Origin of the sequence: Bacillus sp. 5B6 (assembly GCF_000259405.1) — a bacterium.
GTDB classification, from domain to species: Bacteria; Bacillota; Bacilli; order Bacillales; family Bacillaceae; genus Bacillus; species Bacillus velezensis.
The window spans coordinates 2021487-2482859 of record NZ_AJST01000001.1; the positions used below are offsets into that span (position 1 = coordinate 2021487).

445 protein-coding genes, 1 tRNA gene, 1 other RNA gene, 5 pseudogenes, 3 riboswitches and 4 other annotated features (2 of these 459 running past the window's edge) are annotated in these 461373 nt (G+C 47.0%); of the genes and pseudogenes, 81 read left to right on the forward strand and 371 right to left on the reverse strand.

The features are described 5' to 3' along the window. From hepT to MY7_RS09465, 12 genes are all read right to left on the reverse strand, one after another. A protein-coding gene (hepT, locus tag MY7_RS09410) for a heptaprenyl diphosphate synthase component II (RefSeq protein WP_003153454.1) crosses the window boundary here: on the reverse strand, positions 1-179 show its 5' portion. It extends 784 nt beyond the left edge of the window; 179 of the gene's 963 nt are visible here — the first part of the coding sequence; the start codon lies at positions 177-179; the stop codon falls past the left edge of the window. Between the two features lie 28 nt (positions 180-207). Then, entirely contained in the window at positions 208-909 is a 702-nt protein-coding gene (gene menG, locus MY7_RS09415; protein ID WP_003153453.1) for a demethylmenaquinone methyltransferase, read from the reverse strand. Positions 910-914: 5 nt separating this feature from the next. Continuing rightward, entirely contained in the window at positions 915-1670 is a 756-nt protein-coding gene (gene hepS / locus MY7_RS09420; RefSeq protein ID WP_029326126.1) for a heptaprenyl diphosphate synthase component 1, read from the reverse strand. A gap of 156 nt (positions 1671-1826) precedes the next feature. Next, positions 1827-2054, reverse strand: a complete 228-nt coding sequence (gene mtrB / locus MY7_RS09425) for a trp RNA-binding attenuation protein MtrB (protein WP_003153449.1) — start codon at positions 2052-2054, stop codon at positions 1827-1829. A gap of 20 nt (positions 2055-2074) precedes the next feature. Then, positions 2075-2647, reverse strand: coding sequence for a GTP cyclohydrolase I FolE (gene folE / locus MY7_RS09430; RefSeq protein ID WP_003153448.1), 573 nt, complete (start codon positions 2645-2647; stop codon positions 2075-2077). A gap of 186 nt (positions 2648-2833) precedes the next feature. After that, entirely contained in the window at positions 2834-3112 is a 279-nt protein-coding gene (hbs, locus tag MY7_RS09435) for a non-specific DNA-binding protein Hbs (protein ID WP_003153447.1), read from the reverse strand. A gap of 374 nt (positions 3113-3486) precedes the next feature. Next, on the reverse strand, positions 3487-4965 hold the full coding sequence (spoIVA, locus tag MY7_RS09440; protein WP_007409454.1) for a stage IV sporulation protein A: 1479 nt from the start codon (positions 4963-4965) through the stop codon (positions 3487-3489). Positions 4966-5151: 186 nt separating this feature from the next. Then, positions 5152-5886: a hypothetical protein gene (locus MY7_RS09445; protein WP_007612249.1), complete on the reverse strand. Its 735-nt coding sequence runs from the start codon at positions 5884-5886 to the stop codon at positions 5152-5154. 19 nt (positions 5887-5905) lie between these two features. Beyond that, entirely contained in the window at positions 5906-6109 is a 204-nt protein-coding gene (locus MY7_RS09450; protein ID WP_003153435.1) for a DUF2768 domain-containing protein, read from the reverse strand. A 318-nt stretch (positions 6110-6427) separates the two neighbouring features. Next, complete coding sequence (locus MY7_RS09455; RefSeq protein WP_003153434.1) at positions 6428-7465, reverse strand: NAD(P)H-dependent glycerol-3-phosphate dehydrogenase; 1038 nt, start codon at positions 7463-7465, stop codon at positions 6428-6430. Positions 7466-7482: 17 nt separating this feature from the next. Further along, positions 7483-8793, reverse strand: a complete 1311-nt coding sequence (gene der / locus MY7_RS09460; protein ID WP_003153433.1) for a ribosome biogenesis GTPase Der — start codon at positions 8791-8793, stop codon at positions 7483-7485. A gap of 192 nt (positions 8794-8985) precedes the next feature. Then, entirely contained in the window at positions 8986-9588 is a 603-nt protein-coding gene (locus tag MY7_RS09465; RefSeq protein ID WP_012117870.1) for a YphA family membrane protein, read from the reverse strand. Positions 9589-9663: 75 nt separating this feature from the next. Between MY7_RS09465 and MY7_RS19205 the strand changes: the two genes are divergently transcribed. Then, positions 9664-9795: a YpzI family protein gene (locus tag MY7_RS19205; RefSeq protein WP_003153429.1), complete on the forward strand. Its 132-nt coding sequence runs from the start codon at positions 9664-9666 to the stop codon at positions 9793-9795. A 34-nt stretch (positions 9796-9829) separates the two neighbouring features. On the opposite strand, the gene fni is transcribed toward MY7_RS19205, so the two are convergent. From fni to MY7_RS09545, 17 genes are all read right to left on the reverse strand, one after another. Further along, positions 9830-10879, reverse strand: coding sequence for a type 2 isopentenyl-diphosphate Delta-isomerase (fni, locus tag MY7_RS09470; protein WP_007612251.1), 1050 nt, complete (start codon positions 10877-10879; stop codon positions 9830-9832). A 14-nt stretch (positions 10880-10893) separates the two neighbouring features. Continuing rightward, positions 10894-12042, reverse strand: a complete 1149-nt coding sequence (rpsA, locus tag MY7_RS09475; RefSeq protein ID WP_007612259.1) for a 30S ribosomal protein S1 — start codon at positions 12040-12042, stop codon at positions 10894-10896. A gap of 227 nt (positions 12043-12269) precedes the next feature. Next, positions 12270-12944 carry a (d)CMP kinase gene (cmk, locus tag MY7_RS09480; RefSeq protein WP_007612260.1) on the reverse strand — a complete coding sequence of 225 codons (675 nt, stop codon included), beginning with the start codon at positions 12942-12944 and terminating at the stop codon, positions 12270-12272. 78 nt (positions 12945-13022) lie between these two features. Next, the gene (locus MY7_RS19675) at positions 13023-13199 is read right to left on the reverse strand and encodes a YpfB family protein (RefSeq protein WP_003153420.1); all 177 of its coding nucleotides are present in this window, start codon (positions 13197-13199) and stop codon (positions 13023-13025) included. Positions 13200-13245: 46 nt separating this feature from the next. Further along, a complete protein-coding gene (locus tag MY7_RS09485; RefSeq protein WP_007612262.1) occupies positions 13246-13902 on the reverse strand; it encodes a flagellar brake protein in 657 nt (218 codons plus the stop codon). An 87-nt stretch (positions 13903-13989) separates the two neighbouring features. Then, the gene (gene ypeB, locus MY7_RS09490; protein WP_007612264.1) at positions 13990-15339 is read right to left on the reverse strand and encodes a germination protein YpeB; all 1350 of its coding nucleotides are present in this window, start codon (positions 15337-15339) and stop codon (positions 13990-13992) included. 24 nt (positions 15340-15363) lie between these two features. Next, the gene (gene sleB / locus MY7_RS09495) at positions 15364-16236 is read right to left on the reverse strand and encodes a spore cortex-lytic enzyme (protein WP_007612266.1); all 873 of its coding nucleotides are present in this window, start codon (positions 16234-16236) and stop codon (positions 15364-15366) included. 131 nt (positions 16237-16367) lie between these two features. After that, positions 16368-17024: a glutamic-type intramembrane protease PrsW gene (gene prsW / locus MY7_RS09500; RefSeq protein WP_007612268.1), complete on the reverse strand. Its 657-nt coding sequence runs from the start codon at positions 17022-17024 to the stop codon at positions 16368-16370. 96 nt (positions 17025-17120) lie between these two features. Next, positions 17121-18104: a YpdA family putative bacillithiol disulfide reductase gene (locus MY7_RS09505; RefSeq protein ID WP_007612270.1), complete on the reverse strand. Its 984-nt coding sequence runs from the start codon at positions 18102-18104 to the stop codon at positions 17121-17123. 105 nt (positions 18105-18209) lie between these two features. Further along, positions 18210-19484: an NAD-specific glutamate dehydrogenase gene (gene gudB, locus MY7_RS09510; protein ID WP_003153413.1), complete on the reverse strand. Its 1275-nt coding sequence runs from the start codon at positions 19482-19484 to the stop codon at positions 18210-18212. 160 nt (positions 19485-19644) lie between these two features. Then, on the reverse strand, positions 19645-20229 hold the full coding sequence (locus tag MY7_RS09515; RefSeq protein ID WP_007409445.1) for a genetic competence negative regulator: 585 nt from the start codon (positions 20227-20229) through the stop codon (positions 19645-19647). A 151-nt stretch (positions 20230-20380) separates the two neighbouring features. Further along, the gene (locus MY7_RS09520) at positions 20381-21169 is read right to left on the reverse strand and encodes a metallophosphoesterase (RefSeq protein ID WP_029326125.1); all 789 of its coding nucleotides are present in this window, start codon (positions 21167-21169) and stop codon (positions 20381-20383) included. An 86-nt stretch (positions 21170-21255) separates the two neighbouring features. After that, positions 21256-21714, reverse strand: a complete 459-nt coding sequence (locus MY7_RS09525) for a YpbF family protein (RefSeq protein ID WP_007409443.1) — start codon at positions 21712-21714, stop codon at positions 21256-21258. Between the two features lie 68 nt (positions 21715-21782). Next, on the reverse strand, positions 21783-22553 hold the full coding sequence (locus MY7_RS09530; protein ID WP_007612276.1) for a LysM peptidoglycan-binding domain-containing protein: 771 nt from the start codon (positions 22551-22553) through the stop codon (positions 21783-21785). Beyond that, positions 22531-23118, reverse strand: coding sequence for a CPBP family intramembrane glutamic endopeptidase (locus MY7_RS09535; RefSeq protein WP_007409441.1), 588 nt, complete (start codon positions 23116-23118; stop codon positions 22531-22533). Before MY7_RS09535 ends, MY7_RS09530 begins: the two co-directional genes overlap by 23 nt. Before the next feature lie 14 nt (positions 23119-23132). Further along, a complete protein-coding gene (locus MY7_RS09540) occupies positions 23133-24623 on the reverse strand; it encodes a RecQ family ATP-dependent DNA helicase (RefSeq protein WP_007612278.1) in 1491 nt (496 codons plus the stop codon). After that, the gene (locus tag MY7_RS09545; protein WP_007612279.1) at positions 24616-25674 is read right to left on the reverse strand and encodes a helix-turn-helix domain-containing protein; all 1059 of its coding nucleotides are present in this window, start codon (positions 25672-25674) and stop codon (positions 24616-24618) included. The genes MY7_RS09540 and MY7_RS09545 overlap by 8 nt, the downstream gene beginning before the upstream one ends. A gap of 268 nt (positions 25675-25942) precedes the next feature. Here MY7_RS09545 and MY7_RS09550 point away from each other — a divergent pair, with 268 nt between their 5' ends. Then, positions 25943-26191: a ferredoxin gene (locus MY7_RS09550; RefSeq protein ID WP_003153403.1), complete on the forward strand. Its 249-nt coding sequence runs from the start codon at positions 25943-25945 to the stop codon at positions 26189-26191. Positions 26192-26327: 136 nt separating this feature from the next. Here the strand turns inward: MY7_RS09550 and MY7_RS09555 are convergent, their stop codons facing one another. Further along, entirely contained in the window at positions 26328-26900 is a 573-nt protein-coding gene (locus MY7_RS09555) for an ECF transporter S component (protein WP_003153402.1), read from the reverse strand. 147 nt (positions 26901-27047) lie between these two features. Next, a riboswitch (FMN riboswitch) is annotated at positions 27048-27182 on the reverse strand. A gap of 206 nt (positions 27183-27388) precedes the next feature. Here MY7_RS09555 and serA point away from each other — a divergent pair. Beyond that, the gene (serA, locus tag MY7_RS09560; RefSeq protein ID WP_007409437.1) at positions 27389-28966 is read left to right on the forward strand and encodes a phosphoglycerate dehydrogenase; all 1578 of its coding nucleotides are present in this window, start codon (positions 27389-27391) and stop codon (positions 28964-28966) included. 46 nt (positions 28967-29012) lie between these two features. Here the strand turns inward: serA and MY7_RS09565 are convergent, their stop codons facing one another. The 14 genes from MY7_RS09565 to MY7_RS09630 all read right to left on the reverse strand — a co-directional run bounded on the left by MY7_RS09565 (position 29013) and on the right by MY7_RS09630 (position 41976). Beyond that, the gene (locus tag MY7_RS09565; RefSeq protein ID WP_029326124.1) at positions 29013-30077 is read right to left on the reverse strand and encodes a hypothetical protein; all 1065 of its coding nucleotides are present in this window, start codon (positions 30075-30077) and stop codon (positions 29013-29015) included. Then, positions 30052-30636 carry an RNA polymerase sigma factor SigX gene (gene sigX, locus MY7_RS09570; protein ID WP_003153399.1) on the reverse strand — a complete coding sequence of 195 codons (585 nt, stop codon included), beginning with the start codon at positions 30634-30636 and terminating at the stop codon, positions 30052-30054. The genes MY7_RS09565 and sigX overlap by 26 nt, the downstream gene beginning before the upstream one ends. Positions 30637-30826: 190 nt before the next feature. Next, on the reverse strand, positions 30827-32608 hold the full coding sequence (locus MY7_RS09575) for an ATP-binding protein (RefSeq protein WP_007409435.1): 1782 nt from the start codon (positions 32606-32608) through the stop codon (positions 30827-30829). Beyond that, the gene (gene resD, locus MY7_RS09580; protein WP_003153397.1) at positions 32605-33327 is read right to left on the reverse strand and encodes a DNA-binding response regulator ResD; all 723 of its coding nucleotides are present in this window, start codon (positions 33325-33327) and stop codon (positions 32605-32607) included. The genes MY7_RS09575 and resD overlap by 4 nt, the downstream gene beginning before the upstream one ends. An 81-nt stretch (positions 33328-33408) precedes the next feature. Then, entirely contained in the window at positions 33409-34584 is a 1176-nt protein-coding gene (ccsB, locus tag MY7_RS09585; protein WP_007409434.1) for a c-type cytochrome biogenesis protein CcsB, read from the reverse strand. Between the two features lie 18 nt (positions 34585-34602). After that, the gene (gene resB / locus MY7_RS09590; protein ID WP_007612294.1) at positions 34603-36231 is read right to left on the reverse strand and encodes a cytochrome c biogenesis protein ResB; all 1629 of its coding nucleotides are present in this window, start codon (positions 36229-36231) and stop codon (positions 34603-34605) included. Further along, entirely contained in the window at positions 36228-36767 is a 540-nt protein-coding gene (gene resA / locus MY7_RS09595; RefSeq protein WP_007612295.1) for a thiol-disulfide oxidoreductase ResA, read from the reverse strand. The genes resB and resA overlap by 4 nt, the downstream gene beginning before the upstream one ends. A gap of 84 nt (positions 36768-36851) precedes the next feature. After that, on the reverse strand, positions 36852-37586 hold the full coding sequence (gene rluB / locus MY7_RS09600; protein ID WP_007612296.1) for a 23S rRNA pseudouridine(2605) synthase RluB: 735 nt from the start codon (positions 37584-37586) through the stop codon (positions 36852-36854). 93 nt (positions 37587-37679) lie between these two features. Next, positions 37680-38216 (reverse strand): spore maturation protein SpmB, encoded by a 537-nt coding sequence (spmB, locus tag MY7_RS09605; protein WP_003153387.1) that lies wholly within the window; start codon positions 38214-38216, stop codon positions 37680-37682. Between the two features lie 4 nt (positions 38217-38220). Then, positions 38221-38811, reverse strand: coding sequence for a nucleoside recognition domain-containing protein (locus MY7_RS09610; RefSeq protein WP_003153385.1), 591 nt, complete (start codon positions 38809-38811; stop codon positions 38221-38223). Continuing rightward, entirely contained in the window at positions 38799-39950 is a 1152-nt protein-coding gene (locus MY7_RS09615; protein ID WP_007612297.1) for a D-alanyl-D-alanine carboxypeptidase family protein, read from the reverse strand. The genes MY7_RS09610 and MY7_RS09615 overlap by 13 nt, the downstream gene beginning before the upstream one ends. 112 nt (positions 39951-40062) lie before the next feature. Further along, positions 40063-40548 carry a DUF3907 family protein gene (locus tag MY7_RS09620; RefSeq protein ID WP_003153380.1) on the reverse strand — a complete coding sequence of 162 codons (486 nt, stop codon included), beginning with the start codon at positions 40546-40548 and terminating at the stop codon, positions 40063-40065. Between the two features lie 89 nt (positions 40549-40637). Next, the gene (gene scpB / locus MY7_RS09625; RefSeq protein WP_007409428.1) at positions 40638-41231 is read right to left on the reverse strand and encodes an SMC-Scp complex subunit ScpB; all 594 of its coding nucleotides are present in this window, start codon (positions 41229-41231) and stop codon (positions 40638-40640) included. After that, positions 41221-41976 carry a segregation/condensation protein A gene (locus MY7_RS09630; protein ID WP_007409427.1) on the reverse strand — a complete coding sequence of 252 codons (756 nt, stop codon included), beginning with the start codon at positions 41974-41976 and terminating at the stop codon, positions 41221-41223. Before MY7_RS09630 ends, scpB begins: the two co-directional genes overlap by 11 nt. A 207-nt stretch (positions 41977-42183) precedes the next feature. Between MY7_RS09630 and MY7_RS19210 the strand changes: the two genes are divergently transcribed. Together MY7_RS19210 and MY7_RS09635 are read left to right on the forward strand one after the other, a co-directional pair. Beyond that, positions 42184-42273, forward strand: a complete 90-nt coding sequence (locus MY7_RS19210) for a YjcZ family sporulation protein (protein WP_003153376.1) — start codon at positions 42184-42186, stop codon at positions 42271-42273. A gap of 87 nt (positions 42274-42360) precedes the next feature. Next, a complete protein-coding gene (locus tag MY7_RS09635) occupies positions 42361-42882 on the forward strand; it encodes a DUF309 domain-containing protein (protein ID WP_007612304.1) in 522 nt (173 codons plus the stop codon). A gap of 65 nt (positions 42883-42947) precedes the next feature. On the opposite strand, the gene ribT is transcribed toward MY7_RS09635, so the two are convergent. From ribT to MY7_RS09680, 9 genes are all read right to left on the reverse strand, one after another. Further along, positions 42948-43322, reverse strand: coding sequence for a GNAT family N-acetyltransferase RibT (ribT, locus tag MY7_RS09640; RefSeq protein ID WP_003153373.1), 375 nt, complete (start codon positions 43320-43322; stop codon positions 42948-42950). A 116-nt stretch (positions 43323-43438) separates the two neighbouring features. Continuing rightward, a complete protein-coding gene (ribH, locus tag MY7_RS09645; RefSeq protein ID WP_003153372.1) occupies positions 43439-43903 on the reverse strand; it encodes a 6,7-dimethyl-8-ribityllumazine synthase in 465 nt (154 codons plus the stop codon). Between the two features lie 32 nt (positions 43904-43935). Beyond that, positions 43936-45132, reverse strand: coding sequence for a bifunctional 3,4-dihydroxy-2-butanone-4-phosphate synthase/GTP cyclohydrolase II (locus tag MY7_RS09650; protein WP_007612309.1), 1197 nt, complete (start codon positions 45130-45132; stop codon positions 43936-43938). Positions 45133-45146: 14 nt separating this feature from the next. Continuing rightward, positions 45147-45794 (reverse strand): riboflavin synthase, encoded by a 648-nt coding sequence (gene ribE, locus MY7_RS09655; protein WP_007409425.1) that lies wholly within the window; start codon positions 45792-45794, stop codon positions 45147-45149. Next, positions 45775-46890: a bifunctional diaminohydroxyphosphoribosylaminopyrimidine deaminase/5-amino-6-(5-phosphoribosylamino)uracil reductase RibD gene (gene ribD, locus MY7_RS09660; RefSeq protein WP_007612315.1), complete on the reverse strand. Its 1116-nt coding sequence runs from the start codon at positions 46888-46890 to the stop codon at positions 45775-45777. The genes ribE and ribD overlap by 20 nt, the downstream gene beginning before the upstream one ends. A 131-nt stretch (positions 46891-47021) precedes the next feature. Continuing rightward, positions 47022-47168: riboswitch (FMN riboswitch) on the reverse strand. Positions 47169-47287: 119 nt separating this feature from the next. Further along, positions 47288-47632, reverse strand: coding sequence for a hypothetical protein (locus MY7_RS09665; protein WP_007409423.1), 345 nt, complete (start codon positions 47630-47632; stop codon positions 47288-47290). A 246-nt stretch (positions 47633-47878) separates the two neighbouring features. Continuing rightward, positions 47879-48454 carry a signal peptidase I gene (gene lepB, locus MY7_RS09670; protein WP_007612320.1) on the reverse strand — a complete coding sequence of 192 codons (576 nt, stop codon included), beginning with the start codon at positions 48452-48454 and terminating at the stop codon, positions 47879-47881. Between the two features lie 80 nt (positions 48455-48534). Further along, on the reverse strand, positions 48535-49026 hold the full coding sequence (locus MY7_RS09675) for a CcdC protein domain-containing protein (RefSeq protein ID WP_007612326.1): 492 nt from the start codon (positions 49024-49026) through the stop codon (positions 48535-48537). Positions 49027-49175: 149 nt separating this feature from the next. Next, entirely contained in the window at positions 49176-49607 is a 432-nt protein-coding gene (locus tag MY7_RS09680) for a peptidylprolyl isomerase (protein WP_003153363.1), read from the reverse strand. Positions 49608-49891: 284 nt separating this feature from the next. Between MY7_RS09680 and MY7_RS09685 the strand changes: the two genes are divergently transcribed. Next, positions 49892-50791 carry a DUF1002 domain-containing protein gene (locus MY7_RS09685; protein ID WP_014418285.1) on the forward strand — a complete coding sequence of 300 codons (900 nt, stop codon included), beginning with the start codon at positions 49892-49894 and terminating at the stop codon, positions 50789-50791. A 44-nt stretch (positions 50792-50835) separates the two neighbouring features. Here the strand turns inward: MY7_RS09685 and lysA are convergent, their stop codons facing one another. From lysA to MY7_RS09805, 24 genes are all read right to left on the reverse strand, one after another. Further along, complete coding sequence (gene lysA, locus MY7_RS09690; RefSeq protein ID WP_007612330.1) at positions 50836-52155, reverse strand: diaminopimelate decarboxylase; 1320 nt, start codon at positions 52153-52155, stop codon at positions 50836-50838. 124 nt (positions 52156-52279) lie between these two features. Continuing rightward, the gene (locus MY7_RS09695; protein WP_007612331.1) at positions 52280-53761 is read right to left on the reverse strand and encodes a spore germination protein; all 1482 of its coding nucleotides are present in this window, start codon (positions 53759-53761) and stop codon (positions 52280-52282) included. Continuing rightward, a complete protein-coding gene (locus tag MY7_RS09700) occupies positions 53715-54323 on the reverse strand; it encodes a stage V sporulation protein AE (protein ID WP_029326123.1) in 609 nt (202 codons plus the stop codon). The genes MY7_RS09695 and MY7_RS09700 overlap by 47 nt, the downstream gene beginning before the upstream one ends. A gap of 3 nt (positions 54324-54326) precedes the next feature. After that, a complete protein-coding gene (gene spoVAE, locus MY7_RS09705; protein ID WP_007409415.1) occupies positions 54327-54677 on the reverse strand; it encodes a stage V sporulation protein AE in 351 nt (116 codons plus the stop codon). Then, the gene (spoVAD, locus tag MY7_RS09710; RefSeq protein WP_007612333.1) at positions 54678-55694 is read right to left on the reverse strand and encodes a stage V sporulation protein AD; all 1017 of its coding nucleotides are present in this window, start codon (positions 55692-55694) and stop codon (positions 54678-54680) included. An 11-nt stretch (positions 55695-55705) separates the two neighbouring features. After that, a complete protein-coding gene (gene spoVAC / locus MY7_RS09715; protein WP_007612334.1) occupies positions 55706-56158 on the reverse strand; it encodes a stage V sporulation protein AC in 453 nt (150 codons plus the stop codon). Between the two features lie 12 nt (positions 56159-56170). Beyond that, positions 56171-56596 (reverse strand): stage V sporulation protein AB, encoded by a 426-nt coding sequence (locus MY7_RS09720; RefSeq protein ID WP_029326122.1) that lies wholly within the window; start codon positions 56594-56596, stop codon positions 56171-56173. Next, a complete protein-coding gene (locus tag MY7_RS09725; protein ID WP_003153349.1) occupies positions 56586-57206 on the reverse strand; it encodes a stage V sporulation protein AA in 621 nt (206 codons plus the stop codon). The genes MY7_RS09720 and MY7_RS09725 overlap by 11 nt, the downstream gene beginning before the upstream one ends. A gap of 126 nt (positions 57207-57332) precedes the next feature. After that, complete coding sequence (sigF, locus tag MY7_RS09730; protein ID WP_007612336.1) at positions 57333-58100, reverse strand: RNA polymerase sporulation sigma factor SigF; 768 nt, start codon at positions 58098-58100, stop codon at positions 57333-57335. An 11-nt stretch (positions 58101-58111) separates the two neighbouring features. Further along, entirely contained in the window at positions 58112-58552 is a 441-nt protein-coding gene (gene spoIIAB, locus MY7_RS09735; RefSeq protein ID WP_003153347.1) for an anti-sigma F factor, read from the reverse strand. Beyond that, positions 58549-58902: an anti-sigma F factor antagonist gene (spoIIAA, locus tag MY7_RS09740; RefSeq protein WP_007409411.1), complete on the reverse strand. Its 354-nt coding sequence runs from the start codon at positions 58900-58902 to the stop codon at positions 58549-58551. The genes spoIIAB and spoIIAA overlap by 4 nt, the downstream gene beginning before the upstream one ends. A gap of 95 nt (positions 58903-58997) precedes the next feature. Further along, on the reverse strand, positions 58998-60167 hold the full coding sequence (locus tag MY7_RS09745; protein ID WP_007612342.1) for a D-alanyl-D-alanine carboxypeptidase family protein: 1170 nt from the start codon (positions 60165-60167) through the stop codon (positions 58998-59000). A gap of 137 nt (positions 60168-60304) precedes the next feature. Further along, positions 60305-61123, reverse strand: coding sequence for a purine-nucleoside phosphorylase (locus MY7_RS09750; RefSeq protein WP_007612343.1), 819 nt, complete (start codon positions 61121-61123; stop codon positions 60305-60307). 12 nt (positions 61124-61135) lie between these two features. Beyond that, on the reverse strand, positions 61136-62320 hold the full coding sequence (gene deoB / locus MY7_RS09755) for a phosphopentomutase (protein ID WP_015417748.1): 1185 nt from the start codon (positions 62318-62320) through the stop codon (positions 61136-61138). 168 nt (positions 62321-62488) lie between these two features. Then, on the reverse strand, positions 62489-63379 hold the full coding sequence (gene xerD, locus MY7_RS09760) for a site-specific tyrosine recombinase XerD (protein ID WP_007612347.1): 891 nt from the start codon (positions 63377-63379) through the stop codon (positions 62489-62491). A 7-nt stretch (positions 63380-63386) separates the two neighbouring features. Beyond that, positions 63387-63614 carry a YqzK family protein gene (locus tag MY7_RS09765; RefSeq protein WP_003153331.1) on the reverse strand — a complete coding sequence of 76 codons (228 nt, stop codon included), beginning with the start codon at positions 63612-63614 and terminating at the stop codon, positions 63387-63389. A gap of 115 nt (positions 63615-63729) precedes the next feature. Continuing rightward, entirely contained in the window at positions 63730-64179 is a 450-nt protein-coding gene (fur, locus tag MY7_RS09770) for a ferric iron uptake transcriptional regulator (protein WP_003153330.1), read from the reverse strand. Between the two features lie 112 nt (positions 64180-64291). Continuing rightward, a complete protein-coding gene (gene spoIIM / locus MY7_RS09775; RefSeq protein WP_007409404.1) occupies positions 64292-64936 on the reverse strand; it encodes a stage II sporulation protein M in 645 nt (214 codons plus the stop codon). Between the two features lie 76 nt (positions 64937-65012). Beyond that, on the reverse strand, positions 65013-65240 hold the full coding sequence (locus tag MY7_RS09780; RefSeq protein WP_029326121.1) for a hypothetical protein: 228 nt from the start codon (positions 65238-65240) through the stop codon (positions 65013-65015). Between the two features lie 56 nt (positions 65241-65296). Continuing rightward, on the reverse strand, positions 65297-65587 hold the full coding sequence (locus tag MY7_RS09785; RefSeq protein ID WP_003153325.1) for a hypothetical protein: 291 nt from the start codon (positions 65585-65587) through the stop codon (positions 65297-65299). A gap of 113 nt (positions 65588-65700) precedes the next feature. Then, entirely contained in the window at positions 65701-67014 is a 1314-nt protein-coding gene (locus MY7_RS09790; RefSeq protein WP_007409402.1) for an NAD-dependent malic enzyme, read from the reverse strand. A 12-nt stretch (positions 67015-67026) separates the two neighbouring features. After that, the gene (nhaC, locus tag MY7_RS09795) at positions 67027-68433 is read right to left on the reverse strand and encodes a Na+/H+ antiporter NhaC (RefSeq protein WP_007612350.1); all 1407 of its coding nucleotides are present in this window, start codon (positions 68431-68433) and stop codon (positions 67027-67029) included. 141 nt (positions 68434-68574) lie between these two features. After that, positions 68575-70002 (reverse strand): aspartate ammonia-lyase, encoded by a 1428-nt coding sequence (gene aspA / locus MY7_RS09800; protein ID WP_003153322.1) that lies wholly within the window; start codon positions 70000-70002, stop codon positions 68575-68577. Between the two features lie 37 nt (positions 70003-70039). Beyond that, positions 70040-71029, reverse strand: a complete 990-nt coding sequence (locus MY7_RS09805; protein ID WP_003153321.1) for a type I asparaginase — start codon at positions 71027-71029, stop codon at positions 70040-70042. A gap of 176 nt (positions 71030-71205) precedes the next feature. Between MY7_RS09805 and MY7_RS09810 the strand changes: the two genes are divergently transcribed. Continuing rightward, the gene (locus MY7_RS09810) at positions 71206-71559 is read left to right on the forward strand and encodes a helix-turn-helix domain-containing protein (protein ID WP_003153320.1); all 354 of its coding nucleotides are present in this window, start codon (positions 71206-71208) and stop codon (positions 71557-71559) included. 11 nt (positions 71560-71570) lie between these two features. On the opposite strand, the gene MY7_RS09815 is transcribed toward MY7_RS09810, so the two are convergent. Beyond that, entirely contained in the window at positions 71571-72734 is a 1164-nt protein-coding gene (locus MY7_RS09815; protein WP_029326120.1) for a TIGR00375 family protein, read from the reverse strand. Continuing rightward, on the reverse strand, positions 72734-73288 hold the full coding sequence (locus MY7_RS09820) for an NUDIX hydrolase (RefSeq protein ID WP_003153317.1): 555 nt from the start codon (positions 73286-73288) through the stop codon (positions 72734-72736). The genes MY7_RS09815 and MY7_RS09820 overlap by 1 nt, the downstream gene beginning before the upstream one ends. A 78-nt stretch (positions 73289-73366) precedes the next feature. Here MY7_RS09820 and mciZ point away from each other — a divergent pair, with 78 nt between their 5' ends. Further along, the gene (mciZ, locus tag MY7_RS09825) at positions 73367-73489 is read left to right on the forward strand and encodes a Z-ring formation inhibitor MciZ (RefSeq protein WP_003153315.1); all 123 of its coding nucleotides are present in this window, start codon (positions 73367-73369) and stop codon (positions 73487-73489) included. A 62-nt stretch (positions 73490-73551) separates the two neighbouring features. Then, positions 73552-74472: an aldo/keto reductase gene (locus tag MY7_RS09830; RefSeq protein ID WP_007612367.1), complete on the forward strand. Its 921-nt coding sequence runs from the start codon at positions 73552-73554 to the stop codon at positions 74470-74472. 32 nt (positions 74473-74504) lie between these two features. Here MY7_RS09830 and MY7_RS09835 read toward each other — a convergent pair whose 3' ends face one another. Beyond that, positions 74505-74729, reverse strand: a complete 225-nt coding sequence (locus tag MY7_RS09835) for a YqkE family protein (protein ID WP_029326119.1) — start codon at positions 74727-74729, stop codon at positions 74505-74507. A 122-nt stretch (positions 74730-74851) separates the two neighbouring features. On the opposite strand from MY7_RS09835, the gene MY7_RS09840 reads away from it, so the two are divergent. Continuing rightward, positions 74852-75766 carry an alpha/beta hydrolase gene (locus MY7_RS09840; RefSeq protein WP_029326118.1) on the forward strand — a complete coding sequence of 305 codons (915 nt, stop codon included), beginning with the start codon at positions 74852-74854 and terminating at the stop codon, positions 75764-75766. Positions 75767-75805: 39 nt separating this feature from the next. On the opposite strand, the gene MY7_RS09845 is transcribed toward MY7_RS09840, so the two are convergent. From MY7_RS09845 to MY7_RS09865, 5 genes are all read right to left on the reverse strand, one after another. Then, complete coding sequence (locus MY7_RS09845) at positions 75806-76045, reverse strand: DUF2552 family protein (RefSeq protein WP_003153307.1); 240 nt, start codon at positions 76043-76045, stop codon at positions 75806-75808. Then, complete coding sequence (locus MY7_RS09850; protein WP_014305346.1) at positions 76020-76382, reverse strand: iron-sulfur cluster biosynthesis family protein; 363 nt, start codon at positions 76380-76382, stop codon at positions 76020-76022. Before MY7_RS09850 ends, MY7_RS09845 begins: the two co-directional genes overlap by 26 nt. Positions 76383-76453: 71 nt before the next feature. Beyond that, positions 76454-77422, reverse strand: coding sequence for a GNAT family N-acetyltransferase (locus tag MY7_RS09855; RefSeq protein WP_007612372.1), 969 nt, complete (start codon positions 77420-77422; stop codon positions 76454-76456). Next, a complete protein-coding gene (locus MY7_RS09860) occupies positions 77419-77763 on the reverse strand; it encodes an antibiotic biosynthesis monooxygenase family protein (protein WP_017418080.1) in 345 nt (114 codons plus the stop codon). Before MY7_RS09860 ends, MY7_RS09855 begins: the two co-directional genes overlap by 4 nt. A gap of 11 nt (positions 77764-77774) precedes the next feature. After that, the gene (locus tag MY7_RS09865; RefSeq protein ID WP_007612374.1) at positions 77775-78245 is read right to left on the reverse strand and encodes a GNAT family N-acetyltransferase; all 471 of its coding nucleotides are present in this window, start codon (positions 78243-78245) and stop codon (positions 77775-77777) included. 215 nt (positions 78246-78460) lie between these two features. Between MY7_RS09865 and MY7_RS09870 the strand changes: the two genes are divergently transcribed. From MY7_RS09870 to MY7_RS19585, 5 genes are all read left to right on the forward strand, one after another. Next, on the forward strand, positions 78461-79687 hold the full coding sequence (locus MY7_RS09870; RefSeq protein WP_029326117.1) for a DNA polymerase IV: 1227 nt from the start codon (positions 78461-78463) through the stop codon (positions 79685-79687). 15 nt (positions 79688-79702) lie between these two features. Next, entirely contained in the window at positions 79703-80047 is a 345-nt protein-coding gene (locus tag MY7_RS09875; protein ID WP_007409390.1) for a YolD-like family protein, read from the forward strand. 100 nt (positions 80048-80147) lie between these two features. After that, a complete protein-coding gene (locus MY7_RS09880; protein WP_003153294.1) occupies positions 80148-80354 on the forward strand; it encodes a YqzH family protein in 207 nt (68 codons plus the stop codon). A 73-nt stretch (positions 80355-80427) separates the two neighbouring features. Then, on the forward strand, positions 80428-81498 hold the full coding sequence (locus MY7_RS09885; protein ID WP_029326116.1) for an AI-2E family transporter: 1071 nt from the start codon (positions 80428-80430) through the stop codon (positions 81496-81498). 98 nt (positions 81499-81596) lie between these two features. Beyond that, positions 81597-81764 carry a DUF4083 family protein gene (locus MY7_RS19585; RefSeq protein WP_007612383.1) on the forward strand — a complete coding sequence of 56 codons (168 nt, stop codon included), beginning with the start codon at positions 81597-81599 and terminating at the stop codon, positions 81762-81764. A 1-nt stretch (position 81765) separates the two neighbouring features. On the opposite strand, the gene MY7_RS09890 is transcribed toward MY7_RS19585, so the two are convergent. The 5 genes from MY7_RS09890 to MY7_RS09910 form a co-directional block, all read right to left on the reverse strand. Beyond that, a complete protein-coding gene (locus MY7_RS09890; RefSeq protein WP_029326115.1) occupies positions 81766-82155 on the reverse strand; it encodes a VOC family protein in 390 nt (129 codons plus the stop codon). Between the two features lie 24 nt (positions 82156-82179). Then, positions 82180-83139 (reverse strand): type I pantothenate kinase, encoded by a 960-nt coding sequence (gene coaA / locus MY7_RS09895; protein ID WP_003153290.1) that lies wholly within the window; start codon positions 83137-83139, stop codon positions 82180-82182. 75 nt (positions 83140-83214) lie between these two features. Beyond that, a complete protein-coding gene (dsdA, locus tag MY7_RS09900) occupies positions 83215-84564 on the reverse strand; it encodes a D-serine ammonia-lyase (protein WP_007612385.1) in 1350 nt (449 codons plus the stop codon). A 16-nt stretch (positions 84565-84580) separates the two neighbouring features. Next, positions 84581-85357, reverse strand: a complete 777-nt coding sequence (locus MY7_RS09905) for an SDR family NAD(P)-dependent oxidoreductase (protein ID WP_017418085.1) — start codon at positions 85355-85357, stop codon at positions 84581-84583. A 5-nt stretch (positions 85358-85362) separates the two neighbouring features. Further along, positions 85363-86322 (reverse strand): MBL fold metallo-hydrolase, encoded by a 960-nt coding sequence (locus MY7_RS09910; protein ID WP_007612389.1) that lies wholly within the window; start codon positions 86320-86322, stop codon positions 85363-85365. 396 nt (positions 86323-86718) lie between these two features. On the opposite strand from MY7_RS09910, the gene proC reads away from it, so the two are divergent. Continuing rightward, entirely contained in the window at positions 86719-87558 is an 840-nt protein-coding gene (proC, locus tag MY7_RS09915) for a pyrroline-5-carboxylate reductase (RefSeq protein WP_007612391.1), read from the forward strand. A gap of 36 nt (positions 87559-87594) precedes the next feature. Here proC and MY7_RS09920 read toward each other — a convergent pair whose 3' ends face one another. The 15 genes from MY7_RS09920 to fabD form a co-directional block, all read right to left on the reverse strand. After that, positions 87595-88341, reverse strand: a complete 747-nt coding sequence (locus tag MY7_RS09920) for a polyketide synthase (protein WP_007612393.1) — start codon at positions 88339-88341, stop codon at positions 87595-87597. A gap of 59 nt (positions 88342-88400) precedes the next feature. Continuing rightward, entirely contained in the window at positions 88401-89648 is a 1248-nt protein-coding gene (locus tag MY7_RS09925) for a hydroxymethylglutaryl-CoA synthase family protein (RefSeq protein WP_007612395.1), read from the reverse strand. A 57-nt stretch (positions 89649-89705) separates the two neighbouring features. Next, positions 89706-90860, reverse strand: coding sequence for a cytochrome P450 (locus MY7_RS09930; protein WP_022537145.1), 1155 nt, complete (start codon positions 90858-90860; stop codon positions 89706-89708). Positions 90861-90941: 81 nt separating this feature from the next. Further along, on the reverse strand, positions 90942-97157 hold the full coding sequence (locus MY7_RS09935) for a beta-ketoacyl synthase N-terminal-like domain-containing protein (protein ID WP_007612398.1): 6216 nt from the start codon (positions 97155-97157) through the stop codon (positions 90942-90944). Continuing rightward, on the reverse strand, positions 97154-103306 hold the full coding sequence (locus tag MY7_RS09940; protein WP_007612402.1) for a type I polyketide synthase: 6153 nt from the start codon (positions 103304-103306) through the stop codon (positions 97154-97156). Before MY7_RS09940 ends, MY7_RS09935 begins: the two co-directional genes overlap by 4 nt. Before the next feature lie 22 nt (positions 103307-103328). Beyond that, positions 103329-111047 (reverse strand): SDR family NAD(P)-dependent oxidoreductase, encoded by a 7719-nt coding sequence (locus MY7_RS09945; protein WP_007612405.1) that lies wholly within the window; start codon positions 111045-111047, stop codon positions 103329-103331. A gap of 4 nt (positions 111048-111051) precedes the next feature. Then, complete coding sequence (locus MY7_RS09950) at positions 111052-126666, reverse strand: SDR family NAD(P)-dependent oxidoreductase (protein ID WP_033897670.1); 15615 nt, start codon at positions 126664-126666, stop codon at positions 111052-111054. A 51-nt stretch (positions 126667-126717) separates the two neighbouring features. Continuing rightward, a complete protein-coding gene (locus MY7_RS09955) occupies positions 126718-132444 on the reverse strand; it encodes a type I polyketide synthase (protein ID WP_007612409.1) in 5727 nt (1908 codons plus the stop codon). Between the two features lie 39 nt (positions 132445-132483). Continuing rightward, positions 132484-138768: a type I polyketide synthase gene (locus tag MY7_RS09960; RefSeq protein ID WP_007612415.1), complete on the reverse strand. Its 6285-nt coding sequence runs from the start codon at positions 138766-138768 to the stop codon at positions 132484-132486. Positions 138769-138786: 18 nt separating this feature from the next. Then, a complete protein-coding gene (locus MY7_RS09965; RefSeq protein WP_007612416.1) occupies positions 138787-151380 on the reverse strand; it encodes an SDR family NAD(P)-dependent oxidoreductase in 12594 nt (4197 codons plus the stop codon). 39 nt (positions 151381-151419) lie between these two features. Continuing rightward, the gene (locus MY7_RS09970; RefSeq protein ID WP_007408405.1) at positions 151420-152157 is read right to left on the reverse strand and encodes an SDR family oxidoreductase; all 738 of its coding nucleotides are present in this window, start codon (positions 152155-152157) and stop codon (positions 151420-151422) included. Between the two features lie 14 nt (positions 152158-152171). After that, positions 152172-153536 carry a long-chain fatty acid--CoA ligase gene (locus MY7_RS09975; protein ID WP_007612419.1) on the reverse strand — a complete coding sequence of 455 codons (1365 nt, stop codon included), beginning with the start codon at positions 153534-153536 and terminating at the stop codon, positions 152172-152174. Then, the gene (locus MY7_RS09980) at positions 153533-153805 is read right to left on the reverse strand and encodes an acyl carrier protein (RefSeq protein ID WP_003153264.1); all 273 of its coding nucleotides are present in this window, start codon (positions 153803-153805) and stop codon (positions 153533-153535) included. The genes MY7_RS09975 and MY7_RS09980 overlap by 4 nt, the downstream gene beginning before the upstream one ends. Before the next feature lie 24 nt (positions 153806-153829). Continuing rightward, on the reverse strand, positions 153830-154810 hold the full coding sequence (locus MY7_RS09985; protein ID WP_007612421.1) for an LnmK family bifunctional acyltransferase/decarboxylase: 981 nt from the start codon (positions 154808-154810) through the stop codon (positions 153830-153832). 40 nt (positions 154811-154850) lie between these two features. Beyond that, the gene (fabD, locus tag MY7_RS09990) at positions 154851-157109 is read right to left on the reverse strand and encodes an ACP S-malonyltransferase (protein ID WP_007612423.1); all 2259 of its coding nucleotides are present in this window, start codon (positions 157107-157109) and stop codon (positions 154851-154853) included. 734 nt (positions 157110-157843) lie between these two features. Between fabD and loaP the strand changes: the two genes are divergently transcribed. Continuing rightward, positions 157844-158374 (forward strand): antiterminator LoaP, encoded by a 531-nt coding sequence (loaP, locus tag MY7_RS09995; protein ID WP_007612427.1) that lies wholly within the window; start codon positions 157844-157846, stop codon positions 158372-158374. A gap of 343 nt (positions 158375-158717) precedes the next feature. Here loaP and MY7_RS10000 read toward each other — a convergent pair whose 3' ends face one another. Next, complete coding sequence (locus MY7_RS10000) at positions 158718-159596, reverse strand: LysR family transcriptional regulator (RefSeq protein WP_007612429.1); 879 nt, start codon at positions 159594-159596, stop codon at positions 158718-158720. 138 nt (positions 159597-159734) lie between these two features. Between MY7_RS10000 and MY7_RS10005 the strand changes: the two genes are divergently transcribed. The 3 genes from MY7_RS10005 to MY7_RS10015 all read left to right on the forward strand — a co-directional run bounded on the left by MY7_RS10005 (position 159735) and on the right by MY7_RS10015 (position 162100). After that, the gene (locus tag MY7_RS10005) at positions 159735-160058 is read left to right on the forward strand and encodes a GlpM family protein (protein ID WP_007612430.1); all 324 of its coding nucleotides are present in this window, start codon (positions 159735-159737) and stop codon (positions 160056-160058) included. Positions 160059-160196: 138 nt separating this feature from the next. Further along, positions 160197-161213 carry an NADPH dehydrogenase NamA gene (gene namA / locus MY7_RS10010; protein WP_003153250.1) on the forward strand — a complete coding sequence of 339 codons (1017 nt, stop codon included), beginning with the start codon at positions 160197-160199 and terminating at the stop codon, positions 161211-161213. Positions 161214-161326: 113 nt separating this feature from the next. Then, positions 161327-162100, forward strand: a complete 774-nt coding sequence (locus MY7_RS10015; protein ID WP_007612431.1) for an alpha/beta fold hydrolase — start codon at positions 161327-161329, stop codon at positions 162098-162100. A gap of 49 nt (positions 162101-162149) precedes the next feature. Here the strand turns inward: MY7_RS10015 and rpmG (MY7_RS10020) are convergent, their stop codons facing one another. Continuing rightward, complete coding sequence (gene rpmG, locus MY7_RS10020; RefSeq protein WP_003153246.1) at positions 162150-162299, reverse strand: 50S ribosomal protein L33; 150 nt, start codon at positions 162297-162299, stop codon at positions 162150-162152. A 77-nt stretch (positions 162300-162376) separates the two neighbouring features. Further along, a complete protein-coding gene (gene rnz / locus MY7_RS10025) occupies positions 162377-163303 on the reverse strand; it encodes a ribonuclease Z (RefSeq protein WP_007612432.1) in 927 nt (308 codons plus the stop codon). A 208-nt stretch (positions 163304-163511) separates the two neighbouring features. Between rnz and zwf the strand changes: the two genes are divergently transcribed. Beyond that, positions 163512-164981: a glucose-6-phosphate dehydrogenase gene (zwf, locus tag MY7_RS10030; protein ID WP_007612433.1), complete on the forward strand. Its 1470-nt coding sequence runs from the start codon at positions 163512-163514 to the stop codon at positions 164979-164981. 90 nt (positions 164982-165071) lie between these two features. On the opposite strand, the gene gndA is transcribed toward zwf, so the two are convergent. Together gndA and MY7_RS10040 are read right to left on the reverse strand one after the other, a co-directional pair. Next, the gene (gndA, locus tag MY7_RS10035; protein WP_007408395.1) at positions 165072-166481 is read right to left on the reverse strand and encodes an NADP-dependent phosphogluconate dehydrogenase; all 1410 of its coding nucleotides are present in this window, start codon (positions 166479-166481) and stop codon (positions 165072-165074) included. A 108-nt stretch (positions 166482-166589) separates the two neighbouring features. Then, positions 166590-167834, reverse strand: a complete 1245-nt coding sequence (locus MY7_RS10040) for a DNA polymerase IV (protein WP_029326090.1) — start codon at positions 167832-167834, stop codon at positions 166590-166592. Between the two features lie 75 nt (positions 167835-167909). On the opposite strand from MY7_RS10040, the gene MY7_RS10045 reads away from it, so the two are divergent. Together MY7_RS10045 and MY7_RS10050 are read left to right on the forward strand one after the other, a co-directional pair. Continuing rightward, positions 167910-168191, forward strand: coding sequence for a hypothetical protein (locus MY7_RS10045; protein ID WP_007612435.1), 282 nt, complete (start codon positions 167910-167912; stop codon positions 168189-168191). A gap of 32 nt (positions 168192-168223) precedes the next feature. Then, positions 168224-169060 carry a membrane protein insertase YidC gene (locus MY7_RS10050; RefSeq protein ID WP_007612436.1) on the forward strand — a complete coding sequence of 279 codons (837 nt, stop codon included), beginning with the start codon at positions 168224-168226 and terminating at the stop codon, positions 169058-169060. A 114-nt stretch (positions 169061-169174) separates the two neighbouring features. On the opposite strand, the gene MY7_RS10055 is transcribed toward MY7_RS10050, so the two are convergent. Genes MY7_RS10055 through mce form a run of 3 tightly spaced genes read right to left on the reverse strand, consistent with a single transcriptional unit; the run spans position 169175 to position 172245 of the window. Continuing rightward, complete coding sequence (locus MY7_RS10055; protein ID WP_007612437.1) at positions 169175-170290, reverse strand: M20/M25/M40 family metallo-hydrolase; 1116 nt, start codon at positions 170288-170290, stop codon at positions 169175-169177. A 16-nt stretch (positions 170291-170306) separates the two neighbouring features. After that, complete coding sequence (locus MY7_RS10060) at positions 170307-171830, reverse strand: acyl-CoA carboxylase subunit beta (RefSeq protein ID WP_007612438.1); 1524 nt, start codon at positions 171828-171830, stop codon at positions 170307-170309. Next, complete coding sequence (gene mce / locus MY7_RS10065; RefSeq protein ID WP_007612439.1) at positions 171817-172245, reverse strand: methylmalonyl-CoA epimerase; 429 nt, start codon at positions 172243-172245, stop codon at positions 171817-171819. The genes MY7_RS10060 and mce overlap by 14 nt, the downstream gene beginning before the upstream one ends. Before the next feature lie 93 nt (positions 172246-172338). Between mce and prli42 the strand changes: the two genes are divergently transcribed. Then, a complete protein-coding gene (prli42, locus tag MY7_RS19590; protein WP_007408390.1) occupies positions 172339-172434 on the forward strand; it encodes a stressosome-associated protein Prli42 in 96 nt (31 codons plus the stop codon). Positions 172435-172447: 13 nt separating this feature from the next. On the opposite strand, the gene MY7_RS10070 is transcribed toward prli42, so the two are convergent. The 6 genes from MY7_RS10070 to brxB all read right to left on the reverse strand — a co-directional run bounded on the left by MY7_RS10070 (position 172448) and on the right by brxB (position 176964). Beyond that, entirely contained in the window at positions 172448-172978 is a 531-nt protein-coding gene (locus tag MY7_RS10070; RefSeq protein WP_029326085.1) for a L,D-transpeptidase, read from the reverse strand. A gap of 69 nt (positions 172979-173047) precedes the next feature. Continuing rightward, positions 173048-174001, reverse strand: coding sequence for an aromatic acid exporter family protein (locus tag MY7_RS10075; RefSeq protein WP_029326084.1), 954 nt, complete (start codon positions 173999-174001; stop codon positions 173048-173050). Between the two features lie 76 nt (positions 174002-174077). Then, positions 174078-174800, reverse strand: coding sequence for an amino acid ABC transporter ATP-binding protein (locus MY7_RS10080; protein ID WP_003153229.1), 723 nt, complete (start codon positions 174798-174800; stop codon positions 174078-174080). Continuing rightward, positions 174793-175452 carry an amino acid ABC transporter permease gene (locus MY7_RS10085; protein ID WP_003153227.1) on the reverse strand — a complete coding sequence of 220 codons (660 nt, stop codon included), beginning with the start codon at positions 175450-175452 and terminating at the stop codon, positions 174793-174795. The genes MY7_RS10080 and MY7_RS10085 overlap by 8 nt, the downstream gene beginning before the upstream one ends. A gap of 61 nt (positions 175453-175513) precedes the next feature. Next, a complete protein-coding gene (locus MY7_RS10090) occupies positions 175514-176281 on the reverse strand; it encodes a transporter substrate-binding domain-containing protein (protein WP_003153224.1) in 768 nt (255 codons plus the stop codon). A gap of 245 nt (positions 176282-176526) precedes the next feature. Continuing rightward, entirely contained in the window at positions 176527-176964 is a 438-nt protein-coding gene (gene brxB, locus MY7_RS10095) for a bacilliredoxin BrxB (RefSeq protein WP_015417784.1), read from the reverse strand. A gap of 178 nt (positions 176965-177142) precedes the next feature. On the opposite strand from brxB, the gene MY7_RS10100 reads away from it, so the two are divergent. Next, a complete protein-coding gene (locus MY7_RS10100; protein ID WP_007612445.1) occupies positions 177143-178039 on the forward strand; it encodes a YegS/Rv2252/BmrU family lipid kinase in 897 nt (298 codons plus the stop codon). A gap of 45 nt (positions 178040-178084) precedes the next feature. Here the strand turns inward: MY7_RS10100 and MY7_RS10105 are convergent, their stop codons facing one another. The 8 genes from MY7_RS10105 to MY7_RS10140 form a co-directional block, all read right to left on the reverse strand. Continuing rightward, positions 178085-179347, reverse strand: a complete 1263-nt coding sequence (locus MY7_RS10105) for a dihydrolipoamide acetyltransferase family protein (protein WP_007612446.1) — start codon at positions 179345-179347, stop codon at positions 178085-178087. Between the two features lie 21 nt (positions 179348-179368). Next, positions 179369-180352: a 3-methyl-2-oxobutanoate dehydrogenase subunit beta gene (gene bfmBAB, locus MY7_RS10110; RefSeq protein ID WP_003153216.1), complete on the reverse strand. Its 984-nt coding sequence runs from the start codon at positions 180350-180352 to the stop codon at positions 179369-179371. Between the two features lie 12 nt (positions 180353-180364). Beyond that, positions 180365-181357, reverse strand: a complete 993-nt coding sequence (locus tag MY7_RS10115; protein ID WP_007612448.1) for a thiamine pyrophosphate-dependent dehydrogenase E1 component subunit alpha — start codon at positions 181355-181357, stop codon at positions 180365-180367. A gap of 22 nt (positions 181358-181379) precedes the next feature. Further along, positions 181380-182801, reverse strand: coding sequence for a dihydrolipoyl dehydrogenase (gene lpdA / locus MY7_RS10120; protein ID WP_007612449.1), 1422 nt, complete (start codon positions 182799-182801; stop codon positions 181380-181382). Beyond that, the gene (gene buk / locus MY7_RS10125) at positions 182791-183906 is read right to left on the reverse strand and encodes a butyrate kinase (protein WP_139325676.1); all 1116 of its coding nucleotides are present in this window, start codon (positions 183904-183906) and stop codon (positions 182791-182793) included. The genes lpdA and buk overlap by 11 nt, the downstream gene beginning before the upstream one ends. Positions 183907-183923: 17 nt before the next feature. After that, positions 183924-185018 (reverse strand): branched-chain amino acid dehydrogenase, encoded by a 1095-nt coding sequence (bcd, locus tag MY7_RS10130; protein WP_007612452.1) that lies wholly within the window; start codon positions 185016-185018, stop codon positions 183924-183926. A 13-nt stretch (positions 185019-185031) separates the two neighbouring features. Further along, positions 185032-185925, reverse strand: coding sequence for a phosphate butyryltransferase (gene yqiS, locus MY7_RS10135; protein ID WP_007612456.1), 894 nt, complete (start codon positions 185923-185925; stop codon positions 185032-185034). Positions 185926-186047: 122 nt separating this feature from the next. Then, positions 186048-188117 (reverse strand): sigma-54 interaction domain-containing protein, encoded by a 2070-nt coding sequence (locus MY7_RS10140; protein WP_007612462.1) that lies wholly within the window; start codon positions 188115-188117, stop codon positions 186048-186050. A 153-nt stretch (positions 188118-188270) separates the two neighbouring features. Between MY7_RS10140 and MY7_RS10145 the strand changes: the two genes are divergently transcribed. Beyond that, positions 188271-188513, forward strand: a complete 243-nt coding sequence (locus MY7_RS10145; RefSeq protein ID WP_007408378.1) for a DUF2627 domain-containing protein — start codon at positions 188271-188273, stop codon at positions 188511-188513. Between the two features lie 28 nt (positions 188514-188541). Here the strand turns inward: MY7_RS10145 and prpB are convergent, their stop codons facing one another. The 10 genes from prpB to ytaF all read right to left on the reverse strand — a co-directional run bounded on the left by prpB (position 188542) and on the right by ytaF (position 198116). Continuing rightward, positions 188542-189447 (reverse strand): methylisocitrate lyase, encoded by a 906-nt coding sequence (gene prpB / locus MY7_RS10150; RefSeq protein WP_007612468.1) that lies wholly within the window; start codon positions 189445-189447, stop codon positions 188542-188544. A gap of 18 nt (positions 189448-189465) precedes the next feature. Then, on the reverse strand, positions 189466-190893 hold the full coding sequence (locus MY7_RS10155; protein ID WP_029326083.1) for a bifunctional 2-methylcitrate dehydratase/aconitate hydratase: 1428 nt from the start codon (positions 190891-190893) through the stop codon (positions 189466-189468). A 25-nt stretch (positions 190894-190918) separates the two neighbouring features. Continuing rightward, positions 190919-192016 carry a citrate synthase gene (gene mmgD / locus MY7_RS10160; RefSeq protein WP_007612474.1) on the reverse strand — a complete coding sequence of 366 codons (1098 nt, stop codon included), beginning with the start codon at positions 192014-192016 and terminating at the stop codon, positions 190919-190921. 23 nt (positions 192017-192039) lie between these two features. After that, complete coding sequence (locus MY7_RS10165; protein WP_007612476.1) at positions 192040-193173, reverse strand: acyl-CoA dehydrogenase; 1134 nt, start codon at positions 193171-193173, stop codon at positions 192040-192042. A gap of 29 nt (positions 193174-193202) precedes the next feature. Continuing rightward, positions 193203-194054 carry a 3-hydroxybutyryl-CoA dehydrogenase gene (locus MY7_RS10170; RefSeq protein WP_007612479.1) on the reverse strand — a complete coding sequence of 284 codons (852 nt, stop codon included), beginning with the start codon at positions 194052-194054 and terminating at the stop codon, positions 193203-193205. Positions 194055-194073: 19 nt separating this feature from the next. Then, positions 194074-195255 (reverse strand): acetyl-CoA C-acetyltransferase, encoded by a 1182-nt coding sequence (locus MY7_RS10175; RefSeq protein WP_007612481.1) that lies wholly within the window; start codon positions 195253-195255, stop codon positions 194074-194076. Between the two features lie 140 nt (positions 195256-195395). Next, complete coding sequence (locus MY7_RS10180) at positions 195396-196133, reverse strand: glycerophosphodiester phosphodiesterase (RefSeq protein ID WP_007612482.1); 738 nt, start codon at positions 196131-196133, stop codon at positions 195396-195398. Between the two features lie 87 nt (positions 196134-196220). Beyond that, the gene (locus MY7_RS10185) at positions 196221-196847 is read right to left on the reverse strand and encodes an N-acetylmuramoyl-L-alanine amidase family protein (RefSeq protein ID WP_007612483.1); all 627 of its coding nucleotides are present in this window, start codon (positions 196845-196847) and stop codon (positions 196221-196223) included. Positions 196848-196865: 18 nt separating this feature from the next. Beyond that, positions 196866-197183: a hypothetical protein gene (locus MY7_RS10190; protein ID WP_032864640.1), complete on the reverse strand. Its 318-nt coding sequence runs from the start codon at positions 197181-197183 to the stop codon at positions 196866-196868. A 309-nt stretch (positions 197184-197492) separates the two neighbouring features. Next, entirely contained in the window at positions 197493-198116 is a 624-nt protein-coding gene (ytaF, locus tag MY7_RS10195) for a sporulation membrane protein YtaF (RefSeq protein WP_007408366.1), read from the reverse strand. A 146-nt stretch (positions 198117-198262) separates the two neighbouring features. Here ytaF and MY7_RS10200 point away from each other — a divergent pair, with 146 nt between their 5' ends. From MY7_RS10200 to alr, 6 genes are all read left to right on the forward strand, one after another. Next, positions 198263-198895, forward strand: coding sequence for a helix-turn-helix domain-containing protein (locus MY7_RS10200; protein ID WP_014418348.1), 633 nt, complete (start codon positions 198263-198265; stop codon positions 198893-198895). A 296-nt stretch (positions 198896-199191) separates the two neighbouring features. Then, on the forward strand, positions 199192-199329 hold the full coding sequence (locus MY7_RS19760; protein ID WP_014470646.1) for a hypothetical protein: 138 nt from the start codon (positions 199192-199194) through the stop codon (positions 199327-199329). A gap of 93 nt (positions 199330-199422) precedes the next feature. Continuing rightward, positions 199423-200541 (forward strand): NADH-dependent flavin oxidoreductase, encoded by a 1119-nt coding sequence (locus MY7_RS10210; protein WP_029326082.1) that lies wholly within the window; start codon positions 199423-199425, stop codon positions 200539-200541. A 126-nt stretch (positions 200542-200667) separates the two neighbouring features. After that, on the forward strand, positions 200668-200880 hold the full coding sequence (locus tag MY7_RS10215) for a spore germination protein (protein WP_007408362.1): 213 nt from the start codon (positions 200668-200670) through the stop codon (positions 200878-200880). Positions 200881-201005: 125 nt separating this feature from the next. After that, positions 201006-201218, forward strand: a complete 213-nt coding sequence (locus tag MY7_RS10220; RefSeq protein WP_007612499.1) for a spore germination protein — start codon at positions 201006-201008, stop codon at positions 201216-201218. Positions 201219-201394: 176 nt separating this feature from the next. Next, positions 201395-202576 carry an alanine racemase gene (gene alr, locus MY7_RS10225; protein ID WP_007612500.1) on the forward strand — a complete coding sequence of 394 codons (1182 nt, stop codon included), beginning with the start codon at positions 201395-201397 and terminating at the stop codon, positions 202574-202576. Positions 202577-202724: 148 nt separating this feature from the next. Here the strand turns inward: alr and spo0A are convergent, their stop codons facing one another. From spo0A to MY7_RS10355, 26 genes are all read right to left on the reverse strand, one after another. Then, complete coding sequence (spo0A, locus tag MY7_RS10230; protein ID WP_003153177.1) at positions 202725-203525, reverse strand: sporulation transcription factor Spo0A; 801 nt, start codon at positions 203523-203525, stop codon at positions 202725-202727. Between the two features lie 280 nt (positions 203526-203805). Further along, entirely contained in the window at positions 203806-205086 is a 1281-nt protein-coding gene (gene spoIVB, locus MY7_RS10235) for a SpoIVB peptidase (RefSeq protein ID WP_007408360.1), read from the reverse strand. 163 nt (positions 205087-205249) lie between these two features. Further along, the gene (recN, locus tag MY7_RS10240) at positions 205250-206980 is read right to left on the reverse strand and encodes a DNA repair protein RecN (RefSeq protein ID WP_007612501.1); all 1731 of its coding nucleotides are present in this window, start codon (positions 206978-206980) and stop codon (positions 205250-205252) included. 31 nt (positions 206981-207011) lie between these two features. Beyond that, complete coding sequence (gene ahrC, locus MY7_RS10245) at positions 207012-207461, reverse strand: transcriptional regulator AhrC/ArgR (RefSeq protein ID WP_003153173.1); 450 nt, start codon at positions 207459-207461, stop codon at positions 207012-207014. A 96-nt stretch (positions 207462-207557) separates the two neighbouring features. Then, positions 207558-208403: a TlyA family RNA methyltransferase gene (locus tag MY7_RS10250; RefSeq protein ID WP_007612503.1), complete on the reverse strand. Its 846-nt coding sequence runs from the start codon at positions 208401-208403 to the stop codon at positions 207558-207560. Continuing rightward, positions 208400-210301, reverse strand: a complete 1902-nt coding sequence (dxs, locus tag MY7_RS10255; RefSeq protein ID WP_007612504.1) for a 1-deoxy-D-xylulose-5-phosphate synthase — start codon at positions 210299-210301, stop codon at positions 208400-208402. The genes MY7_RS10250 and dxs overlap by 4 nt, the downstream gene beginning before the upstream one ends. A gap of 143 nt (positions 210302-210444) precedes the next feature. Continuing rightward, complete coding sequence (locus MY7_RS10260; protein ID WP_007408353.1) at positions 210445-211335, reverse strand: polyprenyl synthetase family protein; 891 nt, start codon at positions 211333-211335, stop codon at positions 210445-210447. After that, positions 211325-211579 (reverse strand): exodeoxyribonuclease VII small subunit, encoded by a 255-nt coding sequence (locus MY7_RS10265; protein WP_007408352.1) that lies wholly within the window; start codon positions 211577-211579, stop codon positions 211325-211327. Before MY7_RS10265 ends, MY7_RS10260 begins: the two co-directional genes overlap by 11 nt. Continuing rightward, entirely contained in the window at positions 211576-212922 is a 1347-nt protein-coding gene (gene xseA, locus MY7_RS10270; RefSeq protein ID WP_029326081.1) for an exodeoxyribonuclease VII large subunit, read from the reverse strand. The genes MY7_RS10265 and xseA overlap by 4 nt, the downstream gene beginning before the upstream one ends. A 123-nt stretch (positions 212923-213045) precedes the next feature. After that, a complete protein-coding gene (gene folD / locus MY7_RS10275) occupies positions 213046-213897 on the reverse strand; it encodes a bifunctional methylenetetrahydrofolate dehydrogenase/methenyltetrahydrofolate cyclohydrolase FolD (RefSeq protein WP_007408350.1) in 852 nt (283 codons plus the stop codon). Between the two features lie 11 nt (positions 213898-213908). Beyond that, positions 213909-214301 (reverse strand): transcription antitermination factor NusB, encoded by a 393-nt coding sequence (gene nusB, locus MY7_RS10280; RefSeq protein ID WP_007408349.1) that lies wholly within the window; start codon positions 214299-214301, stop codon positions 213909-213911. Positions 214302-214564: 263 nt separating this feature from the next. Next, a complete protein-coding gene (locus MY7_RS10285; protein ID WP_003153156.1) occupies positions 214565-214972 on the reverse strand; it encodes an Asp23/Gls24 family envelope stress response protein in 408 nt (135 codons plus the stop codon). Positions 214973-214993: 21 nt separating this feature from the next. Then, a complete protein-coding gene (accC, locus tag MY7_RS10290; RefSeq protein WP_007612508.1) occupies positions 214994-216346 on the reverse strand; it encodes an acetyl-CoA carboxylase biotin carboxylase subunit in 1353 nt (450 codons plus the stop codon). Positions 216347-216360: 14 nt separating this feature from the next. Beyond that, positions 216361-216840, reverse strand: coding sequence for an acetyl-CoA carboxylase biotin carboxyl carrier protein (gene accB / locus MY7_RS10295; RefSeq protein ID WP_007612510.1), 480 nt, complete (start codon positions 216838-216840; stop codon positions 216361-216363). Positions 216841-216993: 153 nt separating this feature from the next. Further along, entirely contained in the window at positions 216994-217644 is a 651-nt protein-coding gene (locus tag MY7_RS10300; protein ID WP_007408346.1) for a SpoIIIAH-like family protein, read from the reverse strand. Positions 217645-217647: 3 nt separating this feature from the next. Continuing rightward, positions 217648-218340 (reverse strand): stage III sporulation protein AG, encoded by a 693-nt coding sequence (spoIIIAG, locus tag MY7_RS10305; protein WP_007612512.1) that lies wholly within the window; start codon positions 218338-218340, stop codon positions 217648-217650. Continuing rightward, a complete protein-coding gene (gene spoIIIAF, locus MY7_RS10310; protein ID WP_003153146.1) occupies positions 218333-218953 on the reverse strand; it encodes a stage III sporulation protein AF in 621 nt (206 codons plus the stop codon). Before spoIIIAF ends, spoIIIAG begins: the two co-directional genes overlap by 8 nt. A 16-nt stretch (positions 218954-218969) precedes the next feature. Beyond that, positions 218970-220178: a stage III sporulation protein AE gene (gene spoIIIAE / locus MY7_RS10315; RefSeq protein WP_007612513.1), complete on the reverse strand. Its 1209-nt coding sequence runs from the start codon at positions 220176-220178 to the stop codon at positions 218970-218972. Positions 220179-220209: 31 nt separating this feature from the next. Beyond that, on the reverse strand, positions 220210-220599 hold the full coding sequence (spoIIIAD, locus tag MY7_RS10320) for a stage III sporulation protein AD (protein WP_071392571.1): 390 nt from the start codon (positions 220597-220599) through the stop codon (positions 220210-220212). Positions 220600-220611: 12 nt separating this feature from the next. Further along, entirely contained in the window at positions 220612-220818 is a 207-nt protein-coding gene (gene spoIIIAC / locus MY7_RS10325) for a stage III sporulation protein AC (RefSeq protein WP_003153142.1), read from the reverse strand. Between the two features lie 22 nt (positions 220819-220840). Continuing rightward, a complete protein-coding gene (gene spoIIIAB / locus MY7_RS10330) occupies positions 220841-221356 on the reverse strand; it encodes a stage III sporulation protein SpoIIIAB (RefSeq protein WP_007612514.1) in 516 nt (171 codons plus the stop codon). After that, on the reverse strand, positions 221350-222273 hold the full coding sequence (gene spoIIIAA / locus MY7_RS10335; RefSeq protein WP_007612515.1) for a stage III sporulation protein AA: 924 nt from the start codon (positions 222271-222273) through the stop codon (positions 221350-221352). Before spoIIIAA ends, spoIIIAB begins: the two co-directional genes overlap by 7 nt. 77 nt (positions 222274-222350) lie before the next feature. Next, on the reverse strand, positions 222351-222632 hold the full coding sequence (locus tag MY7_RS10340; RefSeq protein WP_003153124.1) for a YqhV family protein: 282 nt from the start codon (positions 222630-222632) through the stop codon (positions 222351-222353). Between the two features lie 147 nt (positions 222633-222779). Next, positions 222780-223337, reverse strand: coding sequence for an elongation factor P (gene efp, locus MY7_RS10345; protein ID WP_003153123.1), 558 nt, complete (start codon positions 223335-223337; stop codon positions 222780-222782). 24 nt (positions 223338-223361) lie between these two features. Beyond that, complete coding sequence (locus MY7_RS10350) at positions 223362-224423, reverse strand: M24 family metallopeptidase (protein WP_007612522.1); 1062 nt, start codon at positions 224421-224423, stop codon at positions 223362-223364. Between the two features lie 131 nt (positions 224424-224554). After that, the gene (locus tag MY7_RS10355; protein ID WP_029326080.1) at positions 224555-225085 is read right to left on the reverse strand and encodes a YqhR family membrane protein; all 531 of its coding nucleotides are present in this window, start codon (positions 225083-225085) and stop codon (positions 224555-224557) included. Between the two features lie 221 nt (positions 225086-225306). On the opposite strand from MY7_RS10355, the gene MY7_RS10360 reads away from it, so the two are divergent. Then, a complete protein-coding gene (locus tag MY7_RS10360) occupies positions 225307-226263 on the forward strand; it encodes a DUF1385 domain-containing protein (protein ID WP_003153120.1) in 957 nt (318 codons plus the stop codon). Between the two features lie 34 nt (positions 226264-226297). Further along, on the forward strand, positions 226298-226693 hold the full coding sequence (locus tag MY7_RS10365) for an SA1362 family protein (RefSeq protein ID WP_007408340.1): 396 nt from the start codon (positions 226298-226300) through the stop codon (positions 226691-226693). Here MY7_RS10365 and MY7_RS10370 read toward each other — a convergent pair. The 3 genes from MY7_RS10370 to MY7_RS10380 form a co-directional block, all read right to left on the reverse strand. After that, on the reverse strand, positions 226690-227565 hold the full coding sequence (locus MY7_RS10370) for a patatin-like phospholipase family protein (RefSeq protein ID WP_012117971.1): 876 nt from the start codon (positions 227563-227565) through the stop codon (positions 226690-226692). The genes MY7_RS10365 and MY7_RS10370 overlap by 4 nt on opposite strands. A gap of 114 nt (positions 227566-227679) precedes the next feature. Further along, positions 227680-228108, reverse strand: coding sequence for a transcriptional regulator MntR (mntR, locus tag MY7_RS10375; RefSeq protein WP_007408338.1), 429 nt, complete (start codon positions 228106-228108; stop codon positions 227680-227682). A 99-nt stretch (positions 228109-228207) separates the two neighbouring features. After that, on the reverse strand, positions 228208-229044 hold the full coding sequence (locus MY7_RS10380) for a lipoate--protein ligase family protein (RefSeq protein WP_003153114.1): 837 nt from the start codon (positions 229042-229044) through the stop codon (positions 228208-228210). Between the two features lie 192 nt (positions 229045-229236). On the opposite strand from MY7_RS10380, the gene MY7_RS10385 reads away from it, so the two are divergent. Continuing rightward, the gene (locus tag MY7_RS10385; RefSeq protein WP_007408335.1) at positions 229237-229617 is read left to right on the forward strand and encodes a rhodanese-like domain-containing protein; all 381 of its coding nucleotides are present in this window, start codon (positions 229237-229239) and stop codon (positions 229615-229617) included. A gap of 51 nt (positions 229618-229668) precedes the next feature. Here the strand turns inward: MY7_RS10385 and gcvPB are convergent, their stop codons facing one another. From gcvPB to gcvT, 3 genes are read right to left on the reverse strand one after another with little or no spacing between them, the layout of a single operon-like run. Continuing rightward, the gene (gene gcvPB, locus MY7_RS10390) at positions 229669-231144 is read right to left on the reverse strand and encodes an aminomethyl-transferring glycine dehydrogenase subunit GcvPB (protein WP_007612533.1); all 1476 of its coding nucleotides are present in this window, start codon (positions 231142-231144) and stop codon (positions 229669-229671) included. Beyond that, a complete protein-coding gene (gene gcvPA / locus MY7_RS10395; protein WP_007612535.1) occupies positions 231137-232483 on the reverse strand; it encodes an aminomethyl-transferring glycine dehydrogenase subunit GcvPA in 1347 nt (448 codons plus the stop codon). Before gcvPA ends, gcvPB begins: the two co-directional genes overlap by 8 nt. Before the next feature lie 14 nt (positions 232484-232497). After that, positions 232498-233598, reverse strand: coding sequence for a glycine cleavage system aminomethyltransferase GcvT (gcvT, locus tag MY7_RS10400; protein ID WP_029326079.1), 1101 nt, complete (start codon positions 233596-233598; stop codon positions 232498-232500). A gap of 178 nt (positions 233599-233776) precedes the next feature. Beyond that, a riboswitch (glycine riboswitch) is annotated at positions 233777-233877 on the reverse strand. Between the two features lie 144 nt (positions 233878-234021). Between gcvT and MY7_RS10405 the strand changes: the two genes are divergently transcribed. From MY7_RS10405 to sinR, 4 genes are all read left to right on the forward strand, one after another. Then, positions 234022-235692 carry a DEAD/DEAH box helicase gene (locus MY7_RS10405; RefSeq protein ID WP_029326078.1) on the forward strand — a complete coding sequence of 557 codons (1671 nt, stop codon included), beginning with the start codon at positions 234022-234024 and terminating at the stop codon, positions 235690-235692. Positions 235693-235713: 21 nt separating this feature from the next. After that, a complete protein-coding gene (locus tag MY7_RS10410; protein WP_007612541.1) occupies positions 235714-236508 on the forward strand; it encodes a YqhG family protein in 795 nt (264 codons plus the stop codon). 176 nt (positions 236509-236684) lie between these two features. After that, positions 236685-236858 (forward strand): anti-repressor SinI, encoded by a 174-nt coding sequence (gene sinI / locus MY7_RS10415; protein ID WP_007612543.1) that lies wholly within the window; start codon positions 236685-236687, stop codon positions 236856-236858. A gap of 33 nt (positions 236859-236891) precedes the next feature. Beyond that, positions 236892-237227 (forward strand): transcriptional regulator SinR, encoded by a 336-nt coding sequence (sinR, locus tag MY7_RS10420; protein ID WP_003153104.1) that lies wholly within the window; start codon positions 236892-236894, stop codon positions 237225-237227. 47 nt (positions 237228-237274) lie between these two features. On the opposite strand, the gene tasA is transcribed toward sinR, so the two are convergent. The 3 genes from tasA to tapA form a co-directional block, all read right to left on the reverse strand. Beyond that, positions 237275-238060, reverse strand: a complete 786-nt coding sequence (tasA, locus tag MY7_RS10425; protein ID WP_007612547.1) for a biofilm matrix protein TasA — start codon at positions 238058-238060, stop codon at positions 237275-237277. Between the two features lie 64 nt (positions 238061-238124). After that, positions 238125-238709, reverse strand: coding sequence for a signal peptidase I SipW (sipW, locus tag MY7_RS10430; RefSeq protein WP_007612550.1), 585 nt, complete (start codon positions 238707-238709; stop codon positions 238125-238127). Then, complete coding sequence (gene tapA, locus MY7_RS10435; protein WP_029326077.1) at positions 238681-239352, reverse strand: amyloid fiber anchoring/assembly protein TapA; 672 nt, start codon at positions 239350-239352, stop codon at positions 238681-238683. The genes sipW and tapA overlap by 29 nt, the downstream gene beginning before the upstream one ends. Positions 239353-239610: 258 nt before the next feature. On the opposite strand from tapA, the gene MY7_RS10440 reads away from it, so the two are divergent. Then, a complete protein-coding gene (locus tag MY7_RS10440) occupies positions 239611-239940 on the forward strand; it encodes a DUF3889 domain-containing protein (RefSeq protein WP_007612559.1) in 330 nt (109 codons plus the stop codon). 40 nt (positions 239941-239980) lie between these two features. Here the strand turns inward: MY7_RS10440 and MY7_RS10445 are convergent, their stop codons facing one another. From MY7_RS10445 to MY7_RS10485, 9 genes are all read right to left on the reverse strand, one after another. Further along, positions 239981-240160, reverse strand: coding sequence for a YqzE family protein (locus tag MY7_RS10445; RefSeq protein WP_003153093.1), 180 nt, complete (start codon positions 240158-240160; stop codon positions 239981-239983). A 56-nt stretch (positions 240161-240216) separates the two neighbouring features. Next, positions 240217-240594 (reverse strand): competence type IV pilus minor pilin ComGG, encoded by a 378-nt coding sequence (gene comGG, locus MY7_RS10450; protein ID WP_007612567.1) that lies wholly within the window; start codon positions 240592-240594, stop codon positions 240217-240219. Further along, a complete protein-coding gene (comGF, locus tag MY7_RS10455; RefSeq protein ID WP_238532234.1) occupies positions 240595-241095 on the reverse strand; it encodes a competence type IV pilus minor pilin ComGF in 501 nt (166 codons plus the stop codon). Beyond that, a complete protein-coding gene (gene comGE, locus MY7_RS10460) occupies positions 241004-241318 on the reverse strand; it encodes a competence type IV pilus minor pilin ComGE (RefSeq protein ID WP_029326075.1) in 315 nt (104 codons plus the stop codon). Before comGE ends, comGF begins: the two co-directional genes overlap by 92 nt. Next, positions 241302-241739 (reverse strand): competence type IV pilus minor pilin ComGD, encoded by a 438-nt coding sequence (gene comGD / locus MY7_RS10465; protein ID WP_007612572.1) that lies wholly within the window; start codon positions 241737-241739, stop codon positions 241302-241304. The genes comGE and comGD overlap by 17 nt, the downstream gene beginning before the upstream one ends. Then, on the reverse strand, positions 241729-242037 hold the full coding sequence (comGC, locus tag MY7_RS10470; RefSeq protein ID WP_003153087.1) for a competence type IV pilus major pilin ComGC: 309 nt from the start codon (positions 242035-242037) through the stop codon (positions 241729-241731). The genes comGD and comGC overlap by 11 nt, the downstream gene beginning before the upstream one ends. A gap of 4 nt (positions 242038-242041) precedes the next feature. Then, positions 242042-243079: a competence type IV pilus assembly protein ComGB gene (gene comGB / locus MY7_RS10475; protein WP_029326074.1), complete on the reverse strand. Its 1038-nt coding sequence runs from the start codon at positions 243077-243079 to the stop codon at positions 242042-242044. Further along, a complete protein-coding gene (gene comGA, locus MY7_RS10480) occupies positions 243066-244136 on the reverse strand; it encodes a competence type IV pilus ATPase ComGA (RefSeq protein ID WP_007612574.1) in 1071 nt (356 codons plus the stop codon). Before comGA ends, comGB begins: the two co-directional genes overlap by 14 nt. Positions 244137-244332: 196 nt before the next feature. Continuing rightward, positions 244333-245283 carry a magnesium transporter CorA family protein gene (locus tag MY7_RS10485; RefSeq protein WP_007408319.1) on the reverse strand — a complete coding sequence of 317 codons (951 nt, stop codon included), beginning with the start codon at positions 245281-245283 and terminating at the stop codon, positions 244333-244335. Positions 245284-245428: 145 nt separating this feature from the next. On the opposite strand from MY7_RS10485, the gene MY7_RS10490 reads away from it, so the two are divergent. Then, a complete protein-coding gene (locus MY7_RS10490; protein WP_007612576.1) occupies positions 245429-246730 on the forward strand; it encodes a hemolysin family protein in 1302 nt (433 codons plus the stop codon). A gap of 37 nt (positions 246731-246767) precedes the next feature. Here MY7_RS10490 and MY7_RS10495 read toward each other — a convergent pair whose 3' ends face one another. Beyond that, on the reverse strand, positions 246768-247598 hold the full coding sequence (locus MY7_RS10495; protein WP_029326073.1) for an STAS domain-containing protein: 831 nt from the start codon (positions 247596-247598) through the stop codon (positions 246768-246770). A 71-nt stretch (positions 247599-247669) separates the two neighbouring features. Here MY7_RS10495 and MY7_RS10500 point away from each other — a divergent pair. Beyond that, positions 247670-247740: transfer RNA gene (locus MY7_RS10500), tRNA-Gln, on the forward strand. A 64-nt stretch (positions 247741-247804) separates the two neighbouring features. On the opposite strand, the gene MY7_RS10505 is transcribed toward MY7_RS10500, so the two are convergent. Continuing rightward, positions 247805-248185, reverse strand: coding sequence for a Spx/MgsR family RNA polymerase-binding regulatory protein (locus MY7_RS10505; protein WP_003153079.1), 381 nt, complete (start codon positions 248183-248185; stop codon positions 247805-247807). A gap of 236 nt (positions 248186-248421) precedes the next feature. Here MY7_RS10505 and MY7_RS10510 point away from each other — a divergent pair, with 236 nt between their 5' ends. Then, positions 248422-248667 carry a DUF2626 domain-containing protein gene (locus tag MY7_RS10510; RefSeq protein WP_003153078.1) on the forward strand — a complete coding sequence of 82 codons (246 nt, stop codon included), beginning with the start codon at positions 248422-248424 and terminating at the stop codon, positions 248665-248667. A 39-nt stretch (positions 248668-248706) separates the two neighbouring features. Here MY7_RS10510 and MY7_RS10515 read toward each other — a convergent pair whose 3' ends face one another. Then, positions 248707-249345, reverse strand: a complete 639-nt coding sequence (locus tag MY7_RS10515) for an MBL fold metallo-hydrolase (RefSeq protein ID WP_029326072.1) — start codon at positions 249343-249345, stop codon at positions 248707-248709. Between the two features lie 154 nt (positions 249346-249499). Between MY7_RS10515 and MY7_RS19230 the strand changes: the two genes are divergently transcribed. After that, positions 249500-249673, forward strand: coding sequence for a DUF2759 domain-containing protein (locus tag MY7_RS19230; protein WP_003153076.1), 174 nt, complete (start codon positions 249500-249502; stop codon positions 249671-249673). A gap of 32 nt (positions 249674-249705) precedes the next feature. Here MY7_RS19230 and MY7_RS10525 read toward each other — a convergent pair whose 3' ends face one another. The 5 genes from MY7_RS10525 to MY7_RS10545 form a co-directional block, all read right to left on the reverse strand. Further along, the gene (locus MY7_RS10525) at positions 249706-250020 is read right to left on the reverse strand and encodes an MTH1187 family thiamine-binding protein (RefSeq protein ID WP_003153073.1); all 315 of its coding nucleotides are present in this window, start codon (positions 250018-250020) and stop codon (positions 249706-249708) included. 5 nt (positions 250021-250025) lie between these two features. Beyond that, entirely contained in the window at positions 250026-251063 is a 1038-nt protein-coding gene (locus MY7_RS10530; RefSeq protein ID WP_007612583.1) for a hypothetical protein, read from the reverse strand. A gap of 72 nt (positions 251064-251135) precedes the next feature. Beyond that, on the reverse strand, positions 251136-252263 hold the full coding sequence (locus MY7_RS10535) for a M14 family metallopeptidase (protein WP_007612584.1): 1128 nt from the start codon (positions 252261-252263) through the stop codon (positions 251136-251138). Positions 252264-252344: 81 nt separating this feature from the next. Next, positions 252345-253307, reverse strand: coding sequence for a glucose kinase GlcK (glcK, locus tag MY7_RS10540; RefSeq protein ID WP_007612585.1), 963 nt, complete (start codon positions 253305-253307; stop codon positions 252345-252347). A 34-nt stretch (positions 253308-253341) separates the two neighbouring features. After that, entirely contained in the window at positions 253342-253551 is a 210-nt protein-coding gene (locus tag MY7_RS10545; protein ID WP_007612586.1) for a YqgQ family protein, read from the reverse strand. A gap of 197 nt (positions 253552-253748) precedes the next feature. Here MY7_RS10545 and nhaC (MY7_RS10550) point away from each other — a divergent pair, with 197 nt between their 5' ends. Further along, a complete protein-coding gene (gene nhaC, locus MY7_RS10550; RefSeq protein WP_007612589.1) occupies positions 253749-255113 on the forward strand; it encodes a Na+/H+ antiporter NhaC in 1365 nt (454 codons plus the stop codon). A 75-nt stretch (positions 255114-255188) separates the two neighbouring features. On the opposite strand, the gene MY7_RS19595 is transcribed toward nhaC (MY7_RS10550), so the two are convergent. The 3 genes from MY7_RS19595 to rpmG (MY7_RS19235) form a co-directional block, all read right to left on the reverse strand. Further along, positions 255189-255362: a hypothetical protein gene (locus tag MY7_RS19595; RefSeq protein WP_007408311.1), complete on the reverse strand. Its 174-nt coding sequence runs from the start codon at positions 255360-255362 to the stop codon at positions 255189-255191. Positions 255363-255432: 70 nt separating this feature from the next. Further along, positions 255433-255987 carry a 5-formyltetrahydrofolate cyclo-ligase gene (locus tag MY7_RS10555; protein ID WP_029326071.1) on the reverse strand — a complete coding sequence of 185 codons (555 nt, stop codon included), beginning with the start codon at positions 255985-255987 and terminating at the stop codon, positions 255433-255435. Between the two features lie 78 nt (positions 255988-256065). Continuing rightward, complete coding sequence (gene rpmG / locus MY7_RS19235; protein WP_003153056.1) at positions 256066-256215, reverse strand: 50S ribosomal protein L33; 150 nt, start codon at positions 256213-256215, stop codon at positions 256066-256068. 346 nt (positions 256216-256561) lie between these two features. Here rpmG (MY7_RS19235) and MY7_RS10560 point away from each other — a divergent pair, with 346 nt between their 5' ends. Both MY7_RS10560 and MY7_RS10565 read left to right on the forward strand, forming a co-directional pair. Further along, positions 256562-256915 (forward strand): hypothetical protein, encoded by a 354-nt coding sequence (locus MY7_RS10560; RefSeq protein WP_003153047.1) that lies wholly within the window; start codon positions 256562-256564, stop codon positions 256913-256915. Further along, positions 256912-257376: an endolytic transglycosylase MltG gene (locus MY7_RS10565; RefSeq protein ID WP_007408308.1), complete on the forward strand. Its 465-nt coding sequence runs from the start codon at positions 256912-256914 to the stop codon at positions 257374-257376. The genes MY7_RS10560 and MY7_RS10565 overlap by 4 nt, the downstream gene beginning before the upstream one ends. A 98-nt stretch (positions 257377-257474) precedes the next feature. Here the strand turns inward: MY7_RS10565 and pstB (MY7_RS10570) are convergent, their stop codons facing one another. The 9 genes from pstB (MY7_RS10570) to MY7_RS10610 form a co-directional block, all read right to left on the reverse strand. Beyond that, a complete protein-coding gene (gene pstB, locus MY7_RS10570) occupies positions 257475-258257 on the reverse strand; it encodes a phosphate ABC transporter ATP-binding protein PstB (RefSeq protein ID WP_007612592.1) in 783 nt (260 codons plus the stop codon). Positions 258258-258268: 11 nt separating this feature from the next. Then, positions 258269-259075: a phosphate ABC transporter ATP-binding protein PstB gene (pstB, locus tag MY7_RS10575; protein WP_007612593.1), complete on the reverse strand. Its 807-nt coding sequence runs from the start codon at positions 259073-259075 to the stop codon at positions 258269-258271. Between the two features lie 18 nt (positions 259076-259093). Then, on the reverse strand, positions 259094-259978 hold the full coding sequence (gene pstA / locus MY7_RS10580) for a phosphate ABC transporter permease PstA (RefSeq protein ID WP_007612597.1): 885 nt from the start codon (positions 259976-259978) through the stop codon (positions 259094-259096). After that, positions 259978-260907 (reverse strand): phosphate ABC transporter permease subunit PstC, encoded by a 930-nt coding sequence (gene pstC / locus MY7_RS10585; RefSeq protein WP_007612605.1) that lies wholly within the window; start codon positions 260905-260907, stop codon positions 259978-259980. Before pstC ends, pstA begins: the two co-directional genes overlap by 1 nt. A gap of 48 nt (positions 260908-260955) precedes the next feature. Further along, on the reverse strand, positions 260956-261858 hold the full coding sequence (locus tag MY7_RS10590) for a phosphate ABC transporter substrate-binding protein (protein WP_007612610.1): 903 nt from the start codon (positions 261856-261858) through the stop codon (positions 260956-260958). A gap of 155 nt (positions 261859-262013) precedes the next feature. After that, positions 262014-264161 (reverse strand): penicillin-binding protein 2A, encoded by a 2148-nt coding sequence (gene pbpA, locus MY7_RS10595; protein ID WP_007612612.1) that lies wholly within the window; start codon positions 264159-264161, stop codon positions 262014-262016. Positions 264162-264262: 101 nt separating this feature from the next. Next, a complete protein-coding gene (locus MY7_RS10600) occupies positions 264263-265552 on the reverse strand; it encodes an MFS transporter (RefSeq protein WP_007612614.1) in 1290 nt (429 codons plus the stop codon). A gap of 119 nt (positions 265553-265671) precedes the next feature. Next, entirely contained in the window at positions 265672-266277 is a 606-nt protein-coding gene (sodA, locus tag MY7_RS10605; protein ID WP_003153025.1) for a superoxide dismutase SodA, read from the reverse strand. A gap of 165 nt (positions 266278-266442) precedes the next feature. Then, positions 266443-266925, reverse strand: coding sequence for a DUF456 domain-containing protein (locus MY7_RS10610; RefSeq protein ID WP_015240226.1), 483 nt, complete (start codon positions 266923-266925; stop codon positions 266443-266445). 158 nt (positions 266926-267083) lie between these two features. Here MY7_RS10610 and MY7_RS10615 point away from each other — a divergent pair, with 158 nt between their 5' ends. From MY7_RS10615 to ispG, 3 genes are all read left to right on the forward strand, one after another. Continuing rightward, on the forward strand, positions 267084-267848 hold the full coding sequence (locus MY7_RS10615) for a DUF1189 domain-containing protein (protein ID WP_007612618.1): 765 nt from the start codon (positions 267084-267086) through the stop codon (positions 267846-267848). A 91-nt stretch (positions 267849-267939) separates the two neighbouring features. Next, entirely contained in the window at positions 267940-268242 is a 303-nt protein-coding gene (locus MY7_RS10620; RefSeq protein WP_025285006.1) for a LysM peptidoglycan-binding domain-containing protein, read from the forward strand. A gap of 132 nt (positions 268243-268374) precedes the next feature. Then, positions 268375-269493, forward strand: coding sequence for a flavodoxin-dependent (E)-4-hydroxy-3-methylbut-2-enyl-diphosphate synthase (gene ispG / locus MY7_RS10625; protein ID WP_169510269.1), 1119 nt, complete (start codon positions 268375-268377; stop codon positions 269491-269493). Positions 269494-269526: 33 nt separating this feature from the next. Here ispG and MY7_RS10630 read toward each other — a convergent pair whose 3' ends face one another. After that, positions 269527-269904, reverse strand: a complete 378-nt coding sequence (locus MY7_RS10630; protein ID WP_087920773.1) for a DUF308 domain-containing protein — start codon at positions 269902-269904, stop codon at positions 269527-269529. Positions 269905-270037: 133 nt separating this feature from the next. On the opposite strand from MY7_RS10630, the gene MY7_RS10635 reads away from it, so the two are divergent. Then, positions 270038-270619 carry a hypothetical protein gene (locus tag MY7_RS10635; RefSeq protein WP_007612626.1) on the forward strand — a complete coding sequence of 194 codons (582 nt, stop codon included), beginning with the start codon at positions 270038-270040 and terminating at the stop codon, positions 270617-270619. A gap of 30 nt (positions 270620-270649) precedes the next feature. On the opposite strand, the gene MY7_RS10640 is transcribed toward MY7_RS10635, so the two are convergent. Both MY7_RS10640 and MY7_RS10645 read right to left on the reverse strand, forming a co-directional pair. Further along, on the reverse strand, positions 270650-271060 hold the full coding sequence (locus tag MY7_RS10640) for a Fur family transcriptional regulator (RefSeq protein WP_007612627.1): 411 nt from the start codon (positions 271058-271060) through the stop codon (positions 270650-270652). A 123-nt stretch (positions 271061-271183) separates the two neighbouring features. Next, positions 271184-272065, reverse strand: coding sequence for a YitT family protein (locus MY7_RS10645; protein WP_007408296.1), 882 nt, complete (start codon positions 272063-272065; stop codon positions 271184-271186). 118 nt (positions 272066-272183) lie between these two features. Here MY7_RS10645 and MY7_RS10650 point away from each other — a divergent pair, with 118 nt between their 5' ends. After that, positions 272184-272438, forward strand: coding sequence for a DUF2624 domain-containing protein (locus MY7_RS10650; protein WP_003153013.1), 255 nt, complete (start codon positions 272184-272186; stop codon positions 272436-272438). A gap of 32 nt (positions 272439-272470) precedes the next feature. On the opposite strand, the gene MY7_RS10655 is transcribed toward MY7_RS10650, so the two are convergent. Together MY7_RS10655 and MY7_RS10660 are read right to left on the reverse strand one after the other, a co-directional pair. Continuing rightward, positions 272471-273364 carry a deoxyribonuclease IV gene (locus MY7_RS10655; RefSeq protein ID WP_029326069.1) on the reverse strand — a complete coding sequence of 298 codons (894 nt, stop codon included), beginning with the start codon at positions 273362-273364 and terminating at the stop codon, positions 272471-272473. An 11-nt stretch (positions 273365-273375) separates the two neighbouring features. After that, positions 273376-274692, reverse strand: coding sequence for a DEAD/DEAH box helicase (locus MY7_RS10660; protein ID WP_015240227.1), 1317 nt, complete (start codon positions 274690-274692; stop codon positions 273376-273378). Between the two features lie 165 nt (positions 274693-274857). Here MY7_RS10660 and vrrA point away from each other — a divergent pair, with 165 nt between their 5' ends. Then, a complete protein-coding gene (gene vrrA, locus MY7_RS10665; protein WP_012118006.1) occupies positions 274858-275553 on the forward strand; it encodes a VrrA/YqfQ family protein in 696 nt (231 codons plus the stop codon). A 122-nt stretch (positions 275554-275675) separates the two neighbouring features. After that, complete coding sequence (locus MY7_RS10670; protein ID WP_029326068.1) at positions 275676-276620, forward strand: 4-hydroxy-3-methylbut-2-enyl diphosphate reductase; 945 nt, start codon at positions 275676-275678, stop codon at positions 276618-276620. 20 nt (positions 276621-276640) lie between these two features. Here the strand turns inward: MY7_RS10670 and MY7_RS10675 are convergent, their stop codons facing one another. The 25 genes and pseudogenes from MY7_RS10675 to rpsU form a co-directional block, all read right to left on the reverse strand. After that, positions 276641-277762 (reverse strand): Nif3-like dinuclear metal center hexameric protein, encoded by a 1122-nt coding sequence (locus MY7_RS10675; protein ID WP_007612634.1) that lies wholly within the window; start codon positions 277760-277762, stop codon positions 276641-276643. Continuing rightward, on the reverse strand, positions 277755-278459 hold the full coding sequence (locus MY7_RS10680; protein ID WP_032860295.1) for a tRNA (adenine(22)-N(1))-methyltransferase: 705 nt from the start codon (positions 278457-278459) through the stop codon (positions 277755-277757). The genes MY7_RS10675 and MY7_RS10680 overlap by 8 nt, the downstream gene beginning before the upstream one ends. A 125-nt stretch (positions 278460-278584) precedes the next feature. Beyond that, a complete protein-coding gene (cccA, locus tag MY7_RS10685) occupies positions 278585-278947 on the reverse strand; it encodes a cytochrome c550 (protein ID WP_003152999.1) in 363 nt (120 codons plus the stop codon). A gap of 349 nt (positions 278948-279296) precedes the next feature. Further along, complete coding sequence (gene rpoD / locus MY7_RS10690) at positions 279297-280418, reverse strand: RNA polymerase sigma factor RpoD (RefSeq protein WP_003152998.1); 1122 nt, start codon at positions 280416-280418, stop codon at positions 279297-279299. Positions 280419-280610: 192 nt separating this feature from the next. Further along, positions 280611-282422, reverse strand: a complete 1812-nt coding sequence (dnaG, locus tag MY7_RS10695; protein ID WP_007408290.1) for a DNA primase — start codon at positions 282420-282422, stop codon at positions 280611-280613. A gap of 21 nt (positions 282423-282443) precedes the next feature. Beyond that, positions 282444-282950: a YaiI/YqxD family protein gene (locus tag MY7_RS10700; protein WP_007612647.1), complete on the reverse strand. Its 507-nt coding sequence runs from the start codon at positions 282948-282950 to the stop codon at positions 282444-282446. Between the two features lie 255 nt (positions 282951-283205). Continuing rightward, complete coding sequence (locus MY7_RS10705) at positions 283206-284018, reverse strand: pyruvate, water dikinase regulatory protein (RefSeq protein WP_003152991.1); 813 nt, start codon at positions 284016-284018, stop codon at positions 283206-283208. A 25-nt stretch (positions 284019-284043) separates the two neighbouring features. After that, positions 284044-284682 carry a transcriptional regulator CcpN gene (ccpN, locus tag MY7_RS10710; protein WP_007612649.1) on the reverse strand — a complete coding sequence of 213 codons (639 nt, stop codon included), beginning with the start codon at positions 284680-284682 and terminating at the stop codon, positions 284044-284046. A gap of 100 nt (positions 284683-284782) precedes the next feature. After that, positions 284783-286822, reverse strand: coding sequence for a glycine--tRNA ligase subunit beta (gene glyS / locus MY7_RS10715; RefSeq protein WP_007612651.1), 2040 nt, complete (start codon positions 286820-286822; stop codon positions 284783-284785). Further along, positions 286815-287702 (reverse strand): glycine--tRNA ligase subunit alpha, encoded by an 888-nt coding sequence (glyQ, locus tag MY7_RS10720; RefSeq protein WP_003152984.1) that lies wholly within the window; start codon positions 287700-287702, stop codon positions 286815-286817. Before glyQ ends, glyS begins: the two co-directional genes overlap by 8 nt. A gap of 301 nt (positions 287703-288003) precedes the next feature. After that, positions 288004-288771 carry a DNA repair protein RecO gene (recO, locus tag MY7_RS10725; protein WP_007408287.1) on the reverse strand — a complete coding sequence of 256 codons (768 nt, stop codon included), beginning with the start codon at positions 288769-288771 and terminating at the stop codon, positions 288004-288006. A 36-nt stretch (positions 288772-288807) separates the two neighbouring features. Further along, positions 288808-288951, reverse strand: a complete 144-nt coding sequence (locus MY7_RS19240; RefSeq protein WP_007408286.1) for a YqzL family protein — start codon at positions 288949-288951, stop codon at positions 288808-288810. 155 nt (positions 288952-289106) lie between these two features. Further along, on the reverse strand, positions 289107-290012 hold the full coding sequence (era, locus tag MY7_RS10730) for a GTPase Era (RefSeq protein ID WP_007612653.1): 906 nt from the start codon (positions 290010-290012) through the stop codon (positions 289107-289109). Continuing rightward, positions 289993-290403, reverse strand: a complete 411-nt coding sequence (locus MY7_RS10735; protein ID WP_003152976.1) for a cytidine deaminase — start codon at positions 290401-290403, stop codon at positions 289993-289995. Before MY7_RS10735 ends, era begins: the two co-directional genes overlap by 20 nt. A 123-nt stretch (positions 290404-290526) precedes the next feature. Then, positions 290527-290901 carry a diacylglycerol kinase family protein gene (locus MY7_RS10740; RefSeq protein WP_003152974.1) on the reverse strand — a complete coding sequence of 125 codons (375 nt, stop codon included), beginning with the start codon at positions 290899-290901 and terminating at the stop codon, positions 290527-290529. Further along, positions 290882-291355 carry an rRNA maturation RNase YbeY gene (gene ybeY / locus MY7_RS10745; protein ID WP_007612655.1) on the reverse strand — a complete coding sequence of 158 codons (474 nt, stop codon included), beginning with the start codon at positions 291353-291355 and terminating at the stop codon, positions 290882-290884. Before ybeY ends, MY7_RS10740 begins: the two co-directional genes overlap by 20 nt. After that, a complete protein-coding gene (locus tag MY7_RS10750; RefSeq protein WP_007612656.1) occupies positions 291356-293488 on the reverse strand; it encodes an HD family phosphohydrolase in 2133 nt (710 codons plus the stop codon). It lies immediately after the preceding gene. An 80-nt stretch (positions 293489-293568) separates the two neighbouring features. Continuing rightward, positions 293569-294528 carry a PhoH family protein gene (locus MY7_RS10755; RefSeq protein WP_007612658.1) on the reverse strand — a complete coding sequence of 320 codons (960 nt, stop codon included), beginning with the start codon at positions 294526-294528 and terminating at the stop codon, positions 293569-293571. Next, positions 294492-295716: pseudogene (yqfD, locus tag MY7_RS10760) on the reverse strand (sporulation protein YqfD). The gene MY7_RS10755 and the pseudogene yqfD overlap by 37 nt, the downstream one beginning before the upstream one ends. Before the next feature lie 17 nt (positions 295717-295733). Further along, positions 295734-296015, reverse strand: coding sequence for a sporulation protein YqfC (gene yqfC / locus MY7_RS10765; protein ID WP_003152966.1), 282 nt, complete (start codon positions 296013-296015; stop codon positions 295734-295736). A 56-nt stretch (positions 296016-296071) separates the two neighbouring features. Then, entirely contained in the window at positions 296072-296506 is a 435-nt protein-coding gene (locus tag MY7_RS10770; RefSeq protein WP_007612661.1) for a hypothetical protein, read from the reverse strand. Between the two features lie 27 nt (positions 296507-296533). Continuing rightward, the gene (gene floA / locus MY7_RS10775) at positions 296534-297526 is read right to left on the reverse strand and encodes a flotillin-like protein FloA (RefSeq protein WP_007612662.1); all 993 of its coding nucleotides are present in this window, start codon (positions 297524-297526) and stop codon (positions 296534-296536) included. Between the two features lie 24 nt (positions 297527-297550). Then, a complete protein-coding gene (locus MY7_RS10780; protein ID WP_029326067.1) occupies positions 297551-298867 on the reverse strand; it encodes an NfeD family protein in 1317 nt (438 codons plus the stop codon). A 122-nt stretch (positions 298868-298989) separates the two neighbouring features. Then, on the reverse strand, positions 298990-299436 hold the full coding sequence (locus tag MY7_RS10785; RefSeq protein ID WP_007408278.1) for a GatB/YqeY domain-containing protein: 447 nt from the start codon (positions 299434-299436) through the stop codon (positions 298990-298992). Positions 299437-299450: 14 nt separating this feature from the next. After that, positions 299451-299624 carry a 30S ribosomal protein S21 gene (rpsU, locus tag MY7_RS10790; protein ID WP_003152957.1) on the reverse strand — a complete coding sequence of 58 codons (174 nt, stop codon included), beginning with the start codon at positions 299622-299624 and terminating at the stop codon, positions 299451-299453. 171 nt (positions 299625-299795) lie between these two features. Between rpsU and MY7_RS10795 the strand changes: the two genes are divergently transcribed. Then, a complete protein-coding gene (locus MY7_RS10795; protein WP_029326066.1) occupies positions 299796-300722 on the forward strand; it encodes a Na/Pi symporter in 927 nt (308 codons plus the stop codon). 39 nt (positions 300723-300761) lie between these two features. Here the strand turns inward: MY7_RS10795 and mtaB are convergent, their stop codons facing one another. From mtaB to gpr, 12 genes are all read right to left on the reverse strand, one after another. Then, a complete protein-coding gene (mtaB, locus tag MY7_RS10800) occupies positions 300762-302117 on the reverse strand; it encodes a tRNA (N(6)-L-threonylcarbamoyladenosine(37)-C(2))-methylthiotransferase MtaB (protein ID WP_007612666.1) in 1356 nt (451 codons plus the stop codon). Beyond that, positions 302117-302887, reverse strand: coding sequence for a 16S rRNA (uracil(1498)-N(3))-methyltransferase (locus MY7_RS10805; RefSeq protein ID WP_007612667.1), 771 nt, complete (start codon positions 302885-302887; stop codon positions 302117-302119). Before MY7_RS10805 ends, mtaB begins: the two co-directional genes overlap by 1 nt. A 22-nt stretch (positions 302888-302909) precedes the next feature. Beyond that, positions 302910-303845: a 50S ribosomal protein L11 methyltransferase gene (gene prmA, locus MY7_RS10810; protein ID WP_029326065.1), complete on the reverse strand. Its 936-nt coding sequence runs from the start codon at positions 303843-303845 to the stop codon at positions 302910-302912. Positions 303846-303868: 23 nt separating this feature from the next. Continuing rightward, complete coding sequence (gene dnaJ, locus MY7_RS10815; protein WP_003152895.1) at positions 303869-304996, reverse strand: molecular chaperone DnaJ; 1128 nt, start codon at positions 304994-304996, stop codon at positions 303869-303871. Positions 304997-305182: 186 nt separating this feature from the next. Then, complete coding sequence (gene dnaK / locus MY7_RS10820; protein WP_007408273.1) at positions 305183-307021, reverse strand: molecular chaperone DnaK; 1839 nt, start codon at positions 307019-307021, stop codon at positions 305183-305185. 24 nt (positions 307022-307045) lie between these two features. Further along, positions 307046-307621 carry a nucleotide exchange factor GrpE gene (gene grpE / locus MY7_RS10825; RefSeq protein WP_007612669.1) on the reverse strand — a complete coding sequence of 192 codons (576 nt, stop codon included), beginning with the start codon at positions 307619-307621 and terminating at the stop codon, positions 307046-307048. Positions 307622-307680: 59 nt separating this feature from the next. Further along, complete coding sequence (gene hrcA, locus MY7_RS10830) at positions 307681-308712, reverse strand: heat-inducible transcriptional repressor HrcA (RefSeq protein ID WP_003152889.1); 1032 nt, start codon at positions 308710-308712, stop codon at positions 307681-307683. A gap of 80 nt (positions 308713-308792) precedes the next feature. Continuing rightward, entirely contained in the window at positions 308793-309932 is a 1140-nt protein-coding gene (gene hemW / locus MY7_RS10835) for a radical SAM family heme chaperone HemW (RefSeq protein ID WP_007612671.1), read from the reverse strand. 59 nt (positions 309933-309991) lie between these two features. Beyond that, complete coding sequence (lepA, locus tag MY7_RS10840) at positions 309992-311827, reverse strand: translation elongation factor 4 (protein ID WP_007612672.1); 1836 nt, start codon at positions 311825-311827, stop codon at positions 309992-309994. Between the two features lie 132 nt (positions 311828-311959). After that, complete coding sequence (locus MY7_RS10845; RefSeq protein ID WP_007408270.1) at positions 311960-312298, reverse strand: YqxA family protein; 339 nt, start codon at positions 312296-312298, stop codon at positions 311960-311962. A gap of 16 nt (positions 312299-312314) precedes the next feature. After that, positions 312315-313508 (reverse strand): stage II sporulation protein P, encoded by a 1194-nt coding sequence (gene spoIIP, locus MY7_RS10850; RefSeq protein WP_007612673.1) that lies wholly within the window; start codon positions 313506-313508, stop codon positions 312315-312317. 67 nt (positions 313509-313575) lie between these two features. Beyond that, positions 313576-314682 carry a GPR endopeptidase gene (gpr, locus tag MY7_RS10855; protein WP_007408268.1) on the reverse strand — a complete coding sequence of 369 codons (1107 nt, stop codon included), beginning with the start codon at positions 314680-314682 and terminating at the stop codon, positions 313576-313578. Between the two features lie 202 nt (positions 314683-314884). Between gpr and rpsT the strand changes: the two genes are divergently transcribed. Then, positions 314885-315151 (forward strand): 30S ribosomal protein S20, encoded by a 267-nt coding sequence (gene rpsT, locus MY7_RS10860; protein WP_003152876.1) that lies wholly within the window; start codon positions 314885-314887, stop codon positions 315149-315151. A gap of 16 nt (positions 315152-315167) precedes the next feature. On the opposite strand, the pseudogene holA reads toward rpsT, so the two are convergent. Both holA and MY7_RS19600 read right to left on the reverse strand, forming a co-directional pair. Further along, positions 315168-316209 (reverse strand): annotated as a pseudogene (holA, locus tag MY7_RS10865) (DNA polymerase III subunit delta). A 39-nt stretch (positions 316210-316248) separates the two neighbouring features. Further along, positions 316249-316400, reverse strand: a pseudogene (locus MY7_RS19600) (hypothetical protein). Between the two features lie 40 nt (positions 316401-316440). Between MY7_RS19600 and MY7_RS19245 the strand changes: the two are divergent. Continuing rightward, a complete protein-coding gene (locus MY7_RS19245) occupies positions 316441-316575 on the forward strand; it encodes a YqzM family protein (RefSeq protein ID WP_029326064.1) in 135 nt (44 codons plus the stop codon). 18 nt (positions 316576-316593) lie between these two features. On the opposite strand, the gene MY7_RS10875 is transcribed toward MY7_RS19245, so the two are convergent. The 3 genes from MY7_RS10875 to MY7_RS10885 all read right to left on the reverse strand — a co-directional run bounded on the left by MY7_RS10875 (position 316594) and on the right by MY7_RS10885 (position 320196). Next, entirely contained in the window at positions 316594-318945 is a 2352-nt protein-coding gene (locus tag MY7_RS10875) for a DNA internalization-related competence protein ComEC/Rec2 (RefSeq protein WP_007612689.1), read from the reverse strand. Continuing rightward, positions 318946-319515, reverse strand: a complete 570-nt coding sequence (locus MY7_RS10880) for a ComE operon protein 2 (RefSeq protein WP_003152868.1) — start codon at positions 319513-319515, stop codon at positions 318946-318948. It abuts the gene before it with no gap. A 66-nt stretch (positions 319516-319581) separates the two neighbouring features. Then, entirely contained in the window at positions 319582-320196 is a 615-nt protein-coding gene (locus tag MY7_RS10885) for a helix-hairpin-helix domain-containing protein (protein ID WP_007612692.1), read from the reverse strand. Between the two features lie 58 nt (positions 320197-320254). On the opposite strand from MY7_RS10885, the gene comER reads away from it, so the two are divergent. After that, entirely contained in the window at positions 320255-321076 is an 822-nt protein-coding gene (gene comER, locus MY7_RS10890) for a late competence protein ComER (protein ID WP_007612693.1), read from the forward strand. 68 nt (positions 321077-321144) lie between these two features. On the opposite strand, the gene MY7_RS10895 is transcribed toward comER, so the two are convergent. The 8 genes from MY7_RS10895 to MY7_RS10930 are packed head-to-tail and all read right to left on the reverse strand — an operon-like array spanning position 321145 to position 326150. Then, complete coding sequence (locus MY7_RS10895; protein WP_007612694.1) at positions 321145-321882, reverse strand: class I SAM-dependent DNA methyltransferase; 738 nt, start codon at positions 321880-321882, stop codon at positions 321145-321147. Further along, positions 321879-322235, reverse strand: coding sequence for a ribosome silencing factor (rsfS, locus tag MY7_RS10900; RefSeq protein ID WP_007408260.1), 357 nt, complete (start codon positions 322233-322235; stop codon positions 321879-321881). The genes MY7_RS10895 and rsfS overlap by 4 nt, the downstream gene beginning before the upstream one ends. Before the next feature lie 17 nt (positions 322236-322252). Then, positions 322253-322813 carry a bis(5'-nucleosyl)-tetraphosphatase (symmetrical) YqeK gene (gene yqeK / locus MY7_RS10905; protein ID WP_014418422.1) on the reverse strand — a complete coding sequence of 187 codons (561 nt, stop codon included), beginning with the start codon at positions 322811-322813 and terminating at the stop codon, positions 322253-322255. Then, a complete protein-coding gene (locus MY7_RS10910; protein ID WP_007408258.1) occupies positions 322803-323372 on the reverse strand; it encodes a nicotinate-nucleotide adenylyltransferase in 570 nt (189 codons plus the stop codon). Before MY7_RS10910 ends, yqeK begins: the two co-directional genes overlap by 11 nt. Positions 323373-323382: 10 nt before the next feature. Continuing rightward, positions 323383-323673, reverse strand: coding sequence for a ribosome assembly RNA-binding protein YhbY (gene yhbY, locus MY7_RS10915; RefSeq protein WP_007408257.1), 291 nt, complete (start codon positions 323671-323673; stop codon positions 323383-323385). Further along, positions 323667-324509, reverse strand: coding sequence for a shikimate dehydrogenase (gene aroE / locus MY7_RS10920; protein WP_003152856.1), 843 nt, complete (start codon positions 324507-324509; stop codon positions 323667-323669). The genes yhbY and aroE overlap by 7 nt, the downstream gene beginning before the upstream one ends. A gap of 19 nt (positions 324510-324528) precedes the next feature. Beyond that, entirely contained in the window at positions 324529-325629 is a 1101-nt protein-coding gene (gene yqeH / locus MY7_RS10925) for a ribosome biogenesis GTPase YqeH (RefSeq protein ID WP_007612696.1), read from the reverse strand. A 2-nt stretch (positions 325630-325631) separates the two neighbouring features. Continuing rightward, entirely contained in the window at positions 325632-326150 is a 519-nt protein-coding gene (locus tag MY7_RS10930; RefSeq protein WP_007408254.1) for a YqeG family HAD IIIA-type phosphatase, read from the reverse strand. Positions 326151-326507: 357 nt separating this feature from the next. On the opposite strand from MY7_RS10930, the gene MY7_RS10935 reads away from it, so the two are divergent. Next, a complete protein-coding gene (locus MY7_RS10935) occupies positions 326508-326648 on the forward strand; it encodes a sporulation histidine kinase inhibitor Sda (RefSeq protein WP_003152850.1) in 141 nt (46 codons plus the stop codon). Positions 326649-326780: 132 nt separating this feature from the next. On the opposite strand, the gene MY7_RS20030 is transcribed toward MY7_RS10935, so the two are convergent. The 3 genes from MY7_RS20030 to MY7_RS10945 form a co-directional block, all read right to left on the reverse strand. Continuing rightward, positions 326781-326915 carry a hypothetical protein gene (locus MY7_RS20030; protein ID WP_254894354.1) on the reverse strand — a complete coding sequence of 45 codons (135 nt, stop codon included), beginning with the start codon at positions 326913-326915 and terminating at the stop codon, positions 326781-326783. Positions 326916-326990: 75 nt separating this feature from the next. Continuing rightward, complete coding sequence (locus tag MY7_RS10940) at positions 326991-327722, reverse strand: SGNH/GDSL hydrolase family protein (protein ID WP_007612698.1); 732 nt, start codon at positions 327720-327722, stop codon at positions 326991-326993. Between the two features lie 69 nt (positions 327723-327791). After that, complete coding sequence (locus tag MY7_RS10945) at positions 327792-328526, reverse strand: polysaccharide deacetylase family protein (protein WP_007612700.1); 735 nt, start codon at positions 328524-328526, stop codon at positions 327792-327794. A 234-nt stretch (positions 328527-328760) separates the two neighbouring features. Here MY7_RS10945 and MY7_RS10950 point away from each other — a divergent pair, with 234 nt between their 5' ends. Continuing rightward, on the forward strand, positions 328761-329387 hold the full coding sequence (locus MY7_RS10950) for a TVP38/TMEM64 family protein (protein WP_029326063.1): 627 nt from the start codon (positions 328761-328763) through the stop codon (positions 329385-329387). 38 nt (positions 329388-329425) lie between these two features. Here MY7_RS10950 and MY7_RS10955 read toward each other — a convergent pair whose 3' ends face one another. Continuing rightward, positions 329426-329803 carry a GNAT family N-acetyltransferase gene (locus tag MY7_RS10955; RefSeq protein WP_007612702.1) on the reverse strand — a complete coding sequence of 126 codons (378 nt, stop codon included), beginning with the start codon at positions 329801-329803 and terminating at the stop codon, positions 329426-329428. Continuing rightward, a complete protein-coding gene (locus MY7_RS10960) occupies positions 329769-331025 on the reverse strand; it encodes an MFS transporter (RefSeq protein ID WP_007612707.1) in 1257 nt (418 codons plus the stop codon). Before MY7_RS10960 ends, MY7_RS10955 begins: the two co-directional genes overlap by 35 nt. Positions 331026-331483: 458 nt before the next feature. Between MY7_RS10960 and sigK the strand changes: the two genes are divergently transcribed. The 4 genes from sigK to MY7_RS10980 all read left to right on the forward strand — a co-directional run bounded on the left by sigK (position 331484) and on the right by MY7_RS10980 (position 335340). Beyond that, the gene (sigK, locus tag MY7_RS10965; protein WP_029326062.1) at positions 331484-332206 is read left to right on the forward strand and encodes an RNA polymerase sporulation sigma factor SigK; all 723 of its coding nucleotides are present in this window, start codon (positions 331484-331486) and stop codon (positions 332204-332206) included. Positions 332207-332676: 470 nt separating this feature from the next. Next, the gene (locus tag MY7_RS10970; protein WP_007612711.1) at positions 332677-333519 is read left to right on the forward strand and encodes a sialate O-acetylesterase; all 843 of its coding nucleotides are present in this window, start codon (positions 332677-332679) and stop codon (positions 333517-333519) included. Further along, positions 333516-334043, forward strand: a complete 528-nt coding sequence (locus tag MY7_RS10975; RefSeq protein WP_007612713.1) for a PadR family transcriptional regulator — start codon at positions 333516-333518, stop codon at positions 334041-334043. The genes MY7_RS10970 and MY7_RS10975 overlap by 4 nt, the downstream gene beginning before the upstream one ends. Before the next feature lie 424 nt (positions 334044-334467). Next, positions 334468-335340, forward strand: coding sequence for an AraC family transcriptional regulator (locus tag MY7_RS10980; RefSeq protein WP_007612715.1), 873 nt, complete (start codon positions 334468-334470; stop codon positions 335338-335340). A gap of 450 nt (positions 335341-335790) precedes the next feature. Here the strand turns inward: MY7_RS10980 and MY7_RS10985 are convergent, their stop codons facing one another. The 9 genes and pseudogenes from MY7_RS10985 to MY7_RS11015 all read right to left on the reverse strand — a co-directional run bounded on the left by MY7_RS10985 (position 335791) and on the right by MY7_RS11015 (position 341945). After that, positions 335791-336327: an ATP-binding protein gene (locus MY7_RS10985; RefSeq protein ID WP_007612719.1), complete on the reverse strand. Its 537-nt coding sequence runs from the start codon at positions 336325-336327 to the stop codon at positions 335791-335793. 164 nt (positions 336328-336491) lie between these two features. Beyond that, a pseudogene (locus MY7_RS20080) lies at positions 336492-336711 on the reverse strand (hypothetical protein). A 98-nt stretch (positions 336712-336809) separates the two neighbouring features. Continuing rightward, positions 336810-338180 (reverse strand): annotated as a pseudogene (tet, locus tag MY7_RS10990) (Tet(L)/Tet(K)/Tet(45) family tetracycline efflux MFS transporter). Between the two features lie 33 nt (positions 338181-338213). Then, positions 338214-338276: a tetracycline resistance efflux system leader peptide gene (locus MY7_RS20155; protein WP_223198294.1), complete on the reverse strand. Its 63-nt coding sequence runs from the start codon at positions 338274-338276 to the stop codon at positions 338214-338216. 112 nt (positions 338277-338388) lie between these two features. Continuing rightward, on the reverse strand, positions 338389-338910 hold the full coding sequence (satA, locus tag MY7_RS10995; RefSeq protein ID WP_029326061.1) for a streptothricin N-acetyltransferase SatA: 522 nt from the start codon (positions 338908-338910) through the stop codon (positions 338389-338391). Positions 338911-339072: 162 nt separating this feature from the next. Further along, the gene (locus tag MY7_RS11000; protein WP_007612723.1) at positions 339073-339573 is read right to left on the reverse strand and encodes a DinB family protein; all 501 of its coding nucleotides are present in this window, start codon (positions 339571-339573) and stop codon (positions 339073-339075) included. 215 nt (positions 339574-339788) lie between these two features. Continuing rightward, positions 339789-340067 carry a DUF2651 family protein gene (locus MY7_RS11005; RefSeq protein WP_307773981.1) on the reverse strand — a complete coding sequence of 93 codons (279 nt, stop codon included), beginning with the start codon at positions 340065-340067 and terminating at the stop codon, positions 339789-339791. Positions 340068-340298: 231 nt separating this feature from the next. Then, a complete protein-coding gene (locus MY7_RS11010) occupies positions 340299-341102 on the reverse strand; it encodes an HAD-IIB family hydrolase (protein WP_007612725.1) in 804 nt (267 codons plus the stop codon). Between the two features lie 30 nt (positions 341103-341132). Next, positions 341133-341945, reverse strand: coding sequence for a Cof-type HAD-IIB family hydrolase (locus MY7_RS11015; protein ID WP_007612733.1), 813 nt, complete (start codon positions 341943-341945; stop codon positions 341133-341135). 236 nt (positions 341946-342181) lie between these two features. Between MY7_RS11015 and MY7_RS11020 the strand changes: the two genes are divergently transcribed. Further along, positions 342182-342907, forward strand: a complete 726-nt coding sequence (locus MY7_RS11020; RefSeq protein WP_007612737.1) for a MurR/RpiR family transcriptional regulator — start codon at positions 342182-342184, stop codon at positions 342905-342907. Between the two features lie 94 nt (positions 342908-343001). Here MY7_RS11020 and manA read toward each other — a convergent pair whose 3' ends face one another. The 6 genes from manA to MY7_RS11050 form a co-directional block, all read right to left on the reverse strand. After that, complete coding sequence (gene manA, locus MY7_RS11025; RefSeq protein ID WP_029326060.1) at positions 343002-343949, reverse strand: mannose-6-phosphate isomerase, class I; 948 nt, start codon at positions 343947-343949, stop codon at positions 343002-343004. 14 nt (positions 343950-343963) lie between these two features. Further along, the gene (locus tag MY7_RS11030; protein ID WP_007612740.1) at positions 343964-345922 is read right to left on the reverse strand and encodes a fructose-specific PTS transporter subunit EIIC; all 1959 of its coding nucleotides are present in this window, start codon (positions 345920-345922) and stop codon (positions 343964-343966) included. Positions 345923-346074: 152 nt separating this feature from the next. Beyond that, positions 346075-348027 (reverse strand): BglG family transcription antiterminator, encoded by a 1953-nt coding sequence (locus MY7_RS11035; protein ID WP_029326059.1) that lies wholly within the window; start codon positions 348025-348027, stop codon positions 346075-346077. A 229-nt stretch (positions 348028-348256) separates the two neighbouring features. Next, positions 348257-349174: an MBL fold metallo-hydrolase gene (locus tag MY7_RS11040; protein WP_007612745.1), complete on the reverse strand. Its 918-nt coding sequence runs from the start codon at positions 349172-349174 to the stop codon at positions 348257-348259. Positions 349175-349220: 46 nt separating this feature from the next. Beyond that, positions 349221-349703 carry a Cys-tRNA(Pro) deacylase gene (gene ybaK, locus MY7_RS11045; protein WP_007612746.1) on the reverse strand — a complete coding sequence of 161 codons (483 nt, stop codon included), beginning with the start codon at positions 349701-349703 and terminating at the stop codon, positions 349221-349223. A 49-nt stretch (positions 349704-349752) separates the two neighbouring features. Then, positions 349753-350637, reverse strand: coding sequence for a LysR family transcriptional regulator (locus MY7_RS11050; protein ID WP_029326058.1), 885 nt, complete (start codon positions 350635-350637; stop codon positions 349753-349755). Between the two features lie 124 nt (positions 350638-350761). Here MY7_RS11050 and MY7_RS11055 point away from each other — a divergent pair, with 124 nt between their 5' ends. Further along, positions 350762-351970 carry an MFS transporter gene (locus tag MY7_RS11055; protein ID WP_007612756.1) on the forward strand — a complete coding sequence of 403 codons (1209 nt, stop codon included), beginning with the start codon at positions 350762-350764 and terminating at the stop codon, positions 351968-351970. Positions 351971-352119: 149 nt separating this feature from the next. On the opposite strand, the gene MY7_RS11060 is transcribed toward MY7_RS11055, so the two are convergent. The 7 genes from MY7_RS11060 to MY7_RS11085 all read right to left on the reverse strand — a co-directional run bounded on the left by MY7_RS11060 (position 352120) and on the right by MY7_RS11085 (position 359090). Next, on the reverse strand, positions 352120-355281 hold the full coding sequence (locus MY7_RS11060; RefSeq protein WP_007612757.1) for a bifunctional cytochrome P450/NADPH--P450 reductase: 3162 nt from the start codon (positions 355279-355281) through the stop codon (positions 352120-352122). A gap of 27 nt (positions 355282-355308) precedes the next feature. Further along, entirely contained in the window at positions 355309-355875 is a 567-nt protein-coding gene (locus tag MY7_RS11065; protein WP_003152789.1) for a TetR/AcrR family transcriptional regulator, read from the reverse strand. A gap of 209 nt (positions 355876-356084) precedes the next feature. After that, on the reverse strand, positions 356085-356624 hold the full coding sequence (locus tag MY7_RS11070) for a class I SAM-dependent methyltransferase (RefSeq protein ID WP_007612761.1): 540 nt from the start codon (positions 356622-356624) through the stop codon (positions 356085-356087). Between the two features lie 172 nt (positions 356625-356796). Next, positions 356797-356952, reverse strand: coding sequence for a hypothetical protein (locus MY7_RS19765; RefSeq protein ID WP_007408227.1), 156 nt, complete (start codon positions 356950-356952; stop codon positions 356797-356799). 172 nt (positions 356953-357124) lie between these two features. After that, positions 357125-357265, reverse strand: a complete 141-nt coding sequence (locus MY7_RS19260; protein ID WP_003152787.1) for a YrzI family small protein — start codon at positions 357263-357265, stop codon at positions 357125-357127. Between the two features lie 389 nt (positions 357266-357654). After that, positions 357655-358455 (reverse strand): formate/nitrite transporter family protein, encoded by an 801-nt coding sequence (locus MY7_RS11080; protein WP_007408225.1) that lies wholly within the window; start codon positions 358453-358455, stop codon positions 357655-357657. A gap of 266 nt (positions 358456-358721) precedes the next feature. Further along, complete coding sequence (locus tag MY7_RS11085) at positions 358722-359090, reverse strand: DUF2294 domain-containing protein (protein ID WP_007408224.1); 369 nt, start codon at positions 359088-359090, stop codon at positions 358722-358724. A gap of 306 nt (positions 359091-359396) precedes the next feature. Here MY7_RS11085 and fdhF point away from each other — a divergent pair, with 306 nt between their 5' ends. Then, a complete protein-coding gene (gene fdhF / locus MY7_RS11090; RefSeq protein WP_139325677.1) occupies positions 359397-362339 on the forward strand; it encodes a formate dehydrogenase subunit alpha in 2943 nt (980 codons plus the stop codon). A gap of 17 nt (positions 362340-362356) precedes the next feature. After that, positions 362357-362848 carry a DUF1641 domain-containing protein gene (locus tag MY7_RS11095; RefSeq protein ID WP_007612765.1) on the forward strand — a complete coding sequence of 164 codons (492 nt, stop codon included), beginning with the start codon at positions 362357-362359 and terminating at the stop codon, positions 362846-362848. Between the two features lie 38 nt (positions 362849-362886). On the opposite strand, the gene MY7_RS11100 is transcribed toward MY7_RS11095, so the two are convergent. The 5 genes from MY7_RS11100 to MY7_RS11120 all read right to left on the reverse strand — a co-directional run bounded on the left by MY7_RS11100 (position 362887) and on the right by MY7_RS11120 (position 366673). After that, the gene (locus tag MY7_RS11100) at positions 362887-363117 is read right to left on the reverse strand and encodes a YrhC family protein (RefSeq protein ID WP_007408222.1); all 231 of its coding nucleotides are present in this window, start codon (positions 363115-363117) and stop codon (positions 362887-362889) included. An 83-nt stretch (positions 363118-363200) separates the two neighbouring features. Continuing rightward, positions 363201-364343: a bifunctional cystathionine gamma-lyase/homocysteine desulfhydrase gene (locus MY7_RS11105; RefSeq protein WP_007612766.1), complete on the reverse strand. Its 1143-nt coding sequence runs from the start codon at positions 364341-364343 to the stop codon at positions 363201-363203. Position 364344: 1 nt separating this feature from the next. Next, on the reverse strand, positions 364345-365268 hold the full coding sequence (locus tag MY7_RS11110) for an O-acetylserine dependent cystathionine beta-synthase (protein WP_029326056.1): 924 nt from the start codon (positions 365266-365268) through the stop codon (positions 364345-364347). A gap of 47 nt (positions 365269-365315) precedes the next feature. Further along, positions 365316-366011 (reverse strand): 5'-methylthioadenosine/S-adenosylhomocysteine nucleosidase, encoded by a 696-nt coding sequence (gene mtnN / locus MY7_RS11115; RefSeq protein WP_007612774.1) that lies wholly within the window; start codon positions 366009-366011, stop codon positions 365316-365318. A gap of 20 nt (positions 366012-366031) precedes the next feature. Then, a complete protein-coding gene (locus MY7_RS11120; RefSeq protein WP_007612780.1) occupies positions 366032-366673 on the reverse strand; it encodes a class I SAM-dependent methyltransferase in 642 nt (213 codons plus the stop codon). A 183-nt stretch (positions 366674-366856) separates the two neighbouring features. Between MY7_RS11120 and MY7_RS11125 the strand changes: the two genes are divergently transcribed. Next, positions 366857-367060, forward strand: a complete 204-nt coding sequence (locus MY7_RS11125; protein ID WP_007612782.1) for a YrzA family protein — start codon at positions 366857-366859, stop codon at positions 367058-367060. Between the two features lie 39 nt (positions 367061-367099). On the opposite strand, the gene MY7_RS11130 is transcribed toward MY7_RS11125, so the two are convergent. The 13 genes from MY7_RS11130 to MY7_RS11190 all read right to left on the reverse strand — a co-directional run bounded on the left by MY7_RS11130 (position 367100) and on the right by MY7_RS11190 (position 380385). Beyond that, the gene (locus MY7_RS11130) at positions 367100-367816 is read right to left on the reverse strand and encodes a YrrS family protein (RefSeq protein ID WP_014418462.1); all 717 of its coding nucleotides are present in this window, start codon (positions 367814-367816) and stop codon (positions 367100-367102) included. Positions 367817-367879: 63 nt separating this feature from the next. Continuing rightward, positions 367880-369634 carry a peptidoglycan D,D-transpeptidase FtsI family protein gene (locus tag MY7_RS11135; RefSeq protein WP_029326055.1) on the reverse strand — a complete coding sequence of 585 codons (1755 nt, stop codon included), beginning with the start codon at positions 369632-369634 and terminating at the stop codon, positions 367880-367882. A 53-nt stretch (positions 369635-369687) separates the two neighbouring features. Then, positions 369688-370161: a transcription elongation factor GreA gene (gene greA / locus MY7_RS11140; RefSeq protein WP_003152766.1), complete on the reverse strand. Its 474-nt coding sequence runs from the start codon at positions 370159-370161 to the stop codon at positions 369688-369690. A gap of 253 nt (positions 370162-370414) precedes the next feature. Further along, entirely contained in the window at positions 370415-371050 is a 636-nt protein-coding gene (gene udk / locus MY7_RS11145; protein WP_003152763.1) for a uridine kinase, read from the reverse strand. A gap of 6 nt (positions 371051-371056) precedes the next feature. Next, positions 371057-372325, reverse strand: coding sequence for a peptidase U32 family protein (locus tag MY7_RS11150; protein ID WP_007612788.1), 1269 nt, complete (start codon positions 372323-372325; stop codon positions 371057-371059). Between the two features lie 17 nt (positions 372326-372342). Beyond that, entirely contained in the window at positions 372343-373272 is a 930-nt protein-coding gene (locus MY7_RS11155) for a peptidase U32 family protein (protein ID WP_007612791.1), read from the reverse strand. A gap of 6 nt (positions 373273-373278) precedes the next feature. Continuing rightward, positions 373279-373932, reverse strand: coding sequence for an O-methyltransferase (locus MY7_RS11160; protein ID WP_007612793.1), 654 nt, complete (start codon positions 373930-373932; stop codon positions 373279-373281). A gap of 151 nt (positions 373933-374083) precedes the next feature. Beyond that, positions 374084-375175: an endolytic transglycosylase MltG gene (mltG, locus tag MY7_RS11165; protein WP_007612795.1), complete on the reverse strand. Its 1092-nt coding sequence runs from the start codon at positions 375173-375175 to the stop codon at positions 374084-374086. A 110-nt stretch (positions 375176-375285) separates the two neighbouring features. Beyond that, positions 375286-375567 carry a DUF1292 domain-containing protein gene (locus tag MY7_RS11170; RefSeq protein ID WP_003152751.1) on the reverse strand — a complete coding sequence of 94 codons (282 nt, stop codon included), beginning with the start codon at positions 375565-375567 and terminating at the stop codon, positions 375286-375288. Positions 375568-375579: 12 nt separating this feature from the next. Continuing rightward, positions 375580-375996, reverse strand: coding sequence for a Holliday junction resolvase RuvX (gene ruvX, locus MY7_RS11175; protein ID WP_003152750.1), 417 nt, complete (start codon positions 375994-375996; stop codon positions 375580-375582). 8 nt (positions 375997-376004) lie between these two features. After that, complete coding sequence (locus tag MY7_RS11180) at positions 376005-376271, reverse strand: IreB family regulatory phosphoprotein (RefSeq protein ID WP_012118070.1); 267 nt, start codon at positions 376269-376271, stop codon at positions 376005-376007. An 84-nt stretch (positions 376272-376355) separates the two neighbouring features. Beyond that, complete coding sequence (gene alaS / locus MY7_RS11185; protein ID WP_007612802.1) at positions 376356-378992, reverse strand: alanine--tRNA ligase; 2637 nt, start codon at positions 378990-378992, stop codon at positions 376356-376358. An 80-nt stretch (positions 378993-379072) separates the two neighbouring features. Beyond that, positions 379073-379280 (reverse strand) — a binding site (T-box leader). A 43-nt stretch (positions 379281-379323) separates the two neighbouring features. Beyond that, complete coding sequence (locus tag MY7_RS11190; RefSeq protein WP_007612803.1) at positions 379324-380385, reverse strand: AI-2E family transporter; 1062 nt, start codon at positions 380383-380385, stop codon at positions 379324-379326. Positions 380386-380605: 220 nt separating this feature from the next. Between MY7_RS11190 and MY7_RS11195 the strand changes: the two genes are divergently transcribed. From MY7_RS11195 to MY7_RS11210, 4 genes are read left to right on the forward strand one after another with little or no spacing between them, the layout of a single operon-like run. Then, on the forward strand, positions 380606-381334 hold the full coding sequence (locus MY7_RS11195; RefSeq protein ID WP_029326054.1) for an amino acid ABC transporter ATP-binding protein: 729 nt from the start codon (positions 380606-380608) through the stop codon (positions 381332-381334). A gap of 20 nt (positions 381335-381354) precedes the next feature. Beyond that, positions 381355-382182: a transporter substrate-binding domain-containing protein gene (locus tag MY7_RS11200; protein WP_007612806.1), complete on the forward strand. Its 828-nt coding sequence runs from the start codon at positions 381355-381357 to the stop codon at positions 382180-382182. A 56-nt stretch (positions 382183-382238) separates the two neighbouring features. Beyond that, the gene (locus MY7_RS11205) at positions 382239-382889 is read left to right on the forward strand and encodes an amino acid ABC transporter permease (RefSeq protein WP_007612807.1); all 651 of its coding nucleotides are present in this window, start codon (positions 382239-382241) and stop codon (positions 382887-382889) included. 18 nt (positions 382890-382907) lie between these two features. Continuing rightward, on the forward strand, positions 382908-383564 hold the full coding sequence (locus tag MY7_RS11210; RefSeq protein ID WP_007612809.1) for an amino acid ABC transporter permease: 657 nt from the start codon (positions 382908-382910) through the stop codon (positions 383562-383564). 35 nt (positions 383565-383599) lie between these two features. Here the strand turns inward: MY7_RS11210 and MY7_RS19265 are convergent, their stop codons facing one another. The 8 genes from MY7_RS19265 to cymR form a co-directional block, all read right to left on the reverse strand. Then, positions 383600-383731 carry a YrzQ family protein gene (locus tag MY7_RS19265; RefSeq protein WP_003152741.1) on the reverse strand — a complete coding sequence of 44 codons (132 nt, stop codon included), beginning with the start codon at positions 383729-383731 and terminating at the stop codon, positions 383600-383602. A 21-nt stretch (positions 383732-383752) separates the two neighbouring features. Then, positions 383753-383944, reverse strand: coding sequence for a hypothetical protein (locus MY7_RS11215; protein WP_003152738.1), 192 nt, complete (start codon positions 383942-383944; stop codon positions 383753-383755). A gap of 12 nt (positions 383945-383956) precedes the next feature. Further along, positions 383957-384415, reverse strand: coding sequence for a PRC-barrel domain-containing protein (locus MY7_RS11220; protein WP_007612811.1), 459 nt, complete (start codon positions 384413-384415; stop codon positions 383957-383959). 118 nt (positions 384416-384533) lie between these two features. Continuing rightward, positions 384534-386912: an SF1B family DNA helicase RecD2 gene (recD2, locus tag MY7_RS11225; RefSeq protein ID WP_007408204.1), complete on the reverse strand. Its 2379-nt coding sequence runs from the start codon at positions 386910-386912 to the stop codon at positions 384534-384536. A gap of 18 nt (positions 386913-386930) precedes the next feature. Then, positions 386931-387551: a tetratricopeptide repeat protein gene (locus tag MY7_RS11230; RefSeq protein WP_088461189.1), complete on the reverse strand. Its 621-nt coding sequence runs from the start codon at positions 387549-387551 to the stop codon at positions 386931-386933. Between the two features lie 87 nt (positions 387552-387638). Then, positions 387639-388754, reverse strand: a complete 1116-nt coding sequence (mnmA, locus tag MY7_RS11235) for a tRNA 2-thiouridine(34) synthase MnmA (protein ID WP_012118077.1) — start codon at positions 388752-388754, stop codon at positions 387639-387641. A 36-nt stretch (positions 388755-388790) separates the two neighbouring features. Continuing rightward, the gene (locus tag MY7_RS11240; RefSeq protein ID WP_007612815.1) at positions 388791-389930 is read right to left on the reverse strand and encodes a cysteine desulfurase family protein; all 1140 of its coding nucleotides are present in this window, start codon (positions 389928-389930) and stop codon (positions 388791-388793) included. A gap of 18 nt (positions 389931-389948) precedes the next feature. Continuing rightward, positions 389949-390365, reverse strand: coding sequence for a cysteine metabolism transcriptional regulator CymR (gene cymR, locus MY7_RS11245; protein ID WP_003152730.1), 417 nt, complete (start codon positions 390363-390365; stop codon positions 389949-389951). Positions 390366-390559: 194 nt separating this feature from the next. Between cymR and MY7_RS11250 the strand changes: the two genes are divergently transcribed. After that, positions 390560-391828: a replication-associated recombination protein A gene (locus MY7_RS11250; RefSeq protein WP_029326053.1), complete on the forward strand. Its 1269-nt coding sequence runs from the start codon at positions 390560-390562 to the stop codon at positions 391826-391828. Positions 391829-391943: 115 nt separating this feature from the next. Here the strand turns inward: MY7_RS11250 and MY7_RS11255 are convergent, their stop codons facing one another. From MY7_RS11255 to MY7_RS19680, 5 genes are all read right to left on the reverse strand, one after another. Further along, positions 391944-392708, reverse strand: a complete 765-nt coding sequence (locus MY7_RS11255) for a tRNA threonylcarbamoyladenosine dehydratase (protein WP_012118080.1) — start codon at positions 392706-392708, stop codon at positions 391944-391946. 71 nt (positions 392709-392779) lie between these two features. Further along, a non-coding RNA gene (gene ssrS, locus MY7_RS19270) (6S RNA) lies at positions 392780-392971 on the reverse strand. 62 nt (positions 392972-393033) lie between these two features. After that, positions 393034-394812, reverse strand: coding sequence for an aspartate--tRNA ligase (gene aspS, locus MY7_RS11260; protein WP_007408199.1), 1779 nt, complete (start codon positions 394810-394812; stop codon positions 393034-393036). Positions 394813-394826: 14 nt separating this feature from the next. Continuing rightward, positions 394827-396101: a histidine--tRNA ligase gene (gene hisS, locus MY7_RS11265; protein ID WP_007612829.1), complete on the reverse strand. Its 1275-nt coding sequence runs from the start codon at positions 396099-396101 to the stop codon at positions 394827-394829. Between the two features lie 63 nt (positions 396102-396164). Further along, positions 396165-396397, reverse strand: a binding site (T-box leader). A gap of 60 nt (positions 396398-396457) precedes the next feature. Continuing rightward, positions 396458-396628: a YrzK family protein gene (locus MY7_RS19680; RefSeq protein ID WP_003152722.1), complete on the reverse strand. Its 171-nt coding sequence runs from the start codon at positions 396626-396628 to the stop codon at positions 396458-396460. A 130-nt stretch (positions 396629-396758) separates the two neighbouring features. Between MY7_RS19680 and MY7_RS11270 the strand changes: the two genes are divergently transcribed. Beyond that, complete coding sequence (locus tag MY7_RS11270) at positions 396759-398321, forward strand: SH3 domain-containing protein (protein WP_007612832.1); 1563 nt, start codon at positions 396759-396761, stop codon at positions 398319-398321. Between the two features lie 26 nt (positions 398322-398347). Here MY7_RS11270 and dtd read toward each other — a convergent pair whose 3' ends face one another. The 8 genes from dtd to MY7_RS11310 form a co-directional block, all read right to left on the reverse strand. Then, positions 398348-398791 (reverse strand): D-aminoacyl-tRNA deacylase, encoded by a 444-nt coding sequence (gene dtd / locus MY7_RS11275; RefSeq protein ID WP_007408194.1) that lies wholly within the window; start codon positions 398789-398791, stop codon positions 398348-398350. A 12-nt stretch (positions 398792-398803) separates the two neighbouring features. Then, a complete protein-coding gene (gene relA, locus MY7_RS11280) occupies positions 398804-401008 on the reverse strand; it encodes a GTP diphosphokinase (RefSeq protein WP_003152716.1) in 2205 nt (734 codons plus the stop codon). A 157-nt stretch (positions 401009-401165) separates the two neighbouring features. Next, the gene (locus MY7_RS11285; protein ID WP_003152714.1) at positions 401166-401678 is read right to left on the reverse strand and encodes an adenine phosphoribosyltransferase; all 513 of its coding nucleotides are present in this window, start codon (positions 401676-401678) and stop codon (positions 401166-401168) included. Positions 401679-401683: 5 nt separating this feature from the next. Continuing rightward, positions 401684-404044 (reverse strand): single-stranded-DNA-specific exonuclease RecJ, encoded by a 2361-nt coding sequence (recJ, locus tag MY7_RS11290; RefSeq protein ID WP_007612834.1) that lies wholly within the window; start codon positions 404042-404044, stop codon positions 401684-401686. Positions 404045-404099: 55 nt separating this feature from the next. Continuing rightward, entirely contained in the window at positions 404100-404426 is a 327-nt protein-coding gene (locus tag MY7_RS11295; RefSeq protein WP_007612835.1) for a LapA family protein, read from the reverse strand. Positions 404427-404489: 63 nt separating this feature from the next. Beyond that, complete coding sequence (locus tag MY7_RS11300) at positions 404490-404987, reverse strand: cation:proton antiporter regulatory subunit (RefSeq protein ID WP_007612836.1); 498 nt, start codon at positions 404985-404987, stop codon at positions 404490-404492. Between the two features lie 131 nt (positions 404988-405118). Beyond that, entirely contained in the window at positions 405119-407338 is a 2220-nt protein-coding gene (gene secDF, locus MY7_RS11305) for a protein translocase subunit SecDF (RefSeq protein ID WP_007612838.1), read from the reverse strand. A gap of 36 nt (positions 407339-407374) precedes the next feature. Then, entirely contained in the window at positions 407375-407671 is a 297-nt protein-coding gene (locus tag MY7_RS11310) for a post-transcriptional regulator (RefSeq protein ID WP_007612839.1), read from the reverse strand. Positions 407672-407786: 115 nt separating this feature from the next. Here MY7_RS11310 and spoVB point away from each other — a divergent pair, with 115 nt between their 5' ends. Then, positions 407787-409343 (forward strand): stage V sporulation protein B, encoded by a 1557-nt coding sequence (gene spoVB, locus MY7_RS11315; protein WP_007612840.1) that lies wholly within the window; start codon positions 407787-407789, stop codon positions 409341-409343. 7 nt (positions 409344-409350) lie between these two features. Here the strand turns inward: spoVB and MY7_RS11320 are convergent, their stop codons facing one another. Then, the gene (locus MY7_RS11320; protein WP_003152699.1) at positions 409351-410007 is read right to left on the reverse strand and encodes a DUF421 domain-containing protein; all 657 of its coding nucleotides are present in this window, start codon (positions 410005-410007) and stop codon (positions 409351-409353) included. Between the two features lie 166 nt (positions 410008-410173). Here MY7_RS11320 and MY7_RS11325 point away from each other — a divergent pair, with 166 nt between their 5' ends. Beyond that, complete coding sequence (locus MY7_RS11325; RefSeq protein WP_003152697.1) at positions 410174-410560, forward strand: TIGR04086 family membrane protein; 387 nt, start codon at positions 410174-410176, stop codon at positions 410558-410560. 51 nt (positions 410561-410611) lie between these two features. Here MY7_RS11325 and yajC read toward each other — a convergent pair whose 3' ends face one another. The 13 genes from yajC to nadB all read right to left on the reverse strand — a co-directional run bounded on the left by yajC (position 410612) and on the right by nadB (position 421533). After that, positions 410612-410872 (reverse strand): preprotein translocase subunit YajC, encoded by a 261-nt coding sequence (yajC, locus tag MY7_RS11330; protein ID WP_007408187.1) that lies wholly within the window; start codon positions 410870-410872, stop codon positions 410612-410614. 30 nt (positions 410873-410902) lie between these two features. Continuing rightward, positions 410903-412048, reverse strand: a complete 1146-nt coding sequence (gene tgt / locus MY7_RS11335) for a tRNA guanosine(34) transglycosylase Tgt (RefSeq protein ID WP_007612844.1) — start codon at positions 412046-412048, stop codon at positions 410903-410905. 27 nt (positions 412049-412075) lie between these two features. Beyond that, positions 412076-413104: a tRNA preQ1(34) S-adenosylmethionine ribosyltransferase-isomerase QueA gene (gene queA, locus MY7_RS11340; RefSeq protein ID WP_029326052.1), complete on the reverse strand. Its 1029-nt coding sequence runs from the start codon at positions 413102-413104 to the stop codon at positions 412076-412078. 25 nt (positions 413105-413129) lie between these two features. Beyond that, a complete protein-coding gene (locus MY7_RS11345) occupies positions 413130-413330 on the reverse strand; it encodes a DUF2905 domain-containing protein (RefSeq protein WP_003152687.1) in 201 nt (66 codons plus the stop codon). Further along, positions 413323-414327 carry a Holliday junction branch migration DNA helicase RuvB gene (ruvB, locus tag MY7_RS11350; RefSeq protein WP_003152685.1) on the reverse strand — a complete coding sequence of 335 codons (1005 nt, stop codon included), beginning with the start codon at positions 414325-414327 and terminating at the stop codon, positions 413323-413325. The genes MY7_RS11345 and ruvB overlap by 8 nt, the downstream gene beginning before the upstream one ends. 10 nt (positions 414328-414337) lie before the next feature. Further along, positions 414338-414943, reverse strand: coding sequence for a Holliday junction branch migration protein RuvA (ruvA, locus tag MY7_RS11355; protein WP_007612848.1), 606 nt, complete (start codon positions 414941-414943; stop codon positions 414338-414340). Positions 414944-415079: 136 nt separating this feature from the next. Next, entirely contained in the window at positions 415080-415589 is a 510-nt protein-coding gene (locus MY7_RS11360) for an intercompartmental signaling factor BofC (RefSeq protein ID WP_029326051.1), read from the reverse strand. Between the two features lie 132 nt (positions 415590-415721). Then, positions 415722-415841 (reverse strand): hypothetical protein, encoded by a 120-nt coding sequence (locus tag MY7_RS20160; protein WP_007612850.1) that lies wholly within the window; start codon positions 415839-415841, stop codon positions 415722-415724. A gap of 132 nt (positions 415842-415973) precedes the next feature. After that, the gene (locus tag MY7_RS11370; protein ID WP_007612851.1) at positions 415974-416567 is read right to left on the reverse strand and encodes a YhcN/YlaJ family sporulation lipoprotein; all 594 of its coding nucleotides are present in this window, start codon (positions 416565-416567) and stop codon (positions 415974-415976) included. Between the two features lie 147 nt (positions 416568-416714). Continuing rightward, entirely contained in the window at positions 416715-417905 is a 1191-nt protein-coding gene (gene safA / locus MY7_RS11375) for a SafA/ExsA family spore coat assembly protein (RefSeq protein ID WP_007612852.1), read from the reverse strand. Positions 417906-418032: 127 nt separating this feature from the next. Continuing rightward, positions 418033-419136, reverse strand: coding sequence for a quinolinate synthase NadA (nadA, locus tag MY7_RS11380; protein WP_029326050.1), 1104 nt, complete (start codon positions 419134-419136; stop codon positions 418033-418035). 1 nt (position 419137) lies between these two features. Beyond that, positions 419138-419986: a carboxylating nicotinate-nucleotide diphosphorylase gene (nadC, locus tag MY7_RS11385; protein ID WP_007612854.1), complete on the reverse strand. Its 849-nt coding sequence runs from the start codon at positions 419984-419986 to the stop codon at positions 419138-419140. After that, a complete protein-coding gene (gene nadB / locus MY7_RS11390; RefSeq protein ID WP_007612855.1) occupies positions 419968-421533 on the reverse strand; it encodes an L-aspartate oxidase in 1566 nt (521 codons plus the stop codon). The genes nadC and nadB overlap by 19 nt, the downstream gene beginning before the upstream one ends. Before the next feature lie 104 nt (positions 421534-421637). Between nadB and MY7_RS11395 the strand changes: the two genes are divergently transcribed. Together MY7_RS11395 and MY7_RS11400 are read left to right on the forward strand one after the other, a co-directional pair. Further along, on the forward strand, positions 421638-422789 hold the full coding sequence (locus tag MY7_RS11395) for an IscS subfamily cysteine desulfurase (protein ID WP_007612856.1): 1152 nt from the start codon (positions 421638-421640) through the stop codon (positions 422787-422789). After that, a complete protein-coding gene (locus tag MY7_RS11400) occupies positions 422786-423328 on the forward strand; it encodes a transcription repressor NadR (RefSeq protein WP_029326049.1) in 543 nt (180 codons plus the stop codon). Before MY7_RS11395 ends, MY7_RS11400 begins: the two co-directional genes overlap by 4 nt. A 26-nt stretch (positions 423329-423354) precedes the next feature. Here MY7_RS11400 and pheA read toward each other — a convergent pair whose 3' ends face one another. From pheA to MY7_RS11500, 20 genes are all read right to left on the reverse strand, one after another. Further along, a complete protein-coding gene (pheA, locus tag MY7_RS11405; protein ID WP_003152668.1) occupies positions 423355-424212 on the reverse strand; it encodes a prephenate dehydratase in 858 nt (285 codons plus the stop codon). A 13-nt stretch (positions 424213-424225) separates the two neighbouring features. Then, a complete protein-coding gene (thrR, locus tag MY7_RS11410; RefSeq protein WP_007408173.1) occupies positions 424226-424669 on the reverse strand; it encodes a transcriptional regulator ThrR in 444 nt (147 codons plus the stop codon). Positions 424670-424722: 53 nt separating this feature from the next. Further along, on the reverse strand, positions 424723-426009 hold the full coding sequence (obgE, locus tag MY7_RS11415) for a GTPase ObgE (RefSeq protein ID WP_007408172.1): 1287 nt from the start codon (positions 426007-426009) through the stop codon (positions 424723-424725). A 31-nt stretch (positions 426010-426040) separates the two neighbouring features. Continuing rightward, positions 426041-426619 carry a sporulation initiation phosphotransferase B gene (locus MY7_RS11420; RefSeq protein ID WP_007612865.1) on the reverse strand — a complete coding sequence of 193 codons (579 nt, stop codon included), beginning with the start codon at positions 426617-426619 and terminating at the stop codon, positions 426041-426043. Positions 426620-426936: 317 nt separating this feature from the next. Next, positions 426937-427221: a 50S ribosomal protein L27 gene (gene rpmA / locus MY7_RS11425; protein WP_003152662.1), complete on the reverse strand. Its 285-nt coding sequence runs from the start codon at positions 427219-427221 to the stop codon at positions 426937-426939. Between the two features lie 12 nt (positions 427222-427233). Then, positions 427234-427575 (reverse strand): ribosomal-processing cysteine protease Prp, encoded by a 342-nt coding sequence (locus tag MY7_RS11430; protein ID WP_012118103.1) that lies wholly within the window; start codon positions 427573-427575, stop codon positions 427234-427236. Positions 427576-427577: 2 nt separating this feature from the next. After that, positions 427578-427886: a 50S ribosomal protein L21 gene (rplU, locus tag MY7_RS11435; RefSeq protein ID WP_003152660.1), complete on the reverse strand. Its 309-nt coding sequence runs from the start codon at positions 427884-427886 to the stop codon at positions 427578-427580. 13 nt (positions 427887-427899) lie between these two features. Next, positions 427900-427973: a sequence feature (ribosomal protein L21 leader region), on the reverse strand. 58 nt (positions 427974-428031) lie between these two features. Next, positions 428032-428898 carry a M50 family metallopeptidase gene (locus tag MY7_RS11440; RefSeq protein ID WP_007612866.1) on the reverse strand — a complete coding sequence of 289 codons (867 nt, stop codon included), beginning with the start codon at positions 428896-428898 and terminating at the stop codon, positions 428032-428034. After that, complete coding sequence (locus MY7_RS11445; RefSeq protein WP_007612867.1) at positions 428891-429694, reverse strand: M23 family metallopeptidase; 804 nt, start codon at positions 429692-429694, stop codon at positions 428891-428893. Before MY7_RS11445 ends, MY7_RS11440 begins: the two co-directional genes overlap by 8 nt. 127 nt (positions 429695-429821) lie before the next feature. Next, a complete protein-coding gene (minD, locus tag MY7_RS11450) occupies positions 429822-430625 on the reverse strand; it encodes a septum site-determining protein MinD (RefSeq protein WP_016938784.1) in 804 nt (267 codons plus the stop codon). Between the two features lie 2 nt (positions 430626-430627). After that, the gene (gene minC / locus MY7_RS11455; RefSeq protein WP_003152653.1) at positions 430628-431308 is read right to left on the reverse strand and encodes a septum site-determining protein MinC; all 681 of its coding nucleotides are present in this window, start codon (positions 431306-431308) and stop codon (positions 430628-430630) included. A gap of 53 nt (positions 431309-431361) precedes the next feature. Continuing rightward, a complete protein-coding gene (mreD, locus tag MY7_RS11460; RefSeq protein ID WP_007408167.1) occupies positions 431362-431880 on the reverse strand; it encodes a rod shape-determining protein MreD in 519 nt (172 codons plus the stop codon). Further along, a complete protein-coding gene (gene mreC, locus MY7_RS11465; protein WP_007408166.1) occupies positions 431877-432740 on the reverse strand; it encodes a rod shape-determining protein MreC in 864 nt (287 codons plus the stop codon). The genes mreD and mreC overlap by 4 nt, the downstream gene beginning before the upstream one ends. Positions 432741-432770: 30 nt before the next feature. Continuing rightward, positions 432771-433784 (reverse strand): cell shape-determining protein MreB, encoded by a 1014-nt coding sequence (gene mreB / locus MY7_RS11470; protein WP_003152647.1) that lies wholly within the window; start codon positions 433782-433784, stop codon positions 432771-432773. A 91-nt stretch (positions 433785-433875) separates the two neighbouring features. Then, positions 433876-434571, reverse strand: a complete 696-nt coding sequence (gene radC, locus MY7_RS11475) for a RadC family protein (RefSeq protein ID WP_007408165.1) — start codon at positions 434569-434571, stop codon at positions 433876-433878. Positions 434572-434602: 31 nt separating this feature from the next. Continuing rightward, on the reverse strand, positions 434603-435172 hold the full coding sequence (locus MY7_RS11480) for a Maf family protein (RefSeq protein ID WP_029326048.1): 570 nt from the start codon (positions 435170-435172) through the stop codon (positions 434603-434605). A 140-nt stretch (positions 435173-435312) separates the two neighbouring features. After that, positions 435313-436314: an SPOR domain-containing protein gene (locus MY7_RS11485; RefSeq protein WP_029326047.1), complete on the reverse strand. Its 1002-nt coding sequence runs from the start codon at positions 436312-436314 to the stop codon at positions 435313-435315. 126 nt (positions 436315-436440) lie between these two features. Then, a complete protein-coding gene (locus tag MY7_RS11490; RefSeq protein WP_012118107.1) occupies positions 436441-437193 on the reverse strand; it encodes a prepilin peptidase in 753 nt (250 codons plus the stop codon). Positions 437194-437332: 139 nt separating this feature from the next. Beyond that, on the reverse strand, positions 437333-438625 hold the full coding sequence (locus MY7_RS11495; RefSeq protein WP_007612876.1) for a bifunctional folylpolyglutamate synthase/dihydrofolate synthase: 1293 nt from the start codon (positions 438623-438625) through the stop codon (positions 437333-437335). 58 nt (positions 438626-438683) lie between these two features. Beyond that, positions 438684-441326: a valine--tRNA ligase gene (locus MY7_RS11500; protein WP_007612877.1), complete on the reverse strand. Its 2643-nt coding sequence runs from the start codon at positions 441324-441326 to the stop codon at positions 438684-438686. Positions 441327-441384: 58 nt separating this feature from the next. Further along, positions 441385-441606, reverse strand: a binding site (T-box leader). Between the two features lie 172 nt (positions 441607-441778). On the opposite strand from MY7_RS11500, the gene MY7_RS11505 reads away from it, so the two are divergent. Next, positions 441779-441970, forward strand: a complete 192-nt coding sequence (locus tag MY7_RS11505) for a hypothetical protein (protein WP_007612879.1) — start codon at positions 441779-441781, stop codon at positions 441968-441970. 14 nt (positions 441971-441984) lie between these two features. Here MY7_RS11505 and ysxE read toward each other — a convergent pair whose 3' ends face one another. From ysxE to hemA, 8 genes are all read right to left on the reverse strand, one after another. Further along, on the reverse strand, positions 441985-443007 hold the full coding sequence (gene ysxE / locus MY7_RS11510; RefSeq protein ID WP_029326046.1) for a spore coat protein YsxE: 1023 nt from the start codon (positions 443005-443007) through the stop codon (positions 441985-441987). A gap of 33 nt (positions 443008-443040) precedes the next feature. Beyond that, entirely contained in the window at positions 443041-444906 is a 1866-nt protein-coding gene (locus MY7_RS11515) for a LysM peptidoglycan-binding domain-containing protein (RefSeq protein WP_007612881.1), read from the reverse strand. Between the two features lie 132 nt (positions 444907-445038). Next, complete coding sequence (hemL, locus tag MY7_RS11520) at positions 445039-446328, reverse strand: glutamate-1-semialdehyde 2,1-aminomutase (protein ID WP_007612883.1); 1290 nt, start codon at positions 446326-446328, stop codon at positions 445039-445041. A gap of 28 nt (positions 446329-446356) precedes the next feature. Further along, positions 446357-447331, reverse strand: coding sequence for a porphobilinogen synthase (gene hemB / locus MY7_RS11525; protein ID WP_029326045.1), 975 nt, complete (start codon positions 447329-447331; stop codon positions 446357-446359). 5 nt (positions 447332-447336) lie between these two features. Then, complete coding sequence (locus MY7_RS11530) at positions 447337-448116, reverse strand: uroporphyrinogen-III synthase (protein WP_007612887.1); 780 nt, start codon at positions 448114-448116, stop codon at positions 447337-447339. Beyond that, complete coding sequence (hemC, locus tag MY7_RS11535) at positions 448106-449047, reverse strand: hydroxymethylbilane synthase (protein WP_007612889.1); 942 nt, start codon at positions 449045-449047, stop codon at positions 448106-448108. The genes MY7_RS11530 and hemC overlap by 11 nt, the downstream gene beginning before the upstream one ends. Before the next feature lie 34 nt (positions 449048-449081). Further along, a complete protein-coding gene (locus MY7_RS11540; protein WP_007408154.1) occupies positions 449082-449912 on the reverse strand; it encodes a cytochrome c biogenesis protein in 831 nt (276 codons plus the stop codon). 7 nt (positions 449913-449919) lie between these two features. After that, positions 449920-451287: a glutamyl-tRNA reductase gene (hemA, locus tag MY7_RS11545; protein WP_003152628.1), complete on the reverse strand. Its 1368-nt coding sequence runs from the start codon at positions 451285-451287 to the stop codon at positions 449920-449922. Between the two features lie 193 nt (positions 451288-451480). Between hemA and MY7_RS11550 the strand changes: the two genes are divergently transcribed. Further along, positions 451481-451972, forward strand: a complete 492-nt coding sequence (locus tag MY7_RS11550; protein WP_007612894.1) for a hypothetical protein — start codon at positions 451481-451483, stop codon at positions 451970-451972. 32 nt (positions 451973-452004) lie between these two features. On the opposite strand, the gene yihA is transcribed toward MY7_RS11550, so the two are convergent. The 7 genes from yihA to leuD all read right to left on the reverse strand — a co-directional run. Continuing rightward, the gene (yihA, locus tag MY7_RS11555) at positions 452005-452592 is read right to left on the reverse strand and encodes a ribosome biogenesis GTP-binding protein YihA/YsxC (protein WP_007612895.1); all 588 of its coding nucleotides are present in this window, start codon (positions 452590-452592) and stop codon (positions 452005-452007) included. Further along, entirely contained in the window at positions 452589-454913 is a 2325-nt protein-coding gene (gene lon, locus MY7_RS11560) for an endopeptidase La (RefSeq protein WP_007612896.1), read from the reverse strand. Before lon ends, yihA begins: the two co-directional genes overlap by 4 nt. 198 nt (positions 454914-455111) lie before the next feature. Beyond that, entirely contained in the window at positions 455112-456770 is a 1659-nt protein-coding gene (gene lonB / locus MY7_RS11565; RefSeq protein WP_007612897.1) for an ATP-dependent protease LonB, read from the reverse strand. A gap of 149 nt (positions 456771-456919) precedes the next feature. Further along, a complete protein-coding gene (gene clpX, locus MY7_RS11570; RefSeq protein ID WP_007612899.1) occupies positions 456920-458182 on the reverse strand; it encodes an ATP-dependent protease ATP-binding subunit ClpX in 1263 nt (420 codons plus the stop codon). A gap of 271 nt (positions 458183-458453) precedes the next feature. Continuing rightward, on the reverse strand, positions 458454-459728 hold the full coding sequence (tig, locus tag MY7_RS11575) for a trigger factor (protein ID WP_007612901.1): 1275 nt from the start codon (positions 459726-459728) through the stop codon (positions 458454-458456). 216 nt (positions 459729-459944) lie between these two features. After that, on the reverse strand, positions 459945-460949 hold the full coding sequence (ddcA, locus tag MY7_RS11580) for a DNA damage checkpoint antagonist DdcA (protein WP_007612903.1): 1005 nt from the start codon (positions 460947-460949) through the stop codon (positions 459945-459947). 117 nt (positions 460950-461066) lie between these two features. Next, on the reverse strand, positions 461067-461373 hold the 3' portion of the coding sequence (gene leuD, locus MY7_RS11585) for a 3-isopropylmalate dehydratase small subunit (RefSeq protein ID WP_007408146.1). The gene runs 293 nt beyond the window's last position; 307 of the gene's 600 nt are visible here — the last part of the coding sequence; its start codon lies off the right edge, out of view — the gene reads right to left on this strand; the stop codon is at positions 461067-461069.

Below are 461373 nucleotides of genomic sequence, written 5' to 3' on the forward strand. Positions count from 1 at the left end.
TCGCCGAACATGCCGGAAAGCAATACGAAAACAGGGCGGATCCGCTTGCCGCCCGCCTGGAGCAGGTGGAGCCCGGCTTCACTCAGCAAGGGATAGTCTGACCGCACCGTTTGCTCAAGCTCCCTTTCGATCACATCAATATCGTCATTTAAAAAAGAATAGGCCATTTTAAATTTCATATCATTCACCCAAACATCTGTATATTCATCATTTCCAACCGATATGCGTAGCGGCCACTCCGCCGGTAAACGAATGGTATTTGACATTCGTCAGGCCCGCTTCTTCAAACAGACGCGCAAGTTCTTTCATACCGGGAAATTCTCTTGCCGATTCTTGAAGCCAAGAATATTCTTTATAGCTCTTCGCAAACATTTTTCCGAAGAAAGGCATGATGTATTTAAAATAAAGAAAATATGCCTGTCTGAATCCGAACATTTCCGGCTGGGATGTTTCCAGACATACGACCTGCCCGCCCGGTTTGACGACCCGCCGCATTTCTTTCAGCACGGTCAGATAGTCGGGAACGTTTCGCAGCCCGAAGCCGATGGTGACAAAATCAAAAGAATCATCAGCGAAAGGAAGCTCCATCGCATTTCCGTGCAAAAGCTCAATTTGGCTGTAACCGCCCTCTTTCACTTTTTTCTCACCGATGCTCAGCATATTTTTGCTGAAATCCAGTCCTTTGATTTCGCCGCTTTTTCCGGCCGCTTCTGCGAGGGCAATCGTCCAGTCAGCCGTTCCGCAGCAGACATCAAGCGCTTTTGCGCCTTCTTTTACATTCATGATCTGCATCGTTTTATCGCGCCACTTTTTATGCTGCTGAAAACTGATAACAGAGTTCATTTGGTCATAATTTTTATAGATTTTTTCAAACACGCCGTGTACGCGCTGTTCTTTTGACTCCTGCATGTTGATTACCCTTCTTCCACTTTCTGATGATATGTTTTGTCCTGGCTGATCGCTTTAAGCCGGTTCAGCATGAGGTTTTGGATTGGTGAATTGAGCGGCAGCAGCGTTTCAATGCTTTGCTTTGCCTTTCGGAAGCCATCTTCCATTATGTCAGCCTTTGATTTCCCTGACTTTACAATATTGCCGATGACATCGAGAAATATAGCATTGCCGTTCATCAGCCGCTTATATACAAAAAAATCACTCGCCAGCTCTTTCCAGCGCGGAAGATTAAAGTGGTCTGACACTCTGTGAAACAGGGCCGCTTCCACAATCGCCATGCTTTCGATCAATTGATTCAAGTCATTGACAGACCGATCGTACAGACGGATTTTATGCTCATTGATTTCTTTAATTGCCGTAGCGAGCGTCCGAATCATATAGATATCCTTCATTTCAGATAACAGCGAATAATACAGTCCGCTGAAATAGTCGCCGGCAAGCACGGTGAGCTGCCGGTTTTTATTTTCGTCTCGCTTTAACGCTCTGGCTGTTGTCACTTCATCGTGGGTATCAAGGGCGCTTTGGACAAGCATCGCAGTTACTATGTAATTTTCTCTGTCGTTGTTCTTAATGTCCGCCTCTTCAAACAAAGCGTGAAAAAGAAGAAGCTTATCCTCATCGATTTTAGGCGCAGAAATATGTTTCGCTAAATAAGGATGAGACAGCTTTTGTTTTAATTTCGTATTTAGATTCGCTAAAGTTCCGTAGATGTCTTGCAAAAATATCACCCTTGTCCCCAAATTCACATTTATTCTAATATGTATGAGATTTACTCGTCATTATTATACGCAGGTATCATTATAGCATAAAAAAAAGAAATTGGCTGTATTCTCCCGCCGTTTGCGGGCATTTGGCAAAAGCGGGAAACAGCCGGCTTATTTTTTTTCGCTGTTCATTTCTCCGTAAGCGGTCTGGATGAGGGCGTTGCCTCTCACTTTGATGGCAGAGGTATGCTCAGTAAACTGAGCGATAATCACTTCGCCTTTGTCCAGTTTTTCGGAATGGTGAAATTTCGTATCCGTTCCTCTCGTTAAACCGATGACGTTCACGCCGTCCTCGACCGCTTTAATGACGACAAAATCACTTGAATGCTTTGAATTCATATCTGCACCCTCTATCATTATTAATCCGCACGTTTAATATGTTCTAACACTTCGGAACGCGCCGCTGCGTCATCTTTAAAAATACCTCTTACAGCTGAAGTCACTGTTTTTGCGCCCGGCTTTCTTACGCCCCTCATCGTCATGCACATATGCTCAGCTTCGACGACAACCATGACGCCGTGGGGATCTAAGGTCTCTACGATGCTTTCTGCAATCGTTGAAGTGATGCGCTCCTGCAGCTGCGGGCGTTTTGAGACGGCTTCCACCGCCCGCGCCAATTTACTCAGGCCCGTCACTTTGCCGCCGCGCGGAATGTAGGCAATATGCGCTTTTCCGTAAAAAGGAACAAGGTGATGTTCACACATGGAATGAAACGCGATATCTTTTACAAGAACAAGCTCCTCATGGTCTTCTCCGAAAACGGTTTTAAAGTGTTCTTTCGGGTCTTCATTTAATCCCGAGAATACTTCCGCGTACATTTTTGCCACGCGTTTCGGCGTATCTAAAAGCCCTTCCCGGTCCGGGTCTTCTCCAATCGCCTCTAAAATCTGGCGAACCGCCTGTTCAATCTGTTCTTTATTAACTTCTTTCATTGTCTGTGTCCTCCACCATTGAATACATTTAATTTCGATTCTAGCACATTTGCCGCGCCAAAAGCAAAACGAAAGTCCTGCCCGGTGACCGAGGCTGCTTAAATATGAAAAGCCCCTTTATCAAGGGGCTTTTCTGTGAAGAAACAAAGTGTATGTATCAGATGCATACACGATCTATATTCACAATTATTTTCCTGCAACAGCGTCTTTAAGAGCTTTACCTGGTTTGAAAGCAGGTACCTTGCTTGCAGGGATTTCGATTTCTTCACCTGTTTGCGGGTTACGTCCTTTACGTGCAGAGCGCTCGCGCACCTCAAAGTTACCGAAACCGATCAGTTGGATTTTATCACCGTTTTTAAGTGCATCTAAAATCGTATCAAAAACAGAATCAACTGCTTTTGTAGCGTCTTTTTTAGACAATTCGCTTGCTTCAGCAACCGCATTGATTAGTTCTGTCTTGTTCATGCCTTTCACCTCCTCCCAAAAGGGTATCAAATCAGCAGTTTATTATCATTTCTTCACAGTTCAGCCTGATTCTAAACCTGTCTGATAAAAAATCAAAGCAGGGAAGAACAGACAAGTAAACGGCTTTTCAAAAGAAAACAGACACTTTGAGGAATGTTTGTCCAACAAAGTGAAGATTTTCTGTATGTAGAGTAACACATATAAAAAGCCATATCAAGCATTTTAAAGCCTCAATCCCTTGCTCGTCAAGGTTTTCACGTGTTTTACCGAACAAATATTCCTTTTTTTGCTTTTTTCCTCCTAATCCTTGATTGATTTCCAGTATCTAAAAAGAATAAAAAAAGACCCCCCGTTTCAGGAAGAGGTCCTTCAGCTTACAAAATAATGGCGATCAGGCCGCCTGAGCCTTCGTTAATAATTCTCTCCAGCGTTTCTTTCAGTTTATATCTCGCATTTTCCGGCATGAGTGACAGTTTTGCGGAGATTCCTTCTCTTACGATAGAGCTCAATGATCTGCCGAAAATATCGGAGTTCCAGATAGAAAGCGGATCATCTTCAAAGTCCTGCATTAAGTAGCGGACAAGCTCTTCACTTTGTTTTTCCGTCCCGATGATCGGCGCGAATTCACTTTCCACATCCACTTTGATCATATGAATGGACGGAGCGACCGCTTTGAGCCTTACTCCGAACCTTGATCCCTGTCTGATGATTTCCGGTTCATCAAGGCTCATATCGGCTAAGGCCGGGGCGGCAATGCCGTAGCCGGTCTGTTTCACCATTTTCAGCGCATCTGATACCTGATCATATTCTTTTTTCGCGTGGGCGAAGTCCTGCATTAATTCAAGCAGGTGGTCTTTCCCGCGGATTTCAACACCGACAACTTCTTTTAAAATCTGGTCATATAAATGATCCGGCGCATACAAATCAATTTCTGCGACACCCTGGCCAAGTTCGATTCCGGCCAGACCGGCGCTTTCAATAAACTCAAATTCACTGAAGTGGCCGACAACCCGGTCGACATCGCGCAGGCGTTTAATATCTTTTACGGTTTCTTTCACTGATTCCTGGTAGCTCTCTCTGAGCCAGTGATTTTCTTTCAGCACCATGACCCAGCTCGGAAGGTTGACATTGACTTCCAGCACAGGGAACTCGTAAAGCGCTTCTCTGAGGACGCTTAACACATCTGTTTCCCGCATGCTTTCAACACTCATGGCCAGGACGGGAATATCATATTTCGCGCTTAATTCAGCTCTGAGCGCTTCTGTTTCCGGGTGGTACGGTTTTACCGAGTTGATGACCATAATAAACGGTTTGCCGACTTCCTTCAGCTCGTCGATGACTCTTTCTTCCGCTTCCACGTAATCGCCCCGCGCAATATCGCCGATTGAGCCGTCTGTCGTAATGACGACCCCGATTGTGGAGTGTTCCTGGATGACTTTTCTCGTACCGATTTCCGCTGCCTCATGAAAGGGAATCGGTTCTTCGTACCAAGGTGTATTGATCATTCTCGGGCCGTTTTCATCCTCATATCCCTTCGCCCCGGGAACCGTATATCCCACACAATCCACAAGACGGATGTTGACATCAAGTCCTTCCGCGACATGAACGGACATGGCTTGATTCGGGACAAATTTTGGTTCTGTGGTCATTATCGTTTTTCCTGCTGCGCTTTGCGGAAGCTCATCCTGCGCCCGCGCTCGATCGGCCTCATTGCTGATATTCGGGAGCACCACGAGCTCCATAAATTTTTTAATGAATGTAGATTTCCCTGTACGGACAGCGCCAACGACTCCTAAGTATATATCGCCCCCTGTTCGTTCAGCGATATCCTTGAAAATATCGACCTTTTCCAAGTGATCCCCTCCCGGACTTCCTATCCTTATCATTTTTCATTCACCATTCTCCAATCAAATACAGGACACTATATGTGTATGACGTTGTCCTATTTCAATATGACATCTTTAGAAAATTTTCAGGCAGTCTTTTCTATCAAAATCAAAAAAAACCTTTCTCCCTATTTGTATGCGCGGGAAAAAGGTTCATTCCTGTTTCGTTTGACTTTCTAAAAAAACGGGTTCCTGTTTTTCATTTACGGTGTATGTGACTGAAAAGGCCGGGACGAAAGGAGTCTCTTTCCATAAAATATCTTGAATTTCCGCGCCCGGTTTGATTTTCTTTTTGTTTTCCTTCAGGCAGCGGGCGAGATCGACGCGATAGTCGGCATAGATTTCTCCGTCAGCGCCGATTAAAAGCGGCAGAGACGTGCCTGAAACCGGACTTTTGACTGAAGGAGAGTCCTTCATGCCGAGCTTTTTTTTATTTAAAGTGAACAGCCCTTTTGAAACGGCGTCCTCATAGGGAGGATATGTATGCTTTTCCTGATACATTTTGACACGCAGCTTCATGTCGCGGATTGCTTCCGCCATTTGGAGATCGACCAGCTTGACGGTCGGCTTATGTTCCACATCAACAAGCACGTATTGGTACATTCCTCCGCTTTCATAAGCTGAGGCCGGCGGCTCCTCTATGTATCTGGGCGCGAGCCGCTTAAAATCTATCGGATATTTTTGATAGAGCGGTGTTTTCATATCTTTTGTCTGAATCGGCAGAAGTCCGCCGTTCGCCTTTTTAAATTCATCCACTGCCGCTTGCACCTGCTGAAGCTGATGTTTGTAAGATACTTTATTTTCAGTTTTTTTTGCTTCAGGGTACAGACAGCCGGACAGCAGAAGCACCGCCATTGCCGTTATGACGGCCATTTTTAACTTATGCATTCCGCGCCCCCTTTTTGCTTTATTCATTGACAGGCCCGCTGAAAACGACCATTAACACGATCAATCCCGAGATGACCATGCAGGCATAAGCGAGTGAAGAAACCGCTGCTTTTATCAGTTTGTTTTTCACTTTGTACCTGCTGACATAAATAGAGGCCACTGCAACAAACATTAATCCCATAGCACCAAGCGCAAACCACATTTTCATCAATGCCACACTCATGTTCGTGCCCCCCGTCCCATCATTGTAAGCGTTATATTTCATTTTAATATACAAATGTTGAAAAGATCAACAGGTTTTCCATCTATTGAAAAAACAAAAAAACTGAAGCAAAGAGGGGGACTTTGCTTCAGTCAAGTTGACTATATTCACCTGTACGTCTGAGATACACTCTCTTGGACTTCGATGCTATAGTATGCGTAGATGCGTACGTCTGCATCCTCTTCTGCCTAAATCAGCAAATGTTTTAAGCGATTTCAGCCGGAGAGTTCTGCGTTTTGGACTTTCGTCACTTCAGAATATGCTGACGGCATGGTATTGTCACTTCACCCGGTTTTCGAATGTGTTGACCAAGTCTTCCATCTCATGGGTTTTCACTCTGGCCATTAAGGATTCTACGGCTGTTTCTACCTTCTGCCCGTTAAATAATACTTGGTGAAGCGCCTCTGTGATCGGCATTTTCACTTGGTATTTTTGAGACAGCTGATACGCAGCTTTCGTCGTCCGCACGCCTTCAACAACCATCCCCATCTTATCCAGGACAGCTTCCAGCTTATATCCTTTGCCGAGCAGGTTGCCGGCGCGCCAGTTTCGGGAATGAACGCTTGTACACGTCACGATTAAATCGCCTACGCCGGTCAGGCCGGAAAAGGTGAGCGGATTTCCGCCCATCTTTGTGCCGAGTCTGGCAATTTCAGCAAGACCTCGGGTGATTAAGGCCGCTTTTGCATTATCTCCATATCCCAATCCGTCTGTAATCCCCGCTGCAAGAGCGATGATATTCTTTAACGCTCCCCCTATTTCAACACCGATCATATCCGGATTGGTATAGACGCGAAAATGCTGGTTCATGAATAAATCCTGAACCGCTTCTGCAGCCTTGATATTTTTTGAAGATGATGTAACAGTCGTCGGGTGTCTTAATCCGACTTCCTCAGCGTGGCTCGGCCCTGAAAGCACGACGATGTCTTTTCTGTACTCCTCAGGCAGCTCCTCTTCCATTAATTCTGAAATGCGGAGAAGCGAATCCGGCTCAATTCCCTTGCTGACATGAACAAAAATCGATTGTTTCGGGATGTACGGCAGAGCCTTTTTCAGCACTTCCCGAATGGCTTTTGTCGGGACTGCCACAATGATGAAGTCAGCTCCTTTTAAAGCCTCGCTTAAATCAGCTGTACCGATGATAGAACTTGATAGCTCCACCCCCGGCAGATAATCTTTGTTTTCATGCAGTTCGTTGATTTGATCGATCAATTCGGCACGATGTCCCCACATCATGACTTGATGTCCGTTATCAGCCAGCACTAAAGAAAGTGCAGTGCCCCAGCTTCCCGCTCCAAGCATTGCCACTTTTTTCATCTCTGTATCACACCTTTTTATTTTCTTGCTCTTGCAAATATTTTAATTGGCGTACCTTCAAATCCGAAAGCGTCCCGGATTCGGTTTTCTAAAAAGCGTTCATAAGAAAAATGCATCAGCTCCGGATCGTTGACAAAAACAACGAAGCTCGGCGGCTTAACAGCGACTTGAGTCGCATAGTAAATTTTCAGACGGGAGCCGTTGTGCGTCGGAGTCGGATTCATGGCGACCGCATCCATGATGACATCATTTAAGACATTTGTCTGCACGCGGAGAGAGTGGTTTTCACTCGCTTTAATAATCGCAGGCATGAGTGTATGAATCCGCTTTGTCGTCAGTGCCGACATAAACAGCACCGGCGCATAATCGAGAAATTGGAAATGTTCCCGAATATTCTGTTCAAATTCTTTCATCGTGCGCTCGTCTTTATCAACAGCATCCCATTTGTTTACGATAATGACGACGGCTTTCCCGGCTTCATGGGCGTATCCGGCGATCCGCTTGTCCTGCTCAAGGATGCCTTCTTCTGCATTCAGCACAACGCCGACGACGTCTGAGCGGTCAATGGCTTTTAACGCCCGCAGCACACTGTATTTTTCTGTTGTTTCATATACTTTACCCTTTTTTCTCATTCCCGCCGTGTCAACGATTACAAATTCCTGCTGATTGTAGGTGAACGCCGTATCCACTGCGTCTCTAGTCGTTCCGGCTACGTTGCTCACGATAACCCGCTCTTCGCCGAGCATCGCATTGACAAGGGATGATTTTCCGACATTCGGGCGGCCGATCAGGCAGAATTGAACGACATCATCACTGTACTTCGTCTCCGGAATGTTTTTAAAATGCTCAGCACAAGCATCGAGCAAATCTCCCAATCCTAAGCCGTGTGTGCCCGAAATCGGATACGGTTCTCCAAAGCCGAGCGCATAAAAGTCATAGATGTTCGCTCTCATTTCGGTATTATCTAATTTATTAACGGCTAATACGACCGGTTTTTTCGTCCGGTACAGTATTTTTGCCACCTCTTCATCCGCAGACGTCACACCTTCGCGGCCGTTCACCATAAAGATGATCACATCAGCCTCGTCCATGGCGATTTCAGCCTGCTGGCGGATCTGTGTCAGAAACGGTTCGTCTCCGATATCAATTCCGCCCGTATCAATCAGGTTAAAATCATAATTCAGCCATTCCGCCGAACTGTATATCCGGTCCCGCGTCACTCCGGGGGTATCTTCTACTATTGAAATTCTTTCACCCGCAATCCGGTTAAAGATTGTGGATTTTCCCACATTCGGTCTTCCGACAATGGCTACGACAGGTTTACCCATAGTACCCTTCCTTTCAATCCAGCCGCTTACATTTTCACAAAAAATTGTTCAACCGGTTATTAAAAATCATCTTCGCTATGAAAAGAACCCTTCAAACAGAAGGGCTTAACTCATTTATTATATCAGTTTTCACTGAGATCACAATGTATTCTTCAAAATGTTTCGCATTCATGTAACAGTCTCCGTCTGTTTTCAAGACATTTTTGTCGCTCCTTTGCCCTGCTTTTTGCTTTTTTGGCTGATGCGCGCCGCAAGCTGTTCATATGTAGTCAGCCCGACGAGAAGAATCACTCCCGCCGAACAGCCTGAAAGCCATTTATAATCCCCGACGGCTGCCGCACCCGCAATATTACGGATGACCGCAGCATACAATAGCTCCCCCTGGCACATGCCGAGAACAAAAAGACAAAGCCTCTCAGGGAACCGCCCCTCAACGGAAAGCGTAATAACGGTAAGCAGTATAACCGCCGCCCATTCAGGTTTTATGATAAACCAAACAGGGTCATATAATGCAAAAAGAAAAATAAAGCCGTACGCCGCAGCCGCCGTCAGATGAATCACAATATTACGGAGCCGTTTATGCATGCCGAGGCTTCCCGCATAAACAAATGCCGCAGCAAAAAACATGACATATGCCGCATTCAGCGTAAAATAAGCCGTAATCTGATGTATGCTTGCCATCATATTAGTCAAAATAAAGACTGATACGTAAAAACGGCTTTTTGTTTTAGCAAAAATAAAAGTCGCAAGTATCCATAAAAACCACATTGACCAGTAATAATAAAACGGTTCCATAATCGCTCCTCCTCTGATCAGTATGGAGCGGGAACACATTTTTTAAACCAATATACCTGAAAGGAGCGGATAAGGATGGGAAAAGACAGACAGGAGAAAAAACTGAAAGCCTCCCGCCGGGTGGAATCTGATCGCGATGATTCGATTCACCATAAAGGAGCGACAAGCCTTGAGCAAAACGGGGAATTCCGAAAAAGAAAATCGTAAAAAACAGAAAAAGGCATGCGGGTCCGCATGCCTTTTAACGTCTGCTGAAACGGGACGTGTCAATTCCCCGTTCAGAAAGCCAGTGATGTGTGTCACCTTTTATGACCAAAGGCGCCTTTTGCAATTGGGAAACCGATTGGCATCCGAGGGCGGTCATAATCATTTTCAGCTCTTGCAAAAGCGCCGTCATCTCGTCAAACAGGCCCTCTTCTCCTTTAGAGGTGAGAGCTTTCAGGAAAGTGCCCGCCATTCCCGCGCTGGAAGCGCCGAGAGCAATCGATTTGGCGACATCCAGGGCACTTTGCAGCCCGCCGGATGCGATAATTGATTGATCAGCGGAGAGCGAATGGATTTCCGCTAAGCTTGCGGCAGTGGAAATTCCCCACGTATTAAAAAATTGAAGCGCCTTCTCTCTGCGCATATTTTCAATCTTAGAGAAATTCGTACCTCCGTATCCGCCGGCATCAACTGCTGCTGCGCCAGCATCAAATAACTGCCGTGCCGATTCCCTGCTCATTCCGAAGCCGACTTCTTTGACAAAAACGGGCACTCCCGCTTCCGCCGCAATCCGCTCAATACGGCCGAGAGCGCCAGTAAAGCTTCTGTCACCCTCTGGCATGACGATCTCCTGAATCACATTTAAATGTATCTGGAGGGCATCTGCTTGAATCATATCAACTGCCCTTTTCGCCTGCTCGGCATCCGCCTCGCTGCCTAAATTGGCAAATATCAGCCCGTCCGGATTCTCTTTTCTGACGATCTCGTAAGAACACCGTTCGGAGGGATCTTTTAAAGCTGACATTTGCGAACCGACAGCCAGCGGCATGCCGGCTTTGCGCGCGGCTCTTGCCAGCGATCTGTTAATTTCGTATGTAAGCTGTCCGCCGCCGCCTGTCATCGCATTGATAAAAATCGGCGAACTGCTTGTGAGTCCGCCGATTTTCGTTGATATATCCACTTTTTCCAATGCTAGGTTCGGTAGGCTGACATGAACAAACGTAATATCATCAAGCCCCGTTTCCCGGTTTTGGCCGGTAGACAGCGCATGATTTATATGTTCTCTTTTTCGTTCTGCTCGTGTCACGTTTTATCACCAATTTATTTTAATTTATTAAGCTTGTCTCCGATTAAATCGCCAAGCTGGAAGCCGGTGCTCGGCTCTTCTTTCGCCTGGTATTGGCGGAAGTCCTCCTGATCGGCTTTCGGCGCTTCTTCAAGCTCACGCATGCTTAAGGAAATGCGCTCTTCGCTTTCGTTCACGTCAAGCACTTTCACTTTAACAGTCTGTCCTTCTTCAAGCACTTCATGCGGCGTTCCGATATGTTTATTGGAAATTTGCGAAATGTGCACAAGTCCTTCCACGCCCGGAAGAATTTCAACGAAGGCGCCGAAGCTTACAAGGCGCTGCACTTTTCCTTCAAGCACATCTCCCTGTTTTACCTTTTCGCCGACCTGGCTCCAAGGTCCCGGCAGCGTTTCTTTAATAGATAAAGAAATACGCTCGTTATCGCGGTCTACGGACAGTACTTTCACTTTTACGTCCTGACCTTCTTCCACCACGTCAGACGGTTTTTCGACGTGTGAATGAGACAGCTGCGAAATATGAACAAGCCCGTCAATTCCGCCGATGTCGACAAATGCGCCGAAATCAGTCAGACGCTGCACTTTTCCTTCAAGCACGCTTCCAACCTCAAGCGTTTGGAGAAAATCATGCTTTTTGGCTGTCTGTTCTTTTTCCACTACAGCCCGGTGTGACAGAATCACCCGGTTTTTATCACGGTCGAGTTCAACGACGATAAGAGAGAGGGTTTTCCCTTTATAGTCAGTGAAATCCTCGACGAAATGAGCTTCGACAAGTGATGCGGGAATGAAGCCGCGAACACCGATATCAACGACGAGGCCGCCTTTCACCACATCTTTCACTTCAGCTTCAAACACTTCTTTTGTGTCGAATTTTTTTTCAAGGTCTTCCCAAGCGCGGTCAGCATCAACGGCACGTTTAGATAAAATCAAAGCATCGTCTTCCACTTTTGTTACTTTCAGGTCAAGCTCGTCGTCAACTTTTACGACATCCGATGCTTTCTCTACATGAAGACTTGATAATTCACTGATTGGAATGATTCCGGACTGTTTGACATTGACAATTTCGACATCTACATGCTTGTCCTCTACCTTTGTCACAATCCCTTTTACTACATCTCCAACCTCTGGCACTTGAACATCAATTTGATTCATTTCCTCTGTCATTTGAATAACCTCCTTGGTCCAAACCTACACAGCTTAATTAATACGGTTTGAAAGCTGAACATGTGAATGTCCGCTTTTCAGCCGAATATGTATTAAAGAATCATCCAAAAAAGATTTTGAATGATCAATAAAAAGTTTTATTAGTATTAACTTCTAATAAATGGACTGGTTTGTCAAGCAATAACATCTTGTCTTTCGAAAAAAATTATAAAGCGCTCCGCCCGAAGTTAACGTGATTTCTGTTCGACGATCTCCAGAATTTTTCCTGCGACTTCGGCAATGCTGAGTGACGTCGTATCGATTTCAATCGCGTCTTCCGCTTTGCGCAGCGGGGAAACTTCCCTCTCTGAATCGAGTTTGTCGCGTCTGGCAATTTCTTCAATGAGCGTCTCGTAATTCACGTCATAGCCTTTTTTCTTATTCTCTTCATATCGGCGCTTCGCTCTTTCCTCTACGGACGCGAGCAGAAAAATTTTCACTTCGGCGTCAGGCAGCACGTGAGTACCGATATCACGGCCGTCCATGACGACACCGCCTTTTTGTCCGAGCTGCTGCTGTCTTTTGACCATTTCTTCTCTGACGCCTTTATGCTTGGCGGCGATTGATACTTGGTTGCTGACTTCGTCTTTTCGGATTTCTTCTGTCACATCTTCTCCGTTTACTAGAACGATTTGTCCTTCCGGAGCGGATACAAGCTCAATTTCCGTACGCTTCAGCAGCTCTGTAAGCACGGCTTCATCAGTTAAATCGGCATTCTGCTTGAGCGCCGTATATGTAATGGCACGATACATCGCTCCTGTATCAATGTACACATATGATTTTCTCTCAGCCACTATTTTAGCAACGGTGCTTTTTCCGGCAGCGGCCGGCCCGTCGATCGCAATTGATAATTTCTTGTCCATAATCTCTCTCCTTGCTCTTTACTCCTCTATGGATTGTATCATGAACTGCCGGAAAAGGGGCGAAAAAATTGAGCTGATTTACCGCTTTACCGTTTCAATCCATTCTTTTTTCTCCATTTTATCAACTCCCTCATATTTCACAGCTTTCGAAATATAAGGTTCAATAGGCTGATAATGAAGCAAAAACTGCACCGCGCCCAAAATGATAAGCTGAATGCAGACCAATTTGACCAGCAGACGTTCAAACGTTTTCATACACGCGCACCTCCATTAGGATTAGTATGGAAAAGTGCGCTGCTGTTTATTCCGACAGACTGTTTCTTCTCTGCTGCAGCTGCGCGCGCATGCAATATTGGAGTAAAAGCTGCTGCGCTGCGGGGCCGATTTCTGTAAATTCAAGCGTCATTTTTTGTTTATCTGCCTTTTCATCATAAAAAATCCGCTGGGTAATAGCCTCAGCAGTAATATCCGCCGTATTTTCCTTGCCGGGAAGAGAAAATGAGACATACAGCTTTTCACCTGGTTCCGCGGAAATATGCTCAGGCATCACAACAGCGATTCCGCCGGCGCTGATATTAGAGGAAACCGTTTGGAAAGCGGTTTTTTTCGCTTCCATTTTGACGGATACATCCAATACTGCGTCTGCACGAACGTATCGGCGTCTTTGAATCCGCTTCATTTCCTCCTGAGGGGGGATGTCCAATCCGATCATCGGGATGGGGTCTTTTTTCTTTCCTTTGATTATGCTTTTAAATTGATACGGCACTTGGCCATTCCCCATAAATTCCGCTGTTATTTCCAATCCTTTATGCAAAAAGACCGTCCGTCCCGAATCCAGATCGACGGGATATGAGATGTGCAGTTCGCCGTTTTCAACGCTTACTGCTTTGCTCCTCGTTTTTTTGGGTTCATTGTTCTCTATGTATTCAATCCAAATATAATCTCCGACAGCTATCATGGGCCTTCACTCTTTCATTATTTATGCTTTTATTAAAGCATGTAACGAAAAAAAGGAAAAGACTTTTAGTCCTTTCCTCCTTTATTTTTATAGGTCTTTATATATAGGTTCTGCGCTTTTTAACTTTTCTATTTTTTCCTCTTTTCCGTCGTCCGCATTAATGAACATTTGATATGTGTCTTTCCCGATCGTCCCGAGCATTTCGTAGCAAAGCACTTCCTGACCGAGCTCATTCGTGATCAGCGCCTGCCGCGTCTCCCGCACTTCAACATTTTTATTCAGCTTCGCTTTCGCTTCATCAGCTGACAAAGCGGGAGCCGGAATCGTTCTCGTGCGGTGCGCCGCCAGGTAATCACGCGCGGAAAAACCGACGACTTCACCATCATCCAGCGCCACTTTCATTCGGATGGCTTCCGGATAAATGCGGACATTTTTCTCCACGGGGATAAAAGAAAAGACGCCGATGTTATTATATTGCGCGCTTTCATCAATTTCGAGGCCTTTTGTTTCATATCCATTTTTCTTTAAAAACGCGACGGCCCGGTTAGATGCTTCATTGAGGCTGATCTTTTGTTTCTTCACGGCCCGTTTTTGAATCAAATAGACCGGATGTCCGCCTTTTTGGGTGATATCCATATAGATAAAAGACTTGTTGTCGGCGTCTTTCATGCGGATGCTGTATACGTCCCGATTCGTCTTCCTGCCGCTTTTGACCACTTTAATTGAATAATTATGATCAGGCGCAAACCGTTGCGCGATTTTGACCGCTTCTTTTTCCGTAATTTGTTTTCCTTTCAGATGCGTAAAACCTTTTCGTTCTGTATTTGCGCTTGTAAACGTAGGGCTGATGCTGTCTTCAGAAAAAGCGCCTACATTTTTTTCGACTGTTTTAAAGCTGTCAACGATCGTATTATCGCTTTGTTTTTTGTCAGAGGCGAGCGCCATCTCAACATCCATCCATCGTAAATTTTTGCTCATGACGAGATGCTGAACGCTGCGGAGCTGGTTTTGAATGTTCTCCGCCTGTTTGTACAGGCTGTTCAGTGTTGTATATTCTTTCTTATCAAGCGGTTTTTGGTCCAAATCCCGGACGGATGTTTTATAGCTGAAATCTCCTATGTTGGATAAAAACTCCTCCGTCTTATTAAAAGGCATGAGAGTCAGGGGCAGCTGGCTCACATTGTTATGAGCTTCAGATGTTATTCTCCATACATCAATGAGCGCCGGAGACAGAGATTTTTTACTGTTCATCGCAAGCGTCGTCCCGATTTTGTCGTGAAGCTGATCTACATGGTACGTCAATTCATGAAAAGCCCTCTGATAATTATTTTCCGCGTGCAGAAGGACCGCATCTTTTTCCTGATGCTCTTTATATCCCCAATATCCGGTTGCGGCGATCGCGACACCGAGAACAGCGATAATGATTCCTCTAATCATGTTAACACCTCATTTTGCGTACTTTTACTCACAGAAAATGTGTTTTCCGATTCTTTTTATCTGCGGACGTCCCCAAATCCATTTGCTTGTCGCCGTATCAGGATTGAAATAATAAATCGCGTTTTCAGAAGGGTCCCAGCCGTTGATCGCATCAAGAACCGCTTCTTTTGCTCTTTCATTCGGCTGCATGTATATTTGGCCGTCGGCAACGGCGGTAAACGCGAGCGGTTCGAAAATGACGCCGGCCACCGTATTCGGAAATAACGGGCTTTTAATACGGTTTAAAATAACCGCGGCGATGGCAACCTGTCCTTCAAACGGCTCACCGCGTGCTTCCCCGTACACAGCCTGCGCCAAAAGATTGATGTCGTTGTTTGAGAAACCGCCAGGCATATTGGCCGCTGTCGTATTTTGCTTTTGATTTGACTGACCACCTGTATTGTTTTGCGGCTTTTGAGCAGGCTTATTCGTTCCCGCAGCCGGCTTCTGCGTTCCGGCTCTCGGTTTTGTTTGGTTTTCCAATGGGACGTTGCCATAATGAGTGAACGTATTCCCTTTTTGGATCTGCTCCATTACATATTCACGGTAATATTTTGATTTAGAGATCAGCACCTGTTTGGTTTTCGCGCCGACGAGGCCGTCAACCGGCTTCATGCCGAATTTCTCCTGAAAATTCCTCACGGCCCAGTATGTGGTCCAGCCGTAAACACCATCGATTTTCCCGTTATAAAATCCGTTATATTGAAGACGGGCCTGCAATTCTATAACATCATCACCCGTCGCGCCTCTTTGAATCACTTGATTTGAAAACGCATGAACCGTTTCATGATGATCGAAGAAAGCGGCGGCGAAAGAAAATAGAATGAGACATGCCATAAAGGCTCCTTTGCACTTCATCTCTTCAAGCCTCCTACTGCAAAATTTAAAGTGTACCCGTATTGTCTGTCACGAGGTTATTTTTATGCACGTTTCCTTCTTATCCCTCGTCAAGGCATAAAAAAAGAAACCGCACGCGACGCGCGGTTTCTTCACACTTGGATCATATTGACGGAGCGTGCTTTTTTTGCCTTTCGCAGCCCGAACCACCATAAAAACAGCATAAACGGCAGCATATAATATACCCAATGATTGAGGGCGGTAAGAATAAAATCGTAAGAACCGTGCAGACATGAAGGCACAGTCAGCGAAATCACAAGCCATTTGACACGGGCTTTTTTCTGCGAAAAGCGGGCTTTTCCGAGATAAAATCCCATAATCACTCCGATCAGCGCATGGCAGGAGACCGGCAGAAGCGCCCTTATGAAAGCATGCTCAACGCCGTGGCCGAACAAATACAGAATATTTTCAAGCGTGGCAAATCCTAAAGACACACTGGCCCCGTAAACGATTCCGTCATAATGCTCATCAAAATGAGCATGCGGATACACACTGATCATCAGAACGAACCATTTCACCGATTCTTCCAGAAATCCCGAAGACAAAAACGAAACGAAAAAGCTTCCTCCCCCCACATGCTCTTTTTCAAGAACATATTGGATAAACATGGTCGGAAACACAAGGACAACCCCGAGAAAAAAAGACCTCAGCACCATATGTACGGGTTCATTGTCATACTGATCTTTTAAATAAAAATAGCTTAACAGCGCAATGCCGGGAGCAATTCCTGCAGAGATGATTGCAAACATCAGGCAACCTCTTTCCTTTATATTCCTATATCTATCGTACCATGTTGTTCATTTTTTTACATCTTTCAATTTTTTTAAAAAAGAGCATATGAATGATCATATGCTCTCTCTACCCAGCCGTTTTGATATTTCATTTGCGATCAAGCCGCCGTGAAAACGGCCGTTCTCGATAAAAATTTCGTTGGCGTTATTTCCAGCCGCAATGACTCCGGCGATAAAAACACCGTCAACATTTGTTTCCATCGTTTCTTCCCGGAAAAACGGCCGGCCTGATTCCGCATCAATCCGCACACCGATTTTTTCGAGGAAACCGTGATCGGGATGGTATCCCGTCATGGCAAATACGAAATCGTTTTTCAGCCGGACCGTCTCATTTCGGCCGGAGCGGAAAATGATTTCATCTTCCGTCACTTCTTCAAGACAAGCGCCGAATTCCATCCGGATTGTGCCGTTTCTGACGAGGGCCTCAAACTCAGGCAGAATCCACGGCTTGATGCTCGGGGAGTACTCATGTCCTCTGTAGAGCACCGTGACGCGCGCACCGGACTTCACCAGTTCCAAAGCCGCGTCCACACTTGAGTTTTTCCCGCCGATCACAGCAACATCTTTATCAAAATAAGGATGGCCTTCTTTAAAGTAATGAAATACCTTAGGAAGCTCTTCACCCGGTATGTTCATATAATTCGGATGATCATAATATCCTGTCGCAATGATACAAAACGGAGTGAGGTAGCGGTCTTTTGATGTTTCTACAAGAAAACGGCCGTCTTCCTGTTTCGTTACGCGCTCCACCGTTTCAAAGGCGTTTACGCGCAGCTCTTTTCTTCTGACAACCTCTCTGTAGTAAGAGAGAGCCTGTATTCGGACCGGTTTTCTGTTTTCCGTAATAAAGGCGACATCGCCGATCTCCAATTTTTCACTTGAACTGAAAAAAGTTTGGTGGGTCGGATAGTTATAAATGCTGTTTACGACATTCCCTTTTTCGATCACAAGCGCGTTCACGCCAATTTGCTTCAGATGTATAGCCGCCGATAATCCGCAAGGACCTCCGCCTATTATAATTGCTTTTTCTTCTGTCATGTCCTTCAACTCCTGCGATTGGCATTTCCATCATAAGTTTCCACTCATATAAAAAATCTCCTATATTATCATAGGAGATTTTTTTTGTTTATGCAAACGATTGGTTTATATCCAGCCTCTGAAACGCGAAGCCTCAGCCATTTTCCGCACGCCGACCATGTAAGCCGCAAGCCTCATGTCAATCCGGCGGTTTTGGGACATTTCATAAATATTATTAAACGATTTTATCATCATATTTTCCAGTTTTTCCTCGACTTCTTCTTCACTCCAGTAGAAGCCCTGGTTATTTTGAACCCATTCGAAATAAGAAACCGTTACACCGCCGGCGCTCGCCAGAACATCGGGAACCAGCAGCGTTCCTTTGTCTGTCAGGATTTTCGTTCCTTCCAGTGTCGTCGGTCCGTTTGCCGCTTCTACAACGATTTTCGCTTTGATGCGGTCAGCGTTTTCTTCTGTAATTTGGTTTTCAATCGCCGCCGGGACAAGTATATCACAGTCCAGCTCAAGCAGCTCCTGATTCGTAATGGTGTCATTGAAAAGTTTCGTCACCGTTCCGAAGCTGTCTCTGCGGTCAAGCAGATAATCAATATCAAGACCGTCCGGATCGTAAAGACCTCCGTACGCGTCAGAAATTCCGACAACTTTCGCGCCGGCGTCATGCATAAACTTGGCCAGATAGCTGCCCGCGTTTCCGAATCCTTGTACGACGACGCGCGCGTTCTGAATATCGAGACCTTTTTTCTTGGCCGCTTCTTTTATGCAGATGGTGACGCCTTTTGCCGTCGCTGATTCCCTGCCGTGGGATCCGCCGAGTACAAGCGGTTTTCCCGTAATAAAGCCGGGTGAGTTAAATTCATCAATTCTTGAATATTCATCCATCATCCAAGCCATAATCTGTGAGTTTGTAAATACGTCAGGTGCCGGGACGTCTTTAGTCGGTCCGACAATCTGACTGATTGCTCTGACATATCCCCTGCTTAGTCTTTCAAGCTCTCTGAATGACATATTTCTCGGATCACAAACAATTCCGCCTTTACCACCGCCATAAGGAAGATCAATAATTCCGCATTTTAAACTCATCCAGATGGAAAGTGCTTTCACCTCTTTTTCAGTTACATTCGGGTGAAAACGAATGCCGCCTTTTGTCGGACCTACGGAATCATTGTGCTGCGCACGATAGCCTGTGAATATTTTCACAGACCCGTCATCCATCCGAACAGGAATTTTAACCGTTAATAATCTGAGCGGCTCTTTCAGCAGTTCATACACTTCTTCTGGATACCCCAATTTTTCCAGAGCTTTATGTATTACGGTTTGGGTTGATTTTAATACATCATGTTTGTCTTCTTCATTATGACCGGTGAATCGATCGGCTGCCATTTGAGTTAACCTCCTAAAATCTTCTGTTTCTCTCATGCTCCCTTTCAGTGACTAGTATACACCTTCAATATCTCCGTGCATAGAAGAAAGACAATGATTTTTCCATTATTTCGCTTAAAAAAAGACGGCCGCTGAAAACAGCTGCCGTTTCAAATCTTTTTTATGAAAAATGTTTCTGGATGGTCTCCACAGCATTGCCGTCCATGATGAGTTTTCCGTACTCATGGAGCCTGTAAATCGTAATCGTCGCCGGGTGTCCGTATTCAGCCAGCACCGCGATGACGCCTTCGGCGGAACGGGAGCCGAGGTCTTCAAGGCTTACATAGTATTGGTTCTCATAGTGGTAGACGGTGCCGCCGGTAATCCCGATTCGGTGAAGGCTTCCGGCAAGCTGAATGATATCTTCAAACGAATGGAACTGATAAATAATATCCGGGCTTTCGTCAAGTTTGACCTGCATCTCGATATAATCATCGTCATATTCGTCATCTTCTGCGTCCGTGTCATGATTTTTCGTTACAATCACAACCATGCCTTGTGCCTGAAGAGAATATACTTCCACCGCGATCGGACCATTCGCTTCAAAGCCGAGCTCTGTATTTGCTTCATTCATCATATCTTTAAATAACTGGTGGACTTTAAACGAGTCCTTCCAGAGGTCTTCTTTTGTCAGTCCCCGATCAGTCAGATCGTCGAGGGTTAAAAAGATTTTAATCTTATTATAGTTCAGACGCTCAAGCCGCATAATGTTCCCTCCTGCCTCTTCTTGCACACAAATCATATAACACAGTATATGAATAAATGAGTCATAGGTTCTTAATTTGTTATCAGTTTACACCGTGTACAGCGGGAAGACAAGCAGAATGCCGTTTTTTATCACAGCGGCCGGGTTTGTTTCAGGAAGACGGCTCATCCGGTCCGCACAGCGTAATCATATGCGTCTCCGGTTTCGCCCCGAGCCTCAGCGGAACTTTTGTCGTCCCGTAGCCGTTGCTGATCAGGTAATGCGCTTTTTTTACCGTTCCCGTCCCGCCCAATTCGTACGGCCCGAACCGGCCGAAACGGATTTGGCCGCCATGCGTATGGCCGCTGAACACAGCGTCAATCCCGTCTGACTCCCTCATCTGCTCATGGATGTCGGGGTTATGGCAAAGCAGGAGGTTTACTTTGTCAGCATCCGTATATCTGATTGCAGAATCGTAATCATCCATCATCATCCTGATATCATCCACGCCGCAGATCGTAACGGTTTCCCCTTTATAAGCAAACTGAACCGATTCATTTCTCAGTGGGATCACTTTATATGCCTGTAATAGAGAGAGCAGTTTTTGCTGGCTGACCTCGTAATCGTTATTCCCCCACACATACATGACAGGCGCTAGAGCCGTCAGACGTTTGATGTTTTCTTCAATTCTGGCGTAAGGAACTCCGCCCTCCGCCAAATCACCGCCGAGCAAAACGGCATCCGGCTTATAACCTGCCGCTTCGCGGAGAAGCTTTTCATCAATTAAACGGCGGTGCACGTCAGATATAAAAAAGATGGTGAGCGGCTTCATCCCCTTCATTTTATCAAGCGTAAATGTATGTGTTTTCAGATGGCTGCCGTTTGCCGTTTTGTACATAACGGCCGCCATAACCGCAGCCGCTCCCGCCAATGAGCCGAGAATTCCCGCTGTAAGCTTCATAAACGCACTCTCCATTCTGTCATTGTCTTATATTAGACGGACAAACAAAAAAAGACGTTTCTATCCTTTCCGGAAAACGCCTCATTTTATTTGCTTTCAAAATAAAGATTGATATCATACCGATGTTTCATCAAGTGAAAAACAGATTCTCTCGCCCTCCATTTTTCAGGCTGGGGCCATAAATCCGTGCTTTTTTGGATAATTTCACATCTCAATTTATGAAATTCACCCTCAGCTTTTTCTTCCTTTTTTTTAAAATAATAAGAAGTGCAATACGCAAAAGCGGAAGCCATAATCCAGCACAAGTAAACCGTATGGCCTAATATTTCCTGCAGAATCAGCTGCGGAGAGGCTTGGGGGGCATTAAAGCTTTTAAACATCAGCAGTATGCACATCAGGGAAAAACAAACGAGGGACGCCCACTGCCATCTTCGGCATTGCGCGGCATAATTTTCGTATTTTAATTTCCGTTTCACCAGCGCCTGAAGCATTTGTTTCGTCGGTCCGTCAGCAAATCGGTCTAATTGCTTCCATAAAGAATCCATGCGCTTCACACCTTGTCCGTTTTCATTGGTACACTATATGAAAAACGCGGTGAAAACATGCATTTATTTTAATCAGACAGCGGAATGTTCAGAACCTGGCCGGTGTACACGTCGTTTCCGTTTAATCCGTTGTAGCTGCGGATTTTTTCTTCGCCCGCCCGGCTTTTATAATATTTCATTGAAATGCGGTAAAGCGTTTCTTTCGGCTGTACAGTATGCTGTACGGTCCGCACATTTTTCGGGACAGTCCCGGCTTGATCACTCGCGGCAGTCGGAGCCGCTTTTTCACGGACAGCCGGCGGAGACTGCTGTTTTGTCTCCGCGTATTCGGTGTCTGTCGGCTTTACTTGTTTTTCTGAGGGCGTTTCCGTTTTTTCAGGTGTTTTTTCACTTGGTTTTTCTTTCGTTTTTTCAGATGCAGCCGCTTCTTTCTTATCTTTGTCGTCAGACTTTTTTTTCGGTTGTTCTAAAAGAGCGGTTTCTGACGTTTCTTTCTGAGCGCCTTTCGGAATAACGGCAGGAGCACTTTCACTGTGGTCTATGAAGACATCTTCATAGTCCTTCGGGTCAAATCTGCTGCTGTTCGTCATATAAAGAAGACCGAAAAAGACACCGATTGTTACGATAATAAACAGGACGGTCAGAAAAGTGAACAGCGGCGTTTTTGTTTTGGTTTTTTCCTTCACCTGCTCTTCCTTTTTTTTACGCTCCTCTTTTACAGATTGTCTTGTCGGGAGGCTGTCTTCAAGATATTCAATTTGTTCATCCGCGGCCGCGGCAATCTGCTGCTCGGCACGCAGCTGAGCTTTTCTTCTTTCAACTCTTGACATTTCCGTCATGCAAACCCCTCCTAACATATTGAAAACGGATCTGACAGGCAAATACCGCATCAATAATAAAATGCGCTGTAACCGGAACGAATAAATTGCCGGTCCATTCATAGATAAGCCCCAGCAAAAGACTGATGCCCGCAACCATCATAAACAGAAGCCACTTCGCCAAGTATCTGAAATGAAGCACCGTAAAAATGAAGCTGGCGGCCCATAAGCCGATATGTGTCTGCAGAACGCCTCTGAACAAAATCTCTTCGCTGAACGAAATGAGAAGCGTCAAAAACAAAATGTGCAAAACCGGCCTGTTCTTAAAAAGCAATACATTAATGCCGCCGTCATCATATAAATGCGAAGGACACCATTTCATCACCGCAAGATCGGCAAAAATGACAAGGACAGCAAGAGTTACACCGTACCATATGATATTATCGTCACGTATATGCCACAGCTTTAAAAAATCGTGAATGTCGGTAAAAAAGAAAAAGCCGATAACAGCTGAAACCGCCAATATGAGCAATTGGGTGGCATACAGCTGCATCACAATCTCCCGGTCTGAGAGCTGCCGGATCAATTCGCTTTGCCGTCTCAGCTGAACTCACCCGCAGACTCTGAACCGAAAATCCGGCCTAATTCCAGCTTCCAATCTTCAAACCGTTCCATATTTTTACGTTCTCCTTTTTGCTCGTACGGAGCCAGATCAAGTCCGCAGCTGCTGCAGCATTGTCCGGTTTGACCTTCAGGCTCATACGATTCATCAAAATAAGACAGCAGCGCTTCTCTTATACATTCTTTCCGCTCTAATAACGCCGAAAAACGATTCATTTTACGCAGCTTCTTTTCCACGCGGTATGTCAGTTCTTCCTGCAGCTGCTCTTTTGTGGTTTTTCCTTGCAGATACAGATGGACAGCCGTTCTCGCCTGTGTTTCCTGGACGCCCTTATTGATCAGAACGTCCCGAAGCTTTCGTTCATCACCCGTACCGGCATCCCGTATGACGGCCAGAATGCCTTCCAGATCATAATCAGACAGGCTTTCTGTCTGAATAATCTGCTGCTGAAGCTCGGTATCGCCGGGCGCCCTCAGCAAAATACTGACACTCGGGCTGCCGTCGCGTCCCGCTCTGCCGATTTCCTGCATAAAGGCCTCAGCCGTTTGGGGAGGATAAAAGTGAATGACAAAGCGGATATCTGACTTATCCACACCCATGCCGAACGCATTGGTACAGCAGATGCAATCAAGCTGGTTATGGATAAATTGCTGCTGGATTAAGATTCTGTCCCCTGTATCCATTCCGCCGTGATAATAATCCGTCCGCTTTCCCGTTTTTTCATTCAGCTCAGCCGCAAGCTCTTCCGCCCATTTTCTGGTCGGACAATATATGATACCCGGGCCTTCAAGCTTTTCGGCAAGCTCCGTGAGCCTGCTTATTTTCTCGGCATTATCCGCCAAATGTTCTGCCGCCAGGAGAATATTCGGCCGGTTGACTGAATAAAGATGACGCACCGCATGCTCAAGTCCGAGCACATCCGTCACGTCTCTGAGCGTTTCTTTTGTCGCTGTTGCGGTCAGCGCCAATACAGGCGGCTTTCCGAGTGCCTGCCTGAAAGGCCCGAGCTTCGAGTAATCAGGCCTGAAATCATGTCCCCATTCTGATATGCAATGAGCCTCATCAATAACAAATAAACTGACCAGAACGTTTTTCAAACGGTTCAGTACATAAGGTGAAGAAAGGGCTTCGGGGGACATATAGAGAAATTTATACCTGCTGATGTTGCTGAGAATAAAATGCCGCTCTGCGGAATTCAGCATGCTGTTTAATGCAGCAACCCGCTTTTCTCCTTTCGCTTTCAGCTGCTGCACCTGATCTTCCATTAGAGAAAGGAGCGGCGAAATAATCAGCACCAGCCCGTCCATCATGTAACCCGGGAGCTGATAGCATAATGATTTTCCCCCGCCGGTCGGAAGCATGGCGATCGTATCCTTTTTTTGGAGCACGCTAGTCATAATCTCTTCCTGCCCTTTTTTAAAGGAATGCAAACCAAAATACTTGGATAAAGCTTTATGCAGCTCAGTCATGCTGATTCACCGTCTTTGCCAGCGCCAGCCTGATCTGGAAATAGCTGAAGCGCATCTGCATTCCTTCGCGAATCCGTTTAATTTTATTCGTTTGATGCTGTTTTGCAAATGCCGTTATCATACGCTGTTCCTCTTCAGAAAGATACTGTTCTATAAAAAATGCAGGCTGATGCAATGATATTTCTACGATATGATCTTCGATTGTGGCGGTTTTTAAATTTCTGACCGCGGCGATCCGTTCAATCGGAAACCCTTTTTCCAACAGCTCAAAGGTTTTTCTGGCAGACTGTGTCAGCGCACTTTCCGCCTGCAGATCGGACAACAGCTCGCGCAGAGCGGGATATGCACATTGCGGAAGCGATTGAATAACATAATGTACCGCTCCCCAAAACTGGACGGACACATACCATTCATCTTCGTTCAGCTGGAGAGCAAGCTGCTTATTCGTTTTGCCGATTCTGTTGAATGAAGTTAAAGAATAGACAAAAATAAGCGCCTGCCGTTCACTTACGCCTTGCAGAAGCTGAAACAGCGCGTCATGCATTTGGACGGAAAGCTCTTTAGCATCTCTGTTTTTCCGCATGAATCGTTTGACCCATCTCAGCGTCTGCACATCGTTGGTAACCGGGATATATTGACTGCATTGATGCTCTTTGTTTGACAGGACTTGAATGAGCAGGGAAAGCCGCCTCCACAGGGTGACAGCAGGCGTTTGATAATTCGCGCCGTGGCAGTGCTTCGGCCAAGGCCGCTCGGCAAACGCCCGTTCAAGCCTTTGAACGCCGCGCGCAGTCACTTTCCACGTTCCCTCTTCTTTTCCGGCTGTGATGTATGAGCTCTCGGTGAGTTTATGCAAAGAAGCCGCAATATCGCCGCGTTCACACTGTGAAGCCATGCCGAAATATTTAGCGATCTGAAATAAGCCGGCATCCTGAATGGTTTGAGACGACTTTTTTCCTTTTAATAAATGAAACACAGCACTCGGAGTCCGTTCGCCGTCTATTTTGTCCAGACAGTCGAGAACCACGGTATCAAAGTAGTTTATCGCCAATCTAAACACACCTACATTTCTTCTGTGACAAGTTTCGTTTTTTGGTTCTTTTTATTTTAACAGATTTTCATATAAATTTGACGTTTAAAGTCATCTTTTAGGGGGAAGTGCTAAAGAGAATCCCTTATGTGATAAGCATTCTCAATCATTTTTCTGTTGAAATTTGACACTAACATCATTACAATAAGTAAGAGGAATAGGTGTTATATTTAAAAATATATAAGGTAAACCATTTGTTCCAACACGAACAATCTGGGAGGTTTTATTCATGGCAAAGTACACAATTGTAGATAAAGATACGTGTATTGCATGCGGCGCCTGCGGAGCTGCGGCACCAGACATTTATGATTATGATGATGAAGGCATTGCGTTCGTTACGCTTGACGAAAATAAAGGCGTCGTCGAAGTTCCGGAAGTTCTGGAAGAAGATATGATTGACGCATTTGAAGGATGCCCTACTGATTCAATCAAAGTTGCGGATGAACCGTTCGAAGGCGACCCGCTGAAATACGAATAAAAAAGCCCTCCCCGTGAGAGGAGCTTTTTCGTCCTGAATAAGACTCCGGCTGTTATCGGCCGGAGTCTTATTTTTTGCCGATCAGCACAAACAAAAAAGCGTCCGGCTGTTTTCACAGAGCGGACGCTTTCAATCCTTATTGTGTTTGGATGCTGCGTTTTTGTTCAATCCAAGGTTTCAGCTTCGTAAAGATGAACGTAAAGACGATGGTGATGATAATGCCTTTTACAATGTTAAACGGCAGAATTCCTGCGACAACCGCCGTTTTTAACTGGCTGTTTGACAGTGCCGGTGAATGTAAAAACCAAGTATACGCGGGCAGGATAAGAATATAGTTCAAAATACTCATCAGCACGGTCATCGCCGCGGTTCCGGCCAGCAGGCTCACCGCAAGACCTTTTGCAGAATTAAGCTTTTTAAACATAAACGCCGTCGGCAGAATAAACAGCGTTCCCGCGATAAAATTGGCTGCCTGCCCGACAGGCACGCCGGCCATGCTTCCTTGAATGATATACTGCAGAATATTTTTAATCGCTTCAACCGCAATCCCCGCCGCAGGCCCGTAAACCAAAATGGCGATAATTGCAGGAACGTCACTGAAATCAATTTTCAAATAATCCGGCAGACCCGGAAACGGGAAATTTAACAGCATAAGCACAAAAGCAATACTGCTAAGCATACTGATGACAACTAATTTTTTTACTTTCACAATGCTCTCTCCTTTTCGATCAAATCTCTCGAAAAGAGGAAAGGTTCTTTTGCGCCCCAATAAAAAAACCGCTTTTGTTAAAAAGCGGGAGCTTACTAAGGCTTGGCAAAGAAACGTTTGATATAAGCATCAAAACGTCTGCTGAACCTCCATCTTCTCCCATCCAGACTGTACTGTCGGCTCCGGAATCTCACCGGATCCTGCCGCCGAAGCAGCTCGCGGGCTTAGAGCATGATGCTCATCACCGCCGGTAGGGAATTTCACCCTGCCCCGAAGATTGATCTTATGAATTTATTCACATTATATATGATCAAATTGCAATTGTATAGAGAACTGCTCAAATTTAAATAAAATATTGGGGAAGCCCAATTTAAGCTGATTCAGCGGTTTCCTTTTCTCCTTTACTGCGTCAATACACATTGACACTCTATTGAGAATATGATAAATTATCAGATATTTAGTCAGCTAAACTAGGAGGAAATCTAACAATGTTTCGAGTTTTGGTCTCAGATAAGATGAGCAATGACGGCTTAAAGCCGCTGATGGAATCAGACTTTATAGAAATTGTTCAAAAAAACGTCGCGGATGCAGAAGATGAATTACATACCTTTGATGCCCTATTAGTCCGCAGTGCCACGAAAGTAACCGAAGAATTGTTTAAAAAAATGACCTCTTTAAAAATCGTCGGCAGAGCCGGTGTCGGCGTAGACAACATCGACATCGATGAGGCCACAAAACATGGGGTTATCGTGATAAACGCGCCGAATGGAAACACCATTTCAACGGCAGAGCATACATTCGCGATGATTTCTTCATTAATGAGACACATTCCGCAAGCCAATATCTCAGTAAAATCTAGAGAATGGAACCGGACGGCTTTTGTCGGGGCGGAGCTCTACGGAAAGACTTTAGGCATTGTCGGTCTGGGCCGGATCGGAAGCGAGATTGCCCAGCGCGCCAGAGCGTTCGGTATGACGGTTCATGTATTCGATCCTTTCTTAACCGAAGAGAGAGCCGGCAAAATCGGCGTAAACAGCCGGACATTCGAAGAAGTGCTTGAAAGCGCGGATATCATTACCGTCCACACGCCTTTAACAAAGGAAACAAAAGGACTGCTTAACAGAGAAACCATTGCAAAAACGAAAAAAGGCGTCCGTCTTATCAACTGCGCAAGAGGCGGCATTATTGATGAAGCGGCGCTTTTGGAAGCGCTGGAAAGCGGCCATGTCGCAGGCGCTGCCCTTGACGTGTTTGAAGTGGAACCGCCAGTTGAATCAAAGCTTCCCGACCATCCGCTGGTGATCGCCACACCTCACTTAGGCGCTTCAACGAAAGAAGCACAGCTGAATGTCGCGGCACAGGTTTCTGAAGAAGTGCTGCAGTTTGCAAAAGGTCTGCCTGTCATGTCAGCGATCAATCTGCCTGCGATGACAAAAGATGAATTCAAAAAAATCCAGCCTTATCACCAAATTGCTGATAAAATCGGAAGTCTCGTATCACAATGTATGAAGGAACCCGTCAAAGATGTTGCGATTCAATATGAAGGCACCATCGCCAAACTTGAAACATCATTTATTACAAAAAGCCTGCTGTCCGGTTTCTTAAAACCGCGTGTAGACTCAACGGTCAATGAAGTGAACGCCGGCGGTGTAGCAAAAGAACGCGGAATCAGCTTCAGCGAGAAGATTTCCTCCAATGAATCAGGATATGATAACTGCATCAGCGTAAAAGTAACCGGAGACCGGAGTACATTTACGTTAACGGCTACGTATATCCCTCACTTCGGTGAACGAATCGTTGAACTGAACGGCTTTAATATTGACTTAAATCCTGCCGGCCACCTCGTTTATATTCAGCACCAGGATACGACTGGTGTAATCGGACGCGTCGGACGCATCCTCGGCGATAACGATATCAATATCGCTACCATGCAGGTAGGCCGTAAAGAAAAAGGCGGAGAAGCCATTATGATGCTTTCTTTTGATAAACATTTAGATGATAAAGTCGTCAATGAGCTGACTTCAATTCAGGATATTGTTTCCGTTAAACTGATTGACCTTCCGTAACCAACAAAAAACCCAAAACATTCATATGTTTTGGGTTTTTTTACGTTTAATGGCTTGGAAGCGGATTAGGCGCGGCAGGCACAGCGATAGGTTTTGTCACATCATAATTACCGATTTTCTTTGTATGCGCATGTGTGAACTGCACCTCAGAATAACCGAATTCCTTCGCGGTTAACAGAAGCCCTTCGATCATTAAAATCCCTTCCAGCGAATCTTCAACCTTATGTTTTTCGGACAATTGAATCCGCAGCTGATCGCCGTCTTCCCTTTCCGATACCGATGCAATCGCATCTGCTTCTATAATGCTCGCGGTCTGTGAGCCTCCGTCTGTTGTCTTCATCCCGTCAATAGCCTGATATACTGAATAATAGGTTTGTTCAGACGGGATGAGATACTCTTGTCCCAGACTGTCGCTGTAAGAAAAATACGCCCGGTTTGTCTGTTTATGTACGGACATCTCAGCGGAAATGCCGTAAGGTTTATAAAAATCCTGTCCGGCTCCGTTTTGAACCTTTTTCAATTTAATCCGCTCGTAAGGACTCCATGTCAAAGTCTCTTTCAGCATCTTTTTCAATAAGTCAGCATCGGCAACTGATTCGATAGAGAACCGTCCGTTTACCTGCACAAGCAAGTCCTTCTTATCCGCCGTTACCTGCACACCGTCCAAAAGGTTCGGCACAGACAGGAAGGATTCGGGCACTTCTAGGTTTTCCGCTTCGGATAAAGCCTCTGAAACCGATTCATCCGGCTTCTTTTTTTCAAAACTGACCGGAATGACGGCAGATGTTTCTGAATCGGCAAATGCCAAAGTAATGTAATTGTTTTTGTTTTGGTTTGAGACGACGAACGTCTTCTGATCCGGCGGCTTGACAGAAGCTGACTGACTCGCTTTTTCAGTCTGGCGGCTGTCAGCGGTAAGATCACCGGAAGATTTGTTTGTCATCAGATGAGGAGATATAATCAGAGCGATGCACAATGCGCAGATGCCGGCTGCGGCGGGGCCGATCCAGCTTCGGGCCGGTTTTTTCCTGTACGGTTTACCTGTTTCAATATTCCGGTAAATGGCCTCGGGTGAACGATGATCTCTAACCGCCGGAAGTTGTCTTAACAACTCCTCTACTCTTTCTTCGTTCCAATATGACTTCATCATCCATTAGCTCCTCCCTCAAAAGCTCCATCTGTTTCCGAAGTATTTTGAGCCCTCTGTGTTGGGTCGTTTTGACTTTGCTTTCCGAGAAGCGGAGAGCGGCGGCTGTTTCCTGAATGGAATATCCCTGAATAAATCTCAAGATAATAACAGCTCTTTGATCAATGGTGCAATGATCAAGCGCGGTATAAATTTCCCGGACGTTTTCATGCTGTACGGCGAGTTCGTCCGGAAGCAAATGCTGATCTCTGACATCTTGTGTATCCCAATCAAACGTACCCATAATACGCTGTCTGATCGTCTGCTGCTTGCGGAACCAGTCAATCGCCACATGGCGTGCGATGGATAACAGCCATGTTTTTTCACTGCTTCTTCCTTCAAATGTATGATAGGAATTCAAGACGCGGATATACACTTCCTGCGTCAAATCTTCAGCCTGCGACTTATCTTTTACCATATAAAATAAAAATTGATATAAATCTTGATGGTATGCATCATATAATATCTGAAAGGTTTCTTCCATGGGAAACCCCTCCGTTCACTTTTTTGTCGTAAAAATGCGTTGAAAAGTTACATTACAACTATATTACGAGAAACTGGAATTTGGAAGGGAATTTATATTAACATATTCTTAAATTTTTAAAGGAGAAACAAATAAAAAACACCCGCAGAACATGCGGGTGTTTCGTATGGAACAAGATTGTTCGTCAATTTCAGACGTCATCCTGCACTTTTGTCGGAATATAAAATGTAAACGTCGTCCCTTTGTCGATGCTGCTATGAACCGCAATTGAGCCGCCGTGGGCTTCCACGATATTTTTTACGATGGCGAGTCCGAGTCCGGTTCCCGCCCTGCCTCTTGTTCTTGCTTTGTCCGCTTTATAAAAACGTTCAAAAATAAAAGGCAGGTCCTCTTCCGGTATTCCCGAGCCGGAATCTTTGATATCGATTTTCAGTCCGTCTTTTACGGTCTGAGCCGCGATATGAACGCTTCCGCCTGACTCCGTGTGGCGCAGCGCATTATCTATAAGGTTGGTAAACACCTGTTCCATTTTATCTTCGTCAAAGACACACTCCGGCTGAGACACCGAGATGTCTTCTGTGAGCGAAACGCCTTTTTCCTTCGCTACCCCGGAAAATTTGCGGGAGATCTTCTCCAGAAATTCATGCAGGTTTACCGTTTCATAGTGCAGGCCCGTATGTCCGGATTCCATTCTGGCCAAATCCAGCAAATCATTGACGAGCCGGCCCATGCGAAGAGATTCATCATAAATGATCTGTGCGATTTCTTTTTTCTCCTCTTCGGTGCTTGCAATGTCGTCCACTATTGCTTCACTGTATCCCTGCAGCATAGAAATCGGAGTTCTGAGCTCATGACTGACATTGGCAATGAAGTCTTCACGCAATTTATCGAGCCTGCGCTCTTCGGTCATATCACGGAGCACGGCCACGGCGCCGCGGACGTGTGATTCCGCATAAAGAGGCGACATCAATAAAACCCATGACCTTCCTTGAAGCGTCATTTCAATCATTTGCTCTTTTTCTGTGTTCACTGCATTTTGAAATAGCTCTTTTGCTTCAGGGGGAAGGTTATCTCCTTCTTTAATGTTCATGTTCTGCTCATAATACCATGCCTGCAGAAAACGTTCGGCCGGCGGGTTGGTCACCAAAATGGTGCCGTCGATATTAATGGTGATGACCCCGTCTGCCATACTGCTTAAAATATTGGACAGCTGTTCTTTTTCCTGATTCAGCGCGTTAATATGGAAATTGAGCTGCCGTCCCATCTGATTAAAGGCAATGGCCAGTTCCCCGATTTCATCTTGGGTCAGAATCGGAATTTTTGTATCAAACTTTCCTTTCGCCAAGTCTTGGGCGCCTTCCCGCATTTTCCGAAGGGGATATGTCACCCTGCTGGATAAAAAGAACGCGAAAAACGTTGTCAAGACGATGGCAATGCCCGCCGCAAGAAAAATATAGCGTGTTGTATGTTTCGTCGTATCTTTGACGGCAAGCAGCGATTGGGATAAAAAGACCATGCCTTTTTTGCCGTCTTTTTCATACGGCACTCCGACGATCAGCCGTTCGTTATCCGAACCGGCATTGTTGGGGACCGCACGTTTGCTTACTTTTTTGCGGTCTGTCAGCGCCTTGTGCAGATCCCGGTCATGTTTGATCTGCTCTAATGTAATAGAGGATAAATGATTATCGTCATTGGGCGAATACCAGACATGCTTATCATCCTGAATGATCGCGATGCTCGTTAAATTGTCCGCCAGTTCCCACGTGATGGATCTGGCAAGCGGCTGGTCTTCATGATTTTCTATTATGACCGCAATTTTATCGGCAAGCTGCGTTAAATCTTTTTCCGCTTCTTCAACGTGGTAATTTTCTATAAATTCCAGAAGCAGCACCGTTAAAATAAATAAAACAATTAACACGAGTGAAAGAATGGTAAACCAAAGCTTTCCTACTACGCTTTTCCAAAACTTCATTCAGCGCCTACCTCAAATTTGTATCCGACTCCCCATACGGTGACGATTTTTTTCGCCGCTCCCGGGGACACTTTATTTAATTTTTCACGGAGCCGTTTGACATGGGTGTCCACCGTTCTGAGGTCTCCGAAAAATTCATACTGCCACACTTCTTTTAAAAGCTTTTCCCTGTCGTACACTTTGTCCGGTGTTTTCGCGAGGAAGTACAGCAGTTCATATTCCTTCGGCGTCAGGCTCACCTCCGTGCCGTCCGCAGTCACCCTGTGAGCATCGTGATCAATGGATAGATGCGAAAAGACGAGCACATTTTTTGTCGGGGTATTGGCTGTGAGATAAGATGTTTGGGAAGCCCTTCTTAAAAGCGCCTTTACCCGAAGCACCACTTCCCTCGGGCTGAAAGGCTTGACGATATAATCGTCCGTACCCGCTTCAAACCCCTGGACGCGGTTGGCTTCTTCCCCTTTTGCCGTCAGCATGATAATCGGCGTCGCTTTTTTTTCTCTGAGCTGCCGGCATACTTCGATTCCGTCCGTTCCCGGCATCATTAAATCCAAGAGCACCAGATCATAATCTGATGCCAGCCCCATTTTAATGGCCTCGTCGCCGTTTTCCGCTTCTTCAATTACATAGTTTTCCCGTTCAAGGTACATTCTTAAAAGGCGTCGAATTCTGGCTTCATCATCTACTACTAATATTTTAGTTTCATTTGTTTGATCCATCGTTTTCCCCCTGCTTTCCTTCTGTTACTTTCATTTTAACAAACTGTGCGGCAGCTTGAGAACTGTATCGGCTTTTTGCATCTATGCGTACGAATGAAGTCCGGCAAGCACGAGATTCACAAAAATTAAGTTAAACATAATAATGGCGAAGCCGATGACGGCAAGCCACGCGGACTTTTCGCCATGCCAGCCTCTTGACAGCCGCAAGTGCAAATACGCTGCGTAAAATAAAAAGGTGATCAGCGCCCATACTTCCTTCGGGTCCCAGCCCCAAAAACGCGTCCATGCAAGCTGCGCCCAAATCATCGCAAACACAAGCGCGCCGAGTGTGAATACCGGAAAACCGATGGAAACAGCGCGGTAGCCGACTTCATCGACCAAGTCCAGATTCACATTTTTGACGAGCGGGCTGATAAGAGCGCTGATTCTCTTTCTGAATATCAGCCTGAGCGCACCGTATAAAACGAGACCTGCGCCAAACGACCAGATCACCGTATTGACCTTTCTGCCTGAAAAAATGGCCGGAAGCTCAATAAGCGGCTTCATTGCGCCTTCCGTAAGCAGTTCTCCCTCATGCGGGCCGACAAGCGCAGGCATATCATATATCATGACGCTTTTGGCTTCTTTTTTATCCACCCAATTAAATTCAGCTTTGTAGTCCGCCAGCCGGAATGCCGACGTGACGGCGATAAATGCCACGGTCGTCACGAGTATAAACATGATGACTTCAAGCCAGAACGTTTTTTTGCCCGGTCTGGATTGGTCGACATGCTTTAACAGGAAAATGACGCCGGCTACAAAACTGATCGCAAGAATCGCCTGCCCGAGCGCCGCCGTCGTGACGTGAATGTACAGCCAATTGCTCTGCAGTGACGGAATAAGCGGTGTAATGTCTGTCGGAAACATGCTTGCATATGCGATAAGCAAAAGCGCGATAGACAATGTGAACATGCCTAATGAAGGCAGTCTGTAAATAAAGTAAATAATAATAAAAGCGAGAACAAGCATCATGCCGAATGACGTCGTAAATTCAAACATATTGCTGACAGGCGCATGTCCGCTTGCCGACCATCTCGCAATGAAGTAGCCGAGATGACAAAGAAATCCGAAAATGGTTAACGTGATTCCGATAGCCGACCAGCGGCCCTTACCGTCCTTAGCACCTTTTGTTCCCCGGATGGCGCCGCCGAAAACCGGGACGGCAATTAAATAAATCAAAAAGGCAGCATAAAGAAAATTTGCGCTCAGCTCCGCCATGACACCACTCCTTTTTCACTAGGCCTGATTTTTGGCCAATTCTTTTTGATCGGCCGGCTCTTGAATCCCGGTCCCGCTAAGAACAAATTCGATATCTTTTTTCAGACCGAACCAGTTTTTGTTCGTATGTCCCGCCACAAGCACTTCATGATCACCTGTTTTGATCCAGATCCTTCTGTGCTGCCAGTACATTCCTTGAATGACGCCGATCATAAAGATCGCGCCGCCGACGGCAAGCACCCATAAGGTTAAGTCTTTTCTGACGGTGAGTCCTGTAATGTTTTTCGTTTCCACATGGTCGAATTTTAATTTGTACTTGTTACTTTCGGAACCTTCAACAGTCTGCTGAATCGCAACAAAACTTTTCTCCCCTTTCGGCTTGTCAGGAGCCGTGATTTTAAAGACAAAAGCCGGATTGTTAGGAACCTTCGTTTTCGTGCTCGGTTCTCCGTCCTTGTTAAAATAAAAATCAGGAAGATAACTGGCGATCTGCACTTTGTAACCGTTACCAAGATCATAGTCCGTGTCGGGATCAAGAAGATTGATCTTCAGTTTGCCGAATGACTGTTTTGTTTTTTGGTCGATCAGCTGAAATACCATCTGATCGAGCTGGTTTTCTTTATAGTCCACCTGATACACAGAATAGGAGTCAAAACGCAGCGGTTCATTGACGCGGATATTGTTTTCTTTGACTCTTTTAAGCTTCGGCTTTTCGCCGAATACAATGTCGCCTTCCCTCTTGTACAAAACCGCGTCCGTTATGAAGGATTTGGCGACTTTGCCGTTTCCGGCTCTGTCAATGGCGTCGGCGAATACTTTTTTCTCAGTGTCTTTGTTATATGTCTGCATCGTGAACCGGTTGTTTTTTAAGTAATACTTGCCGTCAGTGCCGGGGATCTGAGCGGTTTCGCCTTCACGGACCCAGAGCGTTTCATCGACATACATACCGGGTACAAATCTCAGCATGGCTCCGATCAGAAAAATGATCAGACCGATATGATTGACGTAGGGCCCCCACCTTGAAAAACGGCCTTTTTCCGCCAGAATGCTTCCCTCTTGTTCTCGCACTCTATAATGCTTTTTTTTCAATCGTGTTCTGAGGCTATCAGCCGCATCCCCGCTCAGCTCGGTTTCTGTCCGGCTGTATAGACGCTGCCTCTTCAAAAAGATCGGATTCCGCCGAACTCCTTGATTTTTAAGCGCTCTGTACAAAGGAATCACCCGATCCAGGCTGCAGATGACCAGTGATATGCCAATGGATGCGATCAGGATCATATACCACCATGAGCCGTACAGGTGATGAAATCCCAGCAGATAGTACAGTTGACCGATTATGCCATACTGCTGTTCATAATATGTATCCGGCTGGGCGCCCGGCGGCAGATAAGCTTCCTGCGGAAAAACCGTGCCGAAAGCAGACGCCGCCAGAGTAATGACGATCAGCCATATTCCGACTTTTACGGAAGAAAAGAAGTTCCATACCTTATCTACGATTGTTTTGTTATATGTTTGCGAACGCCTTGCGCTGCCGTCGTACCGCATATCCGCAAGCAGCGATTTTTGATCATCAAGCGGCTTCCCGCACGACTCGCACAAAACCGTCCCGGCTGGATTCACGTGCCCGCATTCACATTTGACCTTTTTCATGAAGACGCCTCCGGCTTAATTAAATTCATATAGTCATGAACCATGCGTTCTGTCATCGTGCCGGTCACCACTTTCAAGACTTTTCCGTCGGGATTGATCAAAAATGTCGTCGGAATAGGTGATACGCCGTACGCGTCCAGCACTTGCCGGTCAGTATCGAGCGCAACCGGGAAATTGACGCCGTATGTTTTCATAAAGTTATGTACTGCAATTTTTGATTCGCCGACATTTACCGCAACCACCTCGACACCGAGGTCTTTAAAATGCTTGTATTGATTCTCCATGTAGGGAAATTCCTGCTTGCACGGCTCGCACCACGTTCCCCAGAAATTCAGAAAAACGCCTTTTCCTTTTAACTGACTCAGTTCTATGAGTCTGCCCTCTGTATCTTTCAGCGCGAAATTCGGGGCTTTGGACCCCTCAGATATACGCTCGCCGTTTGTGTAAACAGCATTATAGATGGTATATCCGAGCGCGCAGAGTAAGATGAGAAGGATGCCGGTCCGAATGAATAAACGCCGCCGTTTTTTGTTCATTGTACACTGCTCCCCTCCCCTGCCTGCAAATCCATTCAATTATATCATCAACACGTTTTGTAATTTTTGAAGGTTATGTGAAAATTAGAAAGCGTTTTTACCGTGTTCAGCTAAAGCCCGCAGCCTTTTCACCTCATGCGGCGACAATTCTCTTGCATCTCCTGTTCGCAGGCCTCTTAAATCTAAAAATGCGTATTCTTCACGTTTTAGTTTCAGCACGTCATGACCGATCGCCTCGAACATGCGGCGGACCTGTCTGTTCCGTCCTTCATGAATCGTCAGCTGAATGATGCTCGTCTGCTTTCTTTTGTCCAAGGAAAGCATTTTCGCTCTGGCCGGCGCCGTCTTTCCTTCTTCAAGCTGAATGCCGCGCTCAAGCTTTCTCAGAAGTTCCTTGGAAGGAATCCCCTTCACTTTGGCGACGTACGTCTTATCAATTTCGTATTTCGGATGCATGAGTTTGTTGGCAAACTCGCCGTCATTTGTCAGCAATAAAAGACCGCTCGTATCATAATCAAGCCTGCCGATCGGATAAATGCGCTGCGGCACTTCTTTGAAAAAGTCGGTCACCACTTTCCGCCCTTTGTCGTCATCAGCTGCTGAGATCACTCCTCTCGGTTTATAAAGCAGAAAGTACACGGGTTCTTCCCGCTCCACCTTTAATCCGTTTACTTCAATCTGATCAGAACCGGTCACTTTTACGCCGAGCTCTGTTATTACTTTTCCATTCACCTTTACTTTTCCTTCTTTTATCAGCTCTTCCGCCTTTCTGCGTGATGCCACGCCGGCATGAGCAATAACTTTTTGCAGTCTTTCCATGTCGTTCACCTCAAGTATAATCTTACTTTTTTCCCCTTGAACAAACAAGCTTTTTCAAGGAGAGTTATTTTGATATATAAAAAGCGCCTGATTTCAGGCGCTTCCAAATAATAACGTAACTATGATGATTGATGCAACCACCCCGATCAAATCAGCAAGAAGACCAACCTTTAAAGCATCCCCCATTTTTTTGATGCCGACCGCCCCGAAATACACCGTCAGGACATACAGCGTCGTGTCAGTCGATCCCTGCATGACCGAAGCCAGCCTGCCGATAAATGAATCAGGCCCGTACACGGCGATCAGATCTGTCGTCATGCCGAGCGCCGCCGTCCCCGAAATCGGGCGGATCAGAGCAAGCGGCACGACTTCTGCGGGAATGCCGAGCGCTGTAAAGAAAGGCTTGCACAGCCCCATGACAAAATCCAGCGCGCCCGAGGCCCGGAATACGGTAATCGCCACCAGCATCCCGACCAAATAGGGAATGATGGAAAACGCAATCTCAATTCCTTCTTTTCCGCCTTCAACGAATGATTCATACGTCGGCACTTTTTTGATCGTGCCGTATATCAATATACCGGCGATAATAATCGGAATCATGGCTAAAGACAGCCAATTCACCATTTCCATTCGCTTACCTCCCTTTTCTTTTGCGGCGGTACCAGAAGTAGCGGTCAATGAAAATCGCGCCGATTCCCGAAATTAAAGTCGCTAAGATGGTCGGCCCGACGATATCGGTCGGTGATTTCGCCGAGTAAGCCATGCGCACGGCAATGACGGTTGTCGGTATCAATGTAATACTCGAAGTATTTACCGCCAAAAAGGTAATCATGGAACGGCTGGCCTCAGACTTACCTCCATTCAGCTTTTTCATCTGCTCCATGGCTTTAATGCCGAGCGGTGTCGCCGCATTTCCCAGTCCGAAAAAGTTTGCCATGAGATTTGATAAGATGTATCCCATCGCCGGATGATCAGGGGGAATATCGGGAAACAGCTTAGAAATAAACGGGCGGCACATTCTGCTGAATATATCCAAAAGGCCGGACTGCTCGGCTATTTTCATCAGGCCGAGCCAGAACACGAGAACGCTCATTAATCCGAACGAGATCGTAACCGCTTCTTTCGCTCCTTTAAAAACGGCTTCATTCACATCCTGCAAGGTACCGTTAAACATCGCAAAGACAAGTCCGATTACCGTCAGACATACCCAGATTAAATTGACCATGACGAACCGCCCGCCGCGCTCATAAACAGGCTCGTAAACGTCTCAATGAAATGCTTTTTCGGTTTTTTATGGCGCTCGTTTTCATAATAGACGGGGATCCTGGCGATCACTTTCCCATCATGCATAACAGTCATTCGGCCGACGACATCAGGAATGAGAGAGGCGTCCTTTTTCCAGGCTTTTTTCGGTTTTATTAAGGTTGTGCGGATTTTTACATCGTCGATTTCATCCTCTTTTAACAAATATTTTACATCCCGGGCAATAAAAGCGCGCTTTCCGTAAAACGTCTTTTTCAGCTTCGGAATGCCGCCTTTTTTGGCGACGACATAGGTTTTATAGTGATCAAAGACATAATTAAACATATTCATATGATCATCCCAATCATCCGGATCATTTATGGTGACCGCGATGAGATCCGTACCGTCTTTTGAGGCCGTCGAGACGAGCGTCCGTTTCGCGATTTTTGTGTAACCTGTTTTTCCGCCTGTGCTGTAACGGTAGAGCCCTGTGAGAAGCTTGTTTTTATTTTTCCATACCCGGTCCATCGTTTCCGCCTTATACACTTTTGTGCCTGAAACGGTCCGGTATTCCTTGATTTTCATCGCGTATTTAGTCAAAAGCGCCATGTCATACGCCGTTGAATATAAATTTTCATGGTCGTCCAGTCCGTGCGGATTTTGAAATTTTGTATTTTCCATCCCGATTTGCTCGGCTTTTTTGTTCATCATAAATACAAAACCGTCAAGGCTTCCGCCGACATATTCAGCTATTGCTGCAGCGGCGTCATTTCCTGATCTCAGCATAAGCCCGTATACGAGATCTTTCAGCTTCACTTTTTGTCCCGGCTGAAGATAAATGGCTGAGCCTTCCGTTTTTACGGCATTCGGGGAAACCGTCACGGTCTCTTCCATCTTCCCTGATTCAATCGCCAGCACCGCCGTCATGATTTTCGTAATGCTTGCAATCCGCCGCTTATGATGTTCATCCTTGGCGAATAACACCCTGCCAGATGCTCCGTCGATTATAATCGCGCTTTTTGCGCTGACATGTATTTGGGCATGTGCCGTATTGCCGTCTGTAATGGAAAAAAGAATAACAAAAGTCAAAAGAAATACGGCAGCTTTTTTGAGAAAGCGCATGAATGCTCACGTCCTTGTTGTGGGTTTGTACAAGTTTATGCGCATGTCCATGACTTATGAATACCAATTGCGTCACTTTCACATAAAAAAACTCTCCCAAAAGGAAGAGTTTTTATCTGACTGATGCCATATTTGAGCCTGATGCTTCATATTGCGCTAATTCTTCCCGCATGCGCAGAAATTCACTGCTGAGCGAAAGCAGAAGGCTCCGCAGCGAGTCCGGCACTTGCTGGTAGAATTCAATCGCGCTTTGGCCTGTATAAGCGGCGCGGCTGTTTTCGTACCATGTATCCTTTTTCGGCATGAAAAACTCTTCCACGCACTGATGATACACTTTATACAGCGTTTTTTCCGCTCTCACCTCATGAAACGGCTCCTGCATTAAAAGCCGCCTGCAGGCTTCCTGGGCGCCTTCGCAAAAGACGGTCATCCTCCTCAGCACACTGAGCACGTCGCGGCAGTATGCCTCATCCGCCTCTCCTTGAGCCCGCATCTCCGGCAATGTTGTATGATTTAAATAGCTGCTGACCATCGTGACAACCTCGGCTAAAAATTCACCAGTTTCTTCAGTATGGGCCCTCACAATCGAATTTCCCATTTCCGTCCGTTTCCTTCCTCTCTTGTACGTCGTCATTTGCGTCATTCATCAATGGCCTTTCCCTACTATCGTATGATGAAAAACGATTATTATTTAATATCCTCAAAAGTTTGATTGAAGTTTTCAAAGAATAAATCGGCTTCCTCCTGGAGAACGTCTTCCTCCGCATTTTCAGGAAGCGGCGGGAGCTCCTCCAATGTTTTTAAGCCGAATTGTTCAAGAAATACCGGTGTCGTGCCGTATAAAATCGCCCGGCCGGGACCGTCGGCGCGGCCCACCTCACACAGCAGCGCTTTTGACACGAGGCTGTGCAGAATCCGTTCAGACTTCACGCCCCGGATATCTTCAATTTCCGCCCGTGTGATCGGCTGCTTGTACGAAACGATCGCCAGCACTTCCAAAGAAGCCTGTGACAGCCCTTTTGACGGCACTTCGATTAGTTTTTTCAAATAAGGCACGAATTCTTTTTTCGTTCCAAGCATATACGTATCCGCATATTCGGTAAGCTCGATGCCTCTGTCGTCTTCCTTGTACTGAGCGGCCACTTCTTCCATGATTCCGGCCAGTTCCGCTTCTTCTATTTCAAGCACCGTCACCAATTGCTTTTTGGTCAGCCCTTCATCACCCGCCGCATACAGCAAGGCTTCCACAATCGCTTTCCAATTCACGATATCAAGCGCCATGAATGGATTCACTCCCCGTAATGTATATATCTGAAAAGTTTTCTTCCTGTTCAATGATAATCTGCTGATTTTTCATCAGTTCCAGGACTGCTAAAAACGTCACGACGAGATGGTCCTTTTGCCGAGAAGGAAAAAGCTCCGTGAAGTTTATTCTTCTCCCCGCCGTTTTTAAGCTTTTTACGATTTCGTTCATTCTGTCTTCAATCGGTATTTCCTGTCTTGTAATGGTCGTTTCTTTCGGCCGCGTGATTTTTTTACGCTGAAGCACCTTTTGAAACGCGCCGATCATGTCATAAACGGTCACCGACAGTTTCTGCTCGGTCTGTTTGATTTCTTTTGCATACTCACTTAAATCACTCGGCGGCTTTGTAAATGACTTTTGTCTTTCTTCTTCCCGCTCTTTTAAATCCTTCGCAGCGGTTTTATACTTTCTATACTCAATCAGCTTTTCAATCAGCTCGTCCCGAGGGTCTTCTTCTTCAAGCATTTCGTCTTCAAACAGCTCTTCCTCTTGTTTCGGAAGCAGCATTCTGCTTTTAATGCTGAGAAGCGTCGCCGCCATGACCAGATATTCACTGGCGACATCAAGTTCAAGCTCTTGCATTGTATGTACATATAATAAATATTGTTCAGTAATGGTTGCCACGGGTATGTCGTATATGTCGATTTCAAGACGGTTAATCAGATGAAGCAGCAGGTCCAATGGGCCTTCAAACGTATCAATTTTCACTTGATATTCTACCATTATCTCACCATTTTCAATATCACTCTCATTGCCGGAAAAACTGGCTACCCTTTAGTATAATCCACCGAAATGCTCTCGTCCAATACTTTTATACACGTCCTCCGTTATTTAGAAAATACTGAAAAAGAAGATATACGCCTATACCTTTAAAGGCGGATGCACATATGATAGCCGTGTAAACTTGAAACAAAGGGAGGCTGATTTCACATGAGCGGAGCTTGTTTCGGCGGAGGTTTTGCATTAATTGTCGTTCTGTTTATTTTGCTCGTTGTCGTAGGAGCATCTTACATCTGCTAGTTCCTCAGGCTTCAGGCACCAAGCCGCTCTTTTTTCCTTTTCATAGCGCTGTGGTACACTGGTTTTAGCATAAAAGGAGGAAGCGGCTTGTATCCTAAAGCTTATATCGGCTTTTTGGCCGAATTTCACGCATCAAGAGATTATTTTGAGTGTCATGAACTGTTAGAGGAATATTGGAAAGAAAGCCCTGCTGAAAAGCGGAGCATTCATTGGGTCGGCCTGATTCAGCTTGCCGTCGCTCTGTATCACCAGCGCAGGGGAAATGAAGCCGGGGCGAAACGGCTGATTGCCAACAGCTTACGTATTCTCCGGTCTGAAAAGCAGGCGGTCTGTTCTCTCGGTCTCAGCCATCCGAAGCTGATTGAGCTGATAGAAACGCTGGCAGACGATATAGAAGCGGGCCTGCCTTATAAAAGTGTTATGCTGCCGATTACAGATGAAGCCCTGAAAGAAGCATGTCTTGCCGAATGCCGCCGAAAGGGCTATACATGGGGGCAAGACGGCGTATCAGATACCTTTCTTATTCATAAACACCGCCTGCGGGACAGGACGGATGTCATTAAGGAACGCGAACGGGAAATTGAGAGAAGAAAAAAAAGCAGAGGCTGACGGTCAGCCCTGCTTTTTCTATATCAAAACAGCTCCCGAAACCGTGAAGATTCCGGGAGCTTTTGTCAGTTATTATATGAGATATCCTGATCTTTTTGATGTTGACAGCGTTCAAAAAAGCTTTGCGTTAATTCATTCGGAACGAGTGCCTCCGTTTTGAACAGACGTTTTAAGGCGTCCATCATCTGCTTTCCGATTCCTTGATGGCGGTGAGAAGGATTCACGCTGATATGCCGGATTTCAACTTCTGAGTCCTTTTTTTCGACTCCGATCGCTCCGACGATATCTTCATCCTCTTTCCAAAGAAAGAGCTGGCGGCCAGTATCCGTTTCATAGTCCTTTATTGTCTGCTGAAGCTGCTTGAGATCTTTTTCATTCGGCATAAATGACAGAAGACCCATCGCAATCTTTTCAAACGATTTTTTATAACGAATTAACATAAAAACCCCTCTATATCCAAAATGTCCATTCATGTCCTATCAAACGGATACATAAAGGCGATCCGTTTCCTCACATTATATCATTTTCGCCGCTGTTTTAAACGCTTTTCAACAAATTATTCAAATGAACGGTTTAAGTTTGCCATTTCAATGGCAGATACCGCGCAATCCGCTCCCTTATTTCCTGCTTTTGTTCCGGCTCGTTCGATGGCCTGCTCAATGGTTTCAGTCGTCACGATGCCGAAGATAACCGGGACGCCCGTCGCCGTTCCCGCCTGGGCAATGCCTTTTGCCGCTTCATTGCAGACATAGTCATAATGCGTTGTCGCTCCTCTGATAACCGTGCCGAGCGTAATGACGGCATCGTATTTTTTCGTTTCCGCCATTTTCTTTGCCGCAAACGGGATTTCAAACGCTCCCGGCACCCAAGCGACGTCAATGTCGTTTGATTCTACACCGTGGCGAAGCAACGTGTCTTCCGCTCCGCTTAACAGCTTGCTCGTTATAAATTCATTAAATCTGCCGACGACGATTCCGATTTTAAGACCTGTTCCTACTAGGTTTCCTTGTATGATATTCATATGTTATCCATCCTTTTTTGTGAGATTTGTTTTTAGAAATGAAGCAGATGTCCAAGTTTTTTCATTTTGGTCTGTAAATATTGCTTGTTATGCTCACTCGCTTCCATTTGAAGCGGCACCCGTTCTGAAATGCTGAGACCGTATCCTTCGAGGCCGGCGATTTTCCGGGGGTTATTGGTTAAAAGTTTCATATGCTGAACCCCTAAGTCGCGGAGAATCTGGGCGCCGATGCCGTAGTTGCGCAGATCAGGCAGAAAGCCGAGCGCTTCGTTCGCTTCAACCGTGTCATACCCTTGTTCCTGCAATCGGTACGCCTTCAGCTTATTGATTAAACCGATCCCTCTGCCTTCCTGGCGCAAATACAATAGAACGCCGCGGCCTTCTTCAGCAATTTGCGCAAGCGCGGCATGAAGCTGAGGTCCGCAATCACAGCGATGGGATGCAAACACATCGCCCGTCAGGCATTCTGAGTGCACTCTGACAAGAACGGGTTCGCTGTTAAACGGGACATCCCCCATGACAAAGGCGAGATGTTCTTTTCCGTCAACCTCGTTTGTATATCCGTAAACTCTAAACGTGCCGAAGTCAGTCGGCAGCGTAATATCAACTTCTCTGTTCACAAGTGCCGTAATATTGTAACGGTACTCTATTAAGTCTTTTATCGTAATCATTTTCAGCTGGTGGCGTTCGGCGATTTCGGCTAACTCCGGCACTCTGGCCATTGTGCCGTCTTCATTCATAATTTCACAAATGACGCCCGCTCCCTGAGATCCGCAGGCTTTTGCAAGATCAACGGCTGCTTCCGTATGGCCGGCCCGCTTCAGGACGCCTCCTTTTTTTGCGATTAAGGGGAAAATGTGGCCCGGACGCTGAAAATCGTCAGACACAGATTCTTCGTTCAACAGCGCCTGAATGGTAAAGGATCGTTCCTGCGCGCTGATGCCCGTTTTTGTCAGCCTGTGGTCAATACTGACCGTAAACGCGGTCTCATGTGAGTCCGTATTATGATCAACCATCGGGTGAAGATCCAGCCGGCCGGCGATGTCTTCAGACAGCGGCGTGCAGATCAGGCCTCTCCCATGGGTCGCCATAAAATTAACCACTTCCGGCGTGGCATGCTCAGCCAGCGCTACGAAATCTCCTTCGTTTTCTCTGTCTTCATCATCGACAACAATGATGACTTCACCTTTTTTCAGCGCCTCTAACGCCTCTTCTATCGGATGAAACATATCGATCTTCCTTTCTAAAAGCCGTTCTCGCTTAAAAAGGCTTCCGTGATAGTTTGATTGCTTTTCGTTTGTTCTGTTTTGTGCAAAAAGCGGTATAAGTATTTGCCGATCATGTCACACTCAATATTTACGGTCGATCCGACTGTTTTCGTCTGAAAAATCGTTTCTGAGATGGTATGCGGAATGATGGATACCGTTACGCTTTCGTCTGATAAGCCGAAAATCGTCAGGCTCACGCCGTCTACCGTAATTGAACCTTTCAATACGAGCGTTTTTGTCAATTCCGGCGAAAGTTTTAAATCGTAATAGACCGCGTTGCTTTTTTTCTCGATCCGCGTAATTTCCGCCGTTCCGTCCACATGCCCTGATACAAAGTGGCCGCCGAACCGTCCGTTGGCGGACATCGCTCTTTCCAGGTTTACTTTACTGCCTTTTGACAAGCCGTTCAGCGAAGTGGCTTTCACTGTTTCCGGCATGACATCAACCGTAAATTGATTGTCAGAAAATCCGGTTACGGTCAGGCAGATGCCGTTTACCGCAATGCTGTCGCCAAGTTTCACATCACTTGTCACTTTTGAAGCGGCGATGGTTAATGCCATGGAAAGGCCTGTCTTTTTGATTGCTTGGATCGTGCCTGTTTCTTCAACGATTCCTGTAAACATCGTCACCATCCTTTCCATCTTTAGGTATGGCCGTCAGTTTTATATCCGGCCCGATTTGGGTGATTTGTGTGAATTGTAAATGGGGGACATCTTTCATTGATTGAAAACCTTCACCGGAGATCAAGCTGGGAGCAAGCGTTCCTCCGATTAATTTAGGGGCGAAATAGAAATGAAGCTCTTGGAAACAGCCTTCCTTGACAAAACTTCCGTGTACGGATGCTCCGCCTTCCACATAAACGGACATTATGCCGTTTTCAGCAAGAATGCTGAGCACCTCAGGGACGTGAATGCGGTCTGTTTCCAGCGGAATAACTTTTATTCCGAGTGCGGTCAGCCGGTCTTTCTTTTGCACGTCTGCACCTTTGGCCGTAAATATCCATGTCGGCGCAGCGCCGTCAGTGAGCACATTTGCCGTTTCAGGAATGGTCAGCTTTGTATCGAGAATCACTCTGACCGGCTGCTTCACCGCATCAGGAAGCCTGCAGGTCAGGCTCGGATTATCGGCTTTGACTGTGCCTGCTCCGACAAGAATGCTTTGATGCGATTTCCTGTATTGCTGGGCATCAAGCCTTGCCGCCTCTGATGTAATCCATTTGCTGTCACCGGTTTCAGTCGCTGTTTTCCCGTCAAGGCTCGCGGCCGCTTTCAAGGTGACATACGGAAGTCCGGTCCGCATGAAGTGAAGAAACATTTTATTCAGCTCTTCTGCCTGCTGCCTGAGAAGTCCGGTTTTCACTTCGATGCCCGCTGCTTCCAGCATTCCGATGCCTTTTCCGGCTACAAGCGGATTCGGATCTTTCACCGCGATGAACACCCTTTTTATCCCCGACTTTATTATCAGTTCGGCGCATGGCGGTGTTTTTCCATAATGGCTGCAAGGCTCCAGCGTCACATACAAATCGGCGCCTTTTGCGTGTCTGCCGGCCATATTAATCGCGTGAACCTCGGCATGCGCTTCTCCGTATTGCAAATGGGCGCCCATTCCGACGATCTGTCCGTTTTTGACGACGACAGCGCCGACAAGAGGATTGGACTGTGTCTGTCCTTCACCGCGTCTGGCAAGTTCTATTGCCGTATTCATATAATATTCTTCCATCGTTATCCCTCCCTTCTTCCACGCAATTTGGCGTCAAAAAAGCCCCGAATGTTTACACAGTTCGGGGCTTCGCCAGTTTTAATCCATAGGAAATAAGACTATACAGTAAGTTTATTTTTTGCATAGCTTCTCTCATCCTTCTCCCATCCAGACTTTCACTGTCGGCTTCAGCTTTTCACTGAATCCACCGTATACAGATGCATACGGGTCACGGGCTGTAAAGCGCAAAACGCCTTATTACCGCCGGTCGGGATTTTCACCCAGCCCCGAAGGATACAATCAATATTTTTTTGTCCTTATCCGCTATTATAACATCCTTTGCGGCTGGCGCAATGAATTTGCACCTAATTATTCAGAAAAATAAAAAGCGCCCTTTTCTCATAAAAGGCGCCTTTATTTATTCGTTCACTTTGACGACCTTCAATAAGCCGTCAATCCGGTTTGATTTGCTGAAATACGCTTTAATCTTATCTCCCTTTTTCACATCGGAGAGATCCTGCTTCAGCTTGTCGCCGTTAAAAATAATTTTTGTGCCGTTTTCTGCCGTACCGTGGTACTCAGTTCCTTCGATTTTCGTAATTTTATATGTTTTGACTGTATATTCTTCTTTTTCCTGGGACAGGGTTTGTCCGATTGCAGTCGGCACGTCTTTCAGTTCAATATCGTTTATGACCATATAACCGCCCGCTAATAACAGCAGCAGTACAAGTAAAATGGCTGCTTTTGTTTTAATTCTTCCCATTTTTCTACCTCCAGCCCGTATCAATCTATTCATTACTATGTCATATTCCTTTTGTTCATGAATAGAAAACCGTTCTTCCCTGCGTGAGTTATTCATATAACGTTTCATAAAGGGAAGATGTTTCATGTATCTGTAAAACTTTCTATCTATTAAATAGATATACGAATTTATGTTCTGTTTTTGAGGGTGGAAAGATAAATTTATATAAAAAAAGCAGTTTTCTTATAAGAAAACTGCCTGTACGGTTTATTTCGTCTTGCGAATTTCGTTAAACGGGAAGAAGACGAATTTTGATGTTCCCGCTATTTGTTTTTTCGTAAAAAGACCGAGGCCGTTGCGGCTGTCCATAGATTCTCTGCGATTATCACCCATGACGAAATATTTGTCGTCCGGCACCTTCACCGGGCCGAAGTCTTCTGTCAGCCGGTCATAGCCGCCTTGCTTCGCCTTGTGCTTGTTTGCCGCTAAATACGGTTCGGACACTTTTTTGCCGTTGATGTACAGCTGATCGTTTTTCATTTGCACCGTGTCGCCGGGGAGTCCGATAATCCGTTTGACATAGTGCTCGTTTTCTCCGTTCAGAACGACGATTTGGCCGCGTTTGAAGTCGCTTATGTATTTGACCGTCATATTGACAAAGATTCTCTCGCGGTCATGCAGCGTCGGATCCATTGATCTTCCATCAACGAGATAAGGGGCAAATAAAAAGTTTCGGATGAGCAGTGCCAGAACGACAGCGATGATAATGGCTTTCGCCCAATCAAGTACGGCGCTTTTTTTAGAAGTTTTTTCTTTTTCTGATTTCAAGTGATTTCCTCCCATTAGCCATGGTCGTTTTTATTTTACCATGAATCCCTGCATAGAGGGCAAATAAGCCCCGCACCTCATCCATTTTTTTCATTTTATAAGCCGGATCTGCTGATTTTACGGTATTTCACGAAGCTTCCGATCCGCCAAATGCACAAATACACAAAAGCAAGTTCCATCGTTAAAACGGCGAATTCCGCCGCGTCAATGTTTTTGAAATATTGGCTGAGCGCGATACGGATCGCAATAATCGCGATAATGACATATTTAAAGTTTTTATTCCGCTTGGAGTAGACAAAGCCGTCTTCCCGGATTTCATAGGCGGTTTGCGACAGCATGATGACGCCGAATACCGCGCCTAACAGTCCGGCGATGGCGAGCTCCCAAAGAGCGGGAAAATGAAACGGCTTTCCCGGGATATTCATGAGCTGGCTGATGCTGAATGTGAAAATGACGGCGATAATCAAAAGCGGGAGAATGATGCCGAAGCCGCCGCCTTTAATCGGCCTGTTTCCCTTTTTCACCCTGAACCAAATAATAAGTGCGAGAATAATAATGACAAATAAAACGGTTGCCAATTGAACCAACGTTTCTACCTCTTTTCATTGTTGTAATCGGTCTTTATCACTATACCAGAGGAACTGCTATCGTTCATATATGTATTTTTTCATGATTTACACATGAGAATTTTCATATACATAAAAAAACCCGCCTGAAAAAGGCGGGTTTTCCGTCATTATCCTTCTACACGGATTTCTTTCATTTTGTCCCCGTTAGACATGTTTTTCGCATGCTCTAAACCGCTTGTCACTTTTCCGAATACAGTATGAACGCCGTTTAAATGCGGCTGCGGCTCATGTACGATGAAGAATTGGCTTGAACCCGTGTCTTTACCGGCATGCGCCATCGATAAAGAACCGGCTTCGTGCTTATGCGGATTGCCTTCTGTTTCACATTTGATCGTTTTTCCGCTTCCGCCCATGCCTGTCCCAGTCGGATCTCCGCCTTGGCTGACAAAGCCCGGAATCACGCGGTGGAAAATAACGCCGTCATAAAAGCCCGTATTCGCCAGGTTTTCAAAGTTAGCGACTGTATTAGGCGCTTCATTCGGATAAAGTTCAAATTCGATTCTGCTGCCGTTTTCCATTTCGATGTAACCAGTTTTCATTCTCATTCCTACTTCCGTATTGTTTTTTGTCAAAGCCTTCTTCAATATGAATTTCAATTGTAAGCCGGCTTTCTTTTTGATATTCTTTTGAAGGAAGAGGCCTCTGCTCTTCTTTTCGCGGCTATTATACCACACCTTCAGCCGGAAAACGAATCTCCCCGCTTCCGCAGAAAGAAAATGAAACCAGAACAGCTTCACAGCCGTCTATGTATCGGAACTGCTTCACGCAGGCCCTCACAAACCGCTTCAAAACGGCATTTGTGAAAAGAAGGAGGTTAACCGCTTTGAAAAAAATGTGGATTGGATTGCTGGCGGCGGCCGTTGTATTGTGCACAATACCGAAAATCAGCCTGGCCGATGCCGCAGTCGGAGATGTCATCGTCACACTGGGGGCGGATCTGTCAAACGAAAACCGTCAGAAAGTGCTTGACGAATTAAATGTCCCTGATAACGCGACAAAAGTGACGGTCACGAATAAAGAAGAACATGAATATCTGGGAAAATATATATCGAATGCCCAAATCGGCACAAGAGCCATCTCTTCATCATCCATCACGGTGGCAAAGAAAGGGTCCGGGCTTGACGTTAAGACCCATAATATCGATTCCATCACGGATGAAATGTACTTAAACGCCCTGATGACAGCAGGCGTGAAAGATGCGAAAGTATACGTGACGGCGCCGTTTGAGGTATCAGGCACCGCAGCATTAACGGGAATCATCAAGGCATATGAAGTCTCATCAGACAAAGCGATTTCAGAAGATGTAAAACAGGTCGCCAACCAAGAGCTTGTCACCACTTCAAATCTCGGGGATAAAATCGGGGATAAAAACGCCTCCGCGCTCATCGCAAACATTAAAGATGATTTCGCGAAAAACGGTGTGCCCGATACAAAAGAAGGAATCGAGAAAAAGGTCGATGATGCGGCTTCAAACCTTAACATTACACTGACTGACGCTCAAAAAGACCAGCTCGTTTCATTGTTTAATAAAATGAAAAACGCCAAGATTGATTGGGGCCAAGTCGGCAGCCAGCTTGACAAGGCAAAAGACAAAATCACGAAGTTCATTCAATCCGATGAAGGCAAAAGCTTTGTTCAAAAAGTCATTGATTTCTTCGCTTCGATTTGGAATGCGATCGTGTCTGTATTTACAGGAGACAGCGGATCAAGTTCTAACAGCTGAGTGCAAAAAGAGACCGGACGCCATTGTTCCGGTCTCTTTTTCATTTATTGTTTGACCCCCGTCTTAAACGGCAGATCCAGTTTTACAATGTCTTCATAAGTTTCCCTTCTAATGACAAGATGCGCTTCGCCGTCTTCCACAAAAACGACGGCGGGACGCGGAATGCGGTTGTAGTTGTTAGCCATGCTGTATCCGTACGCTCCCGTGCAGAAAACGGCGAGAAGATCGCCTTCTTTCACTTCCGGAAGATCTATATCCCAAATGAGCATATCACCGCTTTCACAGCACTTACCCGCGATGGATACCGTTTTGTCGTGGTGTTCTCCGATTCTGTTTGCCGATACGGCTTCATATTTCGCCTGATACAGCGCAGGACGGATATTATCGCTCATGCCCCCGTCAACCGCTGCATATTTACGGGTGCCGGGCACTTCTTTTTGCGAACCGATGGTATAAAGCGTCGTTCCGGCGTCACCGACGAGCGAGCGTCCCGGTTCAATCCAGATCTCCGGAATATTAAAAGCGTGCAGCGCTGCGTTTTCTTTTACCGCTTCAATAATTTTTTCCACATAAACGGCGGGATGAAGAGGTTCATCCTCCTCCGTGTAGCGGATGCCGAAGCCGCCCCCTAAATTCAGCACTTCAGAGACAAAGCCGAATGATTCTCTCCATTCATTCAGTTTTGCGAAGATTTTTTCTGCGGCCAGCACAAAGCCCGCCGTATCAAAAATTTGTGATCCGATGTGGCAGTGAACGCCGAGAAGGCGGATATGGTCTGACTGTAATACTTGTTCAATCGCCTTTTCTATTTGCCCGTTATGCAGATCAAAACCGAATTTGGAATCTTCCTGTCCCGTCGTAATATAATCATGCGTATGCGCCTCTACCCCCGGAGTGATCCGCAGAAGCACATCCATTGTGCGCCCTGATTTGCGGCACAGTTCCGCAAGTAAGGATATTTCATGAAAATTATCAACGACGATGCAGCCGATTTGATGATCAAGCGCCATTTTCAGCTCTTCTTTGCTTTTGTTATTGCCGTGAAAATGAATCCGGTCAGCCGGAAAACCAGCCGCAACCGCCGTAAACAGCTCTCCGCCTGATACAACGTCCAATGAGAGCCCCTCCTGCTCAGCGAGCTGTATCATCGCAACGGAAGAAAACGCCTTGCTCGCGTACGCGACCTGCGCCTTTAATTCCGCATCAATGAATGCCTGTTTAAAGCTTTTAGCGCGCTCACGTATTAAAGCCACATCGTAAACATAAAGAGGCGTGCCGTAATGCTCCGCTAAATACAGCGCGTCCACACCTCCGATTTCCAAATGACCTAGTTTGTTTTGTCTGCTTGTGCCATGTAAGAACAATGCTCATTCCCTCTTTCTGATCCGCATATGGGTGAAAAGGACAGCTTCTTTTGAGCTGTCCTTATACAAGTCCCGTATAAGTTAAGACATACAATATCATAATCTTCTGTCGGTTTCAATGCGATTATGAACCGCTTGGCTGTCTTTGACGGTCTTTCGGGTGAACAATGCTCGGTCTGACTTTCGCTCCCGGCACTGTCGTCCGGACGAGCACCTGCCACAGCGCCTTGCCGTTAAACGGTAAAAACGGCCATAAATACGGCGTATGAAACGAGCGGATATTCGCCATTATGATCAGCAGCAATGTAAAACCTATCACAAAGCCTTTCACTTGGAAAATGGCCACGAGCACCATTAAGATGAGGCGTATCATTTTATTGGCGAGGCTGAGCTCATAGCTCGGCGTGGTAAATGATCCGATGGCGGCGATCGATACGTACAGAATCACTTCTGCTGAAAACAGCCCCACCGCTATGGCGATTTGACCGATCAGCACCGCCGCAATCAGACCCATGGCGGTGGATAAAGCGGTCGGCGTATGGATCGCGGCCATCCTGAGAAACTCAATCCCCAAATCAGCCAAAAAGATTTGCAGAATGATCGGGATATGCGTATTTTTATTTAAACCGATAAAATCCAATCTTTCAGGCAGAAGAGACGGTTCAAGAACAAAGAGGAACCAGATCGGAAGCAGGACCGTTGAAGCGATAATACCGAAGAACCTGATCCATCTTAAAAATGTTCCCACTGAAGGCGCCTGCCTGTATTCTTCCGCATGCTGAACATGGTGAAAAATCGTTGTCGGCGTTATGATCACGCTCGGTGACGTATCAACGACGATGATGACGTGCCCTTCCAAAATGTGATTGGCGGCCACATCCGGCCGCTCCGTGTATCTGACCATCGGAAACGGATTGTAGCCCTGTTTGACGATGAATTCTTCCACCGTTTTATCAGCCATCGTCAATCCGTCAATGTCAATCGCATTCACTTCGTTTTCGACGATGCTGACAAGATCCGGATCCGCGATGTCCTCTATATACACAATGGCAAGATCGGTCTTAGAGCGCTCGCCGACTTTCGTAATTTTGACGCGGAGCCTTTCGTCCCTGATTCGTCTTCTGATCAATGCTGTATTAATGACGATATTTTCGATAAAACCGTCTCTTGCTCCGCGGACGACCTTTTCCGTATCCGGTTCTTCAGGTGTGCGTCCGGGGTAACTTCTGACGTCAACGATAAAGGCGAAGCCCGCGTCTTCAACGATAACGGCGACAAGTCCGGAAAGCACCTGATCCGTTACTTCGTCGAGCGTTTTGACTTTTTGGACCTGCTGATTGACAAGCCTGTTTTCAACAACGTCAATCGCTTCATCCGCATTCTCGTCATAATTATTGATGTCGACGAGCTGTTCCATTAAATGAACGATAAACAAAGTATCGGTTAATCCGTTGACAAAGTAAATCTGAACTTCCCGGTCTAATACTCGAACTTTGCGGACGCCGACATCATAGCTCGTTCCCATACCGACGCGGTCTTTAAAAAATTGTTCATTTTTTCTAGGATCCCGGTACACCTTGATCATGTTTTCCGGTTTTTCCGGCATGGCTTTCGCTCCTTTCTAAAATGAATTCGACCGCCTTCATCGTGATCGGCGAGCCTTTGGATATGTCATCTTTTCTCCCCATCTTTCCTATGTCGCCGATGCCCACAATGAGGGGAACGTCCAATTTATCCAGACAATACACCGTATCTCCGTTCATTCTGTGCTCGTCCATTTCTCTCATTCCGGTTTTATCGACGCCAAACTCCGTCACTTCTCCATCACGGTCAATGGAGACATCTACTTTCGTCCATTCAGCCTGATGGGTCTTAGAAGCGACCGCAATCACCCCCAGCACTTCAACGTCCTGATGTGAGGCGACATATTTCAGTGCCGTTTCGCCCGGACCTTCCCCTTGCAGGCCTGAATCGTCAAACATGACAAACACCGGGTCATTCGGCGCGGCTTTAATCAGCTGAACAAGTTCGGGCCCGCTTCTCGTTGACGGATTGCCCTTTGATTGGGAAATACACCGACCGCCTGCTTTTTCCGCGGCATATTCAATTGTTTTGGCGGCGTATACGTCCCCGTCTGTCACAAGAATGACCTTCCGTTTCGTCATCAGGCATTATCCTTTCGGTTTAAAAATAACGGCTACAAGAAATGCGAATAAAATCGCTGAAGATATACCGGCGGAAGTAAGTTCAAAAATCCCCATGGCGATCCCGATAAATCCATGCTCGTGAGCTTGATGCATGGCGCCGTGCAATAAGCTGTGACCGAAGCTGACGATGGGAACCGTCGCGCCCGCACCTGCGAATTCGATAAATTTATCATATATTCCGAACCCATCTAACAAGGCGCCGATGACGACAAAAGTTGTCATCACATGGGCGGGTGTCAGTTTAAAAATGTCAAGCAGCAGCTGACCGATAATGCAGATGATTCCCCCGCAAACAAAAGCCAACAGATATTCCATTTATGATGCACCTCCCGCCCGCTCAAATACCACACCGTGCGCGATGGTCGGAATGGTTTCCTTCTGCTGGATCATTGTCGGACTTAAAAGCGCTCCTGTCGCGACAACGAGTACCCTGTTTAGAGTCCCTGCTTTTAATTGATTAAAAATATGTGTGTACGTAACAAGCGCAGAGCAGGCGCAGCCGCTTCCGCCCGCAAACACCTGCTGGTCCGGCGTATAGATGAGAAGACCGCAGTCATCGTGTTTCGTTCCCACAGGATAGCCTTCTTCTTTGAGCAAATCTTTCACGATCGGCGAGCCGACACCTGAAAGGTCACCCGTTAAAATCAGATCATAATCATCCGCCGTGCGGTTTAAGTCCTGCAGGTGCTGTTTGATTGTGTCGGCGGCAGCGGGCGCCATGGCGGATCCCATATCAAACGGATCTGTTATTCCGAGATCGCTTACTTTTCCCACTGTTGCGCTTGTAATCTTGATATCAGAAGGGTTTTGGCTGATGATGACCGCCCCGCCCCCCGTGACCGTTGAAGTGGCGGTATCCGGTTTTTGCCCGCCATACTCCGTCGGATTGCGGAATTGCCGTTCTGCCGTCGCGTTATGGCTGCTCGTGGCTGCGATCGCCCGGTTCGCAAAACCGCCGTCAATGAGCGCGGATGCGACGGCAATCGTTTCCATTGAAGTCGAACAGGCGCCGAACAGACAGAGGAACGGAATTTTCAGATGTCTGGCGACGTAGTTGGCGGTCACATTTTGATTTAAAAGATCCCCCGCGAGTAACAAATCAATATCGCTCTTTTTCAAATTCTGTTTTTGCAAAGCGGAGTTGATGGCATCTTCCATTAACTGACGTTCCGCCATTTCCCAGTTTTTCTGATTGCAGTGCATTTCATCGTATGTCTTATCAAACAGCGAACCGAGCGGGCCGTCTTTTTCTTTCGGTCCGGCTGCCGTCCCCGTCGAATTTACAAATAACGGGTTTTCAAATACCCAGGTTTGCTTTCCGGTCAATTTCATTTTTTCTCCTCCTACGAAAACAGTTTTTCACAAGCAAACCGTATCAGACCTACGATATAGGCTGCCACGACGCCGAATACAATGACGTTTCCCGCCAATTTAAACATGTTTGTCGCTACCCCGAGCACGAGTCCTTCACTTCTGTGTTCCAGAGCGGCGCTTGTCATACTGTTTGCAAAACCTGTCACCGGCACGGCTGAACCCGCTCCGGCAAACTGCCCGAGTCTGTCATAAATACCGAATCCGGTCAAAAGGGCGGAAATTAAAATAAGAGTGGCGGACGTCGGGTTGCCCGCTGTTTTTTCATTAAAATTAAAAAAGTGGATGTAAAAGTCTTGAAGAGCCTGCCCGATCAGACAGATCAAACCGCCAATCAGAAAGGCTTTGACGCAATTCCAAACATATGGCGGTTTCGGCTGATAGTCTTTCACTTTTGTTTTGTAATTTTCTTTTAAGTTTGTCACGTCGGTTCCTCCTTATGAATGATGGATAAAATACAGCCAATGAAATAAAGAGCCGGCTATTTTGCCGAACACAATGGCCATCAGCAATATGATGATTTTGCTGCCGAAGCCGATCCGTTTGGCAAGAATGGGAAGCACATTCAGCACTTCTGTAAGCGCGGCGGCCAGCATGCCGACAAACATGCCGGCCAAAAGCCCGACCGGAACGGCCAGCCATTCAGATAAAAAAAAATGATTCATATTTAAGGTTTCCCAGCCGCCGAACACAGCTCCTGAAATAACAGCTCCTTCGTAGGCCTGTACAAAGCGCATTGTTTTTGTCAGCTGCATAAGGCGGGGGACGATTCCCATAACGGTTAAAAAAGCCACAAAGCCCGCACCCACGGTCAGCCCTCCGCCAAGCCCGACAAATATAACGAAAAGAATGCTAACGATCATGCAGATCTTTCATCGTCTCTTCATTTTCGTGCATTGCGACATAGTGATCGAGATCAAGCTGATAATTAAACATCTCGACTTCCAGCGGGCTTGGCTCTTCATTCAGGCGTTTTTTGAAGATGTGATTAAAAAAGACGATCATACCGAGACCGAGGCCGATGCTGTATGGAATCTGAAGCAGATACGGATATTCATTCCGTTCGCCCGTTATGATTTCATATAAGGCGATATGAACTTCTCTCATACTGACATCTTCATGAAAATTCATAATGGCAAGACATGAACCGATAAAAAGCAGGAGCCAGACACCGACGAATAAAACGGCTGACAGCTGCTTTTTTTGGTAATGGATTTCCACTATCGTTTCAGCGCCGCCGACGGTCTGTACATCAAGCGCGGGAAAAGCGGTATGAATGGTTTTCAGCACTTTTATGATGTCCAGCACGACGATATTTTTGTCTTTTTTCGTGACCTTATACAGCGGTAGTGCCGACAGTTTTTTTTTCAGCTTTTGCTGTCCCGCGATCTGTGCGGCGTCGCCGACTGTGATGATATCTCCGGTATGAGCCTTCACGCGGTGGCGAAGTCTGAGAAATATTCGTCTTTCCATCTTGCATCACCATCTTTCGGGTGGTTATATATGTAGTATGTGGTTCACTTTTGTTCTCATTCATCAGCGGCAAAAGACCATAAATTACCACCGATGCACAAATAAAAAAAGCCGGCCCGTAAAAGGTCAGCTTTCCGTATGATCCATCTGCACTTTAATCTGCTTTAATATTTTTTTCTCCAGCCTCGATACCTGGACTTGGGAAATCCCGAGCCGTTCGGCTACTTCCGACTGTGTCTGATCTTTATAATATCTCAGATAGACAATGAGTTTTTCCCGTTCTTCCAAATCATTGATCGCTTCCTTGAGGGCGATTTTGTCAAACCACTTCTCTTCTGAATGATCGGCGATCTGATCAAGCAGGGTGATCGGGTCTCCGTCATTTTCATACACGGTCTCATGAATGGATGAAGGCGCCCGCACCGCTTCCTGCGCAAGCACCACATCCTCCGCATCAATTTCTAAATGATCCGCGATTTCCTGGACGGTCGGCACTCTTCCGTATGTTTTTGACAGTTCATCTTTCGCCCGGCGTATTTTATTGCCGAGCTCTTTTAAAGATCTTGATACTTTGACGGTTCCGTCATCGCGGATGAAGCGCTGGATTTCTCCGATAATCATCGGCACGGCATAAGTTGAAAAACGGACATCATAGGACAAATCGAATTTATCAACGGATTTTAACAATCCGATACAGCCGATCTGAAACAGATCGTCCGGCTCATAGCCTCTGTTTAAGAACCTTTGAACGACGGACCACACAAGACGCATGTTTTTTTCTATGAGGAGGTCTCTTGCCTGCTGGTCGCCCTCTTGGCTCTTTTTGATTAATTCTTTGACTTCATGGTCCTTGAGCTGCGCGTTTTTGCTGTTTTTCTTAACCTCCACATCCATAACAAATCTCCTTAATTACAAAGCGCTTTGCTTTTTGATAGGTGTTTTGTTAAGCGTATCGTCGTTCCCATCTCCGGCGAGGAATCAATCGTGACATCATCCATGAAGTTTTCCATAATGGTAAAGCCCATTCCGGAGCGCTCAAGCTCGGGTTTTGTCGTAAAGAGCGGCTGGCGCGCTTCCTCAAGATCCGTGATCCCGAGGCCTTCATCACGTATGGTCAGATAGACGACATGATCCTCTAGCGTAACGGAGATGTACACCTTTCCGTCGCAGTTTTCTTCATAGCCGTGGATGATTGCGTTTGTTACCGCTTCTGATACGACGGTCTTGATTTCCGTCAGCTCATCCATCGTCGGGTCGAGCTGTGCGATAAAAGAAGCAACTGTTACGCGCGCAAACGATTCGTTCTGACTGAGGGCTGAAAATTCAAGATGCATCTCGTTTTTCATGATGCCACCCCCAACGTTAAAAGCGCTTTTTGTTCTGATTGTTCGAACCTGATGATTTTAAACAGGCCGGACATGTCAAACAGACGTCTCACCGCGGGCGAAATCGCGCACACGACCATTTCTCCGCCGAGCTGTTTAATTTGTTTATAACGCCCTAAAATCACGCCGAGGCCGGAGCTGTCCATGAAGGTAAGATCTTCAAGGTTCAGCACGATGTGACGGATGCCGTCAGCCTCCAGCGATTCAGTAACCTTTTGTTTTAATGATTCTGCCGTATGATGGTCGAGTTCACCTGTTAATCGAATACAAAGCACGGATTCTTTGACATGAAAGTCAATTCCAAGGCTCATGCTCATTCCTCCTTGATATGATCGGATAATGAGTGTTTCGATTTTCGGGAAAGCAATTCCTTCACTATGACAAAACTAGTGCCCGTTCGCCACGATTATTTAAATTTTGTCCAATCTCCCATCGTCCGCTTCAGAAAAGTGAGAAAACCCGCTTTTTCCATGTCGTCTTTTGCCGTGACCGGGCTTTCAACGAGCACCTTTCCGTCTTTTTTCAGAACGAGGCTGCCGAGCACCTCTCCTTTTTTAACCGGAGCCGTTACATTGCCGTTGATTTTCACTTCTTTTTTTACTTTGTCCATGTTCTCTCCCTTTTTGGCCAGAAGAGAAATCGGCTCAGATGTGGTCAGCTTGATCAGTTTCTTTTTTCCTTTTTTCACTTTTACCGTTCCGACGATTTGATCCCGTTTGTACAGCGGGTGTGTTTTGAACTGGCTGAAGGCGTAATCAAGCATTTTGGTCACTTGGGCATTTCTTTCTTTCGGAGTGCTGGCTCCGAAAACGACAGCAATGACCCTCATATTTCCTTTTTTAGCGGTGGCGGTTAAACAATACTTTGCTTCGCCTGTAAAGCCCGTCTTCACGCCGTCTACACCCGGATAAAATTTGATCAGCCGGTTTGTATTGACGAGCCAGAACTTTTTGTCTGTATTTTCTCTTAAATAATCCTCATACGTTCCCGTAAATTGAGTGATTTTATCATACTTTAATAATTCCTTCGCCATTTTCGCCATATCATAAGCAGAGCTGTAATGGTCTTTTTCGGGCAGTCCCGTCGGGTTTTTGAAGGAGGTATCTTTCAATCCCAATTCTTTTGCTTTTTTGTTCATCCGGCTGACGAAATCCTCTTCCGAACCGGCGATATACTCCGCCATTGCGACGGATGCGTCATTTCCGGAAGCTATCGCAATTCCTTTGAGCATTTCTTTTACCGTCATTTCTTCTCCGGGTTCAAGGAAAATCTGTGATCCGCCCATGGACGCAGCATGTTCACTCGTCCTGACTTTATCGCTCATCTTTATTTTCCCTTTGTCAAGCGCTTCCATGATTAAAAGCATGGTCATGATTTTTGTCATGCTTGCCGGCGCCAGACGCTCCCGGCTGTTCTTGTTATAAAGAATGCTTCCCGTATCGCGTTCAATCAGCACGGCGCTTTTGGCTTCATGAGCGAGCTCCGATGTATGTTTTCCGTCCGGCTTTGCAAAAGCGGACGGTGCTGATGCCGTTAATAAAATGCCAATCAACAAAGTGGATATAAGACGTTTCATCTCCAAAGCCCTCCATTTCATAATCCTTTTTATTTTTTCCAAATCCGGTGGTTTTATACGCCTTATCTGGAAAATATTCCGTGTTGAGGGCACAAAAAAAACAGCTGCTTCCGAAGAAACAGCTGACTGATGCTGACTTATTTTTGAGAACGTGCGACTACGGCTTTTACAAGCTTCAAAAAGCCGCCTTTTACTTTTTCCGTCATTTCCATTACTTCTTCATGGGATAACGGCTGGTCAAGAATACCTGCCGCCGCGTTGGAAATGCATGAGATGCCGAGCACGCGCATCCCCGCGTGGTTGGCGACGATGACTTCCGGCACGGTCGACATGCCGACAGCGTCAGAACCCATCGTTCTTAAAAACCGAACCTCAGCAGGCGTTTCGTAAGACGGCCCCGTAACAGCTGTATACACCCCTTTTTGAACAGGAATGCCCAGCTCATCGGCCGTTTTTTCAGCCAAGCTTGACAGCTCTTTGTCATAGGCTTCTGACATGTCCGGGAATCTCGGTCCGAATTCAGCTTCGTTCGGCCCGATTAACGGGTTGGTGCCCGTAAAGTTGATGTGGTCTGTAATAATCATCAGATCGCCGGCGCGGAATTCAGTGTTGATACCGCCGGCTGCATTCGTCACGACGAGAGATTCAACGCCGAGCGCCTTCATCACGCGGACGGGAAATGTGACCTGATCCATTGAGTAGCCTTCATAGTAATGAAAGCGGCCTTGCATCGCGATGACCTGCACTCCTTCAAGCGTTCCCATCACAAGCTGGCCGGCATGGCCTTCTACCGTTGAGACCGGAAAATCAGGAATCGTTTCATATGTAAGCTTGACAGCTCCTTCAATTTCATCGGCCAATACGCCGAGCCCTGATCCTAAAATCAGACCGATCTTTGGTGTTTCTTTCACGTGTTCTTTAATAAATGCAGCAGCACGTTCGATCTTTTGTTTCAAAAAAAGTCCCCCCTACTGTAATCTTGATAAAAAGCTTTTTCCGTATTCCGGCTTTTCTGTTTTGAAATTATCCGCAATGGTTGCGCCGATATCGGCAAATGTATCCGCAAGCGGCAGCTGTTCAGTGTGTTTGTGCTTTTTGCTGTACACAAGAAGCGGCACATACTCCCTCGTGTGATCCGTGCCGTGATGGACAGGATCATTGCCGTGATCCGCAGTGATGATAAGCAGATCGTCTTCTTTCATTTTTTCAAACACTTCCGGAAGCCTCGCGTCGAATTCCTCGAGCGCTTTTCCGTACCCTTCCGGATCGCGGCGGTGTCCGTACAGCGCGTCAAAATCAACGAGATTGGCAAAGCTCAGGCCCGTGAACTCTTCACCGAGCGTTTCAATCACTTTGTCCATGCCATCCATATTAGATACCGTGCGGCGGGAAGATGTAATGCCTTCTCCGTCATAAATATCAGAAATTTTGCCGATGGAAATGACGTCTAATCCGCTGTCTTTCATTCCGTTCATTACCGTGCGGCCGAACGGTTTGAGCGCATAATCATGACGGTTCGGCGTGCGTTTGAAGCTGCCCGGTTCTCCGACGAACGGTCTTGCGATAATCCGGCCGACCATGTATTTCGGATCAAGCGTCAGTTCTCTGGCCGTTTCACAGATGCTGTACAGTTCGTCAAGCGGAACGACATCTTCGTGAGCCGCAATCTGCAGGACGGAATCTGCTGATGTATAAACGATCAGCGCGCCCGTTTCCATATGTTCTTTTCCGAGCTCGTCCAGAATCGCCGTGCCTGAAGCCGGCTTATTGCCGATGATTTTCCGTCCTGAACGCCGCTCAAGTTCCTGAAGAAGTTCATCCGGAAATCCTTCCGGGAACACTTTAAACGGTTTTTCAATGTAGAGGCCCATAATCTCCCAGTGTCCCGTCATCGTATCTTTCCCGTTTGACGCCTCCTGCATTTTTCCGTAGTACGCAAGAGGGTGCTCCGTTTTTTCCACGCCCTTAATGTCTCCGATCAGTCCGAGACCGAGCTGCGCCATATGGGGCATATGTAAGCCGTTCATGTGCTCTGCGATGTGTCCGAGCGTATTTGCGCCTATATCATTAAAATCGGCGGCGTCCGGCGCTTCACCGATTCCGACAGAATCCATTACGATCAAAAATACCCGGTTATATTTGTATTCAGACATCATAAAAACCTCCTTTTCTTCCATCTGTCCATTGTAGCTTACAGAGGTCAGACAACTCAAGTATAAACCGTTTACATTCTTGTTGACAATGCCGATTCAAATAATTAGAACCTTCTCTGTATTCCGCCAATCCGGCAAAAAAAGCCGCGGCCCCTCTGGCAGCGGCTCCTAAGCGCGCGGATGATACTGTTTGTACACGTCCTTCAGCCTTGTTTTCGTCACATGCGTATAAATTTGCGTCGTGGAAATATCGGCATGTCCGAGCATCTCCTGCACGGCGCGCAAATCCGCCCCGTTTTCGAGCAGGTGCGTTGCAAAAGAGTGCCTAAGCGTGTGCGGTGTCAGCTCTTTTTTAATCCCCGCTTCAAGTGCGATTTTTTTCAGGTTTTTCCAAAAACCTTGACGGCTGATCTGCCTGCCGTGATGATTCAGAAAAAGCGCTTCGGTTACGTTTTTCTTTAATAATTTCCCTCTGGCTTTTTCAATGTATGCTTCTATCGCATGAGAAGCAGCTTCACCAATCGGCACAATCCGCTCTTTCCGCCCTTTTCCGAAGCAGCGGACGAATCCCATCGTCAAATGGACGTCGGATAATTTCAGCTCGATCATCTCGCTGACCCTGATGCCGGTTGCGTACAGCAGTTCAAGCATGGCTTTATCCCTGAGACCGAACGGGCTGTCAAGCTTAGGCGTGTCCAATAACCGCTCAACTTCGTGAAGCGCCAATACTTTCGGAAGCGTCCGCTCTGTTTTTTGTGTTTCAATATGTACCGAAGGATCTTTATCCGCGGCTTTTTCCCTTAACAGAAATTGATGAAAAGACCGGATCGACGCCAAGTGCCTCGCAGACGTCTTGCCGGATTTCCCGGAGTCCTTTATATGCTTTAAATATTGAATAATATGAAGACGGGTCACATCATTCCATGAAGTGATCTGAAGGCTTTCAGTTAAGAAGAGAGAATAACTTTTCAGATCACGCTCATAGGACATCATCGTATTTTGGGACAGCCCTCTTTCAACCCTCACATAATGGATGAAATCCTTAATTTGATCCTTCACTCTTGATCTACTCCCCGTTTTGGTAAAAAAAGATCAATCGGCCGAACCAGCCGTCTTTCTCCTCATGTTCCGTTTTGGCCACTTTGACGGCGGAGCCTTCCGGTTTATCGTACCGATGATAGTTTTCATACTCTGAATTCACCCATATCATAGCATAATAGAACAGCGCGGTAAAACCTGTGAACAGAATAAACACTTTGATCGTATCCGCGGCTGTTTTTAGGAATCTGCCCATCTTTCGATCGACCCTTTCTGTTGGCGGCTGTTAGTACACCTTATGCCAATTTCAAAGGCTTTTATACATAAAAACAGCAAAAAACCCTTTCCTGGCAGAAAAGGTTCGTAGGCTTTTACTCTGTTTCATCCCCGCGGCAGCGGTGGCAGATTCCGTGAAAAGTCAATCTATGATCTTTAATTTTAAATTTCCAATCACGTTCAATCACTTCTTCAACGTCTTCAAGCAGATCTTCTTCAATTTCATCGACGGCTCCGCACTCCATGCACACCAAATGGTGATGAAAGTGAGCCGCGCCTTCTTTGCGAAGGTCGTAGCGGGATACGCCGTCCCCGAAGTTAATTTTATCAACGACTTTTAGCTCTGTTAATAATTCTAATGTACGGTATACTGTAGCGAGACCAATTTCAGGAGATTTCTCTTTTACGAGGAGGTATACATCTTCTGCGCTTAAATGGTCTTCTTCGTTTTCAAGCAGCACTCTTACCGTTGCTTCCCGCTGTGGCGTAAGCTTGTAGCTTGACGAGTGCAGCTGCTTTTTAATTCGATCAATACGGTTTTCCATGTCTTTCCCTCCTACGCCGCATTCCATGACTCATTATAACAAAATACGCGCAGAGTTCCAACTATAATTATTATAAACTGATAAATAAAAGTATTATTTTGTGATAATCATTCTAAAATATGCGTGATGACAGCTTTTCCATAAACAGCGGAGACACGTACGCCTCGAGCAGCGAGGCGATGACCGAGAAGAAAACGATGAGAATCAGCACGAAGGCGTAGCGTCCGAACCATTGGATCGGCGCGTCATGAAGGCTGCGTTTGACAAACAGCTGCCGGATCAGTTTCAGTGAAAAAGCGATGGAGCATGTCCCCATGATAAGATATGCCGGAATGAGAACGATGTTTTGCGGCAGAACCGAAATAAATGACAGGAAAAACCCGTTCATCCCCATCTGATTCACTAAAAAACCGACAGTGAAGCCGACGACGATTCCTTTCAAAAACACCATAATGAAAATAACCGGAAGACCGATCACGGAAATACCGAGGATCCACATCAGCCCCAAATATTTCACATCATGAAAGACGGCCTGCCAAAACATTTCTGAAGCGCCGGCATGTTTTCCGTCAGACAGCTGTCCGAAAAACTTGCTTAAATAGTAATACAAATCTTCTTTCTGCGTGATGGTCATGCTGTTGACGATGATCGCCCCGAAAATGACCCCCATCAAAAACAAGACGAACACAAATATATAAAGTGACAGATGATCCTTTACATGGCGAAAAAACAGTTCTTTGTACGATTGTTTTCTCATACCGCTTTCCTCCCGCTAATCTATTGACTTGATTTAGTAGATTGTATGAAAGAAAAGAGAAAACATGACAGAGAAATCATAGAAAGGCGCGAGATTCGGGCATAAAAAAAGAACCCCCGTCATCACTCCGGTGATCATAGGGGTTCCTTTTTTTATGCTTTATTCTTTCAAGCCTGTCTTTTTTGGTTTTCGTCACTCTTTCATGGGTGCTGAAAGACGGCGACGTCCCCCTTGACAGGACTGCGTCACGCATCCCGTTTCTTTTGAGATGCTCCCGCATTTTTTTCGTTTTGCTCTTCGCCATGTGCCAATCGCTCCTTTTTCCCTTTTCTTTATCATAACAAAAAAATCCAGATGTGTTCATGAATACGGCTCATGTTTCGACCGGTAAGCGCGCAGAGACGTTTTGGCAGATGAATAGCTCCCCATTGCGGCGTATCCGTAAAAAAACCCCATAAAAATCCCCGCATACACGTGTTCATGATGACCGAAAACGATAGACACAACATTTCCGGCAGCAAGGGCAATCGTGGGAACGAATATGCCTGGAACCCGGCAGAACACTTTGATCAGCTGTGTGACGCATAAGACGACCGGCACCCCGATCACAGCATCCCAAATATTTGTATGGATCAGCGGAAAATAATCCACATCGACACCTCTTTATTCCGTCTTTTGCTATCTGTTAGCCTGCCTAAGAATTCCGCTTCCTATTCATGATAAAAAAAACAGCACCGGCACATGTCCGGTACTGTAAGAGTTGTTTATTTTCCTGCCGCGGCCCGTTCTACGGCTGCTGATACGGCTTGATGCACGTCCGCATCCAAAGGCTGAGGCACGAGATCGCCGTGTTTTGTGCAAGAGGCGATGGCTTCTGCGGCCGCCACAAGCATTTCATGGTCGATTTTCTTGCTTTTGGCGTTCAGCGCGCCGCGGAAAATCCCCGGGAAGCCGAGAACATTATTGACCGAACGGCCGTCAGCTGCATAAGCGGCTCCGGCTTGTAATGCCTCTTCCGGTTCAATCTCCGGCTTCGGATTAGATAAAGCCAGAATGACGTGTCCTTTTCTGACATCCTCTTTTTTAATGAGACCCGGAACTCCTGTGGTGCTGATCACAATGTCACACGTGTCCATTAATTCTTTGATGCTTCCAAGCGGCTGACCTCCGTACTGAGCGAGGCGGTTCATTGCGTCTTCTGATTTGTCCGTTCCGCAGACCGCTTTGACTCCGTATGCCATAAACATGCGGCAGATGGCGACGCCTGCCGCGCCGAGACCGATCTGACCGACCTTCGCTTCTTTTAAATCAAGACCGGCGCTTTTACAAGCGGAAATGGCGGCGGCGAGCGTGACGACCGCCGTGCCGTGCTGGTCATCGTGCATAACCGGAATGTCCAGTTCTTCTTTCAGGCGGTCTTCAATGTCAAAGCAGTGAGGCGAACCGATATCTTCAAGCAGAATTCCGCTGAACCCCGGAGAAATATGTTTTACCGTGCGAATGATTTCTTCCGGATCAGAGGTATCGAGCAAAATCGGAATTCCGCTGATACCCGCCAGCTGGTCAAAAAGCGCGGCTTTCCCTTCCATTACGGGCATTCCGGCGACAGAGCCGATATTGCCGAGGCCGAGAATCGCCGTGCCGTCGGTGACAATGGCGACAGAATTGCTGATTGTCGTATAGATGGACGCTTTTTCAGGCTCGTTTTCAATCAGTCTGCACACATCGGCGACGCCCGGCGTATAAACACGGCCAAGCTCAGCCAATGTCCGGATCGGCATTTTGCTTTTCATCTGAATTTTGCCGCCTTCATGAGCAGAGAGCACTTCATCTGAGACTGTATGAAGACGGATGCCTTCACCGAGAGCTTCAATGGCTTGAATGATTTCCTGCAGCTGCTCTTCGTTTTCAGCCTGCACCGTAATGTTGCGCATTGTGTAGTTCGGGCCGACTTTAACGGTTTCAACTTCCCCGATATCTCCGCCCATCACTCCGATGGCGGTTGCCACTTTTCCGAGATTTCCGGGAACAGTCGGCGTTTCAATCATTAACGTCCGAATCATATGCTTTGTAATCATGAAATGAACCTCCTAACCCAATTTTTGAGATTGCAAGGATTTTTCTTTCGTGTACCAAATGAATTTCCCCGTGTATCCGTACAATATTGCCAGTCCGATAGATACAAAACTGAGCCACATGAACGGCAGATAAGAAAATGTGGATACGCCGAGAATGCCGGCCATATAGATGCCGTTATCAGACCACGGCACCATCCCTGAAGTAAGCGTGCCGCCCACCTCTGCGTTCCGGGATAAAACTCTTCTGTCAAGTTTCAGTTTATCATAACTGTTCTCCATGATTTTCGGCGTCAGAATCAATGACACGTACATCGCACAGCCGAAAATGTTTCCTAAAAGGGCGACGATCAATGTCGAAAGCGTTACATTTCCCGGTGTGGTCAGCTTTTTCTCAAAAGTTGAGACAATCACTTTTAATACGCCGAGCTTCTCAAGAATTCCTCCAAAACCAAGACCGAACAGGATAACGACTAACGTATCCAGCATACCGGTAATGCCTCCGCGGTTTAACAGGCCGTTTAAAAATTCGACGTCCGTTTTAATAGAAAAACCATTATAAGCAGTCGCGATGGCACTGGCAAAATTCATGCCCTGAAAGACGGAAGCCCAGATTGCGCCAAGCAAAGCACCGATGATAATAACGGGCATAGACGGCTTTTTCAAAATCAGAAGGACAACGACGACAACAGCCGGAATGAGCATCCATATATGAATGTCAAACGTTTTCTGCAATGAAGATTTTAAAAATTCCACTTTGTCGAGATCAATATTTTTTCCGCCGTATATAAATCCCGTTACGGTAAATAGAATGGCCGTAATAATATAGGACGGAATTGACAGATACATCATCGCTCTGACGTGTGACAGCACATCCACCTTAGAAAGCGTGGAGGCAAGCACCGTACTGTCAGACAGCGGTGAAAGCTTGTCTCCGAAGTAAGCGCCGGACAAAACGGCTCCCGCTACGATCGGAAGCGGTATACCCATTCCCTCTCCGATGGCAATCATGGCGATTCCCGCGGTTCCCACGGTTCCCCACGACGTTCCGGTCGCAACGGACATAACGGAACAAATAACCAGTGTAGCCAGAAGGAAAACATGAGGATTAATAAACTCTAAACCATAATAAATTAACGTCGGCACAACGCCGCCGGCAATCCATGTCCCGATGAGCGCACCGACCGAAACAAGAATCAACACCGCTTCAAGACCGTTTGATATCCCGGTGACAATCGAATCCTGCAAGTCTTTATATGAATATCCCAGCCTGACTCCGAGAATAATAGCGAAAAACCAGGATATTAATAGAGCTAGCTGGATCGGCAGGTCTAAAAACACTGTGAACGATAAGACAAGTGCTAAAAACCCGAATAATAAGATAATAATTTCCAATAAATTCGGCAATCTGACCTCTTTCATAAGAAAATCCCCCTAGAAGAAAAAAGCTAAAACGCTTTCATCAAATGATATAACAAATTATACTATACTGCCTCATCCCTTTGTATGGCAACCGCCTATTCACTAAAAAACGTGAAAAGGCGGCTGTTGTTGCTTTAAAATTTATTTTTCTAATAGATCTTTTCCGGCAATCCCCGGTTTTGTCATTTCATACGGATTCAAAATGATATCCAATTCTTCTTCTGTCAGTACATCATTTTGAAGGCAAAGATCTCTTACAGATTGCCCCGTCATGATTGCTTCACGGGCAATTCGCGCAGCCGCTTCATACCCGAGGTGCGGATTGACCGCTGTAATGACGCCGACGCTTTTTTCCACGTATTGCTTCAGACGTTTTTCGTTGGCTTCAATTCCCGCCAGACAATGATCGGTAAATGAACGGAACCCATTATTCATGATGCTGATGGATTGAAGCAGGTTAAATACGAGTACCGGCTCCATTACGTTAAGCTCCAGCTGGCCCGCTTCTGAAGCGAGGCAGATCGTATTGTCATTCCCGATGACCTGGAAGGCGATTTGGTTGATCAGCTCTGCCATTACAGGGTTGACTTTCCCAGGCATAATGGATGATCCCGGCTGACGGGCGGGCAGTGAAATTTCCGCAAGTCCCGCGCGCGGACCTGAAGCCATTAAGCGCAGATCGTTGGCGATTTTAGACATGTTCATCATGCATACTTTCAACGCGGCTGAAACTTCCGTATACGCATCAGTGTTTTGTGTGGCGTCAACCAAATGGCCGGCGCCGACAAGCGGCAGTCCGCTGATGTCAGCCAGGTGCTTCACAACCTGTTCTATGTAGCGCGGATCGGCGTTAAGTCCCGTACCTACGGCCGTTGCCCCCATGTTTACTTCATACAGATGCTGGCGGGATTGTTTAATTCGCTTTATGTCACGCTCAAGCACGCGGCTGTATGCTTCAAATTCCTGTCCGAGACGGATCGGCACAGCGTCCTGAAGGTGTGTGCGCCCCATTTTAATGACAGAATCAAATTGTTTCGCTTTATCTTTAAAGACACTGAGCATATGCGCCATCGTATCAAGGAGCTTATCCAAAAGTTTCAAGGTTGAAATATGGATTGCCGTCGGGAACACGTCGTTCGTCGATTGTGACATGTTGACGTGTGTGTTCGGGCTGAGGTGAATGTATTCACCTTTTTTATGGCCCATGATTTCAAGAGCTCTGTTGCCGATTACTTCGTTGGCATTCATGTTCATGGACGTTCCGGCTCCCCCTTGGATCGGATCGACGATAAATTGGTCATGCCATTTCCCCTCAAGAATTTCATCTGCGGCCTGTACAATCGCATTTCCGATTCCTTCATACAGCCGTTTTACATCCATGTTGGCAAGCGCCGCCGCTTTTTTGACGATGGCGAGCGCATTAATCATTTCTTCGTGGATGCGGTAGCCGGTAATCGGAAAGTTTTCTTTCGCGCGCAGCGTTTGTATTCCGTAATACACATCAGCTTCAATTTGTTTTTCTCCGAGGAAATCTTTTTCCTGACGATATTCTTTTTGCGCGTTTGTCATGCTAAAACCCTACTTTCTCTTTGTGGTAGTCATGTTTTTACAGTACAACGTCGTCTGCGATCGGTGTCTCCATAATGTTTTTGACTTCAGCCAAGTTGTGAGACTGGCCGAGCGCCCACATTAATTTCGGCACGATGGCTTCCGTGTTCATATTTCTGGAGCGGATAATGAGATCTTGATTGACTCTTCGGCCGACTTCATAGACGCTCATGTCCTCTCCTTCTTCAAGACATTGTGTCGTAATGACGACGACAATGCCGCTTTCAATCATTTCATTGACTTTGGCGAGAATGTCTCTTCCTTCAAACGGCACGCCGCCGCTGCCGTAGCTTTCAATGACGATTCCTTTGTACATGCCCTTTAATGCGTCAAACATTTCCGGTTTCAGCCCCGGGTGGAGCTTGAGCAGGCACACGTCCGTGCAAAGTGAAGTATTGACCGTAAAAGCATCGTCTTTTGGCATGTGCACTTGTTTGTTGTATTCAATTCCGTTTTCGGTAATAAACGCGATATACGGATAGTTAATGCTCTCAAATGCATCATAGCTTTTCGTTCTCAATTTAATGGCGCGTGTGCCTTGAATGACTCTGCCGTCAAATACGACGTATACGCCGCCCACCCCTTCACATGCGAAGCGGATCGCGTCCGTGATATTTTTTTTGGCATCGGTTTTTTGAAATGTAATCGGGATTTGCGAACCCGTAATGACGATCGGTTTATCAGCATGCTGAAGCATATAAGACAGTGCCGCTGATGTATAAGCCATTGTGTCTGTTCCGTGCGTAATGACGAACCCGTCATAAGCGTCGTATTTTTCTTTGACAGCATTTGCGATTTCGGCCCAGTATTCAGGCTGCATATTTGTGCTGTCGATGTTCATTAACGAATGGGTTTCCATCGTGTAATCGTTATCAAGTTTTGATACGTAGGTTAACAATTCGTCTGCTTTCACCCCGGGTGCAAGCCCGTTTTCTCCTTCGACTGAGGCGATTGTTCCTCCGGTTGTTAACAGCAATAATTTTTTCATACCCTGCACCTCTTCATCCATTTCTCAAGATGTGTTAAGCATTCGCTTTTCGCATACTTTTAATCAAATTATAGACAGACGAATGAAATTAATCAAGTGATTATTATTCAATTCGCGTACACTTTTGCATATCGATATGATATAATTTGCTCAAGTGAAAAGGAGCGGTTTTGAATATGAATTTAGATCGTTTAACTGAACTGAGAAAAAAGAAAAATTGGTCTCTTCAATATACGGCTGACCGTCTCGGCATCGCCAAAAGCACGTACGCCGGGTATGAATCAGGATACCGGCGTCCGTCATTCGAGGCGCTGGGCACGCTTGCCGATCTGTTTGACACGACGTGCGACGATTTACTGGGGCGCACTGAAAAAAAGGCGGAGCCGTTTACCCAGACCATCGAATTAACAAACGCCGCACAAGGCCGCGGCACACTGACCGTTGACGGACAGCCGCTGAATCAGGATGAAATCATCGAATTGATTGCGTTTGTCCGCACGAAAAAGAAGGTGCAGGAGGAGCTCCGCTAAAAAACCGGCTTTTACGGCTTGATTCTGCCGTACGTCCCTCCGCCCCCGGCCTCAAGGACAAGCTGCCCGGTGCGCGCTTTATGAATGACAGCCGCTATTTTAGGCTGGACGACACGCGCCAATTCCTCTTCTTGCGCCTGATGAAGAATCGCCATCTCCGTTCCGAAAGCCCGCTTCAGTTTTTCTAACGTTTTCGGCCCGACCCCGGGAATGAACTGCAGCGGGATTTGATGAATATACGGCGGCCGCGGCACGCGGCTTTTTTTCGGTCCGCTCAGTTCCTCCAGCCGTTCACTGACCCCTTTTGTCATTGTTTTCCCCCCGCACTCCGGACAGGCGGAAGCTCCTTTTTCAACCGGGCTGCCGCATCGGTCGCAAGCCGTCCGGTAATACTTCCCGAGCTTCGGATTCAGCCCGTAATTCGCCGTGATTTTTCTTCCGTCCTTCCCTTTTAAAGCCAGCGAAAATTCCGTGAAATTCGCTTCTTTAAGAAGCATTTCATTATATTCTCTGCCGATTTTTCCTAAGGAATGCGCATCAGAATTTGTTAAAAATGTATACGGATCAAGTTCTGTTACCCGCGAAGCCATGTCGGTGTCGCAGCTTAATCCGAGTTCCGCCGCATCAATGAGCGCCGGGTCGAAAACTTCTGTCAAAGAAGATATGACCCCTTTTCCGTACAGGCTTTTATGCGGGGTGAACATATGGGCGGGAATAAACAGGCCGCCCAATTCCTTTGTTTTCCTTTGAAGATTCAAACCGGTTTCATAAATGCGCTGGGAACTGAGATGGATATTTTTAAGCCTTTTTGCGAGCCACTCAGAAAACATCTTCATTTCGGCAAGAGACGGCATAAAGACGAGAACGTGAATCGGCCCGCGGCATGTGTGATCATAGATTTCAAGCTCACTGCCCAACAGAAGCGTCGTATTCCGATACCGGATGCCGCCTTCTTTCAGCTCACGGTATCCGCCTTCATCAATTCCGCGCTCGATTTCTTCTATGACTTCCGGGGAATGGCAGTCGATGATGCCCAATAGTTCAATTCCCTTCCCCTCACTGGCTTCTTCTAAAATCCGGTGCAGCGTCAACGTTTTGGCCCCGGTGATTTTGACCGGTTTTCCCGTATAGGTGCGGCCGATATGAATATGCAGATCCGCATAGATGGTTTTCATCATTTTTCCTTCAGCGCTTCTTTCAGCTGGAGATACTGAATCGCGTACGCCGTTTTTGCGTCATACACCCTGCGGGATTCAATCAGCTTCACGGCCTCTTCAAGCGTGACCTGCATGACTTCGACAAATTCATCCTCATCCAGCTCTCGTTTTTCTTCCAGCGGCGAAAGCCCTTCCGCAAGAAAGAGATGCACGATTTCATCAGCAAACCCGGGTGATGTATAAAAAGCGGTGATTTTCGTCAAGGTTTCCGCCGTATATCCCGTTTCTTCCTCGAGCTCTCTTAACGCCGTATGTTCCGGCTCTTCCCCCTTTTCAAGCTTCCCGGCCGGAATTTCAACGATTGTCCGTTCCAGCGGCTTTCTGAACTGGTTCACCAAAATGATTTTTCCTTCCTCAGTCACCGCAAGTACGGCCACCGCTCCCGGATGTTTGACGATTTCCCGCTTGCTTGTTTTTCCGTTCGGGAGCTCTACATCCTCTAAGTAAAGATCTATGACTTTCCCGTCATACAGCTTTTTTTTCGCAAGTGTTTTTTCTTCTAAATGTTTCATCATGTCATCTCCCATTCTGTCTCTCTATTATGCCTCATATATTTTATCATACATGCATGAGAGGGAGGTGCTTTTCGATTGAAGGTGTACCGGAAGGATAAGAGTATCGTATTGGTCGGAAAGGCGTGGGAAGTGCGGGCTAAACTGAAAGAATACGGACGGACATTCCGCTATGTCGGAGATTGGATCACCGGGCCTTAACAGTTGAAAACTTCGCGCCTTTATATTACGGTCAATAAAAGACTATAAAAAGGAGCGAAACGATGAGAAAACGCACACTGGGACATTCTGATTTAGAAATAAGCGAAATCGGGCTCGGCTGTATGTCGCTGGGCACGGATAAAGCTAAAGCGCTGTCTATTTTGGATGAAGCGATCGAGCTTGGAATCAATTATTTAGATACCGCTGATCTTTATGATTTCGGCAGAAATGAGGAAATTGTCGGGGAGGCCGTCAAAAACCGCAGGCACGACATCATTTTAGCCACGAAAGCCGGAAACCGCTGGAATGATGATAAAGACGGCTGGCATTGGGACGCTTCCAAAGGATACATAAAAGAAGCGGTCAAAAACAGCCTGCGCCGGCTGAAAACGGACTATATCGACCTTTATCAGCTGCATGGCGGCACGATGGAAGATCATATTGACGAAACGATCGAAGCTTTTGAGGACTTAAAACAGGAAGGTGTCATCCGGTATTACGGCATTTCCTCGATTCGTCCGAATGTTATTAAAGAATATGTGAAAAAATCAAATATCACTAGCGTTATGATGCAATACAGCCTGCTGGACCGGCGTCCCGAGGAGTGGCTCCCCCTTTTAGAGGAGAACGGAATCAGCGTAGTCGCAAGAGGGCCTGTCGCTAAAGGGCTTCTTACGGAAAAACCGCTTGATCAAGCGGCCGCAAGCGTAAAAGAGAACGGCTATTTAACATATTCTTTTGCAGAACTGGCAGAAACCAAAAAAGCGATCAGCGCTGCCGCACCTGACTTGAGCATGACGGAGCTTTCTCTTCAATACTTGCTGTCACAGCCGGCCGTCGCTTCTGTCATCACCGGAGCCAGCTCACTTGAGCAGCTGAGAGAAAACTGTTCGGCTGCAGAGGCCCGTCGTTTAAGCAGCCAGGAAATCAAAGCCCTGCAATACCATACAAAACGGGACATATACGAAGCCCATCGTTCTTAAACAATAAAACCGGCACCTTTTCAGATGCCGGTTTATTTATATTTATGCCAATCGAGACTGCTTTCATTCAGCAGCTCTTCAAAGCTTTTATGTTTTTCTTCTTCTTTTCGTTTTCTGATTTGTTCCGCCTTTTGCTGCGCCTGTTTTTTCTCGTCTTCTTCCTTCAGCTCACTTTTCATTTGCAAAAGCCTGGCCTTCAGATCTTCCTCCAGATCGTCTTTTAAGCTGTGTTTTTCTTTAGGCAGCTGCTTTTTCATCATTACGCCCCCCGTATCTGAATATGGTGAAGCAAGTGTACCACGGAGCGCCGGAGGCCGGCAACGTTCACGGTCCTGAAAAGCCGGAGGAAGGATTTTTCATATTAAAGGAGGGTGCCTGTGTGAAAAAATGGCTGGCGGTGTTCGGTTCGGCTTGCGCAGTCTTTTTGGCTGCCGGATTCGCTTTTACGAATCTGATTATGTTTATGAAGAAAAAGACGGATGAAGATATCATGAAAAAAGAAACGGCGGACGGGCATGACAGATTTGATTCCTTCCAGGCCATGGAAAAAGAAGAGGCCGTCATCCTGTCACGCCACGGGTATGAGATCAAAGGCTTTTACGTCGCCCCGCATCATACGGCAAACTCCATGATTATTTGTCACGGCGTTACCGTAAATTCGTTCAATTCATTGAAATACATGGATTTATTTTTAGATTTAGGCTGGAATGTGCTCGTATATGACCACCGCGGGCACGGAAAAAGCGGCGGCAGAACGACGAGCTACGGCTATTTTGAAAAAGATGATTTGGAAGAAGCCGTGAATTGGGTGAGACACAAAACCGGAGACGTCGGTCAAATCGGCATACACGGCGAATCGATGGGAGCGGTGAGGGCCTTATTATACGCGGGCGGGCATCAGGATGAAAACGGCGCTGATTTTTATATTGCGGACTGTCCGTTCGCAAGCTTTCGCGATCAGCTCGCCTACAGACTGAAGCGGGAGTTCCGGCTGCCTCCGTGGCCGCTTCTGCCTTTGGCTGATTTCTTTTTGCGGATGAGAGAAGGATACCGTATCCGTGATGTATCGCCTCTATCGGTTATCAGCCGAATCCGGCAGCCCGTGCTGTTTATTCACAGTAAGGAAGATGATTATATACCTTCCGCTTCTTCCGAATTGCTGCACCGCAGAAAACGCGGCCCTAAGATGTTCTATCTGGCCGAATCGGGCGGGCATGCCATGTCGTACACCAAAAATCCGGAGAGCTACCGTAAAGCCGTTCAAACCTTTTTAGATACCATGACGCAAACGTAAAAAAGCGAAAGAACGTATGCTGGTTCTTTCGCTTTCCCGTCATAAAACGTCGGTAATCCCGTCCATATTTTCTCCGATCCAGTCAATGGCGAGGTCGATTGTCGTAAACTCCTGCGCTTTGAAGGTCATCTCATCCTGAAGCAGCCAGACATCCTTCTGAACGGATTCTGCGCCTCCAATAGACCAGTGCAGCAGACTGTACGGGTGGTTGTTGTTCAGAAAGGATACCCACGTTTTATGCTGTGCCGTCTGTTTAATGGCTTTCAGCTTTTGATTCACTTTCCGTTTCTCCCTGCTTTACTAATATGCTCATTCTCGGGCTCAGCATCTCTGCCGGGCTTTTTAAGACGAGCGTTTTTGCCTTTTCATTGTAATCGATTGTCATTTCCTCGTCAAAAAACACTTTTTGTGAGGTCTGGATGTAAAGCGGAAGTCCGTTGGTTTCAATGGCTTCGCATTGTCCCGTTAATTCGTCCGCCAGCCAGATGGTCGGCACGCCGCTCACCGCGCACCCGCAACCTTCTGCGTCATAGCGGAGCTGCGCTTTTTTCCCCGGGTTGGCGTCCATCGCCTGCTGAAGTGTGTGTTTCGCCGCATCCGTCACATGTATTTGCATAGATGATCCTCCGTTTTTCATTTTCGCCATTGTAGCATACCGAGCCGCTGTATGCATTGTTTCTGCTTTCTTTACAACAGCCCGCTCTCCCAGTCCTTTGCCTCTTGTTCTGCCGCCTTGATCCAGTCATTTTTCCCTTCACTATACTTTGCCATATCGTATGGGTATGTCTCAGCGAGGTGCTGTTTCAGTTCCATGTATTGAGCCGCTTTTTCAGGCTTTGCGGTGAGGTAATCCCGGAACAGCAGATGACGCTTCACGTCCGGATGGCCTGTTTCGTATATGTGGACGTGGTGTGTGCGCTTGCTGCCGCCTTTTTGAAAGAAACGCCGGCCCTCTATCCCATTTTCCCCTTTCGCCTCATAGCCGAGTGCTTCCAGCTGCGGACTGAATCGGTCAGCGTCCGAAATATCTTTGACCTCCGCCAGTATATCGATGACGGGTTTGGCGGCCATCTGCGGGATGGAGGTGCTGCCGATGTGGCTGACAGAATGAAGTGCTGGGCCGAAGATTCGGATCAAGTCCGTCTTCTCTCTTTCAAACATTTCTTTCCATTCCGGCTTGTACGGAACAACTTCCGCTTTCCTCTTCGGATAAAGATGAAAAAACGAGAGGGTCAGCCCTTCCGGCGTCTCTATCTGTCCGGCTTCCGTGAACCCGGTTTTTAAATAGAGAGAGACTGCCGGAACGTTTTGGCTGGCGGTAGCCGCCTCTATTTTTTGGGCGTCCCGGTTCTCGTCTATCACAAATTGAAGAAGCGCCCGTCCGATTCCTTTCCGAAAGCCTGAAGGATGCACCGTCAGCCTGCATATGACAAGGTCATATCCCTTTTTTTCATACGAAATGACGCCTGCAAGCTGATCTTTTTCCTTGAAACCGGCAAACGTCTCCCGTGACCGCTGTATATCATCAGGTGTTTCATGCAGGGCGGGAATGCCGAAAAAGCCGATCAGCTCTGCTTCTTTTTGATAAGAGCAGCGCTGAACCGCCGCAATTTCCCGCGCGGTCTGTTCTTGTGTATGCTGTAAAAATGTAATCAATCTTCCGCCCCTTTTGACGCAAACATCCGCTGTGACTCCGTCTTCGTAATGCGGACCGCGTACGCTTCATACCAGGCGCTTTTTCCTTTTTGTTTTGCCGCCTGGTGATCAGTATGATCTTTCCACCTTTTAATCGCCTCCAGGCTGTCCCAGTAGGAAACCGTGATGCCGCAGCCGTTTTCCTCCCGAACGCTTTCCGCGCCTAAAAAGCCCGGCTGTCCGCCTGCCAAATTCATCATGCGCTCTGCCGTATGTTCATATTCCTTATCATATTTTCCCTTTATTGATGAAAAAATGACCGCATAATAGGGCGGTTTGGGCGTGTCAGCTAAAAAACCCATATTCATCCCCCTCATATGTATTTCACAAACAGAATCCGGTCTTCTCCCGGACCGTCATAATTCGCAAAAACAGGGATTCCGTTTACGGTTTTGGTTCCTTTTTCAACTTCAAAGCCTAATTTTGTATGATAAGCGATTGATACTTTATTGACAGGTGCCGTCACGCAATTGACTTTTGTGCAGCCCCTTTTCTTCACCGTCTCCATAAATCGGTCGTAGAGCTGTTTTCCAATTTGCATTTTTCTGAAATCCGGATGCACACCCGAAAAATGAATGTAGGCTGTCTCAGGGTCTGATTGTGACTGAAAACCGATTAAAAAACCGGTCATTCCCTCCGGCCCGTACGTGATAAAGCTTGTGTCCTGAAAATGTTCAAAAAACAAGCGCGGCAGTTTGTCTTTCATCTGCCTGCCGCCCCACCATTCATTCAAAACAGACGTAACCATTTCATAGTCTTCAGAGGTAATTGTTCGAATATCCATTATCGATTGACTCTCCTTTTCGTCCGGCAAAATGAATGTCAGCTCTTCTCATTGGAATATAAAAAATTATATGTGGGTTGTTTGCAATTGTAAATGATTTCTTTTCAAGCAAACGAATCAGCACGTCTTCCAGCCGGGGAATGATTTACCAGTATAAACGTGATCATTGTTCGGGTACAATGAAAAACAGAACAAACGTTCCCGGAGGTTTTTTTATGGCTGATATTCTTCTTGTTGATATGCAATCGTTTTATGCGTCTGTGGAAAAAGCGGAAGCGCCTCATCTCAAAAGCCGGCCCGTGATTGTCTCGGGAGATCCCGAAAGACGCAGCGGCGTCGTGCTTGCGGCTTGTCCGCTCGCCAAACGATACGGCGTAAAAAATGCCGAACGGCTGTGGGAAGCGCAGGCCAAATGTCCCGACGCCGTTATTGTCCGTCCGCGGATGCAGCGGTATATTGATGTATCCGTCATGATTACCGAACTGTTTGAACGGTATACCGATCTTGTAGAACCCTACTCCATCGATGAGCAGTTTCTCGACGTGACCGGAAGCAGGCGGCTGTTCGGTGATCCTTTTACAATTGCCAGAAGCATTCAACAAGCGATTATGCGTGAATTCGGAATTTATGCCCGTGTCGGCATCGGGCCGAATAAGGCGCTCGCGAAAATGGCTTGCGACCATTTTGCCAAAAAAAACGCATCCGGCATTCACAGATTGGATATGTCAAATATCAGGCAGGATCTGTGGCCGCTGCCGGTCGGAAAATTATTCGGCATCGGAAAACGGATGGAGCATCATTTAAGACGGATGGGCATCAGCACAATCGGCGGGCTTGCCGGGCACCCAGCCGAACTGCTGAAAAAACGCTGGGGCATTAACGGCGAATTGCTTCAGCGGACAGCCCGCGGCATCGATCCCTCTCCGGTCACCGTCAACACGCACAGCCGGCAAAAAGCGATCGGCCATAACATGACCCTCCCGAAAGACTACAGCCGCTTTGAGGATATCAAAGTCGTGCTGCTGGAGTTAAGCGAAGAAGTGGCCCGCCGCGCCCGTTTCAAACAATACATCGGCCATACGGTTTCGGTCAGCATCAGAGGCGCTGATTTTGAATTCCCTTCAGGTTTTCACAGACAGAGAAAGCTGATCTCTCCGACTAATTTCGGAATGGATATTTTTAAAGCGGCGGTCAAGCTCTTCAAAGAGCATTGGAACGGTGAGCCCGTCCGCAGCGCCGGCGTCTCCCTTTCCCAGCTGGAGCCTTGTGATTATGTTCAGCTGAGCCTGTTCGATGCTCAGGAAAAAAAGATCAGTCTCGGCAAAGTATTGGATGATATTCATGAGCGGTACGGCCCTGCGTCGCTCCTCCATGCCGCTTCACTGACAGAGGCCGGCCAAGCCTTTCACCGGGCTGAAAAAATCGGCGGGCACTACAAATAATTTGAGGTGATATACATGAATCCGAACAAATTAACACCCGGGTATAATGTCATGTGGGAATCAAGCCGGATGATGCTGCCCGAACATCGGGAGCAGCTGCTTGCAAAAAAACGAAAAGAACGGGAATTCCGGCCTCCGGAACTGAGCGAAGAGCAACTGAACGACATGAACCGCATCATTGCGGCGTCAATTGAAGAAGACAGGGCCATCTCGGTCACCTATGCTTCAGCACACGGCCCCCGCCGCTTTTGGGGATGGGTAAAACAAGTGAGGCATGACGAAAAACGTTTAAAAATCATAAACGATGAAGATGCGTTAACGCTGCCGTTTCATCGTATTCTCTCAGCTGAATTGGAATAAAAATCCTGCCCCGGCCTGACAGAAAATATGATAGAAGAGTGGGAGGATCACATGATATTTAGTAGAATAAAGATGAATGACAAGAATAGGAGAATATACGATGGATCAATTTATAGAAAAAATGCTGGGACAAGCCCTCCGCCAGTATGGACGGAATGTGTCGACAGATCCGCTGAGCCCCTATGAAAAACAGAGTTTAAAAAAAGCTTTAGAAGAAAGAAGGAATGAAGAACCCGATGAGGATCTCCATGCCCATGTAGAAGATATTATCTACGATTACGTCACCAATCAGGGGCAGTTTTCCTGACACGGACGTTTATGCACCGGGCGATAAGGGAAACGTCCGAGAGTAAACCCTTAAAGATTGCGTGGTGCAGGATATGCCTGTCGGGCCTTATTTCAGGATCGGCTATGCCGTTCTTCTGTTATTTCTCATCATTTATCTCGGAACATTAATAGACTTTTTGTTCCAGCCTGTTGTGATTACGGTTAAAACCTTGTTTCCGCCTATTGTATTATCGGGCGTCCTTTACTATTTGTGCCGCCCGCTCGTCAGACTGCTGCATGCGAAATTAAAGCTGCCCGAAGGAATCGCGATTTTAGCGATTTATGCGGGAACAGCCGGCCTTTTTGTCCTCTTCCTTTATACGGCGGGCCCCGCCGTTCAAAAACAGTTTACAGCCTTCACAGATCATATTCCGGAGCTTTCCGCAAAAGCTGAAAATTGGATCGGGCATCTTCAGGACAGCAAATGGTTTTCCCGGCTTCAGCATGGGGATTCCTTTAAAAAATTAGCGGACAAAGCCGCAAATTATTCCGGTTCAATCGCTGATTCTCTCAGCAGCCTGGCCGGTACGGCTGCCAATGCCGCCATCACCGCCGCCATTATTCCGTTTGCGCTGTATTACATGTTAAAAGAAGGAAACAAAGCCCCCCGGCGACTGCTGCGGCTTCTTCCGGAAAAACATCAAAAAGAAGGAAAACGAATCCTTCGGGACATGGATGAAGCTCTCAGTTCATACATACAAGGACAGCTGCTCGTCAGTTTTTGTGTCGGCGTACTCGTCACAATCGGCTATTTTATAATCGGGCTCGATTATCCGCTCGTTCTGGGCGCGTTCGCCATGGTGACAAACCTGATTCCGTTTATCGGGCCTTGGATCGGCACATTTCCCGGAGTCATTGTCGGATTGTTCGATTCACCGACCGAGGCGGTGCTGGTGATTACGGTCGTCGTCATTGTCCAGCAGCTTGAAAGCCAGCTGATTTCCCCGCAAATTATGGGACGGAAGCTGGACATTCACCCGCTGACCATTATTTTTCTTCTGCTTGCCGCCGGCAAATTCTCAGGAATTGCCGGGATGCTGCTGGCCATTCCGGGATATGCGGCCGCAAAAGTGGTCATAAGCCACATGCAGAAACTATTCATTCTCAGAAAAAAACAAAGCTAAGAGAGAAATGAAAAATGATTCATCCCCCATGTCTTCACATCGGTCAAAATGAAAAAACGGCGGGCTGAAGAAGCCCGCCGCACACGGAGGTAAAAAAGATGAACATCGGTGATGTCATTTTTCAATTGATTTCATTTATTGCGGCCGCGGTTTTCCTGTTTGCCGTGATATACGTATTCAGAAGCTTGAAGCAGCGCCGCATACAATTGGACAGAATCGAAAAGAAACTCGACGCGCTGCGCGAAGAAAAAAACGAAAAGTTATAGTTCATTCAGAAGCAGAAGCAACGAGCTCCACTTTTATCCGATCCGGGTCCTCCGTGTATACGGCGTAATGCGTGCTTCCGCCTGCATATGGATGGCGGTCCCTGTAAAGCACGGGGCATCCTCTGGCAAGCAGCTTTTCTGTCATCTCGTCAACCTGCTCTCTTGATGCAGCATGAAAAGCCAGATGGTTCAGCCCGACCCGGCATCTGTGGTACTCCGGTGTTAAAAAACGCTCCTCTGTCTGTACAAGCACAACATAAAATCCTGCGTTTTTCCAGCTGATGCCGGAGTCCCAATTTTGAAATTCCCTATAACCGAGCTCACCTAAAAACCATCCCCAAAACCGGGCGGAGGCTTTCAAGTCAGATACATACAATTCAATATGATGCATCATAATATTCGCTTCCTCCTCACATCACACCCGCCTTACCAGCACCTCTTCAACTTTATGGCCGTCACCTTTTCTCAAAATCAAATCGGATCTGAATTTTGTCGGCAGGATATTTTCATACAGATTCGGACGGTTGACGCTCTCCCAAATGGAGGCGGCCATGGTATCCGCTTCTGCATCAGACAAATCCTTAAATTTATGAAAATAAGAAGCCGGATCCTGAAAAGCGGTTTCTCTTAAGAGGCGGAAACGCTCCAAATACCACGTGAAAATCCGGCTTTCTTCGGCATCCACATAGATCGAAAAATCAAAGAAATCCGATACAAAAATCCGCGGATCTTCCCTGTCGTCCTCTAAGGTCGGCGACTGCAGGACATTGATTCCTTCGATAATAACGATATCCGCACCTTCGACAACCTCGACGGCGCCCTCTTCCCTGTCATAGGTAAGATGGGAATATACGGGCGCCTCCACTCTCTCTTTCCCTGACTTTATATCGTTCAGAAATTCAAGCAGCGCTTTCACGTCGTAGCTTTCCGGGAATCCCTTTCTGGACAGAAGGTTTTTCCTTTTTAATTCCGCTGTCGGATACAAAAAACCGTCGGTTGTCACCAGGCTCACCTTCGGCCTGTCCGGCAGACGGGAAAGAAGCTTTTGCAAAATTCTCGCCGTCGTGCTTTTGCCGACGGCGACGCTGCCCGCGATTCCGATGATAAACGGGATTTTCGCTGAATGCGGATGCTTCAGAAATACATTGACATGCTGATTCCGTCTTGCGGCAGACGTGACATGAAGATGGAGCAGGCGCACAAGCGGAATGTAAATCGTTTCTACTTCTTCCACCGACAGGTAGTCATTCAGCCCTTCTACGGCCTTGGCTTCTTCCTCTGAAACGGCAATGGAAAGATGGCCGCCGAATCCGGCCCACGACTCGCGGCTGTGCTGCGTATACAATGTATGTAAGTTCAATTCTTTACTTTTCACAATTCACACCAATCTCTCTGTATGGCTTTCCGATAAAAAAACAAACGCTTACAAAGATTGTAACGGAAAACCGCTTCACTGTCTGCCCATTTTTTTCAAAAATGAGGAACCGATCCGGCTGTACTCTTCCATTTCCTCCTCCGGAACCATGCTTCCGCCGGTGCTCCACACAAGGTGCACGGCATTTTCCATCTCAAGCCCCCGCTCTTTTATATAACGGTTTCCGGCTTCGGTCTGAACGACCTTGACGGCTCCGGCCAGTCCGGCGAGTGCAGAGGGTTCAAGGCTCTTATTCTCGGCCGCTCTTAATTGATAAAGCAGCGAAAAAAGCGTGCCGTCATCGGCGGTATAACAGCCGCTGAGTATAGGTTCCATCAGAGGGCCGGCCAGTCCGGACGGCCTTCCCACCGCGAGTCCGTCGGCGGCCGTTTGATTATCAAGACCGATATCCTGCACGCTGATTCCGTCATGCAAGCCGGAAAACAGTCCTAACAGCATACACGGTGAATGCGTCGGCTCACCGAAAAAAATATGGACATGCTCGCCATAGATCAGCTTTAGCGCAAGCGCGACGCCGCCCGGGCCTCCTCCGACCCCGCACGGCAAATAAACGAAAAGCGGTTCATCTGCATCAGGCTTTATGTTCATTTGATCGAGCTGCTTTTTCACACGGCTTCCCGCTACGGCATACCCCAAAAACAGATCCCGGGAATGCTCATCATCAATAAAATAACAATAAGGGTCCTGCTTCGCCTGCATGCGCCCCTCTTTGACAGCCAGACTGTAGTCTGCTTCATATTCGATGACGCGAACCCCCTTTTCCCGAAGCAGCTCCTTTTTCCACTGCTTTGCGTCACTGGACATATGAACGGTCACACAAAAGCCGAGCTTCGCGCCGATTATGCCGATACTCAGACCTAAATTGCCCGTAGAGCCGACAGCTATAGAGTATTTTGAGAAAAAAGCGGTAAACCGTTCTTCAGTCAATATACTGTAATCGTCGTCTGCTGAGAGCATTCCCGCTTTTACCGCGAGATCTTCGGCATGCTTCAGCACTTCGTAAATCCCGCCGCGCGCTTTAATAGAACCGGAAATCGGAAGTTCGTCGTCGCATTTCAAAAGCAAACGCCCAGGGAAAGCCTGAGCAGCGCTGTGTTCCAGATGCTTCTTCATTTCATTAATCAAGACAAGCGGAGATTCAATGAGGCCTTCCTCCGCTCCCGTCTCCGGAAAAGCCGACGCGATATAAGGCGCAAACCGGCGCAGCCTTTCTTCCGCTTCGGCAATCTCCTTTTTCCATTCAGCGCCATGTTTTACTGGATCATCGGTTTTATGCGGATTAATCCAAAATACTTCACGCGCCTCCGCCATTTGCCTGACTAAAGGCTCTGCCATCAATGCCTTGTGTATATCCCGGTCGGACATTCCTTTTTCCCCCTTGTTACTTTTTCTTTAATGCGCGGCCGGCCAGTTTTTCTGTAAACGATGGGAAAAGCTGATACAGCTTCGTCCCGAGGCTCATCCATCGCGGAAGATTCATTTCCCGTTTATCCGTCAGAATCACGGATGTAATGCGCTCTGCCACATGGTCGGCATCAAGCATCCATCTGCCGACGCTTTTCACATAACCGCCCTCTTTATCTGCAATTGTAAAGAAGTCTGTTTTGATCGGACCAGGATTAACCGTTGTCACGGCTACACCCGTACCGGCCAGCTCAAGCCGCAGCGCGTTGGAATACCCTAACACGGCGTGCTTCGTTGCGGAATAAAGGCTTGATTTCGGCGTCGCCAATTTTCCGGCCTGTGAGGCGATATTGATAATATGGCCGCTTTTCGCATGAAGCATCACAGGAAGACAGGCCTTCGTACAGGCGATTAATCCGAAGACGTTGACTTCAAACATTGCCTTCATATCATCCAAAGATGAATCAGCGGCCGTTTCAAAAATGCCGAAGCCGGCGTTGTTGATTAATACGTCAACATGACCGATCAAACGCCTTACGTTTTCAGCCTCTTCTGCATGCCGGACGTCAAACGGGATGACATCACACTGTCCGCCGCGCGCGGTAATCGTCTTTTTCACTTCCTGCAAGCGGTCCTCCCGCCTGGCGGATAAAAAAACATGAGCCCCTTCTGCCGCGCAGGAATATGCAAGCCGTTCTCCGAGTCCGCCGGATGCTCCGGTGATCCAAATCCGCTTATCCGTTAATCTGCCCATTTCCTTCACCCCTTCACAGCTTTAAACTTCAGAGTGTTCCCCGACTGAAAGGATACAGCCTTCCCTTCGGCGGCCAGCACGTCAAGATGGCCGATCGTTTCTGACATCGTTAAAAACAATTCATTTTCATACACAGCCGGAAACAGCCGCCGGCATACCTGGAAAGCCGTCAGCGTTTCCTCTGACAACAGGCGCAGCACATATTCCGACCGGTTTCTCTGTTTTTCAAGCCGCCTGTCAAAAGCAGGCTTTACGTCTGTCAGCAGATCGCCGTGTCCCGGATATAAAAAGGACGGGTTTACGTCATACAGCCGCTTCATTGAGTTCAAGTAGTCGAGCATCGGGGCCGCGCGCACGCCCCCCTTTTCCGGAGCTTCCAGAATCGGATTGGTGGAGCTGTTGGACAAAAGCAAATCACCGCTGAACATTTCACCGCTTTTTTCATGGTAGAGCGCAATGTGAGAAGCGGCATGACCCGGGATTTCGAGCACCGTCCAGCCGTTAAGCCCATCAATTTTCCCGCCTTCCCTCACTGTTTTCGTTAACGGACGGTTTGCAGAAAATAAGTATGATAGCTTAACTGTTTTATGTATGTCTTCAGGCGTCAGGGGAACGTCCATTTCGGTCATAAGCGACAGAAAAAAGTCCTCCTGCCGGGCGATATACGACTGATCCTGAGTAATGTACCTGTCATTCAGCGGATGCCCGATCACTTCCGTATCCTCAGAAAAAAGGTGCAGCAGACCTGAATGATCTGCGTGATGATGAGTGAGTACCACCTGTTCTATATCCGCCGCAGAAACCCCGTGTTCCTTAAGCTGCAATGAGAGCGATTCAGCCGCTTCCTTTGTATTCGGGCCGCAATCAATAAGGGTTAAGGCTTCATCTTTTACTAAATAAACGATAACGTCGCCGACTGCAAACGGAGTCGGCACACGTATCGGAATGATCTTTCTCGCTGCCATGTTTACGCTCCTTCGTTCTTTTCATTCCTGAATAATCATATTTTAGCGTTTTCTTTTCACTGTGTCATTATTGCCGCATATCGGAAAAAAAGATTGACATCCCGCTCTTGCGCATAGCATAATGAACAACAAACTAGAAAACACGGAACGCGATGACGAGGAACTAGTATATAAACAACGGCAGCAGAGAGCAATGTCCCCGGCTGAAAGACATTGCGGCCCTCTTGTTTACAGAACCTGCCCTCAGAGCGGTTAGGAAAACCTAAACGTATCCCCTCGTTACGGGATTTGAGCTGAGCACGGCTGATTCGTGCTAATGTAAGGTGGTACCGCGAAACCTTTTCGTCCTTTTTGACGGGAAGGTTTTTTTGTGTTTTGAGAAGAAGGAGGATTTATATGAAGAAAATCGGTTTTATCGGGGCCGGATCAATGGCGGAAGCAATGGTGAACGGACTGCTGCAAAGCGGAATGACAGCCCCCGGACATATATATATGACAAACCGGTCAAATGACAGCCGGCTTGAAGAGCTCCAAAAAACGTACGGAGTGAAACCGTGCCGGGATAAAGAAGAGTTTTTCAGCAATACCGACATTATCGTTCTCGCCTTTAAACCGAAAGATGCGGCAGAAAGCATTGAGAACATTCGCGAATACGTGAAAGATCAGCTTGTGATTTCTGTCATCGCAGGGCTGACGATTCACACGATTCAGCAATATTTCGGCAGAAAGCTCACCATCATCCGGGCGATGCCGAATACATCCGCGGCCATTCAGCAATCGGCGACCGGTTTTTCCGCAAGCTCCGAGGCGAGTGAGGCTGAAATCCGGACGGCAAAAGAGCTTCTGGAAACAATCGGAGAAGCGACGCGCTTTGAAGAAAAACACCTTGATGCCGTCACAGCCATTGCCGGAAGCGGTCCCGCCTATGTGTACCGGTATGTCGAAGCAATGGAAAAGGCCGCCCTTCAAGCCGGCCTGCCGGAAGAAACGGCAAAAGAGCTGATTTTACAAACCATGGCCGGGGCGACGGAAATGCTCAGAACAAGCAGCAAACGGCCTGAACGCCTGCGCAAGGAAATCACAAGCCCGGGCGGCACGACTGAAGCAGGCCTTCGCGCATTAGACGAGCGCCGCTTTGAAGAAGCGATCATGCACTGCATCGCAGAAACCGCAGCCCGGAGCGCCGAAATTAAAGAACAATTCGCAAGCTCCGTTCTGCAAAAGACGGACCAGTGATAAAGCATGGGGCTTCCCATGCTTTTTTCATTCTGTTTAACTGCCGTATAAGCGGCTGATTCTCTCTTTTACTTCAGGAAGATGGAACGTGGCTTCATGCATGTTCACCTCTTCCTCAACCGCTTTTGTCAGCTCTCTTTTGATCCGTGCGGTCACATTGGTTTTCAGCGCAACCAGTGAGGCTCTCGGTTTATCCGCCAGCAGCCGGGCTAATTCGCGGCCTCTTTGAAGGGCGTCTTTTTTCGGCAGCACTTCAAACGGAACTCCCCGTTTTTCCAGAGCGGCGCCGCTGAAGTTCGCGGCCGTAAACAGCATTTCTTCCCCGAGGACAATTCCCAGTTTTTCAGGCACAATATACGTCGCGCCCATTCCCGGTGTAAATCCGTACTTCATATAATTACAAGAATAAAAACTCTCTCTGCTTAAAATCACAAAATCCGAGCTCAGACCGATCGTAAAGCCGGCTCCGATCGCATGCCCCTGCATGACGGAAATCACGGGAATCCTGCAATCCAATAAAATACTGTGAAGCTTTAAATCTGTAAATTGGAGCTTTCCGCTCTGAATGGTCAAAAGCCCCTCCTGCGTTCCTCCCGTGCAGAAATAATTTCCGTAACCCGTCAGAAGGACGGCTTTATAGGACGGATGGGCATTGATGTCTTGGAATACCCGGTGCAGCTCTCTGACAAACTCTTCTGACAGCCCGTTTTTCCCGGCCGTATCCTGCATTGTGACCTGCACAATGCCCGGTTCTGTTTCCTGTACATCAATCATTGGATTCATGTTTATTCTCCGTTTCTTTAAAAATACTCAAGCCTTTCCGGCTCTGAATGTTTCTGATATTAAGTCGTCCATTCATACTTTCTGTGAAACTCTTTTATTTCAGTCAGCACCAATCGTGTTTTTCCTTGATACGCATTCGGGATGTCTGCTGCGGGCGCGGCATTTCTTGTGCCGAATTTTACGATGCCGCTGTCTTGGAGCAGCCGGTCATAATCAGCCATCGATAAACGGACGCGTTCATCCAAATGCCGGCTGATCTGAAATTGATTCTGCCGCGTACGGCTTTGCGGCATAACGACACCGCTGTAAAATTCAGAGCAGCAGCCCGAACCGTATGAAAAACAGCCGACACGTTTCGGCGTTTCAAAAGAGCCGTTATCAATCGTGCTGGCAAGAGATAAAAATACGGTGGCCCCCATGATGTTGCCGACGCGCTGACAGTATTGAATCCCAGGCAGCACGCGTTGCTGAAAATCCGCTTCAATGTCTTGCGGCTTAGCCTTTGCCAATTTTCTCATCATCGTCCGATGCGCTCCTTTTACCATTCCGCCAAACGGAGTATGAAAAGAAAGGTATTGAAATGTATTCTTATAATCCGCCCCGCTCACACGCTTTCCGTATTCCTGAAATGATTTTTCACAGCAGTCCAAATAAGACATGAGCGACAGATCAGCATCCCCCGCTTCACTATCCGGAATCGGGCGGCAGGTATCCATGACTTCATACCCGTAATACCCGCTTGCGCCTTGATCAAGCAAAAAGACATGAGGGGTGCTGCTGACTAAAAGCGCCACAGCTCCCGCTCCCGCACTCGGTTCGGCATAGGACCATTCCTCCGTCAACGCGTCACCGCCTTCAGCCACTAAAAAGCGGGAAATATCCGTTCCGATGATAAGCGCTTTCGCTCCCGGCGATGTTTGCGATAAGATGAAATTCACGCCCATTTGAAACCCGGCCGTTAAAGAATAGCAAGCCTGTTTCACCTCAAATAACCGGCAATTCCGCTTCAGCTGCAAATAATCATGGACGTATGTACTGATGGATTTGCCAAAATCAATCCCGGATTCCGTACAGGTGATGACCATTTCAATCTGATTCCGTTCCTCTTCTGACAGAGAGTCGATAATCGGTTTTGCGGCATTTACGGCGAACGTAATCGGATCTTCAAATGGAAGCGCCACCACTTTTTCTTTCATCAGCAGGTTCTCAAACCTTTTTTTATCCAAGTTCCGATGTTCCGCAAGCTCCATGACGTCTACATACGCGGTTCCGCCAAACACGTTCATTGCTTCGATTCCTACATTCATTTCTCCAAGCCCCCAGAGTAAAGAGGCTTCCTGTGGAAGCCTCTTTTATTTTTCCGTTCAAAATTCAACAAGCAGCCTGTCAACGCCGTGAAATACAGGGCTCGGAACCAGATTCGGCTCTTGATCCTCAGTAAAACGCCATGCGGGCATCTGTTCAAAAAAGTGGGAAAGCGCGATTTTCGCTTCAAGCCGGGCCAGCGGCGCTCCTAAACAATAATGGCTGCCCTGACCGAATGACAGATGCTGATTCGGCTTTCGTCCCAAGTCAATCTGATCGGCATTTTCAAACTTCTTTTCATCTCTGTTCGCCGATCCAATCCACGCATACACTTTTTCTCCGGCCGGAATCGTTTTTCCGCCAATCTCGCTCTCAACCGCGGTGTAGCGGGTTACCCGCTGAATGGAAGGTCTGAGGCGGATGACTTCCTCAATAAAGTCAGGAAGGAGCGCCTTATTTTCAAGCAGCCGGGGCAGAATGTGCGGGAACTCCTTGAGACTGAGAAATGAATTTCCGATCACATTTTCCGTCGTTACGTGCCCCGCGACAATCAACAAGCCGCAAAAACCGATTAATTGCTTGTCTGACAGCGGCTCTCCGTCTAAATCAGCTGAAATTAAATGGCTGATTAAATCATTTTGCGGCTGTTTTCTCCGCTGTAAAATAAACTGCATGAAGTATCCGATCATCTGCTTTTGCACTTCATTCATTTTCTTTTCATCTTTTACATTCTGGCTTTGGTCGACCCAGCTTTTAAAGATATCTCTGTCTTTCGGAGGAAATCCTAGAAGCTCTGCGATCACGATAATCGGAAGCGGAAATGCGTAATCTTCAATAATGTCCATCCTGCCTTTTGAACGGACGGCCTGAAGCAGGTCATCAGCGATAGCGGCTATACGCGGTGCAAGAGTCTCAACCGATTTCGGCATGAATGGCTGATTGACCAATTTTCTGAAGACGGTGTGTTCAGGCGGGTCCATTTTCAAAAGGCTGTCTTTGTTAATATGCCGAATCATTTTTTCCTGTTTGTCCGCGCTTAAGTATTTATGATCGGAAGAAAAATGACTGTAGTCAGAAATCACCCGCTTCACTTCATCATAGGTGAAGATTTCCCAGCAATCTTCCTTTTCATTGTAATGAACGGGAGAGGTTTCTCTCATCGTTTGGTACCACTTGTACGGCTGCTGCTGTCTGATTTTTGTTAAACTGGTCATTTTCATTCCTCCAAGATGTGATCAAGATTTGAAATGACCCGCCGAAGCTTACGAGTAAACCCGGCGGGCGGATATGTGAATTTACGGTCTTGTTTTGGCGGGCTGCTTCAGCATCTCACCATGCACGTTCAGTATCTTTTCCTGCAGCTGCAGGAAGCTGTGTTCTGTCATTCCGTCTGCCGAATATAAAACGCCGCAAAATTCAGAAATCGTTTCGGCTGCGCTGTCTTCAGCCAATAACGTCATATGGTTGGATACCGCCACATCCATGATGGCAATGTTTGTCATATGCTCTTCCCACTGGCTCCAGTAGTTGACGAAATCAGCAGATAAAATATCGGCCCTGATCGTAAAATACGGATCAAGCTCACCCAAGAAAATACCGTTTTTATTTCGGAAATAATAGCATGTCACCCCGTTCGGATCCGGAAGCGGCAGGAGTTCGTAATCAGTGATTTCGTAAGCGTCCTGAACATTTATATTCTGCCTGATCAGATTTTTCACCAACGCGTCCGTCTTCGTTAACCCCCGCTGTTTGGCTTTTGCTATTAATTGCTCTAAAAATATGTCTTCATGAAGATCGGCATTCAGTTCATCACGATGAATCAAGGTTTCAGATATGCGTTCCGGATGTTGATAGATCGGTGCAAATAAAGCCATGTTCACCGTCTGCAGCATCATATTTTTATCAAATAATTCATCAGGAATGTTTATTTCCCTCGCACCCGCTGAGTCAAAGGAGTCGAGCATGACGATTGACTCAACGGTTTCTCCAGCCAGCTGCAATTGCCGTGTGACTTCATAAGCGAGCATGCCCCCTAATGAATAGCCGCCTACATCGTAAGGACCCCGGGGCTGCACGGTACGTATGAGCTTAACGTAATACTCGGCCATGTTTTTAATGCCGCGGATCGGTTCCCGTTCTGTCATCCATCCTCTTGCCTGAATTCCGTAAAAAGGACGCCCGGTCCGTTCGGCAACAGGCTGGTACAGCTCCACTGCCCCCAGCGCGGAATGAAACCAGAAAATCGGTCTCCCCTTTCCCCCCGGGTTAAGACAGATCAGCTCGGGCGGTTCTTGATCATCTGTCTCTTCTGATATATCGTTTTGTTTCGTATGTTCCCCATGTACTTCCTCAGTGTCTTTTTGGACAGAACCGGTCAGATACCCGGCTAATTTTGCGATTGTCGGATATTCATAGACCAGATTTGCCGTAATAGACGCTTGATAGGCTTTATTAATGGACTGAACCCATTCCACACCGATAATAGAATCCAGCCCCATATCAATGAATGCCTCATGCTCATCAATATCTTCCGGCTTCAGAAACAGGATGTCCGCAAGGCTTTCTTTGAGCTCTTTGCGCAAAGTGCCATCAGAGATGCCGGCAAGGGGAGTTTCTGCTTCCGGGATTTGCGGACGTACCGCTGTTTCCTCCGCTTCAGCATACTCGGGTTTCTTTATTTGCCCCGCTATATATTCCGCAAGCTCCTTAAGCGTCGGGTGTTCATACACCTTATTGGCAGTAATCTCAGTGTGGTGCGTTTTATTTACTGTTTGTATCCATTCAACCCCGATAATGGAGTCAAGCCCCATGTCGATGAAAGGCTCATCAGCATCAATATCTTCCGGTGACAAAAATAAAATATCTGCCAGGCTTATCCTCAATTCTTCAAGCAATGTTCTATTGTCTTCGAAAACGGCTTTTTCTGGCTGCTGGACAGAAACAGTACCATCCAAAGGCTGTAACACGATCGGTTTTTGCAATATCTCCGGTTCAAACGCTCTCATTTCGATCTCAGTTAAAGGAGTCAGAGAAATCAGCCCTTCATGTTCAGGCTGCGGCGAAGACGGGAGAACGGTTTGCGTTTCAGACTTTTTCATGGCTTGACCTGGTAAAGAACTGTTTACATCAGCCGCCCAATACCTTTCTTTTAAAAACGGGTAGGCAGGCAGCGGCGTTTTATAATATTGCCCTCCGTCAAAAAGCCGTGTAAAAGGAAGATTATACCCTCTGCAAAAAAGGTCAGCGATATGTGCCAGGCTTTCTCTGTACTGTGCGGGCGAAGCCGCCGAGCGGCACTGTTCAATGCATTCCATTCCGAATGTTTTCATTCCGGCTTCTTCTGCCGGCTTCTGATCCTTCAAATTGGACACAAACACACCCGGAAGCTCTCTTTTTACAAGCCACTCCGATAATACCCGCTTCAGTTCGCCCGCACTGCTTACGATACAGGCAAACCGGTGATGTAAATGCTTTCTGCCGAGCAGGAGCGTATAACTTATATTTCCCAGATCGCTGTCTTTGTTCTTGCTGAGTGAATCCAGCAGGCGTTCTGCCTGAATTTCCAGCTGACGCTCCGTCCGCGCAGATAAAGGAATGAGGCAGGCCGGTTTTGCCGGTGACCGGCGCACGGTTTGCGGCGCCTCTTCAATCACAAGATGGGCATTTGTTCCGCTGAATCCGAATGAACTGATGGCGGCTCTGCGCGGTGCATTCGGATTCCGTTCCCACGGTATCAGCTTTTCATTCACAAAAAACGGGCTGTCCGCAAATTGAATATGCTGATTGGCTTGATGAAAATGCAGGGAAGCCGGAATCTGCCGATGCTTCAGCGACAGCAGGATTTTAAACAGGCCGGCCATCCCCGCGGCCGCAGCGGCATGTCCGAGATTGGTTTTTACAGAGCCGATGGCGCAATATCCTTTTTTATCCGTATAGCGGCGGAAAGCGCGCGTTAAGGCGCCGAATTCGATCGGGTCGCCCAGTGCAGTGCCCGTTCCGTGAGCTTCCACCATTTGAATGGTTTCCGGATCAATGTGAAAGGTGTCATAGACATGCCGTTCCAATCGTTCTTGAGAAAGCGCGCTTGGAGCGGTGATTCCGTTTGTAGCGCCGTCCTGATTCATTGCAGAGCCTTTTATGACGCCGTACACATGATCTCCGTCACTAACGGCGTCGCTAAGACGTTTCAGCATCACCGCTCCCACGCCTTCCCCCGGCACGAACCCGTCCGCGCTTTGATCAAACGTATGGCAGCGCCCGGTCGGTGACAGCATATTCGCCTTATTTGACGACTGATAAAAAGCGGGAGTGGATTGAATGAAAACCCCGCCCGCCACCGCCATTTCCGTTTCTTTCGTCCAAAGCCCCTGACATGCCAAATGAATGGCTGTCAGCGAACTGGAACATGCCGTATCAACAGTGATCGCCGGACCTTGTAAATTAAGGTGATAGGCGATCCTAGCCGGAGTGACGGAATTATGATTGCCCCAAAAAGCCTGCGCGGGCCCCTGCTGTTTAAAAATGGCCTGGTAATCTCCGCCGCAGGAGCCGGCATACACGCCGCATTCCCGGCCTCTTACCGAGTCTCCCGCATATCCCGCATCTTCAAGCGCTTTCCATGATTCTTCCAAAAACAGCCTCTGCTGCGGGTCCATATAGGTCGCTTCACGTCCCGATATATGAAAGAAAACGGGGTCAAAACATTCAATGTCCTCTATAAAACTGCCATACTGGCATTGGCTGTCAGAGACATCCCATCTGTCTGCTTTTTTAATCAGATCCCGTCCGGCGGCTAAGTGTTCCCAAAACTCTTGGAGATTCTCCGATTCAGCAAACCGCCCGCTCATCCCGATAATCGCGATCGGTTCTTTTTCAGGTAACACAGCTGCTGATTTTACTGTATCGGCCGGATCCTTTTGTTCGGGGCGGTACGTCATTTGATACGGCTCAGAAACGCTGATGACGATTTTCCCGATATTTCCGCGGTCATCCAGACAGTGATACGCTTCTTTTATGTCTTCAAAGGAAAAGATTTTTGAGATGACAGGCTGAATGACTCCCTCTTCCGCCAGCCGCTGCAGTTCCAATTGATAATCCTTGACCTGATCCGGATTTTGAAGGGACAGCTTCCGCAAATCCACGCTGTGAAACGATTGATTGTTATGAAGGACGGACAAGTCGACTGATTTAGCGGATTTCAGCGCAGTCATGGCAATTTCGATATATCTTCCGCCCGGGGCCAGGCAATTCATTCCTTTTTGCATGGCATCACCGGCCAGGGTATTAATGACAACATCCACCCCCCGGCCGCCGGTCATTCGCATGATTTCCGTTTCAAAATCTTCTTCTAAATAGCAAATGGTATTGTGGACCCCGAGCGAATGCAAATACTCAATTTTTTTCTGTGATCCGGCCGTGGCATATATTTCCGCGCCGATATGCCGGGCCATTTGCACCGCGATCAGCCCCGTTCCTCCCGTCGCGGTCTGAATTAATATTTTTTCGCCTTTTTTAAGTCCGGCTTTCCGGAAGGCGTCTATCATTGTCACCGCCACGGTGGGAAGAGCGCATGCTTCTTCAAAGGTCAGCCGGGCCGGTTTATGATAGACTTGATGTTCTTTACATGTGATGAGATTCGCTTGAGATCCAAATTCCTCTCCCATGCCGACAATCACTTCATCACCTGGAATGACAGATGTTACATGCCTCCCTGTCTTGATCACGACGCCGCTTGCTTCAAATCCCGGAGTGAACGGATAAGGCGGCATCGTCGGGTACAGCCCTCTGACACAAAGCAAGTCTCCGAAGTTTAAAGAAAAGGCGCGGACGGCTATTTGAACCTCGTCATCTTTTGTCTCGGGCACTTCACTGCGGGCAATCGTCAGATCTTCAATGCCGCCCGGACGGTCAATCACAACCCGGAACATTCCCGAGTCATCGGACTTTGCGAAAGAAGGCGGCATACGTTCTTGTTTCGGTTTCTGATAACCGTTTTCCTTTCTTTCCGTCTGCAGAGGTTTTTCAGCAGGCCGTTCTTCCTGAAGCGCCGGGCGGATTTTCGCTCTTTCGGTCTCCAGAGATGAGGCTATGATGGTTTCATATTCTTCCGAGATATAACCGGTCAGCAGTTTCACATGATAGTAATCAAATAAAATCGTTGTCTGCAGTGTAAGATTCAAACGCTTATTAATCTCATTAATCACATTGACGGCCAAAATGGAATCAATGCCGTATTCAGAGAAATTCAGTTCTTCCTGAATATCCTCTTCTTTCATTTTTAATACATCGGCAATACTTGTTTTGATGACTGAGCGGACATGGGAAGCGACCGATTCCCCATCAGCCTTAACAGCTTGATGCTCCTCTGGCCCGCGGCTGCGGGAAACAGGCTGTGCGGGCTTTCGGAAAACTTCGGCCGGGGCGGCGTATGGCTTTCTGCCGTCTCTGATCCCTTGCATCCGGACGAGTCCGTTACTCTCAGCTGCGATAATCTGCTGACCTAAATCATGAGCCGTTTCAGCAGGGAAACAAACCGCTCTGTATCCTTCCGAATGCAGCACACGCTCCCACGATTTTGGATATAAGCCGGGACTTCCCGGAATCCGAAGCTCAGCATCCTCATAGGACCACCAGCCGTCAAGCAGCCCGAAGGTTAAATGGGTAAAAACAGAACGATCGCTGATTTCGTTTATCAGAATCATCCCGTTGTATTTCAGGAGCGCTTTCAGCCGGCGCAGTGTCAAACCGATATTTTTTGTGGCGTGAAGCACATTGGCGGCGATGACAATATCGTAAACACCCGTTTTGATATTTTGTGATTCGCAAGGCTCCTCCGCATTAAACAAGGCCGTTGTCAAATACGGCACATCAGGTCCGTATTCCTGTTCGGCATGCATTAAAAAAGCTTTAGAAACGTCCGTATAACAATATTCCGCAATCTGTTTTGCGAATGGTTGCAGTTTTGTAAACAGCATGGCGCTCGTTCCGCCCGTCCCGGCCCCTACTTCTATCAGCCTGATGCGGGCATCGGGGTGTTCTGTAAGATAGGCTTTCAGGTAAGCGGCCGCGGAATCTGCTAACACTTCATTAAAATAATCCGCGACAGGATTATGTTTATAAACACCTTCAACGAGCCGCATTGATGAATCGGGAAATACGATATCCGTAGCCGGACGTTCCCCTTTTAAAATGGAAGGCATCGCTTTTATCGTCTCCTCAGCCAATTCAGCTTGCGCAAGCTCCCCATTGGGAAGCAGGCGTTTATGGGCATTCCACTCATTCCAGACTGTGCGGCCGTCCGGATGCTGATCCGTGAGGAGGGTGATCGTGTATCCGTCATACGCGATATATCCGTTTTCTTTTAATAGATTCAGGCTTTCTTCCAGCCATCTGCCGTATGTGCCGATCATGCCGGCGTTCCGCATGGATGCTGCAGGTGTAGTGACAGGCTCGCTGAAAAACCCGATTGACTGTAATTGGTAAAAGAGCAGTTTGCAAAGAAGGCTGTTCATATGCGCAACTCCATTTCTCGTTTTAAAGTCTCAAGCCGTTCATTCCGATCCGGATTTTGCCGCTTGACGCTTTCCATAAATGAAGGCTTCGGTCCGGATACAACCGATATTGCATCTTGATCCGTCAGTGCGGCTAAGCCGTGCGGAGCAGCTTTAATGAATGCCGCTTGGCTGAACGGCTCTGATAGTAAGACTTCCAGCGCCTCCATTGCTTCATCGGGTTCAATAGAACCGATCCCTGACGCCTCCATCCGTTTTCTGTAAGACGGGTCTGATACAACGCCCAGACTGCCCCAATATCCCCAATTCATGACTTTCACTTCACAATCAAGCAAGGAAGCGATATGGCGGGCAAAGGCGTCTTGAAATGTACACCCTGCCGCATAGTTGCTTTGCCCGGCATTTTTTGTGAAAGAATTAACGGATGAGAAAAACAGTACAAAATCAAGCGGTTCTCCCTTAAAAGCTTCGATCATTCGGACGCTCGTATTCACCTTAGCTGAAAAAGCGTTTCTGAAAGAAGCTTCATCCATATTCGCCATACTTTTGTCGGCAAGCGTTATCGCGGAATGGATGACTCCCGTTATATTGCCGTATTGCTCTCTTACGGAACGGACGGCAGCCTTAAGCGCTGCGGCATCTTGAGCATCAGCCTGTATATAATGCGGCGCGGGGCCTGATAGCGCCAGCCTGTCTATTTTGCTCTGAATCTCCTGATCCTTCGGCCGCCTGCCGATCCATATCATCCGTGCCTTATAACGGGTGATCATGTATTTGCTCCATGCTTCCCCGATGCCGCCCGCTCCGCCGATGACAGCATAAACGCCGCCTTCTCTGTACGACATACGCGGAGCGGAACTTGTCAGCACCCGGACTGTTTTTTGCTTGTGCCAAGCTCCGTTACGGTACGCGGCAGCATTTCCGTCCGGATCTGGAGGGAGGCGCCAGATGTCTTTCATTTCAGACGAATCACTGTCTTCTTCTGCATCAATCAGCCTGATGTCCCAGTTCGGATATTCTTTTGCCAATGAACCGATCAAACCGTGTACGCCTGCATGCTCAGGCTGCGGCAGATCACCCGGATACACGCACTGTGTCTGCCGGGTGACCGCCGTAAAGCTGATGTTTCGGTTTCCATATCCGAGTGACAGCAGCGCTTTGATGAAACGGAAACATTGAATCACCCCATTCTCCTGCTCATCAAGCATTTCCTGACTGACGGATGCGGGTGCGAAACGATCCGGCGCAATCCATAAGAAATGGCGGATATCTTGATACCCGGCTGTCAATTCACGTAATGTTTGCTCGCTTGAATGATCCGGCGTCTCCGCCAGATGGGCGCGGGGCCACATTTTTGCCGCAGCCTTTATGGTATTTCCCGGCTTTCCGATGATCAGCAATTGTTCCTGATCAACCGCTCGATTTTCTTCCAGGGAAAAGAAAGTTTTGTCCCAAACAGGGGCAAGCATCGCCGTCTGTACTTCCTGCCGTTTGCTTTCGGTTTGGTTTGTCTGCCGGACCGCCCGGCAGGAAAATCCTGTTAATCTCATACAAACAGCGCCGTTTTCATCACATAAATCAATATCCAGCGTCAGCGCTCCGTTATCTGACCGATCGCTCTGTTTGCGGACAAGCGCCCACATCGTTTTCTGAGTCGGCTGAAATATTTCTGCCTGCCTCAGGGAAAACGGCAGCATCGGAGTATCTCCGGCAGTATCTGAACCGGCACCCAATGACGCCTGAAACGCGGCATCTAAAAGACTCGGGTGGATGACAAACTGATCGGCGGTACTGTCTGCCGATTCCGGCAGCGACAGCCGGGCTGCAGCGCCCCTCTCTCCGATCATCAGCTGATCAATTCCTTGATGGCTCGGCCCGTATATCATACCCGCATGCCGGAAAGCCTGATAAACCTCATCAGACGTCATAACCGATTGGCTGCAGCCGGACAGCCAGCCCTCTAAGTGAACTGACGGAACCGCTGCTATCTCTCCTGATACCGCGGTGCCTTTACTGTATAAAATCCGTTCTCCCCCGGGTTCTTCCGATAGGCTGTAAATCGTAAATTCAATGTCTTCATTTTCCTTAAGGATAAGGCTGATATGGACTTCTACATCCGTCCCCTTATGAACGACAGGCCTCATCCATATGAGATCTTTCAAATACATTCCTTTACGTCCGTCCGGCACATCGTATGCGGCACGCTCAACGGCCGCCCTGGCCATTTCGATCACGGCGGCTCCCGGGAGCACCTTCTCCCCATTAACTGTGTGGTCAGTGAAAAAGAATTCCCGTCCTGTAAAAACAGAGGTGAATTTCAGCTCCCACAGATCGGATGTGTTTTCATGAAGCAGCGGATGGATCACCGTTTTGCCGTCATCCCTTTTTGAAACCGCCTCGGCTTCATCTTGAATCCAGCATCTGACCTTTGCAAACGGATAGGCGGGAAGGCTGATTCTCCGGGGTTTTTGTCCCGAATATAACAAGTTCCAGTCCACATCGACTCCCTGCACCCACATGTTCAGCAAATGACCGTACTTTCTCTTTTTCAGCCATTTGACCATGGCTTCCTGCAAATCTTCATCAGATTCAAACACAGCAACTGTCTCATGATTTCGCTTCGCCCGCCCCCTGTAAAGATGCGGTGCGTTTTCATTTTCCAAGTACGATCTGAGCTTGTCCTCCAGCTCCTTAAGGGAGTCCGCAATGAGAGCCAGCCGCTCATCCATCGCTTCCCGCCCCGCTTGTAAAGTGTATGCGACATCAAATAAGTCCGGCTTATCCGTATGCTTCTTTTGAAGAAAAGCAAGAAGGCGCTCCGCATATTCTGTCAGACGCTCCCCATTTTTCGCAGACAGCAGAATGACAGCCGGCTCTTGGCTGCTGATTGCTTGTTTTACCGGAGCCTCATATTCTTCAATAATGATATGCGCGTTAGAACCGCCCGCACCAAAGCTGCTGATCCCCGCCCTGAGCGGCTGTTCTTCTCCGTCTGCAGCAATCCGTTTCCAATCTGTTAATTCCCGGCAGACGGAAAACGGCCCTTCGTCAAATTGGATATTCGGATTTAAAACATCCGCATGCAAAGATGGGGCGATTTGTTTGTGCTTCATCTGCAGCAGCACTTTTGTGACAGCGGCGATGCCTGCTGCCGATTCCCCATGTCCGATATTTGATTTGACAGACCCGATGAGACATGTTTCAGGAACATCACCGAATGCATCGGTTAAAGCCCGGATTTCAATCGGATCGCCTAATTTTGTCCCTGTCCCGTGCGCTTCCACATAGCTGATCTGGCCCGGAGATACCCCCGCTTCCTGTAAAGCTTGAGAAATGACTTCGCTTTGCGCCTTGGGGTTCGGTACGGTGTAACCGCTCGCTCTTCCGCCGTGATTAATGGCAGCTCCTTTAATGACGCCGTAAATCCGATCTCCGTCTTGTACGGCGTCTTCTAAACGTTTAAGAAGCAGCACCCCGACTCCTTCTGCCGGAATATAGCCGTCACCCCCGGCGCCGAAACTCCCGCAGTGTCCTTTAGATGAGATGAACTGCCCCTGGCTCAGCATGAAGTACTTGTTAGGATGAACGGTGAGATTTACTCCGCCGGCAAGCGCCGCGCGAATTCGATGATCCCGCAGATCCCGGCACGCCATGTACAATGAAGTCAGAGAACCCGAACACATCGTATCGACCGAAATGCTCGGCCCTTGAAAATCACAAAAATAGGAGACACGGTTAGCAATGGATGAAATCCCGCCGGGGAGCCCGATATGCCGTCCTTTCACTCCCGCTTCAGCCGCGAATAGCGGGTATTCCTGATACATGACACCGGCATACACACCTACCTGACGACCCAGTTCAGGTGATGTCCTCGTATATCCCGCATCCTCCATCGCCATCCACGCATGCATTAAAAACAGCCGTTCCTGAGGATCAAGGTGTTCCGCTTCACGGGGGGAAATCTTAAAGAACTCAGGATCAAAATCGGCGATCCCATCAATGAATCCGCCCCATTTGCTGTAGATCGCTCCCGGCGCCGTCCGGTCCTCGGAAAAGTAATGTTCCCATTTCCAGCGGTCTTTCGGAATTTCGGTAATACAATCCTTTCCTTGTTTGAGATTTTCCCAAAACACATTGATATCTTCGGCCTGCGGATACTTGCCGGAAATTCCGACAATGGCAATATCCAGCGGGTTTCCTTTCGTTTGACGGCTTTGATTCCCGGACGGGGCAAAAGACGCATTTTCAAGCCGATTTGGCTGAAGCACTTCTTTCACAGTTGCGTTTTTCAATTCCGCCAGCTGTTCTCCGGTATGGCTGAGGACTGCGGCGTCAAATGAGAGAAATCCGTCTTTTTTATGTCTGATTGTATTCACCACATAGACGGTATCAGACATGACAGGTCCGTAAAGCGTCAGCCTCTCAATCATGAGCGGAATGTGAATCCGCTTTTTCAGCTGCAACTCTTCTTCACCGAGCGACATATAACAAGAATTCAATATAAGCGGGTCAAATGCAAAGTGATGCAGATCGCCTTTTTCTTTTTTTCCTGATAAGTCCAGCTGCAATAAAAAGGAGCTCTCACTCATTTTGTATCCCGCCGTTACCGTTTTCAGCATCGGGCCTATCGTGAAGCCGGCAACCGAATCGTACAGACGGGAAATGACATCCGGCGCCACCTTTTGTGCATGCGCCTTCATTTGTTCAACGTCATATGATTTTTTCACGGGTGCCTCTATACCTCTGCTTATTTCTCCTTCGGCACACGTCTTCCGGCTTTCTTTACCTGAAACAGAGCAGCTTGCGGTAAAGCGTTCGGCACTCTTCTCTGCTGCAAATGAAATGTCAATATGTGCGGCCTCTCCCGGCTCCAGCGTGACGGGCCCGCCCGTAAAACGTATATCTTTCAGCTCGGCGGGATACGTGACGGAATGAGACGTTCCGGATGCTTCAAGCACCAGACACGGATACACTACACCCATCAGTGCCGGTTTGCCGAAAACCAGATGATCCTGAAGGAATGCTTCATGTTCATAGAAAGTAAATGTCTGACTGCCTGATTGCGTTTCAGAAACCGGTGCTGCATTCGCAACAAGGCCGGAAGATTCATCTGTTCCTTTTGTTTTTATGTCTTCAAGCAGCTCGGATATACTGCTGCATTCAAATAAAAGAGTCGGATTCAGCCGCAGATCAAACGCCTCTTCGATGTCTTTAATAATGGCCAGAAGCTGTGACGATTCAAGACCTAATTCAAAAAACACGGTGTGCGCATCATTTCTTGTGACAGGACGGCCTACGTATGTTGAGAAAATGCGGTATAAGGTTTCCTCCATCTGCTGAATGCCTGGTATCAGCTGCCGATCTGTCCGCACCTTTTTGGCTGTCAGGCCGAGCAGTGAAGCAATATGCGCACCGCTGGGGTTGTAAAAGTCAATATCCATTTTCACCATTTCAGACGGCGTGCCGGACTTTTTTGAAATCACCGCGTAACAGCGCTCCGTAACGGTTTCAGCGGCAATAAACGAATCATAATAAATCGGTAAAAACAAACCGGCGCCTGCAGCTGTCTGCAATACGCCGGAGGCCATGGCGGCACCGTCCATCAGCGCGGGGTGAAAGAGAGCGCCGGGGAGATTTTCCTGGCATGAATCAGACTGCCGAATATCAAGGAAACATTCCTCTTCATTTGCATAGATCTCTCCCTCCGGCTTCATCAGCCCGTCATGCGACAGTCCGCGGCTTCTCGCGTCTTCGTAAACCGTATGCAAAGAGACTGATGGAAGTGCGGCTTGTTGTTTTTTCTCCCCTGCGTCAAGGCGCCTATCTGATGAGAAAACCCCTTCATGCACCTCCGCTGATAAGAAAACCGTCCCGGAATCCGCCCCGCAAATCGAGGCAGTCCAGAACTCCTTTTCTTTACTGAATATGACACTCACATCAAGCCGCTCTGACCGTTTCACTGATAAAGGATGATAAATGGTCACCCGTTTCAGACAGGTGGAACGGAATGAAAGATCAAGGCTTTGCTTTGCCAGCTGATACAGCATATCAATATAGGCCAGACCAGGCATGACAGATTCGCCGTGAACAAGATGGTTTTTCATAATGGGATGTTCTGCCGTCAGGCGCAGATTCACTGTTTTTTTCATGGTTAGTCCCCTTTTAAAAACGTCACGTTGTCACCTGCCAAAACGAGTCTGCAGGTGCAGTGCTTGTCTCTGCTTTTTTCTCATATTTCTTTAAAAGATCCGCAATGTCTGTTTTTTCATTACTTGTTTTTTCCGCTTCATTCTCCGTGCTGTTCCAGCCGCCCAAAAGGGGGTAGTGTTTTTTTCTGAATTCCGGCGGCTGAGGCGCCCGGTGATGTTCCCGCTGCCTTTCACCTCTGTATTCTTCAACGAGGATATGAGCATTTGTCCCGCCGTCAGGAAATGAACTCTGAGCTGCGACGCGGGGTTTCTTCTCTGAATGCCAATCAACGGGTTCACGATTAAAATGAATACGCGACGCTTCAAAGTCATAATGTTCAAATGGCTCACGCGCTGATAAGAAAGGCGGAATCCGCTTATGATAGACGCTCAGCACACATCGGATGAAGCCCGCAAGACCTGAAGACAGAAGCAGATGCCCTACATTCGGTTTCACCGATCCGATCCGGCAGGGCAGAAGCGTTTTCCGGTTCAGCTGATAGACATCTGAGAGCGCCTTGATTTCCACCGAATCAACGATTGGAGAACCGCCTCCGTTCACTTCTATATATCCAATGTCTTCGGGCGACTTTTCCGCCATGTCAAGCGCAGTTTGAATGGCGTCTCTCTGCGCTCTTATATTCGGTGAACCGGGACCGAGCGTCCGGCCGTCATTGTTTACCGAGACGGCTTTTATGACGCCGTAAATACGGTCTCCGTCCCGCACCGCATCGCTCAATCGTTTGATAAAAACCGCCCCCGCTCCTTCTCCGAGCACTTCTCCCGCTGATTCACGGTCGAATATATGAAACACGCCGTTCTCATTTAAAATATGGCGTGCTCCGAATAACCGGTGCGCGGACGGAGATAAGAGCAGACTCACCGAACCGACTAAGGCCGCGTCAATCCTTCCGGCCAAAAGGGCGTCTTTTGCAAAGGACAGCCCGATCAGCCCTGAGGAACATGCTGTATCCACGACAAGGCTCGGTCCTGTGACATTTAAAAATCGTGAAATGTTGGCCGCCAAATAGTTTTGCCCCGCCCCCAAAATCGGGTTAGGCGCCTGCAGGATATGTTCCATACCGGCTGAAGGCTGCGCCCTGCCGCCGATGTACACGCCGACTTTCCGGCCCGATAAATCCTTTTGGCCGTACCCGGCATCATAAACGGAATGAACCGCTTCTTCTAATATGATCCGCGCCTGCGGGTCCATAATTGCCGCGTCTTTTTCAGAGATGCCGAAAAATCCCGCATCAAACATGTCGATATCATCAATCCACCCCGCATAATCCTTTGCATTTGCTGTTGCATGCCAGCGCGATGCGGGGACAGGCCGAATGGCAGTGTTTCCTTTCATCAGCAGCTCCCAAAAAGCATCCGTTCCGCCCGCCCCCGGAAAACGGCAGGACATGCCGACGACGGCAATATCGTCTTCGGTATCCGCTTTCGGCTTCATGAATGTTCTCTCTTCAGCGGCGGCGGTTAAATCAGGCTGGACGTCCCTGTCTTGAACGAAACCATTTTCTTTTGTCACAAAATCGGCTTCATGATGCGCTGCGAAATAGTCAACCATTTCTGTAATCGTTTGATATTGAAGCATTAAGGACGGTGTTAACTTTATGCTGATCCGTTTTTGCAATGATTGAACCAATTCCGCAAAGAGTATTGAGTCAATCCCATATTCATCAAACGGCATATCATCTTTTATCTGCTCATCCGTCATTTTCAGTTCTTCACTGAAGACGGTGCGCACCCATTGACGAATCATATCCTTCACCTTTTGGTCACCGGCAGTGCTTTTTTTCACGGGAGCTTCAGATTTCTTCACCTTCAGAAGATCACCAAAATCAGCCTCACTGTCTTCTGGAACACAAGGAATTCCGCAGCTTTGTCCGTTTAAAATGATGTAATCTAAAAACTTCAGTCCGTCTTTGGCAGACAGCCTGGAAAGTCCTGATTTTTGATAAGCAGGTGTTTCCGGCAGGCCTTCAGCCATGCCGGTTTCTTTCCAGACGGGCCATTGAACGGCTTTAACAAACACGTTCCCTTTACCTGCTTGATGATTTGCAAAAGAGTCCATAAACGAATTAGCCATCGCGTAGTCACTTTGCCCCGCAGCAAGCGAAGGGATCAGACCCGAAACGGATGAGAACAAAATAAAAAACGACAGCGGCTCATTCTGAACAGCTTCATAGAGACAGCTAAGCCCTGTTACTTTCGGCGTGCAAACGCTTTTGATTTCAGTTTCGGTTTTGTTATAAAAAGCGGGGTGTTCTCCCATTGCACCCGCGCAATGAAAAACGCCGGTAATCGATCCCATCGTGCCGCGGATGCTGTCCATCATGTTCCGGAGCCCCTTTTGATCCGTAAGAGAAACGCTGTAATAGCGGATCTCCGCGCCCCGCTCGGCTAACCTCTGCATCCGCTCGGCTTTTTCCGGGAGAATGCCGTCCTTTTTCATGTCTGCCCACTCTGAGGAATCGGGAAGCGGCTCCCGCCCCATGATGACCAGTTTCCTGCATCCGCGTGAAACGGCATGCTCCGCCGCAATTGCGCCGATCCCGCGCGATCCGCCCGTTATTAACAGCACATCATCAGACGAATAGGAAAGCTCAGGCGCCGCCGAAACATTCACACCCTGCTTCAGAAACGGCACATAACGGCGATTCAGCCTGTAGCAGCATTCACTGACGCTTTTGGCCCGCGGCTGTAAAAATTCAGTCTCAATCTGTCTGCTTAATTCTTCTGTATGCTCAATCTCACAATCGCTATCTATCGTAACAGAATGAATGTTAGCATACTCAGCGCCCAGCATCCGGTACAGCCCCGCCGTTTTCGCCCCTTGCATCAGAGGTTTACTTTCCTTGAAAGGCTGAAGGCGGTGTGTCACTTGGCTGAACACAGCGCCGCTATGACGGAATGATTCAAGAGCCTGCTGTAAAAAGGCAAGCTTTCCGTGTTCTATCTCTTCCTGCCGTTCATATTCCGCGTCATATGCGGTTATGTCGACGACCCCGAGTATCTGTTTGTTTTGAAGAGACTCCCGCACTCTGCCGTAAAGGTTTCGCCCCGATGCGGCGGCGTAATAATCGGCGCCGTCTTTTGCCTGATGGATGAAGCAGATCGTTTCAATATGGCCGTTTCCTTTAAAAAGAGCATCGGCCAATCGGCTTGTCTTATCAGTTGCAAGTATCATTACTGTTCCTGGTAATGCTTCAGATTCCGCCGGATCTTGCTGCTTCCAGTCTTTTTGAAGAATGATCTTTTGGTTTTCCGCCGGTTCGTCTGTCTGTTTCCGGATATCCGCGGGCACAGGCACCCAATACCGCTCCTTCGCGAACGGATATACAGGAAGGCTGACCCGTTTCGGCTTCTCTCCTTCGTATAACAGGCTCCAGTCAACGGCGGCTCCTTTTGCCCACTCAGTGAGCAATCTGGAATATTGCTTGTTTTTCAGCAGCCCGGCCATTCCACTTGATGAAATATCATCTTGAGCACGTCCGCGGAAACATCCTTCAATTTCTGTTTTCCGTTCAAGCACATCCTTCAGTTTCGCTTGCAGGCCGCAAACGGATGTAACGATCAATGCCAGCCGTTCAGGCATCGCTTCTCTGCCAGCTTGAAGCGTGTAGGCTAGGTCTTTAAGGTTGACTTCTTTTTCCCGTAAAAAGCGGTCATACCGTTTGACATATTCTAATAGGCGTTCTTCATTTTTTGCCGAAAGCAGAAACAGAACCGGCTCGTCTTCCCGTATATTTACCGATTTCTTTTCAGCCTGCGGCGGCAGATATTCTTCTATGACAAAATGGGCATTGCTCCCGCTGGCGCCAAAAGAACTTAAACCCGCTCTTCTCGGCTGGTCAGAATGTGACGGCCGTTCCCATTCTTCCAGCCGGTCCGCCACATAAAACGGCGTGTCCGGAAACGGAATATGGGGATTCAGCGTGTCCGTGTGCAATGACGGAAAGATTTCTCCATGCTTCAGCTGCAAAAGCACCTTTGTTAATCCGGCGATCCCGGCGGCTCCTTCTAAATGGCCGATATTTGATTTGGCAGAGCCGATGGCGCAAAACCGCTTCTTGTTTGTCCATTTGCGGAATGCGCGGCTCAGCCCTTCAATTTCAATCGGATCACCCAGAGACGTGCCTGTTCCGTGGGCTTCAATATAGCTCAGTGTCTCCGGATCAATGCCGGCACTCTGAAAAGAATCTGTAATGACTTCCGCCTGTGATGCCGGATCAGGCACGGTCAAACCGGATGTTTTTCCGACATGGTTTAAAGCGGAGCCTTTTATGACGCCATATATCGGACAGCCCATTCTTTCCGCTCCTTGAACGGTTGTCAGTAACACCGCGCCGACGCCTTCTCCCGGCACATAACCGTCACCGCCCTCGGCGAAACTTTTGCAGACGCCTTCTGAAGACAGAAATCCGGCATTCGCCAAAAACGCATATTTATGCGGGTGTGTGACCGCATTCACACCGCCGGCAAGGGCAAATTCGCACTCCCCCCTTTTTATGCTTTCACATGCCAAATGTATGGATGTGAGCGAAGAAGAGCACATCGTATCAACAGCCATTGACGGCCCTGTAAAGTTCAGGCAGTGAGACACGATATTCGGAACAGAAGCAGGCGTCACGCCCATAGACAGCGGTGTGCCCCGCTGTGTAATTTCAGCGCCGAACAGCTCATAATGGCTCCAAAACACACCTGCGAATACCCCGACGCGTTTTCTCTTTTGTGAAGATGGCCCGCGCGCCGTTCTGTCCTGATAAAAACCGGCATCTTCACAAGCTTCCCAAGCCGTCTCTAAAAACAGCCGCGCCTGCGGGTCCATCATTTCAGCCTGGCGCGGAGTCAGATTGAAAAACAGCGGATCAAAGCTGTCTATGCGATCTAAAAATCCTCCGTAACGGTAGAACTGATCTGCTTCATATGAGAAAGGATAACCTTTCCATCTGTCCTTCGGCATTGTTGTGATGCAGTCTTTACCTGAGCGCAGATTTTGGTAAAATTCGTTGATGCTTCCCGCCTGCGGATATCTTCCCGCCAATCCGATTACCGCAATATCGTGCTCTTCTATGTGTCTCCCTTGTTTTCGGCTCCTTCTCTTGACAGCTGCATGGGATAATGAAGAGCGGTTTTTGTCTGCCATCGGAACCAATCGGGACATGCTTTCAGTTACAGCCGGCTCCTTCCCGTATAAAATAACGGATTGCAGCTTGCCGAGTCGCAGCATATATTCAAGTGAAGCCATCCCTTCCCCGGCCGGAAGCGGGCTGGTGCCGGTTGCATCATTCATGATCTCTTTCATCAAGCTGTCAACCTGCATGCCGCCATCTTCCCAAAGCGGCCAGTTGATCGTCATAGAAGCCCCGGTCCGTTCGCCTTTTTCCGCTTTGCAATCGCGATATTTCATATATTCATCCATAAAAGCGTTCGCTGCGGCATAATCTGTCTGGCCCGCATTTCCGGCCAACGCCGAGAATGAAGAAAATACGGCGAAAAATTCAAGCGGTTCATGCCGTGAAGCTTCGTCCGTATGAATCAGGCCGCTGATTTTCGGCAGGAACACCTGCTTCAAGTCAGAACTGTCTTTTTGGATGATAAATTGATCTTTTAAAACACCGGCGCAATGAAAAATGCCCGTCAGCCGGCCGAAGGTTTCTGTAATCTGAGCAAATGCCCGCTCTGTTTCGGCTTTATTGCCGATGTCCGCTTGAACGTAAAGAACTTCTGCGCCCAATGCTTTCAGTCTGCTGATCTTCTCAGACTGTTCCGGCGAACGGCCGATGAGTGCGAGCTTCACTTTTTCTTTTTCTGCAAGGTGACAAGCAAGCAGAAATCCAAGACCGCCGAGGCCTCCTGTAATGACATATACGCCGTTTTGTTTCCAAGGAGACTGTGTCTGCCCGTCCAGTTTCTCAATACGTTCGAACAATCTGATCTGCCGCATATTGTCTTTATACCGAATGTCTGTGCAGCCTGCATAAGAGCAGTCTGCTTCTGTTCTAATGATTGCGGCCGTCTCACTTGGCAATCTCTCATTCTTGTCACAGAAGGTGATCACCTGAGTGCGAAGATCCGGATTTTCCAGATGTGCCGTTTTCAGCATAGCCCCGAGAGCGGAAGACAATGCCGCTCCATTCTCAACGGCGCATACAAGCTGAATCAATGTATGTTCTTTCGGATGGTCTGTCAGTTCCCGTTTGAGCATACGAAATATGCGCTCGGCATCTGCTTCAAACTGCTCATCTGCATCCTCATGCTCCCTTTTCAGTTCTATCACTTCCGCTTCCGGGCAATATGTGCCGAGTTCACCGGTGAGACGGGGTCCTGCATCGGCAGCGATAATGAGATGACGGGTGTGTTTTTGCCCGTTCTGCACCGCCGTTTCCAGCGGCTGATCTTTCCAGGCGGGTTCAAAAAACAGAACCTCATCAGCGATGTCAGCATCTGATGTATGCCGTTCTTCGGCCGAATCTTTCAGCACACAGCCCGCTTCATTGATAAGGTAATCCGCAAGGCGGCGGACAGATGAATATTCAAAAAGCAGTGTCGGATAAAACTGCTGCTGAAAAGTCTGCTCTAATATCTTTACAAGCTTCAGCAAATGCGCCGAGTCAAGCCCCATATCATAAAAGCCTTTCCGCACATCAATATCCTGTGCCGGACGATTGATCAGCCTGGCGATTTCCGACTTTATGTAAGTCACCATGTTTTGTTCCGGCGTTTGCTGTTCAGGCACGTCTTCTGCGGCCACAGGACTTTCGGGCTCTCCACGGCCGCTTCTGTTCTGCTGAGGCGGCTTCTCTTTGTCTATCAGATGGGTAATCATATTCGCTTGTCTGACCCTTTTTACTGTCAGTTTCTCACATTCGGCCAATACGTTCCCTGCCCTGTCGTAAATCGTGAAGTCGGCCGAATAAACATCAGGTTCGCTGTCTGATACGCCGCTTCCAGTGCGGCTGTTTTTCGCAGAATAAGTGTAAATCGTTTTCGGAAACGGCTGATACATGCAAAAACGATTGATCATAAAAGGAATATAAGGTGTGTCATTTTGCTTTTGGGCCGACAATGCAAAGGAAGAGCCGGCAAGGGTGGACGCATCTAAAAAAGCCGGATGCGCCTTAAATTTCTCCCGGAACCCTTCAGCCAAATCACTCAGAGTGAGCTCCATTAATTCTTCTTTATCCTGAAGCTGATAAACGGCCCCTTCATTTTTCATAAACTCGCCATGTTCAATATGGCTTCTTCTTGCAATTCCGTAAATGTCATGCATGTCCCATTTTCGGCTTGCGTTTTTCATGAACGCTTCAATATTCAGTTCTTTTGCCCGGGGCGTGTCTTCTTGCAAATAAAGCTGGCATTCCATATTCTCATCCCGGTTTCCGCCAAGCGGTGTGCCGTTTTTTGCTTTTTCGCTCGTGATCTCAACTTTCCAGCTGTCACGCGCCGGCGTAAAGGTGACATACAGGTGTTTATCAAACTCTTCAGATGTTACAACAGGCTGCTTAAAAATAATCTGTCTTAATTCTATAGGCCGTTCACCGAGGTACCCGGCGGCGAGCCGATACAGCATATCTATTAAAGTCACGCCCGGGAGGACGCGGATTTGATGAACGCGATGATCCCGGACGATATAATTCGTATGGCTGATTTTCTGCAGGAACGTTTTGACTTGATCGGTGGCAACTGCCAATCTATCACACCTCGCTTATTTCAAACATTGCTTCTGTGCCCGCCTCATTTTCTTCCGCTTCGGGCAACTGTGCTTTTTCAGGCCAATACCGCTGTTTTCGGTATACTGTCTGGACGCCTTTCGGTTCCATGGTCGCTTTTCGCTCTTTCGGAATTCCTTCGTTGCTGACAATGATATGGGCGTTATTCCCGCCCAAACCGAACGCGCTGACCCCGGCCCTGAGTATCTCTTTTTTTCCGTCCCACCGCTTCAGCTCAAGCACAGGATAAAGCGGCGAATCATTAAATTGAAAGCGGGGGTTCGGTTTATGGCAATGCAAAGTCGGCGGCAATTCTTCATTGGCAATCGCCAGCAAAACTTTGATGATTCCCGCCGCGCCCGCCGCACTCAGCAAGTGGCCGATATTGCTTTTGACGCTTCCTACACCGCAAAATTGTTTTTCATCGGAATAAGCAGACAAGACATTGGTTAATCCCTTTAATTCAATCGGGTCGCCGATCAATGTACCGGTTCCGTGCGTCTCTACGTATGTCATGGTGTCCGGCTCGATTTCCGCTGATTGAACCGCCTGCTCAATCAAGTCCTGTTGCGCCCGGGGATTCGGCGTCGTCACGCCCATTGTGCTGCCGTCATTATTTATCGCAGAGCCGTCAATAACGCCGTATATTTTATCTTCGTCTTCTATCGCTTTTTCGAGCGGCTTCAGCATCAGCACACCGCAGCCCTCTCCGATTCCTGTTCCGTCCGCATCGGCATCGAAAGATTTTGAACGGCCGTTTGGCGATAAGATTCTCGCCGCGCTCATTGTGAGAAAAGGTTTTTCATCAAGCAAAATGTCAACCCCGCCCGCAAAGGCCGCTTCCGCTTCTCCATTTTGAATAGCCTGCACGGCCAAATGAATTGCCGTTAGCGAACTGGAGCAGGCCGTATCTACGACCAGGTTGGGCCCTGTAAAGTTATAAATGTGCGCCATATGTGCGGTAATAAAATTTTGTCCCGCGCCAATAATCGCGTCTTTTTGCAAATATTGAAATTTCTGATGAAACGCACCTGCCCTTGCACCGGCAAAAACGCCGATACGGCGGCCCCACAGATCCTCTTTTTGATAACCGGCATCGGCCAAAGCTTCCGCGCTCACTTCGAGCCACTGCCTTTGCAGCGGGTCTATCATCGGTGCCAGCGTTTCTGAAATATTAAAATACTCCGGGTCAAATTGATCAATATCGTGAATAAAACCGCCCCATTTACTGATGCTTTTTCCCTCTTGATATTCACCCGGCTGATAGTGTTCCCCGGCGTTCCATCTGTCCGGCGGAACTTCAGTGACGGCATCCGTTCCGCTGCGGAGATTCTTCCAAAATTCTTTTATATCCCCCGCTTTCGGAAAATGACAGGCCATGCCGATGATCGCAACCTTTCCCCGTTTCTCAGGCTTATCTGCCGTTTTTTTGCTCCGTTTCGGCGTCTTCTGCAAAGGGAACTTCTCCGCGGGAACCGCTGCATCTGCCGAAAAAGCTTCCGGACAATGTGCGGCTAAATAATCCGCGAGCTGTTCTATGGTAGGGTGTTCCAGAAGGACAGTCGGATCAATTGAAACGGACGGCAGTTTTTGATCAATCTTTGTCAGCACTTGTGCCAGAAAGATAGAATCCATTCCGTATTCCTGAAAAGGCACATCGATATCCATATGCGTTTCATCGATACTCAGCTCTTTTGCCAAAAGCGACCTCAGCCAAGATTGAATATCAATCCGGTTATGGTCCCGTTTTTTTGTTTCAGGAGGTTTGGAAGCTGTTCTCATTTCTTTATGGGCGGCTGGCTTGGCGTTTTCCAGCGCTTTGATGTCCCAATCATGTTTCACTTGTGCCGGCAGCACGACAGCTCCGGGTCTTTCTCTTAAAATGTAATCAAGCATCTTGAGACCTTCCGCGTCAGAATGCCGCAGCAATCCCGTTTGCTGATATATCCCGCTTTTTGTATCCCTGCTCATGCCCGTCTCATCCCATGCCGGCCATTGTATGCTGATGATGCCGCTCTCATTGTTTTCTGCAAAATAGTCCATATAAGAATTTGCCATCGCATAATCGCTCTGACCCGCCGCAAGAATCGGGACGGCTGCCGAGACAGATGAAAACAGGACGAAAAATGCCGGCGCATCATCCTTTACACTCTCATACAGACTGTGAAGGCCGTCTGCTTTCGGGGCGAGCACCCGGGCAATACTGTCTTTGGATTTGCGGAGAAAAGCAGGATTTTCACGGTCCGCAATTCCCGCGCAATGCAGAATGCCTCCGACAGGTCCGAGCGTTGAGGTTACCTCTTTTATAAGCCGTCCGACTGCCTGCTTATCCGTCAGATCAACTGCTGAGACGCACACTTCTACGCCTTGTGATTCCAGCTGCCGGATAAGCTGTATTTTTTCCGAAACGACAGGGTCTGTCTGCTCAAGATCCCACTCGGTTTTCGGCGGCAGCTCCTTTCTGCCTGTCAAAAGCAGTTTCTTCACACCGTATGCGGAAACGAAGTGCTTGGCGCATAAAGCGCCGAGTCCGCGCGTTCCTCCGGTTATCATCAGGACGGCGTCTTTTGGAAACACAGTCCGGTCTGTTTGCACGGCTTCTGGTTCAATCTGATCAGTCTGCCGAAGAACATAGCTGAAGCGCATGCCGTCCCTGCAGCAAACAGCAGATTCCGTTAAGTCTGATTCAATTTCTTGTTTAATAAAAGCGGCTGTCTGCTCCAGCGGCTCTTCAGGATCAATATCGGCGTGACAGGTGAGAATATGGCTGTATTCATGCCGCAGCATGCGATAAAGCCCCGCTTTTTCAATACCATGCATAGCGGCCGCCTTATTTTTGAAGGATTCAAGCCCTTTTGTAAGATAAAGCATTTTCATGTTTTCTTGTCCGCGGCCGTATTCAATCAGCTGCTGCAGCGATGCCACCCAGCTGATGTCCTGCCGCTTTTGTCGGGAGCCGCAGCCGGTGAAGTCAATAAACCCCGAATAGATGGCCGCATTCGGATCCTGTAAGAAAGAGATGAGCTGATTTTCCTGCACAATGTCAGCATCATTCAGCTGTTTTTTCACCTCGGCGGCAAGGTCTTTTGTATCCTCGGAGACGATGAGCGCTATTTTGCTGTTGAACGGCTCGGATGAAGACACTGCCTCGCACGGTTTCCATGTTTTTTGCAATAATAATGTTTTTTGATTCGAAAGCGGCAGCTGCTCCCGTTTCGGCACCCAATAGCGGTCTGCTCTGAACGGATAGGAGGGCAGGCTGATGCGGCGCGGCTTACTGTCCGTATACAGCTGCTCCCAATCCGTGTCAAATCCGTTTGCCCAGAGCCGCAGCACTTTCCTGTATTTCTTTTTCTCAAGCCAGGCGCTGACGAGGTCAGCAGCGTCTTCATCGTCTGAGAACATGGAGATCGTGTTATTCTCGCGTTTTTTACGGCCGCTGATGATATCTTCGCTGTTTTTTCCCAACAGAAACGCGTTCAGTTTTTCAGTCAGTTCCTCTGCGGAGCCTGCGATGATTCCCAGCCTCGCTTCCATCGCATCCCGTCCGGTCTGCAGTGTGTATGCGGCATCTGCAAGATCGATATGGCGGGATGATCCGTTTTGGATAAAATCGCGAAGGAGACGCGCTCTTTCTTTCAGCCGCTCTTCATTTTTAGCCGACAAAACAAAAAGAGATGACGCTTTCTCAGGGGTTTCCTGCTGTTCCGTCTCACTTTTGCCCATGTATTCTTCAATAACGATATGCGCATTGACACCTCCGAAACCGAATGAGCTTACACCCGCCCGGCGGGGCAGGACCCGGCCGTTTTCATCACGCAGCGCTTCCCACTCCTTTGTTTCTGTCACAATGTAAAACGGGCTGTCCTTCAATTTGATATGGGGATTGATGTTCTCGCAATACAGACTTTTGGCGAGCGTCCGATGTTTCAGCTGCATCAATACTTTGATAACGCCCGCAATACCTGCTGCGAGCTCCAAATGTCCGATATTTGTCTTCACTGAGCCTATCCCGCAATATCCGCCCGGAGCCCCGTCTGTTTGGAAAGCTTTTTTCAATGCATTGATTTCAATCGGATCGCCGAGTGCCGTCCCTGTTCCGTGCGCTTCTATATAAGTGATGGTTGACGGGTGAATACCGGCTTTTTGATAAGCGCTTTTCAGCACATCCGTCTGAGCCTGCGGATTCGGCGCGGTAAGTGACGCTGAGCGTCCGCCGTGATTTTCCGCTGTACCGCGGATGAGGCCGTAGATGTGATCCCTGTCACGCTCAGCCTCTGAAAGCTTTTTCAAGACAATCATGCCGGCACCTTCTCCTCTGACATAACCGTCAGCCTGATCGGAAAATGTTTTGCAGCGCCCGTCTTCACTGAGCATGCCTGCTTTTTGAAAACCGATATGCCCTTCAGGCGTGACGATCGTGTTGACGCCCCCTGCGACCGCCATATCACAATCTCCCGTTTCAATGGCTTTTACCGCGCGGTGAATGGCGACTAAAGAGCTTGAACAAGCGGTTTCTACCGGCTCGCTCGGCCCGTGGATATCAAGAAAATAACTCATCCGGTTCGGCCCGACGGACGGCACGATTCCGGTCATCGTATACCCCTCGACAGGAAGACCCGCCTTATTGATTAAGGTTTGATATCCGCTTCCCAATGTGCCGGTGAAAATGCCGGTTTTTGTTCCGGCAATCCGTTTTGCTGAGTACCCCGCGTCTTCAATGGCTTTCCACACATACATCATTAATAGACGCTGCTGAGGATCCATCATTTCAGCTTCTTTCGGAGATATCCCGAAAAACAGCGGGTCAAACCCGGCGATTCCATCTATAAAACCGCCCCATTTAATTGACGTTTTATTTGCATCCGCTGCCGGATCGCCGTAATATTCGCGCCAATCCCAGCGATCTCGGGGAATTTCTGTGATGCAATGCTCCCCTTTTTGTAAACGTGTCCAGAATTCATCTATGTCTTTCGCCTGCGGAAAAATACCGCTGATTCCGATAATGGCTATCGGTTCGGTTTTTTCTTCTGATTTTCCTTTTACGGATACGGGCGTTTCCCGCTTGACATGAACGGCCGCCGGAGTTTCAGCTTTTCTTTTCCCGGCTTTTGGAGCGGTTTTTAAACTCTCTCTTTCTAAGCCGCTGAATGCTTCTTTCCATTCAGATATCAAATGGCCGCTCAGTTTGCGCAATGTCGGAAATTCAAAGAAGATAGTCGGGCTGAGCTCAAGCTGATAAGACCGATTTAATAGATTTGTAAATTCAGTGAAAATGATCGAATCAAATCCGTATTCCGTCAGTTCGCTGTCAGCCTCAATATCTTTCATGCTTACCTTTAAAAGATCTGATACATGCCGCTTTAGTTTCTCTTGAACCCGATCTTTCAGATCTCTTGCATCTGTCTCTGCAGGAGCTTTTCCGGCGGCGCTTTGTTCTTCGCCCAGATCGAAAATATGGCTGCGGATCCGTTTTTCGTCGCCTTCTGCCACCATGACCTGGTGTTCTCCGGAGGCAAAAGCGGCGTACAGCGCCTGGATGCCTGAGGCCGATCGCATGGCTTTCATTCCGGTCTGTTCATACATCAGTCGTTCGGTCTCTTTGTCCACACGCATACCGCCCTCTTCCCAAAGCGGCCAGTTGACGGACAGGGTCTGCCCGCTCCGCTCGTTGTCCCGCACGAGACGGTTCCGGCGGGCTGCATAAACATCCAAAAATGCGTTGGCTGCCGCATAACCGGCCTGCCCCGGATTTCCCATGCCTCCCGCCAAGGAAGAAAACAGAATGAAAAAGTCCAGCCGCACATCTTTCGCTGCTTCATCAAGATTGATAAGCCCTTTCACTTTCGGCGCCATGACGGCCTTCCGTTCGTTTTCTGTCTGGTTCAGAATGTAGTTGTCAGCGATCACGCCTGCGCCGTGAATGATCCCGTCGAGTGTTCCGTGCTCCTCCTGTATGCCGCGGACGAGGGCGATGACCGCCGCCCTGTCTGTCACGTCAACCGGTTGATAAAATACGCGGGCACCCGACGCTTCCAAGCGCCGTAAGCGGGCGGAGCGCTCTTCATCAAGCACTTCTGCCCTCCCCGTTAAAACGAGGACGGCGTTTTTGACGCGGGAGGCTATTTCTTCAGCGAAAATCAGGCCGATGCCGCCCGCTCCCCCGGTGAGGAGGTAGACCCCTTCGTCTTTCCACGGAACGGCGCCGCTTTGAGGCGCCGGCAGATGACGCCAGTTTCTGACGAGACGTTTGCCGTCTTCATAACGGATTTCCGCTTGTTCAGGATGCGCCCGGTTTTCTTTCAGCTTGGCAAGAAGCGCTGATGCTGACTCGTCCGGATCGGCTTGGATGACTTGGCCGTACAGCTTCGGATGTTCAAGGTGAGCCGTTTTCAGAAAAGCGGCCAGCCCCGCCAATACATTGTCTTCCCCCCTGTCGGGGACAAGAAGCTGGATCAGCGTTTTTTTCTTCTGTTTTTCTTTGATAAGACGCGTGACGATCGCTGACAGCGCCGCCGCGCAGGCGTCATAACGGTCTTCAATCGGACCTTCGCCGTCAGCCGCACATACGGCGCCGCTTATGTCCTCAGCGTTCATTCCGCCATACAGCGTCACGTATCTGAAAGACTCTTCTTGTCCGCCGCCTTCACCCGGCGGTGATTCCTGCCACTTTGGCTGAAGCAAGAGCGGTTTTCCCTCCGTTTCCTCTTCCAGAAAACGGGCGGTGAGCCCCGTCAATCGGACACATACCGCACCGTTTTCATCACACAGCTCAATATGATAGGCGCCGTCCGCTGAGGAAAGCACCGCCCACATCGTCTCACGGCACGCAGAAAACACCTGCATATCCTGGAGGGCAAACGGCAGAAACGGCCGTCCGGACGCGGAACCGTCTGAGAGCACGAGGCCGATAGAAGCCTGAAGGGCGGCGTCCAGCATGCTCGGATGCAGGATGAACGGCTCCTTTTCCTCGCGGGCGGACGGCGGGAGAATGAGCTTTGCGAGCACTTCTCCGCTTCCGGCATAGACGGCGTCAAGCGCCTGATGAGACGGTCCGTAGGTGATGCCGAGGCTGTCGAACGCTTCATAGCACTCAGCCTTTGACATGCGCCGACCGCCGCAGCGCGCCTGAACCGCTTCCACATCGAGTACAGGAGCACGCTCCGTCTCTTCGAGCACGGCCTTTCCCTGGAAAAAGACAAGCGGCTCTTCCCCTTCGGCATACGCTTCAAAAGCGATGTCTCCGTTTTCTTCCGGCTGAAGCTTTACATGAAGCGCCACTCCTTCAGAAAGCGCCGTCACCGGCCGGAGCCAAACGATCTGTTTGAGCCGGACACCCGTTTTCCCGCCGGGCAAGTCTTCAGCAGCCAGCGTAACGGCGGCCCGGGCCATTTCTAAAGCAGCCGCGCCCGGAAGCACCGGTTTTCCATTGACGATATGATCCGCAAAAAACGGTTCATGCCCTGAAAAAACAGAAGTAAAACGCTGGGCGGTAAAGGTCGATGTATTCGCGTGGAGCAGCGGGTGAAGCTTTTCACGTTCAGCTGAATTCCGGCTTCCAAGCTCTCTCTGAAGACGATCGGATGCCCAATACGTCTGCCTGGCAAACGGGTAGCCCGGCAGATTGCCGATTCGCGGCAAAGGTCCGCCATAAAGCAAGTCCCCTTCGATTTCATAACCTTGACAATAAAAATCTGCCAGCACGCATAACAGCTCCTGATACTTTCTATGGTCAGAATATGAGGCGCTGCACTTGCCGAGCACTTCTATTATGTGCTCCTGAATATGCTGACGGCCTGCAAAGTGCTGCGGTACTTTTCCCGAAAACACATAAGGATGATGTTCATTAAGCTTTGCCTGCTTCCATACATACACTGCGTCATCAGCATCTTGCACTACGATGGCGGCGCGATGGTTAAAGTGATGCCGTCCTTTTAACAACGTATAGCTGAGCTGGGCCAGATCATTTTCTTTCAGCCCGCCATTTTCCGCCCAAGTGATCATATCTTCGATTTTTTCCTGAAGGGCCTCCTTTGTTTTTGCTGATAAAGTCAATAAATATGCAGGGGCATCCGGATGAGGTGAAGCGCTGCGCTTATAGCTTTCCATAACGACATGGGCATTTGTTCCGCTCATCCCGAATGCGCTGACTGCCCCCATTCGGTTTTTACCCGGCAGAGAAGGCCACGCTTTACCCGTTTTATTCACATAAAAAGGACTCTTCTCCCAGTTGATATAGCGGTTTTCCCCGCTGCAATGCAGACTGGCGGGAATCATTTCACGGGAGAACGCCTGTAAAAGACTGATCAGACTGACAATGCCTGATGCGGCAAACGTGTGGCCGATATTGGTTTTAATTGATGTGAGCGCGCAAAATGCTTCTTCGTTTGTATAGGCAGAAAATGCATCATAAAGCGCGTTAATTTCCACCGGATCACCGAGTTTTGTACCTGTGCCGTGTGTGACGATATATTCGATATCTTCAGGGTTGATACGGCCCCGGCCATAAACGGAAGTAAGCAGCCGGGTCTGCGCGACGCCGCTCGGAGCGGTAATTCCGTTTGTTTTCCCATCATAATTGATGCCGCTCGCCCGAATCACCCCGTAAATCGGATCACCATCCGCTTCCGCCTCTCTCAGCGGCTTCAGAACAACCGCCGCGGCCGCTTCCCCCGGAACCATGCCGTCAGCCCTTTTATCAAACGCGAAGCATTTCCCGTTTTCCGACAGCATTCCCGCTTTATCTATCGTTTCAAAAAAGTCCGGGGTATTCATGATATTCACCCCGGCCGCAACAGCTGTTGTGCACTCTTTATTCTGCAGGCTTAATACCGCCTGATGGACAGAAACGAGTCCCGAAGAACATGCTGTATTTATCGCCATCACAGGACCTGATAAATTCAAGTGATAAGCCAGCCGCGCCGCCAAAATACCGTTATGATGAGACGTGACATTGCCTTTGTCCCGTGTTAAAAGGTGATAATCTCCTTCTTCCGCCCCCACAAACATACCGATCGTCTGCTGCCTGATGTGACCGGCGCCGTAGCCGGCGTCCTCAAGGGCCCTCCACGCTTCCTGAAGAAGCAGCCGCTGTTTCGGATCCATCGTTTCAGCTTCCCTCGGCGATATTTCAAAAAATAAAGGGTCGAATTCGTCCGCCCCCGGTAAAGCGCCGAGTTTCCATTTTGAACTTGTGAAGCCTTTTTTTGCGACCGGTGCGACAACGTCCTTTTCCTGAAACAGAATGTCCCACAGCTCGTCCGCCGTGCGCGCCTGAGGAAATCGGCCGCTCATGCCAATAATGGCAATGGAATCAGCTGCCTGACTGCCCTCGGTTCCGGCGTTCAGCTTATTTCTTCCCCTCTGCTTCTTTCGCTTTTCCGTTCCTGCCTTTTCAAAGACAGATTGATCTGCGGATTCAAGTTTCTTTTCTTCATAGACATGCTCCATGACGGACTTGTGTTCCGTCAGAAAATAGCGGACGACCTTCTCCAGTGTGGAATGTCCGAAAAACAGGGCCGGTGTCACTTCAATTCCGTAATGAGCGGACAAAGAAGAGGCGAATTCCGCCAAACTGATAGAATCAAAGCCGAAATCAGCCAGATTGTCAGCGTCCGTCAGTCTGTTCTTGTCTATTTTCAAAAGCCCCGCCGCCAGTTCTTTCACATCCCAGCTTACGCATTCTTCCAGTGTAAAGCCTTTCATTTCACTCCGCCTTCCTGAAAACGGGACGTTCCTGTTTACAGAACCCGAAATCGGCCGTTCGCCTTGATCTATCTGCAGGAAGCGTTTGGCCCTCGACGGAAAACCGGCCAGGACGAGATACTGGCTGGACGGCTGGACTAATAATGTCTCAAAAGCTTCGAGTCCTTCCTCTGTGTATAAATAACGCTGTCCGCTTGATTTTAAATACATATCGGTGCTTTCTGCCGTGCCGACATGCATCCCCCCTTCTTTCCAAAGCGGCCAATTGATTGCAAGTGACTTGCCGCTTCTGAGTCCGAGGCTCACAAGTTTATCCCGGTGACGGACAAAAGCCATTTGGAAGCGGTTCCCCATCGCATAGTCACAAGAACCGAAGTCTCCTAAAATCGCTGAAGAAGAAGAGAAACAACAGAAGAAGTCAAGCGGCTCCCGTGACAGAACCTGATCTAACACTGCGGTGCCGTCCGCTTTTGGCGATAAGACTTGCTGAAAGGTTTGCAGATCTTTCTCCAGAATGCTTTCAGTGCCTTGAAGACCTGCAGCGTGAATGACACCGTGAATCGGCCCGCATCCTTTCTCTTTCGCTTCTTGCAAACCTTTCTCCATCTGAGCCTGATCTGCGGCATCCGCCTGCACGTAAAACACCTTGGCGCCTGATTCTTCCAATCTCTTTATCTTGTTCAGCACCGGGCCGCCTGCCGCTGATCTCCCCGTCAAAATGAGCGTAACCGGTCCTTTTCCAGCGAAATATCCGGCAAATAACAAGCCTAATCCTCCGCATCCGCCGGTAATCAAGTACGTTTTCCCGCTTTTTATCACACGCTTCTCAACAGGGGCAATATCCGTCTGCTTCATTTCCATGACGTGACGAATTTCCCCACTGTACATGACACTGCGGAACGACTCGCTGTGAAGTTCTTCACATACGTTATGAATCAGTTTTTCTAACGGTCCTTTTTGTCCAAAATAAACCGCGGCCGTATCCGTCTCCGGCAAGATCAGTTTCAGCGACCGTTCCAGCCCGATCCATGACTCGGCGTAACTGATATCGGTATCGGTCCCGCACTGAGCGGAAAGAAGGATTCGCCTCGGTTTAAAATGCAAAGAAGCAGCTGCGCGGATCACATGATACAGAATGGAATAGTCTTTCACGACCTTTTTATCTTCAAGCGGCCATCCATATAAAACGGCATCCGCTTTGCCTGCAGCCGTTTCAATATGCCGAAACGTTTCTTGATATGCTTGTCCGTCAGTGATTTTAATTTGATAATGCGTGTTTGAAAGCTTTTGAGTTTCCTCACCCTGTGAAATAAAAAACACGCCGGCTCCCGGATAAAGGGATTGTAAAGACTGATAAGCATGCTTTCTGGCAGCTTCTCCCGTAAGAAAACAGATGACCGTTTTCAGCTCTTCATGAATGGATTTCTTCAGAGGCTGCTGCGTCCACATTTCTTCAAATATCATCATCTCGGATTGTTCCTCTTGCCCGTGATCCTGCTGAGACCGCTGTCTCATTCTTATCCCTTTGATTTCTGCGCAGACAATGCCGGTTTCGTCACAAAATTGAATGTCACAGCCGGTTTGATTCTTTTTATTAATATACATCCACATGCCGGATGAGCACGGACGCATGACGCGCAGTTCTTCAACCGCTTCAGGCACGATATGGACTGACGGCTCCGTTTTTGCCAGGACATGAAAAGCTGCGTCAACAAATTTCGGCGGCAGATGATATCCCGGATTACAGCCGCTTTCATCTATAAGAGCAAGCTTCGCCCAAACCGCATTTTCTCCCGCATAAAGCTTTTCAACGGTGCGGAACTCCTTACTGATCGTTACACCTGACGTGCCTGGTGTTTCATAATCGAATGACAGCGGGCGGCAGTCTTTTTGTAAGGAGGCAATATCCAGCACGCGGGATGGCTGTATGTTCCCTTGTCCGATGATTCCATAATGATGCAGCTTCTCTTCGTCACTGTATATTTCATAATGGATGCCTTCCTCGTCTTCAGACAGAAGGGAGAGATTGACGCCCGCACCGTGATGTCCGCTGGTAATCGGGTTAGTCCATGCCGCCGTTCGGATCCATATCTCTTTTTCTTCAGAGCTGTCTGCCGCATGATGATAAGCCGCAAGCGCCATTTCTAAATAAACGGCTGCCGACAGAACCCGCTCCCCTCTCACATTCTGGAAAACGTGTTCCCGGCCTGTAAAAGATGTATGATAGCTTTGCTCCGCCAAGGTTGATGTATTTTCATGCAGGAAAGGATGCACATATTCAGTTGTTCCTGTTTTTGGTTCTTCCCGCTTCATCCAGTAGCTTTCTTTTGCAAATGGATAAGACGGCAGACTGATACGATGCGGCAGCGCCCCTTTATATAAAGATGGCCAATCGACGGGCATCCCGTGAACCCAGGCATTCAAAAGACTGTCAAATTGACGTTTTTCCGTCCAATCACTGACTGTGCCTTCCGTCTCCGTGACAGCACTATCACCCCGGCCTGTAAACACCCCGCTTACAGAACGAGCATTATTCAGAAAAGCAGTCAGCTTCTGTTCCAATTCAGAAACAGAGTCCGCTGCCATCGCCAGCCGTTCTTCCATCGGGACCCTGCCGACTTGAAGGGTAAATGCCGCGTCAAGCAGGTTCGCATCTGTAATTGTTCCGTTTCCGGCGGCATCCGCCAGCAACAGAGCCCGCTCGCGCAAGCGGTCTTTATCTTTTGCCGATAAAACAAAAAGCGCCGGACGGCCGGTGTCTGCCGAACTCATTTCAGCCGGTTCATACTCTTCTATCAGCAGGTGGGCATTTGCACCGCCCGCTCCGAAAGAAGATGTACCCGCGATTCTCGGATATTCCCGTGTTACTCCTTCAGATTCTATGACCGGCCGTCTCCATTCCGCCGTTTTCTGCTGCACGATAAAAGGAGAAGTTTCAAAATCAATTTCCGGGTTCAGCTGCTTTGAATGCAGCGACGGCACCAGATATCCGTGTTTCATCTGAAGAAGAATTTTGGTGACCGCAGCAATGCCCGCCGCACTTTCCAGGTGTCCGATATTGGATTTAACAGAACCGATGGAACAAAATTGCTTTGCATCCGTATAGCGTCGGAAAGCCTTGGTTAACCCTGCGATTTCAATCGGATCTCCCAAGGAAGTGCCGGTGCCGTGGGCTTCCAGATAGCTGATTGCTCTTGGATCAATCCCTGCCCGCTCCATCGCCTCTGCGATCACTTCTCCTTGTGCATTCGGATTCGGAACGGTGAACCCGTTCGTTTTGCCGCCGGCGTTCAGAGCGCTTCCTTTAATGACACCGTATATATGATCATGATCTTCAACAGCCTTCTTCAACGGCTTTAACACGATACAGCCTACGCCCTCTCCGTCAACAAACCCGTCAGCCTTATCACCGAACGCTTTGCACGCGTTTGACGGTGACAGCATTCTCATAGAAGAAAGTCCGATATAATGAACCGGATCTGTAATCAGGTTTACGCCGCCGGCAATCGCGCATTCAGATGCACCTGTTCTGATGCTTTCTGCGGCGAGATGAATGGCGGTTAAGGATGAGGAGCATGCGGTATCGACCGCGATGCTCGGACCGTGAAAATCAAACACATAGGATACGCGGTTCGGGATAAAGTGGTAGTGGGCCCCTGTCGGATAGTTGCCGTTCATGACACCCGCAAAGACACCAACCTTTTTACCTGCGCATAGTGAATCAGGGGTATATCCGGCATCCTCAAGGGCCGCATAAGCGGTTTCCAGAAACAGTCTCTCCTGTGGGTCCATGCGCTCCGCTTCTTTCGGGGAGATTTTAAAAAACAGCGGATCAAATTTATCAATATCTGTTAAAAAGCCGCCCCACTTTGTATACATCCGGCCTTCCTTACCTTTTGTCTCATCATAGTAGTCCCGCCAATCCCAGCGGTTTTTCGGAATTTCGGTGATTCCGTGTTCACCGGTCTTTAACCGTTCCCAGAACTCATTAACATTTTCAGCTCCGGGATACCGTCCGGCAAGACCGACAATTGCCACTTCAAGGTGTTTTGACGGCGGTTCGGAAGCGGGCGGCGCTTTTTCAGAAAAAGATGCCGCTTGGCGCTTCGTCAATCCGGCGCTTTTTTTGCGGCTTTGCTTTTTCTGTAATGTGTGCGGCGCCTTTTCGGCTTCTTTATTTGTCTTGAAAATCCCAGCCATATCATCCTGTCTTGAGCTGACGAGATATTCCGCTAATCCGCCGATTGTCGGATACTCGAAGAACAAAGTGCTGCTTATATCAGGGACGTCTTCCCGCACGCGGTTGGTCAGCTGTACGATTAAGATGGAATCGATCCCGTATTCTTCAAGGGGCGTATGGACTTGAACGTCCTCAATCGGCATCTTTAAGATGGCGCTGACGATCTGTTTCAGATACTCTGTGCTTTTTTCAAGCAAAGAGCCGGATGATGCCGCTTCAGTATGACGGACTTCTTCAGAAAATCGCGCATGCAGTTCGCGCTCCTTCGTTTCAGCCAAGTATGCGGCAAGCTCTTCTATCGTCCGGTATTCAAAAAACAGCGTGCTGCTGATATCAGGGACGAGATCCCGCAGCTCATTCGTCAGCTGAACGATCAGAATAGAGTCAATGCCGTATTCATCCAGAGGAGCCAGCGGATTTATCTCTTCTGCCGGCATTTTTAATACTTTTGCCGCAGCCCTTATCAGAAAAGCCGCTGTCTTTTCCGAAAGCCCCTCTCCCGCTTGTTTGATGGGGAGCTGACGATCAGAGGATGTTTGCGGTACGTTTGATTGGCGCTTTTGCGCGGTGTAAGCTTCCCTGCTCTGCCTGATGACTCCGTTGCTTTTCGCCGTGATAATCTGCTGGGTGTGCAGACGTTCGTTTTCAGCCGGAAATTGAATGGAATGAAAACCTTCAGCCATGAAAACGGATTTCCATGTTTCCGGATAAAGACCGGGGCACCCCGGAATCCGCAGCGCCTCGTCTTCGTACAGCCACCAGCCCTCTAATAAGCCGAATGTAACATGTGTAAACGGCGTATGCCCGCCCAGTTCATTAACAAGCAGCAAACCGTCCTTTTTCAATACGGCTTTTGCCGTCCGTAATGTTTTCCGGATATTTTTGGTGGCATGCAGCACGTTTGCGGCAATAGCGATATCGTAGGTTCTCAGATGTAATCCCTGGCCCGCCGCAGGCTGCTCCACATTAAACAGCTGATACGTCAAATACGGATTGTCCGCGCCGTATTCCTTTTCGGCATGCATTAAAAAAGCTTTTGACAAGTCGGTATAACAGTATTCCTGAATATGGTTTTGATAGGGGCGGAGCTTTTTAAACAGTGTGCTGCTCGTTCCGCCGGTGCCCGCTCCGATCTCCAGCAGACGGATGTTTGCATCAGGATTGTTTTTCATTACATTTTCCACATAAATACACGCTTCATTTGCCAGCACATCGTTGTAATAATCAGCGAGAATGTTATGCTTATAGATTCCTTCAACAAGCTCCATTGAAGAATCGGGAAACATCACGTCAGTGGCTTTTATTTTGCCTGTTAAAATGTCAGGCAAAGCTTGAATGACGGTATCCGCCAGCAGAGCCTGCGCTTTCATATCCGGATCTTTCAGCCATTCGTTTTTCTTCTTATGCCACTCTTCCCAAACCGCGGCCGTTTCACCGCTTTTAAAATCGCTGTCTAAAAGACGGATGCTTTCTTCCAGCCAGCGCTCATATAAAGGCAGACAGGAAGCCGCCGGCGCTTCGCCGGTCAGACCCATTGAACGCAGCGTCACCCGCAGTACTTGCAGCAAAAGCCGATTCAATTCTTTCATTTGATTGCTTATTTCTGTTCTTAAGGATAACTGTGTACGGTCTTTTTGTTTGTCTCCCTTACCCAAAACCTTATCCTCCTAAGAAAATTAAATTTGCTCCGTCATTTTGACAGGCAATCAGATAGTCACAAATTCATGAGGGTTCATTCCCTCGATCGGAATCGGCTTGGTCAGCTTCATCAGCCCCATACGGGAGATCGGCTGCGTCAGCAGAGTTTCCAGCGCCTGCATCCCTTCCGCACGGCTGATCAGCCCGAGACCGATTGCACTCAGTCTGTCAAACTCTTCAGAAATGTGATTGTCAGCCCGCTCCCAATAACCCCAGTTCATCACTTTGACCCGGCATGACAGCCGTCCGGAAAGCTCATGGGCAAATGCGTCTTTAAATGCGCACCCCGCCGCATAATGACTTTGGTTCGGATTCTTAATATATGAAATAACCGAAGAGAAAAAGAGAATAAAGTCTAAAGACTCTTTCGCAAATACTTCGGCAATGTTGACGGAAATATCCACTTTCGCCGCAAGGCCGGCGTGAAACTGTGATTCTTCCATATCTTTTACGCTTTCATTCGCAAATACCATCGCTGAATGAACGACGCCGCTGATGGTGCCGTATGTGTTTTTAATCTGTTCATAGGCGCGCTGAAGCGATGGAAGATCAGAAGCATCTGCGGCTATATATTCGGGAGCCGGGCCTGATGACCGGTACCGGTCTATTTTTTGGCGTATCCGGCTGTCCAGCGGCCGCCTCCCGATCCAGACGACTCGGGCTTTATACGTCGTCACCATATAATCTGTCCAAACCTCGCCGATACCTCCCGCACCGCCGATGATGACATATACGCCTCCATAGCGGTAAGGAACACTTTCAGACGGCCCGCTTTGGACCGGAAGCAATTGAGGCCGGTACCATTCCTGATGTCTGCGCACCCATGCTTTACCCGTACGGTCGCGGGGCAGGCTGAATATGTCTTCTGCGGGGAAATCCCCCCCGTCTTCAAGATCGGCCAGACGGATGTGCCAGCTCGGATGTTCTTTAGCGAGAGACCCGACAAAACCGTGCACACTGGAATGAGCGGGACGCACCTCATCATATTGGGTGATAGGCTGTGCTTGGTGCGTAATCACCGTCATCCCGAGCTGCTCTTTTCCATACCCGAGACCGATAAGAGCTTTGGCCGCTCTGAAAATTTGCAGCACCCCGCTTTTTTGATCATGGCTGTCAGAATCAGCCGGCTGAGGGGCAAACCAGATCATATGCTGAATCTCACCGAGACGGCGGAGCCGATCAGATATCACTTCAACGGAAGCACTTTGGCTGCTATCAAATCGCACAGCTTTAGGAAACAATCGTAAAACCGCGTCCGCCTGCCCGTCTGTACCGCCCATGATGACAGCTTTTGCTTCAGAAATGGGGAAGCCGGTTTGGTTGTCTATCGGTTCCTCGTCCCATACCTGCATCAGTTTGACGGCTCCGGTAAGGTTACCCGTCAGATCGTATTGCTTATTATCGGTTACGGCCGGCGCACTTTCGGCCATCCGGGCAGAAAATCCTTTTATCCTTACACACACATTGCCGCGTTCATCACATATATCAATGTCCATTCTTCGTACGGCCGGTGTTTCATGCGTCACAAATACGGCCGCCCACATGTTTGGACTGCACGGATGAAAAACGGTCAGTTCATGCAATTCAAAAGGCATTAACGGCTGCTCCGGATAACCCGCTTGATCTTCATTCATAACGCCGATGGCCGCCTGAAAAGCGGAATCAATCAGACTCGGATGGAGCACAAACTGTTCGGCTTCATCAGAAACGGAAGCAGGGAGCACCAATTTAGCCAAGGCTTCTTTCTCCCCGCAATAAATGTGATCAATTCCTTGATGTGAAGGTCCGTATACAATTTCCGCCTTTGCAAACGCCGCATAGCAGTCTTCTTTTGACAGCACTTTTTTGCGGCATCGCGCTTTCAGCTGTTCAATATGCAAAACCGGCGCCTCAGACAGCGGCTCAATCACAGCACTGCCTTCACAATAAATGTCTGAATCATTTTCATTGCTGTACACTTGAAATGAAACATTGCCGTTATCCTCCAAGGAAAGCCCTGTCGTCATACGCAGCGGCTCTTTTTTATGAACGGCCTGGCGTATCCAGCTGATATACCGCAGCGAAATGCCGGTTTCAGCCGTGTATTCAGCGGCTAACGGCGCGGCAGCCAGTTCAGCCGCAGCTCTCGCCATTTCAAGATAAGCCGCCCCGGGGAGAACACGCTTGTTTCGGACGATATGATCGGCTAAGAAGAATTCATCTCCGTTCAGTATCGTACTGAATTTTTGTTCTAGCAAATCTGATGTATTGCGGTGAAGCAGCGGGTGAAGCCTGCTTTCTGTATTTACGGAAGTGACGGGATGATCGGGCTCCGGTATCCAATATCGTTCCTTTGCAAACGGGTACGTCGGCAGACTCATCCTGCGCGGTTTCTCCTCCTGATACAGCCGCGTCCAGTCTATCTCAAATCCTTTTGACCACAGCTCCGCAAGTTTTTTGTAAGTACCGCTGTCCATCCATTTTCGGATCAGCTCCTCCGTATCCTGATCATCATTCAGGAAACCCCTGATTTCCGTTCCGCTATCAGACCGCCCTTGAAAGCAGCCGTCAATCTGCCGTTTTTGTACTGTAAATTCAGTTAATTTCCTGATCAGGTCTGCTTGATCGTTCACTAAAAAAACAAGCCGTTCTTCCATTGCCAGCCGTCCCGTTTGCAGCGTATACGCCAGTGACCGCAGGGAAAAAGGTTCATCAGGCTGCTTATCTAAGCCGGACTGACCGAAAAGACCGGAAAGAATATTCTTATGTTTCTCATCGTTTGTAAGACATTCTGCTAAAGTCCGGACGGAAGTATGCTGTATGAGATCAGTCATGTCTATTGCCAGCCCGTATTGATCCGTCATCAGCTCAGAAAACTGTGTCAGCTGCATGACATCCAAGCCGAATTCCTTCCAATCCTGTTCATCAACTACCGAGCCGGCCTCTACATGCAGAACATCCGCCAGAACGCTGCGTAACGCATTTTCCAGCTGATTTTGCATTGTATCTCTTTTGTCATGAAGCGGCCCGCTTCCTTCAGGCGCTTCATCTTTGAGAAACATCAGCAGGCGGGCAGCGTATTCTTTCAGCCGCTCCGGATTTTTCGCTGACAGAGGCACGATATACGGTCTCTCTTGATTCTCCGTAATGCCGGGGCTTTTGGGCCTGTACTCTTCTAAAATGAGATGAACGTTTGACCCCGTCGCCCCGAATGAACTGATGCCTGCGCGTCTCGGACAGGAATGTTCAATGCCGTTCTCTGTATACGCCGGCTTTTTCCATGACTCGGTTTTTTGCTGCACGTAAAATGGCGAGTCCTCTAAACGGAGATACGGATTAATCGTCTCTGAGTGCAAAGAAGGGACAAGCGTTTTGTGAAACAGCTGCAAAACCGTTTTATGAAGCCCGCTGATCCCGGCGGCTGATTCCGCATGTCCGATATTCGATTTAACGGAACCGATCGCGCAAAATTGCCGATCCTCCGTAAACGTGCGGTAAGCTTTAACAAGACCTTGTATTTCAATCGGATCTCCTAAAGAAGTTCCGGTTCCGTGCGCTTCCACATAAGAAATCGTCCGGGGATCGATCTCCGTCTTTTCAAGGCATTCAGCTATCATATCCCCCTGCGCCACGGGGCTCGGCACGGTAATCCCGCTGACGGTCCCCACGTGATTGACGGCGCTGCCTTTAATCACCGCATAAATATGATCCTTATCTTCTTCGGCTTTGTGAAGCGGCTTCAGCAGCACGGCACCGATGCCGTCAGCTGAGACATAGCCTGTGCCTCCTTCGCCGAACGTGCGGCACAGCCCGTCACTCGAATGCATATCCATCAAGCCGTATGTGATATATTTTGTCGGGTGCAATGATAAATTGACGCCTCCGGCAAGAGCTGCTTCACATTCACCGCGTCTCAGACTTTCCGCCGCCATATGGACGGCCGTCAGAGATGACGAACACACCGTGTCAACCGCCATGCTCGGCCCGTGAAAATTGCAAAAATATGAAACCCGGTTTGCGATCGGCGCATAGTTCAAGGGATAAGGAAAGACCAGCCCTTTGGCCGCAGCTTCAGCGCCGGCGAGAGAATAATCCATATGCATCACCCCGGCAAACACACCGACGTTCATTCTCTTATTCGGCCCGTTCGGCTGAACGATTGTTTCCGGGGTGTAGCCCGCATCCTCAATCGTTTCCCAGCATGTTTCTAAAAATAATCGTTCTTGCGGATCTTTAGCTTCTGCCTCCCGCGGAGAAATCCGGAAAAATTTCGCGTCAAAACAATCCGGATCGTCTATAAAACCGCCCCATTTGGAAATCGGCTTGCCGGACGGCGATCGCAAATGCTCATATGTCCTCGTATCCCAGCGGGAACGAGGCACTTCCGTTACGCTGTTTTCTCCATTTTTTAAATTTGTCCAAAATTCACGAAGATTTTTGGCGCCGGGGTACCGTCCCGCCATCCCGACAATCGCAATATCTCCATTCTGCGTTCCGGCTGACGCTGATTTTTTCACGCGGATTTGGGTCGTCCTCTTTTTTTCCCGGTGCAAAGGCTCAGCACTTGAATGCCCGCTTTGAGCATGGCCGAAACCGGCTCCGTAATGTTCGCACAAATATCCCGCCAATTCCGCGATTGTCGTGTATTCAAAGAACAGTGTCGGCAGAAGCTGCGTTCCGGTTTTTTGTTCAATTTCCTTTACCATGTCCAACAGCCCCGGAGAATCCAGCCCCATTTCATAGTAGCCGATATCCGGGTCAATCTCTTTCACAGGTTTGTTCAATCGGGCGGCAAGCAATTCTTTTAAATAAAGGATGCACTGTTCAGTAAGGCCGGCGGAAGCCTCCGCATGGCGGGGCTCAGAAGGCGCCGGTTCCGCTTGCGGAGCCGGGACGGCATTCCGCCCGTCAGGTTCTTTCTTTTGCCGTTTCTGATTGATCAGTTCCGGGTCCCTCACCAGTTTATTGGCGAAGTTTTTCAGTTCGCCGACTTTTCTGCCTTCCTCATTGAAAAACTCCATTGTCACGTAAACGAGATCTTTCTTACGGGTGACGGATTCTTTTTTTATCTTGGTGATACATGTCGTCTGCAGCAATTCGGCGCAATAAAACGATTCATAAAACAGCGGCAGAAATAATTGCCCCTCCTCCCTCGTCAAAGGAGCGAGATATACATTGGAGCCGATGCTGCTCGCATCTATCAATGCGGGATGAAACATCGTCTCTTCTGCATGTTCCAGCTGATCCTTTTGCACCGACAGATCAATATAAATCTCTTTTTCAGTTTGGTAGACGCTTCCGCAGCCTTTCATCATTCCTGAATGAACCAGTTCTTGATCCCTGCATTCCGCGTAAATGTCCTCAAGCGGTATTTCTGCCGCCGTTTGTTTTACGGCATCCATCCGGACGCTCTCTTGGAAGCCGGCGGGCTTGACGGAATGCATTTGCGCCGCGGCATATACCTTTGTCTCTGCTGCTTCGTCACCTTGTTTTTGCCCTTTCACCTCCACCTTCCACTGCCCTTCGCCGTTCTCTGTACAATCAACGGAAAGCAGGATTGATTCTCCCTGTTCAGGAGCTAAAGGGTGAAAAATCGATAAGTGCCTGAGTTCAAGGCCGGCATGAAAAAAACCGTTTTCTCTGAAAGTCTGATAGATCAGGTCAATATAAGCCAGACCCGGCAGCAGTTCCTTTCCATAGGCTTTATGATGTTTCAGAACGGGATGCTGATTGTTAATAAGAAGCTGCTCTTGCATATGAACTTCCTCCATATCGACGTTCAATTTTCAGCGCAATCAGTAAGTCTTCATTTGTTTCCAAAACGTATTCGGACGGGACTTATGTGCGTTTTCATGCAGGCTTTCGGCTTTGTCCGAACGAATAGGCCGGCGTTTTAATTCCTGTCTCGGCAAAGGCTTTCTAACCGGGGTATACGCCTCTTGCTCCCAGGCTTCCACTATGACATGGGCATTCGTCCCTCCGTCAGCGAAACTGCTGACGGCGGCAATCCGCGGTGAATCCGTCCATTCACGCAGCGCGTGCGAAAAATAAAACGGCGAGGCGGACAGATCGTAATGCGTCATCGGCTCTTTGCCGGAAAGGAAAGGCACACGCATTCGGCGCGAGAGCATAAGCACTGTTTTAATAAATCCGGCAATCCCTTCAGCGCATAACGGGTGTCCGATATTCGGCTTCATCGACCCCAATTCGCAAGGCGCGCTGTTTTGCATACGGTACACCGCTTCAATCGCCCTCAGTTCCAAAAGATCCGTTACTTCAGAGCCAGAACCGTTTGCTTCAATGTAGCTGATATCCTCTGCTTTTCTGCCGCTTTTGGCAAGCGCCTTGGCCATCACTTCTTTCTGCGCCTGTATATTCGGTGTGGCAGGCCCCGCGGTTCTGCCGTCATTGTTTACGGAAATGCCTTTAATGACCGCATGAATCCGGTCCCCGTCTTTTACAGCCTGGGCCGCTGTTTTTAAATACACCATTCCGACGCCTTCTCCCAATACGATGCCGCCGGTGCGGCGATCAAAAATATGAAACGCAGGCTCTTCGCTTAACAGATTGCGAAGTTCGAACATCCGGTGGGTTTGACCGGATTCCAGCAGACTGACTCCCCCGACCACCGCTGAGTCGATTTCACCGCAAGAAAGCGCCTGTATCGCCATATTCATACCGACAAGCGCTGAAGAACAGGCCGTATCCAAAACGAGACTCGGCCCCTTCAAATCAAAGAATTGAGAAAGATTGGCCGCTAAGTAATTCGGACCGGCGGCGACTATCGGATTTTTTGCATGCTTCAGACGGTTTTCGTCAGGCATACTGCCGCCGCGTCCTCCTAAATAGACACCGGCTGACCTGCCTTTCATTTCTTGTAAAGAGTAACCGCTGTCTCTGAACAGATGAAGCGCCTCTTCTAATATAAGAAAGGACTGGATATCCATTGCCTTGATGTCTTCTTCGGGAATAAGGAAAAACTCCGGGTCAAAATGCGTTACATTTTTTAAAAGGCCCGCATAATCCGCCTTCTCCGTTTTCCAGCGCTCTTTCGGCACCCTTTGAATGGCTGACGTTCCTTCAGACAGCAGCTTCCAATAAGCTTCAATTGATTCAGCTCCCGGAAAACGGCAGGACATTCCGACAACAGCGATGTCTTGCGCCGCTCTAGCGCCAGAAGGCTGAATAACAGCGGATGCTGTTTGTTTCGGAACGTCTGGGATTACAGGCTGAACCGGTTTTGAAACGGCAGCTTTGATTTCCGGATATGCTGTTTTAAGCCATCCGGCCAGCACAGCAACCGTAGGGTATTCATACAGCACCGCCGGGTCAAGGTCAGCTTTGATCCTCTTTCCGATCGCTCTGGACACTTGGGCAAGCATGATGGAATCGGCTCCGTAATCTTGAAACGGTGTATCAGATTCAAATCTTGACGGCTCCAGTCTTAATTCCCGGCAGCAAATGCCCGTCAGCCACTCCTCAACACTTTCTGTATCGGCCTGTTCCTGCTGCTTTGTTTCGGTAAGGCCGGATGAAAGCAGCAGACGGTCAGGCTCCCATTTTTCCGGGTGAATGACGGCCGGCATAATAACAGATCCGCAATCGCCTGCCATAATGGCATCAAACAGGCTCAGCCCTTCTCTGTCAGTGATGCTCTTTAAACCGCTTTTCTGATAGGCCCGGCTTTTTGATTCGCCCATACCCGTTTCTTTCCAGCTCGGCCATTGAATGCTCAGCACCGGAAAACCTTTTGCGGCCGCAAAATAATCCATATAGGCGTTAGCCATGGCATAATCGCTTTGTCCCGCTCCTAATTCAGGCATCACGCCGGACACTGAAGAAAACAGCGCAAAAAACCGGAGAGGCTCCTTGTGCAGCGCTTGATACAACAGGTCCAGTCCATCTGTTTTAGGCTCAAGCACGGTCATCATCTGTTCTCTTGTTTTGCGGATAAAGGCGGGATGATCGAGATCTACGGCTCCCGCTGCGTGTATCACGCCTCCTATCGGCCCCATTTGATCTTTCACACGGCTGACGGCCTGCTCATATTCAGGGCCGGAAGATACAGACAGCACTTCCGTTCGGACACCTTTTTGTTCGAGCTCTCTGATTCTTCTCACTTTTTCAGAAAACGGGGAATTCCGTTTGATATGATCATCCCACTCCGCTTTCGGCGGCATGGTTTCTTTTCCTGTAAGCACGAGTTTCGTGACTCCGTATCGTTCGGCAAAATGCCGGGCGAATAAATATCCGAGTCCCCGGGTCCCTCCGGTGATCCAGAGCACATGGTCTTTCGGAAATGAAAATTCTTTTTCAGCTAAGCTGTTTGTTTCTTTTAACCGCGCGTGATAGCGCACACCGTTTCTGTAACACACTTCGATGTCTTCAGAATCGCGAAAAAACTCCTCTGCGATCTGGTTTGCCAGCTCAGGATCTTCGGCAGTCCGTTCTGCATCCATATGCCGCGAGCGGATATCCTTATACTCACTTTGGAGCATCCGGTACAATCCGGCCTTTTTTGCACCTGAGAGATTTATCGTTTCATTTGCAAAAGGTTCAAGCCCCTTTGTCACACAAAGCAGCTGAAGCTTTCGGCCGCGGTTTCTGTTGTCAATCAGAGACTGCAGACGATGAATCCAGCCGTCATCATGATTGGTTTCCGTTCCGCATCCGGTCACATCAATCAGACCGCCAAACCGGGACGCGTCCCCGGATATTTCCGATGACGCAGCGTCAATGATTTCAGACTCGGGGAAATAACGGGACAGCTCAACGGCCAAATTTCCTGTCTGGTGATCGGCGGCTATTCCGATGACGCCCGGCACTTCTTTAACCGGAACACTGCTGCTTTCTGCCCAGCTTTTCTGTAAAAATCGGGTTTCACGCAATGTTTCAGCACCGCGAACATTGTCCGGCGCTGCATCGTCCGGCCAATACCGATCCTTTATAAATGGATAACCGGGAAGGCTGATGCGGTGCGGCAGGCTGCCGTTATAAAGCTCTGACCAATCAATCTTCAGCCCTTTTACCCAAAGTTCCAGAAGCTTCGCGAATTTTTTTCGTTTCATCCATTTACGGACGGCGTCCTGCATATCTTCATCCTTAAAAACAGCTAGAATGTCTTTATACTGTTTGCTTTTTCCCCTGAAGCAGCCGTCTGTCCCGCCGTCAATAAAACGCTGCAGTTTTTCCGCTAACTGCTCTGTCGACGTCACGATAAACGCCGCACGTTCTTCCATCGCTTCTCTTCCGGTTTGAAGGGTGTAAGCCGCATCCCGGAGACTGCGGTCTGTGACGTCATTTTTTCTGATCGCTTGAAGAAGCTGCTGCGCCCGCTGCTTCAGGCTGGACTCCTGTTTAGCGGATAATAAAATGACTGCGGGATCTTCATCTGTGAATGGCTCAGAAATCTCCCTATCAGGTTCAATATATTCTTCTATCAATATGTGGGCATTTGCCCCGCCCGCGCCAAAAGAAGAGATTCCCGCGATTCTCGGAATCTCCTTTTGCGCTCCGTTTTCCTCAATGACCGGCCGTTTCCAGTCTGCCAATTCACGCTGCACCACAAACGGCGTCCGGTCGAATACAATATTCGGATTCAATTTCCGGCAATGTAATGAGGGGGCCAGCTTTCGTTTTTGAAACTGAAGCAGCAGTTTCGTTACACCGGCAATGCCTGCCGCGGCTTCCAAATGCCCGATATTGGATTTAACTGAGCTGATGGCGCAAAAACCTTTATCTGACGTTTTCGTTTGAAATGCGCGGGTCAAACCGTCAATCTCGATCGGATCTCCGAGTTCAGTGCCCGTGCCGTGGGCTTCGATACAGCTGATCATCCGCGGATGTATTCCTGATTTATCAAGCGCGCCGGAAATCACGTCAGCCTGGGCGCTCGGACTCGGCACTGTATACCCGTTTGTTCTGCCTCCGTGATTGATATGAGTGCCGCGAATCACACCGTAAATATGGTCCTTATCAGCCATCGCTTTTGACAGCGGCTTTAACAGCACGGCCCCGACGCCTTCACCGGGAACAAATCCGTCCCCGCCTTCACCGAAACTTTTGCACGTTCCGACTTTTGACAGCATTCGATAGGCGCTGAGCTCCGAATAAGCCGAAGGATGCGTATACACATTCACACCGCCGGCAATCGCCATGTCGCATTCGCCGCGAAGGATGTTTTCACACGCTTCATGGATTGCAGTCAGCGAAGATGAGCACATCGTGTCGACCGGCATGCTCGGCCCTTTCAGATTAAGAAAATAGGAAACTCTGTTCGCCGCTGAACTGAACGACGTTTTCGGCTGCAGGGTGCCGCCGTTTTTCCAGTACATTCCGTACCCGTTTTTCGTAATGCCCGCAAAAACGCCGACCCGGCCGTTATACAGATTCTCAAGCTGTTCCTTCGTATAACCGGCATCCTCCAGCACCTGCCAGCACATTTCAATAAAGAGACGCTCCTGCGGGTCCATATTCAAAGCATCACGGGGTGAAATTTGAAAAAACAGCGGATCAAAGAAAGCGGCATCTTTCAGAAATGCGCCCCGCTTACTGTAACTTTTCCCTTCTTTCACGGCCGTTTCAGGATCAGGGTTGTAGTATTTGTCCTTTTCCCAGCGCTCTTCGGGAATTTCCGTCACACAGTCTTTTCCGGCAGCTAAGTTATCCCAGTACGCTTCAAGTGTTTCAGCTTGCGGATAACGTCCGCTGACTCCGATAATCGCAATCCCTTCTTTTATCTGGTTCTCATTGGATAAAGAAGGCCGTTTCTTTCGCTTGATGAACGACGGAAGCACCGGAAAATCTTCATTTGCCAAAACCTGTTCTGATATGCCTGAACGGTGGTCATCATCATTTGTCCACTTTCGGCATTCTTTTGGATAATCCGTGACAAAGTGAGCTGCCAGGGAGCCCAGTGTCTTATATTCGTAAAAAACCGTTTTGGAAAGGTCACCGAAAAGCAGAGACAATTCCCGGTTCAATTTCGTCACAGTGACTGAGTCGATTCCGTAGGTTTCCAGCGGCTCTTCAGTGTCTATGTTGGAAACAGCAATTTTTGTAGTCAGGGCAAACAGCGTTTTGAGCTGAAGAAGCGTTTGTTCATACAAACGTTCACTGTGGTGTTCGGCATTGGTTTTTCCGGGAGCGCCCGTCTTGATGACAGGCTGCAGCTTCAACCCTGATAGGGAAGCCCATATTTTTCCTTTTTTGTCACATAAATCAATATAAAAGCTCCCCGCCTTCTCTTGTATCTCGGCCCATCCCTTGTCAGGACAAGGTTCATAAAACAAAAGCTCGTCCAATGAAACCGGGGCGAGCGTTTTATATTCTTTGCCGCCAAGCAGCGCGCATGCCTCTGTCACACTTTGCATCACACAGGGAGGGAGGCCGAATCGGGCGGATTCTTTTTGGTCTGTCAATGGAATTGATATGTCTGCCAGCATCCGTCCTGCTGAGGCGTAAATACGCTCAATTCCTTTCATGTGCTCACTGTATTGAACGGTATCGTTCTGAGTGATGGCTTCAATTTGCTGCTGATCCATCAGGGAACCGCTGTTTTCCTTCAAGCGGCTGATATCCAGCATGCCAGGCGCAGCATCAACTGGCTGAATCGTCCCTTGGCTGTACACATCATGATGACTGAAATCGGCAGAAAATGGATTATAAATCTCAAACCTTTTGGCTTCACCCTCTGCGGGTATCAGCCTGATTTCGATATGGAACGGTTCAGCCTCTGTCAGAATGGGCTTTGACCACACGATATGTGTCAGCCGGACAGCCTCAGTCTCCTTTACTGTCAAAACAGCCGCAGCTCTCGCCATTTCCAAAAGAAGTTCTCCGGGCATAAGCTTTTTACGCTGTAAAGAAACATCAGCGAGAAAAAATTCCCGGCCGCTGAAAGCTGCCGAGAATCCCAGTCCCGTTTCATCGGAAATATGCTGCTGAGCAAGCGGATGAAGGGAATTCGCTTGGCGAAGTCCCATCCGCATATCATAATCGCGCAAAATGCCGATCGCATCCTGTTTTGTCATTTTTTTATTTTTGACGTCAGAAAAAACCCGGTGCAGAAACTCTTTCATATGGTTTCCTCCATTACGCTAATCCCTGTAAAAACCGATCGTTCTTTTTACAGCGGCTTCTATGCTTATTTCGTTTCTCTCCAATTCATCAAGCAGGTGTTCATAAGTCTCAAGCGGGGACATATCAGTCTCATAAGTCTCCCGGTGCCTTATATGCTGCGCTCTGTGCGGTATCCAGCAATGTGTTTTCGCAAAAGGATAGACGGGCAGGCTGACTTTTTTTGGCCTTTCGTCCGGATATAATTTATTCCAGTCGACATGCAAGCCTTGCACCCATAATTTTGCAAGCATCGCATACTTTCCTGCTTCAATCCATTGATCTACGGTCCCGCTCATTTCTGCATTGTCCGTCATCTCTGTAAACAGCTGTTTCATCGCTTTGTTCCGGCCTGTAAAGAAATTCTGCCCCGTCTCCTTGCCGCTGAGGAAATCATTCAGCGCGTTCGTAAGCTCTTCTTTTGTTTCAGCAATGACGGCAAGGCGCTCTTCCATTTCATCCCGGCCAAGCTGAAGCGTATAAGCGATACCCTCAAAAGTTCCGTCAGCTGAATGTGACTTTTCCAAATGTCTGCGCAGCTGTTCCGCACGTTCCTTCAGCTGTTCCGCCGTCTTTGCCGAGAGAATGAATAAGGACGGCTGAAGTTCACCGGCCGTCCATTGTTTCTCTTCAACAGGAGAAACATATTCTTCGAGCACGACATGAGCGTTGACACCGCCAAATCCGAACGAGCTGACACCCGCTCTCCGCGGCAGTTCATTTCCGCTATCATCAGTCGCCGCTTTCCACGGCTGAGTGTCGCGGACGAAATAAAACGGGCTGCCGTCGAGGCTGATATACGGATTAACGGTTTCACAATGCAGACTTTTAACGAGCGTTTTGTGCTGCATCTGCAAAATAATTTTTAAAAGCCCGGCCATGCCGGCGGCAAGCTCTGTGTGGCCGATATTCGTTTTGACGGAACCGAGGCCGCAATGAGGCTGATCGGGTGCCGTTACTCCGGCTTTCTGATAAAGCGCTGCAAAAGCCGCTTTGAGCCCGTTGATTTCTATCGGATCTCCGAGCGCCGTTCCCGTGCCGTGGGCTTCAATATAACTCACTGTACGGGGGTCGATGTTCGCTTGCTGATACGCTTTTATCATGACTTCTGTCTGTGCTTTCGGATTCGGCGATGTAAGGGAAGCCGCCCTTCCGCCATGATTTTCCGCCGTTCCGCGAATAACGGCATAAATACGGTCGCCGTCACGTTCCGCATCGGATAATGTTTTCAAAACAATCATGCCGGCACCTTCAGCTCTGACATACCCGTCCGCTTGATCGGAAAATGTTTTGCAGCGCCCGTCTTCACTGAGCATTCCCGCTTTATTAAAGCTGATATGCATATCCGGCGATACAATAGCATTGACGCCTCCTGCAATCGCGATGCCGCAGTCTCCGGCCTGAATTGCCCTGACCGCACGGTGAACAGCGACCAATGAGCTTGAACAGGCGGTTTCAATCGGTTCGCTCGGCCCATGTATATTCAGAAAATAGCTCATGCGGTTCGGACCGATTGACGGAACCGTTCCGGCGGCGGAAGAACCCTCAATCTCTATATGGAACTTTGAAGCTTCCTGGGCGTAACCGCTGTTTGTCGTGCCTGCAAAGATGCCTGTATTTGTACCTGACAGGCTTTTGGCAGAGCAGCCGGCATCTTCAATCGCTTTCCATACATGCATCATTAAAAGTCTTTGCTGAGGATCCATCATTTCGGCTTCATGCGGAGAAATACCGAAAAATAAAGGATCAAATTGAGCGGTTTCATCAATGAAGCCGCCCCACTTTACATTGCTCGCATTTTTATCTTTCTGCGGATCTCCGTAATACTGTCTCCAGTCCCAGCGCTCCGGCGGTATTTCAGAAATGCAGTCCTTTTCTCCGGCTAAATTCTCCCAAAACATTTCCGGATTTTCAGCCATTGGAAATGCACAGCTGATTCCGATTATCGCCACGGGCTCAGGTGCAGCTGCGGTTTTTGTTTTAGGAAGACGGGACGGAATCAAGAATGGCTCCGTCTTCATTTTTTTATGCACAACCGGTTTCTCCGTTTCTGTTTCTGCCTGTGAGCCGAATGTATCCGGATGTTCCGTCAGCAAGTATTGGGCAAAACTAAAGACTGTCGGGTATTCAAAAAATACGGCCGGTGTCAGTTCAAGCCCATACGTTTTATTTAGTTCATTTGCAAACTGCGTGAATGAAACCGAATCAAAGCCATAATCTCTCATCTCTGATTCAGCATCTATCTCGTCTTCTTTCACCTTCAGAATGCCTGATATCATATGTTTGAGTTCCGCTTGTACTTTATTTGGCAGATGGACGTGCGTCTTCCTTGACACATGAATGCTATTGGACGGTTCCGGCGCTTCAGGCATCAGGTTTTTTCGAATCCGTTTTTCGTCGCCTTCTGCCACCATGACCTGGTGTTCTCCGGAGGCAAAAGCCGCATAAAGCGCCTGGATGCCTGAAGCCGATCGCATGGCTTTCATCCCGGTCTGTTCATACATCATCCGTTCGGTCTCTTTGTCCACACGCATACCGCCTTCTTCCCAAAGCGGCCAGTTGACGGACAGGGTCTGCCCGCTCCGCTTGTTGTCCCGCACGAGACGGTTCCGGCGGGCTGCATATACATCCATAAATGCGTTGGCTGCCGCATAACCGGCCTGCCCCGGATTTCCCATGCCTCCCGCCAAGGAAGAAAACAGAATGAAAAAGTCCAGCCGCACATCTTTCGCTGCTTCATCAAGATTGATAAGCCCTTTCACCTTCGGCGCCATGACGGTCTTCCGTTCGTTTTCTGTCTGGTTCAGAATGTAGTTGTCAGCGATCACGCCTGCGCCGTGAATGATCCCGTCGAGTGTTCCGTGCTCCTCCTGTATGCCGCGGACGAGGGCGATGACCGCCGCCCTGTCTGTCACGTCAACCGGTTGATAAAATACGCGGGCACCCGACGCTTCCAAGCGCCGTAAGCGGGCGGAGCGCTCTTCATCAAGCACTTCCGCCCTCCCCGTTAATACGAGGACGGCGTTTTTGACGCGGGAGGCTATTTCTTCAGCGAAAATCAGGCCGATGCCGCCCGCTCCCCCGGTGAGGAGGTAGACCCCTTCGTCTTTCCACGGAACGGCGCCGCTTTGAGGCGCCGGCAGATGACGCCAGTTTCTGACGAGACGTTTGCCGTCTTCATAACGGATTTCCGCTTGTTCAGGATGCGCCCGGTTTTCTTTCAGCTTGGCAAGAAGCGCTGATGCTGACTCGTCCGGATCGGCTTGGATGACTTGGCCGTACAGCTTCGGATGTTCAAGGTGAGCCGTTTTCAGAAAAGCGGCCAGCCCCGCCAATACATTGTCTTCCCCCCTGTCGGGGACAAGAAGCTGGATCAGCGTTTTTTTCTTCTGTTTTTCTTTGATAAGACGCGTGACGATCGCTGACAGCGCCGCCGCGCAGGCGTCATAACGGTCTTCAATCGGACCTTCGCCGTCAGCCGCACATACGGCGCCGCTTATGTCCTCAGCGTTCATTCCGCCATACAGCGTCACGTATCTGAAAGACTCTTCTTGTCCGCCGCCTTCACCCGGCGGTGATTCCTGCCACTTTGGCTGAAGCAAGAGCGGTTTTCCCTCCGTTTCCTCTTCCAGAAAACGGGCGGTGAGCCCCGTCAATCGGACACATACCGCACCGTTTTCATCACACAGCTCAATATGATAGGCGCCGTCCGCTGAGGAAAGCACCGCCCACATCGTCTCACGGCACGCAGAAAACACCTGCATATCCTGGAGGGCAAACGGCAGAAACGGCCGTCCGGACGCGGAACCGTCTGAGAGCACGAGGCCGATAGAAGCCTGAAGGGCGGCGTCCAGCATGCTTGGATGCAGGATGAACGGCTCCTTTTCCTCGCGGGCGGACGGCGGAAGAGTGAGCTTTGCGAGCACTTCTCCGCTTCCGGTATAGACGGCGTCAAGCGCCTGATGAGACGGTCCGTAGGTGATGCCGAGGCTGTCGAACGCTTCATAGCACTCAGCCTTTGACAAGTGACGGTCGCCGCAGCGCGCCTGAACCGCTTCCACATTGAGAACAGGAGCACGCTCCGTCTCTTCGAGCACGGCCTTTCCCTGGAAAAAGACAAGCGGCTCTTCTCCTTCGGCATACGCTTCAAAAGCGATGTCTCCGTTTTCTTCCGGCTGAAGTCTTACATGAAGCGTCACTCCCTCAGAAAGCGCCGTCACCGGCCGGAGCCAAACGATCTGTTTGAGCCGGACACCCGTTTTCCCGCCCGGCAGGTCTTCAGCGGCAAGCGTAACGGCGGCCCGGGCCATTTCTAAAGCAGCCGCGCCCGGAAGCACCCGTTTTTCATTGACGATATGATCGGCAAAAAACGGTTCATGTCCAGAAAAAACAGAAGTAAAGCGCTGGGCGGTAAAGGTCGATGTATTCGCGTGGAGCAGCGGGTGAAGTCTGGCTGCTTTCTTACTTTCCGCTGAGCCTGTTTTGTCAAGTGACACATCAGCTTTTGTCACCCAATATCGGTCTTTGGCAAAAGGGTAGGCCGGGAGACTGATGCGGCCCGGGTTGCGCTGATAAAGAGCTGACCAATCGACGTCAAGTCCTTTAACCCAAAGGTCAAGCAGCTTTCCGTATTTCCCTTTTTTCAGCCAGGCATTTATGGTAAGCGCCATATCTTCATCAGAAGTGAGCGAAGCCGCCAATGAATGATGTTTAGCTGTCCTGCCCCGCCAGATATGAGCATGTTCGATATTATGATCGTTTGAGAAACTCATAAGCTTCATTTTCAGTTCTTCTATCGACTCGGCCGTAAATGCAAGCCGCTCAGCCATCGGTTCTCTTCCCGTCTGAAGCGTGTAGGCGATCTTGGCTAAATCCCCATCAGAACGTTTTTTTCTTATGACATCATCCAGAAGCTGGCGGGCGCGCTCTGTCAATTGCTGCTCATTTCGCGCTGATAAAATAATAACAGCCGGTTTTTGCGGAGAAACAGACGCGTTTCCCATTGGTTTCAGGCTCTCAGACGGCACATATTCCTGAATGATGACATGCGCGTTTGAACCTCCTGCTCCAAACGAGGAAATGCCGGCAATTCTCGGATATTCCTTCATTTCACCCGTGATATTCAAGACAGGTCGTTTCCATTCCGTTTCTTTTTGCTGTACGAAAAACGGAGTGTGCTCAAACTCAATATTCGGATTCAATTCCGCCGCATGCAATGAAGGGGCAATCCTCTTATGTTTCAATTGCAGAAGCAGTTTGGTGATCCCCGCAATTCCCGCAGCACTTTCTAAATGTCCGATATTTGATTTAATGGAACCGATGGAACAAAACTGCCGGTCTTCTGTTGTCAGGCGAAAAGCTTTCGTTAAACCGTCGATTTCAATCGGATCACCGAGCGCAGTGCCCGTTCCGTGGGCTTCCAAGTAACTGACCGTTCTCGGGTGAATGTCTGTTCGTTTCAACGTCTCTGCGATCAGATCAAACTGCGCTTTCGGATTCGGCACCATATAAGCGTTTGTCCTGCCTGCTGCATTCAGCATGCTCCCTTTAATAACGCCGTAAATATGATCGCCGTCTTTCTCCGCTTGAGCAAGCGGCTTTAACACAATCGCCCCTACTCCTTCACCGTCAACAAAACCGTCCGCATTGTCTCCGAAAGATTTGCATTTATCACCGGGAGACAGCATTGAAAAAGCGGACAGCCGCTCATAGTGGGCCGGATCAACGATAAGATTGACTCCGCCGGCAATCGCTGTTTCACTCATTCCGCTCCGCAGGCTTTCTGCGGCGAGATGGACAGCTGTTAAAGAAGAAGAGCATGCTGTATCCACAGCCATACTCGGCCCTTGGAAATTGAACAAAAACGATACTCTGTTTGCGATAGACCAGTCGCTGGGAACTGTCGGGTAATTGCTGTTCATCACACCGACAAAGACTCCGATTTTCCGGCTGTCACAAAGCGTGGCCGGGGTGTACCCCGCATCTTCAATGCTTGAATAAGCAGTCTGCAGAAACAACCTTTCCTGCGGATCCATCCTTTCAGCTTCCGCGGGAGATATACGGAAAAACAGCGGATCAAATTTATCAATGTCATCGAGAAAACCGCCCCATTTTGAATAAATGGACCCCCATTTTCCGCGTTCCTCGTTATAAAACGTTTTCCAGTCCCAGCGATCTTTCGGCACTTCAGTAATAGAATGCCTGCCGGCTTTTACATTTTCCCACAGCTCATCAACGTGATCGGCGCCCGGATACCGGCCTGACAGACCGATGACAGCGATATCCTGGATAGAGGGATCTCCGTTCGTCCTGCTGCCTTCCTCGTTTTGAGGAATTTTGTTTTGTTTTACATTCAGGTTATCTGTGTGATCAGACAGCTGCTCCTCACGCACACCCATCGCTTTCATAAATGCTCCCCGCTGAGAAAGAAGCAGGTAATCCGCGATTTCTTCTATCGTCTGATATTCAAAAAAGAGGGTGCTGGTCATTTGCTCAAACACGTTACGAAAAGCATTCGTGAGCCTGACGACCAGAATAGAATCCAAACCGTATGCGGTTAAGGAAACCGACGGATCCATTCTCCCGCTCGGAATCTTCAGCGTTTTTCCTATTAATTCCGTCAGATATGTGATGCCCCGTTCCCTTACGTTTGGAATCGGCGCGGCGCTTTCTGCGGGAGCCTGCACCCGTCCGGCGTTTTCGGGATGAGCCGGTCCATTCCCGAATTGCCGCTCGAGCGCTTCTTTACGGGAAGACAGAAAGTAATCAGCAAGCTCATCAATGGTTTGATATTCAAAAAACAAAGTGCTGCTGACAGAACCGAAGACGTCTTTTAACACGTTGGTCAGTCTGACGACCAGTATGGAATCCAATCCGTATGCGGTTAAAGGTTCATGGGATAAAAGACGATGCGCCGGCACTTTAAGCGCTTCACCGATGACCTTCTTCATCAGTTCAACGCTTTTTTCTCTCAGGCTGAAATGCAAAGTATCATCCGAAAGACCATCTGCGTCATACGGACGGCGCTCCGGCTTCTCTTCTGACGCCTGCGGGAGGGCAAGCCTGACCGTTCCGTCACTTTCAGCCGCTATAATCTGCTGGCCTAAGTCGTGTGCGGCTTCAGCCGGAAACAGAGGATGGACGAACCCTTCAAGCGAAAGCGCTTCCGCCCAGCCGGCCGGCTCAACCCCCGGACAGCCCGGAATCCGTAAATCATGATCCTCATACAGCCACCAGCCTTCAAGAAGGCCGAACGTCACATGGTTGAATATGGTGCGGCTATTGATCTCATTTAAAAACAGCTGGCCGTTTTTTTGCAGCATTGCTTTCGCATGGCGCAACGCAGAGCGGATATTTTTTGTCGCATGAAGCACATTGGTCGCGATCACTGCGTCATACGTGCCGATGTCCTGCGCTTCTGTTGATACCGGCTGCTCAGCGTTGAATATTTTATAAGTGACATAAGGATATTCCGGACCGAATATGTCTTCCGCATGTAAAAGAAATGCTTTAGAAATATCCGTGAAACAATATTCGGCAATATGCGCTTCATACGGTTTCAATTTTCTCATGACCGCGGCGCTCGTCCCGCCCGTTCCGGCTCCGATTTCTAAAATGCGGATTTTCGCCTGCGGGTCTTTTTCCAGACGTTCCCGCAAAACTGCAATCAATGTGTCAGCTAGCTTGTCATTGAAAAAATCAGAAATGATATTATTGCGGTAAATGCCTTCCACAAGACGGAAGGAGGAGTCAGGGAACATCACTTCCGTTGCCGGAAGCTTACCGGTTAAAATGTCTGGAAGCACACGCAATGTCTCTTCTGCCAATTTGACATGCGCCCTCATGTCTTTCTGGCGCAGCCAAGTCTCTTTTTTCCGCTCCCATTCCTCCCACACCTGCCCTAGATCCGTTTTTTCCGGAGCAAGCGCTAATTCAGTCAGGAGGACAAAGCTCTCTTTCAGCCATCTGCTGTATTGTTCCGTTATGCCGGCAGCCGATTGAAATAACGGCAAAGCCTGATCAAGACCGGCTCCCATCTCATAAAGGGTTGATACAAGCATTTTTTCAATAAGGGATTCCATCTCTCTCATGCAGCTCATGACACTTGATGCTTTTAACCGCTCAGCTTCGTCATTGTGCGTGATGTTAACCGCTAATTGTCCGAGTGCGGAAGGAATCTTTACCGGATAAACCGTTACTTGTTCTTTCAGATCGTCTTTCATAAAAACCGGATCTGTCGTTTTGATCAGCGCCAGCTGGTCATGAGGTCCGGAAAGCAGGGTTTCCAGCGTTTTCATCGCTTCGGGCGCCTCAATAGAAGCGATTCCGTCCCGCTCCATCCGTTTCCGGTATTGTTCTGAGGCCACGACGCCGACACTTCCCCAAAAGCCCCAATTGACAACTTTTACAGCATACGGCGCTTTCTGTGAGATCCGCTTAGCAAAAGCGTCTTTAAACGTGCACCCGGCGGCATAATTGCTCTGTCCCGGCGCTTTTTGAAACGACATCATCGAAGAGAAAAACAGCAAGAAATCCAAGGGTTCCCCTTCAGCTACCCGGGCAATCTGCAAGCTGACATCAGTTTTTGCAGAAAGTGAAGCGCGGAATTGATCCTCTTCCATATTGGCAAAACTTCGGTCTGATAACACGATGGCGGAATGAATGATTCCGCGGACCTTTCCATTTTCCTTCACAATGGTGTCATACGCCCGTTTGAGAGAGTCATAATCCGCAGCATCCGCGCTGAAATATTGCGGTGCGGGACCTAAAGCTGCGAGTCTTTTCAGCTTTCTTTCAATCTGTGTATCTTTTTTCCTTCTCCCGATCCAGACAATTTTCGCCTGATAGGTCTGAATCATATATTCAGTCCATACTTCTCCTATTCCGCCTGCTCCGCCGATAATCACATAAACCCCGCCGTGCCGGTATAATGAAGGCTCATCTGCCTGAGGCCGGCAGACGGCCAATTGCTGGCGGTGCCACTGACCTGCACGAAAGACCCACGGATTTCCCTCGGGGTCCGCCGGTAAAGAGAAGACATCGGGAAGATGCCGGTCTCCCCTTTGAGATTCCAAATCAAGAAGCCGGATGCTCCAATTGGTGTATTCTTTTGCGAGCGACCCCGCTAATCCGTGTATGCTTGCATGACTCGGATTGACCTCATCATGTTCATGAATCGGCTGTGCTTGAAACGTGCAGATTGTCAATGATAGTTGTGCCGTGTCAAAATTCAGAAGCAGAAGCGCTTTTATCAGCCGGAAAAGCTGCATGACCCCGTGCTCCTGTTCGTCGGCCGTATCCGCATCATAAACGGATGGAATGGGATGATCCGGCGCCGCCCATATCATGTGTTGAAAAGAGCCTTGCGTTTTCAGTGTTTCAGCCATTTGTTCCGCGCTGTCCAAAGAAGTGATGTCCGGAAAACGGACATCGGAATACATCTCTTTCAAAGCCTGTTGAAAATCCGGCCCGGCCCCGATGACGATTATTTTTTCTTCACGCATGAAAGGCATGCCGGTTTCCGGAATGGTGACGGTGTTCCAAACCGGTGTCATAAGCAATTCCGTTTCACGGCTTTTCTTCGGCGTGACGCCGGCTTTTTGGTTAAACCCGGCGCTTTCCTGCACCTCTTTTATGATAAAATCTTTCACTGCCGCCAACAGCACCCCGCGCTCATCACAAATATGCAGATCAAATTGGTGAACGGAGGCCGCTTTTACCTCCGCATGCACAAATACGGTTTTCGCTAACGGTTCAAGCAGCTGTATTTCTCCGAAGGAAAACGGTACGATAAGCGCAGGCTCTTTTTGAAATTGCAGCACATGCGCCATTGCAGTTTGAACAGCGCCATCCATTAAGGACGGATGTAGGATGTACTGTTTAAAATCGGCTTCCAAGTGTGACGGGAGCGTTAATTTGGCCAGTGCTTTCCTTTCTGTATAAGAGAATTCGCGGATGACCTGAAAACTGTCCTTTTGCACGATTCCCGCCTCAGAGAACGAGTGATAGATGTCTTTCGGCTCCGTTCTCTGCGCAAATGGCGCCGGGAGCTGAAAGACCGGGGCCTCAAAAGACACTCCTTTTTCTTTACAAATCACTTCTCCTTGCGAAAAGAGAGCGCCGTCCGCTCCTTTTTCTTTAATGACATAGCTTATACGCTCTTTTTCTGCTTCAAACTCTATCATGACGGATCTTGGGTCTGTCCCTGTCACAATCGGCTCCATGTACCACACACTTTGAAGAGAGACGGCCGGGCGTTCTCCCCACAATCCCGCGCCGTATGCCGCCATTTCCAGATGACAGACTCCGGGAAGCACATATTTTTCGTTCACTAAATGATCTTTAAAGAAATATTCATCCTTGGAAAATATCTTTTGAAACGTTCCTTTCCGGGCGGATGAAATATTCTCATCAAGCAGAGGATGAAGCGCTTCACGCCTTTTGGTATTTTGGGGCTTTTTTGTATACCGCTTTTTTTGATCAGTCAGCCAGGACGTTTCCTTTAAAAACGGATACGTAGGAAGCGGAACTTTCTGATACGGCGTTTCCGGCTTTTTGCAACCTTGAAGGCCTTTCACCCACAGCGCGGCAAATTTCTCAGGATCTGAAACGGACTGACCTGAAACGTCCGGCCGCCCGGGTGACGCTTTTCCGAAGTACATATGCCTGCCGTCGCTGTGACCGCTTACAAATTCGTCCAATCGCTGTTTCAGCTCAGAAAGCGATGATGCAATGACAGCAAGCCGGAAGGAGAAAGGCTCTCTGCCTGACAATAAGGTGGCAGCGATATTTTCCAGACTGTATCCGCCGGCAGAAGGCGAGTTTTCCAATCGGGCAAGAAAGAAGCTCAATTTCCCGGCATATTCTTTCAGCTGCTGTTCGGAATGTGCGCTTAATACGACGGCATGAGGTTTTTGCTCAGTATTCCCGTCCGCTTGCAGTTTTGGCTGATAAGCACCTACGATCAGATGGGCATTAGAGCCTCCTGCGCCGAATGAACTGATTGCGGCGATTCTCGGTTTATCTCCTTCAGCCGGCCACGTCCGGTTGTTTCGGACGACATAAAATGGCGAATCAGAAAAAGAAATCTTGCGGTTCAGTTCCTCGGAGTGCAGACTGGCGGGAAGCATTTCATGTTTCATGCTTAAAAGCACCTTGATTAAACCGGCGATCCCTGCAGCCGCTTCCAAATGTCCGATATTGGATTTCACCGAGCCGATTCCGCAGTCATTTTTCTCATCGGTCTGTTTATCAAATGCCATAGAAAGGCCGCGTATCTCAATCGGATCGCCGAGCGCCGTGCCGGTTCCGTGAGCTTCAATGTAGCTGATATCCGCCGGACTTACCGCGGCTCTGTTTAGAGCGGATAAAATCAGGTCCCGGTGCGCTTCCGGATTCGGCACCGTATACCCGGCCGTTTTGCCGCCGTGATTAGTGGCGGACCCCTTAATGACACCGTAGATGTGGTCTTTGTCCGCAATCGCTTTTTTCAATGGTTTTAACAAAACGGCTCCCGCGCCTTCGCCGGGCACGTAACCGTCTCCGCCTTCACCGAAACTGCGGCATTTTCCTTCAGAAGACAGAAAATGCGATTGGCTTAAAAACATGTATTTTTGCGGATGTAAGCTGAGGTTGACGCCTCCGGCAAGCGCCATTTCACAGTCGCCCGACATAATGGCCTGACAAGCCTGATGGACGGCGACAAGCGATGAAGAACACGCCGTATCAACAGCAATGCTCGGGCCATGGAGATCAAGGAAATAAGAAACCCGGTTCGGAATGCCCCAATATAAGGAGCCGGGGCCTTTGTACTGATCTTTGAGGAAACCTTCTTCGTGTGCAATTAATGAATATTCATTCCAGGTCACTCCGGCGAATACCCCGATTTGATCCGTCGGCCTCGCCGCCGGGTTCCCGTAACCGGCATCCTCCATCGCTTCCCAGCAGCACGTGACATACAATTTTTGCTGAGGGTCCATTAAATCGGCTTCCCACGGGGAAACAGAAAAAAACAGCGGGTCAAATTGATCCGGATGATCAATAAAACCTCCCCATTTACTGTATGACGCGTATTCTGCCGTTTTCTCTTCCGAGTAATAAGAGCTGTCCCATCTGTCCTCTGGGATTTCGGAGACACAATCTTTATTTTCCATTAAATTGTCCCAAAAATCATGCTGGTTTTCCGCTTTCGGAAACATCCCGCTCATTCCGATAACCGCAATATCAGAGCTCCCGTCCGTTGCCGGTTCAGGCACCTTTTCAGCCGCCTGTACAGGAAGCAATTCTTCTTCCTGCCGGCTTCCCGTATCAGGCTCCGTTTCTGTGAATTCAAGAACGCTTTCGGGATTTCGTTTCTGCGCACTTAAAAACTCACTCAATTTCTCAATATTCGGATATTCAAACAGCAGCGTTTCAGAAAGGCCGGTAAATTCTTTATGCAATATGGTCATGATTTCTTCACTGATGAGAGACGTCACACCAAGAGTAAAAAAAGCGGTTTTATCTTCCGCTTCGGTCACCTCGGCACCCAGCTTTTGCGCTATTACCGTTCTTAAAAATTCGTTAATACATTTCATGAGGATACCATCCCTTGTACAAAAGAATTTTTCTGTGCTTTAACAAGTTAATCCGCCGTCTATGGCCATTGTCTGTCCGGTCATAAAGGACGATTCAGGAGAAAGCAGGAAACGAACGAGTCCGGTCATATCGTCTGTTTCGCCTAAACGTCCCATCGGCGTCCTTCTGATAATCTGCGATTTTTGTTTTTCCGGCATATTTTTCGTCATATCGGTGTCCACAAAACCGGGCGCAAGTGAATTGACACGGATTCCTTTCGACCCGAGCTCCCTGGCCAGGCTTCGCGTCAAGCCGTCAAGAGCCGCTTTGGATGCGCTGTAGACTGAAGTGCCTTTAAATCCTCTTGAGCCGATAATGGAGCTTATGTTAACGATTGATCCGGAATTTTGTTTCAGCATGACACGGGAAACGTTTCGGGTCAGCTTGATGACTGAACCGATATTCAGATTGAGTATGCGGTCAATGTCTTCATCATTGGTCAGGGGCAGCAGCTGATCAAGGTTCAAACCGGCGTTATTGACCAAGCCGTCTATTCTGGAAAACTTGCGGTATACTTGAAGAACAAACTGTTTCATGGCGGCATCATCCGCCGCATCCGCCGCTTCCCAATAAAAGCGGCCGCGGTACTTTTCACTCTCTCTCAATGTGTTAATAAAATCAGATTCACTGCGGCTGAAAGCAGCTACTTTGTAATCCTCATCCAAAAGCGTCTGTACAATCGCTTTTCCCAGCCCCCGGCTTCCTCCGCTGACGACCGCTACTTTTCCGTTATTCATATTTGCCTCCTGTTTTACACGTTTCTTATTTTTTTAAATCGATCATTAGACAGTTTCCGATCTGTAACAGAGATGATCTGCGGTATCTGATATGGCTGCAGCTTCTGTTTGCAATGAGCTACGGCCCGCTTTCTGAAAGATTTGATATCTTCCTCTTTTTCAAGCACGGCCACTGCCGCAACAATCTCGCCCGTAATCGGATTTTTTCTGCCCGTTATAAGAACATCCCGGACATTCGGTATCTCCAGAAAGACGCTTTCCACCTCTGCCGGAAACACTTTCTCTCCGCCCACATTAATGATTTCACTCTTTCTTCCGAGAATTCTTATATATTCGCCGTCTGTTTCCACCTGGTCACCGGTGTCATACCAGCCGTCTTCATCGAAGGGTGACGGTGCGTTTAAATAGCCGAGCATCGCCGAGTCAGAACGAACCCACAGCGTGCCGCCGGTAATTTTGGTCTCAGTTCCGGCGCCGCCCACTTTCATCCAAGTGGATTGGCTGTCTTTTGATTTCGTTGAGAAAATCCCCAGTTCAGTTAATCCGTATGTTTGTTTCAGCCGTACATCCGGAAACATCCGGTGGATGCCGCGCAGCGTTGATTGGGGCATCGGCTCTGTGCCGTAAGTGATCAGCCGGAGTGAAGAGAGGTTATAGCCGGCATCCGCCTTGGACATCAGCAGCATGTTTAAAAAGGTCGGGGTGGCGGGGAGCACTTGGACAGCATGTTTGTCGACCGCCTGATAAACGGACTCCGGCGTTCTGCTGTCTGATGTGACGATCGTTCCCCCGTTAAACAGAATCGCAAACAGCGTATTAATGCCGCCGATATGATCTAATTTCAGAAAAATGAGCGTACGCAGCGGTTTTCTCTTCGCCGTTTTATATTTTTCAAGCAGCCGGCCGGCGCTTAACACGGATGCTTTGCTTTTGCCGGAGGTTCCCGATGTGAAAATAATAATGCCTGATTCCCCTCTCTCGCGCAGGTCATCAAGCAGAGGGTGAGAGGCGCTTTTAGAACCTTCACGAAGCGTCCAGCTGTCATTTTCATTTATTTCAATGATTTGATTCACTTTCGCGTCTTCAAACATATCGAGATGCTTTTCCCTTGATTCATTGCTGAGAGGGACAACGATATTTCGGTTTAACAAAAGCGCCATCAGCAAAAAAATGGCGTTCGGGGAATAATCCCCGATAAGCGCCACACATTCTCCTTCACGTATTCCGTTTTGTTCAAGTTCTTTCTGAAAAAAGCTGATTCGTGCCAGCAAATCATCATACGTAAAAGTCTGCCCTTTAAAAATGAGAAACTCACTGTCTTGCGTTTCCCTAAGCTTATCAGTCACCCAGCTGATATCTCCCCTGCTTTCTGTTTTCATGATTGTGCACTGTCCATATATTTTTGATAAATATCACAAATGCTGCCGACGGTTGTAATGCTGGAAATCGTTTCTCCTTGGGAAAAAGGATCTACTCCGGTTTCCATCTCCATCTGTGCGACTAATTGAGCGATATCCAGTGATGAGAAGCCCAGATCCTCTATGACTCTCACATCATCTCCCGCTTCGACGGCCCGATATGACTGCTGTTCTTGAATGTCCTGAATGATTTGAGCGATGATCTGCTTCATTTCCTTGGTTTGTTCCATTTGCTTTCAGCTCCATTCTTCATTTTATAAACTTCTGATGACCCGTTTATAATCCGGAATATGATCTTGTGAAGAGGTCGGCACCGCCAGCAGCTTATCCACCTTGGAAATGGCCAGCAATGTATGATTTCTTTTCATATAGACTTCAATCTGATAGCTGATTTTCGCCACTGAGATCATACCAAGGGACTCACCGTGAAAGTCGGGATCGCATTCTTCAATGTGTCCCGTCATATAAATATCAAGCTCTTCATCTGCAAAACAATTTCCGTAATAATACGTCTCTCTTTCGAGCAAAAATAAATGCCGCGCGATTGAAACCGGAAAACCCGGCTTCGACCGGCGCGTCATCCATTCAAATTCCGCCGCATCCATTATCTTGCTGAATTTCGCAAACACCATGGCATGCCCGGGCGCAGCATCCTGATCAACAGGAACCCGATATAAAACGGGGTCTGCTGTTTTGAGATTGCCCGGCTTCATACCGAAGGCGTCCGTTCTGATTTTCTTTGACCGCATCAGCGCGTAAGGCGGCTTGGCTAGCTTAGAAAGTTCCGCAATGCATTCAGCCTTAGGCGCTGAGACTTTGCGGGTCGAACCTTCTGTTTGTGTGACGTCGACGACAATTAAACTATTGGCTTTCATAGAAGGAAAACGTCCCAGGTCCCACTCGCCTTTATCAGAGCTGATCGCTCCTTTCGGCCCGAACAAATAATCAGATTCTAATATGGTTTCTCCAAACCGGGAGATATCGACTCCGACGGAAACCTCGTCCCATAATCGGTACTGATCAAGAGGCTGATCTGAAGGAACTTTAAGATGTGTCATAAAATAAGCCGGATACAAAATCAGCCCTTGGTGATCGGCCATCTGATCAGGCCGGAATCCCGTTCCGTCCGTTAAATGGTGACTGTGTGCGTTGCCGAATAACAGCAGCAGCGCGTACTCATTCAAATTCCCTAACCCGACATGGCTCATCGTTAATTCATGATTTTCAATCAGCATGGTCTGTCCTCCGTAGAAAAAATGTAATGGCTGGTCATACTCAGCCTGTAATCGATACCAGCCTTTGCGCAAGAAGGCCGGCTGTTTCTTCCATGAGCTGTTTGCCGATCAGATCGACATGCCTGTTTCTCCAATTTTCAAGCGGGGTTCCTTTCACCCATTGATTAAATGCGCCGAGCGCAGGGCCGCAATGAATTTGGTAATCTATTTTACTTTCGCTTTTCCCTTCCAGAGCGAGCCTTGTCGTATGAGAAAAATACCATTTAAATACCATCGCCATTTTGTGTTTCGGATTCTGTTCGGCTTTGGCGATCTGCTCAGGAGATTTATCACGTTTCAACTGCTCATACACCTCTTCAAAACCGCGCTGGAAATACTTATCTTCAATTAATGTTTTCGTTTTTTCATCTATTTCATCTAAAGAATTGTATTGTCTGTACAAGTCAAAGAGTTTATTGGCTCTTGCCGGGAAAAACAGGCCTTTTTTCAGCACCTGCACCCTTGCTCCCGCTTCAAACATATCTCCCGCGGGAGCGTATGACGTATCCTGCACGTTCGCTTCCTGAAGCAGATCTTTCACTGAATCACTTGTCCCGGCTTCGACCGTGCATTGATTAATAGAACCGGTTCCGATAAATTCGGCGCCGAGCAGAAACGCGGCAGCAGCCGCTTCCGGAGTGCCAATGCCCCCGGCTGCGCCGATTCTTACTTTTTTCGCATAACCGTGCTTCTCCATCATGCGGTCTCTGAGTCTGATCATGGCAGGCATTAATGTATACGGAATCCCTTGGTCGGTATGCCCTCCTGAATCCGCTTCAACGCAAATGTCATCAGCCATCGGAATTTCTTTTGCAAGCGCCGCTTCCCCGACTGTCAGCCGATTATCAGACACAAGTCTTTCCAGCACATGAGCCGGAGCCGGATTCAGAAAGGCCTCAGCGACTTCAGGCCGGGATACTTTCGCGATGATTCTGTTTTGAACTGACACCGATCCGTCATGATTCCTGCTTAATCCCTTTGCCCTGTATATAACGAGAGCGGGGGTTATGCCCATAAATGCCGATGCTTCAATAAGATGAATGCCGTTTTTTAAATATAAATCTATCATTCTGACTTCCTTGTCAGGTGACATCATATGATGAAGAAGATTCATTCCGAATGTTTCCCCTTGCCGCAGTGCAGACCGGATGGTTCCGATGGCCTGTCCGATCCGTTCGATACTCAATCCGCCCGTTCCGAAAAAGCCCAGCATTCCCGCTTTTGCCGCTTTAATGACCATCTGTTCCGAAGCAATTCCCCTGTACATGGAGCCCGTCATGTAAGCATATTGGATGTTATAATCTTTTTTAAAATCTTCGTTCCCTAATCTCATTCCCGCCGTTTTTTGCGGATCAGCTGCCGATGCTTTGACATCAGCAGTATCAGACTCTTCTTTCGGCATAGGTAATGGGCCGGCATCTTTTTTAATCTGACGCGTCAGTTTTGTCAGCACTTCCCCGGGCCCGACTTCTGCAATTTCATTATTTTCAAGTCCCATCAGACGGCGTATCGTGTCCGTCCACTTTACCTGATTGGTCATTTGCAAAGTCAGATTAGTTTTGATTTCATCATTCTTATAAGGTGCGGCATGAAGATTTGAGATCACCGGAAAACGAAGAGGCAAAAACGCCGTTTCTTCTAAGTAATCTGCAAACTCTTTTTCAGCATCTTTCATATAGCGGGAATGGAAGGCGCCGCTCACATTTAAAGGAAGGTACATTCTCACGCCGGCTTTTTCAAAGACGGGGCCCGCTTTTTCAATGTCTTGTTTCGTTCCGGCGATCACAATTTGCGAAGGTGAATTGTGGTTAGCGATATCAATGCCGGTCAGATGATAATCGGATAGAACCTCTTTTACTTGTTCAGCCGTAAACCCCAAAACCGCCGCCATGCCTCCGGGAGCTGCCTTGCTCATGAGCTCCCCTCTTTTTTTCACAAGCTGCAAACCGGTCTCAAAATCAAAGCAGCCGGCCGCAAATAACGCATTATATTCTCCTAAACTGTGCCCTGCGGCGTAATCAGGCTCTCTGCCGGACTCTTTCATTTTCTTTAAATAACTGAGTGCACTCACCGTATATAACGCCGGCTGGGTAAATTGCGTTTTCCCCAGCTGGTGATTCGGATCCTCCAGACACAATTCTTCTATAGAGTAGCCTAATATGTCATCAGCCTGACGTGTCAGATCTTGAAATTCATCAAACAGTCCGGCTCCCATTCCTTTAAATTGAGAACCCTGCCCCGGGAACACAAACGTAAGCATCTTATCCTCATCCTTTCCGCATCGCCAATTTTGTACATCACATGTGGTTCTCCATACAAAAACGTCTCTTATTTCATATATTGACTGGTGTAAACACCGGCATAAAAATAAAAACACAAACGCGTTTGCGATTCAGCACAGGTTTAAAAATCGCAAACGCATTGTGTTTTCCTTTTCTAACATAATTTATATTAAAACATATTACTTGTTTACTGAATGTTTCTCATGACAAGCTGCAGTGCCAATATGCCCGAAAACAGCCATGACGGCACACTTCTCCCTTATCATGTATATGTAGATATATACACTACAATCATTTTTATAATCCCTATTTCCTCTTCAACGTGCCGAAACAGCGATTGAATTTTAATAGGTGCTTTACATCAATTTAATAAATTTAACAAATAGTTGCTATTTAAAGAGAATAATATCAATTTATAGATAATAATGTCAAGGCTTTATTTCGTTATTTTCTGACATTTATTCCACAGTTTTATATTCGGTGGACAGTCGGCATAATTGTTTCGGGATAAATGTCAGATAATTCCCTGAACCCTTTTCATGTCAAAGAAAATTTCATCGCTTCTCTGTCAATTGGGTCTATACTTATTTTTCATTTTCATATATTATGTAAAAAAAAGACGAATTAGAAAAATTTTTAATCACTTTAAATACTATCCATTAAATACTTTCTTTGTATAATAATTTCTTATTATTCTAAGGAGGATCCAGTCATGAAATGGTACGCACTTTTTGTAGAGTCGGGAAAAGAAGAAGCAGTGCAAAAATTTCTGCGTCTGCAGTTTGATGAGCAGGCTCTCTACTCAATCATACCCAAGAAAAAAGTCACAGAACGAAAAGCCGGAATCAAATACGAGGCACTCAAAAAGATGTTTCCGGGATATGTTCTGTTTAAAACGAAGATGACAGAGCGGACATTTCATAAAATCAAAGAACTCCCCATTTCATGCAGAATCGTGAATAACGGCGCATATTATTCCAAAGAGCGTAAAACCTATTTCACGACAATTAAGGATGAAGAAATCCTCCCTATTATCAGGCTGATCGGAGAAGGAGACATTGTAGATTATTCAAAAGTCTATATTGAAAATTCAAAAGTAACCGTTGCCTCAGGGCCTCTTAAAGGAATGGAAGGCATTATTAAAAAGATCGATAAAAGAAAAAGACGCGCCAAAATCTGCCTGTCTTTTATGGGACTGGACAAAATGGTCAACGTCGGAATTGAAGTGCTCTCCAAACCCTAGCATTTCAAAAAAAGCATCAACAGCATGTGCCGTTGATGCCCTTTTTATATAAACAGACGAAAGCCCGACACCAAAATAACCCCGCTCACCACCGTCACGGTCAAATTTTTGTTTTCAAGGCATAGTTGACCTGAAGCCGTGCTGCGCCCATGAGGCAAAATCACATTTAGGGAAAGAATACATTTTAATCAAGAGCTGTGAATTGACGGTTGAGCTTCATGACGAAAAACATGTGCTGACTTCGGGCGATGCCGCACAGTTATTTTAATTCCTCGGATGAATCGGTGACATATTTTATGCTGGTCTATTATCCTGAACCGCCTTAAACGCATATCAGGCTTCTTCAGACAGAAGCCTGATGGACCGCAACCCATTCTTGTATGCATTGAATCAGTTTCTGGACAGAAGGCGTCTGCGTCTCCTTTGCATGAGCTGTCAAAATGCCGAGCTGCCTGGAGACATACCGGTCGAACTGTTTGATGAGCACATCACAATCATTCACCAAAAGCTGCGGCAAGATGCTGATCCCCAGATTGTTCCGCACCATTGCAATAATCGCTTCATCCCCTCTGATTTGATAAGCGACCCGCGGCGTAATCTTTTCTTCCTTCAGCACTTTCAGCACATCAAAATGTGTCTCCGGATAAGGCACGATACATTTGACGGACTCCATGACATGTAACGGAACCGTTTCACATTGCGCCAATTCATGCTGCGGGCTCATCACCGCTACAATCGGATCCTCGGCCAACGGGTAAAAATGCCACTTCTCGCTGTGGGATGTCCCGATCGCCGCATCAATCCGGTCATCTTTCAGCCATTCTTCCAGTTCAGTAGAATTTCCTTCAAACAAATGCACCTTAATGGAAGGATACAGCTCATGAAATTCCCTCAAAATTTTCGGCAGCCATTTTACCGCCACGCTCGTAACAGTTCCGAGCCGGACTTCCCCTCTTTCTAACCCATTAATATTATCAACGGTTTCAGACAGTTTTTCATAGTTTTTTTGAATTTCCTTCATAATATGTAACACTTTCAAGCCATTTGCGGTGGGCCTCACTCCATGCCGCTGTCTGATCAAAAGCGGAAAACCGTACTCTTCCTCTAATTTACTGATCATTTGGCTGATGTTCGGCTGTGTATAATTCAATATGGCAGCGGCTTGGGTCAGACTGCCGCTTTCAACCGTTTTAATAAAGGCTAAATGCTTCTTTAAATCCAACCGGCTTCATCTCCCAGATATCATTCTTTATTATCCAATGCATTAGTTATATTTAGTTTACTTATACATCAATCAAAAATAAAATGGCAATGTCTCCATCATTATACTTGATAACAAACAGAAGGTGAGCGTTTCAGCATGAGTTTTCTCATTCAGTTTTTTATCGGCGGCACCGTTATGGTGACCGCCGCGTATTTAAGCAAATCGAAATACTTATTTTTATCAGGCGTTATCACATTGCTGCCAATCATGACGCTACTGAATATTTACTTGCAGCTGAAAAATATGAGCCCCGACGATTTCAGAGCCGCTCAAAAAAACGGAATATTCGGTGCCTTCGGTGCAGTGATCTTCATCAGCAGTATTTTCATCCTGACAAACTGGTTCAAAGGTGGCCACGCAGTCATCGGTGCGTTTCTCATCTATATTTGCTATATGATCGGCTGTAAATGCCTGTTATGAAGATACGGCACCGATGTGTATAAAAAAATGCCCTTCCAGAACAATAATAACAATGCGCTCAGTCGTGAGCAGTTTATATGACTGAATGATCATGAATTGTTATAATCAATGTCTAAAACATTCCGGGAGGCGAAATAAATGGCCAGAAAATTATTCACACCATGGACCGTTAAAGATGTAACGATCAAAAACCGTATTGTTATGGCACCGATGTGCATGTATTCCTCACATGAGAAGGACGGAAAACTGCAGCCTTTTCATATGGCGCACTATATATCGCGTGCAATCGGCCAGGTCGGCCTGATTATCGTTGAAGCGACAGCCGTTAATCCGCAGGGGCGCATTTCCGATCAGGATTTAGGCATTTGGAGCGATGATCATATCGAAGGTTTTGCCAAACTGACGGAACAAGTGAAAGCACAAGGATCTAAAATCGGCATTCAGCTTGCGCACGCCGGACGTAAAGCTGAGCTTGAGGGAGACATTTACGCTCCGTCAGCTATTCCGTTCGACGAGCAGTCCAAAACACCGGCTGAAATGACGACAGAACAAATTAAAGAAACCATTCAGGAATTCAAACAGGCAGCGGCGCGCGCGAAAGAAGCCGGCTTTGACATTATTGAACTTCATGCGGCACACGGCTACTTAATGCACGAATTTTTGTCCCCTCTGTCCAATCACCGTACAGACGAATACGGAGGCTCACATGAAAATCGCTACCGCTTCTTAGGCGAGACCATTGAAGCCGTCAAGGAAGTCTGGGACGGCCCGTTATTTGTCCGTATTTCTGCATCGGATTATACAGACAAAGGGCTGGACATTGCGGATCATATCGGTTTTGCGAAGTGGATGAAAGAACAGGGAGTCGACCTCATTGATTGCAGCTCAGGCGCACTTGTTCAAGCTGATATTAACGTCTTCCCAGGCTACCAAGTGAGCTTCGCGGAGAAAATCCGTGAACAGGCCGAAATCGCAACAGGCGCCGTCGGTTTGATAACGACGGGAACAATGGCGGAAGAAATTCTGCAAAACAACCGCGCTGACCTTATTTTTGTCGCGAGAGAACTTCTGCGCGATCCGCACTTTGCAAGGAGTGCAGCGAAGCAGCTGAATACTGAAATACCGTCACCGGTTCAATACGACAGAGCTTGGTGATGAAATGACAGCCGGAGTTTTTCGATCCGGCTGTCTCTTTTTTTATTTTTTGAGAAACGATTGCCGAAGCTTCTCCGTCTTCCCTATAGAACCAATTAGAGGGGATGACTCCAATGAAAGCAGCATGGATGGAAAGGACATATCTGATTGACGGGTGTCCGTTTTATACGAAACACCGTAAAGGCGCCGGCGAAGTGACGATCGTCTTTGAAGCCGGCTACGGCACTTCTTCTGAAACATGGACATCATTACTCGCTGACATAGATGAAGAATTTGGGGTTTTCACATATGACAGAGCCGGAATCGGCAAAAGCGGACAAAGCCGAAACAAGAGAACGGCGGACCACATGGTACAGGAATTAAACACTCTTCTTCTGAAGGCCGGCGTCAAGCCTCCTTATCTTGTCGTCTCGCATTCATACGGCGCGATTATCAGCAGACTTTGGGCGAGCCGGAACCGCCGGGATATTCTCGGGATGGTGATGCTTGATCCGGTTTCTGAGGATCAGGAGACGAAAGTGCTTCCGCTTCTTCCCGAAGAAATGAAAGCTGCCTATTTGAAACAGTTCGTATTGGAAGGATCACACGCGGAATTTTTGACGAGCCTTCGTCAGATCAAGCATCAGCAGATTCATTTCGGCGATATGCCGCTGTTGATTTTATCATCGGGAGAGCGGGATGAGCGCTTAAAGCACGCTCATGAACAATGGGTGAAACTGCACAGAAGCATGCTTGATGTCTCTTATCAAAGCGGATGGATTCAGGCCAAAAACAGTTCTCATGCCATTCACCACGATGAACCGCATATCGTCCACCTTGCCATTTATGATGTTTGGTGCGCGGTGCGCCAGCAAATGAATGCTCCTGCCTATCAGGCGGTAAACTGATAAAACAAAAGCCATTGTGCAACGGCACAATGGCTTTTGTTATCGTGATCTATTTTGTCTCACGATGCAACGTATACTTTTTCAACCGGGGGGAATACTTTTTCATTTCTAACCGGTCCGGATTCGTCCGTTTGTTCTTCGTCGTAATATAATTTCTGTCCCCTGTCTCTGTACAGGCCAATGTAACATTTACACGCATCATTTTCACCCTTATATAAATCGTAATTATTACGTTTTATTATATCTCAACAGAAAAAAATGTCAAGCGTCCATTTTTTAAGACCGCTCCACAGTGACCTCCATGAAGTCAAATGCGATCTTACTGTTTTCAAATACCGCTTTCGCCTCATGTTCGAGACGCTCTATCGGTGATTCCCCCTGATACCTTGCGCTGATATGAGTTAAGATCAGCTGTTTGGCGCCTGCTTTTTTTGCCGTTTGCGCAGCCTGTTCTGTCGTCGCGTGATAATAATTATGTGCGAGCTTTGCATCTTCCTTGGCAAACGTCGCTTCATGAACAAGCACATCCGCATTGCGCGCCAGCTCCGTTACCCGCTCTGATGCCCTCGTATCCCCGGAAAAAGCGACGATTCTCCCCTTTTTCGGGGGTTCCAAAAAATCCCGCCCGTTAATGATTCTGCCATCGTCAAGGGTGACCGTTTCGCCTTTTTTGATTTTCTGATAGACGGGTCCGGGCCGGATATTCATTTCTTTTAATCTGCCGGCCTGCAATGCGCCGGGAATATCCTTTTCCTGAACCCGGTAGCCGAACGCTTCCACGCCGTGAATGACGGATGCTGCGGTAACAATGAATTGCTCATCTTCAAAAACCGTCCCCTCTTCGATTTCATGTACGGTAAGAGGATACGTCAGATGAGTCGCCGTCACGTTCAGGCTTGTTTCGATAAAGGCTTTAATGCCTTTTGGCCCGTAAATCGTCAGCTCTTCTTCACCGCCCTGAAATGAACGGCTCCCCAACAGACCCGGAAGACCGTAAACATGGTCGCCGTGAAGGTGGGTGATGAAAATCTTCTCAATTTTCCTCGGTTTGATTGTTGTATGTAATATCTGATGCTGAGTGGCTTCTCCGCAATCAAACAGCCATACGGAACGCCTTTCTTCAAGAAGCTTCAGCGCGACGGACGTTACGTTTCTCGTCTTTGCCGGCATGCCGGCCCCCGTCCCTAAAAATAATAATTCCACAATGCTTCCTCCTAGATCTTTGTACTACTAAGGATACAGGATCAGGCTGAAAATGTGAATTCACCCGGGCCTTCTCCGACCTGATTAATTTTTTTCCGCAAACCGCAAAAAACAGGCTGAAATGTTTGCTTTCAACGAATTTTAGATTTAAAATGAAGGAAATATGCGGGGTTTTAAACCATGCTTCAGATAAAGTGAGGTACTCTAAGTGAAAACAAACGACAAACCAAAAGCAGTAATTGTAATATTTGGTGCCACAGGGGATTTGGCAAAACGAAAACTTTACCCATCCATTCACCGTTTATATAAAAATGGTCAAATTGGTGAAGAGTTTGCAGTTGTAGGTGTTGGAAGAAGACCTTGGTCAAACGAGGACCTCCGGGAAACCGTTAAAACGTCTGTTTCTTCTGCCGGGCAAAAAGACATAGACGATTTCACATCTCATTTTTATTACCATCCGTTTGATGTAACGAATCCGGGTTCCTATCAGGAGCTGAATGTCCTGCTTGATCAGCTTGAACATACATATGAAATCCCGAACAACAGAATGTTTTACTTGGCGATGGCTCCTGAGTTTTTCGGCACTATCGCAAAATCACTTAAAAACGAAGGTGTCACATCGACAAATGGCTGGTCCCGTCTCGTAATTGAAAAACCGTTCGGCCATGACCTGCCGAGTGCGAAAGAGCTTAACAAAGAAATACGCGAAGCTTTCACGGAAGATCAAATTTATCGGATCGACCATTACTTAGGCAAACAAATGGTTCAAAATATCGAAGTCATCCGGTTTGCGAATGCGCTGTTTGAGCCGCTGTGGAATAACCGCTACATCTCAAACATCCAGATTACGTCAAGTGAGGATCTCGGCGTTGAGGATCGTGCGAGATATTACGAGAAATCAGGCGCACTCCGTGATATGGTTCAAAATCATATTTTACAAATGGTCGCTCTCTTGGCGATGGAACCGCCGATTAAACTGAACACGGAAGAAATCCGCAGCGAAAAAGTGAAGGTGCTGAGGGCTCTCCGCCCTGTCGCTCCAAACGAAGTGAGCGACTACTTCGTCCGCGGACAATACCAAGCGGGAACGATTGACGGAAACGCTGTACCGAGCTATACAGATGAGCAAAATGTAGCACCGGATTCCAATACGGAAACATTCGTGTCCGGAAAGCTGTTAATCGATAACTTCCGCTGGGCCGGCGTTCCGTTTTATATCCGCACAGGGAAACGGATGAAAGAAAAATCAACGAAAATCGTCGTTCAATTTAAAGACATTCCGATGAACCTTTATTACGGCAATGAAACGAATGTAAATCCGAACCTGCTTGTCATCCATATTCAGCCGGATGAAGGCATCACTTTATATCTGAACGCTAAAAAATTAGGCGGAGCCGCTCATGCTCAGCCGATTAAGCTGGATTACTGCAGCAACTGCAGTGATGAAATGAACACACCGGAAGCCTATGAAAAATTAATCCATGACTGTCTGCTCGGTGATGCGACAAACTTTGCCCATTGGGACGAAGTGGCGCTTTCCTGGAATTTCGTCGATGCGATTTCCGAAACGTGGGCAGCCGACAAAACCCTTTCTCCGAATTATGAAGCCGGGTCAATGGGACCGAAAGCTTCGGACGATCTTCTTGAAAAAGACGGTCTCCACTGGTGGAATATATAAGAAAACATCAAAAAACCGCGGCGCCGTTCATGACGGCCCGCGGTTTTTGATATCAGAAAAGCCCCCGCAATAACTGCGGGGGCTTCTTCATTACTTCATCCATTCAGTATGGAAAATGCCTTCTTTATCTGTGCGTTCATACGTATGCGCGCCGAAGTAATCACGCTGCGCTTGAATCAAGTTTGCAGGAAGCACTGCCGTACGGTAGCTGTCGTAATACGCAAGTGCGCTTGAGAACGAAGGTACCGGCACACCTTGGGCTACGGCAAGTGAAATCACTTGGCGAAGGGCGCCTTGGTAGCTTTCTGCAATGTTTTTGAAGTAGCTGTCTAACAGCAGGTTGTCAAGCTCCGGTTCACGGTCATATGCGTCTTTGATCTTTTGCAGGAACGCCGCGCGGATGATACAGCCGCCGCGGAAGATCATCGCGATTTCACCGTATTTCAGATCCCAGTTATATTCTTCAGACGCGGCTTTCATTTGGGCGAAGCCTTGTGCGTAAGAACAGATTTTACTCATGAAGAGCGCTTTTCTGACCGCTTCAATCAGCTCTTCTTTATTTTCAGTGACCGGCTTAACGTCTGGCCCGGACAGAAGGCTGCTTGCTTTCACACGCTCTTCTTTCATTGCGGAAATGAAACGCGCAAAAACAGATTCAGTGATAATCGGTAGCGGCACGCCTAAGTCAAGAGCACTTTGGCTTGTCCATTTACCCGTTCCTTTTTGGCCTGCTTTATCAAGGATGACGTCAACAAGCGGTTTGCCCGTTTCTTCATCTTTTTTAGTGAAAATGTCAGCCGTGATTTCGATCAGATAGCTGTCAAGCTCTCCTTTGTTCCACTCAGCGAATACTTCGTGAAGCTCTTCGGCAGACAATCCGAGCACCTGTTTCAAAATGAAATATGACTCAGAGATCAGCTGCATGTCACCGTATTCGATACCGTTGTGCACCATTTTCACATAGTGCCCCGCTCCGTCCGGGCCGATGTATGTCGTACAAGCTTCTCCGTCCACTTTAGCAGAAATGGCTTCTAGAATCGGTTTCACGAGTTCGTGCGCTTCCTTTTGGCCGCCCGGCATAATAGAAGGCCCTTTCAGCGCTCCCTCTTCACCGCCTGATACACCCGTTCCGATAAAGTGAATGCCGCTTTCGGCAAGCTCTTTGTTCCGGCGCTGTGTATCTTTATAGTATGTATTTCCGCCGTCAATCAAAATATCGTCTTTTTCCAGATGAGGAAGAAGAGATTGAATCGTCGCATCCGTTGCAGTTCCCGCTTTAACCATTAATAAAATTTTACGGGGTGTTTCAAGAGACTGGACAAACTCCTCAATGCTGTATGTACCGACAACATTTTTGCCTTTTGCCTCTTCTAAAAACTCTTCCGTTTTGCTGCTTGATCTGTTGTATACAGACACAGAAAATCCCCGGCTTTCGATGTTAAGAGCCAGATTTTTACCCATTACCGCAAGACCGATAACTCCGATTTGTTGTTTTGACATATTCTAACGTCCCTTCTTCAAACGTTTAACCATTTTAAAATTTAAATTAAAATAAAATGATATTTATACTAAAGAAATTATCATACATAACCCCTTTTTTCAAGTTATTCACCTTTTCTTTTCATCCTGGAAAAAGTCTCTGTTAAAGCTCGTTCCCCTTGTTTTGCTTTCTTCTTTTTTTATAACGGCGCCTTTTCTGATCAGGTTTTGGCCGTACTTTTCATTCAGCTCGTTCATCATCTGAAAAATCGGCTCATCCTTTGCGTCCTCCTTGAATGAAAACAGATCAAGCTGTTTATACGCCTGCTGTTTTTCAACCAGTTCCGTTCCGGTGATGCCGAGAAGCCTTACCGGGTTTTGGTTCCAGTGCTTGTCAAACAGTTCCATCGCCGCTTTCATGATGTCTTTTTTCTGATCAGCCGGATTGCTGAGGGTCATGCTTCTTGTGACTGTTTTCCAATCCGCATACCGAATCATGATGAACAGCCGGCAGGCCATGACCTCCTTACGCTGGAGCCGTTCGCTCACAGACAGCGCGAGCCGGTCAAACACGCCCATTAATTCATCCCAGTCAGCCGAATCATGCGACAGGGTGGATGAGTTGCCGACGCTTTTAAATTCATAAATCCGCTCGGGATTGACTTCTGCAGGATGGATGCCGTTCGCTTTATCCTTCAGCCTCGGGCCGTTTATGCCGAGAAGCGTTTTCAGCGCATGTTCATCTCCTTTTGCCAAATCACCGATCGTTTTGATGCCGAGCGTTTTTATTTTTTCCGCAGTTTTCGTTCCTATACCGTGCATCTCTTCAATCGGAAGAGGCCATAAGACGTCCGGCAGCTCTCTTTTTCTTAAAATGGTGATGCCGAGCGGTTTTTTCATGTCAGACGCCATTTTGGCGAGAAATTTATTCGGGGCGATGCCGATGCTTGACGGAAGCAAAAGCTCTTTTTGCAGTCTCGCCTGAATGTCTTCGGCTGTCTCATACGCCCTGTGTCTGTGCGGTGTGTCCGTAATATCCATGTATCCTTCATCAATAGAAACAGGCTCGACTAAATCCGTATACTCCCTCAGAATGCTGAACATTTCTTTTGATGAACTCCGGTAGCGGTCAAAATTCGGAGGCACAACGATGAGTTCCGGACAGAGGCGTTTTGCCCGCCACACCGGCATGGTGGTCTTTACGCCCCGCGCTCTCGCTTCGTAGCTGCAGGTGACGATGATTCCTTTCCGTTCCTTCACGTTTCCGGCAACGGCGATAGGTTTTCCTCTTAAAGACGGATCATACGCCATTTCTACGGAGGCATAAAAACTGTTCATATCGATATGAAATATAATTCTCCCTTTTCCGGCCACTCCCGGCGCCTCCTTTCCTTTCATAGACAACCTTATATATATGTAGTAAAATAAGAGCTGAATGGATGTGATAAAATGATTCTTGAGTCAATGAATGACTTTTTATTTTTAGTCGATTTTTTCACAATTATTCTTCCCGCTCTGACCGCGATCGGCATCGCTTTTCTTTTGCGTGAGCGCCGCGCAGGCGAGCATTGGAGAACGAAACGAATAGATGAACATCAAGCAGTCGTTCAGCTGAACCGAACAGACTTTCTTATTATTATATATCATCGCATTACAACTTGGATACGTAAAGTCATCCGCATGAATGCACCGGCGAATGATGATGAAGATGTCAGCTTCCTCCTTTTATAACGGCAAGTGAAGATAAAAAGGAGGAGACATAATTGTCTAAAACATATCAAAAATGGATTGTATTCGGATTGTTTTTTATCATACTGGGCACAGGCCGCTCGGCTTTTGCGGCGACATCTCAGACTCAGACGGGAGGCCTCGGGAATATCGGTTTTTTCCACGATTACCTGATCGAGCCGTTTTCGGCACTTTTAAAAGGTGTGGCGGGCCTGTTCCACGGTGAGTACGGACTGTCGATTATTCTGGTGACGATTATCGTCCGGATTGTTGTATTGCCTTTGTTTGTGAACCAATTTAAGAAACAGCGGGTGTTCCAGGAAAAAATGGCTGTGATCAAACCGCAGGTCGACAGCATCCAGGCTAAAATAAAACAAACGAAAGATGCGGAAAAACAAAAAGAACTGCAAATGGAAATGATGAAGCTTTACCGTGAGCACAATCTGAATCCGATGGCAATGGGATGTCTTCCGATGCTGGTGCAATTCCCGATTTTGATCGGTTTTTATTACGCCATCCGCTCAACGCCGGAAATCGCTTCACACTCATTTCTGTGGTTCAGCTTAGGGCATTCTGATATTCTTGTATCACTGTGCGCGGGGGCCATGTATTTCTTACAGGCATATATTTCCCAAAAATTAAACGAGAAATATTCACCGGCTGCTCAAAATCCGGCCGCCATGCAGTCAGCAAAAATCATGGTCTTTATTTTCCCTGTCATGATGACCATTTTTTCACTTAACGTACCGGCTGCGCTGCCGCTTTACTGGTTTACAAGCGGACTGTTTTTGACAGTGCAGAATGTACTTTTACAGCAGACGCATCATAAAAAGAAACAAGCTGCGGCTCAGGCGGAGCCCGCCAAATCATAATACTGAAACCCTGCCGGAACCTATCCGGCAGGGTTTTTTTCTTGTATCTGCAAAGCTTTAAGCCAATTATCATGAAGAATGAAAAAAGCACCCATTCAACTGGGTGCTTCGTTTTTAGTTGGCCGCTGTTTCGATAATGGCAACGACCATTTCCGCCGTTTTGACGAGCTCTTCAATCGGCATTTTTTCATTTTTCGTATGAATTTGTTCATAGCCTACTGACAGGTTGACTGTCGGAATGCCGTGGCCGGCAATGACGTTTGCGTCACTTCCGCCGCCGCTTGTCTGAAGTTCGCTCGGCCGGCCGATTTTTGCCGCCGCTTTTTTCGCGACTTCCACAACCTGATCGCCGTCCTGATATTTGAAACCCGGATACATGACCGCGATGTCCACTTCCGCGCGGCCTCCCATCTCAGCTGCCGCAGATTCGAAAGCTTCTTTCATTTTCTGTACTTGCGCTTCCATTTTTTCAGGCACTAATGAACGCGCTTCAGCCAGAATATCAACCTGGTCGCAGACGATATTGGTTTGCGTGCCGCCTTCGAAACGTCCGATATTAGCCGTTGTTTCTTTATCAATACGGCCGAGCGGCATTTTTGAGATAGCTTTTGACGCGATTGTAATCGCGGAGATGCCTTTTTCCGGTTCTACCCCCGCATGAGCCGTTTTCCCGAAAATGGTTGCTCTCACTTTCGCTTGTGTCGGCGCGGCTACAATAATGTTGCCGACTTTTCCGTCTGAATCAAGCGCAAAACCGTATTTCGCGGTAATGTCTGAACGATCCATTGCTTTTGCCCCGACTAATCCCGATTCTTCTCCGGCCGTGATAATGAATTCAATGGTGCCGTGCTCGATGTTTTGTTCTTTCAGCACTTTAATGGCTTCAAACATTGCGGCAAGACCCGTCTTATCATCAGCGCCGAGAATCGTCGTGCCGTCGGTTTTTACATAGCCGTCTTCCACAATCGGCTTAACGCCTTTGCCCGGGACAACCGTGTCCATGTGCGATGTGAAATAAATCGTATCCGCATCTTTTGTGCCCTTTAACGTACAGATTAAGTTGCCGGCGCCATGCCCCGTCACTTCTTTTGTATCATCTTCTTTTACGCTCAATCCTAAATCAGTGAATTTTTGTTTGAGCACCTTGCTGATTTCCGCTTCATGTTTTGTCTCTGAATCAATTTGAACGAGTTCAAGAAATTCTTCAAGCAGACGTTTTTCGTTTACCATTTTCAGTTCCCTCCGTTTAAAGCGGTATATTACCGTGCTTTTTTTTCGGTCTTTCCTCTTCCTTATGCGCAAGCATGTCAAATGCCAGAATCAATTTTTTCCTCGAGTCTTCCGGCCGGATGATATCATCCACCATTCCGCAGGCCGCCGCTTTATACGGACCGGCGTTTTCCTTTTCGTATATGGCTTTTTTTTCGCGCTTCGTTTTCTCCGGGTCGTCAGAAGCCTGTATGTCTCTGCTGTATAAAATCGATGCCGCGCCTTCCGCTCCCATCACGGCGATTTCCGCATTGGGCCAGGCGAATACAAGATCTGCCCCGAGCCCTTTCGAATTCATGGCGACATAGGCGCCTCCGTAGGCTTTTCTGATGATGAGCGTCACTTTCGGCACCGTCGCTTCGGCAAAAGCATACAGCAATTTTGCTCCGTGACGGATGATTCCCGCATGTTCCTGCTGAAGGCCCGGGAGAAAGCCCGGAACATCAGCGATCGTCAATAACGGAATATGAAACGCGTCGCAAAAACGGATGAATCTCGACGCTTTGTCAGCGGCATCAATCGTGAGGCTCCCCGCCAAGTGTTTCGGCTGGTTTGCGACAACACCGACTGTACGCCGTCCGAGTTTCAGAAAACCGACAGCAATGTTTTTGGAAAAATACGGCTGAATGTCAAAAAACGTTCCGTCATCCGCCAGCTCTTTTATTACCTGTAACACATCGTAAGGTTTCGAACTGTCCGCGGGAACGAGGGTGTTTAATAACGGTCTGGCGTCTTCCTTTTTAACGGGTGATGCCGTCTGTTCGCCGTGCGGGAGATAAGAAAGCAGGGTTTTCACAGCGGAAAGAGCCTCTTTTTCCGTTCGTGCGGAATAGTGGGCATTTCCGCTTATCACATTATGTATTCCCGCACCGCCTAAACTTTCCGCGTCAATCTGTTCACCCGTAACCTGTTCAATGACTTTCGGGCCTGTAATAAACATGTGCGACGTATGTTCCGCCATAATCACAAAATCCGTCAATGCGGGTGAATAAACAGCACCGCCGGCACACGGCCCAAGGATGACAGAAATTTGCGGAATCACTCCCGAGTAAAGGACGTTGCGCCTAAAGATATGACCGTATCCATTTAATGATACCACACCCTCTTGAATTCTCGCACCACCTGAGTCGTTCAGCCCGATAATCGGAGTTTTATTTTTCGCCGCCAGATCCATTACCGCCGCGATTTTTTCCGCATGTGTCTCGCCGAGCGTCCCGCCGAGTACGGTAAAGTCATGGGCAAACAAATACACGGGCCGTCCCTCAATTGTGCCGTATCCGGTAACGACTCCGTCTCCCGGAGCATTTCGGGACCCGGGCATGCGGCTTTTGGCAAACGGCTGCAGCTCTGAAAAACTGTCTTCGTCCAATAAATAATCAATTCTTTCTCTTGCCGTCAGCTTGCCTTTTTTGTGCTGTTTTTCATTTTTTTCCGCTCCGCCGCCGTTTGTTAAAAAGGAACGTCTTTCGTTTAAGTGTCTGATATGATCACTCATGCTCATCTTGAGTTTCTCCTTTTTCAATTGTTTCACAAAGCTCAATCAGGACCCCGTTCGCCTCTTTTGGAGAGAGAAATGCGATCTTCTTCCCGCCCGCTCCGTTTTGCGGTTCATGATGGATCAAAGTCATGCGGCATGCTTCAAGCTCCTTGATCGTTTCCTTCATATCGGCGCAGCGAAATGCCAAATGATGCAGCCCTTCGCCTCTTTTCTGTAAAAAAGAGCTGACGGGAGACGCGTCCGACAGCGGCTCAATCAGCTCAAGCTTTGTGCCTCCCGCTTCTAAAAAAGCAACTCTCACATTTTGGCCTTTTACCAGCTCGTCTCCCATATACGTAAGCCCGAGCGTCCGTTCGTAAAATCCTCTCGCAGCTTCAATAGAGCTGACGGCAATGCCGACATGATCAAGTTTTTTCATAGCGCGGCCACCTGCTTTCCGCCATAGGATATGGCTTGTTCATACAAGCAAAACACGTTAAAATGATAGACAGTAATCTTAAGGAGTGAAACAATGTCTCAAAAATTTATGAAAAGCGCCGTCATCGTCATTTTGGGCGTATTTATACTTTCAACCCTCCTCTCAGGCATTATGATGTATTTGCGGTAAAAAAGCAGGCGCCTCATTGCAAGGGGGTTTCCTGCTTTTTTATGAGGGCTTTCCGCTCTATTGCAATGTCCTCGAATGAGCGGTTTTCTTTTGTAATCAATACTTTCGTTCCGGGAGGGATAATCCGGAAAATACGGATGACATCCCGGTTTTTCATACGGATGCAGCCGTTTGATACAAACCCCCCGATCAGCTCTTCTCTGTTTGTTCCGTGAATGCCGTATATCCTGCCGTCGGTTCCTTTCGCGTCAAAACCGATCCAGCGGACACCGAGCGGGTTTTCCGGCGCGCCTCCCTCTACATTTTTCTTCCGGTAATACGGGTTGACGGCTTTGACCGTTACCGTAAATTCTCCTTCAGGCGTCAAATCATCCGTTTTTCCCGTCGCCACCTGATAAATGCCTTCTATTCGGTTATCCTTCACAACAGCAAGCGCATTTGTGGCTTTATTGACGATAATATAAGGGTCACCCGGCAAAGGGTTTACGCCAAGCGGCCAAAGCGGAGACATCAGCAGGGCGGCTGACAATAAAAAAAATCGCATGGGCTCCCCTCCTTTTTTCATTAGAATGACCAATGAAAGGAGGACTCATGCGATTGATCCATATGTTTTTTACAGCTTGATGCCTTTGAAATAACTTTTAATCACGAGATATTGTTCCATCTCACCGAGGAGGTGGAACAAAGCCGCCCGCGCTTCAAACTCCTCGCGCGTTGCCGGGAGCGGCATTTCTTCAAATTCCGTTCTCATTTCTGCAAGTCTTTTTAAAAATTTATGAGCGGTATTGCCGGGATGAATGGCTTCCCTTAATTCACGGATGAAATGGGCGATTATTTTGCCCTGCTCCACCGTTATTGAAATAGAGGTAATCTTCGGCAGCAGCCGTTCAATGATTTCAAATTGTTTCTGTCTCATCTTAAAATAATGATAGTAAAGATTTTCATGGCGCAAAATATGATTCTGCACGTCCCGATAGGCGAGGTTTTTCGCCTCTTGAATCATCTGATGCGTCTCCGGTATTTCCTTCCCCGACCAATCTTGCTCACCAGTTAACAAATACCGTTCGATTTCGGCGAAGATGACGGAAAAGTTGTCCTCGATTTTTTTCCGGTACGCCGCGAGTTTTCTGTCGAGGCTCGGCATATACAGATTCATTAACAGCGCGACGCCGATACCTACGGTAATCAGCTGGAACTCATTCCAGATAAACGCCATCGTAATGCCGCCGGACATATATAAATGAAGAATGATTACTGAGCTGGTGACGATCCCTTCGTTTATTTTTAAAACGACTGTAGTCGGAATGAACAGCACCAGCAATATTCCGATCGCAAACGGATAATAGCCGATCAGTCCGAAAAAGACATATGAGAAGACGATCGCCAATAAACAGGCGGCAAATCGGGCCCACGAGGCCTGAAGCGACCGCTTTTGCGTAATCTGGATGCACAATATGGTGATGATTCCTGCGGATGCGAAGTTTTGCAGATGCAACAGCTGGGCTAAATAAATGGCCAGCGCCGTTCCAAGTGCGGTCTTTAGTGTCCGGTAACCGATTTTAAACATTGCTTGCTCCATTCTGTTTGTTTCTTTCTCAAAAAAAAGAAGAAGAGCATTCTTCTTCTTTTCTTCCAGTTATATTTTATAATATTTTTTCTAAAAAGTCCTGTGCTCTTTTTGACTTCGGAGAAAGAAAAAATTCTTCCGGCTGCCCGTCTTCCACGATCGTCCCTTCATCCATAAATAATACGCGGTCTGCGACTTCTTTGGCAAACCCCATTTCGTGCGTTACGATCACCATCGTCATGCCCGTCTGCGCAAGCTCTTTCATTACCTCAAGAACTTCTTTGACCATTTCCGGGTCAAGAGCCGAGGTCGGTTCATCAAACAGCATGATGTCAGGATTCATGGCAAGCGCACGCGCGATGGCGACCCGCTGCTTCTGTCCGCCTGACAAACGGTTCGGATAGTCGTTCCGTTTGTCAAGCAGTCCGACTTTTTCAAGGAGAGCGCACGCCTTTTCCTCCGCCTCCTTTTTAGACTCTTTCTTCACGCTGACCGGCGCGTATGTGATATTTTCAAGCACCGTTTTATGAGGAAACAAATGAAAATGCTGAAATACCATGCCGATATTTTCCCGCACTTTCAGTTTATTCGTTTTAGCTGCGGTAATTTCGTTTTCTTTAATGGCAATCGTTCCGCCGCTCGGGGTTTCCAGCAGATTTAAGCAGCGCAGAAACGTTGATTTGCCGGAACCGGAAGGGCCGATGACAGCAACGACTTCCCCTTCTTCGATCTGTGTTGAAATGTTTTTCAGTACTTCGTGTTTCCCGAATGATTTTGACAGGTTGTCGACCTTAATCATTGGCTTTCAGCTTCCTTTCTACGCCTTTTCCGATGAATGCTAAGATCAAAACGAGCACGTAATAGATTAAGCCCGCCACAATAAGAGGTTCTAAATAGTTGTATGTTGCGGCGCCGGACTGGTAGGCCCGTCTCATAATGTCGCCAAGACCGATAACTGTGACGATCGCCGATTCTTTCGTTAAGGTGATTAATTCATTAATAATAGCCGGAGAAATGTTTTTAAACGCCTGCGGCAGCAGCAGATCTTTCATCATTTTTCCGTATGGCACGCCGAGAGCGACGGCAGCTTCTTTTTGTCCTTTGTCAATTGCGTTGATTCCCGCTCTGATAATTTCAGAGACGTAAGCGGCTGAATTGAGCGATAATGCGGTGACCGCCGCCCAAAATTGATCGATCTGAAAGCCGAGGAGCTGCGGCATACCGAAATAAATGATCATCAGCTGCAGCACGAGCGGCGTGCCGCGGAATATCGAAGTATAAAAATCCGCAATCCATTTCAGCGGACTGATCGTGCTGATTTTAAATAAGCTGAGCACGATGCCTAATACAAGACCGATGACCGCCGAAACGAGCACAATTTTCAAAGTGACCGCAAGGCCTTCCAATATAAAAGGAATTTGGGGGATTGTCGCTGAGAAATCCAAATTCATACGTGTGATCTCCTTTGTCTTTATTCAAGATAAAAAGCTCAACGAAAAGTTGAGCTTTCTTTTATTTCTCGTTGGTGAACCATTTTTTCTTCAGTTTTTCGATTTCTCCGTTTTTCTCCATTTCTTTCAGCGCTTTGTTGAACTTCGCTGTCAGATCACTGTCTTTGCGGAACGCAATCGCGGAGCCCGATTCGTCTGATTTCGCATCTGCTGACGCAAAGCCCTGCAGATCGTTATTTGAACTGAAATAGCCTTGTGCTACGATGTCTTCGATAATCGCGGCATCAAAACGCCCGGATTTGATCTCTTCGGTTAAGTCTGAGATCCGGTTGCGGTCTTCGAGCTGAAAACCGTATTTCGAAGCGAGCTTCTTGCCTTTTTCCTCTTGAATGGAGCCGAGCTGAACACCGACGGTTTTGCCTTTCAGATCATTCAGGGATTTAATGCTGCTTCCCTTTTTCGTAACGATCATATTGTTAGCAGTATAATAAATATCAGAAAAATCAACTTGCTTTTTCCGTTCCGGCGTAGGTGTCATTCCAGATAAAATCATATCTACCTGCTTGGACTTCAAGGCTGTAATCAGGCTGTTGAAGTCCATGTCCTGCACCTCAACGTCATAGCCGGTCTTTTTGCCCAGAGCTTTCGCCAGATCAACGTCAAACCCGGTGATCTGATCGCCGTCTTTATATTCAAATGGTTTATAGTCAGCCGATGTACCCATAATCAGCTTGTTCTTTCCGCCCTCTGATCCTGAATTGCCTGATCCGCAGGCGGACAGCGCAAAGGTGATACATGCGGCAGCTAATACCAACAGCCATTTCTTCATGATTCATTTCCCCCATATCTACTGATCTCTTAAAATTGAATATTTATTCGTTAACTTGTATTTTAAACACTTTTTAAGTGTGATGCAATACTATTTTTGAAAAATATATTTTCCTTTCTGTGTTTATTATAGTCATTGTTTTTCAGATTAGTGACAGCTGAACGCCGATGTATAAATATTTATATTTATACAGATTCCATATAAAAAACCCCCGCAAGCGCTTGGCTCCGGGGTTTTTCTTTCACTTATACTTCTTCACAATATTCTTCAAATGCTTCCTGCAGTTTTGTGACGACGGCCATCGGCTCATGGCCTTCAATTTCATGGCGTTCCACCATTTTCATGATTTTCCCGTCTTTTAAAATGGCAAATGACGGAGAGGACGGCGGATAGCCTTCAAAGTATTCTCTCGCTTTGGCTGTCGCTTCTTTATCCTGTCCGGCAAATACCGTCACAAGCTGATCCGGGCGTTTATCGTAATGTACGGAATGGTACGCGGCAGGCCGTGCAATACCGCCTGCGCATCCGCACACAGAGTTGACCATAACGAGTGTCGTTCCTTTTTTCGAAAGCGCATCGTCCACTTCCTCAGCGGTTTTCAGCTCTGTATACCCGGCAGCCGTGATTTCCTGGCGGGCTTGACGCACGACATCATTCATAAATAAATTAAAATCCATATTCAACTGGGACCTCTCCTTTTTGATCATCTCTTCTTATGATAGCAAGGAACCTCCCTATCGGCAAATAACACCGCTCATATCCAATTGTTTTTTGTCCCTTTTATGTTCCCGATGTAAGTTTATGACCCTTTAAAAACGGGAAACTTGATAAGGAGATTGTCTGAAATAAAGGAGCAGTCATATGAGCCAACGGAAAGCAGTTTTAATTTATAACGGAAACGCCGGTCAAAAACAGATTGATAAAACGCTCGGCACGGTCGTCCCCATTTTGGCCCAATCAGCTGATGAACTTTTGATTAAACCGACCAAACATCAGGATGATGCCCGTCAGTATTGTGAAAATCTCGACAGTTCAGTTGACCATTTATATATTTTAGGCGGAGACGGCACTGTGCATCAATGCATCAACAGCATCAGCAAGCTTGATCACAGACCCGCTGTCGGCATTTTGCCGGGAGGAACGTGCAACGATTTCTCCCGGGCGCTCGGCATCCCGCAAAACCTCCAAAAGGCCGCTGAAGCGCTCGCGGCCGGACATAAACGGATGATTGACGTATGTAAAACGGATGACGGCTATTTTCTGAACTTCTGGGGCATCGGACTGATCACCGAAGCATCAAGCCATATCAATGAAACTGAAAAAGCATGGCTTGGTAAAATCAGCTACTTCACGAGCGCCTTGCGGACGATGACAAGCGCAAACCCGTTTCCTGTCAAATTGACGATTGACGGCGAGGTGAAAGAAGACGAAGCCGTAATGGTGCTTGTCATGAACGGGCATTATATCGGGACAAACAGAGTTCCCCTGCCTGATGCCAGCCTCCAGGACGGCTTAGCCGATGTGTTAATCTGCCGCAACACAAGCCTTGCCGCGCTGCGGGAGCTGATGACGATGGAGCAGGGTTCATTTGATGATTTCAAAGGGGAGCTGTCCTATATTCAGGCCTCCAGAATTGAAATCGAAACCGGACGTGAAATGGACGCGGATACAGATGGCGAGGTATACGGAACAACACCTTGTACGATCGAAGTGAAAAAACATCATCTCACTATGCTTGTTCCCGAGGATTCACAATAAAAATAAAAAAACTCCTTTTGCCGCCCGGGCAAAAGGAGTTTTTTTTTAATAGACGGAAGTATGTTCATCAATGTTTTCTAAGATCTCTTTGACGCGTCCGAGGAATCGGCCGCACACGAGCCCGTCGAGCACCCTGTGATCTAAAGACAGGCAAAGATTAACCATATCACGAACGGCGATCATCCCGTTATTCATGACAACCGGACGTTTGACGATAGATTCTACCTGAAGAATCGCCGCCTGCGGATGGTTGATAATGCCCATAGATTGAACTGAGCCGAAAGATCCCGTGTTATTGACGGTAAATGTGCCGCCCTGCATATCTTCCGCGGTAAGTTTTCCGTTTCTCACTTTTTTCGCAAGGTCCGTTATTTCTCTGGCTATGCCTTTAATCGTTTTTTCATCAGCATGCTTAATAACCGGAACAAACAGCGAATCTTCCGTGGCAACGGCAATGGAGATGTTGATGTCTTTCTTTTGGACGATTTTGTCTCCCGCCCACATGCTGTTCATCTGCGGGAACTCTTTGAGAGCCTGCGCCGCCGCTTTTACAAAGAAAGCGAAAAATGTTAAATTAAAGCCTTCTTTTTGTTTAAATGAGTCTTTAATGCTGTTTCTGTACGCCGTCATGTTCGTGACGTCGACTTCCATCATCGTCCAGGCATGCGGAATTTCTGTTTTGCTTTTATGCATATTGGCGGCGATGGCTTTTCTGACTCCTGTAACCGGAATTTCAATATCACCGGCTGACAGAGCTGGTGCCGGCGCTTGTTTTTGCTGTTGTTTCGGCGCTTGTTGCGTTGTTTGAACGGCAGCCGGCGCCGGTGCTTCCGACTTCTGCTGCATTCCCGAATCAATGATCTTTTGAATGTCTTTTCGCGTAATTCTTCCGCCTGCACCCGTTCCTTCAACTTCTTCAAGCTGAATGCCGTGTTCTCCCGCTAATCTGAGCACGGCCGGCGAATAACGCGCTTTATTCGACTGATCTTTACCTTGACGGTTTGCATCAGTGTCTGAAGGGGTATTCTGCTCTTCTTCCCGCTTCGGCGCCTCTTCCGTTTCCGTTTCTTCTGTTTCAATTTTGCAGATGATCTCGCCGACTGCAAGAGTCCGGCCTTCTTCTCCTACAAGTTCTCTAATCGTACCGGTAAAAGAAGACGGCACCTCCGCATTCACTTTATCCGTCATGACCTCCGCGATGGGGTCATATTTATTCACTTGATCACCGGGAGATACCAGCCACTTGCTGATCGTCCCTTCCGTCACGCTCTCTCCGAGCTGAGGCATAGCCATTTTTTCAATCGCCATGTCAAAAACCTCCTTACGTCTTTAAAACTCCGCTAATTCTCTCATCGCGGCTTCTGCTTTGTCAGGATTCATCATGAAGTATTTTTCCATTGTCGGCGCATAAGGCATTGCCGGAACATCAGGACCTGCAAGCCGCTTGATCGGCGCGTCTAAATCAAATAAGCAGTTTTCAGAAATAATGGCGGCGACCTCGCTCATAATGCCGCCTTCTTTCGTATCTTCTGTGATCAGCAATACTTTTCCCGTTTTAGAAGCAGCTTCAATGATGGCTTCTTTATCTAACGGATAAACCGTACGCAAGTCTAATACGTGTGCAGAAATTCCGTCTTTTTCAAGACGCTCGGCAGCCTGCAGAGCAAAATGGACGCATAATCCGTACGTAATGACAGTAATGTCGCTGCCTTCGCGTTTTACATCCGCCTTTCCGATCGGAAGGACGTAATCATCCGCAGGGACTTCGCCTTTAATCAGGCGGTACGCCCTCTTATGTTCGAAAAACAGCACCGGATCTTCGTCACGGACTGCAGCTTTCAACAGCCCTTTTGCGTCATAAGGAGTTGAAGGCATGACAATTTTAAGGCCCGGCTGGTTGGCAAAAATGGCCTCCACAGATTGGGAATGATACAACGCGCCGTGCACGCCGCCGCCGTAAGGCGCTCTGATGACCATCGGACAGCTCCAATCATTGTTTGAACGGTAGCGTATTTTTGCCGCTTCTGAAATGATTTGATTGACCGCAGGCAGAATGAAATCAGCAAACTGCATCTCGGCAATCGGGCGCATGCCGTACATCGCGGCGCCGATCCCGACACCGGCAATCGCTGATTCAGCAAGCGGCGTATCCATCACCCGCTCTTCTCCGAACTGTTCATAGAGACCCGCCGTGGCTTTAAACACGCCGCCTTTTCTCCCGACGTCTTCCCCGAGAACAAACACGCGCGGATCTCTTTCCATTTCTTCTTTCATTGCTGCATTAATACTGTCAATATAAGACATTACAGACATAAGTATTCCTCCCTACTTCGCATAAACGTGATCAAGCGTTGATTCAGGAAATGCGTATGGCGCTTTCTCCGCTTCGTCTGTCGCTTCGTTTACGATAGCCATGATGTCATCCAGCATGGTCTTTTCTTCTTCTTCACCTAGAAGCCCGGCTTCTTGCAAGTATGCTTTGTATAAAAGAAGCGGATCTTTTTTCTTTGCTTCTTCTACTTCTTCGCGTTCTCTGTAGCTGCTGTCGTCGTCATCACTGGAATGCGGTGTCAAACGGTAGGAAACCGTTTCTATTAATGTAGGGCCTTCGCCTTTAGACGCCCGTTCGCGCGCTTCTTTTACGGCCCGGTAAACTTCCAGCAGGTCGTTTCCGTCAACAGTGACTCCCGGCATGCCGTAGCCTGCCGCCCGGTCGGATATTTTCTCGCACGCCACCTGTTTGTCATACGGGACAGAAATGGCATACTTATTGTTTTCACACATGAAAATGACCGGCAGTTTATACACGGCGGCAAAGTTTGCCCCTTCGTGAAAATCCCCCTGGTTGGAAGATCCTTCTCCAAAGGTAACAAAAGAGACAATATCCTTTTTATCCATGCGTCCCGCAAGCGCGATTCCGACCGCATGAGGCACCTGCGTCGTAACAGGGGATGAGCCCGTTACGATTCTGTTTTCCTTTTGCCCGAAGTGGCCCGGCATCTGCCTTCCGCCTGAGTTCGGGTCAGCTGCTTTCGCAAAGCCCGACATCATCAAATCCTTTGCAGTCATACCAAATGCAAGCACAACCCCTATATCTCTGTAGTACGGAAGCACATAGTCGGTATCACGGTTTAAGGCATAGGCCGCGCCTACTTGTGCCGCTTCCTGTCCTTGACATGAAACAACGAACGGAATTTTGCCCGAGCGGTTTAAGAGCCACATTCTTTCGTCGATTTTTCTGGCTAACAGCATAGTTCTATACATTTCAACGGCTTCTTCGTCAGAGAGCCCTAATGCTTGATGGCGGTTTGTAGTCATTCAAACCCCTCCTTCTTTCCTTTTAAAAATGAATCGCGTTTCCGTCTGCGGCTAACGCAGCTTCTCCAATCGCTTCTGACAGCGACGGATGCGGATGTATGGATTGGCCGATTTCCCAAGGCGTCGCGTCAAGCACCTTGGCAAGCCCCGCTTCAGAGATCATATCGGTGACGTGCGGGCCGATCATATGAACACCGAGAATATCATCTGTATTCCGATCGGCGACGATTTTGACAAAGCCGTCGCTTTCTCCGTATACAAGAGCCTTTCCGATCGCCATGAACGGAAACTTCCCGATCTTCAGTTCATGCCCTTTTCGAAGAGCTTCCTCTTCTGTCAGACCGACGCTCGCCGCTTCCGGATTTGAATAAATACATTTCGGCACAAGAGCGGCATCAAGCGGAGCCGGATTAAGACCCGCCATATGCTCAACGGCAATGATGCCTTCACGGGAGGCCACATGCGCAAGCTGCAGCCCGCCGACAACATCACCGATCGCATAAATGTGCGATTCCTTCGTCTGCCCGGCTTCGTTCACGATGATAGAACCGTTTTCCGCTTCAATATCCGTGTTTTCAAGCCCGATCCCTTCAATGTTCGGCTGGCGGCCGATGGAAACAAGCATTTGTTCCGCGTGATACATTTCTTTTTTTCCATTCTTTTCAGCGGCAATTGAAACGCCGTCCGCTTTTTCCAATGTATCCGGAAGCACTTTCGCACCCGTCACGATCTTAATTCCTTTTTTCGTTAACAGTTTTTCCATCTCGTTTGAAATATCACGGTCTTCCGTCGGCAAAATGCGGTCCGCATATTCAATCACAGTGATATTGACGCCGAAATCGTTCAGCATGGATGCCCATTCAATTCCGATGACACCGCCGCCGACGATCATCATGGATTGGGGCAGACGTTCAAGCTCTAACGCTTCATCTGATGTCAGAATATATGTACCGTCTGCTTCTAAACCCGGCAGCATTTTCGGCCTTGATCCGGTTGCGATAATCAATTGTTTCGGTATCAGCATGTCGTTTTCTTCACCATTTGCGTATTCGACGGAAACCGTACCGGGAAGAGGTGAGAAGATGGAAGGGCCGAGCATACGTCCGTACCCGTTGAATACATCAATCTTCCCCTTTTTCATCAAGTGGGCGACACCGCCGGCCAGCCGGTCAACGATTCCCTGCTTTCGTTTTTGCACGCTGTCAAAGCGGAGGGAGACACCTTCCGTTTCAATGCCGAATGCTGCCGCTTCCTTTGCGGTTCGGTACACTTCCGCGCTTCTTAACAGCGCTTTACTCGGGATACATCCTTTATGCAGGCATGTTCCGCCGAGCTTTTCTTTTTCTACAACGGCCGTTTTTAAGCCGAGCTGGGCCGCTCTGATGGCGGCTACATAACCGCCTGTGCCGCCGCCCAGAATGACCACATCATACTCAGTCGCCATTTGTTTTCACTCCTTCGCCGATCTGATATTGCTTTGACTGCTCCTCACCGGCTAAAACCCGAAGCGCGCCTTGCGCGAGAGATTGCAGTTCATTTTCTCCCGGGTACACCAGTACATCCGAAATCCAATCTATGTACGATCTGATGGCGGATACGAAACTTTTCCCGTACGCCAATCCGCCCGTCAGGACGATGATGTCTACTTTTCCTTTTAAAACGGCGCTTGCCGCCCCGATTTCTTTTGCTACTTGATAAGCCATTGCGTCATAAATGAGACGCGCATTTTCATCTCCGGCCTGAATGCGTTTTTCCACCTTCACCGCGTCCGTTGTCCCCAGGTAGCCGGAGAGTCCGCCCGTGCCGACAAGTTTTTTCATCATATCGGCTTTTGAATACTTGCCGGAAAAACACATTTCCACCAAATCACCCGCCGGAACAGTTCCCGCGCGCTCCGGGCTGAAGGGTCCTTCTCCGTGAAGCCCGTTGTTGACATCCGTCACCCGTCCGCAATCATGGACACCGACTGTGGTGCCGCCGCCCATATGAGTGACGATCATCTTCATCTGTTCATACCGTTTGCCGAGGGACGCCGCCGCCTGACGGGCAACAGCTTTTTGGTTCAAAGCATGGAAAATGCTTTTCCGCTTGATTTCAGGCATTCCTGATACTTTAGCGAGCGGAGTCATCTCATCCACCACGACTGGATCGACGATATACGCGGGTATATTTAATCCGTCAGCTATTTCCCTGGCAATAATTCCGCCCAGATTAGAAGCATGCTGGCCGTTGTAGCCGTTTTTCAAATCAGTGATCATGGCGTCATTCACTTCATATGTGCCGCCCTCAATCGGTCTGAGCAGGCCGCCCCTGGCACAAACGGCATCGAACTTTGAAATGTTGATGCCCTGTTCGTGCAAAGACTCAAGAATGCTTATTTTTCGAAATTCGTATTGGTCGATAATGCTGTTAAATGCTTTCAGCTCTTCTTCGGGATGCCGCAGCGTCTTTTCAAAGATACAGCGTTCATTGTGAAAGACACCGATTTTCGTTGATGTTGAGCCTGGATTCAGAATGAGAATGCGTTTTTCCTTTTCGAACATTTTCATACCTCCAGATCAAATTCCTATCGTCTGCTTAATATACTTTGGCCGTTTTGCAAAAACTGGCTTCTTGAACGGCGCATGCGCTCAATTCGTTCCTCAGCCAGACGGTCAGCCGCTAAGTATGTCGGAATGCCGTCACGCGCGGAAATATCGAGCACCCGCTCAATATTTGCATAGATGCCTTCAACCTTTTTCAAAGCCCGCTCAGCATTGTAGCCGTAAAGCTCATCGGCCACATTGATGACGCCGCCTGCATTGATGACATAATCCGGAGCGTACACGATCCCCATTTCATGAATGGTATCGCCGTGACGTGTTTCTTTCAGCTGGTTATTGGCTGCTCCCGCAATGACTTTCGCCTTCAGCTGTTTAATCGTGTCATCGTTAATGACGGCGCCGAGAGCACATGGGGCATAAATATCGCACGCCTGTGAGTAAATGTCGTCAGGATCAACTGCGCGGGCGCCGAAGTCCTCAACGGCACGTTTAACAGATTCTTTATTGATATCCGTTACGATTAAAGAAGCGCCTTCTTCGTGAAGGTGGCGGCATAGATTGTAAGCCACATTTCCCACGCCTTGCACGGCAATTGTTTTACCTTCCAGTGAATCAGTGCCAAACGCCGCTTTCGCTGCAGCTTTCATCCCTTTGTAGACGCCGTACGCCGTAACCGGGGACGGATTTCCTGATGAACCGAATGCCGGAGAAATTCCGGTTACATAGTCTGTTTCATCATGAATGATGTCCATATCTTCAACGGTGGTGCCGACGTCTTCCGCCGTAATATACCTTCCGTTTAAGCCTTGGATGTAGCGCCCGAACGCGCGGAACATTTCTTCATTTTTATCTTTGCGCGGGTCTCCGATAATAACGGTTTTCCCGCCGCCTAAGTTTAAACCGGCAGCCGCATTTTTATAAGTCATGCCTTTTGCGAGTCTTAGTGCATCTTCAATCGCCGCTTCTTCACTGTCATATGTCCACATTCTTGTTCCGCCGAGTGCTGGGCCGAGCGTCGTATCATGAATCGCGATGATCGCTTTTAATCCGGATTGTTCATCTTGGCAGAATACCAATTGTTCGTAATCATAAGTCTCCATATATTTAAAAATTTCCATAGGTTCGTTCCTCCTACTGTTCTTGTGATGCGCAAATCGCAAGCGCAATTGAATACAGTTTATTTTCTGCGGTATCCGCTCTGCTCGTTAATGCGATCGGCGCTTTTGCACCGGCGATGACGGCAGCAACATTTGCTTTCGCAAAATAAATCATTGACTTATAAAGCATATTTCCGGCCTCGATTGAAGGAACCAAGAGAATATCCGCCTGACCCGCTACGCTTCCGGAAATCCCTTTTTGCAGCGCAGCCGCTTGGGATACGGCATTATCCAAAGCAAGCGGTCCGTCCGCAATGCAGCCGGTAATCTGTCCTCTGTTGCACATTTGGACGATCGCAGCCGCGTTCAGGGTCGCCTCCATTTTCGGATTAACCGTTTCAATAGCGGCAAGGACTGCGGCTTTCGGCATAGGGTTCCCTACTGAATGTGCAACGTGAACCGCATTTTGCAGAATATGCCCGAGCTCTTCAAGAGACGGGGCAATGTTCAGCGCTGAATCAGTCACATACATCAGCCGGTCATAGTCCGGCACCTCAAAAACGGCTACATGTGACAACACCCTTTTTGAACGAAGCCCTTCATGGCGGTTTAAAACCGATTTCAGAAGAGTTGAGCTCGGGAGATTCCCTTTCATCAAAACGTCCGCCTCTTGTTCACGCACTGCGCGCACTGCTTTTGCCGCAGATTCTTCGGGTGAATCGGCGTGGATGATTTCAACATTGAACTTCGGCTCATTTGCCAGAAGCTCTTTCAGCTTTCCGCTGTCACCCGTCAGTAAAAATCGTGCCGACAAGTGTTCTGCCGCCATTTTGACGGCCTGGATCACTTCTTTATCTGCTGCGTGGGCCACTGCAATGGTTTTTGCGTTTTTTGCCGCGGCTTTTTCAACTAGGTCTCTCAGCTTCATTTTGTACCACCTTCCTTGTGCGAATCCGCTTTTAACAATGCAAGTTCCGTGCCAAATATGCGGGAGGGTTTATTCCGGCTTTTTTCAAGAAAACATGCAGCTGTTTGCGCTTTCTCTGCAATTTATTGCATGCCGTCATTTGCAAGGCCGTACTTGTCCATTTTGTAGTACAGGTTCCGAATGCTGACGCCAAGCGCTTTTGCCGTTTTGGTTCGGTTGAATTTATGCTTTTCAAGCGTTTTTTGAATGACGTGCGCTTCAAATTTTTCAACAGCCTGAGACAGCTTTTCCCCTTCCACATCCGGAAAATCACTTTGGGTGCCGTTTTTTTCATTCAGCTCTGATTCAAAAACAGGCAGATGCTGCTGTTCGATCCGTTCCATGTGCGGCTCTAAAAATATCATTGCCCGTCCGAGAACATTTTCAAGCTCCCGGACGTTTCCCGGCCAGCTGTAGGCTGATAAAGCTCGCAGCGCGTTAGGCGTGAGCCCCTTTACATTGCGGCCGTAATCCTGATTGATTTTTTCAATGAGCCGAATGCTCAGCGCTTCAATATCTTCTTTGCGCTGCCGAAGCGGCGGGATTGAGATCGGATAGCGGTTAATCCGGTAATACAGGTCTTCACGGAACGCGCCTTCCGCCATGGCCTTTTCGATGTTGACGTTTGTCGCTGCGATAATTCTGACATTGACAGAAATCGCTTTAGCGCCGCCGACTCTGATAATTTCTTTTTCTTGCAGAACTCTGAGCAGCTTTGCCTGGGTGCTTTGGGTCAACTCTCCGATTTCATCTAAGAAAATGCTGCCGTTATTCGCTTCTTCAAAAAGTCCTTTTTTGCCCCCGCGCCTCGCGCCCGTAAACGCGCCTTCCTCATAGCCGAAAAGCTCGGATTCTAGCAGGGATTCAGACAGGGCCGCACAATTGACCCGAATGAACTTATTGTATTTTCGGTCGCTTTCATTATGGATGGCGTGGGCGAAAAGTTCTTTTCCTGTGCCGGATTCTCCCCGCAGCAGAATCGTCGCCGGCGTTTTCGCCCCGAGCTTCGCCTGTTCAAGGGCGACCAGCATTTGTTCACTCGTGCCGATAATGTCGTCAAACGTGTATTTCGCTTCAAGCGTGCGGATGATCTGACGCGCCCGATTCAGCTCAGCAGTCAGCGTTTTTATTTCTGACACATCGTGAATGACGCCGACGCTGCCTTTTAAAATACCGTCCACAATAACGGGGGCAACATTTACGATAACATCCTTTTTATTGGGGCCGACCTTCATCCTCACACCCCGCACGGGCCGCCTTGTCCCCAATACTTTCAGGTGCATGCTTTCCCCTTCTGAGATATCGGTGGAAGCGGGTTTTCCGATGACTTCGCTTTCTGACAGCCCGGTCATTTTTGTATACGCTTTGTTGATTAACATTCCGATGCCGTTTTCATCAACGACAGAAATGGCCTCGTCTGATGATTGTATAATCGCTTCAAGCATGGTGCGGATTTGTTTTAAGTTCGTGACCTCTTCCGCCAGTTCAACTGCGTCGGTGATGTCTTTAAACACGCATAACGCGCCGAGAAGTTTTCCGCCTTCATCAATGATCGGCAGTCTTGTCGTGACAATCTGCAGGTGCTTTCCGAGAAGCTGCTTCTGGTTATATTCCGGCTCTCTCGTTTCCAGAATCCGCGGCAGCTTTGTGTTCGGCACTACATCTTTAATTTGGCGGCCGATGACATCCTCCCGTTTTCGGCCGACCATTTTTTCTGCCATCTGATTAAATAAAATGATCGTTTCGTTGACGTCTATAAATATCATGCCGTCGTGCGTTGAATTAAAAATCCGGTCATGCTTATACGTCTGCGACTTCAGCATTTGGATAAGCTGCTGTTTTTCCTCCATCAGCTGAAACACCATGTACGCCAATTTTCCCGGCATGACGATGGTTTGTTCTTTTTTCTCATGGAGCAGCTCATCCATGACCGCTTTATCGCCTGTTGTATGGATGATAATATCTATATCTTCAGTTATGTAGGGTTTCCAATCTGATGAGGTTGCAATTCCATATCTCCGGGCTTCTTGCAGCCCTTGCGCCTCCGGATCTTGATCAACCACCGCAATAATCCGGATCAGCTTTGTTTTCATCAAAATCTGTAGGAGCGCCGTGCCTCCTTTACCAGCACCTATAATCAGCACCTTCTGCATCCCGATACCCCTTTATATGAAAAAATTTGCACACCTGTATTTCCCGTTGCAATAATTTGCACAACCCCTATGTTACCACGTTTTGATCTCTTGACAAAATATTTTTTCGATTGGACAATAAAGGAAATCATATCGTAAAGGGGTTTTCTGAATATGAGCCGGCTTGTTGCTCTTTTGATTCTGGTCCTCCCCGGCGCTGTCGCGGCGCTCGGCATTAAGCTGATGAGAGATGCATTATTCGGGCATGCGTTTTCCCCGTTTCCGTCCCTTTTTCTTCAGGGGGCGGCCGGATTGGCGTTTTTTTTGTTCGGCCTTTATGTTCTGGCCGGGTTTATTCTGTACAGAGATCGGAAACGCAATCAAGTCAGCCCGCGGTTCAGGAAAAAAAAGCTGTAAAAAAAGCCCTTGCAAAAAAAGGGCTTTTTCAGTCGTCCGGCAGTATTGTTTTGGCAATGGATTGATCCAGTTCTTCATAGTCATCGTAAGCGATCGTTTCATATAATTCTTTTCTCGTCTGCATATCCGAAAGCCCCTCTTTTTGCGAGCCTTCTTCTTTCAGAAGGCGGAAAATACGCTCAAAAGCCTTGGCCGCCGTTCTGAGTGACGTGACCGGGTAAATGACCATCTGACAGCCCATATCGGAAAATTCATCAGCACTGTAATACGGCGTTTTTCCGAATTCAGTCATGTTTGCGAGAATCGGCACACTGATTTGTTTGGAAAACGCTCTGAATTCACTTTCGGATTGGAGCGCTTCCGGAAAAACAGCGTCAGCACCCGCTTTTATATAAGCGGACGCCCTTTTTAATGCCCCCTCCAGTCCTTCCTGCTGTCTGGCGTCTGTTCTCGCAACAACAAGAAGAGTCGGCGCGGCCCGCTTGACCGCTTGGATTTTTTGCGCCATTTCTTCAATCGGCACGAGCTGCTTCCCATTCAGATGTCCGCATTTTTTCGGCAGGCGCTGGTCCTCCATCTGGACGGCGGCCGCGCGCACTTCATACATTTCTTTCGCCGTCCGGGCGGCATTCAGCACTCCTCCGAAACCCGTGTCAATATCGACAAGGACGGGCAGATCAGACGAGCGGACCAGATCTTTAACCCGTTCAGCCATTTCCGCCGACGTGATGATCCCTAAATCGGGCAGCCCTCTGCTCGCCGTGTAAGCCGCGCCTGATAAATAAAGAGCCGAAAACCCCGTTTTTTTGGCGATAAGAGCGGCCATCGCATCGTGAGCGCCGGGGATCTGCAATAGATCCGGCGCTGCCATCAGCGTACGGAACCGCTCTGCAAGCTCCTCTTGAGACGACTGCTTGCTGACGATCCACGTCATGTTTGTCACCCTCCTATTTTATACGAGAAATAAGTCCATAAATTCACTGACGCTGAGCTTCTGCATTCGGCCGCTATGTTCGCAGGCCTCTTCGATTTTACGCTGCTGCTTCAATGCAAAATGAGTGCTGATGTTTGCTGAAAACTTGGCAAGAATCTTCGGAACGGCTTCTTTTCTGCGGAACCGGTGCCCGAGCGGGTATTCACATTCAATCCGTCCCGTAGCCGTGCCGTCTGTAAAATGCACCTGTACGGCATTTGATATGGATCGCTTATTCGGGTCTAAGTAATCTTTTGAGTACGCTTTGTGTTCCGTCACCTCCATTTTGCTCCGCAATGTATCAATTCGCGGGTCAGACGCCGTTTCCTCTTCATAATGATCGGCCGTGATATCTCCGAAAAGCAGCCCGATTGCCGTAATATACTGGAGGCAGTGATCCCGGTCAGCCGGATTGTGAAGCGGCCCTTTTTTATCGATAATCCGGATTGCCGACTCATGGGTCATAATCGTGATCCTATCAATGTCTTCGATGCGGTCTTTCACCTCCGGATGAAGCCGGACCGCGCATTCCGCCGCTGTCTGGGCGTGAAATTCAGCCGGGTAGGATACTTTAAACAAAACATTCTCCATCACATAGGACCCAAGCGGGCGGGCAAGCTTTATTTCCTGCCGGTTAAATAATACGTCTTGAAATCCCCACCCAGATGCGGTCAGAGCCGTCGGGTACCCCATTTCACCTTTGTGCGCCATAAGGGCCAAATATACCCCTCTGCTCGTCGCGTCGCCGGCCGCCCATGATTTGCGTGATCCGGTATTCGGCGCATGACGGTACGTTCTGAGGCTTGAATTATCAATCCAGGCATGAGATACGGCGTTATTGATTTCCTCTTTTGAGCCGCCCAGCATTTGCGCGCAAACAGCCGCAGTCGCCACTTTCACAAACAGCACATGGTCAAGCCCCACTCTGTTTAAGCTGTTTTCCAAAGCGAGAATCCCTTGAATTTCGTGCGCTTTGATCATTGCGCAAAGCACATCGCGCACGGTAAGCGGTTCTTTCCCTTCTGAAATCCGCACTCTGGATATATAATCCGCACAAGCCAATATGCCTCCGAGATTGTCAGACGGATGACCCCATTCCGCCGCAAGCCACGTATCATTATAATCGAGCCACCTGTTGATACAGCCGATATTAAAAGCAGCCGTGACCGGATCTAAAACAAAAGGCGTGCCCGGGACTCTGCTGCCGTTGGGCACGGAGGTTCCCGGGACAATCGGGCCGAGCAGCTTTGTACATTCGGGATAGCTGAGCGCCAAAATTCCGCAGCCTATCGTATCAAGAAGCACATGTCCTGCCGTAGCGAAAGCTTCTGAACTGTCAATCTCCTGATGGAGCACGTAGTCAGAAATCTCTTCGATTACAGCGTCCATTCGGCGGGGTTCTGTCATGTTTTCATCTTCCTTTCTCATCTGTTTACAGGCGCGCTCCGGTATAGCGGACACGCGGGCGGAAAAGCCGGTTTCGGCTGTGCTGTTCAATGACGTGGGCACACAGGCCGACCGTGCGTGCGCTGAAGAATATAGGCGTGTACAGCGGTATCGGGATGCCGAGCATGTAATAGACCGGCGCTGCGTAGTAATCTAAATTCGGATAAAGGCCTTTTTTCTCCCTCATGACGGTTTCGCCGGCTTCACACATATTATAAAGACGGAAATCACCTGAAAGATCAGACAGCTTTTTTAACGCTTCTTTCATCATAAGCGCCCTCGGGTCCATTTTTTTCATGTAGACACGGTGGCCGAAGCCCATGATTTTTTCTTTGTTTGCGAGTTTTTGAGTTAATAATTGTGTAAACCCGTCTGTATCCTTCGCTTCCTCAAGCATGTACATAACCGCTTCGTTCGCGCCGCCGTGAAGATTTCCCTTAAGCGAGGCGACGGCTCCGGTCAGCGCGCCGTAAATATCCGATTGCGTCGAAGCAATGACACGGGCCGTAAACGTTGAGTTCGGCAATTCATGCTCACTGTATAAAAGAAGCGACCTGTCGAAGATTTCTTCTTCCAAAGATGACGGCGTTTTTCCGGTAATCATATATAAAAAGTTTGCGCTGTATGATAAGGTTCCGACCGGCGCCAAAGGCTCCAGCCCGTTGATGACTCGATAGCTGTTGACTGTCAGATTCGGCATTTTGCCTATCAGTCCGCGTACGCGGTGCTGATTTACGGAAGATGAACGGTCATCGATGTCCTTGTCAAAGCCTCCAAGCGCGGACAAACCCGTCCTCAGTCCGTCCATCGGGTGAGTATGTTCGGGCAGCAGACGGCATATGTGCAAGATTTCCTCGGGAAGGTGTCCGCCGCGCCGAACGTCTTCTTCAAGCGCCGCCTTCTCTTTCGCATCAGGAAGTCTGTCTTCCAATAAGAGATGAACAATGTCCATATAGCCGGCCGTTTTAGAAAGCTCAATCAGATCGTGGCCTTTGATTAAAATACTGCCCTGCTGTGTATCCAGGAAAGAAATCCCCGTTTCCACCGCAATGACGCCATCTAAACCGGGAGAATAAGATTCCATGGTTTCGCTCCTTTGCGCACTTTTTATTGAAGAAGATACTTAGAAATAATCAGCCTTTGAATCTCATTGGTTCCTTCATAGATTTGCGTAACTTTCGCATCCCGAAATAAACGCTCCGCGGGATACTCTTTCATATAGCCGTAGCCGCCGTGAATCTGCACAGCCTCCACCGCCGCTTTCATCGCCGCATCGGACGCGAATTGCTTCGCCATAGATGCTTCTTTTCCGCACGGAAACCCTCGCTGATACAGATCAGCAGCATGATAGACCAATAATTTGGCAGCTTCCGCATTCGTCGCCATGTCAGATAATTTAAATGAAACGGCCTGATTCGAAGCGATGGGTCTGCCGAACTGGCTGCGGGTTTTGGCATACTCCACCGAGCAGCCGAGCGCCGCTTCGATAATCCCGAGCGCCTGAGCCGCTATGCCGATCCGTCCGACTTCAAGGTTTTTCATGGCGATTGAAAAGCCTTCGCCCTCTTCGCCGAGCCGGTTTTCAATCGGAATTTCCGCTTGGTCAAACTGCAATTCGACAGTATTGGAACCTAACAATCCGAGCTTTTTTTCTTTTTTTCCGATAGAAAAACCGGGTGTGTTTTTTTCAACGATAAACGCTGAAATCCCCTTTCTCCCCTTACCCGGATCGGTTATGGCGAATGTCAGATACAGATCTGCCGCTCCGCCGTTTGTAATAAAGATTTTTGAACCGTTCAGAATATATGAATCGCCTTTTCGCACGGCTCTTGTTTTCAGGCTTCCCGCATCAGATCCGGATTGAGGCTCAGTAAGCGCAAAAGCCCCAATATATTCGCCCGCTGCCAGCTTCGGAATATACGTTTGTTTTTGGGCTTCTGTCCCGAAATGCAAAATCGGGATTGTCCCTACCGATGTGTGGACGGATAAAATGACGCCGACGGCCGCGCTGACTTTTGATATTTCATGAATCGCTAAAATGTAAGATGTTGTATCAGCACCCGCCCCGCCGTAAGCTTCCGGGACGGGAATGCCCATCAATCCCGCTTCGCCCATTTTTTTAATAAGCCGCTCCGGAAATTCATCTGTTGATTCCATGAGCTCAACCACCGGCGCGATTTCCTTGCGGGCAAAATCACGCACCATTTTTCTCATCATGATGTGCTCTTCTGTAAAATGCATGGCTGCCGTCTCCCCTCATGATCTTTACGTCATCTGCCGTACTCATAAAAACCGCGCCCGCTTTTTTTGCCGAGCCAGCCGGCGCTGACATATTTTCTGAGCAGAGGGCATGGGCGGTATTTCGGATCTCCCAGCCCCGCATAGAGAACCTCCATAATGGAAAGGCACGTATCCAGCCCGATGAAGTCAGCTAATGTTAAAGGACCCATCGGGTGCCGCATGCCGAGCTTCATCACCGCATCAATCGCTTCCTTTGAAGCTGCTCCTTCGTAAAGGCAATAAACGGCTTCGTTAATCATCGGCATTAATATGCGATTAGATATAAAGCCCGGGAAGTCATTGACTTCGACAGGGGTTTTATTCATCCGGACGGCAAGCTTCTTTACTGTTTCCGCCGTTTCTTCCGATGTGGCGAGTCCTCTGATGACTTCGACAAGCTCCATGACAGGAACCGGATTCATAAAATGCATGCCGATTACTTTTTCAGGCCTTTTTGTGGCCGCGGCAAGCTCTGTAATGGGAAGAGAAGACGTATTGCTTGCCAATACGGCATGAGGGGGACAGATTTTATCAAGTGTGTCAAACAATTCCGCTTTTGCTTTTTTGTTTTCGGCAATGGCTTCAATTATAAAATCAGCATCTCCCGCTTCTGTGAGTTCTGCCGGGGAAATACGGCTGAAAACGGCATCTGTCTCCTGCTGTGACTTCCGTCCTTTTGCCTGCTCTTTCTCCAGGTTTGTCTTTATGCGGTGAAGACCTTTTGTTACCGTTTCCGGTTCCCAATCGTATAACTTGACGGCAAACCCGGCTTCTGCAGCCGTCTGCGCGATGCCTGCTCCCATTTGACCCGCACCTGCGACCATGATTGTTTTCATCTTCATCCGGCGCTCCCTCCTTTGATCAGTACACCTCAAGCAGGACGGCATCTCCTTGAGCCGCTCCGCTGCATATAGCAGCTACGCCTAAACCCCCTCCGCGACGCTTTAATTCGTATATTAAACTCATGATGATTCTCGCTCCGCTTGCGCCGATCGGGTGGCCGAACGCGATTGCCCCTCCGTTTACATTCACTTTTTCCCGGCTGAACCCGGCTATTTTTTCACTCACGAGCACGACGGACGCAAATGCTTCATTTACTTCAAACAAATCAATATCGTCAACGGACAGTCCGGTTTTTGTCAAGAGCCGGCTGATGGCCTCTCCCGGCGCGCTTGCCAGCTCGGACGCTTCCAGTCCGACTGACGCAAAGCCAAGTATCGCTGCGAGCGGCCTGACATGCTGCTTTGCAGCTTTTTCCTCTGACATCAGCACAAATGCTCCGGCCCCGTCATTTACACCGGGAGCGTTTCCGGCTGTAACCGTTCCGTCGGCTGAAAAAATTGGCTTGAGCGCTGCAAGCTGCTCAAGGCTCGTATCAGGACGCAGCCCCTCATCCGCTTCAACAGTATGCTGTTTGCCCTTTTTGCCGGTCCAGGTGACGGGAACGATTTCTTCACGCAATTTGCCCGCTTCAGCCGCCTCTGCCGCACGTTTCTGGCTCAAAAGAGCGTAATGATCCTGTTCATCCCGGGAAATGCCGTACTTTTTGGCCGCAGTGCTTCCGTGGACAGCCATATGCACCTGGTCGAACGCACAGGTCAGCCCGTCATGAACCATTAAATCCTGAAACACCCCGTCCCCCATCCTCACACCCCAGCGGCCGGCCGGAATGGCGTACGGAATGTTGCTCATGCTTTCCATTCCGCCTGCAATCAGCACGTCCGCATCTTTCGCCCGGATCATTTGATCACAGATGGTAACGGCCCTGAGCCCTGATGCACAGACCTTATTAATGGTTTCAGCCGGAACGGACCACGGAAGCCCGGCATATCTTGCAGCCTGCCGTGCCGGAATCTGCCCGGCACCCGCCTGGACGACCATTCCCATCACCGCTCCTTCCGCTTCGCTTTCACTGATAGCGGCGCGCTTGATTGCTTCTTTTATGGCAATGCCGCCAAGCTCGGCTGCCTTTACCTCTTTTAATGCGCCGCCAAATTTTCCGAACGGCGTTCTTGCCGCACTGACGATAACCGTTTTTCCCACAATTTTGCCTCACTTTCAATAAGATAAAAGATAACGCTTACACAAAACGCCCTGTTACAATATATGAACCGGCTGACCGAGTTATGAGTGCACCGCCTTTTTCCCGCCCATAAAAAAAGAAGACTGTCTGAACAGTCTTCTCAGCTGCGGCATTCTTCTTTTATAGAAACAGCCAGCTTTGGATAATCGGTAAAAATTGCGTCTGCTCCCGCTTTCATCATCTGCTTCATATCCTCAGGACGATTGACGGTGAACGGACGGAGCGCCGCTTGGTGTTTTGCAAGATGTTTAATCACTTCAGCGCTGACCGCCGGCGTACCGAGCTTCGGATGATAACCCGAAGCGGGAATGGCTGCAAGATACCGTTCAGGCCGGTACAGCACATCCATTGTCAGCACCGCCCGTTCAATTTCAGGCGCCAGGGCGTGGCAAACCGCGAGACTCTCATGATTAAATGAAGAAAAAATAACGCGTTTTTCCAGTCCGTAATATCTGACTTTTTTAATCACTTCTTCTTCCATTCCTTCGTAACGGAATACACTGTTTTTCAGCTCAATGTTTATCAGAAAATCAGCACGTTCCGCAAAACGCAGCACATCTGACAAAAGCGGAACTCTGACACCTTTAAAAGTATCTTTCCATTTTCCGGCGGCATCGGCGGTTCTGATTTTGTCATACGCCGTATCTTTCACAAATCCTTTCAAAGACGTCGTGCGGTCGAGGGTTTCGTCGTGAATGACCACGATCCGGCCGTCTTTTGTCATCTGTACATCAAGTTCGATTCCGTCAGCCCCGTCCTCAATTGCTTTTTTGAATGCAGGCATCGTATTTTCAGGGCAGTCGCCCGACGCCCCCCGGTGGGCAAAAATATTCGTCATATGTGTCACCTCAGGTGTTTGTCATCGGTTTTCTCTATTATAATCGTTATGCACATAAGGAGGGCGCTATTTACACATATTTTATAATTACCGTCCGCTGTAATAAGTTTCGATTCCGTTTACAACGGCGTCCGCGGCGTGCTCTTGGCCGTTATCGCTTTTCAGCTTGTCCGCATCTTGAGGATTTGTGATAAAACCTAATTCAGCCAGCACACTCGGCATCTTTGAATATGTAATGACATAAAAAGGAGCTTCTTTTACGCCTCTGTCCCTCATCCCTAAAGACGTGACAAGCTGCTGCTGGATGTCGGAAGCAAGCCTTTCGCTGTCTGCTCCTTCATATGTCGAATTAAAATACGTTTCCGTGCCCGATGCCGTTGAGACGGCTGAATTCGTATGGAGGCTGACGAATAAATCAGATTGGCTGGCGCTTGCTTTCGCCACCCGCTCGTCCAAACGTAAAAATGTATCGTCAGTCCTTGAAGCAACAGGTTTTGCGCCTTCTGTCTCCAATTTGGCGATCACCTTGTTTGACACCGCTAAATTGATGTTTTTCTCAAGCAATCCATTTCCGCCGGCCCCGCTGTCTTCTCCGCCATGTCCGGCATCGATATAAATGGTTTTCCCTTGCAAAGGTTCAGCTGCATAAGCAGACGGCGCAAGCAGAAGCAGAGCGGCACCGAAGGCAGCAGCGCTTTTTGTCAGTAAACCCACGTTTTTTCCTCCCCGTTTTCACATATCTGTTTCTTTTTTCAGTTCCTCAAGCCGTAATTGTCCGTTGCTCTCTTTTTTATAGGTGATTTGCACCGCCGTATGTTCAGGCAGGTACTGACATTCAAACCGCTTAGCGAACGGCACCTTCACCTCTTGCCTTTCTCCGTCAATTTCGACCGCGATCGTATCGTTTCCGGCCGCTTTTATAAATGTTCCTTCCTGTGTAAATGACGGCGCCGCATCAGCCTCCGCGGTATACTCGCAGCCTGATAACAGCCATGCGGTGAAGATCAGAAGTATGACAGACTTCACACAGATCACCTCACGTTTTCTCATTCGGCTTTATCTTTGAACAGAATGGCCGATTTGTAAAGGGAGCCACCATTCCTCCATCGCTTTTCCATATTTGGAATGAAGGCTATCTGACCTGCTGTTTACCTGAACTTAGAAAGAAAACAAGCTGATCAGTCTATGAAAAAGGTTCTGTCTGAAGGCCGAATATGCAGAATTTAACGGAAACGGACGACTTTCTGTTCATTTTGAAAAAATATCAGATCGGCAAAAAAAAGAGAGCCGCGTCATGCGCTCTCCCGAATAGAAACATTCATATTTATTTTGAGCTTTTCATAAAATGAACGGGACAACTTAAAAGAGCAGCGTATTGGCGGCGATGATGAGAATAATCACTCCGCTCAGCACCGTGCTGAACTGTCCGACGTGAAAAGAACCGATGCGCAATGACGCGGCTTTTTTTCCAAGCGAGCAGCCGATCCATATGGTCAAAAAGCTTCCGACCGCCGCAGTAATGGAAATGGCAGCGGGAGAAAGCCCGATCAAACCCGCGCTTAATCCGTTGGTCAGCGCATTTGCGGATACGGCCACCCCGAGAACCATGGATTCCAATATACCGATTTCTCCCGAACCGTCGGCATCCGCTGCCTCCGGATTTTGCAGCAGACCGGCAAAACGGCCTTTTTTTCCTGACGCGCCAACACGCGCTGTTTTTCTCGGCACAGCAAGCAGAATGATGCGGATACCGATGACAGATAAAATAAACGCCGCCAGCAATACAGGAAGAAAGCCCGGTAAAACGGCTGAAATCCATTTGCCGAAATAAATTCCGATATAACTGAATACAAAACAGATAAAAGCGATCATCATATTCGACGCATGCGATATTTTGATTTTTCTGATGCCGTATGACATCCCCACTCCTAAATTATCAATGCTCGAGGACACTGCCAAACCTAAAATCAATAACCAAGCCATGTTCGTTTCTCTCCATTCTTTGATGTCTTTTCAACATGTTGTGCCGTTGAATCTACACTATCCTATTCAGCCGCACAGAAAAGGTACCTTTTCTGCAAAAATTATTGATTAATGATCATCATTCCGGCGGAAACGAGGTGACACCCTTGACAGAAAATAAAAATAAGACACTGGGGCCCCTTTTAAAATCACTGCTTGATAAGCACTCGCTCTCCATGAGAAAACTCGGCGCCTTAACAAACATTGATACGGCCACCATCTCCCGGATTATAAACGGCAAGCAGAAGGCCAATTTAAAGCATCTTCAGGAATTTTCAAAACATCTCCGCACTCCGCTGGAGGAATTGCTTGAGGCGTCAGGCATAGACATCGGCCATGAAAAAGAAGCTGCGCCGCAAGACCCGATGCACGCGATTCAGGATATGCTGAATATGGCCGAGATGTTTGATCAGCCTTTTTCCCGGGAGCAAATTGAGCGTGAACTGACCAGATATGAACAATATGCCAAAACCCAGCAGGGCCATCGCCTGATTTGCGATGAGTTTCAAAAGAAAATGGACAATGAAGAAAGCGTCGGCCCTTTTATTGATCATTTGAAAAACATGCATCATCAGTATATGGATGAATCAACACCGGCTGAAGACCGCGCGATTCTCGGGAGCGCGCTGCTGTATTATATTTTAGCGACCGACGTCATTCCGGATTACATGTTTCCGATCGGCTACCTGGATGATGCCATCGCCGTTCAAATCGCTTTGAACCGGCTGAAAAAAAAGTAAAGGCGCTTAAAAAAGCGCCCTTTTTGTGTTGAAAAATATGAAACACCGCATTACGGTTTTGTCAAAACAGAGACAGCTGTCATATGATACATCAACCTAACAAAAAGGAGGGTGTCTTCTATGGACAGCAACACAGTTGTGGCAGTGTGCGCTCTGTTAAGTGTTGTGATTCAGATCGGAACGATATTCGCCGCAGGAAAGTGGAAAAAAGAATAAATAAAAACAAATTGACGGTTTTTTCGCACAAGCGTATGCTTATAAATAACCTTGTAAAAGATAAGAAAGAAGATATGCATATGAAAAAAATCATTCTCCTCTTCGCCGCCGCTGTCATATTCAGCTCGATCGGCCATCAAATTTCAGGAGGATATAAAGATCCTGAAAAGGAACGGAGAAAACCGTTTCATTCGTTTAAATGGTTCAGCCGGTCATAACCTCAGGAAGAAGAACAAGCAAAATAATTGCACACAATTAAAACATAAGCTAGAATACGGACGAGTTAAACTCCTAAGGAAGAAGGCGAAATGATGAAGCAAACTTATAAACCGCTGTTTGAACCTTTTACGTTCGAAAGCGGCGTCACCATACCAAACCGTATTTCAGTCGCGCCGATGACACACTATTCATCAAATGATGACGGAACGATTTCCGACCGTGAATTAAGCTACATTACTCCCCGTTCAAAAGAAATGGGCATGGTCATTACGGCATGCGCAAACGTAACGCCAGACGGCAAAGCGTTTCCAGGCCAGCCCGGGATCTATGATGATTCTCACATTCCCGGCTTGAAAAAACTCGCTCAGGCGATCCAGTCTCAAGGAGCGAAAGCCATTGTGCAGATTCACCACGGAGGATTGGAATGCCCTCCTGAACTCGTGCCAAACAACGATGTCGTCAGTCCGAGCGGCTCAGAAGAAGATGGGAGACAAACGTCCCGGGCTCTCACCGAACAAGAAATTGAGCACATCGTGAAAGCATTCGGCGAAGCGACACGCAGAGCGATTGAAGCCGGCTTTGACGGTGTTGAAATTCACGGGGCAAACGGGTACCTGATTCACCAATTTTATTCACCGAAAACAAACCGGCGCACAGACCGCTGGGGCGGAAGCGATGAAAAGCGCCTTGCGTTCCCGCTTGCAGTCGTTGACGCTGTCAAACAGGCAATTGATACACACGCTGAAAATCCATTCGTTCTCGGCTACCGCCTGTCACCGGAAGAGCCGGAAACACCGGGGCTTACAATGAAAGAAACATTCATGCTCGCCGACGCGCTTGCGGAAGAGAACTTGGATTATCTGCATATTTCACTGATGGATGTCAATTCCAAAGCCCGCCGCGGGGCGGATACTTCACGGACGCGGATGGATTTATTAAACGAACGCGTCGGCCATAAAGTGCCGCTGATGGCCGTCGGTTCCATCTATACCGCGGACGAAGCGCTTGCTGTATTAGAAAGCGGAATTCCGCTGGTGGCTCTGGGACGTGTCATTTTGATTAACCCCGAATGGGCGGTGCTGGTCAAAGAAGGCCGCGAACAGGAAATCGAAAAAGCCATTCAAGCATCTGAAATTGAGAAATACCGACTTCCTGAACCGTTATGGGAAATGATTCAGAATACAGGCGGCTGGGTGCCGTTTGAAAAGTAGACTAAAAAAACTGCCGGATGTCCGGCAGTTTTTTTGATTCACAAGTTTTTACCGCTTTGTTTACTCCTATTTCTAACACACAGCGTACATATAGTAAATAGATTAATAGAAAGGAGACCGTATATGATGGCTGGTTTTCCTATTACGATTAACAGTCTTTCCGGAAACGGGGTTGTCAATGTCGGCGGTGCGTTTTCGATAAGTCCTTTAACCGTATCAAAAACCGTCTACGGCTCAGGTGGGGGAAATACAGGGATGGTCCTGCAAATGAATCAATCCAGTACATCTCAATCTTCAAGCTCTCAATACTCTGATCAAAATGTAACGAAAACATTATGACATCCGTATTTCCCTCCCTTTCCGGCTGGCAGCAGCCGGATTCTTTTTGCCGTTTTGTTTAATCTTATTCCATATTACAGCGTACATATAGTTAGTAGACTGTGAGAGAAAGGAGAAAAAATAGAATGAGCGGTTGCCCGATTACGATAAACAACGTATCAGGAAACGGAGTTGTCAATGTTGGCGGCGCCATATCCATCAGTCCGCTGACTGCATCAAAAACCGTTTTCGGTGCCGGAGGGGGAAATATCGGCATTGTCATTCAAAACAATGCTGTGAGCCACGCCAAAATGTTTGAACATCAATTTTCAGATCAGAATATTGTAAAGTCAATTTAAGGGCTGCCATGCAGCCCTTTCAGCATAAATAAAGCAGGCGCACTGATTTCCTGAAACCTTGACCTTTAAACATCAGCGATCACCTTCCCTTGTTTTGAATGATTTCAGTTCAAGGTGAATAGAATGCAGATTGAAAGCATGAGTACTGAAACTCATTAAGGAAAGAAGGAATCGTGATGAAAAAACTTTGCCGGGAAGTTTGGATTGAAGTCGACCTTGATGCGATAAAAAAGAACGTACGGGCGATCCGCCGCCATATTCCGAATACGTCTAAAATTATGGCCGTCGTAAAAGCGAACGCTTATGGCCACGGCTCTGTGGAAGTAGCGCGGCAGGCACTGGAAAGCGGGGCGAGCGAGCTCGCTGTCGCAAGTGTCGAAGAGGGAATTGTGTTACGGAGAGCGGGAATTACAGCACCTATTCTCGTGCTCGGCTTCACAGCTCTCAGCTGTGTGAAAAAATCTGCCGTTTGGAACATAACATTATCAGCGTTTCAGGTCAGCTGGATCAAAAAAGCGAATCGGATATTGGAAAAAGAAGCAGAGTCGAAACGGCTGTCCATTCATATCAATGTGGATACCGGAATGGGCCGGCTGGGTGTGCGTACGGAAGAAGATCTTTTAGCAGTGGTGAAAGCGCTCAAGTCGAGTACATACCTGTCATGGGATGGCATCTTTACACATTTTTCAACAGCGGATGAACCGGACACTGAGCTGACCATGCTGCAGCACGAAAAGTTTATCAGCTTTCTCAGCTTTTTAAAAAATCAAGACATTACGCTGCCTACCGTGCATATGTGCAACACAGCCGCCGCTATCGCATTCCCGGAATTCAGCGCCGACATGATCCGTTTAGGCATTGGTTTATATGGTTTATATCCGTCCGCCTCGATAAAGGAACTGAACCTCGTGGATCTCACACCCGCACTAAGTTTAAAGGCGCGTATCGCTTATGTGAAAGCTATGGTGACAGATCCCCGGACCGTCAGTTATGGTGCCACATATATCGCCGAACCGGGTGAAATCATCGCGACGATTCCGATCGGCTATGCTGACGGTTACTCCCGCGCCCTGTCCAACCGCGGGTTTATTCTGCACCGCGGCAGACGGGTGCCGGTGGCGGGGAGAGTGACAATGGATATGATCATGGTCAGTTTAGGTGAGAATGAGGGCAAACAAGGAGAAGAAGTCGTCATCTACGGTAAACAACAAGGAGCCGAGATTTCCGTTGATGAAATTGCCGAAATGCTCGGTACGATCAGCTACGAAGTCTTATCTGTGTTAAGCCGCCGCGTCCCCCGCTTTTATTTCAGAGACGGCAAAATCATTAAAATATCAGCACCGGTATTATACGTGTAGACGTCATAGATCCCGCATTTATGTATAGAACAAGTAACGGCGTGAGTGATTTCCATTGTTTTCGTCAGCAAAATTTCAAAACGCCTTCTATTCCGCGTTCATGCACGGAATAGAAGGCGCGAAAAAGACATCTAGCCAAAAGCTTGCGTTACGAAGCTTTATGCTCCAATCTCAGCTTGTCAGCAACCATCGCGATGAATTCTGAATTGGTTGGTTTTGCTTTTGTCATGCTTACCGTATATCCGAACAGTGAAGAAATGGAATCAATATTTCCCCTGCTCCATGCGACTTCAATGGCGTGGCGGATGGCCCGTTCTACACGGCTTGCGGTCGTGTTGAATTTTTTGGCAATGTCGGGATAAAGGACTTTTGTGATGCTGCCGAGGAGTTCAATATCGTTATACACCATGGAAATGGCTTCACGCAAATAAAGATAGCCTTTGATATGGGCAGGCACACCGATCTCATGGATAATGCTTGTAATGCTGGCATCGAGATTTTTCCGCTTCGGCTCCGGCTGGCTGCGGATAATGCTGCTTTGCGCAGACGGCGCACGGTGTGTGACACTGCTGACATTTCCGCTTACCTGGCGGATATGGCCGACAAGGTTTTCCATATCAAACGGCTTCAGGATAAAATAGGACGCGCCTAAATCGACGGCTTTTTTCGTAACGTCTTCCTGACCGAATGCCGTCAGCATGATGACGTTCGGCTGCTTCTCGAGCTCTGATTCCCGCAGACGCTCCAAAACCGCAAGTCCGTCCAAATGCGGCATGATAATGTCTAAAACGAGCACATCGGGATTCTTATCTTTAAACAAAGAAAGGCATTCCTGTCCGTTATAAGCAACGCCGATCACTTCCATATCATCCTGTCCCTCTATATATTCACTCAACAGGCTTACAAGCTCTCGATTATCATCAGCAACACAAACTTTAATTTTCTCCACGTTTCTTCCTCCCCCAATGTATTAACAGGACGCAACCCATTTGACTGCTACATGTTACATTCGACAAAACCACTACTTCCCCTTTTAAAAAATCCATATTTACCAATAATAGTGGTATATCTTTGTTTTTCTAGCATTTTCTAGGTTTTTCGACTAAAAATTAAGTTTGACAAATCAGGAAACGTGAATTTGTCGAAAAATCTTCATGTCTTATTTTACATGAATCCAGGAAAGAAGTGAAGAACGCATCACATAAAAAAACTGCCGGATCATCCGGCAGTCAGCTTGCTTTGTCTTTCCCGTAAACATCAACACCCGCTTCAGACAGCATCCATTCGATATGAACGCCGTAGCCGCTTGTCGGATCATTGACAAATACGTGGGTTACGGCTCCGACGACCTTTCCGTTCTGGATGATCGGGCTTCCGCTCATCCCCTGAACGATTCCGCCGGTTCTTTTCAGCAGTTTCGGATCTGTCACTTTCAACACCATTCCCTTTGTCGCCGGGAATTTTTGCGGCGTGGTGCTGACGATTTCAATATCAAATTTCTCTACTTTATCGTTTTCGATAACCGTCAGCATTTGCGCAGGTCCTTTTTTTACTTCATTTGACAAAGCAATCGGAAGCGCTTTGTCGGAAATGTTGTTTTTAATCGGCTGATGCAGTGTCCCGAAAATGCCGAACGGGCTGTTGCGGTTAATATCGCCGATCGTTTTCCGTTCTGACGAAAACCTTGCCAGTTTTTCGCCGGGATTGCCGCCTTTTCCTTTTTCAATCGATGTTACAGTTGAACGGACGATTTCTCCGTCTTCTACAACAATCGGTTTTTTTGTATCCATATCAGAGATGACGTGGCCCAATGCGCCGTATTTTTTTGTTTTTGGTTCAAAAAATGTCATGGTGCCGATGCCGGCTGCCGAATCGCGGATATAAAGGCCGATTCGATATTTCCCCTCGGCTTCGTCCTTTGTCGGAATCAGCTTTGTTTTGATTTTTTGCTTATCGCGTTTCACCAATAAGTCCAAAGATTCACCGGTTTTGCCCGCTTTTTGAATAAACGGAGCGATGTCGCTCATTTTTTCAATTTTATGTCCGTTCATTTTAATAATGATGTCGCCAGATTCAATTCCCGCTTGTTCTCCCGGAGACTTTTTCCCATCCTTTGTCATCACCTGGTGAAAGCCGACGACCAAAACACCGACTGAATGCAGTTTTACACCGATGGACTGTCCGCCCGGAATGACCTTCAATTCTGGAAGGACACGCACTTTTGTTTTTTTAATGGGAAACCCGGCAAGATCATATACTACTTCTGACCGGCCTTGTGTTTGCCCTGTTATGTTTGCATGGCCGTGCTCTTCTTTCAGCGTAAAGGCTTCTGATAATTCGCCCTTTTCAGCGCTTATTGATGCATTGACCGGAACGGCCTGTGTCTGGTTTTCAAAGACGCTCATTTCTGACGGTATCAGTAAATATTCTTTAAACGGCTTAAAAAAGCCTACACTTAGTAAAGAAACAAGGAGAATTACACCTATTGCTTTCCTCATGTTATCGTGCATTCATTCCTTCACTCTCCTCGCTCCTATCCCACACCACTTTCTTTTTCTGCTACATCTATACTTTTGCCTTCCTGCGCTTGATTTATAACCGGCATACGAAGAAAAACATTGGATACACTGTTAGAGAAATGGAACAAAAAAATAAGCTGCCTGTATCAGCAGCTTATCCTGTCGTTTTTACCTGTCCGGCCTGTTTTAGAAGCTCTTGTGCATGACGTTTTGTCAGATCGGTCACTTCAACGCCCGCAATCATGCGGCCGATTTCCGCTACCTTGTCCTGTTTGGAAAGCGGCGTGACATGCGTTGTCGTCCGGCCGTCTTTGAATTCTTTTGCGATCAGAAGGTGCGTATCCGCCATGGCAGCAACCTGCGGCAGGTGTGTAATGCAGAGCACCTGTGAACCGTTCGATACTTTATGGATTTTTTCCGCGATGGCTTGGGCAACCCGCCCGCTTACACCGGTGTCCACTTCGTCAAAGATGATGGAGGTGACATCCTGCTGGGAAGAAAAAATACTCTTCATCGCCAGCATCACCCTTGAAAGCTCGCCTCCGGAAGCGACCTTTGACAGCGGTTTTAAAGGTTCACCGGTGTTTGTTGAAATTAAAAACTTCACAAGGTCAATCCCCTTTTGGGTAAGCTGCACGGGCTGCCCGTTAACAACCGGTGCTTCACTGGCTGACGGATCGGTTTTCACGAGAAATTCCGTATCAAACGTTGATTTGCCCATATACAGACTTTTTAATTCCTGATGAATCGCTTCCGCCAGTTTCTTAGCCCAAGCTTTTCTGATTTTTGATAAATTGGCGGCTTCTACGGCCACATCTTTGCCGACAGACTCCAATTCCTTCTTCAGCGCTTCAAGGTGGCTGTCGCGGTTCTCGATTTGATCGATTTCCTCTTCTATTTTGGAGCCGTATTCCAAAATGTCTTCTACCGTCGCTCCGTATTTGCGCTTCAGCTGTTTGATCTCATTTAAACGGGTTTCAATAAAATTCAGCCGTTCCGGGTCATATTCCAGATCATCTAACAGATTGCGCATCTGAAAGGTTGCATCCTCCAGCAGATAATAAGAACTTGACACACTTTCAGACAGCTTTTGCAGCGGTTCATTGATATCCGAAATATCTTCAAGCTGGGCAGAGGCCATTCCGACCCAGTCAAGCCCCCCCTGCTCGCTGCGGAGCGCATTATAGGCGTTTTGCAATGATTCATAAATTTTTTCAAAGTTGGATATCTGCTTCCGCTCTTCCTGAAGAAGTTCGTCTTCATTCAATTCAAGCTTCGCCGACTCGATTTCTTCAAGCTGAAATTGAATCAGGTCTAACCGATGCGCCATTTCCTGTTCGCTTTCTGACAGCTTCTTCACTTTTTTGAGCAGCCTCATATAACGCTCATAGCCTTCATGGTAAGCCTGAAGCGCGGATTCGGCCTCAGCGCCTGCAAACCTGTCCAAAAGCTCCAAGTGTTTGTCATCTTCCATTAACAGCTGGTTATCATGCTGTCCGTGAATATCTAATAAAAGTCTGCCGATTTCCCTTAAAGCCGCAATCGTCACTAATTTTCCGTTGACACGGCAGACGCTTTTTCCTCCGGCATTGATGTCCCTTCTCATGACAATCATATCGTCAGATGCGTCTATTCCCTGCTCACGGCATACTTCAAACACGGGATGACCGCTGTCTAATAGAAACAGTCCTTCAAGCTCGGCCTTTGTTTCACCGTAACGGACAAATTCAGACGAGCCGCGGCCGCCGACTAATAGGGAAACGGCGTCTATAATAATTGACTTGCCGGCCCCTGTTTCTCCCGTCAGGACGGTGAGCCCCCGTTCAAACGAAATCGTCAGTTCCTCTATAATGGCAAAGTTTTTTATTGATAGTTCAGCTAACAAACAGCATTCCACCTTTTATCTGATAATTACGCTACAGCAGCTCCAAAAGACGGCTTTGTACGCCTTCCGTATCTTCAGGCGTCCTGCAGATGATTAAGATCGTGTCATCTCCGCAGATCGTGCCCATGATTTCTTCCCATTCGAGATTATCCATCAGAGCGCCGATTGCCTGAGCATTCCCCGGCATCGTTTTTAATACGATCATATGGCTTGCTGAGTCAATTTTTACGAACGCATCCATTAATGAACGCTTCAGTTTTGACAGCGGATTGAACCGCTGATCCGCCGGCAGGCTGTATTTGTAGGAGCCGTTGTTCGTCGGCACCTTTACGAGATGCAGCTCTTTAATGTCTCTGGAGACAGTCGCCTGGGTTACCTTATATCCTTCTTCTCTCAGCATGTCAACTAAGTCATCCTGCGTTTCAATCTCATGGCTTGTAATAAGCTCTCTGATTTTTATATGCCTTTGGCCTTTTGTCATGTAAGCACCTCTGTTTTCAAGCTGTTCTTGTCATTATGTTAACCGCTTCTTGATAAAAAGTACATGATGGCAGAAAAAAGGAATAATAGCCCCCTATTATTCCGGTACATCTGTCTTTTTGGCTTTTAATGTCTCATGTGCTTCGCGGACGGTACGGAGAATGTCTTCTTCCGGCAGTTCAGCGCCGTTTCCGTCTTCTCCGCCCCATTCCAAATGAAGCAGAAACTCAATATTGCCGTCCCCCCCTGTAATCGGTGAGAAGGACAGTCCTTTTACTGTATATCCTTCAGAAGCGGCAAATTGATTCATGCGGCGGAGAACGTCAGTATGAACGCCGGGATCTCTGACAATGCCTTTTTTTCCGACGGATTCCCGTCCGGCTTCAAATTGCGGCTTTACCAGTGCAATACAATCGCTCCCCGGTACAAGCAGCGTTTTTAAAACCGGCAGAATGAGGCGGAGTGAGATGAAAGAAACATCGATTGTCGCAAATTCCGGCAAACCCTCTGTGAAATCGGAAGGCTCGGAATAGCGGAAATTCGTCCGTTCCATGACGACGACCCTCTCGTCCTGTCTGAGCTTCCAAGCAAGCTGATTATAGCCGACATCCACTGCGTAGGACCGCTCGGCTCCGTTTTGGAGGGCGCAATCCGTGAATCCCCCTGTAGACGAGCCGATGTCAATCATCGTTTTGCCTTTTACCGAGACAGGAAACACTTCCAAGGCTTTTTCAAGCTTTAATCCGCCTCTGCTGACGTATTTAAGAGGGTTTCCTTTTACCGTTAACGGAAGATCCCGGGCGATTTTTTCACCCGGTTTGTCCAATCGGTTTTCATTTGAGTATACGATGCCCGCCATAATGGCGCGTTTCGCTTTTTCCCGCGTTTCCGCAAGGCCTTTTTCTACAAGAAGTACATCTAATCGTTCTTTTTTTGCTGTCATGATCCAATTCCTTTATGTGTCTTCGGGGGCATCAGCAGTTTTATCCGGTTCATAACCTCAGCCTTCGTGAGACCGATTTCTTCAAGCAGGGCGGTTACGCTGCCGTGCTCAATAAACCGGTCTGGGATGCCCATTCTGTCAATCGGTGTATGATACATGCCGAGGTCATGAGCGAATTCGAGAATCGTGCTGCCGAATCCGCCTTCAAGCACGGCTTCTTCTATCGTTAAAATCGGCAGGCCTTCATTAAGAATGGCCTTCATCATTTGTTGATCAATCGGTTTTATGAACCGCGCATTCACGACACGCACGGACAGGCCTTCTTTTTGCAGTTCTTCAGCCGCTTCCAGCGCCATTTCAATGGTCGTACCGAATGTTAAAATGACCGCGTCTTTTCCGGGACGGAGCACTTCCCATGTTCCGATCGGAATGGTTTTCAGCTCTTTATCCATCTTTACGCCGAGTCCGTTTCCGCGCGGGAAGCGCATCGCAATCGGACCTTCCTCGTAGGAAAGGGCTGTATTGACCATATGGCGGCCTTCATTTTCATCCTTCGGCATCATTAAAACGAGGTTCGGTATATGCCGCAAAAAGGCGATGTCAAAAACGCCTTGATGCGTCTCCCCGTCAGCGCCGACCAAACCGGCGCGGTCAATGCCGATAAATACATTCGCGTTTTGACGGCAGATGTCATGGACGACCTGATCGTACGCCCGCTGCAAAAAGGTCGAATAAATCGCAAGAAACGGCTTCATGCCTTGGAGCGCCATTCCAGCCGCCATCGTCGCCGCATGCTGTTCTGCGATTCCAACGTCAAACATGCGTTCAGGGAATTCTTTCGCAAACCCTTCCAGTTTGGAGCCGACCGGCATGGCCGGTGTAATGGCGACAATTCTGTCATCCTCACGCGCCAGCTCCTGCACGGTGCCGCTGACAAGTCCGCTCCATGAAGGCGCCGCGGCTTTCGGCTTGACGAAATCACCCGTATTGATTTTATACGGCCCCGTTCCGTGCCATGTGCCGATTGTGTCAGTCTCAGCCGGTTTATAGCCTTTGCCCTTTTTCGTAATGACGTGTAAAAGGACAGGGCCTTTCGTTTTTTTGGCGTATTGCAGGTTTTCAAACAGTTCGTGGTAGGAATGACCGTCAACCGGGCCTAAATACGTAAAGCCCAGCTCTTCAAAAAACATGCCTGACACAAGCATATATTTCAAACTGTCTTTTATCCGTTCAGCTGTGGCGGCCAATTTTCCGCCGACGGCCGGGATGCGCTTAAATAAATATTCAAGCTCATCTTTTACCCATTGATATTTGCCAGCCGTGCGAAGCCGTCCCAGCATAGAATGAATCGCCCCGACATTCGGCGCAATGCTCATCTCATTATCATTCAGGATGACGATCATGTCTTTTTTCTCATCACCGATATGGTTCAGCGCTTCAAGCGCCATTCCTCCGGTTAAAGCGCCGTCTCCGATAATCGGGATGATATATTCTTTCGATCCTTTAATATCACGGGCGGCAGCCATTCCCATCGCGCCTGAGAGCGAAGTTGAGCTGTGACCTGTTTCCCATACGTCATGTTCGCTTTCGCTGCGTTTCGGGAAACCGCAAAGCCCTTTATATTGGCGCAAGGTTTCAAACTCCTTGCCGCGTCCGGTTAACAGTTTATGAACATAGGACTGATGTCCGACATCCCATAAAAATTTATCTTTCGGACTGTCAAATTCTTTGTGAAGCGCAATTGTCAGCTCGACAACCCCGAGGTTCGGCCCGATATGGCCGCCAGAGGCAGACAGCGATGTGATGAGGAAATTGCGGATCTCCTCACTCAGCTCTTCCAGCTGTTCAATTGACATCTTTTTAAGAAATGACGGGTCCTGTATTGATAAAAGATCCAAAGCGGATCAACTCACTTTCAGCATGAATTTCTGCAAATTAAACAGTGTCTTTTTGAAAAGAGAAAAAGACTCCCTTTGTATTTTCATCGAAACTGCTTACATTTTACCATAGGAGCGGCAGCCCCTTCAAATCAGGACCGTTTTTAATGATCTCTCGCCGCGATTAAATCACAGAGGTCATGCAGCAATTCTTTCTGAAGAGAAAGGCCGCTGATGATCTGTTTCGCCTCGCTGATATGATACGCAAGCTTTTCTTTCGCGCCTTCAAGCGTTAAAAGCGACGGATACGTTGATTTTTCATTCGACGTGTCTGAGCCGACCGGTTTGCCGATCCTCTCCTCATGCCCTTCAATATCAAGGATGTCGTCTCTGATTTGAAATCCGATGCCGATATGGCTGCTGAACAAACGGAGCTTTTCGACTTCATCCTCCGGCGCATCTGCCAAAATGGCGCCCGCCGTCACGGAAAAACCGAGGAGCTTGGCCGTTTTCCGCTCGTGGATGGATTCCAGCTCCTCAAGCGTTATCCGCTTTTGTTCCGCTTCCATGTCGGCAGCCTGTCCGCCGACCATTCCTTCCGTTCCCGCCGCGCTGATCAGCTCATCGACGAGACGGAGCCGTTTTTCTGCTGAAACCGCCTCAGACACATGAGATGTGATCAATTTAAAGCTTTCTGTCAGAAGCCCGTCTCCGGCCAATACGGCCGCGGCTTCTCCGAAGACTTTATGGTTTGTGGGCTTTCCCCGGCGCAGATCATCATCGTCCATGCAAGGCAGATCATCATGGATTAAAGAATACGTATGAATCATTTCGACAGCGCATCCGACCGGAATCCCGTCTTTTTCATCTTTTCCGTAAGCATTCAGAACGGCTAAGACGACGAGGGGGCGCAGCCTCTTTCCGCCCGCTTCCAAAGAATACAGCATAGATTTTTTGAGGGTTTCAGGCATCGCAAGCCGTTCTGTATACAAAGAAAGCTGCTGTTCAATCAGTTGTTTGCGCGATGCTAAAAATGCGTCCAGTTTATTTGTCACCTTCGTCTTCCTCCTGAACGCTGAAAGGTGCAAGTTCGCCGTTATCTTTTAAAATAAAGTCCATTTGCTTTTCGACATGCTGAAGCTTTTCATGGCACATTTTTGAAAGGGCCATCCCTTCCTGAAAATAATTAATCGCCTGCTCCAGCGGCACGTCTCCTTCTTCAAGCTTTGCCACAATGCCTTCAAGGCCTTTCATCGCCTCTTCAAATGTCAGCTCTTCACTTTTTTTGGTTTCTGTCATTTTCGTTCGCCTCTCTTTTGCAATACTTCACATGTCAGAACGCCGTCTGTCATCTTTACTTCAAGCGTATCATTTTGTTCCACTTGATCAACGCTTTTGATCAGCTCTTTGTCTTTATAGGCCAGACTGTATCCTCTCTCCATCACCTGAAGGGGACTTAATGCATTCAGTTTACCAAGAACCGTCTGAAACTGCGAATGAAGCTGCTTCAGCTGGACATTCATGCTTCGGGCGAGCTGATTTGAGCGCTCCTCGTGCCGTTTTTTCGCCTGTTTCAGCTGGGTTTCAGGGTGGAGCGCCGTTAATCTGTACGTATTCCGCTCCAGCTGCCTTTGTTTCATGTCCGTAAGCCCTGTGAGCTGTGATTGGAACTGCTGATACAAAAGGTCAAACTGCTGTTCTTTTTGGGTATACAATCGTTTCGGAAAACGGAACGCGTAGGATGACTGGAGCGATTGAACCCGTTCTTTTTTCTTGCTGATATGCTGCTGCATCGCTCTTGTCAGACGGACTTCCGCCGTTTTTGTCCGTTCCATTAAGTCCGTCGTGTGGGGGACGGCGATTTCTGCCGCTCCTGTCGGCGTTGCCGCCCGGATATCCGCGACAAAATCACTGATTGTAAAATCTGTTTCATGTCCGACGGCTGATATAATCGGAATGGCGGAAGCAAAAATCGCCCGGGCCACGATTTCTTCGTTAAATGCCCACAATTCTTCGATCGAACCCCCTCCCCTTCCGACGATCAGGACGTCACACATTTTTTGTGCATTGGCTTCTTCAATGCGCTTCACAATCGATCTGCTGGCATTTTCACCTTGAACGAGCGCGGGAAGCACAATGACTTTCACAAGGGGGTATCTTCTTTTGAGTGTGGTAATGACGTCTCTGACGGCTGCTCCCGTCGGTGACGTGACGACCCCGATCGTGGCCGGAAAAGCGGGGATGGCCTGCTTATGCCGGTCATCAAACAACCCTTCGCCGGCAAGTTTTTTCTTTAATTCTTCATATGCTAAGTAGAGCGCCCCCACACCGTCCGGCTGCATTTCTTTCGCGTACAGCTGATAACTTCCGCTCGGTTCATAGACGGAGATGCCGCCTCTTACGATGACCTTCATTCCGTCTTCGGGCTTAAACGCAAGCCTCGAACTTTGCCTCTGAAACATGACGGCCTGCATGCGGGCATGCTCATCTTTTAATGTAAAATAAATGTGGCCTCTCGTATGGATTTTAACATTGGAGAGCTCACCCTTAATCCAAATGTCTTCAAGATGAGGGTCCACATCGAATTTTCGTTTAATGTATTTTGTCAGCGCGGAAACCGTGACATATGCCGCTTCACTCACATCCTGCACTCCTTTCATAAAGGCTTTTTGCCCTAAACTAAGAAAACCCGCTCTGGCTGAAAGGAGCCTTAAGAAGCGGGTATCGTGCTCATTGTCACACTTTTTGTGACTGTCTCCGGTTATCTATGATAACGTACGTCTGGCAGATTTAACAGTATTATGCGCAAGCATTGTGATGGTCATCGGACCTACTCCGCCCGGCACCGGCGTAATGAAAGATGCTTTTTCTTTCGCTTCATCAAACTGAACGTCTCCGCAGAGTTTTCCGCTTTCGAGACGGTTGACGCCGACATCAATGACAATGGCGCCCTCTTTGATTTGATCGGCTTTGATGAAATTCGCTTTACCGACCGCTACCACAAGAATATCTGCTTTTTTCGTATGCTCAGACATATTTTTCGTGCGGGAATGGCAATATGTGACGGTCGCGTTTTCGTTCAGCAGCAGCTGGCCGACCGGTTTACCGACAATATTGCTTCGTCCGACTACAACAACTTCTTTGCCGGAAAGATCTACGTTCGTCTTTTTCAATAACTCGACAATTCCGTGCGGCGTGCATGGAAGAAATGTATCTTCGCCAAGCAGCATTTTCCCGACGTTGAGAGGGTGGAAACCGTCAACATCCTTATCAGGGGAGATCCGCTCGATTACGGCTTTTTCAGAAATATGATCCGGGAGCGGCAGCTGGACGAGAATGCCGTGGAATTCCGGATTTTGATTATACTGATCAATCACTGTTAAAAGCTCCGCCTCGGTTAAGCTTGAGTCAAAGCGGTCAAGCTTAAATTTCATTCCCATTGTTTCAGCGGCTTTTTTCTTGCCTGTCACATATGAAACAGAAGCGGGATCGTCTCCGATTAAAATGACCGCCAAGCCAGGCACTACGCCTTGTGCTTTCAGCTCTTCTACTTCTTTTGCCAATTGTTCGCGTTTTTCTTTAGCCGTTTCTTTTCCGTCGATGATTGTTGCAGTCATTTTCTTTCCTCCTATGATTCGATATCAGTTTTAATGTTAGAAAGAACCCCGTTCACGAATTTTGCAGCTTTATCGTCGCCGAACCGTTTTGCCAGCTCGATCGCTTCGTTTAATGACACGTTAGCAGGAATGTCGTCAGAATAAACCATTTCATACACCGCCAGACGCAGGATCGCGCGGTCTACGTTTGCAATCCGGTCAAGCTTCCAATTGACGAGATGGCCGGAAATCATTTCATCAAGCTGAACCTGATGTTCGATCACTCCGTACACCAGCTGTTCAAAGAAGGCATCTGTTTTTTCACCATCAAGCGCGTGCTCAATGGCATCGTTCGGTGCAATATCGCTGACATCAATCTGAAAAAGTGCCTGCAAAGCTTTTTCTCTAGCTGTTCTTCTTTTCATTTTCTTTCTCCTTCAGATCCGCTTTATCCGCTTGTCGTTAAGCTTAAAGAGATCATAACATATTTTTTTCTCAATCGCATGTCGAAATTTAGGTTTTTTCACCCTAATGCCGAATATTTTCACATATCGTATTAATTTCATTCGGTTTTCACAGCATGAAGAAACTCGGCTGCCGTTTGTAGCCGGCTTTCTTCATGCCTGAAATGACGGGAAACGTATAAAAAACCAAAGGGCTGCCCATCCCCTTGGTTTTTATACGCTCATTACATTTCTTCGTCGATTTCGACTTCTTGGGCTTTCGTGTCAAATTGAATGCCGACGATATGAATATTGATTTCATTAATGGTCAGAGACGTCATGTTTAATAAGGTTTGGCGGATATTCTCCTGAACGCTTGCCGCCACTTTCGGGATCGAGATCCCGAATTGAACGACGCAATAGACGTCTATGGTAATCCCGTCATCGGCTAAATCGACCTTTACGCCTTTGCCGTGATTGATTTTGCCGAAGCGTTCTACGACGCCCGTGGCGAAATTGCCGCGCATTTCAGCAACTCCTTCAACTTCGGAAGCGGCGATGCCGGCAATGACTTCAATGACCTCAGGAGCAATTTCAACCTTGCCTAAATGAGCCTCATCATGATCCATTTTAAGCACACTGTTGTCTTCCATTCAATTCACCTCCCGCAAAAATTATGAGCCCATTACATCATATGTTTCTAAAAACTTTGTATTAAACTCTCCGCTGACAAATGTTTCGTGTTCAAGCAGTTTCAAATGGAACGGAATCGTCGTTTCAATACCTTCAATCACGAATTCGCTCAGCGCGCGTTTCATCCGTGCGACTGCCTCATCACGCGTTGTTCCGTATGTAATGACTTTAGCAATCATACTGTCATAGTACGGCGGGATCGAGTAGCCGGGATATGCGGCTGAATCCACGCGTACACCGAGTCCGCCCGGCGGCAGGTACATGTTAATTTTACCGGGTGAAGGCATGAAGTTTTTCGCAGGATTTTCAGCGTTGATGCGGCATTCAATCGCCCAGCCGTTAAATTCAACGTCTTCCTGTCTGAGCGAAAGCTCCTGTCCGGATGCCACTTTGATCTGTTCTTTGATCAGATCCGTTCCCGTCACCATTTCTGTGACAGGGTGCTCTACTTGAATACGCGTGTTCATTTCCATGAAGTAGTAGCGCTGTTCTCTGTAGTCATAGATGAATTCTACTGTGCCGGCTCCCGTGTAACCGACGGCCTTCGCTGCTTTTACCGCTGCTTCGCCCATCTGCTCCCTGATTTCAGAATCAAGCGCAGGTGACGGTGACTCTTCAAGAAGTTTTTGCAGACGTCTTTGGATAGAACAGTCACGCTCTCCGAGATGGATCGTGTTTCCGTAATTATCCGCAAGCACCTGAATTTCAACATGGCGGAAATCTTCTATGTACTTCTCGATGTACACACCCGGATTTCCGAATGCCGTAGCGGCTTCCTGCTGGGTAATCTCAATGCCTTTGATCAGTTCTTCTTCTGTGCGTGCGACCCGGATGCCTTTTCCGCCTCCGCCCGCAGTGGCTTTTATAATGACAGGATACCCAATTTCACCTGCAAGCGAAACCGCTTCTTCCGTATTTTTTATGATTCCTTTTGAACCGGGCACAATCGGCACGCCCGCCAGCTGCATCGTGTCGCGCGCGATATCTTTTGTTCCCATTTTTGAAATGGCGTCAGCCGTAGGGCCGACAAACGTTACGTTTAATTCCTCGCACAGCTCGGCAAAGTCGGCGTTTTCAGCTAAAAACCCGTATCCCGGATGAATCGCATCCGTGCCGGTCAGCTTTGCGACGCTGACGATGTTCGTTACATTTAAATAGCTCTCTTTCGATGTTTTCGGCCCGATACAAAAAGCCTCATCGGCCATTTGGACATGCAGGGCGTCTTTATCTGCCTCAGAATAAACGGCTACAGTTTCAATGCCCATCTCTTTGCAGGCCCGGATGATTCTGACGGCGATTTCTCCTCGGTTGGCGATCAATAGCTTTTTAATCATAATAGCAGGTCTCCTTACTCAGCTTTTACAAGAAATAGAGGTTGTCCGTATTCGACCAGCTGGCCGTTTTCAACTAACACTTCAACGATTTCTCCTTTTACTTCGGCTTCAATCTCGTTAAAGAGTTTCATTGCTTCTACGATACAAACAACTGTATTTTCGCTCACTTTTGAACCTTGGTTTACGTAAGGGCCGGCTTCCGGCGATGAAGAAGCATAAAACGTTCCGACCATCGGAGACGTAATTTTGTGCAGGTTTTCGTCTTGTTTCGGCGCTTCCTGAGCAGGAGCGGCTTCACGCGCTTCCGGTTTTGCAGCCTGCGGAGCAGGTGCGTAAGCGGCGGGAACGGCTTGGGCTTGTCCCGTTACATTCACTGCCGGCGCTTCATTTTTTTTCAGTTTGAGGCTTACGCCTTCAATTTCGTAAACAAATTCGTCGATGGAAGATTCATCGATTCTTTTTATCAGTTCGTGAATTTCGTTGATTTTTAACATCAGTTTCCACTCCTATGTATAAAAAATAGAAATTTATGGGTTGCTACTAAAAGTACATACTATGTTTATCTTACAGGAGCGCTTGTGTAAATTCAACACTGATCTAAAATGACATCAGAAAAGCCCGCAGCGGGTGCGGGCGGTTCAGGTCTCTTACTTTGTCGGTTCAAACGTGACGGCGACGTCTTTCATCGTCTTGATTTCTTTTTCCACCAGGTCAATGATAGCGGAAGCTTTTGCGTTTGAATGTTTGTCAGACATGACGGTAATGTTGATTTTGTCTCCTTCAGCATCCACGAGCGCATCTTTGTAGCCTTGTGTTTTAATCAGCGTTTCCAGCTGTTTTTCCGTCCCTTCAGCATTGCTCAGCGCCGTCATTTTATCGTAGGCTTCGCTTTTTTCCTTTGCGGTCGCATCATCGCTTGAAACAATGCTGTTTAACTGTTCCCTTTCTTTGCTTCTCGCGTCTTCAAGTTCCATACGGTATGCGGTAAATAAGTTTTCATCAGCTGTTTCTGTGGCGACCGATCCGTCTTTGTCCGATGCTTCGGCTGATGTTTCTTTATCCTCTTTTGTGCCTTTAGAATCTTTCGTTCCTTTTGTTCCGTCTTCTTTTTCCGTGCCGCTTCCGCTCTTATCTTTCGTTTCAGGAGCCGGCGTTTTTTCAGTGGCGACTTCTCCGCTGCTTTTTTCGCTTTTCATCTGCACGGCATTTTTGCTTTCCGGCGACATAATATAATAAACACTTAATACCACGACGAGACTGAGCATTGTTAAAAGCCAAACCGTTTGTTTTTTCAGCATGATTTATGAATCCTCCTTGATTTTTTTAGGGGCAACCGCTACACGGTAGCTCGGAACATCAAGCACCCTTGTGACGGCATCAATGATGGTTTTTTTTATTTGAACGTTGTCCACTCCCTGAGCGACAACGAGTACACCGCGGATATCGGGCTTTTTCGTCTGGACGACGACCGGGGTTTCCTGGTCCCCGTTTCGAATCATGACAATTTGTTCTTCAGAGGTTTGATCGGTTACGCTTCTTTTGCCGCCTTCTTTATCGGTTTCTTCAGTGGTGGTGTCTTTTTTCGTTTTGTTTTTCTCAAACACTTTCAAAGATGTTGCGTCTACGTTTACGACAATTGAGACATCCTCCACGCCGATAATCGTTTCAAGGATTTCTTTCAGCTGGTTTTCATAGTCTCTTTCGTAATCATCGATCGTGGTTTTGGCGCTGCTGTCTTTCGATGCCTTAAAAACAGGTGCGCTTTTTTGCCCGCTTTTGTCTTCCGTTTGGCCGGACATGACGGTCTGCGCCGTTTGGTCCTTCCCTGTTTCCTCCGGTGAAGAGAACAGCTGGCTGACCAGCATAAAAGATACCCCGAGCACAAACACGAACAGAAAGTAATGATATTTTGTCAGTTTTGGTTTTTCTCCGTCTTTCGCCTGTCCGATCATCAGCTGTTTTTTGAGTATGGTCCATAGTCCGTTTTTATTCATGGCCGTTTTTCTCCCCGCCTTCCATATAAACCGTAATTTTCTCACTGCCGATTTCCCATATATCCGCAAGTTTTTCTTTGATGTCTGCGGCCTCTTTTTTGTCGGCTGCGCCTTCCGGTTCGTATTTGCGGTCTGTGCGGATGTCGATCGGTGCGACGGTTTGCACGGTTTTTTCAGAAGATGGGGCCATATACACGCTGATCGTTTTTACATCTTCTTCTGAACGAACCTGTTCTTCCGCTGTAAGGCGGATGTCGTCTATTTTGTATTCGTCATGACTGAACATCTCCTCCGCTTTCTTTTTTAGTTGGACAGCCATTTCTTCTAAAACATATGCGCGGTTTGATGCTTGTATTTCTTTTTTTTCTGATTTGATTTGATTTTTTATATCAGCGGATTGAGATTGCTCTTGTTTTGTCAAATAATCGAAGATGATTTCCGGGTCTGTTTTGAAAAGTTTGAATATCGGGTTGAGCATGACAATGATTAACAGCAGGCTGACAACCATCTTTGCGTATTTTTGCATACTGGAGCTGGGCAGCAGCATGTCGATGACGATGGCGAATAAGATAAATAAAATAATGCTTGTCAGCCATTCTGTTAAAAAGCTCATATCCAATGGGCCTCCTTTATTTCATCATCATGGTGAGGTTGCCTGCTGTAATAATGACTGTGATGCTGAGGAAAAACATGAGAGAGACAATGGCGAGCGCCGCGAAAATATACAGTACGCTTCTGCTGATGACACCGAGACACGTAATGACGGGCCCGCCTCCGAGCGGCTGCAAAATAGCGGCCGCGAGCTTATAAATAAAAGCGAGCGAGAGCACTTTGATCGCCGGAAACGCGGAGATGCAGATCAAAATTCCGACTCCGAGGATTCCCACAGTATTTTTTAATAGGAGCGAGGCGCTGATGACCGTATCCGTCGCATCCGTAAACATCCGGCCGAGCACGGGAATAAAATTGCCTGTTATAAATTTTGCAGTCCTGAGCGTAATCCCGTCCGTCACGGCAGCCGAAGCCCCCTGTACGGAGATGACGCCGAGAAACACGGTGAGAAATACGGCAAGCGCGCCGATCGCGATATTTCTGAGCAGATTGGCAAGCTGCGTGACTTTATATTGATCCGTCATCGTACTGACGATGCTTAAAATCGCTGACAGGAAGATAAGCGGCATGACGATGTTTTGAATGAGAAGGCCGCTCGTATTCATCAGAAATAAAATAACGGGGTGAAAAAAAGCTGCGGAAACGGCTCCCCCGGAAGACGCCAAAAGCGCAAGTAAAAGCGGGATGAGCGCGAGAATGAAGCTTGTCATCGTCTGGATCGCTTCACTGGCATAATTAACGGCAACATGAAAGCTGTTTAAAGCGAGAATAATCAGCACCATGTAGACGATTGCATAAGCCACTTTGCTGACGGTGCTCTGCTGGAACGCATTTTGCAGGAGCTGCAGAATGACACAAAAAATGGTGAGAAGAATCAAAGTTCCCAGAAGCTTTCCGTTTGCGAGCACTTCATGAAACAAGTATGAAAATAAAGCCTTCAGCCATGCCTCCGGTGAGAACGTTTTTTCACCGTTAATAAAGTCGATGATGCTTCCCTTTTGGCTTTCAGGCAGAAGACCGCCGTATTCTGTCATGATGTCGTCCCAAAACTTTCCGATGCCTTCTGTTTTCAGCGCTTCGGCCTGCTTTTTCGCCACTTCATTAGCGGATTCTTGGTGAACTGCGGTTTCCTGCGACGCACCGTCTGTTCCGGCAGCTTGTACACATTCAGTCTGAAAAAATAAGAGGATAAACAAAAAAGCTCCCGCCCACCGAAAGCGCTTCATTTTTTGTGCCCCCTTTCCATTTTATTTATGATCAAGAAGGAATAAGTCCGAGAATCGTTTCAATAATGACGGTGAGTATCGGCACGGCCATTACCAGTATCAAAATTTTTCCGGCCAGCTCTATTTTCGAAGCAATCGCTCCCTGGCCCGCATCCTTTGTAAGCTGCGCTCCGAATTCAGCGATGTAGGCGATGCCGATAATTTTTAAAATGGTTTCCACATAGACCATATTGACATTTGCATTGACGGCTATTTTTTCTATCATTCTGATAATGTCGTAAATCTGGTCGATGAGATAAAGAAAGATCACGCAGCCGCTGAAGACGACAATCATAAACGCGAAAGTCGGTTTCTGTTCTTTTACGATCAGGGAGAGAAATGTGGCGATCAGGCCTAAACCTACAATTTGAACAATCTCAATCTGTAAGCCCCCCTATCCTTGGAATAGAAACACAGCTTTGATCTTTTTGAACAGGTCATCGACAATCGTCGCCACCATAAATAAAATATAGATAAAGCCAAGCAGCGTCACCCACTGGGCGTATTCTTTTTTTCCCATTTGATCAAGTATGGTGTGCAGAAACGCAACCACGATACCGACTCCGGCGATTTGAAAAATGACATTTACGTCGACTCCCATTTTATGTTTGCTCCCCTCATGTTTACATCAATAGAAGAATGAGTAACAGTCCGGCTAAAAATCCTAAGCTTTTCACCATTTTTTCATTTTTCGCCTGCGCCCGTCCGGCATCCGCTTCCGCCGCTTCCAAATGTGTAAGCGCAAGCTTGATATGTTTCTGCTGAGAAACACGGTCATGGAGCCCGAGCGTCTCTCCGAATTGCTTCAGCACATCATATTCGCTTTTTTTCATCGCCATGGAAGACCAATTATGTTTCAAACTCTGTTCCCAAGCCTTTTTGGCGGAATCGCTTCCCTGCTCAAGCCTTCTGCTGAAAGCTTGAAACAATAACGATACAGGTTTGGAAAGCTGTGCGGCAATTTGTTCAGAGGCGGTATGCAGCGGTGTATGCCCGAACATGATTTCCGCTTCTAGCGATTGGAGCGCCGCGCGCAGCTGGCGGATCTGCCTCGGCCTTTCAATATACATTTTGGCGATCTCAAATCCCGTCCATGTCGTCGCTGTCAGAATAAACACGGCACCCAAAAGCTTCAGCATGTCATCACGCTTTCAGCATGCGGAACAGGTTCCCCGTCCTTTCCGTACATCCTGCTGATCGTTCCCGGACCGCGGCGCCTTGACAGTTCAACATACCGGTCAAACACGTTTTCCTCCCAAAGCATTTTCAGCGACGGCCTCTTTACCAAGTCTTTCATATTCCACCCGTGCGCAGATACGATAACGGATACGCCCGCATGGAGCGCCTCCAGCAGCGCTTGTGAGTCTTCCATTCTCCCGATTTCATCCACAATTATGACATCAGGACTCATAGAGCGGATCATCATCATCAGCCCTTCCGCCTTCGGACAGGCATCAAGGACATCGATTCTGCGGCCGAAACTGTGCTGGGGAATGCCCCGCAGGCAGCCGGCAATTTCCGAACGTTCATCTACGATACCTGTCTTTTTTGCCGGGATGCGTTTTGATCCGGTGCTGGAAAGCCGGGCCAAATCACGAAGCAAGGTCGTTTTCCCTGTTTGCGGAGGACCGATGATCAACGTGTTCAGCCAGTTTTCTTTCCATAAGAAAGGAATGAGCGGTTCTGCGATCCCCAGCTTCTCCCGGGCGATTCGGATATTAAAAGAAGTAATATCCCGGAGTCCTTTGACGGCTCCGTTTTCGACGATGACTCTTCCGGCCAGCCCCACACGGTGGCCTCCTCTGATTGTGATGTATCCTTTTTTCAGCTCTTCTTCCAGCGTGTACATACTGTAATTGCTGAGCCGGCTGAGGATCAGCTGTGCGTCGCCGGCCGTACAGACATATGACAAATACAAAGGTTGTCCTTTTTGGACCAGTTCAACCGGCCTGTCGACGCGGATTCTGATTTCTTCTGTATCCCGCCTCGCTTCTTCGGGCACGGCGGAGATGGCATGTCTCAATAATTCAGGGAGAACCTCTGTAATTTCATTCAATAGAGTCTCCTCCTTTTTTACCGATTGGCTTCTTTAAAATGTATGATCCGGGACAGACTTTATGACACCCCGGCCCTCTATTTATGCACACCGGCCAAAATCAGCACCACTCCCGCAAAAATCAATATTAATTTTGCATATGAGAGCTGTCCGGCAATCTGATAAATGCCGATCGTCATCGTGATGATAAAGATCAGAGGGCCGACGATTGCCAAAATACTATTCACCACAACCGCTTTTCTGATGTCGTTTGTCAAAAGCATGATAATAGCGGCCGATAATTCAATGAGCGAGGACAAAACTCGTAAACCGGCCATCGTTAAAACAGTAGAATTGATTGAACCAAACAAAAATTTCATTGCAATCCCCCAACTTCAAGCATTTTGTTACACTATATGCTCTAGCTGACGGAAGTAGTCTCACTATTTTCATATAGAAGAAAGATTCTGAGACAGAACGCAAAAAAAGCCTGCCCCGTAAAAGGAGCAGACTCCGAATGTCTTTGACTACGCTCTTGACACGTAAGAGCCGTCTGATGTATTTACAACAAGCGTATCGCCTTCGTTCACGAAGAACGGTACGTTTACGACAAGACCTGTTTCCGTTTTGGCAGGTTTTGTGCCGCCTGACGCCGTGTCGCCTTTAATTCCCGGCTCTGTTTCAACAACTTTCAGTTCAACTGTGTTAGGCAGTTCAATACCGAGCGTTTCAGACTGATACATCATGATGTGCACAGACATATTTTCCAGAAGATATTTTAATTCTTCTTCGATTTGGTTTTCGTTCAATTCAAGCTGTTCATATGAGCTTGTATCCATGAACACGTGCTGATCGCCGTTGGCATAAAGATACTGCATCGTTTTTGTTTCGATTTGCGCTTTCGCGACTTTTTCACCTGCACGGAATGTTTTCTCCTGAATAGCGCCCGTGCGCAGGTTACGCAATTTAGAACGGACAAATGCCGCTCCTTTTCCCGGCTTTACGTGCTGGAAGTCAACGACGCGCCAAATGCCGCCGTCTACTTCAATCGTTAGTCCTGTACGAAAATCGTTAACTGAAATCATGTTTGATGTCCTCCTATATTCCGATCACAAAATAATTAATTCTTTTGGGGAATGCGTAATTGTCCGGTTGCCGTCCTCAGTGATGATGATATCATCTTCGATTCTTGCGCCCCCAACATCCGGTATGTATATGCCCGGCTCGACCGTTACCGCCATGCCCGGCTCAAGAACGGCCGATGACCTGAAAGACAGCCCCGGTGATTCATGGACTTCCATTCCGAACCCGTGTCCTGTCGAATGGCCGAAATACTGTCCGTAGCCTTTTGCGGTGATGTGATCCCTCGTCAGGGCGTCCGCTTCTTTTCCCGTCATGCCGGGTTTAATATGCAGGACACCAAGCGCTTGGGCATCGTATACGACCTGATAAATCTCTTTCAGTTTATCACTTGGCTCTCCGACCGCGACGGTGCGTGTGATATCAGAACAATAGCCTTTATAATAAGCGCCGAAATCGAGCGTGACCAAGTCTCCCTTTTCAATCAATTTGCCGCTTGCCACTCCGTGGGGAAGGCTGGATCTGACTCCCGAGGCGACGATCATATCAAAGGAAGAGCCGTCTGCTCCTTGACGTCTCATATAAAATTCAAGCTCGTTTGCAACTGAAATCTCTGAGATGCCCGGTTTGATAAACGTCAGAATATGTTCAAACGCATCATCCGCAATCTTCGCAGCTTCCTCTAATATCTTAATCTCTTCACTTGACTTAATCAAGCGCAACTTTTCAACGGAATCCGCGACGGGAACCATCTCCGCTTCCTGCAGCACCGCTTGGTAGGATGCATATGTTCCGTACGTCATGCTGTTTTGCTCGAAGCCGAGTTTTTTAATGCCGTACTCAAGAATCGTATCCGCAGCCGTTTGGATTAAGCTTCCGCCGTGCTCGATAATGTCAAAACCCTTCACTTGCGTCTTCGCCTGCTCGGTGTAACGGAAATCCGTGATAAATGCCGCACGTTCTTTTGATATGACCGCAAGGCCTGACGAACCCGTAAATCCCGTCATATACTGCAGATTGGCGGAGCTTGTCACCAACATTCCGTCTATATCCAGCTGACCGAAAAGATTTCGCAATTTCTCAAGTTTCATTCCCTTTCTCCTCCTCGCCGATTCTTGACTGCCGCCTGACAACGCGGGAGCATCCCCGCCCGGTTTTCAGCATAAAAAATGTTCACTTCTCGTGAACATTTTACCATACCGGACAGGGATTATACACTTATTCACTTGTTGCCGAGCGCCCTTGCAAGCTTGTCTGACGTAAGTTCATTGTAGTTGAAGGAAATTGAGTAGCCGACAAACAAACCGTACAGAATGTAAAGGCAAAGCGTCGTCACGATTGTATCTGATTTCAATTCAGTGACGGATTTCACATCTTCGAAAATCGGATTGAATAAGAAAAAAACCGCACACCATAAAATGACGCCGTACACCATCCCCGGCCACATGGTTTTAAAACGCTTCAGGCACACGAAATAAATGAACGCTCCGGCAATTGAAATCAACCCGATGACAACGATGCTGACCATCGTGCCGAGCCATTGTTTTTTCCATTCTCCGATCATAAACGGCTGAAGAATCATGTTGGGGCTGATCTCTGAAAAATGAAAGACATACCCGAGATAGCCGATCAAACTCCAAAATACACCGCCGGCAAATCCGATACCGCAAATTCTGCCGGTAAATGAAACAGGCTGCTGATCATCATCCTGCTTCTTTTTTTCTTCCTGTTCTGAATGTTTTTCGCTTGTCATCATGGCACCTCCAGTCATAGACTGCCCCAAAATTGAAAAGTCATAAAAAGCTGCGCCATATTTTCATTCAATGAGTAAAATCTAAAGAAACGGGGTATACTGCCTGTAGAAAAAGCATTGATTTTCCGGCTGTCTAACTAGAGGTTTACCGCGGTTTCCTGTACAATAGAGTGAAAGGAAATGGTTAGTAAATCCTAAGAAAACAGGCAGGTTGATAAACAATGTCCAAACAAAAAACGCCCCCTGCATACGGCGGGCAGGCTGTCGTTGAAGGGGTCATGTTCGGCGGCAGAAAAAACTATGTTACCGCCATCCGCAGGAATGACGGAAGCATTGATTTTTTCAAGCTTCCGAGAGTGCCGAACGCCAAGCTTTCGGCTTTAAAAAAGATTCCTTTTTTGCGGGGAATCGTCGCCATCATTGAGGCGAGCGCCAACGGCACAAAGCATTTAAACTTTTCCAGCGAACGATACGGGCTTGATCCTCAAGATGACGCCAAGCTGGAGCAGGAAGATAAGAAGGGTTCTGGCTTATCGATGTTTTTCAGCTTGGCGGTGATCGGCGTTCTGTCGTTTTTGTTCAGCAAATTCGTTTTTACGCTCGTCCCGGTCTTCTTAGCGGAGCTTGTAAGGCCCGTATTTTCCTCAGACGCCGCACAGATCGGAATCGAAAGTCTGTTTAAGCTTATTCTGCTTCTCGGCTACATTTATTTTTTATCAATGACGCCGTTAATTAAAAGAGTGTTTCAATATCATGGAGCCGAACATAAGGTCATAAACTGTTATGAACAGAATTTGCCAATTACAATAGAAAATGTTCAGAAACAGTCACGGCTTCATTACCGTTGCGGTTCAAGCTTTATTTTATTTACGATCATTGTCGGCATGTTCGTCTATTTACTCGTTCCGACAGATCCGCTTTGGGTGCGGATTTTAGACAGGATTGCGCTTATACCGGTCGTTCTCGGCATCTCCTTTGAAGTGCTCCAGCTGACGAACAGAGTGCGGAATATCCCCGTTTTGAAAGTGCTCGGTTATCCCGGCCTGTGGCTGCAGCTTTTAACGACAAAGGAACCGGCGGATGACCAGGTCGAGGTTGCCATAGAAAGCTTTAACGAGCTTCTCAGACTGGAAGACATTTCAGAACAGAGCGAAAAGCCGTCTCACAACGTAATCTGAACCGTTACCGTTATTATTTTGGAGGTGGGCAGTTATGAATCATCGTGTACAACCTTTTTTTGCTGTATTGATAGCGCTTGGCGCATTCGGTTTCATTTATGCGGCGGTAACCAACCCCGGGCAGATGATTTCAAGAGCGATCACCGTTATTATCGCAGGCATCATTATTTATTTTATCGTGAGGACGGTCCTGAACCGCCGCACCGGCCGTGACGGAACCGCTTTCAGAAAAGCGGCCAGACAATCGCGGCTCCGAATGAAGGAGCAAAAAGCGAAGCACCGCGCCGGACACAGAGGCCGGGTCAGCCATTTGCGGAGCGTGCCGAGCAGCAGCAGACCGAAGCCGATGATTCTTAAGAAAAAAAGCCAGACCCAGCTTACCGTCATAGAAGGTAAAAAGAATAAAAAGAAAAACAGAGCGCTTTTTTAATAGCTCCATTGCTTCAAAAATTGCTCTGTTCTGCTTTTTCCTAGCTCAATGAGAGCTAGTTTTTTTTGCGGTGTGAGATGAAACTCCGTCGCCATCACATGTTCCACCGGAATAAAAATAATATTCTGTTCGTACTTTGTCGCGATATGCCTGGCATCATGAGCGTCTTTCATCGTTTCAAACAAAGCCCCGAACAGCTCAAAAGCGTTGCGGATTGATTTTTTCGGGCGCTCTTTTTCGTTGGGCGAAAGCGAAATTCCGATGACCGGCCGTTTGCGTTCTTTTGAATACAGCCAAATCGGGAAATTGCTTAACACGCCGCCGTCAACGACCGTCGAGGTGCCTTTTTCGGTCTTCAGTTTTATCGGTTCAAAAAAATAAGGAATGCTGCAGCTCATTCTGACGGCTCTGGCAACCGGGAACATCTCCGGATTTAATCCGTAGCGGGGAAGATCGTCAGGAAGCACGATCATCGTTCCGTTCGTCAGATCTGAAGCGATGAGACGGAGCGAGCCTTTTTTCAAATCGCCGAACGCGATGATGCCCTTCGCTTTTAATTTATCCGCAATCCATTTTTCCAGCATATCGCCTCTGTATAGTCCGAGGCGCCAATATATCGACACCCACCGCAGGATTTTCAGCGGGAGGAATGAGTATCTCTGATCAAGCAATTGCCTTCCGTCCACCTCATCTATGATGGAATGAACCTCTCTGCTCGTATAGCCCGCAGCGATAAATGCGGCAATAATTGCGCCGGCGCTTGTTCCGGCGAGCCTTTCAAAGCGAAAGCCCTTTTCTTCCAGCGCTTCATAAGCGCCGGCAAGCGCCACCCCTTTTATCCCCCCGCCCGAAAATACGCCGTCAATCTGCATAGCGCGCCCTCTCCCTTCCATCTCAAGGTGTATTATTATTTTAAGAAACGGCTGGGCGAAATAGACCAAAGAATGAAGACATTAAAAAAAGGGCGCCCCATTTCGGGCTGCCCTTTATTCACCGGGATTTTCGGTTTTTTTCTGTACGGATTTCAATTCTTTTTTCCGGCTTTCGTCATCTTCAAAATACTGAACGAGGTCGCCGATACGGTCAATGCTGTTCCAGCTCAGATGATGTTCGATTCCTTCAACATCATTGTAAATCTTCTCTTCATCAACACCAATGATTCTTAAAAACTGCTCAAGCAATTCGTGTCTGTATACGAGCCGTTTGCCGATCTTTTTGCCTTTTGACGTCAATACAAGCCCGCGATATTTTTCATAAATCAAATACTCGTCTTTATCTAGTTTTTGAACCATTTTCGTTACAGAGGAGGGGTGGACTGCCAAAGCTTCCGCGATATCAGAAACCCTTGCATATCCTTTTTCTTCTATCAGCATATAAATCTGTTCAATATAATCTTCCATACTTGGTGTTGTCATAAGTAACCCTCCCAAAAAGCACCTTAACTTTATAAACCATTACAAGTTTACACTAACGGTCATGAAAAAACAAGGATGCTTCCGGTCTGTCAAGCCTTATCAGCGCTTATAATTCCATTCATCAGACGCGTATTTCGTCTCAGCCAGCTCATTGACAAATGCAAGCTCTTCAGACGTGAGTGTGTAAGGCTCAAGATGAATGTTCAGCCCTTCCTCAAAACCGGCTTTAAAAGCGATTCTGGCCTCATCCATCGTTACCCGTTTCGGCGCTAAGGCGTTGATGGCTACCGCTTTGTTTTTGAAATTCCGCTGCATGCGCTCACGGACTCTGTCGCTCGGATATAAAAACAGATCAAACAGCTTATCCTCATCAATGTCAAGCAGGATGGAACCGTGCTGAAGAATGACGCCTTTTTGGCGTGTCTGTGCGCTTCCGGCAACTTTCCGTCCTTCGACGACCAGTTCATACCACGAAGGCGCATCAAAGCAGACGGACGAGCGCGGATTTTTCAAGCTTTCTTTTTCTTTCTCCGTTCGCGGAATCGCAAAGCAGGCATCAAGTCCAAGGTTTCTGAATCCCTGCAGAATACCTTCTGAAATCACCCGGTACGCCTCTGTCACCGTGGCCGGCATTTCCGGGTGATCCTCTGAAACGATTACGCTGTATGTCAATTCTTTATCATGCAGAACACCCCGTCCGCCTGTCGGTCTTCTGACAAACCCGAGGCCGTGTTTATGTACTGCGTCAAAGTTAATTTCCTTCTTAATATTTTGAAAATACCCGACAGACAAAGTTGCCGGATTCCAGCCGTAAAAACGGATCACCGGAGGAATTTTTTTTTGGCTGTGCCAATATAAAAGCGCTTCATCCAGCGCCATGTTAAATGCCGGGCTTTCATTCCCTGAGTCAATAAACCGCCATGTTTCTTTTTCCATACACTGAACCCTTCTTTATCGTTTTAATAAAATCAGTTTAACAAACTGCCTTGAAAATGAAAAATATTTCGTTTCATTAAGGATGACAATCGCTTCATGCTTTACTATAATAGTATTTGTCCCAAAACGTCCGGTAAGCCTTGTTTTCAGGAAGCAGGGTTTTATTTTATAAGCTAAAGGAGTAGAATCGCATTGTCTAATATGATTGCTTTAATTATTGTTGCGGCGTTTATCGTTTATATGATCGTGTCGTATTTTTACCAGCAGCGTTTAATGAAAACACTTACGGAAGAGGAATTCCGCGCGGGCTACAGAAAAGCGCAGCTGATTGACGTCCGTGAACCGAATGAATTTGAAGGCGGCCATATTCTCGGCGCGCGCAACATTCCGCTGTCACAGCTGAAACAGCGCAAAAGTGAAATCCGTCCTGATAAACCCGTTTATCTGTACTGCCAAAACAATGTCCGCAGCGGACGCGCGGCACAGACGCTCCGCAAACACGGCTGTAAAGACATTTACAACCTGAAAGGCGGATTTAAAAAATGGGGCGGAAAAATTAAAGCAAAAAACTAATCATAAAAAAGAGCTGTCCGTTTTATACGGAAGCTCTTTTTTTACACCGTGTCAGCGGCTGACGTCAGGTGTATGTTCGTACTTTAAAACCGGCTTTCTTGCCGCCTTGGTTTCATCCATTCTTTTGACAACTGTTGTATGCGGCGCCTCCTGAACGATTTCAGGCGATTCCTCCGCTTCCCGCGCAATTTGAATCATGGCATCTATAAACGCATCAAGCGTTTCCTTCGATTCCGTTTCCGTCGGTTCGATCATGATGCTTTCTTCAACATTGAGAGGAAAATACACAGTCGGCGGATGATAGCCGAAGTCTAAAAGCCGTTTGGCAATATCAAGCGTTCGTACGCCGAGCTTTTTCTGCCTTCTTCCCGATAACACAAATTCATGCTTGCAATGACGGTCATACGGGAGATCATAATAAGGCGCGAGTCTTCTCATCATATAATTTGCATTTAAAACCGCGTTTTCGGTCACAGCTTTTAAGCCGTCAGGCCCCATGGAACGGATATACGTGTAGGCTCTGACATTAATGCCGAAGTTGCCGTAATAAGGTTTTACGCGCCCGATCGACTGCGGCCGGTCATAGTCAAAAGTCAAACGGCCCTCTTTTTTCGTGAGAACGGGTTTCGGCAGATACGGAATGAATTCTTTTTTCACGCCGACCGGCCCAGAGCCAGGTCCTCCCCCGCCGTGCGGCCCGGTAAATGTTTTATGCAGATTAAGGTGAACGACGTCAAATCCCATATCTCCCGGTCTTGCTTTACTTAAAACGGCATTTAAATTCGCTCCGTCATAATAAAGCTTTCCGCCGGCCTGATGGACGATTTCAGCCATTTCCGTAATGTTTTCCTCAAATAACCCGAGGGTGTTCGGATTCGTCAGCATCAGCGCCGCTGTTTCTTCGTTTACGGCTCTTTTCAAATCTTCAATGTCAACCAGTCCGTGCTCATTTGACTTGACGGTAATCGTTTCAAAACCGGCGACCGTGGCGGATGCCGGATTCGTACCGTGGGCTGAATCAGGGACAATCACCTTCGTCCGTCCGAAGTCTCCCCGCGCTTCGTGATAGGCGCGGATCATCATCAGGCCGGTCCATTCGCCGTGAGCGCCCGCCGCAGGCTGCAGCGTCACCTCGTCCATGCCCGTAATCTCCTCCAAGTGTCCGCTTAAATCGTATAAAAGCTCAAGCGCCCCCTGAACAGTATCCTCGTCCTGAAGCGGATGAATCGCGGAAAAACCTGCGAACCGGGCGATTTTTTCATTTAATTTCGGATTGTATTTCATCGTACAGGAGCCGAGCGGATAAAAGCCTGAATCAACTCCGTGGTTTCTCCTAGAAAGAGCGGTATAATGCCGCATAATATCGAGCTCTGATACTTCCGGCAGCTTTGCGTCTTCATCGCGGATATAGTCACCGGGAAGAAGGCTTTCAAGCTCTGTTTCCGGCACATCAAGCTCCGGAAGGCTGTAACCGACACGCCCTTCGCGGGACATTTCAAAAATAAGCGCCTGATCTTGATTATTCATGTTGATCCCCCAATCCCGCAATAAGCGAATCGATCTCTTCTTTTGTTCTCAGCTCTGTGACGGCAATGAGCATATGCTGATTCAGTTCCGGATACGCAAGGCCTAAGTCATATCCGCCGATGATGCCGTCTTGCAGGAGCCGCCGGTTTGCTTCCTTGACGGAAAGATTCAGCCTGACGGCAAATTCATTAAATATCGGGCCATCAAATGCTACGTGTAAGCCGGCTTTTTCCGCTTGGCGTCTCGCGTAATCAGCTTTCAATATATTTTGGCGGGCCATGTCTTTGACGCCGTTTTTTCCGAGCGCCGTCATCGCGACTGAAGCCGCTAAAGCATTCAGCGCCTGATTTGAACAAATGTTAGACGTAGCTTTGTCTCTTCTGATATGCTGCTCGCGCGCCTGAAGAGTGAGAACAAAACCTCTTCGCCCGTTTTCATCCTCCGTTTGGCCGACAAGCCGGCCCGGCACCTTTCTCATCAGTTTTTTCGTTACTGCAAAATAGCCGCAGTGCGGGCCGCCGAACACCGCAGGTATGCCGAAAGGCTGCGCGTCCCCGACGACGATATCAGCTCCGTATGCCCCGGGGGGTCTCAAAATACCGAGCGCGAGCGGGTTTGAAGAAACAATCAGCTGGCTGTTTCCTTTATGTGCGAGCGGCTCAATGTCCTTTAACGGCTCGATTTGTCCGAAGAAGTTCGGATACTGGACGATCACGGCGGCCGTTTCATCACAAACGGCATGTTCCAATGCCTCAAGATCTGTGACGCCGTTTTTCGCGGGCACCTCTACAACCTCAATATATTGGCCCTTTGCGTATGTTTTCAAAACATCCCGTGATTCCGGATGAACGGCTGCGGAAATGACGATTTTTTTCTTTTTCGTATGTCCCGACGCAAGCATCGCCGCTTCCGCCAGCGCCGTTCCCCCGTCGTACATAGAGGAGTTTGCGATATCCATTCCCGTTAATTCACAGATCATCGTTTGAAATTCAAAAATCGCCTGCAGCTCTCCTTGTGAGATTTCAGGCTGGTAAGGCGTATATGCCGTGTAAAACTCTGATCGGGATATCACATGATCGACGATAACCGGCTGGTAGTGATCGTACACTCCTGCCCCCAGAAAAGATGCATATGTAACAGCGTCTTTATTTTTCGCCGCAAGCTTCGTCAGCTCTCTCGTCAGCTCAGTTTCTGACTTTGCTTGTTTAATGCGGTAGTCTTTTTGAAACCGTACATTTTCCGGAATATCGGCAAACAGTTCATCAATTGTTTCTGCGCCGATGGCTTTCAGCATTTCTTTTTTATCTTGTTCTGTCGCGGGCAAATATCGATGCTTCATATGACTCTCCTTTTTCAGCTCTGTTTTGGACGTTTATAAAACGGTGTGCGGACAATCTTCGCTTTTACCGTTTTTTTACGGATTTCCACTTCTACTTCCGTTCCGACTTCACTGAATTCCGTTTTGATTAGGGCAAGGCCGATATTTTTCTTTAAAGTCGGAGATTGCGTGCCTGTCGTGACTTCACCGATCGGAACACCGTCTTTTTTCACGGCGTACCCGTGTCTCGGAATCCCTTTTTCAATCATCTCAAGTCCGACCAGCTTTCGCGGGGCTCCTTTTTCTTTCTGTTCGCGCAATACAGACTTCCCGAAAAAATCGGAATCTTTCTTGTGTTTCACGGCAAATCCGATTCCGGCTTCAATCGGTGTAATATCTTTCGTCAATTCCTGACCGTATAAAGCAAGCTTCGCTTCAAATCTCAGCGTATCACGGGCGCCGAGGCCGCACGGAACGAGGCCTTCATGCTCTCCCGCTGCAAGTATCTCCTTAAATAGATGAACCGCATCTTCATTGCGGCAATATAACTCAAATCCGTCTTCACCGGTATAGCCTGTTCTTGAAAGCAGGACTTGACGTCCGGCAACGTCCGCCTCGTCAATAAATGTAAACGGCTTTAAGGAGGACAAATCACATTCAGTCAGCTTCGCAAGAACCGACTGAGCATTCGGCCCCTGAACAGCAAGCAGTGAAATCCCGTCAGAATGATTCGTCAGCGTGACATCTCCTTCCGCATGTTCCGTCAGCCAAGCGATGTCTTTTTCAATATTAGACGCGTTAATCACGAGCAGATAGCAGCTCTCGCTTTTCTGATAGATCAGCAAGTCATCGACCGTACCGCCGTCAGGATAACACATGGCGGTATAGAGCGCGTTTCCCGGCTTTAAATCGGCAACGTCATTTGTCATCATTTTTTGGAGAAAAGACAGGGCGTCTTTACCGGATACTTCGACTTCCCCCATATGGGACACATCAAACAGGCCCGCTTTTGTGCGGACGGCTTCATGCTCCTCTTTAATAGAAGAAAATTGAACCGGCAGCTCCCATCCTCCAAAATCAATTGTTTTTCCGCCGTATTCTTTATACACGTCATAAAGCGGTGTTCGTTTCAGCATCATCTTCCCCCTTCAGTCATTGGCGCATTGTAAAAACATATAAAAAAGGACAGAGAAACACCTCATGAAAATGAAGGTTTCTCTGTCCCGGCACCTGAAAGTTTACTTTATGAACATATCATAAAGACGTCCCCTTTGGTGGCCTGCTTCTTCTAAGTGCAGACACTCTCCAGAGTTGCGTCGAGCAAGAGTTCTTTTGCCTGAGAGATTCACTCCGCAGTTTGCTCCTTCGGCGCCCGGACGCCCATCTTTCGTCCGAGTCTCTCCCCTTGCTGTCATCCGCTCATATTTACCAATTTTATGGACATACTAATGCAATATCTTTTAGTGAAATCATTACTTATATCCTACCACCCTCACTTACGTCCGGCAACAAAAATTATGATAAATCAGTTTTTTAAAAGAAAGGCGGTTTTGTTACATATGACAGCAGAGATCATATTTGATGCAAACTGGCCGGGAGAGTTTTCTGAGCGGCTGAAAACGGACGGTCCCTGGTCAAATTGGGAGATGTACAAACTATCGGCTGAAGTCCAGCAGACCCTTGCCATTCCTGAATTTGAAGGATTGAGGGCTCCTTTATACCTTCCCGATTTCACTCCGCTTCCCCATCAGCTTGAGGTCGCGCAGAAAGTCGTTGAAAAAATGAACGGCAAGGCGATTTTAGCTGATGAAGTGGGGCTCGGAAAAACGGTGGAAGCGGGCCTGATTTTAAAAGAATACATGATTCGCGGGCTGGCCAAAAAAATCCTGATTCTTGTGCCGGCATCACTCGTTTCCCAGTGGGTGAAAGAGCTTCAGGAGAAGTTTTTAATACCCGCTGTTGAACAGAAGAAAAGCTATGTGTGGGAACAGTGCGATATCGTCGTTTCTTCTATTGATACGGCCAAACGCTCGCCTCACAAAGACATTGTCCTTTCTATTCCGTATGATCTCGTCATTATTGACGAGGCGCACAAGCTCAAAAACAGCAAAACGAAAAATTATGAATTTGCGAGAAGTCTTGTGAAGAAATACTGCCTGCTTCTGACGGCGACGCCGATTCAAAACCGGATCGAAGAAATCTTCAATTTAGTGTCACTGTTAAAGCCCGGCCATTTAGGAAACGAAAGCGGATTTCAAGAAACCTTCAATCGGAAGGACGGGATTGACGCTCATGAGCATTTGAAAGAGCTCGTCAATAAGGTGATGATCCGCAACACGCGGAGCGACACCGGCCTTACATGGACGAAGCGCCACGTGGAAACAGTGCCGATCACCTTTTCACCGACGGAACAGGCGCTTTACGATGACATCGTCGCACTGAAAAACGGCACGGAAAAGCCCGCAAGCGCATTTTCCATTATGACGCTGCAAAGAGAGTGCTGTTCAAGCAGGGAAGCTGTGTATATGACGCTTAAAAAAATGCTTGACCAAAAAGACAAACAAGCGCCCGCATTCGATGATCAGACAATCGCTAATTTAATGGACCGCATTAATCAAGTCACGCAAAACTCAAAAGCGATTCAAGTTGTTGACTTGATCCAAAAGATTAATGATAAAGTCATTATTTTCACTGAATACAGGGCGACACAGATTTACCTGCAATGGTTCCTTCAGCAGAACGGCATAAGCTCCGTTCCGTTCAGAGGCGGATTTAAACGCGGAAAAAAAGACTGGATGAAGGACCTCTTCCGCGGCAAAGTGCAGGTGCTGATCGCTACAGAAGCCGGAGGTGAAGGGATCAACCTGCAATTCTGCAACCATATTATCAATTATGACCTCCCCTGGAACCCGATGCGGCTTGAACAAAGAATCGGAAGGATTCACAGACTCGGTCAGGAAAGAGATGTCCATATCTACAATATGGCGACAAAACATACGGTGGAAGAGCATATCTTAAAACTTCTGTATGACAAAATTCATTTATTTGAAAATGTCGTCGGAGAATTAGATGACATTTTAACAAAAATCAAAGTGAGCAATTTTGAAGACCATTTGCATGATATTTTATGCCATTCGCTGACAGAGGAAGAAATGAGAATCAAAATGGACAATCTCACCTCTTTTCTGTCGTACGGTACGGACAAGCCCGCCAGAAAAAAAGGATCTTAATCTAAAAGGAGGAAGCGCGACATGAGACAGCAGGAGGTTCACGAATTTTTACTGCGATTTTTTGAAGCGAACCACTGTCCGATTACAGAACACGGGCCGGGTTTTATGACGGTTCAGTTGACGGTCGAGATGGACAAACAAATTATGAACCGCCCGTTTTATTGGCATTGGCGTGAAAAAACGGGCGGCGAACCGAACCCGATGAAGATTACGTTCATCACTGATAAAGAAACGGCTCCGGAGGATATGGACGGCGAATTTATTTACTTTGGAGCCCCGCGCCTCTTTCAAATCTTTCAAGCAGTTAAACAAAATGGGAGATTTACAAGAATATATGAGAAAATTGTATCAGCCGGAGCCAGAGTTCCGCTTCAGCCCTGGCTTGGATTAAATGTAGTGATTTCATACCAATCCGACATGAAAAAAGACAGACTTTTGTCTTTAGGCCTGCATCTTGTTTCTGGAACCATTATAGAAGGGTTTCAGCAGAAGCTTGCACCGCTTCCGCTGACCTCGCAAATATCAGACTATTGCTTTACCATATCGCCGATGATTAAGCCGGAAAGCGGGATTAAAAGGATGGAGCATTACTTAAAAGACGCTGCCGCCAAAGAGCCGTCAGCCTGGGCTGACAGCGCGATCGCCAGATGGAAAAAGGATCTCAGGCTGCTCGATCAGTTTTATGAGCAGACAGAGGAAAAACCTGAGGAATACCATTTGGAAAAACAAGCGCTGAAAGCCTTATATCAGCCGAAAATTCACATTCAGATCGAAAACGGCGGTTTATTTTTCCTGCAAAGTAATTTTTCTGGATAAGCGTTATCCATTCGACACCTTTCCCGTTTTTTCTGGAAATTCTATATTATAATAAAAGTATATAGAAAAAATTTCTGGCGTTTCGCATGCGATGAATCACTTCCAGACATGTAAAGATAAGGTCATGGGCGGATTGGCTGAAATACATAAACAAGTATTTTAGGAGGAGAAAATGCATGAAAAATGCAAAAATGGAATTTTCGCAATTAGATAAGGAATGGGTTGAGCTGATATTAGAAGCCCAAAAAGCAAATATCAGCCTAGAAGAAATACGCAAATACCTGCTTTCGAATAAAAAGTCTTCTCAACATATCCAGGCAGCCAGAAGTCATACCGTAAATCCTTTCTGAATGTGCTATAATATCACAAGGAAGGTGATGACATTGATTGGCCAGCGTATTAAACAATACCGAAAAGAAAAAGGCTACTCACTATCAGAACTAGCTGAAAAAGCTGGGGTAGCGAAGTCTTATTTAAGCTCAATAGAACGAAATTTACAGACGAACCCCTCCATTCAATTTCTCGAAAAAGTCTCCGCTGTTCTGGACGTCTCGGTTCATACTTTACTTGATGAAAAACATGAAACCGAATACGATGGTCAATTAGATAGTGAATGGGAGAAATTAGTTCGCGATGCAATGACATCCGGGGTATCAAAAAAACAATTTCGTGAATTTTTAGATTATCAAAAATGGAGAAAAGCGCAAAAAGAGGAGTAGTGCCGCCATATGTGCACAACTCCTCTTTTAACTGTCCGACTTTCGGATTAGTTTTTATCCTCACTGTGAGCCTTTTCATTTTCCTTGACGTAACCGTCTTTATCCGTATGATCTTTCGTAATGGTCAAGCCGTTCCATTGCGTTGCTTCAAAAGAGAATTGAAGAGAAATCGCATTGCCTTGGAACTTGTTTTGCACACTTAATCCGTCCGCAGTTTTAGCGGTCTCATTTTTAAATTGGATTTCCATTCTCACCTGGTCATAATCAGCAGGCGTTTTCGGAACTCCGTCGTACTCAGGAGCTGTTTTGCCGTTAATGGTTGCTACATTGACTTTTCCGCTCTCACTCAGGAATTTCGGATCAATGTGCTTGCTGATCGCTTCGGCAGCTGCTTTATCCTGTTTTGTTGACATTAAGTATAAGTCTTTCAGGCTGGCCGCCTTCAAAATGATATTTTTAGGATAGCCGTTGCCCCCTTCTTTACCGACTGTCAGAACCGTAATTTCAAACTGGCTGAGGAAATCCTCCGCAGATTCATTTCCTTTCTTTGCTCCTTTAAAGTCAGTAAAATTCAAAGCCATCAGCACTTCTTTAATGGCAAGTGAACCGTTGTTTCTGAATTCGAAATCTTTCGTCAATTTATCGCCTGGTTTTAAGTTTGACAAATTGACATTGGCTGATTGTTCTTTAGCCGATAAATCAAGTGTTCCTGACGCAAATGTAGCGTCTGTCGACTTCACATCATTAAATGCGGCCCATGTGCCTCCTCCTACTAATGCTAAACCGAGTGCGGCTGAGGCAACGCCCAAGCTTAATTTCTTTTTCATACCCATGTTTGTACTCTCCCCTTACTTTTTAGTTTTGTTATCAAATCCTGTCGCCAGGTTGCAACCGTATTCATGTGGAGATGGTTCCCTTTTTCGCATGTTCTTCCAGCGCTTTCGTTTTCCGCTCAATATCGCGGAGGGCGCTGACAATGACTGTTATGGAGTAAATCAAAAGCATGACGCCGGGAACGATTAACAGAATCGCCGTTCCGATCGGCTGGCTGGCCAAATGGATGACATATCCGGCATACGGAAGCTGATATCCCGTATACTGGGCCGCCACTTTTTCAGCTTGAACGGGTGCGGCATCCGGGGCGGCATTATGATCCCCTTTTGTCTCAAACAGCAGGTTCCCGTCCTTTTTTGTGATCCCGATTATTCTGTGTGTGACGGCTGTTCCGTCATCTTGCGTAAAGGTGATCACATCCCCTTTTTTTAAGTCATTCACGTCAGAAATTTTCTTTACCGATATGAGCGAACCCGTCTTAAATTCCGGGTCCATTGAACCCGACAGCACGGATTTCAGCGTGTAGCCGAAGATGGCCGGCTCACCCCCGGAAGCCCGGGTCGAAATCACCGTTAACGTCAGCACAATAATCAAACTGAAGATGACGGCATACAAAATATTACTGATCAGTTTCAGCGTTTTTTTCATGTTCTTCCCCGCTTTCTTTTACCGGCTCTGCCGGCTCTTTCTCCGTTTTCTTTAGGTCGGAAACGGTCGCCTGTTCCCGGCATTTGACGAGTTTCATTGGTTTTGACCACTCAAATTTTTCTTCGTCCGCCGGATACCCTTCAGGCTTGTAAACCTTGAATGCGTATATGCCCGGCTTCAAAGACCGCTTTGACTCAATTTTATAAATCGTTTTGCTTTTTTTATCAGTAATAAGCCCTTTATCCACAACATTGCCGTTTCGTAAAGGCTGCTGCTGAGAAGCGATTTTATGGAGCTCCCATTTCCAGTCAGAAACAGTCCGCTCTTTTCCCTTATTCTCTAGCTCGGCATAGAGCTGAAGCGGCGCACACACGGTGCCTGACGTATCAGTTTGATTTGTTATATGTAAATCACTTTGATCCCAGCGTTCGTCATAACGGCAATCGTCATCCGTATATTGAAAATCTCCGCACGTTTGAACCGGGAGACTGAAGCTTTTCACATCATTGAAGGAGGAACTTGTATCACCTGTGAACTGAGCACATATCGTCACGGACAGGCAAAAAATGAACGAAAGCCGTAAAAATAGCATCATCCGCCATCTCACCTTGCCCTTTTTTTCCATTCGCAACAATCGGAACATGCCTTACCCCCTGTAAAACTGTTAATAAATATGACAACCGTTCTCTTTAAAGAACTGCATGAACAAAGTATAATCAAGGATTATCGTCTTGAAAAATGTCAAAATCGGTCAAATTGTTCGTTTTTAAGAATGGTATCTTTCAAAAACATCGTTTTGCTTCAAATTACACACCTTTTTGGAATTTTTTCTAATAAAACGTGAGAAAATAACGAGGTGCTCAGAACAAAATGGAAAGTATATACAGCGAAAGGACGAAGAATGATGATCAAACAAAGTCTGATTTGCCTTTCTCTTCTTGTTTTCGGGGTTTCGGGAACAGCTCAGGCGGAAACGGTGCCTTATTATGCTGTTCACCATCAATCAAAATGGGAAAAGTTAGCAGAAAAAGAAACTAAAAAAAGATATCCGCTCGCCCAAACGTTATTTATTCAAAAGGTGTGGGATCGGAAAAGAACGGACGAAGCAGTCAAGCAATACCACTTGACATTGCGGGATGGCGCAAAAGAATTTGGCGTGTTTGTTACGATTTCTTTTAATCCCTACAGCCAAAAGGTAAATAAAATTGCCGTCATTGAGGAATACCAATAAGGCCCTCCTGTATCAGGAGGACCTTTCGTGTGATTCAACTTTATTTTTTCCGCTGCATCCACAGCTTAAAACTGTACGGCAATATTCCGAACCAGTGCTGAGAAGCCGGCACTTTCTTTTCTTTCCGCACTTCTTTTCGCTCTCTCCGTTCCTGTTTCGGCGTATCGAAATATTTAACGAATTGCTCAGTCATATATTTTACATAATCATTTGTTTTCACGGCTCTCACCTCATAGTGCTGTCTTTACTATGAAGTGTTGTCCCGCCGCCTCTTTTTTATACTTCCGTCCATTGAATCAGCTGTTTCTTCTTCTGATCGAACAAAAGGTGAGCCTCCCGTCTCGTGCCTGTCGTGGTTTCCGCCTGAATTGTAACCTGAACCGTTTCCCGGCGATCACTCCCGTTGATGTGAAAAGAAACGGTGCCATACGGAAAACGCTGTGTACCAGTTCGGGCCTTTTGTCCCTGTGTCATATGACGGCTTGACAGCAGTGCGCCGTTTTGGAGCAGGTTCTCTCCGATCCAGTACTCCCCGGCCTCTTTTTCAAATGTTTTTCGGGTGATGAAATCAGATGAAGTATAGCTGATGACAAGTAAAACTGCGGCAGAAACAAACAGAACCGCGGGATATATAAAACCGTCAGATTTGTACATTTAATCACCTTTCAAAGAGCTGTAAACCGGAATGACCGCCTGATTCTTTTTACCTGCAACGCTTGAGATCTCTAATAAGATCAGGCCGTTTTTCACATCAGCCATTAATGATGCCGCGTTTTGCAGGATCGGCACGTGGCCTTTTCCGTTTACTCTTTTCCTTATCATCTTATGATAAATTTCAAAACGCACTTCTTCGCCTCCTGTTTTTCGGCATGCTAACGCCCGTCCGCCGTCCGCCGGCTTCACAGTCTCAGCCTGTTTACATTCGTTCATGATCTGCTGAACGGCAATTTGATGCTCCCGGCTGTCTAATCCGCCGTTATCGGCCCGGTTTGATAAAAACAGATGTAAAATCGGGCCCAGGGTTCCTGATAGGAAAAGACAGACTGCTAAGGAGAACAAAACATTAAGAAGCGTAAAGCCGGTCTGTTTTGAGAATACTGAGGCACATTTCTTTTTCACCGCGGTCAGCCGCACACACTTTGTAATACTCACCATCCTCCTTCCACTTCACATCGGGAGACGGCGGCTTTTTTCCGGTCATCATATAAGTGCTGATATGTTTCTGAAGAAGCTGGTACGCTTCCTGGCGATCTTCTATTTTCAGACCATCTGTCAGCATGTCCGTCCAGACCGGAATGATAGACGTCATAAGGAACAGCCAAATGGCCATTGCTGATAGTGTTTCAATAGTAGAGAACCCCTTATTTCCGTTTAGCATGGACATTTCCGCTCCCTAAGTAAACTGTTATCTCATAGGTGAACCCGGCGCTCTTCAATTGAATCTTTCCTCCCGAATTCGGATGGCCTTTTTCGTTAAATTCAAGGCTCTCCGGTAAAGTCACAAGTGTAATATGAAGCGAATCAAAAGAACGCTCGACAATCCTTCCGCCTGACTGCAGTTTGTATTTATGCTCTTTTGGAAGAAAAGTGATTTTTGTTCTTTTATGTTCTGCGATAGCCGTTTCCTGAGCAAGCTGAATATCTTTTTGGAGCTGTTCTGTTTTTTGCCGCACGGCAAGGTGGGTGCAGACCGGCGGAACCGTCGTGAACAAAACCGTCAGCAGGACGGACGCCAGGCTTAACACAATCAGGCTTTCAAGAAGGGTAAACCCATTTTCTGTCCGCCTGTTATTGTTCAACTGTAACTTCTCCGCCACTAATTAAGATCTGTTTACCATTCGGGCAGGCTGTATTCTTTTTGATATACCCCTCTGATTGTAAATCGTTCATATCCGGCATTTTACCTTCATGATCGATTTCGTACGCCGTCACTTGGGCTTTCACCATATTCTGCAGTCCTTCACAGCCTTTATGCTGAATGCTTTGATTATGTTTTGTAACGTTAGGAATGGTAATTAAAAGCAGAATGGAAACGATAAATAAAACAATCAGCATTTCAATTAAAGTAAATCCATCTTGATTTTTCAGACGAAGCACTCCCTTACATTTGGTTCATCATCTGGTACATCGGCATCAGCATTGACATGTAGACAATTAAAATCATACCGGCCACAACACCATAAATGACAGGCTGGAGAATGCCGGTATACTTCGCCGCGTTTTGTTCAAGACGCTCCATCATAAACTGGCTGTACGTATAAAGTTCGCGGTGAAGCCGGCCGTTTGCCTGTCCGTGGCTGACTGCAGCCGCAAGGTCTTTTTCATAACACGGATGCCCGGAAAGAGCGGATTCTATGGTTTCTCCGGCTTTCAGACGTGTAATGAGCATCTCTGCTTCTTCACGATAAAAAGGCAGAAAAGATTGTTCTTTAAAAGCTGTTAAGCTGTCATAGATAGAAAGGCCAGATTTCAGAAGACTGCTGAGCTGTAAAGAGAAAAAGTAGCTGTTAAAAAGAACGGCCGCTTTCCCTAAGAGGGGTATTTTTACAACAATGAGCATTTTATCTTGCGGGGATTTTTTCTTACATAAGAACCAAACGTACAAAAACAAGCAGAAAGCGGCGGACAGCGCAAGTGCGCAGGCTTCATGAAAATGCCGAAAAAACGCAAAGATGAAAGCAGTCGCACCGGATGTATTCATATTCATTGATTGATAAATCCCAGAAAACTGCGGAATAATTAAACTTTGCAGGATATAAAACATGACACAGACGGAAGATATTAAAAACATCGGATACCGGAGCATTTTTTTGATTTGATTCGTCTGTATGAGCTTTCTCTGTAACAAGTCGCCGCTTTGTTTCATCGCCCCCGGCAATTCTCCGTGTTTCTCTGCGAAATAGCAGATAGAGACGGCTTCTTTATGAAAAGACAGTGCCTCAAGCACTTGGTAAAACGCATCACCTTCCCTCAGCCGGCGGATTCCGTCCGTCAGCTCTGCAAGCTGACGTTTATGCAGCTGGAGTTTCAGCAGTCTGAGCCCTTCAATAAGACTGTATCCTTTTTCCGTCATTTCACCGAGCCTTTTCAAAAAAGCTGCTTGATCCTTCAACGGCCAGGTTCGTTTAATCCGCTTCATGATACACCCACCGATCGTAATTGTCGGTCGTGACATAGCCGAGCGCGATTCCTTTTCTGATCAGCCTGCGGAGCGTCTGATATTGAAAATTGGCGTGCTCTCCCTTTGCTTCCTGAAAGCATTGGGTGAGGTTTTTCCCGTAGAGCAGTTCATAAATGCCCGCACGGCGTGTCTCCCTGTACATCCGGCAGTACACGGAACAGTTTTCCTCTTTGCAGAACGGACATGTTAAATCAACCAGACGCTGAGCGGCAATAGCAATGACGGTTTGTTCAATTTCTGTCATATTCACGCCGAACTCCAGCAGCCTGTATATGGCGCCCTTAGCATCTCTTGTATGCAGGCTTGAAAGAACGAGGTGTCCCGTCATGGCCGCGCGGACTGCGATTTCAGCCGTCTCGGCATCCCTGATTTCCCCTAAGATGATCATATCGGGATCATGTCTTAAAATCGCTTTTAAACCGGCGGAATATGTGACTCCGGCTTTTTCATTCACCTGAACTTGCAGCACATCCTCATCTCTTGTTTCTACGGGGTCTTCAAGCGTGACAATACGCCGGTTGAAATGCCTTTTTGCATAGTTGACAAGAGAGTAAAGAGTGGTCGTTTTTCCAGATCCGGTGGGGCCGGTAAACAGAAGCAGGCCGTGCGAATGCTTCAGAAAGGACAATAATGCGGCGCCCGCCCCCCGAAATAAGGACAATTTATCCAGAGGGGGAATCTGCCGCTTAGGCAAAAGCCTGATGACAAGACTTTCATCATTCATTGTCGGCAAGGTTGACATTCTCAAATGAACGGTTTCCGTCGGAAGCGGCAGAGACAATGACCCGTTTTGCGGCTTACGTCTTTCTCCTATATCCATAGCCGATAAAAACTTAAAATGAGAAATAAGCCTTACGCATTCCTCTTTTTTTAAGACTCTTTTTTTCACAAGAGCATGGCCGATGCGAAAATGAATGAAAGCATCCTTTTCTCTCGGCACAATGTGTATATCTGAAGCCCTTGCCGTATAGGCCTCATTTATGATGTTCCTGCTGTATGTTTCAATATTTTTCACAAGACTTCCCTCCTTCCGCACGTATTGTAAATCAGATACACAAAAGCCGGCAAAGGAGAGATTATGCATTTTACAGTGTGTAAAACGTAAAAAAATAAAAAATAAGCCCCCTGACTTTGATTTACCGAATGAAATCGGGAACCATTCGGCCATTTTCAGCCAGCCATCAAAAAAAGCAGGCGTTTGCCTGCTCTTCTTAGCGTTTCTTTTCTTTCCGCAAATATTTTTTTTGATGCTCCCTCAAAATGTCCCCTGTCCAGCCTTTCTGCCGCAGATAAATATAAATCAGCAGGGTTGATACAATAATGAGCACGATGGAACAAATATACGCATATTTCCAATGAAGCTCCGGCATGTTATCAAAGTTCATCCCCCAGAGAGCACCAAGCGCCGTCATCGGTGTAAAGAGAGTTGTAAAGATCGTCAAGGCTTTCACAATTTCATTTCCTCTTTGGGAGGTAATGACTTCCTCGGCGTGCAGCAGATTGCTCAATTCCTGATCAAACTCATTGATATATGTAATTCCTCTTTCCATCTTTTGATGAGCTCTGAGGTAATCTTTCTGCCTGTCATTTTTCGGAAGAAAAGCTTCTTTTAAAGCCATTTCCACTTTTTTAGCCCCCAGTGTAAGGCCTTTCCAAATGAACAGCTCATGGCGCAGTTTATGCACATTTTCCAAGATTCCTTTGCTGTTGTCATCATGAATCTGCCATTTCAGCGTCCGCTGCTTGACTTCAAATTCATCCAGTCCGATCAGATAGGAATTCATCAGCTCTCCCAGCAGAACAAAAAAGCCTTCAATCGGATTTTCACAGGTTTGAATCTGCTGTGTGGCATGCTTTTCTTTTACACCGCGCAGCAGCGAAAAATCAAAATTAATTGTAAAAAAGAAGTCTCTTGTAATATAAAAGTGAAATACGGTATGGTTTTTTTCATCATCTAATCCTTGATGATAGATTAAAGAACCGAAAACCGCTTCATTATTCTGATCATTTGTATCTGAGCGCAGAAAGTTTATATGATTTTCATGTTCAAACCACTTTTCGCATTGCGGCCAGTGATTGTGATGGATCATTTTTTTCGCTTCCGTTTTTTCATGCGGACCGAGCTGGTACCACAGCCAGTCCGCTCCCGAATGTACCTTCATCTCTTGTCATCCTCCAGTATCGCTTTCTTGTTTTATTACCGTAAATGAAGCAGGCTAAACCAGGTTCGATGTTTGAGCAGCTTTCTACAGTGGTATTATTCCGAAAAAAGGGAGGTGCAAGCCTTCCTTCGCGGAAGGCGTTACATTGTATATCATCAAACTATCTGCCATCGTACTATTTATTTTATTAACGGCGTGTTTTGTCGCCATAGAGTTTTCAATCGTTAAAGCAAGGCGCTCCCGCATTAATCAGCTCATTGAGGAAGATGTAAAGGGAGCAAAAGCAGCCAAGCATGTCATTACACACCTCGATGAATATTTATCGGCGTGCCAATTGGGCATCACCGTCACCGCTTTGGGAATCGGCTGGCTGGGTGAACCGACAGTCAAAGCAATGCTTCAGCCGTTATTTTTAAAGACCGGAGTTCACGAAGCGGTTGCCCAAGTACTGTCATTGATCATCGCCTTTCTGCTGGTTACATATGTGAATGTCGTTATCGGCGAACTCGCCCCGAAAAGTTTTGCTATCCAAAAAGCCGAGCGGATTACACTTTTGTCTGCCAGACCGATGATTTTGTTTTATAAGTTAATGTTTCCGTTCATCTGGCTGCTCAATCATTCCGCCCGCCTGATTACAGCCATGTTCGGCTTGAAGCCTGCTTCCGAACATGAAATGGCTTATACGGAAGAGGAATTGCGGGTGCTCCTTGCCGAAAGCTATCGAAGCGGCATGATCAAAAAAAGCGAGCTGCATTACGTAAATAACATTTTTACATTTGATAAGCGCACTGCCAAAGAAATTATGGTGCCCCGGAATGAAATGGTGAGCCTGCCGTTAGACAGCGGATCAGGACATATGCTCCGGGACATTATCAAAACAAATAAATATACCCGGTATCCCGTAGTAAAAGGAGATAAAGATCATGTAGTCGGCATCATCAATATAAAAGAAGTTTTATTCAGATTCCTGTCAGAAGGAGCGGCGTTTACAAAACACGAACTAAGCCCTTACATCCAGCCGGCGATCCATGTGATTGAGACGATTCCGATTTATCAATTATTCGTTAAAATGCAGCGGGAACACGCCCATATGGCCATTCTCATTGATGAGTACGGCGGAACCGCGGGATTAGTAACGGCGGAAGATATCATTGAAGAGATCGTCGGCGAAATCCGCGACGAATTTGATACGGACGAAACACCTTCCGTTCAAAAGCTTGGGGAGAACCGCTATCTCCTGAACGCCAAATTGCTGATCAGTGACGTCAATGATGTACTCGGAACAGAGATTACGGCTGATCAAGTCGATACACTCGGGGGCTGGTTTCTTACTCAGCATATTGACGCGAAGCCCGGGAGCACCATTGATTTTGAAGGCTACACATTTACGGTAAAAGAAATCGACAGCCATCATATCATTACGATTGAAGCTGACAAAGCTGAATAGCTGAGGGAGAAATCCCTCCCGGCCATTCAGCTTTTTATCATCTTAATGATTCTTTTACGATAAATCCGTTTTTTGCCAGTGCTTTCGCCAGACTCTGCTCCGTTTTCACCTGAGAAAAATCGATGCCGAGCTTCACGACGGTCTGCGCGATTTCCGGCCTGATGCCTGAGATTGTCGTTTCTATGCCAATAAGTTTTGTGCTGTCAATCACTTTAAAAATCTGATAAGCGACCATCGTATCCACAATCGGCACACCTGATATATCTAAAAATAAATAAGAAAGACGGAGTGAAGAACATTGATCAAGCACCGATTCCAAAATCATTTTTGCCCGGTAGGTGTCAATTTCGCCGACGAGCGGCAAAATTCCAATACCGTCGGCAATCGGCATAATCGGCGCGCTTAGTTCGTTAATCATTTCTTTTTGGGCGTTTAATTGTGTAACCGTCACTTTATAATATTCCTCTGTAAATACTTCAATCATATGGTCAATTGCTTTGTTCAGCTTCTCTCCCCAATGGAATACCGCATTCGCCCCAGGCTTCTCAGACATCGTTTCACAGCATGTCTGTATGCGGTTCCAGACCAATCTCCGGAATTCTTTAAAGCTCGTGACGCTTTCATAGACCGGTACTTCATGGACGGCCCGGTCCCTTGCGAACTGAAGCGCCCACTTTGTCAGCTCCTCTTCCCCGCCGTCTTTTTCCGATAAAATGCCGGCAACGATTTCAATTAACAGACGGTGCTGCATTTCCGCTTTCTGATCATCTGAAGGCCGCCCCGATTTTGGTATGAGCAGCCACTGGCGTGTGATTTCACCTGATTCTTCAATTAAGGTTCGAGATAATGTTTCATTTAAATGTTTCACGGGTCTCCTCCATTCAAATTCCTTTGTATGTATAAATCGGCGCTGGACGCACATACTGTAATTACATCCGATGGGCTATAGCCAAGCGGTAAGGCAATGGACTTTGACTCCGTGATCGTTGGTTCGAATCCAGCTAGCCCAGTCCCGCAACCGCAAAAAACGAAGATTAGCTGATAAATTTTGATCAGCGGATCTTCGTTTTTCTCTTATGATACAGATTGATGTACCGTTTTTTTCTTCGTCAGCTTCATCAGTTCTCCTGGATTGTATCCGATAACGAGCTTATTGCGATCGATCAGAATCGGACGCCGCAGCAGTTTCGGCTTCTCAGTCAAAAGCTTCAGCACTTCATTTACAGTCATTTCTTCAATGTTCAGGTTGAGATTTTTAAATGTTTGGCTTCTCGTCGCCAATATTTCATCAATTCCTTCGGTCGTTAATGATAGGATCTGCTTCAATTCATCAATTGTCGGTGTCTCCCTGAATAGATGGCGCTCTTGAAAGTCAACATTGTGGGCTTTTAACCAATGTTTCGTTTTTCGGCATGATGTGCAGCTCGGGTATGAATAAAAAATAAGTTCTTTCATTTTTAAAAATTCCTCCCTCGGATAATCCGTCTCTTTGTTAACATAAGTACCCTGAACTTTTTTTCATTAAACATATTTTAAAAAGATTTTTCGGATCTTTTTCAGAGAGCGGCATAAGATATAAAACACAGGGAAAGACATAAATTCCACAATAAATATAATCATGAAAATGTTTACATTTTGAGTGCCGATCTATTATAATAAACTTCAGATAGACTCTCGGGAGGGGATAAGGAATGAATCGCATGTTCCGGGTGTTAGGATTTTGGACGGGGATATTTGCAGTCATGTTTTTTTTAGGGGGCATGAAAGACGCTTCTCTTTTGTTTTTTGGACAGACGATCTTTTTCGTATTTCTTTCTTATTTGAATCTGACTGAGCGGATGTATATTTATATTTTCGGAGCTTACTTAACCGTATTTTTCGCCGGATTTACATATTACTCTATTTTTATTATGACACCGGGCGGCGGAACCCACTGACAGAAAAAGACAGACCGATTATGGTCTGTCTTTTTTCATTTACAGTGAAAAACCATTGATAAACGGGTTTCTCTCCTGCTCTGTCTGGATATCCGTTTCCGGCCCGTGCCCGCTTAATACAAGTGTATGTCCGGGAAGCGTGAGCAGTTTTTGATGAATGGAATCAAGCAATACGTCCTGACTTCCGCCGTGTAAATCAGTTCGGCCGATGCCTCCCTGAAAAAGCACATCACCTGAAATCACCAGATCAGCATCCTTCACATAATAAGAAACGCTTCCCGGTGAATGTCCCGGCGTAAACAATGTCTCCAAATGGAAAGGTCCGATGTCCAATATGCCGTCGCCTTCAATCAGCCGTTCGGCGGACCGTGCCGTTACAGCGATGCCCCGCAATATGCCTGATCCGTTTAAGGAAGAGTCCTCCAGCCACTTTTCTTCATTTTTGTGAAGATATACGGGAACATCCCATCTGTCTCTTACTTCATCAAGCGCGCCGATATGGTCAAAATGAGCGTGCGTCAGTAAGATGGCCAGCGGCTTCAGATTGTTTTCTTTTATGTAATTGTTGATTTTGTCCGCTTCCCCGCCCGGATCAAAAATAAGACAGGACTGATCCTCACTGACAAGAAAATACGCGTTTGCCTGAATCGGACCGGCCGGCATTCGTCTCCATTTCACTTTCATCACCTCTTTATGTATATGCCCTTATTATGAAGGTTTTCTGCGGAAGATTCAATGAATGCGTCCGGGAAAACGCTATCGACAAACAAAATGAAAACGGTTAAAATGAAATGGAAAGATTTTCAGGTTCCAATGACAAAGGAGGAGCATGATGTTACTTGTTGTAATCTTCGGCCTTGTCGCATTATTAGCTGTATTAGGAGTCCTGCGGGCTGTCAGACAGAGAAATATCCTGGGATTTTTGTTAGCCGCCGCCACGCTGGGCGTGTTTGGCTGGTTTACCGTAATGACCGTTGTAACTAGCGGCTATCCGACTGCACATTAAAAGCCTGTATCCAATGGATACAGGCTTATTTTTTATTGCTGCAAATGTTTGCTGACACTTTTGATTTTGCTCTCCAGCGTCGTTTCTTTATCACGTCTGTCATCAATGCGGATATTTGTCGCCACTCTGTGCAGCCCTTTTTGGAACGGGGCTTCGTGAATGTCCTGAATGACTGCGAATAAGTCGCTCAGCTCACCTTCAATCAAAGTGTTCATCGGCGTGAGCTGAAATTTGATTTTGCCGGCAGCTTTGTAACCCTCCAAAATGTTTTGCACATCCGCTACATACTCACTGACGCTCGGTGTTTTTGTTCCGATCGGAATGATTGTCACATCTGCAATTGCCATTTGGTTCAAACTCCTTTTTCATTTGTTATGATTGGTTCTGTCATGCCTGTTTTCAGTGAAATCAGACGGTCATACGTAAAGCCGTATAAAGCGTATTCCCCGTTCGGAGAGATCTGAATCGGCTCCATTTCCGTGTTTTTGAGCACCGTCCGCTCCCGTTCATCTCCTAAGTCAAAGCTGATCAGATTGTAAGAGCGGCCTTCAGGCTTGAATATGTAAAACCGCTTGTGTGTCTGATCGTAATCATATTCCATCGGCGCAAAGCTCTTATACTTTTCTTGGAGAGGAAATCGGTGTGTCACGGATGCCGGCTTTTGGAAAAGGAACTCGCCGTCTCCGTCCGATTGCTCCGTTTGTCTGACGGCAATCGCCATGCCCGGGCGGGAATCGGCCCAGATGACGTGATGAAGCACTCTTTTTTCTTTTTTTGTCTGCAAGTCATAAGAATATAAAGGACCCTCTTCCTCCGTTTTTCCTTGCTTGATATATTGGAATTCATCAGTTGAGGTCCAATGGACAAAAGGGGCCTGAACGGGACTCTTTTTTAAAATGCCGTTGTTCATATCGGCCGTATAGGCTGTGAAGTCCCATGTTTCAGTAAAAACGGTAATCATCAGTTGATACGGGTCATACGGATTCCAAGCCGTCTCCAGCTCATAAGAGTTAAAGGCTTTGTGATAAAGTCTTTTCCCCTGCTTGTTCATAAGCACAAGCTCAGTCTGACCGCTGCTTGTCACCTGTACGAGAATCAGCTGTTTTTTCCGGCTGATCTTTACATTGACAATATTGCCCTTTGTTTCATAGAGCCGTTCGGATTTTCCGCTGAAAAGATCATATTTCATCAGCTGATGATGTGCTGTATACAGGATCGTTCTGTTATCCAGCCATCCTTCCGTTTTCTCCGCTTCCTTTTTACTGAGCGGAACGATTTTCTGTTCTGCCGATTTTGCCGAAACGCCTGTGTCTTGCTGCTGATGAGATGGTTCACAGGCCGCTAAACACAGAACGAATGCGGACAGCAGAACACAAACCAAGTATCTCACCAGCCTTCCCTCCATTCTTTTCTATTGTCCCATATTTGTTTATGTAAACAAATGAGAAATTTCACAGATGTCTCAAAAAACAAGCGACCTCCACAAAATACCTTCCGTCGCTTGATAAATATCAGCAAACTGATGAAAAGGCAAAGGGTTTTTTCCCTTCCCGAGCTCAATGGTATAGCCCTCTTTTCCATACTGCTGTATAAACCAATCCCTAAAACCGGCATGGCTGTCAATGGTTTTAACGCCTTGATAGCGGTTTCCGCTTATCGCTTCAAACTCCCGAATCATCTGGGATGATTGCTCCGGTTCACATCCTTCGTATCCCCAATAAATCTCTTCTCCCTGCGTATGAAGCGCGATCAGCCTGTCAGGCGGCTGTTCCGTTATCAGCCGGTGCATCGCCTGCGCCTCCGGTTCAGTAAGCGGCGCCGTCCCCGGAAAATCACGGTATGAAGGGGCTTTCGGTTTGCGCCTCTGTTCAATATCCCAATTGGATGGGAAATGTTTATTTAAATCCACACCGTTTATATTCGCCTTCCATTCGCGGAAATCCGGGCGGTGCTCATTTAATTGATTAAGAAATTCATTTTTTTCTGATAAATCTTCACATCCGTAAAGTACGAGATCAACCCCGTCGGGATTTACGAGCGGAACGAATGACAATGATGTCCGGCTGAATATATCAAGCGCAGAGTGCCCGAAAACGGTTTTATTTTCGCATAATGCCGCGCAATATTCTTTACACCATTTAAGCGCGACCGAGGTGGTGATCCATTCATTGGCATGAAATGAGGCGTTTACATGGACTTTTCTTTCAGCCGTATCCGCACCTATTTTCAGCTCATATAGCGGCTTTCCCAATACGGAACTGCCGATTTTACGGCACGTGACAAACGGAAAGACATCCGTTATTTTCTCAATTTCTTCATAAACCGATTGGGAGCCGTACACCTTTTCTTCATTCAACCATTGATCAGCGGAAAGAATCCTTTCACAGTGCCGGATGTATTGCGAAAGCCCGCTCAGCGTCTCAAGCGGCGGACCCTCTGACTGCCCGCTCACGGCAAAGCCGGGACAAAACAATTCATCACTTCCCGCCGTTTTGTCAGCGGCTTTCAATAGTTTTTCATCAATTGAAAGTATTTTTGCAATATCTTTCATATGCTGTTTCAATTCAGGTTTGACACGAATTCCCGCCATGTTCATCCCCCTTTTTAAAAACTATATGACAGGGGAGATAAAAAAAGAAAGCCGCCCGCGATATGGGCAGGCAGACTTTCTTCAGCAGTTTTGATGTTTGAGCCATTCATTTTTGGCAATCCACGCACCGCCGATGACTCCGGCGTCATTTCCAAGTGCCGCAATCGAAATATCGGCCGCTTCCGCAGAACGCGGGAACGCGGTGATTTTGAAAGTCTCTTCCACTTTTGACCGCAGGATTTCGCCCGCTTTAGATACGCCTCCGCCGAGCACGATTTTCGTCGGGTTCATGGCGCTTGCCAGATTTCCGAGCACGAGGCCTAAATGTTTTGCGACATAATCGACGACTTCAAGCGCTGTCTTATCCTGCTGTTTAGCCGCTTCGAACACGTCACGTGCCGTCAGATCATCCACTTGTAAGAGCGAAGAGTCGGAAACCGCCGCAAGCTTTTCTTTCGCGATGCGGACGATGCCTGTTGCGGACGCAATCGTTTCGATGCAGCCGGATTTTCCGCAGTTGCACGGAGCTCCTCCTTCCGGAATACTGCAAATATGACCGATTTCTCCGCCGGCCCCGTTTTTACCGTGGACGATTTCTCCGTTGACGATGATGCCTCCGCCGACTCCGGTTCCGAGCGTCACTAAAATGACATCTTTGGCCCCGTCACCTGCACCCTTCCACATTTCTCCGAGCGCCGCGATATTGGCATCGTTTTCAATGACGGCCGGAATACCCGTTTCCGCCTCGAGATGGTCTTTCAGCGGATAGTTTTTCCACCCCATATTTGTCGTCTCATAGACCATTCCCGTCACCATTTCCACAGGGCCGGGCGCTCCCATTCCGATCCATTTTACGATCCGTTTCGGCTTGTTCAGTTCTTCCAGCTTCTGATCAAGCGCTTTGGCGATCGTGACCGTAATTGTGTTTCCTGATTTATCAGTCGGAACTTCCCATTTATGCTGAATTTCACCGTACATGTTGATGAAGGCCAGCTTGATGGTTGTCCCGCCAAGATCAATCCCCGCAAACCATGTATCTTCCATAATAATCTCCTTTTCTTATTAAAATCCTGCTTTGTTATCTGCCTTTGATCCGCTCCGATTCTCTCTGAAGAACACCGGCGGCTTTTTGCCATAATTCTCTTTCAATCACGTTTGACAAGTACATTTCCTTTAATTCATCTTTCATAAAGTCAATTTCGGCTTGTCTGTCACCGAAATAAACGATATGTCCGAATGACTTAAACAGCTGCTGCACGTCATAAAATGAATTCATCTGCTTCACCATTTCTATTCTTCTTAATATAAGCGTATTTCATCACTGTTCCGGGCGTCAAGCAAAAAACGATTGGAGAAAATATCCTTGTGCCATTTTCATAAATTGTATATTCATAATTGTAAAAAAACACTCGTTTATGCGTTTTTCTGTTACAATACTTTCGTGCCCAAAAGCACAAAAGGATTAAAGTTTGATGGGGTGTTGTTTTGAAACAAGAAAAAAGGCTGACGTTCATCTCAGCCATCAGTTTATTTGTCTTGATGTTAGCAGTCATTATTTCCTGCCTGTTTTTCTTTCATACAGAGCCGCATATGCCGCTGTTCTTTTGCGTCATTATTCTGTCTCTGGCAGGTTTGTGGCTCGGTTTCTCGTGGGAGAGTCTTGAAAAAGGAATTGTCAGCGGACTAAAAAACGGTGTGCAGCCGATTATCGTGCTCGCTTTGATCGGTATGCTGATCGGCGCCTGGATGTACAGCGGCGCCATTCCCACCGTCACCGTTTACGCTTTGTCAATTATACAGCCGAGTCAGCTGCTTTTGACCGCATTATTTTCCTGCATGATTATCAGCACGCTTGTCGGCTCAAGTCTGACAACTGTCAGTACAATCGGCGTCGCGCTGTTAGGGGTAGCAAGCGCGGCGGGAGTTCCGCTCGAATGGACGGCGGGAGCAGTCATTTGCGGGGCTTGTTTCGGTGATAAAATGTCACCGATGTCCGACACGACGAATTTTGCCGCCGGAATCGGCGAAATTCCGATTTTTAAGCATATTCGCCATATGATGGGCACTACCGTTCCGGCACTGCTGATCACGATTGTTCTTTTTTATATTCTCGGTTCATCGGTTTCAATAAATGCCGCTTCAACGCAAAATATTGAGGCTGTCATTTCCGGAATGAAAGAGGCCGTGCACGTTACGCCTTGGTCGCTTCTTTCACCTCTGTTGGTGATCATTTTAGCTGTGAGACGGGTTTCCGTGATTCCGGTGCTTACCGCCGGTATTATTTCCGCAGGGCTTCTGACTGCTGTTTTTATTCCTGACAGCAGCATTCAAGGATTTATATCCGCCCTGCAAAGCGGGACGGCGTTTAAAACCGGCGACCAGGCTGTGGCCAGCATTATCAACAGAGGCGGACTCCAATCGATGATGGGATCAGTCTCTCTGATCATGATCGCCTTTGCGCTCGGCGGCCTGATGGAAAAAACGGGCCTGATCGCGGCGCTGCTTCAAGGATTGATAAAAGGCGTGCATACGAAAGGACGTCTTGTCATGGCGACCGTCTTCTCAAGTATAGGCGTAAACCTTGCGACAGGTGAGCAGTACTTGTCGATTTTAATTCCGGGTCAATCTTATAAACCTTTATATGACAGGCTCAGCATTAAGCGGATTCACCTTGCGCGGTCGCTTGAGGACGGCGGAACATTGATCAACCCGCTGATTCCCTGGGGAGTAAGCGGCGCTTTTATGGCAAGTGCATTAGGGGTTTCCGTCATCGACTACCTGCCGTTTACCTTTTTTCTGTACATTTCTCCTATGATCTCAATTCTGCTCGGTTTCCTGAAAAAAAGCTGACAATACGAGAAAACCTGCCGTTTTTTACCGGCAGGTTTTCTTATGCAAAAAATCCCGCTGAAAAACGGGATTTGTTTAAAATGCCTGCTGAATGAATTTGTTTCTGATAAACGGTATTTTTAAAAAGAAATGAATGAATGACCGTCTGATCCCCGGCTGGCTGAGCACGCTGTTCATAAGACGGTAGCGGTTTTGGTAAACGGCTAAAACAGATACGGCGCATAATGAGTAGATCAACAATTTTTTCATCTTATCCCTCCTGCCCCTATCGTTTGTCAAACAGCGAGAATTATTCCGGTGCAAGAAGTTTTTTATGCGATTAAGCGATGGTTTCAGATTCAGTCACGATCATATCGACCGGAATATCGTGGGGCATGCGGGGAATGCGGTCTGTCAGCTGGCAGTCAAAGAGAAGCGACACGGTACGGCCTTTATAACCGGAGAGGTACCGATCATAATATCCTCCGCCGTATCCGATTCTGAAGCCTTCCCGGTCAAAAGCCACGCCGGGCACAATCACAAGGTCAATGTCATTTTGGGCGGCTTTTTCCGTCAGGCTCTCGATCGGTTCACTGAGACCCGCATATACGGTTTCCAGCTGATCATACGCAGAAAATGTACGGAACTCCATCGCTCCCGTCTGCGGAAAGCATTTTGGGATACAGACTTGTTTTTTCTCTTTCCAGGCCTGTTCAATAATCGGCCGTGTCGGAATTTCCAGGCGTGTCGAGATGGTAACGGCGATCACGCGGGCCTGTTTCCATTCTTTTAAAGAAAACAGCGTTTCACGCATGCTGTGGCATTTTTTCTCCCATTCACTTTCTGTCATGTCAGAAAGCTTTGCTTTTATATCGGTTCTGATTTGTGCTTTCACGTTTCTCAAACCTCCCTGAAAGACAAAAAAGCCAGAACTTTATTGAAAGCTCCAGCTTTTTCCGCTGTTTTAAACAGCTTATTTTGTTTCACGGTGTAACGTAGATTTTTTATCACGTGGGCAATATTTTTTAAATTCAACGCGGTCCGGATTGTTGCGTTTGTTCTTTTTAGAAATATAGTTACGCTCACCACATTCAGTGCAAGCCAAAGTAATATTAACGCGCATTATTTTCCCTCCAAACTAAATATCATTTACTTATTCAGACTTATATATAATACCACTATAATGGACGGAATGCTAGAGTGATTTACATGAAATGTTGTTTAAGTGCAGAAAACATCAGTTTACGCTTCTGATCCTCTGAATGAGCTTGCGTCAGATGAAGGGAAAATATGACGAAACAGGACAAAAAAGGGCTTTCTGATGCGAAATCTATAGAGAAATAACCGTTTGCTCCCCGAATAAAAAAGATTTCCCGACAAAATTCCGTTTTTTTCTCTATTTCCTTTAGAATGGCGGCGTTTTATGGTATAAAAAAGAAGGGCAAATTAATAATAGAAGGTGATGAAACGTGGAAATTGCTATTATTGCGTTGTTTATCGTCAGTATAGCGCTTATTGCATTCTCATATTCTCAAAGAGATCCGATGAAAGATGTAGAACAGGAGCTTGAAACGCTTCAGCTTTCCGCCATGCAGGAAATTTACAAGCTGAAAAAGAAAATGACGGTGCTTGAAGAAGAATTGCTGGAAACCAACCTCGTGATCCGCAAAGCCAAAAGCAGCGGCATTAATCAAAAAATCGCCAAACAAATCATTTCAAAATATAACAACGGAATGTCTGCGGAAGCCATCGCAAAAGCGGAGCACGTGTCTGTCGAGGACGTCAATACCATTATTAAAGATAATGAGAAGGTGCTCGTATGACAAAACGGGGCATTCAGGCTTTTGCAGCAGGCATGATTTTAGCGACGGCCGTCCTCGCCGCTGTCTTCTACTTGACTGACCATGACCAGGCAGCCGCCGTTAAAACCGAAAAAACAGCATTGACAGAAAAAGAAGTAAACAGCTACCTCGACGATCAGCAAAAAGTCTCCGTCAACCGGGATGACTATCAAAAACTGCTTGATTCTAAAGAAAAATCGTTAAACAACGACCAAAACACAGACGCCAAAAAGAAAAAAGTAACATACAAACTGACGATTAAAGACGGAATGAGCACTGCTGATGTGTCATCCATTCTTGAAAAAGAAGGGATTATTCCTTCAGCGAAGGACTTTAATGATTACGTCATTGACGCAGGCTACCATAAAGAAATCCGCGCCGGCCATTTCAAAGTCGACTCAGATATGAGCTTTAAAAAAATCGTCAAAACATTAACCCGCTAAAAAAGCTTGCAGGCATCGTCCATTCAGATGGATACGGCCGGCAGGCTTTTTTAATAGACAGTATAAAACGGACCCGGTCAATGGCCGGGCCCGTTTTTTCATCCGAATTTTCCGGTGATGTAATCATGTGTTTTTTGATGATCCGGCTGAGAAAATATTTTGCCCGTATCCCCCCACTCTACCAGTTCGCCCATATAGAAAAACGCGGTTTGATCAGAGACCCTCGCAGCCTGCTGCATGTTGTGCGTCACAATGACGATTGTATACTTTTCTTTCAATTTCAAAATCAGCTCTTCTATTTTCCGCGTGGACACGGGATCAAGAGCAGACGTCGGTTCATCCATCAGAAGGACGTCCGGTTTTGTAGCGAGCGCCCTTGCGATGCACAGCCGCTGCTGCTGACCGCCTGACAGTGAAAGCGCCTGCTGGTGAAGGCGGTCTTTCACTTCATCCCAGAGCGCAGCTGCCTTTAAAGATTCCTCGGCGATTTCAAGCAGTTTCTTTTTATTTTTTTCGCCGTGAATTCTCGGACCGTACACGACATTCTCAAATATCGACTGGGGAAACGGATTGCCTTTTTGAAACACCATACCGATCTGTTTTCTTAACTCTGCCGCATCCGTCTTTTCTTTCAGCAGATTGCGCCCGTTATAGATCATGTCGCCTGTCACTTTGACATTCGGGGCCATTTGCAGCATTAAGTTTAATGTTTTAATAAAAGTGGATTTCCCGCAGCCGGACGGACCGATGATCGCAGTTACCTTCCGCTCCTCAAAACCGATCGTAATGTCTTTTAAAGCCTGATGGGCTCCGTACCATACGTTCATGCCGTGAATATCAAATAAATTCTGTGTGTGCACCGCTTCCTTCACAAGGCTCACAGTCCTTCCCCCTATCCGAACTTTCCGTTAATGTAATCATCTGTCTTTTGCGCTTTAGGACTCGTAAAAATTTGTTCTGTCTGCCCGTATTCCACCACTTCCCCGTTTAAAAAGAAAGCCGTTCGGTCAGACACCCTAAGCGCCTGCTGCATGTTGTGCGTAACGATAATAATCGAATAATCTTTTTTCAGTTCTGTCAAAAGCGTCTCGATTCTGGCGTTTGAAATAGGGTCCAGAGCTGAAGCGGGTTCATCTAAAAGAAGTACGGCAGGTTTCATCGCAAGCGTACGGGCGATGCAAAGGCGCTGCTGCTGGCCGCCTGATAACGACAGAGCCGATGAATGAAGCCGGTCTTTGACTTCATCCCAAAGCGCAGCCTTCGTTAAGCTTTCCTCGACCGCATCATCCAAAACGGCTTTCCTGCGTTCACCCGCATACTTCAGCGCATGTGTGATGTTATTGTAAATGGATTTCGGAAACGGATTCGGTTTTTGAAACACCATACCGATCTCCCGTCTGAGAGACACGACATTAATCGCTTCCCCCAAAATATTCAGCCCTTCATAAAGAATCTCTCCCTCGCTTCTTGCCGAAGGAATAGCATCGTTCATTCTGTTAATCTGTCTCAAAAATGTTGATTTCCCGCAGCCGGACGGACCGATCAGAGCCGTCACCGCATGTTTTTCAATATCCATGTTTACATCTTTAACCGCTTGTTTTTCACCGTAATAAATTGATAAATGCTTCACTTCCAAAATTGAAGACTCCGGCGAACGCTTTGTCTGTTCCGCATGTTCCCTGATGATGTGGTCAATCATGTTTTCGCCTCTTTCCGATTAATTTGCCGTAAGCTTTTTATAAATGACAGATCCGAGCCATCTTGCACAAAGGTTAAACAAGAGCACCGAAATCACCAGCACTGCCGAGCCGCCGTTTGCAATCGCTTCGGCGTCAGGGATGATTCCCTGCGTATTGACACTCCATATATGAACCGCCAGCGTCTCAGCCGGCCTGAAAATGTTGAAAGGAGATGCTTCAGAAAACGGATTTAAATCGGTAAAATTCAGCCGCGGCGTTGTCAATCCCGCTGTAAATAACAATGCGGCCGCTTCTCCGAATACTCTTCCTGATGCGAGAATGGCTCCGGTTAAAATCGAAGGAATCGCACTCGGAATCAGCACCGTTTTGACGGTATGCCATCTCGATACGCCCAAAGCGAGAGAAGCTTCTTTCAGCTCCTTAGGAACTGCAGTGAGCGCGCCTTCTGTCACCCGGACCATAACGGGAAGGTTAAAGACCGTTAATGCGAGCGCGCCTCCGATAATCGTGTAGCCCCATCCGGTCAGGTTCACAAACATCAGCATGCCGAACATCCCGATGACAATGGACGGAAGCGAAGACAGCACCTCAATACACGTTCTGATAAAATCGGTGATTTTATTTTGGGGCGCATATTCAGCCATAAAGACGCCGCCCCCCACACCAAGCGGTATCGTGATCAGCATGGTGATAAACAGAATGTAAAAGGAGTTAAAAAGCTGATCCCGTATTCCGCCGCCTGACGCAATGGCGCTCGATTTTGACGTAAGAAAATGCAAGGAGATTTCAGAGACGCCGTGAATAAGAATGTACAAAAACAATCCTGCCAAAATCGCCGCGATTACAGCGGCGCATAACCCGAATACACCGGTGGCCAATTTATCCGTTATTTTCCGGTTCATTACACTTTCCTCCTAGATGACAAGTAGCGTATGAGCAATATAAACAGAAACGACATGATGAGAAGAACAAGCCCCATTGACCATAACGTATTATTTTCAATACTGCCGTATGTGGTATGGCCCATGTTTAACGTGATAATCGTCGTTAATGTTCCCGCCGTATCAAGCAGGCTTTCCGGCAGAAGCTTTGTATTTCCGATAACCATCTGTACGGCGAGTGCTTCTCCGAACGCTCTTGCCATCCCGAGCACGACGGCGGTCAGCAATGTCGGAAACGCCGCCGGGATAAGCACCTTTCTGATTGTCTGCCACCTCGTCGCACCAAGCGCGTATGAACCGTCGCGAAGATGTTTCGGAAGTGACGCAAGCGCATCAGCGGAAATCGATGTAACAGTCGGCAGAATCATTACCGAGAGTACGATCGTCCCCGCCAGAAGGCTGTGACCCGTTCCGCTTGATTTAAAAGAGCCGATAAACGGAACCAATACTGTAAGACCTATGAATCCATAAACGACGGACGGAATGCCGACAAGCAGCTCAATTACCGGCTGCAGCACCTTTTTCCCCCAAGTCGGCGCAATTTCCGTCATAAACACGGCACCCGCAATACCGAGGGGCGCTGCGATCAGAGCTGACAGAACCGTGACCGCAAATGATCCGAAAATAAAAGGCAGCGCGCCGAACTCAGGTTTTGCCTGGGTTGGATTCCAATTCAGACTTGTTAAGAACTCAATCGGGCTTACACCATTTACAAAAAAAGATTGCAGCCCCTTTATGCCGAGAAAGATTGTGATCGCCGCTGATGCCGCAATGATAATCGCGGCACACACAGACACAATCACCCTTCCGCGGACTTCATCCAATTGCCTGTTTTGTTTTGAGCTTATTAAGCGTTCGCTTACAGACTCTTTTTCTCTGTGATTTATCATTTGTTTACACTCCTATAAAGAAGAAGAGGCGGGGAGCCCGCCCTCCCCTCAGCTTTGCTTGCCGTTTGCGTCACGTGTGACTTTCATATCAGAGATCGGAATGTAGCCTTGATCTTTTACGATACTTTTCTGTACTTCATCGCTGTTCATATAGTCAAGAAACGTTTTTGTAAGGCTTGACGCTTCACCTTTCGTATAAGAGTGCTCGTAAGCCCAAATCGGATACTCGCCTGTGACGACGTTTTTCTCTTCCGGTTTGATGCCTCCGATCGATAAAGGCGTTACTTTGTCATCGTTTATATAAGAGAATGCCAGATAACCGATAGCTCCCGGCGTTTCCGCAATAATTTTTTTGACTGTATTGGAGGAATCCTCTGTAATGCCCTCAGCAGGATCTGCTCCGTCAAGCGCGTATTTGACGAACGTAGCGCGTGTTCCTGATGAATCAGGACGGTTCACAAGTGTAATTTTTTGATCTTTACCGCCAAGCTCTTTCCAGTTTTTAATTTTTCCTGTAAAGACGTCTGTCAGCTGTTTTTTGGTTATATCCTTTACGCCCGCACCGGGGTTGACCGCAGCCGCCATCGCCACTACCGCTACTCGGTGGTCTTTTAGGGCTTTTGCATCAATGCCTTCTTTTTCTTCAGCAAAGACATCTGAGTTGCCGATTTGCACTGCCCCTTCAGACACTTGCGAAAGACCTGTTCCTGAACCTCCCGCTTGCACCTGCACATCAGCATCCGGATGTTTTTCCATAAACTTTTCCGCCGCTGCCAGTACTAACGGCTGCATGGCTGATGAACCAGAAATGGTTAAAGAACCTGATGCTTTTTTATCCTCACTTGCAGATTGACTGTCTGTCTTGCCGCTTTCCTTTGCATTTCCGCATGCTGCAGCAACAATCATAACAGCAGCCATCAGAAGCATAAGCATCCATTTGTTTTTTTTCATTTCCTGAATTCCCCCTGCATTTAATGTGTAATTTGTCCTACAGGTCTAGAGTAAAGGGTTCTTGTAAAATGCGTATAAATCAAGTGTTAAGGTTTTGTAAATCCGGATGTTTTTTTGTATAAAAAAAACGCTCACAGATTGTGAGCGTTTTTCTATTAGTTGTTTGTATTGCCGTTTTCAGCGTCTTCCTGAATTTTATCTTCGTTTTTCTGCTTCGTATTATTATCTTCTTGTTTCTTTTTCAGCTCAAAGTATTTGTCCAGAGCTGCTCTTCCTATATCATCCGTAATTGAATAGCGATCGCTGTAATTAATATAGGCCCAAGGAACGACTACAGAAATAGCCACTTCCGGATTATCTGCAGGTGCATACGCGACAAGAGTCGTGTTATATGTTGCTTCACCCGTCTCTGATTTGTCAGGACCGTCATAGAAAGATTGCGCGGTACCCGTTTTACCGGCAGGACTGTATGTCGCAGTCGCAAAATCAGTTGCGGCTGTCCCTTTTGTCATGACGCGTCTGAAACCTGCCTGCACTTCTTTAATATCTGCATTATTCATATCAATCTTGTTCAGTACTTGGGGCTGAACAGACTCTACAACGGCTCCGATTCCTTTTTTCGAATCAGGCTGCCTGACCTCTTTTACAAGCTGAGGCTTCAAACGATAGCCTCCATTGGCGATTGTAGATACATACTGCGCCATTTGCAGCGGTGTAAACGTATCATACTGTCCGATGGCAAAGTCTAACAGAAGACCGGAAATTCGCTGTGACCCTTGGTACCCGGTCGCTTCATTCGGGAGATCAATTCCCGTCTTAACTCCGAGTCCGAACTGATTGAAGTAGTATCTGAAAGTATCGAATGCCTTCATATCAAGCGGCAGGGACTGGCCTTTTTTGTACTCCCCTTTACCGACGGCAATCGCCGTTTTGAACATGAACACGTTTGATGATTCCTGAAGCGCTTTTTGGATATCTACGGGACCTAAATTCGTCCATGATTTTTTCGGGTTTTTACTTCCCTTGAAATACATAGGTTCATCCTGAAAAACGGTGTTCAAATTAATCGCGCCCGTCTGCAGTCCGGTCAACACCGTCGCTCCTTTGACCGCCGATCCCATTGCGTAGGAGGAAGTCATTGCGCCGAGGGCATAATCATTAATTTTGTACTTTCCATGGTCATTCGTAATCTGTTTGCCGGCCATCGTCAGCACTTCTCCATTTTTCGGGTTCATCATGACGACGAAGGCCCGATCAAGAAGCTTCGTGCTCGGTCTCGCTTTTGCCGATCTTAAATTTTTCTCAATGATTTTTTCAACGGATTTCTGCAGGTCCATATCAATGGATAAAACAAGGTCTTTGCCGGCCTGTCCTTTTGAAATCACTTTGCTGCCCGTGACATTTCCGGATGAGTCGGTTAAGTTCTGCACTTTCTCTTTTTGACCCTGCAGCAGGCTTTCATATTGATATTCTAAATAGCTTTTTCCAACCCTGTCATTCCGGCTGTAGCCGAGTGACAGATAGTGATCCAGCAGGTTGGACGGAAGACCTTCGTTCGAACTGGATACACTGCCGAGCAATGTCCGGATCAGGCTTTTATAAGGATAAGACCGTTCCCAGTCAGACGTCACGTCAACTCCCGGCAGTTCATCTAAATGTTCGCTGACGACGGCCATTTCTTTTGCCGACACGCCTTCATTTTTGATGTATTGAGGCGTCAGGGAGTAGCCTGAATCCATCTGCCTTTTGATCGCAAGGATCTGCATGTCTTTTGAAGTGAGCTCATTCAGCTGTTTGTCTGTGATGCGTTTCAGCTGAAGCTGATATAAATCATCGTCAGACAGTTTTTTGTCTTCAGCTTTTTGCTTTTCTTCGGCCGTAATCAGTTTTTTCGCTTCATCAGGCCTCGTTAACATCCAATAGTCTTTTTTATCCCGCTCAGTCACCTTTTTGGTGCTTACCTTAATCATACCCGACAGTTTTTTTGCGATTTTTAAACGCTGTGCCTGGGTGGTTGAGGCTGAACGTGTATATGTAATCGCATTTAATGCTTTATTCGTTACGATGGGATTTAGGTTCCGGTCGTATATTTTCCCTCTCGGAACCGCCGTGCTGACATCAGACTCCTCCTGCTTATTGGCGGCGTTTTTATAATCATCACCCTGAACGATCTGCTTGATGCCAAGCTCGACGATAATCCAAGTGAAAATAAGAAACGCGGCCAAAAACAAAAAATTAAGCCGGATCGGCAGTGATTTTTTCTTTTCTTTGTTTACAGCTATTTTCTTTTTATTTCTCCTCATGACATCACCTTTTCTTATTTACAGAAAGAAATGACACCTTCTGTCCAGGTGCCATTTTTCATTCTAAAGGTTTTTTCGATATTTTTCTACAGATAACCCTTTTATCTTTCTCCTTTTATAAAATTCGGTTCCGCCGCCTGTTTTTGTCGGTCTTCTTCTACTGTTTCATCAGAAGTTTCCGTATCCAGTTTGATGTCTTTTATAAAGTAATAAATCAGCGGATGGCCGGCTCCGAGCAGCACGAGCGCCGCCGGTATTCCCACTTTTTCCTTGAATAATGTAACGATTACAAGGAAACAAAGGATGGAAACGATCCGGCCCGCATTTAAAAATAACTCCCTGAGCACAATGTATTCAATTCTGGCTTTTCTGGCAAGCCGCGCCCGGCCTATCACATCATATGTAAGCGAGACATACGGCACGAGCAGAACTGGATAGCCGATCGCAATAAACACTCCGTACAAAAGGAGCGTCGTGAAGCTCATTTTAAAAATGATGAGAAACAGGGCGCCGTACAAGATCAATCCGCCGATAAGAATCGCCTTTTTCCGCGCTCTTTTTTTGATGAGCCTTGATGCAAAATAATAGGCAAAAAAAGAAACCGCGGAATTGACGAGGCCGAATGTTCCGAGCGCCAGCTCACTGTTTGTCGCAATGAATACAAATACGCTGATTAAAAAAACAAAAATCCCTTCTCTCAAGCCTTGAAAAAAGTGCGCGTTGGTAATCCGGCGCCAATTCAGATTCGTGTGGCGCTCATCAAAAACTTTTTTCAGCATAAACCGGCCTTTCGACTCCCTCCGCTTCAGAAAAAAGCTCATGACCACGGCAAGGGCAAATAAGCCGAGCGACAGGCTGAAAATAATTGTATAACCCGTATTGTTTTCAAGTCTTGAAATGACATATCCGGCCACAATCGGGCCGATCATGCCCGCCGATGAAGACAAAATGCCTAAAAACCCGTTAAAAAAATCTCTCGTTTCCGGTTCCGTGATTTCGAAAGTCAGCACATTAAAAGCCAGCCAGTAAAAGCCGTATCCAACTCCAAGCACGGCCCCTATCAAAACGAGACGGGAAGCCGCAGTTTCTCCGGCAAGCAGCACACTTAAATAAAAAGCGGCCAAAAAGATAACGCCGAACCTGAGAATAAACACCCTGTCAATTTTTTTAGCCAGCCGGCCAGCCAGCAGAAAGGTAATCGGCTGCATCGTTACGACCGACAAATTGTATATGGCCAAATCAATAAATTTTCCCGACTGCTTCCACAAATACACGTTGACAAATGTATTTGACAGCGCGATGCCCAATGAGTAAAGGCCGCCAATCGTCAATAGCAGCAGCAGCCCTTTATTTATTTCGATGTCGCCGATAATTTTTTTTATTTTGCTCATCATTGACTCCCCTTTACTACACATTAGTTTGTCTCACTCAAACTGAGATATGTAAAAGGAATCAAAGTCAATAAAAAAACAAGGCCTCCCGCGGGAGACCTTGTGATCATTCAACTCAATTATTTTGCTTCGCTGTAAAGACGGGCAACTTCATCCCAGTTCACAACATTCCAGAAAGCTGAAATGTAATCAGGACGGCGGTTTTGGTAGTTCAGGTAGTAAGCGTGCTCCCAAACATCAAGACCGAGAACAGGTGTTTTACCCTCTGAAAGCGGTGAATCTTGGTTTGGCGTGCTTGTAATTTCAAGTTTGCCGTTGTTTACAACGAGCCAAGCCCAGCCTGAACCGAAACGGCCTGCAGCTGCTGCGGCGAATTTTTCTTTAAATTGATCGAAGCTGCCGAACGTGCTTTTGATCTCTTCAGCAAGCTCACCAGTCGGTTCGCCTCCGCCGTTCGGAGATAAAAGAGTCCAGAATAAAGAGTGGTTTGCATGTCCGCCGCCATTGTTGCGGACTGCCGTGCGGATGTCCTCCGGCACTGCGTTCAAATCAGCAACAAGCTCATCTACAGATTTCTCTGCAAGCGCTGATCCTTCGATCGCTTTGTTGAGGTTTGTCACGTATGTGTTATGGTGCTTCGTATGGTGAATCGTCATTGTTTCCTTATCGATATGCGGTTCTAAAGCATCATAAGCGTAAGGCAATTCTGGAAGTTTGTAAGCCATAATTTTTTCCTCCTTTAAATATATGTACTGAAATGCCGCTTAACGCGAACTTTTCTAATCTCAATGTAACAAAAGAAAGCGTGGTAATCAATGAAAAAGCTCACAATCCGGCGATTCCAGCAGACATATTACACTTTATCCGTTCACGGCCGAAATTAAACCTTTCTAAAGCACCGTCCATAAGAAGTATCCGATCATAAAGAGCTGAATGACGCCTTTTGCCGCGACGCTTGTTAAAAAGCCGATTAACGAGCCGAGCCCCACTTTTGCCGCGGACTTGATATCCTTTTGATGAACAAACACCTCAGCGCAGAGAGCACCGATAAACGGGCCTAATATAATGCCCGCCACGGGAATAACGAAGGGCCCGATCAATAATCCGATCGTGCTTCCCCAGATTGCCGCCCTGCTTCCTCCGTACCTTTTAACGCCAAGTAAATTTGACACATAGTCAGCTGCGAATAAAACGGCCGCAAATACCGCCTCAATGAGCCAAAATAAGTAAGAATAAGGACTGAAGGAAAACAAAAATCCGTAGAGAAGAAAACCGGCCACAATAAAAATAACGCTTGGAATCACCGGATATACAAGCCCGATAAAAGCAATGACGAAGACCGCAATGATAATCAGCCAATACAAAACACTCATGACAAAAACACCCTCCTTTGTTTTGCGGGCGATCACAGCTTCCCGCTTTATCTTATTATGTATGATTCCTTATCACCGCTTTAAATACTCTCACTTGTGTTCATCCCCTGTGAACGATACAATAAGCAACATATACCAGTTTAGGCTAGGAAGTGAAGATGTTGAACATATTTACGGCTTTATTGAAAAGTACATACTCTCCGGCGGATATTGCAAAAACACGGTTTCAGGGGATAGGAAAAGCGATCCTTTATGTATTTTTGCTGTCTATCCTTTTTACGCTGCCAAGCGCTTATTACCTTTGCTCCGGCACCGTAAACTCAATGAACGGTTTCAAAACCGTGTTAAAGAAAGATTTCCCTGATTTCAGCATTTCAAACGGAGAATTGCAGACGAAAGCGTCCGCCTCTAAGGAAACGGAAGCGAACGGCTTTGTCATCGTGTTTGATCCGACAGATGCTTACGGCGCGAAACAAATAGCGGCTAAACAAAATGCGATCGGCATTTTGAAAAATAAAATGGTGCTTGCTGTAGACGGACAGGCGACAGAAATGAATTATTCGCTGATGCCTGCTGATATCACAAAAAAAGAAATCATATCAGCATTAAACCAAAATAAAACAATGATCGTCACCGTCCTGTCCGTTTTGCTGTTCATCATGACAGCGGCCGGAAAATTCATTGAAGTATCATTTCTCGCCGTCATCGGCCTGATATTGAAAAATGCGCAAAGAAAGACATTGAATTACCAGCAGCTCTGGAAGCTTTCGGCTTATTCCATTACACTTTCGACCATATTCTTTACGATCATGCGCGCGCTTGTCATTACGGTGCCGAGTGAATTTTTAGTGAATTGGTTTGTAAACTTTATCATCCTTTTCCTCGTCTTAAAAGAGATACCGCCAAGAAAAACAGCTGTGTAACAAAGACTGCCCCCGGCGGTCTTCTTTTTTGTCATGAACAAAATGGGACAAGCATACAATGAAGTAAAAATGTATGCGGGAGGCGGTTGGAATGAAGCGGCTTACTTTTGTATTCGGCAGTTTATTTGTGATATTCATTATCTTTTACGATCTTAAAATCGGCACGATCCCTTCTCAAGACCTTCCAGCATACGCAGCGGCGGCACAGCCAGCAAAACAGGAAGCTTCATACAGAACGGTTACGGTCAAAAAAGGCGATACGGTGATGTCGATAGTCGGCGCACATAAAGCGCCAGATGATATTGCACAAGATTTTGAAGCGCTGAATCCGAATGTGAAAGCAAACGCCATTCGGGCAGGCACCGCTTATAAATTCCCCGTCTACCGCAATTAAACGTTAATTTCTTGTCAGTTCGGCAAATACACTGTTACAATATAACATGTAAATAGAAGTTGCCTGACATGTAAAAGGCTCAGCCTGCAAAAGCGGTAACTACAATTAAGGAGCGATTGACAAGTGAGTGAAATCACACATCGTACAAAAACGCGTCCCGTCAAAGTGGGACCTTTAACAATAGGCGGAAATAACGAAGTCGTCATTCAGAGTATGACGACGACCAAGACACACGACGTAGAAGCAACAGTTGCGGAAATCAACCGTTTAGCCGAAGCCGGCTGCCAAATTGTCCGGGTGGCATGTCCGGATGAACGCGCCGCTAACGCGATTGCCGACATCAAAAAACAAATTTCCATCCCTCTCGTTGTCGATATTCATTTTGACTACAAGCTTGCATTAAAAGCAATTGAGGGCGGCGCCGACAAAATCAGAATCAACCCGGGTAACATCGGCCGGCGCGAAAAAGTGGAAGCCGTCGTAAAAGCGGCGAAAGAAAAAGGTATTCCGATCCGGATCGGTGTAAACGCGGGTTCTTTGGAAAAGCGCATTTTAGAAAAATACGGCTATCCGACTGCTGACGGAATGGTTGAGAGTGCGCTTCATCATATCAAAATCCTGGAAGACCTTGACTTTCATGACATCATCGTCAGCATGAAAGCGTCTGACGTCAATCTCGCCATAGAAGCATACGAAAAAGCGTCAAAAGCATTTGATTATCCGCTCCACCTCGGAATTACAGAATCGGGCACGCTGTTTGCCGGAACGGTAAAAAGCGCGGCCGGACTCGGAGCGATTTTAAGCAAAGGAATCGGAAACACGCTCCGGATCTCTCTGAGCGCCGACCCGGTTGAAGAAGTAAAAGTAGCCAGAGAACTGCTGAAATCATTCGGTCTCGCTTCAAACGCGGCTACGCTTATTTCATGCCCGACATGCGGACGGATCGAAATTGATCTCATCAGCATCGCAAATGAAGTGGAAGAATACATTTCTAAAGTCAAAGCGCCGATTAAAGTAGCGGTTCTCGGATGTGCCGTTAACGGACCGGGCGAAGCAAGAGAAGCCGATATCGGGATTGCCGGCGCGCGCGGCGAAGGACTTCTTTTCCGCAAAGGCCAAATCGTCCGCAAAGTCCCTGAAGAAACCATGGTCGAAGAGCTGAAAAAAGAAATCGACAAGCTGGCAGAAGAACACTACGCAAAGCTTGAAGCGGAAAAAGCAAAAGCAGAACAAGAAACACAAAAAGCTTGACGGATATTCCGCCAAGCTTTTTTTTGCGCTGTGTTAAAAAAACGGTGTAATGAAGATGCCGAGCACAAGGGAAACAATACCGATTCCCATCGCCCATCCGCCTAAAGCGCCTGCTCCTCTTCTTCTGGCGATATAGCCGACGATAATGCCGCATGCCCCTAATAAAACAGGGAGCACAAACAGGGAAATGATAGAAATAGCCAATGCTGCATACCCTATCCCCCGGCCTTCACTTACTCCGTCCCGATTATCATCACGGTCTGCTGCCCGGTCAGAAGCACGATATGGCTCTGAGATTTCGGCCGCTGTTTCTTCTGAATAAACATCACGCGTGATATCGGTTCCTTCCGATCCATGATCCACATAGTAGTCGTTGCCTTTTCGATTTTCGTAATCGTATGCCACCTTCAATTCCCCCTTTTTCTTTTATGAAAGGAGCTTTTTTAGTTTCCGCGTTTTTTACGGATTCATGTTTGCTAAACTTTTCTGGTATTGTTAATTGTTTATGTTACACTTGAAGGGATGAATTTATAGGAGTGTGGACATGTTACGGTTAGGTATAGATATTGACGGCACAGTTACGGCACAGGATACATTTGTCCCTTATTTAAACCGCTCATTTCATCTTTCCATTACCTTGGATGATATGACTGATTATGATCTGACGAAGCTTTTGAACATTACAGACGAGGAATTTTGGGAATGGATGAACGTTCATGAAGCAGCCATATATAAAGAAGCGAAACTCGCGGAATTTGCCAAGCAGGCACTGGACGGACTGAAAGAAGAGCACCGCCTGATCTACATTACGGCAAGACGCGGCCACTTAGAAGATGTTACGCTGGACTGGTTTGCAAACCAGAAAATTCATTACGATCACATTGAGCTTGTCGGAGGCCATCACAAAGTGGAAGCCGTCAAAAAACACGGCATTGATTTATTTTTCGAAGATCACCACGGCAATGCGACAATGATCGCAAAAGAAGCAGGCATTCCGGTTATCCTTTTTAACTCCCCATATAATCAGCTCCCCATCGATTCCAATATTATCAGGGTGCAGAATTGGCTTGAAGCCGTCGCCTGGATTAATAAAAACAAACATAGCTTTCAGCATGTTAAAAGCTGAAAAAAACCTCCTGTATAAGCAGGAGGTTTTTTATCGGCACGCCGGACAGGTGCCGTAAATTTCAAACTTATGGCCGCTGATGTCATACCCTTCCAAATCATCGTGCAGCTTATCCATCGGACAGGACTCAATTTCCTTCGTTTTCCCGCAGGTTAAACAGATAAAATGGTGATGATGATGGGTATAAGAGCATGTAAAACGGAACAGTTTTTCTCCGGAAAGCTCCGTCGTTTCCAAAATGCCGAGTTCTTCATATAACGAAAGATTTCTGTATATGGTATCAAAGCTCAGACCCGGATAGTCGTCATTTAATGCGGCAAGCACGTTTTTGGCGGTCAGATATTTATCAGAATCAGCAAAAAGCTGCAGCATGTCTTCTCGCTTACTCGTATATTTATACCCTTTTTCTTTCAGCAGGTTCAACGCTTCTTGTACGTTCATGAGGACCTCCCCTTTACAACACGGTATCGCTCCAAAAAGAAAATGGCAGCTGTCTGAACAGCAGGCCATTTTCTTATGATGTATCAAATTATACCTATAAAATGATGAAAAGTAAATGAAAGCCTAGTGAATCGCGGTTTTGAACTTACCGCCCCTCGTTTCATGGGTATTCATGATCGTAATAAAGGCGTTTTTATCAATTTCAAACACAATGGATTTCAATTTAGTCACTTCAAGCCTTGTCACGACCGCGTAAATGACTTCTTTGGTTTCATCCGTATATCCGCCTTTTCCCTGAAGCTTGGTGGTTCCCCGTCCAAGCCGGTGCAATATTGCATCTGAGATCTCAGCATATTGCTCTGCAACAATAATGACCGCTTTTGTTTCATCAAGCCCCTGGATGACCGCGTCAATCGTTTTCATGGCAATATAATAAGTCATGAAAGAATACATTGCCTGCTCCGGACCGAACACAAAACCGGCCCAAATGAAAATAAACACATTGATGAGCATAACGAATTCCCCGACTGAAAAGGGCAGCTTTTTCGTGAGAAGGATACCGAGGATTTCAGTACCGTCCATCGAGCCTCCGTTTCGGATGACAAGGCCTACCCCGAAACCGAGCAAAAGCCCCCCGAATACCGTCGCCAAAATAGGCTGGGTCGTAATGGCCTCCACATGGTGCAAGGAGGATTCAATCAGCGCTAAACCGACGATTCCGATAACAGTAGAGATGAGAAATGTTTTTCCGATATATTTATATCCGAAAATCATAAATGGAATGTTGAGTAACACAACGAATAAGGCAAAATTGAGGAGGGGATTGGACATAAAGAGGTGGTCTAAAATTAATGAAACACCGATAATGCCTCCGTCGATAAAATTATTAGGGACCAGAAACAATTCAATACTTACGGCGGCTGAACCCGCCCCGATCAGAATCATAATGACCCTGAAGATAAAGTGTAAAAATGATTCTCTTTTATGCTGTTTATTTGGGGTCATAAAATCTCCTTTCCTATAATAACTATTTTAAACAGTAAGCAACTTTATTTTACCATTAAAAGCTGTAACATTTTAATGATCTGCTCAATACATTATGTCTAAAGAGGTGAAAGTATCGATGATTTTAATACAAAGAATTATTTTGCAGCGGCTCAATCAAGTCACTGCGGACGATCTGCTGAAATATTCCAAGCAATACGGAATCAGCATTACAAGAAGTCAAGCGGCTGAGGTAGCGGCTCTGATGCACGGAAAAAACATTAATATTTTTGATGAACAGGAGCGGCTGCGCCTGCTGAAAAAAGTGGAAACGATAACCTCAAAAGAAACGGCGCGGAAAGTTGACGAACTTTTCAATCAATTCTCAGGGTAAGAAAGGAGGGACACCCGCCCCTCCTTTCTTTCTTATTGAGCTGATATTTTTTCAAGAAGCTCCTTATCAAACTGTTTTTCTTTCAGCATTTCGATTTCAAAACGGTACGGCGGCTTCTTATTTTTCTTGTCTTCGCCTACATACGGTGTTTCGAGGATTTTCGGAATATCGGCAAGCTGCTCGTGATGAACGATGTACTGCAGAGCGTCAAAACCGATCTCTCCGAACCCGATATTTTCATGGCGGTCTTTCCGGGCGCCTTTAATATTTTTACTGTCGTTAACATGAAGGACTTTTATCCGATCGATGCCGACGATTTTATCAAACTCGTTAAGAACACCGTCAAAATCATTAGCGACATCATACCCGGCGTCATGGGTGTGGCAAGTGTCAAAGCAGACGGATAGATGTTCATTATGCGTGACTCCCGCAATGATCTCGGCCAGCTCTTCAAAGCTTCTCCCGCATTCTGATCCTTTGCCCGCCATTGTCTCCAGCGCAATCTGCACGTTTTGCTCGGGAACAATCACTTCGTTTAAACCTTCAATGATTTTTTTGATGCCCGTCTCAGCCCCAGCTCCGACATGCGCTCCTGGATGAAGCACGATCTGTCTCGCGCCGATCGCTGCCGTTCTTTCAATTTCAGAACGCAGAAAATCAACGCCCAGCTCAAATGTTGCCGGATTTGTCGTATTTCCGATGTTAATGATGTACGGCGCATGCACGACAATCTCGTCGATGCCGTTTTCCTTCAAATGGGCGCGGCCCGCTTCGATATTCAAGTCTTCAATTTTTTTTCGGCGCGTGTTTTGGGGAGCGCCCGTATAGATCATAAATGTATTCGCCCCGTACGAAACAGCTTCCTTGCTTGCGGCAAGGAGCATATGTTTTCCGCTCATTGAGACGTGTGAACCTATTTTCAGCAACCCGATTCCCCCTACTTTCCTCTGTTAGATTGGTTTCTTCTCTGCTTCTTTTTAATTTTTTCCATTTCGTAGCTCATTTTCTTTTTATAGCCCGGCTTTACTTTTTTCGGCTTTTTCACGAGGCGTTTCGCAATTTGGTCAGCCTCATTTGCCGTCTTTTTGCGATTTTTACGGCGGTGGCGGTCATCGCCTTTCTTCCATTCCCCGTTTACAAGCTCCGCATAGTCAAACACAATGCCCATCTTTTCAAGTCTTGCGAGCGCATCTTCGTCAGAAAGCTCATAAATGGTCAGTGCTTGGCCTGATGAACCGGCGCGTGCAGTTCTTCCGACACGGTGAACATAAAAATCCAAATCGTCCGGAAGCTCATAGTTGATGACGTGGCTTACGCCTTTAATGTCAATTCCTCTAGCCGCAAGGTCTGTCGCAATGACATAAGTGAATTCCAGATCATTAATCTGCTTCATTACCTTTTTGCGCTCACGCGGCGTTAATCCCCCGTGCAGAAGACCGACCCTCATTCCTTTTTCAGTCAGGTATTTCGCAATATGGTCAGCCGTGTTTTTTGTATTTGCAAACACAATGCCCAGATAAGGGTTCAGATGAGACATCATATCAAAAAGCAGTTTGTCTTTATCACGCTGTTTAGAAGGAACCAACACATGTTCAATCTTTTCGGCTGTGATTCTTTTCGGCTCAACATGCGCATACTTCGGATTTTCCATATACTTTTTCAAAAACGGCTTCAGCTTTTCCGGAATCGTAGCTGAGAACACAAGCATCTGAAGTTCTTCCGGCATACGCGATCCGATGTAATCAACGTCTTCTAAAAAGCCCATATCAAGCATCAGATCAGCTTCGTCAATGACGAGAGACTGCGCTTTATAGACGTTCAATGCCTGCGCCTTAATCAGATCCGCGATCCGGCCCGGCGTTCCGACGACGAGATGAGGCTGTGTTTTCAGCTTATCAATTGATTTTTGCTTGTCCGTCCCGCCGATGAAGCATTTTGTCCGGATCGGCTCATCTTCCGCACCCTGTGTGATTTTGAGCGCTTCCTGATGAATCTGATTGGCAAGCTCTCTCGTCGGCGCCGTGATAACAGCCTGTACCGTATCTGAACCCGGATCAATCCGATTCAAAATTGGCAATAAATAGGCGTGGGTTTTCCCCGTCCCCGTCTGGGACTGCCCGATCACGCTTTCGTTTTTCAGTACGGCAGGTATCAGACGCTTTTGAATATCTGTCGGTTCATAAAAACCAAGGCGGTGAACTGCATCTATAATAAACGGTTTTAAGTTGTATCCATCAAATTTAGTTTCTTTCATTTTTCCCAGCTCCTTAAAGCGGCACATTCTGTGTCCATCATCACATTATAACCGATTTTACTTAAAAACACCATGTCTTGGGGGAATCCTGTTTTCGAGACAGAAAAGCAAATGCCCCCTCCGATGCATATTGTAATAGCAGAGAGACAGAAAGGAGGTACAAGTATGTTTCCACAGCAGCCGATGAGAAATATGGCGCAGCAGGGACGGCCGTTTATGAATCCGCGTATGATGATGGGAGGAAGACCGTCATTGCCGGGCCGGCAGCTGATGCAGCAGGGACGGCAGCTTTTCCCTCAGCAGCAGATTGCCGGAGCGGGCCTGAGAAACGCAGGCACGGGCGGCGGAGGGGGCTTAAAAGGGATGCTTTCCCGTTTTTTACCCGGTTCAGGAGGAGGAAGCGCTGCCGCGTCGGCACCGGCGGCGGCCAGCGGAGGAGCAGGTGCAGGACTGCAGGGAATACAGAACCTGGCAAGTCCGGCATCCCTGTCGAGCATGCTCGGCAACGTTCAGAAGGTGCTCGGCGTGGCGCAGCAGGTTACGCCGATGATCCAGCAGTACGGCCCTTTAGTACGGAGTCTGCCCGCCATGATGAAGCTTTACAGCCAATTAAGCAGCAGTGATGACGAGAATGAATCTGACGAGACAAAAGAAACAGACGAACAGGACAAAAAGGATGAAGCTGAAAAAACAGATGAAACAGAAGATGAAAACAAATCAGACGCCTCATCCAAAACATCAAAGAAGACGTCTGAAAAAGCATCCGCTTCAAAAGAAAAAGACGCCGCACAGGCAGACTCAGCGGAACAGCCGCGTCCAAAAAGAACATCGGGCAGATCAAAGCCGAAATTATATATTTAACATTCTTTGATATCTCACGAAAGATTAGCTATAATGAGATCAGAAGAATGCAAGATTTGAGCCGTTTAACTACGGCTTTTTATATTGCCTCTACACTCACTTTTGATAGGAGGACATCTACATTGGACGTTATCAAAATATCGCCGCGCGGCTACTGTTACGGCGTTGTTGATGCCATGGTCATAGCCAAAAACGCGTCACTCGATAAAACACTGCCAAGGCCTATATATATACTCGGAATGATTGTTCATAATAAGCATGTCACAGATGCGTTTGAGGAAGACGGCATTTACACGCTTGACGGCACAAACCGTCTGGAGATTTTAAAGCAGGTGGAAAAAGGAACCGTTATTTTCACGGCTCACGGGGTATCTCCGGAAGTAAGAAAAGCCGCTGAGGAAAAAGGGCTTGTTACGATTGACGCCACATGCCCGGACGTCACGAAAACACATGACTTAATCCGAAAAGTAAAAGCTGAAGGCTATCACGTCATATACATCGGTAAAAAAGGCCACCCCGAGCCTGAAGGAGCCGTCGGCGTCGCTCCTGAAATCGTTCATCTCGTTGAAACAGAGGAAGACGTGAGAAATCTCGATATTCAGGCTGAGAAATTAATCGTTACAAACCAAACGACAATGTCCCAGTGGGACGTCCACGATATTATGGAATCAGTCAAAGAAAAGTACCCGTACGTGCAATACCATCAGGAAATCTGCCTGGCCACACAGGTTCGTCAAGAAGCTGTATCAGAGCAGGCAAAAAAAGCGGACTTAACCATTGTTGTCGGTGATCCGAAAAGCAATAACTCCAACAGACTGGCGCAAGTGTCAGAAGAAATCGCCGGAACAAAAGCCTACCGAATCGGAGACATCAGTGAACTGAAGCTCGAATGGCTGAAAGACGTCAATACCGTCGCCGTTACCGCAGGCGCATCAACACCGACACCGATTACAAAGGAAGTCATCCGCTTTTTAGAGCAGTTTGACCACAACGATGAATCGACATGGCAGCTTGAACACAGTGTGCCGCTTAAAAAAATCCTTCCGAAAGTAAAAATAAAAAACTGAGGCCCGAGGCCTCAGTTTTTTTATAAGAAGGTAAATGGGTTTGTATCTGTTTCGGAAGCGAAAATGCGCACATCATAGTTTTTCTCTCCGGCCATTGCCGTAAGCTTCTCAGCCGTGCCTTTTCTCATGATCTTTTCAGCATAATGCCCCGGGTCCACGACGTTTAATCCCATCATCATCGCATCATGCGCTACATGGAAATAAAGATCGCCTGTCACGTAAACATCTGCATCCTTCCGCTTTGCCTGATAAATATATTTATTTCCGTCCCCGCCAAGAACCGCGACTTTTTTCACCTTGCTGTTTCGCTCTCCGACCATCCGGACTCCGTTAACGTCAAACTTTTCTTTCACAAACAGCGCAAACTCTTCAAGCGTCATATCTTGCTGAAGTTTTCCGATGCGGCCGAGCCCTTTTTCAAGCGGAGACTGCTCCACCGGATAAATATCATATGCCACCTCTTCATACGGATGGCTTTTTTTCAGCGCTTTTACGACGGTTCTCTCCATACTTGCCGGAAAAACGGTCTCAAGTCTCACTTCATGGACGAGCTCCAGTTCTCCCGTCTGTCCGATAAACGGTTCTGCCCCGTCCAGCGGCTTAAAGCTGCCGATTCCCTCAGAGGAGAACGCGCAATGGCTGTAATTGCCGATATGTCCCGCTCCGGCGTTGCCAAGTGCAGTTCTTACAGCTTCTTCATAGTCTTTCGGAACATATACGGCAAGCTTTTTCAGCGGGTCCGAATATGTCGGGACGAGCACCTCTGTGTCTGTCAGGCCGAGAGCTTCGGCAAGCAGATCGTTCACACCGCCGTCCGCCACATCAAGATTCGTATGAGCCGCATATACGGCAATATCATGCTTTATACATTTCTCAATCAGTCTTCCGCCAGGCTGATCAGTGGTGATCTGTTTAAGCGGCCGAAAAATCGGCGGGTGGTGGGCGATAATTAAGTCAACTTTTTTCTCAATGGCTTCATCTACCGTTTGTTCCAGAACATCCAATGTCACCATGACATTTTTCACCGGCTTATTCAATGTACCGATCTGCAGGCCGATTTTATCTCCTTCCACCGCAAAAGCCTTCGGTGAAAATTGTTCAAACAGCTGGATGATTTCCTGTCCGTTTACATGTTTAGGCATGTCCGATTACCTCCTTCAGCAGAGAGATCCGCTCTTTCAATTCAGCTAATTTTTCATGATTTTCATGCTTTGCGCTGCGGCTGATCTGTTCATAAATTTGTTCAGTATGCTTAAGTTCCTGGCTCCATTTCCGAAGAAACACTTCATTCCTCTCTTTTAATAAAAACGGACCCGCAAGCATTCCGGCAGCCATCGGCACGTCCCGATACGGCGCATCACGGTCGCCAGTTTCCGCAACGAGGATTTCATAACACTTTCCGTCTTCCTCAAGAATCACTTCATCAAGCAGTTCATAGCCTTCCTGATACAGCCACTCTCTTATATGAACGGCATGAATATTCGGCTGCAGAATCAGCCGTTCACGCCCCGTCAATTTCGTTTTTCCGGACTCCAAAATATGAGCGATCAGCGCTCCGCCCATGCCAGCGATTGTAATGGCGCCGGCTTCTCCTTTTTCAAGGACGCTCAGCCCGTCACCTTTCCTTACGGAGATAAGAGTGCTTAAGTCCAGTTTTTCCACCTGCTGTTTGGCGGATAGAAACGGTCCGTCTGTAATTTCACCGGCGATTGCCCGGCTTGCCAAATGATTCAAAACGGCATAGCAAGGAAGATACGCGTGGTCTGACCCGATATCAGCAACCAGGGCACCCGGAGGGATATATTCCGCCACAGACTGCAATCTTTTAGATAACTTCATTTCATTCACAATATCACAACTTTTCTCAGGTTCTTTTTCCTTTACTATCATATAAAAAAACCGCCCGGAATCCAAGCGGCGGATAGAGTTTTTCATATGTCTTTTATATAGGGACCGGTAAAGCTTTATTTAATGTCAGAAACCCATTTTGCCATGTCATCCAGCTTTTCGGCCGGCACAAGGCCCGCGGGCATCCCGTTGCCGCCTTTTTCAATTTTTGTTTTAATCTCAGCGACATCTTTTCTTTTGCCGACGCCTTTTAAGTTCGGCCCTGACACACCTTCATAGTTTTCCCCGTGACATGTGATGCAGTTCGCTTTATAAATCTCTTCAGGTGAAGCGTTTGCAGTTTCCTTCTCGGCATTTTTGCTTTCACCGCCGCTTGCGATCTGATGCGCATCTCCATTGCCTTTTACAGCTAAAAAGAAAGTCAGCCCTATTCCCAGCACTGCAATGAGCAAAAAAGGAATCAGCGGATTCCACTTCATATCTCCATCCCCCTTTTTCATTCTCCCCCTATGTAAACACTTCTAATTCTAACTTATTTTTACAAAAAGTAAATGGTCTTGCTCAGCAATTTCATTGATTTCACAATTTATACAAAAAGCAAAATAACTGTTTTGCTTATCACAAAATTATCTTTATTCTATTGTATAATGAATTGTATACGCTTACAATAAAGAATATAAATAAACTTATCTCATTTTCCCCCTTTCAGGACATGCCGCATTTTTTCCGAACTCATTTGCAAAACATATGCTTATCCAGTAAAATAAAGGTATATTATCCATATATCTTATACATAAAAAAGAACGGATCAAAAAGACCCGTTCCATTCTATTCGAGAAAATCCTTCAGACGTTTGCTTCTGCTCGGATGTCTCAATTTGCGAAGCGCTTTTGCTTCAATTTGGCGAATACGCTCTCTCGTTACTCCAAACACTTTGCCGACTTCTTCCAAAGTTCTTGTGCGTCCGTCATCCAGACCGAAACGGAGACGCAGCACGTTTTCTTCACGATCTGTCAACGTATCCAGCACATCTTCCAGCTGTTCTTTTAAAAGCTCATATGCCGCATGATCCGACGGAGATGTCGCTTCCTGGTCTTCGATGAAGTCACCGAGATGTGAGTCGTCTTCTTCACCGATCGGCGTTTCTAAAGAAACAGGCTCTTGAGCAATTTTTAATATTTCACGGACTTTTTCAGGTGTAAGATCCATGTCTTCAGCAATCTCTTCCGGTGTCGGCTCTCTGCCAAGATCCTGAAGAAGCTGACGCTGCACCCGGATTAATTTGTTGATGGTTTCCACCATGTGAACCGGGATACGGATTGTTCTCGCCTGGTCAGCGATGGCGCGTGTAATCGCCTGTCTGATCCACCAAGTCGCATACGTACTGAATTTATATCCTTTACGGTAGTCAAACTTCTCGACTGCTTTCATGAGACCCATGTTTCCTTCTTGGATCAAGTCTAAGAAAAGCATGCCGCGGCCGACATACCGTTTAGCAATGCTGACAACTAAACGAAGGTTTGCTTCAGCCAGTCTGCGTTTAGATTCCTCGTCACCCTCTTCAATTTTTTGAGCGTAGGTGATTTCTTCTTTAGCAGAAAGAAGATTTACCCGTCCGATTTCCTTAAGGTACATGCGGACTGGATCATTGATCTTTACACCAGGCGGTACGCTGAGGTCATTAAGGTCAAATTCTTCTTCGGCTTTGGCAAGCTGTTGAATATTAGGATCTTCCGTTTCTTCATTTTCACTAATTAATTCAACACCTTGTTCTCCTAAAAATTCATAATACTCATCCATTTGGTCTGATTCAATTTCAAAGCTGGACATGCGTTCAGCAATTTCTTCATATGTTAAAACGCCACGTTTTTTTCCAGTTTCAGTAAGCTGCTCTTTTACCTGGTCTAATGTAAGTTCTGTTTCTGTTTCGTGGGTTTGTTTATCAGCCATTATGGATCCCTCCTTCCAAAGCTTGCAACGAATTCTAAAAGCGGTATGTTTCTTATCCGACCCGGAAGCCTTCTCTCTTTTTCAGCATGCAGGGCTGCGGATAATAAATGACAATTCATGATGAGGTTAAGCGATCTATTTGCTCCTCCGCAAGGAATCATTGCCAATCAGAACGCAAGCCTCTTTTTGGTGTTACTTTAATGATCGGTTCAATGCAACAATTTCTTGAGCCAGAGACGCAGCTTTCACGAAGTCTTTCTGCCTCTCCGCATCCGCTCTTTCTGCTTCTTTTTCCTTTATCATTGACCATTTTCGGTGATCCAACACTTTTTTTACGTAATCGGATAACTCGGCCTCTGAGAGCTCCTCGTTTACTTGGAGCATCCCTATATCTGAAAGCAGCTGGCTGATTTCCTCATCCTGCATTCTCGCCATAAGATGCTGCGGCGTCATGTCAGCCCCCTCTTCATAAACAGCGTACAGGTATGCTGCCAGCGCACGATGTCCGTCAATGTTAAATTCAAAGCCGACACGCTCAATCACTTTCTTTATGACGTTTCGGTCTCTCAGCATATGAGCGAGCAGAAGTCTTTCCGCGTTCTCATAGGCGGGACGGAGACGGCGCCGTTTCGCTTTTGTCGTCACCCGGGCCCGTCTTGTCTGCGGTTCGGCGTTTTTGTCGCCGGGGGCGTTTTGTCTGGCGTAGATAGAAAGCTGTTCCGTCAAAGACTCTACCGAAAGAGAAAATTCTGAGGCGAGCTGTTTCACATACATTTCCTGCTCAAGCGACCCGGAAAGAGCGCTGATTTCTTTCAGCACTTCTTTCATGTAAGCGAGCCGGTCTCCTTCGTCAGATAAGTTTTTCCCTTTGCGGAAATACTGCATTTTAAAAGCCATGACCGTAACGCTTGCATCAATGATATCGGTCCGGAATTTTTCTCCGCCCCGGGTTCTGATATAATCATCAGGATCAAGCCCGTCAGGCAGCATGCTTACTCTTACCTTACAATCGGCTTTCTGGAGCAGGCCGGCCGCTTTCAGCGTAGCTTCGTACCCGGCTTTATCCGAATCGTAGCAGAGAATGACCTCCTGAACATTTCTCCTGAGGATTTTCACATGTTCTTCGGTGAGCGACGTCCCCATTGTGGCGATACTTTCTTTTACGCCTGAGCTGACGGCGGATATGACGTCAGCGAATCCTTCAAACAGAACGGCTCTCTCCTCTTTCCTGATCGGCAGGCGCGCCTTATGAAAGTTATACAGCAGCTTAGATTTATGAAACAGCGGCGTTTCCGGGCTGTTCATATATTTCGGCTGCTGGCTTCCGAGCGCCCTTCCTGAAAAAGCCGCCACGGCTCCGTGGTGATCATGAATGGGAAACATAATTCTGTTTCTGAAACGGTCAAAATACCCGCTGCCGTCTTCCCTTCTGATCAGCAGACCCGCTTTTTCCATCAGTTCTTCCTCAAAACCGCGCTTTTTCAAGAATTTCGTCATGAAATCCCAGGAATCCAGCGCGTAGCCGATTTCAAACTCATCTATGAGCTCTTTCGTAAAACCCCTTGATAAAAGGTAATCTAACGCTTCCTGGCCTTCCTTTGTATTTATTAGCAAATGATGGTAAAATTTCTTCAGAAGCTCGTGGGCTTCCGCCATCTTTTGCTCTCCGGAAGATTCAGGCCTGGATGCAGAGTGAATCGTTATATCATCAGGGAAATCAATCTGATATTTATCCGCAAGGTGAGAAACAGCTTCCGTAAATGAATAGCCTTCCATCTGCCGTAAGAAAGAGAAAACGTTCCCGCCCGCACCGCATCCGAAGCAATGAAAGATCTGCTTATCGCTGGAGACGGAAAACGAGGGCGTGTTTTCCCCGTGAAACGGACAGAGCCCAAAGTAGTTGCGGCCTTGCTTTTTCAATTGGACATAATCACCTATGACTTCAACAATGTCTGCTGACTGCTGCACCTGATTAACTACTTCATCTGGTATGCGGTTTCCCATCTTATAACACTCCGTCGTACATTATTCGATGCTTTGATTTGAAATCCCTTCATCATTCGACAGGATTTTTTTAAGCAGGGTAACAAATCGATTCCGATCTTCTTTATTTAATTTTTTAGGTCCTTTGGAATGAATGCCGCTTCTTCTCATTTTGCCTGACATATGACGGCTCATCAGAGCGAAGTCAATCGTGTCTTCAGTATAAGAACGGCCCCTTTCCGATAAGACGGCAATATTTCTGTTCAGCAAAAGAGAGGCTAAACCGATATCCTGCGTGACTACGACGTCTCCCGATCTCACATGGTTTGCGATATATAAATCTGCCGCTTCTTTATGAGGATCAACGTATACCCAGTTCTCGTCTTTGCTTCTGGAAAGCTGGTAGTGTTCAAATGATGCGACGAAAATAACCCGAACGCTGTATTGCGATGCAATGAGCATTATTTCCTCTTTTACGGGGCATGCGTCTGCATCGACAAAAATCGTCTTTTCTTTTTCATTTAGAAGACTAATTCTCCATCCCTCCATCAATCTCCTGCATAAAAACAAGCGAAATCGCATATGCTCCATGACTGCGGATCTATTTTGAGTTTTGTCGAAAAATTTCCGGGAGTTATTCTTGACATCTTACCCATAATAGTTTATTCGTATCACACGAAGCTTAAACCTAAAAATAAACATTTTATCACAATTTTTTATTATAATACAAACTTCGCGAAGATGCCATCCTTTTTGTTTATTCCCTATTTGCATACCCAAAAACCCAGGATAAAGCGTCCTGAGTTATCGGCCCTTTGTTTTGAGATGATGAATGATGTTCGCTGTTTCCTCGACCGCTTTATTCGAAACGTCAACGACTTGGCAGCCGATCCGGTCCACGATTTTCTCAAAATACTCCAGCTCTTCTTTAATTCTGTTGATATTGGCGTAAATGGCTTTGTCATTTAAGCCGAGAGATTTTAACCGTTCTTTTCGTATATGGTTCAGTTTATCAGGGCTGATTTTTAAGCCGATGCATTTTTTCGGATCAACGCTGAACAGTTCTTCCGGCGGATCGACTTCAGGAACGATCGGCACATTGGCCACTTTCAGACGCTTATGGGCAAGATATTGTGATAATGGGGTTTTAGACGTTCTGGATACTCCGAGCAGGATGATATCGGCTTTTAAAATGCCTCTTGGATCCCTGCCATCGTCATATTTGACGGCAAACTCGATCGCCTCGACCTTTTTGAAATAATCTTCATCAAGCTGGCGGACGCGGCCCGGTTCATATTTGGCGGTCAGACCGTAAGCTGATTCCATTTTATCGATGAGCGGACCGATAATATCGTAATACAGCACATTCGCTTTTTCCGCTTGTTCAACCAGGTATTTGCGCATTTCAGGAACAACGAGCGTAAAACAAATAATGCCGCCGTCCGCTTTGGCGAGAGACACGACTTCATTAATGGTGCCGATATCTTCCACATAAGGTATTCTTCTGATATGCGTATCATCGGCTGAGCCGTTAAACTGGCTGAGCGAGGCTTTTACAACGAGTTCGGCGGTTTCTCCGACTGAGTCTGATACTACATAAATGATGCGATTGTCCATGTTATCCCCCCGTTAGTTTTCAAGCTTATATGATTTCATTTTCTGATAAACTGACAAGTATCTTAGTCATATTCGTTTTGGTAAACCGGCCGATGACCTCAAAGCCTTTATCCGTATCTTTAATAACGGGCAGGGCATCGATCTGTTTATCAATTAAATACTTGGCGATGTCCATCACATAATCGTCACGCCGGCAGACGGCGATATTCGGCATTCTTGTCATGATAATATGAACCGGTATTGAGGCAAGTTCCTGCTGGCCGATGCTCGCCCGCAGCAAATCTTTGCGTGAAAGCACACCGACTAAGACAGCATCACGATCTACGACAAATAACGTGCCGACATCTTCTAAAAACATGGTGCAGATGGCATCGTATACCGAGACATTCTCATTGATGACAACAGGGATCGATTGAAAATCTTTCACTTGCAGCTTTTTCAGTTTATCCGCAAGCAGCTGATTTCCCGTTTTCCCCGTATAAAAATAACCGACCCGCGGACGGGCCTCTAAGAAGCCTGACATGGTGAGTATGGCCAAGTCCGGGCGCAGCGTGGCCCTCGTTAAATTGAGCTGTTCTGCGATATGCTCTCCGGTAATCGGGCCGTTTTCCTTTACAATCTGTAAAATTTGTTCTTGCCGTTTATTTAATTCGATCGTACTCACCACCTTTATGGAAGGGTTTCTTTATCTATGTTTTCATTCTGTGATGTTTATGTAAAAGGGGAAAAGACGATTGCCGATCACACAGCAACCGTCTTTTTCTTTATTTTACAATAAGATGATTCATATTAGCAAAAGACTTGATCACATCTGCAAGAGCGGTCATTTGCGCTAAACGGTTGGTTTTTAATGCTTCATCTTCAGCATTTACCATCGTGTGATTAAAGTAGTCTTCGATCGGCTCCTTTAATCCGCTGAGCACAGCAAGCGCCTGTTCATAGTTTTTGGAGGCAAAGCTTTCCGCGACACTGTCTTTTGTTTTTTGATAAGCGTCATACAGCTTTTTCTCCTGTTCATTTCCAAACAGATCCGGCTTGACATCGCGGCTCTCGCCTTTTTTGCTGATGGAGATGACCCGGCCGAGTGATTCAGCCGTTTCTTTAAAGCCGGGTGTGCCGAGGTGCTTCTCAAGCACTCTTGCCTTATGAACGGCTGCATACGGCTCAAGCTCTGTGCTGTCCAGAACGGCTTCAATAACGTCATGACGGATGTCTTCAGCGTTTAAGACGTATTTCAGACGCTGTGTAAAGAAATCGAGGAGCTCATTTTCTTTTTCCGTTTCTGTCAATGACAGCAGCTCTTTAAACGAAATGCCCCAATTGCGGTCGATCAGAATGGAAACGATGCCGCTTGCCTGACGGCGCAATCCGTACGGATCCTGAGAACCTGTCGGAATTACGTCAATGCTGAAGAAGGAAGCAATCGTGTCCAGTTTATCAGCTAAAGCCACAACCGCGCCGGTAAAGGTTGAAGGCACTTCTCCCCCGGCTGCTCTCGGCATATAGTGCTCATTGACAGCGGCAGCGACGGCATCATCTTCACCGAGCATGCGCGCATATTTTTCTCCCATTACGCCCTGAAGCTCAGGGAACTCATAGATCATATGTGTAACCAGGTCAAATTTAGAAATTTCTGCGGCGCGCTTCACAAGTTTTTGCGTCTGTTCATCCGCTTTCAGGCGGACGGCAAGTTTGCCCGCAATGGCGGCCACTCTTCTTACTTTATCTCCAAGGGAGCCGAGCTCTTCATGGAAAACGATATTTTCCAGTTTCTTCACGTTTTCATCAATGTTCAGCTTTTGGTCTTCTTTGTAGAAGAACGCAGCATCTGAAAGCCTTGCTCTCAGCACTTTCTCGTTTCCGCGGGCAACATTTTCAATTGCATGGCTGTTCCCGTTTCTTACCGTAATAAAATGAGGCAGCAGATTCCCGTTTTTATCTTTTACCGGGAAGTAGCGCTGATGCTCTTTCATTGTTGTCACGAGCACTTCTTCAGGGATAGAAAGAAATTCGGATTCAAAAGATCCGTAAAGCGCTGTCGGGTATTCCACCAGATGGTTGACTTCGTTCAGCAGGTCCTCATCGATCGGAATATTCCATTTCTTCTCGGCCGCAAGTGCGTCCAGCTGGGTTTGGATCATTTGTTTGCGTTCTTTCGGGTCAGCAATGACGCTTTGTTCTTTCAGCAGCTTTTCGTATGATGACGGCGCATCAACAGATACTTCTTGGCCGAGAAAGCGGTGTCCCTGCGTGTTCCGGCCCGTCTCGACATTTGTGATTTCAAACGGAATGACGTCTTTTCCAAAGAGGGCGGCAATCCATTTGATCGGACGGATATAGCGCAGATCCTGCGTGCCCCAGCGCATGTTTTTCGGAAAATGCAATCCGGCAATCAAATTTTTCAGCTGCGGTAAAAGTGTCTTCGTTTCTTGTCCCGCCTGGAATTTTTGAACGAAGACATATTCCGTGCCGTTTACATCTTTTATATACAGGTCATCCACTTCGGCGCCTTGGCCTTTTGAAAATCCGATAGCGGCTTTTGTCCAGTTTCCGTCAGCATCCTGAGCGATTTTTTTCGCCGGGCCTTTTGCTTCTTCCTGAATATCAGCCTGTTTTTCTGCTACGTCTTTTATATATACTGCCAGACGTCTCGGCGTATTAAAAAGTTTCACTTCGCCGTGGGCGATATTTTTTTCAGCCAGCCACCCGGTCAGCTTTTCACCGAGCTGCACCATGCTGTCATGTAAAAACCGCGCCGGCATTTCCTCGAGTCCGATCTCTAAAAGCAAGTCTTGTTTACTCATGGGAAGAGCCCTCCTCTTTAAGCATTGGGAACCCTAATTTTTCCCGTTCTTCATAATACGTTTTTGCCACTTTTCTCGCTAAGTTGCGGACACGGCCGATATAACCCGTCCGCTCTGTCACCGAGATCGCGCCTTTTGCATCGAGCAGATTAAATGTGTGAGAGCATTTCAGCACATAATCATAGGCCGGATGCACGAGCCCGTTATCCATTTGTCTGATCGCTTCTTTTTCATAGGTGCTGAACAAATGGAAAAGCATATCCACGTCAGATGTTTCAAAAGTATAAACGGAATGCTCATATTCAGCCATCATAAATAAATCTTTCACAGTAAATCCTGACGTCCATTCAAGATCAAAGACGTTTTCTTTATCCTGAATATATGACGCGAGACGTTCAATACCATATGTGATCTCAACGGATACCGGTTTACATTCAATTCCGCCCACCTGCTGGAAGTATGTAAACTGAGTAATTTCCATCCCGTCAAGCCATACTTCCCAGCCGAGACCTGCACAGCCTAAAGACGGGTTTTCCCAGTTGTCTTCTACGAAACGGATATCATGTTCAAGCGGGTCAATGCCGAGCGCACGCAATGAATCAAGGTAAAGCTCTTGAATGTTATCAGGCGACGGCTTGATAATGACTTGGAATTGGTGATGCTGATAGAGCCTGTTCGGGTTTTCACCGTACCGTCCGTCCGCAGGCCGTCTGGACGGCTCAACGTAAGCCACTCTCCACGGTTCCGGCCCAATGCTTCGTAAAAATGTATATGGGCTCATTGTGCCTGCGCCTTTCTCCACATCATACGACTGCATGAGCACACAGCCTTCATTCGACCAGTGCTTCTGCAAGGTTAAAATCATATCTTGAATGTTCATTTCAAGCACCTCCACTTTCTCCATTCTTTTACAAGTGCGGCGGCAACCAAAAAACTCCCGTCTCTATGCTTGCCGGCCGCAAACATAGGGACGAGAGTTCTCCCGCGGTTCCACCCTAGTTGCTGAGGATGTGAATCACTCAGCCTCTTTTTAAAGGGTTGCTCGAGAATGCCTTTCGTTGCGCGCTCATCCTTAGCTTACACTGCCCTAAGGTCGCTTGTATGAGTTGGACGCAAGTACTTCTTTCTGTCACTGCAACATATTTTATAATAAATGATCATATAAAAAGATGGGCAGAATGTCAACTTTTGTTTTCATCCAAAAGGTTCTTCATGCTTTCCATCTGGTCTAAAAACCGCTTTGACTTTAAATAAAGTCCTGAATATTCCTCGTAATACAGATCAATGACCCGTTTAATTTCGTTTTTGGTTTCCTGTTTTAACGAGACGCTGCCGAGCCTTCCGATATCAAAGTAATAAAAAAGCCTTAGCAGCCTTGCCGTTTGCGGCGAAATCGGAACTCTGTACGGATCCTTTTCAAAGCAGCGGTGGCAGATAAACCCGTTATCTCTTATCGAAAAATGAAACGTCCCTTCCCCGCTTTTGCAGTGGACACAATGATTCAGCTCCGGATACAGCCCCATGACGCCGAGCATTTTCATCTGCACGATGAAGGTGATCACGTCCGGGTCAGTCCCGTCATTCAGCCTCTTAAAGGATTCGAGAATCAATTCGAATAAATAGGGGTTCGGTTTCTTCTCTTCCGTTCCTTTGTCAGTGAGTTCAGCGATAAAAGCGGCATACGCCGTCAAAAATAAATCTTCTCTGATCGTTCTCATGCTGAGAATCATTTCACCCTGCTGGAGCGTGCCGAGTCCGGATGTTCTTTGCATTAAAAATGACCCGTACAAAAACGGCTGGCTGACTGCTGACAGCCGGCTGGCTGACTTCCTGGCGCCCCTTGCCATGACGCCGATTTTGCCGTGTTCCCTCGTCAGCAATGTCACGATTTTATTCGTCTCCCCGTAGTCATTCGTACGGAGCACGATTCCTTCACATTTAGTCAGCATTTCCGCACCTTCCAACAACGGGAGGGGCCAAGAGGTTTACAAAATTGGAAAATCAATTCGGGCTAGCTCATCTTCCGGTTCTTCGGGTCTTTCCAGGTTCTCTTTTTCCAGTTCTTTAAAAAGAAGGTACGTATCAACACTTCCTGTTTGAGAAAATACGTTCCAGGTAAAATTCAACACAAAAAACCCACCTTTCATCATTAAACTAGCTTTGCAATCCAAATTCTTACCCTTATCTTGACCTGATGTCCTCCTTTTCATGTTAAACAAATTTTGCTAACGAATCCCTGCTTCTGTGAGGTAATCTCACACCTCAGGCATGCGCCTTAGATGAATTAATATTCATCCTCTTTAAAGCCGAAATCACGCAGCTGAGACATTTTATTCCGCCAGTCCTTCTGCACCTTCACCCATAATTCCAGGTAAACGCGTGAGCCCAAAAGAGCTTCAATATCAGCCCGCGCTCTTTTGCCGACTTCTTTCAGAAGCGCTCCTTTTTTGCCGATGACAATGCCTTTTTGAGAATCCCGCTCGACCACAATGGTGGCGGCGACATGGACGGAGCCGTTTTCCTGCCCTTTAATGGACTCGATGGCGACAGCGATGCTGTGCGGCACTTCTTCCCTTGTCAGATGGAGCACCTTTTCCCTGATCAGTTCAGAAATAATGAACCGCTCAGGATGGTCAGTCACCTGATCGCTCGGATAGAACTGAGGCCCTTCCGGTAAATACGCTTCAATCTGCGCGAGAAGGGTTTCGATGTTGTTCCCTTCCAAAGCTGAGATCGGCACGATTTCCTTAAACGGATAGCGCGTACGGTACTCATCAATTAAAAGAAGCAGCTGGTCAGGGTGGATCTTATCAATTTTGTTTACGATCAGAAAGACCGGCGTGGACGTCTGTCCGAGCTTTTCAATGATAAACTCGTCGCCTTTTCCGTACCCTTCTTCGGCGTTAATCATAAATAACACCAAGTCAACTTCTTTCAGCGTATTCTGCGCCACTTTCATCATAAAGTCGCCAAGCTTGTGCTTTGGTTTGTGAATGCCCGGTGTATCAATAAAAATGGTCTGCGACGTGCCGGTTGTCAGCACCCCTTGGACTTTATTTCTTGTCGTCTGGGGTTTGTCGCTCATGATGGCGATCTTTTGACCGATGACCCTGTTTAAAAAGGTAGACTTTCCTACATTCGGCCTTCCGATGATAGATACAAATCCTGATTTAAAGCTTTCGTTCGTCATGTAAATCCTCCGATGAAAATGCGCCCGGCAATAATTCTTCCGCAGTCATTTCTTTTATTTGTCCTTGTAAGTTGGTCAGAATAACAAGCATATCCTTTGAGCACAGCTCGGAAATTACTTGCCTGCAGGCTCCGCACGGCGAAACCGGTCCCGGAGTATCCGCAGCCACGGCGAGCATCGCAAATTCCGTATCCCCCTCGGAAACAGCTTTGAATATCGCCGTGCGTTCAGCACAGTTGCACATGCTGTATGCCGCATTTTCAATGTTGCAGCCTCTGTACACTTTTCCGTCTTTGGTAAGAAGAGCGGCCCCCACTCTGAAATTTGAATACGGCACATACGCTGTGTCCCGCGCTTTTAATGCTTCTGCAATCAATTCTTGTCTGTTCATGTGTACTTAATTCCTCTCTTACCTTTATCCTGTATGATACCGCTGTCACTTTTATTTTACATAATTATGATTGGTTTTTCACGCCCATTTTTGGCAATGTAAAATAATTGTAAGAATCTTCTGCTAACATATCTTCGGCAAGAAGATGAGTAAACCAATGATACACGATATCACGGCAAAGACGCAAACGGCTCCGGCGGCCGCGTCCTTTGCCGCTTTTGCGAGCGGGTGATACTGATCGGTAACTAAATCCACAACATGCTCTATCGCCGTATTTAAAAGCTCCAAAGCAAGCATCCCTCCGATCAGCACCAAAACAACGGCCCATTCGGCTGTGCTCAGCCCGGTGAGAAAACCGCAAACGATAACGGCGCAGGCCGCGGTAATATGAAATTGAAAATTCCGCTCTGACCGCGCCGTTTTCCAGATTCCCCTCCATGCATGGACAAAGCTCTTCAGGAACCTGCTCCACTCGTTTTTATGATCTCGTGAGTCCATACTCATCCAGCAAATCCTTTTGCTTTGAAAACATTTCTTCCTCTTCTTCTTTTGTCATGTGATCATAGCCAAGCAAATGCAAAAAGCCGTGGACGGCCAGAAAACCGAGCTCTCTCATAAATGAATGGCCGTACTCTTCCGCCTGCTCTTTCGTTCTGTCAGCGCTGATGATAATATCTCCTAAAACAGGCGGCATGTTGGCGCCTACGATTTCAACCTCGTCTTCGCCTTCTTCTTCAAGCGCAAACGAAATGACGTCAGTCGGAGTGTCTTTTCCCCGGTAGTCTCTGTTGATTTCTCTGATTTCCTCATTTGTCACAATCGTGACCGATACTTCAGCCTGATCCTGAACGCCTTCTTTTTCCGCCGCGAATTGGAGCAGCTTCTCCACTTCTTGGAGCGCATCAGCTGAGACGCTGTTCGTTTCATCAACAATATCTATGAGTAAACCCATTTATTTCACCTTCTTCGTAGCCTCCGGATATTCAATCCGGGAGTGGAAAATTCCTTTTAAAGTCGCACATAGTGTTTTTGCGATCGTATCCAGTTCTCGGAATGTGAGATCACATTCTGAGAATTGTCCGTCCTGAAGCTTATCGGATATAATTCCCCGCACCAGTTTTTCGATCCGCTCGGGATTGGGATTATGCATGGAACGGACGGCGGCTTCAACGCTGTCGGCCACTGAGATAATAGCCGCTTCTTTCGATTGCGGCTTCGGCCCCGGGTAGCGGAACTCTTTCTCTGTAATCTGGTCGCCCTTTTCTTTCGCTTTATAATAAAAGAATTTCAAAAGGGACGTTCCGTGATGCTGCTCCGCGATATCCACAAGCTCTTTCGGAAACTTATAGCTTCTGAGCATATTCGCACCGTCTGTCGTATGTGCGATAATGATATTTTTGCTGAGCTGCGGAGACAGCTTGTCATGCGGATTATCCATATTCATCTGATTTTCAATAAAATATTGCGGACGTTTCGTTTTGCCGAGATCGTGATAATACGCTCCGACCCGTGCTAAAAGACCGTTTGCCCCTACGGCTTCACAAGCCGCTTCCGACAGATTTGCCACCATGACGCTGTGATGATATGTACCGGGTGTTTCCGTTAAAATCTTTCGAAGCAGGGGATGATTCGGATTAGACAGTTCAATCAGCCTCATTGTTGAAAGAATGCCGAATCCCGTCTCAAAAAACGGCATCAGACCGATAATCAAAACGGATGAAGCAAGTCCCGAGACGACCCCCATCAGCATCAGCGTTCCGATTTCAACCGGTGACAGCGCCGTATTTTGTATTAATAATAGCGACAGCACGATAATCATATTAATAAATGAGACGAACAGTCCCGTCTGCAATATTTTTGATCTCGCATTATGTTTTCCCAAAAACAAAATGCCTGAAATGCTGCTGATTAAATAGTAAATGCCGATGACGTAATTAAATGTTCCCGTCACACCCTGATTAAACATCATACTGCCGCAGATCGCCAGAATGATGCTTCCTAAAATGGCGAGCCTTTCATTGAGCAGCAGCCTGATTAAAATCGCGCCGGCGGCGATCGGCACAAGATAGCCGATATTGGTGTATTCAATCTTCTGAAAGAGACTGACGACTTCCATAATGACGAGAATAAGCGTTGTAATGATAGAAAACAGCAAAAGAGATTTATTTTTCAGCTTAAGCTCCTGCTGCTGTTTCTCAAAATAGTAGACAAGCGTGGCGATAAACAGCCCGATCATCAGAAGCAGACCGCTGATCGGTTTTAACAGGTTGGAATTATTCAAAAGACCCGTCAGTTCAAGCTTCCTGTATACTTCCCGGTCGATCAGGTCATTCTCTTCCACGAGAACCTGTCCCTGTTTGATCTGTACCGGCTGGACGCTGTCTGACGCTTCCTGGCGTTTTTCATCGGTCGCTTTCGGATCAAATACGTAATTTGGGATGACCGCGTATTTTCCGATTTCAGTCGCAGCCGCTAAATATTTTGACGGCACAGAAGCGCTTTTCAGCTCTTTTGCGACCTTATCCTTCGCTTCAGCAAGCTTTTCAGAAGGAATTTCACTGCTCATCACCGTATTCACCGCGGTAATGACGGAATCCCTCACAAATGAGAAATCTTCATTGTTTGCATGGAGAAGCGATTTAATGGCATCTTTCGAGACGGATTCATTGACATCCTGCGTCAGCTTGTTTTTCACCGATTTTACCAGTGATTTTTCCGAAGGTGACTTTTTGTCTTTTTCCGCATCTTTTTTCACTTCGCCGATGCTGTCAAAAATGGAAGTGATCAGGTCAAGCCGGTTGTCGGTATAGCCTTTTTTCAGAGTGTATTGATCTTCCACCGCATCTTCGGCCGCCTGCTTTTTCGATTCCGTCGCCTGCTGATCTTCCACTGTGGCGGGCGCGTAAATCGTCTTATCACTGACTGCAAACAAATCCAAATTAAGTGATTCAGGTTTTACATGAATAAAGAGCAAACCAAACATGATCGCTGAAAGCAGCAGGTACAGCAGCACATGGGCTGAGCGGGCATGTCTGAAACTGCGGAACCGTTCCCGGGCGCTTTTGCCCTTTCCCTTCTTTTTCAAAACAAGAACCTCCTCCCTGAAACATCAGGAACACATCATATAAAAATGACCCGATAACGGGAGATCGGGTCATTTTTGCATTACTTTTGCTTATCATAAGCTTCAATAATTTTTGCAACAAGCGGATGCCTGACCACATCTGTCTGGTCAAGTTCAATCACGGAGATGCCGTTTACGTCCTTCAGCATATCCTTCGCCACTGCAAGTCCCGATGTGACGCCTTTCGGCAGGTCAATTTGGCTTACGTCGCCCGTAATGATCATTTTAGAGCCAAAACCCAATCTCGTCAAAAACATTTTCATTTGAGCGGGAGTGGTATTCTGGGCTTCATCAAGAATCACATACGCGTCGTCAAGCGTCCGCCCTCTCATATAGGCAAGCGGGGCGATTTCGATAACCCCTCTTTCCATAAGACGCTCCGTATGGTCGCTTCCGAGCACATCATGGAGCGCGTCATACAGCGGGCGCAGATAAGGATCTACTTTTTCCTTTAAATCTCCGGGCAGAAAACCGAGGCTCTCGCCGGCTTCCACAGCGGGTCTTGTTAAAATGATTTTTTTAATGTGGCCGTTTTTTAAAGCGTGCACCGCTTTTACGACCGCCAAATAAGTTTTGCCGGTTCCCGCCGGCCCGATGCCGAACACCATGTCGTTTTTCTTCATCGCCGCCACATATTCTCTTTGGCCGATGGTTTTGACACGGATCGGTTTGCCTTTTGCCGTCTTCGTTATTTCCTCTTCATACATGCTTTCAAAATAGTCCAGTTCATCTTTTTTTGCCATTTTCACGGCATACAGCACATCACGTTCCGAAATCTCGATCCCCTTGCGGATTAAAGTAAGGAGCGAGCCCAATAATCTGTCAGCGATCTCAAATGTTTCATCATTCCCGGAAACGTAAATGGTTTCACCGCGTGTGATGAGGCTAATGCCTAGATCCTTCTCCATTAAATGTAAAAAGGTATCTTGGCTGCCGAACAAAGAAAGTGCTTCGTCCGGGCTTTTCAGTTTGTGATTAATCGCAAGTAAATGTTCTGCCATTCTTTAGTCTCCCTGAACAATAGGTGTGGTTTGAACGATATCTTCTATAACTTGGTAGAGAATAATCAACTTTACTTTACCATTCTCAACGGATTGGTGCAAAACTTTTTCACTTTCCACCTCTCCGCTGCCGTTTAATCGCTTTTCTACATCTTGTCTTCCCATTTTGATACCGGCCTGAACCGCTTCGCCTTTCGTATAAGTCCGCACGGATGTTTCACTTTCTCTTGTCTGTTCTTGAACGTAAGAAACCGGAAGCTTCATCCCCAGAAATTGAAACGGATGCTTTTCTTCCTCTGTTTTCGGATGTTTCAGCGGCTCCTCATTAAACCCGAAGCCCCAAAAAGGCACGCCCCATGATCCGAAAGACAGCTTGTGCTTCGTCCTTACTTTACCCGTATATAGCGTAAATGATGTTTCAAGAGGCACGGTTACTTCTGACTTGTACCATGTTTCTCCGTAAATTTCCGCTTTTGAGGCGACTTTCCGGTCTTCATTTCCGATCAGTCCTGAGACGAGGAGCTGTCCTTTGTCAACATGATCGTTCACAAAAGCCATCGGCTGCCCCTTTTGCACGAACATCCTTTTGATGACCGCCTTCTTTTTGGCAACGATATGGCGGGGGCTCACGTACTTTTCTTTTGTCGGTTCGTTTTTTTCGACCACTTTCATATGAAGGGCTGTCCCGTTCAATTCCACACCGACCCACGTAATATTATCGATACCGTTTGTTAATGATTTTTGAATTTTCTCCGGCGTCATCATTAAAAATTGCAAACGGCCTTTTTTTACACCGATTTCTTCAAGGTGCTTTACCATCTGATGCTCGGTCTCTGGCTTGGCCCCTTTAATATCAATTTCCCAAATCATGTTGGACAAAAGAAACAATATAACAAAAAATATCACAAATCCCGCAGTGAAACCCAGGTTTAATTTTGATTTGAGAAGCAGAAAGGGAAGACCCTTTCTTTTTGTAAAGCTTGCTTTGCATTCATGTTTTCTGATGACTCTTCTGAAAGCATGTACATCTTGAAGCTGAATCATCAGCAGAACACAGTCTTGCTTTTTTTTCACCGCAAAGATGGCGATTCCGTTTCTCGTGCATTCATTCAGAAGCCGTTCAATTCCTTTTCCTTTGACTTCCATTTGGACTTTACCCGAAAAAAATGACAGCCATTTGTTTTTCACATTATTTCCCCCCGGCTTTATGAATCGACATATCGTACGTGATCTATCGTGCCTTCCAAAAGGATTTCCTCAGGAAGGATTGCCTTAATGACCAAGTTTTTTCCTGATATGATACACTGCCCCTGCTTGAGCATCAGCCTGACTTCTTCTTCGCTGAACAGCAGGAGGCCTCTGTGATTCTCTATGTAGATATGAAGTCTGCCGACCATCGTAATACGAGGCAGATCCATCATAACGTCCGGGGGAATTTCCAATGCTCTTGTCAGCCATGCCTTTACACGATTCTTTCTTTGCCCCATAAAAAAAGAACCCCCTTTCATCTCATATGTATGATTTGAAAAGGGGTTCTAACACTTTATTTTTTACCGATGTTCCGCATGGTCCGGTGCGGTTTTTTTGCACGGGGCGGCCCCAAAACCTCACTGAATATAATGCCTTGGACCGCAGTTTCTTTATTTATTTTGAGGGCTGATTTCTTCAGAGACGCGTTTCGTGCGCGTGGGGATGCCAGCTTATGTTCAAGCCCGTTAAACATCTGCTCCGTCTCCGCTAGGCGCTTTTCAGCTTCCCTTCTTTTTTGCTCAAAAGGGTTCTCTTCTGAAACGGCAGGCAATTCTTCCGCTTCCGGCTTATGCTCTTTCTGCGGCTGTTTTTGATCCTGCTTTTTTGCCTGATTTTCGGGACGTGTACCCGGCGGCCGTTTTTCATCTTTGTTTTTCTTGCCGAATATTGCCGATATAATGCCGATCACGGCGGCAATGACGAGCGGATTTGTCAGAATCTCGTGCATATAGCGGCTCCCTCCTTAATAGAGAGGTTATTGTTGGTCTTCATCTTGCTGGTCATTCGTCAGCTTGCCGATAGAATCCCTCATGTCCGTATCCGCGTCGATATTTTTTATGTTCATATAGTCCATGACGCCGATGTTTCCTTCACGCAACGCTTCTGCCATCGCAAGCGGCACTTCGGCTTCTGCTTCCACGACTTTCGCACGCATTTCTTCTACGCGAGCGCGCATTTCCTGCTCTTGGGCGACCGCCATGGCGCGGCGCTCTTCGGCTTTGGCCTGCGCAATGTTTTTGTCTGCTTCTGCCTGATCCGTCTGCAGAATCGCTCCGATGTTTTTGCCGATATCAACGTCGGCGATGTCAATCGAAAGAATTTCAAATGCGGTGCCTGAATCCAGCCCTTTGCCAAGTACGGTCTGTGAAATCATATCAGGGTTTTCAAGTACTTTTTTATGATTGTGTGAAGAACCGATTGTCGAAACAATCCCTTCTCCGACACGGGCGACAACCGTCTCTTCTCCCGCTCCTCCGACAAGGCGCTCAATATTGGCTCTTACCGTGATTCTGGCTTTTGCTTTTACTTCAATTCCGTCCATGGCGACACCCGCGATAAACGGTGTTTCAATGACCTTCGGATTGACGCTCATCTGTACGGCTTCCAATACGTCACGCCCGGCCAGGTCAATGGCTGCGCAGCGTTCAAATGTCAGCTCAATATTGGCGCGCTGTGCCGCAATCAGGGCATTGACCACCCTGTCGACATTACCTCCGGCCAGATAATGGCTTTCGAGCTGATTTGTTGTTGCGGCAAGGCCGGCTTTGTGCGCTTTAATTAACGGATTGACAACGCGGCTTGGTATGACGCGCCGCAGCCTCATCCCGACCAAAGTGAAAATGCTGATTCTGACTCCTGCCGCAAGCGCCGAAATCCATAGCATCACCGGTACAAAGGTGAAGAATATGGCTAACACAATAATGGCAGCAGCAACTAATGCTAAAATCGCCAAACTTGACAGTTCCATCTAATTCCTCCTCAAGGTTATCATCTATATTTCTCTCACGACAATGCGTGAGCCTTCCGCTTTCACTACTTTCACCTGTCTGTCTTTTTCAGTGAATGATCCTTCCGAGACGACATCCAGACGTTCATCATCAATAATGACGGTGCCTGACGGTCTGAGGGCTGTAGCGGTAATGCCGACTTTTCCCAACAGCTCCGTCCGGTTCTGATTTGAAACATAACCGCTCTCCGTGCTTGTTGAATCAGTTAATATTAATTTTTTAAAGAATTTCATTCGTTTCCCCAACACCCTTGTTAATATGATAAAGGCTGTAATAGACACAGCAATGGCGATCAAGAGAGAAACCGCCATTACGGTAAAGCTGCCCGCAGCGAGAAAGAGGCTCGCGATGACGCCTGCAATACCGATAAGACCGATTATGCCTCCGGGCAGGAATATCTCTAAAAGGATAAAAGCGAAGCCCGCGCAAAATAAGAATACGCTGTCATAGCCGGCGAATCCGGCAGCGATATGCCCGGTGAAAAACAGCAGCATGGCCGTCAGTCCGACGGCACCCGGTATCCCGAGGCCCGGCGAGAACAATTCAATGGTCAAACCAAGCAAAGCAAGCGTTAATAAGACGGGGACAACAAACGGATTTGTCAGCCATCGGCCCAGTTTGCCGACGAAACCTTCTTCTGCATGGTGAACATCCGCTTTGTCAAAACCGAGCTTTGTATATAAAGCATCAAGGTCTGAAACCGTGCCCTCCGAATATCCGACTTCCTTAGCTTTTTCAGCTGTCAGTGTCAGCAGTTTTCCCTTTGGGGCGCCCGCTTCCTTTGCATTAATGGCGGGATCTGCCATGGCCAGGGCGTATTTCGGATTTCGGTTGTTTTTAACCGCTGCGTCCTCCATTTCTGCATGCCACAGTGATTGGGCCTTTTTGTCTGCCGCGTTTCCTTTTCCGTCGATGATGGCTGCGGCACCCAATTTTCCGCCCGGCGCCATATAGATTTCATCTGCCTGAAGCGCTATATACGCTCCCGCAGAAAGCGCCCGTTTATTAACGTAAGCGGTAACAGGCACATCCGCGCGGCCGATGATATCCGCAATATCCAAGGCTGATTGAACGGCGCCTCCCGGTGTATTGATGTCAAGAATAATGTGTGACGCGCCGGACTCCTTCGCTTCTTTGAAAGAACGCGATAAAAACGAGGCGAGCCCCTGTTCGACATTTTTCTCAACCGGGATGACATAAACCGATGGGTGATCAGCTTTCGCGTTCAATTGAACCCCTAATAAAGATAATACAAATAAGCCCAATAGAGCAACAGCAATTCCGGTTTTTTTTCGGAACAAGGCAAATATACCCTCCTTCCCGTTTCGTTCTTCTTTATATACGTAACAAATGTACTTTAGTTTCATTTTTTTATGTATAAAAAAAGACATCTCTCAAGGAAAGATGTCTTTTTTCTTGTCAATTAAGATAATTGACTGCTGACGAGTCTGTTAATTACGCTGCCGTCAGCTTTACCTTTTACTTTAGGCATAATAGCACTCATCACTTTGCCCATGTCCGCTTTAGAGCTCGCACCGACTTCAGCGATGGTTTCATTTACGATTGTCTGCAGCTCTTCTTCAGAAAGCTGCTTCGGTAAATAAACTTCTAAAATGTCCAGCTCTTTTTGAACTTTATCTACTAAATCTAAACGATTAGCGTTTGAAAATTCATGGAGGGAGTCTTTACGTTGCTTAAGTTCACGAGATAGGACAGTAAGTTCCTCATCCTCGGTCAAACTGTCTTTCTTAAGCTTAATTGCTTCGTTTTGAAGTGAAGCTTTCACCATTCGAACGACAGTCAGTTTGTCTTTCTCACGGCTTTTCATATACAGCTTCATATCTTGGTTAAGTCGCTCAAGAAGACTCATAAATCCACCCTCTTTTAGAATTTGCGTTTTCTAGCAGCTTCTGACTTTTTCTTGCGCTTTACGCTAGGTTTTTCATAAAATTCGCGCTTTCTTGCTTCTTGCAAAGTACCTGTCTTTGATACACTGCGTTTGAAGCGACGAAGAGCATCTTCAAGCGATTCGTTTTTTCTAACGACCGTTTTTGACATTCTCTTTCCCTCCCTCCGAATACACCAATCGACTACCTTTAAAAAGATACATATATAAACATGTACTTTGACATTATAATATAAGCCTTCAGTCAGGTCAACTAAGCGAGCTCACTTTTCCGTCATGAATAAGGCTGCTTGTCTATATAATGATGGAAAGGGGTGTTTCATTTGATGATACTGATTCTCTTTACCGCACTTATCCTGATTTTTTTACTCGGAATGAGCCTGCTCAGGCAGGGGCTGATCGCATTAACGTATTCAAAAATTGAGAAGAGCCTGCTCTTATTTACCGACCACCCTTTGAAAGCTTTTCTCATAAGCATCGTATTCACTGGTTTTCTTCAGAGCAGCTCAGCCTTCATGGTCATTGTCATCGGCTTTGTCAGCGCAGGCGCTTTATCTTTTAAACGGACCATTCCGATGATTCTAGGCACGAATGTCGGCTCCACGTTTACGACGGAGTTTTTAGCCATAAAGATGGATGTGCTCATTTGGGTGCTTTTTATCGGAGGCCTTGTGTTTATTCTCATCCGTAAATATCCGTTCAGGCAGATCGGCATAAGCTTCCTCGGTCTCGGCATCATCTTTTTTTGCATCACATGCTTCAGCCGGCTCGCCGTTCCGTTGACAGAAATGAAGGCGGGGGCGGAGGTTTTGCGACATGTGAATGATTCGAGCTGGTCCGCTCTTTTTATCGGTATGATATTGACGGCAATCATTCATTCAAGCTCCGTCTGCATCGGCATTTTGATGAGTTTTATGAACGAAGGGGTGATCGGCATTGAACAAGCGGTCAGCGTCGTTCTGGGATCTAATATCGGGACATGCGTCACGGCCGTTATGGCTGCTGTTTCAGGCGGTTATGCCGCCAGACAGACCGCCGGTGCTCACGTTGTGTTTAATATTCTCGGCGTGCTGCTCGTATTTCCCTTCCTGTCCGCATCAGCAGGTTTTACGGAGCGCCTGTCTGATGATCCCGCGCAGATGATTGCGCATTTCAGCCTGTTATTTAACGTTGTCACCGCCTTATTGTTTCTGCCGTTCACACATTTGTTTTGCCGGCTGATTGACAGACTGATTCCTCCGAAACCGTAAAAAAACCGATGCGGGAAGGCACCGGTTTTTTTACATATGTTATGAAGACATGCGCATGTTTCGGGTCATTTCATCCTCAACGACACGGACGAATTGTCCTTCGTTATACGGATAGCCCGCTTTTTGAATTTTGACTTTGACAAGTTTGCCGATTACATCCTCCGTGCCTTTGAAGACGACTTTCATGTAATTGTCCGTATAGCCGACAAACATGCCGTCTTCATCAGACTCTTTAAACGTCTCTTCAGGAATGATTTCCAGAACCTCTCCTTCATAATCGGAGGCGTATTCTTTGGCAAGCTGGTCTGACAGCGCGATCAGCTTATGCACCCGTTCGTTTTTCACGTTCTCGTCAACTTGGTCTTCCATTCTGGCCGCAGGTGTTCCGGTGCGTTTGCTGTAAGGGAATACGTGAAGCTCTGAAAACTTATGTTCTTTAATGAATCGGTATGTTTCCATAAATTCTTCTTCCGTTTCACCCGGGAAACCGACGATGACATCAGATGTGACGGCCAGACCCGGCAGCGCTTCTTTCAGCTTATTTAAACGGTCCGCGAAAAACTCCATCGTATATTTGCGTCTCATCCGTTTCAGAACGGTGTTTGATCCTGACTGTATCGGGATATGAAGGTGACGGACGATTTTATCAGACGCATCCAGCACTTCAATTACTTCATCAGTGATTTGGCTTGCTTCAATAGATGAAATTCTGATCCGCTTCAGTCCTTCTACACGTGTATCAAGCTCGCGGAGAAGCTTGGCGAAATTATAATCTTTCATATCTTCGCCGTAGCCGCCCGTATGAATCCCCGTCAGGACGATTTCTTTATAGCCGGCATCCACCAGCTGCTGCGCCTGTTTAATGACTTCTTCCGGATCGCGGGAACGAAGCAGGCCGCGCGCCCAAGGGATAATGCAGAACGTACAGAAGTTGTTGCAGCCCTCTTGGATTTTTAACGACGCTCTTGTGCGGTCAGTAAAAGCGGGAACATCCAGCTCTTCAAACACGCGTGCTTTCATAATATTGCCGACGCCGTTGATCGGCTGGCGCTCTTCCCTGTACTGCTCAATGTAACCAAGCATTTTTTCACGATCCTGCGTGCCGACGACGATGTCAACACCCGGGATGGCCATAATTTCTGCCGGAGAGGTTTGCGCATAGCACCCTGTTACGCAGATGACGCCGTCAGGATTTTGGCGGATCGCCCGTCTGATGACTTGACGGCTTTTTTTATCTCCCGTGTTTGTTACCGTACATGTATTAATGACATATACATCTGCTGTCTGTTCGAATTCTTTTCGTTCATAACCCGCATCTTTAAACAGCTGCCAGATTGCTTCTGTTTCATAATGGTTGACCTTGCAGCCAAGGGTATGAAAAGCAACAGTTGCCATTACTGATCACCTCTTAATAACTCTGTATGATAGGAAACTGCGCTTAACGCGTAAAGAGGCGCAGTTTCAGTCCGTAAAATTCTCGGTCCGAGGCCGCATAAGACGGCGCCTTTTTCTGAAAGCTGATGAACTTCAGACTCAGTCAGACCGCCTTCAGGGCCGAATACGATTAAAAGAGACGAACCTTGCGGAAGGCTTTTGAGCTCCGCGGCGAAAGCGCCCGTTTCTCCCTGCTTTGATGACTCCTCGTATGCAACGACACATTTATCGACATTCTCCGCCAATTCAAGCAGCTGCCGGAACGTATGAACGGTTTTCACTTCGGGAATTTCATTGCGGTACGATTGCTCCGCCGCTTCCTTCGCGATTTTCGCCCATCTCTCCCGCTTTTTCTTTGCCTTTTTGTCGTCTAGCTTAACGACGGATCTGGCGCCTTGAAAAGGGATGAACATACTTGCCCCCAGCTCGGTCCCTTTTTGGATAATCCATTCAAGCTTATCACCTTTCGGAAGGCCGCTTGCGATCCTGATCTTCAAAGGCAGTTCACGGTTTTCACCCGTCCACTCAGCAATGCTGCATGATATATGATCTTTAGAAACCTCTTTAAGCAGGCATAACGCTTCATGGCCGTCTTTCGAACAGCAGATAATCCGGTCTCCCGCACTCATTCTCATGACGTTCGCTATATGGTGGACGTCTTCCCCTGTGATTTGAAAATCAGGAGTTTCGTCCATCTCCTGCTTCGTGAGCTCGATAAAATATCGTTGCATACGCTGTGACACCTACTAACTGTTATTTTTTCGCGATGATGCTGACCCAATCTTCCATAGACAGAATTTCTATGATAGTAAAGCCGGCTTTTTCCAACGCTTCTTTTACTTCCTGTTTTTTCTGACCGATAATGCCTGAAGTGATAAAATGGCCTCCGTCTTTGAGCAGGTCGTACGCCTGTGATGTAAAGCGGAGAATCACTTCTGCCAAAATATTTGCGACAATGACATCATGTTCGCCCGTGATGCCGTCTAACAAATTGTTCTGCTTCACTTCGGCCGTATCACTCACTTTGTTCAATTTCACATTCAGACGCGCGCTTTCAACAGCGACCGGATCAAGGTCATACGCATGAACCGATTCGGCCTCAAGCATGGCGGCCGCGATGCTTAAAATTCCTGAACCGGTGCCGACATCAATGATACGGTCGCCTTTTTGAACGATACGCTCAAGCGCCTGAATGCACAAAACTGTTGTCGGATGCGTTCCCGTACCGAATGCCATACCCGGATCCATTTCGATAATCAGTTCATCTGTATGAACAGGTGTGTACGTTTCCCATGTGGGAACGATCGTGAACTTTTCAGAAATTTTCACAGGATGATAATACTTTTTCCAAGCTGTCGCCCATTCTTCTTCATTAACTTCAGAAATGGTGATTTTATTTCTGCCCAAATCAATGTCGTACAAAAGCAGATTATTAATCGTCTCTTTAATGCCGTCCACCGTTTCGCCGAGGAAACTGTTGATCGGCAGATACGCTTTGACAATGACACCCTCTTCGGGGTAATCATTGGGGTCGAGCTGGTAGATTTCCCCGTAAACATTCTCACGCTCTTTCATTAAATCAAGCGGATCTTCGATGACAACCCCGCTCGCACCAGCTTCATGCAAAATATTTGAGATGGGTTCGACCGCTTCATGTGTTGTGTGAATGCTGATTTCGGACCATTTCAAAACTACCAACTCCTATCCAATCATTACTCGCCTTTAAATGCGCGTTTTACTTTGTCAAAGAAACTCATTTCTTGTTCATCCGGCAGGTTTCCGCTGACTTCAGCGAACTCGCGGATGATGTCTTTTTGTTTGTCTGTCAGATTCGTCGGTGTGACGACGCGGACGACAATGTGCTGGTCGCCTTGTCCGTAGCCCCGGACGTTCTGAACACCTTTGCCTCTTAATCTGAATTTCGTGCCGGTTTGTGTGCCGGCAGGTATTTTCAATTTCACTTTTCCGTGAAGCGTCGGCACTTCCACTTCGTCTCCGAGTGCCGCTTGAGCAAACGTTAACGGCATTTCGCAATAAATATCGTCTCCGTCGCGCTCAAAGAACTCGTGGGCGCGCACATGGAATACGACAAACAGATCTCCCGCAGGCCCTCCGTTTACGCCCGGTTCACCTTGGCCCGGAACGCGCAGCTGCTGTCCGTCATCCACACCGGCAGGAATCGTGACATTGATTTTTTTCCGTTTTTTCACTTTGCCCGTACCGCCGCAGTCAGAACACTTGTTTTTGATGATTTTCCCTGTTCCTTCACAGTGGTGGCAGACTCTTCGGTTAACCACTTTGCCAAACGGCGTGTTCTGTTCGACGTTCAGCTGGCCTGAACCTCCGCAGTGCGAGCACGTATCCGGCTTTGTTCCCGGCTTCGCGCCAGACCCTTTACATGTTTCGCAATTCTCTTCGCGCGGTATTTCAATGATCGTTTCTTTTCCGAAAGCCGCGTCTTCAAATGACAGGGTCATTGTATACTGCAGATCCGCGCCTTGCCGCGGCGCATTCGGGTCACGGCGTCTCGTGCCGCCTCCGAAGATGCTTGAGAAGATGTCATCGAAACCGAAGCCGCCGAAGTCTCCGCCGCCTCCGAAACCGCCGCCGAATCCCTGGTTAGGGTCTGTATGGCCGAATTGGTCATATTGAGCGCGTTTTTGGTCGTCTGAGAGCGCTTCGTACGCTTCTTTTACCTCTTTGAATTTTTCATCTGCTCCGGATTCTTTATTGATATCAGGATGATATTTTTTTGAAAGCTTCCGATAGGCTTTTTTGATTTCATCCTTTGAAGCGCTCTTACTTACCCCAAGCACTTCATAGTAATCACGCTTACTCATCTCGCTTCACTCTCCCGAATTTCTCACATAAATTAGATTGTATCATTTTGAATTATGTTTTTTCAATTCCTTTTATCCCGGGCAAGAAAAAAAGTCAAAGCCAAGAGATGCCTGACTTTGACTTTCTGTCTGTTGAATCAGAATATGCTGTGTGTTCTTCCGCCTATAGCCTATGCGGGAAAGAACTTATTTTTTCGTTTCGTCGTCTTTTACTTCTTCGTATTCCGCATCGACAACGTTGTCGTCCGCTTTTTTGCCTTCAGCGTTTGCTCCGCCTTCAGCCTGCTGCGCTTTCGCCGCTTCTTCGTAAAGCTTCATAGAAAGCTCTTGAACGATTGTTTGAAGTTCATCTTTTTTCGCTTTGATGTCTTCAATTTCGTTTTTCTCGATAGCGGCTTTCAGCGCGTCTTTCGCGTCGTTTGCTTTTTTCACTTGCTCTTCGTCCACTTTGCCTTCCAGATCTTTTAATGTTTTTTCCGTTTGGAACACAAGCTGGTCAGCTTCGTTGCGGACTTCGATTTCTTCTTTTCTCTTCGCATCAGCGTCAGCGTTTTCTTCCGCTTCTTTTACCATGCGTTCGATCTCATCATCAGAAAGACCTGAAGAAGATTTGATTGTAATGTTTTGTTCTTTTCCTGTGCCTAAATCTTTCGCTCTTACGTTTACGATACCGTTTTTGTCAATATCGAAAGAAACTTCGATTTGCGGTACGCCGCGCGGTGCAGGCGGGATATCAGTAAGCTGGAAGCGGCCGAGCGTTTTGTTGTCGGCAGACATCGGGCGCTCACCTTGAAGCACGTGAATGTCAACAGCCGTTTGGTTGTCAGCTGCAGTTGAGAATACTTGAGACTTGCTCGTCGGAATTGTCGTGTTGCGGTCGATCAGTTTTGTGAACACGCCGCCCATTGTTTCAATACCGAGAGAAAGCGGTGTAACGTCAAGAAGAACAACGTCTTTTACGTCTCCCGTGATGACGCCGCCTTGAATCGCTGCACCCAACGCTACAACTTCATCAGGGTTTACGCCTTTATGCGCTTCTTTACCCGTTTCTTTTTTGATTGCTTCCTGTACGGCAGGAATACGTGTTGATCCGCCGACAAGGATAACTTTGTCGATTTCGCTCGCAGAAAGATCCGCATCTTGAAGAGCCTGACGGACAGGAGCCATTGTGCGCTCAACAAGGTGAGCGGAAAGCTCTTCGAATTTAGCGCGGGTCAGTGTCAGCTCAAGATGAAGAGGACCTGCTTCTCCCGCCGTGATAAACGGTAAAGAAATTTGTGTGGATGATACGCCGGAAAGATCTTTTTTCGCTTTCTCAGCCGCATCTTTCAAACGCTGAAGCGCCATTTTGTCTTTTGAAAGATCAATGCCGTTTTCTTTTTTGAATTCTGCTACGAGATGATCGATGATGACTTGGTCGAAGTCGTCCCCGCCAAGACGGTTGTCACCGGCAGTTGAACGGACTTCAAACACGCCGTCGCCAAGTTCAAGAACAGATACGTCAAACGTACCGCCGCCAAGGTCGTAAACAAGAATTGTTTGGTCTTCATCCGTTTTATCAAGTCCGTATGCAAGCGCTGCTGCAGTCGGCTCGTTGATAATACGCTCTACTTCAAGACCGGCGATTTTACCGGCATCTTTTGTCGCTTGGCGCTCAGCATCGTTGAAGTATGCAGGAACCGTGATAACGGCTTTTGAAACTGTTTCGCCGAGGTAGCTTTCAGCATATGCTTTCAGATGCTGAAGGATAATAGCTGACACTTCTTGAGGCGTGTAGTCTTTTCCTTCGATTTCCACTTTATAGTCAGTACCCATATGGCGTTTAACAGACATGATTGTGTTAGGATTTGTGATTGATTGGCGTTTCGCCACTTCCCCTACTTGGCGCTCGCCGTTTTTAAATGCAACGACTGACGGAGTCGTACGGTTTCCTTCAGCGTTGGCGATGACTGTAGGCTCTCCGCCTTCAAGCACTGCCACGCATGAGTTTGTCGTACCCAAGTCAATTCCGATTACTTTACTCACTTTGAATTACCTCCTGCTATGTAGTTATTGATTCACTTTTACCATTGAAGGACGGATGACGCGATCCTTCAGTTTGTAGCCTTTTTGCAGTTCTTCGATAACAATATTGCTGCCGAAGTTTTCATCTTCCACCTGCATGACGGCTTGGTGAAGGTTCGGATCAAATTCCTGACCGACAGCTTCGATGGCTTCAACGCCTTCTTTTTCAAGTGCGTCCATCAGCTGGCGGCGGACCATTTCCATACCTTGCAGCAAGCTTTTTGTCTGCTCGCTTTCAGCTTCTACCTGTAACGCCCGTTCAAAGTTGTCGAGAGCCGGAAGGATTTCCGTTACGACGTTTTGAGAACGGTATTTCTGAGCAGCTTCCATTTCAAGGCGGCTGCGTCGTTTATAGTTTTCAAAGTCTGCTTGAACACGCAAAAGCTTGTTTTCTTTTTCATCAAGCAAACCCTGCAATTCATCAATTTGGTGCTGAAGGGCTTTTTCCTGACCTGCCGTTTCTTCATGCTGCTCTTGTGAAGCGGCTTGTTCTGCCTGTTCTGTCACTTCTTCTTGTTCTGCTGCTTCAACCTGTTCTGCGGTTTGTTTTTCTTCTGACATTGTGTTCACCTCCCTCAAATGCTGTAAAAAGATGACTGAAAATGATTGCCAAAATTCCCTTATTCATCATACAAACTTGTGAATGCTTTTGACAAGTCCGAAGTCACGTGCTGCAGCAGGCTGACGACTCTTGAATAATTCATGCGCGTCGGCCCGATAATCGCGATTGATCCAATCTGTTTCGTATCAACTGTATAGGTGGCCGTGATTAAACTGCAGTTTTCCATTTCTTCGTAGTCGTTTTCTTTCCCGATTTTGATTGAAATCCCGGCTTTTGATGACTGAAACAGCTTCAGAACATCCTGCTCTTTTTCAATTAAAGATAAGAGCGAGCGGACCCTTTCAATATCATGGAATTCCGGCTGATTCAGCATGTTGATCTTTCCGCCGAAAAACAATTTCTCAACGTGGGCCGCCGGATGGAATGTGGAGCGGAGCGATTCAAGTATGCTGTCATAGTTGGCGATATGCTGCCTTAAATATGTGACAACCTCTTTGAAAATGCGCTCATTCAGTTCGTCCATCGGCACGCCCGCTAATCGATCGTTTAATATATTGACCAGTTTTTCAATATCGGCCAAATCCACTTTAGCCGGGAAATTGATGGTGCGGTTTTCGACATGCCCCGTGTTCGTGACGAGGATGGCGACCGCCTTATCCGGCTGGATCGGAACGATTTGAATCTGTTTAAGATAGTTCTCGCTCAGCGTCGGCCCGAGGACAATCGATGTGTAGTTTGTCAGGTCGGACAGGATTTGCGCTGATTTTTGGACTGTTTTTTCCAGCTCGAAGATTTTTTCTTTAAATATCGAGTGAATTAAATCCAGATCGGTTTTTGTCAGCTTGACGGGTGACAGCAAATGATCGACATAATACCTGTACCCTTTTTCCGACGGAATCCGTCCTGAGGATGAATGGGTTTTTTCAATAAAGCCCAATTCCTCCAAGTCAGCCATCTCGTTTCTGATCGTTGCAGAGCTGAATGTAATCTCGTCTTTTTTTGAAAGAGTTCTTGATCCTACAGGCTGCGCTGATTGTATAAAATCATTAATGATCACTTGCAGGATCAACAGCTGACGATTTGTTAACATCATCATCACCCCTGTTAGCACTCAAGGTCAGCGAGTGCTAATTCTATATCAAAAGTAACAAACCAAAAGAAAAATGTCAATTATAACTCACCCAAAAAAGCGCCAAAAACCTCATTTCCTAATAATTTGCCCTCATGCGTTAATGCAACCGATTCTTCCGCATCACAGATCAGGCCTTTTTCGGTTAAATCTTTGAGAACATCGGGAAACAGTTCGTCGACCGAGCGTCCGAATTTATCGAGAAAAGCTTGCTTTTGTACGCCGGACATTTTTCTGAGACCGAGGAACATTTCTTCTTCAATCTGCTCCTCACGTGTCACCTCGTGCGTGTCACGGTAAGGCAGCCCCTTTTCTTCAATGAGCTGCATGTAATGTTTCACAGGCCCGGCGTTGACGGTGCGCGTGCCGCTGATATATCCGTGAGCGCCTGCGCCAAAACCGAAATACTCTTCATTGCTCCAATACGTCAGATTATGCTGCGACTCGTATCCGGGCTTTGCAAAGTTACTGATCTCGTATTGACAGATGCCCGCTTCACTCATCTGCCTCATGACCGTTTCATACATCTCGGCCTCTTGTTCTTGCGCCGGGAGATGCAGGCGGCCTTTTTGCATTAAATTATAAAACACCGTTTTCGGCTCTACGATCAGCGAGTAAACGGAATAGTGCTCCGCATCAAGAGACAAAGCCGTTTTGACGGAATTGTCAAGATCGGCCAGCGTCTGACCCGGCAGGCCGAACATCAAATCGAGACTGATGTTGTCGAAGCCGAGAGCCCTCGCACGTTCAAAGGAAGTGAATACGTCCTTTTGTTTATGCACTCTGCCGATTTTTTGTAAAAGCTCATCTTCAAAGGTTTGAACACCGAAGCTCAGCCGGTTGACACCGGCATTTTTCATGATTTTTAATTTTTCCGGGGACAAATCATCCGGATTCGCTTCCGCGGCAAATTCTATGAGTCCGTCAGAAGGCTTCAGCACGCGGTGAATGGAATCCATCAATTTTTCCAGCTGGACGGGTGAGAGCGATGTCGGCGTGCCTCCCCCGATAAAGATCGTACGGAGATCAGGGCGTCCCGTCCGTTCTATTGTATTTATCATTTCCTTTTCGAGTGAGTTTAAGTACTCATCGACAGGCTGGCTCTGAATAAAATATTTATTGAAATCGCAATAGTGGCAGATATGCTCACAAAACGGAATATGAATATAAGCTGATTTCATTTTGAAACACCTTCTTCTTTACAGAAAGAAGCCGCAGCGCGGGACTGCGGCGGCTTCCGTTATTTTTTCGGGCTGTCATCCATTTTAAGAACGGCCATAAACGCTTCCTGCGGCACTTCTACTGAGCCGACCTGCTTCATCCGGCGTTTTCCTTCTTTTTGTTTTTCAAGAAGCTTCCGTTTCCGCGAGATGTCTCCTCCGTAACATTTAGCCAATACGTTTTTACGCATCGCTTTAATGGTAGAGCGGGCCACGATTTTCTGGCCGATCGCCGCTTGAATCGGTACTTCAAAGTGCTGGCGCGGAATAAGCTCTTTCAGTTTTTCCACAATTACTTTTCCGCGTTCGTACGCGTAATCGCGATGCACGATAAATGACAGCGCATCGATTTTTTCTCCGTTCAGCATAATGTCCATCTTGACAAGTTTAGACGGTTTGTAGCCGATCAGTTCGTAATCAAAGGACGCGTAGCCTTTTGTGCTTGATTTCAGCTGATCAAAAAATTCATATACGATTTCCGCAAGAGGCATCTCATATACAATGCTGACCCGGTTGGCGTCTAAATACTGCATATCGATAAAGTTGCCCCGTTTCCCCTGACAAAGCTCCATAACCGCTCCGACGTAATCGTTCGGAACCATCATCGTCGCTTTGACATAAGGTTCTTCCACCCGCTCTATTTTTTGTGGGTCAGGCATGTTGGACGGGTTGTCGACAACAACCTTTTCGCCGTCTGTCATATACACATCGTAGATAACACTCGGTGCTGTTGTGATCAGGTCGATTTTAAACTCACGCTCAATCCGCTCCTGGATGATTTCCATGTGAAGCATACCTAAAAATCCGCAGCGGAAACCGAATCCGAGCGCTTGGGATGTCTCTGCTTCATATTGAAGCGATGAGTCATTCAACTCAAGTTTTTCCAGAGCCTCGCGCAAATCATTATATTTGGCTGTGTCAATCGGATAAAGTCCGCAGTATACCATCGGATTGAGTTTGCGGTAGCCCGGAAGCGCTTCTGCCGCAGGTTTAACCGCGCTCGTAATCGTATCACCGACACGGGTGTCGCCGACGTTTTTGATTGCGGCTGTCAAATAGCCTACGTCACCGACTGTCAATTCGTCAGCCGGCTGCGCTTTCGGCGTGAAGACGCCGACTTCGATGACTTCAAATTCTTTTCCAGTTGCCATCATTTTAATTTTCTGGCCCGGTTTGACCGTTCCTTCTACGACTCTGATATACGCGACGACCCCGCGGTACGCGTCATAAAGCGAGTCAAAGATGAGCGCTTTAAGCGGAGCTTCCGGATCTCCCGCGGGAGCCGGCACTTTTTCTACGATCTGTTCTAAAATGTCTTCGATGCCGATGCCCGCTTTCGCTGAAGCGAGGACGGCGTCTGAAGCGTCAAGGCCGATAACGTCCTCAACCTCTTGACGCACACGTTCTGGCTCTGCGCTCGGAAGATCGATTTTATTAATGACAGGAAGAATCTCAAGATCATTATCAAGCGCCAGATAGACGTTCGCCAATGTCTGCGCTTCTATTCCCTGAGCCGCATCAACAACGAGAATCGCGCCTTCACAGGCAGCCAGGCTTCGCGAAACTTCATATGTAAAGTCGACGTGTCCGGGCGTGTCGATGAGATGGAATATATATTCTTCTCCGTCTTTTGCTTTATATTTCAGCTGAACGGAATTTAATTTGATGGTAATTCCCCGTTCGCGTTCAAGGTCCATTGAATCAAGCAATTGTTCTTTCATTTCCCGCTGGGTGATCGCCGATGTTTTTTCTAAAATCCGATCCGCCAAGGTCGATTTGCCGTGGTCTATGTGGGCGATGATGGAGAAATTCCGGATTCTTGACTGCCTCTCTAAACGCTTTTCTTTATCTGTCACAATCTATCACTCCTACTATTAAACGCAAAATACACTAGCTTAGATTATATCAATAGGATTGTAAACATTCAATTAAAACAAGAAAGAGAAAAGCTTCCTTTAAGGAATCATCCGCTTTTCTCTTCGTCAATGCTAACGGTTCAGTTTCGAAACCCACTCATACATCGCCTGCGCCGAGTCCGTCACGGTATTTGAAAGGGTTTCCCCGGCTTTTGAAAACAAGTTGAAGGTTTCCGCCTGTTCCAGCTGTTTTTGTTTTTCTTCCAGATCTTTCGCCGTAACGGTTTGCCCCAAAATGGAAGCTTCTTTTTCCTGCCCTTCTCCGCCGCCGAGCGTAAATGCTCCTTTTAAAGAAGGGTCTTTGTATCCTTTCATATCAAGCATTCCGCTGTTTGCCTGCTGCATGCCGAACAATACGCCGAAAAACATGACAATGGCGATCAGCAGGCATTTGCCGGTAAAACGGATCATTCGAATCACCTGATTTCTATTGTTTTTTCTTCTCTCCTGATTGCGAGCTGACCTTTTCTGCATCCCAGTACAGTTCGCTGAACACATCGGCCACGGCATCTGATGCGCGCCTCAGTTCTTCAAGATTGTTATCCACGCCCCCGAATTCCAGCAGAAGCGACCGGTCGTTTAAATCCTGGTTGTACACTCCATTATCTCCCGGAGAGCCTTTTGATAAAACACCGACGCTTAAGCCGGGGTATTTTTTCTCCATCAGCTTATGAAGTTCACTTGCGAGTTTATAGTTTTCTTCAAAATTAGCGCTTTTTTTGCCGACGACGATGGCGACTCTGGCATAGCTTTTTCCTTTGATGTCGGCTGTCGTATTTTTCTTGCGGCGGGAATCCCGGTGAATGTCTATGGTATATTGCAGGTTTTTATTTTTGGCGAGCGCGCTTTTTACGACCGGCCTTGATTCGTCGTAGCTTCGCGCATAATTTAAGCCGTCTTTGTTCAGGCGGGCCTGAATGTCGGTTTTATCTACGGTCGCTCCTACACCTTGCGCTTCAAGCGCTTTTCCGAACATATCTCCGACAAGCGTGACATTGGCCTTCGAATGGCGGGCGTTATCCGGATTTGTTTCCCCCTTTAACAGAGGAAGATAGGATTCGGTATTATGAGTGTGGTAAATAAAAACGACTTTTTTGCTGCCTGTTGAATGTTTCGGCGGCGCCGTTTCTTCTTTTTTCGTTTTGTTTTCGATTTCTGCCAGGTTCACTTCTTTTTCTTTTTCCATCACCTTTGACGGCGGCGGAGATTCAGCCGGCATATTCGTATAATCCGTCCCCTGCCCCGCCAGAAGGATCTCCGTATCGTATTGGGCAAATCCCGGCAGCTCACGTCCCAAGAAACTCCGCGGGTCTTCCATATTAATGCTTGTCGCCAGTTTCAAGGAAAGCCGGGACAGCTGAAAAGAGTCTTTTTCAGGAAGCTCTGAGGCGAAATAATGATTTTCCATGCCGAGCAGGTGTGCAAACGCGTCACCCGGAAGTTCTCCGGCAATTCCGTGGAGAGAATCCGAAGAAAGCCTCAGTTCAGGGCGAAGCGATGTGAGCACACCCGATAATACGAAAATAACGATAAGGCTTGTCATAAACAAAAACATGCCCTTGAGCGCATTTCCACCGTTTACTGCAACGACAATTTGACGGTTTCTGCGTTTTTTTCTCATGATTTGAATCCCTCCAGCGCTTGTCTAGTAATTACTCTATGAACAAGCTAGAGGAGGTAGAACCATTTTAATGATTATAAGAACCTTTGTTATCTTGTGACACTTTTTCATGAAGGGCGGTGTTTAACCCGTTTGCAAGTACGTTCGCCATATCATCAATAAAGGTGTCAATCTCCTTCGGCGTGACCATCAAATTATGGCCGAGCGGAGAAAGCACTTCGTGAATCAGCTGGCGTTTTTCGTTTTCGTCCAGCGTGCCGACAATACCGAGAAAGGATTGGCGTTCTTTTTCTCCGGGAAGGTCTTCGTCTGTCAGCACCTTCTTTTTGCCGAAGTTCATTCCGGCGGGCACCAGAGATCTTGACGGGCTGTCATCTTTCATCTCTCTGCCGAAATGTTTTAATATATAATCCACCGTATCGCTTGCGATCGTAACCGCATCAACGACAGTAGGTACCCCAATTGCGATGACGGGAATGCCGAGCGTTTCCTTGCTTAATTCTTTTCTCTTATTGCCGACGCCTGATCCCGGGTGAATGCCCGTATCAGAAAATTGGATGGTCGTGTTCACCCTTTCAACGGCTCTTGCCGCAAGAGCGTCTACCGCGATCACAAAATCCGGCTTTGATTCTTTGATCACACCTTGAATAATATCGCTCGTTTCAATTCCCGTTAATCCCATCACACCGGGAGCAAGCGCGCTGACCGGCCTGTACCCTTCCTGCACATTTTCAGGCTGAAGCCTGAACAGATGCCTTGTCACAAGAAGGTTTTCGGTCACGAGAGGGCCGAGCGCATCCGGCGTCACATTCCAGTTGCCCAGACCGACGATCAAACAGCTTGCATCCTTTGGAATCTTTAATGCAGACAAATAGGCGGAAAATTCCTCGGCAAACACTTCCGTTACTTTTTCCTGCATGTCAGAGTCGTGTTCCCGAACCCCTTGAGCCTCGATCGTGACATAGCGTCCCTGCTTTTTCCCCGATAGCTCGGCGCCTTCTTTGGTAATATCGACGGTTCTGACTTTAATGCCGCCCTTGTCGCGTTCTTTTTCAATAAACCCGTTTATTTCTTTTTTCTGACCGGCTTGTCCGTCTTTTACCGCCTGTTTCGTTTCTACCGCTAAATCCGTCCGTATCAGAAATTGATTGACATCCAGTTCGTTGTTTTTCACAGGGAAGACCTCCTTCAATCATCGTGGTACATAGTGTGGCCATTTACAAAACGAATCATGCGAATTTACCCATCAACGAAAAATACTTTACATTTATATTGCAATCTAAAGTTCTGTTTGATAGAATACAATTTGTTCTATTGTGAAGAAGATTTAACCTTAAGACACTGTGCTACAGGTTGTATCTTAGGAGGTGAAACACATGCCAAACATTAAATCAGCGATTAAACGTACAAAAACAAACAACGAACGCCGCGCTCATAACGCGACAATCAAATCTGCTATGCGTACTGCAATCAAACAAGTTGAAGCTTCTGTTGCTAACAACGAAGCGGATAAAGCGAAAACTGCTCTTTCTGAAGCAGCGAAACGCATTGATAAAGCAGTGAAAACAGGTCTTGTACACAAAAATGCCGCAGCTCGATACAAATCTAGACTTGCGAAACAAGTGAACGGACTTTCTGCATAATACAAAAACGATCCCTTTAACGGGGATCGTTTTTTTCATTCAGTCCGGAGAAGCTCAAGGAGAAAGAGCTCCAGCAAGAGCTGCTTGTCCTTTTTCCCCGTTTTCATTTCATAATCCATCACTGCGAGTCTTTCTATAATACGCCGCAGCTCTTCTTCAGAAAAAAGCCTCGCCTGATCCATCGCCAGCTTTACCCGGAAGGGGTGCACCTTTAAATTGGAAGCGATTTGCTTTTGGCCGTATCCTTGTCCTGCAAAATACTTTGTCTGCATAATCAGACGGAATTGGTTGGCGATCAGCGCCATAATTTTGATCGGTTCTTCGTTTTGTTTTAAAAGATCATAAAATATTTGAAGACTTTCCGTCCGTTTTCGGTTCACGATTTTGTTGATCAGCTCAAAAATATTCTGCTCCAAACTTCTTGCGACAAGCTCACGGACATCTTCAAGTGTGATCTCATGTCTGTCACCGGTGTAGGCGGAGAGTTTTTGTATTTCCTGATATATGGAAGACAGATGGCCGTTTGCAAGCAGAACCAAATGCTCGGCAGCTTCTGTATCGATCGTTTTATTTTCGGATTTCGCCAGATTAATCGTAAAATCAGTCGTCTCCTTTGCATTCAGCTCCTTAGCTTCAATCATAAGGGCTTTTTGCTTCAGCGCTTTCGTCAGCTTTTTCCGTTCGTCCAGTTTCTCATACGGAGCCACAATCACAAAGACCGTGTAAGGTGCAGGCTCCTTCAGATAAGTCTCCAGAGCGGCTGTATTATGCTCTATTTTTTCTTTCTTTTTTTCCCCTGTTAAAAAAGACGGATTTTTTACGATGACCAGCCGCTTCTCTCCCATAAACGGAAACGTTTCCGCATCGGTTACGGCCTGGTCAAGCGGATCTTCTTCAAGATCAAAAACAGACAGGTTAAAATCCTTTGTCTCCTCATCAACGACAGCTTGTCTGATCCGGCTGACAGTCTCTTGGAGCAGATACGTTTCTTTTCCGTATAAGCAATAAACGGAGCGGACATCCCCTTTTTTCAGGGCTTTCCAAACATCAAATACCATGATCGTATGACTTCCTCTCTTTCTTGATCCCCTTCTATCCTAAATTGAGTTCGGCAAATAGTAAAGAGGAAGCTTTAAGGACAGCTTCCTCATTTATAATAAACGCCTGATTCACAAGCTCCCGGGTCTGCTTGTAAAAAGGCGATAATCACAAGAACAGAAAACGTTACCATCACTTCTAGATTTTTCAAAACAATTCCAGTATACTTAGGGAAGTCAGGAGGGATGAAATTGAATGATTTTGAAAAAAACGTTCAAAGCAAACGAAATGATGCTGTTGACTCAGCTGTCGGTTTTGTCGTGTCCTTCGGATTTTTCGCCTTTTTGTTCGTGATGGCAACAGCCATCCATCTTGTCGGCTCTTAGCCGCATTCCGGGCTGCTGTCAATCGGCAGTCTTTTTTACTTCTTGCGCCCTGGTTTCTTCTATATCATATGGAGGGAAGACAGAAAACGTTCCGGCACCTTTTTTAAATCTGTATTGAATCGTTCCGCTGACATCGGTGCGAAGCACATTGACAGAGTACGCCTTCAAACGATCCAGCACTTCTTCATGCGGATGATGGTATCGATTCTCTTTTCCTGCTGAAATCAGCGCTGCTTCCGGCTGAAGCTGTTTCAAAAAGGCTTCACTCGTAGAGCTTTTGCTGCCGTGATGACCCGCCTTCAATATATCAGCCTTCAGTTTCGAATACGTTTTCAGCACTTCCGTTTCGCCGTCCGATTCTAAATCTCCCGTCAAAAGCCAGCTCACTCCGCCTAAAACCGTCCAAAGCACCAGTGACGAATCATTTTTACTCCTTCCGTCAGACGACTCCGGAGACAGCACCTGAAACTGAAGATCACCGGCTGTAATGGTGTCGCCCCGCTTTGCTTCGGCAATGGGAATGTTGTTTTCTTTCGCCATATTTAATATGTTCTGATCTTTCGGTTCTTTTACGAATCCCACGGGGACAATTAACCGTTTGACTCTATGATTTTTGATTAACACTCCGGCTTCTCCGATGTGATCTTGATCCGCATGGGTTAAAATCAGCGCATCCAGCTTTTTCACCCCTTTTCCGTTTAAAAACGGAATCAAAACCTTCTCGCCGATTGAATACGGGTGGCGTTTTTCTTTCCATGATTCTCCGGGATAAGAAATCACTCCCCCTGTATCAACCATTACGGTCCCTTTGCGGTGCGGCGCGCTTATAAACAGTGAGTCTCCCTGCCCGATATCAAGCATATCCGCTTCTCCCCATGGACTGAAATACGGACGGCATATTAAATAAGCCAAAACCGCGCAGAAAAAAAGAGCCGATTTCCTGAGTTTTAAAAAACCTCCCTTTTCCAAAGCCGCAAAAAGCGTAAAAACGGAAACCGCAAGCAGAAGAAGGGAAACAAAGTCAGGCTTTGACACAATCATAGTAAATAAATCAACTGATGCCGCATATGTAATGAAATCATGCACAGGCTTCATCACAAGGTCGAACATATCAAACAAACATTCTCCCATCTGCCTTGAAAGTAAAAGAAGAAGGAAACCGATGACAGAAACCGGAATGACAAATAACGTATAAAATGGCACCATCACCATATTCATCGGAAAACTGACAAGTGAAATCTGCTGAAAATGGTAGAGAAGAAACGGAAGTGAGCTGAGCTCCGCAATGAATGAAGCCATCGCAAGCCCGGCAAGTCTGCTTTTCCCTGCTTTCTTTAAAATGGAGGATGACAGAATTAAAGAGGCGCTTACCGCAAAGGAAAGCTGGAAGCCCGCCTGCCAAAGGAAGTAAGGATTAAACAGCAGGAGCAGCAGATAAGACAGGGACAATGCAGCAGAGGAATGAATGCCGCGTTTAACAAGAGTTCCGGCGATATAAAATCCCAGCATGAGGGATGCGCGCAATACGGATGGGGCGGCACCGCTCAGCAACGTATACACCGGCAAAAACAGCAGCAGCAAAATTCCCGCTTTTTCTCTTGTCAGCCCGATTCTGATCAGAGCATAAAATAATCCCGCCGTAATAAGACCGACATGCATTCCGGAAATCGCCATTAAATGAACGACTCCTAAATTTTGATATGCACTCAGTATATCGTCCTCTATAGAAAATCTTTCACCTAAGGTCAGCGCTTCAACAATTCCGGCGGAAGATTCAGGCACGTGATTCCGAATGATCGAAATCAAATTTTTTCTGATGTTCAGCAGTTTAAACAGCGGCTGTTTGGATTTTTCACACTGCTGAATGGAAGTCACGGAAAATAACCAGTGAATCTGCTGAGAGTAAAGATATTCCTTATAATCAAAACCTCCGGGAACCGTCGCATGTGCAGGCTGTTCCAGAGAGCCTGTAAACGTGCAGCGCATCCCCGGTTCAAGCTGTTCAATGAGTATCTTTTCCTCAAGAGAACGGATTTTGTACGAAGCCGCCCATTTTTCCTTGTCATGTGTATGGATAACAGCTGATATTTTCGCTCCGTCAACTTTCGGAATATTAGTGATGACGGCCTGTTCAGTATAACTGCCGGCCTGATACCGCGTTACATTCGCAGCGTCACAAACCGTATAAAGAAAGAAATAAACACAAAAAGAAACGAGGCAGACGATAACCGGAGCATGCTGCTTTGTTTTTACAATAATAAAGAGAAGATACAGAAGAAAAAGGAGCAGAACCCAGAAGACATGAGCGGCGGCAATTCCCGCAGTTGCAGAAACCGCCGCCAGAGGCAGAAGAAGGTATTTATATTTCATTTATACGTAACTGGTAAACAGCTCATTGGCCTGTTCATGAATTTTTTTCAGTTCATCTGCCTTAACCCCCGCATCAGATAATTGCTGAATCAGACCTGCTACAAAAGACAATTTTTCACGGTTTTTCAGATCGATGATCATCTCATCAAGTTCGACCTGCTCCACCTTGACTCCGGCTTGGCTGAACAGCTCTTTTGCATAAGGCTGCGTTTTGTAATCTTCGGCATAATAAACCGTTTTGATGCCTGCCTGGATAATTGATTTGCAGCATTGAATACAAGGATAATGCGTCACATAAATTTCGGCGCCCTCCGTCGGAACACCAAACTTAGAACATTGCAGAATCGCATTCATCTCTGCATGTATGGTCCGCTGGCAATGATTATCTATTAAAAGACATCCTTCATCAGCGCAATGGACGCCGCCGGCGATTGAGCCGTTGTATCCGCCGGCAATCATCCGCTTATCTCTGACTACGGTTGCCCCGACTGACAGTCTCGGACATGTGCTTCTCAGCGCCAGCAAATGGCTTTGCGCCATAAAATATTGATTCCATGAGATTCGTTCCACAAGTGTTCCCTCCAAAAAGTCTTGTTGCTTTTCTAAGTTTACATAGATTTAAGCAGAACCGTCAATTCACTTTACCGTAATGGAAGTTTTTATCCGCTCAAATGACTTTTCTCCAAAGCCTGATACATTCATCAAATCTTCAGCAGTCTGAAACCGTCCTTTTTCTTCTCGGTAGGCGATAATCGCTTCCGCTTTTTTCTGCCCCACCCCGGAAATCGCCTGAAGTTCGTCCAGAGATGCCGTATTGATATTGACAGCTGCATTCTCCTTTTCACCCGCTGCTGTTTTCGGGCGATTCTCCTCTTCGCCTTCACTCGGAATATAAACAATCGTCCCGTCCTGCAGCTGCTCTGCTAAATTAACTTTCAATTCATCCGCCTTTTTCTTCAGGCCGCCGGCTTTTTCAATGGCTTGCGTCACTCTGTCTCCCGCTTTCATTTCATACACGCCGGGATTTCGGACCGCGCCTTTCACATCAATCATAATCTTGTCGTCTGCGGTGTCTTTTTTGTCCGCGACGGATGCTGAGGCTGTTTGGCCGAGCACGGACTGCTGTTTGACCGGCTCTTCCTTTTCAGAACGAAACAGCCAAATGCAGATAAAAACCGCCCCTGCTACAAGACAAGCGCCCAGAATTTTCAGGTTCCGCCGCAGCCGCTCCGTCATCATCGCTTTCGTCATATTGCATTGCCTCCCCGCATAAGGTTTAGAGGATTAAGGGAAAAAGGAGGGGAATTCATTGAAAATAGGCTTTATCGGCACCGGAAACATGGGAACGATCCTGATTGAATCGTTTATCGAATCAAACGCTGCCGATCCCTCACATATCACCATCACAAACAGAACAATCGAAAAAGCATTAAAACTAAAAGAACGTTTCAGCGGCATCTATGTCACCGAGGATCAGGAAAAGCTCGTACAGGAAAATGAAATAATATTCATTTGTGTAAAACCGCTGGATATATATCCTTTGCTGAAGAAACTCACACCGCATTTACGGAAAGATCACATTTTAATCTCCATTACCAGTCCCGTTCAGACGGATCAGATTGAACATACGGTTCCGTGTCAGACGGCCCGCGTCATTCCGAGCATTACGAACCGCGCCTTGGCCGGCGTCTCGCTTGTTACGTTCGGCAAAAGCTGCAGCGAGTCTGCAAAAGCGGATATTCAAACGCTGTTCACTCATATTTCAAAACCTGTGGAAATCAGCAGCGGCATTACAAGAGCGGCGTCAGACATTGTCAGCTGCGGGCCCGCTTTTATGAGTTATCTCGTTCAGCGCTTTATTGACGCGGCAGTGGAAGAAACGGACATCACCAAAGAAGAAGCCGTGATTATGTCGACGGAAATGCTTGTCGGTCTCGGAAAGCTTCTGGAAACAGGGCATTACACGCTTCCCGCCTTGCAGGAAAAAGTATGCGTAAAAGGCGGCGTCACCGGGGAAGGACTGAAGGCTCTCGAAAGCGGTGTTCAGGATATGTTCAACCGTGTCTTTCAGCGTACACATGACAAATACGATGAAGATATATCGTTAGTGAAGAAGCAATTTCACGTGTAACTGAGTATGCCATAAAGTGCTTTATCTCGCCAATCGCAAAAAATGCATTTTAAAAACCATCGTTCCGTTTAAACGATGGTTTTTGGTTTGCCTGCCGTGAAGAAAAGACGTTCAGACTCTGTTGAAGGAGGCCGGTCTGTAAAATCAGCCGTCACCTTCTTCAGTTCAAATCCGGTCTCTGCAAGCATTTGTTCATATTCTTCAATGTAAAATGTTTTTTGCTCATGCGTCTCGTCATAGCGGTCATAAGATTGTCCGTTCCATACGAAAAAGGACATATCATGGATGACAGAAAGCCCTTCATCGCCGGCAAAGCTTTGCCAGATATAGCTGATCTGCTCATCCTGATCCGCATGGGTGCTGTCCGGAAAAAGCTCCGTCATTTTATATGGGGAATGGACGTCAAACAGAAGCAGGCCGTCCTCCTTCAAAACTTGAAAAACACTTTTGAAGGTGCTTAAGACATCATTTTTCGTTTTTAAGTAATTTAGGGAATCACAGCAGATGACTACAGCATCAAACTGTTCTTCAAAACCGGAAAGCTCTCTCATATCCTGCTGGAGAAAAAGAATCGGCTTTCCCGTTTTTTTCTGCTGGGCACAGCTCAGCATATCTTCACTCAAATCAATCCCCGTGACTTCGCAGCCTTTTTCAGCAAGCCTGATGGATATTTCTCCGGTTCCGCAGGCAAGATCAAGCACCCTTCCCTTTTCCGGAAGAGACGCTTCGATCCAGCCCGCCCATTCATCATACGGCGCATGTGACATTAACTCGTCATATACACCGGCGAAGCCTTGGTAAATCATGAGTTCAAGCCGAGCTCAAGCTCTGCGAGCGGCGCGTCGCCCCATAGCTTTTCAAGATTGTAGTAGCTTCTTTCATCTTTATGGAAAACGTGGACAATGACATCGCCGAGATCAACTAAAATCCAGCGGGCCTCATCAAACCCTTCCATCTTTTTGACATCAATGCCGTTTTCTTCTGCCTGATCTTTAATTTCACGCGCAATTGCCTGAACCTGCTTATCAGAATTCCCGTGGCAGATTAAAAAGTAATCCGCTATAAGTGAGATTCCTTCCATGTCCAGCGCTAAAATATCTTCTGCACGTTTATCGTCGCATGCTTTTGCCGCGATTTTTAATACGGAAGCTTGATTCATTCTTCAAATTCCTCCTGTCAATTTTGAGACACCAGCCAATTATAGGTTGCAAACGTCTCCGGAAAGACCGGCTGGTTTTTTTTCATCAGAAATATCATTGTATTTTTCATTGCTTGTATGAGCGCTTCGTTCAGATCTGTTTCCGCCAGACGGCGCACCTCTTCCACTCCGGGAAAATGGCGGCCGGGTTCAATGTAATCCGCAACGTAAATGACTTTGTCTAAAAGGGTCATTCCGGGACGCCCTGACGTGTGATAGCGGATTGCATCCAAGATCTCAGGATCAGTGATCCCCGCTTCTTTCTCAGCCAGATACGCTCCCACAGGGGCATGCCACAGCTCGGCATTGTAATCCAAGAGCTCAGCCGGCATTTTTTCCCGCACGATGATCTGCTTCATTTCTTCTTTCGGCCGGAATTTCGCATAATCATGAAAAATGGCCGCCATTTCCGCTTTTTTCGGGTCTGCTCCGAACCGGCCTGCGAGAATAACCGCCGTATCTGTCACGCCGATTGTGTGGATGTAGCGATGCTCGGTCAGCTGTTCTTTGACGCAGGCAAGTGCTTCCTCACGATTCATATAAATCATTCTCCTCTATATACTGCCTCACTTTATCCGGCATTAAGTATTGCGTCGGCTTTTTTGCTTTGAGACGTTCTCTCAGCATCGTTGACGAAACGTCAAATTCCGGAACGTCGGCAAAAAGCAGCGGGTACGGGGTCTCAATATGATACCCCGGGCGCCGCACTCCGATAAATTGAATGAGCGTGAGCAGTTCGTCCAGTTTGTACCATTTCGGCAGATATTCAATCATATCCGCCCCGATAATAAAGAAAAGCTTGTCGTTCGGGTGCCGCTCCTTCAGTAAACGGACAGTATCATAGGTATAAGAAGGGCCTTTCCGGTCCATTTCCGCAAGCTCAAGCTTAAAGCCGGAATTCGAGCTGATGGCAAGCTTCAGCATCTCCACCCGGTGCCGGCTGTCTGTAAAGTCTTCATTCTGCTTATGCGGAGGGATTTTATTGGGCATAAACCAAATCTCATCGAGCTCCGCCTGATGAAGGACTTCATTAGCCATCAGAAGATGTCCGTTGTGCGGAGGGTCAAATGTGCCCCCGAATATTCCGATTTTCTTCATGTCAACCACCTTACGGAAGCTCGATTTGTTTATTTTCCTTTGACTCCTTATACAATACGATCGTATTTCCGATCGTCTGCACCAATTGTGAGCGGGTGCCTTTCACAAGGGCTTCTGCGACATCATTTTTATCGTCTTCGCAGTTTTGAAGCACGCTGACTTTAATCAGCTCTCTTGCTTCTAAAGCCTCGGCAATCTGTTTCACCATGTTTTCGTTGACTCCGCCTTTTCCCACTTGAAAAATAGGCGTTAAATGATGCGCTTTTGAACGCAAAAACCGTTTTTGTTTTCCTGTTAACATTGTGTTCCTCCTAGTTTTCCTTCAACAATTGCTCTCATTAAGCCGCTGTCAGGCTCTTGTTCCGTCCACAGCTTGAAAGACAGTGCGGCCTGTTCCACAAACATGCCGACACCGTCAAGGGTTGTTAAACCTCTTTTTTCAGCTTCTTTTAAGAACGCCGTTTGAATCGGGTTGTATACGATATCACAAACGATGGCGCCCGTTTTGGCCCGTTCCAATGAGAGCGGCACGGCATCCGTTTTCGGATACATGCCGACAGATGTTGTATGAATAATGACGTCATATTGTTCAAGCTGATTTTCAGCTTCTTTTAAAGTAAGGGCGCGTTTCTGCTGAAAAGAGGGAGCAGCCGCAATCAGACTTTCTGCTTTTTCCGGCGTGCGGTTGCAAACGTCAAATTGTTTCGGCTCTCTGCGGACGATCGTCGTAAAAATCGCTCTTGCCGCTCCTCCCGCCCCAATCATAAGGATGGAGAGCTCTGATATCGGTTTGTCCAATACTTTGACTAAGGATTTATAAAACCCATCTCCGTCAGTATTATACCCGATGAGCCTGTCTCCCTCTCTTTTAACGGTATTTACGGCCCCGAGTACTTTCGCGCTTTCATGTATTTCATCCAGATGCTCCATGATCGCGACTTTATGCGGGACTGTGACGTTCACTCCGCAGATGCCAAGCGCCTTGATTCCGTTAACGGCGTCCTTGAGATGATGAGGTTCCACCTGAAACGCAAAATACTGCCCGTTGATGTTCTTATCTTGCAAAGCCGCGTTATGAATATCGGGTGACATTGAATGCCCGATCGGATTTCCGATTACTCCGTACAATTGTTTCATGCTCCCTCTCCCCTTCTCTCTATATTAATGAACGGCGGACAAATACGTGTACGCCTTTCGGAGCGTATGCCGTTATTTTTTTATCTGCTTGCTGCACCGTGACCCAGCCGAGACCGGAAAAAACGATATCCGTCTTTCCTTCTTTAATCGAAAACGTATGGGGTTGAAGCTCCGGAAATTCATCCAAATGATCTTTTCCGGGCGGGGTAAGCAGTTCTCCCGCATGCTTTTCGTATAAGGCATCAGCATTTTCAAGCTTTGTTCTGTGAATCATCAATTCATTCGGCATATAGCAGACAAACGCTGTTTTATCGCCTGATACATAGTCAAACCGGGCAAGCCCGCCGAAATAAAGCGTTTGTTTTTCATTCAGCTGAAAAGTGCGCGGCTTCAGTTCTTTTTTCGGTGTCAGCACCTTTAAGTCACGCTTGTCCACGTAATGCGCCATCTGGTGATGGTTAATGATTCCCGGCGTATCATAAAGCGCAGATCCGTCATCAAGCGGGATTTCAATCGCATCAAGTGTCGTGCCCGGAAATTGAGACGTAGTGATAATATTCTCTTCCCCTGAGACCTCTTTAATAATCCGGTTGATAAATGTGGATTTGCCGACATTGGTACAGCCCACCACATACACATCGCGGTCTTCGCGGTAATGTTCAATGGCGTCAATGACTTCTTTCATCCCTTGTCCGCGGGAAGCGCTGATTAAAAAGACATCAAGGGGTTTTAAGCCGTATTCTTTCGCTTCGCGTTTCATCCATTGAACGAGCCGTTCCCGTTTTACGGATTTCGGCAGGATATCGGCCTTATTACCGACAAGAATGATCGGATTACCGCCGACAAAGCGGTTCAGCCCGTTTATCCAGCTTCCGTTAAAATCAAAAATATCAACGACTTTGACAATAAGAGAGTCAGTATCGCCGATTGTGTGCAAGATATTTAAAAAGTCATCATCCGTTAATGAAACATCTTGAATTTCATTGTAGTTTTTCAGTCTGAAGCAGCGCTGGCAGATGACATTCTCCTTTGTGAGAGATGCCTTTGGCGCGTATCCGAGACCTTGTTTATCCTCGGTCTGGATCGTTACTCCGCAGCCGATGCAAACAACCTTTTCCATTTCTAATCCTCCCACTGAATATGGCCTTTACGTTTCAAAGAACTCAATATTCTCCGTTCAATCCGGCGGTTAAAGCGCGTCATGACTCCGTCAGAGGAAGCGACAGGCACGACGAGGATCGTATGATACCCGTTTCTGTTTCCGCCGAGAACATCGGTAAGCAGCTGATCGCCGATGACCACACAGTCTTCTTTTTTCAGATCCATGCTGCTGACGGCTCTTTTAAAGGCGCGCCCCATCGGTTTTCTTGCCTTATAAATAAACGGTATGCCAAGCGGCTCCGAGAATAATTTCACTCTTCGTTCATTATTATTGGAGACGATCGTGACTTTAATGCCGTGCTCCTTCATTTCTTCAAACCACTCGATTAATCGAGGTGTCGCACTCGGTCTGTCCCACTCCACAAGCGTGTTGTCAAGGTCTGTAATAATCCCTTTCACATTGCGTTCTTTGAGCTTTTCCGGTGTGATATGAAATATATTTTTCACAAATTCGTCAGGTAAAAAAAACTTTTTTAACAAAACCCGCACCCTTCCTTTTCTTTCTATCATCTATATGTCGAAACCTGTCAGATTTAAAAACAAAGTCGGACACAGTAAAAAAATTTCGACAAAAATTGGGTTTCTTCACCAGTTGTGGATAAAATTACACACATTATCCACTCTTATTACATCCGGATTTATCCAGATTATAAACAAGATACTAACAAGTTATCCACTTACGAGTGTGGATAACAGAACGATTGTTCTTATTTGTATTTCATGGTAGATTAAAGATAACCTCACCATGATTGAAACGCAACCTTCCATCATATGCTTGCGTCTGATGATTGATTACAATTGTAAGGAGGTGCCACTCCCATTAATTGGGTCCCCGGCATGAGAAAGCTTTCTGATGAATTACTAATAGAATCTTATTTCAAAGCCAATGAAATGAATTTGAGCCGTGAATTTATCGAGTTAATTGAAAACGAAATCAAAAGAAGATCGCTCGGACACATTATTTCCGTTTCTTCTTAAACAGAAAAAAGTTCCCGGGCGAATTTCCTTTTTTTACTCAGATGACTGATATTATATCACTTCGGTTATGCGCATTACTACCACTTTCAACAAAAAACACCCCTAAAATAGAGGTGTTTAAGAGGACGGCTGCTATATATTGAACCAATACAGACCGCCCAGGACGAGAATGACGACGAGCAGCACAACAAAAAATGCGTACCAGTACCCCGCATTCACCCGAGGAGGCGGGCATACAGGATGTTGCGGAGGGAAACCGCGGTTCATAGCAATCGCCTCCAAAAAGATGTTTTTTCTACAGCCTATGAAGCAGAAGCAAAACGGTTTAGGCAGCTGACGGCGTCAGCGTTCCAAAACCCGCCCATTTTTTATGCCTTCAATTAAGATTCTGGCGCCTTTTGGCGTCATATGATTTCCGGAGGGATCTATCAGTCCGGATTGAACCAGCGCCCGGTCTGTATCTTTGCCGCCGTCCGCGCGTATAAAGTGTTTCCAGTTATCCACCAGCGGCACTTTCAACTCAGCTGCAACCTGCCTCGTAACGCCGTTATAGGAATTATGCCATTTTCTCGCGCCGCCTTTTTCTTTAAAGGCTGAGGCTTTATATCTCGAATAGTAATAGAGATGATGCGTTCCGTTTCCTTCTATAACCGGGATGCACGTCATTAAAATCGGCTTTATGCCGTGATTTCTGCTTTCGTTTATGAAATAAGTCAGGTTTTCTTTAAACCGTTTCTTTGATACCCGCGGCTGATCGCCCGTCAAAATGCCCGCATCATTTGTTCCGAACATGATAAATAAATATCGGGGCTTACGGTCCAGCACGTCGCTTTGAAAGCGCAGGCGCGCATCCTCAGTCGTCTGGCCGCCTATTCCCGCATTTATAACCGTAAGACGGCCGCGTTCCGCTGTCTTTAATATGTTTACCCACTGCTGCGCCTTCGGATAATCACGATAATCCCAGTTGGAACCGCGCGTATTGCTGTCGCCGAACGCGACAACACTTTTTTCTTTGCCCGCAGCGCATCCTGATAACAGACAGATTATCGTAATAAAAAGAACAGCAAACTTCATTTTCTCTCCCCCCAAACCTTACCTCCTATGGTACACATCTCTTTGGCGGCTTTCAACGCGGCGCTCTCTTTACTGGATATGAAAAGGACCGGAATCCTGTCCGATCAAATCCGAAACCTTAACAAACGTGTAGCCCTGCTTTTTAAGCTTGGGAATGATTTCTTTCAAAGCCTCAACCGTCTGGCGCCGGTTTCCTCCGCCGTCATGCAGAAGAACGATATCTCCATCTCTGGCATGTGAAACAACGTGCCTGACGATTTTTCCTTTCCCGGGCCTTTTCCAGTCTCTCGGGTCTTGGTTCCATGACCACATGATGATATGATAGCCCTCTTTTAAGATGCTTTTGAAAGCCGTATGATTCAGCGACCCTCCCGGCGGGCGGAATAACTTGTCCCCTTCCGGCTGAAGCGATGTGATATGATGCGCGGAGCTGTGAAGCTCTTGTAAAATGTCTTTGCGTTTCAGACGGTGAAAATAAACATGGTTCATCGTATGGTTGCCGATTTCATGCCCTTCTTCAACGATGCGTTTTGCCGTTATGGGGTATTTGTCTATACGGCTCCCGACACAAAAAAAGGTTGCTTTAACATTGTGCTGTTTCAGCACGTCTAACACAGCCTCCGTATAGACAGGATGGGGGCCGTCATCGAAGGTTAAAGATAGTTTCTTTTTTTCAGACCTTATATCCCAGTACACGTTTCCCGTCTTCTCCATGTCACTTCTTTTTAAAGATTTTGCATCGGCGGACACGGCAGTGAGACTCGTGAGGACGCATATCATGATGATCAGATGAAAGCATCTCAACGTTTACACCTCCAGTAAACACTACTGTTAACGTGTCCCCTTTTATAAAAAATGATTCTCTGCATCAAATGATTTACATCACCCGCTTCCCGCTTGTTTTTGTCCAAATCCGGGTGCAGCCGTTTCTCATCAAACGGCAAATGCTGATAAACAAATACGCTTATCGGACAGCTTATTTTAATAGAAGGAGATAGATTTGTGCTGTATACTAAATGAAAAGAGGTGAACGTGCAGATGATAAAAAAGGGATTCAGTCTTGCCGTCATCATTGCTGTCGTAATGATCGGCTTTATGCAAAAAGACGTCTGGCTCAGCATGATTCGCGCGGGCGGCATGTACGCCGTGCTTATGAGTATCCTTCTGGTCGCAGCTGACGTATTTTTTCCGATTGTTCCATTCGCCATTATCGCGGCCTTAAACGGAGCGGTTTTCGGGATTGTAAACGGGGTGTGGATTACATTGTCAGGCGCGATGCTCGGAACAATGGCATTGTTTTTTCTCGTCCGGTACGGATTCAGAGACTGGGCCAGAAAAAAGCTGCTGGCTTACCCGGCCGCGGCCCAATATGAAGATTCATTTCATCAGCACGCGTTTACGGCGGTGCTTTTCGGGCGGCTGATTCCGATTATACCGTCGCTTGCCATGAATACCGTCTGCGGGCTGAGTAACATCCGATGGCCGATCTTTTTTTCTGCGTCGGTGCTCGGCAAAATTCCGAACATTGTGATCGTGACGGTCGCAGGCGCTTCATTTACAAGCAACAAACTGCTGTCTTTCGGGATTTACGGAATGTATATGCTCTTCTTAATGGCGGTCGTTTATAAGAAGTTTCCCGGCCTTTTAAAAACAACGAAAAAATGAAGCGCGTACCGCCCCCTATTCCGGCGGTACGGCTCCTCTCATTCTGAACCGACCACTACCATATTTTTCTTTCTGTAAAATGACAAAGCCGCTCTGAAAAACTGCCTCACGTATTGATGCAGTTTCGTTCCGCACCTCCTTCCCCTCTGCTGCTCAGTCATATAGTAAAGGTGCACATAACCGTCTTTTTGGCTGCGGTAAAATTTGATGGAAGCTTCAAGCTGTCCGATCGGCTGCCCGTTATGAAAAAGCAGCATAAAACCGTCGGGAAAGCATTTGATTTGGGATGACAGCCACCTGAGATATTCATCCTTATTAAAATGATCCGCCGTGCCAAAGCTGACGAAAAACGAATCCTCACGAAACGAAACGGCCGTCTCTTTATGTTTGTTTAAATTGATCCGCTTGAAATACATCAGGAGTCCTCCTTCTTGCGGCCGCAAATAAGAACGAGCATAAAACGGCTGCCAACGCCAGCATAACAGCAGCGCCTGCGATGACGATGCCGCGGACGGAAGAACTGACAGAAGCCGCTCCGAAAACCGCTGTTACTACTATAATGAAGACGGCTTCGACTAATGAATAAAAGCTCCCCACTCTCCCCATGATGTCCACCGGAACATTCTTTTGATAAAACGTCAGAAAGCCTGTATTGGCAAACGCCAGAAAAAAAGCGAGAAGGAAAAATCCGAAAGCAGCCGTCCAAAAAACGTCAGAAAACGCATAAATCATATATCCGGCCGCTGTGAATAAAGAGCCCATTCCCATCAATAAAGAAGCCGGCATTTTTTTATTAAAGAACACATTGACAAGCGCTCCCGCAATAATGCCTGCCCCTGAGACACTGACGAGAAAACCGTAATCGGCATCAGTCAGCTGAAGAACCTCTTTTGCAAAAGCGGCTTCAAGCGAATCAAGCGCTGATGGCATAACGGTCATGACCAGACTGAATAAAAAATAAATGATCATGACGTTTCGCGCTGTTCGGCTGAAGCGATAGACGAGCTTCCAATCTTCTTTGTAAACTGCCAAAGAAAGCTTCTGTGCGGGAGAATGTACGTGAGGCCCATTTTCAAGGTTCGGCAGCATCATCGTAATGAAACCGGACAGCACTAAAGCCGCCGCATTCACCCAAATCGCAAAAATCGGCGTGCCGGCAATAAAAAGCAGCCCGGCCGCAGCCGGTCCGAGGAGAAAAGCCCCTGATTCCGACAAAGCCCTTAGTGAATTGAATCGTTTTCTCCTTTCAGCGGGGATAAGCATCGTCACATACGCCATGGAACACGGACGAAACATCGCATTGGCCATTTGAATCAAAAATACGATACAATAAACGGAAAATAAAGACCGTGCAGTAAACATCAGCGGCAGAACGGCAATGAGTGCAGCCCGGATGAAATCAAGCGACATCATCATATTCCGTTTGTTGCACCGGTCGATGATGCTGCCCGCCCACCCATTTGTCATCAAAACAGCCGCAGGCCTGATTAAATAAAGGATGGAAACCGCAAAAGCAGACCCCGTTTCTTTTAAGACAATAAGATTAAGAGACAAAAAATAAATCCATTCACCAATATTTGATATCCCGATTCCGGTTAACAGGAGCATCGGGTACCGCCAAGACTTCAGGTTTTTCATCTTATCCCTCCCTTAGAAATAAAAAACGCCCTCAAGACAATAAAGTCTTGAGGACGGGAAACAGCCCGCTATGCCACCTCAATTCGGTTTGGTGCCGGCCTTGCCGGGTACAAAGCTTACTCGGTAACAGGAGTATCCGCCGCATCATCCTCGTGTTGCATGATTCCGATGCGAAGCTAAGAGGTTTGTTTCAACACATCCATTCATACTCCTTCACAGCTCCCGGAGCTCTCTGTCATGAATGATATCTGTCTACTCGTCTCTTCAGCGCTTTTCGGTTATATTGTTTTCACCCTTACTTTTTTCAACAATATACAGGCTCAATCAGCAAAAATCAAGAGGCTCCAATAAATAAAACCCGATTTTGATTAATTTCCCTGTACAGACACAAACAGCCCTACCGACACATACAGTTACATATAGGCGATTGCCTACATAACTTTGTGGAGGTGAGGACGGTGACAGGTGTTTTTGCAGCGCTCGGGTTTATTGTGAAAGAACTTGTGTTTTTAGTATCATACGTGAAAAATAATGCCTTTCCACAACCGCTCTCAAGTAATGAGGAGAAAAAATACTTAGACCTTATGGCTGAAGGAGATGAACACGCCCGGAACATGCTGATCGAACATAATCTCCGTTTAGTCGCCCATATTGTGAAAAAATTCGAAAACACGGGAGAGGACGCAGAAGATCTGATCTCCATCGGTACAATCGGGCTGATCAAAGGAATTGAAAGCTACTCAGCCGGAAAAGGCACGAAGCTTGCCACATATGCCGCACGATGTATTGAAAATGAGATTTTAATGCACCTGCGCGCATTGAAAAAAACGAAAAAAGACGTCTCCCTTCATGATCCGATCGGCCAGGATAAAGAAGGGAATGAAATAAGCCTGATCGATGTCCTCAAGTCGGAAAGCGAAGATGTGATCGACACTATTCAGCTCAACATGGAACTTGAAAAGGTCAAAAAATATATCGACATTTTAGACGACCGCGAAAAAGAAGTCATCGTCGGCCGCTTCGGGCTTGATTTAAAAAAAGAAAAAACGCAGCGCGAGATCGCAAAGGAGCTCGGCATTTCAAGGAGTTATGTGTCGCGGATTGAAAAACGCGCATTGATGAAGATGTTCCATGAGTTTTACCGGGCGGAGAAGGAGAAGCGGAAGAAGAAGGGAAAGTGAGCGAAAAGCCGGATCTGACATCCCGGCTTTTTCTGCATTTTAGGACATTGCTCCTCAAGTATAACTTCAGGATTTAAAAATAAAACATAACAAATGAATAGAATTAGTACAATCGTTAACCTTTTTAATAATTTTTTATTGATATTTAACCCTTCAACATAGCCCTCCCTTTTTAACAATCCATTTCATTTGGGCTCCCCCCATCATTGAATGTATTTCCTACGAAAAATGATTTTGAACCTCATAGGAACCCTTACATGACAGGGTTTTTGTTGTTTTTTCATTGTTTATCAAGACCTAAAGCAAAAGAACTTGCTAATTCTCAAATACATCCACCAAATTTTCAATGTTAGTTTGTTTTTCATACATACTAATAAAAAAATAAAACCTAGTTAAAACTTTACAAGACAAGCTGAATGGACTATAGTCTAATTAGACTAAAATATTGATGTAAAGAAGTGAAAAATTAAATGATAAAGTCTTTTTTAATGTTGGGGCAGTCGAATATGGCGGGCCGTGGATTTTTGAATGAAGTAGACCCTATCTATAATGAAAAAATTAAAATGCTGCGCAATGGACAGTGGCAGATGATGACAGAGCCGATTAATTACGACCGTCCGGTTTCCGGCGTTGGCCTGGCCGCATCTTTTGCAGATGCATGGTCGAAAGCTCATCCCGATGAAGAAATTGGCTTGATCCCGTGTGCGGAAGGTGGCAGTTCATTGAATGACTGGCATCCGGCAGGCATCCTTTTTCAGCATGCTTTGTCCGAAGCCCGCTTCGCCCTCCAATCCAGTCAAATTTGCGGAATCCTTTGGCACCAAGGTGAGAGTGACAGTTATCGTTCGCTGCATGAAACTTATTACGAGAAAATAACTCTTGTCATCGAGACGCTAAGAAACGAGTTGAAACTTGATGAGGTACCGTTGATTATTGGAGGGCTTGGTGACTTTCTTGGGAAGACTGGTTTTGGACAGCACGCGACTGAATTTCGACAGGTTAATGAACAATTGCTGCGTTTTGCTAATGAACAACAGAATTGTTATTTTGTTACTGCGGCAGGTCTGACTGCGAATCCTGATGGCATTCATTTAGACGCAGCGTCACAACGCAAATTCGGTTACCGCTATTTCGAGGCTTTTTCGAAAAAGCACCATATCCTGAAACCCATTTCGGGAGAGGAGCAATCACTGAAAGTGAATAGTGACTATTCTAAAACAGAACAGATTTACCTTCATAGTATGGATTTGGCTTCGGGTAAAATCACGTACGCGGAATTTGAGGCGCGGATGGCGAAGGTGATGAAACCATGATTCCCTTACTTATCCTTGGCTTGCTCATCCAAAACCCCGGAGCTCACGGCTATGAACTTCTGGCTTTAATGGAAAAACGTCATTACAAATACATTGTTAACTTCACGAAAGGTTCATTTTATTACAATCTGCAGCAACTTGAAGAAAAGTGTTTGATTGAACAGATTCAGCAGAAACCCTCAACCAGCGGGCGTGAAATCCGTAACTTTAACGTCACAGAATCGGGAAGGGCAGAATTCGAGAAATTAATGATCAAATACGGGACCAAATCGGAATATGTGAACCTGCAATTTTATGGGGCGTTACTCTTTGCTGATGAATTCGACAAAAGTAAATTACTGGATCTGATCCAATCACAAATCGATCAGACTAAAACTCGAATCGAGCTCCTTGATGAATACCTGTCCACCACTCAAGAAATTCCCGGCACAATCAATTACTTTCGCCGTATGAACGAAAATTCCCGTTCACATCACTTGGTTAATTTAGAGTGGTTCGAGAAATTGAAAGCAGAAATAGAGTGAACTATTGCATAATAAAAAATGCAATGTTACATATATAAGAATATTAGTTACCTACATATAAAACCTGTGTCGCAGATATCTAGTAACACCATTGATACAGGTTTTATACTCCTTCTTTCATTAAACCAGTTGAACATCGTTCTCGACATAAACTGAAATTTTTTATCTACCTCTGCGTAAGCAACTTTCAATTGATTGATATTAACCCCCTCCAACAAGAAAACTCCGTCTTTTTCTATTCAATATAAAACAATGATAACTTTCTTTCATCTTATGAAATCCAAGCAGTTATTAGGTGGTTTTCTGTACAAATACAGGTGAATAACTTAATTTATTACATATAAGTTATCCTGCAAAACTGTGCACGAAATGTCGGGTAGATACATTTCGCTCCTGTTATTCTTTGTTAAAGGAGGTCAAATAAATGGATTCGCTTAAAAGGATGAACAGCGCATTAACGTATATTGAAGAAAACCTCACGAACGATATTGATTTCAAAGAAGCAGCAAGGCTTGCTTTCTGCTCTGAATATCATTTTAAAAGGATGTTTTCCTTCCTTACAGGTATTTCATTATCGGAATATATTCGCCGCAGACGTCTTACTCTTGCAGCTTTTGAACTTAAAGACAGCAGCGTAAAGGTGATTGATCTTGCAATAAAATACGGTTATCACTCACCAGATTCTTTTGCACGAGCATTTCAAAATCTGCATGGCATAAGACCATCAGAAGCTAAACATAATGGCCATTCACTTAAAGCTTATCCGCGAATGACCTTCCAGTTATCAATCAAAGGAGGAAATGAAATGAACTATCGCATTGAAGAAAAAGAGGCATTTCGCATCGTCGGCATTAAAAAAAGAGTTCCTATTTTGTTCAAAGGCGTGAATCCTGACATTGCATCGATGTGGGAAAGTTTAGATGAAGCAGCAATCAATCAACTAAAAGAGCTTTCTAATGTAGCGCCTGTAGGACTTATTAGTGCATCCACGAACTTTTCTGAAGGCCGGACAGAGGAAAACGGAGAGCTTGATCACTATATTGGCGCAGCCACAACGAAACATTGCCCAAATCATCTATCACAGCTTGAAGTCCCTGCCTCAACGTGGGCTGTATTCGAAGCAGCCGGATCATTTCCGGATGCACTGCAGGAAGTATGGGGGCGGATTTATTCCGAATGGTTTCCATCGTCACATTATGAACAAATTGAAGGCCCAGAAATCCTGTGGAATGAGCATAAAGATGTAACATCGCCATCTTTTAAAAGTGAAATTTGGATACCCATTTCAAAAAAGTAATATATCTTACAATGAAATTAGAGGAATTAAAGGTTTTAAGGAAGGGGTCTTATCCCTTCCTCTTTATGTCACTAACCCGATCTGCGGCAATATTGATGCCACCAATCTTCGAATTGAGTTTTTTAATGAGCAGAGCCGATCTTACTGAAAATATAAATTGAGGTGTATTGCGTTTTGATGATCTGCTTCTCACTTCTTATTTTCCGCCTTAACGTCCGATCATTTCTGCAATTCTTCCCCAAAGTCTGACGTTGATGATTGACCGCCAAGTCTCCCGTTTTGATTCCTGCCTTCACGGTTTCCCGAAGTGAGTTTTCTATTAATTCCGCTGCTTCTTTCCGAAAATAAATCACTTCAAAACAGACAAACTGAAAGCGGTATAAAAAAACAGCTCCGTTAAAATGGCCGGAACTGCCTTTGAATTTTGGATTTTGCAGTTATCTCCATCCGTTAGTTTGAATTCAGATAATCCAAGACACGATCAACTCTTTCATTGACTGAGTAATCTCCTTCAATTTTTAGCAATGGACAAGATAAATCTGCCATCCAATGTTCGTGTAAAGCTTTGCTTCTAACTTCCATTCCGGCATTATCATATAAAGAAGCCCACTCTAAAAATGTTTTTGATTGTTCATATTTACTGCCGCCGGCTAACACTTCGTTTCCATAACGCTGAAATTCCCTCTGCCTTAATCTCTCAAGCCGTATATCTTGCGGAATCCATAAGAAGATGACAAGGTCAAAATAACTTTTTAGATCATCGCCCCAGCCGCAAACTGCGCCAGAAAGAATCCATTTCTCATTTATTGTAAAGTCTTTTTCAAGCAACTTTCTTCTTTCAGGAATTTCTCTTTTCTTAGTGAATTTATCTGTCCAATAGTAATCATCAGTATCAAGATGCGTATGAGGCAAATGCTTTGATAATGCAACACCCAATGTTGAAGTTCCGACTCCGGAGGCTCCCAGTATGTGAATATTTTTTTTCATAGTTCCCTCTCCTTATAAAGCAACGAAACTCCCTGTCCGCTGCACAAGGTTCTTACTATTATTTTAATATAAATTCCCAAAAACCTTCACTTTGACAGGGGAATCCAAATGCGTGTTAAAACCATACTGCTTACGAACTTCATGGTCATTTTCAAACAGAATGATTAACTTTCTCTCCGGCCTATTTTAATATCCTCATACACTTTCTCAAAAGTCTCGATTGGCAGTGAAAACTTGGTTGTTTTCTCGTTACGATAATTGATCATGATCTCAATTTGATTATTTTTTTGTTCAAACTCAATAAGTGCATTCTCCCATTTATCTCTGATTGAAATGATACAATTTCCATTTTTCTTTTCCTTTTTTCTTATAAATGTAATTCACTTTAACTCCCCTTTCATTGATCGCCAAAAGGTTTCGGAATAAGGAAGCTCCTCAAAAAAAGGATCAAAACTTCTATCAAGTTTGATCCTTTTCCCTTTTTAGTCATTTCTTTGCGAACGTTTATAGACATTCATGGTTACCAGCCAGCTCATAACAACGATTCCTGCAAAAAGAATGAGCATATTACTGTACAAATAAGCGGAATGATCAGCGTTAACAGGCAGCAAGCCTTTGATCCAGCAAGCGGATCGATAATAAACCGCCTGCAATCGAAATACCCGTTCCCTCTGATAAAAAGCTCGTAAAACTAAGCAGACTCCGCCGGCTTCCTTTTGTTTCAAACTGCCAGACACAATTGTAGATATAACTGTGTTTTTGTGAAGGAGAGCCCCCCAAAAACAAAAACGATTATAACGGTCATGAGCCAAGGTGCCGCATCTATGAAAAAGGCAGCGATTAAAAAACTGGAAGACATCAATGCAATCCCAATGGTCAGCACATATAAAGAACCTTTCCGATCAACAAGCCATCCTCCAATGTAACCGAAGATGATGACGCTCATCGTCCCGGGGAACATAATCCCGCTTCCAATTGCCGCAGTACTTAAATGGTGAACATCTTTCATCATATAAGGAACCATAGACACAAATCCTGCAGCAGTGCCGAATATCAGGCCTCCGCAAAGGACGCCCATCATAAACAAGACATTTTTCCCCAGTGCAGGGTCAACAAAGGGATTTTGAGTTTTCCTAATATGTTTCAAATATCAGGAAAGCTAGAATACTGATGATCAGAAAAGACATTCTATATGACGTTGTAAACAGCAGAAAAAATACGATGCCTGCAGACATTAATATAATCCCCGTCATATTAAAGCGCCCGCTGATTCTTTCTTCCTTTTCCAGCAGTTTCATCAGGAATGGAACGGTGATAACTGTTGCTGTCGGAATAAGCAGCAAATATGACCAGTGAATATAATGAGCAATCATTCCGCCAATAGCTGGTCCGGCACCTTCCCCCATTGCTACCAGCGACCCGATCAGACCAAATGCTTTACCCCTGTTTTCTTTCGGAATATAGCGTATTACTGCAACCATCACAAGAGCCGGGAATGCGGCTGCACCAGCCCCTTGAATAAATCGGGCCAGAATGAGTACAGGAAAGAAAGAGTGTCCGACAAATCCAATGATCGACCCGAAGCCATTTACCATAATTCCAAATAGGAGCAGCTTTTTGATGCCCAGCTGATCTGATAACTTCCCATACAGAGCAGTTCCGATGGAAAAGGTTAACATAAAGGCCGTGTTCACCCAGTTTGCACTCGCTGGCAGTTTATGAAAATTGTTGGCGATATCAGGCAACGAGACGTTCAAAACCATTTCATTGAATACGCTGAAAAATGACAGAACACAAAGCCAAATGAACACTTGGTTGTGCCGTAAAGCTGACTGTGAATAAGGCGTATTCACAACTTTCCCTCCATTAATGAGGGCAGACGCAGTTTATAGGGCCATTGATACGCTTCCCTCTTTTAATTGTACCCTGTTCATTTTTTCGCACTTCATCCATAACTCCCCCTGCATTGATTGATATACCTTATTATAAATCCTCAAGCCGTGTTTTGAACACTTCGCGACACACACCCGCTAAATGACGAAACATCAAATACTGTTATCTTTAAAATTTACAGTACCAAAAAACCGCAATTTCATTTGCTGTTGAAAAATTGGAATAAAGCATTGTATCGACCGCTCCTATGACAAAGTTATTTTTGGCATAAAAATGACAAGCTGAAACATTAATATCTTGTGTTTCAAGCATAAGACCGCATAAATGATTCTCCTTTGCCCACTCAATCGCTTTATGTAATAAAGCCGTCCCGACACCATTTTTTCTATAATCTTTTGCAACGGCAATGTCTTCAATCAGTGCGTATCCATTCCAATTAGAACGAAGCTTACTCCGGCCGACACAGTCGTTCTCTGCGTAATAAAAAAAGACAGCTTTATCCTCTTCTTCAATATAACTGACATCAATGTCTTCATCGTCATATTTTTTGACATAAGGTTCAGCAAATTTCTCCTCTGTATATGTCCAAACATTGTCCTCAAATGAAGGGATGATTCTCCCTGAAACAACGAAAGGTTCGTTTGGTTTATTGAAGTCTTTCATATTGAATCGCGTCATTTTAGTTATCATCATAATCACCTTTCTGCATTTATTGACCTTAATTTACATCTTTTGAACTGTTGATTCGTCTGCATGTCATGGATACCGGTTTAAATCACTCTAAGACTAAAACAAAAAAGATACCAACATCGATTGGTATCATCTATTCATTCGAGCCCTTACATCAACATCCTATTTCGGAGCTTCCAAACCGAATGTTGTCCATTCCTCTTTTGCCGGACCATAAATACCCGGAACAGGTAAACCTGCTTGTCTCATAAGGACAGTCATTTGTCCTCGATGATGGTTTTGATGTTGAATTAAAAATAGCAAAAGTGAACCATTCGGCAATTGCTGACCAATAAAGTTGACACATTCTTGAAGTGTATCGTCAGTCCATTGCGTTTTTAACGCCTGTACAAATGCATTACTGGCTTGATGATAACTCTCAGCAATAAACCGCGCCGAGGCAGGAACAGGATAATCTTCAGCCGGAGCGTGAAACGTTAAACCTGTGTTTGAGGTAATGATGTGAATGGCAGCGACAGTATGCCATGCAATACGGCCTAAAGTCCAATGTTGTGAAGTGATTTCTTGTTTAAGTGATTCATCAGTCAGATGATTCAGCAGTTTCTGTGTCGCATCGGCTTCGAACTCCCAAGATTTCAAAAAATGGTCTAAGGTTTGAAACATAAAAATCCTCCTTATCCTTTTTTGTTTTTCTATGTATCTACAGTTCAATTATAGTGCTCCGCTTAGTTAAAAAAGAACAAAACGATAGACAGACATTTTTAACAGAAAGCCCGATCTGACAACAACAGACAAAAAATAAGAACATAACGGATAACTCTATCCTTCTTTTTCTTCAATCGACAAAAAGGATAGCTGTTCAAACAGGATTCTTCTGTCTAATATTTTCGCTTTGCAAAAGTCCATATCGTCTTAGTGATTGAACCGGAGACAAAACAGCTCCCCGTCATCATAGCCACCCAAATAAAAAATGTCGGCTCGGCACCTATTACAATAAACATGAATATCAAGGACAAAATGAAGACAATAACAACCATCATCCATACTTTTTTAAAGATGAAATACCCTAATATCCCTAACAGAAAAGAAGCTGCCGGAAGAAAAATAAGAATGATATACGCGGGACTCAACAGCGGGCTAATACAAACACCTCCCAATTTATTTAAAAACGAGGAAGTTCCTACTTTTTGTCTGATATGAAGTGATTTTTTTCATCTTGATATTATGCCGTTTCATTCATTTTATACATATTATACCAATGTCATCGAGTCAAATATAGATATTTATTCATTTTTAACATATTTTAGGTAAATCAGGAGTGAATTAAAGTCTGAGAATAGCCCGCTTTTTCTTTCCCTAGTAAGTCCTGCCGCATTGATTTTAGCCCATCATTGTTTTTGCAGCGCTAATATTCTCATAATCGTATGCATGACGCTGCTATCCTCATTTGATTTGATGACAAAGTGTGCCGCATCTTTTATTTCGTCAATGGCATTCTTAACCGCAAAGCTGTAGGATGCCGCTTCCATCAATTCTTTGTCATTGCGGCCGTCTCCGAACGCCATTGTTTCATCAGCCGAAACCCCTAATAATCGCTGCAGTTCTTGTACTGTTGTTCCTTTATGTATTCCGATATTTGATATGTCCATCCAGGTATCCTCTGATGCTACGATATATAATTGGTGAAAAAATTCATGCAGCTTTTCTCTCGTTTCCGGACAGTTGGCGTCGGGATCATGAACCGTAATCTTGATAAACTCGTCTTTTATCTCAGTAAAATCAGTTATTTTCGTTACATGTGCATAAGAGGCATTTACATATTTCATTTCACTTTCAGACAGATTTTCTTTTACGATCGCGCCATTTTTTGTGCATGCGATAATGCTATGCCCGCAGCTGATTTTTTCTAAAGCGCCTATAATTGACAGTCCCGCTTCATTGCTGATCAAAGATTCATATACGAACTTGCCGTTCTTTTTTATACGTGTGGCACTGTCTCCTAAAATCCAAAAATCTTTCGCATCTTCTCCGAATAAAGCTTCCACCCTTTCACACTGCTTCCCGGTGCAGATGGCGAAAGCGACATGCTGTTCCTCCATTACTCGTTTTGTCTTTTCAAATAACGTTCTGTCAAAATCGCCTTGATTATTTAAAAATGTGCCGTCTAAATCCGTAATCACTAATTTAATCATCGTTCAGCACCTCCAGTTAAAACGTCTTTTTCAGACAAAGGGTTTTTCACATTTGAGGATGGAATCAATCGCATTTAAGACCCCTTCCTCATTGTTTGATTGCGTGATATACGCGGCAGCCTGTTTAATGCTTTCCTGCGCATTATCCATAGCGACTCCGTATTTCACGGCAGACACCATCTCCAAATCATTGCCGCTGTCTCCGAAGGCCGCGCATTCTTCATCATTTATCCCCCATTGTTTCTGGAGAAGCTTAATCCCGCTTGCTTTATGAAGCCCCGGTATGATCAGATCTATGTCACCGTGCCCGCTTGATACAGGCGTGACGAAAGACCCGATGGCGTCTTTTAAATGCCTCAGAAGTGCGGAACAATGTTCGGCGGGAAAGCTGATGGAAAATTTTAAAATGTCATCATCGATGTTTTCAAAATGCGGCACCCTTTTTAACACATAATAATACTTACTGGCATGCAGATATTCATCTTCACTGGCATTTTCATGACTATACGCGCTTTTTTTTCCGCAGACAATGACATTTTTCACCTCATACTGCTCTAAAGCACGTATTACTGCTTTTATAGTGTCTTCAGACATGTTACCCGCGAATAATTCTTCTCCGGCATTCACGACGAAAGCGCCATTCTCGGCAACGAAAGCGATTTCACTTTCGATCTCCGGAAAAAAGGATGTAAGCTGCGCATACTGGTTTCCGCTTGCTACGGCAAATTTAATTCCCCGCGCTTTTAATTCACGATACTGATTCATAAAACGCTTTTTGTTATATGCCATTTCATCATTCAAAAACGTTCCGTCCATATCAACCGCTATCAGTTTGATACTCATATTGTCCTCCTTTTTTCGGCCGCTTTTGTCAGCGACCCTTGAAGAGATCATGCATAAAGCGTATGAACGAATTATATCCGCAGTTGTTTTGCGCCGTAAATCATTGGCTGACGTCTTGTTTTGAATGACACAAAAAGTGATTTGTCACATAAATATAACACTATGTTTCTTTTAAAAATGATATGTTACGATTAGATGTACATTCACCATTCTCATAAAAAGGAGAATCCCCCTGCATGTTCACACACGAAATGATTGCTTCATTTAACGAGCTTGAAACTTCTTTATACAACTACATCTCCCAAAACAGCGAGAAAGTCGTCTATATGCGAATCCGTGAATTGGCAAATGAAACCCATGTATCTACGGCTTCTATTTTACGTTTCTGCAAAAAAATAAACTGTGAAGGGTTTTCGGAGTTTAAGGTGAAGCTGAAAATGTATACGGAGGCAAATAAAAAAACGATTTTAAAGAGTCCCCACCATTCCGTTGCCGAGTTTTTTGAAAGAACAGTAAGCGGAGGGATGGAAGAAAAGCTGAAGGAAGCAGCAGCCCTTGCGGCCGATGCAGAAAGCGTCATTTTTATCGGAGTGGGGAGTTCGGGAATTCTCGCCGAATACGGAGCCAGATATTTTTCGTGCTTAGGGAAACTTTCAATGTATATTAAAGATCCTTACTTTCCGGCCCATTCCCATTTCCGTCATAACAGCATCACGATCGCATTATCGGTTTCAGGTGAAGGAGATTCTACGGTGACTCATCTGAATCAGCTGAAACAAGAAGGCAGCCGGGTCATCAGTATTACAAATCATAAACATTCAACCATTGCCAAAATGTCCGATGTGAATATTTCATATTACGTGACGGAAGAATGGGTTGAAAATGCGAATGTCACCACCCAAATCCCCGCTATGTACATACTTGAATCGATGGCTAGGGAGATATACAAATTGAGAGAATAAATTCAGGAACGAACCACTGATACGCAGGAAATTTCGGTATTTTTGCAAAAGTGATGAGAAACCCTTCTCTGATGCTAGAGAAGGGTTTTGAGGATCACAGATGAGACACAATACAATTTGCATGGCCTGCCAGTTTATATTCTCCCAAACCGGAAGGCAGGAGAATATGATCTCCTTTTCTAAATGGATATTCATGCCCGCCTGCAATCATTATTCCATCTCCTTCGATCACGCTGACAAGAAGGAAAGGATGATGCTGGAATAGATTTGCTTCACCTTTTACAACCCACTTTTCGACTGAAAAATAAGGGCATTCTATTAAAATAGCTGCCAGCAGATCATCTGTTTGTTTATAGTAAACGGTCGGCCGTTCACGCACAGATGGAACGTCTATCACGTCTATACTTTTTTCCAAATGGAGCTCGCGCATCCTGCCGTCCGCATCTTTTCTTCCGTAATCATACAATCTGTAAGTCGTATCTGAATTTTGCTGCGTCTCTAAAATAAGTGTGCCCTTTCCAATCGCGTGAACGGTGCCGCTTGGGACAAAGAAGAAATCTCCAGGCTTTACCTTAACTCTGTTCAGGAGCCCTTCCCATTCTCCGTGCTCAATCATGGATATCAGTTCTTCTTTTGTAGTTGCGTTGTGGCCGAAAATGATCTCCGCATCTTTTGCACAATCAATGATATACCAGCATTCGGTTTTTCCAAATTCTCCGTTTTCATGCATTTTGGCAAAGTTATCATTCGGATGCACCTGAACGGAAAGGTCTTGGTCCGCGTCCAAAATTTTTGTAAGAAGAGGAAAACGGTCTCCTTCAAGGTTTCCGAATAAATCTCTGTGATGCTCCCACAATTCACCAAGCGTACATCCTTTATACATGCCGTTTCGAACTGTGCTCTGTCCATTTTGATGAGCGGCGAAGGCCCAGCACTCCCCTGTCCGCTCGGACGGAATATTATAGTGAAAATCACGCAGGGCGGCGCCTCCCCAAATTCTTTCTTTGAAAACCGGATTGAAAAATATCGGTTCAGTAGACATGATCATCCCCCGCTTTATTCGATTTCTTCCAGAAGCTCATACGCCTCTTCTTTTGTCTGAACGGAGAGCAGCCTTTCCCGATAGCTGTCATCCATCAGTTTTCGGGATAACATCTGCAATATTTTCAGATGCTGATTTCCGCCGCTTTCCTTCGGTACGGCAATCATAAAAATCAGTTTTGCATCAGAACCATCAAGGCTGTTCCAGTCAACACCCGAACGTCTTATTCCGAATGCGACACCCGGCGTTTTGACGGCTTCAGACTTTCCGTGCGGAATGGCGATATTCATACCTATCGCCGTGGTTCCCTGCTGTTCCCGGCTCAAAATGGCCTGCTTAAATCCGCTGTCAGACAGCAGCATACCTTTACGGGACATTTTCTCGATCATTTCATCGATAATGTCATCCCTCGTTTCGCCGGATAAATGCGGTTCAATCAAGTCCGTACTGATAATGTCAGTCAGTTTTTTGATTTCGGTCATCCCGGCTTTTCGGCTGTCAGCCTGAGATGGTTCCTTTGTTTCTTTTGCCGCTGCAGCTTCATTTGGTGCGGCAGACGGCAGCACCTCGCCGGGCGCGGGGGATTTCGCCATATCTTTCTTCAGTACATTAACCAACAGAGCGGTGACAAGAGAGCCTGCTGTTACAGCGATAAAAAACATCAGTACATGATCTACTGCTCCAAGTACAGCAACGATGGGGCCGCCGTGTGCCACTCTGTCCCCCACATGGCCGACCATCGCTATCACCGAGCCGGTCATAGAACCCGCCATAATACTCGGGATCACACGAAGGGGGTCTTGGGCCGCAAATGGAATGGCCCCTTCCGTGATACCGAAAAGGCCCATCGTAAATGATGCTTTTCCCATTTCTCTTTCTGCGGCGGCGAATTTTCTTTTACCTAAAAACGTTGCAATCCCAAGCCCTATCGGCGGTATACAAATGGAAACGGCAATCGGGCCCATAATTTCATAATTTCCTTCTCCGATCATTGCCGATCCGAAAAGAAAGGCCACCTTGTTTACGGGTCCTCCCATATCAAAGGAGATCATCGCTCCTAAAATCAATGCCAGAAGAATTGAGCTCGAACCTTTCATTCCCGCAAGCCAAACTGTTAATGATGCGAAAATATGAGCGACGGGGGCGCCGATCAGAAATACAAACGCCAAACCGACGATCAGTGAGGCAAACACCGGAATAATAATGATCGGCATAATCGGCTGTATTGCTTTAGGAACTTTACATTTTTTGATTCCAAGCGCCGCATATCCCGCCAAAAATCCCGCAATGATTCCTCCGAGGAATCCTGCGCCGCTTGCACTGTCGTAAAAGCTGCCGGATGCCGCAATATATCCGCCGATCATTCCGGGGACAAGACCCGGCTTATCAGCGATACTGAACGCGATGTACCCGGCTAAAATCGGGATCATGAATGAAAAAGAAGCACTGCCGATCTGTTCAATCGTTTTCCAAAAAGACTCGTCCGGAATGACTAAGCCCTTTGGTGTTTTTTCTCCTCCAAGCGTCAATGCAACCGCTATCAATAATCCGCCGACGACAATGAAAGGAACCATAAAAGAAACGCCGTTCATTAAATGACGGTAAATCGGGTTTTGTTTTTTGCCCTGCTGACTTGCGGATTCAGCTTTTGAAGCAGATTGATAGACCGGCACTTCACCGCTAAGCGCTTTTTGAATTAATTCTTCCGGTTTGCGGATGCCTTCCTGAACCCCGACGGCCAACAGCTTTTTTCCCGCGAATCGGTCTTTGTTCACCGAACGGTCCGCCGCGATAATGATTGCGTCTGCTTCCCGGATTTCCTCTTCGGTCAGCCTATTTTCCACCCCGATTCCGCCCTGGGTTTCCACTTTGATCTCAACGCCTAATCTGCCGGCTGCTTTTTGTAAATTTTCAGCAGCCATATACGTATGGGCAATGCCGTTCGGACATGAAGTAATCGCTAACAGTTTCATATAAATCCTCCTTTGCAGTCTGAATTTCAAGATCTTGTCTCAACTTTATACTGAAATCAGCCTGTGATAAGCGCGTTTTTTTACCATAAGTTCCGGAAATAACGGCATTTTTCCCTATAAACAGAAAAAAAGCAGGGAGCCATTCCCTGCTTTTAATAGTTTAAATACGATAAAAACGTCATCACATTTTTTTCTTCCGTCAGTTTTTGAATAAATGCCGGCTGCTCGCTAAGATAGGAAAACTCACTGAATAATTGCTTTACCTTGTTTTGATCTTTGTGTTTGACGGCAAGCATAAAAACGAGCGACACCTTTTCCGTCCCCCACTCAATCGGCTCTTTTAAGGTGGCGATTGCAATGGCTGATTGTTTGATATATTTAGAGTTCGCGTGAGGGATAGCAATACCCGCCCCGATATTTGTCGCCGACATTTTTTCTCTCATTATTGCATGAATGCCATACTCTTTTTCTACATAGCCTTTTTCATACAAAGCCTGCGCCAGCTTTTCAATGACCTGATAACGGTGCTCTGTCTCTTGCTGTAAAAAAACGAGAAACGGAGTCGTATCGTTCAGCATTTTAAACGTTTTTTGCTCCCGGCGATGTGATGTATCAAGCTGTTGCATAAATGCGCTGAGCTTCTTTTCATCAGCAGACTCCAAAAGCGGTGATACGACAATATGAGGGATCGTTACATTTCCAAGCCCTATCGTAGAAATGACGAAATCTATATCTTTATGCTTTTTGATATACTCTGTCAGCTCCGCTTTTGCGATACAGTCTTTTACCGTAATGTGATGAAATTTGCGTTCAATTTTAGTCCGCAGCAATTGCGACATGCCAATGCCCATATGGCAGACGATGATCGTCCTTTTAGGGTTATGACTGCTTCGGCGCAGCCGTTCGATCGCTGCCTGAAAATGCAGCGTCAAATATGCCGCCTCTTCTTCAGGAATATAAAGATCAAATGTTTGATTGATGTCTTCTAAAACGTCAATGATAAGATGAAACAAATAAGGGTACATTTTTTTGATGTCGTGAAGCATGGGGTTTGAAACAGAGAGATCATAGCTCAGCCGCTTCAACACCGGATCGAGATGAATGTTCAATCCGTTGATCAGTTCCTGGTCTTTATGAAAATCCAGCATTTGCAGTTCTGAAACACGATTGATCAAATGCCTGACGACTTTGGAAAGCTCAGAATCTTCAAGATCAAGCTTCTTTTCTTGCTGTGATGGATAGCGGACTTTCCCGCCTATTATATGTAAAGTTAAATAGACGGCTTCTTCCTCAGGAAACCGTATGGCAAATACCGGCTCAAGCCGCTTTAAACAAGCCAGTGTCCATTCATATTCTTTCTTCTTTTTTACCGCGTCCAGCTGTCTTGCAGAAATGGCGACCGGCTGTTTCATTTTGATACGGCGGATAGTCAGCAATGTATGCAGCAGCAAACTTTCAAATGTTTCATCCGTAAAATAGATAGAATGGTTTTTTTGTAATAACTTGATTTCTTTTCTCACAAAGTCCGCTTCATGACTTAAAAACTTACTTTTTATAAATTGGCTTGTAAACTCCGTATTATCAATCAAATCTGAAATTCGCGCCAATGCTTTTCTTTTGTTTTTTTCGTCCCCTTCAATCTTTAAGCCGAGCCGCTGTTTAGAAACCAGCGTGAGATCAAATCGCTTCAGCCACTCTTCAACCGCACTTACATCCTTTTTAATCGAAGCTCTGTTTACAAAATGCTGTGCGGCAATTTCTTTTGCGGAAACGGGCTTTGAATTCATTAATAAATCATAAGCGATGTGAAGTATTCTTTCTTCATCGGTCTTGTGCCTGCATGTAAAGTACTCATTATAAATTTGCCGGCTTAACCGTGACCTTTCCTGTTCAGATATATGTAAATAGACGCCTAATCCCGGTTTGCGGATCAGCTGAGCTTGAGCATGTTCATTCAGGAAATCTTCAATCGTGTTCAAATCATTCCTGATCGTTTTTTCAGAACAGCGGACCCTGTCTGCGAAATCTTGCACAACTAAGTAGTCATCAGGTTCAGATAACAACAGATACAAAATCTTTTTCTGCCTTGAATTCATGTATTTCATCTGTTTTTCTATCCTTCCTGTCCGTTTCTGCTGGAGCAATTGTGATAGGTTAAATATACTGCGCGTACGAAACCGTTTTCATTTTATAGTGAAACAAAAGAGTAAAAAGTTTTGTTTTTTACCGCAGATTCCGGAAAAATCATGTTTTATACAGAGGCTGTTCACCTTTGATTGACAGCAAAACACCAACCGTTTTTAAACGATTGGTGTCGGCAGCGAAAACCTGCTGTTACAGCCAAAATGTTTCGCCAAGCGCTAATGCTTTCAGGTTTTCAGGAGGTAATGCAAGCCGGTCCCACTCGCCGTGCAGTCTGCTTAATGCTTCCGGGCCTGTATCATCAGCAAGCCGGAATGCCCCGTAATGCATGGGAATGAAACTGTCAGCCTTCAGCTCCAAAAACGCTTTCACGGCGTCTTCCGGATTGATATGTGACACTTGCATAAACCATTCCGGTTCGTATGCTCCGATCGGCATCAGGGCCGCCTTAATACGAAACCTCTCTCCGATTTCTTTAAAGCCTTTAAAATAGCCTGTATCTCCTGCAAAATAGATGGACTCGCCGTTTTTGCTTTCTATGACCCAGCCTCCCCAATGAGAGGTATCGGTATCCCAAAGCGTTCTCCGTGTCCAGTGCTGGGCCGGAACAAATGATATATTCACTCCCCGCATTTCAAAACGATCCCACCAATTCATTTCATGAACGTTTTTGCGGCCTTTTTTGTTGAACAGCTTTTTCAATCCCGCAGGCACGTAAAAATCCGGGTTTCCTCTCAGTTTTTTTATACTCGGAAAATCAAGATGGTCATAATGCCCGTGTGAAATGAGCACGGCATCAATGTCAGGCAGTTCGCTCAATTCATATCCCGGCTCTGTCAGCCGTTTTTGAAAACCCATCCGCCGCGCCCATACAGGGTCGGTCATTATGTTAAGCCCCTGTATTTGGATCAGAAATGAAGAATGGCCGATCCATGTTATGGCGGTTTCCGTCCGATTGACGGCAACATCACGGACATCCCTAGTGACCGCTTTCGGAATGTTCTCGCTTAAGTCTTTACTTTTTTCTCTTCGTTCTTTCATCCATTTCAACATGTCCCTGAATCCATGTTCATTCTTCACGCCATTCAAGTTTTCATATCTTTTTTTCATTATCATTCTCCCTTGACACGTGTATTCCATTAGATTCATCGGACATTTATACAATGTCTGTAAATACCGCCCCGCTTGCTTCGGCTAAATCTTGAGGCGCTACTTTCAGCTGCATTCCGATTTTCCCCGCACTGACAATCATAAACTCCAGTGTTTCAGCGGATCTATCAATAAAAGTCGGAAACCTTTTTTTCATGCCGATCGGAGAGCAGCCGCCGCGCATATAGCCGGTCACTCCCAAAAGGTCCTTCATGGCAATCATTTCTATTTTCTTCTCACCTGCCGCCTTCGCAGCCTTTTTCAGATTCAGTTCTTTTGCAACGGGAACGACAAAGACGTAATAACGATCAGTTCCTGCAGATGCCACTAAGGTTTTATAAACATATTCGGCAGCGTATCCGATTTTTTGTGAAACGGAAAGACCGTCTGCGGGCTGTCCCCCTTCTGTTTTGTAACCTAATAGCTCATAGGGAATGTTTTGCTGCTCAATGATACGGACAGCATTTGTTTTCACTGTTTTTTTCGCCATGGTTTTCCTCCGTTTTCTGTATTTCTTTCTGATTATTTTCAACTACCGCTCAGTTGCGTGCTTTGTAATACTCAAGTGCAAACTGTTTAAAACGCTCAGCAGCGGGAGAGAGAGCATGGTTTTTCAGCTGGGCTAACGCTATGGTGCGTTCGCATTGGTAATCTGCAACCGGAAGAAAAACGACCGGAAAGTATGAATGCTCCGCGGTTTTCGGCAGCACTGCAGCCCCCAGACCCGCGGCGGTCAGTCCTAATATGGTTGACACTTCCTCTCCTTCAAATGCGAGATGCGGGTGTATATTCAAATCCCGGCACATCAGATCAAACATATACCTCAGCCCGTATCCCGGTTTAAAACCCACAAAATCCTCGTCCTGCATCTCTTTCATTTGAATGCTTTTATTTCCTGTAAGCGGGTGGTTCTCAGGAAGCACCGCATAAAGAGGCTCTTTCTCCAGCACTGTCCATTGTAAAAGCTCGCTGGGAAGCGGCGGGGAGCTGAGACAGATATCCGCATCTCCCGTTTCCACCATTTTGCGAAGCGTTTCATTTGCGCCTTGATAAAGCCGGAAGGTCACGTTTGGGTATAGCTTTTTAAATTCGGCAATCAGCTGAGGCATTAAGCGCATCCCGAGCGTATGAAGAAATGATACAGATATTTCGCCGTGCTCCAGGCTCATATTCTTTTTCACTTGTTCAACGCCTTCATTCAAAGCTCTTCTCGCTTGTTTTGCTTTTATTAAGAACTGCTCTCCGTGCCTTGTCAGCCGGACGGCTTTTGTCTCTCTGTAAAATAACGGCGCGCCTAATTCTTCTTCAAGCCTGATAATCGATCGGCTTAATGCCGGCTGAGAAATCATTCTTTCTTTTGCCGCATTTGTGAAATGCTGATGAGCTGCCGCCGCAATGAAGTTGTCAATTTGATGAAGCTCCATTTTCTCCTTCTCCCCTTTCTTCATAACCTACACGCATTAATTCTATAGTTATTATAAATTAGACACATTGAAATGAAAAGCGTACGATACATATATAACCAACAGTGAGAAAAGAGGGACATTCATGACGTTTATTCAGCCTCATACAAAGGCTTACAGAAAGGCCAGCTTGGCTCTGTTTATCAGCGGCTTTGTGACATTCGCCACGCTTTACACGACACAGCCGCTTCTGCCTTTGTTTTCGGAAGAGTTTCATATTTCCGCTGCGGCTGCCAGCTTAACTTTATCCATTTCAACAGCCGTTTTGGCATTTTCATTATTGGCCGCCGCTTCGTTGTCTGACGGATTCGGCAGAAAAAAATTAATGGTGCTTTCGTTAACAGCCACTTCTGTTTTAGGTTTATTAACAGCGTTCAGTCCGGCTTTTCCGGCGCTTTTGGCGATGAGGGGGCTGCTCGGTATTTTCCTGGCAGGCGTTCCGGCTGTCGCTATGACATATGTAGGCGAGGAGTTTGATCCGCAGGGCCTCGGGAAAATGATGGGCTTGTATATCAGCGGCACAAGCATCGGGGGAATGAGCGGCAGGCTGTTAACGGGGCTTCTGACCGATGTATTCGGCTGGCGGCCGGCGCTTGCCATCATCGGCATTCTTTCTATTGTATTAAGCTATTTGTTTTGGCGTTTTCTTCCGGCTCCGCGCCATTCATCTGAGCGGCATGCGGGCGTAAAAGCGGCATGTAAGGAATACGGAGCGGTCCTGCACCGCAAACGGCTGCTTTTGTTAATATCTCTGGGATTTATATTAATGGGGAGTTTTGTGACATTATATAATTATATCGGCTTTCATTTAATGGCGGCTCCTTATCATTTGTCGCAGACTGTGATCGGTTTTATTTTTATTGTCTATCTCGCGGGAACGTTCAGCTCGGTCTATATGGGGAAAAAAGCAGATCTTTTCGGAAGCGCGAAAATGATTAAGATTGCGATTTTTGTTATGCTTGCCGGCGCAGCGGTGACACTTTTGCCCCAGCTTGCGCTTAAAATCGCGGGGATTGCCGTCTTTACCTTCGGCTTTTTCGGCGCGCATTCGATCGCAAGCGCCTGGGTCGGCCGCGCAGCCGGTGATCAGCGCGCGCAAGCCTCTTCATTATATCTGCTTGCATACTATATCGGTTCAAGCGTGGCAGGGTCTTGCGGCGGTTTCTTTTGGACGCATTTTCATTGGATCGGTATCATTTCATTTATTTCGGTTTTGCTATTGCTGTCTTATCCGGTTTTATTTCTGGCGGAATTCAGAAAAAAGGGACATAGCCGCCTGCATGTAAATCAATAAAAACATTAAAGATTTCTGTCTTTTGTCCGATACTAAAGATAAGGCCGGCACGATACTCCCTATAACTATTCCTTTTGATTCAGTAGATTTCAAATATCGTGCCGGCTTTCTTCAATTAAAAAACATTCTTCAGTTGTCTCACTCTTCTGTTACATACCTGCCCAAACATCTTTCGCATATCTTCCTTCCGCCTGCAGCTGTTCAAGCCACTCCAAGGAAACTTTTGAATCAATGTTATGCACCTTTTCATACGCCTGAAGCAGTACATTTTCCACGGCCGGAGCCATTTTGCTTCCGTCACCGCATATATAGAGATGGCCGCCTTGGTCAAGAAGAGCAATAATTTGTTCAGCCTCGCGAAGCAGAACATCCTGTACATATACTTTACAGTCCTGATCTAACCTGGAATACGCCCGGTGCACGGTGACAAGGCCGTTTTTCTCCGCATGGTCGAATTCATCTTTGTACAGATCGTCTTGTTCAGGATGCCGGCAGCCGAAGTATAAATGAGCTTCGCCCAGGCTGTTACCGGACATTTTTTCGGCAGCGCGCGCCTGGATAAATCCCCTGAACGGCGCAATTCCTGTGCCTGCTCCGACCATAATGAGAGGCGTTTTCGGATTTTCAGGCAATGCGAAACCCGACTGCGGCGAGCGGATGAAACAGACGGCAGGATCGCCTTTTTGTAATCCGGCTAAATAGTTCGAAGCCACGCCCCGGTATTCCCCACGGCCGCTCCATGCCGGAGCCGTCACAACGCCGACCGTGATACTGAGCTCCCCGCTGGCTGCCTTCGGTGAGCTTGAGATTGAATAATAGCGCGCCTTTAAGGACGGCAGAAGTTCTAAAAAGCGCTCAAACGGCAGTTCACAAGCCGGATAATCTTCCAGCAGGTCCAGCATGGTCATTCGTTTTTTCAGCACGTTTTCTTTATATGCCGTATCATCAGAATAAAGATGCTCCAATTCTTTTTGGTGCGGCGGGCACACGGTATGTGCGGCAAGTTCGCGAAGCTGGGCTCTCGTTGCCGGCTCCTGCAGCTCTACATAGGACGCCAAAAGCTCCGGCGCATTAACCGGCCGGTCCATCGGCAGATGAGGCAGCTGCCGGCCCTTGATCTTAAAGTGCTGGTTCGGATCAAGACCGAATCGGCGAATGACACGGCTGATCAGTTCCCCGCTGTTTTGCGGAAGCACCCCGAGATGATCTCCTTCCTGATACGTTTCTGTTTCGGGGAGACGCAGCTCAATATGCCGGACTGAGCGCTTGCTGCTTTCGGTATGAAGCTCTTTGTTCGTGATGACTTCCGCCTCAAATGCTTTGTACGTTTTGGCAATCGGCGTCTCGGCTGCTTCACTTACGTATTCGATTGATAACTGTGATTTGTTTGTCTGTTTTGGAGCGGCCTCTATATGAAAAGCCTTCATGATGTCCTTCCAGAATGAGTCTTCCCAGGCTTCCTGACTGTACTCAAAATCATCGGCATTGTCGCCCTCCCCGATAGAGGTCAGCCGTTTTGCCCCTTTTTCTTCAAGCACTTTGTCTATCAGGCGGGGGATCCTCTGGTAAGTGGCGGCCCAGTTGCGGTCTCCGCAGCCGAAGACGGCGTAAGAAACACCCTTTAATTCCTGATCTTCAAGGGTTTCCATCCATTTCACAAAACCCGCCGCATTATCAGGCGGCGCCCCGTTATAAGAAGCCGTAACAATAACGACCGCGCCTTTTACAGGCAGTTTCCCGGCATAATCATCGAGCGGGCCGGTTTCAGTTGAAAATCCTTTGCTTCTTCCGATATCAGCCAGCTCTTCCGCGATTCCTTCCGCAGTTCCTAAATTTGATCCGTAAAGAATGAGAAGCGGCGTTCCGTGGGACGGGATTTCTTTCGTTTCTTCTTTGTGACCGCTTCCTTCAGCTTTATGGTTTTGTACGGGCTGATGATTGGACACGTCCTTGTTTTTCACACGGATTTTAAAATCACCGGGCTTAATGGTTAGAGCTTCTTTAATCGTAAGCTCATAATCAGTATGATCAATCAGTTCAAAGTGTTTCAGGACAAGGCCGAGCACCATTGTCGCTTCCTGCAGGGCAAACTGCATCCCGATGCATGCGCGCTGTCCGTTTCCGAACGGCTTATACGCATCAGCCGGAATGGCCGCGGGATCGCTGAACCTTTCCGGGCGGAATGACTCGGCATCTTCTCCCCACGCACTTTTATCCCGGTGCAGCTGCGGAGTCAGAATCGTCACCGGCTGTCCCTTCGCAATCGGATATTTCCCGCCGAGAACCGTATCTTCTTTCGCGTACAGAGAAAATGCCGGGGCAGTCGGATACAGCCGCAAAGTCTCGTTTAACACCATGCGGATATATGTCAGCTGCTGAATCTGCTTATATTCAGGGGTCTCTCCCGTCAGCACCCGCTCGGCTTCCTGAACGGCTTTTTTCAATTTATCTTTATTTTTCAGCAGGCAGTATATCGCAAAAGAAAGCAGCCCGCTTGTGGTTTCATGCCCAGCGATCAAAAAGGTAATGATTTGATAACGGATATTTTCATCATCCAGCCTTTCCCCCGTTACAGGGTCTTTCGCTTCAAGCATCAATGCTAAAAGGTCAGACAGATTCTCATCCGGATTTTCCCTCCGCTCAGCGATGATCCGGTCTACAAGCGAATTCATCTCTTCAATATCCTGCTGGAACTGATGTCTCGTTTTGATCATCAGCTTGTCCTGCAGGCTGTGTCTCTGCGATTGGCGCATTGCCTCCTGCAGCGCACGAAGCATACTTGTGATAAAAGGATGCTGTGTGTCGCGGTAAAAGCTGTTAAAGCGGTAATGAAATCCGCACAGGCCGATTGTATCCAGCGTCAGGCGCGTCATATCTTCGGCAACGTCAATTTCTTCATTCGGATTTAATCTGCTCCATTTCTGCACGAGCTGCATGGCAATATCAAGCATCATTGAATGATAGCCTTTCATCGCCTTCTGACTGAAGCTCGGCAATAAAATCCGATGCGCTTTCTGCCAGTTCTTTTCGTGAGTCCAGCTCGTAAATAGTCCGTCACCGCCAAACTCACGGACTTTCAGCAGGGCTTTGCTGAGATTTTTGTCAAATCGCTTTTCATCACAGACTTCTGCCGCGAGCTCGCGGCCTGATACGAAGACCCCGACAGAGCTCGGAAATTCAAAACGAAAGATCGGGCCGTATTCTTCGGCAATTTTCCAAAGCGATTGTGACAGTTTTTCTTTTTCCAAGTGAGGGAGATTTTTCAGAGGCCCGTATGTTTTCGGCTGCGGTATAGCGCTTAGCTGTTTCATATCGATCTTCCTTCCTTCGGCGAATAGTTAATGAGTTCTGATGGCATCCCAAGAACATTGTTCCAGTTCTTTCAGAAACGGTTTTGTTATTTCGACGCTTCCCGTCCGGATAAGCTGATAGAGTTTGAGATATGCCCCGAGCAGCAGCGCCATCAGTACATTGGACGGCAGATTGCGGAGCACACCTTCAGACTTGCCGCGCTGAAAAAAGACGTCAAGCATCTGTGTTATTTCATCAAGAAGCTTACGGCTCGTTTCATTCAGAAAGTAGGCGTCCTTATTCGTTTCAAGAAAAAACAATGCATACTCACTTTCCTTCGTAAAATCAATCAGACAATAAAACAGGTGATGAAACCCTTCTCTTACAGATATCCCCTGAAAGTCCGTTTTGACTTTTTTCATAAAACGCTGCGCACTTTCCTGATACAGTACGTTCACAAGTGTCTCTTTACTGTCAAAGTAACGGTAAATTGTGCCGGTTCCGACATCGGCCTGAGCGGCAATCATCGGAATCGTCGTGGCGTCAAATCCTCTATCTGTAAACAAAGTAAGCGACGCTTTCATAATGAGTTCAACCTTGTTTGAAGCTGTCATTTCATCCCCCTTTCTAAATGCGGAATGAATATTCATTCCGTTTGTTCAAAATATTTAAAATGTACGGTCATCTGATTACCATTGTATAAGAAAAAAACTTTTTTTAATATAAAATATATGTGAAATAACCAAAAATAAGGAAATATGTCCAATTTCACAAAAAGAGCTGCAGTGACTTAAGCAGCTCTTTTTATTTCCCAAGAAATATTCTATTTAATGGCAGTAATAAAATGGAATGAATCTCTGCTGACAACTGAAATGTCTCTGAAATGCTGATCATAGAGCACCTCAATCACATCCTTTTCACTCATCCGCGAAGGTTTCAAAACCATATAGAAACACCCGTCAATTTGAAGAACGCGGTACACTTCTTTACATGCTGTCCGGTAATCGCTGATTGTTTCAGCAGTATGTAATGAGAAGACTTTATGAAAACTGCGGTCGCGGAACGGTATGCTTTCCGGCCTCCCCTGCTGAATGTTTCCGAGCCCGGCTTTTATAATCGAACGGTTTGCGCGCTGTGTTTTCCGTATTTTACGTTTCGATGTTTCTATGCTTTTAAGACTGCCCTTTTCAAGCTGTCCGATGATTTGTTTAAACATTGAGCCGTTTCCGGTCCCGATTTCCAAAATGCGGTCGTATTCCTGTATGTCCATCAAAATTTGCTGAATGACTGACTCTGCCGGTTCTGATGCAGCAAAGTATTTCGCGCGCATTCGTTTTAATGCTGAAGATGTATGTTGCAACATTGTATAACACCCGCTTTTCCATTCCTGTGATTTATTATTCAGAAATAATATTACCTCGTATTAGTATGAGGTACTAACTAGACGTACTTCTCTTCATGAACGTTTCGATTTATTTGAAATTTATATTTGTTTTCATAAAAAAAAGACGGAAAACGTAGGTTTTCCGCCTGCTCTAGTACCAATAATACGGTGCTATATATCTTGTCTGCCGGGAAAGCGCCGCCATTCTCTGCCGGCGGTACGGGTTGCCATAGCCGTGTTTAAATGAATGGGGCATTGACGCATACCCGTGCCCGATGGATGGAATTCTGTTCTGACCGCCTTGCATGCTATCACCCGCTTACCAATTTTTCTTTCTTTACCATGGTATGCAGGCCGTCTGCGACGTGACAGCAACATCCTCGCTAAACCTGGTCCTTCTCCATTGTGTAATGATTCAGCAGTTCAATTCTGAACATGATGATCTCCTCCTTCTCCTCCGTTTTGGCCCTTCGTGTCCGTTAGTTCATATAAAAATGTTTCAACTGGCGTTCTTTCGCTTCATTATAAAACTCTTCGACCTGCTGTTCTCGTTCATACTCTTCCGCACTTTTAAAACGCTTTGAAATGGTCAGTGTTAAAAAGAAAAGATTAATGGTCATTATCGCTCACCCCCTTTCAATATCCGCACAAGCGAAAATAACCCGCAGCAAAGTTCATATGCGCTGCGGGCAGACTAAATCCGCAGACAAAAGAAGACGGTGCTTCTTTCCCTGCGGGGAGCTGCGAATGTCCTGATACTCCGAAATTAACGTGCTTGACGGGCAGAGGTTAAGGAAGGACACGAACTCTTCCACAGGCTGAATCGGTTCAATTGTAGATTTTGATTGCCGTTTAACGTCGTCATGTGATTCAACCTCCCTTTGCTTTTTTCTTACTTTGTAAGTATATCCATCAGCTTCCATTTTGTAAACATTTTTTTCAAGATTTGGACGGAAAATGTGCTGGCATTCCGCTTCAATTGTCCGTGTTTTCCGGCATCTTTCTTACCTCAGGAAACTCTTTTCATCCCTTGCTTTTTCTGATCTTTTTTTGAATATGCAATAAAATAAATAAGGCCGACAAACACTGCCCCGCCGATGACATTCCCGATAAAGGCCGGAATGAGATTGCCAATCAGATCACCCCACGAAAAAGAACCTGCAAAAATCGCAGCCGGGATGATAAACATATTGGCTACAACGTGCTGAAAACCAATTGCGACAAACGCCATAATCGGAAACCATATACCCGCGATTTTTCCGGCTCCGTCTTCTGCGCCGAAAGAAAGCCAGACGGCCAAACAGACAAGCCAGTTACAGCCGATCGCCGAAACAATGACTTTTCCAAACGGCATATCCAATTTGCCTTGTGCGACCGCAATCGTTTTTTCCAAATACGGTCCTGTTTCGGTTAATCCGACAACATGTCCGAAAAAGTAAGCGACAAACAGTGCGCCGACAAGATTCATCAACGTCACGATCACCCAATTTTTCACTAATGCACCGGCGGATATTCTTCTGGAAAACAGCGCCATGGATACCGACATCATATTTCCCGTAATCAGCTCCGCGCCGGCAAGAACGACGAGCACCAATCCGATGGGAAACACGGACGCCCCGATTAAACTCGACAGGCTTCCCCATTCTTTCGGGAGGTCGCCGATGACACGGATATCAAGCAAATAACCGAGTGCGATAAACGCTCCTCCCAAAAATCCTAATACAATCAGTGCTGAAAGCGGTGAATGCACCTTTTTTACCCCTGATTCGACCGCAAGCTCCGCTATTTCGTCCGGTTTACGAAAAGCCATAATAACCCCTCCATTTATCATTTCAGCCCGCAGTTTCCAAAGACGCCTAACAAAAAAGGCAGCATTCAACTAACCCGTCTGAAAAAACGGGGTTTGAATGCTGCCTAACTTGTATGCATACCCATACAACAATATCAAGCAGAATGAAAATATGCGGTATAGAATATGTACAGATCATGCACACATTCCATAAAAAATCGTCCTTAGGCCACTGCTGGCAGTTCATATCATATCAAATGTGACAATTTCGTGTCAATTGAATATTGTCAGCTTTTGATTTCTTCTTTATGCTCTTCAATTGAGCGGTCAAAGACAAACACCGATACGGCAATATTTTCCTCTATTTTAATATCTGAAAACAGATGCACAAGCTTTGCTCCGATGAGCTCTTCCATTCCGTCAGGCGTTTGTTTTGAATACAGCTCCTGAATTAAGCTGGTTCGCGCCGCATGAACCATTTCTCTTCCTTCAGGCGTGCGTGCGATAAACTGCTCACTTGCGCTTAGATTGCCGTAAAGTGTAGATACCGCCATGTTATCCACAAAAACGGTGTGAATTCGTTCAGGCCCCTTTCCAAATAATTCTTTGCGCAATTTCCGGATAATATCGTTAAATTCATGAATTTTTTTAGACATATTGTCCCCTCCGATTTTAGCCTATGAAAGACATTCCCGGTTCCCCTTTGTGACATTTCACCTGGTTAAAGTTTTCCTTTCGTATTGTATTATAATAAATATCACCTTATAATAAAAGCAGTGAAGATGGATTTGTAATAGGAAACGTGTTATGAGTCTATCGTTTTATACAAATAGGATTGGTCTGTTAGTAAGACTTGCTAGTGAACTATTCCGCCATGCGTATTTATACCGTTCTCCGGACAGGAGGCCGGTATCTATGTGCATGGCTTTTTTTCGAGTTTAAAAGATGGAGGGGAATTGGAAGTGACAGACGTTCAGTCTATCCGTGTCAAAATTGACGGCACGGAGTATGAAGCACCAGAGGGGTCTAAGATTTTAGATATTTTAAACCAAAACGGAATTGAGATTCCGCAAATATGCCATGTACCGGAAGTGGATCCGATTCAAACATGTGACACCTGTATTGTTGAAGTAAACGGGAAATTGCAGCGCTCTTGTTCCACGGCTGCAGAAAACGGGATGTCCATCTCGCTTACGTCGGGAAGGGTAAAAGAGGCTCAGACAGAGGCCCTGGACCGCCTGCTTGAGAATCACCTGCTTTACTGTACGGTATGCGATAACAACAACGGCAACTGCACACTGCATAATACAGCGGAAATGATGGGAATTGAGCATCAGAAATATCCGTATACGCCGAAAGATGATTCAAAGTGCGCGGTTGATATGTCTCACCCGTTTTACCGCTATGATCCGAACCAATGCATCGCCTGCGGCCAATGTGTGGAAGTGTGTCAAAACCTTCAGGTGAATGAGACCCTTTCAATTGATTGGGAGCGCGACCGCCCGCGAGTCATTTGGGATGAAGGCGTCGCCATTAATGAATCATCCTGCGTCAGCTGCGGCCAGTGTGTCACTGTCTGCCCTTGTAACGCACTGATGGAAAAATCAATGCTCGGCCAAGCCGGATTTATGACAGGAATAAAAGAAGATGTCATGGAACCGATGATTGATTTAGTAAAAAATGTTGAACCCGACTATACAAGCATCTTCGCCGTATCAGAAGTGGAAGCGGCTATGCGCGATAAACGGACGAAAAAAACAAAAACAGTCTGCACGTTCTGCGGCGTCGGATGCTCTTTTGAAGTATGGACAAAAGGACGTGACATCCTTAAAATTCAGCCTGTTTCCGATGCTCCGGTTAACGCGATTTCCACTTGTGTGAAAGGGAAATTCGGCTGGGACTTCGTGAATTCGGAAGAACGGATTACAAAACCGCTTATCCGGAAAAACGGCGCATTTGTTGAATCGTCATGGGAAGAAGCCCTTGATCTTGTCGCATCAAGACTCGGTTCGATCAAGGCTGAACACGGAAATGGTTCTGTCGGCTTTATTTCTTCTTCTAAAATTACGAATGAAGACAACTACGTCATTCAAAAATTGGCACGCCAAGTATTTGAAACCAACAACGTGGATAACTGCTCACGCTACTGCCAGTCACCGGCAACGGACGGCTTATTCCGCACCGTCGGTATGGGCGGAGACGCCGGCACAATTAAAGATATCGCAAAAGCGGGCCTCGTGCTCATCGTCGGCGCCAATCCGGCGGAAGGACATCCGGTTCTGGCCACGCGCGTGAAACGCGCCCATAAACTGCACGGCCAAAAACTGATTGTTGCCGATCTGCGCAGAAATGAAATGGCTGAACGGTCCGACCTCTTTATCAGCCCGAAACAAGGGACTGACCAGGTCTGGCTCATGGCAGTAACGAAATATATGATTGACCAAGGCTGGCACGATCAAGCGTTTATTGATGAAAATGTCAACTACTTTGATGATTATAAAGAAACGCTGGAAAAATACACATTGGAATATGCGGAGCGCATCACCGGACTTTCTCAGGATACGATCATCCGCATTGCCGAAATGATTCGTGATGCAGACGGCACTTGTGTTCTTTGGGGCATGGGCGTTACTCAAAATACAGGCGGCTCTGATACATCAGCGGCGATTTCCAACCTGCTGCTTGCCACAGGAAACTACCGCCGTCCGGGCGCCGGAGCCTATCCGCTGCGGGGACATAACAACGTTCAAGGCGCTTGCGATATGGGAACTCTTCCAGGCTGGCTTCCGGGATATCAGCATATTACCGATGATGCGGCACGCGCTAAATTCGAAAAAGCTTACGGTGTTGAAATTGACGGCAAGCCGGGTCTTGATAATATCGAAATGCTCCATGCGATTGAAGAAGGAAACATGAAAGCCATGTATCTCGTCGGTGAAGATATGGCGCTCGTCGATTCAAACGCCAACCATGTTCATGACATTTTATCCAGCCTTGATTTCTTTGTTGTGCAGGATATTTTCCTTTCAAGAACGGCGCAATACGCGGATGTCATCCTGCCTGCGGTTCCATCTCTTGAAAAAGACGGAACATTTACAAACACAGAGCGACGTGTGCAAAGGTTGTATCAGGCGCTTCCGACACTCGGCGATGCAAAACCCGACTGGTGGATTATTCAGGAAGTCGCCAATCGTTTAGGCGCTGATTGGAATTACACGCATCCTAGCGACATTTTCTCAGAAATGGCGAGCCTTTCTCCGCTGTTCGGAAAAGCAAGCTACGACGTTCTTAGCGGCTGGAACAGCTTCCTGTGGGGAAGCTTTACGGGAGAAAGCACTCCGCTTCTTTATGAAGACGGCTTTAACTTCCCGGACAAAAAAGCCCGTTTCGCGCTGAGCGATTGGGTGGAGCCTGCTGTATTCCCTGAAGAATATGACCTGCATATTAACAACGGACGGATGCTTGAACATTTCCACGAAGGAAACATGACAAACAAATCGAAGGGCATTCAGTCTAAAGTTCCGGATGTATTTGTTGAAGTATCGCCGGAGCTCGCGGCTGAACGCGGAATTTGCGACGGAACAATGATCCGGCTCGTCTCTCCTTTTGGAGCGGTTAAATTGAACGCGCTTGTGACAGACCGTGTCCGCGCAAATGAGCTTTATCTGCCGATGAACTCTACAGATAAAGATTCTGCGATTAATTTCCTGACCGGGCCTGCGTATGATTCACGGACACATACACCTGCCTATAAGCAGACAAAAGTCCGCATGGAAGTGCTCGGTTCCTGTGATACTCCGCCGCTTCCGAAAACGAATCCGCGGAACAAAAAACGTCATCCGCAAAACGGTGTGGAAGCTCAGCGAAAATGGAACCGTCCGGGCTATGTGCACTTAACTGATTAAGGAAAGGAGGAAACATTATGGCAAGCCCAATTACTGAAATTCAAAAAGAAACGAAAACAGAGGAACAGCTGAAAGCTGAAAAACTGGAAGAGCTGAAGACGCTTCTCGCAGAAAATGAAGAAGCCGTCGCGAAAACGATGTCCATCATGGCAGAGCTGAATAGCTTGGGCATTTTTGATGCCGCCGGCTATATGCTCCAGGCAAAAGAGGAGATTGCCAAAATTGCACTCGGACAGATTTCCCGGGAACCTGTCACCAATCTCCTGAATACGATGATGGCCGCGGGAGGCGCGCTGTCAAAAGCTGATCCCGAATTTATGGGCAGACTTTTAGAAAGCGCCATGGCCGGGACGGATCAGGCGCAAAGATTTTTAAAAGAGGACAGGAAAGTCAGTATGTTTGAACTGATGAAAGCCGTCGGTGATCCTGATATTAACCGCGCGCTCGGCTTCGGGCTGCAGTTTTTAAAAGGAATGGGAAAAGAATTACGTGAAACCCCGTCTGAATAAGAAATGAAAAAGCCATTGTCAATAGACAATGGCTTTTTTTATTCTTCGGCCTCTTCCAGCCTCTTTTTATAAATAAGTGAACGGTCAACGCAGAAATAAGCGCCCGCTAAAAATACACAATCCGTTACAAACATCAGCATTTTCTGGCCCGCAGTCAGCCCTTGTCCGGGAAGAACCGCGCCGATATAAATGAAGGTGCTGACTGCAAGCAGAATAAATGCGTAATGCTTAAAATCTTCTATTAATGATTTCAGTCTTTTCTTCTCCATATAAGGTCACCTGCCAGTTTTATAGTCTACCAACATTATAATACAAGCTGACAGCCGACAGAGAATGTAAATCTATCCATTCTTTATAAAAGTGAATCAAGCGCCTGTTTCACATCCGCCGTTAAATCCTCAGTATCCTCAATACCGACTGAGATCCGCACGAGCCCGTCGGTAATGCCAAGCGCAAGCCGGCGGTCGCGCGGGATCGAAGCGTGCGTCATTCTGGACGGCACGGAGATTAAGCTTTCAACCGCTCCTAAACTTTCCGCGATCGTAAACAGGTTCAATTTTTCTAAAAACGCGTCGACGCGTTCGCTGCTGCCGACATCAAAGGAAATCATTCCGCCGAAACCGGAGCTTTGCGCTTTTGTCAGCTCATGGCCCGGATGTTTCGCTGATCCCGGATAATAGAGCGTTTGAACGGCATCATGCGCTTCAAGCAGCTCGGCGATTTTCCCGGCGCTGTGATTGATAGCATCCATTCTGAGTCCCAGTGTTTTAATGCCTCTCATTAAGAGCCATGAATCCTGCGGTCCTAAAACGCCGCCTGTTGAGTTTTGCACGTAATGAAGCTTTTCACCGAGCTCTTTATCAGCCGTGACGACTAAGCCGCCGACGACATCGCTGTGGCCGCCGAGATATTTTGTCGCGCTGTGCAGCACGATGTCAGCGCCGAAGCTGAGCGGCTGCTGGAAATACGGCGTGTAAAACGTATTATCGACGATAAGCAATACGCCCGCTTCTTTTGCGATGTCAGACATCAGTTTGAGGTCAGTCACTTTCAATAGGGGGTTTGTCGGTGTTTCGATATAAATGGCTTTCGTATTCGGGCGAATGGCCTTTTTGACTTTTTCTTCACTGCTCGTATCAACAAAGTCCGCTTCAATGCCGAAGCGGTTCAGCACACCTGTCATCACCCGGTAAGTGCCGCCGTATACATCATCCGTCAAAATAACATGATCGCCGCTGTCAAACAGCATCATGACGGCAGTAATCGCAGCCATGCCTGAGCCGAACGCATATCCCGCCGCGCCGCCTTCAAGTTCCGCAATTAAGCTTTCAAGCGCCGTCCGCGTCGGATTGGCCGTTCTTGAATATTCATAACCCGTGTGCTCGCCCGCTTTCGGCTGCTGGTACGTGCTTACTTGATAAATCGGTACGGAAACCGCTCCTGTTTTTTCATCTCCCGTAATTCCTCCGTGCACCATCAGCGTTTTTTTCTTCATCTTACTGACCTCCTTGAAAAATGTTTTTGCTTATATATCGATCGCTGCCATCAGGGAAAATAGTGACGATATTTGATCCGGCGGGCGCTTTTTTCGCTTCTTCAAGCGCTGCATAAAGAGCCGCCCCTGAAGAGCTTCCGATTAAGAGGCCTTCTTTCTCGGCCGCTTCTCTGACAAGCGAAAACGCCGTATCGTCTTCCACCGTGTAAATGGCGTCAAAATGGTTCTCGTCCATATAATCCGGGATAAACTCCATGCCGATGCCTTCCGTTTTATGGGCATGCGGCTCTCCGCCATTCAGGATCGAGCCTTCCGGTTCAACGATCACCGTTTTGACGGCAGGATTTTTCTCTTTTAAATAAGCTGCCGTACCGGCAAAGGTGCCGCCGGAACCCGCTCCTGCGACAAAAGCGTGGATATCCCCGCCGAGCGCGTTCCATATTTCGGGTCCGATCGTTTTATAGTAAGTCAATGGATTTACTCGGTTTTTAAATTGCAGAACGGCATAAGAATTATTAATCTCTCTCTCCAGTTCAAGCGCTTTTCGAATGGCTCCCTGCATGCCTTCTTCTCTCGGCGTATGCACGATGTCCGCTCCGAGAGCTTTCATAATTTGCTGCTTTTCTCTGCTGAAATGCTCCGGGACGCAAAAAACGGCGCGAAGCTGATGCTTTCTGGCGCACAGAGCGAGTCCGATCCCGGTGTTTCCGGCAGTCGCCTCAATGATAACACCGCCCGGTTTCACCTTTCCCGTGCGAAGCGCATCTTCAATGAGCATCCCGCCCAGCCTGTCTTTAATGCTTCCGCCCGGATTCATCATTTCAAGCTTAGCATAAACCGCTGTTCCCTCCGGCATATCAAAATGCTTGAGACGGAGCAGCGGTGTACTTCCGATCAGTTCTGTAATATCTGTTATCACGTTCAATATATGTCCTCCTCCTGGAAAAGCGGAGGAGAACGAGAATCCCCCGCTTAGTGAATTCGTTTGATGACATTCAGGACAAGCTCAGTTGAATGAACGGCAGCCTGTTCTAAAAATTTATCAAATGAAACGTCAGATTCTTTTCCGGCAATATCAGATAAAGCTCTGATGACAACAAAAGGCGTTTTGAACTGGTGGCACACCTGTGCGACAGCCGCAGCTTCCATTTCAACCGCGTACAAATCCGCAAATTTGGCGCGTACGTCTTCAACCCGCTTCGGATCATTCATAAAAGAATCTCCCGTTGCGATTGTGCCTTTGGCGACTTGAATGCCGTTCAGTTCAGAAACCGCTTCCTCAGTAATGCTGATCAGCTTTTCATCAGCTTTGTATGCTGCCGGAAGACCCGGCACCTGTCCGTATTCATAGTCAAACGCCGTCACATCCACGTCATGATGGCGGACATCTGTTGAGATGACGACGTCGCCTACATTCAATGTATGATGAAAACCGCCCGCTGAGCCTGTGTTAATCACATAATCAGGTTTGAAACGGTCAAGCAGAAGCGTCGTGCTGATCGCCGCGTTGACTTTCCCGATACCTGATTTCAGCAAGATGACTTCGATGCCTTCATAGCTGCCAGTTGTAAACTCACAGTGAGCGATCATCTCTTGTTTTGCGTCTTTCAGTTTGCTTCTTAAAATCGTAACTTCCTCTTCCATTGCTCCGATGACTGCCAGTTTCATTTATACACAATCCCTTCGATTTACCGTTTAATCGCCTCCATTATCCAGACAAAGTCATTTTGCTGCGTAAACCGCGCGGCAAATCCCTCTTCTGAAAAGATGTTTTTCATTGTCGCGAGTGTCGGATAATGTTCCGTCTTTAAATCGTCCGCTAATTGATGATAGCCCTTTCGGCTTGCTTTTTGAATGGCTTCATTATAAGCTTCATGATCTTTAAAGACAGTATCGGCAAACACTATTTTATCATGCTTCTGAAGGATTGCGCCATACTGCTTTACAGCCGTTCGCTTTTCTTCATCGGTTAAATGATGAAAGGCGTACGAGCTGACGATGGTATCTATTTGAAAAGGCGGAGCGGGAAACTCCAGAAAATCTCCGTCACTGAACACGGCTTTGTCAGAAAGCTTGTCAGCCGCCAGTTTTCTCATTGACGGAGACGGTTCTACACCAAACACCTTTTTGTGCGCGGCGGCTAATTTCGCCGTTAAATTCCCCGTTCCCGGTCCGAACTCTAAAACGTTTGAACCTGAAAGTGCGACAATGCTGTCAAGAATATTGTCATATCCTTTAAAAACAGCAGCATATTGTTTGTCAGCCCCGTGCACTGTGGCGTCATAAGTCGCAGCCCAATCTTCAAATAAAGGAATAAATTCACGGCCCATATTTTTCACTCTCCATATTTTATAATTCCTATGAGTATAGTATGGATTAATCGTGGAACAGTTCCTATCCTATCACAAAAAAGAATGGAAGGGTACTAAAATACTTTGGGATTATTGCGCAATTACGGCAGAAAGGCTTATACTTTCATTGACTCAGAAGAAAAATCAGGAGGATCTGTACTGATGAATTTTCAATTGGATTTAATCAAAGATAAAGTAGAATTTTTCGAAGCGACATCTTTGCAGGAGCTTGAAAAGAAAATAAACGTTCAGATTGAAAACAACCAGGCGATTATGCTTCGCGTCCGTTCCGTATCCCATCAGGTGACGGCCGTTGACGGCAGAATCCTTTACAGCGCGTCGGTGCATTTTTCAGCTGACGTATGACAGAAAAAAGCAGCTGAATAATCAGCTGCTTTTTTGCGGTTATTTTAAGGTTTCTACTTTTGTCGGCTTCCAGCCTTTTTTGTCTTTCCAAGTGATGGTGACCTGATACTTTTTGCCGTTCGTTTTGTCTAAAACTTTACCCTTCGCATCTTGCGGACTTCCATTGTTTCCGAGCCACAGCACTGTCATATGGTCTTTTGACACGCCGGTTGCGTAAGAGATGGCGTCAAGCATTTCGGCCCAGTCTTCAGAGCTTGAGTCATACGTCGCCGCATGTTCTCCCGTCTGCTTTGTGCCGACCGCTTTCCATTTTGGGTTAACAATTGTTTTCTCGACATCGCTTGATGAACCGCCCTCTGTTATTTTTGCGCCTTTAAAAGGATCGCTTGAATCAGAGTCTTTTTTGCTGCTGTCATCACTTTTCGATGAATCATCGTCTTTTTTGCTGTCAGAGTCTGAAGATGAATCAGATGTGTCCTTATCCTGTTTATCTTTTTTGTCATCGTCTGATGCCGTATCTTTTTTGCTGTCTTTTATGTCTTCATCCGATGTCTGCTTCGTCTTGCCTGATGCAGGTGTTTCCTGCTTCTGGCTCGTGTCCGCTTTTTCGCTCACGTCGCCCGACGGACTGTTGATGAAGAGGCTGACGGCAACGACGACAATAAGAATAGATACGATAGCAATTAAAATGTTAAGCACCATATTTGCTTTTCTGCGCTTATCACGGTTTTCAAAACGAGATTGTTTATTGCTCAATCATTCTGCACTCCTTTATCCCTCTTGCTCAGCATATATTTTAACATGGGCTGAGCGGTTGTTCTATGTCTGATTTATTTCATTTTCATGTACCTTTTTAACAATATCATAAAACACTGTATTTGTCAGAGCCTTATCCCCCGGCGTGTCCATGTGCAGCACCACGAGAGCGTATTTCGGCTTGTCCGCGGGAAAGTATCCCGCAAACCATTTGTGGTAAAGCGTCTGTTTTTCTTTTGTGAACATTCCCGTCTGGGCCGTTCCCGATTTGCCTGCTATCTCATACGGCAGATCCTGAAACCTTCGGCCGGTTCCTTTCGGTGAGGTGACGACTTCTCTGAGAATTTTTTGAAGCTGCTGCGCCGTATATTTGTCGATGTTTTCCCCTTTTAACGGCTGATCTTTGAATGACGCCATCGTCGTTTTGTTTTTGTATTCAATTTTGTCCGCGATTTTGACTTGTTTTTTTTCACCGCCGCGCGCGATCGCCGCCATCATATTGGCGACTTCAAGCGGCGTGACTTTCACGTTTTTTTGCCCGATCGCCGTCTGTGCGACGGCTTTTTTTACGGTTTTGTCTTTGTCATCTCCCCAAATGACCCCGTTTTTTTCATTATACAGCTGCCTGAATCCGTCTTCCCGGTACAGCTTGCCTTCCCAGCCCGCCCGCTGGGTGAGACCGAGTTTTTCCGCCATGTTTTCAATAACGGAATCATCTTTTTTGATCAATTTTTCCGCAAGACTTGTAAACGTATAATTGCAGCTTTGGGCAAAGCTTTCTCCAAAACTGAGCGTGCCTTTGTCATCCCCCGGCTCTCCGTACAGGTTGAGATTGCAGTTAAAGGATGTGCCCGGCTTCACTTCGTTTTGTTCTATTGCGGCTGCGGCGATCACCGTTTTAAATACTGATCCCGGATAAATCGGCGTCAGCATGTAATTTTGCAGTGTCTGCTGCTTTGACATGTCGGCGTCAGGCTTTGATACCATTCCGAGCACACTGCTTTTTTCAATGTCTAAAAGGACGGCTCCCCCCTTTTTTAACCCGCGGTCTTTCAATACATCTTCCATTGCTTTTTGAATATTGCGGTCGATGGAGGTTTTGACTTGCAGCGGATAAAACGCGTTTGCTTCAGCCGTATATTTGACGTCCATTCCGAATAAAGGGTTTCCCCTTCCGTCGACATGATACAAAAGTTTTGTGTCCTGATCCGCAAGTAAAAACTCATCAAACGTCCGCTCCATCCCGCTTGTCCCGATTTTTGCCGTGATCGGCAGTTCCTTCCTGCCGGGGTATTTCTTTTTCAAAAGCTCAGGGTCCTGGTTTGTCGCGCCCAACAAATGAGCGGCTATGTTTGTTTCTTTGCTGTCTTTCATATATACGCCGTAAATGCCGGGATATTTCAAAGAATTGATATTTGACACGGATTGTTTCGTCAAATGTTTTATTTTTCTGCTGTTCAGGACCACCGGTTTTTTTGCTTCCGTGAGCAGCTGCCTGAGCTCCCCCTGTTTCATTCCTAGAATGTCTGATACCCGGTCAACCGGCCAATCCTGCGTCACGAGAAAAGGAAACAGTATGACGGCAGGCTGCTTTTTTCCGGTCAGTTCTTTGCCGTTCCGATCAAGAAAAGAGCCGCGTCCGTCTGAAATAAGGACTTCTTCCGTCCGCTGCTTGACGCTTTCCTGAATCAGATTAATATTGGATTTTGAAAAAGATTCTGTGAAAAACAGCTGAATTTCAGCCAGCCTCGCAAGCAGAAAGAAAAACACGAGCAGAAAACAAATCACGGCCGCTTTCAGCCTTTTTGATACGATCATAAAAAAACACCTCATCCACATTTTGGACGAGGTGTTTCATTGTTAAACGGATCTTATGAAATTTTCACAATTTTCACGAGCATTTCTCCGCCCGGCGTCTGAACTGTCACTTCTTCGTCCACTTTTCTGCCGAGAAGGCTTTTGGCGATTGGCGAGTCGTTTGAAATTTTCCCTTCAAACGGATCAGCTTCAGCGCTTCCGACAATCGTGTAAGATTCTTCTTCACCGTCGGGCAATTCGATGAATGATACGGTTTTTCCCAAACCGACTACATTTGAACCGCCGTCGTCCTCGATGATTTTCGCATTGCGGATCATGTTTTCAAGCGTCGTGATGCGCCCTTCCACAAATGCCTGTTCTTCTTTTGCAGAATCATACTCAGAGTTCTCTGACAGATCTCCGAAGCTTCTTGCGATTTTAATGCGTTCTACTACTTCTTTACGTTTAACCGTTTTCAATTGCTCTAATTCTTGTTCAAGTTTTTGTTTTCCTTCGTGAGTCATCGGAAAAACTTTTTCTTGTGCCATGTTCCTTCACTCCTTGGTGGTTGTCCCTCAACAATAACGTGTGATTATGTATGAGAGCATAAACGAAAAAATCAAGAATGAGAACACAGGGCAGTCCTCGTTCTTCTCTCCCATATAGGTACTGTTTATCTTAAACTGAATATGTGTTTTCTGCAAATGTTTCGGTTTATAAACAGGGAAAGAAGGGAACTGTCTCATTCCCTTCCAGCCTATACATAATATGGTCTGAGTTATTTATGTCTATGCTATGGTATTACAAAATTGCATTTTGTTCAAGGATCGTTTGAATCTTCGTGACCATCAGATCAATCGCGACGTGGTTTTGCCCGCCTTCCGGAATAATGATGTCCGCGTAGCGTTTCGTCGGTTCAACAAACTGATTGTGCATCGGTCTGACGACGGACACATACTGCTCAATGACAGAATCGATTGAACGGCCTCTTTCGTTAATATCTCTCATAATCCGTCTGATGATACGGAGATCCGCGTCCGTGTCGACATAAAGTTTCATATCCATGAGGTCGCGAAGCCTTTTATCTTCGAGAACGAGAATGCCTTCCAGAATAATGACATCCTTCGGCTCAACCGGAATGGTTTCCTCAGAACGCGTATGCAGTTTATAATCATAAATCGGCTTTTCTATCGGCCGGTAATTCAAAAGCTCTTGAATATGCTCGATTAAATAGTCATTATCAAATGCGAGCGGGTGATCATAGTTTGTGTTCAGCCTTTCTTCAAACGGAAGATGACTTTGGTCTTTATAATAAAGGTCTTGCTGGATCATTAAAATCGAGTGTCCTTTAAACTGTTCATAGATGGAACGGGTGACGCTTGTTTTTCCTGATCCGGAACCTCCTGCGATGCCTATAACTACAGGACTCTTACCCATTGGTGATTACTTCCCCTTTCTCATCATGTTGCTCGGATAAATCTTTTTGTCTACTTTAAATGTAACGATTTGCAGGGGATGGCGGGCAGCATCAAGCTCGTTTCCGTCTTCGTCCCAAATAGTGCCGATTGTGAATGTGAAATTGTCGATTTCAGGACCGAAAAATTCCACTTCGTCACCTTGTTTAAAGAAATTGCGCTGCTGGAGCGTCACCATTTGAGTTTCCTCGTTATACGCGAGCACGAGACCGGCAAAATCAAATGTTGTTTTCTTTCCGTGTTCACCGAACATCTGCTCTTCATACCCGGGCGTGCCTTCAAAGAAAGCAGGCGCGGTATCCCGGTTTGCACATTTGTCCAGCTCATCCAGCCATTCTTTTTGAATGACAAAGTTTTCAGGATCAGCGCAGTATGCGTCGATGACTTTGCGATACACGCTGACAACCGTCGCAACGTAATGAATTGATTTCATCCGGCCTTCAATTTTCAGGCTGTCGATGCCCATCTCGATCATTTGCGGAATGGATTCAATCAATTTTAAATCTTTGGGGCTCATCGCAAACGGAGCGTCTTCTTCGCCATAGAGCGCGACCGCGTTTGCACCGTCTGTCTGATACAGGTCATAATCCCAGCGGCAGGACTGACAGCAGCCGCCGCGGTTGGAATCCCGGGCTGTCATGTGATTGCTCAGCACGCACCGGCCTGAATAAGCGATACACATGGCGCCGTGGATAAAGGTTTCGATTTCAATATCCACCTTTTCCTTCATTTCTTTAATTTCCAGTCCGCTCGTTTCACGGGCAAGCACCACGCGGTCAAGCCCTTCTTCTTTCCAGAACTGCACCGCTTTCCAGTTGGAAAGGGACTGCTGTGTGCTGAGGTGAATTTCTACGTCCGGGGCCACTCTCCGGCATGTTTCAATAATCAGCGGATCAGCGACGATAATTCCGGCAACTTTTGCGTCTCCCAACGCTTTTAAGTATTCTTCCAGACCGTCCATATTTTCATTATGGGCGAAAATGTTTGTTGTCACATATATTTTTGCCCCGTATTTTTTGGCAAATTCTACGCCCTCTGCGATTTCTTCTATTGAGAAGTTATCCGCATTTGAGCGGAGTCCGTATTCCTGTCCTCCGATAAAAACCGCGTCCGCTCCGTAATGAACGGCAATTTTTAATTTTTCAAGGTTTCCTGCCGGAGCAAGGAGTTCAGGTTTTTTCGTAATGACGCGTTTTCCGTTTACGACTTTGGAAATGGTTTGATTTACGGCTGTCATCCGTTGCACCCTCCTTTTTAATAGACCGTTTCTTTAAAGAAGAATCCTGTGTCGATGCTTCTGTTCACAGGCTGAATGCTTTCAATCCGCTCTATCCAGCTCTCTTTTTTCTCTTCGTATGTCTCTCGGCTTTCGAAGCACAAATCGATTGCTTCTCTGTACATGCGGGTCACTTCAGTTAAGTATTCAGGAGACTTTAAAACTCCGTCGATTTTGAAAGAATCGATGCCGGCGTCCATCAGGTCCTCTAATTCATCAATCATGCACACATCGTTCGGGCTCATGATGTGCGTGCCGTTTTCATCTTCAAAAATCGGGTATTTATTGCCCCGTTCCTTGTCATGCAGAAACATCCCCGCTTCTTTTTTCTTCTGTTCGATGTCCATGACTTTACCCTGGTATTCGAAGTAATGGCCCACTAAAGAACGCTTCGATTGGAACATGCACGTCATGCCGTGGATTTGAATTTCAATTTCCACTTCGGCGTTTTCTTTTATGTCAATGATGCTGTCCATATTTAATTCCTTAGCCAGCACTGCCCGCCGTGCGCCTTTGCGTCCCCAGTAATTGCAGGAGTAGTAGTTGGTTCCCGTTGTTTCCGTGCTCCAGTGCAGTACAAGCTCGGGAGCCGCTTCACGCGCCGCCATTAAAACGGCCGGATCACCGAAAACAGCCGCATCAACGCCGGCCTCCTGCAAAAAGGCAAGATAGCCGTTCAGCTCGTCCACTTTTTCGTTGTGAAAAATAGCATTGACGGCGGCGTACACTTTCGCGCCTTCCTGATGAGCTGTCTTTACGGCTTCTTTTATATCTTCTCTTGAAAATTCACCGGCCAGTCTCAGGCCGTATCTCTGTTCTCCGACTAACAGGGCCGTTGCGCCCGCTTGAATGAGCGGAAGAATATCCTGTACAGAAGTCGGAGTCACCAAAAGTTCAGGTTTTTTCATGATCCTTCACCTCTTCTTTTTACTGATGGCGATGCCGTCTCCGACCGGCAGTATGACCGTTTGATAGTCAGGCCGGTCCATCAGCCATTGGTTATATTGATCAATTTTTTCAACAAGCTTCCGTCTTCTTTTCGGCTCAATGTCCGAGTGATTTTGTGCCACCAGCCCTTTAAACAGAACATTGTCCGTAAAAATGACTCCATCCGGCGCAAGCATCGGTTCATAGAGCTCAAAAAAGTTCGTGTACTGGCCTTTGGCCGCGTCGATAAAAATGGCATCATAAGGAGCCGTGACACGGACAGACTCAGAAAGTTCCAGCGCATCCCCGTGCATTACGTGAATCCGGTTTTCCATTTCAAAGTCTTTTATATTGTTCACAGCTTCTTCATAGCGTTTGTCGTCCCGTTCAATCGTGTAAATATTCGCATCCGGAAGCTCAAGCGCCATCCGTATGGCGGAATATCCGATTGCCGCTCCGATTTCCAAAATGTTTTTCGCCTGTTGAATCGACAGCATTTGAAGCAGCACTTCAATGCCCGCTTCTTCCATAATCGGAACATGGTGCTCTTTTGCATAGGCTTCAAGCTTTTTCACTTTATCAGGCCGAGGCTTCAGCATCGCGTTTATATACTCGTTTATTTGTTCATACCGATCATTCACGGCAAACAGCCTCCGTTCTAAAAAGGAGTGCCCCTGACGAATCCGCGGGGACACTCTCTTAAGACACTTCTTTATCCATAAGTAAACAACCCGATATATTTTATCATAAAACCTTTCAGAATGGAATAAAAGGAGAGCTTTTGCCCTCCTTTTATTCGCTGTCTTTTTTGGAAATATACTTTTCCTTCGCTTTATTATGGTCTTTTAATGTTTTGGTGAAAACGACCTCGCCGTTTGATTTTGCAAGGAAATAAAGATAATCCGTTTTGTCAGGGCGGAGAGCCGCTTCCCATGATGAATCGCCGGCATTTGCGATCGGTCCCGGCGGCAGCCCCTTATGTTTATACGTATTAAACGGAGAATCAATTTTCAGGTCTTTGTAGTAGACCCGGCTTTTATGCTTACCTGCCGCATATAATACCGTCGGGTCAGTCTGCAGCGGCATTTTTTCTTCGAGCCTGTTGTAAAAAACGCTGGCGATTTTGTGACGGTCGGCTTTGGCGGTGGCTTCTTCTTCAATAAGCGATGCCATCGTCAGAGCGTTATGGACGGAAAGTTTCTTTTTTTCCAGTTCAGATTTATACGTTTCGATACGGGTGTTTGTTTCCTGAACCATTGCCGTCAAAATCGTGTCAAGCGATGCATCCGGATCATTAAACGGATATGTGGCCGGATACAGATAGCCTTCGAGCGGATGCTTGAGCTTCTTGTTTGAAAGCGCGTCCGTTATCGTATCAGGAAACTGTTTTTTCAGTTTGCCGATGAATGTTTTGTCATCCAGTTTCGCCATGATCTCTTCTTTTGAATATGATGTTTCTTTTGCGATCGCATCCGCAATCTGTGTAAGCTGTTTTCCTTCAGGAACGGAGATCTGAAAGGCATACCCCGTTGATCCCGCGGTCAGTTTTTTGATAATCGCATCCGCATCCATTCCTTTATTCAGATAGTAAAATCCCGCCTGAAATCCGGAAGCGCCTTTATACTTCACATACAGCTGAAATGCTTTTTTGCTTTTGATGACATGCTGGTCCTCAAGAATTCCAGCGATTGCCGAAACGGAAGAACCGCTCGGAATATTAATATTGACTGCCGTTTTGCTGCCTTTGTCAACCGGGGACAGCAGGGATTTTCCATAGAAAAAAGCACCGCAAATGATGATAAGCAGAGCGATCACGGAGGACAGTATTATCGTCGTTTTTTTGTTTTTACGCGGAAATGAATTTTTAGTCTGATTGATATTCATACAAGTATTTTCCTCCCAACAGCTCTTATACTACATGATTCATGTGCATTCGGCAATTTATTACAAAAAAAAGCCGAAGCGCATATGCGCTCCGGCTTTTTCTGTTCATTTTATTCTTCGTCTTCTTCCGCTAAAAACGTGTTCAGCGTTTCTTCGATCATTTCCCACTCTTCATCGGTTTCAATCGGCATCAGTTCGCCGTCTTCACCGTTTTCGTTCGGTTCGAAGCTTGAAGCGTGAATTTCGATTTCATCATCGTCTTGAGCATCAATCGGATAATAAAGTACGTAAGATTTGTTGAATGTGTCGTTTTCAAATGTGAACAGCACTTCGCAAAGCTGTTCGTTGCCTTGATCATCGACAATTGTAATGTGTTTTTCGCCGTGTTCCATTTTTTTCACCTCTTAGTTTAAACTGTCCAGATATCCTTGAAGGATCATGACAGCCGCCATTTTATCAATGACTTTTTTTCGTTTTTGCCTGCTGACGTCAGCAGCGATCAGCATTTTTTCAGCCGCCATCGTGGTCAGACGCTCGTCCCACAGCACAACAGGGACATTGTACGCTGTTTCAAGCAGTTTCGCAAATGTTTGGCTGGCTTCGCCTCTCGGACCGATCGTCCCGTTCATGTTTTTCGGAAAACCGAGCACGATCTTCTCTACATTATAGTCTTTCATCAGCTCGGATAAACGGTCCAGACCGTAATCTCCTTCAGCCTCATTTATTTTTATCGTCTCAATGCCCTGAGCGGTCCAGCCCATTTCATCGCTTAAAGCTACGCCGAGTGTTTTCGTTCCAAGATCAAGTCCCAATATTCTCATGAATGTATTTACGCCTCTTTATGCTGTTCTAGATAGGATTTTACCAATTCCTCGATTAATTCGTCACGTTCCAGTTTGCGAATTAAGTTCCGGGCGTCGCGATGCCTAGGAATGTATGCAGGATCTCCAGACAGCAAGTATCCGACAATCTGGTTGATAGGATTGTACCCCTTTTCCTGAAGCGCATCATATACCGTATTCAGCACTTCTTCGACGTTTGTTTCAGCAGAATCATCGGAGAAATTAAATTTCATCGTTTTATCAAACGAGCTCACCGTTTTGCACCTCTTTCCCAAATTCGCAGGCAAAGTTCAGCCTGAGGTCCTCATCTTATCATCATTCTACACTAGTTGAAAGGATTATAAAACGGATTTTATCCAATCTTCCGCAGATGCGAGCGCCTCTTCCAATTTTTCAGGCTGCTTTCCGCCGGCCTGCGCCATGTCCGGACGGCCTCCGCCTCCGCCTCCGCAGACTTCAGCCGCTTGTTTGACCATTTTGCCGGCATGAAGGCCTTTTTCGATCAGGTCTTTCGTCACGCCTGCTGAAAGGTTGACTTTCTCGTTTTGCACGGCGCCGAGAATGATGACCGCAGAACCGAGCTTCGCTTTCAGATCATCCACCATAGTGCGAAGGTGGTTCATGTCTTTCGCATTTACTTTTTCAGCCAGCACTTTTACGCCGCCGATGTCTTTTACTTTAGACAGAATGGCTCCGGCTTCCACATTGCCAAGTTTGCTGAGCAATGATTCATTTTCTCTTTGCGCTTCCTTCAGCTCCGCTTGAAGAGACTGAATTCGCTTCGGTACGTCTCTTACGTTTGATTTCAGCTCGTCCGCAGCGTGCTGCAGAAGGCTGAGCTGGCTGTTCATTTCCTGATAAGCGCCTTTTCCTGTTACGGCTTCGATTCTTCGCGTCCCTGCGCCGATCCCTGATTCGGATACGATTTTAAACAGACCGATTTCTGCCGTATTCGTGACATGGCATCCGCCGCAAAGCTCAAGGCTGTAATCTCCGACTTGTACGACGCGGACGATATCGCCGTATTTCTCGCCGAACAGGGCCATTGCGCCCATTTCTTTCGCTTCATTGATCGGTTTCAAATCAATCGCTACCGGAATGCTCTCCCAGATTTTTTCGTTGACGATTCCTTCAATGCGTTCAAGTTCTTCTTTCGTCACTTGACCGAAATGAGAGAAGTCAAAACGCAGGCGATTTTCGGTAACGAGTGAACCCGCTTGGTTGACATGTGTGCCGAGAACGTCTTTCAGCGCCTGGTGCAGAAGGTGGGTTGCCGTATGGTTTTTCACCACGCCGCTTCTCATTTGATCTTCAACTTCAGCCGTCACGCTTGCATCTTTTTGAATCGTGCCGCTATCCACCGTGCCTTCGTGTACATGCTGACCGTTCGGAGCTTTTTTCACGTCTTTAATGGTTACGACAGCCTGCTCGCTTCTCAGCACTCCTCTGTCACCGATCTGTCCGCCGCTTTCAGCATAGAAAGGCGTTTTGTCAAGAAGGATTTGGACGGTATCCCCTTCATGCGCCTCGCTGATTAATTGCCCGTCATGAAGAAGCTCGATCACCTTCGCTTCAGTTTTTACGGCACTGTAGCCGACAAATGTGCTTTCGGCGGTAATATCGCGCAATGCGCCGCCCTGCACCTGCATGCTTCCTACATCTTGGCGCGCATTTCTCGCCCGTTCACGCTGTTTTTCCATTTCGGCTTCAAAGCCTTTATGGTCAACTTTCATGTGCTCATCTTCCGCGTATTCCTCCGTTAATTCAACCGGGAATCCGTACGTATCGTACAGTTTGAATACGTCTTTTCCGGAGATGATGCCGCTGCCTTTTTCCTTCTCTTTCTTTATCACGTCGGATAAAATGGCCAGACCTTCGTTTAATGTTTCGTGGAAGCGCTCTTCCTCCGTTTTGATGACTTTGGCGATAAACTCTTGCTTTTCTTTCACCTCCGGATAGAAAGCGTCCATAATTCCTGCAACAGTCGGTACCAGCTCATACATAAACGGACGGCTGATACCGATGGTTTTCGCGTATCGCACTGCCCGGCGCAAGAGGCGTCTCAGTACATACCCGCGCCCTTCATTTGAGGGCAGAGCTCCGTCGCTTACCGCAAATGCGACCGTTCTGATATGATCGGCGATCACTTTAAAGGCCGTATCCTTCGCTGCATCCTTTCCGTAAGCATCTCCGGAAATGCGCTCTGTTGCTTCAATAATCGGCATAAACAAATCAGTGTCAAAGTTTGTCGGAACGTCCTGAATCACGGAGACCATCCGTTCAAGCCCCATGCCCGTATCGATGTTTTTCTTCGGAAGCGGTGTGTATGTGCCGTCCGGGTTGTGGTTGAACTCTGAGAATACCAGGTTCCATACTTCAAGATAGCGGTCATTTTCGCCGCCCGGATACAATTCAGAATCTGACGGGTCATTGCCGTATTTCTCGCCGCGGTCATAGAAAATTTCCGTATTCGGTCCGCTCGGGCCTTCGCCGATATCCCAGAAGTTCCCTTCCAGACGAATGATTCTTTCTTCCGGAACGCCGATTTTTTCCGCCCATAGCGTATAAGCTTCTTCATCCTCAGGGTGAACCGTTACAGACAGCAGCTCCGGATCAAAGCCGATCCACTTTTCGCTCGTTAAAAACTCCCATGCCCACGTGATGGCTTCTTCTTTAAAATAATCACCGATGGAAAAGTTTCCGAGCATCTCAAAGAACGTGTGGTGGCGCGCCGTTTTCCCCACATTTTCAATATCATTTGTACGGATTGATTTTTGCGCGTTTACAATTCTCGGATTCTCCGGCACAACACGGCCGTCAAAGTATTTTTTCAGCGTCGCAACGCCGCTGTTGATCCATAATAAAGACGGATCTTCATGCGGAACCAATGAGGCGCTCGGTTCAACGGCATGGCCTTTTTCTTTAAAGAAATCTAAAAACATTTGACGCACTTCAGCAGAAGTTAAGTGTTTCATCTATATTCCTCCTTATCACTACCCGAAATTCTCTTTTGCGACAGCAAAAAAGCTCTCTCCCTATGCAAACCATGCGTTCACACAGGGACGAGAGCTGTCTCGCGGTACCACCCTGATTACAGGCCGAAAAAGGCCTGTCACCTTTCATCCCGTAACGCAGGACTGCGGCAGCCTTTAACTGCACTCAGGATTAGCTTCCGCCGATCTTCTGCTGAAGCTCCTTTCAGCGTATCGGAGCTTCTCTCTTAAACAGGGCTTCGGCGTACTCATATCCGTCACTCGAGATTCGTATGTATTCTACTCGAAATTATAGACAAGCAGAACCCGAATGTCAATGTTCCGTCCTGATCCGCAAAAAGTGTATGGCCGTCACTTTTAAAACGGCTGCCGCCGGAACAGCGAGAATCATGCCGGGAATGCCCGCGAGCTCTCCTCCGGCAAGGAGCGCCAGCATGATCACGACGGGGTGCATTCTGAGACTGCGCCCGACAATAAGCGGGCTCAAAATGTTTCCTTCTATAAATTGCAGAATAAAAATGGTGACGATTACGATGATCACAGCTTTAGCAGAAATCGCCAGCGAAAGGAGCAGCGCCGGTACAGCGCCGATAAACGGACCGAAATACGGGATGACATTCGTAATCCCGATGGCAAGACCCAAAATCAGCGGGTAAGGAAGCCCGAACAGCCAAAATGAAACGCCGGCTATTAACCCGAGCAAAAAACAAACGAGAAGCTGACCGCGGATGTAATCACCGAGAGAGTCGTCCACATCCCGCAGAAATTCACTCCCCCTTTTTCTCCAGGACTTCGGCGTCAAATACCAGACTGTCTTTTTCATGACGTCTATATCCTTCACCATATAGAACACGAGAAAAGGAATCGTCGCCGCGATCAGGATATAATCAAGCACGAAACGGATGCTTCTGATCGTGCTTTCAATCGTGCCGGCAAGAAACGTTTCTGTCTGCTGAATCATTTTGTCCATCCGATGGTGCATGCCGTCAGGCCAATGATCCGTGTGATTATGCAGATGCTTCAGCATACTGTTGTAGTTTTTGGCAAGACCGGGAATGCTCTCAGACAGATCCTGCAGCTGTTCAATTAAAACAGGAACCCCTTTATAAACCCCCCAGCCGATTCCGCCGAAAAACAGGCAATAAATCAGAAGCAGGCTTAAAGTTCTAGGCATCCCTTTTCTATGAAGCCATTCAGTAATCGGAAGTAAAAGATAAGCAATAAATACTGCGATGAATATAGGAATAAAGAGAGATTTTATAACAAGCCAAATGGGAGACCATAACATATCGAGCATGCAAAAGACATACACTGTTAACAAAACGAGCAGACATACAGCCGTCCACATTAAGAGCTGCAGCGGTTTTTGAAGCATGACGTTTCACCTCTTGCTTTATCTTTTGACAGAAAGCCGGAATTATTCCCGTTTCATAAACTCCGCCTTATGACGCAGACCTCATGACGGAAATAATTATCAGAAATTACGAAATAATCTAAATAATATTCATAAAAATCTGTATAACCATCGTAATGTGTTAAAGGATTTCAAAAACTGTCCAGTCAATATGACTCATGTTTTTTTAAGGAGGATGGCCATGATTTCATTTCAGGATGTAAATAAGCACTACGGACATTTCCACGTGCTGAAAAACATTAATCTGCACATTAAAAAAGGGGAAGTCGTCGTTATCATCGGACCTTCAGGATCGGGAAAAAGCACGCTTCTCCGCTGCATTAATCAGCTGGAGACAGTTGATGGAGGCGCCTTAACGGTAAACGGCGTCTCCATCCATGACAAGAAAACGGATATAAATAAGGTCCGCCGCAATATCGGCATGGTGTTTCAGCATTTTCATCTGTACCCGCACAAAACCGTTCTGCAAAACATCATGCTCGCACCGATCAAAGTGCTTAAGCAATCAAAAGAAGAAGCAAAAGAAACGGCCTTATACTATTTGAAAAAAGTCGGTATACCGGAAAAAGCGGACGCTTATCCTTCACAGCTTTCGGGCGGCCAGCAGCAGCGTGTCGCCATCGCCAGGGGGCTTGCGATGAAGCCCGAAATTATGCTGTTTGATGAACCCACATCCGCGCTTGATCCGGAAATGATCGGGGAAGTGCTGGATGTCATGAAAACACTCGCAAAGGAAGGCATGACCATGGCAGTCGTCACACATGAAATGGGATTCGCAAAAGAAGTGGCGGACCGCATCGTGTTTATCGACGGCGGATCCATCTTAGAAGAAGCTGCACCGGCTGAATTTTACGAAAGCCCCCGTGAAGAGAGGGCGCGTTTATTCTTAAGCCGTATTTTAAATCACTGAAAAGAAACGGAGGAGCGCTTATGTCACGCGTAACAAAATGGTTGTCATTCGGATTGATATCACTGCTGGCCGTCTTTATGCTGGCAGCCTGCGGAGGGAAAGAAACGTCCGGGGATTCAAAAGGAACGGGAAAAGACACGTTAGCCTCTATTAAAGACAGAGACAAAATCATCTTCGGCGTCAAAACCGACACGAGGTTATTCGGGCTGAAAAACCCAAGCTCCGGTGATATTGAAGGCTTCGATATTGATATCTCAAAACAGCTCGCAAAAGATATTCTGGGGGATGAGAAGAAAGCGGAATTTAAAGAAGTGACGTCAAAAACGAGAATTCCGATGCTGCAAAACGGCGATATCGATGCCATCACCGCCACGATGACGATAACGGATGAGCGGAAAAAAGAAGTTGATTTCTCAGATGTTTATTTTGAAGCCGGGCAATCCCTGCTCGTCAAAAAAGGAAGCAGCATCAAAAGCACCGAAGACCTGGGAAAAGGCTCAAAAGTATTGGCGGTAAAAGGCTCTACTTCCTCACAAAACATCAGACAAAAAGCGCCTGACGCCTCAGTGCTGGAATTTGAAAATTACGCCGAAGCGTTCACTGCGCTAAAAGCGGGACAGGGAGATGCGCTCACAACCGATAATGCGATTTTATACGGCATGGCAGATGAAAATAAACAATATCAGCTGACAGGCGAAACCTTCACCGATGAACCTTACGGAATCGCCGTCAAAAAAGGCCAATCCGGACTCATCAAGGAAATCAACGCCTCTTTGAAAAAAATGAAAGCCGACGGCAGGTACGAAAAAATCTATAAAAAATGGATTAAAGAAGAACCGGCAAAATAGAAAGGACCGCGGGATGAGCAGCCATGCTCATCCCCGTTTTATAAGGAGTGACATAGATGAACTTTTCAATTTTAACGGAAAACTTCGATATGTATATGGACGGTTTCCTGCACACATTGCTTGCGAGCTTCGTCGCGCTGGCAGGCAGTTTTGCGCTGGGCGTTCTGATCGCAGTCATGAGAATCACGGCTTTCAAACCCCTTCAATGGATCGGCACTGCGTATGTGGAATTTATCCGGAACATCCCGCTTCTCCTCATCACATTCGTTTTTTATTTCGGACTTCCGAACGCCGGGCTGAGACTGGACGGCTTTCAGGCGGGAACGATTGCGCTTACGATTTATACGTCCGCCTTTATCGCAGAAGCCATCAGAGCCGGAATTCAGACTGTCTCCAAAGGGCAGATGGAAGCGGCCAGATCGTCAGGCTTCACCTACAGTCAGGCGATGAGATACGTCATTCTTCCTCAGGCCGTAAAAATCGTGATTCCCCCGCTCGGAAACCAATTTCTCAACCTGGTCAAAAACTCATCAATACTCGGAGTGGTGGCGGGACTCGATTTGATGTATCAGGCGGATCTCGTTTCCTCAAGTACTCTTGTCGTGTTTGATGTCTATATTTTCGTCGCGCTTTTTTATTTGATATTAACGATCCCGCTCAGCATCGGGGTTCACTATTTGGAAAGACGTCTCGGAAAGAGTTATTAGAGAAGGAGAGTGAAAAACATGGATTTTAGCGGCGCCTATACACCTGACCATCTGCTGTTTTTATGGGACGGCTTTTTGGTCACACTTTATGTTGCGCTGATCTCCATTGTCCTGAGTTTTATTTTCGGGCTTGCCGCCGGCACTTTGCGCTATGCGAAAATTCCTATCGTCTCGGGCATTATAGCGGCCATTGTGGAAACCATCCGCAACCTGCCGCTGTTATTAATCATTTTCTTTACGTTTTTTGCCCTTCCGGAAATCGGGATCAAACTGGAAATTACCGCGGCCGCCATCACGGCGCTTACGATTTTTGAATCGGCCATGCTGTCAGAAATCATCAGGAGCGGTTTGCAATCCGTTGACAAAGGACAGATTGAAGCGGCGCGTTCTTCAGGACTGACGTACACGCAGACTCTTTTTCTCGTCGTCATGCCGCAGGCGCTCAGGCGTATGGTTCCTCCGATTGTGAGCCAGTTTATCTCCTTATTAAAGGATACGTCACTTGCGGTCGTCATCGCTCTGCCCGAACTGATTCATAACGCGCAGATTTTAAACGGACAAAGCGCTGACGGGGGATATTTTTTCCCGATCTTTCTGCTGGCGGCCCTGATGTATTTCGCGGTCAATTACAGCCTGTCTCGCGCAGCCAGACGGCTGGAAGCGAGACAAACGTAAAAAGGATACTTCCGGAGAAGTATCCTTTTTTCTGCTTAAAACATTTTCATGACTCGTCTTCTCATCCGTTTCATACCTTTTTTATTCAGCATATCGGACTGAGAAGCCATACGATACATAACGGCTCCAGCTCCTAAAGCCAACAGAGAGGTCATTGTTCTGCCCATCGCGCGTATCTCCTTTCAACTTTAAAAATTGATACTGCGTTCGTCTTCAGAAAACAAATCATCAAGACTGCTTAACGTGCCGTCTTCCTCTACTTGATGTGTCGCAATTTTGCCTTTGGCCACCGTCAGCTCAATGAAGCAGCCCCAGCAATAGTATTGGTTTACGCCGATTTTGCCGATATCTTTACTTTTGCAGTTCGGACATACAAGCACAGACTACACCTCTTATCCGTTCAGGACGATGCCTTCTTTCCCCGCTTCAATAAGCGTATCGGCGGCGCGGCGCACTTGGCGTCTGCCAGCTAGATCTGAAAAGAAGCCGTCCGAGAGTTCATATGCTACGATTATGCCCCTGTCCAAACAAAAGTATACATCTTCCAGCAAACCGAACATTTCACCATCAGGCGATTTCACCGGCTGCATCTTAATCTGTTCAAAGGTGAAACAGCTCTTCGGCAAAGGCTGCAAATGAGCATGACCGGCAGCTACGGCTTCTTGTTCCATCTCTTTTATATCACTTGCCTCTAAAAAAAGATGGCGGTTGTGAAACAGGCGTTTCTGCTCCAGCACGAAACCGAGAAACCGGCCGTTCAGAGAGAAACATACATCCGATATCATCCCGAGACTGCGCCCGGTGTTTTCGTCATATACTGTTCGTCCTTCAGCTGCATGGCATGTTCTCAAAGTGTGATCAACCACCTTTTGTTGAACACGTATAGGTTTTGCCAAGAAGCCGGGCAGCATACTTTGAAATGACTTCCACAGGCGAAAACCCGGCGCATGTTTATGCTCCGGGTTTTATTTACGCTTTTTCTTCCATAAAGTCAAACGGCGTGATGCCTTCCATTCCGATGTTTGCATCATATACACTGAACGGCAGCTCTTTTTGCAGGGCGGCCAGTTCTGCATCCATCTCTTCAGTCTGCTCTGTGAGCCTGTTTTTAAGCGACGTCTGTCTGACGGTGGCATCATTGTTTTTGACGCCCCATTCAAGCGCTTCTTCTTCTCCGCAAAGAATCAGAAATTTTTTCGCTCTTGTTATGGCGGTATAAAGCAGATTTCTCCTGAGCATTCGATAGTAGCCTTTGACGACAGGCAGGACGACAATCGGGAATTCACTTCCCTGCGACTTATGAATGGAACAGCAGTAAGCGTGGGTAAACTGGCTGAAATCCTTTTTCGTAAAGGTGATTTCATTGCCGTCAAACGAGACGACGACCATGTCTTCTTTTTCCGTATTTTCTTTGGCATAAAAAATGGACACGATTTCGCCGATATCGCCGTTAAACACATTGTTTTCCGGCTGGTTGACAAGCTGTAATATTTTATCGCCCGTCCTGTAGACGACATCACCGAATTTCAGCTCCCGCCTTTTTTCTTTCGGCGGATTCATGATGTCTTGAAGAAGCATATTCAGCTCGTTAATTCCCGCTTTTCCCCTGTACATCGGGGCAAGCACTTGAATATCCCTGGAGGTATACCCCTTTTTTAAAGCGTTCGAGACGACCTGATCCACGACTTCTTTAATCTGTGAAGAATTACAGCGGATAAATGAGCGGTCCTTTGTCGGCGCGGTCAGCCCCTTTGGAAGCAGTCCTTTTTTCATATCATGCGCAAGTTCCACAATGGATGATCCTTCAGCCTGACGGTAAATATCTGTCAGGCGCACGGTCGGCAGCACCTCAGAAGCCAAAAGGTCTCTGAGCACCTGCCCCGGTCCTACTGAAGGAAGCTGGTCTTCATCACCGACGACAATGAGCTGAATGTGCTTAGGAAGCGCCTTAAACAAATGGCTGGCGAGCCAGATATCGAGCATACTCGCTTCGTCTATAATGATCAGTTTCCCTTCTATCGGCTGATCTTCATTGTAGGTAAAGCCTTCAGCGCCATTCCAGCCGAGCAGCCTGTGAATCGTAACAGCCGGCAGACCCGTAGATTCGCTCATCCGTTTTGCGGCTCTTCCGGTCGGCGCGGCAAGCAGCACCGGAAACGCCTCGTCTTTTTTATAATCACCGGGGTCAAGCGATACTCCGTGCAGTTCACTGTATAATTCCACGATTCCTTTAATAACGGTCGTTTTCCCCGTCCCAGGTCCTCCGGTCAGTAAAAGCATCGGTGAAGACAGCGCTTTTTGAATGGCATCCTTTTGGCTTGGTGCGTATTGAACATTCATCCGTTCTTCAAGTTCACCGAGTGCAAGCAGAAATTCCGATTCAGGAAATTGATCGGCATACTCCGTCTGAGCCGCAATGTCGAGCACGCGTTTTGCGACATTTTGTTCGGCGTAAAACAAGGACGGAAAATAGCAGCGCTCTCCTTCAATGACGATATCCTTACTCTCCCCGAGGGCGATGATGCCGTCAGCCGCATCCATCTCCGTGACGCGGCCGCCTTCAGCTGACTGATTCAGAAGCGTTTGCGTATTGATAATCAGCTGCTTTGTCTCTATGTACGTATGGCCTTCTGAAAGACAGGTCGATTCAATCGTATATAAGATTGCCGCTTTGATCCGCTCCGGGTGGTTTCCTGACAGACCCATTTTTCCGCCCAGCTCGTCAGCTTTCACAAAGCCGATGCCTTCAACGTCTTTTACAAGCTGATAAGGATTTTCCTGAATTTTCTCCAAGGTTTCCGTTTCGTAGGCCTGATATATTTTCATTGATAGCTGGGGCCCGAAACCGTATTGGTTCAGAGAGATCATAATCTGCTCAAGCCCCTGATGCCGCTGCAGCTCTCCGGCAAGCTTATCCGCTTTCTTTTTCGACATTTTCGGCACATCGTAAAGCACCGACGCATCCGTCAGAATTTTATTGAGCGCGCCGTCTCCGAGCTTTTTGACGATTTCTTCCGCCGTTTTTTTTCCGATTCCTTCAAACAGATCACTTGATAAGTAGTGAATGATCCCTTCTTTTGTGGTCGGAATTTCTTTTTTAAAGTGTTCAGCCTGAAATTGCAGGCCGAACTTAGGATGCGTGGCGGTTTTTCCATAAAATGTGTAGGTCTCATCTTCTTGTAGCAGAGGGAAGTAGCCCGTTACGGATACGACCTTGTCTTCGATCGCCTCAGACGTTTCTGCAACTTTGACTTTCAGCACTGTATACAGGTTGGTGTCATTATGATAAATGACCGTATGAATGACGCCTTTTACATACGGCTGTTCTTCGATGTTCAGCTGATCCACGAGCCTTCCCTCCTTTTGTTATGACTGGGTGATAAGCTGTTTCGCATGAAGCGCAAGCATATGATCAGGCTGTATGCCGATTGCGCCTTCCAGCATCTCAAGCGCCTTTTCACGATTTTCTTTGTACGCGTAAGCGACTCCGGCATTATAAAATGCGTCCGCGTGGCTTGGGTCCTGCTCGATCACCGTCTCAAACTGCGCCAGAGCTTCATCCAGCATTTCTTCATTTGCGAGGCACATTCCGAACTGGAAGCGTGCTTCCGTGTCATTTTCGTTTAATTCAACGGCACGCTGCAAATACGGCAGTGCAAGCTTCGGCCGCTCTAATTTAACGAGAACGGTCCCCAGCATATAAAACAAATCTCCGTTTTCCATTCCGGAGCGAAGCGCTTTTTCAAACATATCCTTCGCTTCGGAAAACGATTCTTTCATCACATATACGTTTCCCGCACCGTAATAAGCGGCTGCCGCCGAATTGTCCAATTCGAGCGCTCTGTTATAGAATGCAAGCGCCCGTTCGAGTTCGTTCACAGAAGAAAGCAAATTTGCGAAGTTGATATACGGCACCGGATCTTGCCCGTTTTCCTCAATCGCTTTCGTAAAAGCCTCTGCCGCTTTTTCAAAATCGCCCTCCTGCATGGCGTCAATCCCGATTTTATTATAATCCATTTTTAACTTCCTTTCGCTAAAAAACCCCAACATGCGAGTTGAGGTTTTTTACATGTGTTATACGTACCACAGTTTTGTTCCGTCTTTATAAACGTCGTCTATCGTTCCGCCGCCGAGGCACTCTTCTCCGTCATAAAAAACGACGGCTTGTCCCGGCGTAACGGCGCGTACCTGCCCGTCAAAAATGACTTCCGCTTCATCGTCACCCGTCATTTTCACCGTTACTTTGTGATCTTCCTGACGGTAGCGGAATTTCGCCGTGCATGTCATTTCGCCGCCGTCCATCAGACCGGGACGCGTCCAGCTGACATTTGTCGCCGTGATCTTATCGGAATACAGAAGCGGATTATGGAATCCTTGATCAACATACAGAATGTTTTTTTCAAGATCTTTACCGACGGCGAACCACGGCTCGCCGCTTCCGCCAATTCCAAGACCGTGGCGCTGTCCGATTGTATAATACATCAGACCGTCATGACGCCCTTTTACTTCTCCGTCCATTGTCATCATATCGCCCGGCTGAGCGGGGAGATATTGGCTGAGAAACGTTTTGAAGTTGCGTTCGCCGATAAAGCAGATTCCCGTGCTGTCTTTTTTCGCAGCTGTCGCAAGTTCCGCTTCTTTGGCGATTTCCCGTACGCGGCTTTTTTGCAGATCACCGATCGGGAACATGACTTTGCTGAGCTGTTCCTGATTGAGCTGATTCAGAAAATAAGTCTGGTCCTTGTTTTCATCCAGACCGCGTAGCATGCGCACTGTACCTGCGCTTCTGTCCACGCGGGCGTAATGGCCCGTCGCAAGATAATCCGCGCCGAGTGACAGAGCATGATCCAAGAAAGCCTTAAACTTAATTTCTTTATTGCACATGACATCCGGATTGGGGGTTCTTCCGGCTTTATATTCATCAAGGAAATATTGAAATACCTTTTCCCAATATTGCTTCTCAAAATTGACGGCATAATACGGAATTCCGATCTGGTTGCAGACCCGGATGACGTCTTCATAATCTTCCGTCGCCGTGCAAAAACCGTTTTCGTCCGTATCATCCCAGTTTTTCATAAAGATTCCGATTACATCGTAGCCCTGCTCCTTCAGCAGAAGGGCCGCCACGGAAGAGTCCACACCGCCGGACATGCCGACTACGACTCTTGTATCCTCCGGCCGTTTTTCCATTTGCATTCACTCCATTAAAAACGTAAGTCCGCCGTTTTAAGCAAGCCGTTTAACGACGGCGGCAAGCTTTTCGGCGGCTGTTTCGATTTGTTCCGCCGTATTGCCGAGGCCGAAGCTGAGGCGGATTGACGAAGTCAGCCTGCCGCTCTCACTTCCGAACATGGCCGTAAGCACATGGGACGGAAGAACGGATCCCGCTGTACAAGCAGATCCGCTGGAGACGGCAATGCCTTCCATGTCAAGATTGACCAGCAGCGCTTCCACCGGCACACCGGGAAAGTAAAGGTTTAAAATATGAGGCAGGCATTTCTCGGCATCTCCGTTCACCTCCGCTGTGACGCCGGATTTTTCCAGCGTACTCATGATGATGTTCTTAAACTCCTTATACTTCGCTGTTTTCTCTTCCCTCTCACGGTTTGAAAGGACGACCGCTTCTTTTAAGCCGGCGATGCCCGGTACATTTTCCGTCCCCGCGCGGCGCTTTCGTTCCTGCTCTCCCCCGAGAAGAATCGGTGACAGCTTCACCTCTTGATTTACATATAAAAAGCCTGTCCCTTTAGGCCCGTTAAGCTTGTGACCGGAAACAGACAGCATGTCAATTCTGCTTTTTTTCACGTCAATCGGCATATAACCGAATGCCTGGACGGCATCTGTGTGAAAATAGGCCTGATGCCCGCTTAACAGCTCTCCGATTTCGTCAATCGGCTGAATGGTTCCGACTTCGTTATTGCCATACATGACGGTAACAAGGATTGTATCATCACGGAGCGCTTCTTTCACCTGATTTGCACTGATCCGTCCTGAAGGGCCGGGGATGAGGTATGTCACCTCAAAGCCGTCTTCTTCCAGCTTTTCGCAGGCGTGCAACACAGCATGGTGCTCAACAGCGGTCGTAATGATATGCTTTCCTTCATTCTTCCGGGCGGCAGCCGTTCCGAAAATCGCTAAATTATCAGCCTCCGTGCCGCCGCTTGTGAAAATAATTTCCTGTTCTTTCGCACTGATTTCGCGCGCGATGTCCGCTCTCGCTTCATCGACCCATTTCCGGGATTCTCTCCCGAATGAATGAATGCTTGACGGGTTGCCGAAACTGCCGAAGAAATGGGGCTTCATCTCTTCGAGCACACGCTCATCCATCGGGGAAGTCGCGGCATGATCTAAATAAATCCGTTCCATTGTCTGTACACCTCTGGTTTAAATATAGAACATATAAGCTTCCTGCTCGCCGTCCGTGTAGCTCGCAAGGTCTTCTAACGTCGTGCTGTCCAGCACGTCTTTTACAGCGTCGCGGATGCGGATCCATAACTCCCGCTTGGCAGGCTCTTCATCCTCAAGCACTTCTACCGGGCTGATCGGCCCTTCCAGCACTCTGATAATATCTCCGGCCGTTATCTCTTCAGGCTGGCCCCCGAGCACGTAACCCCCGTAAGCGCCTCTGATGCTTTTTACGAGTCCGGCGTTTCTAAGCGGTGATACAAGCTGTTCCAAGTAATGCTCAGAAAGGCTGTTTGTTTGGGCGATGCTTTTGAGCGACGTCGGACCGTCTCCGTGCTTTTTCGCCAATTCAATCATAATGGTGAGCCCGTATCTTCCCTTTGTCGATATTTTCAATATGAACACCCCAGTCAATTCTAATTGTTAATTTATACAAGTAAATGGATATGAATAATCTGTTTAGTATCTTATAGACCAACTGTTATTATAACATAACTTATCCTAATTTTCATTGAAACACGGGGCCCGCCGCAATTCGCTTTTCTAATCGTCCGTTTTCCGTTACCCTGTATATGTAAGGAGAGATGTACATGAAACCACTGGCGTATCGGATGCGGCCTGCCAATATCGAAGACATTATCGGCCAGGAACATTTGGTCAAAGAAGATAAAATCATCGGCAGAATGGTGCGTGCAAAGCACTTATCATCCATGATCCTGTACGGACCGCCGGGCATCGGAAAAACATCCATCGCCACAGCGATCGCAGGATCGACAAGCATCGCATTCAGGAAATTGAATGCCGTCATTCATAATAAAAAAGACATGGAGATTGTCGTACAGGAAGCGAAAATGTCAGGCCAGGTCATTTTAATCCTTGACGAAGTGCACAGGCTTGATAAGGGAAAGCAGGATTTTCTGCTGCCCTATTTAGAAAACGGCATGATTATTTTAATCGGCGCAACGACCGCCAACCCTTATCATGCCATTAACCCGGCCATCAGAAGCCGGACCCAGATATTTGAGCTTGAACCGTTAACACCCGATCTGATCAAGCAGGCATTGAAAAGAGCGCTCACAGATGAACACCGGGGACTCGGTTCTTACAGCGTTTCGGTGGACGACGACGCGATGGATCATTTCGCACAAGGGTGTGGGGGAGACGTCCGCTCCGCTTTGAACGCACTGGAGCTTGCCGTGCTCTCCACAAAGGAATCAAGCGACGGCACGGTCCGGATTACACGGGAAACGGCGGAAGAATGTCTGCAGAAAAAAAGCTATACTCATGATAAAAACGGCGATGCGCATTATGACGTCTTATCCGCCTTCCAAAAATCGATCCGAGGCTCGGACGCAAACGCCGCCCTTCATTATCTGGCCCGTCTGATCGAAGCCGGCGATCTTGAAAGCATATCAAGAAGGCTTCTCGTGATCGCCTATGAAGATATCGGCCTCGCAAGCCCGCAGGCAGGCCCCCGGGTGCTGAGCGCGATTCAGACCGCAGAACGGATCGGTTTTCCGGAAGCGAGAATTCCGCTGGCCAATGCGGTAATCGAATTATGCCTCTCGCCAAAATCAAACTCCGCCATCTCAGCCGTTGATGAGGCGCTCAAAGACATCAGGACGGGTAAAATCGGCGATGTGCCGAAACATTTAAAAGACGCCCACTATAAAGGGGCCCAAGAGCTCGGACGCGGGATCGGCTATCAATATCCTCACGATTTCGAGAACGGATGGGTCGAACAGCAATATTTGCCCGATCCGTTAAAAAACAAGCAATACTATAAACCGAAACAAACGGGGAAATTTGAAGCCGCCATAAAGCAAGTGTATGAAAAACTGATGAAGCAGAAAAAATAACCGGACAAGGACACCCTATGTGTTCTTGTCTTTTTTGATACCGGCCAAAATCTTTCGTGTAAACGGCGGATTCAAATAAAAAAACAGCCTTTCCTGAAGAAGGCTGTTTTTCTTTTTATTTATCTTTAACCCGTTTAATGTCGATGTCCTTTAAGAGCTCCATGACAACATGTCCGCCCATAATCAGACCGGCCACTGACGGAACCCAGGCGTTGGAAGACGGCGGCATTTGCGCTTTGCGGATTTTCGCTTCATCATTCCCGACTTCTTTTCTGACGTCTTCACGGATGACGATCGGGCTTTCATCAGAAAAAATGACCTGTACGCCTTTTTTAATGCCCTCTTTGCGAAGCCTTGTGCGGACGACTTTGGCAATCGGATCGGTATGGGTTTTTGAAATATCAGCAATCTGAAAGCGTGTCGGGTCTGTTTTATTCGCCGCTCCCATGCTTGAAATCAGCGGAACATTCCGTTTCAGACATTCTTTCATCAGATGAATTTTATAATGAATCGTATCCGACGCGTCAATGACGTAATCAAGCGGATACTCAAAGAACTGCTCATATGTCTCTTCTGTATAAAACATTTTTAAGGCGACGACATCGCAATCCGGATTAATATCCGCGATCCGCGCTTTCATCAAGTCTGTTTTCGGCTGTCCCACCGTCGACAAGAGCGCATGCAGCTGGCGGTTTACGTTTGTAATGTCAACATCATCTTTATCGACAAGCACGATCCGCCCCACTCCGGACCTCGCCAATGCTTCGGCTGCGAATGAACCGACTCCGCCGACGCCGAGAACGGCCACCGTGCTGTTTTTTAACGTGTCCAGCCCTTCTTTTCCAATCGCTAGCTCATTTCTGGAAAACTGATGTAACAAGAACCTCACTCCACATTCTGGTTTTATAAACTCGGCTTGTCAAAAAGCCGCTGGTTTTAGCGCACAAAAAATAAAGTCCCAATTGTGCCGTTGCAGCTTTCCTTCGTTTTGAACCCGCTCTCAGCAGGTGGGTGCCCTTTTTTAAATCTTGTAAGTCCTCTTAACGAATGAAAAGAGGCTTGTACGCCATTTAAAAATACGGGCTCCCAAATCAAAAAAATGTTCGGTCAAAACTAGGTGTACAACTAACACATCAGGACTTTATTTAACTTGTCAAAATCATATCACAGCAGATTTTGATTTTCAAGAATCAAACTGCTGATCTTTACTGTTTCACTTTTCTTTTGACAGAAAGGTGAAGTTCTTCAAGCTGGGCGTCGCTCACTTCGCCGGGCGCTTCCGTAAGAAGGCAGCTTGCGCTTGCCGTTTTCGGGAAAGCGATCGTATCTCTTAAGTTTGTGCGGCCTGCAAGAAGCATAACCAAACGGTCTAAGCCGAGCGCGATTCCGCCGTGCGGAGGGGCGCCGTATTCAAAGGCTTCAAGAAGGTATCCGAATTCCTCCTCCGCTTCTTCTTTTGTAAAGCCGAGAAGCCCGAACATTTTTTCCTGAACGTCTTTTTCAAAAATACGGATTGAGCCTCCGCCGAGTTCATAGCCGTTTAAGACAAGGTCGTAAGCCTGCGCTTTCATATCTTCAGGCGCCGTTTCAATCAGGTCAAGATCTTCACGGACAGGCATTGTAAACGGGTGGTGAGCCGCATAGAAACGGCCTTCTTCCTCGTCATGCTCCAGTAACGGCCAGTCCACAACCCACAGGAAGTTGAAGAGGCTTTCGTCAATCAGGCCGCGTTCTTTGCCGAGCTTTAAGCGAAGCGCGCCGAGGGATTGAGCCACAACCTCAAACTTATCAGCGCCGAACAGGAGCAGATCGCCTTCAGAAGCATCAAGCGCTTCAGCCAGTTTTGCCTGCTTCTCTTCATCAAAGAATTTCGCAATCGGGCCTTTTACGCCGTCAGCTTCAACTTTCACCCAAGCGAGACCTTTCGCGCCGTAATTTCCGGCAAAAACGCCGAGCGCATCGATATCTTTTCTGGAATAGTCGCCGGCAGCGCCTTTGACATTGATCGCTTTTACAACGCCGCCGTTTGCCACGGCTGATGAGAACACCTTAAATTCAGTATCTTTCACTATGTCTGACACGTCCGTCAGCAGCATGCCGAAGCGGGTGTCAGGCTTGTCGGAACCGTAGCTGTTCATCGCTTCTTCATATGTCATTCGCGGAAGCGGCAGCGGTACTTCAACACCTTTTGTTTCAAGCATGACTTTCGCCATCATCTCTTCCGCCAGAGCCATGATGTCTTCTTGACTCATAAAGGACATTTCGATATCAATCTGCGTAAATTCCGGCTGGCGGTCGGCACGCAAGTCTTCATCGCGGAAGCAGCGGGCCACTTGATAATACCGTTCAAAACCCGACACCATCAGAAGCTGTTTAAAAATCTGCGGCGATTGCGGAAGGGCGTAAAATTCTCCTTCATGCACCCGGCTCGGCACTAAGTAATCACGGGCGCCTTCGGGAGAGCTTTTTGTTAAAATCGGTGTTTCAATATCAAGAAATCCGTTTTCATCTAAGAAATGGCGGATGGATTTTGTGACTTGATGGCGCATTTGCAATGTTTGAAACATCGCCGGGCGGCGCAAATCCAAATAGCGGTGTTTTAACCGGACGTCTTCAGAAACGTCAGCCGCCTGGTCACTGATCGGAAACGGCGGCGTTTTCGCCGTACTGAGCACCGTTACCGCTTCAGCTTTGATTTCAATTTTACCGGTTTTCAGGTTGGGATTCACCGTGCCTTCTTCACGGGCAGAAACCGTGCCTTCGATATCAAGCACATATTCGTTTCTGATTGCTTCCGCTGCGGCAAGGGCTTCCTTCGATACGTCAGGGTTGAACACGACTTGCACAATACCCGAGCGGTCACGCAAATCAATGAAAATCAAGCCGCCGAGATCGCGCCGCTTCTGCACCCACCCTTTCAGTTTGACGGTTTCGCCAATCGCTTTTTCAGTTATCTCGCCACAATAATATGTTCTTCCAAACATAGCGTTCCTCTCCTTCACTGCTTTTGATCTGCCTTTAACACTTGTATCAGCTCGTCTAACACCACTTCACGCTGCTCTCCTGTTTCCGCATCTTTTACATTGATTTTATTCTGGGCAAGCTCATCTTCCCCTAAAATCGCAATAAAACGTGCGCCGAGACGGTCAGCCGTTTTGAATTGGCCCTTCATCTTTTTATTTTCATAATCGATTTCACTTGAGATGCCCGCTTCTCTCAGTTTGTACACGAGGGAAACGGAATAATCCTTCGCTTTTTCTCCGAGCGTCACGATGTAGCAGTCAATCCCCTGATTGACGGGAAGCTCTGTTTTCTCAGCGTCAATGGCTGCCAGCAGACGTTCGATGCTCATCGCAAATCCGATACCCGGCGCTTCAGGTCCGCCGATCTGTTCAACAAGCCCGTCATAGCGGCCCCCGCCGGCAAGGGTTGTAATCGCTCCGAATCCTTCGGCATTGCTCATAATTTCAAAAGCGGTATGGTTATAATAATCAAGCCCTCTGACAAGGTTCGGATCTATTTCGAACGGGATGCCGAGATCGTTTAAGTATTGTTTTACTTTCTCAAAATAAGCGGCTGATTCTTCATTTAAGTAATCAAGAATGGACGGAGCCGTTTTCATCAGTTCATGCTCTCTGTCTTTCTTGCAGTCAAGAATTCTGAGCGGGTTCGTGTGCAGACGCGACTGGCAGTCCGAGCAAAATTCTCCGATGCGCGGTTCAAAGTGTTTGACGAGCGCTTCCCGGTAGGATTTGCGGCTCTCCTGGTCACCAAGGCTGTTCAGCACAAGCTTGACATGTTTCAAACCGGCTTTACGGTAAATACTCATCGCAAGCGCAATGACTTCTGCATCCACGGCCGGATCTTTGGAGCCGATCGCTTCAATTCCGAATTGATAGAATTGGCGGAAACGCCCCGTCTGCGGACGTTCGTAACGGAACATCGGTCCGACATAATAAAGCTTCGTCGGCTGCACCGGGTTCGCAAATAATTTATTTTCATTGAACGCGCGGACTGCGGCAGCCGTTCCTTCCGGCCGAAGCGTCAGGCTTCTCCCTTTACGGTCTTCAAACGTGTACATTTCTTTCTGCACGATATCTGTAGACTCACCGACGCCTCTTGCGAACAATTCCGTATGCTCGAAAATCGGCGTGCGGATTTCTTTATATTGATAAGTGCGGCACGTCTCCCTCATAATTTGTTCGACGAACTGCCATCTGTCTGATTCACCCGGCAGTATGTCCTGTGTGCCTCTTGGAATGTGATATGCCATGTTACAGGCCTCCTTAATGTCTTTCTTCAAATAAAAAAACTCCCGCTCCTACTATACATGTATAGTAGGGACGAGAGTTATACCCGTGGTGCCACCCTAGTTGGAATGCCGAAGCATCCCCGCTCTGACCTTTAACGCAGGTTCACGTCCGCTGCCTAATGACTTGCAAAAGCGTTCAGCAGGGAACCTCCGGAGTGTTGTTTCGAGAAAGATGCAGTGCGGATCCGCTTTCAGCCCGGGACGGTTCCTCTCTTCTCCATGCATTCTGACCTACTCTTCTCCATTATCGGTTCAAAATCGTTATCATGACTTATGTACATCAATTTCTATTATAATAATGGGATTGCACTCCCCTGTCAAGTTTTATTCCGTCTGTTTTTCCTTGCGACCGCTTCTTTCGATAAGAGACCGAACTCCGTCGCCGTCTCTTCAAGAAACCCCGCCTTTTCTCTATCGCTCTGATCACTGAAGTGCAGATTTCCTTCCGCATCGTGCAGCGCGCGTCCCATTTTTGGTTGATATTTCATGATTTGCACACCTTTTCGCTGTATTTATGACTAGTATAAACAAACCATTTTATTTTTATTTAACATTCAGCAAGGAAAATACGATATTATACAAGAATGTATTTTAGTTAGTTCAGAAAGGAGGACAGCCATGAAGAAGAGAACTCTTGCTCTTATTTTATGCGGCGTCATCATCACAGCGCTTCTTCCGTCATTCCACACCGCAATCGCCGCAGAGGGAGAAGCGGTCATCGCGACAGACAAGATCAATGTCAGAGGCGGTCCCGGCCTGAGCTATGGAATTAAGGCTGAAGTAAAAAAAGGGGAAAGATACCCGATCGCTAAAGAAGAGGGAGACTGGGTGCAGCTTCAGCTGAGCCCCGGTAAAACCGGATGGGTCGTTTCCTGGCTGATATCAAAAACAGCCGGGGGAGCAGACAATTCATCCGCAACAAGCGGAACAGTCACTTCCACCGATCCTGACCTCCGCATCAGAAAAGGCCCGGGGACATCATATGAAGTCATCGGCAAACTTCCGCAAGGCGCACATGCATCCGTGCTGGACAAGAACAGCGGATGGGTGAACATTTCTTATCAAGGCACAACCGGATGGGTTTCTTCCGAATACGTCACCGCGGACAGCGGAGGATCGGATACGAAAGCAACTTCCGCCCGAAGCGGGTCAAAAAACGGGACGGTCGGCGTTTCTTCATTGAATGTCAGAAGTGCAGCATCACATGATTCAGCGATTATGACTAAATTATCACGCGGAACAAAGGTTTCCATCTTAAGTGAAGACCACGGCTGGCTGAAAATTGAAGCAAACGGGCAAAAAGGCTGGGCAGCAAGCCACTACATCATAAAGGATTCTGACTCATCGGACAGCGCATCGGGCTCAGGAGACGGTTCTGCCGGCTCAGGCTCCTCGAAAAAAGCGTATATTGTTTACGGCGGCACCAACTTAAGGAGCTCGGCCTCAACTTCCGCTTCTATCGTAAAAAGAGCAGATAAAGGCGCAGCCTACCCGATTGTCGGCTCAAGCGGCAAATGGTATGAAGTCCGGCTTGAAAACGGACAAACCGCATATGTGGCAAACTGGGTCGTACAAACGTCAAAAAGCGGTGAGGAAACAGGCGAAGCACCTTCTCCCAACAAGTCAGGCGGCAGCGGCTCACTTAAAAACAAAACGATCGTCGTTGATCCCGGACACGGAGGAAAAGACAGCGGTACGATCGGCTACTCCGGAAAGTTCGAAAAAAACGTAACGATTAAAACCGCTAAGCTGCTGGCCCAAAAATTGCGGGCATCCGGTGCAAACGTGTATATCACCAGACAGGATGATACTTTTATCAGCCTGCAGGCCAGGGTTTCAACCTCTCATTACCGGAATGCGGATGCCTTTATCAGCATTCACTATGACAGCTATGCCGATACGTCAACACGGGGAAGCACGGCTTATTATTACAGTCCGTCTAAGGATCGCCAGCTTGCCTCAGACGTCCATTCTGAAGTAGTGAAGCGTTCCCCTATCCCGGATCGCGGCGTTCTGTTTGGCGATTATTATGTCCTGAGGGAAAATAAACGGCCTGCCATGCTGTATGAGCTCGGCTATCTCAGTCAACCGCAAGAAGAAACAATCATACATAGCGGCTCTTATCAGGAAAAAGTGACAGACGGAATTGAAAGCGGATTGGAACATTATTTTCAATCATAAAAAAAAGCTGCCGAACGGCAGCTTTTTTATTGTTTAGAATCCATAATCAATGTAATCGGCCCGGAATTCGTCAGCTGAACATCCATCATGGCTCCGAATATTCCGGTTTCCACTTTGACTCCTTTTTCCCGAAGGAGTTCGTTCCACTTTTCATAAAGGAGCACTGCCTGATCCGGTTTAGCCGCATTCATAAAATTCGGGCGTCTCCCTTTCTTCGTTTCGCCGTAAAGCGTAAACTGGGAAACGGATAAAATCTCCCCGCCCGTATCCAAAAGCGATAAATTCATCTTGCCGCTTTCATCATCAAAAATCCGGAGATTCACGATTTTATCCGCCAAGTAAGCGGCATCTTCTTCTGTATCTTCATGAGTGATGCCGACAAGCGCCATAATGCCGGGTCCGATCCGGCCGGCGACAGCGCCGTCAACCGTCACACTTGCTTCTGTTACACGCTGAACAACTAATTTCATAGCAAGCTCCTTTTAGTTCATTACCCGCCGGACTGAATAGATGTCTCTGATCTGCTTAATCCGCTCGACCACTTTATGCAGATGGTTGATGTTTTGAATAAAAATCGCCATATGAATCGTAGCGACTTTATTGCGGTCGGATTTGCCGGAGACAGAGGAGATGTTGGTTTTCGTCTCATTTACGGCTTGGAGCACCTCATTTAAAAGCCCGAGACGGTCATACCCCAAAATCTCAATCTCAACGTTATATTCTTTGCGTCTTTGAACCTGTGATTCATGCTCCCATTCAACGGGGATCAGACGTTCCTGCGCTTCATTCGTTTTGACGTTCGGACAGTCATCCCGGTGAACGGATACACCGCGGCCTTTTGTAATAAAACCGACAATATGGTCGCCAGGCACCGGGTTGCAGCATTTCGACAAGCGGACGAGAAGGTTGTCAATGCCTTTTACGCGCACACCCGCTTCCCGTTTTCTCCCTTGCGGATAATGTTTCGGTTCGGAAGTGACTTCCTGAACGATTTTTTCCTGCTCTTCCTGGTCTCGCAGCTTCCGTTCTTTTTCAGTGAGCCTGTTGGCCACCTGAAGAGCGGTAATGCCGTTATACCCGACCGCCGCATACATATCCTCTTCATTAGAGAAATTGAACTTGTCGGCAACTTTTTGAAGATTTTCGAGTGTTAAAACATCTTTCACTTCAAAATCAAGATTTTTAATTTCTTTCTCGACAAGCTCACGGCCTTTTTCGACGTTTTCTTCACGACGCTGTTTCTTAAAGAATTGGCGAATTTTATGTTTCGCCTGGGAGGTCTGCGCCAGTTTGACCCAGTCTTGACTCGGACCGTATGAATGCTTGGACGTCAGAATCTCGACGATGTCGCCCGTCCGGAGCTTATGGTCAAGCGTCACCATTTTTCCGTTCACTTTCGCCCCGATTGTTTTGTTGCCGATCTCCGAGTGGATCCTGTAGGAAAAATCAATCGGCACAGAGCCTGACGGCAGTTCAATGACATCGCCTTTTGGCGTAAATACGTATACCATGTCAGAAAACAGATCGATTTTCAGCGATTCCATAAATTCTTCCGCATCGGTAGACTCGTTTTGGAATTCAAGAATTTCACGGAACCAGGACAGTTTTTTCTCAAATGTCGCTTCTTCGTTTGCAGCCTTGCCTTCTTTATATGCCCAGTGTGCGGCCACCCCGTATTCAGCGATCTCATGCATCTCAAACGTTCTGATCTGCACTTCCAGCGGATCGCCTTTAGGCCCGATTACGGTCGTATGCAGCGACTGATACATATTCGGCTTAGGCATTGCAATATAATCTTTGAATCTGCCGGGCATCGGCTTCCAGCACGTATGAATAATGCCGAGTACGGCGTAGCAGTCTTTAATGCTTCCGACAAGAATACGGACGGCGAGCAGATCATATATTTCATTGAACTGTTTATTTTGCAGCGCCATCTTGCGGTAAATGCTGTAGATGTGCTTCGGACGTCCTGAAAAGTCCGCTTTGATATTCACTTCTTCGACGCGTTTTTTCACTTCATTGACAACCTCTTCGACATAAAGTTCGCGTTCCGCGCGCTTTTTCTTCATGAGGTTGACGATTCTGTAATATTGCTGAGGATTCAAATAACGGAGAGCGGTGTCTTCCAGCTCCCATTTGATTTTAGAAATCCCGAGCCGATGGGCCAGCGGAGCGAAAATTTCCAGCGTCTCATTTGAAATTCTCCGCTGCTTTTCCTGCGGAAGATGCTTTAACGTCCGCATATTGTGAAGGCGATCCGCCAGCTTGATCAATATGACTCTGATATCCTGAGCCATAGCGACAAACATTTTTCGATGGTTTTCCGCCTGCTGCTCCTCTTGAGATTTATACTTAATTTTACCGAGCTTCGTCACGCCGTCGACAAGCATCGCCACTTCTTCAGAAAATGCTTCCTTCAGGTCGTCGAGGGTGACATCCGTGTCCTCTACCACGTCATGCAGAAATCCGCCCGCAATTGTGGAAGGGTCCATTTCCAGATCGACGAGGATCCCCGCCACCTGAATCGGATGAATAATGTACGGCTCACCTGATTTGCGGTACTGTTCGCGATGCGCGTTTTGCGCATACAGGTAAGCTTTCTCAACAAACGCAATCTGCTCCTCCGGCAGATAAGTGCGCGCTTTATCTATTACTTGCTCGGCAGTCAATACTTGTTCGTTCGCCATGGAATCACCTTTTTTAAATGTAAACTGTATTAGTTTATTATCAAGAAAAAAACGAGAGATGTAAAGGGCAGAAGTTCAAAACACCTAAAGAATCTGTCAGGATGATGAAATAATAGGAAAAAAGCACCCTGACACGAGTGCTTTTTTCCATATGCGGTTAATATTTCATTAATGTTAAAATATCGTAATCGTCAAGCTTGTCTCTGCCGTCAAGGTAAGAAAGCTCGATTAAGAACGCAATACCGGCTACGACGCCGCCCAGTTCTTCGACTAGCTTAATCGTTGCTTCGATCGTGCCGCCTGTTGCAAGCAAGTCATCAGTAATCAGCACGCGCTGTCCCGGCAGAATCGCATCTTTATGAATTGTCAGTACGTCTTTTCCGTACTCCAAACCGTAATCGACTTTAATGACCTCACGCGGAAGTTTTCCTTCTTTCCGAACCGGCGCAAAGCCGACTCCGAGAGCGTATGCAACCGGACAGCCGATAATAAAGCCGCGCGCTTCAGGCCCGACAACTAAATCAATTTCTTTTTCTTTTGCATATTCAACAATTTGGTCAGTGGCGTAACGGTATACGTCGCCTTTGTCCATCAATGTCGTAATATCTTTAAATTGTACGCCTTCTTTCGGGTAATCGGGCACAATTGTTACATATTTTTTAAGATCCATCTGTTCTATGTCCTCCTCGTACTTTCATAAGCTTCTGAACCTTGGTTCATCAGCTTATTCAGCCATTCCTTCAGCTCATGGGCTGCGGAATAATTGAGCTTCTGGTCTAATTCCATCAGCTGCTGTTTTACCTGATAGGTTTGCGAATCTGCCAAGTCGCGTTTTTTCGCGCCGCTCACGACAGACAGCACACCATCTTCTATTTTAACAAAACCGAGATCAAAAAACACCTTTGTCATGAAATTGATTGTGTCAATTGACCATCCTCTGTGTCTCGCAAGCTCTGAACCATGCTTGCCGAAGTCAAAAGCGCCCCTTTTCAAGAGAAATGCGTAAAACCACTTGAAATCATTCCGCGATGGAAATGAGGACAGAAAATGTTCTTCATGATTGATAAAAACAAAATAAATCCGTTCCGGCTTCTTTCCGTCAAGCAAATGCTGCAGGCGATCCGCTGACGGCGGCACATCCAGAAAAACGGCATATTTTCCGTCAAGCTGGAGAGCTTCCGCCTCGGATTCCGAAGTGATCCCGGCAAGCTCGCCCGACAGCTCTTTTTCACGGAGCTTCTGAGCGGTTTTTTCGTTAAAGCTGATGAGCACCCGTTTTTCCTTCGGCAGCGCGGTGACCGTGTCTTCCCACGTCCGCTTGCCCCTGATATCAAAAAGCTGCCATTCCGGCACCGCAGCATCTTTAATCATCAGCTGGGGCTTCTTTCTGTTGTTCCATTCATTAATGGACATCTCGCCAACAATGGAAATCGTTGATCCGGGGACAACTCCGGCTTCAAGCTCTCCTTTGTTAAAGCCGACGCAGTCAAGGACGGCAGAATCACTTTTCACCGTCATTTTCACGTGGTTTTTATTCGCTCCGATCAGGCGCACATCATCAAGCACGGCATTTTTCACCATCACATGCGGTTTAGGGTTAAGCATGCCGAACGGCGACAGCATATTCAATTCTGTAATGCTTTCAACGGTTATGTCTTCAACGCCGCAGACAAGATCAACCTCCTGAACGGGAATAAAATCCTCTTCCGTAAGGGTTTCTTCAGCCATTTGATTCAGCCTGTCCCTTAATTCCGCCACATCTTCAGCCTTCAACGTCATTCCTGCCGCCATCGGATGCCCGCCGAAATGAGGAAGAATGTCTCTGCACTGTGAAAGGCTCGTAAAAAGGTTGAAGCCTCTGATGCTTCGCGCCGACCCTTTAGCGATTCCCTGCTCCTCATCTATCCCAAGCACAACAGCGGGCCGGTAAAAACGTTCAGCCAGCTTCGATGCGACAATACCGACGACTCCCGGATTCCAGCCGGCTTTTGCCACTACAATGGCAGACGGGTTTCCGCCTTGCTGCTGAACCATTTCAACAGCCTCTTCGGTCATGGTTTTCACCATTTTCTGCCGCTCTTTATTCAGCCGGTCAATATCCGAAGCCAGTTCCTCCGCTTCAAACTGATCTTCAGTCATCAGCAGGTGCACGGCGGGATCGGCCTGTTCTATTCTTCCGACGGCATTGAGCCTCGGTGCGACCTGAAATCCGATCGTTTCCTCATCAGCTTGTCCGATATCTCCGCCGGAAAGCTTAATCAGAGCTTTGAGGCCCGGCCGATTTGTCGTCCGAAGCCTTTCGATCCCGAGTGACGCAATTAATCTGTTTTCATCATGAAGAGGCACCAGATCTGCAACCGTACCGATTGCCGCCAAGTCCAGCATAGCTTCCGGCAAAGAACCCGTAAGCGCGTGGGCAAGCTTAAACGCCACACCGACGCCGGCCAATTCTTTAAACGGATAGCCGCAGCCCGGCTGCTTCGGGTGGATGATCGCAAATACGTCAGGAAGCTCGGGTCCCGGCTCATGGTGGTCGGTAATAATGACGTCTAAGCCCAGCTCTTTTGCGACTTCAGCTTCATGGACGGCGGCGATTCCCGTATCCACTGTAATGATCAGCGAAAATCCCCGCTCTTTTATGGAGCGGAAAGCTTGTTCATTCGGGCCGTAGCCTTCTGTGAAACGGTCGGGAATATAAAAGTCAACGTCCGCCGACAGCTGTCTGAGTGCCGTCAGCATCACCGACGTGCTTGTAACGCCGTCTGCATCGTAATCTCCGTAAATCATAATCGGTTCCCCTTGAGAAACCGCCAGTTTTATCCGATCAACTGCTTCCCGCATTCCCTTTAATTCATACGGGTCATAAAAGTCTGCATCCTTTGTATGTAAAAACAGCCTTGCGCTTTCGGCAGTATCAAAACCTCTTTTTACAAGCAGTGATGCCACAAGAGGTGTTATGTCCAATTGTTCTGTGAGTGATTTGACTTTTTCCTGATCCGGCTGCTGGATTTCCCAGCGCATTTTTGACGCTAACATAAATTCACCCCTCAACCACCCTATTATACTAGAGCGGACTGAGGGGTTTCAAATGTTATTCTGATCCTTTTTTCTCTTCAAGCATTTCTTCCGGCGGCGCGGTTGTTTTTTGGCCGTCCGAATCAGCCGTCAATTCACCTGCGGATCTGTTTTCTTTCCGCAGCATTTTAATTTCGCGCTTCAGTTTCATCACTTGAAAGATACCGGCTGAAAACACGATCAGCGCTCCCATTAACACAGAGCCTAAAATGACTAAAATCAGCGGCCATTCAGCGGTTCCGAACAGATAATCAACCTCAACCGCCCGCACGTTAATGACAGCAAAGATGGCGACAATCAAAGTAAATAGTAAAGCGAATATAATAGTCCATTGTTTATTCATGCGTCTGCCCCCAATTGTTCATTCTTATCTTTTCCCCCATTTTCCCGGGAGTAAACCCCGGTCTCAGGAAATCCGGGCCGTTAACTGCTCACGGATCAGCTTTTTCAGTCCGCTTCTTTCTCCCGATATAACGAGGGTGTCCCCTGCTTCAATTACGGTATCAATGCCGGGGCTCAGCTGTTTTTGCCGGTTTTTCTTTACGATCGCAATAATCTGGACGTTGTAATGTTTCTTGATCTCCAAATCTCCGATTGTACGGCTGACAGCCGGTGCATGAGATTCGGCTTTAAACCACTCAATGACGAGGTCATCAAGCGCAACTTCCACAGATTCCAACGCTTTCGGCTTATACGTCATCCCGCCTAAAATAGCGGAAATCTGCCTCGCCTCTTCGTCGTTAAATTCAACGGATGCCAAGCATTCGTCATGATCATTCTCATCGAAGTAATAGAGCTCTTTTCTGCCGTCATCATGAAGAATAATACTGATTTTATCGTGATTTTTCGTAATGACTTCTACTTTCTGGCCGATGCCCGGAAGCTCCGACTCACGAACGTTCATAAGAACCCTCCTACATGTTTTTACAATGATGATTGATTATGTAAGCGTATGTCATTATAGCAAATGCAGGTTTTAAGTTCAATGCGGCCTGAAAAAACAGGCTGCCTTCTGCAAGACAGCCTGTTCCCATTTTACTCTTCGATTGATTTTTTCCCTTTAAATTCTTTACCTTTCCATACAAGCCACAGCTGCGCGGCGATGTAAAGAGAGGAATAAACGCCCGTCAATAAACCGACCAATAAAGCGACGGAGAAGTTTGTAATTGACGATGAGCCCAAAATGAGCAGCACGACGACAACAATCACAACGGTCAAGACCGTATTGATCGAACGTGTAAAGGTTTGCTGCAAGCTCAGATTCACGATATGTTCCAGATCGGCAAATGACTTCGGCTTACGTTTTTTCATCTGCTCACGTATCCGGTCAAATGTAACGATCGTATCATTTATCGAGTAACCGATTATGGTGAGAATAGCGGCGATAAAGGTGACATCGACCTCCAGCCTGGTAATGCTGAAAAACGCGACGATAAAGAAAGCGTCATACAGCAGTGATACAATCGCGGCGACAGCCATTCTGTACTCGAAACGGATTGACACGTAAATAATAATGCCGATTGATGCAATGGCGACGGCATATAAGGCATTACGGGCCAGTTCTTTTCCGACTGTCGGCGATACCGTGCTGACGTTCGGTTCAGATCCGTATTTGTCCTTAAAGTACGTTTTGATTTCAGCGATTTTTTCTTTAGATGGCTCTCCGACAAACCGGGCCGCGGCAACATGGTTCTCTTTACCAGAAAGCACGATGTTTTCCGGTTCCATGCCGAGAGAGTCAAAGTCTTTTTCAACCTGCTGCGCCGTCAATGCATGATTGCTCTGCACGTCAATCCGCGCACCGCTTGCAAAATCGATTCCCAGGTTGAGCTTAAAGACCAGTAAGATGATAATTCCCGCAACGGTTACAGCGCTTGAGAAAATAAAGAAATATTTTCGCTTGCTCGTGAAATCCCATTTTTGGAATGCCGTATGCGGTTCAGTATTTTCATCCGTTTTTTGAATGTCCATAATATGTTTTTTCTTGACGCCGAACCAGCCTTTTTTCCGGTCAAGCCATCTGCTTTCCACGAGAAGGGAGAGCAGGAATCTTGAAAGGAAGACAGCTGTAATAAAGCTTGTCAGAATTGACAGAATCAGCATCGTCGCAAACCCTTTTACAGAGCTTGTCCCGAAAATAAAGAGCACGACCGCTGCGATGATCGTTGTGATGTTCGCATCGAAAATCGTCGCGAATGACCGTCTGTTCCCTGAACGGAAAGCTGAGCGGACGGATTTGCCGAGTTTCAGTTCTTCTTTTATCCGTTCATAGGTGATGATGTTGGCGTCAACCGCCATCCCGACACCCAAAATGAGCGCCGCAATACCCGGAAGCGTCAGCACCGCCTGCATCCAGTCAAACACTTGAAGCGTAATATACACGTATACAGAAAGCGTAATTACCGCTATGAGTCCAGGCAGTCTGTAATAAAGCAGCATAAATAAGAAAACAATTGCAATACCGATGATGCCGGCCTCTACCGTATCATGCAAAGCCTGCTGTCCGAATTGTGCCCCTACTGAAGTAGAGTATTTTTCGGTCAGCTTCACAGGCAGCGCGCCCGCGTTTAAAATATTGGCCAAGTCCTTCGCTTTTTGAACGGTGAATTGACCTTCAATCGTGACATCCTTCGTGTTTAATTCCTGGCTCACATTCGGAGCGGATACATATTTCGGATGTTTTTTGCCGACTTCTTTTTTAAATGAATCACCTTTTTGGTAATCAAGCCAGATCACAAGCTGATTATTAGGCGCCATTTTCTTGACTTTTTTCGTCACTTCTCCGAACTTATCCGCATCCTTCAGCTTAACGCTGACAATCGGTTCGTTCGTCGTCGGATCAAAGGTTTGCTTCGCGCCGTTTTCCACGAGATCAGAGCCGTTTAAAAGCTCTTTATCATTCGTATCCCTGAAGGAGAGCTGCGCTTCCGTTGACAGAATTTCGCGCGCCCTGTTCTGATTCGTGACGCCCGCCAGCTGTACGCGGATGCGGTTATTTCCTTCAATCTGAATGTTCGGCTCGCTTACGCCGAGAACGTTAGCCCGGCGGTTCAGCGCCTGCACCGTGCTGACGAGCACGTCTTTTGTGATTTTATCGCCTTTTTTGACGGGCTGCACATCGTACAGAACTTCAAACCCGCCGCGTAAATCCAATCCTAACGTAATATTATTGGCAGCCGGTTTTGTAAAATACCCCAGCCCTGTGCCGATTAATAATACGATCAGGAAAAACGCAATCAAGCGTCCTTTTTTCATTATGTATTTCCTCCTTAAACCTATGCCGTCAAATCATTATCTCAGCAGTTCATCTAAAGCTTCCTGACCCTCATCGCTTTCCAGCCAATTAGACGACTTAAAAGCTTCGACGGTTGCATAGTTCATAAAATCGCCAATTTTAACTGATAAAATATTGCCGGCCAATTCATACAGCGGCAGTTCCTTTTTCTGTTTCCACTTTTTATGTATTAAGTATGACCATAAACTCTCGTGCTCAACATCATCGTATCCGAGGATTTTGAACTCTTCAAGTTTACTGTACAAGAAAGGCCGCAAATGATCTTTGTACATTTCGGCGGGATGTTTCTCCACTGGGCGCTCGCTCCTTTTTCCATTTTTCTCGAAGACTTGTCATGCTCGGACGACATCGGCGCATATCTTTATTGTATATGATTCCAGGTAGTTTGAGAAGGCAGGGGTTTATAAAATGGCAAAACAGACTTTTTTAAGGGGCACTCTTATTCTCATCGCAGCCGGGATGGTTACGAGAATGCTCGGCTTTGTCAACCGGGTGGTTATCGCCCGGTTTATCGGTGAAGAAGGGGTCGGTTTATACATGATGGCTGCCCCGACATTTTTCTTGGCCACCACTTTGACTCAATTCGGCCTCCCCGTTGCCATCAGCAAACTTGTCGCTGAAGCAAGCGCGCGGGGGGACCGGCAGAAAATGAAACACATTTTAGTGATGTCGCTTACCGTCACCGGGATATTAAGTCTCATCTTCACGCCGCTGTTTTTATGCTTTGCGCCGATTATGTCCGAAACGATGCTGACGGATCAGCGCACGGTTTACCCGCTTCTGGCGATTACGCCCGTCGTGCCGATTATTGCGATCTCCAGCGTGCTGCGCGGTTACTTTCAGGGCAGGCAGAATATGAACCCGCTGGCGTTTTCCCAAGTGCTTGAGCAGATCGTGCGGATTTCACTTGTCGCAGTCTGCACGACGGTGTTTCTGCCGTACGGGATTGAATATGCCGCAGCCGGAGCTATGATTTCGTCTGTCATCGGGGAGCTTGCCTCTCTTATTTATTTATTCATTTGTTTTAAAGCAAATAAAACAATCAGAATCAGAAAACAATTTTTCAAGTCGATTGCAAATGGAAAAGAAACCTTCCGCCAGCTGATGAGCGTGTCGCTCCCGACAACCGGAAGCCGCTTCATCGGAAATTTATCTTGGTTTTTTGAACCTATTGTCGTCGCGCAGAGCCTTGCGATTGCAGGAGTGGCCACCGCTGCCGCCACCAGCCAGTACGGGGAGCTGACCGGATTTGCCATGACGGTTTTGACGCTGCCCAGCTTTATAACCTATTCTCTGTCAACGGCGCTTGTTCCTGCGATCAGTGAAGGGATGGAGCAAAAAAAGCTGCAAGTTGTCGAATACCGTCTGGAACAGGCGATGAGGCTGTGTCTTTTAAGCGGAGGCATTTCGGTGGTTATTTTATTCTCTTTCGCTGATGAACTGATGTCCGTCATGTACGGATCAACTAATGCGGCGGTATTTGTTAAAGTGATGGCGCCGTTTTTTCTGCTTTACTATTTTCAGGGGCCCCTTCAGGCGGTGCTGCAGGCTCTCAATTTAGCCGGGGCCGCCATGATGAACAGTTTTATCGGCGCCGCTGTCAAAACCGGCCTAATTTTTGTTTTGGCGACCAGGCCTTCATTGGGCATCATGGGCGCCGCACTTGCGATTGTAACGGGGATGGTCCTTGTCACCCTGCTGCATGCGGCCACCGTAAGCAAGGTGCTTCCGATCAGCATTAAAATAAAAGAATACGCGCTTTGTTTTGCAGTCATATTCATTTGCGGTTATGTCAGCCGCATCATCAAACACGCCGTTCATTTTTCAGGGTCAGAGGCTGTTAATCTCACAGGCTGGATTGCAATGACCGCGATTTTGTACATAGCGCTTCTTCTGTTATTCAGGCTGATTAAAAGGGAAGAGCTGATCCGGATTCCGGTCATCGGCAAGTTCGTGACGCGGTGAAACCGATTTATGGCTCCCCTTTTTCATCTTTAAGATCAATAAAAAAAGCGCCGTCCGTAAACGTGCAGAATGATATAACCGAAAGATCGCGATATCCTCTTTTTGCTAAATTTTTTTCGAGCCAGTGTTTATCTTTCCCGATTCTGTCCAGATGCTCGTTCTGAATGACCCCGTCAACGATAAGCGATGTTTCCATCTGCTTATCCTTATTGTTTTTCTTTTTGACGATCGACAGTTTGCCTGAAGACTCCAAAATGGCGTATGACACGTCAGAGATTCTATCGATGTTATTTTCCCTCAGCTGCATAAGAAGATCGTCAAAATTGTAGCGCTGCGATCTCATCGCCCGTTCATCAATTTTTCCCTGTTTTATAATAATGGTGGGTTTTCCGTCAAGCAGCTGCCGTATTTTTTGGCTTTTGAGCGAAATAAAAGCAAGGCTTACTTGAATAATCATTAAAACGACAATCGGCACAATTGTATGCAAAAGCTTATCTTTTACATTTTCAATTGCCAATACGGCAATCTCGGCAATCATAATGGAGACGACAAGGTCTAAAATGCTCAGTTCTCCGATTTCCCGTTTTCCCATCAGTCTGAAAATCACAAGAATGATAAAATAAAGCACAATCGTACGAAACGTAATAATGAAAATATCTTCCATATCGCACCTCCAACGGTCATAGCATTTGCCATCGGCTCTGAATTATGTAAGAAACGGGCTGAACATCATGCATTTACGTCTAATTCGAACATTCAGAGAATACATTTAGAAAAAGACGGGCTCCGGCTTGTCATATATCAGGCCGCAGGGCGGAGAGGAGATAAAAATGGAAGAAACGAAACAAGTGGGAAGAGGCGTCTTGTATGGCTTAGTGGCTATCTTTGCGGTGATGCTTCTTACGAGTTTGGCGATTTCGCTTTTACTGACGGTTACCTCAATGGAAGAGTCATCTTTCAGCTGGCTGATCACCGCGCTTTCCTTTCTTTCTTTATTTGCGGGCGGTTTTATATCGGGCGGCAAAGCGAAGGAAAAAGGCTGGATGATCGGAGCGTTAACCGCCGTCTGTTTTTCATTAATCATCTTGCTGTTTCAATATTTAGGGTTCGGAAAAACGTTTACATCCGGTCAGCTTTTGTTTCATCTCGGCTTTTTGGGAGTCAGCATGCTGGGCGGCATTTTCGGAGTGAATTTGAAAGGAAGCAGATCAGCGTAATAAAAAAAGAGCGGATTCTCCGCTCTTTTTTTGTATGTATGAGCTTCGCTGTTATTCAGCGGAAGCTTCTCTGATTGCGCGGCGGTCAAATGTTAAACGGGTGTTATCACCTGTTTTAATGACGACCTTGCTTTCATCAATTGAATCAACAGTGCCGTGCAATCCTCCGATTGTCACCACTGTATCCCCTTTTTTCAGCTCTTCCTGCATCTGGCGTACGGCCTTCTGCTGCTTTTGCTGCGGACGGATGAGCAGGAAATAAAGCACTGCAAACATTAAAATAATAGGAACGATTGTGCCTAAAGTACCCATCTGTTTCCCTCCTTTCAAGAATGGTTTTATTTAGAAGCTTTTCGCATTTGGCTTATTATAGCCGTAACGCTCAAAGAACTCTTCTCGGAAATCACCAAGACGATCCTCCCGGATGGCTTGTCTGACCTGCTCCATTAAGTGTAACAGAAAATGAAGGTTATGGTAAGTTGTTAATCGAATTCCAAACGTTTCATTACAGCGGATCAAATGTCTGATGTAAGCGCGGGAGTAATTTTGGCATGTATGGCAGCTGCACTCTTCATCAATCGGACGGAAATCACGCTCATATTTGGCGTTTTTCATATTCAGACGCCCTTCATTCGTAAACACCGTGCCGTTTCGGGCAATCCGGGTCGGCAGTACGCAGTCAAACATATCCACGCCGCGGATGGCGCCGTCAATTAAGGCATCCGGTGAACCCACACCCATTAAATATCTCGGCTTGTCCTTCGGTAAAAGCGGAGTTGTAAACTCAAGCACTCGGTTCATGACGTGCTTCGGCTCGCCGACAGATAATCCGCCTATGGCATAACCCGGAAAATCAAGCGAAACCAAGTCTTTTGCACTTTGTGTCCGCAGGTCTTCGTATTCTCCGCCCTGTACGATTCCGAACAGCCCCTGCTCATCTGAGCGCCCGTGCGCCTTCAGGCAGCGTTCCGCCCAGCGGCTGGTCCGTTCCACAGAGCGTTTCATGTAATCATACTCTGCCGGATACGGCGGACACTCATCAAACGCCATCATGATATCAGAGCCGAGGGCGTTTTGAATTTCCATCGCTTTTTCCGGAGATAAAAACAGCTTGTCTCCGTTTAAGTGATTGCGGAAATGAACGCCTTCTTCTTCTATATTACGAAACTTGCTCAATGAAAAGACCTGAAAACCGCCGGAATCCGTTAAAATCGCGCGGTCCCAGTTCATAAACTTATGAAGCCCGCCCGCTTCTTTTACAATGTCGTGTCCCGGGCGGAGCCATAAATGGTACGTGTTGCTTAAAATAATGCCCGCATCCATAGATTTTAGCTCGTCCGGAGACATCGTCTTTACCGTAGCAAGCGTGCCGACCGGCATAAATACAGGCGTCTCAAAGGAGCCGTGGGGCGTATGGACTCTGCCCAGGCGCGCTCCCGTTTGTTTGCATTCCTTTATAAATTCATAACGTATCGGTTGTTCAGCCACTTTGTATGAGGCCTCCTGTCATTCAAATTAGATAATCAGCATGGCGTCGCCAAAGCTGAAGAAACGATATTCCTCTTCTACCGCATGACGGTAGGCGGAAAGAACATGCTCTCTGCCGGCAAGCGCAGAAACGAGCATGATAAGGGAAGATTTCGGCAGATGAAAATTGGTGATCATGCCGTCAATCGCCTTAAATTCATATCCCGGATAAATGAAGATGGACGTCCAGCCGCTTGAAGCGGTAAATACGCCGTCATGCTCGCCGGCAATGGTTTCCAGGGTGCGCGTGGATGTCGTCCCGACCGACACAATGCGCCCTCCCGCCTTTCTGACCTCGTTTAAAGAGGCGGCGGTTTCTTCCGTCATTTCATAAAATTCCGCGTGCATGTTATGCTCTTCCACATCATCAGCACTGACCGGGCGGAATGTGCCGAGTCCCACATGAAGTGTGATAAATTCAATCCGCACACCCTTTTGCTTCAGCTCGTCCAGAATCTCTTCCGTAAAATGAAGTCCGGCCGTCGGAGCTGCGGCAGATCCGATTTCTTTTGAAAAGACGGTCTGATACCGTTCTTTATCATCAAGCTGCTCTTTAATATAAGGAGGCAGCGGCATTTCACCGAGTGATTCAAGCACTTCGTAAAAAATCCCCTCATACCGGAATTCTATTTTTCTGCCTCCGTGATCAAGCTCCTCCGTGCAGACCGCTGTCAGCCGGCCGTCGCCAAATGTCAGGACTGTTCCTTTTTTTACGCGTTTCGCCGGCTTTACGAGCGTTTCCCATGTATCATTTTCTTCCTGTTTTAATAACAGAAGCTCCACTTTCGCTCCCGTATCTTCTTTTGTGCCGAATAATCTTGCAGGCAGCACACGGGTATTGTTCAAGACGAGGCAATCCCCTTCATTAAAAAAGCTTACAATCTCTTTAAATGAACTGTCCGTCAGCCCGCCCGTCTGTTTGTCGAGCACCATCAGCCGCGATGCGTCACGCTCTTTCAGCGGCACTTGGGCAATGAGGCGTTCAGGCAGTTCAAAATCAAATAAATCGACTTTCATCATTTCACCTTTATTCTGTCTATTGTTATTTCATTCTGCCGAAAAAATTAAGCAGAATGGATAGTATCACACTGATCACAATACAAGTGACAACGGGAAAGAAAAATGTAACATTTCCCTTCTTAACGAAAATATCTCCGGGCAGCCTTCCGACAAAGTGCCAGACTGCGCCGGCAATAAGCAAAACGGCACCGAGAACCATGAGAACCTTCGGAAAGTCAGTCACGGGCGGGCGCCTCCAATCGAAAATGTTCATACACAGCGGGAGTCACGACCCGTCCCCTCGGCGTCCTCTGGAGAAATCCGATCTGCAGCAGATACGGTTCGTACACATCCTCTATTGTATGCGGTTCTTCGCCGATTGTCGCGGAAATCGTATCAAGGCCGACGGGACCGCCGCTGAATTTTTCGATCATGCCCATCAGCAGCTTATGGTCGATATGATCGAGGCCGAGCGCATCGACTTGAAGACGTTCGAGCGCATCGTGAGCGATTTCTTCCGTGATGCGGCTGTCGCCGAGCACCTGGGCAAAATCTCTCACCCTTCTGAGAAGCCGGTTTGCAACCCGCGGCGTTCCCCTTGACCGTCTGGCGATTTCCAGAGCCGGAGCTTCTTCGATATCCACTTCAAAAACGTCAGCCGTTCTTGACACGATATCTGTCAGCTCTTCCTGCGTATAGTATTCAAGGCGCGACAGCACCCCGAACCGGTCTCTGAGCGGTGCGGTCAATAATCCGACCCTTGTCGTCGCTCCTACAAGCGTAAAAGGGGGAAGGTCGAGACGGACGGAGCGGGCAGACGGGCCTTTTCCAATGACGATATCAAGGCAGAAATCCTCCATCGCCGGGTACAGCACTTCCTCAATTGAGCGGTTCAGCCTGTGAATTTCGTCTATAAACAGCACATCCCCTGGTTCGAGCGCCGTCAAAATGGCTGCCAAATCTCCCGGTCTTTCGATGGCGGGACCTGACGTCGTCCGCATCTCCACACCCATCTCATTGGCCACGATAGACGCAAGCGTTGTTTTCCCGAGACCCGGAGGCCCGTATAAAAGAACGTGGTCCAGCGTTTCCTGCCTCATTTTCGCCGCATCGATAAACACGCGCAGATTTTCTTTCACCTTCTTTTGGCCGATATACTGGGCGAGATTCTGCGGCCTGAGGCTTTGCTCGATTATTGATTCATGGCTGTCTGCTTCACTTGAAACGAGCCGTTCATCCATGAACATCACCTTACTTTAATAATTTTTGCAATGCTTTTTTCACATATTGATCTGTTGAAAGCGACGTTTCCTCTTTTAAGTGAGGAAGCACTTTTTTAATTTCTTTTTCGGCGTAGCCGAGAACCCGGAGCGCTTCAAGCGCCTCGTCAAGCGCCGTTTCAGCCTCTTGTTTTTCAATGCGCGCTTCATGATTGAACAGGTTATCAATCATTTCAGGCACGACGTCGGCCAGTTTGCCTTTCAAATCAAGAATAATCTGCCGCGCCGTTTTTTTGCCCACACCCGGAAATTTCACCAAAAAGGCTTCATCTTCCTGTTCGATCGCTTCGATGACGGCTCCGGGATCACCGGAACCGAGGATGGCGAGGGCCCCTTTAGGCCCGATGCCGGTGACGTTCAGCAGCTTTGTGAAAAGCGCTTTTTCTTCCCGGGTTGAAAAACCGTACAAAGAAAAGGCGTCTTCTTTTATATGATGATACGTAAAAATGGTCTCTTGATTGCTTACCTTATAAATAAACGGATTCGGAGTGAAGACCTGATAGCCGATTCCGCCGTTTTCAATCACGATGTATTGGGGAGATACATAATCAATCGTCCCCTTCACGAATTCAATCACACCTATTCACCTCTTTGACTGCTTATCATTGTAACACAAAAACAGCCAAAGTCTTATAGAAAAGTTAACGTATGTTCGCTTTGACACCTTCCATTCAGAAAAAAAAAAGACATGTGTCACATGTCTTGCGTCAAAGTCAGCCGCTGTAAGTCTTAATATGATCGATCACGCTCTCAAACTCCGCTTTTGTCCTGTACGGTATGCCGTGTTCCAAGTGCTTTTGCAATCGGCTTTCCAGCCTTTCTATATCAATCTGGAAGAAAGACTGAATCGGCTCGGCCAGCGATCCGGGACGGCCGTGAAAAGTGGAGATGACGCCTCCGTCCGTGACGCCGATATAACCGTTAACCTTACTGAGCGGAGAAATGTCATCAACATGCTTACGGAAAAGGACGAAGCCTTTTTTCTGCTCGACGAGCGTCCAGCCGGCATATGCGGCCCAAAAATCCTCCATCGCTAAGACGGTTTCATCCGTATGTTCAATGCCGACATCACCGTCAAGATAGACCTTTTCCAGCTGGACATGCACCCGAAGCGGCCCGTAATGCTCGACCTCCGCCCCGTATGCGCCTTTTCCTCCGCAAATCAGGACTGCAGCCGATAAGCTAAGCATAAACAATAGACGAGCACCGCAAATTCGTTTCACCAATAACACCTCTTTATTCAATCAAACTCTTGATGCTAGTTTGACCAAAGATGCCGGTGCTTAACCGTTTTCTTTCATTTGTCTGTTTCAGCCGAAAAAAAGCAGCTCTCTATATGAGGGCTGCCCCGATGATTATGCCCGGCCGGCTGAAATCAGTTTCATTTGTCCGGGCGTCAGTTTGAGCCGGTATCCCCTTACGGTCAGATACACAGTTTTTGCTCCGCGGCTTTTGTCATGCTCCGTTTTTTTCATCCCGGCCCCTCCGTTACGTTTTATTACTTTTATGTTAACACCGCAATATAAAGAGCGTTTTAAGAATATGTAAAGAAATGATGAAGCTTTACCCATAAAAATACTGCCGGATGAAATCATCCGGCAGTCCGTTTAACGGCTGTTTCTGTTCATGTCTTGCAGCTTTGTAAAAGTAGCGTTGTCGGTAAACACTTGAATTGTACGGCCGTCCGCGAATTTTTTGGCCGCATGTTTGACATGTTTATCATCATTTTTCGTAAAAGGATGATTTGTTCTGACGGCAATGACGACTCTCGTGTCAGTCACGATGACCTGACTATCCTGTACGCCTTTTACTTTTTTCACGCGGTTTGCAACTTTTGCCGCCAACCTGATGTTTTCGGCGTTGTCATACCCATTATAAGACATTGCTGCCGGCGGCGTATTGACATTTCGGCCGTTATATGTGCCGTCCGTCGTTAACGGAACCCCGTCATTAGGCGCGTACTGGTCGGACACATTTGTCGTATTATGACGGCCGTTTCGGTTTTCCATCATTTCAGAAACGGGTCCTTGATGGTCCATTCCGTACTGGCCTCTGCCGTTACCATTATCATTCGAATAATATCCGACCGGACGTGTTGACTGATTGTTGCGTCCGTCATTCATGGCATTATTTGCTCCGCATGCCGTTAAGCTTGCCGTCACGGCTAAAACGCCCGCGATCGTCATCAGTTTTTTACCCAATGGAAAAACCCCCCGTGGATTCATCGCTGTTTGAGCGTTTTCCGCTCATGTTTAGGATGTGCGGCGGGCGGCGGGTTTAAGCTTGTCAGTTATGTCCATTCCTCAGTTGGACATAAAAAAAGGAACGACATACATCGTCCCGAAACATTAATCTTCTTCTTCCTCCGGCCGTCCGAATACTTGATTTGGACTCGGCTGATTCGGCGCGACATTGGGATTTGCTCCGCCGTAAGGCATAAAATGTCCTGCGTTTGCACCCATATTCGGATACGGCTGCACAGGCATATTTGCGTGATGGTGATGTGAACCGTGGTGGTGATGATGGTGATGATGTGAATCATGGCAGCCGCAATCATCATCCTTATATTTTCCATCATGATGAGGGGCGTGTGCGTAATGTGACGAATATCCGCCGTAATACGGCATTTGACCGTAAGGAGCACCGCCGAAACCAGATGCAGAACCATCATAATGCTCTGCATTTTCATGGGCCTGGTTTTCATATTCACCGTAACCCGCATGCGGCCCAAATCCCGGATGATGGAATCCGTACGGTAACGGCATCGGCATGACCGGAAAGCCTCCAAAACCTCCTCCAAAACCGCCGAAACCTCCGCCTACCGGGAAGCAAGGGTGGCATAATCCAGAACCCGGCAGCATCGGTGTCACCGGAACCGGACAAGGACAAGGCATGCACGGCATCGGGTAATGCATAAAAGGCGGTTCAACGGCCGGCATATTCGGAAACGGGACATTCGGAATGTTTGGCATGTTCGGCAGATGATAAGCGGCGTTTTCTTCTTCCATCTTTCCGGCTTCAGGCGCCTTTGGCATATTCGGGTAATTCGCGTTTTCCATGTTGATCATTTCCTCCTGTTGTGGAATGTTATTGTCATGCTCTTTTTCTTTCGGCTCGACAAAATGTGTCACCGGTTCCTCCGGCTTAGGAGGCGACCACGGCTGAAACAGCTGATTGGACGGGTAATATTGGTTCATATCAGCTTCCGGCAGCACATTTTCATGCTTTTCAGGGATTGGCGGCACATACGGAATTGACGGCTTTGGTTCTTCCGGTATGGTGTCTTCAATGTCCACAACTGATTTCGGTTTTTCTTTGGCATATGGATGCTCATGCTTATGCGCAGACGTTCCGAAGCCGGCCTTAGGTTCTTTTCTGACCGGAACGGCTTCTGAAGGCACCTTTATCTTCATTCCAGGCATAATTAAGTCTGGATTGCTAAGCTGATGATTCAGTTTTTTTAGCTCTTCAAGATCAACTCCGTATTTTTCAGCTATTTTCCAGAGCGAATCGCCTTTTTGAACGATATGAATTTTCAACGTTTTCCCCTCCTATGCACAAAACGTGAACGGTACATTTGTCATTACAATACGTTTCTTCACACTATATGCCGGTGGACTGGGCATGATGATAAAAAATTTTGGGAAGGAGGGGAATTTTTTATAATTACGTATGACTCAGCATTCTGTTCAAAGCACGAAGCGCTTCTGTCCGAACCGCTTCCGGAACTTTAATGACACCCTTCGGCTCGCCTTTTTCAAGCTGCTCAAGCGACCACAGTAAATGCGGCAGGTCGATTCTGTTCATTGTCAGACACGGACACATATCGGGATTCAATGATTCAATCTGTTTATCCGGATGCGATTGAATGAGGCGCTGAACAAGATTCATTTCCGTGCCGATCGCCCATTTGCTTCCCGGTTCAGCCTGTTCGATCGTATCAATAATGTATTTGGTAGACCCGCTGTCGTCACTGAGCGAGACCACTTCCCGCGAACATTCCGGATGAACAATAATGCGGATGCCGGAATCCCGCTGCCGCAGCTGAGAAATATTTTCCGCTGTAAACTTTTCGTGTACGGAGCAATGCCCTTTCCAAAGGATAACCTTAATGTTTTCCGGATGGTCAGTAAGCAATCGGTTCTGCACCGGGTCCCATACAGCCATTTCTGTCAGCGGAATGCCGAGGTCATAGGCCGTATTTCTGCCTAAATGCTGATCCGGCAAAAATAAAATTCTCTCTTTTTGTTTAAAAGCCCATTTCAGCACACTCCGGGCATTTGAAGAGGTGACGGTCGCTCCCCCGTGCCGTCCGACGAATGCTTTAATTTCCGCCGTCGAGTTAACATATGTTAACGGAATGATGGTGTTACCGTACAGTTCTTGAAGCTCTTGCCATGCTTTGTCCGTCTGCTGAATATCTGCCATATCAGCCATCGAGCATCCGGCGCGCATGTCGGGCAAAATGACGGTTTGGTTATCATCAGTCAGCATATCAGCGGTTTCCGCCATAAAATGCACGCCGCAAAACACAATATATTCCGCCTCTTTATTTTTTTCTGCCACTTGAGCAAGCTGCAGGGAGTCACCTGCCGTATCGGCGAATTGTATTACTTCGTCTTTTTGATAGTGATGCCCCGGAATGAACAGACGCTTTCCGAAAGCCCGTTTAATGGCGGCGACCCGCTTTTCCATTTCTCCGGTGCTCATGTCTTTATAATGGCTCGGCATCATTTCGGCTGATGCAGTTAGCACGTCAAAAATAGACATCTTAAAAATCCCCCTGTTCCGCACCCTCAACATCCATGCTGATGTTGGCGCTTTTTATTGAATGAGTCAGAAATCCGAGTGAAATATATTGGACGCCCGTTCCTTTATAAGCGGGCAATGTGTCGAGCGTTATGCCTCCGGATGCTTCCGTTTTGATATGTCCCGGTGTCATGGCTGCAAAACGCCGGACGGACTCAGGCGGACAGTTGTCAAACATAATAACGTCTGCGCCCGCTTCTATTGCCTCGAGCAGCTGCTGTTCGGATTCGATTTCGACTTCCACCGCAAGCATCTGCCCCGCCGTTTTTCTTGCCCGCTCCACGGCCGCCTTTATCGATCCGCAGGCGGCAATATGATTATCTTTTATCATGATGCCGTCATATAAGCCGAAGCGATGATTAAAGCCGCCTCCGACCCGAACGGCGTATTTTTCCAGCATTCTGAGCCCGGGTGTCGTTTTTCTCGTATCACAAATCTTAATGGACGGATCATCAAGACGCCTTTTGGCCTCATCCGTCATTGTCGCAATGCCTGACATTCTTTGTAGGAGATTCAGAATGACCCGCTCCCCCGTAAGAAGAGCCGCCGCCTGGCCTTCCATTTCAGCGAGCACGTCTCCTTTTTTCATCCGTTCTCCGTCTTTTTTCAGGGAGCGGATGCGGATGTCATCGTGTAAAAGCTTCCATCCTTCACGGATAACGGCTTCTCCGGCAAACACGCCGTCTGTTTTTGCGATGATTCGCGCTTTACATTGCTGATCAGAAAAAATCGCTTGTGACGTCGCATCACCCGTTCCGATATCTTCCTGAAAAAAATGAGTCAGCATTTGTTTCAGCTGCAGAATGTCCATAGTTCCCCAATCCTTTCGTTTTTTCTGATAGCTGTTCCAGATGTTGAATGAATGATTTGTTTTCCGTGCCACTCTTTCTCCGTCCCGGGAAAATCAGCGCGAAAATGAGCGCCCCTGCTTTCTTCCCGAATAAGGGCTGAGGTCACAACAAGTTGCGCAGTCTTCCATAGGCTGGATAGCTCGGCTTGTTCTATTGTGATATCCTTCACATTTATATGACGCACAGATACGTTGTTAAGCCAGGATGCCAGCGCCTGCATGTTTTCTTTATCCCTGACGATGCCCGCTCCGGTTGTCATTTTGGCTTGGAGCACATGAAGCGTTGTGTCCGGCACTTCTAAGATGACATCAGATTTCTTCGGGGTTTTTTTATATCTTCCGTTTAACGGCGTTTGAGTGATATGTTCAGCACATCGTTGCCCGCTTGCCAGCGCTTCCAGCAGTGAGTTGCTCGCAAGGCGGTTCGCCCCGTGCAAGCCTGTGCAGGCGGTCTCGCCTATGGCGTACAAATCAGGCACGGACGTTTTCCCCCATGTATCGGCTTTTACTCCGCCCATTAAAAAATGCATTCCGGGTGCTACGGGAATCCCGCTTTCAAGATCAACACCGGCTGTTTGACAAATTTCTGTTATGGTCGGAAAACGTTTCTTAAAATCGGCTATTCGGCTGCAATTTATAAAAACAGGATTTTCTTTCATCATTTCTTCATAAATCGCCCGTGAAACCACATCCCGGGGCGCCAAATCTTCTAGTGCGTGTCTGCCAGCCATGATCCTGCGCCCGAAGCGATCCGCTAAATATCCGCCTTCTCCTCTCACTGCTTCAGAAATCAGACCGTACACAGTCCCGTTTTTCACAAGGAGGGTCGGGTGGAACTGGGTGAACTCCATATCCGTGATCTCAGCTCCAGCGCGGAAGGCAAGAGCGATGCCGTCTCCCGTTATGGCGGAATCATTTGTGTGATATTGGTACAAACTGCCGCAGCCGCCTGATGCAAGCACTACACAATCCGCTCTTCTGTAAGAAACAGCGCCTGAAGCATCCTTTACGGCAACACCTGCGCATCGTCCGTGTTCAATCAGCAGATCAACAACTGTCTCGTGTTCAATGATCCGTATGCCGTCCCTCAGCTGCTGAACCAGAAACTCAACCAACATCCGTCCGGTCGCATCTCCCCCGGCGTGCAGAATTCTCCTTTTGGAATGAGCGCCTTCCCTGCCGAGACAAAACGTTCCGTCCGACTTCGTATCAAAAGGGAAATGGCCTTCTATCAGCCTGTTTATCATGCTCTGTCCGCTTTTCAGCAAATCCCGCACGGCTGTCACGTCATTGTGTCCGCATCCCGCATACAGTGTATCGTTCACATGGGATTCTATAGAGTCATCTTTTGCGTATGAAACAGCAATCCCGCCTTGAGCATAATGCGAATTGCTGTTCGTTACGTTTCTCTTTGTGATGACGGTCACTTGGTATGACGGAGGAAATGAGGAAGCACAGGCAAGGGCCGCCGTCCCCGAACCAATGACGATAATTGTTTTTTCAGACATACATCACCCTCCTGTTATTTACACCTGTCTTGACACCTATATTTACACAACGATAAAATAAACTCAAGCTTTTTTTTAACATAAACGGATAGGAGACGGGCTGTATGATTTATCTTGATTACGCGGCGGGAGCGCCTTTAAGCAAAGAAGCCGCGAAAGTCTTTCAGCATCTCAGCACAGAGGTATACGGCAATGCAAGCAGCCTTCATGACGCCGGAGGAAGAGCAGCGGACGTGCTGGAATATTGCAGACATTCTGCAGGAAAATTGATCGGCGGAGCGGCAGACGGCATTTACTTTACAAGCGGCGGAACGGAAGCGAACATCCTGGCCGTCCAATCATTGCTGCACGGTCTGCCCGATCACAAAAAACATTTTATTACGACCGCAATGGAACACCATTCGATCCATAATGCCGCGGCGTTTTTAGCTGACCGGGGAATTGATGTCACCATCATATATCCCGACGAAAACGGCCTTATAACCGAGGACATACTGGCGGCTCATATCCGTCCTGACACAGGGCTCGTTTCCATACAGCACGCCAATTCAGAAACCGGCCTCATCCAGCCTGTGAATCGTCTGGCCGCTTTTCTTCACCAGAGAAACATTTTGCTGCATTGCGATTGTGTTCAAAGTTTCGGCAAACTGCCGATTGATGCGGATCAGGCGGGAATCGACGCCCTTTCCGTCTCCGGTCATAAAGTATACGGCCCGAAAGGCACCGGGGCTGTTTACATTCGGCCCGGTGTCAGCTGGAATCCGGTTTATCCGCATACCGTGCATGAAAACGGGTTCAGGCCCGGTACGGTGAATGTGCCGGCCATCGGCGCTTTTACCGCTGCTGCGGAGTATGCAGTGAATCATATGGAGGAACACCGTGAGCATGCTGACAGGCTGAGGAATTATTTGTATGACCAAATTCGGCGTCAAGGCCTCCCCATTTCATTTTCAGAGGAAGAAATCGGCGGTGAATGCCTGCCCCACATTGTCGGGTGTTTTTTTCACTCCTTTGAAGGACAATATATTATGTTAGAATGTAATCGTAACGATATTTGCATCTCAACCGGGAGCGCATGTTCCGCCGGCAGTCACGCCCCTTCTTCAGCTATGAAGGCGCTGAGAAAAACCGAACGGGAAGCGCGGCAGTTTTTCCGGATCTCATTCGGAAACGAAACAACATGTGAACAGCTCGATATGCTGATACATACATTTACGGCGCTATGGGAGCAAAAGAAAGGAGAATCAGCAATTTGACAGAAGGAACGAAGCTTACTGGGGAGAAAAGACGCGACATGCTGCTTCATTGGCTGAAAGAAGCCGGCTCGCCATTAACAGGAGGCGAATTGGCCAAAAAAGCAAATGTCTCAAGACAGGTGATCGTGCAGGACATATCGCTCTTGAAAGCAAAAAACGAGCCGATTATCGCGACGAGCCAAGGCTACTTATACATCAGCATAAATGCCGGCGGCGGAAATAACGCCGAACGGATTGTCGCCTGTCTGCACGGCCCGGAGCGGACGGAAGAAGAGCTTGAACTCATTGTCGATGAAGGTGTCACCATAAAGGACGTCATTATTGAACACCCCGTATACGGCGATTTAACCGCCGCCATAAGAGTCAGCACACGGAAAGAAGTCAAACAATTCATGGATCACATTAACTCGACAAATGCCGCTTACCTTTCACAGCTGACCGGAGGCGTGCACCTTCATACGTTAAGCGCCCCGACAAAAGAGCGGATTGACCAAGCCTGCCAAGCGCTGGACGACGCGGGTATTTTAATAAAAGATTAAAAAAAAAGCCCCCTGAAGGGCTTTTTTTATATCGAGTAGGATTGATATGTTCCCAGAAGCTTGACCCGGCAGCCGAGGGCTTCCATCTCTTGAACGGCACCGGGAATGAGAACCTGATCCATCGCCTGTTCAATATCAATAATAAAGAAATAGTTGCCGAGACCCGTTTTTGTCGGGCGCGATTCGATCTTTGATAAATTCAGGTTTCTCCATGAAAAAGCGGACAGCACCCTGTGCAGCGCACCTGATTGGTCATCCTGGGGAAGCGTTACCATCATCGTCGTTTTCGGCCGTGAAGACAGTTTCGCATTCACTTCGAATGAGACGTCTTTTTCAGGCGAAAGAATGACAAATCTCGTGTGGTTGTCCTGATAATCCTGAATATCCCGCTTCACGATGCTCAATCCGTATGTAGCGGCGGCCATTTCATTTGCAATCACGCCGATCGGAAGGTCCGAATGCTCACTGACATACTTGGCAGCCGCACCTGTTGACTTCGCATATTCATAAGGAACGGACGAAAAATGCCGGTGAAGAAATTTGTGGCATTGCGCAATCGCATGGGAATGAGAATAAATTTTCTCAAGCTTTTTCCACTCATTTTCTCTTGAAGGGTGAACGAGCAGATGCTGGTGAATCGGCAGCGTCATTTCCCCCACGATCGCAAGAGGCTGCTCATGAATCAAATAGTCAATCGTTAAGTTAACCGAGCCCTCCAGCGCGTTTTCCAAAGGAACAAATGCAAGATCAACTTCTCCCGCAACCGCCGCATCCATGCATGCCGGTATTGTTTGATAAGGTGCTTGTGTCACGCTGTTTTGAAAGCAGGAACTGACTGCTAGATGTGTAAATGTGGCTTCTGGCCCTAAATAACCGACTTTCATGTCTCTTCTCTCCTTACGCGCCTGACCCTAAGATCTCAACTTTTTCTATAAAATCAAATTTTCTCAGTTTATTCATTAACGTATGAATGTTTTCTTCCATTGCGGACGTACTGATTGAGAGCGTGACATTCGCCCTGCCCTGAAGCGGAATCGTCTGGTGAATGGAAAGCACGTTGCTTCCTGAGTCAGCCACAGCCTGTAAAAGCTGGGATAACGCGCCTGACCGATCCTCCAAATGAAAGAAAAGTGTGATTATTTGTTCTTTAACCATCGTGTAAAAAGGGAAAACCGCATCTCGGTATTTGTAAAAAGCGCTTCTGCTTAAATCAACTTTCTGCACGGCATCTGCAACCGATTCAGCCTTTTTTCTGTCGAGCAGCTTTTTGACTTCAAGGGTTTTCCGCATCGCATCAGGCAGAACGTCTTCACGCACTAAATAAAATGTCTCTTCTTTCACCTGCACCCCTCCCTTTTACATCAGAGAGCCTGCAACGCAAGCTCTCCGTTTTTTTAATCAATAAATTCAAATTCAAATTCCAGAAGCCGGATGATATCGCCGTCTTTAGCACCGCGTTCTCTGAGCGCTTCATCAACGCCCATACCGCGCATCTGTCTTGCAAAACGCTTGACGGATTCGTCACGGGAGAAGTCAGTCATTTTAAAGAGGCGTTCCAGGCTGTCACCTGAAAGCACAAACGCGCCGTCCGGATCACGGGTAATGTTAAATGGAATTTCTTCGTCTTCCATCGTGTACATTACGCGGTTTTCCGCCAGTTCTTCTTCATCATACAGCGGGAATTCAGGCGTTGTTTCCAGCTGGTTGGCGACTTCAAACAGAAGATCGCGGAGCCCTTCTCTCGTCACCGCACTGATCGGGAAGACAGGGTGATCATCCTGAAGCTTTTCTTTAAACGCTTTAAGATTTTCAGCCGCTTCGGGCATGTCCATTTTATTCGCAACGATAATTTGCGGACGTTCCGTCAGCCGCAGATTATATTCACTGAGCTCCTGATTAATGGTCACATAATCCTCATATGGATCACGGCCTTCCATCGCTGACATGTCAATGACATGAACGATGACGCGCGTCCGTTCGATATGGCGGAGAAATTGGTGGCCTAAGCCGACTCCTTCGTGCGCTCCTTCAATCAAACCGGGCAAATCCGCCATGACGAAGCTTCTTCCGTCATCCGTTTCCACCATGCCCAGATTCGGAACAAGCGTTGTAAAATGATAATCGGCGATTTTCGGCTTTGCCGATGAAACGACAGACAGAAGCGTAGATTTTCCGACGCTCGGGAAGCCGACGAGACCTACGTCTGCAAGCACTTTCAGTTCAAGCACGATATAGCGCTCTTTTCCGGGCTCTCCGTGCTCTGACAGCTGCGGTGCCGGGTTGGCCGGTGTCGCAAAGCGGGTATTTCCGCGTCCGCCGCGTCCGCCTTTTGCGATGACGGCGCGCTGCCCGTGCTCAGTCAGATCGGCAATGACCTGTTTTGTATCGTCATCCGTTACGACTGTGCCGGGCGGAACTTTAACAACCATATCGTCCGCATTTCTGCCGTGCTGGTTTTTAGACATGCCGTGCTCGCCGCGTATCGCTTTGAAATGCCGCTGGTACCGGAAGTCCATGAGCGTGCGCAGTCCTTCATCAACCTCAAAAACGACGTCGCCTCCATTACCTCCGTCACCGCCGGCAGGCCCGCCTTTCGGCACATATTTTTCACGGCGGAACGCAACCATTCCGTTACCGCCGTCGCCGCCTTTTACATATACTTTCACCTGATCTACAAACATAATATCCTCCGTTCTAAACCGTAAAAAACCGCTAGTTCATTCCAATTTCGGCCACACATTCATGGCCGGTCAGCTCAAATTGCATGACATCAAAGTCCTCATACCGGGATTTGCGAAGTTCATCAAACACATCTGCATTTGCAATCGTTCCATGAAAATCGAGATATACAATAAGCTGTCTGTCAGGGTGATCCGTCTGCAGCGATACGGTCAGATGATTTTCACTTTCATTGCTTACTGCCAGACCGAACAGATGAAACAGTTTTCTCATCAGGTTCGACAGCTTTTGATCATATGCCGATAAATCTTTAATTTCTCCGAGCACTTCGTATTCGAGTCTCATATAACGGGACTTCCAATTAAATGTAAGAAAGTCAAACGCCAAGTGCGGGGTTTTCAGGTTTGAGAGCTTTGATTCGTGCTTTGCATCTATGACCATTTCGTCAATAATTTCAACGACCCTGTCATACTTCTGCAAACTTAAGTTTCCTTTTATCAGCTGCAGCTTATTCATCCAATCATGACGGAAATGGCCCATTAATTGGATCAGCTCATTGATCAGAGCCGCATCGCTTACAGGTTCTTCTTGTTTCTTCGATACATCCTTCATTTTCGCACTCCCAATCGTTTAATTTCTTTTTAGGAGTCTTGATAAGTGTGTACTATGAATTATAACAGAGAAGGCTTTGTTAAAAAAACACTTGTTTTTCCTGGTTCATCATGTTCCTTTTTCGGATCGCATACAATGCGGATGCCAGGCAGAAACATTTTTGGTATCACTGCTTGGGGAACATATCCAGTGGGTATGGGAAGCTGATGTCCTCATTCAAGGCGGGGTTCACTCACGCATCCTCTGCTTTTCATTCTTGATGTTACTCCGCTTACTGCAAAAAAAACTCCAGTCAACGACCGGAGTTTTTTGTGTCATTATTGAGCTACAGGATATACGCTCACTTTTTTGCGGTCACGGCCGAAACGTTCGAATTTAACAGTTCCGTCGATTTTAGCAAAAAGAGTGTCATCTCCTCCGCGGCCCACGTTTTCACCTGGGTAGATTTTCGTTCCGCGTTGACGGTAAAGGATAGATCCGCCTGTTACGAATTGACCGTCTGCACGTTTAGCGCCTAAACGTTTAGATTCAGAGTCACGTCCGTTCTTTGTAGAACCTACACCTTTTTTAGAAGCGAAAAACTGAAGATCTAATCTAAGCATGTAACTCACCTCCTATATTTGGTTTGCAGTCAACCGTAAGTGTTCACTGTAATCCCGCTCGATCGTTTCAAGAGAAACAATCATGCCTTCAATCAGCAGCTGCGCTTTTTGCAAAGCTTCCTGATCAGCGGCTTCAGGGAATTCAAAGTAGAAATAACCCCCGTCCTCGCCTATATCAAGAATCGGTTCGAGAGGAGCCAGCGCGATAACCGCATTGACCGCTCCGAAAACGACAGCTGTGACCCCGGCGCATACGAGATCTCGTCCATGTTCAGCAAAATCGGCATGTCCCGTCATTTCAAAGGACAAAATGCCCCCGTCATTCCGGGATCTTCGAATTGTTGCCTCAATCATGCTTACGCGTTGATTTTTTCGATTGTCAATTTAGTATAAGGCTGACGATGACCTTGTTTTTTATGAACATTTTTCTTTGGCTTGTAACGGAAAACAGTGATTTTTTTCGCACGGCCTTGTTTTTCAACTTTAGCTGTAACTGTCGCGCCTGCAACTGTTGGGTTGCCGACTTTCACGCTGTCTCCGCCAACAAACAATACGTCTTCAAACGTCACTGTTTCACCTGCTTCAGCAGCAAGTTTTTCGATGTAAACAGTTTGACCTTCTTCAACTTTGATTTGTTTTCCGCCTGTTTTAATGATTGCGTACATTCTCTGCACCTCCTATTAGACTAAGACTCGCCAGCAACAGGGGGCTTTAAAGCTCTTATCACCTGTCCCGAGCGGTTGTAGCATTGGTGCTACATCCATAACATTAAAAAATATATCAGAACCAAAAGGATATGTCAATCTATTTCTAGTAAGGCAGCAGCAGGTCTTCCATAGAAGAATCTGTCCGTTTATCGGCAAAATACGCATGAAGCACTTCATTTTCATCGAGCTGGCTGAGCTTTTCTCCGGCTTTTTCAATGATAATAGGGTGCTTGCATCCCCGTTTGAATTCGGCCATGACATGCTTTACTTTGGCATCGGCCGCGACCGTCAAAGGATGCAGCATGGCGACATCGCGGTTTTTGCCGTAGTATCTCTCCAAAAGAAACCTCAGCTGAATATAGTGCCGCTTCCGGTATTCATCCCATAAAGAAGCGGTGAGAAAGACGAACAGCACCCATGCGCTGACCTGAAGGGGGACGGCCAGCACAATCCAGCAGCAGAGTAAAAGCGCGGAAACAGCCGATGTCTGCAGGCTGAGGAGATGCGCTTTTTGAAAAGCCATTTGTTTGGAGAAGTATAAAAACACAAACTTTCCGCCGTCAAGCGGCCAGATCGGCAAAAGATTGATGAAAAGAATGGAGAGATTATAAAAGGTAAACATCTCAAATGTCTGCTCACTTGCAAAACCTGACATGAAAAAGAGCCAGGCTGCCGCCTGAAGCCACACATGCTGAAGCGGGCCCGCCAGGATGACCGCGAATTCCTCTTTAAGCGGCCGGTTTCCGTGCTCCTCCACCTCAACCGTCCCGCCGAAAGGGAGCAGAAAGATTCGTTTAATGCGCCACGAAAAAAACACAGCCAGAGCAGCATGCCCCAGCTCATGAACGGATACGACCAGCAAAAGACACAGCAGCGCTTTGATGTGCCCCGTCATAAGACCAAGCCCCATGATAATCCAAAGAAAAGGATGGACATGAACTTTGAAAAGGAGGCTGAGCCATTTATTCATCAAAAGTGATCACCTGGATCGGATCTATGAATTTATCGCCATCCTGGATCGCGAAATAGTACTGGCCTTTACTTTTATCGTTGAGCTTGATCGAACCGATCTTTTTCCCTTTATCAACAAAGTCGTACAATGAAACGTTAACATCTTTTAGCCGGCCGTAAATGCTGCTGGTATTGTCGGCATGCTGCACCTTCACCGTCAGCCCTGTTTTTTTATCTTTGCTCACTTCCATAATGTAGCCTTCTTTTACGCTGTCAATGGCTTCACTGGCAGTTTCGACGACGACGCCCTCTCCGTTATTTTGAAAGTCCTGCTGGATTTTCCCCGCGGCAGGAACAGCCATATCCTGACTGACCGCCACCTGACCGTCCTTCTTTTTCGTTCCCGGCGTAAGAAAAGCGAGCGGATTTCCGAAGGAAGATACGAACCAATTGCTTACGGCAGCAAACTGAAATTCTTTTTGAAAGGTTTGTGCGATCGCCGGTTTGATCTGACTCAGCGGCTGTTTGTCAGTTTTATAGGCAATAGCGGAGATCAGTACGAGACAGGCGGCCAGCAGGCATTTTAAAATAATTGAATGAGCGCTGATCAATGGATGCCGTCCGTTAAATTCGGGCGGGTGTTCCGTTTGATATTCGTAGTCCGGTAGAAGCTTGTGCTTTTCCTGCTCCTTGACCGTCTGCCACGCGGGAAAATTCTGCGTTTGGACGTTTTGAACGAAAGTCCGTTTTGATTCAGGCCGCTGTTTTCTTCTTTTGGCCAGTCTTTTTCTAATTTCATCAGCTCTGTGACTCATCGCCATCATCCTTTGCAATCGTTGGGTTTGTACATCCTATGTCTTGTCCATTGCAAATATGCGCTCTTGAAAAACAAAAAAGACCTGATAAGCTGGGCTTCATCAGATCTTTGTATTCTGGTATATATTATGAACGCACGCCGAAAAATGACTTGATTTTCGCCATCATCCCTTTTTGCTGCTCTTCAAGCACCTGCAAAGGAACGGATTCTCCTAAAATGCGCCGGGCGATATTGCGGTACGCAATGCTGGCGCGGTTTTTGGAATTCATGGCAATCGGTTCGCCGATATTTGAAGCCCTGATCACTTCATCATCGTCAGCAACGATTCCGAGGAGATCAATAGACAGATGATGAACAACTTCATCCACATCCATCGTGTCACCGTTTTTCATCAGGTGATTTCTGATGCGGTTCACGATAAGGCGCGGCGGTTCAATATCTTCCTGCTCCAAAAGTCCGATAATGCGGTCAGCGTCCCGCACCGCTGATATTTCCGGCGTCGTCACAACAATCGCCTTATCAGCTCCGGAGACGGCATTTTTATAGCCTTGTTCAATTCCGGCCGGACAATCAATAATGACATAATCAAATTCCTGCTTAAGCTCCTGCACAAGCGATTTGATCTGCTCAGGGACAACAGCCGTCTTGTCGCTTGTCTGGGCAGCCGGCATTAAATGAAGCAGATCATCAAAACGTTTGTCTTTGACAAGCGCCTGATGCGTCTTGCATCTGCCTTCAATTACATCTACTAAGTCGTAAATAATTCTGTTTTCAAGACCCATTACGACATCAAGGTTGCGCAGTCCGATATCTGTATCTACCAAACAGACGCGCTTCCCTAAAATGGCTAAGGCGGTACCGAGGTTTGCAGATGTTGTTGTTTTACCTACTCCGCCTTTTCCCGAAGTTATTACGATAGCCTCACCCAATTTCACATTCCTCCCTCAAGCCTTGTTAGATCAGGTCTTAAATGAGCCAATTGCTGAAGGCGTTCAATGACCATATTTCCGTCAGTATCTAAATAAGCACATTCCATGTCGTTCCCTTTTTGAATGTGGTCTGGGGAGCGATTTAACACGTGATTGATCCTCAATTGTGTCGGCATCATTTCGGATGCGGCGATCACAGCCCGGTTATTTCCGTTATAACCCGCGTGGGCAATCCCTTTTAATGAACCGAGAACAAATATATTTCCTCCGGCTCTGATCGTACCGCCGGGATTCACATCTCCGATTAAAAGCAAATCTCCCGTCACGTGAAGCACCTGGCCCGAACGGACGATTTTGGAAACAGAAACAATTTCCTGCTCCTCTTTCATCCGCTGCGCTTCTTCTTTGGCGATGACTTCACTGTCAATTGAATGCACGACTAAATCTTTCTTTGACGCGATCAGATCAGTCAGCTGCTCTGCCTGTTCCTGATACAGATACCGATGCCCGAGTTTAATATGAACACTGATTTTTTGGCCTTTGCCATCAGTATATTGTTCAATCGACAGCATGTTTTGAAGACCATCGAGAAGCTCATCAAAAGAACACGCATCATCCAGATGCAATGTTAAGCCGTTTTTTGTTCCTTTTATTGTTACATATTGCTGCTTTTTGGTCTTCATCAATGTTCACCTCAACAACATACTCTTTTCGTCAAAAAAAGATAAAATCCTTTTTACTCATCTCTTAATTCTTTCTTCAGACTTATATAAAACAGCCTGAAGGGCAGGACTAATATAACGGCTCCCGCAATATTCAGCAAAGCGGTCGGCAAGAACCGCTGAATGACAAAATCGTTAAACGTCATTGTGCCGCTGCGGATTAACGTCTGAATGCCGTAGACGTAAAATTCAAGCACACATACGCTCAGCACCGCGACCAGAATGACCATCAGGGCGTTTGTCTGAAGCACTTTAAACGCTTTGGCCGCCAGATAGCATAAACCGGCAAAACCAAACATATAAACGCCTAAAACACCCGTATAATTGATGTCATAAAGAAATCCGAAAATCAAACCGTAGATCACCGCATGCTTTTGGTTGATATAAGCGGACATAAAAATCAGCGCAAGCAAAAGAAAATGCGGAACGACCTGCTGCTCGACGGAAACGAAAGGAAAACGCACCAGATCCGTATAGATGCTTTCCGCACAAAAGACCAAAATCATAATCAAAGGGAGAAGGAAACGTTTCACGATCCTTCCTCCCCTGTTGCTACGCTTCGGTTCACGACGATGACATGATCAAGATCGTACAGGTCGGCAGCCGGTTTCACGTAAGCGATTTTCGTCAGGCCGTAAGCATCTGATTCTACATCGGTCACTTCCCCGACCGTCAGCCCTTGAGGAAATACGCCGCCCGTTCCGGATGTCTCCACGAGGTCGCCTTTTTTCACTTCACGTTTTTCATCCGGCTCAAGGATGGTCATTTTCAGAGTCTGTTTCTTTTTATCATACCCTTCAATTAAACCGTAGCCTTTGCTTCCCTTTTTGCCGGAGATTTTGGTGGCCACTCTGTTATTGCGGTCAACATCGCTCAGCAGCTGAACGGCGGATGTGAAACTGTTGAGTCCGCTGCTTTTGATCTTCCCGACCAGCGCACCCTTTTCGTTCGTGACAGCCATGTCTTTGGCCACTTTCTGCTTCGTTCCCTTATTGATCATGATCTGCTTGTACCATTGATCAGGGTTTCTGGCGATAACGGTCGCTAAAATCGGATCATAGTCGGAAATTGATTTGACATGCCCGAGTTCATCACGCAGCTTCTTGTTTTCATCTTTGAGTTCTTGGAGCTTCGCTTCATATTGTGTCTGTCCGTCCAGCTTTTGTCTTAAGCGTTCATTTTCTTTGTACGTGTTTTTCAGGTCTTTTATGTCCCCGAAGAACCCTGCAAAATATTCGGCAGGCGTGTGAAAAATGTTTTGAAATACTCCCGTCGTATCACCGATCAGCTTTTCAGGCCAGGTGGTATTACGGCCGTTCTTCAGCGAGAATCCAATCATAGCCACCAATATGATAATACACAGAAGTAATAGCATTAACCGTTTGTTCGGCATCGTGATACACCTCTTCTATTTAACTCCTGATTATCTTGTTTTTCCTTTGAAAAGATGGATGTGCTCCAGTGCTTTTCCAGTGCCGATCGCAACACAATCCAGCGGATCTTCAGCGATAAGAACAGGCATTTTCGTTTCGTCGCTGATGACTTTGTCGAGATTGCGGAGCAGGGCGCCTCCCCCTGTTAATACAATACCTCTGTCCATAATGTCAGCGGCCAGCTCAGGCGGTGTTTTTTCAAGCGTGCTCTTCACCGCGTCAACGATTGAGAGAACTGTATCACGCAGTGCATTTGCAATTTCCGTTCCCGTGATTTCGATCGTTTTGGGCAGACCTGTCAGAAGATCGCGGCCGCGGATTTCCATTGACGCATTTTCTTCACCGGTTTCTGCTGAACCGATTTCCATTTTAATAGCTTCCGCCGTACGGTCACCGATCATCAGATTATATGTTTTTCTGATATAGCTGATGATTGAGTCGTCCATTTCGTCACCGGCTACGCGGATTGACTGAGACGTAACAATGCCGCCTAAAGAAATGATCGCCACTTCAGTTGTTCCGCCGCCGATATCAACGACCATGCTGCCCGTCGGCTCCCATACCGGAAGATTCGCGCCGATTGCTGCCGCAAACGGTTCTTCAATCGGATAAGCGTCACGTGCGCCCGCTTGTCTTGTCGCGTCGATGACCGCCCGTTCTTCAACGGCCGTAATACCTGACGGCACACACACCATAACGTAAGGCTTTCTCGCAAACAATCCTTTATTTTTCACAGCCTGATTAATGTAGTATTTCATCATTGTCGCAGTTGTTTCATAGTCAGCGATAACGCCGTCTTTCATCGGACGGAGCGCAACCACGTTGCCCGGAGTTCTTCCGATCATGTTTTTCGCATCGTTACCGACCGCAACGATGGACTTCGTATCCGTTTGCAGAGCAACGACAGACGGCTCTCTCACTACGATTCCTTTTCCTTTAACAAACACAAGCGTATTCGCGGTTCCCAAATCTATACCAAGGTCTCTTGTACCAATTCCGAACATATGTATGTATCTTCCTTTCTTAAAGCAAAAATACCCTAAAGGGAAAAACTCATAAAATCTATTATATCTTAAATCAACGAAAAAAAAAGTGTTACAAATATCCTTTTTCCTTTAAACTCACAAATTTTTTGTCACCAATGACCAAATGATCCAGCAGCTCGATGCCGATTAAATTTCCGCACTCAAAAAGCCGCCTGGTTACCTCTATATCTTCCCTGCTCGGTGTAGGATCTCCTGAAGGATGATTGTGAACACAAATGAAGGACGCGGCGGATCGTTTGAAAGCTTCTTTAAACACCTCCCGCGGGTGGACAATAGATGAATTCAGACTTCCGATAAAAACGGTGCGTTTATGAATGACTTGATTTTTGGTATTTAAATATAAACAGACAAAATGCTCCTGGGATAAAAAGCGCATATCCTCCATCACATACTTCGCCCCGTCTTCCGGAGAGCGGATGACGCAATGCTCCCCGGCGGATGTCTTATGAATGCGGCTCCCCAGCTCAATTGCGGCAAGAATCTGAACGGCTTTCACCGTGCCGATTCCGGGAATGCTGGAAAGCTCCTGGGCAGAGGCGCCTTTTAACAGTCGCAGCCCGTCAAACGTCCGCAGCAGCCGGTGAGCGAGGTTCATGACGGACTCATGTTTCGTTCCCGTCCGCAGCAGGATGGCGAGCAATTCATTGTTAGAGAGATGTTCGGCTCCGAAGTGCAGAAGCCGCTCTCTCGGTTTTTCTTTTTCGGGGAAATCTCTTAATTTTAACGGCAGATCACGGATGATCAACCCCTCCTTGTTCCCCTTCCCGGTTTGAACATCAAGCTTTTATATTAAATTCTTTCAAGGCTCTCATTGTTTTAGCGACAGGAAGCCCGACGACAGAATAAAAATCACCGTCTATTTTTTTCACTAAAAGCGCGCCTTTTCCTTGGATGCCGTATGCACCTGCTTTATCCATCGGTTCTTTTGTTTCAATGTAGAGCTGTATGTCGTCTTCACTGAGCGGCCAAAACGTCACTTCCGTCGTGTCACAGAACGTTTCTTTCCGGTCATGCGTCTGAATGCTGACCGCCGTAATGACTTGATGGCTTCGGCCGGAAAGCCTCCGCAGCATGTGTGCCGCTTCTTCTCTGTCATGCGGTTTGCCGAGGCATTCGCCGTCTATGCCCACCATCGTGTCAGCCCCGATAACGACTGCATCGGGATTTTCGGCCAATACAGCACCGGCTTTTTGCTCGGCCAAACATTGGACGTTTTCTTCCGGCGAAAGGTTTCGATTTAATTTTTCTTCTAAGCGGCTTGCAATAATGCTGTAAGGAATCTGAAGAAGATTAAGGAGTTCTTTTCTTCGCGGAGATTGTGATGCGAGTATTAAGCGTTTTGTCATGGTTGTCATCCTTTCAGGGTTTGCTTAAGAAAAAAAGATACTTGTCTATCCTACCAAATCTAACGGGCAACCACAATTTCAGAAAAATAACTTTTTGATGACAAAATAAAAAATCCCGCCGGATGACGGGAAATAAGATACTATTTTACAACACTTAAAAGCTCTTTTTGGGCTTTCCAGCCGGATTCTGAACCCGACGTTTCCAGTTCTTTCAGCGCTTGAAGCACGGCCTCTTTCTGCTTTTTGTCAGCGGCGTCTGCACCGTCTGCCGCTTTTGCCGCTTCAGCCACTTCCGTTTTTGAAAGATCTTTGCCGGTAATCGCTTTGGCGGAGAGCTCAGATGCTTGTTTAAAAGAGTCTTCCAGTCCTGAATCGACCGCAAAGCTGAGCTCTTTTCCGCCCCAAGCCTCAAAATCATGGTCTATCAGCGTCTGGCCCAATTGCTGTGATAAGCTTTTTTCCGCGGCAAGCCCGGCGATCACATAAGTGTACCCGTCTTCTTTTGCCAAAGAAACGGCCGAGTATCCTTTTTCAGTCAGCTGGTCAACAAGCGTCTTCGCTCCTTTTTCTGATGAAAATTTTCCGGCCTGCACCGCATATGTTTTATAGTTTCCCTCTGAAGATTCCGCATCTCCTGTGCCGGCTGTTTCAGATTTGTCTTTAGAAACATCTCCCGCTTTCACCGTCTGCCCTTGTGAACCTTTGTCAGCTGATGCTGGAGCGGCGGCTTCTTTACTTCCCGACATATTTAAGGCGACAAGGCCGAGCCCGGTGCCTAAAACAGCCGCAACGGCAATTGTCGTGACCGCTTTTTTAACTGGAGAAGACGGCTGCTTTTTTTTCGGAAAATGAGGGCCTGTTTTTTTCTTCTGGTATGGCGGCACGACTTTCGGGTCATCTTCAAATACCTCAGAATTCTTCTCATGATCCCAATTGAAATCTTCTTCTTTCGGATCTTCATGGGAGGCGGCGGTCTCCTGCTCCGCCTTTTTTGTTTCTTCCCAATTTGAAAATGTGACGGTCTTCTCCCCGCCTTCTTTCACATCTTCTTGTCCATACATCGTTTCTTCTTGTCCGTTAATGGTTACTTTAAGGGCATTGTTTTTGGCTTTGCTGTGCTTTTTGCTCTTCCTTTTTTTCAACGTCTCTTCCCCCTTGCATTCGTCTTGGCCGTACCTTGAACTGATCATGGTTCACACTTTAGCATAGGCGTAAAAAAAAAGAACAAGACTTTTGTCGTCTTGTCCAAAAAACGTTCGCCAAATTTTTTAAGCTCCGCCTGAAGCGAGCTTGATGTAAAACGAAAACAGCTCTTCACCGTATAAATAACTCAAAGCGCTCCCGGCTGAGATGGCCGGCGCAAACGGAAATGGCTGCTTTTTACCAAGCCTGCCCCGGGCTGCGGCGCACATACCGTATACGGCTCCGATCATAACGGAAAGAAAGAATGCAATGAGCACGAGCTTCACGCCGAGCGTCAGACCGATCACCCCAAACAGTTTCACATCACCTGCGCCGATGCCTCCTTTACTGACAAACATGATAAAAACAAGCAGAAAAAATCCGCAAACGGCTCCGGCAAACCCTGCATACCATGAATCCAGCGGAGAAAACATACGGCCGGCGATGAAAAGCGGAAGAAAAAACAGCAGAACTTTGTCAGGAATCAGCATATATTGCAGATCCGTCATAGTAACAATCATGAGCAGAGACAGAAATAACAGCGCGACTAACAGTTCTTTTGAGAAACCGAAATGAATGCCTGCAGCCGTGAATAAACACGCCGTCCAGCATTCCGCCGCCGGATACATAACCGACAGCTTTGCACGGCAGTTTCTGCATCTGCCTCTTTGCAGAATATAGGAAACGACGGGCACAAGCTCCCCCCAGGAGAGCGGCAAGCGGCAAAACGAACAGGCTGAACGCGGCGAAATAACCGAGATTCGAAGCGGGATACGGCACGCTGCTGTATAAAAAAAAGAACCGAAAATCAAGCCGAGAAAAAACAGAATCAAAAGCACTCAGACCACACCTTTACTATCAATCTGGCTCAGATTATAGCAAAGAAAAACACCATGACTGAAATGGCTGAAAATATATTTTCAGCATAAAAACGACCGGCAAAACCTGAAAAGGGTCTGCCGGGCATCCGAGGGGCTGTCAGATAAGCCGCTTTCTCATTTCTGAAATAAAATATAAGGAACCGGTAATGATGATGACATCATCCGCCCCGTCTTTTTGTTCTATCCATTCTTTCACACTGTCCGGGTTCTCATCGAAGCTCTTATCCGCAAGACTGCTTGCGTTATAAAGGGCTTCGGCGCTTGAAGCACGCGGAAAGTCAAATGATACAAAGTGAATAGAGTCCGCTTCGTTTTCAAGCTTTTTAATCATTTCCTGATACGGTTTGTCTTTTAATGCGCTGAATACGACATGGACGTTTTTATCGGCAAAGCGCTGCCTGAGCGTTTCTGTCAGTGTGTCAACGCCTTCTTCGTTATGTGCGCCGTCCGCAAACACTAAAGGGCGGCTATGAAGACGTTCAAACCGGCCCGGCCAAGATGCTTTTTCCAGGCCGTTTCGCATTGCTTCTTCAGAAATGGCTGCGGCTCCCAGACGATTCATCCATTCAGCGGCCAATATCGCCAATGCTGCATTCTGCCTTTGGTGAATGCCGATCAGCGACGTTTGAATGTTTTCATAGCATTTCGTTTCCGTTTCCAGCGAAAAGCTTTCACCGGACGGAAGCGCCGCTTCATTAAACAGTCTGCACGATTTATATAGTGACTGATACGGAGCCTGCTTTTTTTCGGCTTCCGCTTCAATAACGCCGAGTGCTTCCGGCTGATTGACGCCCGTAATGACCGGAATGGAATTTTTAATGATACCGGCTTTCTGCCCGGCGATCTCCTCGATGGTATTGCCTAAAATCGCCATATGGTCATGTCCGATACTTGTAATGACCGACAGGAGCGGTTTCACAATATTGGTTGAATCAAATGTGCCGCCAAGCCCCGCTTCAAAAATGACAAAATCGATATCAGCCCGCTTCGCAAAATATAAAAATGCACACGCTGTAATGATTTCAAATTCTGTCACCGTTCCGGCATCGGTCTTATCAAGCTCATCGACTATCGGTTTTATGTCATTAACGAGCGTTCTCCACTCCTCATCAGAAATCGGCGTGCCGTTGACGCTGATACGCTCATTAAACGTAATAATGTAAGGCGATGTGAACGTGCCGACCGTATAACCGGCTTCTTGAAGCACGGAACGGATAAAAGAGACGGTTGATCCTTTGCCGTTGGTGCCCGCCACATGAATGGCGCGAATGTTCTTTTCCGGGTGTTCCAGTTTTTCCATCAGCTTTTCCATACGGAGAAGGCCCGGCTTAACGCCGAACTTGAGTCTGCCGTGAATCCAGCTGATCGCTTCTTTGTACGTATTAAACAATGAAATCCCCTCTTTTATACGACAAGGCGGTTTCTTAGGAAACCGCCCCGCTGTTTTATCAGCCTTTCAGCTCTGCAATCCGCTGCCGGACAGCTTCGCGTTTTGCCGTGTAGTCTTTCTCTTTTCCGCGTTCTTCTTCAATGACATGTTCAGGAGCTTTTTTAATGAATCCTTCGTTGCCGAGTTTTTTCTGAACGCGTTCGACTTCTTTTGTCAGCTTGTCGAATTCTTTTTGCAGACGGGCGATCTCCTCATCAATGTTAATCAGCCCTTCAAGCGGCAGAATGACTTCCGCTCCGGTGACGACCGCTGTCATCGCTTTGTCTGCCGCAGTGATATCCGTCCCGATTTTCAGCGTGCTCGGATTCGTAAAGCGTTCAACGTAAGAACGGTTCTTCTCAAGGCGGCCGGCAATGTCTTCCGTAGATGTTTTAATGTAAAGCTCAACCTGCTTGCTCATCGGCGTGTTGACTTCGCTCCGGATATTGCGGACAGAACGGATTAATTCAACGAGCAGTTTCATATCCGCCGCTGCCTCTTTATCCGTATGTTCCGGCACCGGAACCGGCCAAGAGCTGATCGTGATTGACTCGCCTTCATGAGGAAGATGCTGCCAGATTTCTTCCGTTAAGAATGGCATAAACGGGTGAAGAAGACGCATCGTCTGGTCAAGCACGTATGCCAGAACAGAACGGGTTGTTTTCTTCGCCGCTTCATCTTCCCCGTACAGCGGAAGCTTCGCCATTTCGATATACCAGTCGCACACATCGTCCCAGATAAAGTTGTACAGGTGGCGTCCGACTTCACCGAATTCATAACGATCCGCAAGCTGTGTTACGTCTTCTATCGTTTCATTCAGTCTTGTGAGGATCCACTTATCAGCAACTGATTTTTCACCGGACAGATCAAGCTCGTCATACGTCATGCCGTCCATGTTCATTAATGCAAAACGGGAGGCGTTCCAAATTTTATTTGCGAAGTTCCATGTGGATTCCACTTTTTCATAGCTGAAACGGAGATCCTGTCCCGGTGAACTTCCGGTTGCCAGGAAATAGCGCAGGGAATCCGCTCCGTACTTGTCGATGACATCCATCGGGTCCACGCCGTTCCCAAGGGATTTACTCATTTTTCTGCCCTGCTCGTCACGGATTAAGCCGTGAATCAGCACGTCTTTGAACGGACGCTCGCCGGTAAACTCAAGGCCTTGGAAAATCATCCGGGATACCCAGAAGAAAATGATGTCATATCCCGTTACAAGAACATCGGTTGAGTAATACCGCTTAAAGTCTTCAGCGTTTTCATCAGGCCAGCCCATTGTAGAAAACGGCCAAAGCGCGGAGCTGAACCATGTATCAAGCACGTCTGAATCCTGTTCCCAATTTTCACTGTCCTCAGGCGCCTCAAGGCCGACGTACACTTCTTTTGTTTCTTTGTGATACCAAGCCGGGATGCGGTGGCCCCACCACAGCTGACGGGAAATACACCAATCACGGATATTTTCCATCCAGTGCAGGTACGTTTTCTCGAAACGGTCAGGAACGAAGTGAACTTTCTCTTCTTTTGACTGAAGGTCAACCGCAGCATCGGCCAGCGGCTGCATTTTGACAAACCATTGTGTGGACAGGTACGGCTCAACAACGGCGCCGCTTCTCTCACTGTGGCCGACAGAATGCATATGGTCTTCGATTTTAAAGAGAACGCCGGATTCCTGAAGATCTTTGACGAGTTTTTTGCGGCATTCAAACCGGTCCATGCCGTTATATTGCAGCGCTTTTTCATTCATTGTTCCGTCTTCATTCATGACGAGAATCCGCTCTAAATTGTGGCGGTTTCCGAGTTCAAAGTCATTCGGGTCATGGGCAGGCGTGATTTTAACGGCGCCTGATCCGAATTCCATATCAACATAATCATCGCCGACGATCGGAATTTCGCGGTTTGTAATCGGCAGAATCACCGTTTTGCCGATTAAGTGCTTGTAGCGCTCATCTTCAGGATGAACCGCGACAGCCGTGTCGCCAAGCATCGTTTCCGGACGGGTGGTCGCGATTTCAATTGAGCCTGAACCGTCTGCTAACGGGTAGCGCAAATGATAAAATGCGCCCTGTACGTCTTTGTAAATCACTTCAATATCAGATAAAGCCGTTTTTGTGGCAGGGTCCCAGTTGATGATATATTCGCCTCTGTAAATCAAGCCTTTTTTGTACAGCTTGACGAATACTTCACGCACGGCTTTGTTCAGCCCTTCATCAAGAGTAAAACGTTCGCGTGAATAATCGAGTCCAAGTCCCATCTTGGCCCATTGGCTGCGGATGAAATCAGCATACTCTTCTTTCCACTTCCATGTTTCTTCCAGAAACTTTTCACGGCCGAGGTCATAACGGCTTGTGCCCTGTTCGCGGAGTTTCGCTTCGACTTTTGCCTGAGTGGCGATGCCGGCGTGATCCATGCCCGGAAGCCAGAGCACGTCATAGCCCTGCATGCGTTTCATACGCGTAACGATATCTTGCAGCGTCGTATCCCACGCATGTCCGAGGTGCAGCCTGCCCGTCACATTCGGCGGCGGAATGACGACAGAATACGACTGTTTCGTTTGATCGCCGCCCGCTTCAAAATATTTTCCTTTCAGCCAAAAATCATAGCGGCCTTTTTCAATTGCAGACGGATCATATTTTGTCGGCATTGTTTGTTCATTTGTATCCATGATAACCCTCCAGCATGTTTAGAAATGGCTGAGCAACTAAAAAAGAGCCTTCATCCTGATAAAGGACGAAAAGCTCTTTCGCGGTACCACCTTTTTTCATGAACAGATTTGTTCATGCACTTAAACGGATAACGGGTGCGGCCCGAATTTCTCTACTGTATGTTCAAGAAATTATGCTCCCGGGCGACCTTCCAATGAGACGGCATAAGAAGCCTTTCAGCACAGTAGCTTCTCTCTCTTCATGCGTCTTTCTTGTACTCTTCCCGTTCAAAGCAGGTGTATTTATATCAGCTCATGATCTTATTTATTATGTTCTTTATTATAGTAAAAGTGTTTTTGATTCGTCAATCATCTTTTCCAAAAACCGCTGCCGTCATACATAAATGGGCATGCACCCCGCCCTTTCCCTTACATACGATACATAGAAAGGCGAATGTGAGGAGGAATTGCCCGTGAGAAAAAAATTCAATTCTTATTCGCTCCCCCAGTGGGCCAGACAGGTCCGCCTTGTATCCGCGCAAGTCATAATCCCGATTACGATCTTTCAGGGGATCAGGACGATTTTCTTTCCGACCACTTTTGATGTCCTGCTGCTTGCCATCCTGCTGTTTTTAGCGTGCGCCCTGCATTTGGAATGGATATAAAAAAACGAGTCCCGTTATGAAGAGGACTCGTTTTCCGCTTTTATTTTTTTCTCCCGTTCAATCTGATGAACCTTCATGAGAAAAGGCTCAACATTTTTCATCTGCCAAAACGCTCTTAATAATTGCGTGCACTCGTCTTTTTCAGAGCCCCTTTGGCCGGTCTGATACCGTTTCAGCACTTTGTACATGGCGGACGGATAAGCCATATAGCTGAGAAACAGGCTGATTTCCGCTTCACGGAGCGGGAATGATTTGTGATACGTATAAAACCAGTCCAGACATTCCGGGCATGCTTTCGGATAGCTTCTGAACATTCTGGAGTAAAAGCCGAGCAGGTCGTTTTGCGGAGGGCCCAGCGCAGCTTTCTCGAAATTTGTGAAAAAGCCCGATCCCGCATCATTATACAGAAAGTGGCGGCTCGATAGGCTGCCGTGATTGATCACCGCTCTCGTCTTGTCATGATCCTTTGCCGCGTCAAACCATTCTTCCAGACGCTCCAGAGCAAAATTGACGGCGGAAACCGTTTCTGTAAGATACGTAACAGCCTGCAGTTCAAAAGGTGAAAGATACCACTCTTTTTCCGCCCGGTCGGCGAATTGTTCATAGACAAGCTTATCATTTTCCCAATCTCTTTTCGTTGCTTCATAAAAGCCGCTGATATCTTCAGTCCGGATTTGGATGTCCCGCACAGTCGCAGAATGGAGCTTCGCGACCTCTTTAAAAAGGTAAACATGTTTTTGATCCCGTTCCTCTTCCTGATCGTACTGAAGCCAAGGCATTAAATAATAAGAATTCTCCGTCTGTCTTCCCGCAAAAAAATCGCCGGCATACGTGCGGCAGATCGGCACAAATGATCGGTAGCCTTTCTCCTCAATCTCAATCATAAGATCCGTAAATTCACTGCTGCGGGCCGGCTTGAGCTGTTTCAAAGCAAAAATGCCGTAGTTTGAGTAGACCTTCCAAACATGCGGGCTGACAGACTCAATATACTCAGCCGCCAGCCCGTATTCCTGAAGCACTGATTGGACTGCTTCCATTCCATTCACCACATTTTTACGGCCTCTTTGTGCTTACGCATGGCTGTTATTATATTCAGGTATATACAGAAGCTGACCTTCTTCAAGCTCGTCATCAAACGATAAAGCATTCGTTCTGATGAGCTGCTGGGATGTTATGTCATATCGTTCACACACCCGGTCGATAGTATCTTGCTGCTGTACGATACAAATTTTCATTCTTGAAAACTTTTCTTCTTCCCTTGTAAATAATTTTGTCAAGTAATGAGAGTTGTCATTTTCCTTCTGCTCGGTTCCCGGTGCCGCTTCTTCATTCTTTCTTTCAGGCTTAAGCGGCTCAGGCTGTTCAGCTTGCGCCGGCTCCTCAGGCGGCAGTTTGGAAAACTGAAATGACAAATCGATAGGTTTCCCGGTTTCCTCCTCCGGCGGCGCCATCTTCCTTACCTCAATTTCAAACCCTTCTTCATCCTGAGCCTCTTCTTCAAGCAGCTTAGGAGCGCTGTAAAACTCCTCTTCCTGCCGTTCCGGAACGAACTCGCGATAAACGGGCGCCTGCTCTTCTTGAAAAACCGCAGGCTCATCTTCGTCTTCTGCCGCCTCATGATCGCTCTGACGGAGAAGCGGCTCGGCCTCTGGTTGCTCTTCTTTTTGAAGGAAGGGCTGTTCCGCAATTTTTCGTTTTTCTGCATGCGGAGTCAGAGTGAACGCAGGGAAAACCGGTTCGATATCATCTTTTGGCTCTTCCTGCACTTCCGCTGAATCATCCTCAAATACAGGTTCATTCCTCACAGCCGACATGATTGCAGGCTCCTCAGCTTCTTCCGGCTCTTCTTCGTGTTGGAAGGAAACGGGAGGAGGAGGCTCAGTAAATGAAACAGGTTTCGGCACCTCTTCCTGCTCCCTCAGAATCGGGGCAGTCTCCCGCTCTTCTTCTTCCCGCTCCCTCAAAATCGGGGCTGCTTCCTGCTCTTCTTCTTCCCGCTCCCTCAAAATCGGGGCTGCTTCCTGTTCTTCTTCCTGCTCCCTCAGAATCGGGGCAGTTTCTTGCTCTTCTTCTTCCTGCTCCCTCAGAATCGGGGCAATCTCCTGCTCTTCTTCTTCCCGCTCCCTCAAAATCGGGGCTGCTTCCTGCTCTTCTTCCCGTTCCCTCAGAATCGGAGCTGCTTCCCGCTCTTCTTCTTCCCGCTCCCTCAAAATCGGGGCAGTTTCCTGCTCTTCTTCTTCCTGTTCCCTCAGAATCTGCTCTTCTTCCCGCTCCCTCAGAATCGGGGCTGCTTCCTGCTCTTCTTCCTCCAGCCTGATTAAAGGCGGGATTTCTTCCTCGTTCTTCTCGGTTTCTTGTGCTGCTTCTTCTGATACAGTCAAAGGTATTTTAGGCTCATGGCGTATCATTAATTCTGGTTCGTTTTCGTCCTCAGAATGATGTCCGGCAAGATTGATCATTTCTTCTCTGGCAAATTCAGGCGCCACGTACAAAGGGATCTCCGGCTCTTTTGGCTCGGATTCCTCAAGCAGCCCTTCAATTGCCAAATCAGCTTGAATGGTTAAGATCCTTGAATCCGTCAGCTGATAATCAAAGGCATCGATAAATACGAAAACATCATTGAGGTGGCTCACTTTATTTTTCGGAATCGTGATGTCCACCGGGAAACAATGAATGAGCTCGGCCGTGCCATCCTCCCTCGCCCTCACTTCCTCTACATGCCTCAGCTCCCTATCAAGCTCTTCAAAATGACTGCTGTGATCTATGTTGTACTCGCCAGTAAGTTCTAATGATCCTTTAATTGAGACATAATCATTTACTTCCTGCACCCTGATGTCAGGGTCTAATGAAATCGAAAGTAATTCAGAAACTTCCTGTCCTTTTTGGAAACAGATTGATTCTTCAACAGAAAATTGCAATCGGTGATTATGCGGCAAGTTCATATCCTCCTTTCATCTAATCCATACAATTAGATGTCACTAAAGGTGTATGCCGCAATCCGGGGAAATATGATAATGGAGGCATTGAAAAAAGCCGATACAAGTCTTGCTTGCATCGGCTTTTCGGTATCAGCGGCTGATCGCCTGGAACACTTTCTCAGCGGCTTCAATGGTTTTTTCAATATCCTCCATTGTATGCGCAGTGGAGAGAAACAATCCTTCAAATTGAGACGGCGGCAGAAATACGCCTGCGTCAGCCATCCCTTTATAATATTTGGCGAACAGCTTTAAATCAGAAGATTTGGCTGCTTCATAGTTAATGACAGGCTCATTTGTGAAAAAGAAGCCGATCATTGAACCCGCCCGGTTAAACGTGTGCGGAATGCCATGTGCTTCAGCTGCTTTTGAAATGCCTTCTTCAAGCATATCGCCTTTTTTCACAAATTCTTGGTAAGATTCAGGTGTGAGCTGCTGTAACGTCTCAAGTCCCGCTGTCATGGCAAGCGGATTTCCTGACAATGTTCCCGCCTGGTATATCGGACCGCTCGGCGCGATTCGTTCCATAATGTCAGCTTTTCCGCCATACGCACCGACAGGAAGACCGCCGCCGATGACTTTGCCGAGACACGTTAAGTCAGGCGTCACGCCGAAATACCCTTGCGCACAGTTATAATCCACGCGAAAACCGGTCATGACCTCGTCAAAAATGAGCAGCGCGCCATACTGTTCCGTAATGTCGCGAAGTCCTTGTAAAAAGCCTTCCTGCGGCGGAACAACGCCCATATTGCCTGCTACCGGTTCAACAATGACCCCGGCAATATCTTCACCGTACTCCCGGAATGCAAGTGCAACGCTTTCCAAGTCGTTGTATGGAACGGTAATCGTATTCATTGCTATTCCTTCCGGCACGCCCGGGCTGTCCGGAAGGCCGAGTGTCGCCACTCCGGATCCCGCTTTGATCAGCAGCGAATCACCATGGCCGTGGTAACAGCCTTCGAATTTCAAAATTTTGTTGCGGCCGGTATATCCTCTTGCCAGACGCAGGGCGCTCATTGTCGCCTCTGTGCCAGAGCTGACCATCCGCACGATTTCAACAGACGGCACACGTTCAATGACCAATTTGGCCAGTTCGTTTTCCACTTCAGTAGATGCCCCGAAACTTGTCCCGTTCTCGGCTACTTTTTTCAGGCTTTCAACGACCCGGTCGTTCGTGTGGCCCAAAATGAGCGGCCCCCAGCTCAGGACGTAGTCGATATATTCATTGCCGTCAATATCAAAAATTTTCGATCCTTTTCCGCGCTGCATAAAAATCGGGTCCATATCAACTGATTTAAACGCGCGCACCGGGCTGTTTACTCCGCCCGGCATCAGTTTCTGCGCTTCTTTAAAAGCGGCTTTTGATTTTTCATAGCTTCTCATCTGCCTCAGCTCCCGTCAAATGAAATCGTTACTCAGCAAGCCATTTTGCTGCGTCTTTTGCATGATACGTCATAATCAGATCGGCTCCTGCACGTTTCATGCTTGTTAAAATTTCCAGCACCATTTCTTTTTCTTTAATCCAGCCGTTTTGGGCTGCCGCTTTCACCATGGAATACTCCCCGCTCACATTATATGCGACCAGCGGCAGGTGATGGCGGTTTTTCACATCACGCATAATATCTAAGTATGACATAGACGGTTTGACGATTAAAAAGTCAGCGCCTTCTGCCGCGTCTGATTCAGCCTCACGGAGCGCTTCCAAGCGGTTGGCCGGATCCATCTGATATGTTTTTCGGTCTCCGAACTGCGGCGTGCTGTCAGCCGCGTCACGGAACGGACCGTAAAATTCACTTGAATATTTCACGGCATAAGACATGATCGGAATATTCGTGAATCCTTCTTTGTCGAGCGCTTCCCTGATCACTGTGACAAAACCGTCCATCATATTTGAAGGAGCGATGATGTCAGCGCCGGCTTTAGCCTGGCTGACGGCTGTCTGCGCCAGCAGCTCAAGCGACTCGTCATTTAAGATTTCTCCGTCTCTCACGACGCCGCAATGGCCGTGATCCGTGTATTCACAGAGGCATGTATCAGCGATTACGATCATTTCAGGATAATGCTTTTTAATTTCAGCAATCCCTTTCTGCACAATGCCGTGATCATGAAAAGCCTGGGTTCCGCAGGCGTCTTTTTCTTCCGGCACGCCGAAAACGATGACCGACTTAATGCCGAGCGATATCAGCTCAGCCATTTCATCCTTTAACAAATCGAGTGATACATGATAAACCCCCGGCATAGAAGGAACTTCTTTTTTTCCTTCGAGCCCTTCAACGACAAATAACGGGTAAATAAAATCTGAGGGGTGAAGACGTGTTTCTTTTACTAAATCTCTCATCGCAGCGTTCGCGCGCAAACGGCGGTGTCTGTTAAATGTTTGATTCATCATTATCAATCCTTTCCCGACATGCTGCACATGACGTCCAGCATGCCTTCAATCGTATAAGTGTCAGGCACATGGGATGAGATCCCGTATTCCAAGAGCGCTTTCTCTGTCAAAGGGCCGATGCTGATATAGCTCGCACCGCTGTTTTTCCACGCTTGTTCTCCGTCTCCGACCGCGTGCATAAACGTATGGACCGCCGATGAGCTGGTAAACGTAATAAAATCAAAATGAGAGCGGGATGCAGCCCGTCTCAGCTCGTCCATGCCTTTAACATCCTGAATGGTATTGTATAACACCCATTCCCTTATTTGATAGCCAAGCGGCTCAAGCTCCGCTTTTATGACATCGCGTGATAAATTGCCCTTTATCACTGAAACGGGTTCGGCAGCTGATGCGTGCCGTTTTAAAGTATCAGCCAGACATTCCGCCACATACTCGTCAGGCATCGCATCCGTCCGGGCTCCCCGCTCTTTCAGGGCGCGCGCAGTCTTTTCACCGACGGCTGCGATTTTTTTCCGTCCCGAAAGCGCAAGACCGTGACGTTCAAGATAGGAAAAAAAGAACCGGACACCGTTTACGCTTGTAAACACAAGCCATCCCGGCTCAGAAAGGTCTTCCCGGAGACTGTCCGCACATTCATCCTGGAGCGCTTCCTGAAAAGCGATCAGCGAAGCGGAAACAGCCGTTCCGCCGAGCGCCTCCACTTTTTTTCGGAACGGTGCGGCCTGTCTTTTGTTCCGGGTGACAAGCACGGTCTTTCCTTGTAAAGGAAGGTCATTTGCCATCCTGATCGAGCTCCTGTTTTACACTGTCGATTAATGCTTTGGCTCCTTTTTCAGACATCATCGCCGCACAGCGTTTTCCGATTTCTTCCGGATTATGTCCCGCCGCTGTTTCTTTATAAATCGTCTTTCCGTCCGGAGACGCGACAAGACCGACCAATTCAACCTCATCCCGGTCATTGACGGACGCATACCCGGCTATCGGCACTTGGCAGCCGCCTTCCATCGCGTGTAAGAAAGCCCGTTCGGCTGCCACCGTGCGCTGCGTATACTCATCGGTAAATTGCGCAAACAGCTTCAAAAGCTCCTCATCCGACTCTCTGCATTCAATGGCAAGAGCGCCTTGGCCGACCGCAGGCAGACAGCGGTCCGGTTCGAGAAATTCAGATACGACATCATCTTTCCAGCCCATTCTCGAAAGCCCCGCAGCCGCTAAAATAATAGCATCGTAATCTTCCGTTTCAAGCTTTTGAAGTCTCGTATCGATATTGCCTCTGATCCACTTAATTGTAAGATCAGGGCGTTCAGCAAGAATCTGGGCGCTTCTTCTTAAACTGCTGGTGCCGATGATGCCCCCTTCTTTTATGTCGTCCAGCTTTTGATGCCCCTTTGAAATCAGCGCATCACGCGGATCCTCACGTTTCGGTATGCAGCCTATGACAAGACCCTCAGGCATAACGGCGGGCATGTCTTTCATGCTGTGAACCGCCATATCAATCTCCTGATGCAGCAGCGCCTGTTCAATCTCTTTGACAAACAAACCTTTGCCGCCCACTTTTGACAGCGTAACATCGAGGATGCGGTCGCCTTTTGTGACAATCTCCCGGATTTCAAAGTTATAGGAAGGGTTCAATTCCTTCAATTTGTTAATCACCCATTTTGTCTGGGTCATAGCCAGTTTGCTCCGTCTGGAACCTACCTTAATCGTTCTCATTTTCTTTCCTCCCGAATCTGTTTGGGCGCGTGCGTTAACTGAACCAATGGAATTGCGACAGGCTTCCGAGCAGGAAGTAATTAATCATCAGCACGAGAAAACATGCTGAATTCCATAACGCCGCCACTTTTCCCTGCAGTTCCTTAATCATTCTGATATATAAATAGTAGCTGTATAAAAGCAGCACAATAAACGAACCGAGCACTTTTGAATCAAACCAGTACAGCGTTTCCAGCGACACATACGCCCAGATCACGCCTAATATCAGGCTCAACAGCAGCATCGGAACCCCGATGACATTTAAAACGTAAGCCATATAATCAAGTTTTGACAAATCTTCAATTCTCAACAGCCATTTTCCCCACTTTTTCTTCTTTAATAAAGAATATTGAAACTGATAAAGAAGCGAAAAAACAAAAGAAAGGGAAAAAGCGCCGTAAGACAGAATCGCCATTGTAATATGAATGACCAAAAGCTCTGAGACCAGCTGGCCGGAAAAAGCGGCCGAATGCTGATCCGTCGGTGAAAACGTATGGATCGCAATCATCGAGAAACCGATGACATTCGTGAAAAACACGATAAAATCAACGCGCAGAATCTGCGTGACCACAAGTGAGAGCGTGACAAGCACCCACGCATAAAAGTAAAGGGCCTCTGTAATATTCAAGACCGGAAATCTGCCCGTCTGCCACATGAAATAAGAAAGATAGACGGTTTGCAGAGTCCAGACAATAGAAAGCAACCAGAAGGCCATTTTCCCAGCCTTCCGGTTGTGTTGAAGAAAATCTATAAAGTAAAAAAGGACGCTGACTGCATAAATAACAATTGTCGCTTCATTAAGTCTTGCCATTGCTGTATCAATCATACAGCCCTCACTCACTTACAAGCGGACGTAAGCCCGTTTTTGCTTCTGCCTTTTGAAACGAATGAACCGTCTGGCGGTTATCCAGGCTTTTGTCCAGCTGGCGGCCGGCCTCTTCCTCAATATCGAAAATCTGCATAAACAGCTTCAGCTTTTCATCTGAATCCGCTTCAGCCGCAAGCTCTTTCGCTTTCAGAATCGGGTCGCGCAGCATTTGGTTAATGATGCTTTTCGTATGTTTGCTGAGAAGTTTTTTCTCTCTTACCGTCAGATGAGGCAGCTTACGCTCAATGCTCTGCATCGTATCGGACTGGATGGACAGCGCCTTTTCACGCAGCGCCGAAATGACCGGCACAACGCCGAGCGTATTAAGCCACTGCTTAAACTCAACAATTGCCGCTTCAATAAACAGCTCGACTTTTTCAGCGGTTTCACGGCGTTCTTGTAAGTTGGCTTCAACGATTCCTTCAAGGTCATCAATATCATACAGAAAAACACCTTCAAGATCGTTCAGCGCCGGATCGAGGTCCCTCGGCACAGCGATATCCACCATAAATAACGGGCGGCCTTTCCGCTGTCTGCCCGCTCTCTCCATCATTTCTTTAGACACGACGAAATCACTTGCGCCTGTCGAACTGATTAAAATATCAGCTTCAGCAAGTGCATGTTCAAGCTGGTTTAAGCTGCGCGCTTCTCCGGAGAAACGGTCAGCAAGCGCTTTTGCCTTCAAAAACGTTCTGTTGATGACCGTTACTTTGCCGATACCCTGACCGTGCAGGTTTTCTGCGGCGAGCTCGCCCATTTTTCCCGCACCGAGAATCAAAATGTGCTTATTTGACAATGAGCCGAAGATTTTTTTCGCGAGTTCAACGGCGGCGTAACTGACGGAAACGGCATTGGCGCCGATATCGGTTTCGGCATGCGTGCGTTTGCCGACGGTCACCGCCTGTTTAAACAGCTCATTGAAAATGGTGCCGATCGTCTTTTCTGCCTGCGCCGTTTTAAAGCTCGAGCGGACCTGGCCGAGTATTTGCGTTTCTCCGATGACCATGGAATCCAAGCCGCACGCCACACGGAATAAATGCTCGATCGCCGCGTCGCTCTCATAAAATTTCAGAAACGGAGACAGCTCTTCTTTCGGCAGCGAGAACCATTCGGATAAAAATGTCTTTATATAATAACGGCCGGTATGAAGCTGGTCGACCACCGCATATATTTCGGTGCGGTTGCAGGTTGACACGATAATGTTTTCAAGAACGCTTTTTTCTTCTTTTAAACGGAGCATCGCTTCTGCAAGCTCATCCGGCTGAAAGCTTATTTTTTCGCGTATTTCAATAGGGGCGGATTTATAATCTACTCCCACAACAAGAATATGCATCGCTTTCATGCACCCCCGTACATCGCAATTTATTTATAATCATTCTAACATAGAATTTATTATTTATAATAATTATAACATAGTTTCTTCGGGAAAATGTGAACAGATTTCAAAAATGTTATGCTATAGTATAAAAAGCTCGTTTCCACTTAATCATCATACTAAAAATCCTTTACTGCGGGTAGGTGACAGGATGAAAAAAACATCAATTTTATTACCGGGACTTCTGCTTGCCGCTTCATTATTCGCATGGCTTCAGAGCGGACAGGTTCACCTGTTTGAGAATCAGGGGGAATGGCCGGTGCTCCTTATGCTTTTGGGCGCCGTGCTCTTGTATCAGGGCAAAAAGGAAGCGGCCGGGCCTCACGTCCTGATCGGCATGCTTCTTTTCGGCATAGGTTTACACTTTTTCGCCAAACCTGAGCTCTCATGGTGGCCGGGAGATTTTGAAATGATTCTCTTCGTCTTCGGATTCTCCTTATTTGCGGCAGCCAGAAAAGAATATGTATACGAAGCGGTTGCCATGATTGGTTTTTCCCTCTTTTTATACTTCTTTAAACAAATTACGGCGTGGCTGGAGTCCGTCCATATTCCGACGGAACATTTCAAAACATACTGGCCGTATGTTTTCATCGGAATCAGCCTTTTATTATTGTTTATCAAGCGGAACAAAACTATACGATAAAACCCAAAACGCACTGCGTTTTGGGTTTTTCATTACCGGCTGATCATTTTTTTAATGGCTCCCCATGCTTCATCTTTGCCTTTTTTCGTTTCAGAGGAAAATAAAATCAGCTCATCTTCAGGATCCATATCAAGCGTCTGTTTGACAACCTTTAAGTGCTTGTCCCATTTTCCTTTTGGAATTTTATCCGCTTTTGTCGCGATAACGATGACGGGAATGCCGTAATACTTCAGGAATTCATACATGTTCACGTCTTCAGCAGACGGCGCGTGTCTGAGGTCGACAATCTGCACGCAAGCTTTCAGCTCTTCGCGGGTCGTCATATAGGTTTCAATCATTCTCCCCCATGCTTCCCGCTCGCTTTTGGAAACTTTCGCAAATCCGTACCCGGGAACGTCGACAAAATGCAATTCATCATTGATGATGTAAAAGTTTAGGGTCTGTGTTTTCCCCGGTTTTGATGACGTTCTGGCCAAGTTTTTCCGATTGATTAATGAATTGATAAAAGATGACTTTCCTACATTTGATCTTCCCGCCAGCGCGATTTCCGGAAGCCCCCCATTAGGGTACTGTTCGGGTTTGACCGCGCTGATCACGATTTCTGACTTTGTGACTTTCATTTCTTCTCTCCTACTAAGGCATGTTCCAAAACGTCATCCAGGTGAGAAACGAATATAAACTTCAGTCCTTCTCTGACGCTTTCTGGAATATCCTCTATATCTTTTTCGTTATCTTTAGGCGCAATAATAGTGGTCAGGCCCGCTCTGTGCGCGCCGAGCGCCTTTTCTTTCAGTCCGCCGATCGGAAGCACGCGGCCCCGCAGCGTGATTTCTCCCGTCATACCGACTTCGCGTTTTACCGCACGGTCCGTTAATGCTGAAACGAGCGCCGTGGCCATCGTAATTCCGGCAGAAGGGCCGTCTTTCGGCACCGCTCCTTCAGGGACATGGATATGAATGTCATACTTCTCATGGAATTTCGGGTCGATTCCGAACTGTTCCGCTTTCGAGCGGACATAACTGAAAGCGGCCTGCGCTGATTCCCGCATGACATCTCCAAGCTTCCCGGTCAGAATCAGCTTTCCTTTTCCTGGTGACAATGACACTTCGATTGACAGCGTATCTCCGCCGACCGTCGTATACGCAAGCCCCGTGACAACCCCGATTTGATCTTCGGTTTCCGCCTGTCCGTATCTGAATATCCGTTTTCCGAGGTAGTCGGCCAGATTTTTCTCTGTAACGGTAATGCGTTTTCTCTCCTCAGACACAATGGCTTTCGCAGCCTTTCGGCAAATGGCGGCAATCTGGCGTTCAAGCGTTCTCACGCCGGCTTCCCTCGTATAGTAGCGGATGATGTCCGTAATCGCCTGATCCCGAATCTGCAGGTTGCTCTTTGTGAGCCCGTGCTCTTTGATTTGTTTCGGAAGCAGGTGGTCTTTCACGATCTCCAGCTTTTCGTTTTCAGTGTAGCCTGACAGGCTGATAATCTCCATTCTGTCTCGGAGAGGTCCCGGTATGGAAGCAAGGTTATTCGCAGTCGCGATAAACAGCACTTTCGATAAATCGAACGTCTCTTCAATATAGTGGTCGCTGAATGTGCTGTTTTGTTCCGGATCCAGCACCTCAAGCATCGCCGAAGACGGATCGCCTCTGAAATCAGACGACATTTTGTCGATCTCATCCAGGAGAAAGACCGGATTTTGTTTGCCGGCTTTTTTCATCCCCTGTATAATACGGCCCGGCATCGCTCCGACGTATGTGCGCCGGTGCCCGCGGATTTCAGACTCATCGCGCACTCCGCCCAGTGAAATTCTCACAAAACGGCGCCCCATGCTCGTACTGATTGATTTTGCTAGAGATGTTTTACCGACTCCCGGAGGTCCGGCCAGACAAAGAATCGGCCCTTTCAGCGTTTTCGTCAGCTGTTTCACGGCCAAATACTCCAAAATCCGCTCTTTCACTTTCTCTAAGCCGTGGTGCTCTTTATCTAAGATTTCCCCGGCTTTTTTAATATCAAGTTTATCTTCTGTTTCATCCGACCACGGAAGGGCGATGAGCCAGTCAATATAGTTGCGGATAACAGAGCTTTCCGCTGAGCTTGACGGCACTTTTTCGTAACGGCTTAATTCCTTAAGCGCCGTTTCTTTGACACGCTCAGGCATGCCTGCTTCTTCTATCTTTTCCGTGAGCGACTGAACTTCGCCGGTTTTTCCTTCTTTGTCGCCAAGCTCCTTCTGAATGGCTTTCATCTGTTCACGCAAGTAGTATTCCTTTTGAGTGCGTTCCATCGAACGTTTGACGCGCTGACCGATTTTTTTCTCAATCTCCAGCACTTCTTTTTCATTATGAATGGAACGGATGACCTTATTCAGACGTTCTTTAATATCCGCCGTTTCTAAAATGTCCTGCTTGTCCTTTAATTTCAGCGGGAGATGAGAAGCGACGATATCCGCCATTCTGCCGGGCTCTTCAATATCAGTCACAGCCGCATACGTTTCTGCGGAGATTTTTTTAGAAATTTTTATGTACTGGTCAAAATGGTCCAGCAGCGTCCGCATAAGCGCTTCGTCTTCCACGTCTTTTGAATCATCCTCATGCATCAGCTGTATATCGACCGAAGTATAATCTTCGAGCTCGGTGTATTCAAGGATCTGCGCCCGCTGAATTCCTTCTACAAGCACTCTGATCGTACCGTTGGGCAGCTTCAGCATCTGTTTAATTTTTGTATAAGTGCCGACGGCGAAAATATCCTCTTCACCCGGTTCGTCTATCGAAATATCCTGCTGAGTGGCTAAAAAAATCATATGATCATGCATCATTGCCTGTTCAAGAGCCTGAACCGACTTGTCACGGCCTACATCTAAATGTAAAACCATTGTCGGGTATACCAATAAGCCTCTTAAAGGGAGGAGCGGGATGCTGCGTTTTGTATCTTCTGCCATGTGACTGACACCTCCGTGACTTTAGTATGAACCATTATAATACAACTTTTTCATCGTTGTACAATTCCGGGATCGGGCAAAATCGGCTTATCCGCCTGCCCTGTATATAAAACAGTCTCTTCGTAGTATACCCTTTCTTTCTGTTCTGAAAAAGGAAAAGATGTCCTCCATAAAAAAACCCCATTATAAAAATGGGGTTTATACGGATTCTTTATTCATTTGGATATCAAACGGTTTTTGTTCTGAAGGTGGGTCAACCAATATGACGTCCAGCACTTCCTGGAACGTTTTTACCGCTTTAATGGTGATTCCGTCTATTCGTTTCAGAATGGACTGCTGATTTTCATATGGGATAATGACCGTTTTTGCTCCGGCCTGTTTTGCGGCTTTAATTTTCGGAATGACGCCGCCGATCGGTTTGACAAGCCCCGTCAGGCTGATTTCTCCCGTCATCGCCACCGTATGGTCGATCGGGATGCGGTGAATCGCGGAAAAAATCCCCGCGGCCATCGCGATACCTGCTGAAGGTCCGTCAATCGGGCCTCCGCCCGGAAAATTGACGTGAATGTCGTAGTCTGAAGGTTTGATGCCCATTGTGCGCAGAACCGTCAGAACATTTTCCACAGATCCCTTCGCCATGCTTTTGCGGCGGATCGACTTCGATTGGCTGCCGATACTTTCTTCCTCTGCAATTCCCGTGATATTCAGGCTTCCTTTGTCCTGCGCAGGTGTGACATTCACTTCGATTTCCAGCAATGCGCCGCTGTTCGGCCCGTAGACAGCAAGTCCGTTCACGATGCCGACTTGCGGTTCATCGGCGATTTTCTGCTCATTTTTAGGTGTAAGCTGACTGGAATGAACAACCCATTCTATATCTTCTGTCGTAATTTCTTGTCTGTCCTCAGTCACCGCCATGCCGGCGGCGATCTGGATCATATTGACGGCTTCACGTCCGTTTCTCGTATATGTGGTCAGCACACTGAGAGCTTCGTCAGAAATCTCTTTCTGAATTTTGTCGGCTGCTTTTTTCGCAACGATTTTAAGTTCATCCTTTTCCAGCTCGCGGAAAAATACTTCAAGACAGCGCGAACGGATGGCCGGCGGAATTTCATTCGGCATTCTCGTTGTCGCTCCGATCAAACGGAAATCTGCCGGAAGCCCATTTTGAAAAATATCATGAATGTGATTCGGTATTTGCGTATTTTCTTCACTGTAATACGCACTGTCTAAAAATACTTTTCGATCTTCAAGCACCTTCAGCATTTTATTCATCTGAATCGGATGAAGCTCACCGATTTCATCAATAAACAATACCCCGCCGTGAGCATGGGTCACAGCCCCCTGTTTCGGCTGCGGAATGCCTGCTTGGCCCATCGCACCCGCTCCCTGATAAATCGGATCATGCACTGAACCGATAAGCGGATCGGCAATCCCCCGTTCATCAAACCGCGCGGTCGTCGCATCAAGTTCAACAAAAACAGCCTGCTTTTGAAACGGTGACTGTTTATGTTTTTTCGCTTCTTCCAATACCAGCCGCGCCGCAGCCGTTTTTCCGACTCCCGGAGGACCGTAAATAATGACGTGCTGCGGGTTCGGTCCGCAAAGCGCTGCTTTTAACGCTTTAATTCCGTCTTCCTGGCCGACAATGTCCTGAAAGCTTTTCGGCCGCACCTTTTCTGATAAAGGTTCTGATAAACTGATGGCGCGCATTTTGCGCAGCTGTTCCATTTCTTTTTTTGATTCTTTATCTATCGTCACTTTTTGTGTACGCTGGTTTTTGAGCAGATTCCAAAAGTATAATCCGATGACTATCCCGAAAAACAGCTGTACAAATAATGCGATCCCTGTCCAACTCATGCTGGTCCCTCCTGAAAAAACGATTTATGTATCCAATTCATTCCTCTGTCCGCTAGTATCTCCCAGCTAAGCCCGGAATAAACATTTTCAGAAGGGTCAGGACAAGAAAAAAACCTCCTGATCAATTCGAGTCAGGAGGTTTTGTCATGTTATGCTGATGTTTTATCTTGGCCGACAACTGTGCCGTCTTTTAATACAAGACGCGGTGCTTCACCGTCTGCGACTGTCGCTCCGGTAATGACACATTTTTCAATATCATCGCGGGACGGCAGATCAAACATGACGTCAAGCATGATGCCTTCAATGATAGAACGCAGGCCGCGTGCGCCTGTTTTTCGCTCGATCGCTTTTTTCGCAATTTCAGATAATGCCTCGTCTTCAAATTCAAGCTCGACATCATCAAGTTCTAACATTTTCTGGTATTGTTTGACGAGTGCGTTTTTCGGTTTAGTCAGAATTTCGACCAGTGCCGTTTCGTCAAGCTGCTCAAGGCTTGCAATGACAGGAAGACGGCCGATGAATTCAGGAATCAGCCCGAAACGGAGCAAGTCTTCCGGAAGAACTTTAGAAAGCAGTTCTTCTTTTTCCAGGTCTGCCGCTTTATTATCTGAGCCGAAACCGATGACTTTTTGTCCGAGACGGCGTTTGATGATTTGTTCAATGCCGTCAAATGCACCGCCGCAAATGAACAGAATGTTCGTCGTATCGATCTGGATGAACTCCTGATGAGGATGTTTGCGTCCTCCTTGAGGCGGCACGCTTGCAACCGTTCCTTCAAGAATTTTCAGCAGCGCCTGCTGAACACCTTCGCCTGATACGTCGCGTGTAATAGACGGGTTTTCAGATTTTCGCGCTACTTTATCGATTTCATCGATATAAATAATGCCTTTTTCTGCTTTTTCCACATCATAGTCTGCTGCCTGAATCAGCTTGAGGAGGATGTTTTCTACGTCCTCACCGACATATCCGGCTTCAGTCAGAGATGTAGCGTCCGCGATCGCAAACGGCACGTTCAGAATACGGGCAAGCGTCTGGGCAAGAAGTGTTTTCCCGCTTCCAGTCGGTCCGATTAAAGAAATATTACTTTTAGAAAGCTCGACATCATCCACTTTACTGTTGGAATTGATGCGTTTGTAATGGTTGTATACCGCAACCGCAAGTGATTTCTTCGCCTGATCCTGTCCGATGACATATTCATTCAGAATCTCACGGATTTCCTGCGGCTTCGGAACGTCTTTAAATTCGACTTCTTCTTCTGTACCAAGCTCTTCCTCTACGATTTCTGTACAGAGCTCGATACATTCGTCGCATATATATACACCCGGTCCTGCAACCAGCTTACGAACCTGATCTTGCGTTTTTCCGCAGAACGAGCATTTCAATTGTCCTTTTTCCTCGTTGAATTTAAACATTCTTTCACCCCTTAATCTTGTCTCACTTTTTCTTTTACCTGAAGGGCAAAAGAAAACGGTTCTTGCTACGATCGAGTATGTATTGCATTTTACCATACTTTCCAGTAAGACGGTAACAATGTGTTTCGCACTTGCACATTCTATATGTATGACGAAAAACAGCCCGGCAATGACTATCTTGCCCCAAGAAAAAGAGTTATATCATAATTGTACAAAACAAGGCACGAATTAATCGCGCCCTGTTTTATTATGTCTATTATTATGAACCATATTAACGGTTTTCTACAAGAAAATCAATTGCTTTTCGAACTTTTAAATCTTCTTTCATCGCGTCAGTTGAACCGATTGCCTGCTTAATGTTTTCAACCGGCATATTGTAAGCTTCAGCCATTTTAGTCAGCTCAGCTTCAACTTCTTCGTCCGTTACTTCAAGGTTTTCAGCTTGAGCGATCGCTTCAAGAGTCAGGTTTGATTTTACGCGTTTTTCGGCATCTTCTTTCATTTGCTCTTTTAACGCGTTTTCGTCTTGGCCTGAGAATTGAGTGTAAAGCTCAAGGTTCATGCCTTGCATTTGCAGACGCTGTTCGAATTCTTTCAGCATGCGGTCAAGCTCAGTGTCGATCATCGCTTGTGGAACATCAGCTTCAGCGTTTTCAGATGCTTTCAGAACAAGCTCTTCACGCAATTTAGCGTCAGCTTCGTTTTCTTTTGCTTCTTCAAGGCGTTTTTTTGTTTTCTCAGTTAATTCAGCAAGCGTTTCAACTTCTTCGTCAATGTCTTTTGCGAATTCGTCGTTAAGCTCAGGAAGCTCTTTCGCTTTGATTTCATGAATTTTCACTTTGAAAACAGCTGGTTTTCCGGCAAGCTCTTCAGCGTGGTACTCTTCAGGGAATGTTACTTCAACATCCTTTTCAGCGCCTGCTTCAAGGCCTGTTAACTGCTCTTCGAAGCCCGGGATGAATGAACCTGATCCTACTTCAAGTGAATAGTTCTCAGCTTTTCCGCCTTCAAACGCTTCGCCGTCAACGAAACCTTCGAAGTCAAGAACGACTGTATCGCCGTTTTCAACAGCGCCTTCTTCTTTCACGACAAGCTCAGCCTGACGCTCTTGAAGCGCTTTAAGTTCGTTTTGTACATCTTCGTCAGTAACGGCAGTGTCATCTTTTTCGATTCCTAAGCCTTTGTAGTCGCCAAGTTTCACTTCCGGTTTTACAGTCACTTTTGCAGTGAAAATCAAGCTTTCGCCTTTTTCGATTTTTTCAACATCGATTTCAGGGCGGTCTACAGGCTCAATGCCGGCTTCTTCAACCGCTTTAGGGTATTCTACAGGAAGTAAAATATCTAAAGCATCCTGGTAAAGAGCTTCAACGCCGAAACGCTGTTCGAATAAACCGCGGGGAACTTTCCCTTTGCGGAATCCAGGAATAGAAACCTGTTTTACTACTTTTTTAAATGCATCATCAAGAGCTGTTTTGAACGTATCCGCATCAACTTCAACCGTTAATACGCCTTCGTTGCCTTCTTGTTTTTCCCATTTTACAGACATGTGTTTCCCTCCAAAAATCTATTCAGGTTGTGTCGGTCTTCCATTCTAAAGCAATCCGCGGCTTTGTCAAAGAAAAAACCGCTTTGAATCAGAATCATTATGTAATGAACTGGCAGCCTGTCCAACCGTAATTCTCATTTCAGTTAAACCGCTATACATAAATACAACCACTATATTATAACATAACGCCTACCGCTTTCAACTATATGGTGTGATTTACAAATAAGAAATTTCTTCAATATCCTTAATCATCGTGCAGGCTTCTTCAAGTTCGCGGCTGTCAAACTCGTACATCATATGAAGTTCCTCCGGCTCAATGTCAATGCCGTGCATCTCGTAACCGACCTTATGAAGCGCCGCCGCCCATAAATCTGCGTTCAAAAACTTCGGCATAAAAGGGTGCAGGACGTACAGATGCCTTCTCCACAGCTCCTCGACGGCAGCGTATAATGTAGGGTTTTCATTGCCGAGCGTTTCATCAAGCACCCGGAGAACGCGATGCAAAATCGGAGCCGCATCAGGCTGAACCGTTTCACTCGGAACCGCGGTCATTGAATCGCCGAATTTTGTAATATGAACCGGCTTGCTGTAGTCATGCTCCGCCATCAGCGTCAAAATCATCGTCTTGATAAGCGGATGCGCGCCCGGATCTTGAAGAATTGTTTTTAAGAGACCCGTGTATTTTGAAATATTGCGGTCTTTGAGAGAATGAATCAGATTCATTTGTTCAGCGGGGCTGTTCAGCACTTTTTCCGCATCAAGAATATCCTCGTATTCCTCCTCCCACGCTTCATCCTGCTGGTCGGGATCGGTCATTTTGCGGCTGAATTCGAGCAGCCGGTAGAATTGCTCCGCACTTTCTGCGGGCAGCTGGTTTTCTTCCAGCACAGCTTCAATCGTGCTTTTGACTTCTTCATATTGTTTCAGCTGAATTAAAATGGTCATGTACACCTGCAGTACGGTGAAATAATGGCCGTACCCTTCATTCAGCATTTTCTCGCAAACTTGTTTTGCTTCTTCCAATTCCCCGAGTTCCAGAAAACAAATCGCCATGCCTAAATGTACGTCGGACTCGGTATCGCCGTGGCTTACCGCCTCTGAGAACAGTTCGAGGGCCTCCTGATACTGTTTATCCTTCATGGCGGCCATCCCTTTATCAACCAAGCGTTCTTTCAGACGGGGGAAAGGAATGATATCAGCTTTTTTATTGTCATGCGTCATACTTTATTTCCTTTCAGGCGCTATTTTTTTCAAGTGTATCAACACGCGTCAGGAAACACAAGAAAGGATGGTGCGCACGGTAAAAAAAGCCGCCGGACAGATGCCGGTCGGCTTTTTTCAGGCTTGAAGCCATGAACTTCTTTTCGATTCAAACTGCTGTATGTCGTCTTCCAGCAGAAGCGTTAATGAAATTTCATCATAGCCGTTTATCAGCATTTCCTTCCAGTGAGGATCGACTTCAAATGAAATCTCTTTTCCTTCACTGTCGTGAATGAGCTGGTTTTCCAAGTCAACCGTCATGTTAAGGGACTGATTTTCATATTGACCGGCGAGTTTTTTCCACTGATCATACGGCATACGGATGGGAAGCATACCGTTTTTAAAACAGTTTTGATGAAAAATATCGGCAAATGACGGAGCAATG

Excerpts from the sequence above, each read along its gene's own strand:
- MY7_RS10300 (WP_007408346.1), bottom strand. The coding sequence starts at position 217,644 with ATGCTGAAAAAACAAACGGTTTGGCTTTTAACAATGCTCAGTCTCGTC.
- secDF (WP_007612838.1), bottom strand. The coding sequence starts at position 407,338 with ATGAAAAAAGGACGCTTGATTGCGTTTTTCCTGATCGTATTATTAATC.
- comGB (WP_029326074.1), bottom strand. The coding sequence starts at position 243,079 with ATGAAGCGGATTAAACGAACCTGGCCGTTGAAGGATCAAGCAGCTTTT.
- ybeY (WP_007612655.1), bottom strand. The coding sequence starts at position 291,355 with ATGGGTTTACTCATAGATATTGTTGATGAAACGAACAGCGTCTCAGCT.
- spoIIIAG (WP_007612512.1), bottom strand. The coding sequence starts at position 218,340 with ATGAATAAAAACGGACTATGGACCATACTCAAAAAACAGCTGATGATC.
- MY7_RS09650 (WP_007612309.1), bottom strand. The coding sequence starts at position 45,132 with ATGTTTCATCCGATAGAAGAGGCGTTAGAGGCGCTGAAAAAAGGTGAA.
- tig (WP_007612901.1), bottom strand. The coding sequence starts at position 459,728 with ATGTCTGTAAAATGGGAAAAACAAGAAGGCAACGAAGGCGTATTAACG.
- sipW (WP_007612550.1), bottom strand. The coding sequence starts at position 238,709 with ATGAAAAAAACGCTGAAACTGATCAGTAATATTTTGTATGCCGTCATC.
- gcvT (WP_029326079.1), bottom strand. The coding sequence starts at position 233,598 with ATGCTGAAACGAACACCGCTTTATGACGTGTATAAAGAATACGGCGGA.
- MY7_RS10370 (WP_012117971.1), bottom strand. The coding sequence starts at position 227,565 with ATGCAGATTGACGGCGTATTTTCGGGCGGGGGGATAAAAGGGGTGGCG.
- MY7_RS10045 (WP_007612435.1), top strand. The coding sequence starts at position 167,910 with ATGATTCTTGAGTCAATGAATGACTTTTTATTTTTAGTCGATTTTTTC.
- MY7_RS10610 (WP_015240226.1), bottom strand. The coding sequence starts at position 266,925 with ATGAGTGTTTTGTATTGGCTGATTATCATTGCGGTCTTCGTCATTGCT.
- mltG (WP_007612795.1), bottom strand. The coding sequence starts at position 375,175 with ATGAATATCAATCAGACTAAAAATTCATTTCCGCGTAAAAACAAAAAA.
- MY7_RS09610 (WP_003153385.1), bottom strand. The coding sequence starts at position 38,811 with ATGGTCAATTTAATCTGGGTATGTCTGACGGTAATCGGACTTGTCTTT.
- spoIIM (WP_007409404.1), bottom strand. The coding sequence starts at position 64,936 with ATGAGAAAACAATCGTACAAAGAACTGTTTTTTCGCCATGTAAAGGAT.
- spoIIP (WP_007612673.1), bottom strand. The coding sequence starts at position 313,508 with ATGAGAAAAAAACGCAGAAACCGTCAAATTGTCGTTGCAGTAAACGGT.
- MY7_RS09455 (WP_003153434.1), bottom strand. The coding sequence starts at position 7,465 with ATGAAAAAAGTGGCAATGCTTGGAGCGGGAAGCTGGGGCACTGCACTT.
- MY7_RS09970 (WP_007408405.1), bottom strand. The coding sequence starts at position 152,157 with ATGAATAACGGAAAAGTAGCGGTCGTCAGCGGAGGAAGCCGGGGGCTG.
- MY7_RS11100 (WP_007408222.1), bottom strand. The coding sequence starts at position 363,117 with ATGGAGAAGAAAAGACTGAAATCATTAATAGAAGATTTTAAGCATTAC.
- proC (WP_007612391.1), top strand. The coding sequence starts at position 86,719 with ATGAAGAAAATCGGTTTTATCGGGGCCGGATCAATGGCGGAAGCAATG.
- mmgD (WP_007612474.1), bottom strand. The coding sequence starts at position 192,016 with ATGGAATCTTATTCTCCCGGTTTAGATGGCGTCATTGCGGTGGAAACG.
- MY7_RS09505 (WP_007612270.1), bottom strand. The coding sequence starts at position 18,104 with ATGACAGAAGAAAAAGCAATTATAATAGGCGGAGGTCCTTGCGGATTA.
- MY7_RS11250 (WP_029326053.1), top strand. The coding sequence starts at position 390,560 with ATGAAACCACTGGCGTATCGGATGCGGCCTGCCAATATCGAAGACATT.
- rpsA (WP_007612259.1), bottom strand. The coding sequence starts at position 12,042 with ATGACAGAGGAAATGAATCAAATTGATGTTCAAGTGCCAGAGGTTGGA.
- MY7_RS10365 (WP_007408340.1), top strand. The coding sequence starts at position 226,298 with ATGAATCATCGTGTACAACCTTTTTTTGCTGTATTGATAGCGCTTGGC.
- MY7_RS09465 (WP_012117870.1), bottom strand. The coding sequence starts at position 9,588 with ATGGAACCGTTTTATTATTACTGGTCAATGTGGTTTTTATGGATACTT.
- MY7_RS10015 (WP_007612431.1), top strand. The coding sequence starts at position 161,327 with ATGAAAGCAGCATGGATGGAAAGGACATATCTGATTGACGGGTGTCCG.
- MY7_RS10535 (WP_007612584.1), bottom strand. The coding sequence starts at position 252,263 with ATGGCGGGAATTCGTGTCAAACCTGAATTGAAACAGCATATGAAAGAT.
- rluB (WP_007612296.1), bottom strand. The coding sequence starts at position 37,586 with ATGGAAAGACTGCAAAAAGTTATTGCTCATGCCGGCGTGGCATCACGC.
- MY7_RS09615 (WP_007612297.1), bottom strand. The coding sequence starts at position 39,950 with ATGCGCTTTCTCAAAAAAGCTGCCGTATTTCTTTTGACTTTTGTTATT.
- MY7_RS09980 (WP_003153264.1), bottom strand. The coding sequence starts at position 153,805 with ATGGAACAAACCAAGGAAATGAAGCAGATCATCGCTCAAATCATTCAG.
- MY7_RS09930 (WP_022537145.1), bottom strand. The coding sequence starts at position 90,860 with ATGACCAGTTTAACAAAAATCAGACAGCAGCAGCCGTACAAGTGGTAC.
- gcvPA (WP_007612535.1), bottom strand. The coding sequence starts at position 232,483 with ATGAAGCATCGATATTTGCCCGCGACAGAACAAGATAAAAAAGAAATG.
- rpmG (WP_003153056.1), bottom strand. The coding sequence starts at position 256,215 with ATGCGCGTTAATATTACTTTGGCTTGCACTGAATGTGGTGAGCGTAAC.
- pheA (WP_003152668.1), bottom strand. The coding sequence starts at position 424,212 with ATGAAAGTCGGTTATTTAGGGCCAGAAGCCACATTTACACATCTAGCA.
- MY7_RS11170 (WP_003152751.1), bottom strand. The coding sequence starts at position 375,567 with ATGGAACACGGCGAAAAACACATTACAATTGTCGATGATCAAGGCAAC.
- der (WP_003153433.1), bottom strand. The coding sequence starts at position 8,793 with ATGGGTAAACCTGTCGTAGCCATTGTCGGAAGACCGAATGTGGGAAAA.
- loaP (WP_007612427.1), top strand. The coding sequence starts at position 157,844 with ATGAAATGGTACGCACTTTTTGTAGAGTCGGGAAAAGAAGAAGCAGTG.
- MY7_RS11445 (WP_007612867.1), bottom strand. The coding sequence starts at position 429,694 with ATGAGTCACAGAGCTGATGAAATTAGAAAAAGACTGGCCAAAAGAAGA.
- MY7_RS11285 (WP_003152714.1), bottom strand. The coding sequence starts at position 401,678 with ATGGATCTTAAAAAATATGTAACAATTGTGCCCGATTACCCGAAAGAA.
- MY7_RS11050 (WP_029326058.1), bottom strand. The coding sequence starts at position 350,637 with ATGGAGCTTCATCAAATTGACAACTTCATTGCGGCGGCAGCTCATCAG.
- MY7_RS10215 (WP_007408362.1), top strand. The coding sequence starts at position 200,668 with ATGGCTGGTTTTCCTATTACGATTAACAGTCTTTCCGGAAACGGGGTT.
- MY7_RS11325 (WP_003152697.1), top strand. The coding sequence starts at position 410,174 with ATGGAAGAAACGAAACAAGTGGGAAGAGGCGTCTTGTATGGCTTAGTG.
- MY7_RS10340 (WP_003153124.1), bottom strand. The coding sequence starts at position 222,632 with ATGAAATTTTTGTTTGGTTCAATCAATTCTACTGTTTTAACGATGGCC.
- MY7_RS10140 (WP_007612462.1), bottom strand. The coding sequence starts at position 188,117 with ATGCAGAAGGTGCTGATTATAGGTGCTGGTAAAGGAGGCACGGCGCTC.
- MY7_RS11070 (WP_007612761.1), bottom strand. The coding sequence starts at position 356,624 with ATGTTGCAACATACATCTTCAGCATTAAAACGAATGCGCGCGAAATAC.
- MY7_RS11540 (WP_007408154.1), bottom strand. The coding sequence starts at position 449,912 with ATGATTGATACAGCAATGGCAAGACTTAATGAAGCGACAATTGTTATT.
- MY7_RS09540 (WP_007612278.1), bottom strand. The coding sequence starts at position 24,623 with ATGACTGAGCTGCATAAAGCTTTATCCAAGTATTTTGGTTTGCATTCC.
- aroE (WP_003152856.1), bottom strand. The coding sequence starts at position 324,509 with ATGAAACAATTGTACGGAGTAATCGGAAATCCGATCGGGCATTCAATG.
- MY7_RS10845 (WP_007408270.1), bottom strand. The coding sequence starts at position 312,298 with ATGATCCGTTTTACCGGCAAATGCCTGCTGATCGCCATTGTCATGTTT.
- MY7_RS09865 (WP_007612374.1), bottom strand. The coding sequence starts at position 78,245 with ATGGATATTCGAACAATTACCTCTGAAGACTATGAAATGGTTACGTCT.
- sigX (WP_003153399.1), bottom strand. The coding sequence starts at position 30,636 with ATGGAAGAAACCTTTCAGATATTATATGATGCATACCATCAAGATTTA.
- MY7_RS10285 (WP_003153156.1), bottom strand. The coding sequence starts at position 214,972 with ATGGAAGACAACAGTGTGCTTAAAATGGATCATGATGAGGCTCATTTA.
- queA (WP_029326052.1), bottom strand. The coding sequence starts at position 413,104 with ATGAAAGTCGATTTATTTGATTTTGAACTGCCTGAACGCCTCATTGCC.
- accC (WP_007612508.1), bottom strand. The coding sequence starts at position 216,346 with ATGATTAAAAAGCTATTGATCGCCAACCGAGGAGAAATCGCCGTCAGA.
- ccsB (WP_007409434.1), bottom strand. The coding sequence starts at position 34,584 with ATGGCGGAGCTGAGCGCAAATTTTCTTTATGCTGCCTTTTTGATTTAT.
- yqfC (WP_003152966.1), bottom strand. The coding sequence starts at position 296,015 with ATGGGGCAAAGAAAGAATCGTGTAAAGGCATGGCTGACAAGAGCATTG.
- MY7_RS10735 (WP_003152976.1), bottom strand. The coding sequence starts at position 290,403 with ATGAACAGACAAGAATTGATTGCAGAAGCATTAAAAGCGCGGGACACA.
- MY7_RS11480 (WP_029326048.1), bottom strand. The coding sequence starts at position 435,172 with ATGACAAAACGCTTAATACTCGCATCACAATCTCCGCGAAGAAAAGAA.
- ybaK (WP_007612746.1), bottom strand. The coding sequence starts at position 349,703 with ATGGCGAAAAAAACAGTGAAAACAAATGCTGTCCGTATCATTGAGCAG.
- rpoD (WP_003152998.1), bottom strand. The coding sequence starts at position 280,418 with ATGGCTGATAAACAAACCCACGAAACAGAAACAGAACTTACATTAGAC.
- MY7_RS10805 (WP_007612667.1), bottom strand. The coding sequence starts at position 302,887 with ATGCAACGATATTTTATCGAGCTCACGAAGCAGGAGATGGACGAAACT.
- floA (WP_007612662.1), bottom strand. The coding sequence starts at position 297,526 with ATGGAACTGTCAAGTTTGGCGATTTTAGCATTAGTTGCTGCTGCCATT.
- MY7_RS11300 (WP_007612836.1), bottom strand. The coding sequence starts at position 404,987 with ATGAACGTTCGTGAGTCGGAGCTTCCGGGCATCGGCCAGAAAGTAGAA.
- spoIIIAB (WP_007612514.1), bottom strand. The coding sequence starts at position 221,356 with ATGCTGAAGCTTTTGGGTGCCGTGTTTATTCTGACAGCGACGACATGG.
- MY7_RS19760 (WP_014470646.1), top strand. The coding sequence starts at position 199,192 with ATGAAAAAAATCATTCTCCTCTTCGCCGCCGCTGTCATATTCAGCTCG.
- MY7_RS10785 (WP_007408278.1), bottom strand. The coding sequence starts at position 299,436 with ATGAGTCTTCTTGAGCGACTTAACCAAGATATGAAGCTGTATATGAAA.
- nadC (WP_007612854.1), bottom strand. The coding sequence starts at position 419,986 with ATGGACATTCTGCAGCTGAAACAAATGCTGACTCATTTTTTTCAGGAA.
- MY7_RS10950 (WP_029326063.1), top strand. The coding sequence starts at position 328,761 with ATGATAAAAAAGGGATTCAGTCTTGCCGTCATCATTGCTGTCGTAATG.
- MY7_RS09520 (WP_029326125.1), bottom strand. The coding sequence starts at position 21,169 with ATGAAGCTTACAGCGGGAATTCTCGGCTCATTGGCGGGAGCGGCTGCG.
- MY7_RS19765 (WP_007408227.1), bottom strand. The coding sequence starts at position 356,952 with ATGCAAGGCGGTCAGAACAGAATTCCATCCATCGGGCACGGGTATGCG.
- cccA (WP_003152999.1), bottom strand. The coding sequence starts at position 278,947 with ATGAAGTGGAATCCGCTGATTCCTTTTTTGCTCATTGCAGTGCTGGGA.
- MY7_RS20160 (WP_007612850.1), bottom strand. The coding sequence starts at position 415,841 with ATGAAAAAAACGGAGCATGACAAAAGCCGCGGAGCAAAAACTGTGTAT.
- MY7_RS09925 (WP_007612395.1), bottom strand. The coding sequence starts at position 89,648 with ATGAATGTAGGAATCGAAGCAATGAACGTGTTTGGCGGAACCGCGTAT.
- MY7_RS09975 (WP_007612419.1), bottom strand. The coding sequence starts at position 153,536 with ATGAAAACAGAAAGCAGGGGAGATATCAGCTGGGTGACTGATAAGCTT.
- MY7_RS11430 (WP_012118103.1), bottom strand. The coding sequence starts at position 427,575 with ATGATTGAGGCAACAATTCGAAGATCCCGGAATGACGGGGGCATTTTG.
- MY7_RS11550 (WP_007612894.1), top strand. The coding sequence starts at position 451,481 with ATGAAAAAAACATCAATTTTATTACCGGGACTTCTGCTTGCCGCTTCA.
- MY7_RS09960 (WP_007612415.1), bottom strand. The coding sequence starts at position 138,768 with ATGAAAGAGTTTCTGCACCGGGTTTTTTCTGACGTCAAAAATAAAAAA.
- MY7_RS10680 (WP_032860295.1), bottom strand. The coding sequence starts at position 278,459 with ATGAAGTTATCTAAAAGATTGCAGTCTGTGGCGGAATATATCCCTCCG.
- MY7_RS11270 (WP_007612832.1), top strand. The coding sequence starts at position 396,759 with ATGAAGAAGAGAACTCTTGCTCTTATTTTATGCGGCGTCATCATCACA.
- MY7_RS10100 (WP_007612445.1), top strand. The coding sequence starts at position 177,143 with ATGAGCCAACGGAAAGCAGTTTTAATTTATAACGGAAACGCCGGTCAA.
- dnaJ (WP_003152895.1), bottom strand. The coding sequence starts at position 304,996 with ATGAGTAAGCGTGATTACTATGAAGTGCTTGGGGTAAGTAAGAGCGCT.
- obgE (WP_007408172.1), bottom strand. The coding sequence starts at position 426,009 with ATGTTTGTAGATCAGGTGAAAGTATATGTAAAAGGCGGCGACGGCGGT.
- MY7_RS19680 (WP_003152722.1), bottom strand. The coding sequence starts at position 396,628 with ATGAAATATCAACCAAAAATGGGACGCGCGCTGCACGATGCGGAAGGA.
- MY7_RS09885 (WP_029326116.1), top strand. The coding sequence starts at position 80,428 with ATGCCTGTCGGGCCTTATTTCAGGATCGGCTATGCCGTTCTTCTGTTA.
- MY7_RS10970 (WP_007612711.1), top strand. The coding sequence starts at position 332,677 with ATGATAAAGTCTTTTTTAATGTTGGGGCAGTCGAATATGGCGGGCCGT.
- MY7_RS10545 (WP_007612586.1), bottom strand. The coding sequence starts at position 253,551 with ATGGTGAAGCAGATGAATTCATTTTATGACGTGCAGCAGCTGTTTAAG.
- MY7_RS09805 (WP_003153321.1), bottom strand. The coding sequence starts at position 71,029 with ATGAAAAAATTATTGCTGTTAACAACCGGAGGAACAATCGCCTCAGTC.
- bcd (WP_007612452.1), bottom strand. The coding sequence starts at position 185,018 with ATGGAAATTTTTAAATATATGGAGACTTATGATTACGAACAATTGGTA.
- rplU (WP_003152660.1), bottom strand. The coding sequence starts at position 427,886 with ATGTACGCAATCATTAAAACAGGCGGAAAACAAATCAAAGTTGAAGAA.
- MY7_RS09450 (WP_003153435.1), bottom strand. The coding sequence starts at position 6,109 with ATGAGTGTGGCATTGATGAAAATGTGGTTTGCGCTTGGTGCTATGGGA.
- alaS (WP_007612802.1), bottom strand. The coding sequence starts at position 378,992 with ATGAAACACTTAACTTCTGCTGAAGTGCGTCAAATGTTTTTAGATTTC.
- MY7_RS09920 (WP_007612393.1), bottom strand. The coding sequence starts at position 88,341 with ATGAATCCAATGATTGATGTACAGGAAACAGAACCGGGCATTGTGCAG.
- MY7_RS10985 (WP_007612719.1), bottom strand. The coding sequence starts at position 336,327 with ATGAAAAAAAATATTCACATACTGGGAGCCTCCGGAGTCGGAACTTCA.
- MY7_RS10615 (WP_007612618.1), top strand. The coding sequence starts at position 267,084 with ATGTTGAACATATTTACGGCTTTATTGAAAAGTACATACTCTCCGGCG.
- MY7_RS19595 (WP_007408311.1), bottom strand. The coding sequence starts at position 255,362 with ATGAAAAAATTGTTGATCTACTCATTATGCGCCGTATCTGTTTTAGCC.
- yqiS (WP_007612456.1), bottom strand. The coding sequence starts at position 185,925 with ATGAAGCTGAGAGACCTAGTTGAAAAAGCCGCGGCAAAAAACGCAAAA.
- rsfS (WP_007408260.1), bottom strand. The coding sequence starts at position 322,235 with ATGAATCAAGCTTCCGTATTAAAAATCGCGGCAAAAGCATGCGACGAT.
- MY7_RS10190 (WP_032864640.1), bottom strand. The coding sequence starts at position 197,183 with ATGAGAAAACGTGAGGTGATCTGTGTGAAGTCTGTCATACTTCTGATC.
- MY7_RS10505 (WP_003153079.1), bottom strand. The coding sequence starts at position 248,185 with ATGAAAGAACTTATTTTTTATTCATACCCGAGCTGCACATCATGCCGA.
- MY7_RS11035 (WP_029326059.1), bottom strand. The coding sequence starts at position 348,027 with ATGAAATACATGAATTCAAGGCAGAAAAAGATTTTGTATCTGTTGTTA.
- MY7_RS10875 (WP_007612689.1), bottom strand. The coding sequence starts at position 318,945 with ATGAAATATAAATACCTTCTTCTGCCTCTGGCGGCGGTTTCTGCAACT.
- MY7_RS10650 (WP_003153013.1), top strand. The coding sequence starts at position 272,184 with ATGATTTTAATACAAAGAATTATTTTGCAGCGGCTCAATCAAGTCACT.
- MY7_RS11015 (WP_007612733.1), bottom strand. The coding sequence starts at position 341,945 with ATGAGTATCAAACTGATAGCGGTTGATATGGACGGAACGTTTTTGAAT.
- MY7_RS09985 (WP_007612421.1), bottom strand. The coding sequence starts at position 154,810 with ATGCTGATTGAAAATCATGAATTAACGATGAGCCATGTCGGGTTAGGG.
- MY7_RS10660 (WP_015240227.1), bottom strand. The coding sequence starts at position 274,692 with ATGAAAGAAACTAAATTTGATGGATACAACTTAAAACCGTTTATTATA.
- fabD (WP_007612423.1), bottom strand. The coding sequence starts at position 157,109 with ATGCTTACGTTTGTGTTCCCGGGGCAGGGTTCTCAATTTAAAGGAATG.
- MY7_RS09850 (WP_014305346.1), bottom strand. The coding sequence starts at position 76,382 with ATGCAAATACATGTGACGGATGCGGCGAAACACACACTTCAGCAGGCG.
- MY7_RS09880 (WP_003153294.1), top strand. The coding sequence starts at position 80,148 with ATGGATCAATTTATAGAAAAAATGCTGGGACAAGCCCTCCGCCAGTAT.
- spoVAE (WP_007409415.1), bottom strand. The coding sequence starts at position 54,677 with ATGGAATATCTGTTGGCTTTTGTTTGCGGGGGAATCATCTGCATTATC.
- mnmA (WP_012118077.1), bottom strand. The coding sequence starts at position 388,754 with ATGGAAAAACGGCCGGAGGATACAAGAGTCGTAGTCGGCATGTCCGGC.
- MY7_RS09810 (WP_003153320.1), top strand. The coding sequence starts at position 71,206 with ATGAATTTAGATCGTTTAACTGAACTGAGAAAAAAGAAAAATTGGTCT.
- MY7_RS10250 (WP_007612503.1), bottom strand. The coding sequence starts at position 208,403 with ATGACAGCAAAAAAAGAACGATTAGATGTACTTCTTGTAGAAAAAGGC.
- MY7_RS10085 (WP_003153227.1), bottom strand. The coding sequence starts at position 175,452 with ATGAATTTGGATTTCTCAGCGACAATCCCCCAAATTCCTTTTATATTG.
- MY7_RS11210 (WP_007612809.1), top strand. The coding sequence starts at position 382,908 with ATGGATTTTAGCGGCGCCTATACACCTGACCATCTGCTGTTTTTATGG.
- glyS (WP_007612651.1), bottom strand. The coding sequence starts at position 286,822 with ATGAGTAAACAAGACTTGCTTTTAGAGATCGGACTCGAGGAAATGCCG.
- MY7_RS10210 (WP_029326082.1), top strand. The coding sequence starts at position 199,423 with ATGAAGCAAACTTATAAACCGCTGTTTGAACCTTTTACGTTCGAAAGC.
- greA (WP_003152766.1), bottom strand. The coding sequence starts at position 370,161 with ATGGCACAAGAAAAAGTTTTTCCGATGACTCACGAAGGAAAACAAAAA.
- pstB (WP_007612593.1), bottom strand. The coding sequence starts at position 259,075 with ATGATTGACCACATCATCAGGGAACATGCGGAACAGACAAAGCGTTCG.
- hemL (WP_007612883.1), bottom strand. The coding sequence starts at position 446,328 with ATGAGAAGCTATGAAAAATCAAAAGCCGCTTTTAAAGAAGCGCAGAAA.
- spmB (WP_003153387.1), bottom strand. The coding sequence starts at position 38,216 with ATGGAAATGGTGAATTGGCTGTCTTTAGCCATGATTCCGATTATTATC.
- spoIVB (WP_007408360.1), bottom strand. The coding sequence starts at position 205,086 with ATGCACGATAACATGAGGAAAGCAATAGGTGTAATTCTCCTTGTTTCT.
- MY7_RS10980 (WP_007612715.1), top strand. The coding sequence starts at position 334,468 with ATGGATTCGCTTAAAAGGATGAACAGCGCATTAACGTATATTGAAGAA.
- MY7_RS10155 (WP_029326083.1), bottom strand. The coding sequence starts at position 190,893 with ATGACAGAACCCCGCCGAATGGACGCTGTAATCGAAGAGATTTCTGAC.
- hrcA (WP_003152889.1), bottom strand. The coding sequence starts at position 308,712 with ATGTTAACAAATCGTCAGCTGTTGATCCTGCAAGTGATCATTAATGAT.
- MY7_RS11120 (WP_007612780.1), bottom strand. The coding sequence starts at position 366,673 with ATGGGCCGTGAATTTATTCCTTTATTTGAAGATTGGGCTGCGACTTAT.
- comGF (WP_238532234.1), bottom strand. The coding sequence starts at position 241,095 with ATGGTGAGTATTACAAAGTGTGTGCGGCTGACCGCGGTGAAAAAGAAA.
- MY7_RS09630 (WP_007409427.1), bottom strand. The coding sequence starts at position 41,976 with ATGGTAGAATATCAAGTGAAAATTGATACGTTTGAAGGCCCATTGGAC.
- MY7_RS09765 (WP_003153331.1), bottom strand. The coding sequence starts at position 63,614 with ATGGGCAGATTCCTAAAAACAGCCGCGGATACGATCAAAGTGTTTATT.
- hemW (WP_007612671.1), bottom strand. The coding sequence starts at position 309,932 with ATGAAATCAGCTTATATTCATATTCCGTTTTGTGAGCATATCTGCCAC.
- MY7_RS09445 (WP_007612249.1), bottom strand. The coding sequence starts at position 5,886 with ATGCATAAGTTAAAAATGGCCGTCATAACGGCAATGGCGGTGCTTCTG.
- MY7_RS10115 (WP_007612448.1), bottom strand. The coding sequence starts at position 181,357 with ATGACTACAAACCGCCATCAAGCATTAGGGCTCTCTGACGAAGAAGCC.
- MY7_RS11105 (WP_007612766.1), bottom strand. The coding sequence starts at position 364,343 with ATGAAGAAAAAAACGCTGATGGTGCACGGAGGAATTACGGGAGATGAA.
- MY7_RS11155 (WP_007612791.1), bottom strand. The coding sequence starts at position 373,272 with ATGAAAAAACCTGAACTTTTGGTGACTCCGACTTCTGTACAGGATATT.
- MY7_RS10355 (WP_029326080.1), bottom strand. The coding sequence starts at position 225,085 with ATGACAAGCGAAAAACATTCAGAACAGGAAGAAAAAAAGAAGCAGGAT.
- MY7_RS11195 (WP_029326054.1), top strand. The coding sequence starts at position 380,606 with ATGATTTCATTTCAGGATGTAAATAAGCACTACGGACATTTCCACGTG.
- spoVAD (WP_007612333.1), bottom strand. The coding sequence starts at position 55,694 with ATGAAATTGACCGGAAAGCAAACCTGGGTATTTGAAAACCCGTTATTT.
- ysxE (WP_029326046.1), bottom strand. The coding sequence starts at position 443,007 with ATGGAAGCAGTCCAATCAGTGCTTCAGGAATACGGGCTGGCGGCTGAG.
- gndA (WP_007408395.1), bottom strand. The coding sequence starts at position 166,481 with ATGTCAAAACAACAAATCGGAGTTATCGGTCTTGCGGTAATGGGTAAA.
- MY7_RS10910 (WP_007408258.1), bottom strand. The coding sequence starts at position 323,372 with ATGAAGAAAATCGGAATATTCGGGGGCACATTTGACCCTCCGCACAAC.
- resB (WP_007612294.1), bottom strand. The coding sequence starts at position 36,231 with ATGAAAAAGGTCAAATGTGAATGCGGGCACGTGAATCCAGCCGGGACG.
- MY7_RS10645 (WP_007408296.1), bottom strand. The coding sequence starts at position 272,065 with ATGACCCCAAATAAACAGCATAAAAGAGAATCATTTTTACACTTTATC.
- serA (WP_007409437.1), top strand. The coding sequence starts at position 27,389 with ATGTTTCGAGTTTTGGTCTCAGATAAGATGAGCAATGACGGCTTAAAG.
- MY7_RS11095 (WP_007612765.1), top strand. The coding sequence starts at position 362,357 with ATGGCAAGCCCAATTACTGAAATTCAAAAAGAAACGAAAACAGAGGAA.
- MY7_RS10955 (WP_007612702.1), bottom strand. The coding sequence starts at position 329,803 with ATGTATTTCAAGCGGATCAATTTAAACAAACATAAAGAGACGGCCGTT.
- mtaB (WP_007612666.1), bottom strand. The coding sequence starts at position 302,117 with ATGGCAACTGTTGCTTTTCATACCCTTGGCTGCAAGGTCAACCATTAT.
- MY7_RS10145 (WP_007408378.1), top strand. The coding sequence starts at position 188,271 with ATGAGCCGGCTTGTTGCTCTTTTGATTCTGGTCCTCCCCGGCGCTGTC.
- MY7_RS09550 (WP_003153403.1), top strand. The coding sequence starts at position 25,943 with ATGGCAAAGTACACAATTGTAGATAAAGATACGTGTATTGCATGCGGC.
- MY7_RS09515 (WP_007409445.1), bottom strand. The coding sequence starts at position 20,229 with ATGCGGCTTGAGCGTCTGAACTATAATAAGATTAAAATCTTTTTAACC.
- scpB (WP_007409428.1), bottom strand. The coding sequence starts at position 41,231 with ATGGCGCTTGATATCGTGAATTGGAAAGCGATTGTGGAAGCCTTGCTG.
- yihA (WP_007612895.1), bottom strand. The coding sequence starts at position 452,592 with ATGAAAGTCACAAAGTCAGAAATCGTGATCAGCGCGGTCAAACCCGAA.
- sinI (WP_007612543.1), top strand. The coding sequence starts at position 236,685 with ATGAAAAATGCAAAAATGGAATTTTCGCAATTAGATAAGGAATGGGTT.
- vrrA (WP_012118006.1), top strand. The coding sequence starts at position 274,858 with ATGTTTCCACAGCAGCCGATGAGAAATATGGCGCAGCAGGGACGGCCG.
- yajC (WP_007408187.1), bottom strand. The coding sequence starts at position 410,872 with ATGGGTACTTTAGGCACAATCGTTCCTATTATTTTAATGTTTGCAGTG.
- MY7_RS11010 (WP_007612725.1), bottom strand. The coding sequence starts at position 341,102 with ATGATTAAATTAGTGATTACGGATTTAGACGGCACATTTTTAAATAAT.
- relA (WP_003152716.1), bottom strand. The coding sequence starts at position 401,008 with ATGGCGAACGAACAAGTATTGACTGCCGAGCAAGTAATAGATAAAGCG.
- dtd (WP_007408194.1), bottom strand. The coding sequence starts at position 398,791 with ATGAAATTAGTTGTTCAGCGTGTAACAGAAGCAAGTGTGACGGTTGAC.
- MY7_RS10075 (WP_029326084.1), bottom strand. The coding sequence starts at position 174,001 with ATGTTTAAAATCGGTTACCGGACACTAAAGACCGCACTTGGAACGGCG.
- MY7_RS19260 (WP_003152787.1), bottom strand. The coding sequence starts at position 357,265 with ATGACCATTAATCTTTTCTTTTTAACACTGACCATTTCAAAGCGTTTT.
- MY7_RS10895 (WP_007612694.1), bottom strand. The coding sequence starts at position 321,882 with ATGATTTACCAAGGCTTCGCCGGTGTATATGACGAGTTAATGTCACAT.
- rpsU (WP_003152957.1), bottom strand. The coding sequence starts at position 299,624 with ATGTCAAAAACGGTCGTTAGAAAAAACGAATCGCTTGAAGATGCTCTT.
- gcvPB (WP_007612533.1), bottom strand. The coding sequence starts at position 231,144 with ATGAATAATCAAGATCAGGCGCTTATTTTTGAAATGTCCCGCGAAGGG.
- ddcA (WP_007612903.1), bottom strand. The coding sequence starts at position 460,949 with ATGACGCATGACAATAAAAAAGCTGATATCATTCCTTTCCCCCGTCTG.
- MY7_RS10675 (WP_007612634.1), bottom strand. The coding sequence starts at position 277,762 with ATGCCTAAACATGTAAACGGACAGGAAATCATCCAGCTGTTTGAACAA.
- hisS (WP_007612829.1), bottom strand. The coding sequence starts at position 396,101 with ATGGCATATCACATTCCAAGAGGCACACAGGACATACTGCCGGGTGAA.
- rpmA (WP_003152662.1), bottom strand. The coding sequence starts at position 427,221 with ATGCTTAGATTAGATCTTCAGTTTTTCGCTTCTAAAAAAGGTGTAGGT.
- MY7_RS10410 (WP_007612541.1), top strand. The coding sequence starts at position 235,714 with ATGAGACAGCAGGAGGTTCACGAATTTTTACTGCGATTTTTTGAAGCG.
- MY7_RS09790 (WP_007409402.1), bottom strand. The coding sequence starts at position 67,014 with ATGATTACAAAGCATATGATTCGGACGTTAATGATTGAAACGCCGACT.
- folD (WP_007408350.1), bottom strand. The coding sequence starts at position 213,897 with ATGACTGCAACAATCATCGACGGAAAAGAAACGGCTAAAGAAAAACGC.
- glyQ (WP_003152984.1), bottom strand. The coding sequence starts at position 287,702 with ATGAACATTCAAGATATGATTTTAACCTTGCAGAAGCACTGGTCGAAT.
- nhaC (WP_007612350.1), bottom strand. The coding sequence starts at position 68,433 with ATGAAAGAGGTCAGATTGCCGAATTTATTGGAAATTATTATCTTATTA.
- MY7_RS09830 (WP_007612367.1), top strand. The coding sequence starts at position 73,552 with ATGAGAAAACGCACACTGGGACATTCTGATTTAGAAATAAGCGAAATC.
- hemB (WP_029326045.1), bottom strand. The coding sequence starts at position 447,331 with ATGAATCAAACATTTAACAGACACCGCCGTTTGCGCGCGAACGCTGCG.
- MY7_RS10220 (WP_007612499.1), top strand. The coding sequence starts at position 201,006 with ATGAGCGGTTGCCCGATTACGATAAACAACGTATCAGGAAACGGAGTT.
- dsdA (WP_007612385.1), bottom strand. The coding sequence starts at position 84,564 with ATGTCCGACCGGGATATACACAAGGCATTGATGGCAGAGCCTTTAGTC.
- sodA (WP_003153025.1), bottom strand. The coding sequence starts at position 266,277 with ATGGCTTACAAACTTCCAGAATTGCCTTACGCTTATGATGCTTTAGAA.
- fur (WP_003153330.1), bottom strand. The coding sequence starts at position 64,179 with ATGGAAAACCGTATTGATCGAATTAAAAAGCAGCTGCACTCGTCAAGC.
- lon (WP_007612896.1), bottom strand. The coding sequence starts at position 454,913 with ATGGCAGAAGATACAAAACGCAGCATCCCGCTCCTCCCTTTAAGAGGC.
- manA (WP_029326060.1), bottom strand. The coding sequence starts at position 343,949 with ATGTCTACTGAACCGATATTTTTCAATCCGGTTTTCAAAGAAAGAATT.
- MY7_RS11085 (WP_007408224.1), bottom strand. The coding sequence starts at position 359,090 with ATGTCTAAAAAAATTCATGAATTTAACGATATTATCCGGAAATTGCGC.
- MY7_RS10440 (WP_007612559.1), top strand. The coding sequence starts at position 239,611 with ATGATGATCAAACAAAGTCTGATTTGCCTTTCTCTTCTTGTTTTCGGG.
- cmk (WP_007612260.1), bottom strand. The coding sequence starts at position 12,944 with ATGGACAAGAAATTATCAATTGCGATCGACGGGCCGGCCGCTGCCGGA.
- ribE (WP_007409425.1), bottom strand. The coding sequence starts at position 45,794 with ATGTTTACAGGAATCGTTGAAGAAACAGGCACGATCCAAGCAATCAAA.
- glcK (WP_007612585.1), bottom strand. The coding sequence starts at position 253,307 with ATGGAAGATACATGGTTTGCGGGGATTGATCTTGGCGGGACAACCATC.
- menG (WP_003153453.1), bottom strand. The coding sequence starts at position 909 with ATGCAGGAGTCAAAAGAACAGCGCGTACACGGCGTGTTTGAAAAAATC.
- MY7_RS09965 (WP_007612416.1), bottom strand. The coding sequence starts at position 151,380 with ATGAAATGTATTAACGAATTTTTAAGAACGGTAATAGCGCAAAAGCTG.
- nusB (WP_007408349.1), bottom strand. The coding sequence starts at position 214,301 with ATGAAAAGAAGAACAGCTAGAGAAAAAGCTTTGCAGGCACTTTTTCAG.
- satA (WP_029326061.1), bottom strand. The coding sequence starts at position 338,910 with ATGATAACTAAAATGACGCGATTCAATATGAAAGACTTCAATAAACCA.
- ypeB (WP_007612264.1), bottom strand. The coding sequence starts at position 15,339 with ATGATTAGAGGAATCATTATCGCTGTTCTCGGTGTCGCGATCGCCGCA.
- prsW (WP_007612268.1), bottom strand. The coding sequence starts at position 17,024 with ATGTTTGCAATCATCTCTGCAGGAATTGCTCCCGGCATTGCGCTGTTA.
- MY7_RS10940 (WP_007612698.1), bottom strand. The coding sequence starts at position 327,722 with ATGAAGTTTGCTGTTCTTTTTATTACGATAATCTGTCTGTTATCAGGA.
- MY7_RS09575 (WP_007409435.1), bottom strand. The coding sequence starts at position 32,608 with ATGAAGTTTTGGAAAAGCGTAGTAGGAAAGCTTTGGTTTACCATTCTT.
- MY7_RS09725 (WP_003153349.1), bottom strand. The coding sequence starts at position 57,206 with ATGGAAAGACGAATATTTCTCAGACTTCGCCACCGCGTGAAGGCTCAT.
- ribD (WP_007612315.1), bottom strand. The coding sequence starts at position 46,890 with ATGGAAGAATATTATATGAATACGGCAATAGAACTTGCCAGACGCGGT.
- nadB (WP_007612855.1), bottom strand. The coding sequence starts at position 421,533 with ATGTCTGAAAAAACAATTATCGTCATTGGTTCGGGGACGGCGGCCCTT.
- mntR (WP_007408338.1), bottom strand. The coding sequence starts at position 228,108 with ATGACAACACCAAGTATGGAAGATTATATTGAACAGATTTATATGCTG.
- MY7_RS10105 (WP_007612446.1), bottom strand. The coding sequence starts at position 179,347 with ATGGCGATTGAAAAAATGGCTATGCCTCAGCTCGGAGAGAGCGTGACG.
- MY7_RS11440 (WP_007612866.1), bottom strand. The coding sequence starts at position 428,898 with ATGAATAAATGGCTCAGCCTCCTTTTCAAAGTTCATGTCCATCCTTTT.
- grpE (WP_007612669.1), bottom strand. The coding sequence starts at position 307,621 with ATGTCAGAAGAAAAACAAACCGCAGAACAGGTTGAAGCAGCAGAACAA.
- lonB (WP_007612897.1), bottom strand. The coding sequence starts at position 456,770 with ATGAGTTGGACAGGGATCGCATTATTTGTACAGCTGTTTTTCGGGATA.
- MY7_RS11135 (WP_029326055.1), bottom strand. The coding sequence starts at position 369,634 with ATGATCGTATCAAAAAGGCTGAAAGCGGCCGTGATTTGTTTTCTGCTC.
- MY7_RS10405 (WP_029326078.1), top strand. The coding sequence starts at position 234,022 with ATGACAGCAGAGATCATATTTGATGCAAACTGGCCGGGAGAGTTTTCT.
- MY7_RS11230 (WP_088461189.1), bottom strand. The coding sequence starts at position 387,551 with ATGCAGGAGGGCGATTTTGAAAAAGCGGCAGAGGCTTTTACGAAAGCG.
- MY7_RS09485 (WP_007612262.1), bottom strand. The coding sequence starts at position 13,902 with ATGATAGCTGTCGGAGATTATATTTGGATTGAATACATAGAGAACAAT.
- spoIIIAE (WP_007612513.1), bottom strand. The coding sequence starts at position 220,178 with ATGAAGCGCTTTCGGTGGGCGGGAGCTTTTTTGTTTATCCTCTTATTT.
- alr (WP_007612500.1), top strand. The coding sequence starts at position 201,395 with ATGAAAAAACTTTGCCGGGAAGTTTGGATTGAAGTCGACCTTGATGCG.
- MY7_RS09820 (WP_003153317.1), bottom strand. The coding sequence starts at position 73,288 with ATGAAACATTTAGAAGAAAAAACACTTGCGAAAAAAAAGCTGTATGAC.
- tapA (WP_029326077.1), bottom strand. The coding sequence starts at position 239,352 with ATGTTCCGATTGTTGCGAATGGAAAAAAAGGGCAAGGTGAGATGGCGG.
- MY7_RS10265 (WP_007408352.1), bottom strand. The coding sequence starts at position 211,579 with ATGACAGAAACCAAAAAAAGTGAAGAGCTGACATTTGAAGAGGCGATG.
- MY7_RS09530 (WP_007612276.1), bottom strand. The coding sequence starts at position 22,553 with ATGACGGAAATGTCAAGAGTTGAAAGAAGAAAAGCTCAGCTGCGTGCC.
- ruvB (WP_003152685.1), bottom strand. The coding sequence starts at position 414,327 with ATGGATGAACGGCTCGTTTCAAGTGAAGCAGACAGCCATGAATCAATA.
- MY7_RS10755 (WP_007612658.1), bottom strand. The coding sequence starts at position 294,528 with ATGGCAGAACATTTACTTGCGATTAATCACAAACTGAAAAGCCCGGAC.
- lpdA (WP_007612449.1), bottom strand. The coding sequence starts at position 182,801 with ATGGCGACTGAGTATGATGTGGTCATTCTGGGCGGCGGCACAGGCGGT.
- bfmBAB (WP_003153216.1), bottom strand. The coding sequence starts at position 180,352 with ATGTCTGTAATGTCTTATATTGACAGTATTAATGCAGCAATGAAAGAA.
- MY7_RS11020 (WP_007612737.1), top strand. The coding sequence starts at position 342,182 with ATGTTCACACACGAAATGATTGCTTCATTTAACGAGCTTGAAACTTCT.
- MY7_RS09955 (WP_007612409.1), bottom strand. The coding sequence starts at position 132,444 with ATGCAAGAGCAGCTTCTTATTAACAATCAGCATCCCGTTCTGAAACAT.
- MY7_RS09745 (WP_007612342.1), bottom strand. The coding sequence starts at position 60,167 with ATGAAACGTCTTATATCCACTTTGTTGATTGGCATTTTATTAACGGCA.
- MY7_RS10935 (WP_003152850.1), top strand. The coding sequence starts at position 326,508 with ATGAGAAAGCTTTCTGATGAATTACTAATAGAATCTTATTTCAAAGCC.
- MY7_RS10620 (WP_025285006.1), top strand. The coding sequence starts at position 267,940 with ATGAAGCGGCTTACTTTTGTATTCGGCAGTTTATTTGTGATATTCATT.
- MY7_RS09720 (WP_029326122.1), bottom strand. The coding sequence starts at position 56,596 with ATGATCGTTAGCATTCTTTTCGTTATATTTGTCGGGCTTGGCGGAGGG.
- accB (WP_007612510.1), bottom strand. The coding sequence starts at position 216,840 with ATGTTAAAAATCAACGAAATTCACGAACTGATAAAAAGAATCGATGAA.
- MY7_RS10635 (WP_007612626.1), top strand. The coding sequence starts at position 270,038 with ATGTTACGGTTAGGTATAGATATTGACGGCACAGTTACGGCACAGGAT.
- MY7_RS10060 (WP_007612438.1), bottom strand. The coding sequence starts at position 171,830 with ATGAGCATGAGTGATCATATCAGACACTTAAACGAAAGACGTTCCTTT.
- resD (WP_003153397.1), bottom strand. The coding sequence starts at position 33,327 with ATGGATCAAACAAATGAAACTAAAATATTAGTAGTAGATGATGAAGCC.
- MY7_RS11530 (WP_007612887.1), bottom strand. The coding sequence starts at position 448,116 with ATGGCAAATGACCTTCCTTTACAAGGAAAGACCGTGCTTGTCACCCGG.
- prli42 (WP_007408390.1), top strand. The coding sequence starts at position 172,339 with ATGTCTCAAAAATTTATGAAAAGCGCCGTCATCGTCATTTTGGGCGTA.
- minC (WP_003152653.1), bottom strand. The coding sequence starts at position 431,308 with ATGAAGACCAAAAAGCAGCAATATGTAACAATAAAAGGAACAAAAAAC.
- MY7_RS10360 (WP_003153120.1), top strand. The coding sequence starts at position 225,307 with ATGTCCAAACAAAAAACGCCCCCTGCATACGGCGGGCAGGCTGTCGTT.
- hemA (WP_003152628.1), bottom strand. The coding sequence starts at position 451,287 with ATGCATATTCTTGTTGTGGGAGTAGATTATAAATCCGCCCCTATTGAA.
- MY7_RS20030 (WP_254894354.1), bottom strand. The coding sequence starts at position 326,915 with ATGAACCGCGGTTTCCCTCCGCAACATCCTGTATGCCCGCCTCCTCGG.
- comGE (WP_029326075.1), bottom strand. The coding sequence starts at position 241,318 with ATGCTAAACGGAAATAAGGGGTTCTCTACTATTGAAACACTATCAGCA.
- MY7_RS11420 (WP_007612865.1), bottom strand. The coding sequence starts at position 426,619 with ATGAAGGATGTATCGAAGAAACAAGAAGAACCTGTAAGCGATGCGGCT.
- MY7_RS19205 (WP_003153429.1), top strand. The coding sequence starts at position 9,664 with ATGGGAAAAGACAGACAGGAGAAAAAACTGAAAGCCTCCCGCCGGGTG.
- MY7_RS11060 (WP_007612757.1), bottom strand. The coding sequence starts at position 355,281 with ATGAAACAGCTAAGCGCTATACCGCAGCCGAAAACATACGGGCCTCTG.
- MY7_RS11295 (WP_007612835.1), bottom strand. The coding sequence starts at position 404,426 with ATGAATAAACAATGGACTATTATATTCGCTTTACTATTTACTTTGATT.
- rpmG (WP_003153246.1), bottom strand. The coding sequence starts at position 162,299 with ATGCGTGTAAATGTTACATTGGCCTGTACAGAGACAGGGGACAGAAAT.
- MY7_RS09905 (WP_017418085.1), bottom strand. The coding sequence starts at position 85,357 with ATGGGCAGATTAACGGATAAGCGGATTTGGATCACCGGAGCATCCGGC.
- sleB (WP_007612266.1), bottom strand. The coding sequence starts at position 16,236 with ATGAAGTGCAAAGGAGCCTTTATGGCATGTCTCATTCTATTTTCTTTC.
- MY7_RS10080 (WP_003153229.1), bottom strand. The coding sequence starts at position 174,800 with ATGATTAAGGTCGACAACCTGTCAAAATCATTCGGGAAACACGAAGTA.
- MY7_RS10740 (WP_003152974.1), bottom strand. The coding sequence starts at position 290,901 with ATGGACTCACGAGATCATAAAAACGAGTGGAGCAGGTTCCTGAAGAGC.
- MY7_RS09860 (WP_017418080.1), bottom strand. The coding sequence starts at position 77,763 with ATGGGTTTTTTAGCTGACACGCCCAAACCGCCCTATTATGCGGTCATT.
- era (WP_007612653.1), bottom strand. The coding sequence starts at position 290,012 with ATGACGAACGAAAGCTTTAAATCAGGATTTGTATCTATCATCGGAAGG.
- sigF (WP_007612336.1), bottom strand. The coding sequence starts at position 58,100 with ATGGATGTGGAGGTTAAGAAAAACAGCAAAAACGCGCAGCTCAAGGAC.
- mtrB (WP_003153449.1), bottom strand. The coding sequence starts at position 2,054 with ATGAATTCAAAGCATTCAAGTGATTTTGTCGTCATTAAAGCGGTCGAG.
- clpX (WP_007612899.1), bottom strand. The coding sequence starts at position 458,182 with ATGTTTAAATTCAACGAGGAAAAAGGACAATTGAAATGCTCGTTCTGC.
- ytaF (WP_007408366.1), bottom strand. The coding sequence starts at position 198,116 with ATGGCTTGGTTATTGATTTTAGGTTTGGCAGTGTCCTCGAGCATTGAT.
- MY7_RS10510 (WP_003153078.1), top strand. The coding sequence starts at position 248,422 with ATGAATCGCATGTTCCGGGTGTTAGGATTTTGGACGGGGATATTTGCA.
- MY7_RS19675 (WP_003153420.1), bottom strand. The coding sequence starts at position 13,199 with ATGAAAACGTTTGAACGTCTGCTGGTCAAATTGGTCTGCATTCAGCTT.
- MY7_RS11500 (WP_007612877.1), bottom strand. The coding sequence starts at position 441,326 with ATGGATACAAATGAACAAACAATGCCGACAAAATATGATCCGTCTGCA.
- MY7_RS09910 (WP_007612389.1), bottom strand. The coding sequence starts at position 86,322 with ATGGCAGCGAGAAAGATCATTCCGATACGTGTGCCGACTCCGTTTGCA.
- MY7_RS10975 (WP_007612713.1), top strand. The coding sequence starts at position 333,516 with ATGATTCCCTTACTTATCCTTGGCTTGCTCATCCAAAACCCCGGAGCT.
- MY7_RS11320 (WP_003152699.1), bottom strand. The coding sequence starts at position 410,007 with ATGGAAGATATTTTCATTATTACGTTTCGTACGATTGTGCTTTATTTT.
- MY7_RS19585 (WP_007612383.1), top strand. The coding sequence starts at position 81,597 with ATGAACATCGGTGATGTCATTTTTCAATTGATTTCATTTATTGCGGCC.
- MY7_RS09815 (WP_029326120.1), bottom strand. The coding sequence starts at position 72,734 with ATGAAAACCATCTATGCGGATCTGCATATTCATATCGGCCGCACCTAT.
- MY7_RS11080 (WP_007408225.1), bottom strand. The coding sequence starts at position 358,455 with ATGGCTTTTCGTAAACCGGACGAAATAGCGGAGCTTGCGGTCGAATCA.
- hemC (WP_007612889.1), bottom strand. The coding sequence starts at position 449,047 with ATGAGAACGATTAAGGTAGGTTCCAGACGGAGCAAACTGGCTATGACC.
- MY7_RS11240 (WP_007612815.1), bottom strand. The coding sequence starts at position 389,930 with ATGGAACGGATTTATTTAGATCATGCCGCGACTTCCCCGATGGATGAG.
- rpsT (WP_003152876.1), top strand. The coding sequence starts at position 314,885 with ATGCCAAACATTAAATCAGCGATTAAACGTACAAAAACAAACAACGAA.
- MY7_RS10600 (WP_007612614.1), bottom strand. The coding sequence starts at position 265,552 with ATGAGCAAAATAAAAAAAATTATCGGCGACATCGAAATAAATAAAGGG.
- MY7_RS11200 (WP_007612806.1), top strand. The coding sequence starts at position 381,355 with ATGTCACGCGTAACAAAATGGTTGTCATTCGGATTGATATCACTGCTG.
- MY7_RS11040 (WP_007612745.1), bottom strand. The coding sequence starts at position 349,174 with ATGAAAAAAAGATATGAAAACTTGAATGGCGTGAAGAATGAACATGGA.
- MY7_RS10165 (WP_007612476.1), bottom strand. The coding sequence starts at position 193,173 with ATGCATTTTACAGAAGAGCACATCATGATGAGAAAAATGGTGCGTGAT.
- mreB (WP_003152647.1), bottom strand. The coding sequence starts at position 433,784 with ATGTTCGGAATTGGTACAAGAGACCTTGGTATAGATTTGGGAACCGCG.
- udk (WP_003152763.1), bottom strand. The coding sequence starts at position 371,050 with ATGGGTAAGAGTCCTGTAGTTATAGGCATCGCAGGAGGTTCCGGATCA.
- pstA (WP_007612597.1), bottom strand. The coding sequence starts at position 259,978 with ATGAACCGGAAAATAACGGATAAATTGGCCACCGGTGTATTCGGGTTA.
- MY7_RS10640 (WP_007612627.1), bottom strand. The coding sequence starts at position 271,060 with ATGAACGTACAAGAAGCGTTGAACCTGCTGAAAGAAAAAGGGTATAAA.
- MY7_RS09695 (WP_007612331.1), bottom strand. The coding sequence starts at position 53,761 with ATGCCGGAAAAACCGGAAAACATGATCAAGGTGTACCGGGATCCTAGA.
- spoIIIAC (WP_003153142.1), bottom strand. The coding sequence starts at position 220,818 with ATGGGAGTCGACGTAAATGTCATTTTTCAAATCGCCGGAGTCGGTATC.
- MY7_RS11190 (WP_007612803.1), bottom strand. The coding sequence starts at position 380,385 with ATGCTTCAAAAACCGCTGCAGCTCTTAATGTGGACGGCTGTATGTCTG.
- MY7_RS11205 (WP_007612807.1), top strand. The coding sequence starts at position 382,239 with ATGAACTTTTCAATTTTAACGGAAAACTTCGATATGTATATGGACGGT.
- MY7_RS09680 (WP_003153363.1), bottom strand. The coding sequence starts at position 49,607 with ATGAAAACTGGTTACATCGAAATGGAAAACGGCAGCAGAATCGAATTT.
- deoB (WP_015417748.1), bottom strand. The coding sequence starts at position 62,320 with ATGTCTGAATACAAATATAACCGGGTATTTTTGATCGTAATGGATTCT.
- MY7_RS10565 (WP_007408308.1), top strand. The coding sequence starts at position 256,912 with ATGACAAAACGGGGCATTCAGGCTTTTGCAGCAGGCATGATTTTAGCG.
- MY7_RS10700 (WP_007612647.1), bottom strand. The coding sequence starts at position 282,950 with ATGGAGGGATGGAGAATTAGTCTTCTAAATGAAAAAGAAAAGACGATT.
- MY7_RS10525 (WP_003153073.1), bottom strand. The coding sequence starts at position 250,020 with ATGGCAATTGCAGATGTGACAATCATTCCGATCGGAACAAAAACACCG.
- gudB (WP_003153413.1), bottom strand. The coding sequence starts at position 19,484 with ATGGCAGCCGATCGATTCACCGGTCATAATGAAGAAGACAAACATGAT.
- dnaG (WP_007408290.1), bottom strand. The coding sequence starts at position 282,422 with ATGGGAAACCGCATACCAGATGAAGTAGTTAATCAGGTGCAGCAGTCA.
- pstC (WP_007612605.1), bottom strand. The coding sequence starts at position 260,907 with ATGATAAATCACAGAGAAAAAGAGTCTGTAAGCGAACGCTTAATAAGC.
- MY7_RS09870 (WP_029326117.1), top strand. The coding sequence starts at position 78,461 with ATGGCTGATATTCTTCTTGTTGATATGCAATCGTTTTATGCGTCTGTG.
- MY7_RS09665 (WP_007409423.1), bottom strand. The coding sequence starts at position 47,632 with ATGGGAAGAATTAAAACAAAAGCAGCCATTTTACTTGTACTGCTGCTG.
- MY7_RS09890 (WP_029326115.1), bottom strand. The coding sequence starts at position 82,155 with ATGCATCATATTGAATTGTATGTATCTGACTTGAAAGCCTCCGCCCGG.
- recJ (WP_007612834.1), bottom strand. The coding sequence starts at position 404,044 with ATGTTAGCGTCAAAAATGCGCTGGGAAATCCAGCAGCCGGATCAGGAA.
- MY7_RS19210 (WP_003153376.1), top strand. The coding sequence starts at position 42,184 with ATGAGCGGAGCTTGTTTCGGCGGAGGTTTTGCATTAATTGTCGTTCTG.
- MY7_RS10705 (WP_003152991.1), bottom strand. The coding sequence starts at position 284,018 with ATGGACAATCGCATCATTTATGTAGTATCAGACTCAGTCGGAGAAACC.
- MY7_RS19230 (WP_003153076.1), top strand. The coding sequence starts at position 249,500 with ATGTTACTTGTTGTAATCTTCGGCCTTGTCGCATTATTAGCTGTATTA.
- MY7_RS10070 (WP_029326085.1), bottom strand. The coding sequence starts at position 172,978 with ATGCGATTTTTTTTATTGTCAGCCGCCCTGCTGATGTCTCCGCTTTGG.
- MY7_RS09940 (WP_007612402.1), bottom strand. The coding sequence starts at position 103,306 with ATGAAAAAAACAGTGAATCTGCGCCTGACGGCAGAACATCCCATTATG.
- ahrC (WP_003153173.1), bottom strand. The coding sequence starts at position 207,461 with ATGACAAAAGGCCAAAGGCATATAAAAATCAGAGAGCTTATTACAAGC.
- MY7_RS11125 (WP_007612782.1), top strand. The coding sequence starts at position 366,857 with ATGAATTTTCAATTGGATTTAATCAAAGATAAAGTAGAATTTTTCGAA.
- aspS (WP_007408199.1), bottom strand. The coding sequence starts at position 394,812 with ATGTTTGGAAGAACATATTATTGTGGCGAGATAACTGAAAAAGCGATT.
- MY7_RS10380 (WP_003153114.1), bottom strand. The coding sequence starts at position 229,044 with ATGGAAAAAGAAACATGGCGGTTTATTGACTCAGGGAATGAAAGCCCG.
- ribT (WP_003153373.1), bottom strand. The coding sequence starts at position 43,322 with ATGTTAATTCGTTATAAAAAATCGTTTGAAAAGATTGCGATGGGTCTT.
- comGG (WP_007612567.1), bottom strand. The coding sequence starts at position 240,594 with ATGTACAAATCTGACGGTTTTATATATCCCGCGGTTCTGTTTGTTTCT.
- MY7_RS09525 (WP_007409443.1), bottom strand. The coding sequence starts at position 21,714 with ATGGATTCTTTATGGAAGCAATTAGACCGATTTGCTGACGGACCGACG.
- MY7_RS10885 (WP_007612692.1), bottom strand. The coding sequence starts at position 320,196 with ATGACGAAAGCGATGATGACGGAGCGGCTGCGGCGGAACCTGAAAATT.
- yqeK (WP_014418422.1), bottom strand. The coding sequence starts at position 322,813 with ATGAATCGTGAGGAAGCACTTGCCTGCGTCAAAGAACAGCTGACCGAG.
- hbs (WP_003153447.1), bottom strand. The coding sequence starts at position 3,112 with ATGAACAAGACAGAACTAATCAATGCGGTTGCTGAAGCAAGCGAATTG.
- MY7_RS10350 (WP_007612522.1), bottom strand. The coding sequence starts at position 224,423 with ATGAAACTTGAGAAATTGCGAAATCTTTTCGGTCAGCTGGATATAGAC.
- MY7_RS11150 (WP_007612788.1), bottom strand. The coding sequence starts at position 372,325 with ATGACAGCCGTAAATCAAACCATTTCCAAAGTCGTAAACGGAAAACGC.
- MY7_RS10005 (WP_007612430.1), top strand. The coding sequence starts at position 159,735 with ATGAGTTTTCTCATTCAGTTTTTTATCGGCGGCACCGTTATGGTGACC.
- spoIIAA (WP_007409411.1), bottom strand. The coding sequence starts at position 58,902 with ATGAGCCTTGGAATTGACTTTCATGTCAAAGAATCCGTGCTTTGTATT.
- pbpA (WP_007612612.1), bottom strand. The coding sequence starts at position 264,161 with ATGAGGAGAAATAAAAAGAAAATAGCTGTAAACAAAGAAAAGAAAAAA.
- MY7_RS09780 (WP_029326121.1), bottom strand. The coding sequence starts at position 65,240 with ATGGCGAAGAGCAAAACGAAAAAAATGCGGGAGCATCTCAAAAGAAAC.
- recO (WP_007408287.1), bottom strand. The coding sequence starts at position 288,771 with ATGCTGACTAAATGTGAAGGAATCGTGCTCCGTACGAATGACTACGGG.
- MY7_RS09835 (WP_029326119.1), bottom strand. The coding sequence starts at position 74,729 with ATGAAAAAGCAGCTGCCTAAAGAAAAACACAGCTTAAAAGACGATCTG.
- yqeH (WP_007612696.1), bottom strand. The coding sequence starts at position 325,629 with ATGGAAAAGGTTGTTTGCATCGGCTGCGGAGTAACGATCCAGACCGAG.
- resA (WP_007612295.1), bottom strand. The coding sequence starts at position 36,767 with ATGAACAAAAAACGGCGGCGTTTATTCATTCGGACCGGCATCCTTCTC.
- aspA (WP_003153322.1), bottom strand. The coding sequence starts at position 70,002 with ATGACAAACGCGCAAAAAGAATATCGTCAGGAAAAAGATTTCCTCGGA.
- mreC (WP_007408166.1), bottom strand. The coding sequence starts at position 432,740 with ATGCCGAACAAACGGTTAATGCTATTACTTCTGTGTATTATCATATTG.
- spoVB (WP_007612840.1), top strand. The coding sequence starts at position 407,787 with ATGGCAAAACAGACTTTTTTAAGGGGCACTCTTATTCTCATCGCAGCC.
- MY7_RS10960 (WP_007612707.1), bottom strand. The coding sequence starts at position 331,025 with ATGAAAAACCTGAAGTCTTGGCGGTACCCGATGCTCCTGTTAACCGGA.
- buk (WP_139325676.1), bottom strand. The coding sequence starts at position 183,906 with ATGAAAATGTTCGAAAAGGAAAAACGCATTCTCATTCTGAATCCAGGC.
- MY7_RS09875 (WP_007409390.1), top strand. The coding sequence starts at position 79,703 with ATGAATCCGAACAAATTAACACCCGGGTATAATGTCATGTGGGAATCA.
- ruvX (WP_003152750.1), bottom strand. The coding sequence starts at position 375,996 with ATGAGAATATTGGGACTTGATCTTGGAACGAAAACACTCGGCGTAGCT.
- MY7_RS19265 (WP_003152741.1), bottom strand. The coding sequence starts at position 383,731 with ATGGGCAGAACAATGACCTCTCTGTTGGCTTTAGGAGCTGGAGCCGTT.
- MY7_RS10180 (WP_007612482.1), bottom strand. The coding sequence starts at position 196,133 with ATGACGAATATTTTTGCCCACCGGGGGGCGTCGGGCGACTGCCCTGAA.
- lepB (WP_007612320.1), bottom strand. The coding sequence starts at position 48,454 with ATGGGAGGAAATCACTTGAAATCAGAAAAAGAAAAAACTTCTAAAAAA.
- MY7_RS11055 (WP_007612756.1), top strand. The coding sequence starts at position 350,762 with ATGACGTTTATTCAGCCTCATACAAAGGCTTACAGAAAGGCCAGCTTG.
- ribH (WP_003153372.1), bottom strand. The coding sequence starts at position 43,903 with ATGAATATCATACAAGGAAACCTAGTAGGAACAGGTCTTAAAATCGGA.
- MY7_RS09935 (WP_007612398.1), bottom strand. The coding sequence starts at position 97,157 with ATGAACAGCCTTCTTTGCAAACTGCTCTTTTACCAATTACAGTCAATC.
- MY7_RS10485 (WP_007408319.1), bottom strand. The coding sequence starts at position 245,283 with ATGAAGGTACATTCGGGAGCGGACTGGCTGTGGTACCAGCTCGGTCCG.
- mce (WP_007612439.1), bottom strand. The coding sequence starts at position 172,245 with ATGAAAAAACTTGATCATGTCGGCATTGCCGTCAGCTCTATTGAAGCT.
- MY7_RS11065 (WP_003152789.1), bottom strand. The coding sequence starts at position 355,875 with ATGACAGCTTCAAACAAGGTTGAACTCATTATGAAAGCGTCGCTTACT.
- spoIIIAF (WP_003153146.1), bottom strand. The coding sequence starts at position 218,953 with ATGAGCTTTTTAACAGAATGGCTGACAAGCATTATTTTATTTATCTTA.
- tasA (WP_007612547.1), bottom strand. The coding sequence starts at position 238,060 with ATGGGTATGAAAAAGAAATTAAGCTTGGGCGTTGCCTCAGCCGCACTC.
- MY7_RS11030 (WP_007612740.1), bottom strand. The coding sequence starts at position 345,922 with ATGAAACTGTTAGCGATTACTTCATGTCCGAACGGCATTGCCCATACG.
- spoIIAB (WP_003153347.1), bottom strand. The coding sequence starts at position 58,552 with ATGAAAAACGAGATGCATCTTGAATTTTCAGCCCTCAGTCAGAACGAA.
- MY7_RS11395 (WP_007612856.1), top strand. The coding sequence starts at position 421,638 with ATGATTTATCTTGATTACGCGGCGGGAGCGCCTTTAAGCAAAGAAGCC.
- MY7_RS10770 (WP_007612661.1), bottom strand. The coding sequence starts at position 296,506 with ATGCACGAGATTCTGACAAATCCGCTCGTCATTGCCGCCGTGATCGGC.
- MY7_RS11000 (WP_007612723.1), bottom strand. The coding sequence starts at position 339,573 with ATGTTTCAAACCTTAGACCATTTTTTGAAATCTTGGGAGTTCGAAGCC.
- MY7_RS10170 (WP_007612479.1), bottom strand. The coding sequence starts at position 194,054 with ATGAAGATGAAAACAATCATGGTCGCAGGTGCGGGTCAAATGGGAGCA.
- MY7_RS10055 (WP_007612437.1), bottom strand. The coding sequence starts at position 170,290 with ATGGTAAACGAAAAACGTCTGCTTGAAGAATTTCTTGAACTCGTTCAA.
- namA (WP_003153250.1), top strand. The coding sequence starts at position 160,197 with ATGGCCAGAAAATTATTCACACCATGGACCGTTAAAGATGTAACGATC.
- MY7_RS10590 (WP_007612610.1), bottom strand. The coding sequence starts at position 261,858 with ATGAAAAAAAACAAATGGATGCTTATGCTTCTGATGGCTGCTGTTATG.
- MY7_RS10090 (WP_003153224.1), bottom strand. The coding sequence starts at position 176,281 with ATGAAGAAATGGCTGTTGGTATTAGCTGCCGCATGTATCACCTTTGCG.
- prpB (WP_007612468.1), bottom strand. The coding sequence starts at position 189,447 with ATGACGTGGATCGTCAGCAAGCAGTCGTCTCAAGAGGAGCTTGCAGAG.
- MY7_RS09620 (WP_003153380.1), bottom strand. The coding sequence starts at position 40,548 with ATGGGAAATTCGATTGTGAGGGCCCATACTGAAGAAACTGGTGAATTT.
- yhbY (WP_007408257.1), bottom strand. The coding sequence starts at position 323,673 with ATGTTAACAGGAAAACAAAAACGGTTTTTGCGTTCAAAAGCGCATCAT.
- efp (WP_003153123.1), bottom strand. The coding sequence starts at position 223,337 with ATGATTTCAGTTAACGATTTTCGTACAGGACTAACGATTGAAGTAGAC.
- nadA (WP_029326050.1), bottom strand. The coding sequence starts at position 419,136 with ATGTCTATTTTTGACGTGCTAACTGCATCAGCCGAAATGATGCCGAGC.
- mtnN (WP_007612774.1), bottom strand. The coding sequence starts at position 366,011 with ATGAAACTGGCAGTCATCGGAGCAATGGAAGAGGAAGTTACGATTTTA.
- folE (WP_003153448.1), bottom strand. The coding sequence starts at position 2,647 with ATGAAAGAAGTTAATAAAGAACAGATTGAACAGGCGGTTCGCCAGATT.